417 protein-coding genes, 2 tRNA genes, 1 other RNA gene and 1 riboswitch (1 of these 421 running past the window's edge) are annotated in these 454,926 nt (G+C 65.1%); of the genes, 219 read left to right on the top strand and 201 right to left on the bottom strand.

From position 1 onward, the window contains the following. Window positions 1–45 precede the first annotated feature (45 nt). Entirely contained in the window at window positions 46–1,026 is a 981-nt protein-coding gene (locus BT115_RS08940; protein ID WP_072322093.1) for an aldo/keto reductase, read from the bottom strand. 129 nt (window positions 1,027–1,155) lie between these two features. On the opposite strand from BT115_RS08940, the gene BT115_RS08935 reads away from it, so the two are divergent. Continuing rightward, entirely contained in the window at window positions 1,156–3,543 is a 2,388-nt protein-coding gene (locus BT115_RS08935) for a membrane-bound PQQ-dependent dehydrogenase, glucose/quinate/shikimate family (protein ID WP_072322092.1), read from the top strand. Between the two features lie 19 nt (window positions 3,544–3,562). On the opposite strand, the gene BT115_RS08930 is transcribed toward BT115_RS08935, so the two are convergent. Next, on the bottom strand, window positions 3,563–3,838 hold the full coding sequence (locus BT115_RS08930) for a hypothetical protein (protein ID WP_072322091.1): 276 nt from the start codon (window positions 3,836–3,838) through the stop codon (window positions 3,563–3,565). Window positions 3,839–4,576: 738 nt separating this feature from the next. On the opposite strand from BT115_RS08930, the gene fusA reads away from it, so the two are divergent. The 4 genes from fusA to BT115_RS08905 all read left to right on the top strand — a co-directional run bounded on the left by fusA (window position 4,577) and on the right by BT115_RS08905 (window position 8,795). Beyond that, window positions 4,577–6,655, top strand: coding sequence for an elongation factor G (gene fusA, locus BT115_RS08920; RefSeq protein WP_072322089.1), 2,079 nt, complete (start codon window positions 4,577–4,579; stop codon window positions 6,653–6,655). Window positions 6,656–6,733: 78 nt separating this feature from the next. Next, complete coding sequence (locus tag BT115_RS08915; protein ID WP_072322088.1) at window positions 6,734–7,930, top strand: molybdopterin molybdotransferase MoeA; 1,197 nt, start codon at window positions 6,734–6,736, stop codon at window positions 7,928–7,930. Beyond that, entirely contained in the window at window positions 7,927–8,460 is a 534-nt protein-coding gene (locus BT115_RS08910; protein WP_072322087.1) for a molybdenum cofactor guanylyltransferase, read from the top strand. The genes BT115_RS08915 and BT115_RS08910 overlap by 4 nt, the downstream gene beginning before the upstream one ends. After that, window positions 8,457–8,795: a DUF7009 family protein gene (locus tag BT115_RS08905; protein ID WP_143144495.1), complete on the top strand. Its 339-nt coding sequence runs from the start codon at window positions 8,457–8,459 to the stop codon at window positions 8,793–8,795. Before BT115_RS08910 ends, BT115_RS08905 begins: the two co-directional genes overlap by 4 nt. 2 nt (window positions 8,796–8,797) lie before the next feature. Here the strand turns inward: BT115_RS08905 and fdhD are convergent, their stop codons facing one another. The 10 genes from fdhD to BT115_RS08855 all read right to left on the bottom strand — a co-directional run bounded on the left by fdhD (window position 8,798) and on the right by BT115_RS08855 (window position 18,832). Continuing rightward, window positions 8,798–9,622: a formate dehydrogenase accessory sulfurtransferase FdhD gene (fdhD, locus tag BT115_RS08900; RefSeq protein WP_072322085.1), complete on the bottom strand. Its 825-nt coding sequence runs from the start codon at window positions 9,620–9,622 to the stop codon at window positions 8,798–8,800. After that, window positions 9,612–11,939, bottom strand: a complete 2,328-nt coding sequence (locus BT115_RS08895; RefSeq protein ID WP_072322084.1) for an FdhF/YdeP family oxidoreductase — start codon at window positions 11,937–11,939, stop codon at window positions 9,612–9,614. Before BT115_RS08895 ends, fdhD begins: the two co-directional genes overlap by 11 nt. A 103-nt stretch (window positions 11,940–12,042) precedes the next feature. Beyond that, window positions 12,043–13,029 (bottom strand): tRNA dihydrouridine synthase DusB, encoded by a 987-nt coding sequence (gene dusB, locus BT115_RS08890; protein ID WP_072322083.1) that lies wholly within the window; start codon window positions 13,027–13,029, stop codon window positions 12,043–12,045. Window positions 13,030–13,077: 48 nt separating this feature from the next. Continuing rightward, window positions 13,078–14,382 (bottom strand): S8 family serine peptidase, encoded by a 1,305-nt coding sequence (locus BT115_RS08885; protein WP_072322082.1) that lies wholly within the window; start codon window positions 14,380–14,382, stop codon window positions 13,078–13,080. After that, the gene (locus BT115_RS08880) at window positions 14,379–15,023 is read right to left on the bottom strand and encodes an anti-sigma factor family protein (protein ID WP_072322081.1); all 645 of its coding nucleotides are present in this window, start codon (window positions 15,021–15,023) and stop codon (window positions 14,379–14,381) included. The genes BT115_RS08885 and BT115_RS08880 overlap by 4 nt, the downstream gene beginning before the upstream one ends. After that, complete coding sequence (locus BT115_RS08875) at window positions 15,020–15,604, bottom strand: RNA polymerase sigma factor (RefSeq protein WP_072322080.1); 585 nt, start codon at window positions 15,602–15,604, stop codon at window positions 15,020–15,022. Before BT115_RS08875 ends, BT115_RS08880 begins: the two co-directional genes overlap by 4 nt. Window positions 15,605–15,683: 79 nt before the next feature. After that, complete coding sequence (locus BT115_RS08870) at window positions 15,684–16,451, bottom strand: hypothetical protein (RefSeq protein ID WP_072322079.1); 768 nt, start codon at window positions 16,449–16,451, stop codon at window positions 15,684–15,686. Window positions 16,452–16,472: 21 nt separating this feature from the next. Then, window positions 16,473–16,847, bottom strand: coding sequence for a c-type cytochrome (locus BT115_RS08865; protein WP_072322330.1), 375 nt, complete (start codon window positions 16,845–16,847; stop codon window positions 16,473–16,475). A gap of 34 nt (window positions 16,848–16,881) precedes the next feature. Next, a complete protein-coding gene (locus BT115_RS08860; RefSeq protein ID WP_072322078.1) occupies window positions 16,882–18,222 on the bottom strand; it encodes a cytochrome C in 1,341 nt (446 codons plus the stop codon). Window positions 18,223–18,253: 31 nt separating this feature from the next. Continuing rightward, on the bottom strand, window positions 18,254–18,832 hold the full coding sequence (locus BT115_RS08855; RefSeq protein ID WP_072322077.1) for a cytochrome b: 579 nt from the start codon (window positions 18,830–18,832) through the stop codon (window positions 18,254–18,256). A 186-nt stretch (window positions 18,833–19,018) separates the two neighbouring features. Between BT115_RS08855 and BT115_RS08850 the strand changes: the two genes are divergently transcribed. From BT115_RS08850 to BT115_RS08795, 12 genes are all read left to right on the top strand, one after another. Further along, a complete protein-coding gene (locus tag BT115_RS08850; protein ID WP_072322076.1) occupies window positions 19,019–19,447 on the top strand; it encodes a sugar 3,4-ketoisomerase in 429 nt (142 codons plus the stop codon). Then, window positions 19,441–20,565, top strand: a complete 1,125-nt coding sequence (locus BT115_RS08845) for a DegT/DnrJ/EryC1/StrS family aminotransferase (RefSeq protein ID WP_072322075.1) — start codon at window positions 19,441–19,443, stop codon at window positions 20,563–20,565. The genes BT115_RS08850 and BT115_RS08845 overlap by 7 nt, the downstream gene beginning before the upstream one ends. Beyond that, window positions 20,562–21,818 (top strand): O-antigen translocase, encoded by a 1,257-nt coding sequence (locus tag BT115_RS08840; protein ID WP_072322074.1) that lies wholly within the window; start codon window positions 20,562–20,564, stop codon window positions 21,816–21,818. Before BT115_RS08845 ends, BT115_RS08840 begins: the two co-directional genes overlap by 4 nt. Further along, a complete protein-coding gene (locus tag BT115_RS08835; protein ID WP_072322073.1) occupies window positions 21,815–22,765 on the top strand; it encodes a glycosyltransferase family 2 protein in 951 nt (316 codons plus the stop codon). Before BT115_RS08840 ends, BT115_RS08835 begins: the two co-directional genes overlap by 4 nt. After that, complete coding sequence (locus BT115_RS08830; RefSeq protein ID WP_072322072.1) at window positions 22,762–23,940, top strand: oligosaccharide repeat unit polymerase; 1,179 nt, start codon at window positions 22,762–22,764, stop codon at window positions 23,938–23,940. The genes BT115_RS08835 and BT115_RS08830 overlap by 4 nt, the downstream gene beginning before the upstream one ends. Further along, window positions 23,913–24,752: a Wzz/FepE/Etk N-terminal domain-containing protein gene (locus tag BT115_RS08825; protein ID WP_072322071.1), complete on the top strand. Its 840-nt coding sequence runs from the start codon at window positions 23,913–23,915 to the stop codon at window positions 24,750–24,752. Before BT115_RS08830 ends, BT115_RS08825 begins: the two co-directional genes overlap by 28 nt. Before the next feature lie 78 nt (window positions 24,753–24,830). Further along, a complete protein-coding gene (locus BT115_RS08820; protein ID WP_255369373.1) occupies window positions 24,831–25,706 on the top strand; it encodes a class I SAM-dependent methyltransferase in 876 nt (291 codons plus the stop codon). 23 nt (window positions 25,707–25,729) lie between these two features. Continuing rightward, window positions 25,730–26,929: an amidohydrolase family protein gene (locus BT115_RS08815; RefSeq protein WP_255369396.1), complete on the top strand. Its 1,200-nt coding sequence runs from the start codon at window positions 25,730–25,732 to the stop codon at window positions 26,927–26,929. After that, the gene (locus BT115_RS08810) at window positions 26,926–27,639 is read left to right on the top strand and encodes a class I SAM-dependent methyltransferase (protein WP_072322069.1); all 714 of its coding nucleotides are present in this window, start codon (window positions 26,926–26,928) and stop codon (window positions 27,637–27,639) included. The genes BT115_RS08815 and BT115_RS08810 overlap by 4 nt, the downstream gene beginning before the upstream one ends. Then, window positions 27,636–29,147 (top strand): B12-binding domain-containing radical SAM protein, encoded by a 1,512-nt coding sequence (locus tag BT115_RS08805; RefSeq protein WP_072322068.1) that lies wholly within the window; start codon window positions 27,636–27,638, stop codon window positions 29,145–29,147. Before BT115_RS08810 ends, BT115_RS08805 begins: the two co-directional genes overlap by 4 nt. A 9-nt stretch (window positions 29,148–29,156) precedes the next feature. Then, on the top strand, window positions 29,157–30,269 hold the full coding sequence (locus BT115_RS08800) for a glycosyltransferase family 4 protein (protein ID WP_072322067.1): 1,113 nt from the start codon (window positions 29,157–29,159) through the stop codon (window positions 30,267–30,269). Next, complete coding sequence (locus BT115_RS08795) at window positions 30,266–31,402, top strand: glycosyltransferase family 4 protein (protein ID WP_072322066.1); 1,137 nt, start codon at window positions 30,266–30,268, stop codon at window positions 31,400–31,402. Before BT115_RS08800 ends, BT115_RS08795 begins: the two co-directional genes overlap by 4 nt. Here BT115_RS08795 and BT115_RS08790 read toward each other — a convergent pair. Together BT115_RS08790 and BT115_RS08785 are read right to left on the bottom strand one after the other, a co-directional pair. Continuing rightward, window positions 31,399–32,619: a nucleotidyltransferase family protein gene (locus tag BT115_RS08790; RefSeq protein WP_072322065.1), complete on the bottom strand. Its 1,221-nt coding sequence runs from the start codon at window positions 32,617–32,619 to the stop codon at window positions 31,399–31,401. The genes BT115_RS08795 and BT115_RS08790 overlap by 4 nt on opposite strands. Further along, a complete protein-coding gene (locus BT115_RS08785; protein WP_072322064.1) occupies window positions 32,616–34,082 on the bottom strand; it encodes a B12-binding domain-containing radical SAM protein in 1,467 nt (488 codons plus the stop codon). The genes BT115_RS08790 and BT115_RS08785 overlap by 4 nt, the downstream gene beginning before the upstream one ends. Window positions 34,083–34,472: 390 nt before the next feature. Between BT115_RS08785 and BT115_RS08780 the strand changes: the two genes are divergently transcribed. The 9 genes from BT115_RS08780 (at window position 34,473) to BT115_RS08740 (ending at window position 45,180) form a co-directional block, all read left to right on the top strand. Beyond that, window positions 34,473–35,528: a serine kinase gene (locus BT115_RS08780; RefSeq protein ID WP_072322063.1), complete on the top strand. Its 1,056-nt coding sequence runs from the start codon at window positions 34,473–34,475 to the stop codon at window positions 35,526–35,528. Next, window positions 35,521–37,236: an ATP-binding cassette domain-containing protein gene (locus BT115_RS08775; RefSeq protein ID WP_072322062.1), complete on the top strand. Its 1,716-nt coding sequence runs from the start codon at window positions 35,521–35,523 to the stop codon at window positions 37,234–37,236. Before BT115_RS08780 ends, BT115_RS08775 begins: the two co-directional genes overlap by 8 nt. A 44-nt stretch (window positions 37,237–37,280) precedes the next feature. Continuing rightward, window positions 37,281–37,484 carry a hypothetical protein gene (locus BT115_RS08770; RefSeq protein WP_072322061.1) on the top strand — a complete coding sequence of 68 codons (204 nt, stop codon included), beginning with the start codon at window positions 37,281–37,283 and terminating at the stop codon, window positions 37,482–37,484. Between the two features lie 59 nt (window positions 37,485–37,543). After that, complete coding sequence (locus tag BT115_RS08765; RefSeq protein WP_072322060.1) at window positions 37,544–38,761, top strand: GGDEF domain-containing protein; 1,218 nt, start codon at window positions 37,544–37,546, stop codon at window positions 38,759–38,761. 75 nt (window positions 38,762–38,836) lie between these two features. Then, window positions 38,837–41,437, top strand: coding sequence for a glycoside hydrolase family 31 protein (locus BT115_RS08760; RefSeq protein ID WP_072322059.1), 2,601 nt, complete (start codon window positions 38,837–38,839; stop codon window positions 41,435–41,437). A 3-nt stretch (window positions 41,438–41,440) separates the two neighbouring features. Next, window positions 41,441–42,343, top strand: a complete 903-nt coding sequence (locus tag BT115_RS08755; protein ID WP_218184722.1) for a glycine betaine ABC transporter substrate-binding protein OsmF — start codon at window positions 41,441–41,443, stop codon at window positions 42,341–42,343. Window positions 42,344–42,399: 56 nt separating this feature from the next. Further along, a complete protein-coding gene (locus BT115_RS08750; RefSeq protein WP_083527352.1) occupies window positions 42,400–43,506 on the top strand; it encodes an ABC transporter permease in 1,107 nt (368 codons plus the stop codon). Beyond that, window positions 43,503–44,432: an ABC transporter ATP-binding protein gene (locus BT115_RS08745; RefSeq protein WP_072322058.1), complete on the top strand. Its 930-nt coding sequence runs from the start codon at window positions 43,503–43,505 to the stop codon at window positions 44,430–44,432. Before BT115_RS08750 ends, BT115_RS08745 begins: the two co-directional genes overlap by 4 nt. Window position 44,433: 1 nt before the next feature. After that, window positions 44,434–45,180, top strand: a complete 747-nt coding sequence (locus tag BT115_RS08740; protein ID WP_072322057.1) for an ABC transporter permease — start codon at window positions 44,434–44,436, stop codon at window positions 45,178–45,180. A 90-nt stretch (window positions 45,181–45,270) separates the two neighbouring features. On the opposite strand, the gene BT115_RS08735 is transcribed toward BT115_RS08740, so the two are convergent. Further along, a complete protein-coding gene (locus BT115_RS08735) occupies window positions 45,271–47,325 on the bottom strand; it encodes a M13 family metallopeptidase (protein ID WP_072322056.1) in 2,055 nt (684 codons plus the stop codon). A gap of 235 nt (window positions 47,326–47,560) precedes the next feature. Here BT115_RS08735 and BT115_RS08730 point away from each other — a divergent pair, with 235 nt between their 5' ends. From BT115_RS08730 to BT115_RS08720, 3 genes are all read left to right on the top strand, one after another. Then, a complete protein-coding gene (locus BT115_RS08730; RefSeq protein WP_072322055.1) occupies window positions 47,561–48,337 on the top strand; it encodes a TenA family transcriptional regulator in 777 nt (258 codons plus the stop codon). A gap of 58 nt (window positions 48,338–48,395) precedes the next feature. Continuing rightward, window positions 48,396–51,131 (top strand): putative bifunctional diguanylate cyclase/phosphodiesterase, encoded by a 2,736-nt coding sequence (locus BT115_RS08725; protein ID WP_072322054.1) that lies wholly within the window; start codon window positions 48,396–48,398, stop codon window positions 51,129–51,131. Between the two features lie 104 nt (window positions 51,132–51,235). Beyond that, window positions 51,236–51,940, top strand: a complete 705-nt coding sequence (locus tag BT115_RS08720; protein WP_072322053.1) for an HAD family hydrolase — start codon at window positions 51,236–51,238, stop codon at window positions 51,938–51,940. Window positions 51,941–51,960: 20 nt separating this feature from the next. On the opposite strand, the gene BT115_RS08715 is transcribed toward BT115_RS08720, so the two are convergent. The 3 genes from BT115_RS08715 to rsmI all read right to left on the bottom strand — a co-directional run bounded on the left by BT115_RS08715 (window position 51,961) and on the right by rsmI (window position 55,097). Further along, window positions 51,961–52,332: a YraN family protein gene (locus BT115_RS08715; protein ID WP_072322052.1), complete on the bottom strand. Its 372-nt coding sequence runs from the start codon at window positions 52,330–52,332 to the stop codon at window positions 51,961–51,963. 33 nt (window positions 52,333–52,365) lie between these two features. Continuing rightward, window positions 52,366–54,162 (bottom strand): penicillin-binding protein activator, encoded by a 1,797-nt coding sequence (locus BT115_RS08710; RefSeq protein ID WP_072322051.1) that lies wholly within the window; start codon window positions 54,160–54,162, stop codon window positions 52,366–52,368. Window positions 54,163–54,269: 107 nt separating this feature from the next. After that, complete coding sequence (gene rsmI / locus BT115_RS08705) at window positions 54,270–55,097, bottom strand: 16S rRNA (cytidine(1402)-2'-O)-methyltransferase (protein WP_072322050.1); 828 nt, start codon at window positions 55,095–55,097, stop codon at window positions 54,270–54,272. Between the two features lie 215 nt (window positions 55,098–55,312). Between rsmI and rnpB the strand changes: the two genes are divergently transcribed. The 16 genes from rnpB (at window position 55,313) to lpxC (ending at window position 72,801) form a co-directional block, all read left to right on the top strand. After that, window positions 55,313–55,678: RNase P RNA component class A (gene rnpB / locus BT115_RS08700), an RNA gene on the top strand. Between the two features lie 451 nt (window positions 55,679–56,129). Continuing rightward, window positions 56,130–56,576, top strand: coding sequence for a division/cell wall cluster transcriptional repressor MraZ (mraZ, locus tag BT115_RS08695; protein ID WP_072322049.1), 447 nt, complete (start codon window positions 56,130–56,132; stop codon window positions 56,574–56,576). A gap of 42 nt (window positions 56,577–56,618) precedes the next feature. Further along, complete coding sequence (rsmH, locus tag BT115_RS08690) at window positions 56,619–57,548, top strand: 16S rRNA (cytosine(1402)-N(4))-methyltransferase RsmH (RefSeq protein ID WP_255369395.1); 930 nt, start codon at window positions 56,619–56,621, stop codon at window positions 57,546–57,548. Then, complete coding sequence (ftsL, locus tag BT115_RS08685; protein ID WP_072322047.1) at window positions 57,545–57,817, top strand: cell division protein FtsL; 273 nt, start codon at window positions 57,545–57,547, stop codon at window positions 57,815–57,817. Before rsmH ends, ftsL begins: the two co-directional genes overlap by 4 nt. Next, on the top strand, window positions 57,814–59,622 hold the full coding sequence (locus BT115_RS08680; protein WP_072322046.1) for a peptidoglycan D,D-transpeptidase FtsI family protein: 1,809 nt from the start codon (window positions 57,814–57,816) through the stop codon (window positions 59,620–59,622). Before ftsL ends, BT115_RS08680 begins: the two co-directional genes overlap by 4 nt. A 2-nt stretch (window positions 59,623–59,624) precedes the next feature. Next, window positions 59,625–61,112 carry a UDP-N-acetylmuramoyl-L-alanyl-D-glutamate--2,6-diaminopimelate ligase gene (locus tag BT115_RS08675; protein ID WP_072322045.1) on the top strand — a complete coding sequence of 496 codons (1,488 nt, stop codon included), beginning with the start codon at window positions 59,625–59,627 and terminating at the stop codon, window positions 61,110–61,112. Continuing rightward, window positions 61,109–62,473 (top strand): UDP-N-acetylmuramoyl-tripeptide--D-alanyl-D-alanine ligase, encoded by a 1,365-nt coding sequence (gene murF / locus BT115_RS08670; protein ID WP_072322044.1) that lies wholly within the window; start codon window positions 61,109–61,111, stop codon window positions 62,471–62,473. The genes BT115_RS08675 and murF overlap by 4 nt, the downstream gene beginning before the upstream one ends. After that, the gene (mraY, locus tag BT115_RS08665) at window positions 62,463–63,545 is read left to right on the top strand and encodes a phospho-N-acetylmuramoyl-pentapeptide-transferase (protein WP_072322043.1); all 1,083 of its coding nucleotides are present in this window, start codon (window positions 62,463–62,465) and stop codon (window positions 63,543–63,545) included. Before murF ends, mraY begins: the two co-directional genes overlap by 11 nt. 5 nt (window positions 63,546–63,550) lie before the next feature. Further along, window positions 63,551–64,774: a putative lipid II flippase FtsW gene (gene ftsW, locus BT115_RS08660; RefSeq protein ID WP_072322042.1), complete on the top strand. Its 1,224-nt coding sequence runs from the start codon at window positions 63,551–63,553 to the stop codon at window positions 64,772–64,774. After that, window positions 64,771–65,856, top strand: coding sequence for an undecaprenyldiphospho-muramoylpentapeptide beta-N-acetylglucosaminyltransferase (gene murG / locus BT115_RS08655; RefSeq protein WP_072322041.1), 1,086 nt, complete (start codon window positions 64,771–64,773; stop codon window positions 65,854–65,856). Before ftsW ends, murG begins: the two co-directional genes overlap by 4 nt. After that, window positions 65,853–67,292: a UDP-N-acetylmuramate--L-alanine ligase gene (murC, locus tag BT115_RS08650; protein WP_072322040.1), complete on the top strand. Its 1,440-nt coding sequence runs from the start codon at window positions 65,853–65,855 to the stop codon at window positions 67,290–67,292. Before murG ends, murC begins: the two co-directional genes overlap by 4 nt. Then, complete coding sequence (locus BT115_RS08645; protein WP_072322039.1) at window positions 67,292–68,266, top strand: D-alanine--D-alanine ligase; 975 nt, start codon at window positions 67,292–67,294, stop codon at window positions 68,264–68,266. The genes murC and BT115_RS08645 overlap by 1 nt, the downstream gene beginning before the upstream one ends. Continuing rightward, window positions 68,263–69,003, top strand: coding sequence for a cell division protein FtsQ/DivIB (locus BT115_RS08640; protein WP_072322038.1), 741 nt, complete (start codon window positions 68,263–68,265; stop codon window positions 69,001–69,003). The genes BT115_RS08645 and BT115_RS08640 overlap by 4 nt, the downstream gene beginning before the upstream one ends. 8 nt (window positions 69,004–69,011) lie before the next feature. Further along, a complete protein-coding gene (ftsA, locus tag BT115_RS08635) occupies window positions 69,012–70,247 on the top strand; it encodes a cell division protein FtsA (RefSeq protein WP_072322037.1) in 1,236 nt (411 codons plus the stop codon). Between the two features lie 131 nt (window positions 70,248–70,378). After that, on the top strand, window positions 70,379–71,563 hold the full coding sequence (gene ftsZ / locus BT115_RS08630) for a cell division protein FtsZ (protein WP_072322036.1): 1,185 nt from the start codon (window positions 70,379–70,381) through the stop codon (window positions 71,561–71,563). Between the two features lie 326 nt (window positions 71,564–71,889). Next, entirely contained in the window at window positions 71,890–72,801 is a 912-nt protein-coding gene (lpxC, locus tag BT115_RS08625) for a UDP-3-O-acyl-N-acetylglucosamine deacetylase (protein WP_072322035.1), read from the top strand. A 221-nt stretch (window positions 72,802–73,022) separates the two neighbouring features. On the opposite strand, the gene BT115_RS08620 is transcribed toward lpxC, so the two are convergent. Beyond that, complete coding sequence (locus BT115_RS08620) at window positions 73,023–73,481, bottom strand: DUF721 domain-containing protein (protein WP_072322034.1); 459 nt, start codon at window positions 73,479–73,481, stop codon at window positions 73,023–73,025. Window positions 73,482–73,512: 31 nt separating this feature from the next. Here BT115_RS08620 and BT115_RS08615 point away from each other — a divergent pair, with 31 nt between their 5' ends. Together BT115_RS08615 and secA are read left to right on the top strand one after the other, a co-directional pair. Then, entirely contained in the window at window positions 73,513–74,451 is a 939-nt protein-coding gene (locus tag BT115_RS08615) for a M23 family metallopeptidase (RefSeq protein ID WP_072322033.1), read from the top strand. Window positions 74,452–74,603: 152 nt separating this feature from the next. Next, entirely contained in the window at window positions 74,604–77,315 is a 2,712-nt protein-coding gene (gene secA, locus BT115_RS08610; protein ID WP_072322032.1) for a preprotein translocase subunit SecA, read from the top strand. Between the two features lie 73 nt (window positions 77,316–77,388). Here secA and BT115_RS08605 read toward each other — a convergent pair whose 3' ends face one another. The 7 genes from BT115_RS08605 to BT115_RS08575 all read right to left on the bottom strand — a co-directional run bounded on the left by BT115_RS08605 (window position 77,389) and on the right by BT115_RS08575 (window position 85,201). After that, window positions 77,389–78,240, bottom strand: a complete 852-nt coding sequence (locus BT115_RS08605) for a symmetrical bis(5'-nucleosyl)-tetraphosphatase (RefSeq protein WP_072322031.1) — start codon at window positions 78,238–78,240, stop codon at window positions 77,389–77,391. A gap of 69 nt (window positions 78,241–78,309) precedes the next feature. Next, window positions 78,310–78,693, bottom strand: a complete 384-nt coding sequence (gene apaG, locus BT115_RS08600; protein WP_072322030.1) for a Co2+/Mg2+ efflux protein ApaG — start codon at window positions 78,691–78,693, stop codon at window positions 78,310–78,312. Between the two features lie 53 nt (window positions 78,694–78,746). Next, window positions 78,747–79,526, bottom strand: a complete 780-nt coding sequence (rsmA, locus tag BT115_RS08595) for a 16S rRNA (adenine(1518)-N(6)/adenine(1519)-N(6))-dimethyltransferase RsmA (protein ID WP_072322029.1) — start codon at window positions 79,524–79,526, stop codon at window positions 78,747–78,749. Then, window positions 79,523–80,515, bottom strand: coding sequence for a 4-hydroxythreonine-4-phosphate dehydrogenase PdxA (gene pdxA / locus BT115_RS08590; RefSeq protein WP_072322028.1), 993 nt, complete (start codon window positions 80,513–80,515; stop codon window positions 79,523–79,525). Before pdxA ends, rsmA begins: the two co-directional genes overlap by 4 nt. Window positions 80,516–80,517: 2 nt before the next feature. Next, complete coding sequence (locus BT115_RS08585; RefSeq protein WP_072322027.1) at window positions 80,518–81,891, bottom strand: peptidylprolyl isomerase; 1,374 nt, start codon at window positions 81,889–81,891, stop codon at window positions 80,518–80,520. A 30-nt stretch (window positions 81,892–81,921) separates the two neighbouring features. After that, entirely contained in the window at window positions 81,922–84,465 is a 2,544-nt protein-coding gene (gene lptD / locus BT115_RS08580; protein WP_072322026.1) for an LPS-assembly protein LptD, read from the bottom strand. 175 nt (window positions 84,466–84,640) lie between these two features. Then, window positions 84,641–85,201, bottom strand: coding sequence for a cob(I)yrinic acid a,c-diamide adenosyltransferase (locus tag BT115_RS08575; protein WP_072322025.1), 561 nt, complete (start codon window positions 85,199–85,201; stop codon window positions 84,641–84,643). Window positions 85,202–85,282: 81 nt separating this feature from the next. Between BT115_RS08575 and ubiH the strand changes: the two genes are divergently transcribed. The 3 genes from ubiH (at window position 85,283) to BT115_RS08560 (ending at window position 88,589) form a co-directional block, all read left to right on the top strand. Next, window positions 85,283–86,491 carry a 2-octaprenyl-6-methoxyphenyl hydroxylase gene (gene ubiH / locus BT115_RS08570; protein WP_072322024.1) on the top strand — a complete coding sequence of 403 codons (1,209 nt, stop codon included), beginning with the start codon at window positions 85,283–85,285 and terminating at the stop codon, window positions 86,489–86,491. Continuing rightward, on the top strand, window positions 86,488–87,699 hold the full coding sequence (locus BT115_RS08565; RefSeq protein WP_072322023.1) for a UbiH/UbiF/VisC/COQ6 family ubiquinone biosynthesis hydroxylase: 1,212 nt from the start codon (window positions 86,488–86,490) through the stop codon (window positions 87,697–87,699). Before ubiH ends, BT115_RS08565 begins: the two co-directional genes overlap by 4 nt. A gap of 95 nt (window positions 87,700–87,794) precedes the next feature. Further along, window positions 87,795–88,589 carry a dienelactone hydrolase family protein gene (locus BT115_RS08560; RefSeq protein ID WP_072322022.1) on the top strand — a complete coding sequence of 265 codons (795 nt, stop codon included), beginning with the start codon at window positions 87,795–87,797 and terminating at the stop codon, window positions 88,587–88,589. Window positions 88,590–88,669: 80 nt separating this feature from the next. Here the strand turns inward: BT115_RS08560 and BT115_RS08555 are convergent, their stop codons facing one another. After that, the gene (locus BT115_RS08555) at window positions 88,670–89,668 is read right to left on the bottom strand and encodes a polyprenyl synthetase family protein (protein ID WP_072322021.1); all 999 of its coding nucleotides are present in this window, start codon (window positions 89,666–89,668) and stop codon (window positions 88,670–88,672) included. A 290-nt stretch (window positions 89,669–89,958) separates the two neighbouring features. Between BT115_RS08555 and BT115_RS18425 the strand changes: the two genes are divergently transcribed. The 6 genes from BT115_RS18425 to BT115_RS08525 all read left to right on the top strand — a co-directional run bounded on the left by BT115_RS18425 (window position 89,959) and on the right by BT115_RS08525 (window position 95,570). After that, window positions 89,959–90,519, top strand: a complete 561-nt coding sequence (locus tag BT115_RS18425; RefSeq protein WP_072322020.1) for a fimbrial protein — start codon at window positions 89,959–89,961, stop codon at window positions 90,517–90,519. Between the two features lie 73 nt (window positions 90,520–90,592). Then, the gene (locus tag BT115_RS08545; protein ID WP_072322019.1) at window positions 90,593–91,327 is read left to right on the top strand and encodes a fimbrial biogenesis chaperone; all 735 of its coding nucleotides are present in this window, start codon (window positions 90,593–90,595) and stop codon (window positions 91,325–91,327) included. 7 nt (window positions 91,328–91,334) lie between these two features. Continuing rightward, a complete protein-coding gene (locus tag BT115_RS08540) occupies window positions 91,335–93,782 on the top strand; it encodes a fimbria/pilus outer membrane usher protein (RefSeq protein ID WP_072322018.1) in 2,448 nt (815 codons plus the stop codon). Continuing rightward, entirely contained in the window at window positions 93,779–94,300 is a 522-nt protein-coding gene (locus BT115_RS08535; RefSeq protein ID WP_072322017.1) for a fimbrial protein, read from the top strand. Before BT115_RS08540 ends, BT115_RS08535 begins: the two co-directional genes overlap by 4 nt. A gap of 192 nt (window positions 94,301–94,492) precedes the next feature. Beyond that, window positions 94,493–95,077 (top strand): single-stranded DNA-binding protein, encoded by a 585-nt coding sequence (gene ssb / locus BT115_RS08530; protein WP_072322016.1) that lies wholly within the window; start codon window positions 94,493–94,495, stop codon window positions 95,075–95,077. A 76-nt stretch (window positions 95,078–95,153) separates the two neighbouring features. Next, window positions 95,154–95,570, top strand: a complete 417-nt coding sequence (locus BT115_RS08525) for an Sbal_3080 family lipoprotein (protein WP_072322015.1) — start codon at window positions 95,154–95,156, stop codon at window positions 95,568–95,570. A 935-nt stretch (window positions 95,571–96,505) separates the two neighbouring features. Here BT115_RS08525 and BT115_RS08520 read toward each other — a convergent pair. From BT115_RS08520 to BT115_RS08490, 7 genes are all read right to left on the bottom strand, one after another. Next, window positions 96,506–96,730, bottom strand: a complete 225-nt coding sequence (locus BT115_RS08520) for a hypothetical protein (protein WP_072322014.1) — start codon at window positions 96,728–96,730, stop codon at window positions 96,506–96,508. Window positions 96,731–96,812: 82 nt separating this feature from the next. After that, window positions 96,813–97,403, bottom strand: coding sequence for a hypothetical protein (locus tag BT115_RS08515; RefSeq protein WP_072322013.1), 591 nt, complete (start codon window positions 97,401–97,403; stop codon window positions 96,813–96,815). A 2-nt stretch (window positions 97,404–97,405) separates the two neighbouring features. After that, window positions 97,406–97,885, bottom strand: a complete 480-nt coding sequence (locus tag BT115_RS08510) for an RNA polymerase sigma factor (protein ID WP_072322012.1) — start codon at window positions 97,883–97,885, stop codon at window positions 97,406–97,408. 134 nt (window positions 97,886–98,019) lie between these two features. Further along, complete coding sequence (locus BT115_RS08505; protein WP_072322011.1) at window positions 98,020–98,466, bottom strand: c-type cytochrome; 447 nt, start codon at window positions 98,464–98,466, stop codon at window positions 98,020–98,022. Continuing rightward, a complete protein-coding gene (locus tag BT115_RS08500; protein WP_072322326.1) occupies window positions 98,463–100,040 on the bottom strand; it encodes a flavin monoamine oxidase family protein in 1,578 nt (525 codons plus the stop codon). Before BT115_RS08500 ends, BT115_RS08505 begins: the two co-directional genes overlap by 4 nt. Window positions 100,041–100,157: 117 nt before the next feature. Further along, entirely contained in the window at window positions 100,158–102,590 is a 2,433-nt protein-coding gene (locus tag BT115_RS08495; protein WP_072322010.1) for a TonB-dependent receptor plug domain-containing protein, read from the bottom strand. A gap of 371 nt (window positions 102,591–102,961) precedes the next feature. Further along, a complete protein-coding gene (locus BT115_RS08490; protein ID WP_072322009.1) occupies window positions 102,962–103,420 on the bottom strand; it encodes a PA2169 family four-helix-bundle protein in 459 nt (152 codons plus the stop codon). A 169-nt stretch (window positions 103,421–103,589) separates the two neighbouring features. On the opposite strand from BT115_RS08490, the gene BT115_RS08485 reads away from it, so the two are divergent. Further along, the gene (locus BT115_RS08485) at window positions 103,590–104,402 is read left to right on the top strand and encodes an SDR family NAD(P)-dependent oxidoreductase (RefSeq protein WP_072322008.1); all 813 of its coding nucleotides are present in this window, start codon (window positions 103,590–103,592) and stop codon (window positions 104,400–104,402) included. Window positions 104,403–104,506: 104 nt separating this feature from the next. Further along, on the top strand, window positions 104,507–106,846 hold the full coding sequence (locus tag BT115_RS08480; protein WP_072322007.1) for a S9 family peptidase: 2,340 nt from the start codon (window positions 104,507–104,509) through the stop codon (window positions 106,844–106,846). Between the two features lie 39 nt (window positions 106,847–106,885). Here the strand turns inward: BT115_RS08480 and msrB are convergent, their stop codons facing one another. The 13 genes from msrB to BT115_RS08415 all read right to left on the bottom strand — a co-directional run bounded on the left by msrB (window position 106,886) and on the right by BT115_RS08415 (window position 121,471). Then, window positions 106,886–107,473, bottom strand: coding sequence for a peptide-methionine (R)-S-oxide reductase MsrB (msrB, locus tag BT115_RS08475; protein WP_072322006.1), 588 nt, complete (start codon window positions 107,471–107,473; stop codon window positions 106,886–106,888). Between the two features lie 91 nt (window positions 107,474–107,564). Continuing rightward, complete coding sequence (locus BT115_RS08470) at window positions 107,565–107,912, bottom strand: glycine zipper 2TM domain-containing protein (RefSeq protein WP_072322005.1); 348 nt, start codon at window positions 107,910–107,912, stop codon at window positions 107,565–107,567. Continuing rightward, window positions 107,909–108,856, bottom strand: coding sequence for a YihY/virulence factor BrkB family protein (locus BT115_RS08465; RefSeq protein ID WP_255369372.1), 948 nt, complete (start codon window positions 108,854–108,856; stop codon window positions 107,909–107,911). The genes BT115_RS08470 and BT115_RS08465 overlap by 4 nt, the downstream gene beginning before the upstream one ends. Window positions 108,857–108,935: 79 nt before the next feature. Beyond that, window positions 108,936–109,655 (bottom strand): HAD family hydrolase, encoded by a 720-nt coding sequence (locus tag BT115_RS08460; RefSeq protein WP_072322004.1) that lies wholly within the window; start codon window positions 109,653–109,655, stop codon window positions 108,936–108,938. A 253-nt stretch (window positions 109,656–109,908) separates the two neighbouring features. Then, window positions 109,909–111,222, bottom strand: coding sequence for a carbohydrate porin (locus BT115_RS08455; RefSeq protein ID WP_072322003.1), 1,314 nt, complete (start codon window positions 111,220–111,222; stop codon window positions 109,909–109,911). 118 nt (window positions 111,223–111,340) lie between these two features. Further along, a complete protein-coding gene (locus tag BT115_RS08450) occupies window positions 111,341–112,864 on the bottom strand; it encodes a CoA-acylating methylmalonate-semialdehyde dehydrogenase (RefSeq protein WP_072322002.1) in 1,524 nt (507 codons plus the stop codon). Window positions 112,865–112,868: 4 nt separating this feature from the next. Beyond that, a complete protein-coding gene (iolB, locus tag BT115_RS08445) occupies window positions 112,869–113,684 on the bottom strand; it encodes a 5-deoxy-glucuronate isomerase (protein ID WP_072322001.1) in 816 nt (271 codons plus the stop codon). Next, window positions 113,681–114,589, bottom strand: a complete 909-nt coding sequence (iolE, locus tag BT115_RS08440) for a myo-inosose-2 dehydratase (protein WP_072322000.1) — start codon at window positions 114,587–114,589, stop codon at window positions 113,681–113,683. Before iolE ends, iolB begins: the two co-directional genes overlap by 4 nt. Then, entirely contained in the window at window positions 114,586–116,469 is a 1,884-nt protein-coding gene (gene iolD / locus BT115_RS08435) for a 3D-(3,5/4)-trihydroxycyclohexane-1,2-dione acylhydrolase (decyclizing) (protein WP_072321999.1), read from the bottom strand. The genes iolE and iolD overlap by 4 nt, the downstream gene beginning before the upstream one ends. Further along, window positions 116,466–118,436, bottom strand: coding sequence for a bifunctional 5-dehydro-2-deoxygluconokinase/5-dehydro-2-deoxyphosphogluconate aldolase (gene iolC, locus BT115_RS08430; RefSeq protein WP_072321998.1), 1,971 nt, complete (start codon window positions 118,434–118,436; stop codon window positions 116,466–116,468). Before iolC ends, iolD begins: the two co-directional genes overlap by 4 nt. A gap of 13 nt (window positions 118,437–118,449) precedes the next feature. Then, a complete protein-coding gene (locus BT115_RS08425; RefSeq protein ID WP_072321997.1) occupies window positions 118,450–119,238 on the bottom strand; it encodes an ATP-binding cassette domain-containing protein in 789 nt (262 codons plus the stop codon). An 11-nt stretch (window positions 119,239–119,249) separates the two neighbouring features. After that, complete coding sequence (locus BT115_RS08420) at window positions 119,250–120,410, bottom strand: ABC transporter permease (protein ID WP_072321996.1); 1,161 nt, start codon at window positions 120,408–120,410, stop codon at window positions 119,250–119,252. Between the two features lie 17 nt (window positions 120,411–120,427). After that, window positions 120,428–121,471 carry a sugar ABC transporter substrate-binding protein gene (locus BT115_RS08415; RefSeq protein WP_072321995.1) on the bottom strand — a complete coding sequence of 348 codons (1,044 nt, stop codon included), beginning with the start codon at window positions 121,469–121,471 and terminating at the stop codon, window positions 120,428–120,430. Window positions 121,472–121,670: 199 nt separating this feature from the next. Between BT115_RS08415 and BT115_RS08410 the strand changes: the two genes are divergently transcribed. The 5 genes from BT115_RS08410 to BT115_RS08390 all read left to right on the top strand — a co-directional run bounded on the left by BT115_RS08410 (window position 121,671) and on the right by BT115_RS08390 (window position 126,483). Then, window positions 121,671–122,537, top strand: coding sequence for a MurR/RpiR family transcriptional regulator (locus tag BT115_RS08410; protein WP_072321994.1), 867 nt, complete (start codon window positions 121,671–121,673; stop codon window positions 122,535–122,537). Then, complete coding sequence (gene iolG / locus BT115_RS08405) at window positions 122,530–123,522, top strand: inositol 2-dehydrogenase (RefSeq protein ID WP_072321993.1); 993 nt, start codon at window positions 122,530–122,532, stop codon at window positions 123,520–123,522. Before BT115_RS08410 ends, iolG begins: the two co-directional genes overlap by 8 nt. An 11-nt stretch (window positions 123,523–123,533) precedes the next feature. Then, window positions 123,534–124,550: a Gfo/Idh/MocA family oxidoreductase gene (locus tag BT115_RS08400; protein ID WP_072321992.1), complete on the top strand. Its 1,017-nt coding sequence runs from the start codon at window positions 123,534–123,536 to the stop codon at window positions 124,548–124,550. Between the two features lie 278 nt (window positions 124,551–124,828). Continuing rightward, window positions 124,829–126,061, top strand: coding sequence for an MFS transporter (locus tag BT115_RS08395; RefSeq protein WP_072321991.1), 1,233 nt, complete (start codon window positions 124,829–124,831; stop codon window positions 126,059–126,061). 29 nt (window positions 126,062–126,090) lie between these two features. Then, on the top strand, window positions 126,091–126,483 hold the full coding sequence (locus tag BT115_RS08390) for a hypothetical protein (RefSeq protein WP_072321990.1): 393 nt from the start codon (window positions 126,091–126,093) through the stop codon (window positions 126,481–126,483). A gap of 24 nt (window positions 126,484–126,507) precedes the next feature. On the opposite strand, the gene BT115_RS08385 is transcribed toward BT115_RS08390, so the two are convergent. Further along, the gene (locus tag BT115_RS08385) at window positions 126,508–127,266 is read right to left on the bottom strand and encodes a carboxylesterase family protein (protein WP_083527350.1); all 759 of its coding nucleotides are present in this window, start codon (window positions 127,264–127,266) and stop codon (window positions 126,508–126,510) included. A 115-nt stretch (window positions 127,267–127,381) separates the two neighbouring features. Then, window positions 127,382–128,803, bottom strand: coding sequence for a cardiolipin synthase (gene cls, locus BT115_RS08380; RefSeq protein ID WP_072321989.1), 1,422 nt, complete (start codon window positions 128,801–128,803; stop codon window positions 127,382–127,384). A gap of 116 nt (window positions 128,804–128,919) precedes the next feature. Between cls and BT115_RS08375 the strand changes: the two genes are divergently transcribed. Continuing rightward, the gene (locus BT115_RS08375; RefSeq protein WP_072321988.1) at window positions 128,920–130,107 is read left to right on the top strand and encodes an MFS transporter; all 1,188 of its coding nucleotides are present in this window, start codon (window positions 128,920–128,922) and stop codon (window positions 130,105–130,107) included. A gap of 48 nt (window positions 130,108–130,155) precedes the next feature. On the opposite strand, the gene BT115_RS08370 is transcribed toward BT115_RS08375, so the two are convergent. Both BT115_RS08370 and BT115_RS08365 read right to left on the bottom strand, forming a co-directional pair. Next, window positions 130,156–131,550, bottom strand: coding sequence for an FAD/NAD(P)-binding protein (locus tag BT115_RS08370; RefSeq protein WP_072321987.1), 1,395 nt, complete (start codon window positions 131,548–131,550; stop codon window positions 130,156–130,158). A 47-nt stretch (window positions 131,551–131,597) separates the two neighbouring features. Then, window positions 131,598–132,176, bottom strand: a complete 579-nt coding sequence (locus tag BT115_RS08365; RefSeq protein ID WP_072321986.1) for a cysteine dioxygenase — start codon at window positions 132,174–132,176, stop codon at window positions 131,598–131,600. Window positions 132,177–132,335: 159 nt separating this feature from the next. On the opposite strand from BT115_RS08365, the gene BT115_RS08360 reads away from it, so the two are divergent. Next, complete coding sequence (locus tag BT115_RS08360; protein WP_072321985.1) at window positions 132,336–132,620, top strand: hypothetical protein; 285 nt, start codon at window positions 132,336–132,338, stop codon at window positions 132,618–132,620. Between the two features lie 50 nt (window positions 132,621–132,670). Here BT115_RS08360 and BT115_RS08355 read toward each other — a convergent pair whose 3' ends face one another. Together BT115_RS08355 and BT115_RS08350 are read right to left on the bottom strand one after the other, a co-directional pair. Next, on the bottom strand, window positions 132,671–133,339 hold the full coding sequence (locus tag BT115_RS08355; protein ID WP_072321984.1) for an energy transducer TonB: 669 nt from the start codon (window positions 133,337–133,339) through the stop codon (window positions 132,671–132,673). A 149-nt stretch (window positions 133,340–133,488) separates the two neighbouring features. Then, window positions 133,489–134,316 carry a universal stress protein gene (locus BT115_RS08350; RefSeq protein ID WP_143144492.1) on the bottom strand — a complete coding sequence of 276 codons (828 nt, stop codon included), beginning with the start codon at window positions 134,314–134,316 and terminating at the stop codon, window positions 133,489–133,491. Between the two features lie 114 nt (window positions 134,317–134,430). Here BT115_RS08350 and BT115_RS08345 point away from each other — a divergent pair, with 114 nt between their 5' ends. Beyond that, window positions 134,431–135,096 (top strand): PAQR family membrane homeostasis protein TrhA, encoded by a 666-nt coding sequence (locus BT115_RS08345; RefSeq protein WP_072321982.1) that lies wholly within the window; start codon window positions 134,431–134,433, stop codon window positions 135,094–135,096. 58 nt (window positions 135,097–135,154) lie between these two features. Here BT115_RS08345 and BT115_RS08340 read toward each other — a convergent pair whose 3' ends face one another. The 3 genes from BT115_RS08340 to BT115_RS08330 all read right to left on the bottom strand — a co-directional run bounded on the left by BT115_RS08340 (window position 135,155) and on the right by BT115_RS08330 (window position 138,252). Continuing rightward, a complete protein-coding gene (locus BT115_RS08340; protein WP_072321981.1) occupies window positions 135,155–136,927 on the bottom strand; it encodes a DUF885 domain-containing protein in 1,773 nt (590 codons plus the stop codon). A gap of 72 nt (window positions 136,928–136,999) precedes the next feature. After that, window positions 137,000–137,482 carry a DUF456 domain-containing protein gene (locus tag BT115_RS08335; protein ID WP_072321980.1) on the bottom strand — a complete coding sequence of 161 codons (483 nt, stop codon included), beginning with the start codon at window positions 137,480–137,482 and terminating at the stop codon, window positions 137,000–137,002. Then, on the bottom strand, window positions 137,482–138,252 hold the full coding sequence (locus BT115_RS08330; protein ID WP_072321979.1) for a DUF3298 and DUF4163 domain-containing protein: 771 nt from the start codon (window positions 138,250–138,252) through the stop codon (window positions 137,482–137,484). The genes BT115_RS08335 and BT115_RS08330 overlap by 1 nt, the downstream gene beginning before the upstream one ends. A 90-nt stretch (window positions 138,253–138,342) precedes the next feature. Between BT115_RS08330 and BT115_RS08325 the strand changes: the two genes are divergently transcribed. Continuing rightward, window positions 138,343–139,005: an RIO1 family regulatory kinase/ATPase domain-containing protein gene (locus BT115_RS08325; protein ID WP_072321978.1), complete on the top strand. Its 663-nt coding sequence runs from the start codon at window positions 138,343–138,345 to the stop codon at window positions 139,003–139,005. Window positions 139,006–139,030: 25 nt separating this feature from the next. Here BT115_RS08325 and BT115_RS08320 read toward each other — a convergent pair whose 3' ends face one another. Continuing rightward, window positions 139,031–139,807, bottom strand: a complete 777-nt coding sequence (locus BT115_RS08320; RefSeq protein WP_072321977.1) for a ferredoxin--NADP reductase — start codon at window positions 139,805–139,807, stop codon at window positions 139,031–139,033. Window positions 139,808–140,057: 250 nt separating this feature from the next. Between BT115_RS08320 and BT115_RS08315 the strand changes: the two genes are divergently transcribed. The 3 genes from BT115_RS08315 (at window position 140,058) to BT115_RS08305 (ending at window position 144,272) form a co-directional block, all read left to right on the top strand. After that, complete coding sequence (locus BT115_RS08315) at window positions 140,058–140,450, top strand: hypothetical protein (RefSeq protein WP_072321976.1); 393 nt, start codon at window positions 140,058–140,060, stop codon at window positions 140,448–140,450. A 154-nt stretch (window positions 140,451–140,604) separates the two neighbouring features. Further along, complete coding sequence (locus BT115_RS08310; RefSeq protein ID WP_143144491.1) at window positions 140,605–142,971, top strand: hypothetical protein; 2,367 nt, start codon at window positions 140,605–140,607, stop codon at window positions 142,969–142,971. Then, window positions 142,968–144,272, top strand: coding sequence for a hypothetical protein (locus BT115_RS08305; protein WP_072321974.1), 1,305 nt, complete (start codon window positions 142,968–142,970; stop codon window positions 144,270–144,272). Before BT115_RS08310 ends, BT115_RS08305 begins: the two co-directional genes overlap by 4 nt. A gap of 122 nt (window positions 144,273–144,394) precedes the next feature. On the opposite strand, the gene BT115_RS08300 is transcribed toward BT115_RS08305, so the two are convergent. Then, a complete protein-coding gene (locus BT115_RS08300) occupies window positions 144,395–147,424 on the bottom strand; it encodes a TonB-dependent receptor (protein WP_072321973.1) in 3,030 nt (1,009 codons plus the stop codon). A gap of 490 nt (window positions 147,425–147,914) precedes the next feature. Here BT115_RS08300 and BT115_RS08295 point away from each other — a divergent pair, with 490 nt between their 5' ends. The 4 genes from BT115_RS08295 (at window position 147,915) to BT115_RS08280 (ending at window position 156,136) form a co-directional block, all read left to right on the top strand. Beyond that, window positions 147,915–148,850: an exodeoxyribonuclease III gene (locus BT115_RS08295; protein WP_072321972.1), complete on the top strand. Its 936-nt coding sequence runs from the start codon at window positions 147,915–147,917 to the stop codon at window positions 148,848–148,850. A gap of 70 nt (window positions 148,851–148,920) precedes the next feature. Continuing rightward, entirely contained in the window at window positions 148,921–151,083 is a 2,163-nt protein-coding gene (locus BT115_RS08290; RefSeq protein ID WP_072321971.1) for a hybrid sensor histidine kinase/response regulator, read from the top strand. A 47-nt stretch (window positions 151,084–151,130) separates the two neighbouring features. Further along, on the top strand, window positions 151,131–151,937 hold the full coding sequence (locus BT115_RS08285) for an alpha/beta hydrolase (RefSeq protein ID WP_072322324.1): 807 nt from the start codon (window positions 151,131–151,133) through the stop codon (window positions 151,935–151,937). A gap of 1,151 nt (window positions 151,938–153,088) precedes the next feature. Next, the gene (locus BT115_RS08280; RefSeq protein ID WP_072321970.1) at window positions 153,089–156,136 is read left to right on the top strand and encodes a sensor histidine kinase; all 3,048 of its coding nucleotides are present in this window, start codon (window positions 153,089–153,091) and stop codon (window positions 156,134–156,136) included. Here the strand turns inward: BT115_RS08280 and BT115_RS08275 are convergent. Next, a complete protein-coding gene (locus BT115_RS08275) occupies window positions 156,133–157,935 on the bottom strand; it encodes a glycoside hydrolase family 97 protein (protein WP_072321969.1) in 1,803 nt (600 codons plus the stop codon). The genes BT115_RS08280 and BT115_RS08275 overlap by 4 nt on opposite strands. 118 nt (window positions 157,936–158,053) lie before the next feature. Here BT115_RS08275 and BT115_RS08270 point away from each other — a divergent pair, with 118 nt between their 5' ends. Next, window positions 158,054–158,896 (top strand): hypothetical protein, encoded by an 843-nt coding sequence (locus BT115_RS08270; protein WP_072321968.1) that lies wholly within the window; start codon window positions 158,054–158,056, stop codon window positions 158,894–158,896. On the opposite strand, the gene BT115_RS08265 is transcribed toward BT115_RS08270, so the two are convergent. The 4 genes from BT115_RS08265 to BT115_RS08250 form a co-directional block, all read right to left on the bottom strand. Continuing rightward, entirely contained in the window at window positions 158,876–159,787 is a 912-nt protein-coding gene (locus BT115_RS08265; protein WP_072321967.1) for a hypothetical protein, read from the bottom strand. The two genes, BT115_RS08270 and BT115_RS08265, sit on opposite strands and share 21 nt — an antisense overlap. Before the next feature lie 100 nt (window positions 159,788–159,887). Continuing rightward, window positions 159,888–160,373, bottom strand: coding sequence for a hypothetical protein (locus tag BT115_RS08260; protein ID WP_072321966.1), 486 nt, complete (start codon window positions 160,371–160,373; stop codon window positions 159,888–159,890). A gap of 99 nt (window positions 160,374–160,472) precedes the next feature. Then, on the bottom strand, window positions 160,473–161,309 hold the full coding sequence (locus BT115_RS08255; protein WP_072322323.1) for a plasmid replication/partition related protein: 837 nt from the start codon (window positions 161,307–161,309) through the stop codon (window positions 160,473–160,475). Between the two features lie 128 nt (window positions 161,310–161,437). Then, window positions 161,438–161,890, bottom strand: coding sequence for a BP74-related protein (locus BT115_RS08250; RefSeq protein WP_072321965.1), 453 nt, complete (start codon window positions 161,888–161,890; stop codon window positions 161,438–161,440). 308 nt (window positions 161,891–162,198) lie between these two features. Here BT115_RS08250 and BT115_RS08245 point away from each other — a divergent pair, with 308 nt between their 5' ends. The 12 genes from BT115_RS08245 to BT115_RS08190 all read left to right on the top strand — a co-directional run bounded on the left by BT115_RS08245 (window position 162,199) and on the right by BT115_RS08190 (window position 172,509). Beyond that, complete coding sequence (locus tag BT115_RS08245; RefSeq protein WP_072321964.1) at window positions 162,199–162,612, top strand: DUF1801 domain-containing protein; 414 nt, start codon at window positions 162,199–162,201, stop codon at window positions 162,610–162,612. A 148-nt stretch (window positions 162,613–162,760) separates the two neighbouring features. After that, a complete protein-coding gene (locus BT115_RS08240) occupies window positions 162,761–163,786 on the top strand; it encodes a trypsin-like serine peptidase (RefSeq protein ID WP_143144488.1) in 1,026 nt (341 codons plus the stop codon). Window positions 163,787–163,905: 119 nt separating this feature from the next. Next, entirely contained in the window at window positions 163,906–164,487 is a 582-nt protein-coding gene (locus BT115_RS08235) for a fasciclin domain-containing protein (protein WP_072321962.1), read from the top strand. Between the two features lie 127 nt (window positions 164,488–164,614). Further along, complete coding sequence (locus tag BT115_RS08230) at window positions 164,615–164,908, top strand: XRE family transcriptional regulator (protein WP_143144487.1); 294 nt, start codon at window positions 164,615–164,617, stop codon at window positions 164,906–164,908. Continuing rightward, on the top strand, window positions 164,905–166,233 hold the full coding sequence (locus BT115_RS08225) for a type II toxin-antitoxin system HipA family toxin (protein ID WP_072321960.1): 1,329 nt from the start codon (window positions 164,905–164,907) through the stop codon (window positions 166,231–166,233). Before BT115_RS08230 ends, BT115_RS08225 begins: the two co-directional genes overlap by 4 nt. 79 nt (window positions 166,234–166,312) lie before the next feature. Further along, a complete protein-coding gene (locus BT115_RS08220; protein ID WP_255369371.1) occupies window positions 166,313–166,807 on the top strand; it encodes a hypothetical protein in 495 nt (164 codons plus the stop codon). A 275-nt stretch (window positions 166,808–167,082) separates the two neighbouring features. After that, window positions 167,083–168,318 carry an EAL domain-containing protein gene (locus BT115_RS08215; RefSeq protein WP_255369370.1) on the top strand — a complete coding sequence of 412 codons (1,236 nt, stop codon included), beginning with the start codon at window positions 167,083–167,085 and terminating at the stop codon, window positions 168,316–168,318. Window positions 168,319–168,405: 87 nt separating this feature from the next. Continuing rightward, window positions 168,406–169,386 (top strand): tRNA dihydrouridine(20/20a) synthase DusA, encoded by a 981-nt coding sequence (dusA, locus tag BT115_RS08210; RefSeq protein ID WP_072321958.1) that lies wholly within the window; start codon window positions 168,406–168,408, stop codon window positions 169,384–169,386. Window positions 169,387–169,416: 30 nt separating this feature from the next. Further along, the gene (locus BT115_RS08205; protein ID WP_072321957.1) at window positions 169,417–169,923 is read left to right on the top strand and encodes a GNAT family N-acetyltransferase; all 507 of its coding nucleotides are present in this window, start codon (window positions 169,417–169,419) and stop codon (window positions 169,921–169,923) included. Window positions 169,924–170,092: 169 nt separating this feature from the next. Beyond that, window positions 170,093–170,380 carry a PepSY domain-containing protein gene (locus BT115_RS08200; RefSeq protein ID WP_072321956.1) on the top strand — a complete coding sequence of 96 codons (288 nt, stop codon included), beginning with the start codon at window positions 170,093–170,095 and terminating at the stop codon, window positions 170,378–170,380. Then, window positions 170,380–171,072 (top strand): response regulator transcription factor, encoded by a 693-nt coding sequence (locus BT115_RS08195; RefSeq protein WP_072321955.1) that lies wholly within the window; start codon window positions 170,380–170,382, stop codon window positions 171,070–171,072. The genes BT115_RS08200 and BT115_RS08195 overlap by 1 nt, the downstream gene beginning before the upstream one ends. 54 nt (window positions 171,073–171,126) lie before the next feature. Next, window positions 171,127–172,509, top strand: coding sequence for an ATP-binding protein (locus BT115_RS08190; protein ID WP_072321954.1), 1,383 nt, complete (start codon window positions 171,127–171,129; stop codon window positions 172,507–172,509). Here BT115_RS08190 and BT115_RS08185 read toward each other — a convergent pair. Both BT115_RS08185 and BT115_RS18415 read right to left on the bottom strand, forming a co-directional pair. After that, window positions 172,506–173,276, bottom strand: a complete 771-nt coding sequence (locus BT115_RS08185; protein WP_072321953.1) for a M90 family metallopeptidase — start codon at window positions 173,274–173,276, stop codon at window positions 172,506–172,508. The two genes, BT115_RS08190 and BT115_RS08185, sit on opposite strands and share 4 nt — an antisense overlap. Window positions 173,277–173,295: 19 nt before the next feature. After that, window positions 173,296–173,637, bottom strand: a complete 342-nt coding sequence (locus BT115_RS18415; protein WP_072321952.1) for a hypothetical protein — start codon at window positions 173,635–173,637, stop codon at window positions 173,296–173,298. 188 nt (window positions 173,638–173,825) lie between these two features. Here BT115_RS18415 and BT115_RS08175 point away from each other — a divergent pair, with 188 nt between their 5' ends. The 5 genes from BT115_RS08175 to BT115_RS08155 all read left to right on the top strand — a co-directional run bounded on the left by BT115_RS08175 (window position 173,826) and on the right by BT115_RS08155 (window position 177,588). Continuing rightward, window positions 173,826–174,806 carry a biotin--[acetyl-CoA-carboxylase] ligase gene (locus BT115_RS08175; RefSeq protein WP_072321951.1) on the top strand — a complete coding sequence of 327 codons (981 nt, stop codon included), beginning with the start codon at window positions 173,826–173,828 and terminating at the stop codon, window positions 174,804–174,806. Then, on the top strand, window positions 174,803–175,564 hold the full coding sequence (locus BT115_RS08170; RefSeq protein ID WP_072321950.1) for a type III pantothenate kinase: 762 nt from the start codon (window positions 174,803–174,805) through the stop codon (window positions 175,562–175,564). Before BT115_RS08175 ends, BT115_RS08170 begins: the two co-directional genes overlap by 4 nt. 65 nt (window positions 175,565–175,629) lie before the next feature. After that, window positions 175,630–176,463 carry an SPOR domain-containing protein gene (locus BT115_RS08165; RefSeq protein ID WP_072321949.1) on the top strand — a complete coding sequence of 278 codons (834 nt, stop codon included), beginning with the start codon at window positions 175,630–175,632 and terminating at the stop codon, window positions 176,461–176,463. 16 nt (window positions 176,464–176,479) lie between these two features. After that, a tRNA-Thr gene (locus BT115_RS08160) sits at window positions 176,480–176,555 on the top strand. A gap of 154 nt (window positions 176,556–176,709) precedes the next feature. Next, window positions 176,710–177,588: a hypothetical protein gene (locus BT115_RS08155; protein ID WP_072321948.1), complete on the top strand. Its 879-nt coding sequence runs from the start codon at window positions 176,710–176,712 to the stop codon at window positions 177,586–177,588. Between the two features lie 239 nt (window positions 177,589–177,827). Here the strand turns inward: BT115_RS08155 and BT115_RS18410 are convergent, their stop codons facing one another. Together BT115_RS18410 and BT115_RS08150 are read right to left on the bottom strand one after the other, a co-directional pair. Continuing rightward, a complete protein-coding gene (locus BT115_RS18410) occupies window positions 177,828–178,055 on the bottom strand; it encodes a hypothetical protein (RefSeq protein ID WP_143144486.1) in 228 nt (75 codons plus the stop codon). Between the two features lie 190 nt (window positions 178,056–178,245). Continuing rightward, window positions 178,246–179,142 carry a LysR family transcriptional regulator gene (locus BT115_RS08150; protein ID WP_072321947.1) on the bottom strand — a complete coding sequence of 299 codons (897 nt, stop codon included), beginning with the start codon at window positions 179,140–179,142 and terminating at the stop codon, window positions 178,246–178,248. 129 nt (window positions 179,143–179,271) lie between these two features. On the opposite strand from BT115_RS08150, the gene BT115_RS08145 reads away from it, so the two are divergent. From BT115_RS08145 to BT115_RS08130, 4 genes are all read left to right on the top strand, one after another. Then, window positions 179,272–179,664 (top strand): rhodanese-like domain-containing protein, encoded by a 393-nt coding sequence (locus BT115_RS08145; protein WP_072321946.1) that lies wholly within the window; start codon window positions 179,272–179,274, stop codon window positions 179,662–179,664. A 9-nt stretch (window positions 179,665–179,673) separates the two neighbouring features. After that, window positions 179,674–180,594: an arginase gene (gene rocF, locus BT115_RS08140; RefSeq protein WP_072321945.1), complete on the top strand. Its 921-nt coding sequence runs from the start codon at window positions 179,674–179,676 to the stop codon at window positions 180,592–180,594. Window positions 180,595–180,693: 99 nt separating this feature from the next. Continuing rightward, the gene (locus tag BT115_RS08135) at window positions 180,694–182,109 is read left to right on the top strand and encodes a tryptophan--tRNA ligase (protein WP_072321944.1); all 1,416 of its coding nucleotides are present in this window, start codon (window positions 180,694–180,696) and stop codon (window positions 182,107–182,109) included. Window position 182,110: 1 nt separating this feature from the next. Beyond that, window positions 182,111–182,437, top strand: coding sequence for a hypothetical protein (locus BT115_RS08130; protein WP_072321943.1), 327 nt, complete (start codon window positions 182,111–182,113; stop codon window positions 182,435–182,437). Window positions 182,438–182,470: 33 nt separating this feature from the next. Here BT115_RS08130 and BT115_RS08125 read toward each other — a convergent pair whose 3' ends face one another. From BT115_RS08125 to pdhA, 4 genes are all read right to left on the bottom strand, one after another. Further along, window positions 182,471–182,935 (bottom strand): DUF1456 family protein, encoded by a 465-nt coding sequence (locus BT115_RS08125; protein WP_072322321.1) that lies wholly within the window; start codon window positions 182,933–182,935, stop codon window positions 182,471–182,473. 100 nt (window positions 182,936–183,035) lie between these two features. Then, window positions 183,036–184,418: a dihydrolipoamide acetyltransferase family protein gene (locus BT115_RS08120; protein ID WP_072321942.1), complete on the bottom strand. Its 1,383-nt coding sequence runs from the start codon at window positions 184,416–184,418 to the stop codon at window positions 183,036–183,038. Between the two features lie 13 nt (window positions 184,419–184,431). Further along, window positions 184,432–185,412, bottom strand: coding sequence for an alpha-ketoacid dehydrogenase subunit beta (locus tag BT115_RS08115; protein WP_072321941.1), 981 nt, complete (start codon window positions 185,410–185,412; stop codon window positions 184,432–184,434). Between the two features lie 12 nt (window positions 185,413–185,424). Next, window positions 185,425–186,501, bottom strand: a complete 1,077-nt coding sequence (gene pdhA, locus BT115_RS08110) for a pyruvate dehydrogenase (acetyl-transferring) E1 component subunit alpha (protein ID WP_072321940.1) — start codon at window positions 186,499–186,501, stop codon at window positions 185,425–185,427. Window positions 186,502–186,730: 229 nt separating this feature from the next. Here pdhA and BT115_RS08105 point away from each other — a divergent pair, with 229 nt between their 5' ends. Together BT115_RS08105 and BT115_RS08100 are read left to right on the top strand one after the other, a co-directional pair. After that, complete coding sequence (locus BT115_RS08105) at window positions 186,731–187,579, top strand: tryptophan 2,3-dioxygenase (protein ID WP_072321939.1); 849 nt, start codon at window positions 186,731–186,733, stop codon at window positions 187,577–187,579. A gap of 247 nt (window positions 187,580–187,826) precedes the next feature. Continuing rightward, on the top strand, window positions 187,827–189,332 hold the full coding sequence (locus BT115_RS08100; protein WP_072321938.1) for a peptide MFS transporter: 1,506 nt from the start codon (window positions 187,827–187,829) through the stop codon (window positions 189,330–189,332). A gap of 98 nt (window positions 189,333–189,430) precedes the next feature. Here BT115_RS08100 and BT115_RS08095 read toward each other — a convergent pair whose 3' ends face one another. Next, complete coding sequence (locus tag BT115_RS08095; RefSeq protein ID WP_072321937.1) at window positions 189,431–189,880, bottom strand: MarR family winged helix-turn-helix transcriptional regulator; 450 nt, start codon at window positions 189,878–189,880, stop codon at window positions 189,431–189,433. Window positions 189,881–189,993: 113 nt separating this feature from the next. On the opposite strand from BT115_RS08095, the gene hppD reads away from it, so the two are divergent. From hppD to BT115_RS08080, 3 genes are all read left to right on the top strand, one after another. Beyond that, entirely contained in the window at window positions 189,994–191,058 is a 1,065-nt protein-coding gene (hppD, locus tag BT115_RS08090; RefSeq protein ID WP_143144521.1) for a 4-hydroxyphenylpyruvate dioxygenase, read from the top strand. A gap of 82 nt (window positions 191,059–191,140) precedes the next feature. Next, on the top strand, window positions 191,141–192,451 hold the full coding sequence (gene hmgA, locus BT115_RS08085) for a homogentisate 1,2-dioxygenase (protein ID WP_072321935.1): 1,311 nt from the start codon (window positions 191,141–191,143) through the stop codon (window positions 192,449–192,451). Window positions 192,452–192,465: 14 nt separating this feature from the next. Continuing rightward, window positions 192,466–193,446 (top strand): fumarylacetoacetate hydrolase family protein, encoded by a 981-nt coding sequence (locus BT115_RS08080; RefSeq protein WP_072321934.1) that lies wholly within the window; start codon window positions 192,466–192,468, stop codon window positions 193,444–193,446. Window positions 193,447–193,462: 16 nt separating this feature from the next. On the opposite strand, the gene BT115_RS08075 is transcribed toward BT115_RS08080, so the two are convergent. The 3 genes from BT115_RS08075 to gap form a co-directional block, all read right to left on the bottom strand. Next, window positions 193,463–194,350, bottom strand: a complete 888-nt coding sequence (locus BT115_RS08075; RefSeq protein WP_072321933.1) for a hypothetical protein — start codon at window positions 194,348–194,350, stop codon at window positions 193,463–193,465. A gap of 64 nt (window positions 194,351–194,414) precedes the next feature. After that, window positions 194,415–194,966, bottom strand: coding sequence for a hypothetical protein (locus BT115_RS08070; protein WP_072321932.1), 552 nt, complete (start codon window positions 194,964–194,966; stop codon window positions 194,415–194,417). A gap of 82 nt (window positions 194,967–195,048) precedes the next feature. Next, the gene (gene gap / locus BT115_RS08065) at window positions 195,049–196,065 is read right to left on the bottom strand and encodes a type I glyceraldehyde-3-phosphate dehydrogenase (protein WP_072321931.1); all 1,017 of its coding nucleotides are present in this window, start codon (window positions 196,063–196,065) and stop codon (window positions 195,049–195,051) included. A 175-nt stretch (window positions 196,066–196,240) separates the two neighbouring features. On the opposite strand from gap, the gene BT115_RS08060 reads away from it, so the two are divergent. The 4 genes from BT115_RS08060 to BT115_RS08045 all read left to right on the top strand — a co-directional run bounded on the left by BT115_RS08060 (window position 196,241) and on the right by BT115_RS08045 (window position 200,264). After that, window positions 196,241–197,059 carry a S1/P1 nuclease gene (locus tag BT115_RS08060; RefSeq protein ID WP_072321930.1) on the top strand — a complete coding sequence of 273 codons (819 nt, stop codon included), beginning with the start codon at window positions 196,241–196,243 and terminating at the stop codon, window positions 197,057–197,059. Between the two features lie 35 nt (window positions 197,060–197,094). Further along, a complete protein-coding gene (gene pyk / locus BT115_RS08055) occupies window positions 197,095–198,564 on the top strand; it encodes a pyruvate kinase (RefSeq protein ID WP_072321929.1) in 1,470 nt (489 codons plus the stop codon). A gap of 125 nt (window positions 198,565–198,689) precedes the next feature. Beyond that, window positions 198,690–199,133 carry an energy transducer TonB gene (locus tag BT115_RS08050; RefSeq protein ID WP_072321928.1) on the top strand — a complete coding sequence of 148 codons (444 nt, stop codon included), beginning with the start codon at window positions 198,690–198,692 and terminating at the stop codon, window positions 199,131–199,133. 108 nt (window positions 199,134–199,241) lie between these two features. After that, complete coding sequence (locus BT115_RS08045) at window positions 199,242–200,264, top strand: class I fructose-bisphosphate aldolase (RefSeq protein WP_072321927.1); 1,023 nt, start codon at window positions 199,242–199,244, stop codon at window positions 200,262–200,264. 170 nt (window positions 200,265–200,434) lie between these two features. Here the strand turns inward: BT115_RS08045 and BT115_RS08040 are convergent, their stop codons facing one another. Further along, complete coding sequence (locus BT115_RS08040) at window positions 200,435–201,019, bottom strand: porin family protein (protein WP_072321926.1); 585 nt, start codon at window positions 201,017–201,019, stop codon at window positions 200,435–200,437. A 205-nt stretch (window positions 201,020–201,224) separates the two neighbouring features. Next, window positions 201,225–201,953: an outer membrane protein gene (locus tag BT115_RS08035; RefSeq protein WP_072321925.1), complete on the bottom strand. Its 729-nt coding sequence runs from the start codon at window positions 201,951–201,953 to the stop codon at window positions 201,225–201,227. Between the two features lie 223 nt (window positions 201,954–202,176). Between BT115_RS08035 and tkt the strand changes: the two genes are divergently transcribed. Beyond that, a complete protein-coding gene (tkt, locus tag BT115_RS08030) occupies window positions 202,177–204,189 on the top strand; it encodes a transketolase (RefSeq protein WP_072321924.1) in 2,013 nt (670 codons plus the stop codon). A gap of 40 nt (window positions 204,190–204,229) precedes the next feature. Here tkt and BT115_RS08025 read toward each other — a convergent pair whose 3' ends face one another. Further along, complete coding sequence (locus BT115_RS08025) at window positions 204,230–205,084, bottom strand: hypothetical protein (protein ID WP_072321923.1); 855 nt, start codon at window positions 205,082–205,084, stop codon at window positions 204,230–204,232. Between the two features lie 207 nt (window positions 205,085–205,291). On the opposite strand from BT115_RS08025, the gene BT115_RS08020 reads away from it, so the two are divergent. After that, on the top strand, window positions 205,292–207,343 hold the full coding sequence (locus BT115_RS08020) for an acyltransferase family protein (RefSeq protein WP_072321922.1): 2,052 nt from the start codon (window positions 205,292–205,294) through the stop codon (window positions 207,341–207,343). Window positions 207,344–207,345: 2 nt separating this feature from the next. On the opposite strand, the gene BT115_RS08015 is transcribed toward BT115_RS08020, so the two are convergent. The 3 genes from BT115_RS08015 to BT115_RS08005 all read right to left on the bottom strand — a co-directional run bounded on the left by BT115_RS08015 (window position 207,346) and on the right by BT115_RS08005 (window position 209,640). After that, entirely contained in the window at window positions 207,346–207,696 is a 351-nt protein-coding gene (locus tag BT115_RS08015) for a hypothetical protein (protein ID WP_072321921.1), read from the bottom strand. A gap of 112 nt (window positions 207,697–207,808) precedes the next feature. After that, complete coding sequence (locus tag BT115_RS08010; protein ID WP_072321920.1) at window positions 207,809–208,459, bottom strand: HAD hydrolase-like protein; 651 nt, start codon at window positions 208,457–208,459, stop codon at window positions 207,809–207,811. Beyond that, window positions 208,459–209,640: a phosphoglycerate kinase gene (locus BT115_RS08005; RefSeq protein ID WP_072321919.1), complete on the bottom strand. Its 1,182-nt coding sequence runs from the start codon at window positions 209,638–209,640 to the stop codon at window positions 208,459–208,461. Before BT115_RS08005 ends, BT115_RS08010 begins: the two co-directional genes overlap by 1 nt. Before the next feature lie 156 nt (window positions 209,641–209,796). On the opposite strand from BT115_RS08005, the gene maiA reads away from it, so the two are divergent. Next, complete coding sequence (gene maiA, locus BT115_RS08000; RefSeq protein ID WP_343124046.1) at window positions 209,797–210,453, top strand: maleylacetoacetate isomerase; 657 nt, start codon at window positions 209,797–209,799, stop codon at window positions 210,451–210,453. A 174-nt stretch (window positions 210,454–210,627) separates the two neighbouring features. Here the strand turns inward: maiA and BT115_RS07995 are convergent, their stop codons facing one another. Beyond that, on the bottom strand, window positions 210,628–211,737 hold the full coding sequence (locus tag BT115_RS07995; protein WP_072321917.1) for a PilT/PilU family type 4a pilus ATPase: 1,110 nt from the start codon (window positions 211,735–211,737) through the stop codon (window positions 210,628–210,630). A 94-nt stretch (window positions 211,738–211,831) separates the two neighbouring features. On the opposite strand from BT115_RS07995, the gene BT115_RS07990 reads away from it, so the two are divergent. The 6 genes from BT115_RS07990 (at window position 211,832) to BT115_RS18655 (ending at window position 217,166) form a co-directional block, all read left to right on the top strand. Beyond that, on the top strand, window positions 211,832–212,359 hold the full coding sequence (locus tag BT115_RS07990) for a DUF4398 domain-containing protein (protein WP_083527348.1): 528 nt from the start codon (window positions 211,832–211,834) through the stop codon (window positions 212,357–212,359). Beyond that, window positions 212,359–213,015 (top strand): DUF4398 domain-containing protein, encoded by a 657-nt coding sequence (locus tag BT115_RS07985; RefSeq protein ID WP_072321916.1) that lies wholly within the window; start codon window positions 212,359–212,361, stop codon window positions 213,013–213,015. The genes BT115_RS07990 and BT115_RS07985 overlap by 1 nt, the downstream gene beginning before the upstream one ends. A 263-nt stretch (window positions 213,016–213,278) precedes the next feature. Then, window positions 213,279–213,611: a YdcH family protein gene (locus BT115_RS07980; RefSeq protein WP_343124045.1), complete on the top strand. Its 333-nt coding sequence runs from the start codon at window positions 213,279–213,281 to the stop codon at window positions 213,609–213,611. Window positions 213,612–213,811: 200 nt separating this feature from the next. Then, a complete protein-coding gene (locus BT115_RS07975; protein ID WP_072321915.1) occupies window positions 213,812–215,182 on the top strand; it encodes a pyridoxal-phosphate dependent enzyme in 1,371 nt (456 codons plus the stop codon). Window positions 215,183–215,199: 17 nt separating this feature from the next. Then, complete coding sequence (glmS, locus tag BT115_RS07970) at window positions 215,200–217,029, top strand: glutamine--fructose-6-phosphate transaminase (isomerizing) (protein WP_072321914.1); 1,830 nt, start codon at window positions 215,200–215,202, stop codon at window positions 217,027–217,029. After that, window positions 217,026–217,166 carry a hypothetical protein gene (locus tag BT115_RS18655; protein ID WP_177257394.1) on the top strand — a complete coding sequence of 47 codons (141 nt, stop codon included), beginning with the start codon at window positions 217,026–217,028 and terminating at the stop codon, window positions 217,164–217,166. Before glmS ends, BT115_RS18655 begins: the two co-directional genes overlap by 4 nt. Window positions 217,167–217,191: 25 nt before the next feature. Here the strand turns inward: BT115_RS18655 and BT115_RS07965 are convergent, their stop codons facing one another. Continuing rightward, window positions 217,192–218,163 carry a glycosyltransferase family 2 protein gene (locus tag BT115_RS07965; RefSeq protein WP_072321913.1) on the bottom strand — a complete coding sequence of 324 codons (972 nt, stop codon included), beginning with the start codon at window positions 218,161–218,163 and terminating at the stop codon, window positions 217,192–217,194. A 124-nt stretch (window positions 218,164–218,287) separates the two neighbouring features. Between BT115_RS07965 and BT115_RS07960 the strand changes: the two genes are divergently transcribed. Both BT115_RS07960 and BT115_RS07955 read left to right on the top strand, forming a co-directional pair. Then, complete coding sequence (locus tag BT115_RS07960; protein WP_072321912.1) at window positions 218,288–219,949, top strand: glycosyltransferase family 39 protein; 1,662 nt, start codon at window positions 218,288–218,290, stop codon at window positions 219,947–219,949. Beyond that, on the top strand, window positions 219,946–221,289 hold the full coding sequence (locus tag BT115_RS07955) for a phosphomannomutase (RefSeq protein ID WP_072321911.1): 1,344 nt from the start codon (window positions 219,946–219,948) through the stop codon (window positions 221,287–221,289). The genes BT115_RS07960 and BT115_RS07955 overlap by 4 nt, the downstream gene beginning before the upstream one ends. A 54-nt stretch (window positions 221,290–221,343) precedes the next feature. On the opposite strand, the gene BT115_RS07950 is transcribed toward BT115_RS07955, so the two are convergent. Genes BT115_RS07950 through rfbB form a run of 5 tightly spaced genes read right to left on the bottom strand, consistent with a single transcriptional unit; the run spans window position 221,344 to window position 226,191 of the window. Then, window positions 221,344–222,768 carry a mannose-1-phosphate guanylyltransferase/mannose-6-phosphate isomerase gene (locus BT115_RS07950; RefSeq protein ID WP_072321910.1) on the bottom strand — a complete coding sequence of 475 codons (1,425 nt, stop codon included), beginning with the start codon at window positions 222,766–222,768 and terminating at the stop codon, window positions 221,344–221,346. Between the two features lie 6 nt (window positions 222,769–222,774). Next, on the bottom strand, window positions 222,775–223,710 hold the full coding sequence (gene rfbD / locus BT115_RS07945) for a dTDP-4-dehydrorhamnose reductase (RefSeq protein ID WP_072321909.1): 936 nt from the start codon (window positions 223,708–223,710) through the stop codon (window positions 222,775–222,777). Then, window positions 223,707–224,264, bottom strand: coding sequence for a dTDP-4-dehydrorhamnose 3,5-epimerase (gene rfbC / locus BT115_RS07940; protein WP_072321908.1), 558 nt, complete (start codon window positions 224,262–224,264; stop codon window positions 223,707–223,709). The genes rfbD and rfbC overlap by 4 nt, the downstream gene beginning before the upstream one ends. Next, window positions 224,261–225,145, bottom strand: coding sequence for a glucose-1-phosphate thymidylyltransferase RfbA (gene rfbA / locus BT115_RS07935; protein WP_072321907.1), 885 nt, complete (start codon window positions 225,143–225,145; stop codon window positions 224,261–224,263). The genes rfbC and rfbA overlap by 4 nt, the downstream gene beginning before the upstream one ends. Beyond that, the gene (gene rfbB / locus BT115_RS07930) at window positions 225,142–226,191 is read right to left on the bottom strand and encodes a dTDP-glucose 4,6-dehydratase (RefSeq protein ID WP_072321906.1); all 1,050 of its coding nucleotides are present in this window, start codon (window positions 226,189–226,191) and stop codon (window positions 225,142–225,144) included. The genes rfbA and rfbB overlap by 4 nt, the downstream gene beginning before the upstream one ends. A gap of 194 nt (window positions 226,192–226,385) precedes the next feature. Here rfbB and BT115_RS07925 point away from each other — a divergent pair, with 194 nt between their 5' ends. From BT115_RS07925 to BT115_RS07895, 8 genes are all read left to right on the top strand, one after another. Next, complete coding sequence (locus tag BT115_RS07925) at window positions 226,386–227,564, top strand: trans-sulfuration enzyme family protein (protein WP_072321905.1); 1,179 nt, start codon at window positions 226,386–226,388, stop codon at window positions 227,562–227,564. Next, a complete protein-coding gene (locus BT115_RS07920) occupies window positions 227,561–228,406 on the top strand; it encodes an ABC transporter permease (protein ID WP_083527347.1) in 846 nt (281 codons plus the stop codon). The genes BT115_RS07925 and BT115_RS07920 overlap by 4 nt, the downstream gene beginning before the upstream one ends. After that, window positions 228,396–229,745: an ABC transporter ATP-binding protein gene (locus BT115_RS07915; RefSeq protein ID WP_072321903.1), complete on the top strand. Its 1,350-nt coding sequence runs from the start codon at window positions 228,396–228,398 to the stop codon at window positions 229,743–229,745. Before BT115_RS07920 ends, BT115_RS07915 begins: the two co-directional genes overlap by 11 nt. Beyond that, a complete protein-coding gene (locus tag BT115_RS18260; RefSeq protein WP_083527346.1) occupies window positions 229,742–234,436 on the top strand; it encodes a glycosyltransferase in 4,695 nt (1,564 codons plus the stop codon). Before BT115_RS07915 ends, BT115_RS18260 begins: the two co-directional genes overlap by 4 nt. Window positions 234,437–234,495: 59 nt before the next feature. Then, window positions 234,496–234,837, top strand: a complete 342-nt coding sequence (locus BT115_RS18405; RefSeq protein WP_143144484.1) for a hypothetical protein — start codon at window positions 234,496–234,498, stop codon at window positions 234,835–234,837. Next, window positions 234,834–235,859, top strand: a complete 1,026-nt coding sequence (locus BT115_RS07900) for an acyltransferase family protein (protein ID WP_143144483.1) — start codon at window positions 234,834–234,836, stop codon at window positions 235,857–235,859. Before BT115_RS18405 ends, BT115_RS07900 begins: the two co-directional genes overlap by 4 nt. A 383-nt stretch (window positions 235,860–236,242) precedes the next feature. Next, window positions 236,243–238,039: a hypothetical protein gene (locus BT115_RS18400; protein WP_143144482.1), complete on the top strand. Its 1,797-nt coding sequence runs from the start codon at window positions 236,243–236,245 to the stop codon at window positions 238,037–238,039. Further along, the gene (locus tag BT115_RS07895) at window positions 238,036–239,604 is read left to right on the top strand and encodes a hypothetical protein (RefSeq protein ID WP_072321901.1); all 1,569 of its coding nucleotides are present in this window, start codon (window positions 238,036–238,038) and stop codon (window positions 239,602–239,604) included. The genes BT115_RS18400 and BT115_RS07895 overlap by 4 nt, the downstream gene beginning before the upstream one ends. Here the strand turns inward: BT115_RS07895 and BT115_RS07890 are convergent. The 10 genes from BT115_RS07890 to BT115_RS07845 all read right to left on the bottom strand — a co-directional run bounded on the left by BT115_RS07890 (window position 239,596) and on the right by BT115_RS07845 (window position 251,701). Then, a complete protein-coding gene (locus BT115_RS07890; protein WP_218184721.1) occupies window positions 239,596–240,006 on the bottom strand; it encodes a GtrA family protein in 411 nt (136 codons plus the stop codon). The two genes, BT115_RS07895 and BT115_RS07890, sit on opposite strands and share 9 nt — an antisense overlap. 9 nt (window positions 240,007–240,015) lie before the next feature. Further along, window positions 240,016–240,801: an acyltransferase gene (locus tag BT115_RS07885; RefSeq protein ID WP_072321900.1), complete on the bottom strand. Its 786-nt coding sequence runs from the start codon at window positions 240,799–240,801 to the stop codon at window positions 240,016–240,018. Then, entirely contained in the window at window positions 240,798–241,664 is an 867-nt protein-coding gene (locus BT115_RS19055; protein WP_072321899.1) for a WxcM-like domain-containing protein, read from the bottom strand. The genes BT115_RS07885 and BT115_RS19055 overlap by 4 nt, the downstream gene beginning before the upstream one ends. A 64-nt stretch (window positions 241,665–241,728) precedes the next feature. Further along, entirely contained in the window at window positions 241,729–242,679 is a 951-nt protein-coding gene (locus BT115_RS07875; protein ID WP_072321898.1) for a glycosyltransferase family 2 protein, read from the bottom strand. Further along, window positions 242,673–243,776, bottom strand: coding sequence for a DegT/DnrJ/EryC1/StrS family aminotransferase (locus tag BT115_RS07870; protein ID WP_072321897.1), 1,104 nt, complete (start codon window positions 243,774–243,776; stop codon window positions 242,673–242,675). Before BT115_RS07870 ends, BT115_RS07875 begins: the two co-directional genes overlap by 7 nt. Before the next feature lie 49 nt (window positions 243,777–243,825). Further along, window positions 243,826–244,767 (bottom strand): electron transfer flavoprotein subunit alpha/FixB family protein, encoded by a 942-nt coding sequence (locus BT115_RS07865; protein WP_072321896.1) that lies wholly within the window; start codon window positions 244,765–244,767, stop codon window positions 243,826–243,828. A gap of 22 nt (window positions 244,768–244,789) precedes the next feature. After that, entirely contained in the window at window positions 244,790–245,536 is a 747-nt protein-coding gene (locus tag BT115_RS07860; RefSeq protein WP_072321895.1) for an electron transfer flavoprotein subunit beta/FixA family protein, read from the bottom strand. Between the two features lie 292 nt (window positions 245,537–245,828). Next, a complete protein-coding gene (locus BT115_RS07855) occupies window positions 245,829–247,928 on the bottom strand; it encodes a glycosyltransferase (RefSeq protein ID WP_255369369.1) in 2,100 nt (699 codons plus the stop codon). 30 nt (window positions 247,929–247,958) lie between these two features. Beyond that, a complete protein-coding gene (locus BT115_RS07850; protein ID WP_072321894.1) occupies window positions 247,959–250,094 on the bottom strand; it encodes a hypothetical protein in 2,136 nt (711 codons plus the stop codon). A gap of 2 nt (window positions 250,095–250,096) precedes the next feature. Then, the gene (locus BT115_RS07845) at window positions 250,097–251,701 is read right to left on the bottom strand and encodes an electron transfer flavoprotein-ubiquinone oxidoreductase (protein WP_072321893.1); all 1,605 of its coding nucleotides are present in this window, start codon (window positions 251,699–251,701) and stop codon (window positions 250,097–250,099) included. A gap of 147 nt (window positions 251,702–251,848) precedes the next feature. Between BT115_RS07845 and BT115_RS07840 the strand changes: the two genes are divergently transcribed. Both BT115_RS07840 and BT115_RS07835 read left to right on the top strand, forming a co-directional pair. After that, complete coding sequence (locus BT115_RS07840; protein WP_072321892.1) at window positions 251,849–253,249, top strand: amidase; 1,401 nt, start codon at window positions 251,849–251,851, stop codon at window positions 253,247–253,249. Further along, the gene (locus BT115_RS07835) at window positions 253,246–253,836 is read left to right on the top strand and encodes an alpha-ketoglutarate-dependent dioxygenase AlkB family protein (RefSeq protein ID WP_083527390.1); all 591 of its coding nucleotides are present in this window, start codon (window positions 253,246–253,248) and stop codon (window positions 253,834–253,836) included. Before BT115_RS07840 ends, BT115_RS07835 begins: the two co-directional genes overlap by 4 nt. 13 nt (window positions 253,837–253,849) lie before the next feature. On the opposite strand, the gene BT115_RS07830 is transcribed toward BT115_RS07835, so the two are convergent. The 4 genes from BT115_RS07830 to BT115_RS07815 are packed head-to-tail and all read right to left on the bottom strand — an operon-like array spanning window position 253,850 to window position 257,327. Further along, the gene (locus tag BT115_RS07830) at window positions 253,850–254,455 is read right to left on the bottom strand and encodes an ABC-type transport auxiliary lipoprotein family protein (protein ID WP_072321891.1); all 606 of its coding nucleotides are present in this window, start codon (window positions 254,453–254,455) and stop codon (window positions 253,850–253,852) included. After that, window positions 254,452–255,390, bottom strand: coding sequence for an MlaD family protein (locus BT115_RS07825; RefSeq protein ID WP_072321890.1), 939 nt, complete (start codon window positions 255,388–255,390; stop codon window positions 254,452–254,454). Before BT115_RS07825 ends, BT115_RS07830 begins: the two co-directional genes overlap by 4 nt. 3 nt (window positions 255,391–255,393) lie before the next feature. Next, window positions 255,394–256,176 (bottom strand): ABC transporter ATP-binding protein, encoded by a 783-nt coding sequence (locus BT115_RS07820; protein ID WP_072322316.1) that lies wholly within the window; start codon window positions 256,174–256,176, stop codon window positions 255,394–255,396. A gap of 8 nt (window positions 256,177–256,184) precedes the next feature. Next, window positions 256,185–257,327: an MlaE family ABC transporter permease gene (locus BT115_RS07815; protein WP_072321889.1), complete on the bottom strand. Its 1,143-nt coding sequence runs from the start codon at window positions 257,325–257,327 to the stop codon at window positions 256,185–256,187. A gap of 126 nt (window positions 257,328–257,453) precedes the next feature. Between BT115_RS07815 and gcvT the strand changes: the two genes are divergently transcribed. After that, window positions 257,454–258,560: a glycine cleavage system aminomethyltransferase GcvT gene (gene gcvT / locus BT115_RS07810; protein WP_072321888.1), complete on the top strand. Its 1,107-nt coding sequence runs from the start codon at window positions 257,454–257,456 to the stop codon at window positions 258,558–258,560. A gap of 61 nt (window positions 258,561–258,621) precedes the next feature. Here the strand turns inward: gcvT and BT115_RS07805 are convergent, their stop codons facing one another. Continuing rightward, complete coding sequence (locus BT115_RS07805; RefSeq protein ID WP_072321887.1) at window positions 258,622–259,905, bottom strand: DUF3103 family protein; 1,284 nt, start codon at window positions 259,903–259,905, stop codon at window positions 258,622–258,624. Between the two features lie 285 nt (window positions 259,906–260,190). Here BT115_RS07805 and gcvH point away from each other — a divergent pair, with 285 nt between their 5' ends. The 3 genes from gcvH (at window position 260,191) to BT115_RS07790 (ending at window position 262,914) form a co-directional block, all read left to right on the top strand. Beyond that, window positions 260,191–260,607 (top strand): glycine cleavage system protein GcvH, encoded by a 417-nt coding sequence (gene gcvH / locus BT115_RS07800; RefSeq protein WP_072321886.1) that lies wholly within the window; start codon window positions 260,191–260,193, stop codon window positions 260,605–260,607. A gap of 429 nt (window positions 260,608–261,036) precedes the next feature. After that, window positions 261,037–261,624, top strand: a complete 588-nt coding sequence (gene metJ, locus BT115_RS19075) for a met regulon transcriptional regulator MetJ (protein ID WP_072321885.1) — start codon at window positions 261,037–261,039, stop codon at window positions 261,622–261,624. Between the two features lie 258 nt (window positions 261,625–261,882). Continuing rightward, window positions 261,883–262,914: an energy transducer TonB gene (locus tag BT115_RS07790; protein WP_072321884.1), complete on the top strand. Its 1,032-nt coding sequence runs from the start codon at window positions 261,883–261,885 to the stop codon at window positions 262,912–262,914. Between the two features lie 166 nt (window positions 262,915–263,080). Here BT115_RS07790 and BT115_RS07785 read toward each other — a convergent pair whose 3' ends face one another. Then, window positions 263,081–264,421, bottom strand: a complete 1,341-nt coding sequence (locus tag BT115_RS07785; protein WP_072321883.1) for a serine hydrolase domain-containing protein — start codon at window positions 264,419–264,421, stop codon at window positions 263,081–263,083. A gap of 186 nt (window positions 264,422–264,607) precedes the next feature. Here BT115_RS07785 and BT115_RS07780 point away from each other — a divergent pair, with 186 nt between their 5' ends. Beyond that, entirely contained in the window at window positions 264,608–265,888 is a 1,281-nt protein-coding gene (locus tag BT115_RS07780) for an NTP/NDP exchange transporter (protein ID WP_255369368.1), read from the top strand. Here the strand turns inward: BT115_RS07780 and BT115_RS07775 are convergent. The 3 genes from BT115_RS07775 to mtgA form a co-directional block, all read right to left on the bottom strand. Further along, window positions 265,885–266,313: a CBS domain-containing protein gene (locus BT115_RS07775; RefSeq protein ID WP_072321882.1), complete on the bottom strand. Its 429-nt coding sequence runs from the start codon at window positions 266,311–266,313 to the stop codon at window positions 265,885–265,887. The two genes, BT115_RS07780 and BT115_RS07775, sit on opposite strands and share 4 nt — an antisense overlap. 78 nt (window positions 266,314–266,391) lie before the next feature. Continuing rightward, window positions 266,392–267,336 (bottom strand): glycosyltransferase family 2 protein, encoded by a 945-nt coding sequence (locus BT115_RS07770; RefSeq protein ID WP_072321881.1) that lies wholly within the window; start codon window positions 267,334–267,336, stop codon window positions 266,392–266,394. An 8-nt stretch (window positions 267,337–267,344) separates the two neighbouring features. Beyond that, window positions 267,345–268,085, bottom strand: a complete 741-nt coding sequence (gene mtgA, locus BT115_RS07765; RefSeq protein ID WP_072322314.1) for a monofunctional biosynthetic peptidoglycan transglycosylase — start codon at window positions 268,083–268,085, stop codon at window positions 267,345–267,347. Between the two features lie 96 nt (window positions 268,086–268,181). Between mtgA and BT115_RS07760 the strand changes: the two genes are divergently transcribed. After that, window positions 268,182–269,099, top strand: a complete 918-nt coding sequence (locus tag BT115_RS07760; RefSeq protein ID WP_255369367.1) for an Hsp33 family molecular chaperone HslO — start codon at window positions 268,182–268,184, stop codon at window positions 269,097–269,099. 41 nt (window positions 269,100–269,140) lie between these two features. On the opposite strand, the gene BT115_RS07755 is transcribed toward BT115_RS07760, so the two are convergent. Then, window positions 269,141–272,035 (bottom strand): bifunctional diguanylate cyclase/phosphodiesterase, encoded by a 2,895-nt coding sequence (locus BT115_RS07755; protein WP_072321880.1) that lies wholly within the window; start codon window positions 272,033–272,035, stop codon window positions 269,141–269,143. A gap of 259 nt (window positions 272,036–272,294) precedes the next feature. On the opposite strand from BT115_RS07755, the gene BT115_RS07750 reads away from it, so the two are divergent. Further along, complete coding sequence (locus BT115_RS07750) at window positions 272,295–273,242, top strand: hypothetical protein (protein WP_072321879.1); 948 nt, start codon at window positions 272,295–272,297, stop codon at window positions 273,240–273,242. Window positions 273,243–273,342: 100 nt separating this feature from the next. Here BT115_RS07750 and BT115_RS07745 read toward each other — a convergent pair whose 3' ends face one another. From BT115_RS07745 to BT115_RS07725, 5 genes are all read right to left on the bottom strand, one after another. Further along, complete coding sequence (locus tag BT115_RS07745) at window positions 273,343–274,251, bottom strand: DUF4097 family beta strand repeat-containing protein (protein ID WP_072321878.1); 909 nt, start codon at window positions 274,249–274,251, stop codon at window positions 273,343–273,345. Window positions 274,252–274,275: 24 nt separating this feature from the next. Next, the gene (locus BT115_RS07740) at window positions 274,276–274,698 is read right to left on the bottom strand and encodes a hypothetical protein (protein ID WP_072321877.1); all 423 of its coding nucleotides are present in this window, start codon (window positions 274,696–274,698) and stop codon (window positions 274,276–274,278) included. Further along, the gene (locus tag BT115_RS07735) at window positions 274,695–275,249 is read right to left on the bottom strand and encodes an RNA polymerase sigma factor (RefSeq protein ID WP_072322312.1); all 555 of its coding nucleotides are present in this window, start codon (window positions 275,247–275,249) and stop codon (window positions 274,695–274,697) included. The genes BT115_RS07740 and BT115_RS07735 overlap by 4 nt, the downstream gene beginning before the upstream one ends. A 120-nt stretch (window positions 275,250–275,369) precedes the next feature. Beyond that, window positions 275,370–277,160, bottom strand: a complete 1,791-nt coding sequence (locus tag BT115_RS07730) for a phosphoenolpyruvate carboxykinase (GTP) (protein WP_072321876.1) — start codon at window positions 277,158–277,160, stop codon at window positions 275,370–275,372. 97 nt (window positions 277,161–277,257) lie between these two features. Next, a complete protein-coding gene (locus BT115_RS07725) occupies window positions 277,258–277,848 on the bottom strand; it encodes a TetR/AcrR family transcriptional regulator (protein ID WP_072322311.1) in 591 nt (196 codons plus the stop codon). A 140-nt stretch (window positions 277,849–277,988) separates the two neighbouring features. Here BT115_RS07725 and BT115_RS07720 point away from each other — a divergent pair, with 140 nt between their 5' ends. Further along, window positions 277,989–278,867, top strand: a complete 879-nt coding sequence (locus BT115_RS07720) for an alpha/beta fold hydrolase (protein WP_072322310.1) — start codon at window positions 277,989–277,991, stop codon at window positions 278,865–278,867. Window positions 278,868–278,938: 71 nt separating this feature from the next. Further along, on the top strand, window positions 278,939–281,410 hold the full coding sequence (locus BT115_RS07715) for an acyl-CoA dehydrogenase (protein WP_072321875.1): 2,472 nt from the start codon (window positions 278,939–278,941) through the stop codon (window positions 281,408–281,410). A 209-nt stretch (window positions 281,411–281,619) separates the two neighbouring features. Here BT115_RS07715 and ptsP read toward each other — a convergent pair whose 3' ends face one another. From ptsP to BT115_RS07655, 12 genes are all read right to left on the bottom strand, one after another. Continuing rightward, a complete protein-coding gene (ptsP, locus tag BT115_RS07710) occupies window positions 281,620–283,374 on the bottom strand; it encodes a phosphoenolpyruvate--protein phosphotransferase (RefSeq protein ID WP_072321874.1) in 1,755 nt (584 codons plus the stop codon). Window positions 283,375–283,405: 31 nt separating this feature from the next. Continuing rightward, window positions 283,406–283,675, bottom strand: coding sequence for an HPr family phosphocarrier protein (locus tag BT115_RS07705; protein ID WP_072321873.1), 270 nt, complete (start codon window positions 283,673–283,675; stop codon window positions 283,406–283,408). Further along, complete coding sequence (locus tag BT115_RS07700) at window positions 283,668–284,060, bottom strand: PTS sugar transporter subunit IIA (protein WP_072321872.1); 393 nt, start codon at window positions 284,058–284,060, stop codon at window positions 283,668–283,670. The genes BT115_RS07705 and BT115_RS07700 overlap by 8 nt, the downstream gene beginning before the upstream one ends. A gap of 38 nt (window positions 284,061–284,098) precedes the next feature. Continuing rightward, on the bottom strand, window positions 284,099–284,980 hold the full coding sequence (rapZ, locus tag BT115_RS07695; protein ID WP_143144518.1) for an RNase adapter RapZ: 882 nt from the start codon (window positions 284,978–284,980) through the stop codon (window positions 284,099–284,101). Between the two features lie 20 nt (window positions 284,981–285,000). Beyond that, complete coding sequence (gene hprK, locus BT115_RS07690) at window positions 285,001–285,951, bottom strand: HPr(Ser) kinase/phosphatase (protein ID WP_072321871.1); 951 nt, start codon at window positions 285,949–285,951, stop codon at window positions 285,001–285,003. Window positions 285,952–286,060: 109 nt separating this feature from the next. Then, window positions 286,061–286,408 carry a ribosome hibernation-promoting factor, HPF/YfiA family gene (raiA, locus tag BT115_RS07685; protein ID WP_072321870.1) on the bottom strand — a complete coding sequence of 116 codons (348 nt, stop codon included), beginning with the start codon at window positions 286,406–286,408 and terminating at the stop codon, window positions 286,061–286,063. 119 nt (window positions 286,409–286,527) lie between these two features. After that, complete coding sequence (locus tag BT115_RS07680) at window positions 286,528–288,015, bottom strand: RNA polymerase factor sigma-54 (protein WP_072321869.1); 1,488 nt, start codon at window positions 288,013–288,015, stop codon at window positions 286,528–286,530. 100 nt (window positions 288,016–288,115) lie between these two features. Next, window positions 288,116–288,835: an LPS export ABC transporter ATP-binding protein gene (gene lptB, locus BT115_RS07675; protein ID WP_072321868.1), complete on the bottom strand. Its 720-nt coding sequence runs from the start codon at window positions 288,833–288,835 to the stop codon at window positions 288,116–288,118. 4 nt (window positions 288,836–288,839) lie between these two features. Further along, window positions 288,840–289,415, bottom strand: a complete 576-nt coding sequence (gene lptA / locus BT115_RS07670; protein WP_072321867.1) for a lipopolysaccharide transport periplasmic protein LptA — start codon at window positions 289,413–289,415, stop codon at window positions 288,840–288,842. Then, the gene (gene lptC, locus BT115_RS07665; protein WP_343124043.1) at window positions 289,378–289,977 is read right to left on the bottom strand and encodes an LPS export ABC transporter periplasmic protein LptC; all 600 of its coding nucleotides are present in this window, start codon (window positions 289,975–289,977) and stop codon (window positions 289,378–289,380) included. The genes lptA and lptC overlap by 38 nt, the downstream gene beginning before the upstream one ends. Next, window positions 289,974–290,522, bottom strand: coding sequence for a KdsC family phosphatase (locus tag BT115_RS07660; RefSeq protein WP_072321866.1), 549 nt, complete (start codon window positions 290,520–290,522; stop codon window positions 289,974–289,976). Before BT115_RS07660 ends, lptC begins: the two co-directional genes overlap by 4 nt. Window positions 290,523–290,577: 55 nt before the next feature. Continuing rightward, complete coding sequence (locus tag BT115_RS07655; RefSeq protein ID WP_072321865.1) at window positions 290,578–291,591, bottom strand: KpsF/GutQ family sugar-phosphate isomerase; 1,014 nt, start codon at window positions 291,589–291,591, stop codon at window positions 290,578–290,580. A 173-nt stretch (window positions 291,592–291,764) separates the two neighbouring features. Here BT115_RS07655 and BT115_RS07650 point away from each other — a divergent pair, with 173 nt between their 5' ends. Next, window positions 291,765–292,004, top strand: a complete 240-nt coding sequence (locus BT115_RS07650; protein WP_072321864.1) for a BolA family protein — start codon at window positions 291,765–291,767, stop codon at window positions 292,002–292,004. A 54-nt stretch (window positions 292,005–292,058) separates the two neighbouring features. Continuing rightward, entirely contained in the window at window positions 292,059–293,318 is a 1,260-nt protein-coding gene (murA, locus tag BT115_RS07645) for a UDP-N-acetylglucosamine 1-carboxyvinyltransferase (RefSeq protein WP_072321863.1), read from the top strand. 268 nt (window positions 293,319–293,586) lie between these two features. Here the strand turns inward: murA and BT115_RS07640 are convergent, their stop codons facing one another. The 3 genes from BT115_RS07640 to purM are packed head-to-tail and all read right to left on the bottom strand — an operon-like array spanning window position 293,587 to window position 296,032. Then, window positions 293,587–294,288, bottom strand: a complete 702-nt coding sequence (locus BT115_RS07640; protein ID WP_072321862.1) for a DUF3108 domain-containing protein — start codon at window positions 294,286–294,288, stop codon at window positions 293,587–293,589. 48 nt (window positions 294,289–294,336) lie between these two features. Next, window positions 294,337–294,987, bottom strand: coding sequence for a phosphoribosylglycinamide formyltransferase (purN, locus tag BT115_RS07635; protein ID WP_072321861.1), 651 nt, complete (start codon window positions 294,985–294,987; stop codon window positions 294,337–294,339). A 7-nt stretch (window positions 294,988–294,994) separates the two neighbouring features. Continuing rightward, complete coding sequence (gene purM, locus BT115_RS07630; RefSeq protein WP_072321860.1) at window positions 294,995–296,032, bottom strand: phosphoribosylformylglycinamidine cyclo-ligase; 1,038 nt, start codon at window positions 296,030–296,032, stop codon at window positions 294,995–294,997. 138 nt (window positions 296,033–296,170) lie between these two features. On the opposite strand from purM, the gene BT115_RS07625 reads away from it, so the two are divergent. The 3 genes from BT115_RS07625 (at window position 296,171) to hda (ending at window position 299,088) form a co-directional block, all read left to right on the top strand. Further along, entirely contained in the window at window positions 296,171–297,157 is a 987-nt protein-coding gene (locus tag BT115_RS07625) for a DUF2066 domain-containing protein (protein WP_072321859.1), read from the top strand. Between the two features lie 96 nt (window positions 297,158–297,253). Beyond that, window positions 297,254–298,396, top strand: a complete 1,143-nt coding sequence (locus BT115_RS07620) for an AI-2E family transporter (protein ID WP_072321858.1) — start codon at window positions 297,254–297,256, stop codon at window positions 298,394–298,396. After that, the gene (gene hda, locus BT115_RS07615) at window positions 298,393–299,088 is read left to right on the top strand and encodes a DnaA regulatory inactivator Hda (protein ID WP_072321857.1); all 696 of its coding nucleotides are present in this window, start codon (window positions 298,393–298,395) and stop codon (window positions 299,086–299,088) included. Before BT115_RS07620 ends, hda begins: the two co-directional genes overlap by 4 nt. A 4-nt stretch (window positions 299,089–299,092) precedes the next feature. Here the strand turns inward: hda and BT115_RS07610 are convergent, their stop codons facing one another. Continuing rightward, complete coding sequence (locus tag BT115_RS07610; RefSeq protein ID WP_072321856.1) at window positions 299,093–300,133, bottom strand: metallophosphoesterase; 1,041 nt, start codon at window positions 300,131–300,133, stop codon at window positions 299,093–299,095. Window positions 300,134–300,272: 139 nt separating this feature from the next. Then, complete coding sequence (locus tag BT115_RS07605) at window positions 300,273–301,079, bottom strand: inositol monophosphatase family protein (RefSeq protein ID WP_072321855.1); 807 nt, start codon at window positions 301,077–301,079, stop codon at window positions 300,273–300,275. 135 nt (window positions 301,080–301,214) lie between these two features. On the opposite strand from BT115_RS07605, the gene BT115_RS07600 reads away from it, so the two are divergent. Continuing rightward, complete coding sequence (locus tag BT115_RS07600) at window positions 301,215–301,988, top strand: RNA methyltransferase (protein ID WP_072321854.1); 774 nt, start codon at window positions 301,215–301,217, stop codon at window positions 301,986–301,988. A gap of 6 nt (window positions 301,989–301,994) precedes the next feature. Here the strand turns inward: BT115_RS07600 and BT115_RS07595 are convergent, their stop codons facing one another. Both BT115_RS07595 and BT115_RS07590 read right to left on the bottom strand, forming a co-directional pair. Next, on the bottom strand, window positions 301,995–302,603 hold the full coding sequence (locus tag BT115_RS07595) for an exopolysaccharide biosynthesis protein (protein WP_072321853.1): 609 nt from the start codon (window positions 302,601–302,603) through the stop codon (window positions 301,995–301,997). 53 nt (window positions 302,604–302,656) lie between these two features. After that, window positions 302,657–303,976 carry a hemolysin family protein gene (locus BT115_RS07590; RefSeq protein ID WP_072321852.1) on the bottom strand — a complete coding sequence of 440 codons (1,320 nt, stop codon included), beginning with the start codon at window positions 303,974–303,976 and terminating at the stop codon, window positions 302,657–302,659. A gap of 117 nt (window positions 303,977–304,093) precedes the next feature. On the opposite strand from BT115_RS07590, the gene BT115_RS07585 reads away from it, so the two are divergent. Both BT115_RS07585 and BT115_RS07580 read left to right on the top strand, forming a co-directional pair. Next, entirely contained in the window at window positions 304,094–304,723 is a 630-nt protein-coding gene (locus tag BT115_RS07585; protein ID WP_072321851.1) for a DUF47 domain-containing protein, read from the top strand. Window positions 304,724–304,736: 13 nt separating this feature from the next. Continuing rightward, complete coding sequence (locus tag BT115_RS07580; protein WP_072321850.1) at window positions 304,737–305,861, top strand: inorganic phosphate transporter; 1,125 nt, start codon at window positions 304,737–304,739, stop codon at window positions 305,859–305,861. A 36-nt stretch (window positions 305,862–305,897) separates the two neighbouring features. Here BT115_RS07580 and BT115_RS07575 read toward each other — a convergent pair whose 3' ends face one another. Then, a complete protein-coding gene (locus BT115_RS07575) occupies window positions 305,898–306,302 on the bottom strand; it encodes a hypothetical protein (RefSeq protein WP_072321849.1) in 405 nt (134 codons plus the stop codon). Window positions 306,303–306,377: 75 nt separating this feature from the next. On the opposite strand from BT115_RS07575, the gene BT115_RS07570 reads away from it, so the two are divergent. Next, window positions 306,378–306,746, top strand: coding sequence for an MGMT family protein (locus BT115_RS07570; protein WP_072321848.1), 369 nt, complete (start codon window positions 306,378–306,380; stop codon window positions 306,744–306,746). A 39-nt stretch (window positions 306,747–306,785) separates the two neighbouring features. Here the strand turns inward: BT115_RS07570 and BT115_RS18395 are convergent, their stop codons facing one another. Continuing rightward, window positions 306,786–307,076, bottom strand: a complete 291-nt coding sequence (locus BT115_RS18395) for a hypothetical protein (RefSeq protein WP_143144481.1) — start codon at window positions 307,074–307,076, stop codon at window positions 306,786–306,788. A gap of 174 nt (window positions 307,077–307,250) precedes the next feature. Between BT115_RS18395 and recQ the strand changes: the two genes are divergently transcribed. Beyond that, a complete protein-coding gene (recQ, locus tag BT115_RS07560) occupies window positions 307,251–309,065 on the top strand; it encodes a DNA helicase RecQ (RefSeq protein WP_072322307.1) in 1,815 nt (604 codons plus the stop codon). Between the two features lie 85 nt (window positions 309,066–309,150). After that, window positions 309,151–309,378: a hypothetical protein gene (locus BT115_RS07555; RefSeq protein WP_143144480.1), complete on the top strand. Its 228-nt coding sequence runs from the start codon at window positions 309,151–309,153 to the stop codon at window positions 309,376–309,378. Window positions 309,379–309,406: 28 nt separating this feature from the next. Here the strand turns inward: BT115_RS07555 and murU are convergent, their stop codons facing one another. Both murU and BT115_RS07545 read right to left on the bottom strand, forming a co-directional pair. Continuing rightward, complete coding sequence (gene murU, locus BT115_RS07550; protein WP_072321845.1) at window positions 309,407–310,084, bottom strand: N-acetylmuramate alpha-1-phosphate uridylyltransferase MurU; 678 nt, start codon at window positions 310,082–310,084, stop codon at window positions 309,407–309,409. Beyond that, window positions 310,081–311,094 carry an aminoglycoside phosphotransferase family protein gene (locus BT115_RS07545; protein ID WP_072321844.1) on the bottom strand — a complete coding sequence of 338 codons (1,014 nt, stop codon included), beginning with the start codon at window positions 311,092–311,094 and terminating at the stop codon, window positions 310,081–310,083. Before BT115_RS07545 ends, murU begins: the two co-directional genes overlap by 4 nt. Window positions 311,095–311,238: 144 nt before the next feature. Here BT115_RS07545 and BT115_RS07540 point away from each other — a divergent pair, with 144 nt between their 5' ends. From BT115_RS07540 to BT115_RS07530, 3 genes are read left to right on the top strand one after another with little or no spacing between them, the layout of a single operon-like run. Continuing rightward, window positions 311,239–312,840, top strand: coding sequence for a flavin monoamine oxidase family protein (locus tag BT115_RS07540; protein WP_072321843.1), 1,602 nt, complete (start codon window positions 311,239–311,241; stop codon window positions 312,838–312,840). After that, a complete protein-coding gene (locus BT115_RS07535; protein ID WP_072321842.1) occupies window positions 312,837–313,247 on the top strand; it encodes a c-type cytochrome in 411 nt (136 codons plus the stop codon). The genes BT115_RS07540 and BT115_RS07535 overlap by 4 nt, the downstream gene beginning before the upstream one ends. 9 nt (window positions 313,248–313,256) lie before the next feature. Continuing rightward, window positions 313,257–313,745: a RidA family protein gene (locus BT115_RS07530; RefSeq protein WP_072322306.1), complete on the top strand. Its 489-nt coding sequence runs from the start codon at window positions 313,257–313,259 to the stop codon at window positions 313,743–313,745. Window positions 313,746–313,804: 59 nt separating this feature from the next. Here the strand turns inward: BT115_RS07530 and BT115_RS07525 are convergent, their stop codons facing one another. Together BT115_RS07525 and BT115_RS07520 are read right to left on the bottom strand one after the other, a co-directional pair. Beyond that, complete coding sequence (locus BT115_RS07525) at window positions 313,805–315,127, bottom strand: ammonium transporter (RefSeq protein WP_072321841.1); 1,323 nt, start codon at window positions 315,125–315,127, stop codon at window positions 313,805–313,807. Then, on the bottom strand, window positions 315,117–315,455 hold the full coding sequence (locus BT115_RS07520; RefSeq protein ID WP_072321840.1) for a P-II family nitrogen regulator: 339 nt from the start codon (window positions 315,453–315,455) through the stop codon (window positions 315,117–315,119). Before BT115_RS07520 ends, BT115_RS07525 begins: the two co-directional genes overlap by 11 nt. A gap of 224 nt (window positions 315,456–315,679) precedes the next feature. On the opposite strand from BT115_RS07520, the gene BT115_RS07515 reads away from it, so the two are divergent. The 8 genes from BT115_RS07515 to BT115_RS07480 all read left to right on the top strand — a co-directional run bounded on the left by BT115_RS07515 (window position 315,680) and on the right by BT115_RS07480 (window position 322,309). Then, window positions 315,680–316,132: an SUF system Fe-S cluster assembly regulator gene (locus tag BT115_RS07515; protein ID WP_072321839.1), complete on the top strand. Its 453-nt coding sequence runs from the start codon at window positions 315,680–315,682 to the stop codon at window positions 316,130–316,132. A 14-nt stretch (window positions 316,133–316,146) separates the two neighbouring features. Continuing rightward, on the top strand, window positions 316,147–317,607 hold the full coding sequence (gene sufB, locus BT115_RS07510) for a Fe-S cluster assembly protein SufB (RefSeq protein WP_072322305.1): 1,461 nt from the start codon (window positions 316,147–316,149) through the stop codon (window positions 317,605–317,607). A 2-nt stretch (window positions 317,608–317,609) separates the two neighbouring features. Continuing rightward, window positions 317,610–318,017 carry an ACT domain-containing protein gene (locus BT115_RS07505; RefSeq protein WP_072321838.1) on the top strand — a complete coding sequence of 136 codons (408 nt, stop codon included), beginning with the start codon at window positions 317,610–317,612 and terminating at the stop codon, window positions 318,015–318,017. Between the two features lie 18 nt (window positions 318,018–318,035). Then, window positions 318,036–318,821, top strand: coding sequence for a Fe-S cluster assembly ATPase SufC (gene sufC / locus BT115_RS07500; RefSeq protein WP_072322303.1), 786 nt, complete (start codon window positions 318,036–318,038; stop codon window positions 318,819–318,821). Then, window positions 318,818–320,140: a Fe-S cluster assembly protein SufD gene (gene sufD, locus BT115_RS07495; RefSeq protein ID WP_083527343.1), complete on the top strand. Its 1,323-nt coding sequence runs from the start codon at window positions 318,818–318,820 to the stop codon at window positions 320,138–320,140. Before sufC ends, sufD begins: the two co-directional genes overlap by 4 nt. 16 nt (window positions 320,141–320,156) lie before the next feature. Continuing rightward, window positions 320,157–321,404 (top strand): aminotransferase class V-fold PLP-dependent enzyme, encoded by a 1,248-nt coding sequence (locus BT115_RS07490; RefSeq protein WP_072321837.1) that lies wholly within the window; start codon window positions 320,157–320,159, stop codon window positions 321,402–321,404. Window positions 321,405–321,467: 63 nt separating this feature from the next. Next, entirely contained in the window at window positions 321,468–321,998 is a 531-nt protein-coding gene (locus BT115_RS07485; RefSeq protein WP_072321836.1) for a GNAT family N-acetyltransferase, read from the top strand. Then, the gene (locus tag BT115_RS07480) at window positions 321,995–322,309 is read left to right on the top strand and encodes a non-heme iron oxygenase ferredoxin subunit (protein WP_072321835.1); all 315 of its coding nucleotides are present in this window, start codon (window positions 321,995–321,997) and stop codon (window positions 322,307–322,309) included. The genes BT115_RS07485 and BT115_RS07480 overlap by 4 nt, the downstream gene beginning before the upstream one ends. A 22-nt stretch (window positions 322,310–322,331) precedes the next feature. Here BT115_RS07480 and BT115_RS07475 read toward each other — a convergent pair whose 3' ends face one another. After that, complete coding sequence (locus BT115_RS07475) at window positions 322,332–323,102, bottom strand: MipA/OmpV family protein (protein ID WP_072322302.1); 771 nt, start codon at window positions 323,100–323,102, stop codon at window positions 322,332–322,334. A 133-nt stretch (window positions 323,103–323,235) separates the two neighbouring features. Here BT115_RS07475 and BT115_RS07470 point away from each other — a divergent pair, with 133 nt between their 5' ends. The 4 genes from BT115_RS07470 to BT115_RS07455 are packed head-to-tail and all read left to right on the top strand — an operon-like array spanning window position 323,236 to window position 327,313. Further along, window positions 323,236–323,952 (top strand): MtnX-like HAD-IB family phosphatase, encoded by a 717-nt coding sequence (locus tag BT115_RS07470; RefSeq protein WP_255369365.1) that lies wholly within the window; start codon window positions 323,236–323,238, stop codon window positions 323,950–323,952. Next, on the top strand, window positions 323,949–325,352 hold the full coding sequence (locus BT115_RS07465; protein WP_072321833.1) for an aspartate aminotransferase family protein: 1,404 nt from the start codon (window positions 323,949–323,951) through the stop codon (window positions 325,350–325,352). The genes BT115_RS07470 and BT115_RS07465 overlap by 4 nt, the downstream gene beginning before the upstream one ends. Before the next feature lie 16 nt (window positions 325,353–325,368). After that, window positions 325,369–326,433 carry a GNAT family N-acetyltransferase gene (locus tag BT115_RS07460; protein WP_072321832.1) on the top strand — a complete coding sequence of 355 codons (1,065 nt, stop codon included), beginning with the start codon at window positions 325,369–325,371 and terminating at the stop codon, window positions 326,431–326,433. Beyond that, window positions 326,411–327,313 (top strand): arginase family protein, encoded by a 903-nt coding sequence (locus BT115_RS07455; RefSeq protein ID WP_072321831.1) that lies wholly within the window; start codon window positions 326,411–326,413, stop codon window positions 327,311–327,313. The genes BT115_RS07460 and BT115_RS07455 overlap by 23 nt, the downstream gene beginning before the upstream one ends. Here the strand turns inward: BT115_RS07455 and BT115_RS07450 are convergent. Next, a complete protein-coding gene (locus BT115_RS07450) occupies window positions 327,273–328,286 on the bottom strand; it encodes a YeiH family protein (protein WP_072321830.1) in 1,014 nt (337 codons plus the stop codon). The genes BT115_RS07455 and BT115_RS07450 overlap by 41 nt on opposite strands. A gap of 92 nt (window positions 328,287–328,378) precedes the next feature. Here BT115_RS07450 and BT115_RS07445 point away from each other — a divergent pair, with 92 nt between their 5' ends. Then, window positions 328,379–329,254, top strand: coding sequence for a LysR substrate-binding domain-containing protein (locus BT115_RS07445; RefSeq protein WP_072321829.1), 876 nt, complete (start codon window positions 328,379–328,381; stop codon window positions 329,252–329,254). 12 nt (window positions 329,255–329,266) lie between these two features. On the opposite strand, the gene BT115_RS07440 is transcribed toward BT115_RS07445, so the two are convergent. The 5 genes from BT115_RS07440 to BT115_RS07420 form a co-directional block, all read right to left on the bottom strand. After that, entirely contained in the window at window positions 329,267–330,256 is a 990-nt protein-coding gene (locus tag BT115_RS07440; RefSeq protein WP_072321828.1) for a diguanylate cyclase domain-containing protein, read from the bottom strand. Further along, window positions 330,253–330,822, bottom strand: a complete 570-nt coding sequence (locus BT115_RS07435; protein ID WP_072321827.1) for a chemotaxis protein CheB — start codon at window positions 330,820–330,822, stop codon at window positions 330,253–330,255. Before BT115_RS07435 ends, BT115_RS07440 begins: the two co-directional genes overlap by 4 nt. Further along, window positions 330,819–331,658 (bottom strand): CheR family methyltransferase, encoded by an 840-nt coding sequence (locus BT115_RS07430; protein WP_072321826.1) that lies wholly within the window; start codon window positions 331,656–331,658, stop codon window positions 330,819–330,821. The genes BT115_RS07435 and BT115_RS07430 overlap by 4 nt, the downstream gene beginning before the upstream one ends. A gap of 1 nt (window position 331,659) precedes the next feature. Next, window positions 331,660–335,313 (bottom strand): response regulator, encoded by a 3,654-nt coding sequence (locus tag BT115_RS07425; RefSeq protein ID WP_072321825.1) that lies wholly within the window; start codon window positions 335,311–335,313, stop codon window positions 331,660–331,662. 96 nt (window positions 335,314–335,409) lie between these two features. Next, a complete protein-coding gene (locus BT115_RS07420) occupies window positions 335,410–336,315 on the bottom strand; it encodes a CPBP family intramembrane glutamic endopeptidase (RefSeq protein ID WP_072321824.1) in 906 nt (301 codons plus the stop codon). A gap of 133 nt (window positions 336,316–336,448) precedes the next feature. Here BT115_RS07420 and BT115_RS07415 point away from each other — a divergent pair, with 133 nt between their 5' ends. Then, a complete protein-coding gene (locus BT115_RS07415; protein ID WP_072321823.1) occupies window positions 336,449–338,107 on the top strand; it encodes an FAD-dependent oxidoreductase in 1,659 nt (552 codons plus the stop codon). A 42-nt stretch (window positions 338,108–338,149) separates the two neighbouring features. Here the strand turns inward: BT115_RS07415 and BT115_RS07410 are convergent, their stop codons facing one another. After that, window positions 338,150–339,751 (bottom strand): peptide chain release factor 3, encoded by a 1,602-nt coding sequence (locus BT115_RS07410; RefSeq protein ID WP_072321822.1) that lies wholly within the window; start codon window positions 339,749–339,751, stop codon window positions 338,150–338,152. Window positions 339,752–339,833: 82 nt separating this feature from the next. Continuing rightward, on the bottom strand, window positions 339,834–340,850 hold the full coding sequence (locus BT115_RS07405) for a cysteine synthase A (protein WP_072321821.1): 1,017 nt from the start codon (window positions 340,848–340,850) through the stop codon (window positions 339,834–339,836). A gap of 213 nt (window positions 340,851–341,063) precedes the next feature. Further along, a riboswitch (SAM riboswitch) is annotated at window positions 341,064–341,176 on the top strand. 94 nt (window positions 341,177–341,270) lie between these two features. Here BT115_RS07405 and BT115_RS07400 point away from each other — a divergent pair. From BT115_RS07400 to BT115_RS07390, 3 genes are read left to right on the top strand one after another with little or no spacing between them, the layout of a single operon-like run. Further along, the gene (locus tag BT115_RS07400; protein ID WP_083527342.1) at window positions 341,271–342,308 is read left to right on the top strand and encodes a homoserine O-succinyltransferase MetX; all 1,038 of its coding nucleotides are present in this window, start codon (window positions 341,271–341,273) and stop codon (window positions 342,306–342,308) included. Between the two features lie 2 nt (window positions 342,309–342,310). Continuing rightward, window positions 342,311–343,504, top strand: a complete 1,194-nt coding sequence (gene metB, locus BT115_RS07395) for a cystathionine gamma-synthase (protein ID WP_072321820.1) — start codon at window positions 342,311–342,313, stop codon at window positions 343,502–343,504. Continuing rightward, entirely contained in the window at window positions 343,501–344,568 is a 1,068-nt protein-coding gene (locus BT115_RS07390) for a homoserine dehydrogenase (protein WP_072321819.1), read from the top strand. Before metB ends, BT115_RS07390 begins: the two co-directional genes overlap by 4 nt. Before the next feature lie 113 nt (window positions 344,569–344,681). On the opposite strand, the gene BT115_RS07385 is transcribed toward BT115_RS07390, so the two are convergent. Further along, a complete protein-coding gene (locus BT115_RS07385) occupies window positions 344,682–346,352 on the bottom strand; it encodes an APC family permease (protein WP_072321818.1) in 1,671 nt (556 codons plus the stop codon). Window positions 346,353–346,512: 160 nt separating this feature from the next. On the opposite strand from BT115_RS07385, the gene BT115_RS07380 reads away from it, so the two are divergent. Further along, window positions 346,513–346,893: a hypothetical protein gene (locus tag BT115_RS07380; protein ID WP_072321817.1), complete on the top strand. Its 381-nt coding sequence runs from the start codon at window positions 346,513–346,515 to the stop codon at window positions 346,891–346,893. 183 nt (window positions 346,894–347,076) lie between these two features. Here the strand turns inward: BT115_RS07380 and BT115_RS07375 are convergent, their stop codons facing one another. Further along, window positions 347,077–348,459 carry an L-serine ammonia-lyase gene (locus tag BT115_RS07375; protein ID WP_072321816.1) on the bottom strand — a complete coding sequence of 461 codons (1,383 nt, stop codon included), beginning with the start codon at window positions 348,457–348,459 and terminating at the stop codon, window positions 347,077–347,079. Window positions 348,460–348,532: 73 nt separating this feature from the next. Between BT115_RS07375 and BT115_RS07370 the strand changes: the two genes are divergently transcribed. Next, complete coding sequence (locus tag BT115_RS07370; protein ID WP_072321815.1) at window positions 348,533–348,772, top strand: glutaredoxin family protein; 240 nt, start codon at window positions 348,533–348,535, stop codon at window positions 348,770–348,772. 6 nt (window positions 348,773–348,778) lie between these two features. Here BT115_RS07370 and BT115_RS07365 read toward each other — a convergent pair whose 3' ends face one another. The 5 genes from BT115_RS07365 to BT115_RS07345 form a co-directional block, all read right to left on the bottom strand. Continuing rightward, window positions 348,779–350,128, bottom strand: a complete 1,350-nt coding sequence (locus BT115_RS07365; protein ID WP_072321814.1) for a GTP-binding protein — start codon at window positions 350,126–350,128, stop codon at window positions 348,779–348,781. Between the two features lie 7 nt (window positions 350,129–350,135). Further along, window positions 350,136–350,696 carry a YceI family protein gene (locus tag BT115_RS07360; protein ID WP_072321813.1) on the bottom strand — a complete coding sequence of 187 codons (561 nt, stop codon included), beginning with the start codon at window positions 350,694–350,696 and terminating at the stop codon, window positions 350,136–350,138. Beyond that, entirely contained in the window at window positions 350,693–351,277 is a 585-nt protein-coding gene (locus tag BT115_RS07355) for a cytochrome b (protein WP_072321812.1), read from the bottom strand. Before BT115_RS07355 ends, BT115_RS07360 begins: the two co-directional genes overlap by 4 nt. After that, window positions 351,261–351,890 (bottom strand): YceI family protein, encoded by a 630-nt coding sequence (locus BT115_RS07350; protein WP_072322300.1) that lies wholly within the window; start codon window positions 351,888–351,890, stop codon window positions 351,261–351,263. The genes BT115_RS07355 and BT115_RS07350 overlap by 17 nt, the downstream gene beginning before the upstream one ends. Before the next feature lie 105 nt (window positions 351,891–351,995). Further along, entirely contained in the window at window positions 351,996–353,462 is a 1,467-nt protein-coding gene (locus BT115_RS07345; protein WP_072321811.1) for a GTPase, read from the bottom strand. A gap of 142 nt (window positions 353,463–353,604) precedes the next feature. Between BT115_RS07345 and BT115_RS07340 the strand changes: the two genes are divergently transcribed. Then, window positions 353,605–357,069 carry a hybrid sensor histidine kinase/response regulator gene (locus tag BT115_RS07340; protein WP_177257391.1) on the top strand — a complete coding sequence of 1,155 codons (3,465 nt, stop codon included), beginning with the start codon at window positions 353,605–353,607 and terminating at the stop codon, window positions 357,067–357,069. A 48-nt stretch (window positions 357,070–357,117) separates the two neighbouring features. Here the strand turns inward: BT115_RS07340 and lptG are convergent, their stop codons facing one another. Then, entirely contained in the window at window positions 357,118–358,215 is a 1,098-nt protein-coding gene (gene lptG / locus BT115_RS07335) for an LPS export ABC transporter permease LptG (protein WP_072321809.1), read from the bottom strand. Further along, a complete protein-coding gene (gene lptF, locus BT115_RS07330; RefSeq protein ID WP_072321808.1) occupies window positions 358,215–359,318 on the bottom strand; it encodes an LPS export ABC transporter permease LptF in 1,104 nt (367 codons plus the stop codon). The genes lptG and lptF overlap by 1 nt, the downstream gene beginning before the upstream one ends. 98 nt (window positions 359,319–359,416) lie before the next feature. Here lptF and BT115_RS07325 point away from each other — a divergent pair, with 98 nt between their 5' ends. After that, on the top strand, window positions 359,417–360,907 hold the full coding sequence (locus BT115_RS07325) for a leucyl aminopeptidase (protein ID WP_072321807.1): 1,491 nt from the start codon (window positions 359,417–359,419) through the stop codon (window positions 360,905–360,907). Window positions 360,908–360,917: 10 nt separating this feature from the next. Further along, window positions 360,918–361,340, top strand: coding sequence for a DNA polymerase III subunit chi (locus tag BT115_RS07320; RefSeq protein ID WP_072321806.1), 423 nt, complete (start codon window positions 360,918–360,920; stop codon window positions 361,338–361,340). A 124-nt stretch (window positions 361,341–361,464) separates the two neighbouring features. Here the strand turns inward: BT115_RS07320 and BT115_RS07315 are convergent, their stop codons facing one another. After that, window positions 361,465–364,221 (bottom strand): valine--tRNA ligase, encoded by a 2,757-nt coding sequence (locus BT115_RS07315; protein ID WP_072321805.1) that lies wholly within the window; start codon window positions 364,219–364,221, stop codon window positions 361,465–361,467. Between the two features lie 76 nt (window positions 364,222–364,297). On the opposite strand from BT115_RS07315, the gene BT115_RS07310 reads away from it, so the two are divergent. Next, window positions 364,298–366,226, top strand: a complete 1,929-nt coding sequence (locus tag BT115_RS07310) for an ATP-dependent DNA helicase (RefSeq protein WP_072321804.1) — start codon at window positions 364,298–364,300, stop codon at window positions 366,224–366,226. 21 nt (window positions 366,227–366,247) lie between these two features. On the opposite strand, the gene BT115_RS07305 is transcribed toward BT115_RS07310, so the two are convergent. After that, on the bottom strand, window positions 366,248–366,646 hold the full coding sequence (locus BT115_RS07305) for a hypothetical protein (protein ID WP_143144478.1): 399 nt from the start codon (window positions 366,644–366,646) through the stop codon (window positions 366,248–366,250). A 235-nt stretch (window positions 366,647–366,881) separates the two neighbouring features. Here BT115_RS07305 and creD point away from each other — a divergent pair, with 235 nt between their 5' ends. Next, window positions 366,882–368,252, top strand: a complete 1,371-nt coding sequence (gene creD / locus BT115_RS07300; protein ID WP_255369364.1) for a cell envelope integrity protein CreD — start codon at window positions 366,882–366,884, stop codon at window positions 368,250–368,252. After that, on the top strand, window positions 368,249–368,938 hold the full coding sequence (gene tsaB / locus BT115_RS07295) for a tRNA (adenosine(37)-N6)-threonylcarbamoyltransferase complex dimerization subunit type 1 TsaB (RefSeq protein ID WP_072321802.1): 690 nt from the start codon (window positions 368,249–368,251) through the stop codon (window positions 368,936–368,938). The genes creD and tsaB overlap by 4 nt, the downstream gene beginning before the upstream one ends. Window positions 368,939–368,956: 18 nt before the next feature. Here tsaB and BT115_RS07290 read toward each other — a convergent pair whose 3' ends face one another. The 6 genes from BT115_RS07290 to BT115_RS07265 are packed head-to-tail and all read right to left on the bottom strand — an operon-like array spanning window position 368,957 to window position 373,887. Next, window positions 368,957–370,168, bottom strand: coding sequence for a DegT/DnrJ/EryC1/StrS family aminotransferase (locus BT115_RS07290; RefSeq protein ID WP_072321801.1), 1,212 nt, complete (start codon window positions 370,166–370,168; stop codon window positions 368,957–368,959). Beyond that, window positions 370,152–370,550, bottom strand: a complete 399-nt coding sequence (locus tag BT115_RS07285; protein WP_072321800.1) for a DMT family transporter — start codon at window positions 370,548–370,550, stop codon at window positions 370,152–370,154. The genes BT115_RS07290 and BT115_RS07285 overlap by 17 nt, the downstream gene beginning before the upstream one ends. Beyond that, window positions 370,547–370,906 (bottom strand): EamA family transporter, encoded by a 360-nt coding sequence (locus BT115_RS07280; protein ID WP_072321799.1) that lies wholly within the window; start codon window positions 370,904–370,906, stop codon window positions 370,547–370,549. Before BT115_RS07280 ends, BT115_RS07285 begins: the two co-directional genes overlap by 4 nt. A 2-nt stretch (window positions 370,907–370,908) precedes the next feature. Next, a complete protein-coding gene (locus BT115_RS07275; RefSeq protein ID WP_255369363.1) occupies window positions 370,909–371,745 on the bottom strand; it encodes an alpha/beta hydrolase in 837 nt (278 codons plus the stop codon). Window positions 371,746–371,786: 41 nt separating this feature from the next. Beyond that, entirely contained in the window at window positions 371,787–373,220 is a 1,434-nt protein-coding gene (locus BT115_RS07270) for a sensor histidine kinase (RefSeq protein ID WP_072321797.1), read from the bottom strand. Further along, window positions 373,213–373,887 carry a response regulator gene (locus BT115_RS07265; protein ID WP_072321796.1) on the bottom strand — a complete coding sequence of 225 codons (675 nt, stop codon included), beginning with the start codon at window positions 373,885–373,887 and terminating at the stop codon, window positions 373,213–373,215. Before BT115_RS07265 ends, BT115_RS07270 begins: the two co-directional genes overlap by 8 nt. 160 nt (window positions 373,888–374,047) lie before the next feature. Here BT115_RS07265 and BT115_RS07260 point away from each other — a divergent pair, with 160 nt between their 5' ends. From BT115_RS07260 to BT115_RS07240, 5 genes are read left to right on the top strand one after another with little or no spacing between them, the layout of a single operon-like run. Next, window positions 374,048–374,668 carry a PepSY-associated TM helix domain-containing protein gene (locus tag BT115_RS07260; protein ID WP_072321795.1) on the top strand — a complete coding sequence of 207 codons (621 nt, stop codon included), beginning with the start codon at window positions 374,048–374,050 and terminating at the stop codon, window positions 374,666–374,668. An 11-nt stretch (window positions 374,669–374,679) separates the two neighbouring features. Next, window positions 374,680–375,189, top strand: coding sequence for a DUF2271 domain-containing protein (locus BT115_RS07255; protein WP_072321794.1), 510 nt, complete (start codon window positions 374,680–374,682; stop codon window positions 375,187–375,189). A 14-nt stretch (window positions 375,190–375,203) separates the two neighbouring features. Next, entirely contained in the window at window positions 375,204–376,013 is an 810-nt protein-coding gene (locus BT115_RS07250; protein WP_072321793.1) for a DUF4198 domain-containing protein, read from the top strand. A gap of 38 nt (window positions 376,014–376,051) precedes the next feature. After that, entirely contained in the window at window positions 376,052–377,047 is a 996-nt protein-coding gene (locus BT115_RS07245; protein WP_218184739.1) for an FAD:protein FMN transferase, read from the top strand. A 19-nt stretch (window positions 377,048–377,066) separates the two neighbouring features. Continuing rightward, window positions 377,067–378,491: a sulfite reductase subunit alpha gene (locus tag BT115_RS07240; protein WP_083527340.1), complete on the top strand. Its 1,425-nt coding sequence runs from the start codon at window positions 377,067–377,069 to the stop codon at window positions 378,489–378,491. Between the two features lie 18 nt (window positions 378,492–378,509). On the opposite strand, the gene BT115_RS07235 is transcribed toward BT115_RS07240, so the two are convergent. From BT115_RS07235 to BT115_RS07200, 8 genes are all read right to left on the bottom strand, one after another. Continuing rightward, on the bottom strand, window positions 378,510–379,175 hold the full coding sequence (locus BT115_RS07235) for an HAD-IA family hydrolase (protein ID WP_072321792.1): 666 nt from the start codon (window positions 379,173–379,175) through the stop codon (window positions 378,510–378,512). 76 nt (window positions 379,176–379,251) lie between these two features. Further along, window positions 379,252–381,006 carry a M56 family metallopeptidase gene (locus tag BT115_RS07230; RefSeq protein WP_072321791.1) on the bottom strand — a complete coding sequence of 585 codons (1,755 nt, stop codon included), beginning with the start codon at window positions 381,004–381,006 and terminating at the stop codon, window positions 379,252–379,254. 1 nt (window position 381,007) lies between these two features. Then, on the bottom strand, window positions 381,008–381,394 hold the full coding sequence (locus BT115_RS07225; RefSeq protein ID WP_072321790.1) for a BlaI/MecI/CopY family transcriptional regulator: 387 nt from the start codon (window positions 381,392–381,394) through the stop codon (window positions 381,008–381,010). Between the two features lie 240 nt (window positions 381,395–381,634). Then, window positions 381,635–382,030: an HU family DNA-binding protein gene (locus BT115_RS07220; protein ID WP_072321789.1), complete on the bottom strand. Its 396-nt coding sequence runs from the start codon at window positions 382,028–382,030 to the stop codon at window positions 381,635–381,637. Window positions 382,031–382,200: 170 nt separating this feature from the next. Further along, window positions 382,201–382,956, bottom strand: a complete 756-nt coding sequence (locus tag BT115_RS07215; RefSeq protein ID WP_072321788.1) for a molybdopterin-binding protein — start codon at window positions 382,954–382,956, stop codon at window positions 382,201–382,203. Next, complete coding sequence (locus BT115_RS07210) at window positions 382,949–383,782, bottom strand: cytochrome b/b6 domain-containing protein (protein ID WP_072321787.1); 834 nt, start codon at window positions 383,780–383,782, stop codon at window positions 382,949–382,951. The genes BT115_RS07215 and BT115_RS07210 overlap by 8 nt, the downstream gene beginning before the upstream one ends. A gap of 64 nt (window positions 383,783–383,846) precedes the next feature. Next, window positions 383,847–384,440 (bottom strand): nucleotidyltransferase family protein, encoded by a 594-nt coding sequence (locus tag BT115_RS07205; protein WP_072321786.1) that lies wholly within the window; start codon window positions 384,438–384,440, stop codon window positions 383,847–383,849. After that, window positions 384,437–385,414, bottom strand: a complete 978-nt coding sequence (locus tag BT115_RS07200) for an XdhC family protein (protein ID WP_072321785.1) — start codon at window positions 385,412–385,414, stop codon at window positions 384,437–384,439. The genes BT115_RS07205 and BT115_RS07200 overlap by 4 nt, the downstream gene beginning before the upstream one ends. Window positions 385,415–385,564: 150 nt before the next feature. Here BT115_RS07200 and moaA point away from each other — a divergent pair, with 150 nt between their 5' ends. Genes moaA through BT115_RS07175 form a run of 5 tightly spaced genes read left to right on the top strand, consistent with a single transcriptional unit; the run spans window position 385,565 to window position 389,431 of the window. Continuing rightward, a complete protein-coding gene (moaA, locus tag BT115_RS07195; protein ID WP_072321784.1) occupies window positions 385,565–386,539 on the top strand; it encodes a GTP 3',8-cyclase MoaA in 975 nt (324 codons plus the stop codon). Between the two features lie 25 nt (window positions 386,540–386,564). Next, complete coding sequence (locus BT115_RS07190; RefSeq protein ID WP_072321783.1) at window positions 386,565–386,816, top strand: MoaD/ThiS family protein; 252 nt, start codon at window positions 386,565–386,567, stop codon at window positions 386,814–386,816. Window positions 386,817–386,818: 2 nt separating this feature from the next. Next, window positions 386,819–387,304, top strand: coding sequence for a molybdenum cofactor biosynthesis protein MoaE (locus tag BT115_RS07185; RefSeq protein WP_072321782.1), 486 nt, complete (start codon window positions 386,819–386,821; stop codon window positions 387,302–387,304). Beyond that, a complete protein-coding gene (gene moaCB, locus BT115_RS07180) occupies window positions 387,301–388,239 on the top strand; it encodes a bifunctional molybdenum cofactor biosynthesis protein MoaC/MoaB (RefSeq protein WP_072321781.1) in 939 nt (312 codons plus the stop codon). Before BT115_RS07185 ends, moaCB begins: the two co-directional genes overlap by 4 nt. Further along, window positions 388,202–389,431: a molybdopterin molybdotransferase MoeA gene (locus tag BT115_RS07175; RefSeq protein ID WP_177257390.1), complete on the top strand. Its 1,230-nt coding sequence runs from the start codon at window positions 388,202–388,204 to the stop codon at window positions 389,429–389,431. The genes moaCB and BT115_RS07175 overlap by 38 nt, the downstream gene beginning before the upstream one ends. 64 nt (window positions 389,432–389,495) lie before the next feature. On the opposite strand, the gene BT115_RS07170 is transcribed toward BT115_RS07175, so the two are convergent. The 15 genes from BT115_RS07170 to rpsB all read right to left on the bottom strand — a co-directional run bounded on the left by BT115_RS07170 (window position 389,496) and on the right by rpsB (window position 404,404). Further along, on the bottom strand, window positions 389,496–389,861 hold the full coding sequence (locus BT115_RS07170; RefSeq protein ID WP_072321780.1) for a hypothetical protein: 366 nt from the start codon (window positions 389,859–389,861) through the stop codon (window positions 389,496–389,498). A gap of 108 nt (window positions 389,862–389,969) precedes the next feature. Further along, a complete protein-coding gene (rnhB, locus tag BT115_RS07165; RefSeq protein WP_072321779.1) occupies window positions 389,970–390,623 on the bottom strand; it encodes a ribonuclease HII in 654 nt (217 codons plus the stop codon). Between the two features lie 9 nt (window positions 390,624–390,632). Then, window positions 390,633–391,859 carry a lipid-A-disaccharide synthase gene (gene lpxB, locus BT115_RS07160; protein ID WP_072321778.1) on the bottom strand — a complete coding sequence of 409 codons (1,227 nt, stop codon included), beginning with the start codon at window positions 391,857–391,859 and terminating at the stop codon, window positions 390,633–390,635. A 72-nt stretch (window positions 391,860–391,931) separates the two neighbouring features. Further along, the gene (gene lpxA, locus BT115_RS07155; protein ID WP_072321777.1) at window positions 391,932–392,705 is read right to left on the bottom strand and encodes an acyl-ACP--UDP-N-acetylglucosamine O-acyltransferase; all 774 of its coding nucleotides are present in this window, start codon (window positions 392,703–392,705) and stop codon (window positions 391,932–391,934) included. Beyond that, window positions 392,702–393,175 (bottom strand): 3-hydroxyacyl-ACP dehydratase FabZ, encoded by a 474-nt coding sequence (gene fabZ, locus BT115_RS07150; protein ID WP_072321776.1) that lies wholly within the window; start codon window positions 393,173–393,175, stop codon window positions 392,702–392,704. Before fabZ ends, lpxA begins: the two co-directional genes overlap by 4 nt. Continuing rightward, a complete protein-coding gene (gene lpxD, locus BT115_RS07145) occupies window positions 393,172–394,200 on the bottom strand; it encodes a UDP-3-O-(3-hydroxymyristoyl)glucosamine N-acyltransferase (RefSeq protein ID WP_072321775.1) in 1,029 nt (342 codons plus the stop codon). Before lpxD ends, fabZ begins: the two co-directional genes overlap by 4 nt. 71 nt (window positions 394,201–394,271) lie before the next feature. After that, window positions 394,272–396,704: an outer membrane protein assembly factor BamA gene (gene bamA, locus BT115_RS07140; RefSeq protein WP_072321774.1), complete on the bottom strand. Its 2,433-nt coding sequence runs from the start codon at window positions 396,702–396,704 to the stop codon at window positions 394,272–394,274. A 186-nt stretch (window positions 396,705–396,890) separates the two neighbouring features. Next, entirely contained in the window at window positions 396,891–398,234 is a 1,344-nt protein-coding gene (rseP, locus tag BT115_RS07135; RefSeq protein ID WP_072321773.1) for an RIP metalloprotease RseP, read from the bottom strand. A 46-nt stretch (window positions 398,235–398,280) separates the two neighbouring features. Next, window positions 398,281–399,465, bottom strand: coding sequence for a 1-deoxy-D-xylulose-5-phosphate reductoisomerase (locus BT115_RS07130; protein WP_072321772.1), 1,185 nt, complete (start codon window positions 399,463–399,465; stop codon window positions 398,281–398,283). 2 nt (window positions 399,466–399,467) lie between these two features. Further along, complete coding sequence (locus BT115_RS07125; RefSeq protein WP_072321771.1) at window positions 399,468–400,286, bottom strand: phosphatidate cytidylyltransferase; 819 nt, start codon at window positions 400,284–400,286, stop codon at window positions 399,468–399,470. Window positions 400,287–400,298: 12 nt separating this feature from the next. Further along, window positions 400,299–401,033 carry a polyprenyl diphosphate synthase gene (gene uppS / locus BT115_RS07120; RefSeq protein ID WP_072321770.1) on the bottom strand — a complete coding sequence of 245 codons (735 nt, stop codon included), beginning with the start codon at window positions 401,031–401,033 and terminating at the stop codon, window positions 400,299–400,301. Window positions 401,034–401,053: 20 nt separating this feature from the next. Further along, complete coding sequence (frr, locus tag BT115_RS07115; RefSeq protein ID WP_072321769.1) at window positions 401,054–401,611, bottom strand: ribosome recycling factor; 558 nt, start codon at window positions 401,609–401,611, stop codon at window positions 401,054–401,056. Between the two features lie 88 nt (window positions 401,612–401,699). Then, window positions 401,700–402,422 (bottom strand): UMP kinase, encoded by a 723-nt coding sequence (gene pyrH / locus BT115_RS07110; RefSeq protein WP_072321768.1) that lies wholly within the window; start codon window positions 402,420–402,422, stop codon window positions 401,700–401,702. 176 nt (window positions 402,423–402,598) lie between these two features. Further along, the gene (gene tsf / locus BT115_RS07105) at window positions 402,599–403,477 is read right to left on the bottom strand and encodes a translation elongation factor Ts (protein ID WP_072321767.1); all 879 of its coding nucleotides are present in this window, start codon (window positions 403,475–403,477) and stop codon (window positions 402,599–402,601) included. 75 nt (window positions 403,478–403,552) lie between these two features. Beyond that, the gene (rpsB, locus tag BT115_RS07100; protein WP_072321766.1) at window positions 403,553–404,404 is read right to left on the bottom strand and encodes a 30S ribosomal protein S2; all 852 of its coding nucleotides are present in this window, start codon (window positions 404,402–404,404) and stop codon (window positions 403,553–403,555) included. Window positions 404,405–404,777: 373 nt separating this feature from the next. On the opposite strand from rpsB, the gene map reads away from it, so the two are divergent. The 6 genes from map (at window position 404,778) to BT115_RS07070 (ending at window position 414,842) form a co-directional block, all read left to right on the top strand. Then, window positions 404,778–405,545 carry a type I methionyl aminopeptidase gene (gene map / locus BT115_RS07095; RefSeq protein ID WP_072321765.1) on the top strand — a complete coding sequence of 256 codons (768 nt, stop codon included), beginning with the start codon at window positions 404,778–404,780 and terminating at the stop codon, window positions 405,543–405,545. A 98-nt stretch (window positions 405,546–405,643) separates the two neighbouring features. After that, entirely contained in the window at window positions 405,644–408,301 is a 2,658-nt protein-coding gene (gene glnD, locus BT115_RS07090; RefSeq protein ID WP_255369362.1) for a [protein-PII] uridylyltransferase, read from the top strand. Continuing rightward, window positions 408,186–409,115, top strand: coding sequence for a 2,3,4,5-tetrahydropyridine-2,6-dicarboxylate N-succinyltransferase (gene dapD, locus BT115_RS07085; protein ID WP_343124051.1), 930 nt, complete (start codon window positions 408,186–408,188; stop codon window positions 409,113–409,115). The genes glnD and dapD overlap by 116 nt, the downstream gene beginning before the upstream one ends. A 4-nt stretch (window positions 409,116–409,119) precedes the next feature. Beyond that, window positions 409,120–409,473, top strand: a complete 354-nt coding sequence (locus BT115_RS07080; protein ID WP_072321763.1) for an arsenate reductase — start codon at window positions 409,120–409,122, stop codon at window positions 409,471–409,473. 1 nt (window position 409,474) lies between these two features. Further along, window positions 409,475–410,608, top strand: a complete 1,134-nt coding sequence (gene dapE, locus BT115_RS07075; RefSeq protein WP_072321762.1) for a succinyl-diaminopimelate desuccinylase — start codon at window positions 409,475–409,477, stop codon at window positions 410,606–410,608. Window positions 410,609–410,693: 85 nt separating this feature from the next. Next, a complete protein-coding gene (locus BT115_RS07070; RefSeq protein ID WP_072321761.1) occupies window positions 410,694–414,842 on the top strand; it encodes a dermonecrotic toxin domain-containing protein in 4,149 nt (1,382 codons plus the stop codon). Between the two features lie 16 nt (window positions 414,843–414,858). Here the strand turns inward: BT115_RS07070 and BT115_RS07065 are convergent, their stop codons facing one another. Next, window positions 414,859–415,671 carry a phosphodiester glycosidase family protein gene (locus BT115_RS07065; protein ID WP_072321760.1) on the bottom strand — a complete coding sequence of 271 codons (813 nt, stop codon included), beginning with the start codon at window positions 415,669–415,671 and terminating at the stop codon, window positions 414,859–414,861. A gap of 102 nt (window positions 415,672–415,773) precedes the next feature. On the opposite strand from BT115_RS07065, the gene BT115_RS07060 reads away from it, so the two are divergent. Continuing rightward, window positions 415,774–416,262, top strand: coding sequence for an NUDIX hydrolase (locus BT115_RS07060; protein ID WP_072321759.1), 489 nt, complete (start codon window positions 415,774–415,776; stop codon window positions 416,260–416,262). A 159-nt stretch (window positions 416,263–416,421) separates the two neighbouring features. Here BT115_RS07060 and parC read toward each other — a convergent pair whose 3' ends face one another. Both parC and BT115_RS07050 read right to left on the bottom strand, forming a co-directional pair. Continuing rightward, a complete protein-coding gene (gene parC, locus BT115_RS07055; RefSeq protein ID WP_072321758.1) occupies window positions 416,422–418,662 on the bottom strand; it encodes a DNA topoisomerase IV subunit A in 2,241 nt (746 codons plus the stop codon). Window positions 418,663–418,928: 266 nt separating this feature from the next. Further along, the gene (locus tag BT115_RS07050) at window positions 418,929–419,963 is read right to left on the bottom strand and encodes a proline iminopeptidase-family hydrolase (protein ID WP_072321757.1); all 1,035 of its coding nucleotides are present in this window, start codon (window positions 419,961–419,963) and stop codon (window positions 418,929–418,931) included. A gap of 137 nt (window positions 419,964–420,100) precedes the next feature. Here BT115_RS07050 and BT115_RS07045 point away from each other — a divergent pair, with 137 nt between their 5' ends. Then, the gene (locus BT115_RS07045) at window positions 420,101–421,054 is read left to right on the top strand and encodes an RHS repeat-associated core domain-containing protein (protein WP_072321756.1); all 954 of its coding nucleotides are present in this window, start codon (window positions 420,101–420,103) and stop codon (window positions 421,052–421,054) included. A gap of 607 nt (window positions 421,055–421,661) precedes the next feature. Here BT115_RS07045 and BT115_RS07040 read toward each other — a convergent pair. Beyond that, the gene (locus tag BT115_RS07040) at window positions 421,662–422,492 is read right to left on the bottom strand and encodes an endonuclease/exonuclease/phosphatase family protein (protein ID WP_072321755.1); all 831 of its coding nucleotides are present in this window, start codon (window positions 422,490–422,492) and stop codon (window positions 421,662–421,664) included. A gap of 163 nt (window positions 422,493–422,655) precedes the next feature. On the opposite strand from BT115_RS07040, the gene BT115_RS07035 reads away from it, so the two are divergent. The 4 genes from BT115_RS07035 (at window position 422,656) to BT115_RS07020 (ending at window position 424,258) form a co-directional block, all read left to right on the top strand. Beyond that, complete coding sequence (locus tag BT115_RS07035) at window positions 422,656–423,126, top strand: hypothetical protein (RefSeq protein WP_072321754.1); 471 nt, start codon at window positions 422,656–422,658, stop codon at window positions 423,124–423,126. A 71-nt stretch (window positions 423,127–423,197) separates the two neighbouring features. After that, on the top strand, window positions 423,198–423,386 hold the full coding sequence (locus tag BT115_RS07030; RefSeq protein ID WP_072321753.1) for a DUF3606 domain-containing protein: 189 nt from the start codon (window positions 423,198–423,200) through the stop codon (window positions 423,384–423,386). Continuing rightward, the gene (locus BT115_RS07025) at window positions 423,383–423,619 is read left to right on the top strand and encodes a hypothetical protein (RefSeq protein WP_072321752.1); all 237 of its coding nucleotides are present in this window, start codon (window positions 423,383–423,385) and stop codon (window positions 423,617–423,619) included. Before BT115_RS07030 ends, BT115_RS07025 begins: the two co-directional genes overlap by 4 nt. Window positions 423,620–423,766: 147 nt before the next feature. Continuing rightward, window positions 423,767–424,258, top strand: a complete 492-nt coding sequence (locus BT115_RS07020; protein WP_177257389.1) for a nuclear transport factor 2 family protein — start codon at window positions 423,767–423,769, stop codon at window positions 424,256–424,258. 145 nt (window positions 424,259–424,403) lie between these two features. On the opposite strand, the gene BT115_RS07015 is transcribed toward BT115_RS07020, so the two are convergent. The 5 genes from BT115_RS07015 to ftsY form a co-directional block, all read right to left on the bottom strand. Further along, window positions 424,404–424,479 (bottom strand) — tRNA-Phe (locus BT115_RS07015). Window positions 424,480–424,545: 66 nt separating this feature from the next. Continuing rightward, window positions 424,546–424,824 carry an oxidative damage protection protein gene (locus tag BT115_RS07010; protein ID WP_072321750.1) on the bottom strand — a complete coding sequence of 93 codons (279 nt, stop codon included), beginning with the start codon at window positions 424,822–424,824 and terminating at the stop codon, window positions 424,546–424,548. Continuing rightward, entirely contained in the window at window positions 424,821–425,867 is a 1,047-nt protein-coding gene (mutY, locus tag BT115_RS07005) for an A/G-specific adenine glycosylase (RefSeq protein WP_072321749.1), read from the bottom strand. Before mutY ends, BT115_RS07010 begins: the two co-directional genes overlap by 4 nt. Continuing rightward, the gene (locus tag BT115_RS07000) at window positions 425,864–426,919 is read right to left on the bottom strand and encodes a hypothetical protein (protein WP_072321748.1); all 1,056 of its coding nucleotides are present in this window, start codon (window positions 426,917–426,919) and stop codon (window positions 425,864–425,866) included. Before BT115_RS07000 ends, mutY begins: the two co-directional genes overlap by 4 nt. 29 nt (window positions 426,920–426,948) lie before the next feature. Continuing rightward, window positions 426,949–428,103, bottom strand: a complete 1,155-nt coding sequence (gene ftsY / locus BT115_RS06995; RefSeq protein ID WP_072321747.1) for a signal recognition particle-docking protein FtsY — start codon at window positions 428,101–428,103, stop codon at window positions 426,949–426,951. Window positions 428,104–428,167: 64 nt separating this feature from the next. Here ftsY and rsmD point away from each other — a divergent pair, with 64 nt between their 5' ends. The 7 genes from rsmD (at window position 428,168) to BT115_RS06960 (ending at window position 433,865) form a co-directional block, all read left to right on the top strand. Continuing rightward, on the top strand, window positions 428,168–428,737 hold the full coding sequence (gene rsmD / locus BT115_RS06990; RefSeq protein ID WP_072321746.1) for a 16S rRNA (guanine(966)-N(2))-methyltransferase RsmD: 570 nt from the start codon (window positions 428,168–428,170) through the stop codon (window positions 428,735–428,737). 26 nt (window positions 428,738–428,763) lie between these two features. After that, window positions 428,764–429,267, top strand: a complete 504-nt coding sequence (coaD, locus tag BT115_RS06985; RefSeq protein ID WP_072321745.1) for a pantetheine-phosphate adenylyltransferase — start codon at window positions 428,764–428,766, stop codon at window positions 429,265–429,267. Window positions 429,268–429,285: 18 nt separating this feature from the next. Next, window positions 429,286–429,789: a hypothetical protein gene (locus tag BT115_RS06980; RefSeq protein ID WP_072322294.1), complete on the top strand. Its 504-nt coding sequence runs from the start codon at window positions 429,286–429,288 to the stop codon at window positions 429,787–429,789. 120 nt (window positions 429,790–429,909) lie between these two features. Then, a complete protein-coding gene (locus BT115_RS06975) occupies window positions 429,910–430,167 on the top strand; it encodes a YfhL family 4Fe-4S dicluster ferredoxin (RefSeq protein WP_072321744.1) in 258 nt (85 codons plus the stop codon). A 63-nt stretch (window positions 430,168–430,230) separates the two neighbouring features. Then, on the top strand, window positions 430,231–431,931 hold the full coding sequence (ggt, locus tag BT115_RS06970) for a gamma-glutamyltransferase (RefSeq protein WP_072321743.1): 1,701 nt from the start codon (window positions 430,231–430,233) through the stop codon (window positions 431,929–431,931). A 10-nt stretch (window positions 431,932–431,941) separates the two neighbouring features. After that, window positions 431,942–432,805 carry an MBL fold metallo-hydrolase gene (locus BT115_RS06965; protein WP_072321742.1) on the top strand — a complete coding sequence of 288 codons (864 nt, stop codon included), beginning with the start codon at window positions 431,942–431,944 and terminating at the stop codon, window positions 432,803–432,805. A gap of 10 nt (window positions 432,806–432,815) precedes the next feature. Continuing rightward, window positions 432,816–433,865, top strand: coding sequence for a TMEM43 family protein (locus BT115_RS06960; RefSeq protein ID WP_072321741.1), 1,050 nt, complete (start codon window positions 432,816–432,818; stop codon window positions 433,863–433,865). Window positions 433,866–433,880: 15 nt separating this feature from the next. On the opposite strand, the gene BT115_RS06955 is transcribed toward BT115_RS06960, so the two are convergent. The 5 genes from BT115_RS06955 to BT115_RS06935 form a co-directional block, all read right to left on the bottom strand. Further along, the gene (locus tag BT115_RS06955) at window positions 433,881–435,155 is read right to left on the bottom strand and encodes an EAL and HDOD domain-containing protein (protein WP_072321740.1); all 1,275 of its coding nucleotides are present in this window, start codon (window positions 435,153–435,155) and stop codon (window positions 433,881–433,883) included. 53 nt (window positions 435,156–435,208) lie between these two features. Beyond that, the gene (locus BT115_RS06950) at window positions 435,209–435,652 is read right to left on the bottom strand and encodes a flagella synthesis protein FlgN (RefSeq protein ID WP_072321739.1); all 444 of its coding nucleotides are present in this window, start codon (window positions 435,650–435,652) and stop codon (window positions 435,209–435,211) included. Further along, complete coding sequence (gene flgM / locus BT115_RS06945; protein ID WP_072321738.1) at window positions 435,649–435,957, bottom strand: flagellar biosynthesis anti-sigma factor FlgM; 309 nt, start codon at window positions 435,955–435,957, stop codon at window positions 435,649–435,651. The genes BT115_RS06950 and flgM overlap by 4 nt, the downstream gene beginning before the upstream one ends. A gap of 106 nt (window positions 435,958–436,063) precedes the next feature. Next, on the bottom strand, window positions 436,064–436,762 hold the full coding sequence (gene flgA, locus BT115_RS06940) for a flagellar basal body P-ring formation chaperone FlgA (protein ID WP_072321737.1): 699 nt from the start codon (window positions 436,760–436,762) through the stop codon (window positions 436,064–436,066). Next, a complete protein-coding gene (locus BT115_RS06935) occupies window positions 436,759–438,066 on the bottom strand; it encodes a methyl-accepting chemotaxis protein (RefSeq protein ID WP_072321736.1) in 1,308 nt (435 codons plus the stop codon). Before BT115_RS06935 ends, flgA begins: the two co-directional genes overlap by 4 nt. A gap of 263 nt (window positions 438,067–438,329) precedes the next feature. Here BT115_RS06935 and BT115_RS06930 point away from each other — a divergent pair, with 263 nt between their 5' ends. The 16 genes from BT115_RS06930 to fliD all read left to right on the top strand — a co-directional run. Beyond that, on the top strand, window positions 438,330–439,247 hold the full coding sequence (locus BT115_RS06930) for a chemotaxis protein (RefSeq protein ID WP_072321735.1): 918 nt from the start codon (window positions 438,330–438,332) through the stop codon (window positions 439,245–439,247). A gap of 194 nt (window positions 439,248–439,441) precedes the next feature. Then, window positions 439,442–439,861 (top strand): flagellar basal body rod protein FlgB, encoded by a 420-nt coding sequence (flgB, locus tag BT115_RS06925; RefSeq protein ID WP_072321734.1) that lies wholly within the window; start codon window positions 439,442–439,444, stop codon window positions 439,859–439,861. Next, on the top strand, window positions 439,858–440,271 hold the full coding sequence (flgC, locus tag BT115_RS06920; protein WP_072321733.1) for a flagellar basal body rod protein FlgC: 414 nt from the start codon (window positions 439,858–439,860) through the stop codon (window positions 440,269–440,271). Before flgB ends, flgC begins: the two co-directional genes overlap by 4 nt. 9 nt (window positions 440,272–440,280) lie before the next feature. Further along, window positions 440,281–440,940 carry a flagellar hook assembly protein FlgD gene (locus BT115_RS06915; protein WP_072321732.1) on the top strand — a complete coding sequence of 220 codons (660 nt, stop codon included), beginning with the start codon at window positions 440,281–440,283 and terminating at the stop codon, window positions 440,938–440,940. 19 nt (window positions 440,941–440,959) lie between these two features. Next, window positions 440,960–442,186: a flagellar hook protein FlgE gene (gene flgE, locus BT115_RS06910; RefSeq protein ID WP_072321731.1), complete on the top strand. Its 1,227-nt coding sequence runs from the start codon at window positions 440,960–440,962 to the stop codon at window positions 442,184–442,186. 59 nt (window positions 442,187–442,245) lie between these two features. Continuing rightward, window positions 442,246–442,986 carry a flagellar basal-body rod protein FlgF gene (gene flgF / locus BT115_RS06905; protein ID WP_072321730.1) on the top strand — a complete coding sequence of 247 codons (741 nt, stop codon included), beginning with the start codon at window positions 442,246–442,248 and terminating at the stop codon, window positions 442,984–442,986. Window positions 442,987–443,049: 63 nt separating this feature from the next. Beyond that, window positions 443,050–443,835: a flagellar basal-body rod protein FlgG gene (flgG, locus tag BT115_RS06900; protein ID WP_072321729.1), complete on the top strand. Its 786-nt coding sequence runs from the start codon at window positions 443,050–443,052 to the stop codon at window positions 443,833–443,835. A gap of 8 nt (window positions 443,836–443,843) precedes the next feature. After that, a complete protein-coding gene (gene flgH, locus BT115_RS06895) occupies window positions 443,844–444,524 on the top strand; it encodes a flagellar basal body L-ring protein FlgH (protein ID WP_072321728.1) in 681 nt (226 codons plus the stop codon). Further along, complete coding sequence (locus BT115_RS06890; protein WP_250338465.1) at window positions 444,524–445,648, top strand: flagellar basal body P-ring protein FlgI; 1,125 nt, start codon at window positions 444,524–444,526, stop codon at window positions 445,646–445,648. The genes flgH and BT115_RS06890 overlap by 1 nt, the downstream gene beginning before the upstream one ends. 1 nt (window position 445,649) lies before the next feature. Next, the gene (gene flgJ / locus BT115_RS06885; RefSeq protein WP_072321727.1) at window positions 445,650–446,651 is read left to right on the top strand and encodes a flagellar assembly peptidoglycan hydrolase FlgJ; all 1,002 of its coding nucleotides are present in this window, start codon (window positions 445,650–445,652) and stop codon (window positions 446,649–446,651) included. Window positions 446,652–446,688: 37 nt separating this feature from the next. Next, a complete protein-coding gene (gene flgK / locus BT115_RS06880) occupies window positions 446,689–448,563 on the top strand; it encodes a flagellar hook-associated protein FlgK (RefSeq protein ID WP_072321726.1) in 1,875 nt (624 codons plus the stop codon). A 2-nt stretch (window positions 448,564–448,565) separates the two neighbouring features. Continuing rightward, window positions 448,566–449,765 carry a flagellar hook-associated protein FlgL gene (gene flgL / locus BT115_RS06875; protein ID WP_072321725.1) on the top strand — a complete coding sequence of 400 codons (1,200 nt, stop codon included), beginning with the start codon at window positions 448,566–448,568 and terminating at the stop codon, window positions 449,763–449,765. A gap of 820 nt (window positions 449,766–450,585) precedes the next feature. Continuing rightward, complete coding sequence (locus BT115_RS06865) at window positions 450,586–451,326, top strand: hypothetical protein (RefSeq protein ID WP_143144476.1); 741 nt, start codon at window positions 450,586–450,588, stop codon at window positions 451,324–451,326. Window positions 451,327–451,547: 221 nt separating this feature from the next. Further along, window positions 451,548–452,882 carry a flagellin N-terminal helical domain-containing protein gene (locus BT115_RS19050; protein WP_072322292.1) on the top strand — a complete coding sequence of 445 codons (1,335 nt, stop codon included), beginning with the start codon at window positions 451,548–451,550 and terminating at the stop codon, window positions 452,880–452,882. 308 nt (window positions 452,883–453,190) lie between these two features. Further along, the gene (locus tag BT115_RS06855; RefSeq protein ID WP_072321722.1) at window positions 453,191–454,618 is read left to right on the top strand and encodes a flagellin N-terminal helical domain-containing protein; all 1,428 of its coding nucleotides are present in this window, start codon (window positions 453,191–453,193) and stop codon (window positions 454,616–454,618) included. Window positions 454,619–454,755: 137 nt separating this feature from the next. Beyond that, on the top strand, window positions 454,756–454,926 hold the 5' end (the start) of the coding sequence (fliD, locus tag BT115_RS06850; RefSeq protein ID WP_072321721.1) for a flagellar filament capping protein FliD. The gene runs 1,185 nt beyond the window's last position; 171 of the gene's 1,356 nt are visible here — the first part of the coding sequence; its start codon is at window positions 454,756–454,758; its stop codon lies beyond the right edge, outside the window.

Genomic DNA, 454,926 nt, shown 5'->3' with positions numbered 1-454,926 from the left:
GTATTCAGGGCAGGCGGTGCCCCGGAGTCGCCCTGGCCCGGGCAGTCAGGAGAAACCGGCCACCGGATGCGGCCCATAGGCGGCTTCGAGTGTCGCCGTCTCCTCATCCGTAAGGACGAGGTCCAGCGCGGCGACCGCGTCGTCCAGGTGGTGGGGCTTGGACGCCCCGACGATCGGTGCGGTCACGCCCGACCGGTGCGCCACCCAGGACAGCGCCACCTGCGCCCTCGGCACGCCGCGCGCCTCCGCCACTTTCTTCACCGCGGCGACGATCGCACGGTCGGAATCCTCGGTGGCCTTGTAGAGGGTGCTGCCGAACACGTCGGTTGCCTGCCGCTCGCTGCTTTCGTCCCAGTCCCGGGTGAGGCGACCGCGAGCCAGCGGGCTCCATGGCAGCACGGCGATGCCCTGATCCATGCAGAACGGGATCATCTCGCGCTCTTCCTCGCGCTGGAGCAGGTTGTAGTGATCCTGCATGCTGACGAACTCGGTCCAGCCATGCAGTCGCGAGGTATAGACCATCTTCGCGAACTGCCACGCGTACATCGACGACGCGCCGAGATAGCGCACCTTGCCCATCTTCACCACGTCATGCAGCGCTTCCATCGTTTCCTCGACAGGCGTCGTTTGGTCGAAGCGGTGGATCTGCAGCAGGTCGATGTAATCGGTGCCCAGGCGGGAAAGGCTGTCGTCCACCGAGTGAAAGATGGCTTTGCGCGACAGGCCGCCGCCATTCGGGCCTTCGCGCCAGCGGAAGAACGTCTTCGTGGCGATGACCACTTCATCGCGCCTCGCAAAATCTTTCAGTGCACGACCCACGATTTCTTCCGACGTACCGTCGGAGTACGCGTTCGCGGTGTCGAACACGTTGATGCCGAGATCCAGCGCCTTGCGGAGGAAGGGGCGGCTCGTTTCCTCGTCGAGCGTCCAGCGGTGGTTGCCGCGATCGGGCACGCCGTAGGTCATGCAGCCCAGGACCAGCGGCGATATTTCCAGGCCGGTGCGGCCGAGTTTCACGTAGCGCATAAGAACTCCATGGATGAAAGCAAGCGTTGTCGATAAGGCGTAGACGTTACATATACCTGCCATGGTTATCTTTAGGTATTCGCGACCCGGACGCGGTGCGCCCGTCGCATCACGTCAGCGGAGCGAACCATGTCGTCCACCCTCCCATCACTTCGCGCGCCACGCATCAGTGGCGTGGTCGTCGCCGTCCTCGGCTTTGCCCTGGCGCTTGGCGGCGTGTGGCTCGCCGTCCTCGGCGGCAGCCTCTACTACTTGATCGCCGGCACGGCGGTGGGTGTCACCGGCATCTTGCTGGCACGCGGTTCCGGAACCGCGTTATGGCTGTACGCACTCGTGCTGCTCGGCACGGTGCTGTGGGCCGTGGCGGAAGTCGGCTTTATCGGTTGGCAGCTCGAACCTCGGCTGCTCGTGCCTGTGCTGCTGGGCGTATACCTGCTGATGCCATGGATCACACGTGGGCTATCGCCGCGACGCGGAGCCGCCTTGGCACTGATCTTCGCGATCGTGGTGGGCGTCGGCGTGGGCGTGGCCGGGTTCATGCAGCCGGTGGGCACGCGGGGCGAAGCAGTGGTGCGCAATGCGGCAGACGGTCACGACGCCTCCGTGCCCGATGGCGACTGGTGGTTCTACGGCCGCACGCCGCGCGGCGATCGTTTCTCGCCCTTGGACCAGATCGACACGCGCAACGTGACGAACCTCAAGGTCGCATGGACGGCACATACGGGCGACACGATGCGTCCTGGCGAAGACAAAGGCGGCACGGACGCGGGCCACGAGTTCAATTTCGAGGACACGCCGATCAAGGTGGGCGACACGCTGTACGTTTGCACGGGGCATAGCTGGGTCGTCGCTTTCGATGCCGCGACCGGCCAGAAGAAATGGACCTTCGATCCGAAGGCAAACACCGAAGCGGACGTCTATCTCGCCTGCCGTGGCGTGGCTTATTACCAGGCGCCGCCGGGCACGCAGACCGATTGTCCGCGACGGATCATTGCGCCGGTGCTCGACGCCCGGGTGATGGCGCTGAACGCGGACACGGGCAAACCGTGCGAGGACTTTGGCGAGCACGGTTTCATCTCGCTCACGCAGTACCTCGGCCACGTGCCGGCAGGCTTTCATTTCGTGACGTCGCCGCCGCTGGTGATGAAGGACCGCGTCATCCTGGGTGGCTGGGTCTACGACAACCAGGCGGAGAACGAACCCTCCGGCGCGGTGCGCGCGTTCGATCCGCTCTCGGGCAAACTCGTCTGGGCGTGGGACGTGGGCCACGATCCGCAGAACTGGAAGCCCGGTCCGAACGAGCAATTGACCCGCGGCACGCCGAACGCGTGGGGTGTCTACACCGCCGATCCGGACCTAGGCATGGTTTATCTGCCGATGGGTAACGCCACGCCGGATTACTTCGGCGGACATCGCCGTCCCTTCGACGAGAAGGTGTCAAGTGCCACCGTTGCGCTGGATATCGAGACCGGCGCACCAAAGTGGGTGTACCAGAACACGCATCACGACCTGTGGGACATGGACGTGCCGACGGGCCCGTCGCTGGTCGATCTGCCGGATGCGAACGGCGGTACGGTGCCGGCGCTGGTGCAGACGACCAAGCGCGGCGAGTTCTTCGTCCTCGATCGACGTACCGGCAAGCCTTTGACCGAGGTCACCGAGAAGCCGGTGCCGCAGAACGCCGTCCCCGGTGAGCGCACCTCGCCCACCCAGCCGTTCTCCGTCGGCATGCCGTCGCTGGCGCCGAAGGATCTGACCGAAGCGTCGATGTGGGGCGCCACGCCGTTCGACCAGTTGATGTGTCGCATCGAATTCCGCCGCGCTGCATACGAAGGACAGTTCACCCCGCCGCAGTTGAAGGACACGATTGTGTATCCCGCCTTCGACGGCGTGATCGACTGGCATGGCGCATCCATTGATCCGTACAACAAGCTGCTGATCGCCAATGCGAACTACATCCCCTTCATCATCAGCCTCGCGCCGCGCGGTCCTGCGGAGGCCAAGGGGCTGGTGAAGCCGTGGGATGGCTCGGGCAACGAACCCAAGGTGGGCGGTGGGCTGGCACCGCAGTACGGCACGCCGTACGTCGGCAAGGTGCACCCGTGGTTGAACCCGCTCGACGTCCCGTGCAATCCGCCGCCGTGGGGCACGATGGCCGCCATCGACCTAGTCACGCACAAGCTGGTGTGGGAGCGCCCGATCGGTACCACGCGTGACACGGGTCCGTTCGGCACACATGTCAACGCGCCGCTGCCGACCGGCATCTTCAACATCGGCGGCAACATGACGACCCGCGGCGGTCTCGTCTTCATCGGCGCCACCGCGGACAACTACCTGCGCGCCATCGACGAGCGCACGGGCAAGGAACTATGGAAGGCACGGCTGCCGGCCGGCGGGCAAGCCAACCCGATGTCGTACACGGTCAACGGCAAGCAATACGTCGTGATCGCCGCAGGTGGCCACAGTGGGCTGGGCACGAAATCGGGCGACTATGTGATGGCTTACGCGCTGCCTTGAATGGCAGCGCGCAAGCGCCTTAAACCCGCGAGCGCTCGCGATCCTCGCGCTCGCGGCAACGCCGGACCACGGGCCACCCCATGACGAGCCCTGCCAGCACGCCTGTGGATTCCGCGAGAAGTAAGTACTGGAGCAAGCGACGCCAGGTCAGCGCGACGCCGTCGGTCCAGGCACACAGGCAGTGCGTCGCGAACATGAGGGTGCCGAAGCAGAGGATGCCCGCCCGCCAGGTGTAGACCCACAATGACGGAGGTTCTGCGAGCCACTTGCCCAGGCGGGATAGGGCTGAGGTCACCGGGCCTCTCGTAAAGCGATGCCGCAGCTCACGGCCGCGCTCAAGGCTCCCATGCTGCCACCGAAGATCGCACCGCCGAGACCTACCAAAGGTCCGCCCGTTATCAGTCCCGTAATACCGCCTCCCAGGGCAGCCACGCCGGTGTTCGACAAGAGGGTGGCTCTCGAGCAAGCGCCAGGTACTTTGAGGCGGCCGCCGGAAACTGAGGCGATTTCGGGAGAGGTAAGTTCACGCATGATTATTCATCCTTGATGGTTGTCAGAGGGGGGGTACGTCAGGAGCGAGATGTTCCCAGGCGCCGCCCGTCGCCCGGAAGGCGCTTAGGGCTCGCTGTGGCGTAGGAGATGCCTTGAGGCGCCGCCCTTGATTTCCTTCGGACCACCTCCAACTAGCGGTGATTCGATCACCGGAGGCCGTCATGGCCCGCTGCAAGCACGCATTGATTCACGTCCCACCGATCGCCCCCTGGGCGCGTCGCGGGTGCGCGCGCGCCGTGAGTGGAGGTTCGTCGTCGTAAGGCGATGTCCGGCCTCCAAGGTTCTCCAAGCACCCGCAAGGGTGCTTTTTTTTGTCCCGCTTTTCGCCATTCGAACCGGAGCAACGTGCCATGAAGAACTGCCGCGATCCCCGATCCTGACCGTCCTGCTCAGCCAGGGGCGGCGGTTCAGGACCTGGGGAGTGCCTCGCTCGACGAATACACCGAGCCCCTGGCGTTATCCCATCAGGAAACCGTTAGCCATGAGTACCACCCGCGAAACCCGCATCCCCGTCGACCGTTGGCGCAACCTCGGCATCATCGCGCACGTCGATGCAGGCAAGACCACGCTGACCGAGCGCCTGCTCTACAAGACCGGCACGATCCATCGTACCGGTGAGGTGCATGACGGCGCGGCGACCACCGATCACATGGAACTGGAGCGCGAACGTGGCATCACGATCGGCGCCGCGGCTGTGCGCGCGAACTGGACGCCTGACGGCGGCCAGCCGCATCGCCTGACGCTCATCGACACGCCCGGACACATCGACTTCGCGATCGAGGTCGAGCGTTCGCTGCGCGTGCTCGATGGTGCGGTCACCGTGTTCTCCGGCGTGGCCGGCGTGCAGCCGCAATCGGAAACCGTCTGGCATCAGGCGCGCCGTCATGGCGTGCCGCTGATGGCGTTCGTCAACAAGATGGATCGCCCCGGTGCGGACTTCGATGCGGTCGTTGCGCAGATGCGCGACACGCTTGGCGCGAACCCGTGGGTCGTCGCACGGCCGGTCATCGAAGGCGAACACATGACGGGTCTGGTCGACCTCGTGGCCGAACGCACCTGGCGTTTCGACGATGCAGGCACGCCGAGTGTGCATGCGTGGAACGACGCGGAACGCGGCGAATACGCCGACGCGCGCGCGGAACTGATCGCCGCCGTGGCGGATAGCGACGAGCCGTTGGCGGAGCTTTGGCTCACCGAGCAGCCGATCGATGCGACCGCGCTGACCGCGGCGCTTCGGCGCGGCACGCTCGCGGGCAAGGGATCGCCTGTGCTGCCGGGCTCCGCGTTCCGCAATGTCGCCATCGAGCCGTTGCTCGACGCCTTCGTGGCGTACCTCCCTTCGCCGCTCGATCGTCCGGCCGTCATCGGCCATGCAGACGACGATGGCAGCGAAGTCACGGTGGCGCCCGATGCGGACGCGCCGTTGGCTGCGCTCGTCTTCAAGGTAGTGAACCAGGCGCATGGTCCGCTGGCATTCCTGCGCATCTACGCGGGACGACTGAGCGTGGGTGACGGCGTGTGGCGCAGCGGCACCGATCGCGTGCAGCGCATCGGTCGCCTCGCGGTCGTGCGCGCGGAGGACACCGAGGCGGTGGAGCACGCCGAGGCTGGCGATATCGTGGCGATCGCGGGATGGAAGGACGTCGCCACAGGCGAAACGCTGTCCGCTCCGCAGCACCGCGTGCGGCTGGAGACGATCCAGGCGCAGCCTGCGGTGCTGTCCTGGCGGCTGTCGCCGGAACGTTCTGCCGACCTGCTCAAGCTGGGCAATGGGCTGGCGCGTCTTGCGCAGGAGGACCCGTCCTTCCGCGTGGGCACCGACCCGGAGACGGGCGAGACGCTGGTCTGGGGCATGGGCGAGCTGCACCTCGAGGTGATGGTGGAGCGTCTGCGTCGCGAGTGGGGCGTGCAGGTACGCACCGGTTCGCCGCGCGTGGCCTACCAGGAGACGCCGGCTTCCGCGTCGGGCCCCGTGGAAGGCAAGCTTGCCAAGCAGACGGGCGGCAGCGGCCAGTTTGCGCGCGTGGTGCTGTCCGTCGCCCCGACCGGTGGCGAGTCGAACAGCTACGAGGATCGCAGCACCGGTGGCGTGATCCCGAAGCCGTTCCAGGCGGCGGTGGAGAAGGGCGTTGCGTCCGCGCTGCTGGAAGGCCCTCGCGGCTTCCCGGTGGTGGGCGCGGCGGTGACGGTGCTCGACGGTCAGGCGCATGCGGTCGATTCCAACGAGGCTGCGTTCCACCGCGCCGCGCAGATGGCGGTGAAGTCCGCGCTGGAGGCGACCGGCACCGTGCTGCTCGAACCGGTGATGCGCGTGTCGGTCAGTGCGCCGGGCTCGGCGGTCGGTGACGTGCTGGGCGATCTGCAACGCCGTGGCGGCCAGATCGTGAACCTGGTCGATCGGCAGGAGCGCACGGAGATCGAGGCCGACGTTCCGCTGGCTCAGTTGGACGGCTACAGCACGGCGCTGCGGTCGTTGAGCCAGGGCAGGGCGTCCGCCACGGTGGCGTTCCACGCCTACCGCCCGGCGACCCTGCAGGAAGCGGCTCGTCGGACCGCGTAACGCATCGGGACTGGCCCCGGTGCAAGGGAAGCGTACCGCGCGCAATACGTCGCGCGCGGTACGCGCTACGCTTCGCAGATGATTGCCTATCCCGACGCACTCGCCCTCCTGCTCGATGCCATCCGGCCTCTGGAGAGCGAATCGCTTCCGCTCGCCGACGCCGCACGGCGCTTTCTTGCCGCCGATCTGCACAGCCCGATGGCGCTGCCGTCGTTCGACAACGCGGCCATGGATGGGTATGCCGTGCGTGCCGACGGCAAAACGTTGCCGGCGGGTGCGAGCTTTGCCGTGGCTGCCATGCAGGCCGCGGGAGACGCCGCCGACGCCTATCCCCAGGCAGATGCCTGCGAGATCGCCACGGGTGCGCGCATGCCCGAGGGTTTCGATACCGTGGTTCCTGTGGAACGCAGTGAAAGGCGCGACGGTCAGGTCCGCTTTCCGGTCGAGGAACGCGCAGGTCAGAACGTGCGCCGCGCGGGCAGCGACATCGCAACGGGCGAGCTTGCGCTGGCGCGTGGCCGACGGATCGACACCGCAGCGACGATGCTGCTCGCGGCACTCGGTGTGGCCCACGTCGACGTGGTGCGCCGTCCACGCGTGGCCGTGATCGCTACGGGCAGCGAACTCAACGCGACGGGTCCGCTGCCGCCAGGCGGCATCCACGATTCCAACGGACCGTTCCTCGAAGCATGCTTCGCGCATTGGGGCGCGGATATGCTGACACGCGTACGCGTGCCGGATGTCGGCGATGACTTTGCCCACGCCGTCGGCGATGCGATCGCGGCGCGTGCCGACCTGATCGTGACGACGGGTGCGGTGTCGGCAGGTCGTTTCGACTTCGTGCCTGCAGCGCTCGCCTCGCTCGGTGCACGTGAGCTTTTCCACAAGGTCGCGATCCGCCCCGGTAAGCCGCTGCTTGCGACTCGCTTCGATGGTGGCCCGATCGTGCTCGCCTTGCCCGGCAATCCCATGGCGGTAGCTGTGGGTTATCGCTTCTTTGTGGCGCCGGTGCTGCGCGCGATGGCGGGGCTGTCTCCGGAGCGACCGACGCGGGTGCGCATGTCTGCGCCACTGATCGGCCGCGAAGGCCTGAATCACTTTGCCCTCGGCCGGCTGGAACACGATGCCGAAGGGCGCCAGACAGCGCATGCGGCGGACGCGCAGGCGTCCTTCCGCATCCTGCCGTTCGCCACATCGAACACGTGGCTGTCGGCTGCCGATGGCCATGCCCAACATGCCGATGCGTGGCCGCTCGACCCGGTGGATGCCGCATGATCCTGGGCGTCATTCTGGCCGGTGGCTTGTCGTCGCGGATGGGCGAGGACAAGGCGCTGCTTCGCATCGGCGGTCGCACGTTGCTGGAACGTACGACGGAGGTCTTGCGCGACGCAGGCGCCACACGCGTCGCGATCAGTGGGGCGCGCGACGGTGGCATTCCGGATCGCTGGCCGCAGACGGGGCCGGTCGGGGGCATCGCCAGTGCCGCGTTGGTCCTCCCCGATGGTGAATGGCTCGTCGTGCCGGTAGATATGCCGCGGCTTGGCTCTGATGTGCTGCTTCCCTTGCTGGCGGAACGCAGCGAACCGATCACGCACTGGCAGGACCACCCGTTGCCGATGCGGCTGCGGATGGATGCCGTGATGCGCGATGCGCTCGCCGATGCGATGACGCGGACGGGCAGGGCCTGTTCCGTGTTCGGCTTGCAAGCGCGCGTAGGGGCGACGACACTGCCACTCGACGGCCTCGACACGCGTGGGCTGCTCAACTGCAACACTCCAGACGAATGGCGCGAGGCGAACGCATGAGGGTGCAACTGGAAGACGACACGGTCAGGGTCCGCATCGACGAGGACGAACTGACGGAGCTGCTCCAAGACGTCGCCCTGCTGGGTTCGACGAGCTTCGGCATGGCCTTCACGATGCGCTACGCGATCGATGCCACCGATGCCGATGCATGCACGCTTTCCGGCACGGCCCACGAATGGCGTATGGAAGTACCGCGCGGCGCTCTGCGTGAGCTGCAGGCGAAGCTGCCGAGCAAGGACGGGCTGACCTTCGACATCCCCGGTCGCGATACCGTCGCCACCACCGTTCGTTTCGACGTCGACGTGAAGGACAGCCTGCGCCGTCGGCGCGCCTGACGTCAGCCGATACGTTCCGGTCGTGTGTAGACGTTGAAGCGCCCCGGGCGTGCGAAGCCCACCAGCGTGACCCCGCAATCCGCGGCGAGATGCACCGCGAGCGCCGTAGGGGCGGAGATAGCCACCACGATGGTGATGCCGGCGGTGGCGGCCTTGGTCACCATCTCGTAGCTGGCGCGGCTGGTGAGGACCGCGAAGCCGTCGCGTGGATCGGTGCCTTCGAGCAGCATCGCGCCGATGAGCTTGTCGAGCGCGTTATGCCTGCCGACGTCTTCGCGCACGGTGACGATGCTGCCGTCGGGCAGGGCCCAGGCTGCAGCGTGAACGGAGCCGGTATATGCGTTGATCGGCTGGCGCGAGCGGAGCGTTTCCAGCGCACGCTCGATCGCATCCGCGCCGATGGTCAGTCCCGCTGCAACGGGCAGCGGATGACGTACCACGTCTTCCAGTTCGCGGCTGCCGCAGATGCCGCAGCCGCTGCGGCCCGGCAATTCGCGTGGCGCCGGGGTGTTTATGCTTGAAGGCGAATGCTCAATGTGCATGCCGGTGCGTATGTCGACCACGACGCCTTCCAGCACCTCGCGAACCTCGATGTCCACGATGTCGAGCACCGTACCGATCCGACCTTCGGTCAGCGCGAAGCCGCGTGCGAAGTCTTCGAGGTCGGCAGGCGTCGTCATCATCACGGCGAAGGGCGCGCCGTCGAAGTGCATCGCTACCGGTACTTCTTCAGCGAGCCGGTCCTCGCTTTCGACGTAGCGCCCGCGCTCGAAACGCAACACCGGCCGCGTGGCGCAGCCGGCGGGCAGGGTGCGCTCAGACGGCATGGGCCGCCGTGGGCGTTTGAGTCATCGCATTGGCCGATGTGATGCGTACCGGCACCGATTTGTACGCCGGGGTGCCCGAGCGCCGGTCATGGCTTTCCAGCGCAATGAGCGCATTGCCTTCGGGGTAATACATCGCGATCGAACCCTCGGCGATCTCGAAAGCCACGGCGATGAAACCGCGTACCGCGCGTTCCTTGCCGTCGGCGACGTTGGCACCGGTGGCGAATACGTCGATGCGATCGCCGTGCTTGAGACCGCGCGCGGCGAGATCGTTCGGGTGCATGAAGATGACGTCGCGTCGTCCGCTCACGCCGCGATAGCGGTCGTTGAGCCCGTAGATCGTGGTGTTGTACTGGTCGTGCGAACGGATCGTCGTCAGCATCAACTCGTGCGCTTCGAGCGGCGCATCCTCGTCCAGCCCTTTCGCCAGGAGGAAATGGGCGCGCTTGTCCGGCGTGGCCCAGTCGCGTTCGCTGGCGGCGACGCGCAGGCGGAAGCCGCCCGGTGCGCTGACGCGCTTGTTGAAGTCGAAGAAGATGGGGAAGACCTTTTCGATGTCGTCGCGGATGAGGTTGTAGTCGCCGACGAGGCGGTCCCAATCCACGCGCGTGTTCGGCAAGGTGGCCTTCGCGATGCCGGCGACGATCCAGGGCTCCGAGCGCAGGTGTTCCGAGGCGGGCGTGAGCGTGCCCGCCGAGGCATGCACCATCGACATCGAATCCTCTACCGTTACCGCCTGCGGACCGGTCGCCTGCACGTCGAGTTCCGTACGGCCGAGGCAGGGCAGGATGAACGACGCTTTCGCCAGGATCAGGTGCGACCGGTTGAGCTTTGTAGCGATATGCACGGCGAGGTCCAGCTTGCGCATCGCCTCGAAGGTTTCATCGGTATCGGGCATGGCGACCGCGAGATTGCCGCCCAGCGCGACCAATGCCTTGGAGCGCCCTTCGCGAATCGCGATGACCGCAGCCACGGCGTCATGCCCATGGGCGACCGGCGGCTTGAAGCCGTAGGTCTTGCGGATGCCGTCGTTGAGTGCATCGTTGGGCTTCTCGGTGATGCCTACCGTGCGATCGCCCTGCACGTTGCTGTGCCCGCGCAACGGGCAGATGCCTGCACCGGGGCGCCCGATGTTGCCGCGCAGAAGCAGCAGGTTTGCGATCTGCTGGACGTTCTCGGTACCGTGCGCGTGCTGGGTGATGCCCATGCCGTAGCAGACGATGACGTTCTTCGCCTTCGCATAGATATCCGCGGCATCTTCGATCTGCGCTCGGGTCAGGCCCGAGTGCCGTTCGATCGCTTCCCACGAGGTTTGCGCGAGATCGTCGGCGAGCGCCTCGAAGCCGGTGGTCTGCGTGGCGATGAAGTCGCGGTCGATCACGCCTGGCATCCCAGCCGCGATGGCGCGCGCGTCGGCGTCCAGCAGCGACTTCATCATGCCTTTCAGCACGGCGACGTCTCCGCCGATCTTGAGCTTGTAGTAAGTGGACGCGATACGCACCGAGGTGCCGGTCAGCATTTCCACGGGGCTTTGCGGCGACGTGAAGCGTTCGAGACCGCGTTCGGGCAAGGGATTCAGTACCACGATGGGCACGCCGCGCAGCGACGCCTCGCGCAAGGTGCCCAGCATGCGCGGATGATTCGTGCCGGGGTTGTGGCCGATGCAGAAGATAGCGTCGCAGTGTTCGAAGTCGTCGAGCGTCACGGTGCCCTTGCCCACGCCCAGCGACTGCGGCAGGCCCACGCTCGTCGCTTCGTGGCACATGTTCGAGCAATCGGGAAAGTTGTTGGTGCCGTACTCGCGCACGAACAACTGATAGAGGAACGCGGCTTCGTTGGACGCGCGGCCAGAGGTATAGAACTCGGCCATGTTCGGGTCGGGCAGCGCACGGAGTGCTTCGCCGATGCGTCGGAACGCTTCGTTCCATTCGATGGGCTGATAGGTGTCCGAGGCCGGATCGTAGGCCATCGGATGGGTGATCCGGCCCAGGCCTTCCAGCGCGTAGTCGCTCAGATTCCAGAGATCCGCGACCTTGTTGCTCGCGAAGAACTCGGGACGCACGCGCTTCGCCGTGGCCTCCCATGACACCGCCTTGGCGCCGTTCTCGCAGAATTCGAACGACGAGGTTTCCTTGGGGTCCGGCCAGGCGCAGCCGGGGCAGTCGAAGCCCTTGGGCTGGTTCACCTTGTGCAGCGCGATCGATTCGCGCGCGATGGCCATCTGTCCGCTGAGCGCGCGGGCGACGGCACCCAAGGCACCCCATCCGCCTGCGGGGCCGTCGTAGGGTTCGATGCCGGGGACCTGGTCTTCGCTCATGGTCGTCGCTCGCTGGGGAGGGGGCCGTAACGCCGGATCATTCTACGCAGCGCGTCGGCAGGCAATTAAACCAAGGTACGTGTCGACAAGCCGTAGCGCCGCATCACGCGGCCAGCGAGACGCCCGCTTCCAGCGCGTCGAAGTAGTCGCGCGTCAGGCGGAGCTGGGTCGCGGCGTCTTCCGCCTTGTTCACCACGTGGCGGAACGCGGCATTCTCGGCGCGGTCCTTCGCGTACCAGCCCAGATGCTTACGCGCGATGCGCACGCCCATCGTCTCGCCGTAGAACGCGTAGAGGTGTTCGAGATGAGGCACCAGAATGTCGCGAACCTCGCGCGGCGTCGGTTCGGGCAGAAAACCGCCCGTTTCCAGATGGTGGGCGATCTCGCGGAAGATCCACGGACGGCCTTGCGCACCGCGGCCGATCATGACGGCGTCGGCACCCGTGATCCGCAGGACCTCGCGCGCCTTCACAGGGTCGACGATGTCGCCATTGGCGAGCACCGGGATCGAGACGCTGGCCTTCACGGCGGCGATGGTGGCGTACTCGGCCTCGCCTTCGTACTTGTCCGCACGCGTGCGGCCGTGCACGGCCAGTGCGGCAATACCCGCGTCCTCCGCGATGCGCGCAATGGTCAGCGCGTTGCGATGATCGCGGTCCCAGCCGGTGCGGATCTTCAGCGTAACCGGCACGTCCACGGCCTTCACCACCGCGTGAAGAATGCGTGCCACCAACGGTTCGTCCTGCAGCAGCGCCGAACCGGACCACACGTTGCAGACCTTTTTCGCCGGGCAACCCATGTTGATGTCGACGATCTGCGCGCCGTTGTCGGCGTTGTACCGGGCCGCTTCCGCCAGCATGCCGGGGTCGTAGCCGGCGATCTGCACACTGACTGGTTCCGGCTCGCCGTCGTGATCCATGCGGCGCAAGGACTTGCGGGTGTTCCAGAGGCGCGGGTCGGCGGTGGTCATCTCGGACACGGCCAACCCGGCCCCCATGCGCTTGCACAGGAGTCGGAACGGCTTGTCGGTGACGCCGGCCATGGGCGCGAGGACCACGGCGGGCGCGATGGCGTAGGGGCCGATGCGCATGCCAGGGATTTTACGCGACGAGCCGCCCGGGGGCGAACGGCGGGCAGTTCAGCGGGGCGGCGTGCCCGCTGCCGGGCGCAGCGCCGCGACGGCTGCGGCGGCGTTCACTTCGAGCACGCCGTGGTTGACGCTGCTCGTGCGCAGCAGGATGTCGTGTGCCGTGCGCGCGTCCAGCCGCGGCGAGATCGACAGCAGCAGCGCGAGAATGCCGCTGACGTGGGCCGTCGCCATCGACGAGCCCGAGCTGAAATCGTAGCCGCCACCCGGCTGGGTGGTGAGTATGTCGTTGCCCGGTGCGCTCACCACGCCGGGCGGTGCGGGCGTGGTGTCGCTGCTGCGGACCACGATGACCCCGGGGGCGCCGTCCGGAAAGCCGCCAGTGTTGCCGCCGGGCGGTAGCGCGGCGACCACGATGCGGCCCTGATCCAGCAATTGCCCCAGCAGCTTGCCGAGCAGCGGATCGGCGGGGCCGCCGAGGCTCAGGTTCACGATGCGGGCGTCGGTGTCGTTCACTGCCGAGAGCGCCTTGGCGAGGGTGAACGAGTTGCAGCGCGCGCCGGCCTTAGGATCGGGATACCAGCACGCCCGGTACGCGCTCAGGTGTGCCTTCGGCGCCATGCCCACCATGCCTTGGTGGTTGTCGCCCACGGCGGCGATGATGCCGGCGACCTCGGTGCCGTGGCGATCGCCGCGCGCGTCATCGCTGCCACCCACCGCATCGCCGCCATCGCGCACGTGTCCCGCGAGGTCGGGATGATGGGCATCGATCCCGGTATCGACGACCGCGACCTGCACGCCGTCGCCCTGGGTCACCTCGTGCGCGAGCGCCGCGTGGGTTTCGACGAAGCCACGTTGCAGGTCGGTATACGGATCGTTGTAGCGGCGGCCGTCCGGCGGGGGATCCTGTCCGTAGACTGCATATTCCTGCAGAGGCTGTGCGAGCTGCACGCGCTGGTCGGCTGCGAGCTTCGCGATCAGCGCATCGCGATCCACGCCCTCGGGCGGATGGACCACCACGCAGTAAAGACCCAGGGCCTTGATGGGCCAGCCGGCCACTTCGCGCATGTCATAGGAGTGTTCCAGCTCGGCCAGGGCCGAGAGCGCGCGCTGGCCGGCGCCGTACGATGCGGCAGGGACGTAGCCGAGCAGGTTGGAGCCCGCGTGGGTGCCTGCGGGTTCGAGCGGGTTGACCACGGCGAGCACGATGTCGCGGCGGCTGTCCATCGCGGCCACGTCGGCGCTTGCGGCTGGCGCGGCGGGGGTGCCGCCGTCCTCCACAGCGGGGCGGATCGGCGCGCAGGCGGTCAGCGCGGAAAACAGCAGCGTCGCGACCAGGAGGGCTCGCGCGTTCATGGCGCTCCGCTGACGGGTTCCGCGAAGCGGATGCCCGGCGTGGCGCGCAGGCGCTGCAAGGTCTGTGCGGTGACCGGCGCCTGGCCGTCGAGCGGTGCCAGCGTATAGGCACCGACGTCGTTCGGTCCGCCCGTCACGCGCAGGTGGAACGTGTGCAGCAAGGCGTTCCAATCGGCCACCTTCATCGTCGCCTGCGGCACCACACGAAGCGAGCCGGCCGCCACCGGGGCGGCATCCTGGCTCAGCGTTCGGTACGCCGCGGGCGGCTGGGCCTCGCCACGCAGCTTCACACCGAGTACGCCGATGCCGACGGCCTGGACGATCACAGCGGCCATCAGGCCGCGTACCAGCCAGCTCGACGACGCACGGCGTCGGGTCACCGGCGGGGCCGCCTCGGAGGCATCGATGCGCGCCAGCAGGCGCGCCAGTCCCGCTTCGGCGTCTACGTCGAGATCCGGTGGCAGGGCCAGGGCCTCGCGCAGGCGTTCCTGTTGGGCGAATTCCTCGCGACATGCGGCGCACCCGGCAAGGTGCATCTTCAACCAGTCGTCCTGTGCCACCGAGGCGTCGCCTCGCAGCACCCACGGCATGGCTTCCCAGGCGCGGGTGCAGTCCCTGCCGACATCCTTTTGGAAGGTCATGGTGCGTTCTCTCTGCGGATGGAATGCTCGCCGGCCAGGCCGGGGAGCACGTTGCGTAACTTGACGCGGGCGTGGAACAGGCGTGCCTTCACGGTGCCCACGGGACATTGCATGATCGTCGCCACGTCTTCGAGCGTGTGCCCGATGCCGTAGACCAGCTCCACCACCACACGCTGGTCGGCAGACAGCCGTTCCAGCCCTTTGCCCAGCCAGTCGCGCATGATCCGATCGTCGTCGGGATCGTGGGACGGCGTGCGATCTTCGGGCAGGGTGTCTTCATCGACCGGCTCGCTGCCGTGCTGGCGCAAGGCCTTGAGGCCGCAGCGGTAGGCAATACCCATAATCCAGGTGGAAACGCGGGAGTCTCCCTGGAACGTCGACGCCTTTTGCCAGGCGATCCAGAAGCAGTCGTTGATCGCTTCCTCGACCACGTCCGCGCGCCGGGTGAGGCGGGCGAGGAAGCGGCACAGCCGCCCGTGGTAGGCGCGATACATGACCGACAGTGCGGCGCGATCGCCCTCGGCCATGCGCCGCAGCAGTTGGCGATCGGTGGCGTCGGCCTCGTTGTCTGCGTTGCTCATGGGCGGGCGATCGTTCGGTGGGGACCGGTGGGTGCTGTGCGGCGGCGAAAAGGTTGCATCCACCGGGAGCCCCGTTAGGCTAGAACGTCCATGACACCGTCGCGATCCAGGGGGAGATATCGGGCTGGAAGTACAGGCGGTCGCGGTGGCTGACGATGTGCGCCAGCTCGACGCGCCAGGGCCCACGGTCCCAGCTCATGCCAAGGTGCCCGTAATAGTAGTGGTTCCTGCGCTCGTAGCCCTTACCGCGCGGCGGCAGCAGTTCCTGGGCCACGCCGAGGCTCGCGCTGGCCGCAAAGCCGTGGGCGAGGGGCCAGCGCAGACCGAGGTCGGCGGCCCCGCGCGGGCGCTGTCCGCCGTAGCGGTCCAGATGGGTTGCGGACACGCCGAGGGTGAGGACGTCGCGATAGATCCAACTGACGCCCAGTTCCGAGCGATCGTAGGTTCTTGCCTGTCCGTGGCCCGGGTAGCGGTAGTAGCTGAGGCTCGACTGCATCTGCCAGTTGCCCGAAAGCACCCACGAACGGGCGATCTGACCGATGACGCCGACGACTCCCCCGGGGCTGCGTGATTGCACGCTGGTCGAGAGCCCGGCCGACCAGCCGCTTGGCGTGCTGACGTGGAGCGCACCCTGCAGGATCGGCCCCGGCTCGGTGATGGCCATGCCGCGGTCCACCAACTGGGAATCCAGCGCAACCGTGCCGCCGACACTGAGCGAATCCACCGGAGCGAACGGCACCGCGGCGCATTCGCCTGCCACGCTGAGCGACGCCCCCGCGAGCACGACCAAACACACGCGCGAGGCCACGCGTGTGCTGCGCCCGGAACGCGGGGCGGCGCGCTGCATGATTCTCCGATCCGGTCGCTGTCAGTGCAGCGTTTGGAGATAGGAGATCAGATCGTCCAACTGCTTGGCGTCGGTGAGGCCGTCATATTTCATTTTTGTGCCAGGGTTCGCCGTCTTCGCGGGTTGCGAGAGATAGGTATGCAACTGTTCGGGCGTCCATGTCCACTGCCGGCTCTTCAGGGCATCGGAATAGGCGTAGTCCGTCACGCTTGCCGATGGCCGACCCACGATACCGAACAAGCTTGGGCCTTTCTTGTTGCGTCCTTCTTTCACGGCGTGGCACTCGGCACACTCGGACTTGAAGACGTCGGCACCGGCCTTGGCGTCCCCGGCATGGGCGGGGGCCCAGGCGGCGACCAGGGTGGCCATCGCCGCGAGGCGGAGGCCATGGCTCATGTTCAACTTCGACACGGAAAGCTTCCTTTTCGGGCTAGAAGGCGATGCTTGCGGAGACGGAGAACGCATTGAGGTCGCCGGCATCGGTGCGCCGTGCGCCCACCGGGGCGAAGAAGATGTCGTTCTCGCGTCCGTTGAAGCGGGTGAAGCGGAACCACGTGGCGGCAAGCTTGAGGTTCGCGATGGAGGTGTACGAGTTGTCCTTGCCGAACGGTGTCCAGTAAACGCTGATGAGGTTGGTGGTGGTGTCCGGATCGCCCGACGGCCCGTAGCGCACCGGATCGCGCGAACCCGTGCTCTTGAAGTGGGTCAGCGTGACGCCGTAGCTCTGCTTGAACGTGTAGGTCACGCTCATGGTCTGGTCGTGTACGTTGCCGCGGTCGCGCGCGGCGATGCCGCCGACGATCGGCGCGCTACCGTAGTCTCGCTTCTCCAGGATGTTGACGTAGGCAAGCTGCACAATGTGCTCGCGGTTGCCCAGGTACTGGTAGGTCAGGTCGTAGCCGAGGTCGGTCAGATCGTCCGTCGGGCCGGAGCGCGGCAGTTGCCGCCGTGTCGTCAGGGCGACCACCCCCGCCGAGAAAAACTGCCGCTTCATGTCTTTCATATAGGCAAAGCGCGCATAGCCCGTATCGCTCAGACGGCCCGGATCGCCATTGATGTTGTAACCGAGGTGGTCCTGCTGCGAAGTCGGCAGCGAACGGTAGCTGCCCAGTTCGCCGTACCAGTTCGAGTCGTAGAGCGCGTACACGCTTGCGCCGATGACGCGATTGGCGAGCGAATTGGGGCTCGACGGGTTGAGCAGCGAGCCGGTGACGCCGGCCGGGCCGAGAAAGCTCGCCGAGGGCAGGGCGCCTATGGGATCGTTGAATCCCGGGCTGTTGTTTACGCTCACGCCCAGCAGCAGCTCCTTGCCGACGAGCTTCAGCTCCTTGGCGACGAAGCGCAGATCGAGATTGCTCAGTTTCGTGTTGTAGGTGTTGTGGCCGCTGTGATCGGCTTCGATCTTCACGAAACCGCCGACCTGATCGGTCAGACGCCCTGCGAGATAGAGGTCGCCCTCGGTCAGTTGCGTGGTGCTGTCGCCGCGCGCGGGCGCGTTATGGGTCTCGGTCAGTTGCATCGACAGCGGAATCTTCGTGCCCTGGCCGTCGGTATCGGTATAGCCGCCCAACTTGAAGCGCATGCCGTACGGGGTCAGTGCAGGTCCGTATGAGCCGGCATGGCAGTCTGCGCATGCCGCGCCGGTCTGTCGCGCATAGGCGGGAATCGCCTGCGCCGCCGTGCTGGCGAGGAACAGGAGCAGGGCGAGGCTGCCAAGGAGAAACAACGTCGGTGGCCTTCGCGTCGCGCGGCGGTTCGTTAGCGGCAGCATGGGGGACTCCTTTTTCCTTTGTCGTTCGTACTCAACGGGGTGGAGCGGCGTCGTTTCGGTCGCGCCGTCGCGGCAACATCATTCGGAGCGTGTGGTCGCGCAGCACGAGGTGATGCCAGAGCGCGGCGGCCACGTGCAGGCTCACGAGCACCAGCAGCGCCCAGGCGGCGTTCACGTGCCACATCTGCAAGGTGTCGGCGAGGTCTTCGTCTTCGCCGACCAACGGCGGTAGCGTGAGGCCGAAGAAATGCACGGGTGTGCCAGCCGCGCTCGACATCGCCCATCCGAGCAGCGGCTGGGCGAGCAGCAAGGCGTAGAGCGCGACATGGGTCAGCCCCGCCATCACCCGCACAACGCGCGAATGCCGCCCGCCGGGCGCTAGCCGGCGATGGCGTACGCGCAGCGCGATGCGTGCGGCGAAGAGCAACAGCACCAGCAAGCCGACGTGCCGATGGCCTTCCAGCAGCCATTGCCGCAGCGCCCGGCCGTCGAGTTCGTCGCGCAGCAGGATGAGGGCTGCGGCGAGCACCACGCACAAGGCGGTGAGCCAATGCAGGACCACCAGCTTGCGCGGGCGGGTCGGTACCGCCTCGTCGTTCTCAACCGCCATGCGTCCGCCCTCGTCGTACCCGTGCGTGAGTCCCCGTGCCGCCTGCCTCCCTGGGAGGCAACGGCCGTGTCCGCTTGTGTGCCGCCCTTGGCGAAAAAGGTTGTGTGGCGGCGAAGCAACCTTTGTCGGCTGCTTGCGGCACTCAACCGCGAACCCGCCGTAACGGGCACAGTCGGGCGCCACACCATGCACATCGAACCGATACCTCTCCAGACGCACGGCGACAGTCGCGGCATGCTCGTGTCGCTGGAGCAGGAAAGAAACGTGCCGTTTCCGATCCGCCGCGTTTACTACCTTTTCGCGACAAGCCGTGACGTGCATCGCGGCATGCACGCACATCGCCGGCTGAACCAGCTCGCGGTCGCCGTGCGCGGTAGCGTCACGTTTCTGCTCGATGACGGTTCCGGCCCGACCGAGGTCACGTTGGACGATCCGGCGCAGGGTCTGCTGCTCGGCAGCATGGTCTGGCGTGATCTCTACGCGTTCAGCGACGACTGCGTGCTGATGGTGTTGGCGGACCAGCTCTATGACCCGGCCGACTACATCACCGACTACGACGAGTTCCTGCGCGAGGTGCGCGGCGTCCCCCGCGTCGAGGGCACGGTGGCATGGTGAGCACGCTCGTACCGGTGCCGTTTCTCGACTTGGCGGAGGCCAATGCCGCGCATGCCGACGAACTAAAGGCAGCCACGGCGCGGGTCATCGACTCCGGCCGCTACATCATGGGCGACGAACTCGAGGCGTTCGAAAGCGAATTTGCGGCGTGGTGCGGCGTTCGCCATGCGATCGGGGTGGGGAACGGGCTGGATGCGCTCACGCTGATCCTTCGCGCCTATATCGAGCTTGGTGCGCTGGACGAAGGCGACGAGGTGATCGTTCCGGCCAACACCTTCATCGCCAGCTTTCTCGCGATCAGCGCAAACCGGCTTGTGCCGGTGCCGGTGGAGCCCGACGAGGGCACATTCAATCTCGACCCGTTACGCATCGAGGCGGCGATCGGGCCGCGAACGCGCGCGATCATGGCTGTGCATCTATACGGACGCCTCGCCGACATGCCGGCAATCGCTGCGATCGCTCGCCGCCATAACCTGTTGCTGATCGAGGATGCAGCACAGGCCCACGGCGCGGCACTCGACGGCCGGAAGGCGGGATCGTTCGGCGATGCTGCGGGCTTCAGTTTCTATCCGGGCAAGAACCTCGGCGCGCTGGGCGATGCCGGTGCGGTGGTAACGGACGACGACGTGCTCGCGAGCACCGTGCTCGCCCTGCGCAACTACGGTTCGACGGAGAAGTACCGCCACGCACAGGAAGGCGTCAACTCGCGCCTCGACGAGATGCAGGCGGCCATGCTGCGCGTAAAGCTGCGCCACCTGGACGCCGCCAACGCGGCACGCCGACGGATAGCCGCCCGCTACAGCGCGGCCATCGTCCATCCGTCGATACAGCTGCCGGATGCAGGCGACGAGGGCACCCACGTGTGGCACCTGTTCGTTGTGCGCAGCGCGCAACGTGACGCGCTGCGCGAGCACCTGTCCGCCCATGGTGTGGGCACGCTGGTGCACTACCCGATCCCTCCGCATCGTCAGCAGGCGTATCGCACGTTTCGTCATCTGGCGCTGCCGATTACCGAGCGCCTCCATGCCGAGGTGCTCAGCCTGCCCATGGCACCTTATCTGGATGACGAGCGGGTGGCCCGTGTGGTGGATGCCTGCCTGCGTTTCGGTGCGCCATGAGTTTCGCGCGGAGCGGAGCGTATGCCGCGGCGGGTACCGCCGCGCGCCTGTTGGCGGCGCTCGTGGTCGTCAAGCTGGTGGCCTTCTTCGCCGGCCCTGAAGGCGTAGGGCGTCTCGGTCAGTTCACCAGCCTGATGTCCCTGCTCGCGGTATTCGCGGGCGGCGGCATCGGTTCGGCGGTGGTGAAGTATGTCGCTGAATACCGTGACGATGCACCGCGACTCGCCCGGTTGCTGGGTGCCGCACTCTGGTACGCGCTCGCGGCGTCGTGCGTCATGGGCCTGGCGACGTGGTGTTTCAGCCGACAGATCGCCGGATGGCTGCTGGGCGACGAAGCCTATGCGAGCCTGATCCGCGTACTTGCGGTGGCGCAGGTCGGGATCGCGGTCGTCAACTACGTGCTCGCGGTGATCAACGGTTTCATGGATGCGCGACGGCTGGCGATCATCCAGGTGGCGGGCTCGGCACTGGCGATGCTCGTGTCGATCGGCCTTTCTCGCTGGCTGCATCTGTACGGTGCGCTGCTCTCCCTCGTGCTGGGCCAGGCGCTCTGGTTGCTCGTCGGCATCCCGGCGTGGTGGCGGAGCCCGTACTTCCGTCGCGGCATGCTGCGCCTGCGCTTCGATCGCGAGATGACAGCGCGTCTGGCGGCATTCTCCACCATGACCTTGACCTCGGCGCTGGTGCCGCCGCTGGTAAACATCGCGGTGCGCGATCACCTTGCCGCCCGCTTCGGCTGGGAGCAGGTCGGGTATTGGCAGGCGGTGACGCGGGTGTCCGATGCGTACCTCCTGTTCCTGATCACAGCGATCAATATGCATTACCTGCCGCGGCTTGCGGCGACGCGGGGCAAGGCGCCCCTGCTTGCCGAGTTCCGCCAGGCCTACCGGTTTCTGCTGCCAGCGGCAGCCATCGCGGCGGCCCTCGTCTACCTGCTGCGTGACGTGGTCACGCGCGTGCTGTTCAGTGCCGACTTCTCCGCCGCCGATGCGCTCTACGCGCCGCAGCTCATCGGTGACGTGTTGAAGATCGCCTCGTTCGTGCTGGCCTATCTGATGCTCGCCAAGGCCATGACCCGGCTGTTCATCGTGTCGGAACTGATCTTTGCCGCGAGCTACTTCGTGCTGGTGGTGGTGTTCACCGCGCACTTCGGCGTGGTCGGCGCGATGTATGCGTTCGCCACGAACTACGCCTGCTATTTCCTGTTCAACCTCGCGGTGGCACGGCGCTACCTGGGAGCACTGCCGACATGAATGGGCCCGCTTCCACCGTCCTCCCCGCAACGATGCCGCTGGTCTCCGTGCTCGTGCCTGCCTACAACCACGAGGCCTATGTGCAGCGCTGCCTCGACAGCATCCTCGACGATCCGTATCCGGCGAAGGAGATCGTCATCATCGACGACGGCTCCACGGATCGTACGGCGCAGCGCATCGAGGAGTGGCTGACTCAGCACCGGCACGAGATCGCGGTGGAATACGTCAGCCGCGAGAACAAGGGCATCGCGGCGACACTCAACGAACTCGCCGCCCGAGCGCATGGCGAATTCCTGCGCATCGGCGCCAGCGACGATTACCTGCTTCCGGGCGGCTCGGAAGCGTTGGTCCAGTATCTGCTCGACCATCCAGCGAAAGGCGCGGCCATCGGCGATTGCATCGTCGTCGATCGCGACGGTGCGAAGCTGCTCGACAGCGGCATGTGCGACCTGCACGGTGCGGACAAACGGCTGTATCGATCGGACCAGGGCATTCGGCGCGCGGTGATCAGCCATTGGGCCGTCGGCGGTCCGGTGACGATGCTGCGGAAGGACGCCCTGGAAACCGTGGCGCGATGGACCGAAGGCTTGCGCATCGACGACTGGGACCTGTTCCTGCGCCTGGCAGCGCGCGACGCGATCGGCTTCATCGACGTCAAGGTGTGTGCGTACCGCCTGCACGGGGCGAACTTCAGCAAGACGCGCCACGCCGCTACGCGCATCGTCAACCTGACCGAGGCGCGGGAAGTGGCCTTGCGTCGCGTGTGCATGTTCGCGGAGCCGGAGCGCACGCTGCTCCGCGCCGAAGCCTGCCGCATCGGCGCGAAGATCGCCTATCTGCAGGGACGGGCCGGCCGTGTCGCCGTCCATATGGCGGCCTATCTCGCGCTGCTCGTGCTCGCGAAGATGCGGCCCATGCATGCCCGCCCGCGGGTGGGGCAGGCATGAACGGATGGCTTCGCCGGCCATCGACCTATCTGTGCCTGCCGCTCCTGCTGGCCAGTGGCGTCACGCTGCTCACGTATGACCTGCCGCCCGGTTACGGGCAGGGCATCGTGTTGCTCGTCATGGCCGCCGCCGCGATCCTGGCGGTAGATGTCGTGCTGGGGACGCGCCTTCCTGCGCCGGAACGCTTCCGCGAACGGCGCTATGCCGGTACCCGCGAGGGCTTCGTGGCGCTGGCGTTCGCTGCAGTCGTGATCGTGTTCTGCCTGCTGGACCTGGCGCTATACCCCATTCCGCTGATCGTCGACCCCTCGTCGTACGCGTCGCTTGAGCCGTGCAGGGAACATCTTCGACACATTTCGGATATGTGCTGGACGTTGCCGGTCATCGGCCTGCTGTGCGTGCGGCAACCGCTGCCGCGGCACCTGCTGATCGCGTTCGGGCTGATCTTTCCGGTGCTGGTGGTGGATCGCAACCGGATCTTCGCCGGATTGTTTTCCATCGCCTTCGTGCTTGCATTCCGTCGTGACGTCGCCAAGCCGTTGCCGTGGAAGGCCATCACGGCGCTTGGCGTGCTCGGTTGCGTGGTGTTCTCCGTACTGGGCACCTTGCGCTCGGGTTCGATCGAAAACGTGACGCTGCCGTTCGGCGATCTTTACCGCGCGGCGCCGCAAGGGGTGAAGTGGCTGCTGCTGTACGTGAGCGCGGGGCCGTACAACTTCGGCGCCATGCTCGCCAAGCACTACACGAACAGCGCCTTTCTCATGCACCAGCTGATCCCCGGCAGCGGCCCGCTGCTCACGGGGCAGACGGATATCCCGCTCGACGCGCCGAACATCAACGTCGGTACGGAATACCTGCCGTTCCTGATGGCCTGGGGTGCGGCCGGCGCGCTGACGTCCATGGCGGCGGCCTATGCCTTGCTCCTCTGGTGCGTACGGCGCCTGCATCCGCGCGTATCGCTATTCGGGCTGCTGATGTTCCTGCGCATCGCCTACGTCTCGGTGATGTCGCCCTTTGCCCCGCAGATCTTCATTGCAATGAACGTGGGCTTCCTCGGCCTGTGTCTTCTTCTGCAATTGCTGGCCGGCCTTCTACCGAACCGGCGCGACACGCCCGTCTCTTCCCCTGTACCCGACGAGTTTCCCGCATGGCCAACGACGACGAAATCTACCTGATCGACATGTGGCGCATCGTCACCCGCGAATGGCGCTGGTTTGTCGGCGTGGCGGCGCTGGTGTTGCTTGCCACGTTCGCCTGGTTGCACACCGTGCGCAGCCAGTGGGAAGCGACGGCGTGGATCCAGGTCGGCCAGGTCGGCGCGGCGCCTTCCGGGCAGGACCCGAAGATCGAGGCGTTCTCGCGCGCACTCGAGCGGCTGGATACGCGTACCTTCCGCGACGAGGTGCTGAGGCGTGTCGGCGTGCCGCTGGACGCGCCGGAAGCTGTGCTCTACCGGCGCAGCATGAAGGTGGAGCCGATGCCGTACGCCAACCTCATGAAGGTTCGGCTGCGGGCTTACAGCGCCGAGGACGCGAAGCAGCTTGCGTCGGCCACGGCAGATACCTTGCATGGGCTGCATGCACGGATCGGTGCCGTGCCGATGGCGCTTGCGCGCGAGCGGATGGTCGAGCTGGATCGCGATCTCAGCGAGGCCCAGGCCGACCGCGAGCACCTGGCGCACGAAGCCAAAGGCGGTGGTGCCGAGGCGGCGCTTGCCGGCGTGGCCCTGGCGAGCCGCAACGAGGACATCCGCGCGTTGGAACAGGTCCGCAGCGACCTGGCGAACCGGCTGCTGCCGAACTACACCTTCGAGACCTCGATGCCGTGGCCGGTCAGCGTGCCGGACGACCGCGCCTTTCCAAACGCGCCGCTGACCGCGGGCTTGGGCGGCCTGGCCGCGCTGTTCATGGCCTCGCTGGCTGCTGTGGCGCGACACGCCCTGCGCCGCCGTCCGCGACGTGCCGCGGCGATGCTTCACGCGGCGTGATTCAACCGAATGGCCGTTCGGCGACACCTACGGTGTGTGCCGGTCACGCGCCGTCGGTGCGGCGGCCATGGAGACGACATGAACGGGCAAATGCAGATTGATCCGCTGGCGCGACGCCAGCACACGATATCGCCGGATACGCCGCCGGCATTCGACGAAGCGCGTCTGCTCGACACGCAGCGCGCTTTCGATAGCGTGGCGGCCGACTACGACGGCCCTCGCGGCAACAACGAGCTGATCCAGCGCATGCGCGGCACGCTGTGGCAGGCGGTCGCGCGCGAACTGCCGGTGGGCTCGCGGCTGCTGGACCTGGGCTGCGGCACGGGGCTCGACGCGGCGGAGTTCGCCCAGCGCGGCTACCACGTGGTGGCAAGCGACTGGTCCCCGGAAATGGTCGAGCGCACCCGTGACCGCGCCGTCGCTGAGCGGCTGACGCCCCGGCTCAGTGCCGTCCACCTCGGCGTGCAGCAGTTGCACCTGCTCGGCGGTCGCTTCGACGGCATCTATTCCAATTTCGGGCCGCTCAACTGCGCGCCGGACCTGGGTGCGGTCGCGCAGGAGTGCGCGCGACTCCTGCGCCCTGGCGGCACGCTCGTGTTCTCGGTCATGGGTCGGATCTGCCCGTGGGAAGTGGCGCACTACGCGCTGCGCCGCCGCTTCGGTCGCGCGGGTGTGCGTTTCGGACGGGGCGTGCAGTCGGTGGGCATGAACGGCCACACGATCTGGACCTGGTACTACCTCCCGCGCGAGTTCTACGCCGCGTTCGAGTCGCACTTCACGCTGGACAGCTATCGCGCGTTGAGCCTGTTCCTTCCGCCGCCGTACATGGTCGACCGCTACCGTCGGCGACCAGCGCGCTACGAGCGCCTTGGCCGGCTCGACGACCGCTTCGGCGGCCTTCCCGGCCTGCGCGACATGGGTGACCACTTTCTCATCGTGATGCATCGGCGCTGAGCATGCGCGGCGACGATGCCAGCATGGCCGTGACGCTCGGCGGTGTCACCCTGGTCGACGGCGGTGGACGGCAGCGCGCGCCGCTGCATCTGCGCGGCGGAACGATCGCCGCACAGGGCACGACCCACGATTTCCGCTTGGACCTGCGCGATCACCTGGTTTTCCCTGGGCTCGTCAACGCGCACGAGCATCTTCAGGTGAACAACGTCCCGCCGCTGCCTGGCGAGCGCACGTTCCCCCATGCCTATGCCTGGATCGATGCGTTCCAGGCGCACTTCGCAGAGCCGGCAGTCGTGGAAGCGCTGGCCGTGCCGAAGGCGCAACGCATGCGGCACGGTGCCTTGAAGAATCTGCTCGCCGGCGCGACCTTCGTGGTGCACCACGATCCGTGGCATGCGGCACTCGATGCGGCGGACTTTCCGGTCACCCTGCTGCGCGGGCATGGCTGGAGCTACACATTGAACGGGCCGGATTATGGTCCGCCCGTCGAGCAATCCTTCGCCGCGACACCCCCGGATCGCCCGTGGATGATCCACCTGGCCGAAGGCACCGATGCGATCGCCGCAGCGGAACTGGGCGAACTGGACCGACGCGGCTGCCTCGCTGCCAACAGCGTACTCGTGCACGGCGTTGGCCTTCGCGAGCAGGACATCGAGCGCGTGCTTGCGGTCGGTGCTGCCGTTGTCTGGTGTCCGGGCAGCAATCGTCGGCTGCTGGGGCGCTCCCTCGATCCTCGCCGACTGCATGCCGCCGGACGGCTTGCCGTGGGAAGCGACTCGCGGCTCAGCGGCGAGCGCGACCTGTTGGAAGAGTTACGCCTGGCACGGCAACGCCGTGATCTGGATGCGGCGAGCCTGCTAGCCCTGGCGACCACGCACGCGGCACGCATTCTTCGTCTGGCCGACCGCGGCTCGCTCGCGGTCGGCAATGTCGCCGATCTCGTCATCGTGCGCGACCGCGGTGGCGATGCCGCCGGCAACCTCGTCGGCCAGTCACGTGCCGACCTGCGCGCCGTGATCCGCAACGGCGTACCACGGGTCGCGGATCCCGACTTCGCCGACTGGTTCGCCGCGGCGGGCATCGACACCGTGATGGCTACGCTCGATGGCACGACGAAGCTGCTTGCAAGCGATCTCGCCGATCCGGCGCTCCTGGCGATGGAGCCAGGGCTCATCGCGGTCGGCGACGCACATACGAAACATTCCACAGAGCGTGTCGCATGAACAGCGTACCCATCCTGGCGCCCGCCGAGGCGTATGCGCTGTGGGCGGCCGACTATCCGGCGTATGCACACAATCCGGTGATGCAGGCCGAGGAACGCGCCATGCTCGCCCTGCTGCCGACGAACCTGCAGGGTCTGTCGATCCTGGATGCCGGCTGTGGCAGCGGTCGCTACATCCATCACGCTCTCGCGCGCGACGCCGCTCGGGTACTGGGCGTGGATCTCTCGGACGCGATGCTGGCGCGCGCCACCGAAGCGCTCGGCGATGCAGCGCACGTCGGCCTGATGCAGGGCAGCCTCGACGCATTGCCGCTGACGAACGACGTAGCCGACCTGACGCTGTGCGGGCTGACGATCGGCCATCTGGAGCACCTCGAACCGGCGCTCGGCGAGCTGTGTCGCGTGACCAAGCTCGGCGGCACGATCCTGTGCAGCGATGTGCATCCCACCGGCCATGCGTTGGGCTGGCTGCGCGACTTCAAGGCGGGTGGTCGCCGTTACGCGGCGCGTCACACGCCCCATCTCTACAGCCACTGGCATGCGGCCTGCGCGCGTCTCGGTCTCGCGATCGAGCGAGTGGTCGAGCCGATGCTCGATCCCGCCGATATTCCCGACGGGGCGCGTTTCGACGCCAGCGCGTTGCATGTGCCGGTGGCGCTTGTCTTCCGTCTGCGCCGCATCGATGGCGCTTCGCCCGCGGGTCTCCCATGACGCATTCCCCGAACACCTTGCTGGTCAATCCGACCATCACCTCGCGCGCCAGCGCGCGTTTTCCGCTGTCGTTGCTGCATCTTTCGGCGGCGCTCGATCGCACGGGTACGAGCCAGATCGTGGATGGCAATGTGGATCGCGACATCGTCGACGCGACGCTGCGTGCGCTCGATCAGCGTCGCTTCGACGCGGTCGGCATCAGTGTGATGGGCGGGCCGCAGATGGCGCCGTCGATCGAGGTGTCGAACGCCATACGAGAACGCCACCCGCATCTGCCGATCGTGTGGGGCGGGTACTTTCCGACCCTTTACACGGATACCGCGCTGTCCGCGCCGTATGTCGACTACGCCATTCGCGGGCAGGGTGAGGAAAGCCTGCCGGAGTTGCTGGCTGCGCTCGGCCGCGGCGAGACGGATCTCTCGCGCATCGGCGGGCTGTCGTGGAAGCGCGACGGCGCCGTGGTCCACAATCCCAACAGGCGCTTCTCGCTGGGCGATAGCGGCATCGTGCTGCCTTACGACAAGCTGGGCGACCCGCGCCGTTATCTGGCGCCCACGTTCCTCGGACGACGCACGGCGGCCCATCAGGCGGCCATCGGCTGCCGTTTCCGCTGCACGTTCTGCGGTGTGGCGGCGATGTTCGGTGGCACGACGGCGCTGCCGACCGTGGCGAGGCTCGAACGCGACCTGGGTTATCTGAAGCACACGCTGGGCGCGGATTCCATCCAGTTCTTCGACCACAACTTCTTCGATCGCGAGGAAGACATGGTGCCGCTGCTGGAGGTGATGGCGAAGCTGGAACTGCCGTGGTGGTGCTATGCGCGTTCCGACGCGCTGCTCAAGCTATCGGAGAGTTCCTGGAAACTGGTGCGCAAGAGCCGTCTGCGCATGGCTTACATCGGTGCCGAGTCGCCGAGCGGCGCGATGCTGAAGGAAATCCGCAAGGGCACGCGCCCCGACCAGACGCTGGAGGTGGCCGAGCTTTGTCGTCGCCACGGTGTGATTCCCGAACTGTCGTTCATGGTCGCGCCGCCCGAGAACACGGAGGCGGAGACGCTGCAGACCTTCGAGTTCATCCGTGAATTGAAGAAGATCAATCCGCAGTCGGAAATCATCGTGTACATCTATACGCCGCTACCCGAGAGCAGCCGGCACGAGAAGGATCGCGGCAAGCGGCCGTCCACGCCCCTGCGCGACCTGCATGGCGATCCGGTGGTGTTTCCCACCACACCGGAAGAATGGACCGAGAAACGCTGGGTCGACTACGCCTGCCACGCCGATGCGCCCTGGTTGAGCGACGATCTGCGCCGGCACATACAGGATTTCGTGACGGTGCTGCGTTGTCGCTTTCCGACCGTGCAGGATCTGCGGTCGCCGCCGTGGGCCAAGCGCGGCCTGAGCGCCATGGCGGCATGGCGCTATCGCCGCCGTCGTTACGACAAGCCGTGGGAACTGAATCTCGCCAACCGGCTGGTGCGCCTGCGGCTGCCGCAGGTGTCCGGGCTCTAGGCGCGTCGCATGCACGTCGCCTTGATCAACTTCCCGATGGCCCCCCAGGGGCTATCGCCTGACGAGGTCCTCACCCGGTGGCCGTCGCTGCGCGATATCGCCGATATCGTGGCGAGCGCGGGTACGCGCGTCACCGTGGTGCAGATGGCCGGAACCGATGCGCACTTCGCGCGGGATGGGGTGGACTACCGTTTCCTCGACGCGCGCGGGATGCGTGGCGCACGCCGTCTGGGCCGGCACGTGGCGCACGCCCTGGCGGGCATTGGCGTCGACCTCGTCCATGTGCATGGTCTTGGCTTCGCGCGTCATGCGTGTTCGCTGCGCCGGCATCTTCCCGGGCCGCCGATCCTGATCCAGGATCACGCGGATGGCGTACCGCGCGGCTGGCGACGACTGCTTTGGCGCGGCTGGTATCGCGTGGCCTCAGGCGTGACCTTCACATCGCTGGCCCAAGCTGCGCCGTTCGCCGCTCTCCTGGACCCTCGCACGCGCATCTACGCCATCGCGGAAAGCAGCAGCCGCTTCACGCCGGGCGACCGCGAGGCGGCGCGTCGGGTCAGCGGTCTGCATGGCGACCCGTGCATCGTGTCGGTCGGTCATCTCGCCGTGGGCAAGGATCCGTTGACGATGCTGGATGGCGTCGCGCGTGCCGCCGAGCATCTGCCCAGGCTGCAACTATGGTGCGCCTTCGGTACGGCGCCCTTGATGGACGAAGTGCGCGAGCGCATCGCCAGCGACAAACGGCTCGCAGGGCGCGTACACCTGCTCGGATGCGTACCGCACGCCGAGATCGAACGACTCCTGCGTTCGGCCGACCTGTTCGTATCTGCAAGTCGTGCCGAGGGCGTGGGCTACTCGCTGCTCGAAGCGATGGCCTGCGGCGCGGTGCCGGTCGTGACGGATATCCCGGCGTTTCGCGAGGTCACGGGCGATGGTCGGGTGGGCTGGTTGTGGTCGCCCGGCGATGCCGTTGCGCTGGGCGACGCACTCGTCGCCGCGGCATCCGCTGTGGGCGACCGCCGCGCAGTGCGAGAGCACTTCGAGGCGACGCTGTCGTTCAGTGCGCTGGGTCGGCGCTGGGCGTCGGCCTATGCATCGCTGCTCGCGGAGCCAGCGGCATGAAGATCGCGATCGTGCTTCCTGGCGGGGTGGATCGGGGCGGCGAGGAACGTGTCATCCCTGTGTTTCTGGCACTCATCGAACGTCTTGCACGCGTCCACGAAGTACATGTGTTCGCGCTGCATCAGGAAACGGCGCCCGGCACGTGGCCGCTGCGTGGCGCCACGATCCACAACATCGGCGAGGGGCGCACGGTCTGGCGCGCCATCGGCGCCGTGATTGCCGAGCACCGACGGGCGCCGTTCCAACTGGTGCAGGCGATCTTCTCCGGCCATTGCAGTTTCATCGCCGTGGCAGCAGCGACCTATTTGCGCCTTCCTAGCGCGGTGCATATCGCCGGCGGCGAGCTGGTGGTGCTCCACGCCATCGACTACGGCGGTCGGCGCACGTGGCGCGGGCGGCTACGTGAGGCGGTCGTCTTGCGGCTCGCCGACGTCGTCACCGCCGCCAGCCAGCCGATACTGAATGCGCTTCGCGCCATGGGCATCGATGCTCGTCGCGTACCGTTGGGCGTCGATACGGTGGCGTGGCCGCCCAGTACACCGCGGTCGCGGGGCGAGGGTCCGGCCCATCTCGTCCATGTGGCGAGCCTCAACAGAGTGAAGGATCAGGACACGTTGCTGCGCGCGGTGGCCAAGCTCGTGCATGCCGGTGTGGACGTGGAGCTGCGGATGGTCGGCGTGGATACGCTGGCCGGCGAGATGCAGCGACTGGCGCAGCGCCTGGGCCTGGAACGGCACGTGAGCTTTCTCGGCTTCCGCACGCAGCGTGAGCTGCGTCCGCTGCTCGCCTCGGCCGATCTGCTGGTGATGTCGTCGTTGCACGAGGCGGGTCCGCTGGTCACCTTGGAAGCGGCCGTGTTGGGTGTGCCTACGGTTGGCACCGCCGTGGGCCACATCGCGGAATGGTCGCCGAACGCGGCGCGTGCCGTGCCACCGGGCGACGCAGATGCGTTGACGGAGGCGATCCACAGCGTGCTCGACGACGACGGCTTGCGCATGCGCCTGGCTGCTGAGGCGCAGCGACGGGCGCTGGCTGAGGATGCCGAACACACGGCGAGTCTCTTTCTCACGATCTATGGGGAACTCGCTGCAGGCTCGCATCGCGCCAGCCTCGTCAGCGAGCGTGATGGCTAAGCAGCGACGTGCTCGAGCGCCTTGCGCACGACATACAAGGTATCCATGCGCGGTATCGGGTGGGTCAGCCAGGTGAGCAGGCGGCGGCGATGTCGCTGGGTGACCCAGTCCTGCCCTTGCAGCCAGACCTGTGTACGCACCATGTCCGCGCGTTCCTCGATGGCTTCCTTCGTGGGCCGCAAACGCTGGGCGAGCAAGCGTACCGCTTCGCCAGGCGTACGCGACCACTCGACCCCCGGCAACGCATGCAGCCAGAGATTCGAGCACGACACGTCGGTGATACGCCGTGTACGCATGGTCGTGCGCAGCACGACGGGACAATCCGCGCGTAGCCGTGCCAGCACGGGTGCGGGAACAGCGTCGCGGTAGTAGCGGGCGACGAGGCGCAGGGGCGGATAGGCCCACCACGGCGTTGGCGCGGCCCATAGCACCGCCCAATCCTCGTGGCGCATGCGCGTCGCCAGCAGTGCGATGTCGTTGAGATGGATAAGGCGCAGGCTGCGCCCGCAGAGATTGCCCGCGGCATGCAGCAGCAGATGCGCCATCAACGCACCCATACCGGGATAGGCATTGAGCCCCGGTTGCGCGTTGCCCGGCCAGACCTGCGCGGTGATGTCGACCGTGTCGATGGGAAGCCGCTCGTGCACGCGCGTATGCAATTCGATGTTGATCGGCGTGTCGCTGTGTTCTCCCAGCGTGGTGACCGAGCGGCCGCCCTGGGGCTTGAACACGCGGTGCTTCCACTGCGCGAACGCCTCTGTGTAACCGAGCGAAACGAGCAGCGCGGCGGTCGCATCGGCGTGCCGGTCCTCCACGAGCAGATCGACGTCGGCCATCGGGCGATCGCCTGGCGCATACAGCCCAAGCGCGTGCAGCGCGGCGCCTTTCAGCGCCACCAGCGGGATGCCTATGACCTGCGCACCCTCGTGAATGCGCGCGAGCAACGACGCGATGCGTTCGTGCCGTAGCGCCACGTGCCGGCGCTGCTCGACCAGGAACTGCCGCCATGCCGGGTGCTGCCAGGTGGAGAAGCGGCAGAGCAGGGGCGAGATGCCGTGCGCGACGGCGGCCGCGGTGGCCAGTTGCCATTCCACGGCGGTCCACGCCGGCATGTCGTTACCCGGACGGGCCAGTGCGAGTTCCGTGGCGAGCGTCTCGGTCGTGCGGCGCAAGCCGTGCCTGACCTGCTTCAGTGGCGGCAGCGACGGCGCGCTCATAGCGGCAACGCCACGTTTTGCGGCGCGAGTCTGGGCAGCGTCGGTCGCTCGCTGCGATGGCTGCGCTCGCTGGCGATCAAGGCATCCCAACCGGCACGCAAGGCTGCGGCGGCGCGTTCGTCACGTTCGCCCCGTTGCAGGTTCACCTGCTCGTGCAGGAGATCGCGGAAGCGCCGGTAGAACTCGGAGTCGTACGCGCCACGAAACATCATCGCGAGGTCGGCGCTGTCGTCCCAGTGCGTCTTTGCACCTAGCTGCGCCTTCACTTCCTCGAAGAACTTCGTGCCGGGCAAGGGATAGGACACGCTGACCCCGACGTCGTCCGGTGCGGCCCGCGCAACGAGTTCGCGTGTGGCGAGCAGGTCGTCGAGTTCCTCGCCGAGATAGCCCAGTTGGATGAAGAAGCCGACGCGGATGCCGGCTGCGCCGAGGCGCTGCCGCGCGGCGATGAGATCGGGTACATGGGTGCCCTTGGTCATGCGGTCGAGGACGCGCTGGCTGCCGCTTTCCGCGCCGATCCACGCCTCGGCGCAGCCGGCTTTCACCAGGGCAGCGACCATGCGTTCACTGGCGAGATCCGCACGCGTCTGGATGGTGAACGGCACCGAGCCGTTCGCTTCGTGCAGCAACGTAGCGAGCCGGTCCACCCAGTCGACGTGAAAGCCGAAGATGTCGTCGGCCATCCAGATGTGGTCGGGTGCGAAGGCCTGCTTGAGATAAGTCATCTCCGCAGCGACCTCTTCGGCGGGGCGCTGGTTGTAGTGATTGCCCCAGATGGGTTTTGCGCACCAGTTGCAACGGAACGGGCAGCCGCGGGACGCCGCCATGTTGAGGCTGAAATAGCCATGGCGCTGCCGCCAGAACGTCCGATAGCGCTCGATGTCGAGCAGATCCCAGGCGGGCTGTCCGACCACGCGCGGATCGGGCGGCACCGGCCCCATGCGTACGGCATGGGGCTTACCGTCCACCATCGTCGCTACGCCCGGCAAGCCGTCTGCCCACGCCTGCGCACTTGCCTGAGGCTGGCGCTCGAAGCGTTCGACGAGGGAGGTCAAGGCGGCGATGCCTTCGCCGATCAACACCACGTCGGCACCGGCGGCGAGGAATGGCTCGGGGTGGTCGGAAGCGTCCGATCCGGCCACGATCACGCGCGCGCCTGCGGCCCGCGCTTCGCCGATCATGCGGCACGCCGCTTCGCGCATGCGGCCGAGGCACATCTTCGTGAGGAAGTTGAAATTGTCTTCGTAGAACACGACCAGGTCCGGTCGCGCGTCGTGCAGCGCCGCGGCGTAATCGTCTACGCCATCGGCAAGCATCGCGTCGAACAGTGAAGGCTCGTGGCCCATGCGGCGCAGCAACGCGGCGATCTGGATCGTGGCGAGCGGGGGATAGGGCTTGCCGCGTTCCCATTGTTTCCTGTCGTAGCGAAGGAAATAGGAGTGGCCTACCTGGATCTTCAGCATCGGGAGAAGCCTCAACAAACCATCGGGACGCCGCGCGGTAAGACGCTGCATGGCCGTGAGTGCCTGACGGTGAGGCAGGGGTTGCGGTGTGTATGTGGCCCTTATGTGTGGGAGCCGCTATAGCGGCGAGAAGGATTAGCTGGTGGGAGCCAGCCTGCTGGCGATGGGAATTTTCCTCGCTGCTACACCGCTTCCTTGGCTTTCGCCACCAGGGTGGCTCCCACCATTGCTTCGTCAGCCCCTCGCCGTCATGGCGGCTCCCACATGGGCTCCCACAGTTATCTATGCCTCTCGCCTCCCTGGGGGTTCCAGCCTAGAGCGACGCAACCTTTCGCGTATGCGCCGGCACCAACGAGCCCATGCGCTGGGGCGCAGGAACACCGATCGGCCATGATGATTCGCGACGACGTTTCCCCTTGCGCAGACCCCGCAGCGGATCCCTTCGGCGAGCGGCTTATGCCGGCCGTGTGCATGAGTCGGCACGCGCTGGGTGCCCGCTTCCGCTTCGAGAGCGACAGCGCGGAGTTGCTCTCGCTTGTGGAGTCGGCGTATGGCCGCCTGCCGGCGCATCGGTTTCCCCACATGTCGCCGGAGTTCCGCATCGAGCTGCGCGTCGTCAGGCGCGGCGACAAGGCGAGTGCGGCAGAGCCGCCCCCCGTCCACATGCAGAGCGGCATGGGCTTGTTCGGTGGCGTGGTGGACGCGTGGAACTACGTGCTGCTGTCGCCCGCGCAACGGCGTGGCCTGATCGTCGTCTCGGAAGACCGGCTGCAATTTCCTTATCACGTGCGCTACGAGCTGATCGAATTCGCCGTGTTTCTCCTTGCCGCGCGTGTGCAGAATCTCGTGCCATTGCATGGCGCGTGCGTCGGCAGCGACGGGCATGGCGCGCTGCTGCTGGGCGCGAGCGGCGCTGGCAAGTCCACGTTGTCGCTGCAGGCGTTGTTGGAAGGCATGGACTTCCTCGCTGAGGATGGCGTCTTCGTACACCCGGAGAGCCTTCTCGCCACCGGCGTCGCCAACTTTCTTCACGTGAAGCAGGACACGCTGCGCTTCGTCGACGACCCGGCAACGCGCCAGTGGATCGAGACCTCGCCGACCATTCGGCGCCGCAGTGGCGTGCTGAAGCACGAGGTCGATCTGCGCGACGGTCCGGGCCGCGCGGCGGCAGCCCCACTGCGTCTGGCCGCGGCAGTCATCGTCTCGTCGCAACCGGCCGACGATCCGAAGCGGTTGCTCGTGCCGTTGCCGTGGGAGCGCGTCGCCTGGACGCTTGCCGTCGACCAGCCTTATGCGGCAGGACAGCCGGGATGGGATCGTTTCGTCCAGTGCGTGGCGCGCCTCGGCGTCTACGAGCTGCGTCGGGGTGCGCATCCACGTGACGCGGTGGCCGTGCTGCGGCACCTTGTCGACAAGGCGAGCAGGGTAGCGTCGGGCCGTGCTTGATTCGGCGCCTCGCACGCCGTCGCTGCGCGTCCTTTGGGATAGCCTGCCGCATGGCGTGGGACCGGCACTCGCCTTCTACGTGGCGCTGTCGCTCGGCGGCGCTCTCGCCGGAAGCGTGGCTGCCGTGCTGCTGGTGCCGTTGGTGCAACCGTCCGACGGCGTGGCGCTGCCGCACTTTCTCGCCATGCTTCCCGGCGGCGAGGCGGCGATCGGTGCCTTCGTGGCGGCGTCCGCGCTGTTTGCGGTACTGCGCTGGCAGGCGGCGCGCCTGGGCGCGCGCCTCGTCGCGAACTACGGTTTGAGCCTGCGCCGCCGCGTGCAGGCACGCCTGGTCGATGCGCCGCTGGTGCGGCTTGCGGGCACCACGTCGGCGGAGATTGCCAACGTGCTCACTCACAACGTGGAGATCGCCGTCCAGGGGTTCACCGCGTTGCAGCAACTGCTGGTGGCAGGAACCACCGCAGCGGTGAGTCTGGCTTTCGCCTTCTGGGTATCGCCGCCACTGATGCTCGCTGCGCCCGCCATCGCCTTGGTCGGGTTCCTGGTGTCACGTACCTTCGGGCGCGAGCAGGCCGAGGTCAGCCGGCGATACGTGGCCGACATGACCCACCTTTTCTGGCAGAGCGAGGATGTGCCGCGTCGGTTGCGTCACCTGCGTTCCTATGGCCGCGAGGCGGCGGAGAAGGCGCGTTACGCCGAGGCGGCCGCGCAACTCGGCCGAGGTTACGCGCGCCAGCTCGAACTCGTGGCGTCGGGGCGCCTGCTGCTGGAATGGACGGCCACGGTGGGCATCGCCGGATTGTTCGTCCTGGCTCGGCACTGGAAGGGCGTGGATACATCCTCGCTCATGGCCGTGTGCCTTCTGCTCGGACGGCTGTTGCCGTACCTCGTGTCCACTCGGCAAAGCTTCCAGCAATTGCATTCGGCCATTCCCGCGCTGGATCTGTGGCGGTCGTACATGGCCGTGGAAGCCGATGCGCCGTCACGGTCGGACGCCGATGCGTCTGCCGACGCAGAGGCCATCCGGATCGACCGCGTGCGTGTCTGTCCGCCGGCTGGTGGCATCGAACTCGCGGACCTCGTGCTCGCGCCGGGTGAGCTGACCTTCATCGCCGGCGACTCGGGTGTCGGCAAGAGCAGTCTCGTCGACGTGCTGGCGGGCATGCTGCCGCCCGTCGTCTTCGCCGCACGGGCGGGAGGCGTGTCGCTCGACTTCGATGCGTATCGCGCGCGGGTGCACCGCGGCGCCTACGTAAGCCAGGGCGTCCGGCCCTGGCAGCGCACCGTGCGTGAATGCCTGACCTGGGCGGCACCGGAGGCGGATGAGGCCAGGCTGCGCGAGGCGCTTGCCGACGTGGGCCTGCTTCGCCGTCTGGACGACGACCCGGCGGGACTCGACCTGCCACTGATGGGTTCGGCGAATCGTCTCTCCGGGGGCGAACTGCAACGCCTGTTGCTGGCCCAGGTGCTGCTTCGCGAGCCGCGCCTGGCGGTGCTCGACGAGGCCACCAGTGCGCTCGACGCCGCGTCGGAGCTGGCTGTCCTCGGTGCGCTGAAGCGGCGTCTGCCCCACACGACGCTATTGGTCGTGTCGCATCGTCCGGGCGTAGCGGTCCTGGCCGACCGGCACGTGATACTCGGCGACGGCCGGGCCGTGGTCACGGTTCTCCCATCCGCCACCTCCGCCGATCGGTCTATTGCCCAATAGGGTGCGGAAGCCTAACGTCGGCACCGGGACCAGGGAGAAACGCGATGCGTCTTCGTCTTCGAAACGCCGCCCTCGCCGTCGGGGGCGTGCTGTGCATGGTGGCGGGTGCCGCAAGCGGCCCTGGCCGCCCGTCGTTCGATGCGCTGGCGGGCACACGCCATCGCGCGCTACCCGGGCAGAGCGATCCCTGCGGTCTGCACCGCCCCATCGCAGGCATCTGCCATCTGCTTCGCCCCGTGCGCGGCTGAAGCGTCTGTCTCGCCTCGGAACCACCCGTTCGGCGTAGGATGCCGGACAAGGCAGGGTGATGACGGCGGAGGATCGTTTGGAAGAGGATGTGTGGGAGCGCAAATACCATCTTGCGCTGGAGCGGATGGAACGCGACGAGCGCGAGTTCCGGGCCGTGGAAGAATTGCTGCGTCGCCTGGCCCTGCGTCTCGCAGCGCTCGTCCGGAATCCCGATGACGACGTGGATGCCTTGCTCGGCCGGCTCACCGCGGCCTTGCGCGACGGCCCCTCGGCGGCATCGATCGAACCCTTGCTGGACGCCTTGTCGGAAGCCGTGACCCGCGCGGACGAACGCGCAGGCATCGAGTCGCCGGCCGGGCAGGCCGATGCCGGCGACAGCGCCGAAGGCGACACTGCGACGGTCGCTGCCTTGCGCGCCGACATGGCGCGATTGCAGGAACTGCTTGCCGTGGTCAGCGCCCGGCTGGGCGACATGGCGCGCTATCTGGCCGGTGAACTGGAGGAAACCGCGGCAGGTGAGGGCGCAGACCGTGCGCTCGACGCACGCGTGCGCGAAGAAATGCGCGAGCTCGGCGAAAAGACGCTCGCGGCCGCGGACCTCGTCACCCTGCAGGCGGAGGTGACGGCACGCCTCTCGCTCATCGACCAGCATTTCCGCGAGCACCGCGAACGCGAGGACGCACGCCTCGCCGCCTATCGCGAGCGCGCCGCGCGAATGCATCACCGTGTGGAAGAACTGGAGAGCCAGGCGACCTCGCTGCAGGACTCCTTGCGTCGCGAACACGAACTGGCGTTGACGGATGGCCTGACCGGTCTGCCCAATCGCCTCGCCTACGAGCGGCGCATGGCCGACGTCGAGCGCGAGGTGCGCGCCGGTACCGGTGTCGCCTGCGTGGGCGCCTTCGACATCGATCACTTCAAGGCCATCAACGATACGTACGGTCATGCGGCAGGCGATGCGGTGCTGCGGATCGTCGGCCAGGCGCTGGCACGCGAGTTGGAAGGCCGCGCGTTTGTCGCGCGCTACGGCGGCGAGGAATTCGCCGTGGTCTTTCACGACGCGTCGCCCGCGGAGGCCGAGGCGCAAGCGCAGGACCTGTGCGCGATGGTCGCAAAGCTCGCCTTCCATGCGAGTTCCAAGCCGGTCACGGTGACGATGTCCGGTGGCATCACGCGCTTCAACGCGAGCGACAGCATGGCCGTCGCCTTCGATAGAGCGGATCGCGCGCTGTATGCCGCGAAGCGGGCGGGGCGGAATCGCTGCGTCTTGGTCTGAGGATCATTTCACCGGCTCCATGCCGCGACGCGTCATAATGGCCCACCCTCCGTTTCCGAAGAGGCCACCAGACCCATGGAAGCCACGACAGAAAGCCGCCCCGACACCAGCGCGGCGGCGCAGCCCGAGGCCACCGTCGAGCGCGGCGAGGTGCGTTTCACCATCCTCACCCCGCGCCTCGTCCGCATGGAGTGGAGCGCCGATGGCGTCTTCCGCGATGGCCGCACGCAGATAGTTGTGCATCGTGCGCTCGACGTGCCGCCCTTCGAGCTGAGCGAGGATGAGCATCTTCTGCGGATCGACACCGGCTATCTGCGGCTGCGCTATGAAAAGGGCAGCGGTCGCTTCACGGCCGAAAACCTGTCGGTGCGCGTTCGCCACGACGGCGGACACGTGACCTGGCGCCCCGGCGACACGCAGGCCCACAACCTCGGCGGCACCTATCGCACGCTCGATCGCTACGATGGCGACACCTGGCAGGATGGCAGCAAGCTGCCGCTCGAAGAGGGCTTGATCGCACGCGATGGCTGGCATCTGGTCGACGACACCGAAAGCTTCGGTCTCGACGACGAAGGCTGGGTCGTCGATCGACCGGCGGGCGAGCGACAGGATCTCTATTTCTTCGGCTACGGCCTCGACTACCGCGCCGCGCTGTCCGACTTCGCGGCGATCGCCGGCCCGCAGCCGATGCCGCCGCGCTTCGTCTTCGGCTACTGGTGGTCGCGCTACTGGAACTATGCCGACGACGAACTGCGCACGCTGGGCGCGCGTTTTGAGAAAGAGCGCATTCCGCTCGATGTGCTCGTGCTGGACATGGACTGGCACACCACGCCGGGCCTTTCGCTGCGACCGGGGTATGAGCAGAAGGACGTATTCGGCGAAGCCTCGGGCTGGACCGGCTACACCTTCAACCGCAGCCTGTTTCCCGATCCCGAAAGCTTCATGCGCTGGGCGCACGGGCAGAACCTGCGCATCACGCTCAATCTCCATCCCGCGTCGGGCGTGATGCCGCACGAAGAAAAATACGCGGCCATGGCGAAAGCGCTGTCGTGGGATACCTCGACACAGGCGCCGATTCCCTTCGAAGGCACCTCGCAGCCGTACATGCGAGCCCTGTTCGACACGATCTTGAATCCGCTCGAAGCGCAGGGCGTGGATTTCTGGTGGCTCGACTGGCAGCAGTGGCCGGAGTCGAAGGCACATCCGGGGCTGTCGAACACGTGGTGGCTCAATCATGTGTTCTTTACCGAAATGCAGCGCGACGGCGATCGCCGCGGCTTGATCTACCACCGCTGGGGCGGTCTCGGAAATCATCGCTATCCGATCGGTTTTTCCGGCGACAGTGTGATCTCCTGGACTTCGCTCGCCTACCAGCCCCATTTCACGGCGATGGCATCCAACGTGCTCTACGGGTACTGGAGCCATGACATCGGCGGGCACACGTTTCACAAACACATCCCGCGGCCCGAGCGTCACCTGGAACCCGAGCTTTATGCACGCTGGATGCAACTGGGCGTGTTCAGTCCCGTGTTGCGTACGCACTCGGCGAAGGAGCCGAGCCTGCACAAGGAACCCTGGCATTTCGGTCCGCCCTATGGCGACGCGATCTTCGCCGCGATACGCCTGCGGTATCAGCTCGCGCCGTACATCTACGCGGCCGCACGCCACGCCTACGACACGGGCGTCTCGCTCGTGCGGCCGATGTACTACCACTGGCCCGAGCACGAGGAAGCGTACGCGCATCCGGCGCAGTACATGTTCGGCAACGACATCCTCGTGGCGCCGGTCACGGTGCCGGTTGGCGACGATGGCACCGCGCCCTTCCCGGTATGGCTGCCGCCAGGCACGTGGTACAGCCATGACGGCGCGGAGTCGTACCTCGGTGGCGGCATGCTCGAACGCACGTATACGCTGGACGAAATACCCATCTTCGTGCGACCCGGCAGCGTGCTTCCGCTGTATCCGGAAGGCATGCGCGATCTTGCCAGCGTGCCCGATACGATCATCCTGCAGGTCTTCCCCGGCGCCGAGGGGCACACGGCGCTGTACGACGACGATGGCGCGACTCAGGGCTACCAGCGCGGCGAATTCGCCCGGACCTGCGTGCGCAGCCGACGTGGCGATCGCGCGCATCGTGTGCACGTGGATCGCATGGAGGGGAGCTACACCGGTTCCCCGTCGCAGCGCCGCTATGTCATCGAATTGCTCGATGCAGGCATTCCGGAAAGTGTGGAAGTGAACGGCCGGAGGCTGCGCTACAGCGCCACGCCGCAGCCGGGCACTTGGCTGTTCGATGCGGCATGGCTGTGCATCCGCGTGGATCTGGGCCTCGTGTCCGTGCACGAGCAGCACGATGTGGTGGCGCGCTTCGCGCCCGAACACGCACCGCCGAAGGGGCTGCTGCACCGCATGCGCCGCGCGGCCGATGCCGTGAGGTATCTCAAGCAGGTGTGGGGCGATATCTCCGCATTGCCTGACGAGGTGAACCTCGCCGGCCAGGCAGCACGCGTGCTTTCCTATGCGGTAGACGAGGGCGACGATCGGGGCAGGGCCGAGCGCTTCACCGAGGCGGTGCAGGCCTTCGAGGCGCGCTTTGCCGCCTTGCCGGCCAGCGTGGAAGCCACGCCGATCGACGATGCGTTCAAACGCGGATTCGCCGACATGCTCGGGCGCTGACGCTTGCGCCGCCTGCTCGGCTTTGTCCTCGCTCTCATGGCTTGCGTCGCCCATGCGCAGGTCGCGGTGCGGGTCGGCTCCAAGGCCGACAACGAAGGCGCATTGCTCGGCCAAGTGGTCGTACAAGTGTTACGTCACGCGGGCATTCCGGTGATCGATCGCACGCAACTGGGGCCGACGTCCATTGTTCGGCGTGCGCTGCTCAATGGCGACCTGGACGTCTATCCGGAGTACACCGGCAACGCCGCGTTCTTTTTTCATCGCGAGAGCGATCCCGCGTTTCGTGATACCGCGAAGGCCTACGCCTTGGCGGCATCGCTGGATCTCGCGGCAAATCGATTGGTCTGGCTCGCGCCCGCACCCGCAGACAATCACTGGGGCATCGGCATCCGTGGCGATGTCGCGAAGCGCGAAGGATTGCGCACGCTCGCGGATTTCGCGCGCTGGGTGCAGGGCGGCGGCGACGTGCTTCTGGCCGGATCGGCAGAGTTCGTCGAGAGCGACGCCGCGCTGCCTGCGTTTCAATCGGCCTATGGTTTCACCTTGCGCGGCGATCAGTTGCTGGTGCTTGCAGGCGGCGACACATCGGCCACGATCAAGGCCGCGGCCGAGGGCACGTCCGGCGTCAACGCGAGCATGGTCTATTCCACCGACGGCGCGATTGCCGTGACGGGGCTGGTCGTGCTCGACGATCCGAAGCACGTGGAAATGGTCTACCAGCCTGCGCCCGTGATTCGCGAGGATGTGCTCAAGCGCTATCCCGCCATGCGCGCCCCGCTGGAGGCGGCCTTCCGTCCGCTGACGGAGGAGGTGCTGCGTGCGCTGAACGCGCGTACGCAGATCGATGGCGAGGACGCGGCGGCCGTGGCGTCCGATTACCTGCGCTCGCAAGGGCTCATCAAGTGAGGTCGCTTACCCGCCCGTGCCTGGCTGAACCGGGACGATGGAGCGAGTCGTTGCCTGTGTGGGCGCTCTCGGTCGTCGGCATGCTCGCCGCGTTGTTTCCGGCCTTCCTGCTCATTGCGCCGAACCGCTTGCTGACGGGCGAGGCAATCCGTCCACAGGCGTGGCCGTTGGCTCTGGCATGGCTCGCCATCGCTGTATGCACCGGCTTGCCCGCGCGGGCCGCGCGCCCTGTCGTCACGACGCTGGCGTGGCTGGCCGTGTGCGGCCTGCCGCTGTTGGCTGGCTTGGACGCGCGCATCGCGTTGTCCGAAGCCAGCGCGTTCAGCGTGCGCGCGCAGCTGGGCGCCGGTTTCTGGCTGATGTGGCTGGCTGCTGCGCTGCTTCTGCTGGATCGTCTGCGTGGCTTGCGCGTGCCCACGAGAACGGCGTTGTGGGTCGCGGTGCTGGCCGTGCTCGTAGGCTGCGCCTGGGTCGGCGTGTTCGACGCGCTCGGCCTTGTGCGCGAATGGCGTGCGCAGCGCGCACCATTCGCGCTTGCAACCGTTGAGCATCTGCGTCTTGCCGCGGTCACGCTGGTGCTGGCCCTGCTGGTCGGCGCCCCTCTCGGCTGGTGGGTGTGGCGTCGGCGGCGCAGTGATGGCCTGCTGGTCGGCGTGCTGGCGTTCCTGCAGACCGTACCTTCGCTGGCCTTGTTCGCGTTGTTGATCGGGCCCTTTGCGTGGCTGGCGCACCTGTGGCCTGCGCTCGGTTCGCTGGGCTTCGGCGGTACCGGCGCGGCCCCGGCTGTCTTTGCGCTGGTGCTGTATGCGCTGTTGCCCGTGGTGCGCTACACCGTGGCAGGGCTCGATGCGGTGCCCTCCGACGCGCGCGAAGCGGCGCGGGGTCTCGGCATGAGCCGTGCCCAGTTGCTCTGGCGCGTGCAGCTTCCGTTGGGCTGGCCGGTGTTGCTTGCCGGGCTGCGCATCGTGGCCGTGCAGACGGTCGGGCTTGCGGCAGTGGCGGCACTGATCGGTGCGGGCGGTCTCGGCCGCTTCGTCTTTCTCGGGATCGGCCAGGGCGCGATCGATATGGTGTTGCTGGGTACGCTCGCGATCATTGCGCTGGCCCTGGCAATCGACTTTCTCTTCCAGGGCGTGCTGGCCCTCACGGAACGCGCCCCATGATCGAGTTCGAGCACGTCTGCAAACGGTTTGGCGATCGCATGGTGATCGACGATCTCTCGTTGCGCATCGACGATGGCGAATTGTTCGTGCTGGTGGGGCCGTCCGGGTCCGGCAAGTCCACGCTGCTGCGCATGGTGAATCGCCTGGTACCGGTGGACGCTGGCAGCGTGCGCGTTGGCGGCGAGGACGTACGCTCGCTCGACGTCGAGACCTTGCGACGCGGCATCGGTTACGCGATCCAGTCGGTCGGTCTGTTTCCCCATCGCACGGTGGCCGAGAACATCGCCACGGTGCCGCGTCTTTTGCGCTGGCCCGAGGCGCGTATCCGCGAGCGTGTGGACGAACTCATCGACTTGCTTCGCCTGGACGATCCCGGGATCGGCACGCGCTATCCGAGCACGCTCTCCGGCGGGCAACAGCAGCGCGTCGGCGTGGCACGAGCGCTGGCCGCGCGACCGCGCATCGTGCTGATGGACGAACCGTTCGGCGCGCTCGATCCGCTCACGCGCGAGTCGTTGCAGGCGAGCCTCAAGGCGATCCAGCGCGATACCGGCACTACGATTCTGTTCGTCACCCACGACTTGGACGAAGCCTTCGGGCTCGCCGATCGCGTGGGTCTCATGCTCGGCGGGCGGCTCGTGCAGGTGGGCACGCCGCTGGATCTGTTGCGCCATCCGGTGGACGAACGCGTCAGCGATTTCGTCGGCGGCACGCGCGCACGCCTGCGCGAACTCGCGGTGCGACGCGTGCGCGACAGCATGCGCGCAGGCGAACACGCGGACGGCGAGCCCCTCGATGCCGACGCCACGTTGCAGGATGCCCTGGGCGCCATGCTGGCGCAGGGTCGCGAGCGCCTACCGGTGCATGAGCAGGGGCGTGCGGTGGGCGCGATCGTGCTCGGCGATCTCGTGGCGCGGGGCGCCTGACATGCACCGCCTGCATGCCGAAGGCGCATCGCGGTGGCGCTCAGCGTTGCCGCCGTTAGTGCTCGCGCTGCTTCTGGTCGTGCTACCGCATAGCGCGACGTGGTTTCACTCGGCGTGGCCGGCGCTCTCGCATCCGCTCTATGCGCGCACGTCGTTCCTTGCACTCACGGGCGCGCACCTGTTCCTGGTCGTGCTGGCGACCACGCTCAGCGTGGCGATCGGCCTCGGTCTCGGCGTGCTTGCCACGCGTCCGGCCGGTCGTTCGCTGTTACCGACGGTGCGCGCCGTGGCGGTGATCGGACAGACCGTGCCGCCCGTCGCCGTGCTGGCGATCGCGGTACCTCTGCTGGGCTTCGGTGCCGCACCGACGCTGCTGGCGCTGGTGCTCTATGGCGTGTTGCCGGTGCTGGGGCAGACCGTGGCGGGACTCGAAAACGTTCCGCCTGCCGCGCTGCATGCGGCGGACGGCATGGGCTACGGACGCTGGCGCCGCTTGGTTGAAGTGGAGCTGCCGTTGGCAGCGGGGCCGATCATGGCCGGTGTGCGGCTCTCGGCCATCGTCGGTGTCGGTACGGCGACGATCGGTTCGGCCGTGGGCGCGACCACGCTCGGTGCGCCGATCGTCGAGGGGCTGGTAGGAAACAATCCGGCCTATGTACTGCAAGGCGCGCTGCTGGTGGGGGCGCTGGCACTGACGGTGGATGCGGTGCTGGGCGCTGTGCAGCGACGGCTGCCGACGCAACGCTGACGCTCGCGGCGCGTCGAAAGGTCCGAAGAGAAGAACGGCGCGGTAGACCCGCGCCGTTCGTCGTTCACTGGGTCGGCAAGAGCCCGACCGTTACCAGATGCGCACGCGCTGCTTCGGATCGAGATAGAGCTTCTGGCCCGGCTTGGGCTGGAAGGCGTCATACCACGGATCGAGGTTACGCACGGTCTGCGCGCGGAAGCGCCCGGGCGCGTGACCGTCACCGATCACCTGCTGGCGCAGCGCCGCATCGCGAGTCTTCTCACGCCACGACTGTGCGAAAGCCAGGAAGAAGCGCTGGTCGCCGGTGAGGCCGTCGATCACTGGCGCCGGCTTGCCGCCGAGGCTTTCCTTATAAGCGGCATACGCGATGGCGAGGCCCGAGACGTCGGCGATGTTCTCACCGAGGGTCTGCTGTCCGTTGACGTGCAGACCCGGCAGCGCCTCGTACTGGTTGAACTGTTCGACCAGACGCTGGCCGGCTTCCTTGAAGTGCTTTTCGTCGGCCGGGGTCCACCAGTTGGCGAGGCGGCCCTGCGCGTCGAATTCCGCACCGGTGTTGTCGAAGCTGTGGCTGATCTCGTGACCGATCACGGCGCCGATCGAACCATAGTTCGACGCGGCGTCCGCCTTCGGATCGAAGAACGGCGCTTCGAGAATGGCCGCGGGGAAGTTCAACGCGTTCTGCAGAGGCAGGTTCACCGCGTTGACCGTCTGCGGCGTCATCCACCATTCGTCGCGATCCACAGGCTTGCCGAGCTTGGCGACCTGATGCCGATATTCGGCAAGTTCCGCACGCTGGTGATTGCCCAGCGCGTCGTCGGGACGGATCGTCAGCGCCGAGTAGTCGCGCCAGGTATCGGGGTATCCCACGCCGACCTTGATGGTGGCGATCTTCGCCTTGGCCTTCTGCTTCGTGGCGGCCGACATCCAGTCGAGCGTGTCGACGCGCTGGTCGAAGGCTTTCAGGATGTTCTTCACCATGTCCTGCACTTCGGCGCGGGACGAGGCAGGGAAATACTTCTTGACGTAGATCTGGCCGACGGCGTCGCCGAGGTCGACGTTGACCCGGCTGATGCCGCGCTTCCAGCGGTCGCGCTGCTTCGGCGTGCCGGTGAGCACCTTGCCGTAGAAGCCGAAGGCGAGGTCGTCGTAGGCCTTGGGCAGCAAGCCCGAGGCGTTCTCGTTGATGGCGTGGAAGCGCAGCCACGCCTTCCATGTATCGAGCGGCTCGCTGGCGACGAGGGCGGCGAACTTGGTCACCGTGGCCGGCTGCCACACGATGAAGGTGGGCTGGTCGTCGAGGCCGGCGGCCTTGAAGTAAGCGTTCCAGTCGATACCGGGCGCCTTGCTCGCGAAGCTCGTGCGCGGCCAGGGATTGTTCGCCTTGTGGATATCCTCGCTTTCGACGATGGACGCCTGCGCCTGCGCCAGCTTGGTTTCCAGCGCCACGATGGCCTTGGCCTTCGCGGCCGCATCGGGCGTGCCGGCCTGAGTGAGGATCGCCTGCACGTAGGCCGCGTACTTGGCCCGCGTCTCGACCATGTCCTTGTCGTTCTTCAGGTAATAGTCGCGGTTGGGCATGCCGAGCCCGCCCTGCAGCAGATAGGGCACGTTCTTGCTCGGATCTTCGAGGCCCTGGGCGACGAACAGGCCCAGCAGGTGCTCGGTGTCGAGGTTGGTGGCGTTGATCGGGTCCACGTCCGCGCGGAGCTGAGCACCGAGCGCGGTGGAGAGGGCCTGCTTGTCGGCGATGGCGTCGATGCTCGCGAGGGCCGGCTCGAGCGGCTTCAGCCCGGCTTTCTCGATCGCGGCTTCATCCATGTACGCCTTGTAGTAGTCGGCGATCAGACGCTGGTTGCTGCCCGCCGCGGCCTGGCTGTCGCCCGCCGCCTTGATCAGCTCGGCGTTGCGCTTTTCGGCTTTCTGAAACACCTCGAGAAAGACGCCGGTGCTGGCGCGGTCCGCGGGGATTTCCGCGGTCTTTCTCCAACCGCCGTTGGCGTAGTTGTCGAAATCGTCGCCGGGCTGCACGGCGTGGTCGATGCCTTTGAGATCGACACCGACCGGACCGTCGGCGGCGAGGGCGCCCGCGGAGGCGAGACCGCAGGCGATGGAGGCGGCGAGAAGCCGGTGAATGGCGGCCATGGAGAAACCCTTGTGGTCTGGGGGTGCCCACGATAGCCCCGCTCGCGGTCGTTGTGGTGCATGACCTCCGGGCTAGACGGGCGGGCCCGCCGGGCAACTCGGTCGCCGCGGGAGCGCAGAAGGGATGTGCCCTAATGGTCGTCCGGTGCCGCAACGGCGCCGGTATCCGGGGCACGCCGCGGGTCGCCCGGGCTCGCCCCGATTCTCTTGGCAGAAGATCTTTAGGGAGATCTGTATGAACGCACGTTTCGAATTGACTGGCCCGCAGACCGAGATCACCAGCTACCCGCAATGGACGCAGGACATGGTGGCCTCATGCGACGACGCACGGAAAGGCATTGTCCGCCACGAGATGTGGGCCGCCATGTGCAGCGCCACGCTGGACCCGCAGACCACGCGCAACTTCATGGTCGGGGTGTGGCCCGTCATTGAGCGCTTCCCGGGCTACATGTCGCACAGCCTGTTGAAGACCCGTTACGGTCGCAGCCCTGGCGACGATCTCGCCCGGCGTTGGCTGGTCCGCAACATCCGGGTCGAGCAGAACCACGCGGAGTACTGGCTCAACTGGGCCGAGAGCGCCGGGGTGCGTCGGGATGAGGTACTGAGCGCGGAGCCGCCCAAGGGCACCCAGGCCCTGGCGGACTGGTGCGAAGAAGTGAGCCGCAACGACTCGTTGGCCGCGGGTATCGCGGCGACCAACTACGCCGTGGAAGGCGCGACCGGGGATTGGTCGCAGATCGTGTACGAAAGCACGACCTATGCCGAGAGCCTGCCGGTTTCCGGCCGAAAAGCCGGGCTTCGCTGGCTGCAGCTGCACGCGGCGTACGACGACACCCACCCCTGGGAGGCGCTGGAAATCGTGTGCACGCTGATGGGGCGGAATCCGCCTGCGGATCAGGTAGAACACATCAGGGAGTGCGTCCGGCGCAGCTACGTCGCCATGAGCATCACGCTGGATCGCTGCATGGATGCGATGGGAACGGTTCGCACGCGGAACGAGGTAGCTGCGTAACTCGCAAGTTGTGTGGCATGTAGCGCACTATCGCGTCCGGTTGATCAAAGGGGGTTCGATGCGCCTCGAAGCCAGTCAGCAACAGCTCCTGTCCAGGCGGCTCCGGCCCCTGGGCTACGCGTTGGTGGCGGTCGTGGGCCTGATCCTCGCCCTGACGTGGGTTGCGGTGCAGACCCAGGTGACTCTCGCCGGCTTCCTGAACGGCGAGAGTCTCTGGTCCAAGGCTCAGAAGCAGGCAGTGATCGACTTGGACGAATACGCCACGCATGGCCGTCCGTCGGATCTGGCGAGCTTTCGCCGCAACTATGCCGTGCTGGTCGCGGATCGCTCGGCGCGTGACGCGATCGCAAGCGGCACGTTCGTCCACGCCGAGGTCGAAGCCGCTTTCGCACGCGGCGGCGTGATTCCCGAGGCGATCCCCGGGATGGTCTTCATCTTTCAATACTTCACCGGCATGCCGTACGTGCGCGAGGCCGTGGCGGAGTGGCGTTCGGTGGATGCCAGCCTCCGTGAACTGGAGGTGATCGCCAATCGCCTCGAGCAGGATTACCGGCCCGACGCGTCTCATCCCCCGGAGGTCTCCGACGAGCGAGCGCGGATCGCGACACTCAATAATTACATCGAACCGCGGGCCAAAGCGTTCTCGCTGAACATCGCCAACGGCGCTTCATGGCTGGGTCGGGTGCTGTTCTTCACGGTGCTGGGCGTGGCGGCGCTGGCGTCCCTGCTCTGGCTGCGCATGGCCCAGCGCATCCTTGCCGGCATTCGCGGCACGGAAGAGCGCTACAGCCTGCTGTTCGACAGCGCGGCGGACGCCATCTTCATGGTCGACCAGGAAAGCGGTCGTATCCTCGATGCGAACGACCGCGCCGCCGTCTGGGTCGGTTGCCCCCGTTCCGATCTCATTGGACTGCAGCTTTCCAGCCTGTTCGCGGAGGGCTCGCCCGAGACAGGCGAGGGGTTGCTGCGCACCGCGGGTGGTGGCACGCGGCCGGTGGAGACGCAGAGCAGTCTGGTGGAGTGGGGTACGCGGCAGGTCTCGCAGGCGATCGTGCGCGACATTTCCGATCGGGTGGCGATGGAGCAGGAGCGGAAGATCGCCGCGGAAGCCCTGGCGAGCATTGCTGAGGGCGTGATCATCGCGGACGCGGATCGCCGCGTGACGACGGTCAACGACGCGCACACGAAACTTACCGGCTTCCCGGCGCAGGTCATGCGGCGCACGCGCTTCGACGCGACACGCACGCTACCCGATGGAAGGCCATTGCCGCAGAGTTTGTGGGACAACATCGCGGCCGGAGACAACTGGGTCGGCGAGGTGGAAAGCCGACGTGCCGACGGCACGGTGTATCCGGAACTGATGAGCATCAGCACCATCCGCGATCGCGAAGGCCGCCCCCAGCACTACGTGGCCGTGGTGTCGGACATCACCGTGCGCAAGGCCGATCGGCAGCGCCTGCAGCATCTCGCGACACATGATCCGTTGACCGGCCTCGTCACGCGTTCGGAGTTCGAGCGGCGCTGTGCCGAGGCCATTACCCGCGCCGCACACGAACGCGGCGCGGTGGCGGTGCTCTTCGTCGATCTCGATGCGTTCAAGGTCGTCAACGACAGCTACAGCCACGCAATCGGCGACGCCCTGTTGATGCGCGTGGCCGAGCGCATCCGTGCGCAGATTGCGCCGCACGATGTGGCGGGACGCATTGGCGGCGACGAATTCACCGTGCTGCTGTCGGACCTGCGTTCGCGCGAGGAGGCGTTGGTGGTCGCCGAGGCGATGCTCGCGGCCCTCGCGCGCCCGGTCGACCTGGGCGATTACGAGCTGTACGTCACCGCGAGCATCGGCATTGCGGGGTATCCGCTCGATGGCAACGATGCGGTGACACTCATCGCCAACGCCGACGCCGCGATGTACGTGGCCAAGACCGAAGAGCGCAACGCGCTGCGTTTCTATACGCCCAAGATGCACGCTGACGCGCGGCGACGTCTCAAGCTCGCCTCCGAATTGCGCCAGGCGCTGCTCCGCAATGAATTCCAGCTCGCCTACCAGCCGAGCATCGAGATGAAGAGTGGGCGCATCGTCGCGGTGGAGGCACTGATTCGTTGGCGCCATCCGGAGCGCGGCAACGTGGGCCCCGACGAGTTCATCCCGATCGCCGAGAGCCTCGGTCTTATCCGGCAGATCGACCAGTGGGTGCTGGCGACCGCGTGTCGGCAGCTTATGCAATGGGATGAGGCGCGCTTGCCTCCGTTGCGGCTTGCGGTGAACGTGTCCGCCGGCTCCTTCGGCCACCCGGATTTCCTGCAGGGCATCAGCCAGGCGCTGGAGTCGACGGGCATCCCGCCAAAGCGCCTTCTGGTCGAGCTGACCGAGAGCGCCATCCTGCGCCTGGGCGAGGATACCCAGCGCGCCATGCAGTCGCTGCACAAGCTCGGTGTGGCCGTGGCAATCGACGATTTCGGTACGGGATATTCCTCGCTCGCGTACCTGAAACTGCCGGCCGTGGAGTATCTGAAAATCGACCGCTCGTTCGTGACCGGCCTGCCGGGTAACCCCAACGATGTGGCGATCACCGAAGCCATGGTCGCGATCGCCCGCAGTCTGGGCCTGCACACGATCGCCGAAGGCATCGAGACCGAGGCGCAGCACGAGTTCCTGCTTCGCGCCGGCTGCCAGGAGGGTCAGGGGTTCCTCTACTCGCGCCCGCTGCCGCCGGATGAGGTCGCGCGCCTGCTGGCGCCGAAGACGACGGGCGGCAAGCGCCTCTCGCTGGTGCCGCCGAAGCGCGCCTGACGCCTCGCGCCGAACGGCAGGCGCACTCCTACAATACGCGGGCCCGACTTCTCTCGACGATGGTCGCCCCTATATAGGGCCCATCACCCGCGCAAGGATCCCCCGTGCCTACCCACGACGACATCGTCTTTCTCTTCGACGTCGACAACACCCTGATCGACAACGACCGCTTCAGCGCCGACCTCGCCGCACGACTGGAGCGTGACTTCGGCACCGAGGGGCGCGAACGCTATGCGGCCATCGACAAGGACATTCGCAGTCAGGTCGGTTACGCGGATTATCTCGGCGCGTTGCAGCGCATGCGCGGTAAGGAAAGCCACCCCGCGTACATGGAGCTGTCGTTCTTCCTGCTCGATTATCCGTTCGACGAACGCCGTTTCCCCGGCGTGCTCGAAGCGGTGGCGCACCTGCGCACGCTAGGGCGGCCCGTGATCATGTCCGATGGCGACACCGTGTTCCAGCCGCGCAAGATCCGTCGCGCCGGTCTATGGGACGCCTTCCGCGGGGACGTACTGATCTACGTGCACAAGGAAGACATGCTCGACGACATGCGTCGCCGTTATCCGGCGGATCACTACGTGATGGTGGACGACAAGCCGCGCATCCTCGTCGCGCTCAAGAAGCTGCTTGGCGACAAGGTCACCACGGTCTTCGTGAAGCAGGGCCATTACGCGGCGGCCGCGGGCAAGGAGCTGGACGACACGCCGCCGGACATCACGATCGACAGCGTGGCGGCCTTGGCGACGATGCGCCGCGAGGATTTCCTGTGTGGGAGCCGCTATAGCGGCGAGAAGCCGGCGGAGCGGTAAGGCGGGAGGGTGTATTTCCCTCAAGCCTCGAAGGCGCCGCGTACCCAGGTCACGTCGTCGGCGTCGAAGGCCAGCACGTCGAACCGGCAGGCGCGGCTCGCATCGCGCGGGTAAGCGGCAAGCCACAGGTGCGCGGCGCTGACGAGCTTGCGCCGCTTGGCGGCCGTCACCGAGGCGAGTGCGCCACCGAACGACGAGCCGCGGCGGTAGCGCACCTCGACGAACACGAGCGTGTCGCCGTCGCGCATCACCAGGTCGATCTCGCCATGGCGGCAGAGGAAGTTGGCGCGCACGAGGCGCATGCCGCGGGCTTCGAGAAAGACGCGCGCCGCCTCTTCGAAGCGGTTGCCGGTGGCGCGGCGCGCGGTGGTCTTTCGGGGTGGCGTGGGCAAGGCGAACCTCCGTGTTCGCGCAGACCCTGGGAATCAGCCCCCGCCGCTTTCGACGTTGGGGGTTGCAGCCGGCGCTTCGAGTTCGAGGCTACCGGCGACCGGGCGGGCCACACCGTCGGCGAAGCGCGCCCAGATGAGTACGCGGCGGACGCGGCCGAACTCGTCGGCGACCAATTGGCCGGTGGCGCCCGGGAGATAGCTGCCCGGATGCCCGCGCATCCAATCGATGTACGGCACCAGGCCCCAGGCATCCATGCCGAAGGCGAACAGGCGCGCGGTCACGCCCTTGGTCGCAGGCAATGCATCGTTGAGCGAGGCGCGCCGGGGAAGGCCCGGCTGCGCATCGAACAGCCACGGCGCGTCGCAGAACTCCACGCCTTCCAGGTCGCGATCCGCCGTCGGGTCGTCGCCGCCGGAGTAGACGTGCGAGGTGGCGAAGACCGGCAGCGCGTTTTTCGCCAGGCGCAACTGCGGCAGGAGCAGCCGCGCCTGCTGCGGCTTCATGCTGATGAACACGCCGCTGGTAGCGGGGTCCTGATCCGTGGGCTCGGACAACTGCGAGGCGAAGTCGATGCTGTTGGCATCCAGCGTCACCTGGCCTGCGAGCGTGCCGCCACGCGCCTGCCACTCGGCCTTGAAGGCGTTGCCTGCGCGGCGCGCAAAGTCGTCGGTGGAGACGATCACGGTGGCGACGTGCATGCCGCGATCGGCCATGTGGTCGGCGACCTGTGCGCCTTCGGTCTCCGGCAGCAGGCCGAACTCGTTGGCACCGGCAGGCGGCAGGTTGCGGTTGTCGTTCGGGTAGTTCAGCGTGAGCATCGGAGCGGGCAGTGCGCCCTTGGCGAAGATCGCCGACACGCCGTCGCGGTTGAGCGGGCCGACCACGAACCGCGCGCCCTCGGCCACCGCCTTGTCGTAGGCGGCAACGGCGTGCTGGGCATCGTTGCCCGAATCGTAGACGGCTACCTCGGGGCGCGGCGCATCGGTATGTGCCGCGTCGATGTAGTTGGTGAAGAAGCCGTCGCGGATCGCAGCGCCCGCACCGGCGAGCGGGCCGGACAGCGGCAACAGCAGCGCGACCTTGGTCGGCACCTTGTAGCCTTCGCGGACCTTGTCGCCGGTGATGGTGCCGACGGCTTGATCGAGCACGGCCGGCGAGCGGTTCACCGTGCCGAGCTGCGCCTGTGCTTCGGTGACCCACGGCTTGAGCGGATCGTTCGCGGCCAACGCGCCGCCGCGGTCGGCGAGTTGCTGCGCGCCGAGTCCGCTCAGCAGGGTAAGGACTTCCTTGCGGTTTTCCTCGCGATCGATGCCGCGCAACTGGCTATCCAGTTCGACGCGGGTGTATGCCGCGCTCCAGGCGTCGCCCGAGGCGGCCTGTGCGCGGGCGCGCAATTCGGCGAGACGCTGATCGATCTGCGGCGAGACGCGCGTTGCCGGCTTGCCGGTGAGCGAAAGGGCTGTCTTCGCATCGTTGTTCTTCAGCGCGATCTCGGCGCGCAAGGCGTCGAGGCGCAGGGCATCCTCGCCCTCCAGCCGCGAGCGGCGCACCTCTTCGGCGATGGGCGCAGCCCGGTCGAGGGCGCCTTCCTGCCGGTACGCCTCGGCGGCCAGCAGCTTGTAGTAGTCGCGATGGTTGGCGTCCTGCGCAGCGAGCGCCAGATACGCCTGCGCGGCCTGATCGAACTGGCCCTTGGTATAGAGCGCCTGCGCGGCCTGCGTGGCTTCGCCCGAGGGGGCTGCGCTTTGCTGGACGCCGCCCTGGGTGACGCAGCCGGCGAGGGAGGCGGCAAGCAACAGGCCGAGGGTAGTGGCACGGATCGATCGCATCGGTAGTCCTTGGCTGCACGGCGGCGCGCTGACCGCGCCAAAACGACCGGATCATAGCCCATCGCTTCGCGAGGCCGGCGTGAGCCCGGCGTCGCAGCGACCGCCTGTCAGGCGCCGTAAAGCGACTTTCGCGCTGCGCCGGTGATGGCCGCAGCGAGCTTCGCGGCCTTGGCCGGGGGCAGTTCGTCCTTGAGGATCGCGAAGACCCGAAGACCCTCGGCCAGGCGCTCGTCCTCGCTGGCTTCGCGTCCTGCGACCATGACCACGAATTCGCCGCGCTGCTGATTGGGGTCGGCCGCCACCTGGCGGACGAGATCCTCCAGCGAGCCGTCGAGTACGGTCTCGAACATCTTGGTCAGCTCGCGCGCGACGACGGCATCGCGAATGGGTCCGAAGGCGTCGCGCATGTCCTCGAGCGATTCGAGGATGCGATGGGAGGACTCATAGAAGATCAGCGTGCGTGACTCGCCCGCCAGTTCGCCAAGCCGCGAGCGGCGTGCACCGACCTTGGCCGGCAGGAAACCTTCGAAGACGAACCGGTCGCTGGGCAATCCCGCGACCGACAAGGCGGCCACCACCGCGCTCGGCCCCGGCACCGGGCTCACCCGCAGTCCGGCAGCGCGTGCCGCACGAACCAGACGAAAGCCGGGGTCGCTGATCAAGGGGGTGCCGGCATCGGAGACCAGGGCGACGTCGTCGCCCGCGCGGAGGCGCTCGACGAGACCGTCGACGGCGGTGCGCTCGTTGTGGTCGTGCAGCGCGAGCAGGGGCGTGTCGATGCCGAGGTGCTGAAGAAGCGGGCGTGTGTGCCGCGTGTCCTCGGCAGCGATGACCTTGACCCGGCGCAGCGTGTCGATGGCACGCGTGCCGATGTCATCGCGGTGGCCGATGGGCGTGGCGACGACATGGAGCGTGCCGGGGCGGGTCTGGGACATGGGCGGTCCGATAAAGCGAGCCATCCATTCTAGCCAGGTGGGGCGACTCGTGTGGGCTAGCTATACGGGGCCACTCATGTGGGAGCCGCCATGGCGGCGACGGCGATGCACCTTGCCGCTTCAACGCTTCGTAGGCTTCTCGCCGCCATGGCGGCTCCCACAGTTGCTGCAGGCCCTCGCCGCTCTAGCAGCCTCCGCGGGTTATACTCCGCAGTGGAGTCGGCCAGACAGTCGCGATACGCCTTGTGCGCATCGAGGAAAGTCCGGGCTCCATAGGGCAGGGTGCCAGGTAACGCCTGGGCAGCGTGAGCTGACGGCCAGTGCAACAGAGAGCAGACCGCCGATGGCCCCGCAAGGGGATCAGGTAAGGGTGAAAGGGTGCGGTAAGAGCGCACCGCGTGCGGGGCTAACGTCGCACGGCACGGTAAACCCCACCCGGAGCAAGACCAAATAAGGGAACCATGACGCGGCCCGCGTCGTTCCCGGGTAGGTTGCTAGAGCCTGGTGGCGACGCCAGGCCGAGAAGAATGACTGTCACGTCGCAAGACGCACAGAACCCGGCTTACCGGCCGACTCCTTTTCTTCGCAAGGTGCCGCGGCGCCCCCTTCGGGGCGCCGCGGTTTTCTGTGGGAGCCATCTGTGGGAGCCGCCATGGGCGAAAAACCACCGGGGTGAATGTGGGAGCCGCCATGGCGGCGAGAAGCCAACGGAGCCGTTTAGCTACGCGCCACATTCCCCTCGCCGCCGTGGCGGCTCCCACAGTTGTCTTACACAGTTGTCTCACACAGTGGCCTTGGATGAATGGTGGTTCATTCCCGGGCTCACAATGGCCTCTGAAAACGCGAGGTCTTGCGCAAAAAAACCCCGCGAAACAACCACCTCCCGCCAGTTCCTCAGAAATGGCTGGAAATGATGGCCAAGGCGCTCTTTCTCTTTGATTCACAAGAAAAAATTCCTTGACAGTCTCAGGGGGCGAGACTATCGTGGGCCCCAGTGTGAAATCGTGGGATTTGGTGGGGCGACCGACGAAGATGTTTCAAGGCGAGACAGCCATCACAGTCGACGACAAAGGTCGTCTGACGATTCCGACGTCGTATCGGGATCTGGTGGTGGACGCCTGCGCGAACCGTCTGGTCGTCACTTACAACCCCTTCGAGACCGGGTGCCTCTGGATCTTTCCGTACGCGGAGTGGGAACAGGTACGCGACCAGGTCAACGCGCTGCCCAGCGTCAAGGCCGTCCACCGAGCGTTGCAGATGAAGCTGGTGGGTGCCGCGGCCATCGTCGAACCCGACGGAGCCTCGCGCATCCTCCTCCCTTCGAGCCAGCGTGCAGCGGCCGGGATAGAGAAGAAAGCGATCCTGCTGGGCATGGGCAACAAGTTCGAGCTTTGGAGCGAACAGGCCCACCTCGCGAAGATCCGCCAGACGATCGGCGAGGACGAGATCAGCGACGACATGGCGGATCTGCGGTTGTGATGACGAACTAATTCGAGGTTTTTGGTGGAACGGGAGCGGGATGTGGCGACGGCGGGGCGCGATGTACACATCCCTGTGATGCTCGACGAAGTGTTGGAGGGCCTCGCCTTGCGCGAGAACGGGCGTTACCTGGATGGCACTTTCGGTCGCGGCGGTCACGCCCGGGCGATTCTTGCGCGTCTGTCCAGCGAAGGTCGTCTGTTCCTCATGGACCGCGATCCCACGGCCATCGCCGTGGCCGAAGCAGGCCTCGCTACCGATCCGCGCGTGTCCCTGCGTCACGACAACTTCGCCACCATGGGCGAGTGGTCGGCGCTCGAGGGCGGGCTCGACGGCATCCTTCTCGATCTTGGCGTGTCGTCCCCGCAGCTCGACGACGCCAGCCGCGGTTTCAGCTTCATGGCCGATGCGCCGCTCGACATGCGCATGGACACCACGCGCGGCATCAGCGCTGCCGATTTCCTCGCGGAAGCCGACGAGGCCGAGATTGCCGACGTGCTCTGGACCTTTGGCGAAGAGCGTTTCAGCCGCCGCATTGCGAAGGCGATCGTGGAGCGTCGCGCCACCGCGCCGATTACCCGCACTGGCGAGCTGGCCGAACTCGTCGCGCGCTGCGTCGGTCGCCGCGAACCCGGCAAGAACCCCGCGACGCGCACCTTCCAGGGTCTGCGCATTCGCGTGAACGCAGAGCTGGAATCGGTGGAGCGCGGCCTCGACGCCGCGCTGGATTTGCTGAAGGTCGGCGGCCGCCTGGCCGTCATCAGCTTCCACTCGCTCGAAGACCGCACGGTGAAGCAGTTCATCCGCGGCCACGAAGGGCGCGTGCAGGGCAGCCGTCGTGCGCCGCCTGCCGAAGCGAAGACCGCGCGGTTGAAGCCCATTGGCAAGGCGATCTTCCCCTCCGACGCCGAAGTGGCCGCGAACCCGCGTTCGCGCTCCGCCGTGCTGCGCATCGCGGAGAAACTCGCATGAAGGCCTTCGGCGCGTTCTGCCTCTCGATCCTGCTGCTGGCCGTTATCGCCAGCGCGATCGGTGTGGTCTGGACGCGCCACGAAAGCCGCAAGCTCTTCATGGAGCTTTCGGCCCTGCAGCGCGCCAAGGACGACCTGGGCGTGGAATACGGGCGTCTTGAGTTGGAACAGGCGACGTACGCCGAACCCAGCCGCATCGACGCCGACGCCCGCGGCAAGCTCGGCATGTTTACGCCGAAGCCGCAGGACATCCAGCTGGTGCGTCGATGAAGGCCCGCTACGGCAAGCCTGTCGTGCCCAGCCGCCGCCGCGGTCAGGGCCCCAGCCCGCGCAAGCGCATGACCGTCGTGGTGGCGCTGCTGTGCGTGGCCGCGTCGGGTCTGGTGGTGCGCGCGTTCGATCTGCAGGTGGTGCGCAAGCAGTTCTACCAGGACCAGGGCGACGCGCGCTTCCTGCGCGAGATGCCCATCGCCGTGTCGCGCGGCACGATCTTCGATCGCAACGGCGAACCGCTTGCGGTGTCCACGCCGGTGGCATCGATCTGGGCGAATCCGCCGGAAGTGCTCGAGAACGCGGACCGCATTCCGGAACTCGCGAAGGCGCTGAACGTCGATGCCGACGACCTGAAGCAGAAGATCGCGCAGCGCGCCGACAAGGAATTCATGTACATCGCGCGCCAGCTGCGTCCTGAGGACGCGCAGGCCATCGTGGACCTCAAGATTCCCGGCATTGCCTCGCAGCGCGAATACCGCCGCTACTACCCGTCGGGTGCAGTCAACAGCCACATCCTTGGCTTCACCAACATCGACGACCACGGTCAGGAAGGCCTTGAGCTGGCGTTCGACAGTTGGCTGGCCGGCAAGCCGGGTGCCAAGCGCGTGATCCGCGACCGCATGGGCCACGCCGTGGAAGACGTGGATCTCGTGCGCGAGCCGAAGCCGGGCCGCGACCTCACGCTGTCGATCGACCGCCGCATCCAGTACCTCGCGTACAGCGCGCTCAAGGACACGCTCGAAAAGAACAAGGCGGAGTCCGGGTCCATCGTGGTACTGGACGTCCATACGGGCGAAGTGCTCGGCATGGCGAACCTGCCTTCTTTCAACCCGAATGCCGTGCGTGGCAGCACGCCGTCCGAGCGCCGCAACCGCGCGGTGACCGACGTGGTCGAGCCGGGTTCGACCATGAAGGCGTTCACCATGGCCGCCGCGTTGAGCAGTGGCAAGTACACGCCCACCTCGCCGCTGATCGAGACTTCGCCGGGCACCTGGATGATGGGCGGCCACCCCGTGCGTGACACGCACAACTGGGGCACGCTTACGCCGACCGGCGTCATCACCAAGTCGTCCAACGTCGGCGCGGCGAAGATCGCGATGACGCTGGACACCGACTTCCTCTACGGCGTGTACAAGTCGTTCGGCCTGGGCAACAGCACGGGCAGCGGCTTTCCTGGCGAAGCCGCGGGTTATCTCCCGGTCGGGCGCACCTGGAAGCCGATCGAAAAGTCGCGCCTGGCCTATGGCTACAACCTCAACGTGACACCGTTGCAGTTGGCGACGGGCTACGCGGCCATCGCCAACGGCGGTGCGCTGCGCTCTCCCAGCTTCATCAAGGGCATGGACAATCCGCCCGAGCAGGTCGTGACGCCCGATGTCGCGCATGAACTGGTGCGCATGCTGGAAACCGTGGTGGCGCCCGGCGGCACGGGCTACGGCTTCGCTTCCGTGCCGAACTACAGCGTGGCCGGCAAGACCGGTACCTCGCACAAGAATTCCGTGGGCGGCTATTACTCGAACAACTACATCTCGCTGTTCGTGGGCATGATTCCCGCGAGCGCGCCGCGTCTCGTCACGGTGGTGGTCATCAACGATCCGAAGGGCGGCCGCTACTACGGCGGTTCGGTGGCCGGTCCCGCGTTCGCCCAGGTGATGGAAGGCGCGGTGCGCCTGCTCGACATCCCGCCCGACAACGTCGGTCGCTGGTATGCGGGCGGTCCCAGCCAGGGTGGCTTGATCGGTACGAGCAATGCGCCGTCGCCACAACAGGACGACAGCGCCGCCGAGGAGGTGGTCCCGTGACCATGCGCCTCGCCGACCTGCTCGACGGCTTCGCCGACGCCTCCGGTGCCGGCGAACTCGACGTTTCGGGACTTGCGATCGATTCGCGCGAGATCGAACCGGGCAACGCGTTCGTCGCGCTTCGCGGTACCAAGGACCACGGCATCGCATTCGCCGCGAAGGCGGTGGAGCGGGGCGCCGTCGTGGTGCTGGCCGAGCCGCCCTACGATGCGCCTGAACTCGGTGTGCCGGTCGTGGCGGTCGAGAAGCTGCGCGAGAAGACGGGCGCCATCGCCGCTCGCTTCTTCGGCGAGCCGTCCGCTGCCCTGAAGGTGATCGGCGTTACCGGCACGAACGGCAAGACGTCCACGGTGCAGTTGCTGGCGCAGGCGTTGGCCTTTCTCGGCCGCAAGCCGGCCACCGTGGGTACGCTCGGTGCAGGCTTGCACGGCGCCATCGCCGAAGGCGAGCGCACCACGCCGGATGCGATCCGCATCCAGGCGTTGCTTGGCAGCTTCCGCGAGGCGGGTGCCACGCACGTAGCGATGGAAGTGTCGTCGCACGCCCTGGAGCAGGGGCGCGTCAACGCCATCGCGTTCGACGTCGCCGTGTTCACCAATCTCACGCGCGATCACCTCGACTACCACGGCACGATGGAAGCGTACGGTGCGGCGAAGGCCAAGCTGTTCGCCTTCGACGGGCTGCGCGCCGCGGTGATCAACATTGACGATCCGTTCGGCGCGAAGCTGGCCAAGGGTCTGCCCGAAGGTATCGCGAAGCTGCGCACCTCGATGGCGACCGACAGCACGGATAAGGATGCCGAGATCCGCGCGGACATCATCGTCACCTCCGCCAAGGGCTTGTCGTTCAACCTGGTGACCCCGTGGGGCGCGCGTACCGTGCGCAGCGCGCTGCTGGGTCGCTTCAACGTTGCCAACCTGCTGGCGGTGGCGGCGGTACTCGGTGCGCTGGATGAGCCGTTCGAGCGCATCCACGCCGCGCTGGAAGCCTTGCAGCCGGTGAACGGTCGCATGAGCCGCCTCGGCGGTGATGGCCGCAAGCCGCTCGTGGTGGTGGATTACTCGCACACGCCGGACTCCTTGAAGCAGGCGCTGCTCGCGCTGCGCTCCCATACGAAGGGCCGGCTGTTCTGCGTCTTCGGTGCGGGTGGCGATCGCGATCAGGGCAAGCGCCCGATCATGGCCGGTATTGCCGAACGCCTTGCCGACGTCGTCATCGTCACCGACGACAATCCGCGGACGGAGGACGGCGACGCGATTGTCGCCCAGATCGTTGCGGGTTTTGCTCATCCCGAAATCGTGATCGTCGAGCGCGACCGCGCACAGGCGATCGCACTCGCGCTTGCCGATGCGAAGGCCGACGACGTCGTGCTGATTGCCGGCAAGGGCCATGAAACCTATCAGGAAGGTCCGGAGGGCAAGCGTCCCTTCGACGACCTCGCCGTCGCCCGTGAGGCGATGGAATCCAGCAAGAAAGGAGTCCGCGCATGATGCGCCTGTCCGCCGTCGCCCTCTGGACCCGTGGCCGCCTGCAAGGCGCCGATGCCGAGGTGAACGGTTTTTCCATCGATACCCGCACGTTGAAGCCGGGCGACCTCTACGTGGCGTTGCCGGGCGAGCGCGTCGATGGGCATGACTTCGTCGCCGCCGCCGCCGAACGCGGCGCCGTCGCGGCATTGGTCACGCGTCCGGTCGACGCGTCGATCCCGCAGGTGATCGTCGACGATACGCAGGCGGCGCTCGGCGACCTCGCGAGCGCTGTGCGTGCGCAGCGCAATGTGCGCGTTGTCGGTATCACCGGTTCGAACGGCAAGACCACGGTCAAGACGCTTACTGCGTCCATCCTGTCGCGGCACGGCCGCACGCACGTCAATGCCGGTAACTACAACAACGAGATCGGCATGCCGCTCACGCTGCTGGCCATGCCCGAGGACACGGAATACGCCGTACTCGAAATGGGCGCGGGCAAGCCGGGCGACATCGACTACCTCGCTGCCATCGCACGGCCCGATATCGGCCTGATCACCTCCATCGCGCCCGCGCATCTTGAGCGCATGGGCACGATCGAAGGCGTCGCCGAAACCAAGGGCGCGCTTTACCGTGCGCTGCCGGCGGACGGTGTGGCGATCATCAATGCGGACGACGAACGTTTCTCCGGCTTCTTCGCGAACCTCGCGGGCTCGCACACGATCCTGCGATACGGCCTCGAGCACCGCGCGGACATTGGCGCGGACATCGTCGAAGAGCGCATCGACGGCACGCATTTCATTCTTTCCACGCCGCATGGCGACGGCGACGTCCGCCTGCCGCTGCCGGGCCGCCACAACGTCGCAAACGCGCTTGCTGCCGCGGCCATCGCCACGGCGCTTGGCGTGCCGGTGGAACGGATCGTGGAAGGTCTCGAGCAGGCGCCGCACGTGTCCGGTCGGCTGAACCTCGAGCCGATGCGCGGTGGATGGACGCTGATCGACGACAGCTACAACGCCAACCCAGGCTCGGCCGCGGCGGCGATCGACACGCTGGCGCTGGCGCGCGGCGAGCGCTGGCTGATCCTCGGCGACATGGCAGAACTCGGCCCGGAGGCCATCAAGTTGCACGCGAGCATCGGTCGCCTGGCGCATGAGCGCGGTATCGAGCGTCTACTCGCCACGGGAACGAAGAGCGCGGCGGCGGTGGAGGCCTTCGGCCCGGGCGCGCAGCACTTCGTCACCCAGGAAGAACTCATCGAAGCCGCCTGCACGCAGATCCACGAAGGGGTGACCTGCCTGGTGAAGGGCTCGCGCTCGTCGGGCATGGAGCGCGTAGCGAACGCCATGAAGAAGTACGCAGAAGGAGCCTCCCATGCTGCTTGAACTTGCGGAATGGATGGCTCGGCACTTCACGTCGCTGCACCTGTTCCAGTACATCACCTTCCGCGCGATCATGGCGGCGCTCACGGCGTTGTCCGTCTCGCTGCTGCTCGGTCCCATGCTGATCCGCAAGTTGGCCGCGCTGAAGGCTGGGCAGGTCGTGCGCAGTGACGGTCCGCAGACGCACCTGTCCAAGGCCGGCACGCCGACCATGGGCGGATTGCTCATCCTCTTTGCCGTAGGCATCGCCACGCTGCTGTGGGCCGACCTGGGTAGCCGCTACGTGTGGGTCGTGTTGCTGGTGACCCTGCTGTTCGGCGTGATCGGGTTCTACGACGACTACCGCAAGCTGGTGCTCAAGGACAGCCGCGGTCTCGCCAGCCGCTGGAAGTATTTCTGGCAGTCGGTGTTCGGTCTCGGTGCCGCGGTGTTCCTCTACCAGACCCACCAGTTGCCGGCAGAGATCGCGCTGTACGTGCCGCTGTTCAAGCAGGTCGCCATTCCGTTGGGCGTGTTCTTCGTCGTGGTGGGGTACTTCATCATCGTGGGCTTCTCCAACGCGGTGAATCTCACCGACGGTCTGGATGGCCTCGCGATCATGCCGAGCGTGCTGGTCTCCGGCGCGCTGGGCATCTTTGCCTACCTCGCCGGCAACAAGGTGTTCTCTGAATACCTCGGCATCCCGTCGATTCCCGGCGCGGGCGAACTGGCGATCTTCTGCAGCGCTCTCGCGGGCGCAGGTCTCGGCTTCCTCTGGTTCAACACCTATCCCGCGCAGGTCTTCATGGGCGACGTCGGTGCGCTCGCGATCGGTGCGGCACTCGGTTGCGTGGCGTTGATCGTGCGCCAGGAAATCGTGCTGCTGGTGATGGGCGGCGTGTTCGTGCTGGAAACCGCGTCGGTAATGCTCCAGGTGGGCAGCTTCAAACTGCGCGGGAAACGAATCTTCCGCATGGCGCCCATCCACCATCACTTTGAATTGAAGGGTTGGCCCGAGCCGCGGGTGATCGTGCGTTTCTGGATCATCAGTGTCGTGCTGGTGCTTATCGGTCTTGCTACGTTGAAGGTGCGTTGAGGACGATGTTCGGTCTCGGCAACAAGCAGGCGAAACGCCGTCAGGGCCCGCGGGGGAGCTTCGATCTCCCGCTGCTCGTGGCTGCGCTCGCGTTGGCGGCCCTGGGTATCGTGATGGTCGCATCCAGTTCGATCGCCGTGGCCGACGGCTCGAACCAGGGCGCCTTCTACTATCTCAAGCGCCACCTCGTGTTCATCGCGATCGGCGCGTGTCTCGCGGGCGCCGCGATGCGCACCGAACTGAAGACGCTCGAGAAACACAGCTTCCTGCTGTTGCTGCTCGGCATCATCATGCTGCTGATGGTGTTCCTGCCCGTGTTCGGCATGCGTATCAATGGCGCGCGCCGTTGGGTGAACCTGCTGGTGATCGGTTTCCAGCCGGTGGAGGCCGTGAAGCTCATTCTCGTGGCGTACCTGGCGAGCTACCTCGTGCGCCATCGCGAGGGCGTGGAGTACGAACTGTTCGGCGTCGTGAAGCCCGTGGGTGTCGCGGGTTTCATCGTGCTGTTGCTGCTTGCGCAGCCCGACTTCGGTTCGGCAGCGCTGGTGGTGGCGACCACGGTCGGCATGGTCTGGCTTGCGGGCGCACGCATGCGCAACCTGCTGGTGCTCGGTACACCGCTGGTGCCTGCGCTGATCTACGCCGCGACCGCAGAGGATTACCGCATCAAGCGCCTGACCTCGTTCCTCGATCCGTGGAAGGACCCGTTCAACGACGGCTTCCAGTTGACCCAGGCGCTGATCGCCGTGGGTCGCGGCGAGTGGACGGGCGTGGGCCTGGGTTCCAGCGTGCAGAAGCTGTCCTACCTGCCCGAAGCGCACACCGACTTCATCCTCGCGGTACTCGCGGAGGAACTCGGCCTGGCCGGTATCGCGCTGGTCATCTTCCTCTATGTCGTGCTGGTCGGACGCGGCCTTTATCTGGGATTGAAGGGCGTCGAACTCGGACACCGCTTCTCCGGGTACGTGGCCTACGGCATCTCGCTGATGATCGGTTTCCAGGCCATGGTGTCGATCGGCGTCAATCTCGGCGTCCTGCCCACCAAGGGCCTCACGCTGCCGCTCATCAGCTCCGGCGGTTCGTCGGTGTTGATGACCTGCGCCATGGTCGGCGTGCTGCTGCGCGCCACTTTCGAGATCAACCGCGCGGAAGACGCGCGGCAGACAGCGGTACGCCTGCCGGCCAACGCCGTGCCGGATTCGGCCGCTCCGCTCGGAGGCATGGCATGAGCGCGCCCGTGCTGATCATGGCTGGCGGGACCGGCGGTCACATCTTTCCTGGCCTCGCCGTGGCCGACGAACTGCGCTCGCGCGGCGTGCCGGTAAGCTGGCTTGGCGCAGAGGGCGGCATGGAAACCCGCGTCGTGCCGGCCCATGGTCTCGAGTTGCATACCGTGGCCGTCGGCGGCCTGCGCGGCAAGGGCGTGAAGACCCGGTTGCTCGCGCCGCTGATGCTGGCTCGCGCACTGTTCGAATCGCTGACGCTGCTGCGTCGCCTGCGTCCCCGTTGCGTGCTCTCCATGGGCGGTTACGTGGCCGGACCAGCCGGCGTGGCCGCACGCTTGGCGGGCATCCCGCTCGTGGTGCACGAGCAGAACGCCATTGCCGGTTTCACCAATCGCAAGCTCGCCACGTTCGCCCGCAAGGTGCTCACCGGTTTTCCGAACGTGCTGCCGAAGGGCGAGTGGGTCGGCAATCCGGTACGTGCGCGCATTGCCCAGTTGCCGCCCCCGGCGCAGCGTTTCGCAGATCGCAACGGCCGGCCGCGCTTGCTCGTGCTCGGTGGCAGCCTCGGTGCGCGCACGCTCAATCTTGCGGTGCCGCGCGCGCTCGGACGTCTGGCCGCCGCAGGCGCCACGATGCCCGAGGTCGTTCACCAGACCGGCGAACGCGGTCTGCAGGATGCTCTGGACGCGTATACCGCGGCGGGTGTTGCAGCAAACGTGGTGCCTTTCATCGAAGACATGGCTGGTGCCTACGCCTGGACCGACGTCGTCGTCTGCCGTGCCGGTGCGCTGACCGTCGCCGAGCTGTGCGCGGCCGGCCTCGAAGCGCTGCTCGTGCCATTCCCGCATGCGGTGGACGATCACCAGACCGCCAACGCTCGCGCCATGGTGGATGCGGGCGGCGCCCGGCTCGTTGCCGATGCCACGTTGGCCACTCCCGATTCGCCGGATCTGCTCGCGAAGATGCTCGACGACCTGTTGGGCGACCGCGCGCGGATCCTTTCCGCCGCCAACGCGTCCCGCACGCTGGCCAAGCCCGACGCCGCAGCAACGATTGCCCGTCACTGCATGGAGGTTTCCGCATGACGCCCGGTCGTTTGCGCGCCCACGAAGATTTCATGACCTCGTTCCGCCGTGTCCATTTCATCGGCGTGGGCGGCGTCGGCATGAGCGGCATCGCCGAGGTGCTCAGCAACCTCGGCTATAGCGTGTCCGGTTCCGACCGTGCGCCGTCGCCCACGACCGAGCGCCTCGCCACACTCGGCGTGGATGTACACATCGGTCACGTCGCTGCCAACGTGGACGGTGCCGACGTCATCGTGACGTCCAGCGCCATCCGCCAGGACAACCCCGAACTAGTCGCCGCACGCGCCGCGCGCATCCCCGTGGTGCCGCGCGCGGAGATGCTCGGCGAGCTGATGCGCTTCCGTCGCGGCATCGCCATCGCCGGTACGCATGGCAAGACCACCACCACGAGCCTCGTGGCGAGTGTGCTCGCTGAGGCCGACTACGATCCGACCTTCGTCATCGGCGGTCAGTTGAACGCCGCCGGTGCGAATGCGCGCCTCGGCACGGGTCAGTACCTGGTCGCCGAAGCGGACGAATCGGACGGCTCGTTCCTCATGCTGTCCCCCGTGATCGCGGTGGTCACCAACATCGATGCCGATCACCTCGAGAATTACAACGGCGACTTCGCGCAGGTGAAGAAGGCCTTTGCCGACTTCCTTCACCGCCTGCCGTTCTACGGTCTTGCGGTGCTCTGCATCGACGACGAAGAGACGGCCAAGCTGGCCCAGGACACGTCGCGACGCATGCTCACCTACGGCATCGACAAGGCCGGCGCGGACGTTACCGCCAGCAATGTCCGCCAGGTCGGCTTCGAGATGCATTTCGACCTGCATCTGCCTGGCATGGCAGGCACGTTGCCGGTGACCCTGAACCTGCCGGGTCGTCACAACGTGCAGAACGCGCTCGCCGCCGCCGCCGTCGGCTGGCAGCTTGGCGTGGATGCCGAAGCCATTGCGCATGCGCTCGCACGCTTCGAAGGTGTAGGCCGTCGGTTCCATCGTCGCGGCGAGATCGCGCTCGATCAGGGCACCGCGTTGCTCGTGGACGACTACGGCCACCATCCTCGCGAACTGGCTGCCGTGTTCGCCGCCGCGCGCGGCGGTTGGCCGGAGCGTCGCCTGGTCGTCGCCTTCCAGCCGCACCGCTACAGCCGCACGCGCGATCTGCTCGACGATTTCGCCAACGTGCTTGCCGACGTGGACGTGCTGGTGCTCACCGAGGTCTATCCGGCGGGCGAGGCGCCGATTCCCGGTGCCGACGGCAAGGCCCTCGCGCGCGCCATTCGCGCACGCGGCAAGACCGATCCGGTGCTGGTCGAACATCCGCGCGACCTGCGCGACACGCTGTCCGCCCTGGCGCGCGACGGCGACCTGATTCTTCTGCTCGGCGCCGGCGACATCGGCGCAGCCGCCGTCGACCTGGCGAGTGCCGGGCACCTGAGGACCGTTAAGTAATGAACACCAACCGCTTCCCCCGCACCGTGACCGACGCCGCCGAATTCGGCCGCGTCGCCGTGGTGATGGGCGGGCAATCCGCCGAACGCGAGGTCTCGCTGAACTCCGGCCGCGGCGTGTTGGATGCGCTGCGCGCCAGCGGCGTCGATGCACATGCGATCGACGGCATTCCGGCGTTGCTGGACGCCGTGCGGGCGGGACACTTCGCACGTGTGTTCAACATCCTGCATGGCGCAGGCGGCGAGAACGGCGAGCTGCAAGGCGCGCTGCAGTCGCTGGGCATTCCCTATACCGGCTCCGGCGTGCTGGGCTCGGCGCTCTCGCTCGACAAGGTCCGCGCGAAGCAGGTGTGGATCGCGCTCGGCCTGCCGACGCCAAAGTTCAAGGCGCTGCCACGCGGTGCCGATGTGCACGCGGCTGCAAGCGAGATCGGCTTCCCGCTGATCGTGAAACCCGCCTGGGAAGGCTCCAGCGTCGGCGTGACGCGCGTGTTCGACGAAAAAGACCTGGACGAAGCGGTCGCGCTGGCACGGCGGTATCCGGGCGACCTGCTGATGGAAACGCTCATCGAAGGCGACGCCAACGAAGGTGGCGAATACACCGTCGGCATTCTCGGTCGCGAGGTGCTGCCCACGATCAAGATCGTGCCGAACGCGGCCTATTACGACTACAACGCCAAGTACGTGGCCGAAGACACGCAGTACCTCATTCCCGGTCTCTCGGGTACCGCGGAGGACGACATGCGCGCGTTGGCGCTGCGCGCCTTCGACGCGCTCGATTGCGCAGGCTGGGGCCGCGTGGACGTGATGCGTGACCGCCACGGCAAGAACTGGCTGCTCGAAGTGAACACAGCGCCCGGCATGACATCGCACTCGCTCGTGCCAAAGGCCGCCGCCGCCGCGGGTCTTAACTATCAGGATCTGTGCTGGCGCATCCTCGAAACCTCGATGCGGCGGGAGGGCGCGAAGGCATGAAGGGAGCCGCCGCCACGCGGATCGTTGCCTGGGGCATCGCCATTACCTTGGTGGTGTTGCCCGTGGTCGGCGTGATGCAGGGCTGGTTCGCCGCGGGCCGTTGGCCGGTGACGCAGCTCAAGGTCGAAGCGGAGTTCGCGCACGTCAGCGCCGAACAGATCCGCAGCGCCGTGCTGCCGAGCCTGGGTAAGGGTTTCTTTGCCACCGACCTGGAAGACGTGCGCCATGCGATCGGTTCGCTGCCGTGGGTGGAGTCGGTGGAAGTGCGCAAGCGCTGGCCCGACACGCTGCTGGTGCGCATCTACGAACGGCAGCCCTTTGCGCGTTGGAACGAGAATCGCCTCATCAGCCGCCAGGGCCTCGTGTTCGACGCGCCCGGTGCCGACCAGATGGGCGACCTGCCGCGGTTGAGCGGGCCCGACTCGCGACTGGCCGAGGTAGTGAGCTTCTATGCGCAGGCCCGCAAGGCCTTCGAGGGCAGGGCGCAGTTGTCGATCGTCGGCGTGTCGCTGAGCGAGCGCGGCAGTTGGAGCGTCACCACCGACAGCGGCGCGCAGATCGTCATCGGCGACCGCGATCAGGCCGATCGCCGGCTGGCCCGATTCCTCGACGTCTACCCGCAACTCGTTGCCGGTCGGCACGGCGGCTTCGCCTATGCCGATCTTCGCTACACCAACGGATTCGCCATCCGGTGGCCGGATACCGCAACCACGGCCACACCCAAGGTCGGAAGCTGAGCTAACCCATGAGAAACAAGAACGACAAACAGCTCGTCGTCGGCCTCGACATCGGAACCTCGAAAGTGGTTGCGATCGTCGGCGAGTACGAGCCCGGCGAACCGATCGAAGTCATTGGCATCGGCACCCACGTGTCGCGCGGCATGAAGCGCGGCTCGGTGGTCGACATCGAATCGACCGTGCATTCGATCCAGCGCGCCGTCGAGGAAGCCGAGCTGATGGCCGGCTGCGACATCCGCTCCGTCTACGCATCGATTTCCGGCAGCCATCTGGAGACGCGCAACTCGCACGGCACCGCGGCCATCCGCGACCGCGAGGTGATGGCGGCCGATCTGGAGCAAGTGCTCGAAGCCGCCAGCGCCGTCGCCATTCCGGCAGACCGCAAGGTGCTCTACAAGGAGTCGCAGGAATACCGCATCGACGGCCAGGACGGCATCCGCCATCCCGTGGGCATGAGCGGCGTGCGCCTGGAAGCCAGCGTGCATCTGGTGACCGGCGCTGCCAGCGCCGTGCAGAACATCTCCAAGTGCATCCAGCGCTGCGGCCTTTCCGTGGACGAACTGGTGCCCGCCGCCGTGGCAAGCGCGAAGGCGGTGCTCACCGAGGACGAACTCGAACTCGGCGTCTGCCTCGTGGACATCGGTGCCGGCACGACCGACATCGCCATCTATACGCAGGGTGCGATCCGCTACACGAAGTCGTTGCCGGTCGGCGGCGATCAGGTCACCAACGACATTGCATACGGTGTGCATACACCGACTGCACACGCGGAGGAGATCAAAATCAAATACGCGTGTGCGCTGGCGCAACTCGCGCACGCGGAAGAGACGATCCAGGTGCCGAGCGTGGGCGATCGGCCGCCGCGTCGTCTAGCTCGCCAGGCGCTCGCACAGTCGGTGCAGGCGCGCTATGAGGAAATCTTCGAGATGGTGCAGGACGAACTGCGCCGCTCCGGCTACGAAAGCCTGGTCGCGGCCGGCATCGTGCTGACCGGCGGTGCATCGCGCATGGAAGGTGCCTTGGAACTGGCCGAGGAAATCTTCCACAAGATGGTTCGTATCGGCGTGCCCCAGCACGTGTCGGGGCTGGGGGACGTGGTGTCCAGCGAACTGCATTCCACCGGCGTGGGGCTGCTGCTGCATGGCTCGCGGTCGAGTGGCAGCGCGCGCCACGTGAGCTCTGCGGTCGGCAATGTCGGCAGCGTCGTTGAAAAGGTGCGTAGCTGGTTCACCAAGAATTTTTGATCCAACCGGAGTGTCGGTGCCCGAAGGAATGGGGGCGCCGGGGCAGGAGGGAAGGCCCGCAACCCGCGTTCGACAGGAGTCGGACACGGGACATAAATCAAAAAACCAAAAAGTTCTGCGGAGGACGGGAAATGTTTGAACTCATCGAAAAATTGGCACCGAACGCGGTCATCAAGGTCATCGGCGTGGGTGGTGGTGGCGGCAACGCCGTGGCCCACATGGTCAATTCCAATATCGAAGGCGTCGAGTTCGTCGTCGCCAATACCGATGCGCAGGCGATGAAGAGCTGCGCTTCGCGTAGCACGCATCTGCAGCTCGGCGGCAACGTCACCAAGGGCCTGGGTGCGGGCGCCAATCCGGAAGTCGGCCGTCAGGCCGCGCTGGAAGATCGCGAGCGCATCGAGGAAATGCTCGACGGCGCGGACATGGTCTTCATCACCGCCGGCATGGGCGGCGGCACGGGTACCGGCGCAGCGCCGGTCGTGGCGCAGCTCGCCAAGGAGAAGGGCATCCTCACCGTGGCGGTCGTGACCAAGCCGTTCCCGTTCGAGGGGCGCCGTCGTATGCAGGTCGCGCTCAAGGGCATCGAGGACCTTTCGCAGCACGTGGATTCGCTGATCACCGTGCCGAACGAGAAGCTGTTGTCGGTGCTCGGGCGCGAAGTCACGCTGCTGAACGCATTCAAGGCCGCGAACGACGTGCTCCAGGGGGCGGTCCAGGGTATCGCCGACCTGATCACGGCCCCGGGCCTGATCAACGTCGACTTCGCCGACGTCCGCACCGTCATGAGCGAAATGGGCATGGCGATGATGGGTTCGGGCACGGCTCGCGGCGACGACCGCGCGCAGGCCGCTGCCGAAGCGGCGATCAACAACCCGCTGCTGGAAGACGTGAACCTGGCCGGTGCCTGCGGCATCCTCGTCAACGTCACGGCGGGCCCGAACCTCACTATGCGCGAGTTCGACGAGATCGGTCGCGTGATCCACGACTTCGCTTCCGAAGACGCGACTGTGGTGATCGGTACCTCGCTCGATCCGGAAATGCAGGACGACGTGCGCGTTACCGTGGTAGCCACCGGCCTCAACCGCGGCATCGCGGCGAAGCAGCCGGTTCGCCAGCCGGTGCAGCAGCAGGTCGAAATGCGTCAGCGTCCGCGTCCGGTCGTGCTGCGTACGGGCACGGGCAACGAAGTGGTCGACTACGCACAGGCTGACGTCACCCCGTCCGTCCGCTCCGAGCCGGCGCCGCAGAAGAACGCGGAACCGGCGATCGATTACCTGGACATCCCGGCGTTCCTGCGCCGCCAGGCCGATTGATCCATTCACGCAACAAGGCACGTTAAGGAAAACGTGAGAACGACCCGGCAAGACGCCGGTACGTTCGGGGTTCCGCCGCCGTCCCGTCCGGGCGGCGGAATCCTTCCGTGCCCCCTGAGGAAAAAGCTGCTTGGGATATCAGTCACTTGCAAGTGCCTGAATGGATAGGCGTTTCAGTCGCAAGCCCAATGAGAATGGCTCGCAGCCATTGCTGAAGGATTGGTGAAAGCAATGCTAGACTGTACCGTCCGGTTTGTTTATCCCGAGGTTAAGACTGTGTTAGCATGTCCGTTACTTCGGCTGCTGCCAACAAGGTTTGACCCAACATGATCAAGCAGCGCACGCTCAAGAACATCATTCGCGCCACAGGCGTCGGCCTCCATACCGGCGACAAGGTGTACATGACGCTTCGCCCAGCGGCGCCGAACACGGGTATCGTGTTCCGCCGTACCGACCTCAATCCGCCGGTGGAGCTCAAGTCTCGCCCGGAGAACGTCGGCGACACGCGTCTTTCTACTACGCTCATCAATGGCGACGTCCGCGTCTCGACGGTTGAGCATCTGCTCTCGGCGATGGCAGGCCTCGGCATCGACAACGCGTACGTCGATCTTTCCGCGCCGGAAGTGCCCATCATGGATGGCAGCGCAGGCCCCTTCGTCTTCCTGATCCAGTCCGCTGGCATCGAGGAGCAGGACGCCGCCAAGCGCTTCATCCGCATCAAGAAGCCTGTCATCGTCCAGGACGGCGACAAGTGGGCCAAGCTTGAGCCGTTCGACGGCTTCAAGGTCGGGTTCTCGGTCGAGTTCGACCACCCGCTCTTCAACAAGCGCAATTCGCAGGCCGAGATGGACTTCTCGACGACCTCCTTCGTGAAGGAAGTCAGCCGCGCGCGCACCTTCGGTTTCATGCGTGACATCGAAATGCTTCGTGAGCGTAATCTCACGCTCGGCGGTTCGATGGACAACGCCGTTGTGCTCGACGACTACCGCGTGCTGAACGAAGACGGCCTCCGTTACGACAACGAGTTCGTCAAGCACAAGATCCTCGACGCGATCGGCGACATCTACATGCTCGGCCACAGCCTGATCGGCGCGTATTCCGCGCACAAGTCGGGCCACGAGCTCAACAACAAGTTGCTGCGCAGCTTGATGGCCGACGTCACGGCGTGGGAAGAAGTCAGCTTCAAGGATCCGGCCAAGGCGCCGATTTCCTACGCGCATCCTGCCCAGGCCGTCTGAGTCCGAGGGCCAGTGACACGCTAAGGCCGCGAGAAATCGCGGCCTTTTTGTTTGCGCGGAGCCATGTCGCCGTCGCCGCGAGGGGCTCGTGAACCCGGCCTCCGAACGTGAATGCCGTGTGTAAATTCGGTGTTCACGCCTGTCATGCGTGCTATAAACGTGCACCCCGCCGTCCGCCATGGTCGCTTATGGAACGGCGAGGAATGGACGCAAACCTAGGATTAATCTGAATTTTCGGCCTTGGAGGCCAAATCAAGGAACAGATCCCGCAACGTGGGGTCGGAGAGTGACGCCGCGGCGGCCCGGAGATGTCGGGCGGCTGAGGCAGAAAGCGGTTTGTGCCGGTCGGGGATGATTTCCACGGGCGGCAGGGGGGCCACTTTCACGGCAACCGAGTGGGCTACCGCGCCGATGGCGCGAGCGGCTTCGAGGATCTGGGCCTGGTACAGGCGCACCCGCGATGCCCACGCCGACGAGGGCGCAAGGAAGACGAGCCTGCCGTCGCGCAGATCCGCAAAACGGACCTGATCACGCAGCGGCGAGGGCAGCGTCGCGCGTAGCTGGCGGTCCAGGTGGTCGAGTTCGCGAGCCTTCTGGGCCAGCGACGCGACGGGTCCGAACTCCGAGATGGACTTGAGTCCATGGGTGGAGCGTCGGGACGGGCTGGACGGCGGTGGCATGGGCCGGCTTTGACTATTCGATGTGGAACGTATGCAGATCATACTCGTGTCTCGTGGCCAGAAAGGGCCAAAAACGCTCGACCTGACATGCCGGCGCCTGCGCTGCAAGATCGGAGCGATGGTACTGGTGGGTTTTCTCGGCGTCGCGGGCGTCGGTGCGGCCACCGCTCTTATGGTTGCCGGGCCCAAGGCTCGCGCGCTCGGTGATATCGGTGCCCTTGAGCACCAGGTGGGTGATCAGGACGCGCGGGTGGCTGAGGTAAAGCGCCAGGCGCAGCGCGACCTCGACGCCTTGGCCGTGAAGCTAGGGCAGCTGCAGGCCCAGTCGGTACGTCTCAATGCCCTCGGTGAGCGCCTGACCCAAGTCGGCAAGCTCGACGATGGCGAATTCAATTTCGACGAGGAACCCGGTCAGGGCGGCCCCGAGGTCACCAGCGGGCCCGACGTTCCCGCCTATACCTTGCCCGCGTCGCTCGACGAAAGCATCGACCGACTGTCCGGTCAGTTCGATACGCAGCAGGCTCAGCTGGAAGCCTTGCGCGACATGCTGATGGACCGAAATATCGAGTCCAGCCTCCGCCCCACCGGTATGCCGGTGAACGGCTATATATCTTCTTATTTCGGTGGCCGCCCCGATCCCTTCAGCGGCCACGCGGCCCGCCATACGGGCATCGACATCGCCGCGCCGAAGGGTACGCCGGTGACGGCCGTCGCCGAGGGCATGGTCACCTTTGCCGGTCAGCGTTCCGGCTACGGCGACGTGGTCGAAATCGACCACGGCAATGGGTACATGACCCGCTACGCCCACAACAGCGCCATCCTGGCGCGTCCCGGACAGCGCGTCCGGGTCGGCGACGTCATCGCGAAGGCCGGCTCTACGGGGCGTTCCACCGGATCCCACGTGCATTTCGAGGTCTGGTACCACGATCGCGTGGTCAATCCGCTGGCCTATGTCCGCAGCCACCGCTGACCGGGCGCCCGGCGGAACCCGCGCGTCCCTTGAATCCGGGCCGGCCTGACGCCACCCCGAGGAAAGCCGGGGACGCCCGTAGTATGATCGTCCCTTCATGCCGCCCGGCCATGGCCAGGTGGCAACCCTTTCGTTTCTGATCCGGATGATCGATGTTCAATCGTGCCCTGACGAGTATTTTCGGCAGCCGTAACGAGCGTGTGCTGCGCGACCTGTCCAAGACGGTAAAGCGCATCAACGCCCTGGAACCGGAGTTCGAGAAGCTTTCCGACGACGCCCTGCGCGGCAAGACCGAAGAGTTCCGGCAGCGGCTCGCCGCGGGCGAGACGCTCGACAAACTGCTGCCCGAGGCCTTCGCAGTCACCCGCGAGGCGGCCAAGCGTGTCCTGGGCATGCGTCACTACGACGTCCAGATGATCGGCGGCATGGTGCTGCACTCCGGGCGCATCGCCGAAATGCGCACGGGCGAGGGCAAGACCCTGGTCGGTACGCTGCCGGTGTACCTGAATGCCCTGGAAGGCAAGGGCGTTCACGTCGTCACCGTGAACGATTACCTGGCCCGCCGCGACTCCGCGCAAATGGGCAAGCTATACAACTTCCTCGGCCTGAGCGTCGGCGTCGTGTACCCGGGCATGGACCACGCCGACAAGCGCAGCGCCTACCAGGCCGACATCACCTACGGTACGAACAACGAGTTCGGCTTCGACTACCTGCGCGACAACATGGCGCTCAGCAAGGAGCAGCGCAACCAGCGCGGCCTGCACTACGCGATCGTCGACGAGGTGGACTCCATCCTCATCGACGAAGCGCGTACGCCGCTCATCATTTCCGGCCCCGCCGAAGATTCCCCGCAGCTCTACATCGCGGTGAACAAGGTCGTGCCGCATCTGACCCGGCAGGAAAAGGAAGACGGCCCCGGCGATTACTTCGTCGACGAGAAGCAGAAGCAGGTGCACATGTCCGAAGAGGGCATGGAGCACGCCGAGCAGCTGCTGCGCGATGCCGGCGTTATCGAGCCCGACAGCGGGCTGTACGACTCGAAGAATCTCGCCGTCGTGCATCACATGAATGCTGCGCTTCGCGCCAACGCCATCTATCAGCGTGACGTCGACTACATCGTTCGCGACGGCGAGGTCATCATCGTCGACGAATTCACCGGCCGTACCCTCGCGGGTCGCCGCTGGTCCGATGGTCTGCACCAGGCGGTCGAGGCGAAGGAAGGCGTGCCCATCCAGCGCGAGAACCAGACGCTGGCGACGGTCACGTTCCAGAACCTGTTCCGCATGTACAAGAAGCTGGCCGGCATGACCGGTACGGCCGACACGGAAGCCTACGAGTTTCAGACCGTCTACGGCCTGGAAGTGGTGGTCATTCCCACGCACAAGCCGATGGTCCGCGTCGACAATCCCGACTCGGTCTTCCTCGCGCCCGAAGCGAAGTACAAGGCGGTCATCGCCGACATCAAGGCCTGCCACGAGCGTGGCCAGCCGGTGCTGGTGGGTACGGCGTCGATCGACGTGTCGGAGCTTGTTTCCGGCTTGTTGAAGAAGGAGCGCATCCCGCACGAGGTGCTCAACGCGAAGCAGCATGAGCGCGAAGCGCACATCGTTGCCCAGGCCGGTGCGCCGGGCGCGGTGACGATCGCCACGAACATGGCCGGCCGCGGTACCGACATCGTGCTTGGCGGCAGTCTCGAAGCCGCGCTGGCCGCCTTGCCGGAAGACGCGTCCGACGCCGATCGTCAGAAGGTGCGCGAAGACTGGAAGAAACGCCACGAGCAGGTGCTTGCCGCGGGCGGTCTGCACATCATCGGTACGGAGCGTCACGAGTCCCGTCGCATCGACAACCAGCTTCGCGGCCGTTCCGGTCGCCAGGGTGACCCGGGTTCCTCGCGCTTCTACCTGTCGCTGCAAGACAACCTTATGCGCATCTTCGGTGGCGAGCGTATCGGCCGCTGGATGCAGATGTTCGGCATGAAGGAAGACGAGGCGCTGGAAGATCGCCTCATCACGCGCCAGATCGAAAAGGTCCAGCGCAAGGTCGAACAGCACAACTTCGACATCCGAAAGAACCTCCTCGAGTTCGACGACGTCGCCAACGACCAGCGCAAGGTGATCTACGCTCAGCGCGACGAGCTGCTCGAAACCGACGACATCTCCGACATGATCCGCGACATCCGTCAGGACGTCGTCGAAGCGCTGGTGCGCAAGTTCGTGCCAGCCGACAGCATCGACGACCAGTGGGATCTCGCCGCCCTCGATCGCGAACTGGCGAGCGAGCTGAACCTCCGCATGGATCTCGTTCCCTGGGTGGAAGCGCAGAAGGACGTGGACGCCGAAGGCATCCTCGACCACGTGCGCGAAGCGGTCGATGCGCTGTTCGCTGAAAAGGAAGCCCAGATCGGCGCCGAAACCATGCGCTCGCTGGAAAAGCACGTGATGCTTTCCGTCGTGGACAACGCGTGGAAGGAGCACCTCGCCAGCATGGATTACCTGCGCCAGGGCATCTATTTGCGCGGTTACGCGCAGAAGCAGCCGAAGCAGGAATTCAAGCGCGAGTCGTTCGAATTGTTTGCCGAGATGCTCGACCGCATCAAGTCGGAAGTGGTGCAGATGCTCGCTCGCATCCGCATTCGCAGCGAAGAGGAAGTCGTTGCGATGGAAGCCGAACAGCAGCGCATGGCCGAGGCGCAGCGCCTGCAGTTCCAGCATGCCGATGCTCAGGCTGCCGGTCGGGGCGACGAACCCTTGGCCGATGCGCAGGCGTCTCCGCTCTTCAACGAAGGGCCCAAGGTCGGTCGCAACGACCCGTGCCCGTGTGGCTCCGGCAAGAAGTACAAGCACTGCCACGGCCAGTTGTCCTGATAAAAACAAACCCGCCTCGGCGGGTTTGTTTTTTGGTGCGCGTGCAACCGGTCGCTGCTGATGCGGCGAAGACCTAGTCCCCGCCGCCCTTCGGCTTCTGCCGATACGATTCCGCCTGGATGGTCACGTACTGAGGTTCCTCGACATCGAGGCGCAGTGCCGTGAGCTGTCCACCCCAGACGCAACCGGTGTCGATCGCGTAGACGCCCAGGCCGGCGAAACGCCCGAGCGCCGACCAGTGGCCGCACACGATGCGGGTTTCGCGACGGCGCATGCCGGGCACTTCAAACCACGGATACATGCCTGGCTTCTGTGTGCCGGGTGTGCCCTTGCCTTCGAAGTCGATGCGACCCTGCACATCGCAGTAACGCATGCGCGTCAGCGTATTGATGGTGGCGCGATGGCGCTCCACGCCTTGCAGCCGGTTGTTCCAACCCGGCGGGCGATTGCCGAACAGGTTCTTCAGCAGGCGTTGATGACGTGGACCCCCCAGCTCGCGTTCGATCTCCAGTGCGGCACGTTGCGCCTGGCGAAGCGTCCAGCTCGGCGAGAGTCCCGCGTGGATCATCGTCCAGCCCAGTTGCTCGTCGTGATGCAGCAGCTTCTGCATCCGCAGCCATTCCAGCAGCACGGGTGCATCCTCGGCGAACAGCACTTCGCGCAGTTCCGGGTTCACTCGTGCCTGGGCATCTTCCCGGCGCTGAGCGATCGCCAGCAATGAGAGATCGTGATTGCCGAGCGTGACGACGACTTGTTCGCGCAGCGAGTGAATCAGGCGCAGCGTGGCCAGCGACTCGCCACCGCGATTGACGAGGTCGCCGCAGAACCACAGGCGATCGACGGCGGGATCAAAACGAATCTTTTCCAGCAGACGCTGGAGTTCGGGGTAGCAACCTTGAACGTCGCCGATCGCGTAGACGGCCATCAGTCCTGTTGCTCCAGAAGAATGACCTTGTTGCCGTTCCCGGCGTGCGCGCTGTCCATGGCATCGATCCTAGTGGAGCGTACGTGGGATCGAAAGCACGAACGCGGGCACTGGCGCATCGAAATGCGTGCCGTCGTCCGCCACCATGCGATAGGTGCCGGCCATGGTGCCGACGGCGGTCTCGAGTACGGCACCCGAGGTGTACTCGAAGGACTCGCCAGGGCGCATCCACGGTTGCTCGCCGACGACGCCGTCGCCTCGCACTTCCTCGACCTTGCCGTTCGCGTCGGTGATGACCCAGTGGCGCGTAAGGAGCTGGGCGCCGGTCTTGCCCACGTTGCGCAGGGTGATCGTGTACGCGAACACGTAACGGTTGTCCGCGGGTTGCGACTGATCGGGAACGAAGCGGGAAGCGACCTCCACGTCGATCGTGTAGGGGGATTTCGAATTCATGCGGGGATTGTCAGGGACGGGGAGGGGGTGGGCAAGTGTGGCCCACAACACGGTCACATCACATTCGCGAGTTTCACGAAGTCCGCGGGCGCCAGCGTCTCCGCACGTGCGCGCGGATCGATCCCCAGCGAGCGGATGGAGGCCTCGTCGACCAGCCCTTTCAATGTGTTGGACAGCGTCTTGCGGCGCATCGCGAAGGCTGCCTTCACCACGGCGTGAATCTTCGCCGGATCGCCTTGCGGCAGTCGTTCAGGTGGCAGCGGCACCAGTCGGACCACGGCGGAATCCACCTTCGGCGGTGGACGAAACGCGCCCGGCGGCACGGTGAACAGCGGCGTGACCGTGCAAGCCAGCTGCAGCATCACGCTCAAGCGGCCATAGACCTTGCTGCCCGGCTCGGCGGCCATGCGATCGACGACCTCCTTCTGCAGCATGAAATGCATGTCCTGGATCGCCGCGGCATGCTCCACGCAATGGAACAGGATCGGGCTGGAGATGTAGTACGGCAAGTTGCCGGCAATGCGCAGGCGCTCCGCACCCAATTCACGGGCCAGGGCCGCGAAGTCCACCTTGAGCACGTCGGAATGCACGATGCGAAGGTCGCCCACCGTGGCGGCGCGCTGCTGCAACCCAGGTATGAGATCGGTGTCCAGCTCGATCGCAGTCATCTTCTTCGCCACGGCGAGCAGCGGCAAGGTGAGTGCGCCTTCGCCTGGGCCGATTTCGACAACGGTATCGGATTCCTTCGGAGCGATCGACGAGACGATGCGCTCGATGTAGCGCTTCTCGTGAAGGAAGTGCTGGCCGAAGCTTTTCTTGGGACGGGCGTTCATGACGGACGATGCCTTGCGAGGTCGAGCGCGAGGCGCGCGGCGGCAAACAGGCTGGCGGGGTCCGCCTTGCCCGTGCCGGCCAGATCGAGCGCCGTGCCGTGGTCGACGGAGGTACGGATGAAGGGGAGGCCAAGCGTCACGTTCACGGTGCGATCGAACGCTTCGCTCTTGAGGACGGGTAACGCCTGATCGTGGTACATCGCCAGCACGGCGTCATAGCGGTCGCGCATGGCGGGAACGAAGGCGGTGTCGGCCGGCAACGGGCCGAGCAGGTCCATGCCTTCCCCGCGCAGGCGCTCCAACAGCGGGATGATGGTGTCGAGTTCCTCGCGGCCCATGTGGCCGCCTTCGCCCGCGTGCGGGTTGAGGCCCAGCACGGCGATGCGCGGCCGCGGGATGGCGAACTGCGTGGACAAGACTCGCGCCACGATCCGCAAGGTGCGTTCGAGCAGGCTCGCCGTAATCGCCGCCGGTACGGCCGCGAGCGGCAGATGCGTCGTGGCGAGCGTCACGCGCAGCTCCGGGCTGGCGAGCATCATCACGACGTCCGCTCCGGCGCGTTCGGCGAAGAATTCGGTGTGACCACTGAAGGCGATGCCGCCTTCGTTGATGCTGGATTTCTGGACGGGGCCGGTGACCACGGCGTCGAAGTCGCCAGCCATGCAGCCATCGGCCGCGGCTGCCAGCACGTCGATCACGTGGCGAGCGTTCTGTGGGTCCGGTTCGCCCGCGCGTTCGGCCGTGCCGAGTGGGATGTGGCGAACGCGCACGCTGCCAGGCGCGCGAGTCGCGCTGCGCGAGCCGTCGTCGTCGATAAGGGTCAGGCGCAGGCCGCAGGCCGCGGCAGCGCGGGAAAGCAGGTCGCGATCGGTGACGGCGATCAGGTCCGCCGCAAGATCGCTGGCCGCGAGACGCGCGACCAGTTCGGGCCCCACCCCGGCAGGCTCACCGGCGGTGACGGCGAGCCGTGGCAGGGTGGTCGCGGTCATCGTTACGGAGTGGCCGAGGCCTGCTTGTCGTCAGGGTCCTTCAGTTCCGGAACGCGGATGTCGACGAACGAGGTCGAGCGCAGTTCGCGCAGGTAGTTCTCGTAGGCTTCGTCCGCCTTGCGGTTACCGATGGCCTGGCGGGCCTGGTCACGCTGCAACTGGTCGGTCAGATCGCTCTGACGCGTGCCGAGGCGCTGCAACACGATCCAGCCAGCGTCGGTCTGGATAGGATGCGAGACTTCGTTGTCCTTCAACTGGTCGATCTGGGTGGCGATGGCCTGGCCCCAGGCGTCCTTGGCGAACCAGCCCATGTCGCCGCCGTTGTTCGCGGTCGTGTTGTCCTTGGACTCGTCCTTCGCCAGCTTGGCGAAGTCTTCGTGCTTGTCCACGATCCGCGTGTAGAGATCCTCTGCCTTCTTCTCGGCCTGCTCCGGCGTGACGATCTCGGAGGGTTTGATGAGAATCTGGCGAGCGTGGTATTCGGTGACGATCTGGCGGCCCGGCTGGCGGGTCTCCACGAGCTTCAGAATGTGGAAGCCGGTGGGGCCACGCATGGCTGCGGTGGTCTCGCCCGGCTTGAGCGAACCGATGGCGTCCGCGAACGCGGGCGGCACTTCGTCGAGACGGCGCCAGCCGAGGTCGCCGCCGTCCAGTGCGTCGGGTGCATCGGAATAGCGGATGGCCGCGGCGTTGAAATCCATGCCGCCCTTGATCGCCTTGATCGCTTCCTCGGCCTTGGCCTGCGCCTGGGCGATGTCGCTGGCGCTGCCACCGGCGGGCGTGCTGATCTGGATGTGTGCGAGGTGCACCTCGCCGGCCTTGTAGGTCGGGCTGGCGAGCAGGTTGTTCACTTCGGCGTCGGTCACGGTGACTTGGTCGCGCACGACGCTCTCGTGCAGCTTCTGCGCGATGATCTGGTCCGACAACTGCTGGCGGAAGGCCGCATAGCTGTAGCCGTCCTGTTCCACCGCAGCACGCAGCTGGTCGAGGCTCATCTTGTTCTGCTGCGCCACGTTGGCGGCGGCCTGATCCACGTCCTGGTCGGATACACGGATGCCCTGGTCGTTGGCGCGCTGGACCTGCAGCTTCATCAGGATGAGGCGGTCGAGCACCTGCCGGGCCAGGACGTCCTTGGGCGGGAGCTGGCCCGGATTCGATGCGTACTGGCGAACGATGGCGTTGATCGCCTCGTCCAGTTCGCTCTGCAGGATGACGTCTTCCTCCACCACCGCCACGATGCGGTCGAGCGAGCCGTTGCCGACGCTCATGCCCTGGCCTTGTGCGGGCTGGGCCGACGGCATGAGCTGGGCATGGGCGGAAGGCACGGCCACCAGGATGGAGGCGGCCAGCAGGGAATACGCAAAGATCTGCTTCATCGAATAGGGAGCCCGGGGCACTTGCCCCATTTATTGATAGCCAAGGATAGCACGGCGCAGGTACGAGCCCGATTGGGGGCTGAGCGAGCCCAAGCCCTTGAATTCCACCTCGAACATGACGGCGTTGTCGGTCTTGCGAAGGTAGTCGTGTACGTAGTGGCGGCCGAGGACGCGGAAGGCGACGCAGCAGCTGTCGTACTCGACGCCCACCGTGGCATCCAGCGTGCGGTGCGAGAACGTGAATGTACTGAACGTTGCCGGGCCGCCCGCCGTATTGATGGTGACCGGCAGCACGTCACGACGGGCAAAGACCCAGCGTGCCAGCGCTCGCCAACGCTCGGACACCGGAAAGACCACGGACGTGTCGAATTGTTCCATCACGTTGCGGCGATAGCGATACGAGAAGTTGACGATGCCGTCGCCCTTGATGCGGCGCTGGAGCTGCACCGTGGCCAGGTCGGTGTCCCGGCCCTGCTCGAACACCTGGCCCTGGTCATTCAGGTAGGGGCTCTGCTTTTTGTTCGGGTTCCACTGGTACGAGCTGTTCAGGCGCCACTTGTCGTTGAACTGAATGCCGAGCTGAGCCACGTAGTCCGAGCGGCCGAAATCGGTGGGCGCCACGCCCGGCATTTGTACCTTCTGGTCGCTGAAGTACTTGATCTGACCGACGCTGGCCGACAGCCGCTCCACGCCCGTGTCGTCGAGCAGCCGGGTCGTCAGGGCCAGGGTCAGATTGTTTGCGTCCATCTGCCGGTCGGCGCCGGAGAACCGGTTGGTGGTGAACAACTGCCAGAAATCGAACGACATTTCATTCGTGTCGAAGGTGGGCAGGTTGTTCTGGTTCCGGTACGGCACGTACAGGTAGTACATGCGCGGTTCGAGGGTCTGCGTGTAATTGGTACCGAAGAGGCTGGTCTGGCGATCGAAGATCAAACCCGCATCCAGGCTGCTGATCGGCACCGAGCGCGATGGGCTCTGCTCGGCGTAGTTGAAGTGCTGATAGTCCGAATCCAGCCGGTAGTCCGTGTAGCGGTACTCCACACGCGGACGCACGAACCACGAGGCGCCGGAGAAGTCGGCGGCCAGGTACGGCGCCAGGTCGAGGCGATTGCCGTCTACCTGCCCAGGGGTCGTACCGAAGACCGGCGCGCGGTCCAGCTTGCGAAATGCCACGGCTTCGCTGTCCACACCGACATCGAGCCAGCTGTTGAGCGGCGCTTCCAGGTTGAACGTGGCACGCGGCCAGCGACGATAAGGCACCACGTAGTTCGGCAGGCCGGCATCGACGTTCTGATAGTCGTCCGCTCCGAGCGACGCGCTCCAGTACTTGCCACCCTTGGTGACGTAGGCGCTCGACGTGAGGATGCCGATGGAAGACTGGTACAGGTCGTTGCTGAAATCGCGGAAGTACTGGTTGTCGGACGCATGGTTGATGTTCGCGGCGAACATGAACCCGTCGCCGAGGTTGGTCGTGTTGGTGATCTGGACCAGGTAGCGCTGCTTCGAGCCGTCGCGATCGCTGGTGCCGCTCTCGTCGGTATCCGGCCCCTTGTCGTGGGCCATGTACTGGAGATCGAACGTGCCGTTCGACCGCGGCAGCAGGTAACGGAACTCCGCACCGAGCATGAAGCCGCGATCGCTGTAGTACCCCGGCGTCAGCGTGGCGTCGTAGTTCGGTGCGAGATTCAGGTAATAGGGCAGGTTGAGGAACAGGCCCGACTGGCTGTTCGACCCGAAGGTGGGGTACAGGAAACCGCTCTTGCGCCGGTCGTCCAGCGGGAACGTGAAGTAGGGCAGGTACATGAACGGCACGTTCTTGAAGCGCATGGTGGCGCTGCGTGCCTCGCCCACGCCGGTTTCCTTGTTGAGGTTCAGCGTCTTGGCGCGGAACTCCCACATGTGGCTGCCGACGTCGCAGGTGGAATACGTGGCGAGCCGGAACCGGCCGTGCTGCGGGTCCATCACCTTCGCGTGGTCGGCCACGCCGTTGCCGCGCGACTGGAGCAACTGGTAGCGAACGTTGTAAGCATCGCCCTGGTTGGGCGTGGTCGTACCGGTGATCCGGTCCGCCGACATCAGCATGCCGGCTTCTTGGTACTTCACGTTGCCGACGGCATCGTAGGCCGTGGAATCGGAGTTGTAGGTGACGTCGGCGGCACGCAGCACCTGGTCGGCGCGCTCGAGCCGGACGCCGCCGGTCATGTGGTACACGTTCGGCTCGGGACTCTCCACCTTCACGCCGCTGGTGCCGTCATCGAGGCCCGAATGGACGTCGGTGATGGCGGTGTCGCGCAGCGTGCTGTCCTTGGTGATCTGCGGCTCGTAGAAATCGAGCATCGCATTTGGCCGGCACAGCGCGTAGCTGATCGGCCGCGGCGGGCAGATGAAAGAGCCCAGCGGGCAGGTTTCGGCGGCGACGGGTGCAGGCGCAGGCGCAGGTGCGGCGACGGCGCGCGTCTCGCCCTGGGTCGGTGCACTCTGGGCCTGCGCATCGAGGGCCAGACCCGAAACGATGAGGGCGACGGCGGTCGCCAGCAGGCGGCGTTTAGGCAGGATGCTGATGCGTGGCGTCACGGGCTCGGTCTTGTTTGTTCGAAAGGCGGCCAACTTAGCAGAATCGCCAGCCCTACCGCACGATGGCTCGTCGCCCATACCTCAACCCCTTCCTAGAGGTGCGACGTGAATCGCCGCACCGGCCGGGCGAGCTTACACCGGCACCGACGGCCTCCCTAGGGTGTTCCTGGCGTGTTTATCCTCGAGGCCGACGTTGGTGCTGCCAGAGCACCTCGCCGTGGCCGCTGCGTCGAGCCAGTACACGGGCAATGACGAACAGCAGGTCGGACAGGCGGTTCAGGTAGTGCTGGGCCTCGGGTCGCACCGTTTCGACCCGCGCGAGTGCCACGACCTCGCGTTCGGCGCGGCGGCAGATCGTGCGTGCAAGGTGGCAACTGGCCGCGGCCATGCCGCCCCCGGGCAGGATGAAATCCTTCAGGGGCGGCAGGTCGGCGTTGAAGCCGTCCAGCACCGTTTCGAGACGGTCTACGTCGGCGGCCTGGATCATCGCCATGCCGGGGATGCACAGTTCGCCGCCCAGGTCGAACAGCTCGTGCTGCACCTGGAACAAGGCTTCGCGCACATCGTCGCCCACCTTTTCGGACGCGATGACCATGCCGATGGCGCTGTTCAGCTCGTCCACGGTGCCGTAGGCCGTGACCCGGAGCGAATCCTTGCCGGTTCGGCTGCCGTCGCCCAGGCCGGTGCTGCCGTCGTCGCCGGTGCGTGTGTAGATCTTCGAGAGTCGGTTACCCATCGGGCCATTCTATCGGGGCACGCGGGCGATGCGGCAGAGGGCCGCGGCGGCGCCTTCACTCGGCGAGGGTATGATCCGCGGATGAGCCAGTCCCAACCCATTCTCATCGTCGGCGGCGGCCTGGTCGGGGCCAGCCTCGCCATTGCGCTTGATGCGGCAGGCCTTCCGGCCGTGCTGGTCGAAGCCGCCATGCCCACGGTCGACGCGCAGCCGAGCTACGACGAACGCAACCTCGCCCTTGCCCGGGCCACGGTCAATGGCCTGCGCGCCATTGGCGTGTGGGATTTCGCCGAAGCCCGCGCCACCCCGATCACCCACATCCACACCAGCCGTGCTGGCGACTTCGGCAGCGTGCGGATGAACGCCGCCGACGAGGGCGTGGATGCGCTGGGCTGGACGCTGCCGGCTCGCGAACTCGGCGCGGCGCTGTTGCGTCGGTTGGACACCTGCCGCCATCTGACCCGGCTTGCACCGGCGCGGGTGGAAAGCATCGAGGCCGTCGAGAACGGTTGGGCGGTCACGGTGCTGGCCGGAAGCGAGCGCCGTCGGTTGACGACGCCGTTACTGGTGGGCGCCGATGGCACCCAGTCCGTGGTCCGTGCGCAATTGGGCATCGGTACGCGCGAACACGATTACGCGCAGGCGCTCTTCGTCAGCACCATGACGCCCGAACGCGATCCGCGGGGTCGCGCCTTCGAGCGGTTCACCGACGATGGCCCGGTTGCGGTGCTGCCGCTGGCCGAGCGGCGCGTCGGCGTGGTGCTTACGGTAGACACCGAGCACGTCGATGAGGTCGCGGCCATGGACGACGCAGCGTTTCTTGCGTTCGCGCAGCAACGTTTCGGCTGGCGCCTCGGCCGGTTCAGTCGTCCCGGCAAACGCGTGCCCTATCCAATTCGCCGGGTCGCTGCCGAAGCGCTGGTCGCGGAGCGCGCGGTGCTCGTGGGCAATGCCGCCCAGACCATCCATCCCATCGGCGCACAAGGCTTCAACCTCGGGTTGCGCGATGCGTTGACACTGGCCGAGCTGGTGGCAGCGGGCGGCGACCCCGGCGCTTCAGCCGTCCTCGCGGCCTACGCGGCGCGGCGCGCCCCCGATCGCGAAGGCACCATGGCCATGAGTCACGGCCTGGTGCGCCTCGCCTGCCTCGACCAGCCGCTGCTGCGGCCGCTGCGCTCGCTGGCCATGCTCGCGCTCGACCGTGTCCCCCCGCTACGCCACGCCATGAGCCGGCGGGGCATGGGTTTTCGCGCCAACGCGCCGTTCGCCGTAAGGGAGAAAACGCCATGAGCGACCGCGGGATGGATTCGCTGCCGCGCCGACGTGGCGCCTCGCTCGATGTCGCCGTCGTTGGCGGTGGCATGGTTGGCGCGGCGACGGCACTGACGCTAGCGCGCGCCGGCTTCGACGTGGCACTGATCGATGCTCGCGTGCCCGCGCCTTGGGCCGCCGCGGATGAGGTGGATCTGCGCGTCGTGGGCCTCGCACCATCGTCCATCGCCCTGCTCGACGATATAGGCGTCTGGACGTCCATTCGCGACGCACGCGCTTCCGCCTACGAACGCATGGAAGTCTGGGATGCCGAGAACGGCGCCACGATCCGCTTCGACGCTGCCGAAGAAGGCCGCGACGTGCTCGGCTTCATCGTGGAGAACAACCTCGTGCAGGCGTCCCTCTGGCATGCGCTGGACCAAGCCGGGGTGCGCTGCATCGTTCCGGCGGAAGTCGTGGCCTGCGCGGTGCGCGACGACCGGGTGCAACTCGAGCTGGCGGACGGGCAGGCGGTCACGGCTCGCCTTGCGGTTGCGGCGGACGGTGCAAATTCGCCGCTGCGTGCCATGGTGGGCATCGGGACGCACGGGCGCGACTACGGACAACGTGGCGTAGTGGCGCACGTGGAGACTTCGCTGCCACACCAGCGCACGGCTTGGCAACGCTTTCTGCCCTCAGGCCCCTTGGCGTTGCTGCCGCTTGCGGACGGTCGCAGTTCCATCGTCTGGTCGTTGCCCGAAGCGGAAGCCATACGGGTGCTGGCGTTGGATGACGACGCGTTTCGCAGTGAGCTCGGCATCGCCAGCGACTTCCGGCTGGGTCCGATCGGCAACGTGACGAAGCGTGCGGCGTTCCCGTTGCGCCTGAAGCTCGCCGACCGGTACGAGGCCGAACGCATGGTACTGCTCGGCGATGCCGCGCATGCCGTCCACCCGCTGGCGGGGCAGGGCGTGAACCTCGGTCTTCGCGACGTGGTTGAGTTGCGCGACACGCTGGTCGCCGCCCGGGAGGCGGGCCGCGATATCGCCGCGCCGCACGTACTGCGTCGCTATGCGCGCCGTCGCCGCAGTGCGGACGGTCTCGATGCATGGTCGTTCGATGCCTTGGCGCGCATCTATGCCTGGCAGGCTCCGCCGCTGGTCGCTGCCCGTGGCGCGGGCGTCCGCCTGATCGCGGCGCTCGGTCCGTTGAAGCGGCGCATGGCTCGTCACGCCGCGGGCGTCTGATCCACGGCGACGGGCCGGCCTCGGTCCTGCCCGTCATGCTGGCGGCGCTCTCCGGCGACGCCTATGCTTGCTCGACTTTCCGAGGAGCCATGCCCATGCGCCGTCCGTTGCTTGCCTTGTCTTTGTTGTTCCTGGGTCACGTAGGTGCCGCGTCGGCGGCCATGGTCGCCAAGCCCGTCGAATGGACGGACCAGGGCGTGACGTACAAGAGTTTCCTGGTCTACGACGACGCCGTCACCACGAAACGTCCGGGCCTGGTGATGGTGCCGAACTGGTACGGCGTGAATGATATGGCCCTCGCCAAGGCCAAGGACATCGCCGGCAAGGACTACGTCATCCTCCTCACCGACATGTACGGTGGTGGCAAGAAGATCACCAGTGAGGCGGAAGCAGGTGCCGCGGTCAAGCCGTTGTATGCCGACCGCTCGATCATGCGGACCCGTGTGTCGCGTGCCTTCGCCGAGCTCAAGGCGCAGGAGAAGAACGCGCCGATCGATCCGCGCAAACTTGCGGCGATCGGCTTCTGCTTTGGCGGCTCCGCCGTACTCGATCTCGCACGCACCGGGGCTGATATTGCCGCGGTCGTCAGCTTCCACGGGCTGCTCGCCACGGACGACCCGAAGCTCGCGAGCAAGATCAAGGCGAAGGTTCTGGCGTTGAATGGCGCCGACGATACGAACGTACCGCCCGAACAGCGCACGGCGTTCGAAGCGGAAATGCGCGACGCCAAGGTGGACTGGGCTTCCGAGGATTTTGGTGGCGCGGTGCATTGCTTCACCGAAAAGGAAGCCGTTGCCACCACCGGCAATTGCCGCTACGACGCCAAGGTCGCGCACCGTGCCTATGCGGCCATGCGTGCGTGGCTGGATGAGGCTTTTGCCGGGAAGTGACCGGTAGACGACGCCGCCTGCGACAGGTGCCGCGTGGCGTCGTTTCTTGCACCCGCCGCAGCTGGCGGGTGGTTGTGCGTTTAGAAGCGTCGTTCGACGGAGTAATCCGCCAGCGCGGCGAGGGCGTCGCGATGCGTCGACGGCGGAAGGTCGCTCAGCGCCTCGCGCGCCGCCGTAGCGTGCGTCACCGCACGTTCGTGCGTGCGCTCCAGGGCGCCTGAGTCGCGAATGGCGGCCACGATGCGATCCAGCGAATCGAGTCCGCCGTGTTCGATGGCATGGCGCAGCGACGCCAACTGGTCGGCATCCGCCGTCTGCATGGCGTAGATGAGCGGCAGTGTGGGCTTGCCTTCGGCGAGATCGTCGCCGATGTTCTTGCCCAGGGTCTCGGCGTCCGATACGTAGTCGAGCAGGTCGTCGGCGATCTGGAAGGCGTAGCCGAGTTCCATGCCGTAGCGCCGCAGTGCGGCCACCTGGGTTTCCGGCAAACCGCCGAGCACGCCGCCCAGTTCGGTCGCTGCGGCGAACAGCACGGCGGTCTTGCGCTCGATCACCGCGAGATACGCCGATTCGTCGACGTCCGCATTGCCGATGTTGAGCAACTGCAGCACTTCGCCTTCCGCGATGGTGTTCGTCGTGTCGGCGAGGATGCGCATGATGCGCATGTCGTCGAGTTCCACCATGAGCTGGAACGACCGCGAATAGAGGAAGTCGCCCACCAGCACGCTGGCGGCATTGCCCCACAGGGCATTCGCGGTCTTTCGGCCGCGGCGCATGTCCGATTCGTCGACCACGTCGTCGTGCAGCAGGGTGGACGTGTGGATGAATTCGATGATCGCCGCCAGCTTCGCGTGTTCCGTGCCCTGATAGCCCGCGGCACGCGCGGCAAGCACGTGGAGCATCGGGCGAAGCCGCTTTCCGCCGCCGGCAATGATGTGATCGGCGATGCGGTTGATGAGGACGACGTCGGACGACAGGCGGTGCCGGATGAGGGCATCGACGTCCTTCATGTCGTTCGCCGCCAGTGCGCGGACACCAGCGAAATCGAGGGAGTTGGAGCGAGCGGCGGTGGAGGACATGGACGTTGGTCGCGTGCGGCGGAGCAACCCGCATTATAGGGGGCTACCGGTCCGTTTCGGTGGCCGAGGCTTCGCAGCGCCCGGTTCGCCGCTGGCGAGGCGGGTCGCGTGCTCCGACGTCCCACGCCCTGGTCTAATCCAGATGAACGCCACAAACGCCAACGGGCTTGCCCTTGGAGCGCAGTCGATACGACCGATTTTTCAGAATTTGCGTATCGAATCCTTGCTTCCCGCATGCGGAGATCGGTAGGCGCCGCGAGCCGGCGCGCCATTTCAAAAAAGGAAGCGCCATGTACAAGACATTCTCCGCGGCCGCTCTGTTCGCGTCGTCCCTTGCCGTCGGCTCTGCCCCTGCGGTCGCGGGCAACGACGGCGTCATCGAAATCACCGGCAACATCGTCGCCACCACGTGCCTCGTCGAGGGGAAGCCGCCGGGCGGTGGCAACGCCAGCAAGGCGGTGGCACTCGGCGACATCAGCGCGGGTGTGCTCGCCAACGCGGGCGACGTCGCTGGCGACCGAGGTTTCACCATCCGCATCGGTGGCGATGCCGATACGAATTGCACGGATGGCGTGACTGCCAAGGTCCGTTTCGACCCGGCAAGCCCCCGTCTGGACCGCAGTACCGGCCGTCTCAACGTCGATCCCGGCACGAATGCCGCCAGGGGCGTGCAGATTCAGATGGTCAACGCAGATGGTTCGCCGATCAACATGTACACGCAAGATTCGCAAGGCGTCATCGTGGCGGGCCACGTCGCCGAAATCCCGCTCATCGCGCGGTATTACAGCCTCGGCAGCGTCAAGGGTGGCACCGCCAACTCCAGGGTGGGTTTCCAGGTCGTGTATCAGTAGTCGCACCGATTATCGTGCCGGCCGGAGCGAAAGACCCGGCCGGTCCAAGGAAGTCACCGACGGAGGATTCGTCATGTTTCGAGCGATATCGGCCCTGTGTGCCGTTACCCTTTTTGCACTTGCCCAGCCAGTGCTGGGTGCCGTGGTCATCGGGGGCACGCGCGTTGTGTTCCCCGCGCAAGCACGCGACGTCTCGTTGAAAATACAGAACAAGGGTAGCGACCCCGCTCTTGTTCAGGTGTGGATCGATGACGGCGATGAAGCGTCGTCGCCTTCCAATGCACGCGCCCCGTTCGCCATCACGCCCCCGATGTTCCGGGTCGATCCGGGTCAGGGTCATGCATTGCGCATCGTGCACGTGGGCGATTCGGCGCCTCGCGACCGCGAGACGCTTTATTGGTTGAACGTGCTGGAAATACCGCCGAAGGCGCCCGAGACCGAAGGCAAGAACGTACTGCAGTTCGCCTTCCGCCACCGCCTGAAGTTGTTCCATCGACCCGCGGGTCTTAAGTCGCCGCCCGAAAGCGCTGCGTCGATGTTGCGCTGGACGATGGATCGAAAAGACAAGCTCATCTCGCTTCGCGTGGACAACCCGTCGCCTTACTACGTGTCCTTCCACGCGATCGACGTCATGGGCGAAAAGGACGCGACACGCATGGCCCTGGGGGGAGGCATGGTCGCCCCCGGCGCTTCGGCGCATTTCACCCTACCGCCCGACAAGCGCGCGGTGAGGGTGGCGAAGGTCGAGTTTTCGACCATCAACGACTACGGCGCGACCCTTCCCTTGTCCGCAACGGTGGAGCCGTGACCCGCGCATGGCCGGTGACACGAAGGGCGTGGCGCCGGATCGGGGCGGGCGCCGCGTCGATTGCCAGCGCAGGGCACGTATCGCCATGGTGGGGTGCCTCATGCTGACCCTGTCCATCCACGCCCAAGAAGCTCCCGAGGCGATTTTCGATCCCACCTTTCTTCCGGGCGATGGTGCCGAGACGCTAGACCTCTCGCGTTTCGCCCACGGCAATCCCGTGCTTCCGGGCCATTACGACGTGGACATCTGGATGAACGGCGAGTGGCAGGCGCGCGAGTCGATCCGCTTCGCAGCGACAAGTGACGGTGCCAATGCCCATCCATGCATCGATCACGCCGCTCTGGTTTCCTATGGCTTGGCGCCCGGTGCCCCGATCGCCGATGACGATGATCCTTGCATGCCTCTGGAGGCACGCCTACCTTCCGCATCCAGCCGGATGGACGTGAGCGAGCAGCGTCTGGACATCGACATTCCTCAGGCCTTCGTACTGCGTCGACGTCCTCATGCCGTGTCGCCGAGTCAGTGGGAGCACGGAGTGACGGCTGGTTTGCTCGCCTGGCGAGCGAGCGCTCGCCAAGTGGCCTCACGCATGGGCCGTCGCCAGTCGGTCGTTCTGGCCGCCGACACCGGTGTAAACGTCGGCGCGTGGCGTTTGCGCCAGGCGGGCCTGTGGTCGGCGAAGGGCTACCTCAGACGCCACGCCTACGTCGAGCGGCAGGTGGACGCGTGGCGTTCGCAACTCCGGCTCGGCGATATACCGGTATCGCAAAGCTCGTTCTCGCCGTTGCGGCTGCATGGCGTGTCCATCGCCAGCGATGCACGCATGGCGCCCGACGCGCTCGGTAGCTACGCGCCACCCGTGAGGGGCTTCGCCGGTACGCATGCGACGGTAAGGATTCGGCAGCACGGTGTCGTGATCCGCGAGCTCGACGTGCCGCCGGGGCCGTTCGTGATCGATGATCTGTACACCGCGAGCAGGGCAGGCGATCTGGACGTCGAGGTGGATGAGCGCGACGGTCAACGCCAGACCTTTCGCGTTCCGTTCTTTCCGGTGCCGGACCTGCTTCGCGAAGGGCAAACGACCTACGCTGTCAGCGCGGGCCGTAGCGTGGGACTTCGCAACACACGCGCTGCGGTGGTCGATGCGGGCTGGCGACATGGGTTCGTCGGCCAGATCACATCCTATGCGGGGTTGCGCCATACACACGCGCGCACGTCGTTGTTGATGGGGGCGGCACGGGGGACTCGCGTGGGCGCCTTTTCGCTCGACGTGACGGGCGCGCTGTGGCCGTCATCCGGCACAAAGCGCTGGAATCTTCGGCACGGCAGGTCATGGCGCGACGACATCGTGGTTTCGGTGGGGCTTGCGCTCGGGCAAGAGACATCATCGGGGGGGCGGTACGATCGCACGGCGTCCACCGAGCGACGGCGTATCGACGTGCTGGTGCAGGCCGACCTCGGTGCCAGCTACGGCTACCTCAGTGTCACGGCGGCGCACGCAGCGCTTGCGCATGGCGAAGGCGACAGTGCGGAACTCGCTCTCTCCTGGGCGCGCAGTTGGCAGCGCATGAGCATGGATCTATCGGTCCGGGCCTCGCGTCGTCGTGGCTCGCGGTATGCGACAAACGACGCGGCTGCCCAACTCAATGTTTCCGTACCGTTGGGCGGGTCGCCTTCCACCGCAAGCCTGCATGCCACGCTACATGGCGGGCCGGCAGCAGCAGGCACGCGGGTCGGCGTGCATGGCACGACGGGCGCGAGGGCGGAGACGACGTACGGCGTGGCCATCGGCAGCGATCGGCAGGAAGGCGGCCGTATCGATGGCTCGTGGGGTCGCCGCTTCGGCGCGGGTGAAATCAACGTCGCGTTCGATCGCACCTCGGCAGTGAGGTCGACCTCGGTCTCGGCGGCAGGCGGTCTCGTGGTTCACGGTGGCGGCATCACGCCGACGCACCGCATCGGCGATGCCGTCGGGCTGGTCAAGGCAGCGCAGGCGCATGGCGCCCATGTCGGTGGCAGTGGCGATGTGCGCGTCGGCCGCAGCGGCTATGCCGTCGTGCCCTATCTCATGCCTTATCGCTGGAACGCTGTCGATCTCGATCCCTCGGGCACGTCGCTGGACGTGGGCTTCACTTCCACGCACCGCCAGGTAGCCCCCACTGCAGGCGCGGTAGTGCTAGTGCCCTTCGAGACCGAGGTCGCAAGAACCGTGCTCGTGACGGTTTCGCTCGCCGATGGGAAACCCGTGCCTTTCGGCGCGGAAGTGCTCGATCGGTCAGAGCGCTCGGTAGGGATCGTGGGCCAGGGCGGCCGCGTCTTCCTTCGATCGGACGATGGCGCAGGGCCGTGGACCATCCGCTGGTCCGACGGCGCCACGACGCGTTGCGCATTGCGTTGGAGCGATGCCGAACCACGAACCGCGTCGTCGACACAACACAACGGAGTATGCGAATGAGTAAGAACAAGACCCCTCGTAGCGGTGGACGCAGCTTGGCCATGGTTGCTGCCATCGTCGGCAGCACGGGGCTGACGCCCCCGATGAATAAGGTCGATTTCGAGGTGCGGGGCACCATCGCGCCGTCCTGCGGCCTCACGGCCAAATTCATCCGTATCGATCTGGGTACGGTGTCGGCCTCCGAACTGCCCGTGATCGGATCGACCAGTCCCTGGCGCCACGCTAGCCTCAAGGGAATCGACTGCATCGGGGCGACACGCGCCTACGTCACCCTGCGCGCTCCGATCTACGCCCCCGATGCGCGATACCTCGCCGTCTCGGGGCCGGCGGTGGGCGTCGCCGTCGAAACGCAATCGGGGTCGGGCCAACCCCTCCTTCCGGACGGCAGCAGGCCGGTTGTCTTCACCTGGGCAGGTGGGCAGCCGGAGCTGGCGTTTCGGGCTCGCTACGTTCGGGTGGGGAGCCTTTCGCCGGGTCAGGCCAGGGCGACCGGCCAGATCCAGATCACCTGGGAATGAAGGACCTGGCCCCCACGGCCGCGCCATGGCGTCTCGTCGATGACGAATTGCCCTCGGCGCGGCCTTCGACCAAACTACACGGTCCAGCCGATCCGCCAGCCCCGCCTCTCGCGCCGGGGCTGGCTATGATCGGCGGCAGCGGCGCCCGCTCCCGCCCGGGTGGCGCCAACGACACGCATACGAGGTAAATCCATGGCACGCGGCATCAACAAGGTCATCATCGTCGGCAACCTCGGCGCGGATCCGGAAACCCGTTACACCGGCAGCGGTACGGCCATCACCTCCCTGCGTATCGCCACGTCCGAAGCGTGGACCGACAAGCAGAGCGGCGAAAAGCAGGAGCGCACGGAGTGGCACCGCGTGAAGCTGTTCGGCAAGCTCGCCGAGATCGCGGGTGAATACCTCAAGAAGGGCCGTCAGGTTTACATCGAAGGCTCGCTGCGCACCGACAAGTACACCGACAAGGACGGCGTCGAGCGCTACTCCACGGACATCATCGCCAACGAGATGCAGATGCTCGGCGGCCAGGGCGGCGGCGAAGGCGGCGGCTTCGGCGGTGGGCAGGGCGGCGGTCGTCCGCAGCAGGCCCGCGGCGCCGGTGGTGGTCAGGGCGGCGGTGGCGGCAACAATTGGAGCAGCGGTGGCGGCCAGCAGCGCAGCGGCTACGCCGGTGGCTCGCGCGGCGGCGACGACTACGGCCAGCCCCGCGGCGGCAACGCCCCGCGTTCGGCACCGCCCGCCAACGAAGGCTTCGACGACGACGATATTCCGTTCTAAGCCGCCTTATCGTGAATCGACGTACCATCGACGGGCGCTCATAGCGCCCGTCTTCTTGTAGAACAGGGGAAAATTCATGCGATACCTTGTTGTGGCGCTCTTGCCGCTCGGCGTTGCCGGCTGCACCTCGGTGCAAGTACGGCCCTTGGATCCCGCACTCCATGTCACACGTGTGTGTATCCAGGAAAACCCCGACGTCATCGTCAAGGACTTCCTTCCCGTGCTTAGGGAGGGCTTTCAGAGGCACAACATCGCTACGGATGTTTATTCAACGATCAATCCTGAGGCTTGTCCCTACGTCTTGAGGTATACCGCGTTGCAGTCGTGGGACTTCGCTCTGTACCTGTCTCATGCCGAACTCAGGCTGGAACATGACGGCAAACAGATCGGCTATGCGGAGTATCACCTCAAGGGCAAAGGTGGCCTTTCCGTGGCGAAATGGCAAAGCGTGAAGACGAAGATGGATCCTGTGATCGATTCACTGCTCAAGTAGGCCGAATGTCACACTGAAGCGATTCAAAAAAGAATCCGAGCATCGCACTCAGTCGGACCCGCCTCAGACGCAATCCATAGACCGCAGATGGTTCCTGCTCGATGGTTGGTCTATCTGCTAGTCGCTGCTTCGCGGAAGCGCAAGAAATTGAGTTGCTTGTTTGAAGTGGTCTGCCAGAAGCCCTTGCGCTTGTAGGTCAGCGCGTCGCGATCTTCCTCGCCGTCCATCATTGGTGATGGTCATGCTGCTCTTCTTGCCGAAGGGCGGATTGGCCGGCCTCTTATGTTGAAGTTTTCCTTACGCGCCCTTAGCCTTGCGCGTAACACGGCCCCCCGCCTCTACATCGCAAGATGCACACGGGGGTTCTTTTTTGGTTCATCGCGCATTACCGGGTAAGGTTTTCTAGCTGTTGCTGTTGAAGGCTCGCTTCGTCGGTGTAGCTCGCCTTCGGCCTCGCATCGGCGCCTGTACCGCTTCGGACGGTGAGGTGGTGTGATGTCGTTGAGCTTGCGCTGTGGATTGCCTTGGTGATCATTCGCGTGGAGTCGCCGGATGCCTCTGCCTTCGGATCACGACGGTGAGATGGCGCAGCGCTGCGGCTCTCCCAACACGTGACCTCAGTCATCGTGGGAGTCTTCGGTGTCCCCCTCGATGCGAGTTTCCGCACAAGAGAGCGGCCGAAGGCCGCTAGGTACATGGGCCGCGCCAGCGGCCATCCTTTCCGAACGCGGAGGACCTGTCTGAGCAGCGAGGGGGACACCGAAGGCTCTGGCCTCGTCGCACGAGCTAGCGATAGCTCCAGCCGCTGGACACATGCAGTCACGCAGCGAAGGAATCGACGTATCCAGACAGCGCCCTGGAATTCAGCGATGAACCTCTTTTTTGGGCTGTTCTGACAGTTGAAAAAGATTCTTGCGCACGCTGCAGGATCCCCATCACCTGCTCCTGTCGTGGCGTACAGCGCAGCTCCCCTTGGTGGAGATACAGCGAATCAGTGCAGGTATGAAACGCATCAGCGCAAGCACCATCACTACGATGGCGATAGCGCCGGATATCGACAGAATCATGCGGTCACCATGTGCCTGGTACCAGGCCAGGGCGATCAGAGCACAGGCGGCGACAAGACCGAAAAGAATGGATGCGATGCGTGCGTTCGACATGGGTTCCTCCAAGTGTGGGTGCCGGATAGACCTTTGTTGATCTTGATCCGTCGGAACCAAAGTCGCGCCTACGTGGGATTTCTTACAGACTTTCTTCCAGCGACTTCAGTTTTCCGGTGAGCTCCAGCAGTTGGCGCTGTCTGGTGCGCGCCAGCACGAGTCCCGAGATGATCATGGCGACCAGCGCTATCAGGCCGACGAGCGTTTGCATCAGCGTCAGATTGGATTGGGCCATGTGCTCACTCGGCGCCGCCCCTGGTGCCAGAACCCTCGTCAGAACTGCCCCCGTCACTGCGCCCAGGGGTGTTCCCAGGTAAAGACAGCGCGCCTGGAAGAGTCCCCGCTTTGCCCGTGTGACCATGCGCTTGAGAAGGCTGACCGTATCGAGATCGAGCGGATCCACGGAGCGGCAGCGCACGCGCTGATATCCGATCGCACCGGCAACGAAGGCGATCCACAACGCGCTGATGAGCCCGTGGGTATCAGATCGTCCGGTGGCCTCCTCGAAAATAAAAAACAATGCAATGCCACAGAGAATGATAGTGAGGATTCGGCTGTGCCACCGCTGCGCTTTCTGCAGCCGCTGCAGGTCTCGCAGGAGCTGCCCGGTGTCCGGTTTGGGTGCGGATTGCCAAAGCGTGGCGAAAGGATCGGCTTGCGATGGTTCGCTCATGTCTAGGCTCCGAAGTTCAGCCGGATGAAAGTTTTGGCGCGATGCAGTCGCACCGACGTGTTGCTTTCACTGATGCCGAGGATCGTTGCGATCTCCTTGATCGGTATCTCCTCGAGATAGAGGCCGGCGACGGCCTTTAAAGGCTCTGGCAATTGACGTATCACCTCGGTCAGGCGCGCCAGTTGCCTGGCATGATCGGTGGCCTCGTCGACAGGCACGGACATATCGGCAATGCCGTCGCCAAGGCGTTCGTCCTTGCGTACGAGCGCGCGACGCACATGGGTGACACAAATGTTCTGGGTGATACGGGCGATATAGGGTTTGAGCATCGACGGATTGTCCAGGCGAGGTAGTGCCTGCCAGACCGCCAGCCAGACTTCCTGCACGAGATCATCGATCCGGTCGGGATGGCGCTCATAGACCGTCGCAATGCGACGCACCATGCCGGCGTGCTTATCGACGATCTCTTCGAGGCTCAACACGGCGTTGGTATCCCATCCCTTTGGGGCCTTAGTCGCTTGAATGGGAATCTTCTTACAAGGCAGGCCTAGTCTGGTAGGAGATAGGTATCACTACGATGTCTCGTTGCATGCCCCGGCCGTTCCGAGAAAAGGCCTCACCGATGCATCGCCGCCACGTCCTCAGCGCTGATGCGGTCGGGATACTGGTTGCCGAAGTGGGTGCGGATGTAATTGATCACGTCGGCGATCTGCGCGTCGCTTAGGCTGGCGTCGCGCAAGAAGCGGTCTTCGCCTTCTGCAGCGGGCTTGAATGAGGGCATGTCTCGCCGCCCTTGGAGGATGACGGCTGCCATGTACTGCGGCGAGACCAGGCGGGGATTGCCGGTCAGCGCGGGATAAGCGCCCGCGCCTCGCGCACCCTTGGCGTCGGGCATGTGGCAGCCCTGGCAGATGCTGCGATAAACCGCTTCGCCATCGGCAGCGGCAATTCTTCCACCGGCATGCCCGGCGTTGTCGGAGGACTGCGCCACCGCAACGCCTATGGCGAGAAGCAGCGCGATGCAGCCCAGCGCGCATGCGCCATGTTTTGCGTGTCGGCTCATTCCATGCCTTCCGTGGCGCGCCGATGGAGCCGTTCGATGGCGTCGAGCGCGGACGTCACTGCGCCTTCCTGCCAGGCCGGCAGATACGATGCGTGCTCGCCGGCCAGCACGATGCGGCCGTCCATTCGGCACAGGTTGTCGTAATGGCGCTCCCGCATCTCGTCGGACCACGCACCGAAGCAGCCCAGGGTGAACGGCGAGCGATGCCAGCCCACCGCGATGCCGTTCTCGAATTCCTGGCGATACTGCGGATGAATGCGGTTGCCGTAGTCCACCGCCTTGCGCACGCGCTCCTCCGGCGCCATCGCGGTGAACTCGTACGCGTCCTGCCCCCACATATAGGCGCCCAGCAGCACACCCTTGCCGCCGCTATGGAAACCTGTGCTGGGATAACCGATGTTGGCGATCGGTAGATCCGTATAGGTGATGCCGCCGTAGATCTGCTCGTCGTCTTCCCAGAAGCGCCGTTTGAACTGCAGTCCCACTTTGACCGAAGCGGCATAGGGCACGGCGGCGATGGCTTCGGTCATCGCGGGCGAGACGTTGAGCGGCAACTGGCCGAGGATCGACAGCGGGATGGTACAGACGCACCACTGCGCGTTCGCGGAGTGCGTGGCGCCTGGCGTGTCGGCGTCTTCATAGGCCACGGTGACACCGCGATCGTCCTGTTGGATAGCGGTGACCTTGGCGCCATAGCGGATCACGCCTTCCAGCTCACGACCGAATGCCTCGCCGATTCGTCCCATGCCACCGACCGGCTGGAACAGGGTGGTCTGGAACTCGTAGATTTCCCCCGCCACCAGGTACTGCCAAAGGCGCGAACCGAGCACGTCCTTCAATTGCAGTGGCGTGGAAGGTGACGGCCTGGCAGACAGCCCGCCACCGGCGTCGCAGTCGTAGCCACGCCGGTTGCTGCTGGTCTCGCCGCGCGCGTAAGCGAACTGCCGGTCCAGCGCGCCCCATTCGCGCAGCGATTCCAGCAGGCGTTCCTGATCCTCCTTGCTCACGCTCTGGTCCAACTTCGCCTGCTGCGTGCTCTTGGCCAGCAGTTCGGCGACGTGGCCGCGGTAGTCGGCATTGATCTCGCGATAGCGTTGCGGCTTGCCGCCGAACGCATCGGCGCTGTGCAGATACGCGTTGTGGTTGACCTGCACGAAGGGCTCCAGCGCCACGCCGAGCTTCCTGCAATACGACAGGATGCCGTGATGGTGATAAGGCAGGCGCCACGGTCCGGGGTTGAGATACAGTCCGTCATCGAATTGGCAGTGCTGGGTGAATCCGCCCAGTTCGGTGAAGCGATCGCCGCCGCGCAGCGACCAGTTGCGGCCGCCGGGACGATGGTTGTATTCGAGCACCTGCACCTTGTAGCCAGCCTGGCGCAGCTCGTAGGCGGCCACCATGCCGGCAATGCCGGCACCAAGCACCAGAACCGATGCGCCGCGCGGCGCGCCATGCAGCTGCGGCGTGCCGCGAAAGGGCGACTCGGTCGCCAGACCCAGACTGCTCATCGCCTGGTACATCGCCGCGCCACCCGCGGTGGCGCCAATCATGCGCAGCAGGTCGCGCCGCCTCATGCTGCGCGGCGCATCGCCTCCGCGCGAAGAAACCTCGTCGTGCATCGATCACCTCTGACCCTGAATCCGGAATGCTGCACATGGCCCCTCCGCGCGTGCGGCGCGGAGGGGATGCCGTCAGAAGCGGTAGGCGACCTTGCCGTACCAGTAGCGGCCGTTGAAACCGAAGGGCGACAGCGAGGAGTACTGCAAGCCATCGGCGCGGTCTTCGTACACGTTGGCCAGCGACGCCTTGGTCGGATACTGGTTGGTGACGTTGTCCACGCCCACGGTGAAGGTCCACGCCTGCCACGCATATCTGCCGGAAAGATCGAGCAGCCATCGCGCGGCGAACTTCTGGTCCTGGCTGCCGTCGTCGGCGTCACCGCGGCGGATCACCGAGCCATACCGCGTGAGGTTCGCATGCACACCAAAACCGTTCAGTTCCCAGTCGCCGCCGAACACGTACTTGGTGCGCGGGGTGGACGAGGTCAGCAAGCCTTCGCTGGCACGGCCAAATGCCGGTGTGGAAACTTCCAGTACCTTCGTCTTGTTGTAGTTGCCGCTGGCCGTGAGGTTGAGCTGGCCCCAGTCGGTCAGGTCCATGCGGTAGGCGGCGATCAGGTCGGCGCCGCGCGTGCGCGTGGTGGCGCCATTGACGAAGAACTGCGCGCCGGTGACCTGACTGTTGGGGATGTTTACCGCGATCTGATCCGAATACAGGATCGCGTGGGCCACACGGATCTGATACAGGTCGAGGGTCGCGCTGAAATCGTTCCATGGCTGCCATACCGCGCCCAGGCCATAGTTGGTCGACTTCTCCGGCTTGAGAGGCTTGGCGCCGAGTTCGATCGCCACCGGGTCCGACGTGCGATACGTGCCGATCTGCGCGAGCGTGCCGTTCTGGATCAGCGTCACGACCGATTCGTAGTTCTGCTGTGCCAGCGATGGCGCGCGGAAGCCGTTGGACGCCGTGGCGCGCAAGGCAAACGTATCGGTGAACTGATAGCGCGCCGACAGCTTGCCCGAGCGCGTGGAACCGGCGTCGCTGTAGTGCTCGTAGCGACCGGCCAGGCCCGCGGAGAGCTTGCTGGTCACGTCCGTTTCCAGATCCACGTACGCCGCCTGGCTATGCCGTCCGAAGCTGCCGGCGACCTCTGGCGTCAGGCCCGGAAACACCTGTGAGCCACCTGCATACGGCGTGGTGGTGCCGGGGATCAGCGTAGCGGGCTCGAAGAAGTAGGAGTCCGGATCGCCGGATTCGATGTCATAGGTTTCCTTCCGGTATTCCGCGCCGAACGCCACTGTCACCGGATTGGGCAGGAATCCGACGTGCACGTCCTTGCTCAGGTCCAGGTTGGCGACGCTCTGCTTGTTGCGGAACGTGCCGGCGTTGAAATACGTCGGCGAATAACCCTGCGTGTAGAACAGGTTGGTATTGACGCTGTTGGCGATGTCGAAACCGAGGTTGTTTTCGCCATGATCGGCCGAAAAGTCCCAGTGCCAGCCGCCGTCCGTGGTACCGCGCACGCCCAGTACCGCGGCGATGTCGTTGCTGTGATTGACGATCTGCGGCAAGAATCCGTTCGGGTAGATCTCCGGCACGTTGCGCGCGGAGTCGTAAGCGCGGTAGTAGCCGTTGGAGGTGACATCGCGTTTGCTGCCATTGAGGTAACCGTACAGTTCGACGCCGTGCGCGATGTCGTAGCCGAAGTTGAGCAGCAACTGGTACGTCTTCACCGCCGGGTCGCCATAGCGCTCGTACGGGATACCTGAAGGGTTCGGGGCACCGGCGAGCGTGGTGGACTTATCGCGGTTCTCCGCGCGATTGGTGTTCATGGTGTTTTGGTAATTCCACGCCACGCGCATCCAGCCGGGCGCGCTGCCTTCAGGGCCGCCGAGGGGTATCCCCATGCTGCCCTGCACGCCGTTCTGCGCGCCGTCGCCCTTGTCCATGATGCCGCCGCTGGCGGTGATGCTGTTGCCGCCTGCGGCGCCACCTCGCTTTAGGACGACGTTGATCACGCCAGCGATGGCATCGGAGCCGTACTGCGCCGCGGCGCCATCGCGCAGCACTTCGATGTGGTCGATCGCGGCGATCGGAATGGAATTGAGGTCCACCGGCGCCGAGCCGCGGCCGACCGATGAGTTGTAATTGACCAGACTGGTCGTGTGATAGCGCTTGCCGTCCACCAGCACCAGTACCTGGTCGGGCGACATACCGCGCAGGCTGGCAGGCCGGATCGCGTCGTTGCCGTCGTTGATGGCGGGGCGGGGGAAGTCCAGCGACGGGAGCAGGGTGCTCAGGGCGCTGGCGAGATCCGTACTGCCGGTGGCATTGAGGTCTGCGGGGCTCAGTACATCGATCGGTGCGAGGGATTCGGACGCGGTGCGGTCGGTGCTTCGTGTTCCCGTGACGACGACTTGCTGGAGCAGCTTGGCTTTTTCGGGCGTGACCGTGTCGGCGGTCGGCGTATCGTCGGCCCAGGCTACCGAGGCGGCAAGGGCATGCGTCAAGCAAAGGGGTAGCAGCGCGGCCGCCGGCAGGCGTCGCTTGAGTCGTCTGGTCATGGATGGTCCCCGGTCAGGCAGTCAGTAGAGAAGGCTCCTAGGCTGGATCTGCGTCGCAGCATGTTTCCCCCCAGCTGCGACACTTCGAGGCTAAGCGCGAATGTTGCAACGCGTCAATATCTAGCTATCTGGGCGTCATTACGCTGTAATCGTTGGCCCGGTCCGGTTTTGCGCTGCGGCAAAATCTCGCGCCGACGACGGGATTCCGCGTGGCGGCCCCAGTACACGTGCCTAGCGTCGGCACGCCGTTGAATTCGAGCCACCAACGCGAAAAGCCCCCGCAAGCGGGGGCTTCTCATGTCGACCCGCAGTCTGTGGATCAACTCAGTGCGCAGTCACTCTCGATAACCGAGCAACGAGGATCGCTGTCCTCAGCGATTCGCATGCAGCGCATGCTTCAGATCGCGCATCTGATCGTGGCCGGCCTTCACAGACACATATGCCTCATTGATCAACGAGCGCGTGCCGGCGGTGACGTCGTTGTCCTTCATGGCGTCTTCGTACTTCGCCTTGATGTGATCTTCGCCGCGCTCGACTTCGTCAACGATGGCGGTGTCGTCCTTCGAGCTCATCTTCGCGCGCAGTTCCACGAACATGCGGTGAGCCTTGGCGAGGATCGTGCCGTCGTCTTCCGGCGTGCCACCGAGCGAACGAACCTGCTGCTGCAGGGTCTGCACCACCTGACGGCGTTCCGCGGCGCGCTGCTGGAAGGTTGCAGCGTAGCGAGTGTTCTCGGCGTCCTTGGCGGCTTCGCCGTAACCTTCGGCGCTGTCGATGGTGGTTTCGATGAGGGAATTGAGAACCTTGAGATCGTGGTCGGTGCTGGTCATCGTCGTGAGCTCCTGTTGACTCGGGGGGATGTTTCGCGGAGACCAGCTTCGAGGTTCAGAAGGGCACGAACCGTGAAGAGGACGTGGCATCGTTCACCACACGTGGCGTTCATTCATTCATGCGACGTCGGTGCATACTTCACGATCACGCAGCCAGTACGGAGTTTCCATGCCATCGAATCGACGCGCCCTCGTTACCGGCGCTTCCGCCGGCATCGGCGAAGCTTTCGCGCGCGAACTCGCCCGTCGTGGTCACGACCTGGTGCTCACGGCACGTCGTGCCGATCGGCTTGAAGCATTGGCGCAGGAGCTGCGCGATCGCCACGCGATAGAAGCCATCGTCGCGCCGCTCGATCTCGCGAGGCCGGACGGTCCGGAAGCCCTCGTCGCGGCGCTCGAGGCCCAGGGGCTGGCGATCGACGTGCTGGTCAACAATGCGGGCTACGGCGTGCCTGGCTATTTCAACGAGCAGCCGTGGTCCACCCATGCCGCTTTCATCCAGGTGCTGATGACGGCACCCACCGAGCTGGCCTATCGACTGCTGCCGGGGATGAAAGCGCGTGGCTATGGGCGCATCGTCAACGTCGCGTCGCTTGCGGGACACGTGCCCGGGTCTGCGGGGCATACGCTCTACGCCGCGTCTAAGGCGTATCTCATCAAGTTTTCCCAGTCGCTGGCGCTGGAAGGCAAGGGCACGGGGGTGCATACCACCGCGGTCTGCCCCGGCTTCACTTACTCGGAGTTCCACGACGTGACCGGTTCACGCAACCTGGTATCGAAAATGCCGGCCTTCATGTGGATGGATGCGCTTACGGTGGCGCGCCAGGGGCTGGATGCGGTGGATGCCGGGACGGCCGTGTACGTCAACGGCGGGGTGAACCGCGCGATCAAGACGTTGTTCAAGCTGCTCCCCGATGGCCTGGCGCTGAAAATGATCGAGCGGCAGGGGCGGCGGTTCCGGACCGGGGCGCACACCGGCTAGCGCGCCACCCGTGACCTCTGGCATAGGCCTCGCCGATCGCCGGGGGCTAGCCTCGTCCGGTTTGCGGTGCTTTCCGCACCGCCCTGCCGCCACGGGGACCATCGATGTCGACCAAACGCAATGCGGTGCTTAGCGGCGCCGTCCTTCTTGGACTGATCGGGGCATCCGCCTCGGCCCAGACCGTCACCACCGACGACTACCGTCGCGCGGACTCGTTCCTGCCGAACAACACGATGCCGCTCGTAGACCACTCGGTCCAGCGTGTCACCTGGATCGATGGCAGCCACTTCTGGTATCGCGACCACGACAAGAGCGGCGATCAGTTCCTGAAGGTGGACGCCGCGACCGGCGAAGCGACCCGCGCGTTCGACCGCGACAAGGTCGCCTCCGCGCTCTCCGCCGCCACGGGCAAGAAGATCGACGCGGCCAAGCTGCCCGTCAGTGGCTTCGTCGTGCGTCCCGACGACGGCCTCGACATCACCTCGGGTGGCAAGCGTTACGTTTGCGACAAGGCCATCGGCAAGTGCGAACTCGCCGCCGTGAAGAAAGACGCCAAGGGCCAGTCGCTCGGCCAGGAGCCGGGCCTGAAGTCGCCTGACGGCAAGTCCGAGGCCTTCATTCGCGACTGGAATCTCTGGGTGCGCGATATCGCTACGGGTGCGGAAACGCAGCTCACCACCGACGGTATCAAGGACTACGGCTACGCCACCGACAATGCCGGCTGGAAACACACCGACGAGGCCATCCTCGTCTGGTCGCCGGATTCGAAGAAGATCGCCACGTTCCAGCAGGACCAGCGCAAGACCGGCGAGATGACGCTGGTCAGCGTCAACGTCGGCCATCCGAAGGTGGATACGTGGAAGTACCCGCTGCCGGGCGACAAGGACGTAACGATGATCGAGCGCGTCGTCATCGACGTGCCGACGAAGAAGGTCGTGCGCTTCAAGATGCCGCCCGACCAGCACCGTTCCACCATTTGCGACGACGTGTCGTGCAGCCCTGGCGTATGGGACGACGTGCGTTGGTCCGCCGACGGCAAGAGCATCGCCTTCGTGTCCACGGCACGCGACCACACGCATGAGTGGTTCCGCGTTGCCAACCCGGAGACGGGTGACGTGCGCACCGTGTTCGAAGAGCAGGCCAAGACCTACTTCGAAGGCGGCAACGACATGGCCAACTGGCAGTACGTGCCCGAAACCGACGAGGTGATCTGGTTCTCCGAACGGAGCAACTGGGGCCACCTCTACATGTACAGCCTGAAGACCGGCAAGCTGGAGCACGCGATCACCTCGGGTGATTGGAACGTCACCCAGGTGCTTCATATCGATCCGAAGACCAAGACGATCTGGTTCCGTGGTGTGGGTCGGGAGAAGGGCGTCGATCCGTATTACCAGCAGTTCTACAAGGTCGGTTTCGACGGCAAGGACCTGACGCTGCTGACGCCGGAAAACGCCGATCACAGCGTGTCCATGTCGAAGGACGGCACGTACTTCTTCGATTCGTATTCGACCATCGACACGCCGCCTGTCGCGGTGGTGCGTCGTGCCGACACGGGTGCCACGGTGAAGGAAATCGCCCGGGCCGATATCTCGCGGCTGAAGGCGAAGGGTTGGGTGCCGCCGACCGCGTTCACGGTGAAGGCGCGCGACGGCAAGACCGATCTCTACGGGCAGATGTTCAAGCCGACGAACTTCGATCCGGCGAAGAAGTATCCGCTCGTGGTCTACATCTATCCGGGTCCGCAGACCGGCTCGGTGCGTACGCGCAGCTTCATTCCGTCGCACGGTGACAACCAGGCGCTGGCCGAACTCGGCTTCGTCGTGGTCGCCGTGGACGGCATGGGTACGCCGTGGCGCTCGAAGGCGTTCCACGACGCCTATTTCAAGAACATCGGCGACAACACGCTTCCCGACCAGGTCGCCGCAGTGAAGCAACTGGTGAAGAAGTACAACTGGCTCGACGGCGATCGCGTCGGTATCTGGGGGCATTCGGGTGGTGGCAACGCCACGGCCACGGCGATGTTCCGCTATGCCGACGTCTTCAAGGTCGGCATCTCCGAGTCCGGCAATCACGACAACCGCAACTACGAGGACGATTGGGCCGAGAAGTGGCAGGGCCTGCTGGTCATGGACAAGGATGGCAAGTCCAACTACGACGACCAGGCGAACCAGAAGTGGGTGTCGGGCCTCAAGGGCCACCTGATGCTCGCCCACGGCACGTCGGACGACAACGTGCCGCCGTACGAAACCCTGCTCGTCGTGGACGCGCTGATCAAGGCCAACAAGGACTTCGACCTGGTCATGATCCCGAACGCGCATCACGGCTATGGCGCGGCAACGCAGTACATGACGCGTCGCCGCTGGGATTACTTCGTGCGTTACCTCAAGGGCGAAACGCCGCCGAAGGAATTCGAGCTGACGCCGCTGACGCCTCCGGGCGGTTGATGAAAAAACCCCGCTGCAAAGCGGGGTTTTTTCTTTGCGTCACGCGGCGACCGGCACGAAGTGCATGGCCGCTGCGTTCATGCAGTAGCGCAGGCCTGTGGGATCTGGGCCGTCGTCGAACACGTGGCCCAGGTGGGCATCGCATCGCGCGCAGTTCACCGCGATGCGTTCTTCGATGAGGCTGCGGTCGGTTTTCTGCACGATGTTCCGTTTCGAGATCGGCTGCCAGAAGCTCGGCCAGCCGGTGCCGGAATCGAACTTCGTGGCCGAGTCGTACAGCGCCGTGTCGCAGCCGATGCAGCGGTAGATGCCGTTGTCGTGGCGGTCCCAGCCTTCGCCCGTATACGGCGGCTCGGTGCCTTCGTGGCGGGTCACGTAATACGACTTCGTGCTCAGCTTGGCCTTCCATGCGTCGTCCGCCAGCACGACGCGGGGCTGCACGCAGGTACCCAGCGGCTTCTTGTCGTTGCCGAAGCAGTCGAGCGTCACGCTGCCGCCTTTCGGCGCTGGCGCATCGGCGGCCATGGCGGGCCGCGTGGTGCGCAGGATGAAGGGCAGGGACGCGGAGGCGGCCACCGTGGCGGCCAGCACCCCCAGGAAACGACGGCGATCGGGATCGTTGCGCATGTGGCCTCCGGAAGCAGGGAAGGCCCCGGGGATGATCCGGGGCCTTCCCATCAGACCGTTCGGGGCGCGTTTCCCTTACGCGCGGTTCGCGTCAGTCGTTGACCCAGTGGCAGCGGCGCTCGGTCGTATAGCTGGCGTTCTTGTCCTGGTGGTTCTTCTGGATCTGGTTGCCGGCGTAGCCGCCGCCCACCGCACCCGCGACCGTGGCGAGGGTCTTGCCCTTGCCGCCACCGACCTGGTTGCCGAGCAGGCCGCCCGCGACGGCGCCCACGCCGGTGCCGATCAGGCGGTTGTCGTCCTTCGAGTTGATCTGCTTCACGCGCACGTTCTCGCAGACCTGATGCTGGCTGCGGCGGGACTGGGCCTCGGCCGGCGGCGTGGAAAAGGCTGCCGCACTGGCAAGAGCGATGGCGGCGGTGGCGAGCAGTGTGCTCTTCATGGCAGGTCCTCCTTATCAGTGGCCTCAAGGGATACCGCCGACCTTGTGACGGAGGGGTCAATCCGGGGCTCTGGGGCGGGTCGCGTCGACATCGCGTATGGCCGCGGTTTAATTGGCGTGCCGCGCGCCTCCGCCACGGCCTCGGTCAGCTCGGCCCCCAGAAGCAGGATCAGCGCTGAGTAATAGACCCAGACAAGCAGTACCACTACGCCGCCAGCCGGGCCGTACGGGCCACCCACATTGCTGCGGTCGAGATAGATGGCGATAGCGAACTTGCCCACGGCGAAGAGCAGGGCGGTCAGGGTGGCGCCCACCATGGCATCGCGCCATTCGATGATCGCGTCGGGCAAGACCTTGTAGATCGCGCCGAAGACCAGCACGAACACCACCAGCGAGATCAGGATCTCCAGCAATTGCCAGCCGGTGGTGCCGCCGCGGACGAACACGGCGATCAGCGCACTGGCGGAGAACGAGATCACCAGCAGGAACGCCAGCGAGAGAAGCAGGCCCAGCGCATGCAGGCGGGCGCGGAGCCAGTCCAGCACCGCGCCCTTCGTGGACTTGGGGCGCGGTTGCAGGCTCCATACGCGGTTCAAGGCGCCCTGGAGCTGGGTGAACACGGCCGAAGCGCCCACCAGCGTGACGCCCAGGCCGATGATGCCCGCCATGCTGCCCACGCTGGGCCGCTGCTTGGCGTTCTCGATGACCAGCCGTACACCTTCCGACGCCCGCGGCCCGACCAGACCGGTCAGGCCATCCACCAGTTGCGCCTGCCATTCCGGCCGCAGCGAGGCGACTACCCAGAGCAGCAACACCAGCAGCGGCGCAAAGGACAGCGCGGAATAGAAGGCGAGCGCCGCCGCCCGGGTCATCAGCTCATCGTCGCTGAAGCCTCTGGCGGTCGTCCGGATCACCCGCCACACCTGTTTCACCGTCGCATGCACGCCATCGCCTCCGCTTCGTCTGCGGGGTCAGCTTCACGGCAGCTGCGCGAAAAAAGCGTGCAGCCGTCGGCCCTTCGGCTCAGGCGCTCTGCGGGCGCCGGTCGTGCAGGCGTGCCACGGCCTCGGGGATTTCCGCTGCGCCTGCCACCTCGATCACGCGTTCGCCCATGGCGAAGTCCGCCACCAATTCATGTGCCCAGGTGCTGTGGTAGGGCATATACACCCCCGATCCGCCCAGCGCGACGACCGGTGCGATGTCGGACTTGAGCGAATTGCCCACCATCGCGAAACGGTCTGGCGTCACGGCCAGCTCGGCGAACAGCCTCGTGTAGGCGGCCGTATCCTTCTCGGAGACGATCTCGATGCGATGGAAGATGTCGGCCAGGCCGCTGCGGGCGACCTTGTATTCCTGATGGAACAGATCGCCCTTGGTGATCAGCACCACACGATGCCGGGACGCCACGGCTGTCACGGCCTCGCGGATGCCGGGCAGCAGGTCCACGGGATGGGCCAGCACGTCCTTGCCGAGCCGCACGATGCGGTGAATGTCCTTCGCCTCGATCCGGCCGTCCGTGAGTTCGATGGCCGATTCGATCATCGACAAGGCCATGCCTTTCGCGCCGTAGCCGAACAAGGCGATGTTGTTCTTCTCCGTGGCGAGCAGGGCGTCGTGCAGACCTTGGCCTTCCAGGTCCACGTAGCGCCCCAGGATCGCCTCGAATTCGCGTTGGGCCGCGTCGTAGAACTCCTGGCTGCGCCAGAGCGTGTCGTCGCCATCGAAGCCGACAAGATCGATCATGCTGTCACTGCCCTAGGGGGAAACCGCGAAGACTGGCGCGAAAGACGCTCGCGCACAAGGCGCACGTGGGAGCGCCCTGGTGGTGAAGCTTGCTGGTGGGAGCCAGCCTGCTGGCGATGGGATACTTGCCTCGCTGCCACACCGCTTCGTTGGCTTATCGCCACCAGGGTGGCTCCCACCCCTGCATCTGACTCTCCGCAAAAAAAGGCCTGGGGGATACCCAGGCCTTCTTGGTGTCGATGTATCAACGAGCTTAGAACGCGATGCTGGTCTTCAGGCCGAGGATGAAAGCGTCGTCGTTCTGCTTGCTGCCGCCCGGATCCTTGATGTACTGCAGGTTCGGACGGATCGCGATCGAGGGGATCGGCGACCAGCTGTAGAACACTTCGGCCACCTTCTCGTAACCGTCGTTGACGATGCCTTCCTGGCCCGGATGCGTCGCGTTGAACAGACGCTGGTTGCGTGCGGCATAACCGTTGGCATGCGAACCGCCGAGCGCCGCGCCGATGAAATCGTTCGGGCGATCGAAGATGCCCTTGTATTCCATGCCGAGTGCGATCTGGTTGTTGGTAGCAGAGGTCGCGTGGTCCGCAGACGTGATGTTGAGGAACACCGTGGCGCCCTTGCCACCGGCATCGCCCGTCACCTGCTGCTGGAAGGTGATCCACGCGCCCTTGCGCGAGTCGTGCTGCAACGGCTCGCCACCGGCGACGGCCAGCGGCTGGTGATCCTGATTGAGGTACAGGTCGTCACCCTTCGAGGTGTTGTACCAGACGCCAGCGCGATACGAACCCGGAAGGCCGTTGATCGTCGGCTTCCAACCGAATTCCAGCGGAATCAGCGCGCCGGTCGTGCCACCCGGGAAGTTCGGCTTGAGGCCGTTGTGACGTGCATAGGAGTCGTCGACATACTTCGGATTGACCTGGTACGCGGCGATCTGCACGAAGGTGTCCGTCGTGGTGTTGAACTTGACCACGGTAGCCCACTGGCTGGTCGGCCAGTTGACCCAGTAGTCGCCCACGATGTTGCCGGGCTGCGCGCCGCAGAACGTGAGGTTCTGGAAGTCGCACGAGAACTGGTTGATGTCCTCACCGACCGGCAGGCGGCCGAGTTTCCAGGTGAGGCGATCGTCGAAGAATTTCTGCTCCAGCGAGAACACCGTGAGGTGCCAGGTCTGGCCGCGGCCGTAGACTTCCTGAATCAGCTGGTTGTTGCCGATGTTGGCGTCCGCGCCGATGTTGCGACCGTTGCGGTCGGTGATGATCATCTTGAACGTGGCGCCGTGCCAACCCCACAGCTTGTCCAGATCGAACGCGCTGCCGAATTTCCACTGGTCGGTGTATCGCGTGATATTGCGATCGCCACCGGAATAGTTGTGCGCCGCTTCGAAGCCGTAGCCGAAGTCGAACGTGATGCCCTTGTCTTCGAGCCGCGTACGCTCCCCGTTCCAGTCTCCGAACAGGTACTTGCTTCCGGCGGCGTCGTCGGCGTGGGCGACGGTGGTGCCGAGAGCGAGGCACGCGAGCATCGCACCGGCAAGCGGACGCTTGATGAATTGTTTGCGCATTGACCCTTCTCCCTGAATGAAAAATTATGCTTTTTCGTACTTCGATTTTGATTATCTAAGTTGCAACGCACAACACGTTTGCTGCGCACAACCGGCGCATCATAGTGTTTTTGTCTGACTAATGGGTGGGCATCGCAAATTCCGCACCCGCGCTTTCGTCGTGGTTCAGCCAACGCTGTGTAACGGCCTTCTGACGCGTGTAGAAACGCACCGATTCCGGGCCGTGGGCGTGGTGGTCTCCCATCAGGCTCTTCTTCCAGCCTCCGAAGCTGTGGAATGCCATCGGAACGGGAATGGGCACGTTGATCCCGATCATGCCTACCTGAACGCGATGCGCGAATTCGCGGGCTACCTGGCCATCGCGCGTAAAGATCGCCGTGCCGTTGCCGAATTCGTGCTCATCGACCAGCTTCAATGCACTTGCGAAATCCGGAACGCGCACGATGCACAGCACGGGACCGAAAATTTCCTCTTTGTAGATGCGCATCGCAGGGGTCACGCGATCGAACAGTGTGCCGCCGACGAAAAAGCCTTGCTCGCAACCAGCGACGCGATGGCCACGGCCATCCACGACCAGTTCGGCACCGGCGGCGACGCCGTCGTCGATGTAGCCGGTAATGCGGTCGCGATGGATGCCCGTCACCACCGGGCCCATCTCCACGTCCGCATCGAGACCATGACCGATACGCAAGGCCCTCACCCGCGGAGCGAGCTTTGCGACGAGCGCATCGGCGGTCGCGTCGCCTACCGCGACGGCGACGGAGATCGCCATGCAGCGTTCACCCGCGGCACCGTAGCCAGCGCCCATCAATGCGTCGGCGGTCTTGTCCAGATCGGCGTCCGGCATCACGATCATGTGGTTCTTCGCGCCGCCCAAGGCCTGAACGCGCTTGCCCTTGGCGCAGCCGCGCGCATAGATGTATTCCGCAATGGGCGTGGAGCCGACGAAGCTCACCGCGCGCACGCGGTCGTGATCGAGTAGTGCGTCTACCGCCGTCTTGTCGCCATGCACGACATTGAACACACCGTCCGGCAGGCCGGCTTCCTTCAGCAGCTTCGCCAGTTCCACGGCCAGGGTCGGATCGCGTTCCGATGGCTTCAGTACGAAGGTGTTGCCGCAGGCAATCGCCATGGGGAACATCCACATCGGGACCATGGCCGGGAAATTGAACGGGGTGATGCCGGCGCACACGCCGAGCGCCTGGCGCATCGTCCACGCGTCGATACCGTTCGCGATCTGCTCGGTGTATTCGCCCTTGAGTAGTTCGGGGATGCCGCACGCGTACTCGACCACTTCCAATCCGCGGACCAGTTCGCCTTTCGCGTCGGAAAGCACCTTGCCGTGCTCGGCAACGATGATGCGAGCAAGACGGTCCATGTCGCGCTCGATCAGTTCCTTGAAGCGGAACATCACACGCGCACGTTTGAGCGGTGGCGTTTGCGACCAGGCGAAGAACGCGTCGTGCGCGGCACGAACGGCGGTATCGACATCGGCGGGGGAGGCCAGGTCGACCTCGGCGGCGGGCACGCCGCGTGCCGGATCGTAGACGGGCGCCGTACCCGCAGGCGAGCCGAGGTAAGGCTTGCCGGCGATGAAGTGGCCGATGCGGGGAAGATTCTGGTTCGAGGGTTGGGCAGACATAGGGTTACTCCGATCGCGGCGCAGGAGGCGCGATCATCCATTCGTGGGCGGGGTCGTTGCGGAAGTGCCACTCGCGGCGCGGTCCGGCCATGACGTTGAGGTAGTAGCCGCGATAGCCGTGCGGCATCACCACCGGGTGGTAGCCGCGCGGCACCATCACCACATCGTGGTCGCCTACCGCCATCGATTCGTCGATGTCGCGGCTGTCGGTGTAGACGCGCTGGAACGCGAAGCCCTGCGGTGGATCGATCCGGTGGTAATACGTCTCTTCCAGCACGCTTTCTTCCGGCAGGGCATCGGTATCGTGCTTGTGCGGCGGGTAGCTCGAGGAATGTCCGGCGGGTGTGAGCACCTCGACCACCAAAAGCGATTCGGCCGGTTCCGACTCGGGGAGGATGTCGCAGACGTAGCGGGTGTTGGCGCCTGTGCCGCGCACGGAACGCTTCATGCTCGACGGCGGGATCAGTCGCACGCCGTGAAGACCCGTGGCAGGCGCGGAGGCAAGAGCGATCTCGGCATCGGTGCTGGCGCTTATCTCGAACACCGACGACGGCGGTGCATAGACCGCATGCGGCGATGCGTCGTCGAAGACGCTCGTACGACCTCCCAGCCCCTGCCAGGATTCATCGTCCACGCGAAGATCGATCGTTCCGGTGAGTACGACGAGGCAGCCTTCGCGGTCTGCGGGCAGGCGAATTTCCGTTCGCTGCCCGGCCGCCAGCCGTCGCGCCTCGAAACCCACGTGAGTCCAGCGCGCCGTTTGTGGTGTGACCTTGACGATGGCCTCGCCCGTAGGCGCGGCCTTGACCAGCAGCGTCATGCGACCTCCCTTACCGCATCGCGGTCGAGCAGGGATCGCAGGGTGTCGTAGCCCTTCTTCGCGAAGCGCTGACTGGGCGCGACGGCCGGGTCCTGTTCGGCTTCGACTACGAGCCAGCCCTGGTAACCGTGTGCCTTGAGGCGCGCGATGATGGCTGCGAAGTCGATCACACCGTCGCCCGGCACCGTAAACGCGCCGTTGAGCACCGATTCGAGAAAGGTCCATTGCCGGTTGCGTGCGAGACGGACGATGCCGGGGCGCACGTCCTTGCAATGCACGTGACAGATGCGCGCGATATGTCGATCCAGCACGGTGAGCGGATCGCCGCCACCGAAATAGGTGTGCCCGCTGTCGAACAGCAGCCCGACGTCTTCACCGGTATGCGCCATGAGATGGTCCACATCGTCCGGCGATTCCACGTACGCACCCATATGGTGGTGATAGGCGAGGCGCACGCCGCGCGACAGCGTGAAGCGCGCGAACTCGGTCACCCGTTCACCATAGCGCTTCCACTCGTCGTCCGTGCGCATGCGCGGGCGCTTGTACAGCGGAATCGGCTCGCCCTGGATCGCGTGCGCCACTTCGCCATACACCATCACCTTGCAGCCGTTCTCGGCGAGCAGGTGCAGATGCTTTTCCACGGTGACGATTTCTTCGGCTGCGCTGCGCTCGCCGAGCCGGCCGGAATACCAGCCCGACACCACGTCCAGGCCGTAACCAGCCATCAGTGAACGCAATGCGGCCGGGTCTTTCGGAAACTTGTTGCCGAGCTCGAAGCCTTCGTAGCCGATGGCCTTGCCCTCTTCGAGAGCCGTGGACAGCGGGATCTCGCCGCCGAGGGTCGGCAAGTCGTCGTTGCTCCACGAGATCGGGTTGATGCCGATGCGGATCGGGTCGTTCTTCATGCGGGGTTGCTCCGCGCCTTGCGGCTTTCGATGGCGGTTTCGTACGCGCCGCGCGCCTGGCGCACCGCGTCGCGCGTCGACACTTCCGGCACGGCCACTTCCCACCACGAGCCGCCCTCGTCGGTGGTGCGCGTGTGATCGGTGTCGATGCAGATGAGATAGGTGCGATCGGCGGCGCGCGCCCGTTGCAGCGCGGCTTCCAGTTCAGCGATGTCGGCCACGTGCTCTGCGATGGCGCCAAGGCTGCGGGCATGCGCGGCGAAGTCGATCGCGGGAGGGGCGTGCCGCCCGTGCAGGCAGTCGTCGAACATGTTGTTGAACGGCGCGCTGCCGGTGCTCTGCTGGAGGCGGTTGATACAGCCGTAGCCACGGTTGTCGAGCAGGACGATGATGAGTTTCGCGTCCAGCATCACCGACGTGGCGATCTCGGAGTTCATCATGAGGTAGCTGCCGTCGCCGACCATCACGATCACTTCCCGTTCGGGCAGGGCCATCTTCACGCCCAGGCCGCCCGCGATCTCGTAGCCCATGCAGGAGTATCCATACTCCATGTGGTAACCACCCGCGGTTTCGGTGCGCCACAATTTTTCCAGTTCGGCAGGCAGCGTGCCCGCCGCGCAAACCACCACGTCGCTCATGGCCGATTGCGGCGACGAGCGTTGCACCGCGCCGATGACCTCGCCGTCGTACGGCAGGCGACCTTCGGGCGGTGCGCGACGTTCGGTGATGCGCGATACGACATTCACCCAGCCGCGTGCCGCTTCGCGAGCACGTGCCGTCCAGGCATCCGGCGCTGCCCAGTCTTCGAGTCCAAAGCTGAGGTCGTCGATCACCTGGGCCGCGTCGCCGATGACCTCGAGCCCGTTGCCCTTCAGCGCGTCGAAGCCGTTGACGTTGATCGACAGGATCGGCACGTGGCGGAACAGCGTGTTGGACGCTGTGGTGAAATCCTGCAGGCGCGTGCCGAGGGCGATGACGAGGTCGGCTTCGCGCAGGATCGCGTTCGCCGCGCTGGAGCCGCTGACACCCGCCGGGCCGAGATGCAGAGGGTGGTTCCACGGCATGACACCTTTGCCGGCCTGAGTCTCGCATACCGGCACGCCATGCTTGTCGGCGAACGCGAGCAGGGCGGGCGTTGCCTTGGCGTACAGCGCACCACCACCGGCGACGATGACCGGCCGCTGGGACTGCTCGATGGCATCCAGCGCCTCGATCAGTTCGGCGTCGGTCGGCTGCGGTGCGCGGAAGACGATCTCGCGAGGCTCGAAGAATGCGAGCGGGAAGTCATACGCCTCGGCCTGCACGTCTTGCGGCAGCGCAAGGGTCACCGGGCCGCACAAGGCGGGATCGGTCAGTGCGCGAATCGCTCGCGGCAGCGCATTCAGCAGTTGCTCCGGGCGGACGATGCGATCGAAATAGCGCGAGACCGGGCGGAAACAATCGTTCACGGAGACCGTGCCGTCGGCGAAGTCTTCGAGCTGCTGCAGGACCGGGTCGGGCGCACGCGAGACGAAGATATCGCCGGGCAGGAGCAACACGGGAAGCCGGTTGACGTGAGCCAGCGCGGCCGCGGTCACGAGATTGGTCGCACCGGGACCGATCGACGTGGTCACGGCCATCATCCGGCGGCGCATGCTCGCCTTGGCATAGGCAATGGCCGCGTGTGCCATCGCCTGCTCGTTGTGCGCGCGGTACGTGGGCAGTTCCTCGCGAATGTCGTACAGCGCCTCGCCCAGCCCCGCGACGTTGCCGTGGCCGAAGATGGCGAACACACCCGCGAACAGGGGATAGGACGTTTCCTCGTCCGCATCGCGCGCCTGCAGTGCCGCCAGATAGCGGACGAGTGCCTGCGCGCAGGTCAGGCGGATCGTGTCGCTCATGCGGCGGCCCCTTCCTTCGCGCGGGCGCCGGGATGCTGCCGGCTGCCGCGCCAGAGGGCGATCATCGCCTCGAATGACGCGCGGGCGCGGGCGACCAGGGTGGCATCGTCGATGCGTCCCGCCAGCCATTCCCGTGCCGGTTCGGCAAAGATCGTGCGGCCGACCGCGAAGCCTCGGCAGGTCTCGCTGGACGCCGCATTGGCGAAGCCGTCACCGAGCACTTCGGCGGTGGCGTTGAGTCCGAGCAACAGCACGCCGCGGCAGTGCGGGTCGCGTTCCTGGATCAGTGCGTCGATGGCGCCCCAGGCGTCGCTCGTCGGCGGGCAGAGCTTCCACCAGTTGGGGCGAATGCCGAGGTTGTAGATACGCTTGAGTGAGCGCAGCACGCGTTCGTCGCGCTGCGCCTGGCTCGTGCACCCGGGCGGGATGACTTCCAGCAGCAGTTCGTGACCGCTGAGTTGCGCGGCGTCGTAGAGCGAGCGCAACTGGGTTTCCTGTTCCACGCGATCCAGCGGATCGGCATCCGGATCGAACGCGACCAGGCATTTGATGACGTGCTCGCGCGGCCATGCGACGAGTTGGCTACCGATCGACCGGCCGCGTTCGAATTCCAACGGATTGGAGCCGGACACTTCCACGGGACGGCCGATCCACCAGCCCCGTCCGGTGGCCGCATTCAATGCGTCCTGCCCGTAGCGGTCGTCGCAAAGCAGGCCGACATGCCCGTGCAGCTTGCCGGCCTGCTCGGTGGCAGCCACGGCGTCCACCAGCAGATTCTTGAGGCGTGGCAGGCGGGCTTCGTCTGCTCCGACCTCACGCGCCAGCTCGAAGAACGGTACGCGATGATCGAAGGCGAAGACGTAGAGTTCGTGCCACGGCTTGCGCGGCACGGCGGTGCGATGCAGATGGGCCAGCTCGGCATCCTGGTCCGGACGGGACACGCCGCCCTCGCGAGCGAGGAACGCGTCCAGTTCGGCACGCCCCGGCATCGCGGGAGCACAGCCATGCCGCGACACGACGATCGCGCCACAGGCATTGGCGAAGGCGCAGGCACGTTCGACGGACTCGCCGCGCAGCCAGCCGGCGAGGAAGCCCGAGAGGAACGCGTCACCCGCACCGAGCACGTTGAGCACCTCCACCCGGCTGCCGCGGTAGGTCGGTGCATCTTCGACGTTATCGGGCACGGCACCTTCGATCACGCTGCAACCGAGCGGGCCGCGCTTGACCACCAGGGTGGCGGCGCTGATCCCGCGAACTGCGCGCAGCGCAGCGACGAGGTCTTGGCTACCGCCCGCAATGTGGAATTCCTCTTCCGTGCCGACGATGACGTCGAAGCCGCCGAGGATGCCTTGCAGGTGCGCCGTCACGTGCTCGGCGGCGACGAAGCGACGCTCGCCCTCGCCGCGGCCGGTCAGGCCCCAGAGGACGGGGCGATAGTCGATGTCGAGCACGGTGCGGACATCGTGCTTGCGCGCCAACTGGATCGCGCGCGTGCTGGCCGCGTGGACACCGGGTTGGGAGAAGTGCGTGCCGGTGATGGCCAGCGCGCGGCACGAGGCGATGAAGTCCTCGTCGATATCCGTGTCCGCCAGCGCCATGTCGGCGCAGTTCTCGCGGTAGAACAGCAGCGGAAAGGTTTCGCGATCCTTGATGCCGAGGATCGCGAGGGCCGTCAGTCGATCCGGATCGATCTTCACCTGGCGCACGTCGCAACCCTCTGCCTGCAGGGTTTCGGTAAGGAAGCGACCCATATGGTCGTCGCCCACGCGCGAGAGCATGGCCGAACGAAGGCCGAGTCGCGCGGTGCCGAAGGCGACATTGGCCGACGAGCCGCCAAGGTACTTGGCGAAGCTCGTGGCGTCTTCCAGGCGCGCGCCGATCTGCTGGGCGTAAAGGTCCACGGCAAGCCGACCGAGGCAGGCGACATCGATCGGGCGGGCGGCGGAGCGGGGTGCGGGACTCTGCATGCGAATTCCTAGGTCAGGCCGCGCGGCCTTCCAGTTGGTCGACCAATTGTTGGATCTCGGTACCGCCCGCCATCATGTCGAGCACTTCTTCCTTGCTGATGTCGTTCTTGGCGAACGTGCCCATGGATTGCCCGCGGTTGAGCAGCGTGAAGCTGTCCGCAATGGGATAGGCGTGGTGCACGTTGTGGGTGATGAAGATCACCGAGATGCCGCGGGCGCGGGCGTTGTGGATCAGCTTGAGCACGTTGCACGACTGCTTGACGCCCAGCGCTGCGGTCGGCTCGTCCAGAATCAGTACCTTTGCGCCGAAGTGGATGGCGCGCGCGATGGCGAGACACTGGCGCTCACCGCCGGACATGGTGCCGACCGGCTGGCTCGCGTCGCGCACGTGAATACCCATCTCCGCCAGCTTCTCGCGCGCCGTTTCGTTGGCGTAGGCCATATCGATCACGGGAAGCACGCCGAGCCATTTGCGTCGTGGCTCGCGTCCTGCGAAGAAGTTACGCGCCACGCTCATCAGAGGTACCAGTGCCAGATCCTGGTAGACGGTGGCGATGCCGCGATCCAGCGCTTCGCGCGGTGAGCTGAATCGGACGTCCTCGCCTTCGACGCGATACGCGCCGGTACTCGGCGTATGCACGCCGGCAAGCGTCTTGATCAGCGTGGACTTGCCCGCGCCGTTGTCGCCGAGCAGGCAATGCACTTCGCCGCGCTTGAGGCGGAGCGTGACGCCCTGCAATGCGATGACCGTGCCGAAATACTTGCTGACGTTGTCCAGTTCGAGGATGTAATCGTCGGCCATGTTGGCGCTCCTCACTTCGTCGCCGCAGCGCGGCTGCGGATGTAATGGTTGAACAGCACCGCCAGCAGCAACATGCCACCGAGGAATACGCGGTACCAGTCCGAATCGATGTTGGTGTAGGAGATGCCGATCTGCACGACGCCAAAGATCAGCGCACCGAAGCACGCGCCGATCACCGAACCGAAGCCGCCGGTGAGCAAGGTGCCGCCGATGACGACGGCGATGATCGCCTCGAATTCCTTCTGCAGTCCGCGGTCCGCGGCAGCGGAACCCACGTCGGCGACCTGCAGCACGCCGAACAGGCACGCACAGAACGCCGTCAGCACGAACAGCGAGATCTTCACCCGGCGCACCGGCACGCCCACGTTCTTGGCGGCATTGGCATCGCCGCCCACGGTGTAGATCCAGTTGCCGAAGCGCGTGCGTGCCAGGACGAAGCCCGCCACCACGGCCATGGCCAACCACCAGATCAGCACCTTCGGCAGGCCGCCGACCACCGGATCGCCGCTGGGCAGCTTCTCGATAAGGTTCATGCCGGCCAGTGCGTTGAACAGCCAGTGCAGCGTGGTGCCCTGGAACAAGGCGGAGATCACCGGGTCCTCGCTGAACTTGTCGCCGATGCCGCTTACGATCGTGCTGTTCGCGAAGCCGGTGGACAGCACGAGGGTGAGACCACGCAGGATGAACATGAAGGCGAGGGTGACGATGAACGACGGCAGCTTCGTGCGGACGACGAGATACCCGTTCAGCGCACCCAGTGCCATGGAACCGGCGAAGGCGAACAGCACTGCGGCCCATAGCGGCCAGCCGAGATACATCGGTGGAATGGCGACCATCACGCCGGCGAAGCCGATCATCGAACCCATCGATAGATCGAATTCGCCAGCGATCATCAGGAGGCAGGCGCCCACGGCAATGATGCCGAGGTAGCCTGCCACCTGTGCCCAGTTGATGACGCCATCGAGCGCAAACATGCCCGAGCCGCCGGCAAAGATGCCGAAGAAGGCGAAGACGAGCACGGTGCCCGCGATGGAGCCCAGTTCGGGCCTGTCGAGCAGCACGCGCCACGGAGAGATCTTCCGTACGCGTTCATCCGTGGGTACCGCTTCCTCCGGCGCTTTCGCGCGTTTGGCCTGGATCATGGTGGTGACGCTCTCGTTGATGACGCTCATGGACGGTGCTCCTGCGATCAGCGGTACTGACCGGCGTACTTCTCGACCGTCGCCACGTTGTCCTTGGTGACGAATGCCGGGCCGGAGCTGACGCCGGTCGCGGTGTACACAGGCTTCAAGTCGTACTGCTTGAGGCGCGCCTGGAACTTCGGATTGGCCTTGAGCGCCGCGATGATCTTGGCCGGGTCCTTCGTGTTCTGGTCATGCGCGATCACGAGTGCCGCGATGCCCATGTAGCCCTGTAGATAAGGCTGCTGGTCGATGGCGTACTGGATCGTGCCGGACTTGATGCCGTTGATGATCGCGGGCGAGAGATCGAAGGTGCCGAAGTTGATCTTGCCAGCCAGATGCATGTCCTGGACCACCTTGATCGCCGGTTCGGCCGCGTTGGGTCCGAGCGCGAGAATGGCCTGGGTCTTCGGATTGCTGCGCAGATAGGCGCTGAGTTTGCTGGCGACGACGGTCGGGTCCATGCCCGTGTCGATCATCGAGGTCTTGCGCCAGTCCTTCACGCCGATGGCATCCGCGAAGCCCTGGCAGCGCTCGAACGACGCGTTGTTCGTCGCGTAGTGGTTCACGCAGACGAAGCTCGTGACACCGGCTGCCTTGGCGCGCTCGCCTGCCGCCTTGCCCGCGTCGTACTCACCCTGGCCCACGTGCATGATCGCGCCGAGTTTCTTGCTCTCCTCGGGCGTGCCGGAGTTGATGGTAACGATGGGAATGCCCTTGGCCGTGATCTTGGCGGCGGGCGCCTTCAGCACCGCATAGCTGGCGATGTCGAAGGACACGCCCTTGTAGTTGCGTGCGGCCGCCGACTCCAACTGGCGTGCCATTTCGCTCAGGTCGCCGTTGCCGGAGCCGCGGTAGTCGACGTCGACTCCGAAGTCCTCGCCCGCCTGCTTGATGGCGTTCTTGATGGTGTTCCACCAGGAATCGGAATCGGCGGCGTGGGTAACCAGGACGTAGCGGTCGCCGGGAGCCGCCTGCGAGGCGGGGGCGGTAAAGCCGAGACCGAGGGCCAGGGCTGCCGCCAACGAGGCGTGGAACAGTTTGGATCGCATGGTGCCTCCACAGGTGGCCGCTGCGCGGCCGTTGGATGGGTGACGAGGTGCGATGCGGCTTGGGAGCCGCGTGGTGCCGAAAGCGAGACGAGCATGGACCGGCTTTTCGCATCGTGCAATTTGCATTGCAGCAAAAAAATAAATGGAAAAAACATTCCATCCCGTGCTTGAATGCCGCCGGTCACCCTCGGAGCCTCCCATGCCCAAACGCAGCGAAGCCGATCTCCTCATGCAGCGCATTGCCGAGGAATTTGAAGCGCTGCCCCGGCAGTTGCAGGGTGTGGCCCGGTACCTCGAAGAACACCGCGGATCGATCATGCTCCAGCGCGTGGGCGAGATCGCCGAGGGGTGCGGCGTGCATGCGTCGGCGGTCGTGCGCTTTGCCCAGCGCTTCGGCTATTCCGGGTTCACCGAAATGCAGGCGGTCTTCCGCGATGCATGGACGGCGCAGACGGCACCGGCACGCAGCTACCAGCAGCGTATCCGTAGCGTGGTCAAGGGCCGTACCCGCGACATGCCGACCGTGGAGATCGCCTCGCGTTTCATCGATGCCAGCCGCGCGGGACTCGACGAGCTGGCGACGGAACTGGACGAAACCCGATTCCAGAAGGCGGTGGATCTGCTCGCCAACGCCGAAAACATCTACGTCATCGGCGTGCGGCGTTCTTTCGCGATCGCCACGTACATCGCCTATGCCATGCAACACACGCCGAAGCGCGTACACCTCGTCAGCGGACTGGGCGGCATGTTCCGCGAACAATTGCGCAGCATCGGCAAGGGCGATGCGCTGATCGCCATCAGTTTTCCGCCGTTCGGGAAGGAAACGCTCTACGCGATGCGGGTGGCGCAGCAACATCGCGCCAACGTGCTCGCCATTACCGAGAGCGACCTCGGGCCGTTGGCCCGGCATTCGGACGTGCTGCTCAAGGTGAAGGAGGGCAGTGCCTTCGCCTTCCGCGGCCTTACCAGCACCATGTGTCTTTGCCAGGCGCTGTTCGTCGCGCTGGCCTACAAGCTCGAACTCACAGTCGAAGAAACGCTTCCCCGAGGAGAATACGATGATTGAAGTAGCGGTTTTCGGTGCCGGGCGCATCGGCAAGATCCATGCGGGTAACGTGGCACGGCATCCCCACGCGCGGCTGCGCTACGTGGTCGATGTGCACGCGCCTTCGGCGCAGGAACTTGCGAGCGCGCATGGCGCCAGGGTGGCCGGGATCGACGAGGCCCTGAGCGATCCGGCCGTGGGCGCCGTGGTGATCGGATCGAGCACCGATACCCATGCCGACCTCATCCATCGCGCTGCGGCAGCGGGCAAGGCCATTTTCTGCGAGAAGCCGGTCGATCTCGACGTGGAGCGGGCACGCGCGTGCCAGGCGGCTGTGGAGAAGGCGGGTGTGGTCTGCATGATCGCGTTCCAGCGCCGTTTCGATCCGACGTTCTCGTCGCTCAAGAAGCGCCTTGACGATGGCGAGATCGGCACGCCCGAAGTGCTGGTGGTCACCAGCCGCGATCCGGGGGCGCCGCCGGTGAACTACATCAAGAGTTCGGGCGGCATCTTCAAGGACATGCTGATCCACGACTTCGACATCTTCCGCTGGATACTGGGAGACGAAGCGGTGAGCGTGCATGCCATGGGCAGCTGCCTCACCGATCCAGCGATTCAGGAGGCCGGTGACATCGATACCACGGCGGTCACCATTCGCACCAAGCAGGGCCGTCTGTGCCAGATCAACACGTCCCGACGCGCGGCTTACGGTTACGACCAGCGCTTCGAAGTGCTGGGCAGCAAGGGCATGCTGCAAGCCGGCAACGTGGCGCCTACGCAGGTCGTGTCGCATACCGCCGCGCACATCGCGCACGATCTGCCGGAGCATTTCTTCCTGCAACGTTACCGGGAAGCCTATGCCGCTGAGATAGCCCATTTCTTCGACGCGTTGTCGGACGGCACGCCCGTGCGCACCACGATCGCCGACGGCATCAAGGCGCTGGAACTGGCCGAGGCCGCCGCCCGTTCGTGGCGTGAAGGCCAGGTCGTGCAGGTTGCCATCTGAGGAGTGCGTCCATGAGCACGTTACGGATCGGTCTCGCCGGCCTCGGCCGGCTCGGGCAGCGCTACGCCGAAAATCTTGCTCGCAACGTTCCGCGGGCGGAACTGGTGGCCGTTTGCAGCCCGATGGATGACGAGCGGGCGTGGGCGCGCGACACGCTGGGTGTGCAAGCGGTTCATGAGAGCTTCGAACAACTGATTGCGGACCCCTCCCTCGATGCGGTGTTCCTCGTCACACCTACGTCGCTGCACGCCACGCAGATCGAGCAGGCGTTGGACGCTGGTAAGCACGTGTTCTGCGAGAAGCCGCTTTCGCTGTCACTCGACGACTGTCGTCGCACGGCGCGGCATGCCGAGCATGCTGCGAAGCGTGCCATGGTCGGTTTCGTGCGGCGCTTTGACGAAAGCTATCGACACGCCTTTCAGCACATCGAGGCAGGCGGCATCGGGCGTCCGTTCCTCGTCTATTCGCAGACGACGGACCTCGCCGATCCGACCGGCGCCTTCGTGAAGTTCGCTCCGACCAGCGGCGGTATCTTCCTCGATTGCAGCGTGCACGACGTGGACCTCGCGCGCTGGCTGCTCGGTCGGCCGAAGGCGATCAAGGCGTACGGCGCGGGCACCGTGGCGATGTATCCGGCACTGGAGGCCATGGGCGACGTGGACAACGGCGTGGGCATCGTCGAGTTCGAAGGCGGACGCATGGCGATGTTTTACGCGTCGCGAACGCAGGCGCATGGGCACGATACGCATACCGACGTGATCGGCACCGCCGGCCGTGTGAGCGTGGGCCGCAATCCGCGCGCGGATCGCGTGGAGATCGCGGATGCGTCCGGCGTGCGCAATACCGTGCTGCCGACGTTCTACGAGCGCTTCGCGCCGGCCTTCGTTACGCAGGCGCGTCACTTCGTCGACGCGGTGCTGGACGGTACGCCGTTCGATCTCACCATGGACGACGCGGTGGAGGCGACGCGCATCGCCGTGGCCCTGCGCGAATCGCTACACAGCGGCGAACCCGTGCACCTGCAGTAATCGGCGGAGCTTGCCGTGGTGACGGTCAGCCGGTGGAAGCCAGCCTTGGTGGGACCCCGCCACAGTGGGCCCAGCCGGGCTGGAGCTAGCCACGGAGGAGCTAGCCACGGAGGAGCTAGCCATGGTGGACCTGACCATGGTGGGAGCCAGCCTGCTGGCGATGGGTGCTCGCGGCAAGCACCCATCGCCAGCAGGCTGGCTCCCACCGAAGGCTCTTTCGCCGAGGCTCTCCCTCGAGCATGCCGCGCTGCAACAACGTGACGCTATAATCCGTCGCCATGTCCCTTCCTTCTCTCGTCCCCCATCGTGGTCGGCGACTTGCGGTGACCGCGCGAATTCTTTCGGCGGTCGTCTTCTCGTTCGTTTGTTACCTCTGCATCGGTATTCCGCTGGCGGTCCTGCCGGGGTTCGCGCATCTCGATCTCGGTTATTCGACGATCGTGGCCGGGCTGGCGGTGAGTGCGCAGTATCTTGCGACGCTGCTCAGTCGCCCTCATGCGGGACGCATGGCGGATGCGATGGGACCGAAACGCACCGTCGTGGCAGGTCTCGTGGTACTGGCACTGTCGGGGTTGTTTCTGGCGCTGGCAGCGCTGGTGCCGACCATCCCTGCGCTCGCCCTCGCGCTGATCCTGTTGAGCCGACTCGGCTTGGGATTTGCGGAAAGCTGGGTGAGCACGGGATCGATCACCTGGGGCATCGGTGGCATCGGCGGCGAGCACACCGCACGGGTGATCTCCTGGAACGGCATCGCCACCTATGGCGGTATTGCACTGGGTGCGCCGCTCGGCGTGATGCTGGCGCGCGATCACGGGTTCATCGCCCTGGGTATCCTGACCTTCGCGCTGGGTCTCGTGGCCTTACCGTTCGCGCTGTGGAAAGCGCGCGTTGCGCCGAGCCATGGCGAGCGTCTTCCGTTCAAGAGCGTGCTCACTCGCGTGATGCCCTATGGCATCGGGCTGGCCCTGGGCTCCATCGGTTTCGGTTCGCTGTCCACCTTCGTGGCCCTTTACTACGCGAGCCGCGACTGGGCGGACGCGGCGCTGTCGCTGTCCGTGTTCGGCGGCTGCTTCATCGGCATCCGCCTGGTCTTTGGCAACGCCATCGATCGGTTCGGCGGCTATCGCGTGGCGATGGCCTCGTTGATCGTGGAGTGCGTGGGACTCGTCCTGCTCTGGCAGGGCACCACGCCACACGCTGCCCTCGCGGGCGCCGCATTGACGGGCGCGGGTTTCGCGCTGGTGTTTCCTGCGCTGGGCGTGGAAGCGGTGGGGCGCGTCAGCACGCACAACCGGGGTGCCGCCCTGGGCGCGTATTCGGTTTTCCTCGATGTGGCCCTGGGCCTCACGGGACCGGTGGGAGGCTGGATCGCGGGGCGTTACGACTATCCTGCGATCTTCCTGCTGGCCGGCTTCGCCGCGCTTGCCGCCGCCTTGCTGGCCGCCTCGCTGTACTTGCGTTTCGGTCGGGATATCGAAGGGCGCGATAAGCGAGCCGATGCCCGGGCATAATGCGCCGGTCACCCCGCTAGAGGTTCCGCATGCCATACGATCGCAGTTGGATGGGCTACGGCATCGTCGGTGCCTTGGAAACGGGCGCCATCGCCTTGCTCGTGGGCATCATCGTCTATGGTGTACTGCGTGCCATCGTCAGGAACGACGGCTGGAGCCCGGGTAAGGAGCTCGCCATCGCCTACGTCTTTGCCGTGGCGCTGGCCGCGGGCCAGGACATGTGGGATCTGTTCTATTTCAACATGGCGCCGTTGCAGTCGCTGACCTTGTTGAAGGCCAAGCTTGCCGCCGTGCACGATCCGGACGCGATCGGCCTGCGCGTGTTCTTCGAGTTCGTCGGCGCGCTGGTGGGCGTGTGCCTGGGTTGGGCCATGTTCTCCGGCGGGTTGAAGCGCCTCTTCGCGAGCATGCGCCAGTCCTGACCGGCGCATGCCTGCCTGCTGCGATTACAGCGTGTGGCTGAACATCCAGTCCCACAGATCCGGCGTGGCATACGCCTTCTCCCACGAGCCATGATTCACACCGGGAAACTCGGTGTACTTCACGTCCTTGCCGAGCTTGACCAGCGCCGCGTGCATCTTGCGCGACTGCTCGGTGGGCACGACGTTGTCGTCGCCACCATGGAAGATCCAAACCGGTAGTTTGCCGATGTGTTCGGCCACCCACGCAAACGGATCGCTGCCTTTCGGTGCATGCACGTAGAGATCGCGATCTTCGGGATCGAGCACCTCGATGCCCCCGCAGATGATGGCAGCAGCCGCGAACGTGCCAGGATGATCCACGGCGAGTTGCCACGCCCCATAGCCGCCCATGGACAGGCCGGTGACGTAGAGGCGCTTACGATCGCCGTGGAATTCCTTCACGCTTTTCTCCAACGCGGCCATGGCCAGCGCGGTGTCGGCGGGATCGGTCCACTCAGTGTCGTCGGGCGCCTGCGGGATCACCACGACCGCGGGAAAATCGGTGTGCTGCTTCAACCACGGCGGCAGGCCTTGCGACATCTGCTTCTGGTTGTCGTTGCCGCGCTCGCCACTGCCGTGGAGGAACAGCACCACCGCGGGCGGCTTGTGCAGATCGGCGGGAACGAAGACCTGGTAGCGGTAGGTCTTGCCGTGCAAATCGACCGAGCGTTCGACGAAACGGGAAGGATCGGCTGCGGCGGCAGTCGCGACCATGGCAGTGAGAGCGGCGAGAATGCGAAGCATGTGGACGGGTTTCCCAGGGCCGGTGTGAGGAAGTGCGCGTTACGCGCGACGCCTTTGGCGTGTCGCAAGACTGGCGCGAACGATCGGTACGCGCAAGGTACGAACGTCACGGCCCCTAGAGGATGGGGTCGAACAATCGTGCGACGTGCAGCGCCACGCGGCGGAAATACGAGAGCCGTCGATAGTCGTTGGGATTCACTTCGTCACTTCTTGCGAAGTCCGCTTCGAGCATGGCCTCGACGTCGGCGGCAAAGGCTTGGTCGACGTTCAACGCTGCGATCTCGAAGTTGAGCCGGAAGCTGCGGTTGTCGAGATTCATGCTGCCGACGACCGCCGTGTCGTCGTCGATCAGCATCACCTTCTGATGCACGAAACCCGGCTGGTAGCGGAACATGCGGATGCCCGCCACGATGGCTTCGTGCGCGTAGAGCGTGGACGCCATGAAGACGGTGCGGTGATCGGGGCGTGACGGAATGAGGATGCGTACGTCCACACCGCGGAACACCGCCAGGCGCAGCGCGCCGAATACGGCCTGGTCCGGCACGAAGTAGGGTGTGGTGATCCACACGCGTTTCGTCGCAGCGTGGATCGCCTGGGTGAAGAACAGCGAGCAGCTTTCCTGTCGGTCGGCCGGGCCTGTCGCAACGATCATGCTGGCTGCACGGCCACAGCGTTCCGGTGGCGGCGCATGCGGCGGACGCTCGCCGGTGACCCAGTACCAGTCTTCCGCGAACGCACGTTGCAGGTCGGCCACGGCGGGGCCTTCGATCTGCATGTGGGTGTCGCGCCATGGCGACAGCGGCGGCTTCGCACCCAGGTATTCGTCGCCGGCATTGAGCCCGCCGACGAAGCCGCGTACGCCATCGATCACGAGCACCTTGCGATGATTGCGGAAGTTGAGCTGAAAGCGATTGCGCCAGCGGCGGGTGGCGAAACGGCGCACGCGCACGCCACCGTCGCGGAGCCGATCGACGTACGCGTCGGGCAAGGCGTGGCTGCCGACGCTGTCGTAAAGAAGACAGACCTCGACGCCCGCGGCGGCCCGTTCGAGCAAGGCGTCGCGCAGGCGACGGCCCAGCACGTCGTCGTGGATGATGAAGAACTGCACCAGCACATAGCGTTCCGCGCGTGCGATCGCTTCGAACATAGCCGTGAAGGCTGCTTCGCCGTCCACGTGCAGAGACAGCGCGTTGCCGCCGTGCATCGCGGTCTTCAGCATCCGCCCGATCGCGTCGTAGCGCGCGTCGCGCACGGGTTCCGAGTGGGCCAGCGTGCCCAGCCAGGTGGACTGCGCGGCCTCCTCGTGCAGCACGAAGAAGCGCGACTGGCGCTGCCGATGCAGGTCCACGTATCCGCCGAAGTGGCTGGAACCCAGGAACAGGTAAGGCACCAGGGTCACGTAGGGAAGCAGGACCAAGCCCAGCACCCAGGCGAATGCGCCCTGCGCGGTGCGCGTATGCATGACGGCATGCATGGCCGCGAACACGCCCGCCACATGCAGGGCGAGTGCGGTGATGGCGACGACAGTGGCGATCACGGCGCGGTGACCCCCACTTTCGCATCTGCGGCAACAGTCTTTGGCGCCAGGGAGCGTTTTTGCATGGTTCTCATGTCGGGACAATGGGCGGTATCGCTTTCCACCGAGCCTAACCCATGAATCTCCCTTCGTCCCGCCTGCCACTGATGGCACTCGCCGTGGCGGCTTTCGCCATCGGCACCACCGAATTCGTGATCATGGGTCTGCTGCCCGAAGTGGCGGCCGACCTGCGCGTGGACATTCCCGCCGCAGGCATGCTGGTGTCCGGCTACGCCCTGGGCGTGGCAGTGGGCGCTCCCATCCTTGCCGCGCTGACCGCGAGGCTGGAACGCAAACGCGCGCTGCTTCTGCTGATGGGCCTGTTCATCGTCGGCAACCTGCTCTGTGCCGTGGCACCGAACTACGGCGTGCTCATGGCGGCGCGTATCGTCGCCGCGTTCTGCCACGGCTCGTTCTTCGGCATCGGCGCCGTGGTAGCTGCACACCTCGTTCCGACCAGCCAGCGCTCGCGTGCCATCGCGCTCATGTTCGCGGGCCTCACGTTGGCGAACGTGCTGGGCGTGCCCTTTGGCACCTTTCTCGGCCAATGGGCGGGGTGGCGGGCAACGTTCTGGGCGGTGACCGGCCTCGGCGTGGCCGCGGCGTTCGCGGTGGCCCGTTTCGTTCCGGCCTTGCCGGGGCTGAAGGCGCCGCACATGGCGCGCGAGATGCGCGTACTGCGCGAACCGCAGGTGCTCATCGCCCTGGGTATGACGGTGCTCGGATTCGGCGGCGTGTTCACCGTGTTCACCTATATCGCGCCGATCCTGCAGCAGCAGTCCCACGTCAGCCCGCACTGGACCGGCGCGGTGCTGGTGCTGTTCGGGCTGGGTACCACGTTGGGCAACATCCTTGGCGGTCGTCTGGCGGACTGGAAGCTCATGCCGTCGCTGGCGGGCATCCTCGTGGCGTTGACGCTCCTGCTGGTTCTGTTCGCATGGACCATGCACTCGACGGTCGGCGCCATCGTCACGGTGTTCGTGTGGGGTATCGCGGCGTTCGCCACGGTCGCGCCGCTGCAGTCGCGTGTCGTGCACGTGGCGGGCGAGGCACCGAATCTGGCGTCCACGCTCAACATTGCGGCGTTCAATCTCGGCAATGCGGGTGGCGCGTGGTTGGGTGGCGCGGTGCTGGCCGCGGGTTATGCCATGCCGGCGGTGAGCCTTGCTGGCGCGGCGGTCACCGCGGCGGGACTGCTGGCGACGATCGCGAGCGTGGCCATCGAACGGCGTGCACCGCTCGTCGCGGCCTCTTGCGCTGGATGAAGTAACCCGCCGCCGGGGCAAATCCCCGGCGGCGGGCGGCGACGCGCTTCAGCGCGCCGCGACGCGTTCCGGCTTTTCGGCGAGCAGCATGTTCGCCACGCCCTGCGCCTGCTTGCGGATCTCGGGGATCGCCGTGGATTCCCACAACGCGCCACGCAGGAGACTGCCGATGGCGAAGAGGTTCGCCCGGGGCTTGCCCGCACCGTCCAGCAGATGACCGTCCGGCAGCGCCGCGAGGCCCAGCCCTTGCGGGTCCGGCGTCACGAGACCACCGAGCACCAACTGACGAATGAGGCGGTGCTCGGTGCGCTGCGTATCGGTGTTGAGACCCACGGTCTGGATCACGACGTCGTACGCGGCGATCGTTTCACTGCCACCGGGCACGGCGCTCGCCACGTCGAGCTTGCCGTGCGGCGTGAGGTGAACCGAGCGCATGCGACCGCGACCGCGGTGCAGACGACCTTCGGCTTCGAGCGCGGTGACGCGTGCCGCCACCTGCGGTGGCATGCGATGGCGTGCCCGCTCCCACGCCCAGCGGGCGTGGCGCAGGAAGCGTGCGCGTTCCTTGGCAGGCAGTTCGCGCCATAGCGACTGCGTATGCGGACGCATGCCGTCCACTACCGTGCGCCAGTCCTCGGCCTGTGCAGCGGCGTCGCGCAGACGGCGCAGCCAGACGCGCAGATTCGGATCGTCGCGCATGGATTCGATCAGTTCGCCGCCATCGTCGTTGGGTGCCGACGCGGCGGAGAGATGCGGCTCGGGCAACTTGCCATGGCGTGACAGCGCATCGAAGCGCGCGTTGGGCCAACGACTGGACAGTTCCAGCAGCACGTCGACGGCCGTGAGGCCGAGGCCGATGACGAGCACGCGCAACGGGCGGTCGTCGTCCTCCGCCGAGGCGAGGAACGGCCACGGATCGGTGACATAACGGCCGCTCGCGATGGCGGCGTCTTCCACACCGGGCAACGGGCGCGGCGGCAGCGAGCCGATGGCGAGCACCGCGGCGTCGGCCTGCGAGGTCTCGTCGCCGTAACCGATGGTGATGCCCTCCGCCGAAGGCACCAGCGAATCGGCGGGGAAGGGCAGCACGTTGACGTCGTGACCGAGGGAGGCGGCGTTCTTCACCGCCTGCGTGACACGCGACTGCAGGAAATCGCCGTACATGCGGCGCGGCAGGAAGTCCGAGCCCTTCACGGTGGGATCGAGCGCCTGGGCGTATTCGAGGAACCCACCGGGTTTGCTGACGAACATGCCCATCGACGCGGCGCGTACGTTGAGAAGATGGCGTTCCGACGGCGTGCCGTAAGCCACGCCGCGCCCGGCGCCCGGAGCGCCGCAATACCAGTCGAGATGGAGCGGGCGCGGTGTGCGTCGCTCCAACAACTCGCTCACCAGCGTCGCCGCTGCTGCGCCACCGCCAATGATGGCGACCTTGTGAAACATGCTTTGGTCCTTCGCCCGTTCTTGGGGGGTGGAGGGCCGTGAGACCGTCAGGCCGTCAGGCGTCCCGCAATGATCGATTGCCTCGGTCGTGCGATCCAGTGTCCGGAGGGACCGGGCTGCTCATACGCGAGGTACTGTGCCAGATCGCCACCGTATACGTGAAGCGTGAGGGCTGTGTCGTGCCGCGACAAATTGCGGCAGCGATGGGCATGCTGCTCGGTGGCGTCGAACCACGTGGCATCCCCAGGGCCCAGCCACGTCCGGCCGGTGCTGCGCAGCGAGGCATCGGCGTCGTCCTTATCGAAGGACTCCACTTCGAGCGCGCCCGCGATGGTGGCCTCGAGGCCCCATAGCCCACCGTGATCGTGCACCGGCGTGGCGTAGCCCGGCGGCCACGCGAGCACCAGCACACTGACGGGCGGACGCGTCCGCTCGGCCAGCATCCAGCGCTCGAAGCCGCGCCGACGCTCGCGCAGCGGCCCCAGCGTGGAGGCCAGCTCGGTGCTGCGACCATGCAACACGCGCCCGATCTCGCGCCCCATGGAGGCGAGGTCGGGGTGTGCGGCGTCCGACAGGTCGAACGCGATGTCACGCAAGGTTCGGATGATGGAAACACGCTTGCCCATGAAGGCGCGTCCAGTAGATCGACTGGCGGGGAGTGGAGCATGGGGGCTGTTAAACCGTCGTAACCTCGGGCTTTCGCAAGAGGGTTAAACCCTTTCACGACACCGTGCATCGAACCGGCGACCGCCCTCGCGCGGTCGTCCCGCCCACGGAGAACCGCCATGATCGTCCTTACCTCGCTCGTCATCCTCGCCGCAGGCTTCTGCCTGGTCTTTGCTCTGGTCGGCGCGGTGCTGAAGCTCGCTTTCGGCATCATCGGCGGTGTGTTCAGCCTGCTCGGCAGCATCCTGGGCGCCGTGATCGGCGGCGTGGTGATGCTGCTCGTGGCGCCGGTCGTGATGGTGGCACTGCTGCCCATCCTGATCCCCGTGGGGCTTCTGGCCCTGCTGGTCTGGGCCATCGCCCGGGCCAACCGCAAGCCCGACGTGGTGGTCATGCCGCGCTGATCCCTGGCGCGGAAAGGGAGGGACCGCAGCGCGGCGCCCTCCCGGTTTCGTCAGGTATGACGCAGGTCGAAGGTGACCGGCACACGCGCCCACGCCTTGACTGCATGGCCGTTCGCGGTGGCTGGCTGGAATCGCCACCGGGCCAGGACCTGATCGCGCGCCGCCTTGTCGAGCAGTTCGTGGCCGCTGGTGTTCTCCACGACCACATCGACAGGCTTGCCCGTTTCGTCGACCAGCACGCGGAGCGTCACCGTGCCCTGCATGCGGGCGCCGATCGCCGCGCGTGGATATGCCGGGGCGGGTGCCGAGACGTAGGCCAGCCGTTCCTCCGCTGGTGCTGCCTGTTCGGTGGTGGGTGACGCCGGGATCACTTCAGTCGGCGTCGTGAGCGTTACGGGCACATGCCCTTCGTCGCTCGGTGCCTGCACCTGTTGCGTCACGACTTCGACCGTCTTCGGCGTCCGGGTGGGTTGCGCCTGTACCTTCGGTGGAAGGGGCTTCAGAAGAATCGGCGGAGGTGGAACCACCGTCGGCTCTACCGGATGGTCGATTAGGCGAATGGTCGGCGATGGGAGAGGGGCAGGCGACAACGTCGCCACCATGGGCCGCATCACGGCAAGCAGGGCGGCGGCGTTGAGCGCAATGGCCGCACTCATGGCGACGATGCGGACGGTATCCGGATGGACTCCGGCCAGGGACTGCGGACGAGCGAACGACATGAGCCACCTCCTGCAACGTGGGGGGAAGGTGATGCGCGGTCGGGAACACGGCCGGTGGGGACCGGCGGGGATCGTGTTCGGGTCCGGTTGCAGATTAGGCGTGCGTCGCGAGAACTTGCAATAGGGACGTATGGACGTCCAGGCGGCCGTCAGTGCGCCACGAGCATCGGTACGTCGGACTGCATGAAGAGGTAGCGCGTGGTGCCGCCGAGCACCATTTCCGACAGTCGTGACCGACCCCATGCGCCCATGACGATGAGATCCGCGTTCTCCGCGTGCGCCAGTTCCAGCAGGGCAGGGCCCGGCGACGGCAGCGCCGCGTCGTCGAGGCGGCGCACCTCGGCTGTGACCCCATGGGTCTGCAGCCAGCCGCAGATGTCGGTATCCGGCAGAGCGCAGGTGCCGACGTCCTCGTCGCGGCTGCCGTCGATCACGGTCACCCGCGACGCCTTGCGCAGCAAGGGCAACGACGAGCGCACCGCGAGGGCGGACTCGCGGCTACCGCTCCACGCCACGAGCACGTGATCGCCCAGCGTTTCCACAGGCGCGGCCTCGGGCACCACGAGCACGCCGCGGCTCGAGGCGAAGACGGTGCGCGAAACGACGCCGAACCCGACCGGGGCATCGCCACGCATCGTCGAGGAGCGCTCCATCACCACCAGGTCGTAGCCGGCCGAGGCATGGGCCAGCAAGGTCACGGTATCGCCGTTGCCCACCCGCCAGTTGCCCTGCAGCCCGCGTGACTGGAGGAGGGTGGCCCAGTCGCCCGCTACCGCCTTGGCATCGCTGGCACGTTGTCGCACCGCGTCCAGTTGCATAGGGACTGCTTCCGGCACCGTGAACGCGGCGGCGGGAAGATCCACCACATGCATCGCGTCGAGCCGCGTGCCCAGGCGCGACGCCATGGCGAGCGCTGCGCGAAGGCCGGCGCCCTGGGGGGGCAGACGGGGGATGTGCACGAGCAATTCGAGGGTCATGGCGCCATGGAACACCGACAGGACGTCGCGGTCAATTGCCGCGCTCGTTGCGAGCGGTTCTCGATAACCCGTCGCATCGGGTACCCTCGGATACGGGTTCTCGTGGAGTCAGTGATGGTCATCGACAGCGCACAACCGCGCTATCCGTTCGGCGAAGAGATTGCCAGCAGCGTGATTCATGGCATCGGCTGGGTGCTCAGCATCGCGGGGCTGGCTGTGCTGGTGGCGTTCTCGGCCATGCAGGGCGATGCACGAGCCGTCGTCGCCAGTTCAGTGTTCGGCACGACGCTGATTCTGTTGTACACGGCGTCGACGCTTTATCACTCCGTGCCTGGCGTGGCTGCCAAGCGCGTGCTGCGCACACTCGATCACATCGCCATCTTCCTGCTCATCGCCGGCACGTACACGCCCTTCACCCTGCTGGCCTTGCCCGGCGCATGGGGCTGGGGGTTGTTTGGCACGATCTGGGCGCTCGCGCTGATCGGCAGCGCTGCCGAACTGGGTCTGCTCAAGCGCTATCGCAAGGCGGCAGTGGCGATGTACGTGGCCATGGGGTGGGTCGCGTTGGTGGCGGTGGAACCGCTGCGCGCCAACGTACCTGCCGGCGGCCTCGTGCTGCTGTTCGGTGGCGGCGTGGCCTATACGGCCGGCGTGCCGTTCTACGTCGCACGCCGGCTGCCCTATCACCACGCGATCTGGCACCTTTTCGTGCTGGTCGGCAGCGTGCTGCACTATCTGGCGGTGCTGCTGTACGTGATCCCCGGGGCGTCCGACCGCTGAGGACACCGCTGTTGTGTGGGAGCTGCCATGGCGGCTCCCACAGAGGAATTGGCGGCTCCTACGGGGACTTCTTTTCCTGCGCCGGAACGAACTGCGTGCGCACGGCTTCGGCGAGCAGATCCGGCGGCAGCAGGCCCTGTGCGATCAGGAAGTCGTTGAACGCCTTGCGGTCGAACTTCGCGCCGAGACGGGTCTGCGTTTCCGCACGTAGTTCCAGGATGCGGCTGTATCCATAGAAATACGCAGTGGCCTGACCGGGCGAGTTCAGCGTGTAGCGATCCAGTTCCTGCCGCGCCATCGGCTCGGACAGGCCTACGTCATGAACGAGGATGTCGTGGGCGCGATCCCGCGTGATCATGCCCAGGTTGAGCATCGGATCGAGGAACGCGCGCGCCGCGCGCAGCAAGCGGAATTGCAGTGCGATGAACTGTCCGGCCGGCGGCTCGTACGGCATCATCTCCGCTTCCGCATACAGCGCCCAGCCTTCCACGTTCACGCTGTTGAAGGCGAACAGACTGCGCGTGAGCGACACGCCCTGTTCCACCATCGCGGCGAATTGCAGCTCGTGCCCCGGGCGGCCCTCGTGCGCCGTGAGCGTCCAGGCTGCGGCCTCGAAGGTGAAGTCGTCGTAGGTCTGGGTCTTGTCGCCATCCGCGGGCGGATTGCCTGTGGTGAGCACGAAGGTGCCGCGCTGGCCCGTGTTTCCGACAAACGGCGGCGGGTCCATATGCGGTGCCGGCGTGCGTGCGTTCTCGGCTTCGGAGGCAAGACGCATCGCCATTTCGCGCTTCGGCAGCTCCACGATGCGCTGCGCGTGGATGGTGTCCTCGATCTTGCCGATGACGGCGTGGTACGTGGGCTCGACCTTGTCCTTCGCGAGTTGCTTCTTCTTGAGCGCCTTCAGCACATCGCGGTAGTCGCCATCGGGGAGTCCCTCGGCTTTCGCCACCACGGGCGCGAGCATCTGCAAGGCGTAGGTGGTTTCCATGAACTCGAGCTGCGCGCGGTCGATGAGTTCGCGCGGTGAAATGTCGAGACCGACCTGTTCGAGGTTATATGCGTAGAGTGGCTCGGGCAGACGGAAGTCCGTGCGTGCACGCGGGAGCACCACCTTCTTCACCCACGCGTTGTAATCCTTGAGTTGCTGGTCGAGCTTGGCCATCGCCTCATCGCTGCCAGCGATCTTCTTTTCCGCAAACAGCTTGCGGATGCCGTCGACGTAGCGCTGCGTATTGCCCAGCTTCTGCTCCACGTCGGCCTTCACGGGGCCGAGCAGCTTCGTATCGCTGAGTTTTTCCGTGGTCCGCGCACGTGCCTGGTCGACCAGTGCCGTACAGCCCGGCGCGATGCCCACGTAGCACTTCAGGCGACCCAGGGCCGCCTTGTTCTGTTCCGGGGTGCTCTCGGCGTTGAGCAGCGAGAATTCGCCGCTGAAGACGATCTGTCCCGCGTCGTACCAGGGAAGCAGGTATTTCCCGTTCAGATCGATGCCCTTGATGCTGCCGTCGATCTGCTTGAGCAGGATCTGCAAATCCTGCTTCACGTTGGGGTCCTTCTCCACGGCGAGGCGCTTGTTCACGGTGTCGCGGACTGCCAAGAGAGCCGCGCGCTGGCGCTTGTCCACGTCGGGGCCGAGGTCCACGGTCTTCTCGTCGTAACCCTTGAGGCCGATGTCGGTGGCCGATTCGGGACTGAACCGCGCGGTGACGTCGAGCAGCGGCTGTGCGTCGGCGTTGCTGCGGGCGATCCAGGCGGGTTGCGTGGCGGTCTCGGCGTGCAGGCTGCCGACCGCGAAGGTCACGGCGGCGGCGAGGGTGAGTCGTCGGAACATGCGTGTCTCCCCAGTGAAGTCCGGCGAGACTAGCGGTTGCGGCGGCCCAGCGCCAATGTGCCCAATGGCCTGTCAGCTGAAAAGCAGAGCCAGTCCTGCCATGCCGATCATCAAAAACGAGATCACCACCTTGGCGAGGATGCCCACCAGCATGCCGACCCAGGTACTCACGCCCACGTGCGCGGAACGCAGCACGCTTTGACCCGACCACAGCTCGCCCGCGACGGCACCGGCAAAGGGGCCGATAAGCAGCCCCGGTATGCCGAAAAACATGCCGATGGTGGTGCCCACGCCTGCCCCCCAAAGGGCGCGTGAACTGGCGCCGATGCGTTTCGCACCCAACGATGCCGAGATGAAGTCCAGCGCCACGCCCACGGCGCCGACGACGCCGATGGCCAGCAGCCAGGCCCAGCCCAGATGACGATACTCATCTACGGCGGCGGCGAGCCAGATGCCGCCAAAGATCATGGGAATGCCCGGCAGCGCGGGCAGAATCGCACCGGCCACGCCGCCGACGATGAGTGCGGCAGCGAGCAGGTAGAGAAACAGCTCCATCAACGGAAGGCCTCGCGATACTCGGGCTTGAGGAGCGCGGAGAACGCCTCGCTCGGCACGTCGATGGCCTGCGGACCGGCGGCGTACGACGCCACCTGGTAGGGCGGGAAGATGAAGGTGAGGCCGTGGACCTTGTCGTCGGGGCCTGTGAGCAGGCTGAAGACGCGGTAGTGGTCCGCGTCCGGCGCGGTGCCTTCGTCGATCTGTGTGGCATCGGAGGCCAACGGCTCGTCCTGGTCGTCCAGCGCGGTGAGTAACTGGCGGCGCGCCTCGGCGGCGAAGGCCCGTTCGGCCGCCTTGGGATCGGTGAAGAGTTCGTCGATGCTCACCACGCGGCGCTCGCGCACGTCGTAGGTGAAGCTGTCGACGATGGGCGCGGGGTGGGCCCCGCCGGTAAACGAGGAGCCGTCCACCTGCACATTGATGAAGCGGTCGGTACGCGAGGCGATAGCGACGTCGAGATTCAGATCCCAGGGAAGCTCGCGCGCGCTTGCCTGCGCATCGGGCGCATCGAGGGTGGCGAGGAAATCACGCTTCTGGCGCGCCACGTAGTGATCGATCGCCTGACGCAGCGGCGCCGCCTCGGGCGGCAGATCGGGCAGCTTCAGCTCCATCGTATACAGGCCTTCGCGCCCGGATTGGGTATCCTTGTTCGACCCTGCCTGCGCGGGAGGCGGCGTGTTGCCGCTCTTCGCACGATCAGTATCGTCGCGGCAGGCAGCGAGCCCGGCCACGGCGATGAAAAGCGGCAGGATGTGTCGCACCGGCATCTTGCGTGTTCTCCTTCGCGTGGCTCGCAACGGGAAATACTAGCGTAGCTTCCGCATGGCGGACGGCGCGTCAATGAATGAAGGAACCACGTGCATACGGCGACGACGGAATCGGTGACCCTGCTGAAGGCCGACGAACTGGGCCGCATTGAGCGGGTAGATCGTGACGGCGTGCGGCTGATTCGCCGCGACATCGGTGCGGCGCGCTGGTGGGCGCGCTGGTTCGCGCGTCGTGCCGCGGCGCGCGAGGCGCGCGCCCTCCGTCGTCTGGAGGGCGTGGACGGCGTGCCCCGCCTGCTGGCGTGGAATGGCACCGTGCTCGAACGCAGCTATATGGCAGGCGAGCCGATGCAGGTGGGACGCCCGCTCGATGCGGCTTACTATCGCGATGCATTGCGCCTGCTCGCCGTGCTGCACCGGCGCGGCATCGTGCACAACGACCTCGCCAAGGAGCCGAACTGGCTTGTGCGCGAGGACGGCTCGCCGGGCCTGGTGGATTTTCAGATCGCCTGGACACGCGGACGCCGCGGCGCGCTGTTCCGCCTGCTGGCGCGGGAGGATCTTCGTCACCTGCTCAAACACAAGCGTACGTATGCGCCCGAGCGTCTTTCGGCAAGGCAGCAGCGCATCCTCGCGCAGCCGGCGCCGCATTCACGGCTGTGGCGCGCGACCGGAAAGCGCCTCTACAAACTCGTGGCGCGGCGAATCTTTGGCTACTGGGACAACGAAGGGCAGGGCCGGGTACGCCGCTGAGCGGGTACCCGGCTAGCAAGGCGCGTCATTTCTCGACGAACGCGCGCTCGATCACGTAGTCGCCCGGCTCACGCGTGCGCGGCGAGGCCTGGAAACCTTCGCCATCGAGCAGCACGCAGACGTCTTCCAGCATCGACGGGCTGCCGCAAAGCATGACGCGATCCTCAGCGGGGTTGAGTTGCGGCAGGCCCGTCGCGCGGGCCAGCTCGCCGTCGGCGATGGCGTCGGTGATCCGGCCCCGGTTGCGGAACGCTTCGCGGGTCACCGTCGGGTAGTAGATGAGCTTCTGGCGGACCAGCTCGCCCAGGTACTCGTGGTTCGGCAGTTCGTTCTCGATGTACTCGGAATAGGCAAGATCGTTGACGTGGCGAACGCCATGGGCCAGCACGATGGTGTCGAAACGCTCGTAGGTCTCCGGATCGCGGATGATCGAGAGAAACGGTGCCAGACCCGTGCCGGTACCCAGCAGATAAAGGCGCTTGCCGGGCTTCAGGTCATTGAGGACCAGGGTGCCGGTGGGCTTGCGGCTCACGATGACCGGATCGCCCGGCTTAAGGTGTTGCAAGCGCGAGGTGAGCGGGCCGTCCTGGACCTTGATGCTGAAGAATTCCAGGTGTTCTTCGTAATTCGCACTGGCAATCGAATAGGCACGCATCAGCGGCCTGCCGTCGACTTCCAGCCCGATCATCACGAAATGCCCGCTTTCGAACCGGAATCCCGGGTCGCGGGTGGTGCGGAAACTGAAGAGGCTGTCGTTCCAGTGATGCACGTCGATCACGTGCTCGGTCGCCAGTGCCACCATGGTGTGCTGAACCTCAAAGACGAAAAGGGCGGGCCAACGCGCCGCGCGCGGTGGCCTGGGATCGGCTGGGGAAGCGGCCGGTGGGGCCGCGCTGCCTCGCGCGTCGCTGCGCACCGCGTAGGTGCGCGCTCATGGGGCGCAAGTTTAAGCCATATCGATCCGGGTCGCCGCACCCGACTGCACTAGGACAACGCGAATTCGGTAAACAGGTCCTATGATGCGGGGCCGTTCGCAGGAAGGAGAGACGCCGATGACCCGACCGGATTACGCCGTGGGCCAGGCCTGGACCTATCGCACCCGCCCTGGCGAGGAAGCCTCGCGTGTTGCCATCCGCCATCTCGACCGCGAACCGGAAGACGGCGACGTCTTCCACGTCTCCATCCTCGACGTGAAGCTGCGCAACCACCGGTTGCCCGGCGGTCTGCAGCCGGCCATGCAGCACGCCGCCGTGTCGCGCGCGTCGCTGGATGCGAGCCTGCTGGCTCGTGCTGGCGACGCCGATGCCGATGAATCGTGGCGGGATGGATACGCGGTCTGGCGGCAGGCCTACGACAACGGCGATGCGGGGGTCTTCGACCTGCCCCTGGCCGACGTGCTGGGATACATCGAGATGGTGGTGGCCGCCTCCGGCGAGGCGCGCTGATTCGCCGCACCTTCCCGTCTTACGAAAGCCCTCAGGGCTGTCACGCCTGGGTTGCTTTTTAGCCGGCATCTAAACCTTTGAGTTGCCAAGCCTCGCGTCGATGACGCGTGCGGCGCGTGGCAGCATCCGCGCTTTGGACAAGCACGGACACGGCATGATGCCTGGATGGTGGCGCCTTGGAGCAGGCCTTGGAGGCCTGGGCGTATGTGCGATCGCTCCTTATCTGTCGGGCGCCTGCATCGTGCTGGTGCTCGGCGTGCCGCTGGCGGACCTGCACTACGGGTTGGCGCTGGCGTATTGGCAATCGCTGGAACTGCCCGAGTACCTTCCTTACGCCGGGCGCATTCGCGTGGCTGGGCTGATCGGCCTGGCACTGGCGCCGATGCTGTGGGCGCTCGGCGTGGTCTGCCTGATGCGACGAATCCGGGCGCTGAAACCTTCGCTGTCCGTGTCGCCCGTCGATACGGCGCGCGTGCTGCGCCGGCTACCTGCATGGACCCGGCCCAAACAGCCGCCGCTCTCGCGCCATGGCCTGCGCACGCTTACCTTGCCGCCCGGCGAGTCGCTGCTGGTCGTCGCCCCGGGCTATCCGATCACGCACGAGGTGCTGCGCGGCGCGCTACGCGATCTGACCGGGCCGCTCTTGGTCATCGACCTGGACGGCACGATGCACGCTGCCACCGCCGGCTGGCGTGTCGGGCACGGCGAAGTGCATCGGCTCGCGCCGTTCGGCGGCGGCCGGCCGTGGAATCCGTTCGCCATCGCCTGGACGCCCGAGCGGCTGCGGCGACCGGAACTCGAAGCGCTGGCGGAAGCCTGGTACCCGGAGCGGCGGATCGAGGAGCGTGCGCGGGTCAGCCAGGTGCGTGGCCTGTTCCTGGGGCTGGTGGAGGCCGTGGATGCGGTACTGCGCGCGGCACATGAATCGGTGCCACCGGCGCCGGGCGACCTGTGGCGTTTGCTCGAACCGCTCGATGACGCCGAAAGCGTCCGTCGTTGGCTGCATGCGCTCGCCGCGCTGCCGGCGCTGCGGCCGGCGACCAAGTCGGCATTGCTCGTATATGCCGACATCGACGACGAAGGGCTGCTGCGCCTTGTCGCCCGCTTGCGCACGCCTTTGGCAGTGTTCGCCTCGGCAACGGTGGATGCGGCGACGCGCGGCCCGGCCTTTGTCCCCGCCGCGCCTGAACGCGCCACGCTCTATCTGGACGTGCCGTACGGTCGGCGCGACGCGGCGGTGCCGTTGATCGAGGCGTGCGTAACGCAGTGGAGGGCTGGGGCGAGCCACCACGCGCCCACGGTGGTGATCCACGGCCTCGACCTGCTGCCACGGTTGCCGTGCCTGCTCGAGCACGCCGACACGCTACGGTGTCTCGCTTCGGCACGCAGCGTCACGGCGCTGTTCCGCGAATACGGTGACGCGCTCGCCGGACGCTTCGGCGTGTTGGCCTCCCACGCGCCAGTCGATCGGTTGCGCGCCGAACGCGAAGCGCAGGGCATCAAGCATTTCCTCGACGCACATCGGCGCCAGGGGCGTCGCATGCCCTGCGATCCGTCCACGGAGGACGCGCTCGCGCTGCGCGCCGGCGAGCAATGGCTGCTCGGCGTAGCGCTACCGCGTCCCGTGCGCTGCCCGGTGATCATGCCGCGCCGCCACGCCCCTCACCCCCCTCATGACGCCCAAGGAGAGGCCATGTCCTTCCCCCGATCGCTCGCCGTGTTGCTGACCTCGTTAATGACCACAGGCGCAACGCCGGAACCGAAGCCGGTCGCCTATCCGCACAGCATCGGTGGTGTGATCGTGCCGGCCGGCATGCATGGCGCCATGCTCGGTCCGCATGCGTTCGTGTTTCCGGAGGAGGTATTCAAGGAGCACTACCGCCCAAGCAGCCGCCTTAAACAGATCAGTTTCGTGCTGCGCTGGCCGTCGCTGGAGCCGTGGCCCGAGGACGTTTACATGTATCGCGATCAGGATACATTTCTCTCCACGTTGCCGGTCTCGGTCTCGTACCTCGATCGACTGACCGACGAAAAAGTGCATCGCTACATGCGCAGCATCATCGAGCCGTTCGACCCCGACGGGGACTTCGGTCGCGATGATCCCTCTGAAAACCTGCACCTGCGGATCAAGGGCGACCCGGTCCATGGCTTGACGCCGTACTACACCGACTTTCCGGCACTGGAACGCTACTACCAGCGTCTGTTCGGACCCGATACACCGGCCGCCGAGCCGTCGGGTTACCGGAACGAGGATTGGTACATCGACATGGGCCCTGATGGGATCCCGCGCACGGTCCTGAAATGCTCACCCGCGGCGATTCCCGATGGCGTCACCGTGACACCGGACGGTCTGTCCGTCATCCGCGGTGTCTTCGAACGCGCCACGTGCGACCACCATTTCATGCTTCCGGAATATCGCGCGACCGTGGATATCATGTATCAGCGCATCGTCATGGCCGACTGGCGGCGCATCGAGGATCGCGTCCGGCAATTGTTCCGCGACGGCGAGGTTAAGCCGTGAGCGCACCCGGCCTGAGCCCGAAGGACCTCAAGGTGCTTAGCCATTACGCGGGAGCAAAAAATCGCGAGCTGTACTGGAATTACCTGGCGCAGTTGCCCGGCAACGACGGCTATGGACGCCTCGCCCTGGGTGTCGTTCGTCACGACAACATGCCGGGCAAGACGGCGAACCTCTACGCGCAGAATTACGCACGCGAACACAACGGCAAGGTCTTCACAGAACGCGAATGGGACGACTTCGGTGTGGACCTCATGAAGCGCGACCTCGCCTATCGCAAGCAATGGATGGGCAGGGGCGAATCGTCACAAGCACTCAATCTCCCTGTGAAAGAAGTGCAAGAGGCGCACGATCGCGCCTTCCGCAAGATCGAAGTCGATCCCGACGCCTGGACGCCGCGCAAATTGCTCGAAGCGGCACGTCGCGCGGGCAAGCAGGATGCGCAGCGTGAACAGACGCGCGCCGCAGAGCGCGGCGAGGTGCTGTCGGGCGCCACGTTGGACAAGATCGTAGAAGCCCCCGCCGAACGCGTCTGGACCAGCATGCTCAACGACCAGGCGCTGGGCCTGCATCGCGGCAAGGACACTTTGCTCGGCCTCGTCGCCGCGCAGGACATGCCGGTGATCGACCGTGGCGCCTATGCGCGTGATATGAGCGCGGCGTATGTCGGCGCGTTGAACGAACGCCCGCACGATTCGCCCGACGTCATCGGTCGCAACGACCACTACTACATGCGCGACCGGTACGGCGAGTGGATGGAGATCCGCCATGCGGAACCGGTCATGGGCATCCGCCACGACCAACTCGACGACGTGCCAGAAGCGCAACGCCGGATATTGGAAGACACGCGTGATCTGCGCCTGCACCGTGCCGCCGCGCGTGAGGCGTTCCATCCCGACGACGCCGGTCGCCTCGTGGAATCGGCGCACCCGCTGACGCATACCAAGCCGCGTGCCACGCTGCCGCGTCCGGACGACGATCCGCTCTACGCCGCTGTGCGCCACCGCCTGCCGATGGACATCTCCGATGCCAAGGCCGCCGAGGTGGCCCTGAAGGCCCGTCGCATCGGTATCCATCATGCGCAGGACCTGGGCGCCGTCGACGTCGCGGACGATCGCATCCTCTGCAGCGCGCGATATACCGGCAAGGTCGCGTCGATCGAATGCGACAGCACACCGCCGCCGAAGGACCAAAGCATCGCCCACGCCCGGCAACTCGATCAGGCCTTCGCCAATGACCTGCGCCAACAGGCGGAACACATGGCGATGCAGCGACAGCAGCACAGCCATGGCATGAGCCTGTAGTAACGGTGTCCGACATCCAGACAAAAAAAGAGCGCCCGATCCACGGGCACCGGTTGGGGATGAGCCGGTGTCCGTGGAGGGGCGCAAGTCTCACACAGGGATCTTGCGGGTGTTGAAGACGCTTAGAAGTCGTACGTGACGGCGAGGCGTGCGTAGCGCGGATCCTGGGTGATCAGCGGAACGCGGTAGATCGGATGCGGCGAGCCGCGGTTTTCGTACTCGGTCGGGTAGCGGAACGTGGCGCGCTGCTGGTTGAGCACGTTGAAGACGTTCGCCGAGAACGCCAGCTTCGAATCCGCCCAGCCTGGGCGATAGGTCACGCCGAGATCCAACTGGAAGGTCCACGGCAGGCGGCCCTTGTCTCCCGGGGGCGACGGCTGACCGTCACACCAGTGATACGAGCTGCCGTAGTGCGCCGGATCTTCCTGGTTCGGGCCCCAATAGCCAAGGCAGACTTCCGGCGCGCCGGAGGTCGCCTGCAGGTTGCCGGACAACTGCCACTCGGGCGCGAACTGCCAGTAACCGTAGGCCTTGAACACGTGCGTGTGATCGTTGCCGAGCGGACCATTGGCGTAATCCATCACGTAGTGGTTGTCCCAGTCCACGCTGCCTGCGGCACCGGACTGACGCGTATCGGTACGAGCCTGGCCCTCGGTGTTGCCGTACGAATGCGACCACACGTAATCGAACTTGCCGTACCAGGTGCCGTCGAACTGGTGCTCGGTGTAGAACTCGGCGCTGAGGTAGCGGCGTTTCGTCTTCGGCATGCCCATTTCTTCGCGGCTGAGCGGCACGACGAACGGATTGCCCGCGCTGTCGATCAGGGTGAACTTGTTCGAATGGCCGCCGTTGACGAGGTAGCAACTGTTCGTCGAGCCGACCGTATAACCAAGGGCGGTGGCCTTGTTGGTGACGACGTCGAGGTCGCAGAAATCGTCGATGACGGCATTGAGTTTGCGCTGCATCAACTTCACGCCATACGTCCAGTGCTCACCGAACGTCTTGTCGAAACCCAGGATGAACTCGTCCTGGTTCTCGGACTTCAGATCCTTCGCGGCAACGGTGCGTGGGTCGGGCGGAATGCCGTACGAGTTGTTGCCCGACACCACACCGCTGAACTGCGTGAGACCGGTCGGCGTGCCATCCACCGGGTTGATGCCGGAATAGGTGAAGTACTGCTGCGTGGCGGTGTAGCCGGCAGCCGCACCCGTGGCCGGATTGAGTGGCAGGCCGAGGTAGTATCGACCGGCGTTGGCGTAAACCTTGAAGCTGCCGTCGCCGTTCACGTCCCACGACGCACCGAGACGCGGTGCCCATTGCGGACGCGTCTGCTTGATGAACGGCTCACCGAACTGGTTGTAGTCGGTGAACTGGTCGTTGCGCAGGCCGAGCGAGAGCAGCCAACGGTCGTTGACCTGCCACTTGTCCTCGATGTACTGGGCTTTCTGGTCGGAGCGGACGTTGACGAGGTTATTCACCACGTTGCGGCTGACCCAGTAACCGCCCGCGCCGTTGGGGAACAGGGCAGGGGCGGGAACGAAGTTGCGTCCGGGCGTGTTGTCGATGGCCTCCGTCGGATCGTCGGAATGGCCGTAGCTCCAGACGTAGCCGGGGCCGGGGCTCTGCGTGCCGAAGTCCTCCACGCGCGAACGCACGTTATCGATACCGACGGCAATCGTGTGATCGCCCAGCACGTAGGCGACGTCGAAGCGGAAGTTGGTCGACTTGTTGCCGCGGCCCGGCGAACTGATGTCGGCCACCTGGTTGTTCTGGATCGGGTGGCCGCCGTTCAACGCCGGGTTCTGGCGTACCGGATTATCCACGCGGATGAGTTCCGGGTCGTATTCGGTCGGCTGGTCATAGTTCTTGCTCGACATCTTGCCGAACATGGCGCTCACGGTCAGGTTCTCCGTGATGTAGCCCGTGTACTTGGCTACCCACAGGTCGCCGCCCGTCTTGGTGTCGTTGACGTCACCGATCCGTGCGGTACGCGAGAGGTTGGCGTAGTCGTAGCTGTAGCGGGTGCCGGAGCCTTCGCGCTTGTCGCCTGCACTGGTCAACTCGAGGATGTTGCTGTCGTTGATGTTCCAGTCGAGCTTGCCGTACCAGCGCGGGTTGTCGTAGTTGTTCGTCGAGGCTGGCGTGCTGCTGCCCACCGAGTTCACGTTGCGGTAGCCCTGCTTCTCGAATTCGCCAGCCAGGAAGAAGAACAGCTTGTCCTTGATCAGCGGACCGCCCGCGTAGGCACTGACCGTGGTGCTCCATTTGTCGTTCTGGCTCTTCGGCTGGTACAGGTCACCGGCCGGTGCGGAGTCGGGCGTGTTCGCGTAATGCAGGTTCGGGCCCGACGCGCGGGCCCAGTTCGGCTCCCACAGGATCTGTGCGCCGAAATGCCATTGATTGGTGCCGCGCTTGCCGACCTGGCTGATCACGCCGCCATCGGAACGACCGTACTGCGCGCTGTAGCCGCCGGTATAGACCTCCTGCTGGTCCACCGCTCCGTACGGAAGCTGCAGGCCACCCAGCGCGTTCAACGGATCGGTGGTGTTGAAGCCGTTGACGTAATAGGCGTTCTCGTTGGCAGCGGCGCCGCCGAAGCTGGCAACCGAGCGGCCGGTATCGCTGGTGAAGCCGCCGCCGTTGTTGACCACGCCCGGCGCGAGGCGCGCGATGGCTTCGGCGGAACGGCCCAGCGGTAGCTTCGCAAGCTGTTCGGACGTGATGACGGTGCGCGAGTCGACCGCGGTCACGTCGATGTTCGGTAGGGCCGTCCCGGTGACCGTCACGCCTTCGAGGCTGGCTGCGTTGCTGGCGCTGGCTGCCGCGGGTGCATTGAAGGACACGTCGGTGCTGGCGCCGACACGCAGGGTCACGTCCTTGCGCGTATCGACCGGTGCGCCGTCGCGCATCAGCGTGACGGTATAGGTGCCCAGCGGCAGTTGGTTTGCGCTGTAGCGGCCGCGTTCGTCCACGGCGACCTCGCGCCGGAAACCGGCACCGCTTTCGACGACCACCGTCTGGTTGCCGCCCGCGGGAACCGAACCGTTGAGAGCGCCGGTGGTGGACTGCGCATACACACTCGAAACGCTGCCCAGGCACGTGCATACCGCCAGTGCGAGAGCGCGCCTGCGAGAGAGAAACTGCTTGTTCATGACTTCCCCGAATTGGTGCCCCAGAAAAAAGACGGCAACACGGGAAAGCGGCAACGGGCCCCCGCCCGAATGCTCTGCTCTGGAGCCAAGACGACCCCTCCCGCGCTCCATCGCCTAGCCGTCCATTTGTCTCGATCCAAATGGACTCCGCCGATGATTTACAGGAGGTATCCTGCGATGTCCAGCCCGTCACAGGCGTCATTCGACTCCCTTCCGGTCCGCTCCGCCGCTTGCCGCGGCGCAGCAGAAAACGCCGTAACTACAGGCTTTTATGGGGATTCATCCGCCCTTTTGTTGCCGAAAAAGTGCCTTAGAGCTTCCGTGAAAGCGATCGTAAAAAATCGCGCGGCGATGAGCCGTGGCGGACGTCTGGACGTCCATGTTTGGATCGAGGCAAATGTCATGCCAATCCAGGGTGGCCGGCCGGCGCAGGGTCGCCATTGAACGGCACGTCACTTCGCATCCACCCGCGCTGTCGAACAGTCGGCCGATGAAAATCGCCACCTACAACGTCAACGGCATCCGCTCGCGGCTCCCCCATCTGCTCGAATGGCTGGAGCGCGAGGCACCTGACGTGGTCTGTCTGCAGGAACTGAAGGCAACCGACGCGGGGTTCCCGATCCGCGAGATCGAAGCCGCCGGGTACGGTGCGTTGTGGATTGGCCAGTCCTCTTGGAATGGCGTGGCCATCCTTGCCAGAGGTGCCACGCCCCTGGAAAGCCGGCGCGGCCTGCCCGGCGATACGAAAGACCTTCAAAGCCGCTATCTGGAAGCAGCGGCGCATGGGGTGCTCGTCGGCTGCCTGTATCTGCCCAACGGCAATCCATGGCCGGGCCCCAAGTTCGACTACAAGCTCGCCTGGTTCGAGCGTCTGTTGCGTCATGCCCAAGGTCTGCTCGATACGGGGCACCCCGTGGTTCTCGCTGGCGACTACAACGTAGTGCCCACGGACGAGGACATCTACGATCCAAAGCACTGGCGACGCGACGCGCTGTTGCAGCCGGAGAGTCGCGATGCGTACGCACGCCTGCTGGCGCAGGGCTGGACCGACGCGCTGCGCGCCACGCATCCGGACGAACGCATCTATACGTTCTGGGACTATTTCCGCCAGCATTGGCCCCGCGACCGCGGCCTGCGTATCGATCATCTGTTGGTGTCGCCTGACCTCGCGCCGCGGCTCAAGCGAGCCGGTGTGGACCGCTGGGTACGCGATCGCCCCAAGGCCAGCGATCATGCCCCGGTGTGGATCGAGCTGAAGGCACCGGCCAGGAAAACCGCCGCGAAGAAGACGGTGGCGAAAAAGCCCACGGCGAAGAAGACAGCCGTGAAGAGGACTGCCACCCGCAAGGAGGCGGCAGGAAAACTCCCGGTTGCCAAGGGCGTCTCGCCAAGGAAGCCCGCAAAGCCGCGCGCCCCAAGGCCTTGAGCCTTGCACTTGCCACCAGCGACAGAGTTCATAGACTAGGCGACTATTGGGGACGCTGGACCAGGCGGGCATGAAGATCGATGGCGGTGTCGGCAAGCGCGCCGAACCGGTGATGCTCAGCGAGGTCGCCGAACGGCTGCGCAATCCGCGCATCGACCGTATCGTGGCGAGTTTTCGCGAACACCGCGTCTCGCTGCTGCGCACCGTGCTGCTCGGCCTCGTGGTCGTATGGACCGCCGCCTGGCTGCATGGGCCGGTGCCCATGGCGGTAGAGGCGCAACGTACGCTTCCCGTTGCAATCGGTCTCTTCGTGCTCAGTGTGTTCTGGATGCTGGGCGTACGCGCCGGCTCGCTACGCCAGAACGTGACGCTCGAGGCCGTCGGCAACGCTGCCAACTTCCTCATGGTGGCGATCCTGCTGAAGTCCGGCTTCATGCTGCTTATCAGCCTCGCCGCCGTGCTGCCTTTTCTCTCCGTGGCGCTCGGTGTGCGTTACAGCAGGAAGGCTTGCGCAGCCGGCATCCTCGCCTCGCTCACCATCCTTGCGGTGGTGGCGCCGCCCGGTTACTGGGCGGCGCGTCCCGCGTATGCGTTGTACGCGCTGGCGCTGGTGATCGTGCTACCCATGACGCTGTACCGCATGATCGACGCGCTGCGCGAGGTCTCGGCGGAAGCCATTGCTTCGCGCGAGGCGCAGCATCGCTTCATCTCCATGATGAGCCACGAGATGCGTACCCCGCTCGGCACGGTTATTCACGCTGCCTCGCTCATCGATACTGCGGCCATGGCCGACGACCAGCGCCGCCTGGTGGCCTTGTTGTCCGCCAATGCCAATGCCTTGCTACACCGGGTAAATGCAGTGCTGGACGTGGCATCGTTCGCGGGCGGCAGCTTCACGCTGCGCCACCAGGCATTCACGTTTGACGAAGTGCTGGCGACGGTCGGGGCGGTCTGCCGTCCGCAGGCGGCCGAGAAGCGCATTGCCTTCAGCTTGTCGCGCGACCCGTCTGTCGAGGGCGTTTTCGCGGGCGATCCGGGCCGCATCGAACAGGTACTGTCCAATCTCGCGTCCAATGCAGTGAAGTTCACGCCGCCGGGCGGGGTGGTCGAGGTACGTGTGACCCTGATCGAGGGCTTCAGCGGTCGCGATCCGACCATTGCGTGCACCGTCAGCGACACGGGCATCGGCATCCCCGACCACGACAAGCAGCGCATCTTCGATCCGTTCCATCAACTGAGCGTGGGCGAAAGCCGGCGGCAGGAAGGCGTGGGGCTAGGTTTGTACATCGTTCGCAACGTGTCGGAGCAGATGCGCGGCAGCCTCGACGTCGTGGACAATCCCGCAGGTGGTTCGATCTTCAGTTGGCGTTTTTCCCTGCCACGCGCCGCCGCGGGTGCGCGCAGCGCCAGCGAGACGCCCTTGGTCGACCTGCTCGACGACCACCGCGGCCGCGTGGCGTCGCAGCGCTGTCTCGTGGTGGACGACAACGCGGCCAATCGCGAGATCCTCGGACGTATCCTGGAGCGCGCCGGGCACATGCCGGTCTTCAGCGCCGACGGCGACGAAGCGCTGGCCCGGCTGGCACGCGAACCGTTCGATCTGATCTTCATGGACCTGCACATGCCCGGCAGCTCCGGGTGGGACGTGCTGGGCCGCATCGAGGTGGCGCGGCGCACACGTGCTGTACCGCCCATCGTGATGCTGAGTGCCGATTCCAGCCACGATGCCGTGCGCATCGCGTTCAAGGCAGGCGCACGGGCCTATCTCACCAAACCGATCGCGACCCAGCGTCTGCTCGACATGATCGAATCGATCGCGGATGAGCGCCGCCTGGAGCATGCCGCGCAGCACTGGCAGCCGATGATCGAGCCGGGCGCGGAGTGGGACGGCAACACGCCGCTGGACGACATGCGCGCCCTGACGAGTCACGAGGAATTCGCGGGCTTCGTGGATCTTTGCGCGCGCACCGCCGCTCATCATTTCGATGCCTTGCGCGCAGCGATCGTCGCGCGCGACGTGGCGGCAGCTTCGGAGGCCGTGCATGCACTGCGCAACGTGCTGGGAAATCTTGGCCTGCCGGGAGGCGACCGCGTCTGCGACGACGTGGCCGTGATCGTCCAGGCCGGCGGCGACATGCACGCCGCGCTGCCCGATGTGGAAGGCTTGGCGCAGTCGATGCGGCGTTTCGTCGACGCGCAGCGCGAGCGCTCCGGGGCGTCGGCCGGCGCGTGAGGGTGCTCGACGAGCTAGCAGCGCGCATCGAGCGCCAAGAAAGGGCCGTGCCCGGGCTCAAGCCCGACAATCAGGCGCGCATCGTCTTCCACGCCCACGGCGCGCACACCCGAAAGCCCGTCGCCGTGGTGTATCTCCACGGCTTCACCGCCAGCCAGGCGGAGGGCGCGCCGGCTCATCGTGCCATCGCCGATGCGTGCGAGGCCCATCTGTATCTCCATCGGCTCAGCGGACACGGCAGTGACCTTCCCGAGGCTATGGCTGGTATCACCCCCGAACATTGGCGCGCCGATGCCGACGAGGCACTGGACATCGGCCTGTGCCTGGGAGCGCGCGTGGTGCTCGTCGCTACGTCCATGGGCGCATCGCTCGCGCTCGATCTCGCGATACGCCGCCCCGACGACGTTGCTGCGGTCATCGCATGGTCGCCGGGCATACAGGCGCATGATCGCGACCAACTGATCATGGCGACGCGGCTGCAAGGTGCTGTATCGCCGCCCGGCGAGCGAACCTCGTTCCAGCGCCGCTACTGGTCGTCGATGATCCACTCGGATGGGTATCGCGCCATCGCGCGCGTGTTCGACCAATGGATGCGGCCGGAACGGTTCGCCACGATCAACTGCCCGGTGTTCTTCGGCCTGTGGGACGGCGGTGCCGACGACCGCGATACGCTGACCTCGACCGCCGCGATGCGCGACGCATTCGACGCGTTGGGTACGTCGCCATCGCAACGCCGGTTGGTGGCGTATGCGCGCGCCGCGCACGTGCTCGCTTCTCCGGAACGCTCGCCCGTCGCGGCTGCGGTGTTGGCCGATTCGCTGGCCTTCCTGCGCGAGATGGGGATCGCTCGCTGATCGATGCACTTAGCAGGTTGTTGGCGATGCGTCATGAGAATTTGGCGCAACACGCCCGGCATATGCAAAAAATGTGATGCCTTACATCGCTCGCAGGCGATGTCACATTTTTTCAGACTGGTCTTATGTCCATCGACCTACAGCGTACCTAGCCTTCGTCGTACCTCGACGAGGATGAAACGGGCGCATGAAGAAGATACTGAGCGGTTGTATTCTGGCGGCATTTTGTGCGCGCCCGTTGGAGTAGGTGCGTGAAGATATTCGCTACGATTTTCGCTTTAGCGGGATTCTTATTCGGCTGTTACAACATGTACTGGGGAATTCAATCCGGCATGTTGTTTTCTTCTTCGGATAAGATTTTGCTTGAACTGATGCATACGCGGGCAGCGCTGCTGTTTCTTGGGGGATTTGCTGTGGCGCAGTTAGGATTTTTGACGTTTCTTGTGGCTGGACGAAACTTTAGATCGTAGCTAGTCACATCCTGTGGCAATTTAAGTGTGGCTGCAGCGGGAGTGACGCATCGATGAAACCGAACGCAGCACGGATCGATGCCTGCATTGTCGAGAAGCTGTTACATGCATGACTCCGCAGAGACTTGGTTTTGGCTTGGCTGGGTCGTTGCCGGCGCATGTCTTCTCATCTCGATCTGCCTGAGAGCCTGGTTGGTACACATCCTGATGACGAGGCATCCAACCCTGTATGTTCAATTGGGCTCGCCGGCGTTCTTCGCGTCGTGGTTGCCGGGGAATCGCCCTGACCTTATTAGGTCACTTGGCGCTGTACCCCCTGGGACGCTGGCTGATTCCGAGACCTGCGTCGTCCGATGTATCCGAACGCTTTATGTCATTGGGCGCATAAGCTGCCTTTCAATGATTGCTGTTGTGGTCGCGGAGGCCCTGTTGCCGATCTAGTCGAATTTGCTTTCGGTCGGATTCTCTGAGGCGCGGGCGTGATTCGTGCGTTGGTTCATATGCGCTGCGATGCGGTGCCGCCTGGATGGTTCCTGCGGAGCCGGCTCACGTCTCCACGGCACCGTGCGTCGTTGACGTGAGCGAGCGTTAGCGAGGTTGGGCGCGGCGGTGCCTCAAGGGGACGCCTAAGCCACGCAGCTTCCGCTATCGTTGCGCCTGTCCTCACCGAGCAATCCGTCATTGCGTCTGAAACGCGCTCTCGCCGCATGCCTTCTTGTCTGGCTGGTGCTTGCCGGCTGGGTGGCGTGTGTCTTTGCGGCGGATGCGACGGACAGCCGCGATCGCGATATCGCGCAGTTCTATCACACGGCCTGGACGGTGCGCGAAGGCGCGCCCGGCCAGGTCACGGCGCTGGCGCAGACCCAGGATGGGTATCTGTGGGTCGGGACGCAGACGGGGCTCTATCGCTTTGACGGCGTGCGCTTCGAGCGCTATCGCCCACGGGAGGGCGGGGATTTTCCGGCCTCCAGCGTTGCCTCGCTTTATGCGCCTGCGTCGGGTGGCTTGTGGGTCGGGTTTCGCTACGGCGTCGCCAGCTTCGTCAAGGACGACCGCGCGACGCACTACGCCGCCGCTTCGGGTCTGCCCACGGGCACGCTCTATGCGATTGCCGGCACGGCCGACGGCCGCATCTGGGCCGCGACTTTCAACGGCCTCGTGTCGCTCGATCGCGGCACCTGGAAGCAAGTCGGTCCCGCGCTGGGCTTGCCGGGCGCGCGAGCGCGCAACCTCACGGTCGATAGTGGAGGGCGATTGTGGGTCGCGACGGAAGATGCGCTCGCCTGGTTGCCGCCTGGCGGGCATCGCTTTGTCGTCGCGACGCATGCCGTGGGTCGGGTCAACCGGATCGCGGAAGCGCCCGATGGCGCCATCTGGGTTGCCGAGGCCGATGGCGGCGTGCGGCCGGCCTGGGTGGCGAAGGGCCGGGTGGAAGACGCGGGGCCGGTCTTGCGGTTGTCGTCCGCGGGGCTGTTGTTCGACCGTGACGGCGCGCTGTGGATGCCGACCCTTGGCGATGGCATCCGTCGCGTGCCCTGGGTGCATGTGCTCGCGGGCAGGACGATCGGTGCGGAAAGCGGTGAGGCGCAGCGCTTCGTGGAGAACCAGGGCCTGAGTTCCGATTACGCGAGCAGCGTGATCCAGGATCGCGAAGGTAATGTCTGGGTGGGGGGAAGCCGCGGCCTCGATCGCTTCCGTACCAGTCGCTTGCTGCCGGCGATGCTGCCGCCGGGCGCGACGGATTTTGCCATGGTGGCGGCTGCGGACCGCGGCATATGGGTGGGCACGAAGAACCGGCCGTTGAGTTGGGTCGATGCATCCGGTGTTGCCACTGCGCACATGAATCAGGCGGTCACGGCGGCGAGTCGCGACGCCGAGAACACCTGGCTCGGCGGGCCCGGTGGCATCTGGCGGCTGCGCGACGGCAAGGCCGAACCGTATGCGCCTCTTCCCTTCCCGGACTATTCCGGGGTGCAGGCGGTGGTGGGCGACGGCAAGGGTGGGGTCTGGGTCTCCATCAACCGTCCGGGCATCTTTCATTTCACCGAAGGTGGCTGGGAACACGATCCCTTGCCGGCGTTCCCGAACGATCCGGCGCCGCTGGTGCTGATGAACGACCGCGATGGCCAGCTATGGCTGGGCTTTGCGCGCGACATGGTGTTGATCCGCAAGAACGGCCGTGACACGCGCATCGGTGCGGAGCAGGGGCTCGCCGTCGGCAACGTCACCGCGTTGCTGGAGGATCGCGGCACCGTCTGGATCGGCGGCGAAAACGGCATCGGGGCGGTCGTCGACGGCCGCGTGCACATGATCGCGACAAAGGGCGAGCCGCTGCGTGGTGTATCGGGATTCGTGCGCGACCATCGCGGCGATTACTGGGCGAACGCGGCGCAAGGCGTGGTGCGTATCAGCGGAGCCGAAATGGCCCGTGCGCTGGAAGATGCGAACTATGCCGCGCCCGTGACCGTGTTCGATTCGCTCGATGGATTGCCCGGCACCCCGGCGCAGTTCCGCCCGTTGCCGACCGCTGTCGTCGCCGACGACGGTCGGTTGTGGTTCGCCACGACCAGCGGCATCGTTTCCATCGATCCTGCCAACATACCGCGCAATCCTCTGGCGCCACCGGTGTCCATTCGCTCGATTGCCACCGATGCGGGCACGTGGCCTGCGGGCGGGAATGTCGAACTGCCTGCCGGTACGGAGCGTCTGCGCATCGCGTTCACCGCCACCAGCCTAACGATGCCGGAGCGAGTCAACTTCCGCTATCGCATGGATGGGGTCGATACGCGATGGCGTGAGGCCGGCAGCGAACGCGAGGCCATTTATACGGATCCGCCGCCTGGGCGCCACGTGTTCCGTGTCATCGCGGCGAACGAAGATGGCGTGACCAATGACGACGGCGCGTCGATCGTGATCACGGTGGAGCATGCGTTCTACCAGATGCCGTGGTTCTTCGCCGTCTGCGCGGTGATCGTGGGCCTGCTGATCTGGATCGCGTTCTTGATCCGCCTGCGCCGTATCGCTGCGCAGTTGCGCGCGCGCCTGCAGGAACGCCATGCGGAACGCGAGCGCATCGCGCGCGAGCTGCACGACACCTTGTTGCAGAGCATTCAAGGCCTGAGCATGCGCTTCCAGGCAATCGCCAATCGCGTGCCGCCGGACGAGCCGCTGCGGGTTGCCATGGAAGGCGCGCTGGATCGCGCCGACGAAGCCCTGGTGGAAGCGCGTGACAGAGTGCGCGACCTCCGCTCGCACGGTAGTGAGCCCGGGCCGTTGGACGTCGCCTTGCGCGCGCTCGCCGCGGTCTATGCCGCGGAGCACACCGTCCCTGTCGTCGTCACTGTGCATGCCGACCTTCGCGGCCTGGACGGACTGGTGTGCGACGAGTTGTATGGCGTTGCGCGCGAGGCCGTGCACAACGCGACCACCCACGCCGATGCGAGCCGCATCGATGTGGAACTGCGGCTGGAAGCGCGCGATCTGGTGTTGAGTGTGCGCGACGACGGGCGCGGCATCGACGAGGGGGTATTGCGGGATGGGCGGGATGGCCACTGGGGGCTGCGCGGCATCCGCGAACGCGCGCACGTGGTGGGCGGCGTCGCCGCCATTTCGTCGCGCCTGGATGGCGGCACTGAAGTGGCCGTGCGCGTTCCGGTGGAGCGCGCATTTCCGGGATATCACACCCCACTGCGGCGCTGGTGGCGCCGCCTGCGTAGCGCCCTTCGCTAGCGGAAGCAGCCGTTCGCGAACTGGCCCTTCGCCAGTGGGCAGAGAATGGCCGCGAAGCCGCCATTGACCGGTACATCGAACGACAACGAACTGTCGGCCGTCACGTTCTGCGCGGAGCGCACGACGTCGCCACGGCCGCTGCCATCGCGTACCACGTCGGCATGCCACGGACCCACGCCGAGGGATGCGAGCGGCACGGTCAGTCGGCGCGCGGGACCTGCGGCGATCGCGCCGATAAACCAGCGGTCCCCGCTACGCCGCGCAAACACAGCGTCCTGGCCCGGCGTGCCCGCGATGAACTTCGTTTCGTCCCACACCGTCGGTATCTGATCGAGAAAGGCCAGCGCCTGTGGACGTCGCTCATAGGCTTCGGGTTTGTCGGCCAGGTGGGTCCAACCGGATTCGAACACGATCGGCAAGGCCACCTCGTGCGCGATCGTCGCCTCCCGACGCCCGACATCGAAGGCAACCGGTGTGTAATCCATGGAGCCAACGACATTGCGCGTGTACGGCTGGATGGTGTTGCCCACAGCGGGCGGATCGTTCTCCGCGCCGCGCACGCCTTCCATGGTCATGAGATGCGGCCAGGTACGTGCGAGTCCGTGCGGGATCGTCGCCCCATGAAAATTAAGCATGAGATGCAGCTTTGCGGTGTCGGCAAGCGTGTCGTCGTACCAGCGATAGCGGGTCTGCGAGTCGGACTCCATGAAGTCCACCTTCACACCCTCCACCCCCCAGCCCTTGACCTTCTCCAGTTCGGCCATGCGCTTGGCCGGGGTATCCAGCTTGGACCAGTGAAACCAGAGCAGGATGTCGACGTGCTTTGCATTCGCATAGCGTACGAGGTCGGGCACCCAGGCATCGCTCCATCCTTCATCGACGAGCACATAGGGAATGCGGTTGCGCGCGGCGAAATCCACATAGGCGCGTTGGCGCTCGACGTTCGACGGGCTGTCGTGTTCGCTCAGCCACGACCATGCCACCTTGCCGGGCTTGATCCAGGACGTGTCGGCAAACCGTGCGGGATCGGCGAGATCGTCCACGAGGGTGGATTCAGTGACGGTGGCGAGATCGCCGGTGATGACGGTGCGCCAAGGCGTGACCCCCGTACTCTCTACGCGCGGGTCGGCCAGCGTGAGGCCGTAGGTGCCCGTGCCCCCCACATGCGCAAGACGGCTGCCGTCGTAGCGGCCATCTGCATTGGCCTCGGTGATCAGTACATAGCTGTCGCCCACGCGGAACAGCGACGGGTAGCCGTAGTCGCCGGGCGCAGCGCCCGCCGCGGTCGTCTGGATGCGTTCCTTCTCGTATTGCGGGCCGTACGGCAGCAACCATGCCGGTGCGCCGGCGGGTACCGTGAAGCTCGTCGACTCGCCCGTTACGGTGGCGCGAGTCACGCCGGGAAGTTCGTAGCGGAATGCGACGCCGTCGTTGGCGACCCGAACGACGACGTCGAGCTTCTGCCCCTTGCCGTTCTGCAACGCGTAGCGGGTCTCGCTAAGGTTCGCGCTGCGATCCAGACGCTTGCCGACGGTCATTCGGTAGCGTTCCATGATCGGCCGTTGGCTCGTGGCCATCAGCCGGAGGTCGTGGCTGAGGTCGGCATCGGCCGTACGCAGTCCCAGTGTCTCGTCCACCAACGTGAGGCCATGGGCATCGGTCACGTTGAGGACGGGCCTCCCGCCATCGCGGAAGACGAGGGTGACAAGGGGCGGCGCTGCGAAAGCGGGAAGGCAGATGAGCGCCGCAAGTGCGACGGCGAGACGGCGACGAGCGGGCGAACGGCGGGCGTGCTTCATCCAGTGATTCCTGTACAGGCGGGAGGAGCGCGGTGGCGAGCCACGAGAGTACCGCCGCCAAGGATTTCATACATCCCTAGGGACTCAAGGACAGTCGCGGCGGTTACCATGCGACGTCATGGCGTCCCTTGCATCCACCGTATCGTTGCTTGAACAGGAAGCGGGTTGGCGCGACCTGCGTGCATTCCTCTGGCGCGCCGAAGCGAGTGACACGCTCGAACTGCTGTTGCTTGGAGAAGCCGATCCCGCAGAGCGCGAACGCGCGGTGGCCCTGTTGGAGGCGATGGAAGCGGTGGATCGCGACGCGTTCGCGCTGCTGCGTTCGGCGATCCAGCGCGGAGAAGGTCGCGAGGCGCTGGCACCATGGCTCGACGTCGGCTTTCCGACCGGGCAGCACTACGATGTGCTCGATCATGTGATCGCAGGCGTGCTCGCCATCGAGGAGCCCGATACACCGCTGTCGCGGTTGCCGCCGGAGATGGTCTTCTATCAGCCAACGCCCGCGCGGCACATTATCGATGGGGTGCTTCGGGCCGCCATCGCCGCCGACGACGTGGTGCTGGACCTCGGGAGCGGTTTGGGTCACGTGCCCATCCTGGTTCACGTGCTCACCGGGGCCACCGCACGCGGCGTCGAGCGCGAACCTGCGTACGTGGCGCGTGCCTGCGACGCCGTGCGTTCGTTGCATCTGACTGGCGTGACGATGCGCGTGGGTGACGCGCGCGATGCCGAGTTCATTGACGTGACCGTGTTCTATCTGTTCACGCCCTTCATTGGCACGGTGCTGCGCGACGTGATGGCGCGCATCGAGCATGAGGCGCGTCGGCGATCGATTCGGGTCGTGACGTTGGGCCCCTGTTCGCGCACGTTCGCGCGCATGCCGTGGTTGCACAGCGACGATCCCGATCCGGAAGCGTCCGACCGGATCGTAGTGTTTCGCTCAGCGCTTGGTGGCCGGTAGTTTTTCGATCAATCGGCCGCGGAAGATGCCGGCCAATTGATGAAAGCCGGCCTCCGTGGGATGCATCTCGTCGTTCCACTGGGTGTCCTGGGTCAACTGCCCACGCAGGTCCACGTAATCGAACATGCCGCCCAGGCTCGAGTCGCGCTTGAGCGGTTCGAGTACCCGCTCGACGAAGCCGTCGATCATGCGTCGCACGAAGGCCCGCCAAGCATCGATGCCGCCGTCGATCACCCCTTCGACATTCGGGCCAATCCACGGGCCCTCGCTTTTCTTCAACAGCGCGGCCACGCCGAGGTTGCCCAGGCCCAGCTCCGCGGCACTACCGATGCGCCTCGGATAGTCGTAGCTGTGCGCCAGGATGGGCACGCCGGGGCGCGCTGTGTGGAATGCGCGCAGGAACATCTCGTAAGCAGTGCGTACCTGCTCGTAACGTCCGGTCGAGACGATGACCTCGAACGCCTCGGCCGGATCGAGGTGCGCGCTGCCAGCCAGGGCCCCGTGCAGCCAGGTGTCGACGAAGTCGTTGCCCCCGGCACTCAGCAGCACCGCGTCGAAGTCGTATCGCGTGAACCAGCCCAGCAGGTCGTCGATGTTGTCTTTCGCGAACATGGCGCGGCCCGGGGCCGCCCCTTGCGGCGCGGCGTGATCGCCGCTTCGCTCCACTCGAAAGAACAGGCCGCCCTGGCCGAACTGAGGCACCCCGCGCTCCTCGTCCCCAGGCGCGGGCGAGACGATCCAGTCGAGAAGATTCATCGACAACGGCGTGGAGAACCAGGAGTCGCCCTCGCAGAGCATCACCGGCGTACGGTCCAGCCGGTGCTGGGCCTTGAGGCCCATGTACATCGCGCGGAACTGGCCCCGCTGGGAGAGTGCGGAAGAGATCGGCATGGCGTCGTCCGAATCGGCACCCCGATGCTATCGAGGACCGCGAAACGCCGATGCGAACGGGTTGGCAGTGTCGGCCGGCAGGTGCCGGCAGTGCGTGGACTTACCAGCGACCGCGGTCGAAGTGTCCCGTGCCGCCGCCGACCGAAATGCTGACGCCGCCCGTGGGATGGTCGCAGCTTCCGAAGGCCTGGCTGAGGCTGACCGTGCCGGCCTGGTAGCTGCCGCTGCCGCCGCGGCTGGCGCTGACCACGCCGGTACTGACGCTGCCATGGACCTGGGGCTGGTTATAGGTGGCGTCGTCGCAGCGGGGTACGTCCTCGGCGACGTCGGCATGGGTCATGCGGCCGCTGGTGTCGCCGTAGTAGGTGCCGGGCGGGTCGAGTGGCCGTGAACGTGTCACGGCCACGCTCTCGCCGCTCTTGGTCACGGCGGCGTTGCCATCATCGGCCGATTGGGCCGGCGCTGCCGCCGTGCTGGCGGAGGCGGGCACGTAGTCCGGCGGCAACTTGAGATTCAAGGGTTTTTCCTGCGCCACAGCGGCGGTGGCGAGGAGGCTGGTGACGGCAAGGGCGAGGATAGCTTTCATGGGACGCTCCGGGTTTGGCCTTCGAACGCTCAAAGGCGCGTCCGGTGTACCGCGCTTGGAACGCCCGACAGGCGTTCGAGTTCCCGGCCGCTTGTCACCTTACTCCTCCGCCAGTGCCTCGTCCTGCTCTTCGTCACCGGGAACAGCCTCGCCCAGGCGGGCGCGCAGCGCATCGATTTCGCGGCGCAGGTTGCGATTTTCGGCTTCCAGCTCGGCGACCTGATCGCGCAGAGCCTTGACCTCGTCGGTAGGCTTCTCGCGAGGCTTCCGCTTGGATTCCCGCACGCGCTTGGCGGCTTCCTTGAGTTCCGCGTCGCCGGCCGAGGCCGCCGCGCGCTGTTCCTCTTCAGGGAGGCTGGCGACCGCGGCCGCGGCACTGATCGACAGGGCGCCCGCCTTGACCGCCGCCACCACCTCCGGCGCCGCTTCCTTGCGGATCTTTTCGATCATGCCGACCTGATTGCTGCTGATCCGGGCTTCGCGGGCAATCTCCTTGCGCGTTTCCGCGGGAGCGGGGCGGGCTGTCTTCGCCTGGGCGGGCTGGGCCCCCGTTGCGTCGAAGGGAAGGTCGGGGACGACTTCCTCGCCTTCGGTCGCTGCCTCGCGGGCGCGACGCGAGGCCAGGATCTCGCGTTTGCGCAGGGCCAGCACGCCGCGCTGGAAGTCGGACACGCTGCGCCGACCCAGATGCTGCTCGATCATCCAGAGGTGCACGTCGTCCAGCGACTGGAAGCGATCGTTCTGTACCGTGCGGAACGGGATGTCGTGCTTGCGGCAGATGCCGTACCGGTTATGCCCATCGACCAGTGTGTCGCCCCAGAGCACCAGGGCTTCGCGGCAGCCTTCGGTGAGCAGGCTGCGCTCCAGCGACTCGTATTCGTCGGGGGTGAGGGGGTCGATGTAGGCCTTGAGTTCTTCGTTGACGACGATGTGCATGCGCGGATCACGGTGGAGCGGGCGGGCCGGCATTCTAGGGCCTGTTCACGCCGCGGGCCACGCGAATAATGTGAACAGGCTCTGATACCAGCGGCCCCGGGATGCGGGGCCGCCTTGTCAACGGCGCCTCAGCGCATGGGCGTGTCCGGGGGCGGTGCGATGGATACCTCCCTCACGAGGCGAACCGACCAGGGGCACCAGAAGCCAGCGGGAAGAAAGTCGCCACCGACGAGATGCAGGTTCTCCTCGATGTAGAACGGCGTGGCGTCGCAGACTTCGGTGTCCACATCCCTGGACAGCCGTACGGTGGAGGGCTCGAAATGGTAAGGCCATTCCGCGTTGTACCACTCGCGGCCACGAACGATCGTTCCTGTGACACGTTCGCTGCCGCGCGTGTCGGAGGCACCGGTCACGACGCCACGCAGGCGGTCGATCGTCTCCGGGTCGGTCACGCCGAAGACGAACTCGTGCGGGTTGGTCGTGTAGCGGGTCCAGTCACGGAACTGGGTGCCGGTAGTCGATACGAACGAGAAGTAAGCCACCTCGGCCTGGGCGGCGCCTGCGAGCAGGGTAAAGGCCAAGGCAAGGCATGAAAGACGGCGTCGTTGGCGACGCGCGGTAACGGTATGAGATGGCTGTCGTCCTTGATGATGGTGCACGGTATCGCTTCCTGGGGTGGGGGAGTCCGCAACCTTGCATCGGTAAAAAACGCTGTCAAATGACGTCGCGCTGATCCGCATTCTCTCGTGGCGTCGTCACGACGACACCGTCGCGCGCGGTAAGAACGATCTCATCAAGGCGAAGGTATGGGCGTGGGTTGCGCTCGGCGTGTTGCGCAGGTCGATGGCATGGGTACTATCGTCGCGGAGCGACAGGGCGAGGATGAATCATGAGCAAAGCGAATGCCGTTGCAGGCGACTCCGCCGCGCAGCTGATCGACAAGCGCATCGCCGATCTCGACGATTGGCGCGGTGCAGCATTGGCGCGCGTGCGCGAGTTGATCCACGCCGCCGACCCGCACGTCGTCGAGGAGTGGAAGTGGCGGGGTACGCCTGTCTGGTCGCATGACGGGATCATCTGCACTGGCGAGACGTACAAGGCCAAGGTGAAGTTGACCTTTGCAAAAGGTGCGGCGTTGGCGGACCCAGACAAGCTGTTCAACGCAAGCCTGGATGGCAATGTACGTCGAGCGATAGACATCGCGGAAGGCGATGCTCTCGACGCCACCGCTTTCAAGACGCTGGTGCGCGCTGCCGTGGCGTTGAATGGCACGAAGAAAACACGTTCGAAAAAATCCACTTGAGTCTCGTGCGTGTAGCGTGGCGGCACTTCGCGTGCACGCAGGTCTCGATCCAGTGTGGCATTTGACGTAAGGTGGCGGCGCGCGGTGTCGTTTGCGCCTACCGCCGGCTCGGTATGAGTCGGAGCTACGAGTTCATGGAGGAATCGTCATGTCTTTCCGCACTTTCGGCATGTCGCAGCGAGTGGCTGCGTTCGTTCTCGTGTTTTCCGCTATAGCATCCCTTCCGGCGCAGTCACGGGAGCCCGCTCACATCCACCGGCAGGAGCCGGGTGTTGTCGCCAGTCCGGTCAACGACAAGCTCGCTACGCTCAGGTACTGGACCACGGCGCGGATGGAACGAGCCGTGGCGCAGGGTGATGGCGGCGAAGCCCCGCGGCTCGACGTCATTACGCCAGGAGGCGACGAGAGCGGTCAGGCGAGGGTCGCTACGCCGTATACGGATCACCCGATCTCTCGCGTGGCGGGCAAGCTCTTCTTCGTCGATCCGTTGCAGAACAAGGACGGTTATTGCTCGGCATCCGTTGTCACCTCGCAGAGTCGACGCCTGATCGTCACGGCAGCCCACTGTCTTGCGATCATTGAAAACGACGGCTCGGAACGCGGGCGCCTGGTGTGGGTGGAGCACCCGATGTTCGTCCCTGCATACGATGCCACGCGGCCGGCGACCGACGAACAGCGAGCGCCGTATGGCCTGTGGCCCATTCGTCGCACATTCGCGGCACAGGTCATCGAAGACGATCCCACCAACATCCTGAAAACCGACTGGGACCTCGTCGTCGCCGATACCTACGATCAGTTGGGCCAACCGATCGAGAACGTACTGGGCAATGCGTTAGTGCCACGCACATCCACGGCGGACGATCTGTTTCCCCTCGTCAATCTTGTCGCGTATCCCGGGGAAGCCTACGGCGGCGGCTCGCAGTATTGGTGCGCAAGTACCACCCAGAACAATTTCTCGGGCACAGGCCTGCAACTACCGAATTGCCGCAGCTACTTTGGAAGCAGCGGCGGATCGGTCGTTCTGAACGATCAGCCCGTTCCCGCCTTTGCCGGTCGGGAAGTGGTGGCGGTCGTGCATAACGGTGCCACCTATACGCGGCTCTGGACGTATCTGTATCCGGGGCTCGCCAGCGCAGCGGACGCCGATACGCTGCGAAAATCCGCTCGTCCATGACGTAGACATCACGTTTGCAGCGCAGGGTGATTTTCTACGCCGCACCTGCATCCATCCGTACCCGATCCTCCGTATGTGTTTCTGCTTCCAGCCGGAAGTCGATCACTACGGAGAAGGTTATGAAGATCCATCCTCTTGCGCGTTCCCTCCTGGCCGGCATGGTCTTGCTCGGTGCGGCGGCCCTCTCGCCCGTTGCGTTGGCTGGCAGCATGAGCGCGCCTGCATCGGTCATGGTGGGCGGTGCGGCGATGTATCCGACCAAGAACATCGTTCAGAACGCGGTGAACTCGAAAGACCACACCACTTTGGTTGCCGCCGTAAAGGCGGCGGGTCTCGTCGATACGCTCTCCGGGCCGGGACCGTTCACAGTCTTCGCGCCGACCAATGAAGCCTTTGCGGCCTTGCCTGCCGGCACGGTGGATACGCTGCTCAAGCCGGAAAACAAAGCAGATCTCACCAAGATCCTCACCTATCACGTCGTTTCCGGTCGCGTAACGGCGAAGGACTTGCTCGCCAAGATCGCCGCAGGCGGCGGCAGCGCGGAACTGAAGACGGTGCAGGGCGAATCGCTTACCGCACGCAAGGATGCCAACGGTGTCGCCATCACGGATGCAAAGGGCAATGTCGCGCACGTAACCATCGCCGACGTGCTGCAATCCAACGGCGTGATCCATGTGGTGGACAAGGTGCTGATGCCGTAAGAGCCGGCAGCTTTCACCTTCGACGAACGGCCGCAAGGCCGTTCGTTCCTGGCTTGGTGTCTGCGCCTCGGCGCGTTGGAGATTGGGGTGTCCATCACGCTTGCATTTTTGATCTATTTGGTAAATATTGGCCTTCGAGCTGGAAATTTTGCCAAATACATCAAAAATGCAAACTCTCACGGAACTAGGCGAAGTCGTAGCGAGCAGGCGTCGGTCGCTGGGCCTGAAGCAGGGCGATGTGGCAACGCAAGCTGGGCTCACCCAAGAGGCGCTATCCCGTTTCGAGCGAGGGAAAGCAGCAGAGTTCGGTTCGCGGAAACTCCTCGCGGTACTCGCCGTGCTGGGGATGGAGTTGCAATTCGTTGAACTGGGCGCGTCCGGATCGCTGGATGAACTGCGTCGCGAGCGGGGCGGTGCATGAACCTCTCCGTTTACCTGCTCGGACGCGAGGTCGCCAGGCTGGAATCCATCGGTGACTTCAAGAGTTCCATGGTCTATCACGACGGCGTGGCGCCGAACGACCTGGTCTCACTGACCATGCGGGTTCGCAGGGATCCCTATGTCTGGGACGACGTACTGCATCCCATCTTCCAGATGAACCTGCCTGAAGGCTATCTGCTTCAAGTGTTGCAGGAACAGTTCGGTCCACACATTGGCGCCAGTCCCATGGCGCTGCTATCGGTCATCGGTCGCAACATGATCGGGCGTATTCAGGTCGCGGCTCCGGGGGTGGATCTGAACGAGCCGCCGAAACCGGTGGATGTCGCAGCCTTGCTGCGCGGCGACAACTCCGAGGAAGCCTTCGCAGAGTTGGTGCGTCAGCACGCCACCAGCGGTGTATCCGGCGTCGTCCCGAAATTCCTCGACGCCGAGACGGAGAAGGTGGTGGCAGGTCTTCATAAGAAGACGACGCTTTTCACGCACCGACACATCATCAAGGGCGCTTCCAGGCTGCTGCCGTTCGTTACGCTCAACGAGCATTTGTGCATGCAGGTCGCAGCAAAAGTGATGCCGTCCGCCAGAACCGACATCTCGCTTGACGGTCAGGCACTGATCGTTCATCGCTTCGATGTAGACGAGAGCGGTGTCCCTCATTGGGGCATGGAGGATTTCTGCGCGTTGCTCGGACTACGTCCATCGGCCAAATATGAAACAACGTGGGAGCGCATAGCCAAAGCCGTGCGCGATCATGTGCCGGTCGGTCACCGTCATGATGTGTTCCGGCAGATGGCGACCATGCTGCTGCTGACCTATGCGCTCCGAAACGCTGACTGCCACGCGAAGAACGTCGCACTTCTCTATACCGGCCATCATGACGTCCACCTTGCCCCAGCGTACGACATGATCACGACGGCGGCGTACCCCGAATACAAGAACAATCCCCCAGGAATAGGCTTCGGCGGGAGGAAGACCTGGACGCCCGGAAAGCAGCTTCAGCAATTCATCACGGCAAATTTTGGCGTCTCCGCGATGGATCAGAAAGCCACGGTCGAACGCATTGCGGACGCGCTGGCTGACGTCGGTCCATTCGTGCGCGAAGCCATGCGGGAGCATCCGGGGTTCAACGATATCGGTAAGCGCATGCTGTCGGCGTGGCAGGAAGGCATGGGCGGCCTTCGCGACAAGCGTGTGTATGCCATGGGTGCTCGTGAGCTTGGCGAGGCGTACCGCGGGTTCTCCGATCCCGAGCCGGTTACCTCCGGTCGCGCCGTGATCGGACGATCCGAACTGCTGGGAAACAAATAAGGCCCGGCCACCATGGCCGATCATCGGTCGTATGATCGGCCAGACGCCCTCGCCAATCAGGGCCTTTAGGAAAGTGCGTATGAAGATGGGTCTCTTCGCTACGATCCTCGCCGCTATGTTGGTCGCCGGCAGTGCACAGGCGTCCTCATCGACTTCCTTGCCCTCGCCGCTGTTCGGCCGCTGGTCCGTCGATACCAGTCGCATGGATATGCCACCGGAAGCACGGCCGAAAAGCGTGATCCTCGGATTCAATGACGCAGGCAACGGCAAGGTCGGCATGGTGGTGGATATCGCTTTTGCCGATGGCAAGAAGGTCCACACCGTAGGTACCAATCCGACCGATGGTACGTCGGTCCCGGTCGTCGGCAGCCCCGAGGCGGATGCCGCGGCGATGGAACATCCGCAGCCGAATGTACTTGTCGTGGGCCTCAGCATGGGCGGCGTACCCGCGTCCACGCGCGTGTACGCCGTGGCGCCCGATGGCAAGACCATGACGGAGGTGGTGTCGTTCTACGCCAACGACGGTAAGCCGGCGATGCGCATGCATTATTTCACCCGGTTGTCATCCCCCTGACAGGGCATCACAAGGGGTGACCAATCGGCGGCACGGGAGCCGACCTTTGATCCTTACGAGAATCTTAGGCATTGTCATGTCTGTAGGCGCGCGAAAAGACGAGCACGCCTGAACTGGCAAGGGGTGCTCTACACATGACGAGAAGGGCCGATGATCGTGAGCCGACGGACTCGCACCCGGTTCGGATGAGATTGCAGCGCGAGTCGCGAAGACGGGATGTGGCGTTCGTCCTGAAGCTGACCGGCCTGGCATGCATCTCCCAAGGATTGGCGTGGATGCTTTGTTACGTCTACTTCGGGCGCTACGAGTTGTCGATGGTCTTCCTCGGACTGACGGCTGTGGGCGCGCTTGCCCTGTATCGCAGCAAGCGGAGCGACGGCGCATCGTTACTTCTCGTTGCGCACGGCATTCTTGCCGTCATCTGTGCGATCTCGTTGATCGACGCGCCTATCGCGTCGGTGCCGCGATCCGTGCATCTGTTCCTGCTGCCACTCGCCGCCGGTGCGGCGTTTACTTTCGAGCGGCGCGATCGGTATGGAACGCTGATCTTTCCGCTGATTTGCCTTGCCGCTTTTGCCGTGTTCGCGGTGGGGGCTCTGGACTCGCTCGCGCCCCACATGTCACCACCGTTGGAGGTGCGGGTCTGGGGCGCGAGGCTGAACACGGCGACGTCGATGCTGCTCGTGGCCGGGATCTTCGCCATCTACCGTATCGACAGCGGAAGGCGCCTGCGGATGGAGCGCGAACTAGGCAGGGCCGTTCGCAACGGTGAGATCGAAGTGCACTATCAACCTCAGGTGCGTGACAGCGGCATCGTCAGCGGCGCCGAGGCACTCGTGCGTTGGCGGCATCCGTCCGGCAAGTTACTGTCGCCCGATGTGTTCATCGATCTGGCGGAAGAAAGTGCCCTGATCGGCGAGATCGGATTGGAAGTGCTTCGCCAAGCCTGCGAAACCTTGAATCACTGGTCCTCCGTCCCACGGACGCGGGCGCTTCGCCTGGCCGTGAATATCAGTCCGGTGCAACTGCTGGACGGTTCGTTGGTGTCCTCGGTGTCTTCGATCATCCGTGAGGCAGGCATCGACCCGACCTTGCTCGAGTTCGAGCTTACGGAATCCGCGCTGGCCACCGATGCTGCGGCGATGATCGAGCGGATGGAAGTGCTGGAATCCACCGGCGTTTCCTGGGCGCTCGATGACTTTGGAACCGGCTATTCCTCCTTGGCAACGCTGCGTACGCTTCCCGTGCGCAAGCTGAAGATCGATCGGCGGTTCCTGGCCGAAGCGACAAGGCAAGAGAGCGCGCAGCAACTTCTCGGCAAGATCATCGAGATATCGCACGTCATGGGCATGACGGCCCTGGCCGAAGGCGTGGAGACACCCGATCAGCGTGAACTGTTGATCGGCCTCGGCTGCGATCATTTCCAGGGCTATCTGTTCGCCCCGCCGATGCCACGGCCGGAACTGCATGCGTGGTTGGATTCACAGCGGCTGCCGCTGCCAGTCGGGTGACGCCAGCAGGGGCCCGCGCCATCGTCGGGCTGCGGGCTGCGGGCTGCAACGCAAGCGCACCGCCATCCGGGTTGCTAAAATCGCCCGATGACCCTCGTAGATCCCGCCGCCTTCCGCCTCACCGTCGCCCCCATGATGGACTGGACGGACCGTCACTGCCGGTATTTCCACCGACTGCTGTCGCCCCATGCCCGGCTCTATACCGAGATGGTGACCAGCGCGGCGCTGGTGCGGGGGAATCAGTTGCGGCTTCTGGAACATAGCCACGAGGAGCATCCTGTGGCGCTCCAACTTGGCGGCAGCGATCCTGTCGAGTTGGCGAAGGCGGCGGTGCTGGGCGCGCAGGCCGGTTACGACGAGATCAACCTCAACGTGGGTTGTCCCTCGGACCGGGTGCAGTCGGGCAAGTTCGGCGCCTGCCTCATGCGCGAGCCAGATCTGGTGGGTGAATGCGTTCGTGCGATGGCCGATGCCGTCGATGTGCCGGTGACCGTGAAGTGCCGCATCGGTGTCGACGACCAGGACGAATACGCCGACCTGCAGCGCTTCACCACGACGATGCTGGAAGCCGGCGTGCGTATCCTCATCGTCCATGCGCGCAAGGCTTGGCTCGAGGGGCTGAGCCCGAAGGAAAACCGTGAGATCCCGCCGCTCGACTACGAGCGCGTCTACCGGCTGAAGCGCGAGTTTCCCGAGCTTGTCGTGGTGATCAACGGTGGCATCACCACGGTCGACGCCGTGCGTGAGCATCTGGCCCGGGTGGATGGCGTGATGCTGGGCCGCGCGGCGTATCACGATCCCTACGTGCTCGCGCGTATCGAAGCCGATCTTTACGGCACAGCGGTGCCCGAGCGAGCCGACGTGCTGGAACGGATGCGCATCTATATCGACGCGGAGCTGGCGCGAGGCACGCAGTTGAAGCACATCACCCGGCATATCCTCGGTCTCTACCAGGGCGAGCCGGGCGCTCGGGGTTTCCGCCGCCAGTTGTCGGAGGGCGCTCACCTTCCCGGCGCAGACTGGCGCCTCATCGAAAGCGCATTGTCCGCCTTTCGCCACGCCGCCTGATCCCCATCGGTTCGAAGAACGAGGTACTGCATGATCGTGACCGAACGTCTGGTCCTCACCCCGAGCGCCATCTCGGACTTCGACGACTGCAACGCCATGAGGACCGACCCTGAGGTCATGCATTTCATCGGCGGCGTCGCCTCGGCAGAGGACACCTGGATCCGGCTCCTGCGCAACGTCGGTCACTGGACGGCGTTCGGCTATGGACTCTTCACCCTTCGGGAAAAGGACGGCGGCCGCTTTGTCGGCGAGGGCGGGCTGGCCCATTTCCGTCGTGGGCTCGGCGACGACTTCGACGATTTCCCGGAGGGCGCGTGGGCCCTGGCGAGCGCGGCACACGGCAAGGGTTACGGCACCGAGGCCCTCGAGGCGGTGCATGCCTGGTTCTTCGCGCAGCGTGGAAAGGGCCGGGCCGTGTGCCTCATCGATCCGGAGAACCGGCCCTCGGTGCGCATGGGCGAGCGACTCGGCTACCGTCCGTTCCGCCAGGCAACGTATCGCGACAAGCCGATGACGCTCTTCGAGCGCGCTCCCTGATCGGGGCCTTCCTTCCTGCCGGAGCGGACGGTCGCCGGAGGGCGGGAGGGCAAAGCCGGCAGCTGGCCGGCCCCCAGGATGGTCTCCAATCCGGTTTTCGTTCAGCTTCGGGCGGGGCGGGCCTCGGCATGATCGCCCGACTAGCCATACCGGCCGCTCCGTGCCCCACATGAAAATCACGTTTCGTCCGCTATTTTTCGCCGCGCTTTGCCTCGCCTTGCCCGTCGCCGCCCTGGCGGATCAGTCGCTCACGCTCGAGCAGGCGGTCAGCAAGGTGCAGAAGGAGACCGGGGGGAAAGTGCTGTCAGCGGACACGCGGCTGGTCGAACGAGGCCGGATCACCGAATACCGGGTCAAGGTGCTCACCCTGGACGGCCACGTAAAGGTCGTGCCGGTGCGTACCGAGACCGCCAAGCCCCTGGACATGAGTGCCGGGGACAACAAGGAGAAACATTGATGCGAATCCTGCTCGTAGAGGACGAAGCCCCGCTGCGCGAGACTCTCGCGGCGCGCCTGAAGCGTGATGGCTTCGCTGTCGATGCCGCCCAGGACGGCGAAGAGGGCCTGTACCTCGGCCGCGAGGTGCCCTTCGACCTGGCGATCATCGACCTGGGTCTGCCCAAGCTGTCCGGTATGGATCTGGTAAAGGCCCTGCGTGAGCACGGCCAGCGTTACCCGATCCTCATCCTCACCGCGCGTGGTAGTTGGCAGGATAAGGTCGAAGGCCTGAAGTACGGTGCCGACGATTACCTGGTCAAGCCGTTCCACGTCGAGGAACTGCTGGCACGCATCAACGCGCTGGTCCGTCGCGCCAGCGGCTGGTCCAAGCCGGTGCTTGCGTGCGGCCCGATCAAGCTCGACACCACGGCACAGACCGTGACCGTGGAAGGCCGTCAGGTCGACCTCACCAGCTACGAATACAAGGTGCTGGAATACCTGATGCTGCACGCGGGCGAGCTGGTCTCCAAGGCCGACCTCACCGAGCACATCTATCAGCAGGATTTCGATCGCGACTCGAACGTGCTGGAGGTCTTCATCGGCCGCCTGCGCCGCAAGCTCGATCCCGAAAGCGCGCTGAAGCCGATCGAGACCGTTCGCGGTCGCGGCTATCGCTTCGCCATCCCCCGCAACGAAGCGGACGAGGACTGACCCCGGCGGGCGGCGGGCCATCGAGGCACGCCGCCCGTGAGGTAGGCTCGAAGCATGGACAACGCTTCAACGAAACGGCGCCCCCTCTCGCTGGCCGCACGTGCGGCCCTCGCTACGGGCTTCGCACTTGCCGCATTTCTTGGTCTGACCGGTCTGGCGCAGAACAAGGCCAACTACGCGTCCGAGCTGTCGGCCATGCACGACCGGCTGCACAACTACGCCATTGCGTACATCACCGGCACGGACATCACGCGCGCCGGCAAGGTCACCACGCCCGACAGTCAGCCCAATCCCGACTTTTCGCGCCCGGGCTCGGGGCTCTACGCGATCATCGTCGGAAACGATGGGTTTCGTTGGGAGTCCTCTTCTGCACTGGGTCGTGACTTCGACTTCGTGCGCATGCTCTCGCCGGGCGAGACGGCGTTCGAGCCGGTCGAAACCCGTAGTGGCAAGCTCTACGTCTTCAGCTACGGCGTGTCGCTCGACAGCACCGAAAAACGCAGCGTGCCGTTGACCTTCGCGGTCGCGCAGACCGAGGACCAGTTCGAACGCCAGGTCGCGACCTATCGGCGCACGCAGTTCCTGTGGCTGGCCATGCTCGGCATGATGCTCATGCTGCTGCAGCTGTTCCTGCTGCGCTGGAGTCTGCTGCCGCTGCGTCGCGTGTCCAGTGATCTGGCGCATATCGAGCGCGGCACGCGTGACCATCTGGATGGTCCTTATCCAGTGGAGCTGACGGTGCTCACGCGGCGCCTCAATGCCTTCATCGACAGCGAACGCGAGCAGCGCTCGCGCTATCGCGACACGCTGGCCGATCTCGCGCACAGCCTCAAGACGCCGCTGGCGGTGATTCGTTCGCAGCTCGAAACCGGTGGCGACGCGACGAACCTGCGCGGTGACATTCTCGATCAGGTGCGCCGAATGGACGAGCTCGTGGCGTACCAGCTGTCGCGTGCCGCTACATCCGGGCGTCGCACCATCGCGTCGGTGGAGCCGATTGCCGGACACGCGGAAGACCTCGTGCAAAGCCTGGAAAAGGTCTACGCGGCGAAGAACGTGCTATGCGAGTTCGAGATCGAAGAAGGCGTGACTTTTCCCGGCGAGCAGGGCGATTTGCTCGAACTCATGGGCAACCTCGTCGAGAACGCGTTCAAGTGGGCGTCGCATCGCGTGCTGCTCACGGCGCGCTCGGTGGGCAAGATGGGCGGTCGCAGCGGCCTCGAATTGATCGTGGAGGATGACGGTCCCGGCATCCCCGAGGACAAGGTCGAGAAGATTCTCCAACGCGGCGTGCGCGGCGACGAACGCGTGCAGGGCCACGGCATCGGCCTGTCGATCGTGCAGGACATCGTCAAGGCCTACCAGGGCGAACTCAATGTGGATCGTTCGGAAGAACTCGGCGGCGCACGTTTCTGCGTGAAGCTGCCTCCGCCCTAGGCACCAGGCGCGGGCGACGGACCGTAGAACGCATCCAGCAACGTCGCCACATCCGGTTCGGCTTCGCGTAAGAGCGCTGGCTTTGAAAAGTGCAGTTCGCTCGTCACCGCAAAGTATTCCTCCGGTGCTTCGGCCGCATACGGGTCGATGGCGGTGCGCCGACCGCGCTCCACCGACTTGGTAAGCCGGTCGAACGCACGCTGCATCGTCTCGATCCACTGCCGCCGATTCATGGACGCCGGCAGCGGCGGCACACCGCTCGCGGTCCCGGCCAGCATGTCGAGCTTGTGTGCCATTTCGTGGATCACGACGTTGTAGCCGTCCCACGGCGCCTCGAGGTCGAGCGCGACGTCGGCCAGCGAGAGGATCATCGGGCCGCGCTCCCACGCTTCGCCGATCAGCGTGTCGTCGCTGTCGGTTACCACGCCGCTCCGTGCGTCGTAGTGGCTGCGCCGCACGTTGAACTCGCCCGGATAGACCAGCACGTTCGTCCAGCCTTTGAAGGCTTTCGGGCCGTGCGGCAGGGCAGGGAGGCTTGCCTGGATGGCGATGGCCAGGCGCCAGAAATCGTCCAGTACGGCGTCGCCCATCGCGTGGAAGCGCTTCGTGTGCAGGAAGATGGCTGCGAGTTGGCGCAGGTAGTGCTGTCGCGGCGCATCCAGAGCGCGGGCCAGCGGCACACGCTCCACGGCCTGGCGCCAGGAGGCCTCGTCGATCGGTGGTACGGGCGCGCGAAAACGCGCGATCAACGACTGGACGAAACCCACGAAGGACAGCTGGACGAGATCAGAGCATGGAGCCGGGGAGCAGGGACTGCCAGCTCGGCGCGCTGCCGCGAAGGGGCAGGGCGTCGTCATGCATACCATCGCCAGCATCGACCGGCGACGAGACCGGCGCGGGTGGCGCAGTTCGCTGCGGGCTTGCGGCCGGGCGGATTGAGATGGAATAACCGCCACCACCGCCATCATGGTTGCCCTGCGACGATCGCGAAGCGCCTTCGAACGACGACGACGCAGAAGATCCGCCCATGGAGAGCAGACCACTTGTCGGGTCGATGTCGGAAGCGGCGGCGGTGCCGGCGGCACCGACGAGGCACAGACATCCGAGGATGTAGGGTCTGGCGTTCATCGGTCTACCCTGAGGCCCCTCGGGACGTGGAGGGGGACGACCGATCCTCGCAGAAAATTCACGACGGTGCCAGTGCTGGAGGTGTGTCGGCGCAAGCCCCGGCGCCATGCGAGGCGAAATCCCCTAGAATCGCCGGATGTTTCGGCTTTCCCCTCCCTCGACAGCGGCCGCCTGACGGCCCGGCGCCCATGCTTGCACGCGATCTTCTCGAAGCCCTCGCCGGTGGCGAAGCCGTGTCCGGCGCGGCCCTGGCCAGGAAGGCGGGCGTCACCCGCGCCGCCGTCTGGAAGCAGATCGAAGCCTTGCGCCTGAAGGGCGTGCCGATCGAGGCGAAGGTCGGCGGCGGTTACCGGCTGCCCTGGACCACCGAGCTGCTGGAGAGCATGCGCATCCGCGCTGCCCTCGATCCTGGCATAGCCGCCCACGTGGGCATGCTCGAAGTGCATTGGGACATCGATTCCACGTCGAGCGAACTGGCGCGGCGTATCCCGGTGCTCGACGACCTGTCGTTCGTGATCGCCGAGGCGCAATCCGCGGGGCGCGGCCGTCGCGGCCGCACCTGGTTGTCGCCACCGGGCATGAATCTGTACCTTTCGGCGCTGAAGCGTTTCGATGGCGGTTTCGCGGCCTTGTCCGGATTGTCCCTCGCCGTGGGCGTGATGCTGGTCCGCGCGCTGGGCGAACTGGGCATCCGCACCGCGGGCCTCAAGTGGCCGAACGATCTGTTGGCCGGCAACGCGAAACTCGGCGGCATCCTGGTGGAACTGTCCGGCGAATACTCGGGTCCGTGCGCTGCCGTGATCGGCGTCGGCCTCAACATTCGCCTGCCGGATACGTTGCACGAGCGTGCGGGACAACCGATTACCGACCTCGCCGCCTTGCTCGGCGGCGATCCGCCGGGCCGCAACCGGATCGCCGCTGCGGTGGTGACCGAGTTGACCGAAGGCCTGCGTACCTTCGAGCGCCACGGTTTCGCCGCCTTCGCCGACGAGTACGCGGCGAGCGACCTGCTTCGTGGCGAGCCGCTGCGCATTCTCGATCCGCGGGGGGAGTACGAAGCCGTGGGCGAAGGCGTCGACGATCGCGGTGCCTTATGCGTGCGTAGCCCCGATGGTGTGCGGGTCACCGTCGACAGCGCCGAGGTTTCCGTGCGCCGGAACGCCCCATGATCCTGCTGCTCGACCTGGGCAATACCCGACTCAAGTTCGCCTTGCTGCACGAGGGCGAGTTCACTCATCGCGGCGCATTCGGCTGGGATGCCGACATCGCGCACGAGCTCGCCACGCTGTGGGCCGATTGGCCCACGCCCGAACGCATCGTCGGCGCGTCGGTGGTGGATGGCGCGCGTGAGACGGCCGTCGCCGTGGCGGCCGGCAAGGCATTCGGTCACAGCCCGTTCTGGGTGCGTACGCCTGCGTCGTCCAATGGCGTCGCCAACGCCTACGCGGAGCCGCATCGCCTGGGCGTCGATCGCTTCCTGGCGATGGTCGATGCCTTCGCCGCTGGCCGTGCACCGTGCGTACTCGCCAGCGTCGGCACGGCACTCACGCTCGACGCGCTGTCGGCCGATGGCCGGCATCTGGGTGGGTGGATCGCGCCGGGGCCACTGCTGATGCAGCAATCCGTACTCGGTGCCACCGTGCAGGTGCGCCCGGATGGCGCAGGCACCGTGCGCGATCTCGCCGACAACACCGCGGATGGCCTCGCGTCGGGTTGCTGGCAGGCCTGTGCTGCGCTGGTGGAGCGTTTCGTGGATCGTGCGACCCCGCTGCTCGGCGGTCGCCCTGCGGTAACGCTCGGTGGCGGGGACGCCAATCTTCTCGCGCCCTTGCTCGATCACGAGGTGACGCTCGTGCCGGATGCCGTCTTGCGCGGTTTGGCCGTATGGGCGACCACCCATGCCCAGACCGAGAAGAATATCCCCTAGAATCCCGAAGCCGCCGGTTCTTACAGGGGAACGCGCGCAGGCCCAACCGGACTTCCAAGGCCCCCATGCTGCTGCGTTTGCTGTTCGTTCTGCTGATTGCCCTCAACATCGCGGTAGCCGCATGGCTGCTGCTGGGCGATTCCGGTACGCACGCGGTCGATCCCACCGACGGCGGCGTGCCGAAACTGAAACTGCTGACCGAACTGCCCGTGCCGCCAGGCAGCACCGCGTCGCCGGCTCCTGCCACTACGGCGGCGGTCGCCAGCGCCTCATCGGTCGGCAAGCCTTCCGCCGCTGCCAGCACGCCCGGTCAGCCGTCCGCGCCGACACCCGCTGCCACGGCCTCCGCTCCCGCAGCCAAGCCGCCAGCGAAGAACATCGCCGCACCGTCGGACCCCCTAGCCGCCGCCACGTCGGCAGCACCCACCAGCGCACGCCGCAGCTATCGCTGCCTGGCGCTGGGGCCTTTCGCCAATCAGGTCGACCTGCGTGCGGCCCGCAGCGCGCTCGCGCCGCGCACCGTGCGCAGCCGGCAGCGCCAGGAGCAGACCAGCGAATCGCGCGGCTGGCGCGTATTCCTTCCTGCGCTGGCGACGCGCGAGCAGGCGCTGGCCCAGGCACGCCGCCTCGACGCCAAGGGCATCAAGGATTACTTCGTGGTCACCGCGCAGGGCGAACTGCAGAACTCTGTCGCGCTCGGCCTCTTCCACGACCCCGCCAATGCGCGCAAACGGCGCGACGAGGTAGTCGCCGCCGGCTTTCCTGCCCGTATGAGCGAACGTACTGAAACCACCCCTGTCTGGTGGCTCGACGTGGTCGTCCCTGATGAAGCCAGCGCCGACATCCGCCGTGGCATCCGTACTCCAGGCATAACGGCGCGAACCACCGGGTGCTTCTGATAAACTCCCCGCCTTCGCCGGCATAGCTCAGTTGGTAGAGCAACCGCCTTGTAAGCGGTAGGTCCCCAGTTCGAATCCGGGTGCCGGCACCAGCAACATTATTAGTCTGCGCTTGAGCAATCAGTTGAGCTGCTTGGAGCAGTCAAGAACTAGGCAACGGATGCTTGGGCATGGGACTTCGAATTCGCTTCTTCGCCGGGGGTATCCCCCGCGGTCCGCCGGGGATTGAAAAGTGTTGCGTGGGCAATGCTTCTTTCGCTGGGCGCGGTCCTCGTTTGCTACGGGGCTGTTTGGAAACTGTACCCGGAAGCTGCGCACTTCTCGGCGGCTCGAGTCTCATCGTTCGTGGATTCGCTGCTGGCAGGCGTCGTAGGGTTTGCGCTGCTCGGTGCATTCGCCTATCTAGGTTCGTTGCGGAAGCCAGATGAAGACGCGATCGCTGACCGTATCGCTTATTTGTACTCAGCGCGCCTGGAGGACAACGAGGCGACGCGAGACTATCTCACTGAAGAGTTGATGCTTCTCGGTTCCGTGATCCGCAGCGCGGAGTCTCAGTACAGTTTCGTCGAGTTTGACACCGTCAACGGTGTGGTCAGGGTAAACGTACTTATCTCAATGACCATCGTGAACATGATGAAATGGGATGAGTATCGGCAGACGATGCCGGTACGGGTCCTGTTCGATCCGGTGCCCGGTCATTCTTCCCATGTAGGCAACTTGATCCGAGTCGAGACGGTCGCTTGTGACAGCTTCGGTCATCATGGGCCGAAGAAATCCCACCTCGCACATCCCGTGCCACTTGTCGGTGGACATAGGTATGACGGCTCCGTCCAGCTTGAAATCCCGCCGCATGGGGAACTCAGGTATGAGTACGAATACGAAGGATGGGTGAAGGCGGTCGACAACTTCTGGACAGGTACGAATCGATTCGCTGAGAAATTCAGCATTGTTGTGACCAACCTTGTGGGCCAGATCTTGAGTATCGAACCTCATCCCGACCCGAAGCGACCGAAGTTCGTCAACATCACTGGCCAGCACACCTTGACGTCCGGTGATTCGGCGGAAGTATTTGCCACAGTGAATCTGAAGCCTTCGGTACCAGTCACCTTCCGCGCCAAATTTTGAGCTATAGTCCACCCACACCAGAGGGAGTACGACCATGTTCCGCGACAACGATACGCAGGGCGGCTAGTCAGCTTCCCGCTGAGTTCTCAAAAGCCGGCGATAGCCGGCTTTTTGCTTTATGCGATAAGTATTTGATCTCGCTGAATGATTCTTCTGGCCGGTACGATACCCACCGGTTGTTGCCGTCTCATCATTGGTGAGATGGCCAGATTCGACAGCATCCTCTTAGGCTTACGCGACTAGAGCCGTTCCCTTGGAAAGCGCCGATCGAGTATCGCCGTGAGATCGCGGTGTTCGACGGGATGTTCGGCGATGCGCTCTTCCACGAGTTCGGCGGCCAAGTCGCGTTCTTCTTCCGTGCACGCGTAACGATTCGCCCGCAGATAGAACACGACGAACATCTGCACCTTCCAAGGAAGGCGCTGGAAGGCGCGGGCTGCTGGCCTCAGGTCTGCCGATGTGATCACGTGGCGATTCCCTTTCTTGGAGAGAAGGGAGCAACGCTCGTGCCAACGGTGATGACATCGCGATAGGCCCGCATCGCAGTACGCGTCGACGCGATTCGCAAGAGCTTTCGAGTGGAGATCTTGCGTCCGCGGACATCGCCTGAACGGACACGCGGACGCTGCGCGCCGTGCGAAACGATGCGGACTTTGATCAGCGAAGCAGTTCGTCCAACCGCGCGCGCAGGAAGTCCTTGAGTCTCTGCACGGCGGGCGTCAGTTGCGAGCGGTGTGCACTCACGAGGTTCAGCGGCGCACGTTCACCCATACCGGGGAGGAGGTCGACCAGGCGTCCGGCGGCGAGATCGCCGACCACGTCGACATGCGACTTGTACATGATCCCGTGGCCCGCCAGACCCCACCGACGGACGACTTCCGCATCGTCGCTGATCCGGTTGCCGGTCACCTTCACCGTGTGCGGGCCGCGCGGCAGTGCGAAGGTCCAGCGGTCGTGGATCTGGTCGCCCCAGACGAAGCAGAGGCAATTGTGCTCGCGCAGTTCGTCGGGATGCGTGGGTGCGCCGTGGCGCGCGATGTATTCGGGCGCGGCGCAGAGCACGCGAAGGTTGTCGGGCGCGAGCGGCAAGGCTACGAGGCCGGAATCGTCGAGGGTGCCGTAGCGCACGGCGGCGTCCAGCGGATGCCGATGCAGGTCGGCCGAACGATCGCTGATGCGCAATTGCAGGGAAAGGCCCGGGTGTTCGGCTTGAAACGCATCCAGCCAGGGCAGCAGGAGATGGCGCCCCAGGTCGGACGGCACGGCGAGCCGCAACGGTCCCGCGATGTCGCCACGTCCTTCGGCCAAGGCGCGCGAGCCGCTCGTGAGCGCGTCGAGCAGCGCCCTCGCATGCGGCAGATAGCGCTCGCCATCGTCGGATAGCCGCATGCTGCGCGTGGAGCGCACGAACAGCCGGGCACCGAGTTCCCGCTCCAGACGTTGCACAGCGTGGCTCACCATGGCGGGCGTGCTATCCGCAAGGCGGGCGGCCGCCGAGAAGCTTCCGGCATCGGCCGCCAGTACGAAAACCTGCACGTCGTCCAGTCGGATCATGGTTCGCGGGTCGTTGAGGTTGGCGGCTATGGTGCCTTGTTCATCTGTCAGGCGATACGCGGGGCCGCTGTTTTCCTCGCCTGTCGCGCTGCAACGTGGCTGTTTCAGGGGGCGGTGTAAACTTCGGGCATGATCCCCGTTCGCCTCTCCGTGTTGCTTGCCCTCGCGCTTTTGCCTGCCGTCAGTTGGGGCCAGGCGTTGTCGCGTGATGGCCTTGCCGCGCGCATGGCGGCGCACGACGCGCCGGCGCTGCTGGACGTGCGCACCCCCGCCGAATACCGTGATGGGCACATTGCGGGCGCACTCAACGTGCCGGTTGACGAGGTCGCAGCGCGCCACGGTGTGCTGGGCATTCCGCATGATCGCGAACTGGTCGTTTACTGCAAGTCGGGCAAGCGCGCAGCCCGCGCCCAGGACACGCTCCAATCCCTTGGTTACACCCACGTGCGGCTGCTCGAAGGCAGCGCCGATGCCTGGCGTGCCGACGGCCGCGCGCTGGTGCACGAACATCCCTCTCCCTGAGTCTTCCCCATGAGTCCAATCACCCGCTCGGTCGCCCTCATCGGCGTCCCTACCGATATCGGCGCCGGTCACCGTGGCAGTTCCATGGGACCTGAGGCGCTGCGCGTGGCCCGGCTGGGCGAACGCCTGGCGAAGCGCGGCATGCACGTGGTCGATCGCGGCAACCTCAGCGGTCCGTTGAACCCGTGGCAGCCGCCGACAGACGGTTACCGTCACCTGCCGGAGGCCGCGCAGTGGAACACCTCGCTGCATGAGGCCGTATATGCCGAACTGACCGAGGGTCGCCTCCCAATCGTGCTGGGCGGCGATCATTGCCTCGCGATCGGTTCCATCTCGGCGGTGGCGCGGCATTGCCGCGACGCCGGGAAGAAGCTCCGCGTGCTCTGGCTCGATGCTCACGCGGACTTCAACACCAGCCAGATCACACCCTCGGGCAACATCCACGGTATGCCCGTGGCCTGCCTGTGCGGCTACGGCCCCGACGTGCTTACGCATATCGGCGGCACCGTACCGGCCACCACGCCCGACGTGTTCCGCCAGATCGGCATCCGCTCGGTGGACGAGGGCGAAAAGCGCTTCGTCCATGAAGTGGGCGTCGATATCTACGACATGCGCTACATCGACGAGATCGGGATCAAGGCGGCCATGGAAGAAGCGCTGGCTGGCGTGGACGAGACCACCCACCTGCACGTGAGCTTCGACGTCGATTTCCTGGACCCGTCCATCGCCCCCGGTGTGGGCACCACGGTGCGCGGCGGCCCGAACTACCGCGAGGCGCAGCTCGTGATGGAAATGATCGCCGACACCGGCCGGGTCGGATCGCTGGACATCGTGGAGCTGAATCCCGCCTACGACAAGCGCAACCAGACGGCGAAGCTGGCCGTGGACCTCGTGGAGTCGCTGTTCGGCAAGTCGACCCTGATGCGCTGAGGCCCGGCGCGCGGCAACCTGCCGCATGGCCGGGTCGCCGACCGGCGGCCGTGCGGGCTACACTCGGACGGATTTCGTCCGCCCAGGCTTCAGGTCCCCATGCATACCCGCGTCCTCACCGGCATTACCACCACCGGCACGCCGCATCTCGGCAACTATGTCGGCGCCATCCGGCCTGCCGTTTTGGCGAGTCGCGACCCGAACGTCGACGCGTTCTATTTCATGGCCGACTACCACGCGCTGATCAAGAGCGACGACGCCGATCGCGTGGAGGCGTCCCGCCTGAAGATCGCGGCCACCTGGTTGGCCGCCGGCCTGGACCCGAACAAGGCCACGTTCTACCGGCAGTCGGATATTCCCGAGGTGCCGGAGTTGATGTGGCTGCTGACCTGCGTCACGGCCAAGGGCTTGCTCAATCGCGCCCACGCTTACAAGGCGGCCGTGGACCGCAACATGGAGAACAAGGAAGACGAGGACGCAGGCGTCACCGCGGGCCTCTACATGTATCCGGTGTTGATGGCCGCCGACATCCTCGCCTTCAACGCCAACAAGGTGCCGGTCGGCCGCGACCAGATCCAGCACATCGAGATGGCGCGCGATATCGCCCAGCGCTTCAACCACACCTACGGTCGCGAGTTCTTCGTGATGCCGGAGGCGTTGATCGAAGAGCAAGTGGCCACGTTGCCCGGGCTCGACGGTCGCAAGATGTCCAAGAGCTACGACAACACCATTCCGCTGTTCGAAGGCGGTCCGAAGGGCTTGCGCGACGCGATCATGAAGATCGTGACCGACTCGCGTGCCCCGGGCGAGCCGAAGGACACCGAGGACTCCGCGTTGTTCACGATCTTCAAGGCGTTTGCCTCGCCGGCGGAAACGGCAGCCTTTGCGGATGCGTTGCACGAGGGCATCGGCTGGGGCGAAGCGAAGCAGGTGTTGTTCGAGCGCATCGAAGCTGAAGTGGCGCCCATGCGCGAACGCTACGACGCGCTGATGGCGCGGCCCGACGACATGGAAGACGTATTGCTGGCCGGCGCGGCCAAGGCGCGCTCGATCGCCGGTCCGTTGCTGGAAACGCTGCGCGATGCCGTCGGCTTGCGCAGCGCGCGACACACACCCAAAACATTGGACGAGCCGGCCGAGGTCGCCCCGGTGCCGAAGGTCAAGCCACCGCGCTTCGCGAGCTTCCGCGACACCGACGGCAGCTTCCGTTTTCGTCTGTTCGGTGCGGACGGTGAAGAGTTGCTGCTCTCGGTTCCGTTTGCCGATCCGAAAGCCGCGGGCGCACTGCGTCAGACGTTGTCGACGCTGGGTGGCGCGCACGCCACCATCGTGTCGCAGGGCGACCACGTGGCGCTGCTGCTGGACGGCGTCGTCGCGGCGAATGGCGCGTCCTATCCCGACGAGGTAGCGCGGGCGGCCGGCGTACTGCGCCTGCGCAGCGCGCTCGATGCGCTGGCTCTCGCCACGGCGGAAGAAGCCGCCGCGAAGGCCGCCGCGCCTCGTCAGGGCGCCTGACATGCGTTACCTGGCCCTCATGCTGCTGGCGCCTTGGCTGGTCGTGCTGGGCTGGGCGTACTGGGCGTATCCCAAGTCGTTGCTGCGGAACATGACCCGGCGAGCGTTCGACGTGCTGGCGCTCGTGGCGGCCACGGTGGCTGCCATCCAGTCGGCCCTGCTGGCCTTCGACGCCGTGGAGCTACCGGCAGCCGACCAGTTCGGACCGAAGAGCGGCGCCATCTGGCAGCAGGTTGTGCCGGCGCTATACGGCTACGGTGCGTTCCTCGCGGTGCTGCTCATTGCGCTGGTGGTCCGCCAACTCGTCTGGAAGAAGCGTCCGCAGTAACGGACCGAGCCGTGTGGTGTCGCCGCTGCGGATTCAGCGACCGCGCAGGCGCTGCGTCAGACCCTTCAGGAAGTTGCGCAGGAACTGATCGCCACAGAGGCGGAAGTTGGTGTGCTTGGGCTGGCGGAAGAGGGCGTTGATCTCGCCACGCGACACGCGGAAGCCGGCCTCGGTCATGATCGCGAGGATGTCGTCTTCCTTGAGTTCGAAGGCGACGCGCAGCTTCTTCAGCACCACGTTGTTGTTGACCCGCGTTTCCACGGGACGCGGCGGCTGGCTTTCGTCGCGGCCACGGCGATGAATGATGAGGCCGTCGAGGAAATGCGCCATGGCGGCGTCCGGCATCTCGGCGAAACCGGGTTCGTCTTCCTTGCGGAGCCAAGGCTCGACCTGCTCGCGCGTGGCGGGAAAGCCGGCGAGTTTCATGATGTCGACGACGTGAACGTCGCCGAGATCGAGCATGTAGCGGATGCTGCGGAGGGTGTCGTTATTGAGCATGGTGCACAGGATACCGAGGTGGGAGCCAGCCTGCTGGCGATGGGTGCTCGCGGCAAGCACCCATCGCCAGCAGGCTGGCTCCCGCCCGACAGCGAACGACTTAGTTCGGCAGACCCAGATCGTCGATCATCGCCTTCAGGAAGCGTGCGGCTTCCCCGCCCGTGGCGGCACGGTGGTCGAAGGTGAGCGACAGCGGCATGCGGCGGTGCACCTCGATGCCACCCATGACCGCCACCACGTCGTGGCTTAGCTTGCCCGCGCCGATGATCGCGACGGTCGGCGGCACGACCACCGGGGTGGCGTAACGGCCGGCGAACATGCCGAAGTTGGACAGGCTGATCGTATAGCCAGCGAGTTCCGACGCCGGGATGCTGCGGTCTTCCACCGACGTGCGCAGGCGCTTGATCGCAGCGCGGATGCCGGCACCGTCCAGCACGTCCGCGTTACGCAGGGCCGGTACGAACAGGCCGTCCTCGGTATCCACGGCGATGCCGATGTCCACGTGCGGATGCAGCGTGCGGCTGAGGTTCTTGCCGTCGAACCAGGCGTTCAGTGCCGGCACGGTCTTGCAGGCGACCACGATCGCGCGCACGAGGCGGGCGGTGATGTCCTGCTTGCCGATCCACGCGTGGAGGTCCGCGTCGTCGACGATGGTAGTCGGGACGACATTGGCATGCGCGTCGGCCATGACGCGAGCCATGTTGCGACGTACGCCCTTCAACTGCTCGGGCTGGCCCATGGCGTCCTTACCCGGAGGCGCGGTACGCACGGCCTTGCCGGCCTGCGACACGGCCGTGCGCTGCGGCGCCGGACCCGGCTCGGGCAGGGTAGGGGCGAGGTGCTGCGCAGCGGCGGGACGCGCGGGCGTGCTGCCCAGGGCGGCACTGCCGTTGGCGGCGGCGTTCTTCACGTCGGCCATGGTGATCACGCCACCGGCGCCGGTCGGCTGCACGCGGGTGAGGTCGACCTTGAGCTTCTTGGCGGCAGCGCGCACGGCCGGCACGGCCTTCACGCCACCGGCGCTGCTGACCTGTTCGGTATGCACGGCGTTGCCGCTGACCATGGCGCCGACGACGGTGCCCTCGTCTTCGCGATCGCCGCCGTTGCCGGAGTCGATCTCGCCGCCATCGTCCGAGGCGATGACCTTGGAGGCGTCGTCCGGCGCCTGGCTACCCACGCCCTTCTTCGGGCCGTGGTGGTGACCGGTCGATTCCGCCTCCGCACGCTGGCGCGCGTTCGGGTCGATTTCGAAGTCGGCGAGGGGGGAGCCCGTCTCGATGATGTCGCCGGCCGCGCCGTGCAACTTCTTCACGGTGCCCGAGTACGGCGACGGCACGTCGACGACGGCCTTGGCGGTTTCCATCGACACCAGCGGGGCGTCGAGCTTGATGGTGTCGCCTTCCTTGACGTGCCACTCGACGACGGTCGCGTCGGGAAGGCCCTCGCCGAGGTCCGGCAGGTAAAAGGTCTTGATGTCGGCCATGTCTATCGATTCCTCAGGAGGCGGCGAGCGTGCGTTCGGCGGCTTCGACGATGCGTTCGACGCTGGGCAGATACTTCATTTCCAGGCGGAACAGCGGAATGTGCGTATCGAAGCCGGTCACGCGTTCCACCGGCGCGAGCAGGCTGTAAAGGCATTCCTCGGACAGGCGAGCAGCGATCTCCGCACCGAAGCCGGCCGTTTTCGGCGCCTCGTGCACGATGACGCAGCGACCGGTCTTGGTCACCGATTCCGCGATGGTGTCGAAGTCGAGCGGCGTGAGCGTCGCTACGTCGATCACCTCGGCGCTGATGCCCTTCGCCGCGAGTTCGTCGGCGGCTTCGAGGCATTCCTTCACCTGCGCGCCCCAGGTCACCAGGGTCACGTCGGTGCCGTCGCGCAGCACGAAGCACACGTCGAGCGGCAGCGCCTCGCCGTCGTCGGGCACTTCTTCCTTGTACTGGCGGTAGATGCGCTTCGGCTCGAAGAAGATCACCGGGTCCGGATCGCGGATGGCGGCGAGCAGCAGGCCGTAGGCACGCGCAGGCGACGACGGCATCACGACGCGCAGGCCGGGGATGTTGGTGAACAGGTGTTCGTTGGCCTCGGAGTGATGCTCCGGTGCGCGAATGCCGCCGCCCCACGGAGCGCGCCACACGGCCGGCACGGTCATGCGACCGCGCGTACGATTGCGCATGCGCGCAGCGTGGCAGGCGATGTGTTCCATCATCGCGTAGATGAAGCCTTCGAACTGCGCCTCGGCTACAGGGCGCATGCCCTGCGCGGCGAGGCCGACGGTGATGCCGGCGATGGTGGTTTCGTCCAGCGGCGTGTCGATGACGCGCTCTTCGCCGAACTGTTCCTGCAGACCCTGGGTTGCGCGGAAGACACCGCCGTTGACGCCGACGTCTTCACCCAGCACGACGACGCGATCGTCGTTGCGCATTTCGTACGCGAGCGCCTGGGTCACCGCTTCGATGAGAGTGATTTGTGCCATGGGAAGAAGTCCTTACTTGCGATCGAGGGAAGCGGCGAGTTCACGCTGCTTTTCGAGGTCGGCCGGGAGTTCGGCGTACAGGTAGTCGAACATGGCCGTTGCCGGCTGCACCTTCGATTCGAGGTACGCGTTGACCTCGTTGTCCATCCAGTCGTCGCATTCCGCCTTCCAGGCTTCTTCCTTCGCGTCGTCCCACTTGCCCTTCGCTTCGAGCCACTTGCGCAGGCGCGGCACGGGATCGCGCTGCCAGGCGTCCTTCACTTCCTGCTCGCCGCGATAACGGCGTGCATCGTCGGCGGTGGTGTGGTCGCCGAGGCGGTAGGTCACCGCTTCGATCACGCTGCCGCCGTTGCCGGAACGGGCGCGTTCGAGTGCGTCTTCCATCGCCTTGCGCACGGCGATGATGTCGTTCCCGTCCACCTGGATGCAATGCAGGCCGGCCGCGATACCCTTCTGGGCCAACGTGCCGGAACCGCTCTGGATGCGACGCGGCACCGAGATCGCCCACTGGTTGTTCACGATGACCGCGACCAGCGGCAACTGCTGCGCACCCGCGACATTGATCGCGCCGTAGAAGTCGCCCTTGGACGAACCACCGTCACCGATCGTGCAGACGGCGACGCGCGGCTCCTTGCGAATCTTGAAGGCCAGCGCGGAACCGGCGGCGTGCAGGCACTGCGTGCCGATGGGCACGCACCACGCGAAGTCATGCGCGGGCGCGTCGGCGAAATCGTTGCCGCGTTCGTCGCCACCCCAATAGGTGTAGACCTCACGCGGCTTCACGCCGCGGTAAAGCTGCGCGCCGTATTCACGGTACGACACCGCGAGCGAGTCTTCACGGCGCATCGCGCTGCCGATGCCGACGTGCGCGGCTTCGTGACCCAGGCACGACGCATAGGTGCCCAGCTTGCCGGTGCGCTGGAGCGCGATCGACTTCGCGTCGAACACGCGAGTGGACACCATGAGCTTGTAGAGCTCGACCATGTGGTCGAGGTCTTTGGCGAATTCGGGGAGTTCCTTGCCCGTTTCCTTGCCGTCCTGGTCAAGGTATTGCAGGTATTCGATTTCGAACTTGGCGGCGATGGACACGACTCGCTCCCAGGGGAAGGTTAGAAACGACACGCACGAGTGGGGAAGCGGCCAGGCCCATCCAGCGGGGCACGACACGGCTTTTGAGTTCTTGCGAGCCGGACTAGATATCAGGGGTATTATCACCCGGCAAGGTACGGCGCAGCATGACAATTCCTGTCACTGCCCCGGCAATGGCTTTGCGGCGCGGCTTCCAGGCCTTGTCAACCCCTCAATGTGAAACTGTCCCATGGCCAATCCGCAACGCGACCTCGAACCCGGCATTCAAACCGATCTCGACGGGCGCCTCACGTATGGGGCCTATCTGCAACTGGATCAGGTGCTCTCGGCCCAGCATCCGCGCAGCGAGCCGGCACACCACGACGAGATGCTGTTCATCATCCAGCACCAGACCTCGGAACTGTGGTTGAAGCTGATGATCCACGAGCTCGGCGCAGCGTTGGCCCACCTGCGCGCGGACGATGTGGACGGCACCTTGAAGATCCTTGCCCGGGTCAAGCAAGTGCAGCGACAGCTTTACGAACAGTGGGGCGTGCTGGAAACGCTCACGCCAGCCGAATACCTTCAGTTCCGCGAGGTGCTCGGCCCTTCGTCGGGCTTTCAGTCCTTGCAATACCGCATGGTGGAGTTCCTGCTGGGCAACAAGCACGCGGACATGCTCCGCGTCTTCGAGCACGACCCGGCGGCGCATGAGCGCCTGCGCCAGGTCTTCGAGGCGCCCGGGTTGTACGACGAGTTCCTGCGCTACCTCGCCCGGCGTGGGCACCCGGTACCGCCAGAGCTTCTGCAGCGTGACTTCACCCAGCCCTGGCGTAGCCAGCCCGCGCTGCTGCCCGTGTTCAAACGCATCTACGAGGACACCGCCCGGCATTGGCCGGAATATCACCTCAGCGAGCAACTGGTGGACATCGAGGAGGCATTCCAGCTCTGGCGGTTCCGCCACATGAAGACCGTGGAACGCATCATCGGCTTCCGCCCCGGCACGGGCGGCTCGTCCGGCGTAGCCTTTCTGCGCAAGGCCTTGGAGCAGAGTTTCTTCCCCGAATTGATCGAAGTGCGGACGATCCTCGGCTCTTAGGCTCTTGTGGGAGCGCCGAAACCAAAAAGCACGGGTCGGAAGCATTGGTGGGAGCCACCCTGGTGGCGATAAGCCGACGAAGCGGTGTAGCCGCGAGGCAAGCGCCCATCGCCAGCAGGCTGGCTCCCACCGGCAAGCTCCCACCTTCAGATTCACATCCGCCATCGAGGCTTCCGCGGAGCGCAAGATTTGACGCCTTCGGCCGGTCCGGCTAAACACCTTGCACGAACCGTCTTCAAGGGAAGCCATGACACCGACCGCCCCCGCCACCGCCCGGGCCGTGCCCGACTACCCGCAGACCATGGGTCACCCGCGTCCTTTATGGATGCTGTTCATGACCGAGTTCTGGGAGCGCTTCGCCTTCTACGGCATGCGCTGGGCGCTCACCCTGTACATCGTCGCCGAGTTCTTCAACGGCGATGCCTCCGGCCAGGGCTACGCCAGCCGCACCTACGGTGCATACCTGGCGCTGGTCTATGCCTCCGCGATCTTCGGTGGATGGGTGGCCGACCGCATCCTCGGCTACCAGCGATCGATCCTGTTAGGCGCTGCCGTGATGGGCGCGGGCCTGTTCATGGTGATGGTGCCGAATCAGCAGGTGTTCCTGGCTGGTCTCGCTACGGTGATCGTGGGCAACGGACTGTTCAAGCCGAACATCTCGTCGCTGGTGGGGCAGATCTATCCGGTCGGCGACGACCGACGCGATCGCGGCTTCACGATCTTCTACATGGGCATCAACCTCGGCGGCTTCCTTGCGCCGCTGTTCACCGGTTGGCTGGCCTCCGTCATCACCGACACGCCGCTGCAGCAGAACTACAAGGTGGTGTTCGCCGCCACCGGCGTCGGCATGGTGATCTGCTTCATCTGGTTCCTGCTGGGCAAGCGTCAATTGAAGGGCGTGGGCGTACCGCCGCCGGAGCGTCACGAGGGTAAGAACCTGCTTGCGGTCATCGGCGGGGTTATCGTCGCCATTCCGCTGGTCTACCTGCTCATGGCGAAGGCGGGCGCGATCTTCATCGCGTGGCTGCTCGGCGTGCTGTTCATCGGCGTGGCGGCGATGCTGGTGATCGAGGCCGTGCGCCACGATCGCATTCAGATCCACCGCGTGATTGCGATGCTTCTGCTGTTTACCTTCAACGTGCTGTTCTGGATGTTCTTCGAGCAGGCCGGCAGCTCTTTCAACTTCCTTGCGCAGAACATCGTCGATCGGCAGATGTTCGGCTGGGAATTCCCGACCGGCTGGTTCCAGTCGGTGAATTCCGCGGCGATCCTCGTATTCGCGCCGATCGTCGCGCTTGCCTGGGGCTGGTCCGCACGCTTCCGTAAGGAGCCGTCGATTCCGCGCAAGTTCGGGCTGGGCCTCATCTTCAACGCGCTGGGCTTCCTGGTGCTGATGTATGCGCTGAAGAGCCTCGTCGGCGGCAACGGCCTCATTCCGTTCTGGCCGCTGGCTGCCTGCTACGTGCTGCAGACCATCGGTGAGCTGTGCCTGTCCCCGATCGGGTTGTCGATGGTGACCAAGCTCGCGCCGGTTCGCGTCGTGGGTCTGGCGATGGGCGGCTGGTTCCTTTCCACCGCGATCGGCAACAACCTGTCCGGCCTGCTTGCGGGCCACATCAGCGGCGAGACGGGCATGACGGTCGGCTCGGCGCTGTCCGGGTTCACCTTCAGCTTCGAATTGCTGGTGGGCGCGGGCATCGTGCTGTTCCTGATCGCCCCGCTGATCAACCGGTTGATGCACGGCGTGAAGTAAGCCCGATCGCCAGCAGGCTGGCTCCCACCCGCGGGGTCAGCTTGCTGGCGACCTCATGGCTGCCCGGCAAGGCGGTGCGAGCCAGCCTGCTGGCGATCTCATGGCCCCAGCAGCTTGTCCAGGATGCGGTCGAGCTGCACGCGTTCCGCTTCGTCCAGCTTTGCCAGCAGATCGCGCTCGTGGGCTCGTGCCAGGGGCGCCACCTCGTCGTGGATAGCCCAGCCCGCCTCGGACAGTTTCAGCACGGAGCGGCGCTTGTCGCCGCCGTGCGTGCTGCGATCCACTCGTCCCGCTTCGACCAGTCGCGCCACGGCGCGGCTCACCGCCACCTTGTCCATGGCCGTGCGCTCGACCACTTCCCGCGCCGAAACCTCCGGAAAGCGGGCGAGGATCGTCATCACGCGCCATTCCGTCATGCTGAGTTCGAATCGGTCCTGATATTCCGTGGCGATCGACTGGCTGACCGTATTCGACAGGATCGACAGGCGATAGGGCAGGAAGCGCTCCAACTCCAGCGGGGCATGGGCGGGGACGGTGTCGGTGATCATGCTGCGCGAATCCTTGCAAATGGTTACAACTGAAACTATAAGGGGCGGGTAAACGGCGCAAGCCGCCCCCGACCCCAGGAGTATCGCCCATGAGCGCCCAGCCCAATATCGGTATGGAAGTCACCACCTTCGAGAATCCTCAAGGCGTCGATGGCTTCGAATTCGTCGAATTCGCTGCGCCGGATGCGGCTCTCCTGCACAATCTGTTCCCGCGCCTGGGCTTCACGGCGGTGGCGCGGCACAAAACGAAGAAGATCACCCTCTACCGCCAGGGCGACTGCAATTTCCTGGTGAACGAGGAACCCGGTTCCTTCGCCGCGGACTTCGCAGCCAAGCACGGCCCGTCGGCGTGTGGCTTCGCCATCCGTTTCAATCGCCCGGCGACGGACGTGCAGGCGACGGCGCTCTCCAATGGCGCGACGAAGATCGCGCACAAGCCCGAAACGTTGGCCCTGCAGGTGCCGACGATCGAAGGCATCGGTGGTGCGGCGCTTTATCTGATCGACACCTATGGCGCCAAGGGCGAGGCATACGAGGCCGAGTTCGAATGGCTGCCGGGCGTGGATCGTCGTCCGAAGGGTTTCGGGCTGACCTTCATCGACCACCTCACGCACAACCTCGAGTTCGGCAACATGGAGAAGTGGTCGGAGTACTACGAGCGCCTCTTCAATTTCCGCGAGATCCGCTACTTCGACATCAAGGGCGCAAAGACGGGCCTGGTCTCCAAGGCCATGACCGCACCGGACGGCCTCGTGCGCATTCCGCTGAATGAGTCGTCTGACGAGAAGTCGCAGATCAACGAGTATCTCCGCGAGTACAAGGGCGAGGGCATCCAGCACATCGCGCTGTTCACCGACAATATCTACGACTCGGTGGAAGCCATGCGCGCGCAGAACGTCGCGTTTCTCGATACGCCGGATACGTATTACGAGGTGATCGACGAGCGCGTGCCGAACCACGGCGAGGACGTGCCGCGCCTGCGCGAGAACAAGCTGCTGATCGACGCGGACGACGAAACCAAGACGAAGCTGCTGCTGCAGATCTTCACCCAGAACAACGTCGGTCCGATCTTCTTCGAGATCATCCAGCGCAAGGGCAATGAAGGCTTCGGCAACGGCAACTTCAAGGCCCTTTTCGAGTCCATCGAACGCGATCAGATGCGCCGCGGCGTGCTCTGACCATACCGGCAACGCTAGGATAAGCGCGGCGCGGACCCACGAAGGGCCGCGCCGCGATGCGTTCATCTCAAGGATCACCCCGATGAGCCACACCGACGATACCCGTGGTTACCAGAGCGGCTTCGGTAACGAGTTCGCCACCGAGGCGGTAGCAGGCGTGCTACCGACCGGCCAGAATTCGCCGCAGCGCGTCGCGAAGGGTCTTTACGCCGAGCAGCTGTCCGGCAGCGCGTTTACCGCGCCGCGCCACCGCAATCGGCGCAGTTGGCTGTACCGCATCCGACCCGCAGCACAGCATTCGCCGTTTACCGAACTGGCGCCGGGCACGTTCCACAACCGCTTCGACGAAGCGCCCGCCACACCGAACCAGTTGCGCTGGGATCCGCTCGCGATGCCGGTGCAGCCGGTCGATTTCCTCGACGGTCTGTTCACCATGGCAGGCAATGGCGGCGCGGCAGAACAGGCCGGTGTCGGTATCCATCTGTACGCTGCCAACCGCTCGATGAGCGGGCGTTATTTCTACGATGCCGACGGCGAGCTGCTGATCGTGCCGCAACAGGGACGGCTGCGGATTCGTACCGAACTCGGCGTGCTCGACGTCGAGCCGCTGGAAATCGCTGTCGTGCCGCGCGGTATCCGGTTCCTCGTGGAGCTGCCGGACGGGCACGCACGCGGTTACGTGGCAGAGAATTTCGGTGCGCCGCTGTATCTGCCCGACCTCGGTCCCATCGGCGCGAACGGGCTTGCTCACCCGCGCGACTTCCTCACGCCCGTGGCGGCGTACGAAGACCTCGATGGCGATTTCGCTCTGGTGGCGAAGTTTCAGGGCGAGCTATGGCAGGCGACGATCGATCATTCGCCGCTCGACGTCGTTGCTTGGCACGGCAACTACGCGCCGTACAAATACGATCTGCGCCGCTTCAACACGATCGGTTCGATCGCCGTGGACCATCCGGACCCGTCGATCTTCACCGTGCTGACCTCGGCGAGCGATACGCCCGGCGTGGCGAACATGGACTTCGTGATCTTCCCGCCGCGCTGGCTGGTGGCGGAGCACACGTTCCGGCCGCCGTATTTCCATCGCAACGTCGCCAGCGAATTCATGGGGCTGATCGACGGCGCGTACGATGCCAAGGCCGGTGGTTTCGTGCCGGGCGGATCGAGCCTGCACAACTGCATGAGCGGGCACGGTCCGGATGCGGCCAGCTTCGAGAAGGCGTCCGGCGCCGACACCTCGCATCCTGACCACATCGTAGGCACCATGGCCTTCATGTTCGAGACGCGCAAGGTGATCCGACCGGTGCGGCAGGCATTGGCCTCGCCGGGCCTGCAAGGCGATTACTACGAGTGCTGGCGCGATCTCGCGAAACACTTCGATCCGTCAGCCGACTGACGAAAAGGAACTGCATGAAACTCGCTTCGCTGAAGGAGGGCGGCCGCGACGGCACGCTCATCGTCGTCAACCGCGATCTCACGCGCGCCGTGAAGGCGGGCGACATCGCGCCGACGCTGCAGGCGGCCTTGGACGACTGGCGTTCGGTGGCCCCGCGGCTCAACGCCTTGTCGGAAGACCTGGCCGACGGCAGGGCAGAAGGCGCCTTCGACCTCGACGTGACCAAGCTCGCAGCGCCGCTGCCGCGTGCGTACGAATTCGTGGACGGCAGTGCGTATTTGCCGCACGTCGAACGCGTGCGCCGTGCGCGTGGCGCAGAGGTGCCGGCGTCGTTCTACACCGACCCGCTGATGTACCAGGCGACCAGCGCAGGTTTCCTCGGGCCGCGCGACCCGGTCGTGGTGTCGAGCGAAGCGTTCGGCATCGACCTGGAAGCCGAAGTGCTCGTCGTCACCGATGACGTTCCCATGGGCGTCACTCCGGCACAGGCCGCTGAGCACATCCAACTCGTGGGTCTGGTCAACGACGTCTCGCTGCGCGGTCTCATCCCCGCCGAACTGGCGAAGGGTTTCGGTTTCCTTCAGTCGAAGCCGCGCTCTGCGTTGTCGCCGGTCTTCGTCACGCCCGACGAACTCGGCGATGCGTGGCGCGACGAGAAACTGCACTTGCCGATGCGCACATGGATCAATGGCAAGTGGTTCGGCGAAGCCGAGTGCGGCGTGGACATGCAGTTCGACTTCGCGCAGCTCGTGGCCCACGTTGCCAAGACCCGCCCGCTGACGGCGGGTACGCTGGTGGGCTCCGGCACGATCGCCAACGAGGACACCTCCAAGGGCGCCTCCTGCCTCGCCGAGCAACGCACCGTGGAAACGTTGCGCGACGGCAAGGCGTCCACGCCGTTCCTTTCGTTCGGCGACACCGTGCGCATCGACGTTACGGATGCGAGCGGTGCGTCGATCTTCGGCGCGATCGAACAGGCGATCGTGCAGGGCTGACCGACGCTGACGGTCCCTATTGCAGGTGAACCGTCTTGCGCAGGCTTCCCATGCTTACCGGCACCAGGGCATAGCGCATGTCCTGGTCGCCCGCGGGAGCTTCGCTCCAGCGGATCTGGGGCACCACGCGTCCGATGCGTAGGCCGCTGCCTGGATCAGGATAGGCGTCGATCATCCAACTGCGACGCGCGCGCCCATCGGGGCCGATCTCCACGAAATACTGCGCATACGCGCCCTGATTCAGTTCGGTCGGCGAAGCGTTCCTGACATGCTGCTGTGGCGGAATCTTGGGTGTGCCCAGGCGGCTGGCGTTCTTTGTGGAAGCAGGCTGCGCGGCGATTTGCCTGTCCAATGCCGCCACGCGCGCATCGACCTCGGTTTGCAGCGCGTTCACATCGTAAGAACTCACGGCGTCCATCGCGCGCTTCAACAGCATCGTGTAATAGCCGGCACCTACCAACGAGTCGCCGTCATCGTCGCGGTTAGTCAGCCGGCGATAGAACACGCCTTCCACTTGTGTCCAGACCAGCGCTTCGTGCGCGTGGCCGTCGGCCAGTTCGAGTTCCGCGAGCTTGAGCATGGCGCTGGTGCGCCCGTGTCCGGCTGCGGCCGTAAGGAGGTCGCGTGCCCGGTCGTGATCTTCCGCAAACACGTGCGCAGGATGTCGTGGGCCCCAGCGGTAGAGCGATCCGGCGATTTCCTGGCTGACTGCGTTGCCCGCCACGGCGGAACACAGCAGCAGCTTGCCGAGCCGTTCGCGCTCGGCATCCGGTGTGGCGGCATCCAGTAGCCCGCGACCGATCAGTTCTCCCGTGCGAGGGAGAGTCGTGGGGCAATCGGCGGCGAGAACCCCGATAGGGGCGGCGAGCAGCAGGCAAACGATCGCGATCGAGCGTCTGAACATTCGAGTCATCCGGAGACGAAGAAGGCCCGCACGTGCGGGCCTTCATGATGCCAGTGTCGCTCGTCTACGACGATGGCGTGATGTCGGTCAGCATCGCCTCGCGGATGGTTTGCACCTTCAGTGCCACATCGCGATCGAGTCGCTGGTCGGGGGACACGCCTGCTTCGATCCGGCGCTGCAGCGTGTTCGTGGGTGAGTGGCCGGACCCGTGCAGTTCGTGCTCCACGCGCGTCCACAGTGCGGCCTCGTAGGCGTGGCCGTCCAGCAGTTCCAGTTCCGCCAGTACGTGCATCGCATGGCGCCGTCCACGGTTGGCTGCCGCAGTCAGCAGACGGCGGGCGCGGGAGAGATCGCGTGGCAGCACGTTGCCGTGCCTTGCGGGTCCGGCGTAGTAAAGGAGACCTGCCACTTCCTGGCTTTCCACGTTACCTGCCAGGGCGGAGCAGAGCAGCTTGTCGGTCAGCTCGCGGCGTCGTTCGATCGGAACGGAAGGCGCTCCCAGTCCCTGAGAGATGATTTCCGCGGTGGTGGGGCTGGACGACGTGCATGGTGTCGCCATGGCGGGCAGGGGCAGAAGAAGCCAGAGCCATGCGGCGGAAGAAAGGCGATGACGCATGAAGGGTTCTCCGAGCAAACAAAAAGGGGCCCGCATCGCTGCGGGCCCCCCGAGGCCGTACCTATTCGGTTGTAAGCGCGGCTTACTTGGCGCTCATGAGCGCCTTGGCCATGTCGAGCATGCGGTTCGAGAAGCCCCACTCGTTGTCGTACCACGACAGCACCTTCACCAGCGTGCCTTCCATGACGCGCGTCTGCGTGGCGTCGTAGATGGACGAGTGCGGGTTGTGGTTGAAGTCGATGGACACCAGCGGCTGCGTGTTCACCGAGAGGATGCCCTTGAGCGCGCCGTTGGCGGCTTCGTTGATGGCCGCGTCGATTTCTTCCTTCGTGGTCGCGCGTGCGGCCGTGAAGGTGAGATCGACCACCGAGACGTTGATCGTCGGCACGCGCATGGCGAAGCCGTCGAGTTTGCCGTTGAGCTCCGGCAGCACGAGACCGACCGCAGCGGCAGCGCCGGTCTTGGTCGGGATCTGGCTGTGCGTAGCGCTACGGGCGCGGCGCAGGTCCGAGTGGTAGACGTCGGTCAGCACCTGGTCGTTGGTGTACGCGTGAATCGTGGTCATCAGACCGTGCACGATCCCGATCTTCTCGTGCAGGACCTTGGCCAGCGGCGCGAGGCAGTTGGTGGTGCACGACGCGTTCGAGATCACCTGGTGCTGAGCGGTCAGCTTGTCGTGGTTGACGCCCATGACGAAGGTACCGTCCACGTCCTTGTCGCCAGGCGCCGAGATGATCACCTTCTTGGCGCCGCCGGCAATGTGCGCACTGGCCTTGGCCTTGGAAGTGAAGAAGCCGGTGGACTCCATGACAACGTCGACGTCGTGCTCGCCCCACGGCAGCTTGGACGGATCGCGCTCGGCGAAGACCTTGATGCGATCGCCGTTGACGATCAGGTCGCCGCCGTCGACCGAGACGTCACCGGGGAAACGGCCGTGCGCCGTGTCGTACTGGGTGAGGTGGGCGTTGGTCTCGGCGTTGCCGAGGTCGTTGACGGCGACGATCTGGATATCCTGGCCGTTTTTCTTCGACTCGTAGAGCGAACGCAGGATGTTGCGACCGATGCGACCGTAACCGTTGATGGCGACCTTGATGGTCATTGCTAGCCTCCGGAAGGATGGGCGGACGAGAAGGGGGAGCGGGTGGCACAGACGCCCATGGTAGCGGAACGTCGCGGGGCCGGGCTTGCTGCGCCGCCGCGAGATGTCATCCGTGTCTCAGTCAGGCTGTGGCACACTTGGCCGTTCGTCCGGCCCGGAAACGTTTACTGTCCCCATGAATCCCGTCCTGAAGCGCCGCAGCATCGCCGTCCTGCTGTTTCTCATCGCTCCTTTCGCTGCCACCGTCCATGCCTGGGGCGATCTCGGCCACCGGATCGTGGCCGAACTGGCCTGGAGGCAACTGGACCCGGCCGCGCGCGCCGAGGTAAGTCGCCTGCTCAAGGCCGACAGTGACGACTCCCTTCCCGATATCGCGAGCTGGCCGGATCGCCTGCGCGACATGCCTGGAAAGGAAGCTCTCGGCAAGGCGACCGGGCCGCTGCATTACGTCGATATCCGTGACGACAAGTGCCACTACGTGCCGCCGCGTGACTGCGCCGATGGCCGCTGCGTGGTCGGCGGCCTGGAGAAGTACGTCGCCGTGCTCGGCGACCGGCATCGCTCCGATGCCGAGCGTGCGGAGGCCCTGAAATTCGTGGTCCATTTCGTGGGCGACGTGCATCAGCCGCTGCACGCGGGCAACCGCGACGACAAGGGCGGCAACGAGTACCAGGTGCAGTTCGATGGCAAGGGCACGAACCTGCATCGTGTGTGGGATTCGCAGATGCTCTACACCCGCGATCTCAAGTGGCAAGCCTACGCGGACCGGCTCGCGGCCGAGGGCCCGGTGAAGCTGCCCCGCTCGAACGCCTCGCTGTCGCCTTATGTGCAGTGGGCGGAGGAGTCCTGCGACATCGTGGCAACGAACGGTTTCTACCCCGCCGCCCACCGCATCGACGACGCCTATGTGGCGAAGCAACTGCCGGTGGCCGAGACGCGGCTGCGCGAGGCCGCAAAGCGTCTCGCCGATCTATTGAACAAGACGCTGGACTGACCCGCGCCTTCGCATTCACGACAAGGTAATTATCGATGACCGATATCCAGGTACGCCGCACCAAGATCGTCGCCACCCTCGGCCCTGCCACCGATGCGCCGGGCATGCTCGAAAAGATTCTCGAGGAGGGCGTGGATATCGTTCGCCTCAACCTGTCGCACGGCAAGCCGGACGACCACCGAGCGCGCGCGAACGCCGTTCGCGCAGCGGCGGATGCCGTGGGTCGCGAAGTCGGTATCCTCGCCGACCTGCAGGGCCCGAAGATCCGTATCGAGAAGTTTGCCGGCGGTCCGGTCGACCTCATGACCGGTGACGACTTCGTGCTCGATTGCCGACCCGATGCCCCTCCGGGCGACCAGCATCGCGTGGGCGTCAGCTACTACGACCTGCCGAAGGACGTGAAGGCCGGCGACATCCTGCTGCTGGACGATGGCCTCGTTGCCATGGCGGTCGTCGAAGTGGTGGGCAGCGAGATTCGCTGCCGGGTCGCGATCGGTGGCCGTCTGTCGGACCGCAAGGGCCTCAACCGCCAGGGCGGTGGCCTCAGCGTGGCCGCGCTCTCCGACAAGGACCGCAGCGACATCAAGCTCGCCGCCGAAATGGGCGCGGATTTCCTTGCCGTGTCGTTCGTCCGTTCGGCCGAAGACCTGCACGAGGCGCGCCGTCTCCTGCGCGAAGCGGGCGGCGACGCCGCCATCGTCTCCAAGATCGAGCGTGCCGATGCGATTCCTGTGCTCGGCGAGATCATCGACGCATCGGATGTGGTGATGGTGGCCCGTGGCGATCTCGGCGTGGAGATCGGCGATGCCGAGCTTCCGGGCCTGCAGAAGAAGATCATTCGCGAATCGGTCATGCGCAACCGCTCGGTGATCACGGCGACGCAGATGCTGCAGTCGATGGTGTCGGCTCCCATTCCCACTCGCGCCGAAGTGCTCGACGTCGCCAATGCGGTGATCGACGGCACCGACGCCGTGATGCTTTCGCAGGAAAGTGCGGCCGGCGCGCATCCGGACAAGGCAGTGGCGGCCATGCGCCGTATCTGCCTCGGTGCCGAGCGCCAGTTCGAGCCACGCGACGACCTGCGTCCGGGCACCCATTCGCTCGATCGCTCCGACCAGGCCATTGCGCTCGCCGCGATGCTGCTGGCGGCTCAGGTCGGCGTGCGCGCCATCGTGGCCCTGACCGAATCCGGCGCCACCGCGCAGTGGCTCTCGCGCTACCGTTTCGCCGTGCCGATCTACGCCATGTCGCCGTCGGACGTGGCACGCCGCCGCATGCTGGTGCTGCGCGACGTGCAGCCGGTGGACTTTGCCCAGAACAACCTCGATCCGGCGCATACGGCCCGCGCCGCGCTCCAGCACCTGTTCGCGCTGGGCAAGCTGACCAAGGGCGATCGCGTGATCCTGACCCACGGCGACCACATCGGCCGGGGCGGCGGTACCAACACGCTGAAGCTGCTGGTGATCGGCGACGACGGTATCGCGGACAGCCTGCGCGATCTTTAAAGCGCCTTGTGTGGCGGCTCCTGCGATTCGTCAGGCGCCGCCGCACAGTAATGACAGGATTTCACACGCACCGCATCCCCGGGCGGGGGTAAACTCGGCGTCCTGGTCATTCCAAGAGGGGCGTCATGATTCGCATCAGCTTCCGTACCGGCGCTATGGCCGCCGTCCTCCTCCTCGCCGCCGGCACGGCGGCAGCGCAGACCACCCGACGCGTCGCGCCGGATCGGCTCCCGAACTACTGGACCCTGACCAACACCTCGGTCAATGCCGACGTGCCCAACACGGGCAAGAACCTCAACCAGCCCGGTTGCGTCGCGGTCACCTATCTCATCGGTTCCAACGGCTTGCCGCAGAACGTGGTGGCCGCCAAGACGGTGCCCGAGGGCGATCTCGCCCAGGTCGGCGTCAGCGCGGTGAAGGACTTCCATTACGCCCCGTCCGGCGTGAACCGCAGCGGGGAACCGGTGTTGACGTATTACGTGGTGGGCTTCAACTTGCCTGAAGACCCCGCCCGCAAGGCCGCGATCATGAAGCAGTGCGAACTGCCCGGATACACGCAGCCCAACTGATCGCGGCGCACAACGGCTTCGGCGGACGGGTCACCTATACTCCGCCGGCTTTTTGTACTTGCCCCGCACGATCCTTGGGGCCAAACCTTTTACTTTCACGGAGTTGTCATGAGCATCGAAAACCTCGAAGAGATCGCACAGGCGATGGTGGCCACGGGCAAGGGCATCATCGCGGTCGACGAGTCGACCGGCACGATCAAGAAGCGGTTCGACGCCGCCGGTGTGGAAAATACCGAGGAAAACCGCCGTGCTTATCGCGAACTGCTGCTGACCGCCCCCAACCTGGGCGAGCACATCTCTGGCGCCATCCTGTTCGACGAGACCATTCGCCAGAAGACCAAGGACGGCGTGCCGATGGTCGAGGCCATGAAGAAGGCCGGCATCATCGCTGGCATCAAGGTCGACAAGGGCCCCGTGCCGCTGGCCGGTTTTCCGGGCGACGTGGTCACCGAAGGCCTCGATGGCCTGCGTGACCGCCTCAAGGAATACGCGCAGCTCGGCGCGCAGTTCGCGAAGTGGCGTGCGGTGATCAACATCACCGACGACAACCCCAGCTCCACCGCCATCGAAGCCAACATGCATGCCCTGGCTCGTTATGCCGCGTTGTGCCAGGAAGCGGGTCTCGTGCCGATGGTCGAGCCGGAAGTCCTGATGGACGGCCCGGACAGCAAGCACGACATCGACGTCAGCTACGAAGTGCACGAGGCCGTGCTGCGCAGCCTGTTCAACGCGCTCTACGAGCAGAACGTCATGCTGGAAGGCACCATCCTCAAGGTGAGCATGGTGATGCCGGGCAAGCACGCGCCCAAGGATGCGCAGGCCACCCCGGAAGACGTCGCCGAAGCCACTGTTCGCGTGCTGAAGAGTTGCGTGCCGGCGACGCTGCCGGGCATAGTGTTCCTCTCTGGCGGTCAGAGCGACGCGCAGGCCACCGAGCACCTCAACCTCATCAACCAGATGGGCCCGCACCCGTGGCCGGTCAGCTTCTCCTACGGCCGCGCGCTCGTGGCTGAAGCGCTCAACATCTGGTCGAAGGACAAGGAAAAGAACTGGGCAGAAGCCCAGAAGGCGGTCTACACCCGCGCCCAGGAAAATGGCGCTGCCGCGCTGGGCCAGTGGAAGAAGCGCTGAGCATCGCGTTGTAGATCGCGCTGTCGTAGGAGCCGCTACAGCGGCGAGGCTAGATGGCCTCGTCGCTGGCGGTTCCATCTACACATAAAAAACGGCGAGGCCTATGCCTCGCCGCTTTACTGCTCCGTGGGCTTTTCGCCGCTATAGCGGCCCCCACATCTTCGTGTCGATCAGAAGCGATATTCCGCCGAGATCGAGGTCATGTTGGTCGACAGGTCCAGGCCGTCCTTCTTCGCATCGTAGTGGTCGTAGTTGATGCCGAGGCTCCAGTTGTTGCTGAAGTCGTAGCCCACGCCCGCACCGGCGTACCAGCTCGTCTTGTCGAGGTCGCGACGCGTGATGTCGTCGTTGCTCGTGCCGTGACCCTTCCAGCCGTAGATACCGGCTCGCGCGCTGATGTACCACTGCGGGTCGATGTTGAAGTGACCGTTCAGGCCGGCCGTCCAACCGTGCAGTTCCGACTTGCGGCGGTCGACGACGCGGTCGCCGTTGAAGAAGTTCTTCGCGTTGATGTTGCCGAGGTCGTTGTAGCCGGCCTCGACGCCGAGCGCCGCCCACGGGCTCACGGCCCAGCGGTAGCCGCCGTTCAAGGCGTAACCCGTGTCGTGGCCGTCGTAGCGGCCCTTGTCGACCGAGGTGCGGCCGACGTTGCCATTGACGAACCAACCGCCAGCACCGTTAGCGTCCTGCGCGAAAGCGGGGGCCGCAGCCATGCCAGCCGCAACGAGGGCGAGGGCAATGAGGGTCTTCTTCATGGTGAATCTCTCCTGCTTGTTCTTGTTCGGCGCGGGGCCATGGGGGACGCCGCCAGCGCTGACGCGCGGCCGGGGTGCCGAGCGTCCTCCATAGATTGGGCGCGTCCGCAGGGATTCAATACCGGTGAGTTCAGTATTAAGAAACGATTAAGCCACGGCGGGGGTGGCGCCGTGGCTCAATCGTTGAAGGTTGGAACGTGTTGAATTAGAAGCGATATTCGCCAGCGAGCGAGACGATGCCCGTGGAGCGCTTCAGGCCGCGCGACACCTCGCCGGTGGCGTTGTTGCGCACCTTGCCCGCGTCGGCATGGAAGTAGTCGTAGCTCACGCCCACGCCGAAGTGCTCGTTGACGTCCCAACCGGTACCCAGGCCGGCATACCAGCTACCGCGATCGGCACGGCCGCCGCTGGAGAAACCGAGGTCCTGACCGACGCTGTTGTTGTAGTTCTGGTTGTTGTCGTTGGCACGGAAGTAGCCGCCGTGCGCGCTGATGTACCACTGCGGCACGAGGTTGATCTTGCCGTTGACGCCGACCATCCAGCCGCGCAGCGCATTGCGCGTCGACTTCTGGTTCACGTCCTGATCCGACTCGAAGGCGTTCTTCACGCGATAGTTGCCGAGATCGGCATAGCCCGCCTCGACGCCGAGGCCGAGATCCGGACCGACCTTCCAGCGATAACCGCCGAGCAGACCGTAACCGGTGCGACGGCCCTTTTCGCCGTGGAGGAAGTTGAATCCGCTGGTGTTGCTGCCGAAACCGCCGGTGTCGCTACCGTTGGTACGACCCACGTTGGCGCCGATGAACCAGTTGCCGCTGCCGACCGACTGGCTGGGCTGGTAATTGCCGGAGACGGCGGTGTTGTCCTGTGCAAAGGCCGGAATGGCCGCAAACGAGACGCAAGAAACCGCAAGGGCAAGAGCTGCCTTTTTCATGGGGATGTTCCTCTTCTTTTCGGGGCGGCCACCGCCCGTGTGGGGAGGGGAAGGACGATGACCGTGGTCGATTAGAACCGCCCGTACCTGAAGAAATTCAAAAAACGGTGTTGAAAGATTAAGGGCTGGTTAACTTCCACGACACAGCGTGAACGTCCACGACAGCCGGGCAGCAATGCGCGACAATCGGGGTTTTTCCGAGCCTGCTAACTGGAGAATGCCGATGACGACACGCCGCGAACGCGCAAACGCGATCCGCGCCCTGGCCATGGATGGTGTGGAAGCCGCCAAGTCCGGCCACCCCGGCATGCCCATGGGCATGGCCGATATCGCCGAGGTTCTGTGGGGGGATTTCCTGCACCACAATCCGACCAACCCGCACTGGCCCAACCGCGACCGCTTCATTCTGTCGAACGGTCACGGTTCGATGCTCCAGTACGCGCTTCTGCACCTGACCGGCTACGACCTCGGCATCGAGGATCTCAAGCACTTCCGCCAGCTGGGTTATCGCACCGCCGGTCATCCGGAATATCACCACACGCCTGGCGTCGAGACGACCACCGGCCCGCTGGGCCAGGGCCTCGCCAACGCCGTCGGCTTCGCGCTGGCCGAGAAGGTCCTGGCTGCGCGCTTCAATCGCCCTGGCCACGACATCGTCGATCACCACACCTTTGTGTTCGTGGGTGACGGTTGCCTCATGGAAGGCATCTCGCACGAGGCCTGCTCGCTCGCCGGCACGTTGAAGCTCGGCAAGCTAGTCGCGATCTACGACGACAACGGCATCTCGATCGACGGTGAAGTCCACGACTGGTTTACCGACGACACGCCGGCGCGTTTCCGCGCCTACGGTTGGAACGTGGTACTGGGCGACGACGGCAAGCCGGTCGACGGTCATGACGCGGAAGCCATCAAGAAGGCGATCACGGCAGCTACCTCGCAGAGCGAGAAGCCCACGCTGGTCATCTGCAAGACGGTGATCGGTTTCGGTGCGCCGAACAAGGAAGGCAAGGAGTCGTCGCACGGTGCGCCGCTGGGTCCGGACGAGGTCAAGGCCGCGCGCGAGAAGCTTGGCTGGAAGTATGGCCCGTTCGAGATTCCCGAAGAGATCTACGCATCGTGGAGCGCGAAGGAAACGGGCGCGAAGCTCGAAGGCGCCTGGAACGAGCAGTTCGCTGCCTATGCCAAGGCGTTCCCGGAACTCGCCGACGAGTTCAAGCGCCGCACGTCCGGCGAACTGCCGGCGAACTGGAAGGAAGGCGCCGAAGCCTATGTGCGCAAGATGCAGGCCGAAGGCCCCGTCGTCGCGTCGCGTAAGGCTTCGCAGATGGCTCTTGATGCCTTCGGCCCGCTGCTGCCGGAACTCATCGGTGGTTCGGCTGACCTTGCTCCGTCCAACCTCACCATCTGGAAGGGCTCGAAGAACGTCGCCACGGCAGGCGCGGAAGGCAACTACATTCACTACGGCGTGCGCGAGTTCGGCATGAGTGCGATCTCGAACGGCCTGGCGCTGCACGGCGGCTTCATCCCGTACGACGCGACGTTCCTCACCTTCTCGGATTACGCGCGCAACGCCGTGCGCATGTCCGCGCTGATTCCGGCCCATGCGATTCACGTCTACACGCATGATTCGATTGGCCTGGGCGAAGACGGTCCGACGCATCAGCCGGTGGAGCACCTGGGTTCGTTGCGCCTCATCCCGAACAACCGCGTGTGGCGCCCCGCCGACGCCGTGGAATCGGCGGTGTCGTGGAAGAAGGCGATCGAGCGCGCGGGCAATCCGTCGTGCCTGATCTTTTCGCGCCAGAACCTCAAGCACAATCCGCGTACGGAACAGCAGGTCGCCGACATCGAGAAGGGCGGCTACGTGCTCTGGGAAGCAGCCGAAACGTTCAAGGCAATCATCATCGCAACGGGCTCGGAAGTGGGCATGGCGGTCGAAGCGGCACAGGCGCTCAATGACCAGGGCATTCCGGTCCGCGTCGTGTCGATGCCTTGCACGGAAGAATTCGACGCACAGCCGGTCGAATACCGCGAAGGTGTGCTGCCGTCCTGGTGCCGCGCCCGCGTGGCCGTGGAAGCCGCCAGCGTGGACTTCTGGTTCAAGTACATCGGCCTCGACGGCAAGGCCATCGGCATGAGCACCTATGGTGCTTCGGCCCCGATCGACAAGCTCTACGAACACTTCGGCATCACCACCACGGCGGTGGTGGACGCGGTGAAGAGCGTGATCAAGTAAGTGATGTGATGAGGCCCCCGAAAGGGGGCCTTTTTTTGCGCTACTTCCAGCCGCGCCGATTGCTGTTCGGTCCGCACTTTATCGGGTCGCCGACACAGTGGGGGACCTTCGGCCGTTCACGGAGAGGAATGTGGTCATGTGCTGCGGTCCAGACCGGCACCGCTCGGTAGGCAACAAGGTTGCCATCAGGGAAAAGGGCAACGTAGCCAAGCGTGAACTCGAGCGCCGTACCGGGTGATGGAACAGGTTTGTATCGTGCTGGTGCTTGAAAGCGCGTCATGCCACCCTCGGAAATGTATAAACCATAGGCGACGCTTGCTTGTGTGGCCCGTGGCGTATGCGAACTCCAGATAGGTTGACCAAACCGTGATACCACCAGGTTGCCGTCCGTTCGGAACGTCACCGAATGTGGTCCACCGGTGCTGTGCGTCTGGCCGGGTTGGAAAACGAACTGGTAAGGGAATATCAGAGGATTGCCCTGGGCCAGTCGCGGGTTGCCCGTTCTTGTCTGCCACCAGTCCTGCACGGTCAGCACCATCGCTTGCCCATACTCGCTGATGCTGAACATGTGCCAGGCGCCGCGCGTTCCCGTGGACCACACGGGGTGATTATTGCTGTCGTAAAGGACGAAATTGCCGTCCGCCTGCATCGTTGCCCTGACCACGCCACGGCCATGGGTATAGGTTGCCCATATGACGTGCCCGTCATCACGATAGACGATGAAATTTCCATCCGTCTGGAGCGTGGCGAAATAACGTCCGGTATCTGAGTACAGCTTCTGTCCGGGGCTCATGGACTCACCGGTGCGTAGCGTTGCTGCCTCAACGGCCCCGGTATCCAGCAGGCCGAATACCAGGAAGATGACGGCGCATGCGGCTCGCTTGTCCAGGTTCAAAGCGTTCTCCTCGTTTCAGGACTTCGGATGAAGTCATGGCAACTTACGAAGCACTCGCGGAACTACGAATAGGTCTTTGCAGCGGGCAAAATGCGCGACGGCCGCTTACGCGGGTAGGTCGTTACGACACCATGGCAATGCGATGCATCACGCTTCGTCGCTGAGCAGCTAGCTGCTACGCTTCCCTGATTCAAGGAGCTTTACGTCATGACGACGCCATCATCGCCAGTCGCGTATTTCCCACACGTCGACGTTCTTCGAGCACTGGCGGTCTTGGCAGTGCTGACATATCACCTCGATGCTCGCGCGCTGCCTGGTGGATTTGCTGGCGTAGCCGTTTTCTTCGTTATCTCCGGATTCGTGGTCTGTCATTCCGCGCTCGCCCGGGCGAGTGGCTCTTTCAAGGCGCTTGCCGTGGCTTTCGTTGCCCGGCGCCTTCGGCGTATTGCACCGCCGCTGTTCGTGTGTCTCACGGTGGTCTCCTTGGCCTCGGCGTTATGGATTCCGCCGTCCTGGTTGAGCGACGACATTCCCCGCACGGGCCGATACGCCTTCTTCGGCGTTGGCAACGTCCTGCTCGCGAAGCGCGATAACGGCTATTTCTCGCCGCTGGCGGAATTCAACCCGTTTACACACACGTGGTCCCTGGGCGTGGAAGAGCAGTTCTATCTGCTCTTTCCGCTCCTGCTGTGGCTCTGGTTTGTCGGTCGACGTGCACGCATTCTTTGCCTTGCACTTCTCCTCGCTACGTCCGCAGCATCGTTTGCCTTCGCTCTATCGATGCATGCCGAAGGTCGGTCGGAGGGTTATTACTTACTGTCCACCCGCTTCTGGGAACTTGGCGTGGGAGTCATCTTGTCATTGGCGTTGAGGCGGGGCGCCGACATCAGCACATTCGGTACGTTCTCTAGCTCTGCTGTGAGGTGGGGTGGCTCGGTCGTTGCATTCGCCCTGCTTGTATGGACGGTTACATGGCGGGGTTCGCCTGAGTCAGCGTTTCATGCCTCTGTGATCTCCGTTGTTGCCACCGTGGTACTTATTGCCGCTTTCCATCAGCGAGCTCCTTCTACGGCTGATGCGCTCCCGGTGCTCGTGCGCCCCCTGACCTACCTCGGACGAATGTCCTACTCGCTATATCTATGGCATTGGCCCGTGTTCGTCCTGTTTAGATGGACGGTCGGCTTATCTGGGATCGGAGCATGTTTTGGCGCGGTGGGATTGTCGTTCGCTCTGGCCTGGCCGTCGTTCCGGTGGGTGGAACGACCGTTCCGCGCAGCGTCGTTTGCAAACGAGCGAGGCGTGCAAGTCGTTGCCGCGACGTTTGTCGTGGCGCTCACAGGAGCGACGTTGGTTCGTGGGATGGAGCTTTATCGAGCGAGCTTTTCATTCAGCACCGTTTCCCGTCATCAGGATGACTGGTATCCGTCGAAGAAACAGCGATTGGTGGATGATCGTGGATGCGCAGTGGCGCCCGAATACTTGAGCGGCGAGGCAGGAAAGCACATCGTTTACCGCGCCGGCTGTGAGGGCGTAGCGCACGGTCCTCGTGTCTTCGCCGTCGGCGACTCGCATGCACGCGCTTACGGTCCGGCTTTTGCCGCCTATGCGCTGCATACTGGTGCGGAGGTCGCGGTATATACCCATGCAGGATGTCACGTAGTGAGCCTGCAGCCATGGCGCGAAGCCGCGGAGACCTGCCAAGCACAGACTAATGCCTCGCTATCCAGCCTCGAGGCACAGATCGGACGAGGCGATGTGGTGTTTCTCCCGTCGTTGCGCCTTCCCCGGTTCGTGGACCAATGGGCAACGCTATCCATGGCGGACGGTCAGGTCGCGCCCGGCCCACCTGCTGACGAGACCATGGATGCAGCTCGCGCAGTCATTAGGCGCATCCGAGCGACAGGCGCAAAAGTAGTCCTCCCATTGCCGACACCGATATTGAAAGCGCCGCCGTTCCGTTGCGTCGACCGGTGGACGCAGTCCAACGAGATATGCGCTGGCGGCATGGGAATCGATCGGGACGAATTTCTTGCACTGCGCGCGCCTGTCGTTCAGGCGTTGAAGGCGCTGGCAGAAGGCGACGATGGCGTCACGCTCTTCGATCCCGCCGAAGCGCTGTGTCCCCCGGCAGAGCAGTGCTCAGCTTTCTTGAACGGTCGCCCTTTGTTCTTCGACGGCGACCACCTCAGTGCCTATGGCAACGAGGTACTGCTGCCTCATTTCACGGAGGCGATGATGCGTGCGGTTGCGACTGAGTGACGCTAACGGATGTGTCCCTGGATCCAGTTCGGATTCCTTTGTGGGTCGCTTGGGAAACGCGGGGGAATCCGCCCGACGTCCGCCGTGTCGTCGCGTCCACCACCGCTGATGACGCCGGTCGCTTGCAGCGTCATCAGTGCCGCCTCTGTGATCCATCGTGCGGCGGTACCAGGGCGCCGCACGCCATCGACGCGAGGGCGGGTGCTGGGTTCGTTGTGACGCTGGGTCTCGTGCAGCTCGCGCGCCAGCGGCGCGGTCCAGGAGGAGGGCGTGTTGGCGGCCTTGGCCGACGGAGCGAGGGCCATGCCGAGGGCATAGCCGGCCAGGGCGAGGGCGACGTAGCGTAGACGCATCAGCGAGCTTCCGAGTAGTGAGCGCGACCCTGGACGGTAGTCGCGCTCATTTTCGGTAGATATCGCCGGTGACCGAATGTCTCTGTCGGTCAATGCAGGCGCGGGACGCAGATCAGCCCGCCAATACCTCTGCAGCGAGCAACGCGATTTCTTCCGGCGCCTGCACCAGCTTCCATGCACCCGAGGCTTCGAGTTCCTCGCGATCGCCGAAGCCCCAAAGCACACCGACGCCTCGCACGTCATTGGCGACGGCGCCTTCCATGTCGAAGCGGCGATCGCCGACCATGATCGTCTCTTCGGTGGGATGGCCGAAGTCGGCGAGGGCGGCGGCGATCATTTCGGCCTTCTCGCTATGGGCCGATGCCGGACCCGGCGCGTAGATCCGCTCGAAGGCCGCACCAAACGGAAGGTGGGCGAGGATCGGTTCGGCATGAGCGCGCACCTTGCTCGTCACCACCGCCAGCCGGTGTCCGGCGTCGGCGAGCGTCGCGATCAGTTCGGGCACGCCGGCATAGACGGTGTGCTCGGACCAGCCCACCTCGCGGAAGCGCTGCGAGTACGCGGCGACCGCGGCTTCCACACGCTCGCTGTCGCCGTCGAGCACCTCGCCGAAACTGACGCGCAGTGGTGGCCCGATCCACGAACGGAGCACCGCGTCGTCGGGTGCCTCCGCGCCGACGCTCGCCAGCGAGTGCCGAACGCCGGCAAGGATGCCAAGTTCCGAATCGATGAGCGTGCCATCGAGGTCGAAGAGGATGAGCATCAGACCGATTCCGCCCGCGCCTTGAGCGCTGCTACGGCCGGAAGCTCCTTGCCTTCGAGGAATTCCAGGAACGCGCCACCGCCGGTGGAGATGTAGGAGACGCCGTCTTCGATTCCGTACTTGTCGACCGCGGCGAGGGTGTCGCCGCCGCCAGCGATCGAGAATGCCTTCGACGCGGCGATGGCGCGGGCCAGTGTTTCCGTGCCCTTGCCGAAGGCATCGAATTCGAACACGCCGACCGGACCATTCCACACCACCGTGCCTGCCTTCGCGATCAGCTCGGCGTAACGCTTTGCGGTATCGGGACCGATGTCGAGGATCATTTCGTCATCGCCGACCTGGTCCACGGGCTTGACCGTGGCCTTGGCCGTGGCGGAGAACTCGGTCGCCACTACGACGTCGGTGGGCACGGGCACGTCGGCACCGCGCGAGGTCGCGTCGGCCATGATGCGCTTCGCCGTGTCCAGGAGATCGGCTTCGACGAGCGACTTGCCCACCTTGTGACCCGCCGCGAGGATGAACGTGTTGGCAATGCCGCCACCCACGATGAGCTGATCGACGCGGCCGACGAGGTTCTGCAGCAGTTCGAGCTTCGTGGAGACCTTGGAACCCGCGACGATCGCCAGCAGGGGGTGATCGGGGTTCTCGAGTGCCTTGCCGAGCGCGTCCAGTTCCTTCGCCAGCAGCGGGCCGGCGGCGGCGATTGGAGCAAAGCGGATGACGCCATGGGTGGACGCCTGCGCGCGATGAGCGGTGCCGAAAGCATCCATGACGAAGACGTCGCACAGCGCGGCGTACTGCTTGGCGAGTGCTTCGTCGTCTTTGCCCTCGCCGACGTTCATTCGGCAGTTTTCGAGCACGACGACTTCACCATCGGCGACATCGACACCACCGAGGTAATCGCGGACGAGCCGCACGTCCTTACCCAGCTTCTTGCCCAGCCATTCGGCCACCGGCTTGAGCGATGACGCCTCATCGAACTGGCCTTCCTTCGGTCGGCCGAGGTGAGACATCACCATCACCTTCGCGCCAGCGTCGCGTGCGGCAACGATGGTCGGCAGCGATGCGTCGAGGCGCTGGGTGGAGGTGATCTTTCCGTTTTCCACGGGGACGTTGAGGTCCTCGCGGATCAGCACGCGCTTGCCGCGCAGGTCGAGGTCTTGCATGCGGATGACGGACACGTTGGGCTCCAGCTCGTGGGATGGCGAATTAGCGATTGTCCTTGGGTCGGGTGGATCCGTGCAAATCGATACGCTCGTGCCGCTTGCGCGGCGGTGCGGCAAGGCTTGTAGCGTGCGTCCCGCTAGAATTCGCGGCGACTCGGAAGGAAGGTGAGCATGTCCCTCGTTGTCTATACCTACTGGCGCTCCAGCGCCGCGTACCGTGTACGCATCGTGTTGAACCTGAAGGGGCTCGACTATGAAGCCCGGCCTGTACACCTCGTCAACGAGGGTGGAGAGCACCTGAAGCCGGCCTATCGAGCGGTGTCGCCGCAGGCACAGCTTCCGACGCTGCTCGACGGGGACCGCGTGGTGCGCCAGTCGATGGCGATCATGGAGTACCTGGACGAGACCCGGCCGACGCCGGCTCTGATGCCAGCCGACCCGGCGGGCAGGGCGAAGGTCCGGGAACTGATGCAGGCCGTGGGCGCGGACATCCATCCCTTGGGCAACCTGCGCGTCTTGAAGGCAATCGAAACTGAGTTCGGGGCCGATCAGGCGGCCAAGGAAGCCTGGTCGCGGCGTTGGATCAAGAATGGCTTCGACGGGATCGAGCAAGTGATGAGCGACGGGACGTCCGGGCGCTTCAGCTACGGCGACACGCCGACGCTGGCGGATGCCTGTCTGGTACCGCAGTTCTACAACGCCGTGCGTTGGGGTGTCGATCTGGCCCCGTATCCGACGATTCGCCGGGTGGTCGAGGCGTGCCAGGCCCTGGACGCCTTTCGAAAGGCCGCGCCCGAAGCCCAGCCCGACGCTCCGAAGAGCATGTAGGCCCCGCCGCCCCCTGTGGGAGCCGCCACGGCGGCGAGGGGAACTTGCCGGTGGGAGCCAGCCTGCTGGCGATGGGAGCTTGCCTCGCGGCTACACCGCTTCATTGGCTTTTCGCCACCAGGGTGGCTCCTACCTTTGCTTCGTGGGTTTCGCACCGGGGCCCCCGCACCGGGGTCAGACCCCGATGCCGTACGGATCGCTCGACGCGAATTCGTTACCCGAGGCGCCTTCGGAAAGACGGATCTTGAGCGCCAGGCCATCGCGGGAGTCGGCCTTGTTGAGGCACTCGTCCAGCGTGATCAGGCCGTCCTTGTAGAGGCGATAGAGCGACTGGTCGAAGGTCTGCATGCCTTCCTGCAGGCTGCGGTCCATGGCGTCCTTCACCTCGTGGATCTGGCCGCGGCGGATCATGTCGCGGATCAGCGGCGTATTGAGCAGCACCTCGGTCGCCGGCATACGGCGACCGTCCTTGCCGATGACCAGGCGCTGGCTGATGACCGCGCGCAGGTTCAGGGCGAGGTTCATCAGCACGTTCTTGTGCGCCGACTCGGGGAAGAAGTTGAGGATGCGCTCCAGCGTCTGGTCGGCGTTGTTCGAGTGCAGGGTCGCCAGGCAGAGATGGCCGGTCTCCGAGAAGGAGATCGCCGCCTCCATGGTGTCCGTGTCGCGGATCTCGCCGATCATGATGACGTCCGGCGCCTCGCGCATCGCGTTCTTCAGCGCTTCGTGATAGCTGTGGGTATCCAGCCCCACCTCGCGCTGATTCACGATGGACCGCTTATGCCTGTGCAGGTATTCGATCGGGTCCTCGATGGTGAGGATGTGGCCCGAGCTGTTGCTGTTGCGGTGGTCGAGCATCGCCGCCAGGGTGGTGGACTTGCCCGAGCCGGTGGCGCCCACGACGAGAATCAGGCCGCGCGGCTCCATGATCAGGTCGCGGAAGATCGTCGGCAGCCGCAGTTCTTCCAGCGAGGGGATCTCGCTCTTGATGGCGCGGATGACCATGCCGATCTCGCCGCGCTGCTTGAACACGTTGATGCGGAAGCGGCCCGCCTCCTTCACCGCCAGGGCCATGTTCAGTTCGAGGTCGCGCTCGAATTGCGGCACCTGACCCTCATCCATCAGGGAATAGGCGATTTTCTTGACCATGCCGCTGGGCAGGCCGGTATTTCCGAGCGGGTAAAGCTTGCCCTCCACCTTGATGTTCACCGGGGCACCGGTCGTCAGGAACATGTCCGACGCCCCCTTGTCCACCATCAGCTTGAGGAAATAACCGATATCCACCTAAACCCCCGGGCGTTCGCATTACAATCGAGAAGACGGTCTCACCTGACCTGTATATCGACAATATCTCGCAAATCTGTAAGAGGAACGAGTGATGGTGCACAACTTGCCGTCGAAAGCCCTTTCCCGGGGCCGCCGGCTCATCGGCCTGGCCACACTGGCCCTGGCTATCGCCACCCTCGCTGGCTGCGCCAGCGTGCCCCCGCCCGACGGCACCATGAACCAGGCCCTCGCCCAGCTACAGGCCGCGCGAGACGCCGGAGCGGCCGATTATGCGCCGGTCGATCTCGATTACGCCCAGAGCAAGTTCCGCCAGGCCCAGGCTGCCATGGCGAGCCGCAAGTACGAAGAGGCGGCCCTGCTCGCCGACGAGTCCCGGGCCGACAGCGAACTGGCGCGGGCGAAGGCCCGCCTCGGCGCTGCCCGCGCGCAGAACTCCGCCAAGAGCAAGGAAAACTCGCGCATGCGCGTGGAAATGATCGACAACCACGCCAACGACACGGTGCCCATCCCGAACAATGTGCAGGAATCGGAGACCGTGCTGCCCGAGCCCACCGACGCCACGCCGCCGCCCGTCGGCGGTGAGACCCAGCCCTTGAACGACCACCAGGGAGGCCAGTGATGAAGCGCTACACCACCTTCCTTTCCGCGCTGGTGCTTGCCGTGGCCGCGGGTTCAGCCATGGCTGCCACCGACGATCTCGACGTCCGGCGCCTGAATTCGAGCCTCGACCAGCTCTCGTCCGACCCGACCTTGGGCGGCTACGCCCAGGCCGAGCAGGCCCGGGCCCGCGAAGCCATCAACCAGATGGCTCAGTTCAAGCCCAAGGACAAGCAGCACGCGCACTACCTGTACATCGCCGAGCGCCGGGTGGACATCGCCAAGGCCATGGCGCAGTACCAGGACGCTCAGGCCAAGAGCGCGCAGTTGGACCGCGAGCACGATGCCATCCTGCTTGAGGCCAGCCGCCTCGACGCCGAGATGGCACGCCGTCAGCTCGAACAGCAGCGCATGCAGAACCAGATGATTCAGGAAGAAGCCGCGCGTCTGCAGCAGCAGGGCCTGGAATACTCGCAGGCGCTGGATCAGGCCAAGGCCGAAGGCGAGAAGGCCCGCCAGGTTGCCGCCGCCCAGGCCAAGGTGGCCAATGCGGCGAAGAAGCAGGCCGCGCTGGCCGAGGCTGCCGCGCGGGCCATGCGCGACATGAACTCGACCGACGGCGGCGCGCCGGCATCCACCACCCCGGCGACGAAGAAGCCGAAGAAGGGCGGTAACTGAGCCTGAGCCCTGCGCGTCACGCGGCCGCAGGGGGAGGACGCCAGCAATGCCGCCGCCCCGTGGGAGCCAGCCACAGAGCCGCGCAGGGCTATCCTGCGCGGCTTTTTCGTAATCGGAAGCTGCTTCGTAAATCGTTGCGGCAGCAACTGTTTTTTCGGCATGTGGCCCTTGCACCCCCCGGTGCAGCGGAGTAGCTTCGGTCTCCCGTCACGGAAAAAACACGTGGCGGCCCTGCCGGAGCATGCGTACGTTCACCCAGGCACATGGCATCGCGTTCCATCCATCTTGTCGATGCGCGGATCGTGCCCGCATGGCTCCCCTCACGACCGGTCCGCGCCGCGGACCGATCCCACCGCGAGGAGATCGATATGTTCGAAAACCAGCAGCGTGACGACGTCGAAAAGTTCATCCATGCCGATGCCGAGATCCGTCGTCTCTACTTCCGTCACAAGGAACTCGATTCCAAGCTCGAAGACGCCGGCCGAGGATGCCTGGCGCTCGGCGACGAGGCCCTGACCCAGATGAAGCGGGAAAAGCTGCAGGCCAAGGAACAACTCCAACGAATGTGGGAGACCTGGCAGAAGTCGCGACACTGACCTGGCCGGGTCATGCATGACCGAGACGGGCGCCGCGAGGCGCCCGTTTTTTGTCCCGAGGGAACGTGGATCAGCCGATGCGGTCCATACACCGTTTTGGCTCGGCCGAGAAGCCGGCATCGATTCAGTGGCGCACCCTTTATCATGTCGTCCCACGGGCGCGGTCGAAGGGGCTGCGCCGGATCAACCATGGAGTCCCAATGAGTGTTCATGACAGCGTCCTCGAACTGATCGGCCGCACCCCGATGGTGCGTGCCCAGCGCCTGGATACGGGCTGTTGCGAACTGTTCTTGAAGCTGGAAAGCGCCAATCCGGGCGGTTCGGTCAAGGATCGCATCGGTCGTTCGATGATCGAAGGTGCCGAGCGCGCTGGCAAGATCAAGCCAGGCGACACCCTCGTGGAAGGTACCGCCGGCAATACTGGCCTGGGTCTTGCGCTTGTAGCGCAGCAGAAGGGTTATCGGTTGGTGCTCGTCGTGCCGGACAAGATGAGTCGCGAAAAGATCTTCAACCTCAAGGCAATGGGCGCCGAGGTGGTACTCACGCGGTCGGATGTCGCCAAGGGTCACCCCGAGTACTACCAGGACATGGCCGAGCGCATCGCTCGCGAGACGCCTGGAGCCTATTTCATCAACCAGTTCGGTAATCCGGACAATCCGCTGGCGCACGTGCAGACCACCGGGCCCGAGATCCTCGAACAGCTCGACGGCAAGGTCGATGCCATCGTCGTCGGCTGCGGTTCGTCCGGCACGATGAGCGGTCTTACGGCCTACCTGCGCGAGCACTCGCCGAACACGGAGATCGTCCTGGCCGATCCCGTGGGCTCGATCCTTGCCCAGTACATCAACGAGGGCACGCTCTCGGAGAAGTCGGGCAGTTGGATGGTGGAAGGCATTGGCGAGGATTTCCTCCCCTCGATCAGCGATTTTTCGATGGTAAAGAAGGCCTACGCGATCAGCGACAAGGAGAGCTTCCTTGCCGCTCGCGAACTCCTTTCGAAGGAGGGCGTACTTGGCGGGTCGTCCACGGGCACGCTGCTCGCGGCCGCTTTGAAATTCTGCCGTGAGCAGACCGAGCCCAAGCGCGTCGTGACCCTCGTCTGCGATACGGGCAACAAGTACCTGTCGAAGATGTACAACGACTATTGGATGCTCGACAACGGCTTTCTCGAGCGCGAACAGTACGGCGACCTGCGTGACCTCATCCTGCGCCCGTACGCCCAGCGTGACACGGTGGTGATCAAGCCGCAGGACATGCTTATCACCGCCTATAACCGTATGAAGCTGTACGACGTGTCGCAGCTGCCCGTCATGGAAGACGATCGTATCGTCGGCATCCTCGACGAGTCCGATGTGCTGCTGCACGTGCATGCCGATAGCGCGAAATTCCGCGATCCGGTGTCCACCGCCATGATGGCGTCGCCCGAGATGCTGCAGGTCACCGCGCCGATCGACGCCCTGCTGCCGGTCTTCGAGAAAGGTCATGTCGCCATCGTCGTCAACGGCGAGCAGTTCCTTGGATTGATTACCCGGATCGACCTGCTCAATTACCTGCGTCGCAAAGTCAATTAAGGAACAGGAAGAACGCCATGTGTGGAATCGTTGCCGCTGTTGCGCAGCGCGATATCGCGCCCATCCTCATCGCCGGCCTGAAAGCGCTGGAGTACCGCGGCTATGACTCGGCAGGCATGGCTATCGCCGATGGTGGCGAGATTCGCCGTGTGCGAGCGAAGGGCAAAGTCCGCGAGATGGAAGCGCTCTACGACGCCGATCCCGTGCCCGGCGGCACGGGCATCGCGCATACGCGTTGGGCGACCCACGGTGTGCCCAGCGAAAAGAACGCGCATCCGCATGTGCAGGGGCGCATCGCCATCGTGCACAACGGCATCATCGAAAACCACGCCACGCTGCGTGAGGCCTTGAAGGCCAAGGGACGCACCTTTCTTTCGGAGACCGATACGGAAGTGATGGGTGCGGTGATCGACGAGCATGTGCAGTCGGGCAAATCGCTGCGCCAAGCCGTCACCGCTGCGGTGCGAGAACTCGAAGGTGCTTACGCCATCGCCGTGATGAGCCTCGACGAACCGGAGCGCATCGTGGGTGCCCGGCGGGGTTGCCCCTTGCTGGTTGGCATCGGCATCGGCGAGCACTTCCTGGGCTCGGACGCCCAGGCGCTGATCAAGGTCACCAACCGGATGATGTATCTGGAGGAAGACGACGTCGTGGAGATCACGCGCGATACCGTCCAGGTCTTCGGCTTGGACGGCACGCCGGTCGACCGTACCGCGCATGAAAGCGAGATCAGTGCAGATTCGGTAGAGCGGGGCGAATATCGCCACTATATGCAGAAGGAAATCTTCGAGCAGCCGCGCGCCGTCGCCGATACGCTCGAAGGGCGCATCGGCCCGCATGGCGTGCTGCCCAACATCTTCGGCATCGACGCCGACCCGATCCTCGACAAGACGCGCGGCATTCATATCGTCGCCTGCGGTACCAGCTATCACGCGGGCATGGTGGCCAAGTACTGGATCGAGCAGCTGGCGCGCATTCCTGTGGTGGTGGAAGTTGCCAGCGAGTACCGCTATCGCGATGTGGTGGTGCCGGAAGACACCTTGTTCGTGGCGGTTTCCCAGTCTGGCGAGACCGCCGATACGCTCGCCGCCATGCGTGAATCTCGCCGCCGTGGCTACCTCGCCACCTTCGCCATCTGCAACGTGCCGGAGTCGTCGGTGGTGCGGGAGTCGGATCTCCGCCTGATGACGCGCGCGGGCCCCGAAATCGGTGTGGCCTCGACCAAGGCCTTCACGACGCAGCTCACGGCGTTCGCGCTGCTGGCGCTGGACCTCGGACGTCGTCGTGGTTTGAACGAAGCGGATTACCTCCAGCACTGCAAGGAACTGCAGTCGCTGCCGCGCTACATCGAAAACGCATTGAAGACCGAGCCTCAGATCCTCGCGATCGCCGATCACTTCATCGCGAAGCAGCACGCCTTGTTCCTAGGTCGAGGCGCGCAGTTCCCTGTGGCCCTCGAAGGCTCGTTGAAGCTCAAGGAAATCTCGTACATCCACGCCGAGGCCTACCCGGCAGGCGAGCTGAAGCATGGGCCGCTGGCGCTGGTGGACGAGAACATGCCCATCGTGGCCGTGGCACCGAACGGTCCGTTGCTCGACAAGCTGAAGTCGAACCTGCAGGAGGTGCGCGCGCGCGGTGGTGAACTCATTGTGTTCGCGGATGAGCGCGCGGAGATGGAAGACGGCACGGAGCACGTCGCCATGGTTCGCGTGGACGGAGGTGGCGACCTGATCGCCCCGGCAGTGTTCACCATCCCGATGCAACTCCTTGCCTATCACGTGGCCGTGCAGCGCGGCACGGACGTGGATCAACCGCGCAACCTGGCGAAGTCGGTTACGGTGGAATGACCGACGAAGCGCCCTATGTCCATTCTCTGGCCGATGTGCAGACACTGCGCATCGGCGCCCGCACGCGGGTATGGCAGTTCGTGGTGATTCTCCCCGGCACCGCCATTGGCGAGGATTGCAAATCATCGGTCAGGTAGAGGGTTGGAAGGCCGACGAGGCGGACTAGGTGCCTTGACATTTGCCGGCGTCGTGCCGCATCGGTCCTGCGATTCCCAGATAGAACAACCGCTTCATCTCCCGGCGCCCCCGCGTCACCGCGTCCATGATCAGGCCGCAGACGATCGATATCGTCGCCACAAGCGCCAAGCCCGTTGAAAGCAGAGCCGTAGGCAGACGCGGCACTTCGTGCGTGGCGAGATAGGTCGTGAGCAGTGGTACCGCGATGGTCACGCTAATGAGCATGGAAAGCGCGCCCACCAAACCGAAGAAGTGCAACGGGCGTTCAGCGACGAACAGCCGGAGGATCATGCGCAGGATGCGCAGGCCATCCTTGTACGTGGACAACTTGCTTTCCGAGCCTTCGGGGCGGGTCGTGTACGGCGTGTCCATCTCGCACCACGGCATACGCAGCTCGAGTGCATGTACCGTCAGTTCGGTTTCCGTCTCGAACCCAGCGGATAGAGCAGGGAAGGACTTGACGTAGCGGCGGGTGAAGACCCGGTATCCCGACAACATGTCGGTAAACGTGCCGCCGAAGATCGCGGCGACGCAGCCCGTCAGCAGGCGATTGCCAAAGCGGTGACCGCTTCTGTACGCGTGGATGCTCTCGTCCTTGCGCGCTCCAACCACCATGTCGGCGCCTTCATCGAGCAGGCGCGCAATCATGGCCGGCGCGCTGGCAGCGTGATACGTCGCGTCGCCGTCGACCAGCACGTAAATGTCGGCGTCGACATCGGCAAACATGCGACGTACGACATTGCCTTTGCCGCGTAGACCTACCGTTCGCACGAGCGCACCGGCGGTCTCGGCCACCTCGGCAGTGCGATCCGTCGATGCGTTGTCGAATACGTACACGTCCGCCTGCGGAAGAACGGCTCGGAAGTCGCGGACGACCTGGGCGATCGCCAGCGCTTCATTGAAGCAAGGAATCAACACGGCGACCCGTGGATCCAGATGTGTGGCGTCTGGCGGCATGCGCTCCCTTCCCCTGATCGTTCCTGCGTCGTCCCGTTTTCCAGCGAACGGCGCACCATACGGCAATTGTATAATCTTGCGAGCCGGCACCGCCGCCGGGGGAAGCGACGGACGAGGGCATCCGGTGATCGATTGGAAGGATATATCGAAGGAGCGGTTGGCCTGGGTGTTGCCGGTCATCGTTTTCGTTGCCCTCGTGCTGATCCATTCCGACCTGCCGGGCATTTACATGGATGCGGCGAACCCGGACTTCCTGGCCGCCCAATGGCTGCACCGCGGACACAATCCCGGGGCAGGCATCCCCTCGAAGATCTTTCCCATCCTCGGCAGCTTCTACCATGGGCTGCAGAACGCCTACCTCGGCGTTCCGTTCTTCGCCATAGCCGGCTTCAGCGTGACGTCCCTGCGTCTCGAGCAGGCGGTCTTCGGCGTCATCCTCCTGGCTGCGCTGTATCACCTGACCCGGCGTCTTACAGCGTCCATCCCCTTGGCCCTGCTCGCCAGCGTGGGACTTGCGACGGAGCTGGCGTTTACCGCGTCGTTCCGTACGCAGTTCTATATCGTGCTGGGGGGCGCGGCATGGCTGTTCGTCTCCCTGCTGCTTGCGTTGCCAGCGGCGCCTGAGTCCTGGATCGTCAAGCGACGGGCGTTCTGGTCGGGCGTGTTCTTCGGCCTTGCGAGTTACGGCTATTTCGTACTCGCGTTCTTTGCACCCGCGATGGCGGTTCTCGTGGCGATATGGGTGCCTAGGCGCCAATGGGGGCAGTGGATCGTCGGGGCGCTGGTGGGCGTCTCCCCTTTTGCACTGGGATTTCTGTCGCTTCTGGCGAAGAAGCACGGGCTGGAGCCAACGATCGAGTTCATTCGGGGGATGCTGGGACAGCTGAAACCCTTCGATACCAGCGGTGTGTCGGGCAATCATCTCCACTATGCGTGGGATCTTGTGCGGCTGGCTACGAGTGACGCGGGCAACGAAGTGATGATCTTCGCGCAGCCGCTTCCCAGCGTATGGAGCGCATCGAAGGTTTGGTGGCTGGTCGGTGGTGCAATGGGTCTTTTGTTGTTCGGCGGGATTGAGAGTCTTCGGGGACGACCGGGTCTGCGACACGCCGTGCCGGCCTTGATGCCGGTGTCCTTTTTCGCCGTGGCCTCGCTGTTTGGGCCGAGGCTTTGGTCGCATCATTTCAGCGTCCTGGTGCCGTTCGTCTACCTACTGCCGGTACTGACGCTCGCCCAGTGTCTGCGGTATGCCTTTCCGCCCCGGGAAGTACGTGTCGAGAACGCTGTGCTTGCGGTGGTGGCCGTGGTCGTACTTGGGGGCAACCTTTTCCAGCAGACCGGGTTCCAAGAATGGCTGGTCAAGACGGGCGGCCGGGGTCACAGCACAGAGGCGCTTACCCAGCTAGCGGTCGAGGCGCGATCGGTACCCGTGAACGTCGCCTACCTCTTTCCCGACTGGGGGTTCTTCACTTCGTTCTGCTTTTTGACCGAAAACCGTGTCCGGTACGGCGTAGATGCGGAAGCCCAGACCATGGAGCGCATGAAGCGGGACGGTGTCACCGAGATCCGCCTCGTTTACTGGAATGCGAGCGACGAGCAGCGCTTTCGTAGCACCCTTCAGGCCAGCGGATTGCGGGCGATTGAACACCGCACTTTCGCGGCGAGAGACGGTATTACCGTGTTCCACTGGCTTCGTGGTGTTTTCACCGTGAATGCGTCTCGTCTTGAGGATGCCAAGCCGTCCGTAGAGAATAAGCCGTTGAATCCGCCGGATGATCTTCGATGAAGTGTTTCAAAGCCTACGACATTCGTGGCCGTGTGCCAGATGAATTGAATGAGGATGTCGCGTATCGGCTCGGCAGGGCGTTCGCTCGGGCAGTAGGCGAGGGCGCCGTTGTTGTGGGGTACGACATTCGGCGCGACAGTCCGGCCTTCGCCGAGGCCGTCGCACGCGGCCTGTGTGACGAGGGTCGCGACGTTATCGACATCGGACTCTGTGGTACCGAGGAGGTCTATTTCCAGACGTTCCATAGGAAGGTGGCCGGCGGCGTCATGGTCACAGCCAGTCATAATCCCATCGATTACAACGGCATGAAGCTGGTCCGCGAGGGTGCGCGTCCGATCAGCGGCGACACCGGCCTGCGAGATATCGAGCGGATGGTCGAAGAGAACGACTTTGGCCCCGCCGTCAATCAGAGGGGCAGGGTGCTGAGCGAGCATGACAAGTCCGCTTACATCGAGCATCTCCTTGGTTATGTCGATACGGCCTCGTTTCGTCCGCTGAAGATCGTAGTAAACGCGGGTAATGGCGGCGCAGGAAAGATCGTCGACCTGCTTGATGCACACCTCCCGTTGGAGTTCGTGCGCATCAATCATGAGCCCGACGGCAGTTTCCCCAACGGTATCCCCAATCCATTGTTACCCGAAAACCGTTCGGCCACGGCTGATGCCGTCAGACGTCACGGGGCGGACTTCGGTATCGCGTGGGACGGCGATTTCGATCGATGCTTCCTCTTCGATGCGAAGGGCGAGTTCATCGAGGGCTATTACATTGTCGGTCTTCTGGCGGCGCAGCTTCTCGAAAAACATCCTGGCTCCAAGATCATCCACGACCCGCGTCTTACGTGGAACACCATCGATATGGTGAGGCATGCTGGCGGCGTTCCTATCGAGAGCAAGACCGGCCATGCCTTCATCAAGGAGCGCATGCGAGCGGAAGATGCCATTTATGGCGGCGAGATGAGCGCGCACCACTACTTCCGCGAGTTCGCATACTGCGACTCTGGCATGATTCCCTGGCTGCTCATCGCCGAACGTCTGTCAAAGACGGGCATCAGCCTTGCCGACATGCTTGCGGAACGCGTGGCAGCATATCCGTGCAGTGGTGAAATCAATTTTGTCGTCGATGACGCAAAGACTGCGGTGGCAAGAGTGCTGGCGTATTACCGCAATGATTCACCAACGCTCGATCATGTCGATGGCGTGAGCGCGGATTTTGGTACATGGCGCTTCAACCTGCGCTCGTCGAATACCGAACCGCTGCTGCGATTGAATGTGGAAGCGCGCCATGATCAGTCACTGATGCAGATGCGCACTGACGAGTTGTCACGGATCATCGCCGGCTGACGATGATCCGAAGATTTTGCTGGCAGGGATGACCGCCGCCGAGGCGGCGGTTATTCACCCGACGGTACCTGCGCGCCCGTACACGTCGTCGAAGCGGACGATGTCATCCTCGCCCAGGTAGCTGCCGGACTGCACTTCGATGAGTTCGACCGGCACCTTTCCCGGATTGCGCAGGCGGTGTTTGCTGCCAAGCGGGAGATAGGTGCTCTGGTTCTCGGCCAACAGGAACACCTTATCGTCGCACGTGACCTCGGCCACGCCTTTCACGACAATCCAGTGCTCGGCCCGATGGTGATGCATCTGCAGGCTCAGGGCGGCTCCGGGCTTGACCACGATGCGCTTCACCTGAAAGCGTTCGCCATTCTCCAGGGAGTCGTACATGCCCCAGGGACGGCGAACCACGCGGTGCAGATCATGCTCAGTCCGACCTGCTTTCTTCAGTTCCTCAACGACCAGCTTTACGTCCTGAGCCGCATCTCGCTTGGCCACAAGGGTCGCATCGGGTGTCGTGACCACGATGACGTCGTCGAGACCCACCGTCGCAACCACGTGCCTCGCATGAGCATGGATCAGCGATCCGGTCGTGTTGATGGCGATGACGTCGCCTTCGCTGTGATTGCCATGTTCGTCCTTGGCGGCAGCCATCCACAGAGCGTCCCACGAACCGATGTCGCTCCACTCGCAACTGACGGGAACGACCGCAGCGCGCGCGGTTTTTTCCATCACCGCATAATCGATGGAATCGCTGGGTGAGCTGGCGAACGAATCGCTGTCGAGGCGCACGAAGTCCAGGTCGACATTGGCCTTTGTGTAAGCCGCCTTGGCCGCCTCGAGCATCGATGGCGCATGCTGTGCGAGCTCATCCAGGTAGAGGGAAGCCTGGAATAGGAACATGCCCGAATTCCAGTCGTACTTGCCGCTGGCCAGATAGCTTTGAGCTACTTCGAGCTTGGGCTTTTCGACGAACTGGCTGACCTTGAACCCGAACGAGTCGATGCTGTCGCCGCGCTGGATATACCCGAAGCCGGTCTCCGCGCGCTCGGGGCGGATGCCGAACGTGACGAGCCAGCCCTGCTCGGCAAGGGGGCGGGCCTGAGCGACTGCTTCGGAGAATGACGCGTTGTCTCCGATCAGATGGTCCGCAGGCAAAACCAGGATGAGTGCATCCGGCGATTTCTCCAATGCTCGCAGAGCGCCGACCGCAATGGCGGGCGCGGTATTTCGCGCCGTAGGTTCGAGGAGGATGCTTGCACCCTCCACCTGGATTTCCTGCAATTGCTCGGCGGCGAGGAATCGATGGTCATCGCTTGCCACGACGATGGGCGCTCCCGTATCCGGGAGGTTGCGGGCGCGTTGAATCGTCTGCTGGAAGAGCGTCCCCTCTCCCGTCAGTGCCAGGAATTGCTTGGGCAGGTTACGACGGGAGATCGGCCAAAGTCGCGTACCGCTGCCGCCGCTCAGAATGAGGGGAATGAGCATGGGTGTTTATTCCACGTGTTCGGAAAGATGGGTGAGTACGTCATCCACGCCGGCGGTCCAGACGGGAAAAGCGAAGCCGAACGTACTCTCGAAGCGTGCCGTGTCCAGCACGGAGTACGCGGGACGTTCGGCCGGCGTGGGGAATTCGTTCGTGGTGATCGGTGTCACGGTCGGCGCTCGCTTGATCAGACCGCGCGCCGCGGCGCCCCGCAGCAAGTAGTCGGCGAAGCCATGCCAGGTCGTTTCGCCCTTGGCGGTGACGTGATAGATGCCCTGCAAACGTGCCCGGCCGGCGGGGTCCGCGGAAAGCCAAGCATCGACAGCGACAACCGATGCGGCGACGATCAAACCCGTATGCGTGGGCGTGCCGTATTGGTCCGCCACGACGCGTAATTCGTCACGTTCTACACCGAGCCTGAGCATCGTGCGAAGAAAATTATGCCCCACTGCCGAGAAGACCCAGGCTGTCCGGAAGATGTAGTGCGGCGCGCCGCTCAGGCGAAGTGCCTCCTCTCCGGCCAATTTGCTGCGACCGTAGGCGCCTACCGGGCCGGTGGCGCTGTCCTCGCTATAGGGCGTAGTGCCCCGACCGTCGAAGACGTAGTCGGTCGAATAGTGGACCACCAGTGCCTGGTTCTTCGCCGCCCACGCCCCAATGATGCCAAGCGCTTCGGCATTGACGCGGTGGGCCGTCGCTTCGTCCTGTTCGGCCTTGTCCACGGCCGTGTACGCTGCGGTGTTGATGATGATGTCCGGCTGCTCGGCGTCGAGAAGCTGAGTCAGGAACTCGGGTGCCGACAGGTCCGCCACCACGCCCGTCTGCCCATCGGTAAGCTGGCCATTGCGGGTTGCCGCCAACAGCGTGCCACGCTCAGCGAGGTTGCTGTCGGCGAGGAAGGCTTGGCCAAGCTGACCGTTGGCTCCGAGTAGCAAAATCTTCAAGCAGCGAACTCCGGTAGCCGCTCCGCCGGCACGTCAGCCAGCAGTGGGGCGTTCATGTCCTTGTTCGAAAGGTTGGGTTCGCTGACTGGCCAGTCGATGCCGAGTGCCGGATCATTCCAGCGAATGCCTGCATCGGCGCTGGGCTCGTAAAGTTCGGTGCACTGGTAAGAGAACGTCGCATAGTCGGAAACGACGCAGAAACCATGCGCAAACCCCTCCGGAATCCAGAAGTGGCGATGGTTTTCGGCGGTAAGCATGGTCGCTGTCCATTGACCAAAGGTGGGTGAGCCGTTGCGGATGTCCACCGCGACGTCATACACCTCGCCCTCGAGCACGCTGACCAATTTGCCCTGGGGACGCGGCCACTGGTAATGGAGTCCGCGCAATACGCCTCGCGACGAACGGGATACGTTCGACTGCACGAAGCGGCGCTCGATTCCCAGTTCTCGGAAGACCTTCTCGTTGTAGCTTTCGTAGAAGAATCCGCGAGAATCGCCGAAAACCTTGGGTTCGATGACGAGTACGCCGGGGAGGGACGTCGGAGTCGATTTCATTTAACCAAACCGTGCCCGATGAGGCTGTGCAGATATTCGCCATATCCCGTCTTGGCCAGCGGCTTTGCGAGTTTGAGAACCTGCTCGGCGTCGATCCACTTATGGTTGAACGCGATTTCTTCGGGGCAGCAGACCTTCAGGCCCTGGCGATTTTCGATCGTCTCGATGTAGTTGCCGGCTTCCATCAACGACGTATGGGTGCCTGTGTCCAGCCACGCGTACCCACGCCCCAATTGCTCGAGCATCAGGGAACCGTCATCGAGGTAGCAGCGATTGAGATCGGTAATTTCAAGCTCGCCGCGCGGTGAAGGTTTCAGTTCGGCAGCGAAATCGCAGGCGCGCTTGTCGTAGAAATAAAGGCCGGTGACGGCGTAGTTGGACCTTGGCTGTGCCGGCTTCTCTTCCAGGCCGACCACGCGTCCCTCGCTATCGAACTCTGCCACGCCATAGCGCTCCGGGTCCTTTACCCAGTACCCGAATACCGTGGCGCCGCGCGAGCGGGCGGCCGCACGCTTCAGCCGCTCCGTCAGGCCAACACCGTAGAAGATGTTATCGCCGAGAACCAGGCAGCTAGGCTGACCTCCAACAAAATCCCGGCCGATCAGAAATGCTTGCGCCAGTCCATCCGGCGATGGCTGTACCGCATAGGAGATGTTGATTCCCCATTGCGAGCCGTCGCCGAGCAGGCGCTGGAACAACGCTTGTTCGTGCGGGGTATTGATGATGAGCACATCGCGTATGCCCGCCAGCATCAAGGTGGCCAGCGGGTAGTAGATCATTGGCTTGTCATACACCGGCAGCAGTTGCTTGCTGACCGCCTGCGTGATCGGATACAGCCGGGTGCCGGAACCGCCGGCCAGGATGATGCCCTTGGTGGTCATGCGCCGAGTCGCTCCATGCGGTAGCTACCGTCAAGAATGGACGCAACCCAGGACTGATTATCGAGGTACCAGTTGACCGTCGCCTCAATGCCCGATTCAAATGTCTGCGTCGGCGACCAGCCCAGTTCGCTTTCGAGCTTGGTGGCATCGATGGCGTAACGGCGGTCGTGCCCCGGTCGGTCGCGCACGAACGTGATCAACGACTCGCGCGGCGCACCGGAGGCAAGAGGCTGGCGCTGGTCGAGAATGCGGCAAATGGTCTTGACGACGTGGATGTTCTCGCGCTCCGCGTTGCCCCCGACGTTGTAGGTCTCGCCGACTCGGCCGCTGTCCAACACCCGACGAATAGCCGAGCAATGATCGCCAACGTACAGCCAGTCACGGATGTTCTTGCCATCACCATAGACAGGAAGCGCCTCACCCTTGAGCGCCTTCTGGATGGTCAGAGGTATGAGCTTTTCGGGGAACTGGAACGGACCATAGTTGTTCGAGCAGTTCGTCGTGAGCACAGGCAGGCCATACGTATGGTGGAAGGCGCGGACCAGGTGGTCGGATGCCGCTTTGCTCGCGGAATAGGGGGAGTTGGGTGCGTACGGCGTCGTTTCGGTGAACTTGCCGTCCGCGCCGAGCGAGCCGTACACCTCGTCGGTCGACACGTGCAGGAAGCGGAAGCTGTCTTTGGCGGTGCCTTCGAGCGCGCGCCAGAAATCACGCGCTTCTTCGAGAAGCCCGAGGGTGCCAACGACATTCGTTTCAACGAACGCAGCGGGTCCATCGATGGATCGGTCGACATGCGACTCCGCCGCAAAATTAACGACGGCGTCCGGGCGATGTTCAGCCAGCAGGCGCTGAACCAGGGGGCGGTCGCCGATGTCGCCTTGGACGAAGACGTGTGCACTGTTGCCCTCGAGTGTTGAGAGAGTGCCCAGATTGCCTGCGTAGGTCAGCTTGTCGAGGTTCACGACCCGCAGCCCGTCGGCAACGGCCTGAAGTACGAAATTGGCGCCGATAAAGCCAGCACCGCCCGTTACCAACAGTGTTTTCATAGAGCCTCTTGTCGTCCATATTTGCGAGTCGCGGTCGCTGAAAACCGCCTCCGACCGCGTTTATTCATGCCAGAGACGCTCGAGGCGTACCGTGGCTGTAATACCCGCAGCGTTATAGGCGCCAAGTGTAATATGTACCGCCGTTTGCGAGGGGTTGCGCTTAAACGGCCCATGAATCCAAGAGATAAAGTCCTGTGAAGACAAACGGTTACGCAAAGAACGCTCGTCCCGCCCATGGACTTGGTACTCGTGCAATCCATGCGGGTCAGACGCCGGACCCCTCTACCGGCGCCATCATGACGCCCATTTACGCGACGTCGACATACGTTCAGGCAAGCCCGGGCAAGCACCAGGGCTTCGAATATTCCCGCACGCAAAATCCAACGCGTATGGCTTATGAGGCGTGTGTCGCGTCGCTGGAAGGCGGCGTGGCGGGTTTTGCGTTCGCTTCCGGCCTGGCCGCTGCATCGACCACTCTCGAACTGCTCGACGCCGGCAGCCATGTGATCGCCATGAACGATCTCTATGGAGGCACCTATAGGCTGTTCGAACGTGTGCGCCGCCGCACCGCCAACCTCGAGTTCGATTTCATCGATCTGAATGACCCTGCCGCCTTGCGTGCGGCGCTGAAGCCGAACACGCGGATGATCTGGGCGGAAACGCCGACGAATCCGATGCTGCAGCTGGTCGATCTCGCCAAGGTGTCGGCGTTCGCGAAGAAGCACGGCCTCATCCTCGTCGTGGACAATACGTTCTGCTCGCCAATGTTGCAGCGACCCATAGAGTATGGGGCTGACCTGGTGCTGCATTCCGCGACGAAGTATCTGAATGGTCATTCGGACATCGTTGGCGGTGTTGTGGTCGCGGCGAACGAGGCCTTGGCCGAGCAGATGGCGTTCCTGCAGAACTCCATCGGCGCCGTGGCGGGGCCGTTCGATGCATTTCTCGCGATGCGCGGCCTGAAAACCCTGCATCTGCGCATGCGTCAGCATTGCGAGAGCGCTCTCGCGCTGGCCTTGTGGCTGGAGAAGCACAAGGCTGTGGAACGTGTCATCTATCCTGGTCTGCGCAGTCATCCACAGCACGCGCTGGCCCGCAAGCAGATGGACGGTTTCGGCGGCATCATCTCCGTCGAGGTCAAGGGCGGAAAGACCCGGGCAAAGCGCGTGCTGGAACGGTGCGAACTCTTTGCACTCGCCGAGTCGCTTGGTGGCGTGGAGAGCCTCATCGAGCACCCGGGAATCATGACCCATGCGTCGATTCCGCCTGCAACGCGGAAGAAGCTCGGCATCTCGGACGGCCTGATCAGGCTCTCGGTCGGCGTGGAAGATCTCGCCGATCTGCGCGGCGAACTCGAGTCCGTCCTGGCATGACGGGTCTTCCAGTAAGGGCGGCTGCGCTGCGCATCCCCCTACACCCGTTCGGGCCGTATGTGTCGCTGTTCCGGAATGCCCGGCTGATCTGGGAACTGTGCAGGCGCGATGTTTCCGGTAGGTATCGCGGTTCGATGGGCGGCATGTTATGGGCCTTCTTGAACCCGTTGTTGATGCTGGCGATCTATTCGTTCGTATTCGGTTACATCTTCAAATCACGTTGGACGGCAGTCGAGTCCGGCAATGTCAATTTCGCGATCATTCTCTTTATCGGTCTCATCATCAGTAATTTCTTTTCTGAGTGCTTGAATCGCGCGCCTGTTCTCATCACTGCCAATCCGAACTACGTAAAAAAGGTCATCTTCCCACTCGAGACCCTGTCTTGGGTGACGGTTGGAACGGGGTTGTTTCATGCGCTCATCAGTACGTTGGTGCTGGTGGTGGCGCTGCTCGCTACGGGTACCGCGGTGGCTCCGACGGCCGCGCTGTTTCCAGTGCTGCTGCTGATGTTCCTGCCGATGGTGGCGGGCGTGACCTGGCTGTTTTCAGCGCTTGGTGTGTATTTTCGTGATACCCAGCAGATCATGCAGGTACTGACTACGTCTCTTGTTTTCCTCGCGCCGATTTTCTATCCGCGCAGTAGTCTTCCTGAGCAGTATCGTTGGCTGTTGTCGCTCAACCCGCTCACTTACATCGTCGAAGCTGCGCGTGATCTCGTGCTGTGGGGGCACTTGCCGGACATGGCCGCATCGCTGGCCTACTTGGCGTCCTCGTTGGTCGTGGCGTGGTTGGGTTGGTTGGTATTCAATGCGACGCGCAAGGGATTCGCCGATGTCATCTGAAGAGATCGTCATCGATGTCCAAGGCGTCAGCAAGCGCTACGAAATCTACGCGAAGCCTTCTGATCGGCTGAAGCAGATGCTGGCGTCAGGTATGCGTCGTATCTTGCCGGGCGACGAGGTGCGTTACTTCCGCGAGTTCTGGGCGTTGCATGGAGTATCCCTGCACGTGCGTCGCGGTGAGTGCGTCGCGCTCATCGGACGAAACGGTTCCGGCAAGTCCACGCTTCTGCAAATCATCGCTGGCACCGTCTCGCCTACCGAAGGCGTTGCCTCCGTCGACGGACGGGTTGCCGCGTTGCTGGAACTCGGCTCGGGGTTCAATCCCGAGTTCACAGGCATCGAGAATGTCTATCTCAACGCGTCGCTGCTTGGCCTTTCCCGCGAAGATGTGGATGCCCGGCTCGACGACATTCTCTCGTTCGCGGACATCGGGGATTTCGTCAATCAACCGGTCAAGACCTATTCCAGCGGCATGACTGTCCGACTGGCATTCGCTGTACAGGCACAAATCGATCCTGACGTACTGATCGTCGACGAGGCTCTGGCTGTCGGCGACGCGCGCTTCCAGGCGAAGTGTTTTGCACGACTGAAGACGCTTCGTGAGCGGGGAACATCGATCCTGCTCGTAACGCACTCTACCGAGCAGGTCGTGACGCACTGCGATCGCGCCGTGCTCATCGATCAGGGCCAGAAGCTCGACGATGGCGATCCGCGGCCCGTGGTGAATCGCTATCTCGATCTCCTGTACGGTCGTCAGCGCATCGCGCCGCCGATTCGCGAGGGGGAGCACGCGGGCGACGCGACCGTCAATGACCAACTCGAGCATTTCGATCCGCAGTTCGGCGAGCGTCACGAACCTATGTTCGAAAGCCGGCCTGCGTACAACCCCTACGAGCACCGGTGGGGCGACGGAGGCGCGGAGATCATGGACTTCGCCATATTTGCAGGTGACCAGGCTTTTCCTGCGGTTTTTCGCTCCGGGGAAGAGCTGGCCTTGTACGTCCGTTATCGCTTCCGGTCGGACATTCTCCGCCCTATCCTTGGCGTCACACTGAAAACCAAGGAGGGCCTGACGGTCTACGGTACGAACACCGAAATGGCTCTGATGGACCAGTCGTTCCCACCGGGCGAGGCCGGCCGCTCGGGTATTGCACTGTGTCAGTTCAGGTTGAAGTGCGCCCCGGGCGACTATTTCCTATCTGTCGGTATCGCGAGCCGCGACGGCTCCGGCGAGGCGGTCCCACATGACCGCCGCTACGACTCGATTCATTTGTGCGTGGAACCCGACACGCCGTTCGTTGGCCTCGCGGACCTGGGCGCCAGACTGGAATTCCTATGACCAACTCATCAAATCCTGCGCTTGCCGCGTATCGCTACGACGGCGAAGCTCTGTGCTGGCTCCGACGCGACGCCGTTCACGAATGGGCTTACTCCGATGGCGAGGCCGTCGAGGAAAATTTATATCGCCTGATAGCAGAGTGTTCCGACCGTTCGGTTCTTTCCGCCGAGCTTGCAGGCAAGATCACCGACTGGCCGACTCGCTACTACTTCAGCTCCCGGCGGGCCAATCTGCTTCGTCCGCTCGAAGAAATGCTGCGCGGCAGTGTGCTTGAAATTGGTGCTGGTTGCGGTGCCATCACGCGCTATCTTGGCGAGACAGCCCGTAGCGTGACAGCCATTGAGCCGTCACCTCGCCGTGCACGCGTGGCTGCCAAGCGTTGTGAGGATCTGTCCAGCGTAAGTGTCGTCGTCGACAACCTCGAAGCTTTCCAGACGTCGGAAAAATTCGACGTTGTCACGCTTATCGGCGTGCTCGAGTATGCCGAGCGCTTTGCCAAGCGGCCCGACGCGGCTGCTCATTGGTTGCAATGCGCGCGAAGCTTTTTGAAGCCTGGTGGTGTGCTGCTCGTTGCCATCGAGAACCAACTCGGACTCAAGTACTTTGCGGGTGCACCGGAAGATCATCTGGGGCGGCCGATGCTCGGGCTGGCCGACCTGTACGGTACGAGTGGCGCGCGGACCTACGGCCGCGCAGCCCTGACGGCTATGCTGCAGGACGCCGGATTTGCGGATGCGGCGTTCGCCCTGCCGTTCCCCGACTACAAGCTACCGACGTCCGTGCTTCTGGCGCGTGGCGACGACGCCATGCCCGGGTTCGACGGTGGCTCCGCCTTGGCAGCTGCAGCGGTGACGAAGGATCCGCAGATCGGTCATCCGCCCTTGTTCGCTCTGGATCGTGCCTGGCATGTTGTTGCGCAGAACAATCTGCTGACCGACGTGAGCAATTCTTTCCTGGTCGTGGCACACACGGCGCCCATGGTGGCTCCATTCGGTCACGCCAATACACACGTTTCCGCTTATCACTTTTCGACGGAGCGTGCGCCTCAGTTCGCCAAGCAGGCGGCTTTCGAATACAGCGAGCGCGGGTGCCGGGTGCGTCGTCGATTTCTCGTAGACGCTCCCAGCCGTACCAACCGCGGATTTGAATGCCGACCAGCTGACGAGGCCTATGTTCATGGCCGATCGATCAGCACCGATCTCTACGAACTGTTGCAGTACGACGGCTGGCGCATCGAAGACGTGGGCGCCTGGACGCGGCGGTGGCTCGATGCCGTCGCTTTGCACGTGGGTCTCGATCTGGAGACGCTCCAGCGTTCGTCCTATAGCGCTGAGATCATGCTCCCTGGCGAAGCCATCGATTTGGTGCCGCACAATCTCGTACAGGATGCCAACGGCGACCCCCGCTTCATCGATCTGGAGTGGCGGGCCGCTCAGCAGCTTCCACTGGGCTACATCGCGTTTCGTGGTCTCCTGGAAATCGTTGGCGGGTGCGTCTCCGTGGCCCGTCCGTACGATCCGGAGCACGGCGAGGTTGGGCAGTTCATTGCCGGTGCGATGCGCCAATGCGGTGCCGACTTGCTGCTCCTCGATACCGACATAGAGCGCTACCTCGAGATGGAACGTCGATTCCAATTCGCCGTGTCCAATCGAGAGCCGGCGTTGTCGCTCGAATCGTTCCGTGCATCGCGTCTGCCGCTTTCCACCGCGAGCCAGCACGAAGGCGCTCTATCTCCGGCACGCTTCGAGGCACGTGAGCTGGAGGGCCATCTTGCCAGTCTGCAACGTCACCACGACGACCTCCTTGTCGAGCACTCCCGGGTAGCGGACTGGGCCCATGGCCTGGACAAGGAGCTTCTGGACCTGCGCTCGCGTTACAGCCAGCTCGTGCGAGAACACGAGGAAGTGGCGGCATGGGCAAAGGGTCTTGATGAGCAGGTCCAGGGAGCCATGAGTCGCCTGGACGCTTTGGTGCAGCTCGCAGAAGACGATGGCGATCTGGAGGCGGCCATGCTCGGCGCCTATCTCCTCGAACTGACCACTCTTCGCCGAAATTACGCGTTGGCGAAGCGTCGCGCGGATCGTCTTACTGCCGATATGGCCACGCTTGAGCGTACCTTGAGCGCTCAATCCGCCACTGCCGAAGAACTGCGGGCGCAACTGAGCGCCGTTGAGGCGCGCGTGCACGAGTTGGCAGAGGCGAATGACGTCTTGCAGGCATCACTTGATGAGGCTCGCGAACGCGCTCATGGCTTCGAGCGCGAACTGGCGCGTGTTCGACGCGCGCTGGGGAGTGATGGTGCAAGCGAAAAGACCATCCCGACCGAGATGCACATCGAGCCCTACCGTGCGTTGGAAAGCGAGCTGACCCAAGCAAAGACCGAAAGTGCTGCAGCACATGCACGAGAGGCGCATGCGACCGATGAGCTGGCCGCAGCAAGGCGACGGCTCGGCGAGGTGGAGCAGCGGCTTGCGGAGGTAACGGCTCAATTCGACCTGTTGGTGCGCTCGCAGTCGTGGCGCCTTACCCGACCGCTGCGCTTCGGCATGAGGCTTCTTCGGGGTGACTGGAACGGATTGACGGCGTCACTTCGCGGAAAGTCCTGGACGCAATCGCGGATGCTGGGATTCGTCCGCGCGCCCGCAAAGCGGTTTCTCATGCGCAGGTCGGTCACCATAGCCCCGCCGCCGGACCTGATCGGTACGGCCGGAGTCGATGCACACGAACTGCTGACCGGCGTCTCGTTCGAGACGGTGGAGAATCCGGTCGTAAGCATCATCATTCCGGCCTATGGACGCCTCGACCATACTGGCGCCTGCATCAAATCCATCCATGCGCATCTGCCGTCGGCATCGATAGAGGTCATCGTGGCTGAGGATGCCTCGGGCGACCCAGATATAGGTGCACTGGCCAACGTACCCGGGCTGCGCTATTACGAGAACCCGACCAACCTTGGCTTCCTGCGCTCCTGTAACCATGCAGCAAAGCAGGCGAGGGGCAGGTACATCTATCTCCTCAACAACGATACGCAGGTGACGCAGGGTTGGCTGGATGCGCTAGTCGAGACGGCGCAACGCTGGCCGGACTGTGGCATGGTCGGGTCGAAGCTGGTCTACCCTGATGGAAGACAGCAGGAAGCCGGCGGTATCGTCTGGAAGGATGCAAGCGCGTGGAACTACGGTCGCCTCGATGATCCCTCGCGCAGTATTTACAATTACACCCGAGAGGTCGATTACATCTCGGGCGCGTCGATCCTGCTCGAACGGAGTCTGTTCGAGTCTTTTGGCGGATTCGACGAGCTTTATTTACCTGCGTACTACGAAGACACCGATCTAGCGTTCAAGGTTCGTGCTGCCGGGCTCAAAGTGGTGTTCGAGCCGAAGTCCGTCGTGGTTCACTTCGAGGGTGTCTCGCACGGTACCGACACCTCTACGGGCATCAAGGCGTACCAGGTCGAGAACCAGAAGAAGTTTCGCGAGCGTTGGAAGGACGTTCTCGAACGAGACCATCTGGCCAACGCCGATCGCCCGTTCCTCGCACGCGATCGCAGCCAGCTCAAGAAGGTCGTGCTCGTCATCGATCATTACATTCCACAGCCGGACAGGGATGCGGGATCGCGCGCGATACACCAACTACTTATGCTTCTTGTGAAGCATGGCTACGCGGTGAAGTTCTGGCCCGAAAATCTCTGGCATGACACCGCCTATGCGCGTTCGTTGCAGGATGCTGGTGTAGAAGTGCTCTATGGCGGTGAATATGTAGGCCAATTCGATCGGTGGATCACCGAGAATGGGGGATTGATCGATGCGGTCATTTTTAGTCGTCCCCACGTAAGCATCAATTTCATTGATAGCGTAACCGCGCATAGCAAGGCGCGGCGACTTTACTACGGCCACGACATTCATCATTTGCGGCTGGCGGAAGAATTAAAGGTGCGTCCCTCCAATGAGACGAGGTCAGCGATGGAGCATTTTCGAGAGCTGGAAGAGACGCTCTGGAAAAAGATGGACGCGGTCTATTATCCATCGAACCTCGAGACGGCTGCGGTTGAGCGCTGGGCAATGGAGCGAGGGATAGAGGTCAATGCGACCACGATCCCACTTTATGCGTACGAGAGCATGCCTAATGGCGTGCAGGACAATGTCTCCGAGCGAAAAGGCATTTTGTTCGTCGGGGGATTTGGGCACCCGCCAAACATAGATGGCGCAACTTGGTTTGTTCGCAGTGTCCTGCCACTCATTCGTCTATCCCGCCCCAATGTTTGCGTGACCTTGGCGGGGTCGAATCCTTCTACGGAAGTCCTGGCTCTATCGGGTAATGATGTTACGGTGACCGGGTTCGTCACCGACGAAGTGCTTGCTTCCATGTACCACTCGGCGAGGGTAGCGGTCGCCCCGTTGCGTTTTGGGGGTGGGGTAAAAGGCAAAGTGCTGGAGGCGATGCGATATGGGCTTCCCCAGGTGACCACGTCAACAGGACTCCAGGGCCTTGAGGACGCGGCAGAGTTTGTCTTTGCTGATGATTCGGCTGAAGCTTTTGCCAAGCACGTTATTCGCCTTTTGTCAGATGATGCTGAGTGGATAAGCAGATCAATCGCGGCGCAGGATTTCGTCGAGCGAAATTTCTCGGCTAAGTCGGTATTTCGCGTTATCGAGAGGGATCTTCCGAGCGCCCCGGGAAGTGGACTATGACTGTTAGGCAATCTCTATTGGCATGTTTTGCGCTGCTCGTGGCCGGATGCTCGCGGACAATGTGTGATATTCCGGACGTCTCGTCACCGGAAGTGATTGTGAAGTTCCATATCGAAGCCTATGGGCCACAGCGTACAAGGGCAGGAGAATCCTTCAATGCTCAACCAGACGGAAGTTCGGCTGCTTGGTTCCGGGTAGACAAGGATTTAAGTGGTACCGAGGTGAAGGTTCATCTGGGGTCTACGGTCGTCCCCGGCGATATCTCGGGCAACCTTGTTACTGTGAAGGTTCCATTGGCGGTTCATAGTAAGCCCGGACTGATTCCCGTTGTGTTGGAGATCGTCGACGGAGTCAACATTACCAAGAGTGACAGCGTAACCATCACAGTGGATAGCCAATGAGTAGTTCAAGCCAGGGTAAGACGCTTTTATTTGGAGTGGGCAGCTGGCGCTTGCTCTTGGCAGTGCTGGTGGCGGCATCCCATCTCTGGAGTAGCATGGTTCAAGGTTACGCCGCCTACGCGGTGTGGGCTTTCTTTGTGCTGAGCGGCTACTTGATGACCTTCGTCATTAAGCACAAATACGGCTTCAGTCGCGTCGGCTTACGCGACTTTGCATTCAATCGATTCCTGCGCATATACCCATCCTATTTCATGGCGCTGGTTGCCGGGTTGTTGGTGATATGGTGGGCTGGTTCGGTGTGCGTCGACACTACGCGCCTTAACCCTGAGATGTACATGCCACACGGTTGGGGGTGGCTCAATCCAATCAGCCTGCTGCCAATATTTCCCCACAATGGCCTGCCTGTAGCTGTCTCCAATGCCCTTTCGGTCGAAGTCGGTGCATATTTCTTGATGCCGCTCATGGCGCGCTCAAAGTCGACGGCTTGGCTAGCGGTCGTCTTATCAGTGGTAGTCACGTTTAATCTCGGGTTTGCTACCGCAACATTCGCAGAGCGTTACGTCCAGTTTCTGCCCTGCCTGATGAGCTTTGCCGCTGGTAGTTTAGTCTGCCACTATCGTGAGGTGTTGCTACGGTTCGCCATGCCACGTGTCAGCTTCCTTATCTGGATGATACATGGGGCACTGTGGCTTAAATGGGATCCATGGCCTTGGACCTATGGGATGTATACATCTCTAATCTTATCTGCGTGGGTGACACTTTCCCTTACCGCGTATAAGTCCAGCAAGATGGATGCATTGCTTGGAGACACGTCATATCCGATGTATCTGATCCATACAACGGTGGGCGCCTGCTTCCTCGTGGTGTTCGGATATGGCCGCGGATTGCGCTATTTTCTCGTCGTATTTGTCGTCGCATCGCTTCTATCTATCTTGATGGCGCTATTCGTCGAGCGTCCGCTCCACCGGTTTAAGCGTAGTGCGCGAGTGCACGATAAGGAGACGTCGCTAGCGCAGCAGTAATGAATGGAGCAGGAGCCTTCTCGACACGACAGAACATACGCATGTCTAAAAAAATAATTCTGAGACCCTCTGGCGGTGCTCGCAGTCGCTGGCGGTTGCTGGTGCCGTCGACTATTGGTGTCCTCCTACTTTGGCTTGTAAATTTCGCGACATTTAGAACGCATTATCAAGGGAAGTCGACCTTTCCATGGGATTTCCTTGGCGGATATCACGCGCAAGCGTTTGGTTGGTACGACCTCGGTAGCTTAGTATCCCCGCCGGTTTGGTTTCCTTGGACCAACCTGGGGTTTCCAGCATTTCTTGCCCTCCAAGCGGGTGGCTGGTACGCGCCTCTCGCTTTATTGCACGCACTTGGGGTCACGTATTCCGTGCATGCGGCTACCATGGTGCAGGTGCTTCATGTGCTATTCGGCTCGATCGGAGCCTACTTCCTTGCACGCCGACTTGGAGCTGGAGTACTTGTAGCTCTTATTATCGGTCTCACGTATCACTTTCAGGCAGCTTTTTTTTCCAATCAGCAACATGTCGACATAGTGCGCGCGTCGGCGTGGTTTCCCTGGCTACTTTATTCGCTGCATCCGAGAAATTACGACCGCGGTTTGATTGGACCGCCACTGGGTGCTTTGGTACTTTCGCAGCTTCTCATTTCCGGCTACCCGGGTGGAATCATAGCTTTCGCATACTCTTGCGCGGTGTGGGTGCTTATGCTGCTGCTCAATGAAGACGCGAAGTATCGAGGGCGGTACGTGCTTCTTGTTGCCGTATCGGTATCTGGGGGCATACTCATGGCGATGCCAAAATGGATGCCCCTTTTCCTCAATGGAAATGCGGACATCAATTTGGACTCGTTCCAAGTAAGTCCGGTCGATGCGTCTGAACTGTTCACATTTTTTCTGCCTCACGACGTGCCGATCCTTCCTGGCGACCCAACGATGAGGAGCCTATGGCTGCCCTTGGTCGCCCTGTGGGGAGTTGTATTTGCGCCATATCGTGATCGTGTCGCGCGTATTGGCGCAGCGTTTCTTGCGATGGGACTCACGTTATGTTTCGTTGTGCCTCATCTTCCGGTAGTCGTACAGATACTGCCTGGAGTGCGACTAAGCCGCTTCCCCCTCGCGGACTGGCGGCCCGTCATCAGTATAGGGATTGCTCTTCTATCTCTGTCGGGCTGGCAAACGCTTTTTCTTGGTAAGTACTCGCCGACAGCCCTTGGTGTGCGATTCGCTGGCGCTTTTATATTCTTGGTTGCTTTTCTGGTTTCTGCGATTCGATTCGGGTACCAAGCATCCGCCCTCGTGCAGGTGCTTGAGTTCTCCGCCGCAATCTCGTTTATCACGATTGTCGGGTGCGCACTCTGGACTAAGTACGGCGGCGGACATCAATGGCGGAATAGCATCTTCGCTCTCCTGGTTTTTGCCACTGCGCTCCAGGGTTATTGGTATCAATGGCAGCAGCCGACGACTTGGCGGCCGGTGTGGACAAAAGACACGGAAATTCAGTCTTTCGGCGGCCGCTTCAGGGAGTTCATTTCTCATCGGTCCAACGAATTCGAGACGACCAGGAGGCCGTCACGAATACTCCTCGGCAGCTCGCCGGCGGAGGCTATCCGCTTCCGTGATAATTCGAACTACAACAAATGTTGGTACATGCGTGCCTATTGTGTCTTCGGCTATGACAATCTGCGCATGTCAGCACCTCACATTAAATTGCTTGAATCAATCAATGGTCAAGGAGGGGGGGCGTTATTACGGTTTGTTGCTGCATCGCAGCGGCTACTTCTGCTTCGCCCGGGGGAAGATGAAAGGGTTCCGGATGTATCTTTCGATAACGAGTCTGCGACAGCAGGCGAGTTCGATGACGTTACAGTGAGATTCGTTCAATATGGTCCCGGATATGTTACTTACCACGTTCTAACACCTCGTCCGCTACGCGTCGTTGAAAACGAGATTGGATGGCATGGCTGGAGGCTGGCACGTTGCGATGATCGCGGTACGTGCACAGAGGATGCGGACGTGGCAAGAACTTCTCAGGCACTTCGAACGTGGGACGTTCCGCCTGGTAGCTGGACAGTGAAGCTCCATTTCGTTGGTCCATCGAACACGCCTGGGTACCTTCTTTCTATCGCTGGCGTGCTAATTGCGCTTGGGGCAGGTATTTGGGTCCGTAGGCATTCGAGATGACGCATATAGCCAAAATCCACGGAACCACGCTGCGGGTGTTTATCGGAGTGTTGCTGCTTTCGCTGCTGTGCGTGGCGGCAGGGCAACTATTTGAAATCCGTTACGGCCTCAACATCTGGGATGAGGGCTTCCTCTGGTACGGCGCCCAGCGAGTGGCGGCTGGCGAGGTCCCGATTCGGGATTTTATGGCCTACGATCCGGGCCGTTATTACTGGGTCGCTGGGATAACCAAGCTCCTGCACGTGCAGGGGATTCTTGGCATTCGCGTTGCTGTGGCGCTGTTTCAATGGGTTGGATTGGCGGTAGCGCTATGGATGGTGGCTCGAAGCACCACAAGGCGGCAACTGCTGTTTGTCGTCATCGCAGCGATCACGCTGTGGATGTGGATGTTCCCCCGCCACAAGCTGTTCGATATTTCCCTGTCCATCATGTTGGTTGGCTTGGTGGCATGGTGGTGGGAGCGTCCAGACTCAAGGAGGCATCTCGGGCTTGGCATCGCACTGGGTTTGGTCGCCTGCTTCGGGCGCAATCACGGGGCCTATGGTTTCGCCGGTTGTTTGCTCGCTTTTGCCTGGATGGCCGTGGCGACACGGCGTTTTCCCTCAACGACACATTTCGCCGCCTGGATTGCGGGGCTGTGCCTTGGCTTTGCGCCTATATGGGTCGCATGCCTGTTCGTTCGTGGCTTTGCGACCGCCTTCTGGGAAAGCATCGCTTTCCTTTTTGAGGTGAAGACGACCAATCTGCCACTGCCGATTCCCTGGCCTTGGCTGGTCAGTAGCGCATTGCCTTGGGACGCCCAGGTGCGCTACCTGCTCGTTGGCGTTTGCTTTGTCGCCTTGCTGCTCTACCCGGTGGCGGCAGCTTTTGTTCTGTGGCGCCGCCGGGCGCGCGGTGAATCGTTCGATGGCGCTTTGGTGGCGACGGTGTGCCTAGCGGTGCCTTATGCGCATTACGCATTTTCTCGCGCCGATGTGGGTCATCTTGCCCAAGCCATTTTCCCTTGCCTGATCGGATGCATCTTGTTCCTTTCGATTGCGCCACTTGCCAAGCGGGGCGTTGGCATCGTTTGCATGATGTTCGCTTCGGCTTGGATCGTCTGGCCCTCGCATCCGATCGTGCCGTGCATCGCGTCGGGGCTTTGCAAGGACGTAACCATCGGCAACGACCACCTCATGTTGGATCCCGCCACCGCCTCCGATATCGGATTGATCCACCAGTTGGTAAGTGACTACGCCCCGCACGGACGGGCATTTGTCACCACGCCGTATTGGCCTGGCGCATACGCTCTGATGAATCAGCGTTCACCGCTTTGGGAGATCTACGCCACGCCACCGAGAACCGAAGCATTTCAGCGACAGGAAATTGCAAGGCTTCAGGCGGCTGACCCAGGGTTCGTATTGATTCTCGAGTTTCCGCTCGATAACCGCGATGAACTCCGTTACAGCCGGACACATCCCGTGATGTTCAAGTACGTAGAGGAGCACTTCTTGAGTGTTCCGTCGCCAAATCCCAACTATCTGATATTCCGCGCGCCCGACACATCGGCGGTCGGATCAGGCTGACTCAGCTCGCTTGCCGAAGACAATACGTGACAGCACGTAAGTGAGCGGAATCGTGATGACGATGGCAAAAAGCGGGGCGATACTCGCAGGCATGTGGAGCCGCTCGACCCACGCCCAGACGATCGCCAGGCTCACGAGGTACTGGGCAAGGTAGACGAACGGGTACAGCACGAGTGAACGCCAACCGCGGTGAGCCTGAAACACAAACAGTCGGTTCAGTAAGAAGCCCAGTACGATGCCGAAGATATAAGCAACAGTGTACGCGGGCTTGTACCCCATGAACTGCAGCAACAGCAGGTACATCCCGTAGGTGGCGCCAGTATTGACGCCACCGGAAATGAGAAACCGAAGAAAGCTGGAGCGTGAGATCAGACCGCGCAGCCTTGTTAGCGTGATTGCCACTGCCGCTCGCTACTGGTCGGTAAGACTGGCGCGCCAGGCGGCATAGCCCATGCCCTGCCAGGGCATGCCTCGGTCGAACGATTCGCGCCAAGGGTAGACCTTGGAACCATCGGCCTTGGACTTTACGTCGTGCACCGACGCCACGGGCTTTGCGGGGTTACCCGCAACGACCGTCTCCGGCTCGACATCCTTGCGAACCATGGACGATGCACCGACGAGCGAGTCACGGCCCACGGTAACGCCAGGGAGAATGACCGACATCGTGGCAATGACCGCGAATTCTTCCACGGTGACACCCAGCAGCGTCTCCGACGGCGGATGGGGGTCGTTTGTGAGCACCACGTACGGAAAGATCCACACGTAGTCTTTTACCACGCTCTTGTGACCGATATGCACGTTGCTGTGGAACCGCACGTAGTTGCCAATCGTGCAGTGGCCCTGGATGTCCGACAGTGTGCCGATGCGGACATGGTGCCCGATATCTGCCCGTTCTCGGATCGTGACACGGTGACCACATTCGAAGTGGTCGCCGAGCTTCGAACCGGCATAGATGATCGTGCCGGAACGAATGATCGAATGGGCGCCGATCGACAGCTCAGGGTTCGTGTACTCGGCGGGGCTTCCATAGATGCCTACATTGGGCTCGCCGAGGATGCACTGGGCTCCGACGATCGTGTTGTCGCCTAGCACAACGTTGTCGTAGACGATCGTGTTAGCTCCGATCGTCACATTGGCGCCGATCGACACGTTATCGCCAATGATCGCGGTGGGATGGATTCCAAAGACGTTCTTCATGCGTTGCCCTCGTTCTTTATTCCGGCGGTCAATGTCCGGAATTCCTGGTATGACCTGATGTACTCGGCACTGTCGTAATAGTGCGAGGCGAAGACAAGAAGCACGGCGTCAGGCGAGTACTTGTACTGCACCCCCCAGGTCAGCGGAGGTAGATAGATGCCCACCGATGGATCATCGAGAAGAAATTCTTCGCGGTGGTGACCGTCGTCCGCGACGACGCTGCAGCGTCCTTGCGTGCACAGCAGAAACTGCTTGCATTCGCGATGGGCGTGCTCTCCTCGGATCTCGGCGTTGGGCACGCCAAACACCATGAAGTAACGCTTCGGCTCGAAAGGCACCGTGCGCCCGAATTCCCCTACGGTCAGGTTGCCGCGTAGATCGAGGATCTTGGGAAACCGATGCAGGGTGACGCCCCTCACGAGGGTGGGTGTTACCGAGGCATCGCGGTTCGATCCTGATGCGTCGACGCTTACCGGCGCGTCGCCGTCTGAGGAGACGGTATAACCAATGATTTGCGCGGGATTCCCGGTGACGATAGCGTGCGGCGGTACGTCGCGGACCACGACAGCGCCAGGCTGGATGCGAGCACCCGTCGCGATGACCACGGGTGCCGACACGACGGCGCCGGCCATGATCACGACGCCGGGTTCCACGCGCAGAGTGGCGCCGGCATTCCCGCAGAGCATCGCACCTGGGCCGATCTCGACGTTGTCGCCGATGACGGCATGAACGAGGATTGCGCCTTCCGCGACGTTCACGTCGTTTCCCAGCGCAACACCTGGGCCAAGGGTTGCGCCTTCGGCGACACGGCTTCCTTGGCCAATCGTGGCGTTTGAGTTGATATTCGCCTGTGGACTGATCATCCCTTGAAACCCCTTGAGTGGATTGTCGTCAGTGGTGTTGCAAACACGGCTGACGAGAGGCGTGTTAAGACGCCTTGGGTGGAAAGTCGAGCTGTAGCGACACAATGCTGAGGGGGCGCTGCTTGGTATTTTCATAAGCTCGCCAGGCATAGTTGCCCACGATGCCGATACCGAACGTATTCAACGCGCCGAAGAACAGGATCGCCAACATCGAGCCAGCGAACCCGGGAACCTCGAATGCCCCGAGCAGTCGCGCCCCTACGACCAGCGTGCCAAGAAGCAACGCTACGCCCAATCCGATGAGCCCTACGGCCATGAGCACGCGTACCGGCAGATCGGAAAAAGCGAAAACGCTGTCCATCAAGTACGTGACTTTCTTCTTCAGCGTCCAGGCGCTTTTGCCATGCTCGCGCTCCTGGCGCGTGTAACCGACGAATTCGCGTCTGCCGCCCATCCAGAACAACAGGCCCAAGAGGCTGCCGTTGGCCTCGCTCATGGCGACCAATCGGTCCCTGAATGCGGAGGTCAGCGCAAATACATCCACGCCACCCGGCGGCACGTCGGGTTGCACGAGTCGGCGATAAAGACCCCAGAAGACGTTGGCAAACAGTTTGCTCATCCCCGGATCTTCTCGCCCCAGACGCTTACCAAACACAACGTCAAGGGGTTTTTCCGTGAGTGCGGCGAAGAAATCGCGCATCAGCGAAGGCGGTTCCTGCAGATCTGCTGCCATGACGCCGATGTAGTCCCCCGACGCCTCTCCCAGTCCGCAACGGATCGCCGCGAAAGCGCCGAAATTGCGCGACAGAAGGATCAGCCGGGCCTGAAAACGCACCGTGCTGAGCCCTTCTTCCAAACGCGCAAAGCTGGCGTCCGGGCTGCCGTCCACGACGAACACCGTTTCCATGGGGGCATCGAGCGTGACCGCCAGCTCGTCCAGTGCCTGGAGTAGCGCCGGTATCGATCCCTCGTTCTTGTAGACGGGGATGACGATGGAATAGCGTGGCTTTACCACGCGTTGCAGGCCTCGATCACCTGTGTCACCTCAGCATCAGTCAGTTCGGGGAAGCAGGGGAGCGTCAACACCGAGGCGCACGAGCGATCCGTGACCGGTAGTTGTGTGCTGGCGAACGTGTCGGAGAACAGCGGCTGGCGATAGTCGGGTACGGGGTAGTGGATTTCGCTGTTTACGCCGTGGCTGGCCAGGTGGCTTTGCAGTCCAGCGCGATCTTCCGTATGGACGACGTAAAGATGTGCGACGAAATCGTCGCCGCTGGGCGGCGGCGTTGTGATGCGGGCATTGCGTATTTCGGTCGAGTAGCGATTCGCGATCGCGCGACGGCGCTCGTTCCAACCATCCAGCAGCGGCAACATGATGCGGAGGAAGGCCGCCTGGATCTCATCCAGCCGGCTGTTGCGGCCGCCGGCCAGTTCGTTGCGATACTTGGCCGTCCAGCCGTACTGGCGCAGCTTGCGCAGGGTGTCAGCGACTTGCGCATCGTTCGTCACCACCGCGCCGCCGTCACCGAGCGCTCCGAGGTTCTTCGTCGGGTAAAAGCTGAAGCTGGCGGCCGCGCCGAACGTTCCGGCCTTTCGGCCTTGCGCATCCTTCGCTCCATGCGCCTGCGCGCAATCCTCGAAGAGGGCGAAGCCGTGCTTTTCGGCGAGAAGGGTGAGCGCAGCCATGTCGGCCAGCTTGCCGTAGAGGTGCGTGACGATCACGACATCGATGCGTCGCTTCGCGAGGACGGCTTCGAGCGCCTTGGGATCCATGGTGCAAGTCACCGGATCGACGTCCACGAAGACGGGCTCAGCACCGCAAGCGAGGACCGCGGTGGTGCCGTACATGGCGGCATTGCCGACCACGGCCACGGTCTTGCCGCTCTCGACACCGAGGCTGCGAAGCCCCAGTTCGAGTGCCTCGGTGCCGTTGGCGACGCTGATGCATTCGGCAGCACCACACCAAGCGGCAAACTCCTTCTCAAACGCCTTGACGTTCGGGCCGAGCACGAAATAGCCGCTGGAGATCACCTGCGCCGCAGCTTTCTCGAGCTGGCTGGCGATCGGGGCAATGTGGCGGTCGAGGGCGTTGACGGGGACGGTGTTGGTCATGGGAGTCCGTAGCGTGACAGACGCGGAGGCCGTCCGGCCTCCGCATGGGTTAACCGAGAGAAGCTTCCAGTTCCGGAAGAATCTTGAACAGATCGCCTACGAGGCCGATATCCGCGATCTCAAAAATGGGCGCCTCACCGTCCTTGTTGATAGCGACGATCGTGCCGGCGTCCTTGATGCCGGTCAGGTGCTGGATCGCACCGGAGATGCCGATGGCGATATACAGCTCGGGCGCGATGATCTTGCCCGTCTGGCCCACCTGCATCTCGTTCGGCACGTAACCGGCATCCACCGCAGCTCGCGAGGCGCCCACCGCGGCGCCGATCTTGTCGGCGAACTTGTAGATGATGTCGAAGTTCTCCTTCGAGCCCACGCCGCGGCCGCCCGAGACGACCTTGGGCGCGCCCTGGAGGTCCGGGCGATCGCTCTTGCCCTGCTGCAGTTCGACGAAGCGGGTGTGCGAGGGCAGGGTGGCGTCGACGCTGATGGCTTCGATCGGAGCCGAGCCGTTGGACGTGGCGGCCGGCCAGGAGGCGGTACGGATCGTCGCGACCACGATGGAGGACGCATCCACTTCCACCGTCACGATGGCGTTGCCGGCGTAGATCGGGCGCTTGAAGGTATGCGGGCCTTCCACGCTCATGACGTCGCTGACCTGCGAGACACCCAGCAGAGCAGCCACGCGCGGGGCGAGGTCCTTGCCGAAGGTCGTCGACGGCGCGAAGACGTGGGTGTAACCCGCGGCGGCCTTGACGATCTGCGGTGCGTAGACGGCCGCGAGACTATGTGCGTTCTCGGTACGTGCCACGGTCAACACCTTGCTCACGCCATCGATCTTGGCAGCCTCGGCGGCTACCGCGTCGGGGGCATCGGACAGCACGATGACGTCGATGGCGTCCGGCTTCACGGCGGCGGCGGCGCTGACGGCGCGTGCGGTGGAGCCATTGAGCTTGCCGTCCAGGTGTTCGGCGATAACGAGGATCTTGGTCATGTCGATTCTCCGGTCGGCTGCTTTACAGCAGGCCCTTCTGCTTGAGGGCCGCGACGAGCTCGGCGGCGTCCTTCACCATCACGCCCTTGCTGCGCTTGGGCGGAGCGGCGTAGTGGGTGGTCTTGATGTGGTCGGCGGTCTCGACGCCCAGCGAGCCCAGCTCGATGACGTCGATCGGCTTGGACTTGGCCTTCATGATGTCCGGCAGCTTGATGAAGCGCGGCTCGTTGAGGCGGAGATCGGTCGTGATGACGGCGGGCAGATCGGCTTCGATGACTTCCAGGCCGGCGTCCACTTCGCGGGTCACCTTGGCCTTCCCATCAGCGATTTCCACCTTGCCGGCAAACGTGGCCTGGGGCCGGTCCCAGAGCGCAGCCAGCATCTGACCGGTCTGGTTGGCGTCGTCGTCGATGGCCTGCTTGCCCAGGATGACCAGGCCCGGCTGTTCCTTTTCGACCAGCTTGAGGAAGGTGCGGGCGGCCGTCAGCGGCGAAACGGCATCCGTGGTCTGGACGTGGATGGCGCGGTTGGCGCCCATGGCCAGGCCGTTGCGCAGATGCGCGGTCAAGTCTGCCGGGCCGATGCCCACGACGACCACTTCTTCAGCCACGCCCTTCTCGCGCAGGCGCAGGGCCTCTTCGAGGGCAATGTCGTCGAACGGGTTGGCGGAGAGCTTGACGCCGTCCGTGACCACGCCGGTGCCGTCGGGCTTGACCTGAATGCGGACGTTGTAGTCCACGACACGCTTGTAGCCGACCAGAATCTTCATTCGCGGTTCCTGCTTCGTTAGGGCGGGCGCTCGCGCGAACTCGCGACGCCTTGGAGTTGACTCGCCATTCTAACGAATCTTCTTGCGGGAGTTTGACGCGGCGCAGGATTCGGTGAGACTTATCCTGAGACGAGGTCAGGCTGCCCTAGCGATCGTCATCATGCCGTTATCGCGTAACTATTTACGGGAAAGCGGCCATGAGAACGTGAAGGCTCCTGGCACCGCGACTAAAAGGCGATCGACTGAGGCCGGCAAGGAACGTGGCGTGATGGTGCCTCCGCCAAGCCGCTAGTCAGCCTGAAGGTCCCTCGTCGCCGAGCGCCTCGCGGAGGGCTGAACGCGCTGCCTGGGCGGAAAAATGCCGGGCGACGTGGGCCAATGAGCTATCCGAGAGCCTTTGCCAGCCCGCGGGATCTCCTTCGAGCCGAACATACGCGTTAGCGAAGTCGGCGGCAGTGACAGCGGTCAATACATCGCGCCCATCGATCAGATGCATGCCCTCTACCGCGACCGGCGTGCCAATGACGGGCAGCCCATGGCTCATCGCCATGTTGACCTTGCCCTTGACCCCAGCACCGAAGCGCAGCGGTGCGATGGACGCGAGGACCGAGTTCATCAGCGGCGCCAGGTCGGGAACGCGACCCAGCATGTCCAGCCCAGCATCTGAGAGTGCGCGACGCTCGGCGTCAGGTACGTCTCCGGCAACCCAGATCCGTGCGTCCGGCACGAGCTGTCGGAGCGCAGGCAGGATGTCCTGCGCCATCCAATGCATCGCATCGGCGTTCGGCGGGTGGCCGTAGCCACCGATGAAGAGAAGATCGCGCCGTCCCGCGAAACCTGTCTCGCGTCCGTAGACGTCGTGGATGTTGGAGAGCAGCGCCACTCTTGCGTCCGGCATCAGCCGGGAGAGCATGTCACGCTCGTACTCGCTGACGACGAAGGTCGTGTCGGCTTTCTCGATCAGCGCCAGCTCCTGCCGACGGCTGGCTTCCGCCTGTCTCGCTAGCGCGCTGTTGCCGCTGCGTTCGGCGGCGCGTTCTTCCCTGAGGAAATGCAGGTCCACCGTATCGAAGATCAGCTTGGCGCCTGGTGCGTGTCGACGCACGAGGCTCTCGTACTGCGCCGCTACGGTGTGGCGACACAGAATGGCGGCGTGCAGATCACGGTGATTCGCGGCGAGCCATGACGGCACGCTGCTCACCCATGGCCTCACGAGCACCTCGACGCCGAGTGCGCCAAGCTCGCGAATGGCGGCATCTTCGGCGTGCCCGTCATCGGGCGCGAAGACTACGTGCCAACCGTCTGCCAACAGCAGCTTCAACATCCCAACGAGGCGCAGCGAGCCCGAATCCCGTGACGCATCGGGCATGACGGTGTCCACCACCAGCACCGTTCCGCGATGGTGTGCGCGATCGGCAGCGGTCAGCGGCGTGCCGGGCGCCGGCTGCTTTCGCAAAGCATCGCGCCATTTTTCCGCAAACTTGGTCTGGTTGATGGCCTGGTAGCGTTTCATCCCCGTGTCTGCAAGGCCAGCGGAGCTGATGCCTTCCGAGTGCACCACTATGCTGTCGGGCACGTACCAGACGGACCGGCCAGCGGCGCGAGCGGAGAAGGCGAGGTCGGTGTCTTCGTAATAGCCGGGCGCGAATCGTGTGTCGAAACCACCCAGCGACTCGAACAGGTCACGAGGGATGGCCAGCGACGCGCCGGAGACGTAGTCGACCGTTCGAGCGTACCGAAGCGCGGGATTCTTCCGCGAGGTGAACCTCCCGATGTTCCACGACGACGCATCGGCGAACACCCAGGCGCCCGCTTCCTGGAGGCGGCCATCGGGATAGACGAGCTGGCTCCCGGCAATACCAGCGTCCGGATGGCGTTCGAAGCAGCGCAACAGCGCTTCGCTCCATCCCGGCGTCACCTGTGTGTCGTTGTTGAGAAAGATGAGGTATTCGCCACGAGCCGCTGTGGCGCCCGCATTGCAACTGCCCACGAAGCCGAGGTTCTTTTCGTTGTTTATGACGCGAAGACCCGAAACCGCGGCCAGGATCGTTGCGGTGTTGTCCGGTGACGCATCGTCCACGACGATGACTTCGAACGGATCCGAGGGTTCGAACGTCGCGATGGAGCGAAGGCAGGCCAGGGTGTACTCGATTTTCCCGTAGACCGGGATGATCACGCTGATTCGAGGCACCGTGGATGTGGGCAACGACAGGGGCGAAAAAGCAGCCTCCAGCGGCAGCAGGCTAAGCGACTCGTCAACGTCGGGACGGCGGGCTAGGTCCTGGGAAATACGCTCGATCGTGCCGCGCCATCCACGCAGCGCGATACTCGCACGCACGCGCCGCGCCATGCTCAGCAGGCGCTTGTAGCGCCAGGAAAACGGGATCGACACGTACGCTACCTCCGGGTTCGGCCCCCCATGTTAGCGGCTGGAGCCCGACGAGGGCGTCCGTTCCAGCAGCCAGAGATCGGCCGGGCCGCCATCGACGTTCAGTTTGGTGGCCAACTTTTGGCGCACGAGCTCGTCGAGCACGGGGCGTACGCGGTCATCGCCCCCTGCCATCGCGTCGTGGGAGAGGGCGACCAATTGAATGCCGTGGCTTCGAAGCAGGGCGCGGATAGCAGCGTCGTCGGCCAGCACGGCCGGGCGCGACCAGCCGATGGTCGCCAGAGACTCGTACCGCACGGGAAAATAACCCCCGTCCAGCACCGGCATGTCGCCGAGCATGCGCGTTCCCTTGGGCCAACGGCTCAAGGCGTCGGCGAGCGGTCCCATTCCGCTGATCCGAAAGCGCGACGCGGCAAGCGTCTGTAGCTCCGAAAAAGGTGTTCGATCGAACCGTGCATCGAGTCGACGGTTGCCCGGCATCCAATTGGCTGTGGTCAGCACCATGAAGAGGCAGAAGGCCACGATAGCCATCGCCCCGCCTGTCACCGGCTTCGATGTGAAGGGTGTCGGTGCGGTTCCGAAGATGCCGACCCATACTGCCACGTGCAACATCACGATCGGCACGATGAAGTAATTGCCGTCCGCACCATCGTTGCCGTACCGGTACGCGTAGAGCAGCACGTACATGGAAAAGCCGACGATCAACAGGAAGACGGTGACCGGCTTGAGCATCCAACGCCAGCCGCGTATTGCTATCGCCGCCACGAGCAGCGGGAGCCAGCCATTGCCCATCCAGAACAGCGCCTGGTGGATGTAGGAGGCGGGTCCGAACAGAGAGTCGATCAGGCCACCCGGAAAAGGCGTGCGGAAGGTGGGTACGTAACGGCCAATGTCGTCGTGCAAATGCCAGCCGAGCAAGGCTTGCAGGTCCAGCAGCACGTCGGGCGACACGAATGCGACGCCCGCTTGTTCGAAGGTGCGCAGGCAGACGAGACCTGCCGTTAGCAGGGCAAGAGCCATCGGAACGATGTCGCTACGCCACGCGCGTCGAACCGGCTGTGTCAACGCCGTGGCTAGCAGAAAAAGGAAAATGGCCGCTGCATAGGGGAGCACGGTCAAGCGAGCCAGTGGCGCAAGCACCACCGCGGCAACGCCAATGCCCAACCATCCTCGGCTTGCCGCGTCGTCTTTCAACTTGAGCCCCGCCAGTACGCCGAAGACGCACAGCCAAGCGGCAAGCAGTTCGCCCTTCGGTGTCGCCGCTGAAGCCGCTACGGCCGGCACGGCGCAGCAAAGCAGTGCGCCCAGCCACGCGTGACGGGTTGCTACGCCAAGATTCCCAAGCAGTTCTCGCACCGTCAGCGCGAGCAGCAGCCAGCAGACGAGGCTGAGTCCCGTGACAAGACTGGCGCTGCCCAAGCCGAGAAAAGGTGCCTGCAGCGCCTCGGCCAGCTTCGGGTAGAAGTGCACATGGGCAATGAGCCCCTGCGCGTCGAACAGGTTGCCTTCGCCGAACAGCATGCGGTCGGCGTTCAATCCATACCAGAGCGCATCGCTGTCGGCCGAGGCGGCCGCCTTGGCGCCCAGCATCAGCGTGATCGTGACGAAAGCGGCCAACAGCATCGCTCCGCCGTGCGTACCGGGTCGTTCCGGCAGTTCCCATGTCGAATGCCATCGCCATGCCGAAAAGACGAGGGCGGTACCGAGGATGACGATGGCGAGCGTGCGCAACGACGCGAGATCACCCCAACCGGCAAACGAAGCGAGCCAGATGATGGCCGACCACGTCAGGAGGCCAAGCAACGTGTGACGCAGGTGTAGCGTAAGCGTGTTGCCGTCTTGCAGGCCGAGGACCCGATTGCAGCATCGGCCAAGTCCGTGAATGCCTGCGAGGTAGGCGCCGAGCAGAACAAGCGTGATGTCGATCCCATGTCGGCGCGCATAGACCTCAGCGCACACTGCCGCTAGCCAGGCCCCGCCACGCGGCAGGCGAAGGCTTCCATACACCGTGCCGAACAGCAACAGGCATTCCGCCATGCTCTTCCACGCCAGCGAACGCGAGAGCTGGCGGACGAACGGACCGCTACCTTCGTACAGCGCGTGCCACGGTAACCAGATACATGCCGCGACCAGAACCCACCAACAAAGCCATCCCAGGCGAACGCGCATGCTTACAGGTTCTGATAATTAGGCCCAGACCCGCCTTCCGGCGTGACCCAGGTGATGATCTGGTACGGGTCCTTGATGTCGCACGTCTTGCAGTGCACGCAGTTCGCTGCGTTGATCTGCAGGCGGCGGCCTGCGTCGTCCTGCACGATCTCGTAGACGCCGGCCGGGCAGAAGCGCTGGCAGGGGTTGCCGTATTCGGTGGTGCAGCGGTCGACGCAGATGCTCGTGTCGAGCACCTTGAGGTGGACCGGCTGGTCCTCGTCGTGCTCGGTGGCGGCGAAGTAGACGCTGGCGAGACGGTCGCGCGGGGCGAGCGTGCGCTCGACGTAGTCTTTCTTCGGCGCTTCGTACTGGCCGAGCTTGTCCAGCGCGGACCAGTCGGCGTGGTTCTTGAGCGTCCACGGCGAGCGGCCGCCCGTGACGGTTTCCCACGCGGCGTTGATGAGTCCGCGCCACAGGCCCTTGTTGAACCCGGGGCGGATGTTGCGCACCTTCTTCAGTTCCGCCATGACCGCGGAGCCGCGCAGCACGCCATCCCAACCTGTCGGGTCGAGGCCGTTGCCGGCCAGATGTTCCGCCGCGAGCATAGCGGAGGCGATGGCCTGGTGGGTGCCCTTGATCTTGGGCACGTTGACCAGGCCCGCGGAGTCGCCGATGAGGATCGCACCGGGCATGTCCACCTTCGGCAACGACTGATAACCGCCTTCGATGATCGCGCGCGCGCCGCCCGAGACGATGGTGCCGCCGTCGAGCAGGCCTTTCACGTTGGGGTGGTGCTTGAACTGCTGGAACGCCTCGAACGGCGAGAAGTTCGGATCGGGATAGTCGAGGCCCACCACGAAACCCACGGCCACGCGGTCGTTGTCGAGGTGATAGAGGAAGCTGCCGCCGTAGATGTCGCTCGGCAGCGGCCAGCCCACCGTATGCACCACCTTGCCGGGCTCGCCACGGCCCGGCGGAAGCTGCCACAGCTCCTTGAGGCCGATGCCGTAGGTCTGCGGATCGCTGTTCGCATCGAGGTCGAACTGCTTGATGAGCGCCTTGCTGATGTGGCCGCGGCAACCTTCGGCCAGCACGGTGACCTTCGCGCGGATGTCGATGCCTTCGGTGTAGCCCGGCTTGTGGCTGCCATCGCGCGCGACGCCCATGTCGCCGATGCGTACGCCAGCGACCTTGCCGTCCTCGATCAGCGCTTCCGCGGCAGCGTAGCCGGGGAAGACATCGACGCCGAGCGCCTCGGCCTGCGGTGCCAACCATGCACACAGGGCGCCGAGACTGACGATGACGTTGCCGTGGTTGTTCATCTGCGGCGGCGTGAGCGGCATCTTGGTGCCGGACGCATGGTCGCGCAGCATCCAGAACTCGTCCTTGGTCACCGGCACGCAGACCGGCGGCGGATTGTCGCGCCAGTTAGGGAGCAGGCGGTCGAGCGGACCCGTCTCGATCACGGCGCCCGACAGGATCTGCGCCCCGATCGTCGAGGCCTTCTCGATCACGCAGACCGAGATCTCGGGATTGAGTTGTTTCGTGCGGATCGCGAACGCGAGACCGGCGGGGCCGGCCCCGACGACCACGAGGTCGTATTCCATGGTTTCGCGTTCGCTCATGGCTGGCTCACTCAAAGGCTGGCTGCGGAATCGGCCCGGTATTGTCCGGGTTCGCCGGTAGCGGGGCAAATGGGACGTTTGAAACGCGCGGAGTTGCACGATCTTCACGTATCCCGTTCATAATCACGCCAAGCACAAGGAGGGTTCATGAATACGATGCCGCCGGTCGCCGATGTCGATATGCGCCGCGCCACATTGCTGCAGATCCTGCATTGGCTGGCGATTGGACGGGTCCAGCCCCAGGCCCTGTCCGACGTCTATCAGGACGCCATCGAGCGCCTGAATCCCCGGCTCAACGCGTTCGTCGATTTCAGCGTCTCCCTCATCCAGGAGCAGGCGCTGGCGGCTGACCGCCGCCGTCGTGACGGCGTCATCGGTCGGCTGGACGGTATGCCGATCGCGATCAAGGACAACTTCGACGTGGCCGGCGTGCCCACGCGCGCCGGTATGCGGCGGCGCACCGTCGTGCCGGAGGAAGACGCTCACGTGGTGGCCCGGCTGCGCGCCTCGGGTGCCGTGCTGCTGGGCAAGACGAACATGGACGAGGGCGCGCTTGGCCTCGTCACCAACAATCCGTTTCATGGCGCAACGCACAATCCGCACCGGCTCGGTTACACCGCCGGAGGATCGTCGGGTGGCGCCGCTGCTGCCGTGGCGGCGGGCTTGGCCGTCGCCGCGATCGGCTCCGATACACTGGGCTCGATTCGCGTGCCGGCCAGCTATTGCGGCGTCTACGCGATCAAGCCCACCCATGGCGAGATCTCGGCGCGCGGTCTCGTTCCTGCGGCGCGCCGCCTCGATGCCGTGGGTCTGCTGGCGCGTGGCGTCGACGACCTTACGGTGCTCTTGCAGACCTTGGCGGGCTACGACGCCGACGATGCTCGCTCGCGCCGCCGCCGCGTGGCCTTCTCGCCACCGGACTGGGAACCGGGCAACCTGCGCGCCGGCTTCCTGCCGGACCTTGCGGCGGTCGGTGTGGAGCGCGACGTCATCGACGTGTTCGAGGACGCGCTGTCCAAATTGAAGGGTGAACTGGGCGAGCGGCGTACCGTCGACTTTTCCGACTGGGATTTCGCCCGCACCCGACGCGCCGGTCTCCTGCTGATGGAGGCCGAGATGCTCAACACGTTCGCCACGGAGCTGGCCGACGAGGCGTATCCGGTGTCGTCGGGTTTCCGCGACATGGTGGATTTCGCCGCACGCAAATCCGCCGCTGATTACGTCGCGGCCGATCTCGTGCTGGATGCCGCCACGCTCAAGATGCGCCGCCTCTTCGCGCAGGTGGACGTGCTCGTACTGCCGACCACGCCGCAGGGTGCGTTCCCGCTCGATGGCCCGGTGCCATCGTCGCAAGCGGATCTGTGCAGCTTCGCCAGCCTGGCCGGTTGTCCTGCTGTGAGCATCCCCATGGGTACGTTGCCCAACGGGATGCCGATCGGTCTCCAACTGGTCGGTGCGCGTGGCTCGGATCTGCGCCTGCTCGAACTTGCCGGCGTCTGCGCTTCCTCGCTGGATGCGGAACCGGCCTACCCGGTGGAGCCCCACTGAGCGGCATCTGGTCCCGCATCGATCTTCCCGGCGCCGATGTTACTGTCGCGCCGGGATGGCTGGAGCGCGAAGAGGCGGATGAACTGCTGGCGCGACTCACCGACGAGCTTCCCTGGGAAGTCCATCGCATCCGGATGTTCGGCCGCGTCGTCGATTCTCCGCGTCTCAGTGCGTGGATCGGCGATGCGGATGCTACCTATCGTTATTCGGGCACGCGGTTCGTCCCGCATCCCTGGAGCCCATCGTTACAGGCGCTGCGCGATCGGGTCGCCGAGGCGTGTGGCGCTCGCTTCAACAGCGTGCTCGCCAATCTGTATCGCAGCGGTGGCGACCGCATGGGTTGGCACAGCGATGACGAGCCGGAACTCGGTCCCGAACCGTTGATCGCATCGCTGAGCCTGGGTGCAGAGCGGACTTTCCGCTTTCGCGCGAAAGCCGGTGGCGAGGCCGTCGCCGTGGAACTGGGTCATGGCAGCCTGCTGCGTATGGCGGGCGCCACGCAGCGGTTGTACAAGCACGAGCTTCCGGCGCGGGCGCGTATCGCCGCGCCGCGCATCAACCTGACGTTTCGCCTGATAGGCGCATGATGGCAGCGCGCCGTTAGCGCGCAGGTACGCTGTCCATCGTCCAGCGGACGACGTCGCCGGATACCTTGTCCATGGCGCGGCCGAACGCTTCCACCACTTTCGGCACCTCCTTGCCATCGACGGGCTCACGCACTTCGAAGCGTCGGCTGCCCACGATCTGGTGCTTGCGGGTTGCCGCGAGCACAGCGTCGTAACGCACGACGACTTCCGGTTTGCCGTTCGTGTATTCGGTCTGGAACGCGCTGAGGCTGCCACCGAGTTCGTAGTCGGCGGCGAGGTTGCTGTCGTCGGTGCTGATGGCGGGCACGCGCCCACCGTCGCGGAACGCATCGGCAAGGCGTTCGCGGAACAACTTCGGCGCGCTGTCGGCCCAGCGTGCGCCGGCATAGACGGTGATGGTGTTGGCCTCGGGGACCACGGCGATGCGCGAGTTGTCGAGCGCGCGTGGTGCGTTCGGGGTGGCGACACGCAGCGCCCAAGGGACCGGGCTGGCTGCTGCCGGTCGCGCGCCTGGCGCGGCAGGCAACGTGTAGATATGGGGTGACTCCGCCTTAGGCAGGATCGAGCATGCCGTCAGCAGCGCAAGAATCAGCGGGGCGGCGAGGCGGGCACGGCTCATGGGGTGAACTCCTTGGTCTTCTCTCGGCCGAACAGGTAGCCGCTGGGGTTCTCGTCGAGGCGACGGGTGATGGAGCGCAACGAACCGAGCGTGTCGCGCAATTCGTGTAGTGCCGGAGCCAGCTCGCCGAGGCTGGCGGCGCCGCCATTGATCGCATCGCTGTTGTCGTTGAGCAGCCGGTCGATCGATGCCATCGAATGTTCGAGCGAGGCCATGGCGCGCTGCGCGCTTTCCAGGGTGGCCTTGCCCTGGCCTTCGACCAGACCGTTGGCGTTGTGCACCAGTGAGCGACTTTCGGCGAGCGTATCGTTCGCCTGCTGTGTGGCTGCGGCCAGTTGCTTGATGAGCGCGCGGATGTCCTCGCGCTCGTCGGCGATCACCCCTGTGGTCTTGTCCAGGTGATCCAGCGTGCGCTCGATACGGTGCACGTTTTCCTTTGACAGGAGTTCGCTGGCGCGGGCGGCGGCCTGATTGATGTTGGTGATGAGATCCTCGCCGTTGGCAAGGATGCGCGCGAAGGGCGACGGGTCGGCGATGATCACCGGTACCTCGCCGTCGTGCCCCACCAACGTCGGGCTGCCCGGCGAACCGCCGGACAACTGGATGATCGCTACGCCGGTCACGCCGGTGAGGGCGAGCTTGGCGTGGGTGTCCTTGCGCAGCGGTGTATCGCCCTCGACGCGGATGCGTGCGAGTACGCGGCGCGGGTCGTCGGGATCGAGTCGCAGCTGCATCACGTCGCCCAGGCGGATGCCGTTGTACTGCACGGCGCCGCCGCGCGACAGGCCGGTCACGGCTTCATTGAACACGATGTCGTAGTAATTCCATTCCTGGTCCGAATGCGCCTTGGCGAGCCAGACGCCGAAGCCGAGGCCGAAGAGAACGACCAGGACAGTGAACAGTCCGATGAGGACGTGGTGGGCCCGGGTTTCCATGGTTCAGTCCTTGCCTTTGTGTGCTGCGCGGCCGCGCGGGCCGTTGAAATATGCCTGGACCCAGGCATCGTCGGTGCGTGCCACCTCGTCGATGGGTGCTGCGGCGAGCACGCGACGCTGAGAGAGTACGGCCACGCGATCGCAGGTCGTATACAAGGTGTCGAGATCGTGGGTGACGAGGAACACGGTCAGTCCGAGCGCGTTGCGCAGGGTGACGATCAAGCTGTCGAAGGCCGCGGCGCTGATCGGATCAAGGCCGGCGGTGGGTTCGTCGAGGAAGAGGATTTCCGGATCCAGCGCCAGTGCACGGGCCAGCGCAGCGCGCTTGATCATGCCGCCGGAGAGCTGCGCGGGATACTTGCGTCCTGCGTCGACGGGCAGCCCGGCCAGCGCCAGCTTTACGCCCGCCAGCCGTTGCGCATCCACGCGCGGCAGGCCGGCGTGCTCGACCAGCGGAAGCGCCACGTTCTCGGCCACAGTCAGCGAGGAGAACAGGGCGCCACTCTGGAACAGCACACCGAATCGCCGTTCCACCTGCGAGCGGCGTTCGTCGGACAGGGCCAGCAGGTTCTCCCCGAACACGCGCACTTCGCCGGCCACCGGTCGCACCAGGCCGACGATGGTCCGCAGCAGCACCGATTTACCCGTACCCGATCCGCCGACGATACCGAGGATTTCGCCGCGGTAGACGTCGAGGTCCAGGTGCTCGTGTACGGTCTGCGCACCGAAGCGGTTGAGCAGGCCGCGCACTTCGATCACGGTCTCGCGAGACGGTTTCGGAAGCATCTGTGCGTTCACCAGCCCATCTCCATATAGAAGAGGGCGGCCAGCGCATCCAGCAGGATCACCACGAAGATCGACTGCACCACGGCCGAGGTGGTGTGCTCGCCCACGGACTGCGCGCTGCCGGAGACCTTGAAGCCTTCCATGCAGCCGATCACGGCGATCATGAAGGCGAACACGGGGGCCTTGGCGATACCGACCAGGAACTGGGTCAGCGAAATGTCCGCCTGGAACATCGTCAGGAACATCGATGGCGACATCTTCAATACGGCGAGACACACGACACCGCCGCCGACCACGCCCGCCACCATGGAAATAAAAGTGAGCAGGGGCAGCGACACCAGCAAGGCAAGCACGCGCGGCAGGACCAGCAGTTCCACCGGATCGAGCCCCAACGTGCGAATCGCGTCGATTTCCTCGCGGGCCTTCATCGAACCGATTTGCGCGGTGAATGCACTCGCGGTGCGGCCCGCGAGGAGGATGGCCGTGAGCAGCACGCCGAACTCGCGGAGGAAGGCGTAGCCGATCAGGTCCACGGTGAACAGGCTGGCGCCGTAGCTCGCAAGCGCCGTCGAACCGAGGAAGGCCACCACGCAACCGACCATGAAGGACAGCAGCGCCAGGATCGGCACGGCGTCGAGGCCGGTCTGTTCGATGTGCGAGACCAGCGAGGTGACCCGCCAGCGGCGTGGCCGCCAGATCGTGGCGAGAAAGCCCTGGAGCGTGATGCCGATGAAGGCGAGCAGCTTGGCGGTCTGCTTCCAGAAGCCGGACATCGCCTTGCCGATGCGCTCCAGCATGACGACGAAGCCGGCATCGCGCGGTCGAGTGATGCCCGTGCAATAGGTGTCGATCGCGTCGCCGACCGTTTTCAGGAGGGCGCGACGTTCGGGGGGCAGCACCTCTTCCTGGGCCAGCGCCTGCGTGCGAGCGCTGCCCAGCAGTTCGGCAATGATGAAGGCGCCCGATGTGTCCATGGCCCCCAGTCCGTGGATGTCGATCGTGGCGTGGCTGTCGATCGACCCGGCCAGTTCCGTCGCGCGCCGGTGCAGGTCGCTGTAGTGGGGGAGCGTCCAGTCGCCGGAAAGGATGAGCCGGGGTCCGCCCGCCTCGCGGGTGAGCGTCACCGAGCCGGGGAAGGATGCCGTTGCCATGAGCGAAGGCTAGCAGGACTCGGTGGTGCCTTGGGGGATGCGGTGCGGTGCACGATTGGCCTTCCGGGCCCGGCGGGCCGATAATGCCGGGCTGATCCCGCCGCCATTCTCCTTCAAGGTACGACGATGACCGACAAGACCGAACTCAACGCCACCCACCGCGAACTCGGTGCCCGCATGGTCGACTTCGGCGGCTGGGACATGCCCATCGCCTACGGGTCGCAGATCGAAGAGCATCACGCCGTACGCAAGGATGCCGGCATGTTCGACGTGTCGCACATGACGGTCGTGGATATTGTCGGTGAGCGTACTCGGGAGTTCCTGCGCAAGCTGGTGGCGAACAATGTCGACAAGCTCGCCAAGTCCGGCAAGGCGCTCTACACCTGCATGCTCGACGAGAACGGTGGGGTGATCGATGACCTCATCGTTTACTTCCTGCGCGAGGACTTCTTCCGCCTCGTGGTGAATGCTGCCACTCGCGCAAAGGATCTGGCCTGGATCGAGAAGCAGGCGGCCGCCTTCGGTGTCGCCGTCCGCGAGCGCAGCGAGTTCGGCATGATCGCCGTGCAGGGCCCCAACGCCCGCGAGAAGCTGATCGGCTTGCTGCCGGAGGATGTGCGCGCGAAGGCGAGCAAGCTCGGCAAGTTCGCTGCCATCGAGATCGAAGGCCCGGAGGGCATGCCGTTGTTCCTTGCGCGGACCGGTTACACCGGCGAAGACGGTTTCGAGGTCGTGGTGCCCAACACGCGCGTCGTCGAGTTGTGGAATCGCCTCCGCGAGGCGGGCGTGGCTCCGGCGGGTCTGGGCGCGCGCGACACCCTGCGCCTCGAGGCCGGCATGAATCTGTATGGCCAGGACATGGATGAGAGCGTCACGCCCTGGGAGGCGGCGCTCGCGTGGACGGTGTCGCTGGACGAGGGCCGCGACTTCATCGGCCGTGCGGCGCTGGAGAAGCAGAAGGCTGCCGGCGTGCCGCGCGTCATGGTGGGACTGGTGATGGACGACAAGGGCGTGCTGCGCCACGGGCAGAAGGTGCTCACCGCTGCCGGTGACGGTGAGATCCTGTCCGGCGGTTTCGCCCCTACGCTCGGCAAGTCCATCGCATTTGCACGCGTGCCTGCTGGCGAGCTGGGACATGTTCGCGTCGATATCCGCGGCCGTGAAGTGCCGGTGCGCGTCGTGACGTTCCCCTTCGTGCGTGACGGCCGTCCGATGCCTGGCATCGTCGGCTGATCGACACTCTCTATATATAGCGAAAGCGAAGGGCGGCCGAGGCCGCCCTTCGTATGAGAGATCAAGGGGTCTTGTTCACCGTCTCCTTGAACACGCGGTTCTTCACCTGATAGGGCTTGAGCACCATCTTCGCCCAGCCACGTGCCCCCACCAAGGGGGCATCGTGCGTGCCGTAGTTGCCGCCACGCTCGATCACATAGAACGAATCGATGTAGTCGGCATCGTTCTGGAACCACTTGGAGTCCATCGCGTCGAGCACCTTGCTCGCGATCTTGGACACGCCGGAGATCACGAGCGCCTGGGGTGCCGTCGGCGAGACCAGCAGGGAGACGTCGCCCACCGCACTGGTGACGGCCGATGCCAGGTTCTTGAAGTTCGTGTCGCCGTCGTCCTCGAAGAGCTGCACGTTCACGTAGCTCGGGCCGAAGTCCTTCCAGTTGATCAGGTCCATGCCAGGCCTGTACCAGAACTTGTCATGGTCCAGCCATGGCATGTCCTTGGTGATGACCTGCACCTTGCCCTCGGGGCTGATGCCGGTAATCACAGCGAAGATCTCGGCGTCGAACGCGGTGTTCGGCTCGCGGTCGTCGGCCAGCCAGATCTCGGAGAGGATGGTCAGCTCTTCCGTCTCCGGCACGGCAAGGTTCTCCACGGACGGGGGAGCGAAGCGGGAGAGGGTCGTCGGAGCGAGGCGCGAGACATCCCGCGCGGAAGAACGCAAGGAAGAACGCAGCGCGGAGCGAGACATCGGTTGCGTCCGGGGCGTCTGCGCGCCCTCGCGGCGAAGCGCCTCGTTCATCACCTGCATGCCAGCCTGCGTGCTGCGAGTCGAATCCGACTCGACGAGCAGCATCGGAACGCCTGGGGCCTGATCGGCCGAAAACTGCTGTTTCTCTCCCGACGGGCCGTAGGCGACCAGTTGCTTGGTCCCGGTGGCCTGATCCTTCACCACGGTGCCGACCCAGGTGCCATGAACGTTGGCAGCCGAATCCTGCGCGCTGCCGCCGAGCACGCGGAGATCGATCACGTTGTCGATGGCGCCATCCAGACCGCGCAAGTGGATGGCCTGACGTTCGAGGTCGCGGAGTTCGTCCACGACGCCCTGGTTACGTGCGGTGGCGTCGGCGGCGTACTGGCGCACCACGTCGGCGAGCGCTGCCTTGTTCTTGCTCAGCTTGTCCTGCACGGCCGCTTCAAAGGCGGGGTCGTTCACGAGAGTGGCGATACTGCGGGCGACCTGGTCGCGAACGTCGCTCACGGATGTGGCTTCGGTGGCCATCAGCGGCGAGGAGAAGGTGAACGCCAACGCAGCGCTGAGGAGCGAGACTTTGAGAGTCCGTTTCATGGGAGGTTCCTTGTCGAGGGAGAGATTCCGGCGTGACCTCGTAGGGGGAAGGTGTCGGCCGGCGCGGCACCGAGATGCGGCCCGCGATAACAAATTAGTCGTGCGAGTCGGCGCCGCGCTGTCAGGCGCCGCGCAGGTCGGTGTCGGTGCTCGCCGGGATCGGAGTCAGGTATCGCTGAGGAGGGTCGGGCGCATCACGTCGGTTGCCGCTTCCCGGAAACCTCCATACCGGTACAATTGCCCGTCCCATCAGCGCACCTGTCCCGAGCTAACGAGGCTTATCCCATGAGTGAAATCCCAGGCGATCTGAAATTCTTGAAGTCCCACGAGTGGGTGCGCGTGTCCGACGACCACGACTCCGGCGACGGTGGTGTCATCGTTACGGTGGGCATTTCCGACCACGCGCAGAGCGCGCTGGGCGACCTGGTCTACGTCGAGCTGCCGGAAGTCGGCAGTACGGTGACCGCAGGAAATGGTGTCGCGGTGGTCGAGTCGGTCAAGGCGGCGTCCGACATCTACGCCCCGATCTCTGGCAAGGTCGTCGCGGTCAATGAGGCTCTGAGCGACAAGCCGGAAACGATCAACGAGGATGCCTTCGGCGACGGTTGGATCTTCAAGTTGAAACCCGAGGACACGAGCGAACTCGACCAGTTGCTCACGCCGGACGAGTATCAGGAACTGATCGAAAACGAAGATCGCTGAGACCAAGCGGCAGCTTCGATTGGATGCCGGTCGACTTCGACCGGCATTTTTTTGTCCCGAAGAGGGGGCGGCGGAAATTTTTTTTTGCGGCCGGTTGAACTTCGTTCATCCCCGAGATCGACCCCGTCGGACACGCTCGGAGCAACTTTGGCGCGCGGAGGCTTTGCGCGTCTTTCGCTTGAGACATTTTGCAGCACACGCAAGAAATGCCTTTATTTAAGTAGTTTGCTGAACTCTTTTTCTGACGCAGTGTGTTTTGTTTCGGCAGTCTAAATACGAAACGCATTCTTCGGGTCGCTTGCGGCGGGCTCGGATCATGCCTCTCGAGGTGCCGTCATGGCGGCGCAAGGCCTTCAATTTAGAGCCAAAATTTATTGACAGCGGAAATGTTCAGGAATAGCTTTTGCGTCAATTGACGGGGAACCGGAAATGGAAACAGGAAAATTCATCAGGCCGTATGTGGAGCATGGTTCGAAAGCGGGTTCGGTTCGCAAGATCACAGTATCGATTCCGCTGCATGTTCTCCGCCTACTTTCCGATGAACGTACTCGCCGCCAGGTGAACAATTTAAGGCACGCAACGAACAGCGATCTGCTGGTTGAAGCGTTCCTTCACGCTTTTACTGGGCAACCACTGCCAACTGATGAGGAGCTGAGACGAACCATGGCCACTGCCAAGAAAGCCACTGCCAAGAAATCCGCCGCCAAGAAGGCGACGAAGAAGTCGACCGTGAAGAAGACCGCCGCGCGCAAGTCGCCGGCAAAGAAGGCCTCGACCCGTAAGGTCGCGACCAAGAAGGCTGCGACCCGCAAGTCGCCGGCCAAGAAGGCTGCTGCAAAGAAGGTCGCCCGCAAGGCGCCTGCTCGCAAGGTCGCCGCCAAGAAGGCGGTGAAGAAGGCCGTCAAGAAGGCCACCGCCAAGAAGGCTACGCGCAAGGCTTCGCCGCGCAAGGCCGCTTCGAAGAAGGTTGCCGCCACCAAGGTGGCTCGCGCAACCAAGGCCGCCAAGGCCAAGTAAGCGTTACGACTCAATAAGAAAGTACGTTTTGCGAATTAGCTCCCCGCGGTGCCCAGCGCGGGGAGTCACTTCGAGACTTGACCCCGGCCTGGCCGGGGTCGTTCGTTTCTGGCGTCCGGAAAAGCTCCTAGGCCAGCGAACTGGATTCACGCGGCCATTACGGTTACCTTGTCGCCACATCGCGCTGCGAAAGACGGGGGGTCTTTCGCGTCAAGCCATCAGGGGGCGCGCGCTTTGCGGAGTCCGGTACCAACCGCCATGGATAACCGTTATCGCTTCCTTGCGCGCCGCCGTATGCGTGGCGCCGTCAATCCTGTGACCCTTGCCGTCGTCGTCATCGTCGTCGCGCTCGCCGTCGCAGCCTGGTTCCTCATCATCAAGCCCTACCGCGACGCCGCTGAAGCGGCGACACCCGCGTCGGCAGCCACGCAGAAGAGCGTCGCGAAGCGCGAAGCGCCTCCGGCCGACGTCGATTCGCTCAGCGTCGACCAGCTGCTCTCCGAGGCGCGAACCGCGATGAACGAGCAGCGCCTCGTGGCCCCGGCGGGCAACAACGCGTTCGAGTTCTACATGAAGGTGCTGCAGAAGCAGCCGGGTAATCCCGTCGCGGCGGACGCATTGCGCGAGACCTTCTCCTACGGCGCCGCGGCGACCGAGCAGACGATCAACCAGCGCGACTTCAACGAAGCGCAGCGCGAGATCGATCTGCTGGCAAAAGCGGACCCCGAAAACTACACGTTGACGATCCTGCGCTCGAAGCTCGATGCCCAGCGCAAGACACTCGACCGCGAACAGCAGCAGGCAGTGGACGCACAGAAGGCGCAGCAGCTCGCGCAGCAGAATGCCGCGGCAGCGGCGAAGCAACAGGCGGAACAGGCTGCCGCGGCGGAAGCGCAGCGCCAGCAGGCCGCGCGCGAACAGGCGTCGCGTGTGGCAGCCCAGCAGTCCCCGGCGGCGAATGCCGCACGCCCTGCTGCAACGCCGACGCCGAAGCCCACGGCGGCGGACGCCGAGCCCATCAGCGATGCGGTGCTCGTCCGCCAGGTCAGCCCGCGCTACCCGACCGCGGCGATGCGTGCCAACCAGGAAGGTTGGGTGGACGTCGAATTCTCGGTGAGCGCCGATGGTTCGGTGAGCAATGTCACGGTCGTCGATTCGCAGCCCAAGCACGTGTTCGACCGTTCGGCGATCGATGCGGTCAGCCGCTGGGAGTACAAACCGGCCACCCGCAATGGCGAGCCGATGACCGTGACGCTGCGGCGTCGCCTGCAGTTCAACCTCGGCCGCTAACGAAGACGGCCTCCTGCGTGTGCAGGAGGCCGTTTCTCTTTTCGTCCCTGGTGTCGTCATGGCGTCCGCAGCGGCGAGCCATCGGATTTGCTTCGCCCGTTGCCTCGGCGTGGCGTGCATGCGTCGCCGGGCTGCGACGTGAGCTGAGAAGCCAGAAGGTGGTGCGTCAGCTTCCGGCTTTCTTCTTTTTCTTTGGGGTCGTCTTGGTCTTCGTCGGGGCGGCCTTTTTCGTTGCCGCGGCCTTGGCTTTGGCCTTCGGTGCGGCGGCCGGCGCCGCATGCACCGGGCCCTCGACGCCGGCCCAATCCACGTGCGGCAGCCCCAGGAGGCTGTCGAACACCATGGGCATCAGGCCCGCGGGGACGGGACCCGCCGCGTTCCACATCGTAACGACACCCGCGTGGTACTTCGGGAAGAACCCGATCATGGTGCGGTAACCCGATACGGCGCCCGCGTGATAGATCAGGTCCTCGTTGGCGTACTTGAACACGCGCCAGCCGAGGGCGTAATGGGCGTCGGTAACGCGCGCGCGGCGCCACGGCAGCGAGCGCTCCTCGGAAGGTGTCGGCACCTCCGGGGCGTGCAGGACATCCAGCAGCGGCGTGGGCAGGACGTCGGGGCGACCGCCCATCTGCGCCATCAACCACTGCTCCATGTCGCGCAGGCTGGCGTTGACGCCCGCGGCGGGGGCCACGCGGTAATAGCTGTCGTTGGGCTCGTAGGGAATCCAGTTGTGCGGACCGCCGCGGTGAGGACGGGCCCAGCTCTTGCTCGCTTCAAGGGCGTCGCGACCGTAGCTGGCGGTGGTCATGCCGAGCGGCGTGAAGATGCGACGCTCCACCTGGCGAAAGAAATAATCGCCGGTCTGCGCGTAGATCACGTCGCCGATCATGCTGAAGGCGACGTTCTGGTAGCCGTAGCATTCGCCGACCTTGCAGGAGAGGTCCACTTCGTCCAGCTTGCGCACCAGCTCCTCGTAGGGAGCATCCGCTTCGAGCGCGGAGTCGTAAGTGTTGCGCGGAAGGCCGAGGCGCTGGCCCAGGATGTCGCGCACCGTCGCCTGCTGCGCGGCCTGCATGTCCTTGAGCTTGAAGTAGGGAATGGTATCGATGAGCTTGGTGTCCCAGCTCAGGAACCCGGCTCGCACCAGGACGGCCGTGACGCCGGTGGCGAACGCCTTCGACAACGACGCCAGACGAAACACGGTGTCGGGCGTGGCCGGCTCCTTGGTCTTCGCATTGGCGTAGCCGATGGCGCGCTCGTAGACGACCTTGTCGTCGACGATGACGGCGGTCACGATGGCGGGCGCGGCATCCCTCGCCTCCGCCTCATCGAGCCAGCGCTTGTAGTTCTCGACGGTCTCTTTCACCCGTTCCGGCGGCAGCTTTACCGCTTCCGGGTCCGCGTGAACGACGGGCGGTTTGGGCGGTGGTGCGGCGAGGGCGGAGGGAGCGGCAACGGCGCAGGCAAGCGCACAGGCGAGCAGGGATGCGGAACGGAACGACATGCTTATCTCGCGCGATCGAGGCGTGGGGGGCACGCCGCGGATTCAGGTATGCCGGGACGCCCCGGGCATGGTCCAAGGCATTGTCTTTTACTTCCTCGTCCGCGACAACGGAAGCTTCTTGACGACCCTGAACGAAAGGCGCTCATGCTAGGCTTGCCCCCGCCTCCACCGGACATGCCGGCTATCGTGAACGCTCGTCCGCACGCCGCACGGGGAACCACCCTCGCGCTCTGCGTCATCGCCTTCTTCCTGGTGCTGACGTCCTATTACGTCCTCCGGCCCGTGCGCGACCAGCTCGTCGGCGCGGCGGGCTCCGCATCGCTCGCAACCTTCTACGCCATCGTCTTCGTCGTGATGCTGGCGCTGACGCCGGTGTTCGGTTGGCTGGTGTCGCACTTCCCGCGTCGGCGGGTGTTGCTGGGCAGTTACCTTTTCTTCGTCGTGTGCCTGGTGGCTTTCGTGCCCGCCTTCGTTGCGCAGGATCGGATCGGAGCGGCGGTGCTGGGTAACGTCTTCTTCGTCTGGGTGAGCGTGTTCAACCTGTTCGTGGTGTCGCTGTTCTGGAGCGTGATGGCGGACGTGTTCTCCAACGTGGAGGCGCGCCTGGTATTTCCATTCATTGCCTTTGGCGGCATGGCCGGGGCGCTGGTGGGCCCGTTGCTCACCCGCACGCTCGTCGTGCGCCTGGGCGTCCCGTCCATGCTCGTGGTCTCGGCGGTCACCTTGTTGCTCGCGCTCGGCGCCTTGCTCGCGGCGACGCGTCATGCGCATGGCAACGATCACAGCGATGGCGCTCCGATGGGCGGTTCCATCATCGAGGGAGCCAAGGCGGCATTTGCGCAGCCCTTCCTGCGCTATATGGGCTTGCTGATGCTGTTGAGCGACGGCATCGCCACGATGGCCTACGCCCTCATGGCCGATTACACCAAGGCCCACTTCGCGGACAATGCGGCTCGCACTGCGTTCTATGCGGACCTCGACCTCTGGATCAACGGGCTCGGCGCGCTGCTGCAGCTCACGCTCACGCCGCTGATCCTGCGTAGTCTGGGCACCGCGTGGGCCCTTGTGCTGCCTTCGCTGGTGAACCTTTGCCTCTTGGGGTGGCTGGCGCTGCACGGACCCACGGACGCGATGCTGTTCGGCGTGGCCGTGCCCTTGATAGCGATCGTGCAGGTGGGTACGCGCGGCCTGACCTACGGCATGGCCAAGCCTGCCTCGGATGCGCTGTATACGCGCATGCCGCGCGAGGCGCGTTACAAGGGCAAGAATTTCATCGAGACCACCGTGTGGCGATTCGGCGACCTGCTCGTTACCAGCGGGTTGAACGGCCTGCGTGCCGCGGGCGTCGGAATCGCCGGCATCGGTCTCATCTGCGCAGGGCTGGCCGCCGTGGCCACCGAGGTGGCACGGCGCGCAGCGACCTCGCCCGATCTGGCGCCGGAGTCGAAGATTCGCGACGACGCCTAGCCGACGATATAGCTCTCGAGCTGGCTGATCGTTTCCCGCTGCTCGGAGATGGTCGCCTTGACCAGATCGCCGATGGATACCATGCCCACCACGCGCCCGTCGTCCAGAACGGGCAGGTGGCGCAGGCGACCGTCGGTGCAAAGACGCATGCAGTCGTCCACGCTGACGTCGAGACCGACGGTCACGACGCTCGGCGTCATGATGTCGCCGACCAGGGTGTCGCGGGAGGAGCGGTCCTTGAGGATGACCTTGCGCGCGTAGTCGCGCTCGGAAAGGATGCCCACGAGCTGATCCCCCTTGATGACCGCCAGTGCGCCGACGTTCTTCTCGGCCATCTGCTGGATGGCCTCGTAGACCGATGCATCGGGCGCCACGGCGTATACGGCGCTGCCCTTGCCTGCCAGAAGATGCTTGACCTGCTGCATGCTCGACTCCCGGTGATGGCGCGGCCGGTGGCCGCCTTGGCCGAGTTTACCGCCGAGGCGCGGTGTCCTGGGTAACGTTCAGGTGAAAGGCGGCCGACCGCCGTGGCGCGATTCCACGTAATAGAGCGGGCGTCGCTTCGCTTCCGAATAGGTGCGACCCACGTATTCGCCGATGACCCCGAGCGCAAGCAACTGCGCCCCGCCCAGGAACAGGATCACCACCATGAGGGTGGGGTAGCCGCGCACCGGATCGCCCCAGATCAGCGCCTTCAGCAGCACCCACAAGCCGTACAGAAAGGCGAGGCCGGCGGCGGAGACGCCGAGCCATGTCGCTACCCGCAGCGGCGCGGTCGAGAACGAGGTGATGCCTTCCACCGCAAGATTCGTCAGCCGCCAGTAATTCCATTTCGTGCGGCCCGCATGGCGGGCATCGCGGTGGTAGACGACCGATGTCTGCCGATAGCCGATCCAGGCGAACAGGCCTTTCATGAAACGCTGGCGTTCGCGGAGTTCGCGCAATGCCTCCACCGCGCGGCGCGAAAGCAGCCGGAAGTCGCCCGTGTCGCGCGGCAGCGGCGTGTCCGACAGGCGCTCCATGACACGGTAGAAGGCGGCCGAGGTGAAACGCTTGGTGCGGGTTTCGCCATCGCGCTCGCCGCGGGTGGCGTAGACGACGTCGTTGCCGTCCTGCCATCGGGCGATGAGTTCCGGAATGAGTTCGGGTGGGTCTTGCAGGTCCGCGTCGATGATGACCACCGCATCGGCGTCCACTTCGTCGAAGCCGGCCGTCATGGCCGCCTCCTTGCCGAAATTGCGCGAAAGGCGCAGCGCCTGCACGCGCGGATCGGCGTCGGCGAGGCTGCGCAGCCGTTGCCATGTGTCGTCGCTGCTGCCGTCGTCCACGTAGATGATCTGTGAGACGGCGTCGATCCCGTCGAGCACGGCGCCGAGCCGGGCATGGAAATCGACGAGCACTTCCGCTTCGTTATAGGCGGGAACGATGACGGCGAAGGAGAAGGGCATGGCGGTTCTCAGCGAGTGCGGCCGGACACGGGCGCAGGACGGGTGAGATAGGCGGGCCCGCCGAGCTGGCCGATCTGCTGCGTGATCCACGCGGTACGGCGCTGGACGTAGGCGCTGGGGGCATCGACGCGGAAACGCTGCGGGTTGGGCAGTACGGCCGCCAGGCGTGCCGCCTGGGTGACGCCGAGGCGATCGGGCGTGGTGTGGAAGAAGACGTCGCTCGCTGCGCCGACACCGTAGACGCCGTCGCCGAACTCCGCGATGTTCACGTAGACCTCGAGAATGCGCTGCTTCGGCCACAGCGCCTCGATCAGCACGGTGAAGTACGCTTCCAGGCCCTTACGCACGAAGCTGCGACCGTTCCAGAGGAACAGGTTCTTCGCCACCTGTTGGCTGATCGTGCTCGCGCCGCGCAGGCGCTTGCCTTCGTCCGCCGCATCGATGGCATCCTGGATGGCATCGACGTCGAATCCGTGATGAAACGGAAATTTTTGGTCTTCGGCCGCGACCATCGCAATGCCCACCTGCGGCGAAATCCGATCCCAAGGCACCCACCGGTGGCGAAGCGTGAAATCCTTCTCGCCGCTCGTCAGCGCTTCCAGGCGGCGCTCCATTATCGTGGCGCTGGTCCAGGGCGGTACGAAGCGCAGCACCATCACGATGGCGCACGAGAGCGCCAGCCAGGCGACGACGACAAGGCCGAGCAGGCGGGCGATCCGGCGTAGAGGTGAGCGAGGCGTCGGACTCATGGCGGCGCGATGACGAAGGATGGCGCAGTATACGGGCGTGGACTTGTCGGTGCCCCCGCGCGCCCCCATTTTTCGTCGGATTACCAGGAGGCCGCCGTGACTGATTCGATCGTCGATACCCTTGCGTCCGAGGACGTGCTCCATCGCTTCATGCTGGAGAAGGCTGGCGTGCGCGGCGTTCTCGTGCGCCTCGGTGCGAGCTGGCACGAAATTGCCTCTCGCGCCGATTACCCGTCCCGCTTGCGCGACACGCTCGGACAGGCGGTGGCCGCGAGCGCCTTGCTCACGGGCAACATCAAGTTCGAGGGCTCCTTGTCGCTGGAATTCAAGAGCCAGGGTCCGCTGCATCTGCTGTTTACCGAATGCACCGACAAGGGGCGCCTGCGTGGTCTTGCGCGCTATGACGCACAGGCGCTGCCGGCGAGTGTAGATCTGGGGCGGCTTCCGGAGGCCATGCTGGCCATCACCATCGGTCACGCCGAGCGCGGGCGCTACCAGGGTGTGGTGGAGTTGGACGAGAACACCTCGATCGGTGAAGCGCTGGAGAATTACTTCGAGCGTTCCGAGCAGCTGCCTGCGCGCATCCTGCTGGCGGCGGACGGCAAGCATGCCGTTGGCCTCATGCTGCAGCCGATACCCGGCGAGGGTGGTCACAGCGCCGCCGACGATGACGATGCGTGGGCGCGGGTCGGCCACCTCACGGCAACCCTGAGCGCCAGCGAGATGCTCGCCACCCGGCCGGAGGAGCTGCTCTACCGGCTTTATCACGAGGAGACAGTGCGTCTCTACGATCCGAAGCCCCTGGCATTCGGTTGCACCTGTTCCCAGGAGCGGGTCGAAGGAATGCTGCGCGCGCTCGGTCGCGACGAAGTGGAAGCGACGCTGGTCGATCGTGGTGGCGAGATCGAGGTGATCTGCGAATTCTGCGCCACGCGTTACCTGTTCGACCGCGTGGATGCGGAGCGGCTGCTTACCCAGGTCGAGACGCCGCCGTCCCCGTCGACGTTGCAATAGTGACGCAAGAAGATTGCCGCGTCAGGCCACTGGCGCGGCGATCAGGCGTGAAGGGATAGCGGCGAACCCAGCCATTTGCTTGCGGGCGCTGGCTGGGCGAACAGGAAACCCTGTCCGAAACGACAGCCGATACGGCGCAGCACGCGCATCTGCGCTTCGGTCTCGATGCCTTCGGCGATCACCTGCATGCGCAGCGAATCGGCCAGCGCCTGGATGGCCCGGACCACGGCGGTGCTGTGCGCCTCGCTGTCCTCCACGGGTAGCTCGACGACGAACGAACGATCGATCTTCAAGGTCTCGATCGGATACTGGTGCAGGTAACTGAGCGACGAGTAACCGGTGCCGAAGTCGTCCAGCGCGATGCCTACGCCGTGATCGCGGAGATTTTCCAGAATCCGCTTCACTTGCGCGGGATTCTCGAGCAGCGCGCGCTCGGTCACCTCGACGCGTATGGACCGTGCTGGCACGTTGTGCTGGGCCAGTAGGTCGAGCAGGCGTTGGTCGAGATCCGGCGAGCGGAAGTGGCTGCCCGAGACGTTGATGCTAATGAAGCCTTCGTCGCCCACAAGCGCGCGTGCCTGACGTGCCACCTGCTCGAAGATCTGCCAATCGATGGCTTCCGAACATCCGGTGTCTTCCGCCACGGCGAGAAAATCTCCCGGCGGCAGGATGCCGCGCTCCGGATGACGCCAGCGCAGCAGCGCCTCGTAGCCAACGACGCGGAGTTGTTCCAGGTCCACGATCGGCTGGAAGAACGGTACGAATTCGTTACGCGTGAGGGCGCGTCGCAGGTCGCCTTCCAGCTCCAGCAAGGAAAGCGCTTCACGTCGAAGGCGGTCGTCGAAGACGGCCGCGCGGTGGCGACCTTCGTCCTTGGCGCGATACATCGCCGAATCGGCGTCGCGAAGCAGCTCCTCGGGACGCGTGTATTCGGAGGTGGGCAGGGCGATGCCGATCGATGCGGAGGTGAAGATTTCCTTCGCACCCAGGCGGAATGGCGTCTGCAACTGAGCGATGATGCGTTCGGCGATATGCGTCGCGGCGTGCGGATCGACGATGCCCTCGACCAGCACGGCGAATTCGTCACCGCCAAGGCGGGCCACCACGTCACGCGTCTTCAAGCACGCGCGAATGCGTCCGCCGACCTGGAAGAGGAGGTCGTCGCCCACGAGGTGGCCGACCGAATCGTTGATGACCTTGAATCGGTCTAGATCGATGAACAGCACCGCGAAGAGCTCTGCCGGATTTTCGCGATAGTGGTTCAACGCCTGTTCCAGGCGTTGCAACAGCAACGTGCGATTGGGCAGGCCGGTGAGCGAGTCGTGCAGTGTTTCGTACTTGAGCCGGCGTTCGACGCGCTCGCGTTCGGCGATCTGCTCGCGCAGGTCGCGGTTGGCCAGCGCCAGGGCGCGTGTGCGTTCGGTGACGCGGCGTTCGAGGCTGGCGTACGCCTGTTTCAACGACTCGGTGGTGTACTTGCGCTGCAATGCGTTCGCGATGTGGTAGCTGACGAAGGTCAGCAACTCCTGGTCGCGTGCGCTGTAGGTATGTTCCGGCGTGTAGCTCTGCACGGCCAGCACGCCCATCGACTTCTCGTTCCAGATGAGCGGCACACCGAGCCAGTGCAGGGATCGCGAACCACTCGCGGTGAGCACCTGGTCACGGTTGAGTCGGTCGATCTCTTCGCGGTCGGCGAGCAAGGCCTTGCCGTTGCGCAGTACGTACTCGGTGAGGCCACGACCCAACTCGCGCGGCTCGCGCACGCCGTCGAGTTCATCGACCGAATAAGGAAAGGTCAGCTTGTTCTGGTCTTCCGAAAGCAGGGCAATGTAGAAATTGCGCGCGTATAGCAGGCCGCCGATGACCCGGTGCACGGCGGCGTAGAAATTCTCGATGCTGTCCGACGTGTTCGCCAGCTCCGCGATGCGGAACAGCGCCGCCTGAAGGCGCTCGCCACGCTGGCGCTGCAGCACTTGCTGTCGCAACACGCGGTTCGCTTCGCGCAGCGCGGCCGTGCGTGTGGTGACGCGGCGTTCCAGTTCCTCGTGTGCCTGGCGTCGTTCCAGCGCCGTCTGCACATGCTGGGCCACGTAAGTCAGCAGATCCCGGTCGTTCTCGGAAAAATGCGTATCCGCTCGATAGCTCTGCACTACCAGGGCGCCGACCACGTCCTCGCCGCGTTTCATCGGCACGCCGAGCCAGTCGTCGCTCGGCGGCCCAATGGGAACGCGCGGACCCGGCAGATTCTTTTCCAGCTCGGTGCTCGCGCCCATCATGGCGCGCCCGCTCTGCAATACGTGCCAGGTAAGTGTGTTCTCGATGGCCTCGATGGGCCGGATGCCTTCCGGATCGGGGATGTCCTTGTCTTCCGTGTCCACGAAATAGGGGAAGCGCACCGTACGATTCTGCGCATCGTAGAGAACGATGAAGAAGTTCTCGGCATACATGAGGCTGCCCACGATGGCGTGGAGTGCGCTCATCATGTCTTTCATGTTGTGCTCGGCGCCGGCCTGCTCCGCGATCGCGTAAAGCGCGCGTTGCAGGCGTTCGGCCAGGGCGAGGCGCGAGATGGCTTCGTAAAGATTGGCGGTTTCCGCCAGTTGGCGCAGTCGCACAGACGCCAGGCGTCCCAGCCAGCCGAGCATGTCGGACCATGTGACGAGGTCGGTGTCGCTGGCCACGGCGTCGAGTACCCGCTCGTTCTGCGGATCGACGGCCAACTCGAATACTCGGGCCTTGTCCACCGGGGAAATCCCATCGGTGCGCCAGACGATGCCGGCATCCGACGACAGGCATCGGACGAAGGCCTCGCACTCCGTTCTGACCGCCTCCGCATCGCCCGCGCGCAGCAGCCGCTCGACGGCCGCATGCAACGGCTCGACCTCGCCGCGACCGGGCGCCTGAAGAGTCGGGCTTTGGGATGGAGCGATAGTCATCGCCTGACGAGGTTCCGGTCGTGGTCGGTTCAGTCTATATGCGTTGTCGCGGCCGCGCGATGGGGCGCGCGCGTCGTCTCATCATCTATGCGACTCCTCTGGAGCCCGCCCCCTGTCGTCATAAACGGCAGCTATCCTGGTTCCTGAAGGGGCCCCGGAAGGGTGTTAGTAAAAAGTAAAATGGGATACACTGAGTCCGTCTCCCGTCCAGGCTGAGGCGGGGGCGCGGGGAATTTCAGCCGATGCCGACAGACTAATCATGCGCCGATCCTTACTCACCATGCTCCTGATGATGCCGCTCGCCGCGGCAGGACAGGTTGCGCCGGTCGGTTCGGATGACGCGGCATCCCGTCTGCTGAATGGTCCCTCCGAGCGCGGCCGCGCCGATCAGGCGAGCCTGCCGCTGTGGGTGGCACCGGATGGACGCAAGCTGAGCCTTGAGTCCAACGATCGCGCCGATCCTTCGCATCCGCTCGCCTTGCGTCCCGTCGAGGCCGGCCCCGCGCTGTCCAGCGGACTGCAATACGACCTTGGTCCGCGCGTCCAGGCTCATGCCAGCGTCAGCGGGCAGGGCTGGATCAATTCCGCCGAATCCTGCGGCGCGTCGGCGAAACCCGATCGTTGCAGTTCGCCCGGCGCGCCGCCGCGTATCGTAGGTAGCGAAGTAGGGGCCACCTTCCGTGGCACCGGTTACAGCGTCGGCCTCGGTGTCGGTTCGAGCCGTCCCACCGGAACCGTTGCCGGCCTGCCGCGCGTGCTGCCCGGTCTGACCACGGCGTCCGGCCTGCCGATCAGCGCCCTTTCGTCCAGCACCGAGTTGAATGCCCACGGCCGTGTCGATCTCGGCGGACGCAGCGGCATCGACCTTGGCGCCAGCATCGGGCGTATTCGCCTGCTACCGGGCAACCTCCTGGGCATCGGGTCGGTCGATCAGAAGGCACTGAGTTTCGGCGTGGATCGCGGTCCGCTGTCGGGCTCGATCACGGGGCGCACCATGCAACCCGAAGCCACGGCAGTGAACGGTCTCAATCCCGATCGCCGTTGGAGCGCCATCGATCTGGGCGTGACCTGGCGCTTGCCATGGCGCGGCGAGTTGTCCGTCGGCGCGCAGAACGTGTGGTCGTCCGGGAATGCGCCGAGTGGACCGACCGGGCCGGAACCGGATCAGTCCCGTACGCCGTACGTCCAGTATCACCAGGACCTCTAGCAGAACCTCTCGCGAGTTCTCCAACGAAGAAGCCGCCCCGAAGGGCGGCTTCTTCGTTATGGGGCGCGGTGCGTTGCGCCCCAGATGGCCGATGGTTCGTTCAGTGCCCGGCGTTGCGTACGCGTACGTCGCCACTGAACGATTCCACGTGGATGTACGCACCACCGCCGCCGATCGTGGTCTTCAATTCCTTGCCTGGGCCGTCCTCGCCTTTCGATGGCGTGCCCCAGTCGCTGCGCAGGTCGCCACTGAAAGTGGAGGCTTCCAGGCGTGCCATGGTGTCGGATGGCAACTGAAGCTGGACGTCGCCGCTCATCGAGTCGATGTCGAGCTTGCCGTCGCGTGTGGGGCCGCCGTTGACCTGGGTGTCGCCAGACACGGTGCTGAAGCTGGCTTCCTTCCACGGGCCGCCGCCGATGGTCATACGGCCCGACACGGTTTGTGCATCGATCTTGTCGACGACGTTGGGTGCGGTGATGTCGCCCGACACCGTCTGCAAGTCGGCCTTGCCGGCGCGGCCGGCGAGATCGATGGTGCCGCTGACGGTCTGCATGCTGACCTCGGGCGACTTCAGGTTCGCGCGGATGCGTCCGCTCACCGATTCCACGTCGATCTTGCCGCCGTCGAGGCCATCCATGCTGACGGGGGCGCTGACGACGTTGATATGGATCTCGACCGATCGCGGTACGCGCACGTTGAGGGTGGTGGGCTGCATGCTGGAGTCGTTGCCCCAACTGAACCAATTGCCTTTCCGCTCGCCGCTCTGGACGCGGATGTCGACGTTGCGCTCGTCTCCTTCGATCTCGAGCGGACGCGCGCCGTCGCCGAGGGTGCCGGAGACCTGGACCTGATTCTTGTCCCAGGTCGTGACCGTGACTTCGCCTCGGACGTTGTCGATATTGACCTTCGCGTTGGGCCGGATGTCCTTCGACAGGTTGATCGGAGTCGAGGCGAATGCCTGTCCGATCGACAGCGCCAGCAGCAGGGGGGAGAGGTAGAGCGTTTTCATGGGGATGTCCTGGCTGTTCGCGTGTTAACTGGCTTGCTTGTCGAGGTTGCGCAGGCGCTCGCGCTGGCGTTCGGTGCGAATCAGCAGGCGCTGCAGCGCTGCCGACTCCGGTGAGTCCTGTATCGCCTGGGTGAGTTCCATGTGCGCGGCGTCGAGTTCCACCGCCGCGCCCGCCAGACGAGGATCGCTCGGCTTCCAGGCGTGACCGGTCGTGGCGAGGCTGTTGTCGCCCGCCGGTGCCACCAGATGCAGCCCGAGCCCGCCGCCCAGCACCGCCACGCCGGCGATCGCCGCGGCCATCAACCAGGGCCGGGCGCGATCGCGTCGACGACGCGGGGCCACGGTGGCGGCATCCAGTCGTCGGTCGATATCGGCCCACAGGTCGCGCGGCGGCGACACCGGGCGGTTGAGCGAGCGCATCTGGCGCAGGTAATCGAGTTCGTTCATGGCTTATCTCCCAGCACGCGACGGAGCAGGCCGCGTGCACGGTGCAACTGTGCTTTCGAGGAACCGACCGCCATCGACAACTCGATGGCGATCTCCTCGTGTTTCCAGCCTTCCACGTCATGCAGCACGAGGACGGCGCGAGCCCGTGGCGGCAGTGCCGCGATGGCTTGTTCCAGTTCGCCGCGCTCGAAGGCGCGGACGGGATTGTCGAGGTCGGCAACGTCAGGCAGATGTTCGTCGTCGACGATGGTGACCGGGTCGGCGTTGCGGGCGCGTATGGACATCAGCGCCACGTTCACTGCCAGCCGGTAGACCCATGTGCCGAAAGCGCTTTCGAAGCGGAACCCTTCGAGTTTCTGCCAGGCACGGACGAAGGCTTCCTGCGTGAGGTCTTCGGCGCGAGCGTGGTCGAAGCCGGCCAGTCGAAGCACGGCGCCGTAGACGCGATCGGCGTGGCGCCGGTAAAGCGTTTCGAAAGCCTTGCGATCGCCAGCCACCGCGGCACGTACGACGTCGTCGTCGGACGAGGCGACGGGCAGCTCAGGCTGCATGAAGGAGGTGGCGGCGAGGCATAGGGCGTTCATCTTGCCAGCTTGGATGCCGGCAAGGGGAAAACCGTTTAAGGCGGGGATGAAACGGCGGGAGCGCGTGGCGCGCTCCCGCCATGTGCATCAGGCGACGTGGGCCGCCGGGCGGACGACGGCGGCATCGAGTGCCTTGGTTACGCGCACGCGTTCTGCCTTGAGTCGCTCCGGCATGCGTTCGCCGAAGCCGTCGAGGTAAAGGCCGATGGCGCGCAGTTCCTCCTGCCAGCCTTCGATGTCCACCCGGAGCAGTTCGTCCACCACGCCCGTGGGCAGGCTCAGGCCGTCGAGATTGAGTTCGTCGCGGCTCGGCAGGATGCCGATGGGCGTTTCCACGCCCTTGGCCAGGCCTTCCACGCGGCTGATCATCCAGTCGAGTACGCGCAGATTCTCGCCGTAACCCGGCCACATGAAACGGCCGTCGGCGTCCTTGCGGAACCAGTTCACGTGGAAGATCCGTGGCAGCTTGGCGCCCGGCTTGTCGAACGACAGCCAATGCGCGAAGTAATCGGCGAAGTTGTAGCCGCAGAAGGGTTTCATCGCCATCGAGTCACGACGAAGCACACCGACGGCACCGGTGGCAGCGGCCGTGGTTTCCGAGCCCATGGCGGCGCCCACCAGCACGCCGTGTGCCCAGTCCTTTGCTTCGAAGACCAACGGCACGAGCGACGGGCGGCGACCACCGAAGACGATGGCCGAAATCGGGACGCCGGCCGCGTGTTCCGCCTCCGGCGCCCAGCTCGGGCACTGCTTCGCACTGACGGTGAAGCGCGAGTTGGGATGGGCTGCCGGACCGTTGGCGGGATCGTGAGGACGCCCCTGCCAGTCGGCGACCGGTTCGCCGTAGCCGAGGCCTTCCCACCACGGCTGGTTGTCCGCTGTGAGTGCCACGTTGGTGAAGATGGCATCGTGGCCCAGCGTTTCGAGCGCAGTGGGATTGGTACCCGCGCTGGTGCCGGGAGCCACGCCGAAGTAGCCCGCTTCCGGATTGATCGCCCACAGGCGGCCGTCGGCACCAGGCGTCATCCAGCAGATGTCGTCGCCCACCGTCCAGACCTTCCAGCCGGCCTTGCGATAGCCCTCGCTCGGAATGAGCATGGCGAGATTGGTTTTCCCGCACGCCGACGGAAACGCCGCCGCGATGTAGTGCTTCTCGCCCTTGGGATTCTCGACGCCCACGATCAGCATGTGTTCGGCGAGCCAGCCTTCGCTGCGCGCCTGGTAGCTGGCAATGCGCAGCGCATGGCACTTCTTGCCGAGAAGTGCGTTGCCGCCGTAGCCCGAACCGATCGACTTGATCGAGAGCTCTTCGGGGAAGTGCATGATGAAACGGCGCTCGGGGTCGAGATCGCCCGTGGAATGCAGGCCTTTCACGAACCGACCCTCGCGCTCGATGCGCGCCAGCGCCGCCGAACCCATGCGCGTCATGATGCGCATGTTGGCGACGACATAGGGGCTGTCCGTGATCTCGACGCCGCAGCGCGCGAGCGGAGAATCGATAGGTCCCATGCAATAGGGAATGACGTACATCGTGCGGCCGCGCATGGCGCCGGCAAACAGCGCGTCGATCTTGGCGTGGGCGTCTGCGGGCGCCATCCAATGGTTGTTCGGGCCGGCATCGGCTTCGTCGCTCGTGCAGACGAAGGTGAGGTGCTCCACGCGAGCCACGTCGGACGGATGCGAGCGATGCAGATAGCTGCGCGGGTGGGTGGCCTCGTTGAGCGGGAGGAGGTCGCCACTGGCGAGCATGGCCTGGACGAGGTCCGCGTACTCCGCGTCGGACCCATCGCACCAGCGGATGGAGGCGGGCTCCGTCAGCTGGGCGACCTCGTCGACCCATCGATTCAATGCATCCAGTGAACTGCCGTGCGATCGCATCCTTGGTGGTCTCCAGTTAAACGCAAGCCGCGACAGTAGTTTGCGATTCCTGGTATTGGCAAGGCACGGCGCAGCAAAACAGGCTGCCCGTTCAGGATCAGTCGATGGACTTGGCCGGCGTCAGCGTGGTGATGACGTGTTCGACGTAGGCGTCGAATTCCTCGTGCGAGAGGCGAGGCAGTCCGAGGGTGAAGTTGAGCTGGAGGAAGCCCACGTAGGCCGCGTACGTCAGCCGCGCACGATGCAGGGCCACGACGGGCTCCAGGCCGGCCTCTTGATACATGCGAGTAAGGAAGTCGATCCGTCGCTGCGAAACGCGCGACATCACCGGCACGACCTGCGGATGATCCAGTGCCTTCAGCAAGGCGGCATACACGCGGTGCGGCTGCAACTCGTGGGCCACGCGGCGGAACAGCTCAGGCAGTCGCTTGCGCGGATCGGCGATGCTCTCGATCTCGGCGAGGACCTCGCGTTCCCCGTACTCTTCCCAGCGCTCCAGGGCGGCCTGGAGCAAGGCTTCGCGCGTGCGGAAATGCCAGTAGAAACTGCCCTTGGTGACGCCCAGCCGCCGCGCCAGGGCCTCGACGGCAAGCGCGCCGACGCCTTGTTCGGCGATGAGTGCCAGGGCGCCATCTTCCCAGTCCTCGGCGGAGAGGCGGACGCGTTCGTTCTTTGCACCGTCGTTCATCGACGCATGGTAGCCGAGACGCGGGCGTTTGCAATCGGGGCGCTGCGACGCATGCTGCATAAGACCTTGACTTGGAAGCGCTTACCTGACCGTACGCGGGCGTATTGACGCAGGCGCTGGCGCATCACATACTCGGCCGTATGGTTGCCGATCCCGCCCACGTGTCCTCTGCCCGCGCAAGCGTCGTCTCCCTGGACGGCCTGGCGCTTGCGACCCAGCGCTGGCGCGGCGAACGCTCGCCGTCGCTGCTCTTCGCCCACGGCTTCGGGCAGACCCGTCACGCTTGGAACGGCGCGGCGCGCGCACTCGCAGCGCAGGGTTTCGATGCCACGACGTTCGACGCGCGTGGTCACGGCGAAAGCGAGCGTGTGCCGCGCGGCGACTATCACATGGAACAGTTCGTGGCGGACCTGCTCGCCGTCGCCGACGTATCGCCGTCGGCCGATGGTCGTCCGCCCGTGCTGGTGGGTGCGTCGATGGGCGGTCTGCTCGGCCTGGTTGCGGCAGGCGAGTCGGCAGGAGCCAAGGCGCCGTTCTCGGCGTTGGTCTTGGTCGATATCACACCGCGATGGGAAACGGCAGGTGTGGAACGTATCCTCGGCTTCATGCGCGCTCACCCCCAAGGTTTCGCGAACTATGACGAGGCGGCCTCGGCCATTGAGGCGTACCTGCCGCATCGGCGCGAGCGCAAGACGGAAGCGCAGTTGAAGCCGTTGCTGCGCCAGGACACCGACGGTCGTCTGCGCTGGCACTGGGATCCGGCCCTGCTCGATGGCGTGGTCCAGGAGAGCGAGCGCTACCAGCCGCGCCTGTTCGCTGCCGCTGCGCGTGTCGATGTGCCCGTGCTGTTGCTGTCCGGTTCGCGCAGCGACGTGGTCTCCAGCCACACCGTCGACGAATTTCTCCGCCTCGTACCGCATGCGCGCCACGTGGCGCTGGCAGATGCCACGCACATGGTGGCGGGCGATGCCAACGACGCCTTCACCCGCGAGATCGCGGCCTTCATGCATACGCTTTGATTCACCCGCTTTGATTCAATGTTTTACGTAACGAACGACAGCAACGACCCGACTGTGATGAGGTAATTCCGATGTCTGCGATCCTAGTTGTGCTGGCGGCGCTCATTGCCTCCGGTGCCTGTGCCTACCACCGCACGTCCCTCCGGACGTGGGCCATTGCCACGGCGGCCACGATCCTGGTCGTGGGTGTGATCGCCCGGGCTCCGGCCACCACCGTCGTCCTGCTGATCCTGCTCGCCATCGTCGCGGTGCCGCTGATGATGGTGGACTTCCGTCGCAAGAAGATCAGCGCGCCGCTGCTTTCGATGTTCGCGAAGGTCACGCCGAAGCTTTCCGAGACCGAACAGACCGCGCTTGAGGCCGGTACCGTCGGTTTCGAAGGCCAGTTGTTCTCGGGCAAGCCGAACTGGTCGGAGCTGCTTCGCCAGCCGAAGCCCGAGCTTTCCGTCGAAGAGCAGGCGTTCCTTGACGGTCCCGTCGAAGAACTCTGCGGCATGATCGACGATTGGCAGATCACCCACGAACTGGCGGACCTGCCGCCCGAGGTCTGGGATTTCATCAAGAAGAACAAGTTCTTCGGCATGATCATCCCGAAGAGCTACGGCGGTCTCGGGTTCTCCGCGCTGGCGCATTCGGCCGTGCTGCAGAAGCTGTCCAGCATGTCGCAGACGCTGGCTTCCACCGTCGCCGTGCCGAACTCGCTCGGGCCGGGCGAACTGCTGATGCATTACGGCAGCGACGAGCAGAAAAACCACTACCTACCGCGCCTCGCCGACGGTCGCGAGATTCCGTGCTTCGCGCTCACCGGTCCCTACGCCGGTTCCGACGCCACCTCAATTCCCGACTTCGGCATCGTCACCAAGGGCATGTGGAATGGCGAGGAAACGCTCGGCATCCGCCTGACCTTCGACAAGCGCTATATCACCTTGGCGCCGGTGGCGACGATCGTCGGCCTGGCGTTCCGCATGTACGACCCGGAGAAGCTCCTGGGTGACAAGGAAGACCTGGGCATCACGCTGGCACTGCTGCCGCGCGAAACGCCGGGAATGGAAATCGGTCGCCGTCACTTCCCGCTCAACACGCCGTTCCAGAACGGCCCGGTGCACGCCAAGGACATGTTCGTGCCCTTGTCGGTGTTGATCGGCGGCCCGCACATGGCCGGCCACGGCTGGCGCATGCTGGTCGAGTGCCTGTCGGTGGGACGCGCGATCTCGCTGCCGTCGAACGCGACCGGCGCGTCGCGCATGGCCGTTGCAGCAACCGGTGCGTATGCACGCATGCGCAAGCAGTTCGGTCTCGCCATCGGTCGCTTCGAGGGCGTTGAAGAAGCGCTGGCGCGTATCGGTGGTCTCACCTACGCCACGCAGGCCTTGTCGCGCGCCACCGCTGCTGCAGTGGATCGCGGCGAGAAGCCGGCGGTGCCGTCGGCCATCGCCAAGTACCACGCTACGGAGTGGTGCCGTCAGATCGCTTCCGATGCCATGGACGTTCATGGCGGCAAGGGCGTGATCCTCGGTCCGAAGAACTACATGGGCCGCGGTTGGCAGAGTGTGCCCATCGCCATCACGGTCGAGGGCGCGAACATCATGACGCGCAGCCTGATGATCTTCGGTCAGGGCGCCATCCGCTGCCACCCTTACGTGTTGAAGGAAATGCAGGCGCTGAACATCGCGGACTACCGTGAGCGTCTCAAGACCTTCGACCAGGCGTTGTTCGGCCACATCGGCTTCGGTATCTCGAATGCCGTGCGCAGCTTCGTGCTCGGCCTGACCGCTGCGAAAATCGGCGACACCGCGGGCGATGCGTATACGCGTCGCTACTACCGCAAGCTCAATCGCTATTCGGCGGCGCTCGCGCTGTGCGCCGACGTGTCGATGGGCGTGCTGGGCGGCAAGCTGAAGTTCAAGGAAAAGCTGTCGGCTCGCCTGGGTGACACGCTGTCGTACCTCTACATCGCCAGCGCGATGCTGAAGCGCTACGAAGACACCGGTCGCCCCGAAGCGGATCGTCCGCTGCTTGCCTGGGCCTTCCACGAGTGCGTATGGAAGATGCAGATGGCGCTCGATGGCGTGATCCGCAACTTCCCCGTTCGTCCCGTCGCGTGGCTGCTGCGTGCGCTCGTGTTCCCGTTCGGTCGCCGCGAGGTTCCGCCGTCGGATCGCCTCGGTCGTCGCGTGGCGGCGCTCATCACGGCGCCGAGCGAGGCACGCGATCGCCTTACCGCGTGGACCTACCTCACGCCCACGGCGAACAACACCGTGGGTCGCATGAACCAGATCCTGCCTGACGTGATCGCGGCCGAGCCGGTCGAGCGCAAGTTCCTCAAGGCGTTCAAGGGCGGTCAGCTCCGCGCGCATACGTACAACGAGCAACTGGCCGAAGCCGAGAAGCTGGGCGCCATCACCGCTGCGGAACGCGAGCTGCTGCAGCGCGTCCGCGACGGCGTCGCCGAGTTCATTTCGGTGGACGACTTCGATAGCGAGGAACTGCGTGCGAACGTGGTACGCAACGCCGAGACCATGAAGTCGGTGCGGGCTGCGTAAGTTCCTCTTTCCAGGGATGGAAACACGAAAGGCCGCGAGCGATCGCGGCCTTTCTTTTGGTTCTTCGTGCAGTAACACCGGGAGAGGCACATGCGAGCCGCCAGGCGGCTCCCACAAGAGGGGCGCGCGGGCCACGCATCTCTCAGTGCATCCGCGAGGGCGGAAGAAGCAGGCCAGCATGCGCTAGACCGGCACAAGGCGAAACCGGATCAGATTTCGCCGCAACCTTCCTGTTTCGCCACGACTTCAAGCAGGCGCTCTTCGACTTCGTCGCGCGTGTGCGCACGGAAGAGGCGTGGCGCGGCGCGACGCAGGGCGGCGCAATCGAGCTTGGTCAATCGGTCGCGCACCTGGAGAAGCTGCCCAGGGTGCATGCTGAATTCCTCGAGGCCCATGGCGAGGAGGAGGGCGGTGAACTGCGTGTCGCCGGCGATCTCACCGCAAAGGCTCACCGGCTTCTTCGCGCGACGTGCGCTGGCAATCACATGGGCGATAAGGCGCAGGAATGCCGGCTGCAGCGGGTCGTAGATGCCGTCGAGTGCATCGTTGTTGCGATCGGCCGCGAGGACGTATTGCGCGAGATCGTTGGTGCCGATGGCGAGGAAGTCGGCCTTCGCGAGAATCGATGTGACGCTGATTGCCGCTGCCGGGACTTCGATCATGGCGCCGATGTCCAGTCGTTCTGGCAACTCCTGACCCTGCCGTGCGAGATCCTCGCGCGCCTTCTTGATCAGGTTGCGAACCGCGGTGAGTTCGCCCAGATGCGTGACCATCGGAATGAGGATCCGCACCGGGCCATAGCAGGCGGCGCGCAGGATGGCGCGCAATTGCACGCTGAAGATGTCGGCGTAACGCAAGGACAGCCGGATGCCGCGTACGCCCAGAGCCGGATTTTCCTCGCCACGTAGCGCGAGCCCCGCGGAATCGGCTTTGTCGGCACCCAGGTCGAGCGTGCGAATGGTGACGGGAAGCCCGCCCATGCCCAGCACGACGTCACGATAGGCGGCGAACTGTTCGTCTTCCGACGGCAGACCGCGCTGGCGCAGGAACAGGAATTCGGAGCGGTACAGGCCGATGCCATCCGCGCCGCGCGCGCGCGCGAGGGTAATGTCGCCGGCCAGTTCCGCGTTGGCGTAAAGCCGCACGTGCGCGCCATCGCGGGTGAGCGTGGGCGCCGTGGCGAGCGCCGCCAGGCGGCGACCTTCGGCGGCGGCCTGGCGCTGCCATTGCCGGTATCGCGCGAGATCCTGTGCCGTGGGATGCACGATGACCTCGCCGAGTTCCGCATCAATCAGGACGAGGTCGTCGTCGTTGATCGTGGCGAGCGCATCGCGGGTGCCGACGAGCATCGGCAGGTTGAAGCTGCGCGCCAGAATGGCGCTGTGCGAATAGATGCTGCCGGCGCTGGCGATGACGCCGAGCATGCCCTGACCGGCCATACCTGCCATATCGGCCGGCGCCACGGTATCGCTGACGACGATCTCGCCGACGCGCGAGGCCAGCTTGCGCTCTTCGCGGCTCGAAGGCTGGTTGAGCGCGGACATGACGCGTCCGATGACCTGGTCGATGTCTTCGCCGCGGCTCTTGAGGTACGGGTCGTTCATGGCGTCGAATACGGCGGCGAGCCGGTCGCGTTGCATCTTCAACGCGGCGCTGGCCGTGTAATGGCCGACGGACACCAGGTCATCGAGACCGCGCAGCAGTTCTTCGTCGTCGAGCAGCAGGCTGTGCGCATCGATGAAGTCGCCGACTTCGCGGGCGAGGGCGCCATGCAGCTTGCCGCGCAGTTCGCGGAGTTCCGTGCGGGCCGTATCGATGGCCTTGTGCAGGCGCTCGATCTCGGGGCCGACTTCGGCGTCTTCCAGCATACGCATGTCGACGGCGAGAATGCTCGGCTGGACGAGGCGCGCTCGGCCAAGCGTCATACCGCGTGCGGCAGGGGTGCCTTTCAGCACGATTCTCATGGAGACCTCGGCCGTGGCGAGCAGTCCATGCTCAGGCGCCTTCGTCGAACTTGCGGTCGAAGAGATCGACGACGGCCTGGACCGCCGCTTCCTCGTCCTCACCTTCGGCGCGAACGGTGAGTGCCGTACCGATGCCGGCTGCCAGCATCATCACGCCCATGATGCTCTGCGCGTTGACTTCGCGACCGCGGCTGATGAGCCAGACGGTCGATTTGAATCCCGAAACGAGCTGTACGAGCTTGGCGGACGCTCGCGCGTGAAGGCCGAGCCGGTTGGATACCACGATGTCCCGTTCAAGCATGATCGATGAATATCCCTCCGCGACCGCCGCTGGCTGCAATCTCGGCCAGCTCGGTCAACGATTTTTCCGAATAGTTGAGGACGCGCAGCAGCATGGGCAGGTTGAGCCCGGATACGCAGCGCAGATGCACGCCCAGTTCGCTGAGCGACAGGCCGATGTTGCACGGTGTGGCGCCATAGAGATCCGCTAGCACGAGCACGCCTTCGCCGTGGTCGAGTTCTCGGGCATGGTGCGCGGTAAGTGTGCGCATGACGTCCGGGTCGGCACTCGGAGGTACCTCGACGGCGTCCACTTCGAGCGGCAGCTTGGGCATCACGTGGCGGGCGGCCGAAATCAGCGCCTTGCCGACGGCTTCGTGGGTCATGAGGAGGACGCCGACGCTCATCGCCCGGTATCTCGTAATGGCTTGGGCAGGATCATGGGTCACTCGAGCTCGCGATGGAAGGTCAGTACGTTGCCGCGTTCGGAGCGAAAATGCTGTGCAAGCTTCTCGACCAGATAAACCGAGCGGTGGCGTCCGCCGGTGCAGCCGATGGAAACCGTGACGTAGCTGCGGTCCTCCCCCTCGAAGCGCGGCAGCCACGTGTCCAGCCACCGGGCTACGTCGGCATAGTACTCGCCCACGAGCGGGTTCGCGTCGAGAAACTCCCGGACGGGGAGATCCTTGCCGGAGAACGGACGAAGCCGGGGATCCCAGTGGGGATTCGGCAGGCAGCGCGCATCGAAGACGAAATCCGCGTCGGAAGGCAGCCCCCGCCGGTAGGCGAAAGATTCGAAGAGGATGGTGGTGCCGTCCGATGCCGCCGCGTAGCCGGTGGCAAAAAGCCGGCGCAACTGGTGGACGTTGAGGTCGCTGGAATCGATGACCTTCTCGGCGATCGACACCAGCGGCCGGAGCAGCTTGCGCTCCTGGGCGATCGAATCGGCCAGGGAGAGCTTTTCCGCCGCCAGCGGATGGCGACGGCGCGTTTCCGAATAGCGCTTGATCAGGACGTCGTCGCGGCTGTCGAGGAAGATCAGATGCACGTGTACGCCGGCCGTCGACAGCTCGGAGAGCACGTGCGGCATGCGCGACAGATCGACCCGGCGATTGCGAACGTCCACGCCGACGGCGATGCGCCGACGCGGCCCGTGCTCGCCCTGGCTCACGGCGGCAACCAGTTGCGGAATCAGTTCCGCGGGCAGGTTGTCGACGCAATAGAACTCGAGGTCTTCAAGTGCGCGCAGCGCCACGGTCTTGCCGCCGCCGGACATGCCGGTAAGCACCACCAGATGGATGCCGTCGGGGTCGACGATCGGATTCATGAGGTCGTCAGTCACGGAGGTCACCACGGGGAGAAGCGACGCATCTGGTGCGCCTGTCGATCGATGAAGGTCTGTGCCGGGTCGATGCCCTTGCTCTTGAGAACGTGATTGCGCACGGCGGCCTCGACCAGCACCGCGAGGTTGCGGCCGGGCGCGACGGGAATGGTGATCTTGGGCACGTCGACGTCGAGCACGTTGCGCCGGCTGACATCGCCGGTGAGTCGGGTCATGGCGTCGGTTTCCTCACCGTCGCGCAGCGGTTTCAGGTGGACCACCAGGCGCAGGTACTTGGACGGTTTCACCGCCGTGTGGCCGAACATCTCGCGGATGTTGAGCACACCGAGACCGCGCACTTCGAGCAGGTCCTGCAGCAGCTCCGGACAGGCGCCGTCGATGACGTCGGGTGCAATCAGGGTGAACTCGGTGGCATCGTCGGCGACCAGGCGATGACCGCGGCTGATCAGTTCCAGCGCAAGCTCGCTCTTGCCCGAACCCGGCTCGCCGGTGATGAGCACGCCGATGGAGAACACTTCGAGAAACACGCCATGCAGCGTCACCCGCGGCGCCAAGGTGCGCGCCAGGTGGTATTGCAGGTAGGTAAGCAGCTCGTGGCCGCGCTTGGTGCTCTGCCACAGCGGCGTATCGGTTTCTTCCGCCACTTCGCGCAGGTCCGACGGGATCGGTTGATCCTTCGTGACGATCAGCGCAGCGGGCTGGTAGGCGGCGATCTTGTGGATCGCTTCCCAGCGCTGGCGGGAGTCCATGCCATCGAGGTAGTTGAGCTCCTCGGTACCGATGATCTGCACCTTGTTGGGGTAGATCACGTTGAGGTAGCCCACCAGCGACGGGCGGCGGCTCTGCTTGGCGTTGGGTTCGAGGACGCGCGACTCGCCACGCATGCCCGCCACCCAGCGCAAGGCCATGCGCTCGTGTACCCCGTCGAAGAGTTGTCTGGCGGTAAGCCGGTCCACGCTTGGGTCCCTTGAGATGGAAAGGCCGGCACGCAAGGCGTGCCGGCCTGGGTCCTATTGTGCCATCAAGGGCGGTGGGGCGGCGGGCCGGGCGTCTGCCCGGCGGGGCTCAGCTCGCTGCGCGGGCGTCGCGCCCCTCGCTGTTGTGGTGATCCTTGAGCTTTTCCTTATGCTTGCGGAGCTGGTCCGCGAGCTTGGCGATCATGGCGTCGATCGCCGTGTACATCGTGTCGTTCTTGTTGTCGTCCTCGAGCCGGGCAATGCCGTCCGCATGCAGCCGCGTACCGGCGCAATGCAGGGTGCCACCGGCCTTGTGCTCGTTCTTGTCCACGGAAAGAACGACGTCGAGGCCCTTGATGTTGTCGAAAAGGCGTTCGAAGCGGCTGATCTGCTGTTCCACGCGCTCACGCAGAGCCGGGGTGATTTGGATGTGCTGGCCGCTGATCTGGATTTGCATTGACGCCTCCTTCTTGCTGAGGGTGCCGCCTCGCGGCGACGAGATCGAGGCGGCGGAAACACCGCCTCTCTAGCCTGAATCTGTGGGACCGTGGGTGTGCTGTGGGGTTCCCTCGGTCGTTAACTGGCGCGAATACGTTCGCTGGAACTGGGGATGCGCATCGCTTCGCGGTACTTGGCCACCGTACGGCGGGCGACCTGAATGCCGCGTCGATGCAGTTCTTCCGCCAGGGCCTGGTCGGACAGGGGGCGGCGCGCGTCTTCGGCGAGGATCAGCTTGCGCAGCATGGCCTGGATGGCCGTGGCCGATGCGCTGCCGCCGTCTTCGGTGGCGACACCGCTGGAGAAGAAGTGCTTGAGCTCGAAGGTGCCGCGTGGCGTGTGCATGTACTTGCGGGTGGTGACGCGGGAAATGGTCGATTCGTGCATGCCCACTTCCTCGGCCACCTCGCGGAGCACGAGCGGATGCATGGCTTCCGGGCCGTAGTCGAGGAACGCGCTTTGCCGCCGGACGATCACCTCCGCCACCTTCTGCAGCGTTTCCGCACGGGATTGCAGGCTCTTAAGCAGCCAACGGGCTTCCTGCAGCTGGCCCTTCATCCACGTGGCGTCGTCGCCGCGCGCGCGGGCAATGAGGTTGCAATAGTGCTGGTTGAGGCCAAGGCGCGGCTGGGCATCCGGATTCAGACTGACCTGCCAGCGTCCGTTCTCCCGGCGTGCGTAGACGTCCGGCGCCACGTATTCCACGGGCGTGGCATCCAGTGCCGCACCGGGCCGCGGGTCCAGGCTGCGGATCAGGGCGGCGGCTGCCGCAACGTCTGCCTCGGGCGCCTTCAGGCGGCGGGCGATCTTCGCCGCGTCGTTGCGCGCCAGCAGCTCCAGCTCCTCGTTGACGATGCGGATCGCGAGTTCGCGATGCGGCGTCTCGAACGAGAACTGGGACAGCTGGCAGAACAGGCAATCGCGGAGATCGAGGCTGGCGATGCCGGTCGGGTCGAACCGTTGTACGCGCTGCCGCACCGCTTCGATTTCCTCGGCGCTGGCATGCAGTTGAGCGGGCAGGGCGGCTTCGACAGCGGCCACCCCGTCACGCAGGTATCCGTCCTCGTCCAGCGCATGGATGATCGCCATGGCGATGCCGTGATCGCGCGGCGAGAACTGCGACAGATTGAGCTGCCACTCAAGGTGTTGCTGAAGGCTTTCCGGCGCCGCGTTCTGAGGCTCGAAGCCGTCTTCGTCGACGCCTCCCGTCCGCGAGGACGAGCCCGCGTAGTCGCCTGCTTCACCGTGGAAACGGTCGTCTTCCCACTCGGGTGCCAGTTCTTCCGACGGGGTGGCGGTCGATTCCTCGTCTTCTTTCGACGCCTTGGTGGGCTGCTGCTCGCGCGAGAGAAACTCAGGGCTTTCGTAACCCTCGTCTGCCTCGCCCTCCGCCTCCGGCTCGGCCTCGGCGTCTTCCGCGAATTCGAGCAGCGGGTTGCTTTCCGCGATCTGGCGGAGTTCGGCCTCGAGCTCAAGCTGTGACAACTGCAGCAGGCGGATGGCCTGTTGGAGCTGCGGGGTCAGCGTGAGCTGCTGGTGGAGGCGAAACTGAAGTCCGGGTTTCATGCCTTCGGCGCTTTGGGTTACGCAGCCATCGTAACCCCTTACGGGCCGCGCAAACCAGCACCGTTACGGCTAGGCCACCCGTCGGAATGCGACGCGTGTGTCAGATACGGAATTCACGCCCCAGGTACACCTCGCGCACCTTTTCGTCGGCGAGGATGTGCTGAGGTGTGCCCCGGGAGAGGACCTCGCCGTCGTTCAGGATGTACGCCCGGTCGCAGATGCCGAGGGTCTCGCGGACGTTGTGGTCGGTGATGAGCACCCCGATGCCGCGTTCCTTCAGATGGCGGACGATGCGCTGGATCTCGCCAACGGAGATCGGGTCCACGCCTGCGAACGGTTCGTCGAGCAGCATGTAGCGCGGGCGCGCCGCCAGGGCGCGGGCGATTTCGACGCGACGACGCTCGCCACCGGACAGGCTGATGCCTTTCTGCTCGGCGATATGGGCGATCTTGAGTTCGTCGAGAAGGCTTTCCAGCTCGTCTTCGCGCTGCTTCTGGGACATGCCGTCACGCAGTTCGAGCACGGCCAGGATGTTGTCCGATACGCTGAGCCGACGGAACACCGAGGCTTCCTGCGGCAGGTAGCCGATACCGAGCTTTGCCCGCGAGTGCATGGGCAGGCCGGTGATGTCCTGCTCGTCGAGCTTGATCGACCCGGCATCCGCCTGGATGAGGCCGACTACCATGTAGAAGCAGGTGGTCTTGCCGGCACCGTTGGGGCCGAGCAGACCCACCACTTCACCTTCGCGAATGGAGAATGCGAAATCGCGGACTACCTGGCGCGCGCGGAAGCGCTTCTGCAGGCCTTGGGCTGAGAGCATCGGGTCAGGGCTTCTTCTTGTCGGGTGCCGCCGGGGTCGCCGGGGCGGCGCCGGGCGTCTTGTTCTTCGGCTGGAAAGTCATGTGCACGGGGGCGCCGCCGTTGCTTTCGCCCGTCATCGTGCTGTCCTTCGTGTTGTAGGTGAGCTTGTCGCCTTCGGCGCTGCCCTTGACCGGCTGGTGGACTTCCGCCTTGCCCGTGAGCACGGCGAAATCCTGGTCGATCTTGTAGTCGATGTTGGCGGCCTTGCCGTCCATCGGCTGGTTATCGTCGTCCAACTGGTGGATGGTGGCGGGGGAGCCATCGACGACCACACGGATGATGGAGTTGTCGCTGTCGAGGTATCCGGTGGCTTTGCTTCCGGTGATCTTCAGTGTGCCCTGCGTGAGCACCACGTTGCCCGTCCAGATCACCTTGCCATTCGGCTGCTGCGAGCCGTCGAACGACTTGGACGTGACATCGGCCGGCTGATCGCGGTCGGACTGCTTCGCCATGACCGGCGAACTGGCAGCAAGTGCCACCCCGAGCAGCGCGAGGAGGGCGTTAGCGCTTACGCGGCTGATACGTCGTGTGGACTGCATCGAGGAGCTCCAGGTGCTTGGTGTCGAGATTGGCGCGCATGCCAACGCCGTCCATTGTAGAGGTTCCCTGGACGATGCGGGCTGCCTCGGCCGTCTCAAGGCGGTTCTCCTTCGGCCAGGCGGTGACCTCGGAGGTGTCGATGCTGGCGGCCTGGGTGGTCCCGAAGGCGGGGCGATCCATGTGGACCTTGCCCTGCAGCTTCAGGAGGCTGCCATCCTTGTTCACCCAGCCGTATTGCGAGTGACCTTTCCACGGCGGGACGTCCGTCTCGGTCGTGGAGGGCAGGACGAAATCCGGTGCATTGATGTACAGCGACTCGTCGCCCTCGCGGCGCTCGAGGTGCGGTGCGATCAGCTTGAACGCCGGCTTGCCCTGGTCGTTGTACGAGTCGAGGTCGAAGTTGGTCAGTACGTAGCCCGAGCGCGGCGGACCGACGAAGTCCTGCACCTTCTTCTCCGGTGCCGCCCAGTAATAGAGCAGGACGCTGGCGCCCAGGGCGACGGCGAGCATGCCCGCCATGCCCGTCGCGCTGCGATCCTTGAACAGGTTGAGCACGCTCACAGCCAGCGGTCCCGCTCGGCTTCAGCCCTGCCTTGCGCGGCAAGAATCATGTCGGCCACTTCACGGGCCGCCCCGTAGCCACCCGAAAGCCGAGTGCGCCAATGCGCCCGCTCGGCGACCCATGGGTGAGCGTTCGCGGTGGCGACGGCCAGACCGGCGATGCTCATGGCGGGCAGGTCGGGCAGGTCGTCACCGACAAAGGCAGACTGTTCGGGCGTCAGGCGCAGCGCTTCGAGCAGGCCGGTCAGGCAGGCGCGCTTGTCCTTCTGGCCCTGGTACACGTGAGCGATGCCCAGTTCCTCCGCCCGCAACGACACGGGGTGGCTGATCCGTGCAGTGATGATCGCGACCTTGACGCCGTTCCGCTCCAGGGCCTTCAGGCCGAGCCCATCATGGACGTGGAAGACCTTGGTCTCCCTGCCGTCCTCGCCGTACCAGAGCCGACCGTCGGTCAGCGTGCCGTCGACATCGAAGACGACGATGCGCACCTTGGCGGCGCGTTCCGCAACGGCGGCGGGAATCTCGGTGTAGTGGGTGTAGGCCATGGTTCGCTATATGGGGACGTGGCGGCGCCGATGGGAGCGCCGGCTGGCCCGGTCGTCAGACGACGCGGGCGCGGAGCAGGTCGTGGATGTTGAGTGCGCCGACCACACGGTTTTCCGCGTCCACGACGAGCAGGGCGTTGATCTGGTGTTTTTCCATGAGCTGGGCGGCTTCGACGGCGAGCTTGTCCGAGCCGATCGTCTTCGGACCGCGGGTCATGAGCTGCGCCACCGAGGCGCTGCGCAGATCCACGCCATCGTCGTCCAATGCGCGGCGCAGGTCGCCGTCGGTGAACACGCCGAGCAGGCGCTGATCGGCATCGACCACCGCGGTCATGCCCAGGCGCTTGCGCGACATTTCCACCAGGGCCTCGCTCAGCGTGGCCTCCAGCGTTACGCGCGGTACGTCGTCGCCCGAATGCATCACATCTGCGATGTGCAACAACAGGCGGCGCCCGAGGCTGCCGGCGGGATGCGAACGGGCGAAATCGTCGGAGGTGAAGCCGCGGGCCTCCAGGAGTGCCACGGCCAGGGCATCGCCCATGACCAGGGCCGCCGTCGTGCTGGCCGTCGGCGCCAGGCCGTGCGGGCATGCTTCGGACGCGACGTTCGCATCCAGGTTGAGGTCGGCCTGCGTCGCCAGCGAGGATTTCGGATTGCCCGTGATCGAGATGAGGCCGATACCCTGGCGCTTGATCGCCGGGAGAATGTAGAGAAGCTCGTCGGTCTCGCCGGAATAGGAAATGCCCAGCAGGAGGTCGTCCGGCTGGATCATGCCGAGGTCGCCGTGGCTGGCCTCGCCCGGATGCACGAAGAAAGAGGGGGTGCCGGTGGAGGCCAGCGTCGCCGCGATCTTCCGCGCGATGTGCCCCGACTTGCCCATGCCCGAGACGACCACCCGGCCCTTGCAGGCCAGGATCATCTGGCAGGCCTGCACGAAGGCCGCGTCCACCTTCGCTTCCAGCGCACGAATGGCGGCCGCCTCCGTCTTGATGACATTGCGGGCGCTGCGAATCACGGTATCGGCATTCACGAGGCGGTGGTCGGTGGGCGGGGCGGTGCGGGCGTTCATGCGACCTCTTGTTCCGGGTGGGGCACTCCCTGGTTACCCGGGATGTCCATTTCTGCGACACCGGATTTCCATTACCATTACATATTCTCATTATATCGTTGCTGCCATCGATGGGCGGTTCAGGCTCCGTTTCGGAACCTTCGCACCTGCGGCAACCCCCTACCGGAGTATCCATGGACGCTGCGCGCATCCAGGCATTGATCGAGGCCGGCTTGCCCGGCGCGCGGGTGGACGTTCGTGGCGACGACGGCGTTCATTTCGAAGCCGAGGTGATCTCGGAGCAGTTCACCGGCAAATTGCCTCTGGCCCGTCACCGCCTCGTCTACGCGACCCTGGGCGATCTCATGGGTGGCGCCATCCATGCACTCGGCCTCAAGACCCTCACTCCCGACGAAGCCGCCGGTCGCCGCTGAGCACGCGCGCCGCATCGCCCTTCGTCTCCGTCATCCCACTTCCAAGGCATTCCCATGGCCAAGATCCTGATCAGCGGCGGTCAGCCGCTTCATGGCGAGGTCGGCATTTCCGGCGCGAAGAACGCCGTACTGCCCATCCTCGCTTCCTGCCTGCTTGCGGACGAGCCGGTCAGCATCGGCAACGTGCCGCACCTGCATGACGTCACCACCTTCATTGAACTCCTCGGCCGCATGGGCGTCCGGGTCGTCCTCGACGATCGCATGAAGATGCACATCGATCCGCGTCCGGAGAATTCCTGCGTGGCGCCGTACGACCTGGTCCGGACGATGCGTGCCTCGATCCTGGTGCTGGGCCCGCTGGTGGCCCGCTACGGCAAGGCGGAAGTCTCGCTGCCCGGCGGCTGCGCCATCGGCTCGCGTCCGGTCGACCAACACATCCGTGGCCTGCAGGCGCTGGGTGCCGAGGTCAGCGTCGAGAACGGCTATATCAAGGCTCGCGCCGGTCGCCTGAAAGGCGCTCGCATCGTGATGGACATGGTCACCGTGACCGGTACCGAAAACATCCTGATGGCGGCCACCCTTGCCGAGGGCACCACGGTCATCGAGAACGCTGCGCAGGAGCCCGAGGTCGTCGACCTTGCGTATTGCCTGATGGCCATGGGCGCGAAGATCGACGGCATCGGTACGTCCACCCTGGTGGTCGAGGGTGTGGAACGCCTGCACGGTGCGCACTACGAAGTGCTGCCCGATCGCATCGAGACCGGCACCTTCCTCGTTGGCGCCGCGATGACGGGCGGCAAGGTGCGCGCACGCGGTGCGCGGGCCGACACGATGGACGCGGTGCTGCAGAAGCTCGAGGAATCCGGCGCGCACATCAGCACCGGCAAGGACTGGATCGAGCTGGACATGCAGGGTCGCCGGCCGAAGGCCGTGAACCTGGTGACCGCGCCTTACCCGGCGTTCCCCACCGACATGCAGGCGCAGTTCACGGCGCTGAATTGCGTAGCCGAAGGCGTGGGCGTCATTACCGAAACGGTATTCGAGAACCGCTTCATGCACGCGCTGGAATTGCAGCGCCTCGGGGCCGACATCCGCCTGGAAGGCAATACCGCGATCATCACCGGTGTGCCGAAGATGAGCGGCGCGCCGATCATGGCCACCGACCTGCGTGCCTCCGCCTGCCTGGTGCTCGCCGGGCTCGTGGCCGAAGGCGACACGACCGTGGACCGCGTGTACCACATCGATCGCGGCTACGAGAACATCGAGGAAAAGCTCGGCGTGCTCGGTGCGCGGATCCGGCGTCTTCCGGGCTAATTCAGCCCGGGTTGGTTGGCATCGGTGCCTATAGCGGCAAGGGAATGCTCCCTCTCCGCTTCATCGCGCCGTCGGCTTCTCGCCGCCATGGCGGCTCCTACAACGCTGGCGGCAAGCCGCAACTCGTGCCTTGTAGGAGCCGCTAAAGCGGCGAGGAAAGCTCACCTCTCCGCTTCATGGCTCCGTCGGCTTCTCGCCGCCGTGGCGGCTCCCACGGAGTTGTCGCCAGCAAGCGTTATCGCGGCGCCGACGCTTGCGAGATCACGCGTCAGCGTGCCTCGTACTTCACCAGTTCCATCGTCAGGTCGCCGCCGTCCTTCTGCGCCAGCTTCACCGGCACCGGATACCTTGACGGCACATACCACGCGTTGAAGCCGCGGTCGGCATCGGTGCGGTCGACGCGGATGGCCTCGAACGCGCCTGCCGGCACCGTGATCTTTTCCTTCGCCGACACCTTGAACTGCTGGTTCTCCACCTGCTGCTTCACGGCGACGGGGAACGCGACCTGCTGCTGTCCCGTGCGAAGCGCCAGGCCCAGCGCAAGCGGCAAGGTATTGCGCTCCACCATGCCCGGCACGGCGGTATAGGTGAAGCTCTTCTTGTTGTCCTGCACCTGGACGTTGCCGCCCTGGACGGTGAGGTCGCGCGTCTTGGACTTGACCGCTGCGTCGAGCTGGTAGTGGTAGCTGACGGCCTGCGGAACCTGGCCGGCCCAGGTGAAGCGCGAGGTCTCCGAGACGTTGGCACCGAGCATCGCCGCAAGGCCGGACGTGCCCTTGGTCTGATTCGTGTATTCGAACTGGCCGCCACCGGCGGATTTCAGCGTGACCGTGGCTTCGCCGAGCGGGCCGCCATCCTTGAGGACCTGATAGGTAGCAGTGAAAGACTGCGGGACGTCGGCGGCGAACGCGGCGGCGGGCAGGGCGAGAGCCAGCGCGAGGCCGGCGCGGAGCAGGGTCTTGGTCGTCATGCAGCCGAGTTTAGCCACCTCGCCTGAATCCCGGGCGAGCGCCGACCGTTACAGCAGTTCGCCGAGATCGAGCGGACGCGTCAGCGGCGCTTCGTCGAACACCGGCCCGTCCTGCCAACGCAGTCGACCCATCGCGATCGCGCCGACGACGGCCGGTAGCAGCTTGTGTTCCTCGACGAGCAGGCGCTCGGCGAGGTCGGCCTCGGTATCCCCGGGACGGACGGCGATACGTGCCTGCGCGACGACCGGGCCGCCGTCGAGTTCGGCGGTGACGTAATGCACGCTCGCGCCGTGCTCCGCGTCGCCCGCTTCCAGGCAGCGGCGGTGCGTGTGCAGGCCGCGATACTTCGGCAGCAGGGAAGGATGCACGTTGATGGCGCGACCTTCCCACGCCGACACCACGGCGGCATCGACGATGCGCATGAAACCGGCCAGCACCAGCAACTCGGCGCCGCTCTGCGCGATGCGGTCGAAGAGTGCCGCGTCGAACGCGGCGCGCGAGGGGTAGTCCTTTGGGTTCAGCGCGAGGGTCGGAATGCCCGCGGCCGTCGCAACGCCCAGCGCACCGGCCTGGGCGCGATCGCTGCCGACCAGCGTGAATTCGATCGGCAGCCGCCCGGCGTCGCGCGCGGCGATCAGGGCGGCAAGATTGCTGCCGCGCCCGGAGGCCAGGGCGGCGACGCGAAGCGGGCGAGCCATGTTTGGATCAGGCGATGTGGACGCGTTCGTCGCCCGTAGCGGCGACGACCGAGCCGATCACGCGGCTGTCGAGGCCATGAGCGGCGAGCACGGCCTTGGCCGCTTCGATCTGATCCTGCGCCAGCAGCACCGTGAAGCCGATGCCGCAATTGAAGGTGCGCCACATTTCCTCGTGCGTGACGTTGCCCTCGCGCTGCAGCCACTGGAAGACGGGCGGCAGTTCCCACGAGGCGGCGTCGATGCGCAGGCCGAGCCCATCGGGCACGACGCGGATGATGTTTTCCTTCAATCCGCCGCCGGTGATGTGGGCCATGCCGTGCACGTCCACCTTGCCGATCAGGTCGAGCATGGGCTTCACGTAGATCGTGGTCGGCGCCATCAAGGCATCGACCAGCGTTACGCCACCCAGATCGGTATCCAGCGGCGAGCCGGCCCGTTCGAGGATGCGGCGGATCAGCGAGTACCCGTTGGAATGCGGGCCGGACGAGGCGACGCCGAGGATGACGTCGCCCGCCACGATCGACGAGCCGTCGTTCATCGCGGATTTCTCGACCGCGCCGACGGTGAAGCCGGCGAGGTCGTATTCGCCCGGCGGGTACATGTCCGGCATTTCCGCCGTTTCGCCACCGATCAGTGCGCAGCCGGCCAGTTCGCAACCGCGCGCGATGCCGCCGACGACGGCAGCCGCCGTATCGACATCGAGCTTGCCGGTCGCAAAGTAGTCGAGGAAGAACAAGGGCTCGGCACCTTGGACCAGCACGTCGTTGACGCACATGCCGACCAGGTCGATGCCGATCGTGTCGTGCCGACCCAACTGCTGGGCGAGCTTGAGCTTGGTGCCTACACCGTCGGTGCCGGACACCAGCACCGGCTCGCGGTAGCGGCCGGAGAGGTCGAACAGGCCGCCGAAGCCGCCGAGCCCGCCCATCACCTCGGGACGGAAGGTCCGCTTGACCAGGGGCTTGATGCGCTCGACGAGCGCATTGCCGGCATCGATGTCGACGCCCGCGTCGCGGTAGGTGAGGGAGCCCTGGTCGGAGGACATAAGCGGTAACCGGCGCGTGTTGGAAACCGCGCATGATAGCAGCAAGCAGCGCCCGGCCGGCCCTGCACGCCGCTTGGATGGACGCCATGGCAAGGTTTGGGCAGACTTCCCGCCCTCACACAGCGACACCCAAAGCCCATGCGCCCAGTCCGCCTCATCGTTTCCATGATGCTCCTCCTGGCGGCCAGTCTCGGCGTCGCCGTCGCGCAGACGACCATCTATACGGTGGCCGTACCGGTGCCGGATACCAGCGCCTCGGTCCGCGACCAGGCCTTCGCCAATGGACTGACCCAGGTGCTCGCACGCGCCTCCAACGGCGCCGATCCGCGCGGCAAACCAGGTTATGCCGACGCCATGAAGCAGCCGGGCGGGCTTGTTCAGCAGTATCACTACTCCCGCACGGGCGGCGCCAACGGCGCGCCGCTGAGCCTGGAGATCGTGTTCGATCCGGGTGCGATCCGCCGCGTCCTGGCCGTCGGCGACGCCACAGCCGCAGCGCCGAAGCCGTCGGTGCTGGTGGTGGCACGCGACGCCAGCGGCAAGCTGCTTGGTCAGCAGGACATTGTCCCGCTGGCGCAGATGGCCGATACGCGCGGCTACCAGGTCGTGGTGCCGAAGGACGGCACCATCGCCGACCCGGCGGCCCTGGCGAGTGGCGACGCCGCCGCGGTCGCCGCGGCCGCGCGTCAGTACAACACCGCGGTCGTGCTCGTCGGCAAGATCGGTGACGACCAGACCGATTGGACGCTCGTTTCGGCGGGCCGCACCACGAGCTGGAAGGACAGCGGCGAAGCCCGTGCGGCGTTGCTCAGCAATGGCGCCAACGCCATGGCCGACAAGCTCGACCGTCAGCTCGCCGCCACCCAGGGCGGCAGCACCAGCGGCAAGGTCTGGGTATCGGGCCTGCACTCCGCCGCTGACTACGCCGGCCTGCTGTCCACGTTCCAGAACGATCCGTCGGTGAAATCCGTGGCGCCGATCGGTGCCACGGCGGACGGCGTAATGCTGACGGTGAACGCCACGACCCCTCTCGCCCGACTTGTCGCCGGTTACGCGGCAGGCGGGCATATCCTGGCCGCCGATGGGCACGACGGCGCCGACCTCGCCGTTCGCTGGGTACCCTGACGGCCGCATGTTCGCCGAGAGGGGGCCGATCCGCGACAATCGCCTCACCGCCGCCATGGAACGCGGCCGGTGCCCCTTTGCCGAACCAGGACTCGCATGAACCACGACACTTCGCGCCGCTGGCAACTGCTCGCGATCACCGCCGTCATCGTCTTCGTCATCTGGCTGCTGGCGCCGGTGCTCATGCCTTTCGCCCTGGCAGCGATGCTGGCCTATCTCGGCGACCCGTTGGCTGATCGACTGCAGCGCCTCGGCATGGGGCGTACGTGGGCGGTCAGCATCGTTTTCACGGTGATCTCGCTGGTCTTCATCGGTGTGGTGCTGCTGTTGATTCCGCTGATCCAGCACCAGTTCGAGAGCCTCGCCGAGAACCTGCCGCGCTACGTGGATTGGGTGCGCGGTACCGCCTTGCCGTGGATCCAGGCGCGGCTGCGACTTGATCCGGGCGTTTTCGATACGGATCGCCTGCTTGCCACCGTGCGCGAGCACATCGGTTCGGTTGGCAGCGTCGCCGCGAAGGCGGTGGCGAAGGTCACGCAGTCCGGCATGGGCATCGTCACCTGGTTGACGAACGCGGTGCTGATTCCGGTCGTGGCGTTCTATCTGCTGCGCGACTGGGACAAGATGATTGCGCAGATCCAGCGCTTGCTGCCGCGTTCGATCGAGCCGACGGTGGTGCATCTGGCGCGCGAGTCGGACCACGTGCTCGGCGCCTTCGTGCGCGGCCAGTTGCTGGTCATGCTCGCTCTCGGCGTGTTCTACGGTCTGGGTCTTACCCTCGTGGGTATCTCCATCGGCCCGCTGATCGGCATGGTCGCCGGACTGCTGAGCTTCGTGCCCTACCTCGGCTTCATGATCGGCTTCGTGGCGGCGATGATCGCCGCACTCGTGCAGTACGGTGACTGGATGCACGTCATCCTGGTGGTCGTCGTCTTCACCATCGGCCAGTTGCTCGAAGGCTACGTGCTCGTGCCGCGACTGGTGGGTGGCAAGATCGGCCTGCATCCGGTGGCGGTCATCTTCGCCGTGCTCGCGGGTGGCCATCTGTTCGGTTTCCTCGGCGTGCTGCTGGCGCTGCCTGCGGCATCGGTGGTGGTGGTGCTGCTGCGCTACATGGTCGAGCGCTACCGGGAAAGCCAGCTGTATACCGAGCCGGCCGCCAACGCGGAAGCGATCGAGGTGGATGTCGAAGTCACCATCGACGAACGGCCGCCGTCGCCGCGCGACGAGGCGCCATGACGACCCAGCTTCCTCTCGCCCTGCGCTGGCCGCGACGCCAGCGCTTCGAGCACTTTCGCGCGGGTGAGAATGCGGTGGCCGTCGAAGCGGTCCGCGCTGCCGCTACGCACGCGGACGCTCCCTGGGTGTTCGTCGCTGGACCGATCGGCAGCGGCCGCACGCATCTCCTGATCGCTGCATGCCAGGCGGCGATCGACGCGGGGCGTACTGCGCAATACCTGCCACTGGCAGGCATGCGCGGCCCGCTTGCGGCAGCGATTCGTGGCATGGCCGGCAGCGATCTGCTCGCCATCGACGACATCGATGCCATTGCGGGTGAAGGCGATGCCGAGCACGCGTTGTTCGACACGTTCAATCGTTATCGCGCCGAAGGATGCACCTTGCTTTTCTCCGCGAACGGGGCGCCGGCATCGTTGGATATCGCCTTGCCCGATCTGCGTTCGCGCCTGGGTTCGCTCACCCAGGCCGTGCTGAAGCCGCTCGACGACAGCGAACGCCGCGCGGTGCTGCGCGAGCAGGCGAGCGCGCGTGGCATCGAGTTGGACGACGTGGTGCTGGACTGGCTGTTCGCTCACCATGCCCGTGATCTCGGCACCTTGCTGGATCTGCTCGATACCCTCGATCGCGCGTCACTCGCCGCACAGCGACGAGTGACGGTGCCGTTCCTGCGGCATCTGTTGCGCAGCGACTGAAACGTCAGGACGTCGGGACGGGGACGACACTCAGCAACTGCTTGCGTTCGGGATCGTTTCGGTACACGCCGTAGACGCGGAGTACGGCCGCAACGGTATCGTGTTCGACGATGAGATACGTGCGTTGCGACGCCGAGCCGCTCAAGAAGATCGGTATGCCGTTTTCGTTGGGGTAGCGCCCCATGCGCGCGTGCAGATGCCCGCCGAAGATGGCGGCGATGTGCTCGCGATCGGGCAGTCCTTCCAGCTCCCAGGCATCCTCGATCGGATCGTGCATGTGCAGGATGGCGAAGTCGTAGGCACGATCGGCGGGCGTGCCGTAGCGCGGTACCGACAGGTGCGTGTCCAGCAGATCGTCCAGCCATGGCAGCGATGACACGATCTCGTAGTGCGCGGGCCGGAGCTTCTCGGTGGTGTCGAAGCTCACCGTGTAGGTCGGGTGGTAGTTGAGCTGCACGTTGAGTACGCGTTCGAGCCCCGGTGTTTCGACGGCGTAGCCCAGGCTTCCGTAGTAGCTCTTCTTGAAAAGGCCTTGCGACACGTCGGCGAAGTCGAACGCCACGGTGCTCCGCTTGTTGCGAACGTGGCGAACGAGATCGTTGATGCTGTCGCGGGCACAGCCATTGTTGTAGCAGCCACTGCCGTCGGCTTCGCGGATATTGTTCGCATAGTCGTGGTTACCGAGACCCAGGTGCACGTTGTCGCCCAGGATCCGGTACATGCGCTCCATGACGGCGCGTTGCCAACCGTGCCCATACGCGGTGAGGTCGCCATTGATGAAGACGGGGATCTGCTGATCCGGTCGTGCGGCACGGTAAGCGGCAATGCTGCGGTACTGTTCCTCGATGAGGCGCTCCGACTCTGCTTGTGTCTGCGCGTCGCTCTCCGGCAGCTTGGCATCCGTTTTGCTCGTCCACGGGTATTGCGGATCGGAGGTAACGATCATGGTGCGTACTTCGGCGGAGGCCGTAGGGACAAGCCAGGCCGAAGCGAAGGCAAGCGTCAGCGCGGCCGATAGACGGCCGAAGGGGGATGGGGGGTACATCACGGCGTAGTTTCCTTGATCCGTCGTAGGGGAAAGCGAACGTCCCGTTCGCGGCGACAGATTAGGGACCGTGCTCGCGCCCGTATGTAGGCGCAGGGAAGGCGGCGGTGCAGGGTTTTCCTACACCGCCGTGAGGCCTTTACACGCCGAGCAGGCGCGGCGTGGCGTTGGCACCGATGACCTCGGTCATGGCGGCGGCCACCTTGTGGTTGGCGGCGATGATATTGCCGTTCTCGGGCAGGCCTTCGCGTCCGGCGAAGTCGCCGTACACGCCGCCGGCTTCGCGCACGAGCAGGGCGCCTGCAGCGATGTCCCACACGTTGAGGCCCGGCTCGAAGTAGCCGTCGAGACGACCGGTGGCCACGTAGGCCAGGTCGAGGGCTGCGGAGCCCATGCGGCGGACATCCTCGGCTTCCTTGAGCAGGGCAGCCGTCATGGCCAATTGCGATTCGAGGTGGTTGCGCACACGGTACGGGAAGCCGGTTCCGATCAACGCGCCGGCCAGGCTCTCGCGCTTGGCAACGCGAATGCGGCGGTCGTTGAGGTAGGCGCCATCGCCCTTGCTCGCGGTGAACAGTTCATCGCGCAGGGGATCGAAAACCACGCCGTATACCGGCTCGCCCTTGTCGAGTAGCGCGATGGACACGCTGAAATGGGGGATGCCGCGCAGATAGTTGTGCGTGCCGTCCAGGGGATCGATCACCCAAGTGAGCGGGCCGCCCTTGCCGGTCTGCCCCGATTCCTCGCCCACGATGGCGTGGGTGGGGTAGGCGCGGCGGAGTTCCTTGACGATCTCGGCTTCGGCGAGCCGGTCGACCTCGGAGGCGAAGTCCATCCGCTGCTTCTCGACGACCGCAAGGCCTTCGATGCGATTCATGTAGCGCAGGATGATGTTTCCTGCGGAGCGCGCGGCGCGCGCCGCGACGTTGACGGCGGGTCTTGGCATGGGGATCGGCTTGGCAAAAGAACGAAGGAGCGGTCGAAAGCCGCGTCGGCCGAGGAGTTTACCATCCCCTCGCGCCTCGCCCAAGTCATTGCCGTTGTAGACTTTCCGGTCTTGCCGCCAGCCACCCCGCCCGCCATGGCCCTTTCCGAGCTTCACGACCGCCTCCGCTTCGTCCTCGTCCGCACCTCGCATTCGGGGAACATCGGTTCGGCGGCGCGCGCCATCCGCACCATGGGCTTCGACCGTCTGACGCTCGTGGCGCCGCACCGTTTTCCCGACCCCGAGGCGACGGCGCTCGCGGCGGGCGCGGACGATGTGCTCGCCCAGGCGGCGATTCACGACGATCTCGTGTCGGGTCTGGCCGGTGCGACGTTTTCGCTCGGCCTCTCGGCGCGCCGTCGCGGCGTGAACCTTCCGGAGTTGGACCCTCGGGAAGGGGCTGCGCAGGCCGTAGCCGCCGCGAAGCGGGGCGAGCAGGTGGCCCTCGTGTTCGGCAACGAGCGCACAGGGCTGGAGAACGACGAGCTGTCGCGCTGCCATGCCATGGTCCGTATCCCCAGCGTGGACGACTTCAGCTCGCTCAACCTGTCGCAGGCCGTGCAGGTGGTGGGCTACGAGGTGCGCCTGGCCCTGCTCGCCGACGAAGCGGCTGCCCCCGTCGTCACACCGGACCCCGACGAGGCGCCGGCCGACGCCGAGCAGCTCGAACGGTTCTTCGATCATCTCGGCCAGACGCTCGATGACATCGAGTTTCACAAGGGGCGGTCGCCCACTACCATCATGCTGAAACTGCGCAAGCTGTTCCTTCGCGCGCGGCCCGAGTTGCGCGAGCTGCGCATCCTGCACGGGATTCTGGCGGACGCCCAGCGCATGGCGAGCATCGCGCACGAAGGCGACAAGACGCCGTAGGGACCGTTAGAACAGGTCGCGAAAGAACCCGGCCAGGGCGTGGCTGAACGTAGCGGACGCAATCACGATCGCCACCGTGGTCACCCAGACCATCGTCAGCAAGACGCCATCGCGCTCCACCAGGGCGAAGGCGAAGGCAATGAGCATGCCGCCGAACACGTAGTTGGTGAAGGGGATCGGCAACGCGAGCAGGATGCCGATGAGGAGCATGATCGCGCCGGACACGAAGGTGAAGGGGCGTCGCGTGAGCCGTTGCAGTCGCGGTTTGCAGATCCGCTCCAGGCGCCCGCTGAAGGGGGCGATGCGGTCGAGGAAGCGCAGCAGGCCTTCCCGTGACATCGTCCGGCGGCGCAGGAAGCCCGGAATCCACGGATGTTCCAGGCCGATCAGCATTTCGAGCCCCAGGCCGATCACCAACACGCCCATGATGCCGCCGATGCCCAGCGGCACGGGGATGAAGTTCGGAATGGCGAGAAGCAGCAGGACGAAACCGAAGGCCCGGCGCTTCAAGGAATCGAGCAGTTCCTCCACGGAGATGCGCTCGCCCGAAGCCGCCATCAGTGCCGCCCTCAGCAGGGCGACGGTCTTTTCTTCGTGGGGTTCGGCGGGGTCCATGCGGTGACTCTCGCTGCACCGCCTTGAACCGGTATTGAATCGTACCCGGGGCGCTATTCCTCGACGGCCGGTTCGTCGACGGTAGCCTCGCTCACGAGAATCTTGTCGATGCGTGCGCCATCCATGTCCATTACTTCGAAGCGGCGGCCTTGCCATAGGAAGGATTCGCCTGCGCGGGGGATGTGGCCGAATTGCGTCGTGACCATGCCCGCGACCGTGCGGAAATCGTGCGCCTCTTCATTGGGCAGGCGTTCGATCTGCAGCAGCTCGCGCAGGTCGTCCGCCGGCAGCGAGCCATCGATCAGCCAACTGCCGTCGTCGCGCCGGATGATGGGGCCGTCCTGGGTGGCATCGTCCGGGGCGGGTGCGGTGGCACCGATGACCGCGCCGAGAAGGTCGTTCAGGGTGACCAGGCCTTCGATGTCGCCGTACTCGTCCACGGCGAGCGCCAGTTGCGTGTCGGCGTCGCGAAAGGCTTCGAGGAGGTCGAGCGCGCGAGCGGTCGCGGGCACGAACAAGGGGCGGGCCATGTGCGCGAACAAATCGGCCTCGCCACCTTCCAGCGATCCGATGAGCGATTTCACCTCGACCGTGCCGACCACCTCGCTCTCGTCGCGCCGGTACACCGGATAGCGAGAGAACTGGCTTTCCCTCAGAACGTCCAGGTTGTCTTCGCGCGACGCGGCGACGTCCAGCCAGGCGATCTTCATGCGCGGGGTCATCACGGAATCCACGCTGCGATCGCCCAGGCGCAACACGCGGTTGACCATGTTCCGCTCGTCGCTGTCGAGGATGCCCTGTTCCGCACTTTCGGCAACCAGCAGGCGGATCTCTTCTTCGGTGGCGGCATTGGCGCCGGCCCGGTGCAGGCGCAGCACGCGCAGGATGCCGGTGGACAGGTGGTTCAGCAGCCAGACCATGGGCAGTGTGATCCGCGACACGATCAGCATCGGCACGGCGATCTGGCAGGCGATCCGCTCGGGCGCCGAGAGCGCCGCGCGCTTAGGCACCAGCTCGCCGATGACGATCTGCACCAGCGACATGAGCAGGAAACCGAGCAGCCAGCCCACGATACGGGCATAGGGCTCCAGCCAGGCGGGCCCGTCGCCGTGGACGATGTCGGTGAACCGTTCGCCCAGACCGTCGCCTGCCACGGCGCCGGTGACCAGGATGATCAAGGTCATGCCGACCTGCACGGTGGACAGGAAGCGCTCCGGCGCTTCCGCCAGTTGCAGGGCCACCCGCGCGCGTCGGCTGTCCCGCGCGAGCTGCTTGAGGCGGCTCTTGCGGGAGGCGACCACGGACATTTCGGACAGGGCGAAGAACCCGTTGCCGAGGGACAAGAAGAGGACCAGCAGGAGTTCGGTGAGCATCGGCCGCTTATATAGCAGATGGGGCCGGATCGGTCCTGCAGGGGGCTCGCCCACCCCAGCGGCGGGCCAGTCCGGTAACATTGTCGTCACAAATCCCCAGGTTCCCCAGGCGACGCCATGTTTTCACTCCAGACGATCTTCGGTAAGGGCGACAAGTTCTACGGCCTGCTCGAAGCGAGCGCCGAGGCCGCTCGCGAGAGCGCCAAGGCCATGCATGAGCTGGTCATCCAGACCGATCGCACCCCCGTCATGGCCGCCTTCAGCACGGCACGCGCCCGCGAGAAGGCCCTGCACGCGCAGATCGGCGAGGAACTGGTGAACACCTTCGTCACCGCGCTGGACCGCGAGGACATCGAGGCGCTGAACTCGGCGCTGTACAAGATCCCCAAGACCATCGAGAAGTTCGCCGAGCGCTACGTGATCGTCGCCGAGCGCCTCCAGGGCATCGATTTCAGCCAGCGCGCCGCGCTGCTCGAACGGTCGGCGGACGTGGTGGTGGCGATGATCGGCCAGTTGCGCCATGGGCTGAAGATCGACCCGGTGAAGAAGCTGCGCGATCAGCTCCAAGCTCTGGAATCGGAAGCCGACCGGCTTCTTCTCGACCCCTACCGCACGTTGTACGCCGAGGCGTCGGACCCGTTGCGCGCCATTCTCGCCAAGGATCTGTTCGAGCTGATCGAGAAAGCCGTGGACAAGTGCCGGGACGTGGGCAACGTCGTCTATTCCATCGTGCTCAAGAACTCCTGACGGCGGGCGCCCCATGAGCATGGTCATCGCGGTCGTTCTGATCGCCCTCGCGTTCACCTACATCAATGGCTTCCACGACACGGCGAACTCCATTGCGACCGTGGTCGCCACCAAGGTACTCACGCCGGGGCAGGCTGTGCTGCTGGCGGCGGTCACCAATCTTGCCGGTGCGCTGTGGGGCACCGCCGTCGCCGCGACGATCGCCTCCGGCCTGATCGACACCGGCGTCGTCGAGGTCGGCTCGCAACTGCTCATCAGCGCGCTGCTGGGCGCCACGATCTGGAACCTCATCACTTGGTGGCTCGGCCTTCCGTCGAGTTCCAGTCATGCCCTCGTGGGCGGCCTGTGCGGTGCCGCCCTGGCTGCGGCGGGCGACAACTTCCATTCCATCATCTGGTGGGAGGGCGGCGCGCACTGGTGGCTCGGCAAGGGCGTGCTGCCCAAGGTGATCGTGCCGATGATCGTCTCGCCGTTCCTGGGCTTCGTGATCGGTTTCCTGATCATGGGCGGGCTGTACGCGCTGCTCGGCTTCTTCTCCAGCCGCAAGGGTCCCCTGCGTCGATTCGGCCGCACGCCGTTCGTGAACAGTTTCTTCGGCAAGGCGCAGATCTTCTCGGCCAGCGCCATGGGCATCTCCCACGGCATGAACGATGCGCAGAAGAGCATGGGCATCATCGCCCTGGCGCTTGCCGGCGCCACCGCCGCGGGCCAGTTCGATCACCTGCCGACCTTTCTGCACTTCCTCCGTATTCCGCACGACCCGGCCGCCGCGGGCGGCTTTCCGATTCCGATCTGGGTCAAGGTCGTTTGCGCGCTGACGATGGCGGGCGGCACGGCAGGTGGCGGCTGGCGCATCATCAAGACGCTCGGCCACAAGATGGTGAAGCTGCATCCCATCAACGGCTTCGCTGCGGAAGGCAGCTCGGCCGCCGTGATCCTCACGGCATCGGTGCTTGGCGTGCCGGTCTCGACCACGCACAACGTGTCGGCATCGATCATGGGCGTGGGTGCGGCGAAGCGGTTCAATGCCATCCGCTGGTCGGTGGTCGAGCGCATGGTCTGGGCGTGGATACTCACGCTGCCCATCACGGCCGGCATCGGCTACGGCCTGGTGAAGCTGGGCCACCTGCTGTTCTGAGGCCGCTGTTCTGAGGCCCTTGACGCGTGCGGACGCTCAGAGCGCGTCGGCTTCCCCGTTGACCAGTTGTTCCAGCTGATCGCCGGTCGCGCCCAGTTCTTCGATCAGGCGAGCCAGTTCGCGCTCGTCGAGATAATCGTAGGGACGGTTCTCGCACAGGTGCAGATAGGGAGAGCCGTCCAGATCGGCCTCGGCCAAGTAGCCCGTGCGTTGCTCCCAGTTGAAGCGCAGGCAGCGCCGCGCATCCACGCCGACCAGCGGACCGATCGGCGTGGACAGGCGCAGGAAGCGTTGCCCGTCCGCGTCTTCCAGTTCGGCGAGATAGATACCCTGATGCCGCCCGTCGGGTAGCTCGAGGTCGAAGCTGATGATGTAGGGCTCGTTCTGGCGGAGCCTGTGGATGCTGCCGACATGGGAGCGAATCGCTTCGAAGTGCCGCATGGGCTTGTACCGGTCCGTCGTCAGAGAAGCCTGATGGTACGCTGACATGCGAGCCCAAACATGCACGAAATCACCATGAACGATGAAGTCGACGATGACGAAGCCCGCGCGCTGCGTGCGCAACGGATCATCGACGCGGTCGCAGCCATTCCGCGCGGCCGCGTTGCCAGCTATGGCGCCATCGCGGCGCGCGCGGGTTACCCAGGTCGCGCCCGGCTGATCGGCAAGGTGCTCGGCGATGCGCCGAATCGCGCCGACTTGCCCTGGCACCGTGTGCTCCGTGCCGACGGTCGTATCGGCATTCCTGCAGGCACGCGCGGTTACCGCGAGCAGTGCCGGCGGCTCACCTCGGAAGGCGTGACGGTGAAGGAAGGACGCGTTCCGATGAGCGCCTTTGGCCTCGATCACGATCTGGATCGCGCCATCTGGGGCTCACCGGCTTGACCGGCTGACCGGCTGACCGGCTGACCGGCTGACCGGCGGTCAGCGGTAGGTGATCTCCATGATTCGCCATGAGGTCGAAGCGTCCCGTTGCCGGGCGTAGGCGAACAAGGCGGTGTGGTCCAGGCCGGCGGCGGTGCCGGTGTGGAACCAGCGAACGTTTGTTGGAACGGATCGCCCTTGAGGGCAGGCGAGTCTCGCGCCATCGGCACGACAGGTGACCTCCGTGATGGAGCCCTGGAAGCCGAGGTGGCCCTCCGCAGCATGCGTGGGAAGGGCGCCGGCAAAGACACTGACGGCGAGCAGGACGGTACGTACGAGCGCTTGCTTCATGGCATCCCCTTCTGGGACATGGAAACGCTGTTTGATAAGTGGGAACCCCGGCCTCATTACCTGCTGCCGCGGGGCAAAATAAAACGATCTTTGTCTCAAATCGGTGTAGGAAAACATCCCGTTCAGCGCGCACTGTGTGAAGGCGCAGGTCACGGGTTTGCTAGCATGGCGCACATGTCGTCCCCAGCCCTCGATCTTCTCCATTCCGTTTTCGGCTACCCCGGTTTCCGCGGTCAACAGCAAGCCATCGTCGAACACGTCGCCGAGGGCGGCGACGCCCTCGTGCTGATGCCCACGGGCGGTGGCAAGTCGCTGTGCTTCCAGATTCCTGCTCTCATACGCCAGGGCATCGGCATCGTCGTCTCGCCCTTGATCGCTCTGATGCAGGACCAGGTCGATGCGCTGAACGAAGCAGGCGTGAAGGCGCGGTATCTGAACTCCAGCCTGGACGCGATGACGCAGCGCGAGGTCGAAGACCTCATGCTGGGGGGCGAACTGGACATGCTCTACGTCGCGCCCGAACGCCTGCTCACCGGGCGTTTTCTTGGCTTGCTCGATCGCGTGCCGATTGCGCTGTTCGCCATCGACGAAGCGCACTGCGTGTCGCAGTGGGGGCACGACTTCCGTCCGGAATACCGTGAGCTGGCGATCCTGCACGAGCGCTTTCCGGAGGTGCCGCGCATCGCGCTCACCGCGACGGCCGATGAGCGCACTCGCGAGGAGATCGTCGAGCGGCTCGGGTTGCAGGCGGCACGACGCTTCGTTTCAAGCTTCGATCGTCCGAACATCCGCTATCGCGTGGCGCCACGACAGAACGCGCGCCGGCAGTTGCTGGACTTTCTCGACGGGCATCGCGGTGAGGCGGGCATCGTCTATTGCCTCAGCCGGCGCAAGGTGGATGAGACCGCCGCGTGGCTCGCCGAGGCGGGCGTGGAATCGCTGCCTTATCACGCGGGCCTCGACGCGCAAACGCGTACGCGGCACCAGCAACGGTTCCTGCGCGAAGACGGTGTCGTCATGGTCGCTACGGTGGCCTTCGGTATGGGCATCGACAAACCCGACGTACGCTTCGTCGCCCACCTCGATCTTCCGCGCAGCATGGAAGGCTATTACCAGGAGACCGGTCGTGCCGGTCGCGATGGCCTGCCGGCCGAGGCGTGGATGGTCTACGGCCTCGGCGACGTCGTTACGATGAGCCAGATGATCGCGCAGTCGGAAGCGGGCGACGATCGCAAGCGCATCGAACGCCTGAAGCTGGATTCCTTGCTGGGCTATGCGGAAGCCACGCGTTGCCGTCGTCAGCTTCTGCTCGAATCCTTCGCGGAGATTTATCCCGAGCCCTGCGGCAATTGCGACAACTGCCTGGCACCGCCGAAGACGTGGGATGCCTCGCTCGCTGCGCAGAAGGCCATGTCGTGCATCTATCGCACGGGGCAGCGTTACGGCGCAGGCCATCTCATCGACGTTCTACGAGGCGAGGGTAACGAGCGCCTGCGCAACCTCGGTCACGATCAATTGCGCGTCTTCGGCGTGGGTGCCGACATGGATGCGACGCAATGGCGCTCGGTGTTTCGCCAGTTGCTTGCGGCGGGGCTGATCGAAGCCGATCCCGACGGCTACGGCACCTTGCGTCTGTCGACCCAGAGCGGCCCGGTGTTGAAGGGTGAACGCAAGGTCTGGCTGCGCGAAGATGCGCGGCCCGCAAAGGGGCGTCGCGCGGCACGTGCCACGCCTGCGGCGACGGGTACGTCCCTTGGCATCGAGGAAATCGAGCTGCCGTTGTGGAACGAACTGCGCCGGGTGCGCGCCGAACTCGCGAAACAGCATGGTGTACCGGCCTATGTGATTTTCCATGACGCGACGTTGCTCGCAATGCTGCGTGCGCTGCCCGGTAACGAAGAAGAACTGGGCTCGATCAGTGGCGTGGGCGAGAACAAGCTGAAACGCTACGGCAGAGATTTTCTCGCCGTACTGACCGCGGCCGGTTGACGGGCTGACGCAGGACCGCCATCGAAGTCACTTGCAACGGTCACCCCGCCCCGGCAGTATCGAGGAACAGGGGAGGGGACACGCAGTGGAAAATCACAGTAAATACAGAGTGGTAGCGAAGGCGGTAAAACATAACGGCCTGGCGGGCGAGCAAGTCTACCGAGCCAGCTACCGCATCCTCGACCATATCGGCGAGGAAATCGAAGCCAGCACGGGCACCAACGATTTCGTGGATATCACCAGCGCGTTCAACGAAGCCTTCGCGCTCGGTCACGAACGGCTACGCGAATTGGGCGTCGATACCGTGCAGTAGCGACCGTCCGCATCGCGCCGTCACAACGCTACGCGTCGACGATGGCGCGCAGTTCGTCCAGTTGTGCCGGCGTGCCCACGTTGCGCCAGAAACCGTCGAAGCGTTCGCCGGTGAGGCGACCTTCGGCAATGGCTTTGCGGTACATCGGTAACAGCTTGAAGCGTCCGGGTTGCTCGTGTTGCACGATTTCCCGGCGATAGACCCCCACGTTGCCGAAGGTCAGGCGTTCGGCGCCTGCGGTACCGTCGGCGTCGTAAAGGCGACCGTCGGCGAGCGAAAAGTCCCCATGTGGATGGAACGAGGGATTGGGCACCATGACCAGGTGCGCCACACCCTGCGGTTCGCGCGGCAGCGCGGCGTAATCGACATCGCTCCAGATGTCCGCACTCACCACGATGAAGGGATCGGCACCCAGCAAGGGCAACGCCTTCAACATGCCACCCCCGGTCTCCAGCGGCGTCGGCCCTTCATACGAATAACGAATACGGACACCCCAGCGCGATCCGTCGCCCAGCGCCTCGGGAAACTGTTCGGCCAGGTGCGACGTATTGACGACGATGTAGCGCACGTCGGCGGCGGCGAGCTTCTCGATGTGGTGAACGATGAGTGGCTTGCCGGCGACGTGAAGCAGCGGTTTCGGCGTGTGATCGGTCAGTGGCCGCATGCGTTCGCCGAGGCCCGCCGCGAGAATGAGTGCGTGCCTCACGCGTGTGTCGCCTGGCGAATGTCACGGTCGCCGATCTTTGCCTCGATCAGGTCGGCCAGCGGTGCCATGTCTGCATGGCGGCGCGCGGTGTCGAGCACGTAGCGGAGCACACGCGGCAGGTCGTCGAGGTAACCGGGTTTTCCGTCGCGATAGCAGAGGCGGCAGAACAGGCCAAGAATCTTGATGTGTCGCTGCAGGCCGGTGAGGTCGAACCAGCGGCGAAAACGGTCGGTGTCCACGGTCTCGTCGAGCAATCGTGCATCGAGCAGGCGAAGGCGATATGCCTCCACCCAACCTTCCACGCGCTCGTTGTCCCATACCACGTACGCATCGCGAAGCAGCGAGGCGAGGTCGTAGGTGATCGGGCCGGACATCGCGCCCTGGAAGTCGATGATCCCAGGCGAACGTTCCGCCGTCACCAGCAGGTTGCGGCTGTGATAGTCGCGATGCATGAAGGCACGCGGCTGTTCGGCGATTGCGTGCATGATCGCGGTGAACGCGGATTCCACCACGTCCCATTCCTCGCACGCGAGGCTCATGCCCAAGTGTCGCTCGATCAGCCAGGTCGGCATGAGTTCGAGTTCCATGGTCTGCCAGGCGTGATCGAACGCAGGCAGGCCCGCGGTATCCACCTGCCGTTGCATGCGCAGGAGGGCGTCCAGCGCGTCCCCGTAGAGCGCGTCCACTGTCGTGTCGCTCAGCTCCGGCAGGTAGGTGCGCGTGCCCAGATCCTCGATCAGCAGGAAGCCCTGCGTCAGGTCGGCAACCATCACCGTCGGCACGTGCAGGCCTGCCGCGGCCAGTCGCTGACCGATCTCGACCCATGGCGCGGGGTCTTCGCGATCGGGCGGCGAATCCATCACGATCACCGGCTGCCCGTCCACATAGCCGCGCCAATAGCTGCGGAAACTCGCGTCGGCGGAAGCGGGTTCCAGAACGAGCGCGGGAGCGCCTGTTGCGTGGCGGGCCCAAGCGAGTCGTGCGGCGGAGCGGTCGGCGATCGGAGTCATGCGGGTCACTGATAAGCGAATGCCGCGGGGAGCTTAGAGCCTTTGGGCATGACTGTCATGGCACGGCTGGCCGTCTGTCTTATTGTTGTGCATCCCGAGTGTGTCTATGCTCGGTCGTCGGGGTGGCATCGGGGGAATGGGTCGATGAAACACGAGGATACGGCGCCCATCACGCGGCGCGACCTCCTGCGCATGATCGGCCTCGCCGGTGGTGGCGCCGTGATGTACCAGGCGATGGCCGGCCTCGGTTTCGCCAGCCCTTCGACGTACAAGCGTCCCGCTCCGTTGCAAGGGTCCGGTCGCGGCAGCGTGCTCGTGCTCGGGGCCGGGCTGGCGGGCCTCGTCGCGGCGTACGAGCTGCGCAAGGCGGGCTATCGCGTGCAGGTGCTCGAGTACAACAATCGCGCTGGCGGCCGTAACTGGACGCTGCGCGGCGGCGACGTCTACACCGAGCTTGGCGGCCACCGCCAGGAGTGCCGCTACGACGAAGGGCAGTATTTCAATCCCGGCCCGTGGCGCATTCCGTATCACCACCATGGCGTGCTCGATTACTGTCGCCAGTTCGGCGTCACCCTCGAACCCTTCGTGCAGGTGAACTACAACGCCTATGCGCATGGAACGAATGCGTTCGGTGGCAAGCCGCAACGCCTTCGCGAAGTGCAGGCGGATTTCCACGGTGGCATCGCCGAGCTGCTGGCGAAGGTGGCGGGGAAAGGTGGCCTGGACGATGCGGTGAGCAAGGAGGATAGCGAGATCCTGCTCGAAGCCCTGCGCGACTTCGGCGGCCTGGATCACCAGTTTCGCTACGTGGCCGGCCGCGAGAGCAATGAGCACCGCGGTTACGCAAAGCCACCGGGCGGCGGTCCTGATGGCAAGCCGACGTTCTCGCAGCCCATCGGCGTCTCCGACATGCTCAACGCGCGCCTGTGGAAGGCGCTGGGCATGAGCGAGCTTTACGAATATCAGACCACGCTATTGCAACCCGTCGGTGGCATGGATGCGATCGGCAAGGCATTCGTGCGCGAGATTGGCGGCGGCGTGATTCGTTACGGCGCGAAGGTCACAGCCATTGCGCAGGACGATCGCGGCGTGACCGTGACCTATGAAGACACGGCATCGCCCGGCACGGCGCACCAAGCCACGGCGGACTGGTGCGTCTGCACGATTCCGTTGTCGATCCTGAGTCAGCTCCCGGTCCAGGTATCCGATGCGAAGCTGGCGGCGATCTCGGCCGTGCCTTACATGGCCTCCTCGAAGATCGGCTTGCAGTTCAAACGCCGTTTCTGGGAAGAGGACGAGGCGATCTACGGTGGCATCACCACCACCGACCTGCCCATCGGTTTCATTGGCTATCCCAGCCATGGCATCGGTACGAAGAAGGGCGTGTTACTGGGTTCGTATACGTTCTTTCTCGAAGCGTACGAATTCACCGCGCTCGATCCCGCCACACGGATTCGCAAGGCCGTGGAATACGGTGCGCAGATCCATCCGCAGTACACGGAAGCCTTCGAGAACGGGATGGCCGTCGCCTGGCATCGTGCACCGTTCACGCTGGGCTGCTTCGGTTGGTGGACGGATGCCTTGCGCGAGAAGCACTACGCCAACCTGTGCTCGATGGACGGTCGCATCGTGCTGGCGGGCGAACATGCGTCCTATCTTCCCGCGTGGCAGGAGGGGGCGATTCTTTCGTCGCTTTCGGCCATCGATGCGCTGCATCGGCGCGCGACTACGGGAGCCAGCGCATGAACGCCGTACGTCTTACCCTGGCCTTGCTGTTCGTCTACGGTTCCGCATCGGCGCAGGCGACGGATGCCGACTTCATCGACCGCAAGGACGCCGCGCATGTCACTGGCGAGCAGATCTTCACGCACGTATGTCAGGGCTGCCACATGCCCGACGCGAAAGGCGCGGTCGGTGCGGGCAGATATCCCGCGTTGGCCGGCAATCCCAAACTGGCCTCCGCGGCCTATCCTGCGGCCATGGTCATCAACGGCCGTGGCGGTATGCCGCCGTTCGGTATGCTCCTCAGCGACGCGCAGGTGGCAGACGTGGTGAACTACGTCCGCACCCATTTCGGCAATACCTACCAAGACGCGCTGACGGCGGAAGACGTGAAAGCGTTCCGACCCGCCCCCCATCCCGAGGAGCATTGATCCATGCGTATGCACGCCGCCTTGTTGTCCCTCTCGTTCGCCCTCGCGGCGCCGGCTTTCGGCGGCGACGTGGTCCGGCACAAGATTCCCAACAGCACCTTCCCGATTTCGGCCGCCGTCGAAGTGCCCGCCGACAGCACGCTGGTTTTTCTGAGCGGCGTGGTGCCGCCTGTGGCGGACACCAGTGCGTCGAAGGACAGCCCGCAGGCCTACGGCGATACGAAGACGCAGACGGTCGGCGTATTGCGCTCGATCGAGAAGCAGCTCAAGGACATGGGTCTGTCGATGGGCGACGTGGTGAAGATGCAGGTGTTCCTGGTGGGCGATCCGGCGAAGGGCGGCAAGATGGACTTCGCCGGCTTCATGGCGGGATACACGCAGTTCTTCGGCACGCCGACGCAGCCGAACCTGCCGTCGCGTTCCGCGATGCAGGTGGCGGCTCTGGCATCGCCTGCGTTTCTGGTCGAGATCGAAGTGACCGCTGTACGCCCGAAGTAATCGCTGTGCGTCGCCAGGCCCGGCCGGTTGGCCGGGCCATCGTGCGAAACGTGGTGCGATCAGGAGAGGTTGTAGCCGCGCTCTTCGTGCAACGCGATGTCCAGGCCCACCTGTTCCTGTTCCTCGTCCACGCGCAGGCCCATGGTCACTGCGATGCCCTTGAAAATCGCGTAGCTGAGCACGCCGCTGTAGACCACCGTAAATGCCACGCCCTTGAGCTGGACCCATAGCGACAGGCCCAGGTCGGTCACCGTGCCGAATCCACCGAGCGCGTGCGCGGCGAACGGACCGGTGAGCAGCGCGCCGATGATGCCGGCGACGGCATGCACGCCGAACACGTCGAGCGAATCGTCATAGCCGAATCGGCGCTTGAGCCGCGTTGCGCAGAAGAAGCACACGATGCCGGCGGCGAAGCCGATCAGCAGGGCGCCACCCGGGCCGCAGGTGCCCGCGGCGGGAGTGATTGCCACGAGGCCCGCCACAGCACCGGATGCGATGCCCAGGACGCTCGGGCGACGGTGGGTCAACCACTCGACGGCCGTCCAACCGATCGCTGCGGCGGCGGTGGCGATCTGCGTCACCAGCATCGCCATGCCGGCGCTGCCGTTGGCAGCAACCGCGGAGCCCGCGTTGAAACCGAACCAGCCGAGCCAGAGCATGCTCGCACCCACGAGGGTGTAGCCGAGGTTGTGCGGCGGCATCGGCGTCGTGGGATAGCCGCGCCGTTTGCCGATGACCAGACATCCCACCAAGCCGGCGATGCCCGCGTTGATGTGCACCACCGTGCCGCCGGCAAAGTCGATCACGCCGAGGTCGCCGAGGAACGAACCCGGGCCGCCCCAGACCATGTGCGCCATCGGCAGGTAGACCACGGTGAACCACAGCGCCGTGAAGACGAGCAGGGCAGAGAACTTCATGCGCTCGGCGATGGCACCGACGATGAGGGCAGGCGTGATGATCGCGAAGGTCATCTGGAACATCACGAACACCGCTTCCGGCACCGTGTTGTAGAGGCTCCCCGGCGCGAGCCCCGCCAGCATGGCGCGGCCGAGTCCGCCGACGAACGAATGCAGTCCCGTCGTACCCGCGGCCATGCCGGTCGCGTCGAACGCCATGGAATAGCCGTAGACGACCCACAGCACCGTGACCAGCGCCGTGATCGCAAAGCACTGCATCAGCACCGACAGAAGGTTCTTCGCCCGCACCATGCCGCCGTAGAACAAGGCGAGGCCAGGGATCGTCATCAACAGCACGAGCATGCTGGACGTCAGCATCCAGGCGGTGTCTCCGCTGTCCAGTTTTGCGGGGGTGGTGGTCTGGGCGAAGGCCAGGCCGGGAAGCAGGGCAGAGGCGGCGAGGGTGACGATGGTCTTAGAGCGCATCGGCGTCCACCTCCTGCGTGCGAATGCGAATGGCCTGTTCGAGATCGATCACGAAGATCTTGCCATCGCCGATCTTGCCGGTGCGTGCGGCGGTGCCGATCGCTTCGATAGCGCGTTCGACCTGCTCGTCGGTCACGGCGATCTCGATCTTCAGCTTGGGCAGGAAATCGACCACGTATTCCGCGCCCCGATACAGCTCCGTGTGACCGTGCTGGCGGCCGAACCCCTTCACCTCGGTCACTGTCATGCCCTGCACGCCGACTTCGGCCAGGGCCTCGCGGACATCGTCCAGCGTAAACGGCTTGATAATCGCGTTGATCCACTTCATGGAGCGTGCGTCCCCTATCGTTGGCCTGCGAGGGGTAGAGCAGGATGCGTGCCAGCGCCTAGGCCCTTGTGCGATGCGGCATAACGCTTCGCCATTGGCGAATTGCCGCACCATATTGGTGCACGTTGCCCTGTACAAGGGCTATGCGCAGCACGCCCCGCCGTTGCGCCCACGCGTCAAAATCAGTACCATTTTGGTCCGGTATTGACGACTCCCCTTTCCCCATGCTCCGTGTCAGCCGACTCACCGATTACGCGACGGTGGTGATGACCTGCATCGCCGCTCACCCGAACGACGTTCTGAGCACTGCCCAGATCGCCGAGGAGGCGCGCCTCGAGTTGCCCACGGTGTCGAAGCTGCTGAAGCTGCTCGGTCATGCGGGGCTGGTGGAATCGTTTCGCGGGGTCAATGGTGGCTACCGGCTCGCGCGGCCGGCCGAGGCGATCAGCCTCGCCGAGATCGTCGAAGCGATGGAAGGGCCGATCGGCCTCACCGAATGCAGCATGGCCCAGGGCCAGTGCGAACGGCAGTCCCAGTGCGGCGTCAGCGGTAGCTGGCGATCCGTTTCCGGGGCGATCGACGGCGTGTTGCGCGCCATGACCCTGGCACAGATGCTGGCCGCGCGCCCGATGGCGCCGGCCACCGAGGCGGCCTCCGCCGCACAGGCAAACGCATGAACGAGAGCGAGAACATGACACGCGAAGTGGCAGCGCCGGTGCACGACAACGCCGAAGTCGAAGCGGCCCTCAACCGCCGCTACGAGGCGGGTTTCGTCACCGACATCGAGTCCACGACCCTGCCGCCGGGCCTCAATGAGGACACCGTGCGCCAGCTGTCCGCGATCAAGGGCGAGCCGGAATGGATGACCGAGTGGCGTCTGGCCGCGTACCGGCATTGGCTCACCATGCCGGAGCCGGACTGGGCGAAGCTCGAGATCGCGCCGATCGATTACCAAGCCGTGAGTTACTACTCGGCACCGAAGGCCGGGCCGAAGTCGCTCGACGAGGTCGATCCGAAGCTGCTGGAAACGTACGAAAAGCTCGGCGTACCGCTGCATGAGCGCGCGCGCCTCGCGGGCGTGGCTGTGGACGCGGTGTTCGATTCGGTCTCGGTCGGCACCACCTTCCGCAAGGAACTGGCGGAAGCCGGCGTGATCTTCTGCTCGATGTCGGAAGCGATCCGCGAGCATGGCGATCTGGTGCGTCAGTACCTGGGCAGCGTGGTGCCCGCGGGCGACAACTATTTCGCTGCGCTTAACTCGGCCGTGTTCTCCGATGGCAGCTTCGTGTTCATTCCCAAGGGCGTGCGCTGCCCGATGGAACTGTCCACCTATTTCCGCATCAACGCCATGAACACCGGGCAGTTCGAGCGCACGTTGATCGTCGCCGAAGACGACGCCTACGTGTCCTACCTCGAGGGCTGCACCGCGCCGATGCGCGACGAGAACCAGTTGCACGCCGCGGTGGTGGAACTGGTAGCCCTGGAGCGTGCTCAGATCAAATACTCCACGGTGCAGAACTGGTACCCGGGCGACGAGAACGGCGTCGGCGGCATCTACAACTTCGTGACCAAGCGCGGCGACTGTCGCGGCGCGGACTCGAAGATCTCGTGGACCCAGGTAGAAACCGGATCGGCCATCACCTGGAAATATCCGAGCTGCGTGTTGCGCGGCGACCGTTCGGTGGGCGAGTTCTATTCGGTGGCGCTCACGCATCATCGTCAGCAGGCCGACACCGGCACCAAGATGATCCACATCGGCAAGGGCACCAAGTCCAAGATCGTCGCCAAGGGCATCAGCGCCGGCCGCAGTTCGAACAGCTACCGCGGCCTCGTGAAGATCGAGAAGGGCGCGGATGGCGCACGCAACTACACGCAGTGCGACTCGCTGTTGATCGGCAAGAAGTGCGGTGCTCACACCTTCCCGTACATGGAAGTGAAGAATCCGGGTGCCATCGTGGAGCATGAGGCCACCACCTCCAAGATTTCGGACGACCAGTTGTTCTATTGCCTCTCGCGCGGCATCGGCGAGGAGGACGCGGTCTCGATGATCGTCGACGGCTTCTGCAAGCAGGTCTTCCGCGAACTGCCGATGGAGTTCGCAGTGGAAGCGAAGAAGCTGCTCGAGGTCTCTCTCGAAGGCGCGGTGGGCTGACGATGGGTATCGCCGGCTCTGCACCGGGCGTCACCGATCTGCGCGCGTTGCTCGCTGCGCTGGATCCCGAGGTGGACCCCATTCCGAAGCGCTTCCTGCACGTGTCGCACGAGAAGGCGCGCGAGCGGCTTCCCGAGGCCTTGATGATGTTTCGCGAAGCCGAGGGCAGCACGCTGATCGTCGACGCCGATCCCGAGGCGTCGGGCGGCGAGCGGATGCTCTGGGCGCACATCACCCTGCGCGTACAGTCCAGCCTCACCGCGGTGGGCATGATGGCCGCCGTATCCGCTGCGCTCGCGAAGCGCGGCATTCCCTGCAACCCCGTATCCGCGTTCCTGCACGATCACCTCTTCGTGCCCTGGGAACGCCGCGACGACGCCCTCGATGCGCTCTCGCACCTCACGCCCTGATTGGACCGCGCCATGCACATGCTCAAGATCGACAACCTCCACGCCCGCGTCGAAGGCAAGGAGATCCTCAAAGGCCTCTCGCTCACGGTGAACCCGGGCGAGGTGCACGCCATCATGGGCCCGAACGGGGCGGGCAAGTCCACGCTCGGTAATGTGCTGGCCGGCCGCGAGGGTTACGAGGTCACGGCCGGTACCGTGGACTTCGCGGGTCGCGACCTGCTCTCGTTGGAGCCCGAAGAGCGCGCCGCGGTCGGTGTGTTCCTCGCTTTCCAGTACCCGGTCGAAATTCCCGGGGTAAACAACACCTACTTCCTGCGTGCCGCGCTCAACGCGCAGCGGAAGTACCGTGGTGAAGACGAACTGGATTCCATGCGCTTCCTGAAGCTCGTGCGCGAGAAGCTCAAGGTGATGCAGATCTCCGACGAGTTGCTGCACCGCGCGGTGAACGAGGGTTTCTCGGGCGGCGAGAAGAAGCGCAACGAGATCTTCCAGATGGCTGTGCTCGAACCGAAGCTCGCCATCCTCGACGAAACCGATTCCGGCCTCGACATCGATGCGCTCAAGCAGGTGGCCGAAGGCGTGAATGCGCTCCGTTCGCCGGAGCGCTCGTTCGTGCTCGTCACGCATTACCAGCGCCTGCTCGACTACATCCAGCCCGACTTCGTGCACGTGCTCGCCGGCGGACGCATCGTCGAGAGTGGCGACAGGCACCTGGCGCTCAAGCTGGAAGAGCAGGGCTACGCATGGCTTGCGGACGCGCATCCCGAACTGCGCAAGGCCGACCTCACGGGGGCGCCGGCATGAACTCCGTGCCGTCCCCGTTCGTGCGGGCGGCCCTGGATGCCGCCTCCGCCACGCCGGCCAGCGGCATCGCCTGGCTGGACGCCGCGCGTCGCGAAAATCTGGAAGCCTTTGCCGCGGCGGGCTTGCCCGAGGGGCGCAACGAAGCTTGGAAATACACGCCGTTGCGCGCGCTGTCTCAGCGCGCCTTCGCGCTGGCCGATCGCACGGTGGCTGCCGGCCTCGCGGTCGATCCGTCGAGCTACGCCTTGCCGGGCGTGGAAGGCGCCCGCGTGGTCTTCGTGGATGGTGCGTTCCGCGGCGATCTGTCCTCGATCGACGAGCACGGCATCGAACTCGTTCCCCTCGCCGTTGCACTTACGGAGCAGCCCGAGCCCCTGCGCTTCGCGCTCGCTCATCGCTACCACCATGGTGCGGCCGATGCGTTCGCCCACCTCAATGCCGCCCTGGCGACGGATGGTCTGGTCGTCCGCGTGACGGACGGCGTGGTCGCGAGCCGGTCGCTGCACATCGTGCATCTTTCCAGTGGTGTCCAGCCGGATAGCGCCTGGCACGTTCGCTTGCTGATCGAGATCGGCAAGCGCGCCGCCCTCGATGTGGTGGAGCACTTCGCCACCGCTGGCGACGCCGCGCAACTCGGCACCGTGGTCACGAACGTCACCGTGCGCGAAGGTGGCAGGCTGGGTCTCATGGCGTTGCAGGATGCCTCCACCGCTACGACGCTGGTTCGCCGCTCCCAGGTGCGTCTGGAGGCCGGTGCCGAAGCGACGGTGCATGCGCTCGAACTGGGCGGTGCCTTGGTCCGGCACGAACTGCAGGCGGAACTGACAGGCGATCGTTCGCGCTTCGATTCCCGCGGTGTGTTCGCACTGTCCGGTCGCCAGCACGTGGACACCCAACTCGAGGTGCGCCACATGGCCCGCGACACGGCCTCCGATGCGCTCTGGCGCGGCGTGGCCGACGGTCGCTCGCGTGGTGTCTTCCGCGGGGCTATCGTGGTTGCCGAGGGCGCCGACGGTACCGACGCCTCGCTCAGCAACAAGAATCTGCTCCTGTCCGGTCAGGCGGAGATCGATACGAAGCCCGAACTGGAAATCTACGCGGACGAGGTGAAGGCCGCCCATGGCGCCACCATCGGTCAGCTCGACGAACGTTCGCTGTTCTATCTGCGTTCGCGCGGCATTCCGTCCGCCGAAGCGCGCAGCCTGCTGACGCTGGCGTTCTGCCGCGCCGCGCTCGAATCCTTGCCCAACGCCGTCCTGCGCGAGCATCTCGGTGAGCGGTTGGTCGCGCATCTGCCGACCGGTCCCGCTGCCGACTGACGCCTGGAGCCACGCCATGAACGCCAAGCCCGAGTCCCTCTTGCCGCCGCTGGACGTCGAGCGCATCCGCGCCGACTTCCCGTTGCTGGCGCGCACGGTGCACGACAAACCGCTGATCTATTTCGACAACGCGAACACCGGGCAGAAGCCTCGCTCGGTGATCGAGGCGGTCGACCGGCACTACCGAGAGCACAACGCCAACGTGGCGCGTGCGGTCCATCAGTTGGGCGAAGAAGCCACGGCGGCCTACGAAGGCGCACGCGACGCGATCGCTCGCTTCATTCACGCACCGTCGCGGGACGAGGTGATCCTCACCTCCGGCACCACGCAGTCGATCAATCTCGTGGCCTACAGCTACGCGTTGCCGCGCCTCAAGGCAGGGGATGCGATCCTCACCACGGTCATGGAACATCACGCGAACATCGTGCCGTGGCAGCTCGTGGCGGAGCGCACGGGCGCGACGGTGAAAGCGGCCCCCATCGATGCCAACGGGGAACTGATCGTCGAGCGTTTCGTGGAGATGCTGACCCCCGAGGTCAAGCTCGCCTGCGTCACCCACGTGTCGAACGTACTCGGCACGGTGAATCCCATTCGCGAGATCGCCAGGGAATGCCGCAAGCGTGGCATCCCGCTGCTGGTCGACGGCTCGCAGGCGGCGCCGCATCGTCCCATCGACGTGCAGGCGCTGGGCTGCGACTTCTACGCCATCACAGGGCACAAGATGCTCGCCCCGACGGGTACGGGCGCGCTGTGGGCGAAGCGCGAGCACCTGATGGCGATGCCGCCCTTTTTCGGCGGCGGCGAGATGATCCGCGAAGTACGCTTCGAAGGCACGGTGTTCGCCGATCCCCCGCATCGCTTCGAGGCGGGCACGCCGAACATCGCCGGTTTTGCCGGCGTGGCCGCCGCCATCGAGTATCTGGAAGGCGTCGGCTTCGATCGCCTGAAGGCGTACGAGCAGGATCTCCTGGCGTACGCCACGGCGGCTCTCGAAGACCTGCCAGGTATTCGGATCTTCGGGCGCGCGAAGGAAAAGGAGCCGGTCATCTCGTTCCTGCTGGAAGGCGCGCATGCCAACGACATGGCGACCCTGCTCGATCTGCAAGGCGTGGCCGTTCGCTCGGGTCACCACTGCGCTCACCCGCTGATGCACTTCTTCGGGGTGCCTGCCACGTTGCGTGCCTCGCTCGCCTTCTACAACACGAAGGCCGAAGTGGACGGGTTCGTCGATGCCATCGGGCGCGTCCGCAAGCTGCTGATGTAACTGGCGTACAGCGGCTCGCTGCGAGGTATGCACGCGCCGGCTGGCTGGCGCTAACATGGCCGCATGATCAGCACAGACATCTTTCGCTTTGCCACCCCGGCCGACGTCCCGACCATTGCCGCGCTCGTCGAATCCGCCTATCGCGGGGATGCGAGCCGGGTCGGCTGGACCACCGAGGCCGATTTTCTGCATGGCCGACGCACCGACACCACGGAAATCGAGGAGCTGATGGCGAACGCGGATGCGCGTTTCTTGCTCCTTGAACGGAACGGCAGCGTGGTCGCGTCTTGCTACATCGAGAAGCAGGGCAGTGCGTGTTATTTCGGCATGTTCTCAGTGCATCCGCCTCTGCAGGGCTCGGGCATCGGTCGCCTCGTGCTGGCCGAGGTGGAACGCGTCGCGCGGGACGAATGGCGATGCGATCGCGTGGAAATGACCGTGATCGACATTCGTGCCGAATTGATCGCCTGGTACGAACGCCGCGGTTATGGCCGCACGGGCATCACCAAGCCATTCCCTTATGGCGACGAACACTTCGGCCTGCCGCAGCGCGACGATCTCCGTTTCGAATACCTCACGAAGGCGCTGGCATGAACGGCTGGGTGCGTGTCGGTACACGTGGTGAGCTGCTTCCGGGCGAATTTCGCGTGGTCTGGGATGGCGATACGGCCATTGCGGTCTACAACATCGACGGCGACCTCTACGCCATCGAGGACGTCTGCACGCACGACGGCGGCGAACTGGCTGGCGGTCCGGTCGAGGGCTTCGAGGTGGAATGCGTGCGTCACGGCGCGCGTTTCGACCTGCGTACCGGCGCGGTGACCTGCCCTCCGGCCTACGAGCCAGTGACGACCTTTCCCGTGCGTGAAGCCGACGGCCTCATCTGGACGCGCGACGACCGCTGAGCGGCAAGCGCGAGCGTCTCGACTAGAAGTGGTAGACGAACGCCAGCGTCTCGGTGACCTGGCGCGTCGAGCCGAAGTGGCGCACGAGCGGGCTGTCCGACGCATTGCCGAACAGCTTTCCGTACGAGACGGATAGGGCGAAGCCGGTGTGTTGCGACGTGGGCACGAAGGCGTCGTATTCGATGTGGGCTGCCTGCCAGCCGGCTCCCGGACGCCACGACGAGGTGCCAAGCGCGGCGGCCTCGGTGGACGTGACGCCGAAAAAGCGGCGCATGGCTGGGCCGTTCATCCCCTCCACCTGCACTTCAAGCGAATGCTCGATGTACCAGATGTTCGGCAGCGTGTAATCGGCGTACAGCGCGGCGTATGCGCCCGCGCCGTCGGTGTCGTGGGCCAGGTGGCCGCCGACGCTGAAGCGCTTGTTGAAGGCATATTCGAGATAGCCGCCACCCTGGAAACGCGGCGACAGCGAGGCCACCTTGCCGCCCAGTGTGCCGAGATCGTTGTGTGTGCGGCCCCAGAGCCAGTTGCCATAGATTCCGCCGTGCCAGTGCTCCCCGTCGATGACATCGAGGGTCAGCCCGTCTGCGGTGGAAAGCTCCCCGACGCCGGGAAGCTCGATATCCACGTATGGGATCGCCTGGTTGCGCTGGTCTTTGGCGCCCATCCAGGACGGCATGCGCTGGACACCGGCGCCAAAGGCATAGCTTGGCGCACTGTCGTCAGCCGCCCGCGCAGCGGTGATCGTCAGGAGCAGTAGCGGGAGAACGAGGGAGACGCGAGTAAGACGCATGCGCGGAGAGCCGGTGCGGATCATCAGCCAAACGGTGGCACAAGCGCCTTACGAATGGCTTTCTGCGTGGGAAAGGGCTCGGAAAGGATACCCCTTTAGCCTCCGCATCGAAATGGCCAATGGCGCATCCCTCGTGCTCAGCTCTCCCTCCTGGAACATTCTCTGCGACTTCGACGGCACGATCGCCGTGGAGGACGTGATCGACTCCCTGCTCGATCGCTTCGGCCGTCCCGGCTGGGAAGTGCTCGAACGCGATTGGCGTGCGGGCCTCATCGGTTCTGCCGTGTGCATGGCGGGACAGGTGGCGCTGCTCGACATGAGCCACGACGAACTCCAGGAACACCTGGGCGGGCTGCGCATCGACCACGGCTTTGCTGCGTTCGTGCGCGCCACCATCGAGCATGCCATCCCGATGGAAATCGTGAGCGACGGACTCGATCACGCCATCCACGCGATCCTCGCCAATCACGGTATCGATGGCTTGCCGGCATCGGCCAATCACCTGCGCCAGTCCGCTGCCCGCCGCTGGGAACTGACATCGCCGTTCTCGGTGCCCGGTTGCCGCAGCGGTACCTGCAAGTGCGCGCGTGTCGACGCTGCACGCCAGCGCGGTGGCAAGACGCTGCTGATCGGCGACGGTGCCTCGGACTTCTGCGCCGCCGACCGCGTGGACTTCGTCTTCGCCAAGAACCGCCTTATCGAGCATTGCCGCGCCGCCGGTATTCCGTACGCGCCGATCGCCAGCTTCGACGAAGCCCTGGCCCTGCTTCCCGACCTCCTCGACGGCCGGCTCCCGCCGCGCACCGTCCTGCCTGTTCCCGCGCCGATTCACCAGGAAACCCTCGCATGAACATCCTCGCCAAGAATCCGCAGCTCGTCATCGACGACGCGACCCTGCTCGCCGACGAGGCGAAGTACTGCTCCTTCGGTGACACGGTGCATTACGTGGACCCGCCCAAGATCTTCCGTCACGCGGAAGGCAGCTACATCTACGACAGCGAAAACATCCCGTTCCTCGATCTGCAGATGTGGTACTCGGCCGTCAACTTCGGCTACGGCAATAAGCGCCTCAACGACACGCTCAAGTCGCAGATCGACCTGCTGCCGCAGGTAGCCAGCCAGTACCTGCACCAGGGCAAGATCGAACTCGCCAAGACGATCGCCGTAGACGCCAAGCAGAAGTTCGGTCTGGACGGTCGCGTGCATTTCAACGTCGGCGGCGCGCAGGCGGTCGAGGACTCCCTGAAGCTCGTGCGCAATGCGCGCGGCGGCAAAAGCCTCATGTTCGCGTTCGAAGGCGGCTACCACGGCCGTACGCTCGGCGCTTCGGCCATCACCTCCAGCTACCGGTACCGCCGCCGCTTCGGCCACTTCGGCGAGCGCGCGATGTTCATCCCGTTCCCGTATCCGTTCCGTCGCCCGAAGGGCATGACGCCCGAGGAATACTCGGACGCCTGCGTGCGTCAGTTCGAGCGACTGTTCGAAACCGAATACAACGGCGTGTGGGATCCCAAGGTCAATGAGGCGGAATACGCGGCCTTCTACGTGGAGCCCATCCAGGGCACGGGTGGCTACGTCGTACCGCCGAAGAACTTCTTCATCGACTTGAAGAAGGTGCTCGACAAGTACGGCATCCTGATGGTCGTCGATGAAATCCAGATGGGCTTCTGGCGCACGGGCAAGCTGTGGTCGATCGAGCATTTCGGCGTGCAGCCGGACGTGATCGTCTTCGGCAAGGCCCTGACCAACGGCCTCAATCCGCTGTCCGGTATCTGGGCCCGCGAGGAACTGATCAACCCGTCGATCTTCCCGCCCGGCTCCACGCATTCCACGTTCAATTCCAACCCGCTCGGTACGGCGCTGGGCCTGGAAGTGATCAAGATGGGCTACGAGCTGGACTACGCCACCAAGGTCGCGGAGAAGGGCAAGCACTTCCTCGACGGCCTGCGCGACCTGCAGAAGCGTCACAAGGAAATCGGCGATGTGGACGGCCTGGGCCTCGCCCTGCGTGCCGAAATCTGCACCGACGATGGCTTTACGCCGAACAAGGCGCTGCTCGACCGCATGGTCGACATCGGCCTGGCTGGAGGCCTGGTGCACGACGGCAAGAAGATCGGTCTCGTACTCGATGTGGGCGGCTGGTACAAGAACGTGATCACGTTTGCCCCGTCGCTCGACATCAGCCACGAGGAAATCGACCTCGCCATCGCGTTGCTCGACCAGCTCATCACGCTGGCCAAGCGCGGCTAATCTCCGGCAGCTACCGGTGGCCTTCGTCAACCAGCTCGAGCCGGACACGCTGCTCGAGCAGTTCGAGCGCCATCCGCCGCACGACTTCGTCCCCGTTCGTGCGGCGGATGGCGCGCCACTATTCGTGGCGCCGTTCGATCTGTTGACCACCGCCGACGCCGACCTGCGCAAGCGCGTCGCGTCGCTGCCGCTGCAGCGTTGGCTTCGCCGCCTGCTTACGCCGCGAATCTGCTTCGCCGGTACGACCATCTCGGAATACGCACTGTTCTCGGCATCGAGCGATCCGGCGACCGTGCCCACGGCGTGGGCGCGCATGTTCGGTCGCGAGTATCCGTTGCTGATCGTGAAGGATCTCGCTCTGGACTCGCCGCTCACCACGCCGGCCGACCGGTCGTGGACAGCGCGCTTTCTCGATGCCGCGCGTGATGCCGGCTACCTCATCGTGGAAGGCCAGGCATTGGCCTATGTGCCGATCGACTTCATTTCGATCGACGACTATCTTTCACGGCTGTCTGCGTCGCGACGGAAGAACCTCCGGCGCAAGCTGCGTTCGCGCGAACGCCTCGATATCCAGCGCCTGGAGACGGGGGCGGCTTTCGCCAGCGATGCCGTTGTCGATATGTATTACGCACTGTTCGAGAACGTTCACGCACAGGGTGAGATGCAGTTCGACAAGCCCACGCGCGAGTTCTTCGCGGCCGTGTTGCGGCAACCCGGCGGCATCGTGTTCAGCTACCGAGCGGAAGGCACACTGATCGGCTGGAATCTCTGCTACGAACATGGCGGAAACCTGCTCGACAAGTACGTCGGGTTTGCCTACCCGATGGCGCGGGAACTCGATCTCTACTTCGTGAGTTGGTTCGTCAATCTGGAATACGCCTTGGAACGTGGGCTCCAATTCTATGTCGCGGGATGGACCGATCCGGAGGTCAAGGCCTCGCTCGGTGCCAAGTTCCACCTGACGCGACACGCGGTGTTCGTACGCAACCCGCTGCTTCGCGCGGTGCTCAGGCGCTTCGCGCATCATTTTGAATCTGACAGCCAATGGGGAACGCCGGATGCGGTCGCCAGTCGTTCTTGATCTCGACGGCTCGGTCGGACGCCTGCCTGACGCCACGGTACTCGTGCTGCGCGAGTGGGAGGAGTCGATCCGCTTCGGTTGTTCGCTCGGTCGCATGCGTCGACTTCAACGGACGCTTGACGAGGCGCTGCCGCGCAAGCACGGCACGGCGTTTCTTGGCAGTGGCGATTTCCACCATCTCACCTGGCCGCTTGTCGAACGCGTGGACGTCGGCGAGCGCTTCGAGGTGGTGGTGCTCGACAATCATCCCGACAACATGCGCTTTCCCTTCGGCGTGCATTGCGGTTCGTGGGTACGCCGCGTGGCGATGCTGCCGCAGGTGGCGCAAGTGCACGTCATCGGTATCACCTCGGGCGACATCGGCCGCGGCCACGCGTGGGAGAACTACCTCGGTCCGCTGCGCGCCGGCAAGCTCACCTACTGGTCCAACGGTGTGGATGTCGGCTGGGCACAGCGCCTCGGTCTCGGCGCGGCGTTCCGTACATTTCCTTCGGCCGATGCCATGGTCGATGCCTTCGTGAGCGGGCAGGGGGGCGGATCCCGCCCGGTGTACCTGTCGATCGACAAGGACGCCTACGCGCCCGACGTGGCGATGACCAACTGGGACCAGGGCACCCTCAGCGAGGCCGGCGGTGCCGCGATCGTCACATCGCTGCGTGGTCGTATCGTTGGCAGCGACGTGACCGGTGACATTTCCCGCTACCGCTATCGCACCTGGTGGAAACGCCGATTGAGCGCGATGGATGGTCAGGTGGAACCCGATGCCGCGCTGCTTGCGACCTGGCAGGCGCAGCAGCATGCACTGAACCTGCGCCTGCTTGCGCTGATCGAGGCAAATCTCACCAGCGCCCGATCAGGTGCTGTACCAGCAGGCTGGTAAGCGCCACCGCAGCCCATACGCCCAGCCCAAGCAGGATCGGTCGCGGACCGGTGGATGCCATGCGGCGCAGGTCGGCAGACAGACCGATGGCGGTCAGCGCCACGATGATCAGGCACTCGGCAACGAAGTGGATCACGGGCAAGGCCGCGGCAGGAATCACGCCGGCCGTGCGGATGGCCGAGGCCACCAGAAACCACAGGATGAACCACGGAAAGATGCGTGCCAGGCTGAAATCCGTGGCGCCGCTGCGCTTGTGCTTCCACGCCACGACGAGCGCGATTACGAGACAGATGGGGATGATCAGCGTGGCGCGGGTGAGCTTCACGATCGTGGCGTAGTCGCCCGCGGCGTGGCTATAAGCGTAGCCGGCAGCCACCACGGACGACGTATCGTTGATGGCCGTGCCGGCCCACAAGCCGAAGCCGAGATTGGAAAGGCCCATCCAGTGCCCCAGCGCGGGAAAGGTCAGCACGGCCACGAGGTTGAACAGGAAAATCGTGGAGATGGCGAAGGCCGTGTCGTGCTCGTCGGGCTTGAGGATGGGCACGACGGCGGCGATGGCCGAGCCACCGCAAATCGCCGTGCCGATGCCAATCAGCAGTTTCAGTGCGTCATGCACGCGCAGCAGTCGGCCCAGACCCCAAGCCGCCAGGCCGGCGGCCGTCACCGTAGCGAGCGTGACCGAGAGGGACTCGAGTCCCGTGCGCGCCACTTGCGTGATGCTCAGGCCGAATCCCAGCGCGATGATCGACCACTGCAGCACCTGCTTGGAGGCGAAGCGAATGCCCGGCTGGAAGCGGGCATCGAGCGGTACGACCTGGCGCAGCACGATGCCGAGCACGATGCCGAAGACCGCGCCGCCGACCAGCGGCAGCATGCGACCGAGGCCGAAGGCCACGGCGGCGACGGCAAAGGCAAGCAGGATTCCCGGAAGGCGGGAAGGCGAGGCAGCGGGGAGGGAAGCGGCGGACACGGCGGCGATCCTTGAAGAAGTGGACGCATTGTCGGCGCTGGGTTGGCTTAAAGTATATTGAAAATACCTTATCCATCCCATAAGCATTGGTTATGCAATCGCCTAGCCCCCGACAGCTCGAGGTCTTCGTCGCCGTCGCGACCACCGGCAGCGTGCGAGCCGCGAGCGAGCGGCTGTTCCTCAGTCAACCGGCCGCCAGCATGGCGCTGGCCGAACTCGAACGGCAGATCGGTTTTCCCCTGTTCGCCCGTGAGCGCGGACGGCTCCGACTCAACGACCGCGGACGCGACCTGCTGCCTCTGGCGCGGGAACTGCTGGAACGGCAGGCGGAATTCGGCCGGCGCGCGCGCGGCACCGCGGCGGAACTGAGTGGCGAGATCGGGGTGGGCGCCAGCAATACGATCGGCAATTACCTCGTGGGCGACCTCCTGGGGCCATTCGCTTCGGCGCATCCGGCCGTCTCGCTGCGGCTGGGCGTGGCGAACACCGCACGGATCGCACAGGGTGTGCTCGATCACGACTTCGACGTCGGTTGCGTCGAGGGCCCCGTGACGCATCCTTCGCTGGAGGTGAGGCCTTGGCGGGAGGATCGGCTGGTGGTGTGCGCTCGGCCCGGCCACCCGCTGACTGCCAAGAAACGTCTGCGGCGAGAGGACTTCGCCGGTCAGCACTGGGTCTTGCGCGAGCGCGGTTCGGCAACGCGCGCCCTGAGCGAGCGCGCGCTCGCGGCGTTGCCCGAAGGACGCACGGTGCTTGAACTGGATCAATCCGAAGCGATCAAGCAGGCGGTGATCGCGGGTCTGGGCATTGCCTGCGTGCCCGAAGTTGCCGTCGGCGACGCGGTGCAGGCAGGGCGAATCGCGGTGCTGCCGACGCCGTTTCTCGACCTCAAGCGCACCCTGTCGGTACTGCTGCACCGGCAGCGCTATCGCGGTCCGGTGCTGGACGCCTTCCTGGCAAGCGTCTGATCGACGCCGCCGTCAGCCGAGCACGCAGCGGTTCTTTCCGCTGCGCTTGGCGGTGTACATCGCTTCGTCGGCTGCGGCGACGATATCGTCGTAAGCGGCACCGGCACGATAGAGCGTCACACCGATGCTTGCACCGACCTGCGCCGGCACACGGCGGTCACCCACGTCCAGCGTGTACGGCTGCGCGATGGCGTCGCAGAGCGTCTGGCAGCGGGCAAGGGCGGTCGAGGCGTCCGGGGCGTCGTGCAGCAGCACGGCGAACTCGTCGCCGCCCAGTCGGGCCACGGTATCGGACGCCCGCGTGCGGCCGCCGATACGCGCAGCGATCACCTTGAGCAGCGCGTCGCCGGCAGCATGGCCTTCGTTGTCGTTGACGCCCTTGAAGCCGTCGATGTCGATATAGGCGAGGGCGAACGGCGCATCCCGTTCCTCGGCAAGGGCGATAGCCGTTTCCAGGCGATCGCGGAACAGCACGCGGTTGGGTATGCCCGTGAGCGCATCGTGCGTGGCTTGATGGCGAACCAGCTCCTCCATGCGCGTACGTTCGGCGACCTCGGCGCTGAGTTGCTCGTTGCGCAGCGACAGCTCGTCGAGCGCCTGTTGAAGCAACGCGCGCGCCCGGTACAGTTCGAGGAAAACCCGGACCTTCGACTGCAGGATCACGTCGTTGATCGGCTTGGCGATGTAATCGACCGCGCCCGAGGTATAGCCCTTGATCCGGTTGACGTCGTCAGCGTACGCGGCCGTGACGAAGATGATGGGCGTCTCGCTCAGATGATCGCTTTCGGAAATCAGCTTCGCCACCTCGAAGCCGTCCATCTCAGGCATGTTGACGTCGAGCAGAACCAGCGCGAACTGGTGATCCAGACACAGTGCCAGCGCTTCGTTGCCGCTGGCGGCCTCGAAGACATCGGCGTCCGCACGCGCAAGCAGGCGACGCATTGCCACCAGATTCGCAGGCGTATCGTCGACGACGAGGATCTTGGGACGGTTCGAAGTCATGGCAGGCACAGTGCGTTCAATCTCGTGGCAATGTCATCGAGTGGCAAGCAAGCGTCCGCGCCCGCTGCCGCCAGTCCCGCTCGTGGCATGACATCCGATTCCGCCTCGTCCGGGTCTTGTACGATCGCGTAGCCGCCCGCTCGGCGAACCGCGAGCAACCCGTTTGCGCCGTCGGAATTCGCCCCGGTCATCAACACGGCGATCAGCGTCTCGCGCCATGCGTCCGCCGCCGCTTCGAACAAGACGTCGATCGATGGTCGCGCATAGGTGACCTTCGGATCGACGCTGAGAGAAAAGTGCAGGTCCGCTTCGACCAGCAGATGATAGCCGGTGGGTGCGACGTGAACCACGCCGGGCGCCGCCATCGAACGTTCCTGCGCTTCGACGACGGGAAGTGACGATGCATGTGCCAGCAATTCCACCAGCAAGGACACGTTCGGCGATCCGGTGTGGCAACAGATCACGACGGGAACCGGCAGGCGTGCATCGAGGCCCGGCAGTACGCGCTGCAGGGCGGTCAGGCCGCCGGCACTGCATCCCATGACGATCGCGGCATGGCGGCTCATCGCACCGATGGCCGTGTGCCCTGATTACCGACACGGTAGATGCGTGCCGCCGAGTCCACTTCCTGGAAATCGGCCGCCAGCGGCGAGAAGTCGATGTTCTCGCGTGTTCCGAGGCAGAGGAAGCCACCACGGACGAGGCTGTCGCGAAACAGCCCGAGTGTTCGGTCCTGCAAGGCATTGCCGAAGTAGATCAGCACATTGCGGCAGAGGATGAGATGCGCCTCGCAGAACACGACGTCGGTGACGAGGTTGTGGTTGAAGAAGGTGACGTTGCGCCGTAGCCGCTGGTCGAGTTTGATGAAATCGTAGCGGGCGCTGTAGTAATCGCTGAAGGAGCGTTTGCCACCGGCTTCGAGGTAGTTACGCGACCAGTCGCGTGCGTCGCGCGTGGCGTAGATGCCTTCGCCGGCCGCCGCCAGTGCGGCGTCGTTGAAGTCGGTCGCGTAGATCCGCGTGCGTTCGTAGAGCCCTTCCTCTTCGAGCAGGATCGCCAGCGAATAGACTTCCTGTCCCTGCGCGCAACCGGCCTGCCAGACGTTGATCTGCGGGTGCGAGGCGAGTACGGGGAGTATCGTCTCGCGCAAGGTCTTGAACACGAACGGGTCGCGGAACATCTCCGAGACGGGCACGGACAGCCCTTCGATCACCCTGCCGACGAAACCCTCGTCGTGCAGCACGCGTCGATTCAATTCACTGATGGTGCCGGTGGCGTGCATGCGCACGAGTTCCAGCACGCGTCGCTTCAGCGATGCGGGTGCGTAGCCGCTGAAGTCATGGCCGTGGCGCAACTGCATCGCCTGGATGAATAGCCGGATCTCGATGTCCTCGACGTCCATGTCAACTCCGCGGAGGTAGCCAGACGCGAATCATCGACAGCAGGCGGTCCACGTCGATCGGCTTGGACAGGTAATCGTTCGCGCCGGCTTCGAGACACTTCTCGCGGTCGCCACGCATGGCCTTGGCCGTGAGCGCGATGATCGGCAACCTGGCGAAGGCGTGCTGCTCGCGAATGGCGCGCATCGTGTCATAGCCGTCCATCACCGGCATCATGATGTCCATCAGGACCAACTCGACGGCCGGGTCCTTTTCGAGCGTATCGATCGCTTTGCGACCGTCCTGCGCCATCGCAACGTCCACGCCCTTCGTGCGCAGGACCTTCGACAGCGCAAAGAGGTTGCGCATGTCGTCGTCCACGATCAATACGCGACGGCCGCGCAGATCGGCTTCTTCCGCACCACCCGCCGGCCGCGCCTCATCCGCGCTCGTGGCGTTGCCGTGGCGGATCGAATGCAGGAACAGGCTCACTTCGTCGAGCAGGCGGTCGGGTGAGCGCGCGCCCTTGACCACGATGCTGTCGGTGTACTGGCGAATGCGCAGGCTCTCCTCACGCGAGAGGTCGCGGCCCGAATACACCACCACGGGCGGCGTATGCCCTCGCTGCGCCATCTGCTCCAGGAATTCGAAGCCTGACATGCCGGGCAGGCCGAGGTCGAGCACGATGCAGTCGTAGGCTTCGCTGGCCGTCTTGGCGAGCGCTTCTTCGCCGGACGAGGCTTCGTCGATCGCGACGGCGTCGTCCTTGAGCAGCGTGCGTACCGCGGCGCGAGCGCTGGCGTCGTCGTCGACCACCAGTAGATGGCGCATGCGACCCTCGGCGAAATGCATCAGGCGATCGAAGGCGGTCGTGATCGCCTCGCGGCTGACGGGTTTGGTCAGGAAGCCTACCGCGCCGAGTTCCAGGCCGCGCGTCGCGTCGTCGGTGGCGGAGATGAAGTGCACCGGTATGTGTCGCGTGGAGGGATCGTGCTTGAGCCGATCGATGACGGTCCAGCCATCCATGCCGGGTAGCATCACGTCGAGCAGGATGCCGGTGGGACGATAGCGGCGAGCCAGTGCAAGCCCCGATTCGCCGTCGGCTGCGGCGAGAACGCGATGACCCTTGCGGTGGATCATGTCGGCGAGGATGCGGGCAAAAGCGGGATCGTCCTCCACCACGAGGATGACCGTGTCGCCAGGGGCAAGCGCGTCACGATCGTCGTCGATGCGCTCCGCGAGCAGGCCGGGTGAAAGCGGCAACGTGGCTTCCGCGGCGGCCTGCTCCAGGGGCACCGAGACGGGGCCGCCTTCGCTGTGGGGAGCCTCTTCGGGGAGGTAGACGGTGAACGTGCTGCCTTCGCCCGGCGCGCTGCGCAGCGCGATGTCGCCGCCGAGCAACATGGCGATGCGTCGCGAGATGGCAAGTCCCAGGCCGGTACCGCCATATTGGCGGCTCGTGCTGGCATCCACCTGCTCGAACGCGTGGAAGACCCGTTGGAATTTCTCCGGCGGAATGCCGATGCCGGAATCCGTGACCGCGATGGCAATGCTCCGTGCCCGGTCGATCCCCGCCGGTACTTCGTCGCCCTGGGCCGGTCGGCCGATCGTCACCGTGACACCGCCGCTGGCCGTGAATTTGAACGCATTGCTCAACAGGTTGTTGACGACCTGTTCGAGTTTGCCGCCGTCGGTGCGGATCGTGCCAGGCAGGTCGGGCGACAGGTGCACTTGGAAGGCGAGCTTCTTTTCCTGGGCGACGTGGTTGAAGGTGCGCCCCAGTGTGCGGACCAGGTCGGCCAGTGGGAACGGCTCGACCGCCAGTTCCATTTTCCCGGCCTCGACTTTGGAAAGATCGAGAATGTCGTTGATCAGGCGCAGAAGGTTGGAGCCGGCGTCGTGGATGATCCGCGCCGATTCCACCTGCTCGGCATTGAGATTCTCGTCGTCGTTGTCGGCCAGGCTGCGCGACAGGATCAGCAGGCTGTTCAACGGCGTGCGCAGCTCGTGCGACATGTTCGCCAGGAACTCCGACTTGTACTGGCTCGCTCGGGCGAGTTCCTCGGCTTTCTCCTGGGTGTCCTTCTGCAGCGCTTCCAGCGCCTCCTTCTGGCGATGGAGTACGACGCCCTTTTCGCGCAGCTCCTCGTTGGAGGCGTGCAGTTCCTCGGTCTGCACGCGGAGCTCTTCTTCGGAGGCGACCAGGCGCTGCGACTGCTCCTGCAGTTCGATCGTCTTCGCCTTGAGTTCGTCGTTGGTCGTGCGCAGGTCTTCCTGCTGCGAACGCAGTGCCTCCTCGGAGGCGCGCAACTCGTCGGCCTGGCTGCGGGTCTGTTCCAGCAGGTCGCTGGTGCGCAGGGCGCGTGCGAGATTTTCCAGCGACAGCGCGACGATCGGCATGAGTTCTTCGAGCAAGCGTTCCTGCAAGTCGGTGAGGTGCGCGAAGCTCGCGATCTCGATCACGCCGAGCAGGGTATCGCGCGACAGCACGGGAACCACAACGACGCTGCGCGGCGACGCCTCGCCACTGCCGGAATGGATGCGCACGTAATCGCCGGGTACGTCCTGCAGCACGATCATGTGCCGCTCGATGGCGGCTTGGCCGACGAGCCCTTCGCCCAGGGCGTATTCGGGCGTGACGTGACGACGTTCCTTGTAGCCGTAACTGCCGAGCAGTTCGAGTCGCGCCGTGTCTTCGCGGAACACGTAGAACATGCCCAGGCCAGCCTGCACACAAGGCACCAGTTCCGACATCAGCGTGCCGGCGAACTCACGATAGGAGGTGGCTTCCTGCAGGCGATTGGAGATCCGGGTGACGGTGGACTTCAGCCAGGTCTGTCCCGCCGTCTCGATCGCCATTTCCTTGAACACTTGCAGCGCGCGGGCCATCTCACCGATCTCGTCGGCGCGATTCAGTTGACGCACCTCGATCGTGTGATCGTGATTGGCGAGCCGCGTCATCAGTCCGGTCATTCGCACGATCGGCCGGGTGATGAGGCGGAAGGTCATGCCGATGACGAAGCCGCCGAAGATCAGGCACAGCACCAGCGAGCCGATGTCGAAGTACGTGGTGATCGTCTGCTGCCGATCCACCGCGGCGCTGCGCTGCGCCAGCAAGGTGCGCTCCGTGGCCGACATCTCGGCAAGGAGTGCGCGGATCTCTTCCATGTGGACGGTGCGATGGGCGAGGTAATTCCGCTGAATGCCGACGCGGGTTTCCACCAGGCTGGGCGACTCGGCGCTGCCGACCGCGCGTATCGGTTCCAGGCCGATCTGCACGGCTTCGGTTTTCCAGCGCTCCAGCATGTCCTGGAGGCGATCGATGCGCGCCTGTTGCAGTGGGTTGTCGGCGGTCAGTGCCCTCAGATTCGCCAGTTCGCGAGACACCGCGCGGTCGGCGGTCTCGAAGTCGGCGTATTCACTCTCGGCCTGGCTCAAGAGGTAGCCTCGCACCGCGACCTGTCGGGTCAGCGCGGCGCTGTCCAGCGTCTCCAGTGAGAGCAGGACGTCGTGGGTATGCGCGGTCCACCCGCGGACTTCCTGATCGCGCGACAGCGACAGGAGATTGCCGAGATTCGTCGCCACGAAGAGGGCAAGCAAGGCGCCGATGACGAAGACGATCTTGCGCTGCAGCGGCTGGTCGGCCAGCCAGGTATGCCGATTGTCGGAAGAATTCATGCGTGGACCGTCGGTTCTCGATAAGGCGAGGGCGTGACAACTGTGACATCCGGCCGTGCCGCCTTCCATGGCAGGGACCACATAACGGGGATGCTGTCAGGCCGACGTGACGCGTTTCCGGCGCCATGCGGGTGCTACCAGCGAGCCGCGGCGGACGGCAACGGCCAGGCAGCCCGCCGTCACCATGGAACAGATGGCCAGGGCGACGACGGAAGCCTCGGCACCGAATGCGCCGCCGGTCAGCCAGTCCGGTCCCTGCATGTGCGATCTCAGCAGGCCTTGCTGTTCGAAGCCGGATACCGGAATGCCGTAGACCGGACCTTGCGTGACATTCCACGCCGCATGCGCGCCCATGCATACCCACAGCGAACGGGTGGCGTGATAGAGCAGCCCGAACAGCAGGCCCGCTTCCAGGGCGATGGCAATGGCGCTCCACGCCGTGGCGTTGGGATTCCAGATATGCAGCCCGCCGAACAGCGCCGCGGAGATGAACAGCGCCGCCCAGGTTCCGAGCCCTTCCTCGACGATGCGGAAGATGACGCCGCGGCTGATGATTTCCTCGACCACGCCCGCGCCCACACCCAGCACGAGAATCGGCCCGAGCCAGGCCACGTCGCGGTTCGTGCCGTCCACCACATAGGCGCCGAAGGCCCACAGGCTGCCGACGACGAGCGAGAACACCAGCGCGCCTGCAGCGATGCCGGCAAGCAGATGGGGCAGGGCCTTGCGGGCCGCCAGTTCGTCGACCCGTCGGTTCTCGATCGTGCGTACGAGCAGCCAGTAGGCCAGCACGGCGGGCGCGATCTTGAATGCTGCCAGCAGGGGCGTGACGTCGCGCATGGCGAGATGACCCTGCGGCAGGTCCAGGCCGCTGTAGATGCGCCCCAGTACCATGCCGATGAGGGTCAGCGTGATGAAGAAGACGAGGATGCGGCCAAGCGGCGATCGCAGCAGGCGCAGAGGCAGGGATGACGTCGTGACGGCGTTCGGTTCGGTGGGCATGGAGGGCTCGTGGAGGGGCTTGCAGCCGCAGTCTACGCAGGCATGATGGTGCTCCGATACAAGATCGTGTCGCGTCGCTTCCGTTAGGGTTGCGGTCTCGGCCGTGCCCGCCCCGACCACCTGGACCCCCCCGATGGCCATTCCGTCCCAGAACGATCCCGCCAGCCCGCAGAACCGCAAGGAACAGACCTTCCCGCGCCTCAACGAGGACATGGCGACGCGGCTGGTGAAGTACGGCGTCGAGGAGGTGGTTCCCGAAGGCACCGTGCTGTTCCGGCGCGGCGATCGGCGGATCGACTACTTCTTCGTGATCGAGGGCTGCATCGAGGTCTACGATCTCGACGAGAACGGCCAGCCCAACGTCTTCACGGTACACGGGCCCAACCAGTTCACGGGCGAGGTCGATCTGTTCAGCGAACGCCAGATCATGGTCAACGGCCGCACCGGTTCCGAGACGCGGCTGGTGCGCGTGGACCCGGTGAACTTCCGCAAGCTGGTCTCCGGCGAGCCGGATATCGGCGAGGTCATCATGCGCGCCTTCATCCTCCGGCGCGTTGGGCTCATCCAGAGCGGGCAGGGTGGCGTCACGCTTGCCGGCTCCGCGCACGCGGCGGATACCGTGCGCCTGCGCAGCTTCCTCATCCGCAATGGTTATCCGTATCGCCTGCTGGATACCGACATCGACGAAGACGCAAGGCACCTCATCGACGGGTTCGGGCTCGATCCGTCCGAGTGTCCGGTGGTGATCATGCCCGACCGCCGTGTGCTGCGTTGCCCCACCACGCGCGAGCTGGCAGACGAGCTTGGTATCTCCATTCACCTCGACAGCGATCACATTCACGATGTGGCGGTGATCGGGGCAGGGCCGGCCGGGTTGGCAGCAGCCGTCTATGCCGCGTCCGAGGGACTCGACACGCTGGTGCTCGAAGCGCTCGCGCCCGGTGGGCAGGCGGGTACGAGTTCGAAGATCGAAAACTATCTCGGTTTTCCGACCGGCATCTCGGGCGAAGCCCTGGCGGGGCGCGCCCAGGTCCAGGCCATGAAGTTCGGTGCGCACATGGCGATGGCGAGATCGGTGCAGGCGATGGATTGCAGCAGGCACCCCTACCGCCTGATGCTCGACGACGGCACATCGGTGCGCGCCCGCGCGGTGATCGTGGCGACGGGCGCACGTTATCGCAAGCTCGATCATCTCGACTACGAGCGCTTCGAAGGGCAGGGCATTCACTATGCCGCCACGGCGATGGAAGCGACCCTCTGCGCCGGCGAGGACGTCGTGGTGGTCGGCGGCGGCAACAGCGCAGGCCAGGCCGCGGTGTTCCTTGCGCGTACCGTGAAGCACGTGCACATCCTCGTGCGCGGTGATGGCCTCGCGTCCACCATGTCCGACTATCTCGTGCAGCGCATTCTTCAATCGCCGCGGATCACGCTGCACACGCGCTGCACGATCGACCATCTCGACGGCGACGCCTATCTGCGCGAGGTGGGCTGGCGTTGCGTCGACGGCACGCAGACGCGAGTCAAGGCGGGAAGCCTGTTCGTGATGATCGGTGCCGAGCCAAACACCGCCTGGCTGGAAGGTTGTCTCGATCTTGACCGCAAGGGTTTTGTGGTCACGGGTCGCGATGCTGATGGCTATGCCACACCGTCGCCCTTCGCGACCACGCTGCGCGGTGTGTTCGCCGTGGGCGACGTGCGTTCGGGTTCGATCAAGCGTGTGGCATCGAGCGTGGGCGAGGGCTCGGTGGTGGTGCAGGCGATCCATCGCTTCCTGAATCCGTCGCCCTTGTAACGCGGTTCGCGGTGGCGCCTCCCTGCGCCGCCGGCATCGCCATCAGACTTCTACCGAGGCTGCGTGCTCACGCGTGGCCGAGAAGCGAACACCCGGCCAGCGTTCCTGCGCCAGTTGCAGGTTGACGCGCGTCGGCGCGAGGTACACCAGTTCACCGGCGGCATCGATGGCGAGATTGCCCGCGTTCTTCTCACGGAACTCCTCCAGCTTCTTCGCATCGTCGCAGTGGATCCAGCGCGCCGTGGCGACGCCGACCTGCTCGAATGTCGCATCGACGTTGTATTCGTCCTTCAGACGATACGCGACCACGTCGAACTGCAGCACGCCGACCGCACCGAGGATGAGGTCGTTCGACATCAGCGGACGGAAGAACTGCGTGGCGCCTTCTTCGGAGAGCTGGGCGAGGCCTTTCTGCAGAGCCTTCATCTTCATCGGATCGCGCAGTCGTGCGCGGCGGAACAGCTCGGGCGCGAAGTTGGGGATGCCGGTGAACGACAGCGGCTCGCCCTCGGTGAACGTATCGCCGATGGTGATGGTGCCGTGGTTGTGCAGGCCGATGACGTCGCCCGGATAGGCGCGCTCGACGATTTCACGATCCGACGCCATGAAGGTGAGGGCGTTGGCGATGCGGACTTCCTTGCCCGTGCGCGTCTGCTGCATCTTCATGCCGGCGGTATAGGTGCCGGAACAGACGCGCATGAACGCCACGCGGTCACGATGTGCCGGGTCCATGTTCGCCTGGATCTTGAAGACGAAGCCGGTCAGCTTTTCTTCCTCGGGCTTCACCTCACGCGTGAGCGTGTTGCGCGGACGCGGCGACGGCGCGTGCTCCACGAAGAAGTCGAGCAGCAGCTGCACGCCGAAGTTGTTCACGGCCGAGCCGAAGAAGACGGGCGTCTGCGTGCCGGCGAGATAGGCCTCCACGTCGAATGGATTGGACGCCCCGAGCACCAGTTCCAGCTCGTCGCGCAGTTCGTCGAGCGCGGCCTGACCAATGCGGCCGGCAAGGTCCGGGTGATCCAGACCCTTGAAGATCGTGGAGTCCTGGCGCGTGAAGTTCTTGCCCGGCTCGAACACGTGCACTTCGTCAAGCAGCACGTGATACACGCCCTTCAGGCGCGAGCCCATGCCGATCGGCCAGGTGAGCGGGGCGCAGGCGATGCCTAGCACCGATTCCACTTCATCGAGCAGTTCGATCGGCGAGCGGCCCTCGCGGTCGAGCTTGTTGATGAAGGTCATGATCGGCGTGTCGCGCAGCCGGCAGACCTCCATCAGCTTGATCGTGCGTTCCTCGACGCCCTTGGCGCAGTCGATCACCATCAGAGCGGAGTCCACCGCGGTGAGCACGCGGTAGGTATCTTCCGAGAAGTCCGCGTGGCCCGGGGTGTCGAGCAGGTTCACGATGGCGTCGTTGTACGGAAACTGCATGACCGAGGAGGTCACGGAAATGCCGCGCTCCTTTTCCAGGGCCATCCAGTCCGACGTGGCGTGGCGGGCGGCCTTGCGGCTCTTCACGGAGCCGGCCATCTGGATCGCACCGCCGAACAGGAGGAGCTTTTCGGTCAGCGTGGTCTTGCCGGCGTCGGGATGGCTGACGATGGCGAAGCTGCGCCGACGGCGGGTTTCGGTGAGGTGTGAGGACATGAGGCGGGCCGGATCGAAGGGCTAACCGCGAATTGTATCAGGGGGTTAGGGCCGGCGCTCAGGCGACGCTCGTACGGGGTGGCTAGCCGGGAAACGCGGCGTCCAGCCAGTCGGGCACCGGCAGGCCCTTCCCGCGCAGGAACGCTGGATTGAACAACTTGCCTTGGTAGCGCATGCCGCCGTCGCACAGCACCGTGACGACGGTGTGGCCAGGGCCCAGTTCCCGGGCCAGGCGGATCGCCCCGGCCACGTTGACGCCACTGGAGCCCCCCACGCAATAGCCCTCCGTGTGCAGCAGATCGTGGACCAGAGGCAGCGATTCGTCGTCGGGGATGGACCAGGCCAGGTCCACGGGAGCGTCGGTGAAATTGGCCGTGATCCGACTGCTGCCGATGCCCTCGCTGATCGAGTTCCCTTCCGCACGCAGTTCGCCATGGGTGACGAAATGGGCGAGGGCCGAGCCACAAGGGTCTGCCAGGGCGATGCGAATGTCGCTACGCCGTGCCTTCAAGGCGCGGCCGACGCCGGCCAGCGTGCCGCCCGTACCTGCGGCACAGACGAAGCCATCGATGCGGCCGTCCGTCTGGGCCCAGATCTCGGCGCCGGTATGGACCTCGTGCCAGTCCCGGTTGGCGGTGTTGTCGAACTGGTTGGCGAACCAGGCGCTTCCGGGGTCGTCCGCGTTCAGCGTTTCGGCCAACGCGCGGGCGACGTGAGCGTAGTGGCCGGGGTCCTTGTATGGTGCGGCGGGCACGAGGCGCACCTCGGCACCTGTGACGCGCAAGGCGTCGATCTTCTCGCGGCTCTGCGTTTCCGGCATGACGATCACGGTGCGATACCCGCGGCTGGCGCCCAGCAGGGCCAGCCCGATGCCGGTGTTGCCCGCGGTGCCTTCGACCACGGTGCCTCCGGCGCGGAGGAGGCCGCGACGCTCGGCGTCGTCGAGCAGGCCAAGGGCGGTGCGGTCCTTCACGGAACCGCCGGGATTGAGGAATTCGGCCTTGGCGAGGATCTCGCAGCCCGTGGCTTCGGAGGCGTTGCGAAGGCGTATGAGCGGCGTATGGCCGATGGCAGCAGCGAAGTTGGCGTGGATAGTCATGCGCGGATCGTAACCCGCAGAAGTCCACAGGTGACCGAGATCGCGGCTTGCGTCTCGATGCGTCCGCTGTCGTGGCGCATGAGTCGGTGCTGGAGGCCATGCGCACCAAGGGATGGGTGGCAATCCAGGTAATGGCATTTCGATGAGACGTCTGGACATCTGGACGTCTAAACGTCTGTTGACAGCATGGTTGGGCGAGCGTATCGTCGGTTTCACTCATCGAGACCGGCTGAGGGACAGGCCCTTTGAAGCCGGGGCAACCTGCGGATTTCCGCGACGGTGCCAACTCCTGCGGGGCGTGTTTCACGCCAGCCGATAGATGGGATGTCCGTTCTGGGCGCGCTTTCGCGCACCCGTGGCGCAGACAATCCGACGCCGGTATCCGCGGGGCCTCGATCCCGAACGCAGGAACCTCCGGACATGTCAGCAGAGCCCCTTACCGTGATCTCCCTCCCTGAAGTGGCTGCCCCCGCTGCGGCGCGACGCGCCGCCGATCTCACCGAACACCGCGGTACACGCCGCGTCGTCTTCACGCCGAAGTACGGCAGCGGTCCGGTCGAAGTCGACATTCGCTATCTGTGGTGCGGCGCGCCGCATGCCCCGACGGTCATCGTCCAGGGTGGCATATCGGCCGATCGCGACGTCTGCGCTGGCCGTGAGCGCGTCGGGGGATGGTGGCAGGATCTGGTGGGGCAGGGCGCAGCCATCGATCTGCTGGCCTGCCGCGTGCTCTCGATCGACTGGATCGTGCCCGCGGAACTCGAAGGCGTGCCCTCGGTCTCGAGCGAAGACCAGGCCGCGGCGCTCGCGGTACTCGTGGACGAACTCGGTATCGGTCGCGTGCAGGCGTTCGTCGGCAGTTCCTACGGCGCCATGGTCGGGCTGGCCTTCGCGGCGAACCATGCCGACAAGGTGAAGTCACTGGTGCTGCTGGCCGGCGCGCATCGTCCGCATCCGCTCGCCACGGCGCAACGCTCGGTACAGCGCGGCATCGTGCGGCTCGGTCTTGCGACGGGATGCACCGACGAAGCCCTCGCACTGGCGCGGCAACTGGCCATGACCACCTATCGCGGCAGCGAGGAATTCTCCCGGCGCTTCGCCGCCGGCCCGGAGCTGCGCGAGGGCCGCTTCCACTTCCCTGTAGAGGATTATCTGGAGCACGCCGGCCGTCGTTTCGTCGAGCGCTTCGATGCGTCCAGATTCCTCGCACTGTCGGAATCGATCGATCTGCACGACATCGCACCCGAACGCATCCACGCAACGACCACCCTGGTCGGCTTTCCTTCCGACCGCCTCGTGCCGCTTGCCGACCTGTGCGAACTGCAGCGTCGCCTCGGTGGCACCGCGACGCTTGAAGTCGTCGATTCGCCTTACGGCCACGATGCCTTTCTGAAAGAGACCGTGCAGCTCGCTCCCGTGCTGCGTCACGCACTCAACGACTGTCACGGAGACCGCTGATCATGACCGATTCCCGTCTTTGTACCCGTGCCGTGCGCGCCGGCATCGAATCCGATACCCAGCATGGGGCCGTGGTGCCGCCCCTGCACCTGTCCACCAACTACTCGTTCGAGGGATTCGGTCGCAAGCGCGCCTACGACTACTCGCGCAGCGGCAATCCCACGCGCGACCTGCTCGCGGAAGCGCTTACCGAGCTGGAAGAGGGCGCGGGTACCGTGGTCACCGGCAGCGGCATGTCTGCCGTCGCCCTGGCTCTCGAACTCGTTCCGGCCGGCGCGTTGGTTCTGGCGGCACACGATTGCTACGGCGGTACCTGGCGTCTGCTCGACGCGTGGGCAAAGAAGGGCCGCTTCGCGGTGCGCTTCGTCGATTTCACCGACCCGACGGCGCTTGCCGATGGCCTCGCCGCCCACCCCGCGCTGGTATGGATCGAGACCCCGTCGAACCCGCTGCTGCGTATCACCGATGTCCGCCATGTGGCCCAGGCCGCGCATACCGTGGGCGCGCTCGTCGTCGTGGACAACACCTTTCTTTCGCCCGCGCTGCAGCAGCCGTTGAAGCTGGGTGCCGACGTCGTCGTACATTCGACCACGAAGTACATCAACGGACACAGCGACGTCGTCGGAGGCGCGGTGATCGCCGCCGATCCCGCCGTGGCCGACCAGTTGAAGTGGTGGGGCAACTGCAATGGCCTGACCGGTTCGCCGTTCGACAGCTTTCTTACCCTGCGCGGCGTGCGGACCCTGGCCGTGCGCCTGCGCGCGCACGAGGAAAATGCGCGGCGTATTGCGGCACGACTGGATGCGCATGAGGTGGTGGAGCGCGTCTACTATCCTGGCCTCGCGTCGCACCCGGGTCATGCGCTGGCGCAGCGCCAGCAGCTTGGCTTCGGCGCCATGTTGAGCTTTGAGATCGCCGGTGGCGTTCCCGCGATCGAGGCCTTCGTCGATGGCCTGCGCTTCTTCTCGCTCGCTGAGTCGTTGGGTGGCGTAGAGAGCCTGGTGGCGCATCCGGCTACGATGACGCATGCGGCCATGGCACCGGAGGCCCGTCGCGTTGCCGGTATCGCCGACAATCTTCTGCGTCTGTCGATCGGCATCGAAGACGGCGACGACCTGCTCGCCGATCTGGAAGCCGGTCTGGCGCGTGCTGCCGCCGCGGGCGCCGTCGCTTCCCAGCGTCTGGTTGGCGCATGAGCGCGGTGGCCTTCGCTCCGCGCGTCGATACCGCGCCGCGCAGCGCGCTTGTCCTTTTGGGTACCGGCGTCGTCGGGCGTGCCTTGCTGACGTTGCTCGGAACACCCGCGGCGGCATCCTTGCGCCTCGTCGGCGCCGCCAATTCAAAACGCCAACATGTGCTGCCCGACGGTGCGGTGCCCGGCGACGCGGTCGAATGCCTCGCCCGCAGCCGCGAAGGGCGCGACAACGGGCCCTTGCTGGCGGCGCTGGATGCAGCCGGTGCGGCCCACAAGATCGTCGTGGATGCCACGGCCTGCACGGTCGAAGCGGGGCGTCATGCGGACTGGCTCGCGGCGGGATACCACGTCGTGACAGCGAACAAGGCGCTGGCCGGGGGGCAGCTCGCCGGCTGGCGTGCCCTGCAGAAGGCGCTTGCCAACGGCGCGGTCTACGGCGACGCCGCCACGGTCGGCGCGGGCCTTCCTGTGCTGTCCACGCTTCGTCGCCTGCGCCAGTGCGGCGACAGCCTGCTGACGCTCGAAGGCGTGTTTTCCGGCTCGCTGTCGTGGTTGTTCAACCAGTACGACGGAAGCCGTCCGTTTTCAGCCTTGCTGCGCGATGCGCGCCAGCTTGGCTTCACCGAGCCCGATCCGCGTTCGGACCTTTCCGGCGAGGACGTGGCGCGCAAGCTGCTGATCATCGCCCGCCATGCCGGCTTCGCGCTCGGCAGCGACGAGGTGGAGGTCGAGAGTCTGGTGCCCGAGGCGCTTCGTGGCATCGACACGCAGACGTTTCTCGACCGCCTCGAGGAACTGGACGAACCGCTGCGCGCGCGTCATGTGCAAGCCAAGGCCAACGGCAAGCGGCTGCGCTATCTCGCACGGCTCAACCAACGCGGGCGAGCGCGCGTCGGTCTGGTGGAAGTGGACGCCGATCACCCCGCCGCGCGGCTCTCGGGCACCGACAACCAGTTCGCGCTGACCACGACGCGATACCACGCCACACCGCTGGTGATCCAAGGGCCCGGTGCAGGCCCCGAAATCACGGCGCAGGCGCTGCTGGGCGACATCCTGGCCGTCTAAGGGTTCCGGCGTCGCCGCCCTGTTGGCTTCTCGCCGCCATGGCGGCTCCCACCAAGATGCCTGGGCTTGTGGGAGCCGCCATGGCGGCGAGGGGAACTCGCCTCGATGCTTGGTCAGCGGTGGCCGGTGACTCGCTCGGCCTCGTCCACGCTCGGCGGAAGCTCCGGGTCGCCGGGCAGACCGTCGTCATGATGGAAGCGCGCCGCTTCCACCATCGGCGTGCGCCAGCCGGTGGCAATGCCCCAGAAATAGAACACCACGCCGATCACGGCTACCAGGGCCAGGTCGTAGCCGTAGGGGATGTAGTCGTGCCCACCGAAGGTCTTGCTGCCGCCCCAGGACACGGCGGCGATCACCGGCAGGTACACGATCAGCCACCACGCGCCCTTCAGGTGCCGGCGGAAGTCTTCCCAGCCGCTCTTGGCGGTGTAGTAGAAGTAGATCGGCAGCGCCACGACCATCAGCAGGATGATCTCGCCGGTCAGCGGCCACTTCGCCCAGTACAGCAGTTCGGTGGCGAAGACGAAGGCGAGTGCGGCGAGGATCGGCAGACCGGGGATACGCAGCGGGCGCTTGAGTTCCGGCGCAGTGCGACGAAGAGTCATCACGCTGACCGGGCCGGTCAGGTACGAAATGATCGTGGAGACCGAGATCACCGCGGCCAGCGTGCCCCAGCCGCGGAAGAAGAACAGGAAGATGAAGCTCACCACGAGGTTCAGCCACATTGCCGGGCGCGGAATGCCGAAGCGCGGATGAATGTGGCCGAAGATCTTCGGCAACTGCCCGTTGCGCTCCATGGCGTAGATCATGCGTGCGGTGGTCGCCGTATAGGTGGCACCCGTGCCGCTCGGGCTGACGAAGGCATCCGCGTAAAGCAGGATGGCCATCCAGTTGATCATCAGTGCGGTGGCGAGCTGGGCGAAGGGCGACGCGTATTCGAGACCGGCCCAGCCGTTGCCGAGCTGGTCGGGCGGCACCGCACCGATGAAGGCGACCTGCAGCAGTACGTACACGACCGTGGCAAGCAGGATCGAGCCGATGACCGCCAGCGGTACGCTCCGACCTGGATTGCGCGCTTCGCCGGCGAGGTTCACCGGGCTCTGGAAGCCGTTGAAGCTGAAGACGATGCCCGAGATGGCAACGGCGGTAAGGATCGACGAGATGTCGATGGCGTGGGTGCCGCCGTGCGCACCGATGTGGAAGTTGCCCGGGTTGTAGCTGGTGGCGATCAGCGCGATGCCGGTGGCTGCGGGCACCACAAGCTTGAAGACCGTGATGGCGGTATTGCTCTTGGCAAAGAGCCTCACGCTCCAGAAATTGAGGAAGAAGTACACCAGCACCAGCACGACGGCGATGGCGAGGCCGGGAGGCGTCAGCTCGCCGTGACCGTTGGTGACGACGTAGAGTTCTTTCGTCCACGCGGCCCACTCCCACGGCCAAGACGCCATGTACTGGACCGAGGCCTCGGCTTCCACCGGGATCACGGACACGATGGCGATCCAGTTTGCCCAGCCGGCGATGAAGCCCACCAGCGAACCGTGCGAATAGTGGCCGTAGCGCACCATGCCTCCCGATTCGGGGAACATCGCGCCGAGTTCGGCGTAGGTGAGGGCGATGAACAGGATGATGACGGCGCCGATGATCCAAGCGTAGATGGCGCCGGGGCCGGCGAGCTGCGCCGCGTGCCAGGCGCCGAACAACCAGCCTGAGCCGATGATCGAGCCCAGGCCAGTAAGCATGAGGGCAAAGGCGCCGACATCGCGGCGGATAGCGCTGTGAGACATGGTGACTCCGGTCGGACGGGACGGGTGGGAACCCGGCCCAGGGCGGCACAAGGGCCGGATGATGACAGCCCCGGCCGCTCGTGTCAGCCAGCGATGGCTCACCCCAACCGCCGCGTCATCGATATACACTGGCCGACGCGGTAGGGACGAAGGGGTTCGGATGCGTTCGAAGGTGGTCGCCAGCGGCATGTGGCTCATGGCCTTGACGGTATGCGGCGTTGCCGCAGCCGAAGAGCCCTGGAGCGACAAGGGCCGACTGATCGATTCGGAGTCCTACGACCGTACCGCCAAGGGTTTTTACTTCACGCTGTACCCTGGCGAAGATCCGGTGGAATCCGTGCGGCGCTGCGCCATTGCCATGCGCGAACTGGGGCACCTGGCCTCGGTGTCCTGTTTCGCCTACACCAGCAAGCAGCGGTTCGACACCCGCCGGGGCAAGCTGCGGATCTGCTACACGGCGGTCGCGAACTGGTGGGGCGAGGACGAACCGGTGCGCGTGGAGACGGTGGACCGCCTCCCGCGGCTGTGCCCGTCGCGCTGACGGTCCTGCCGATCGGAGCCTATGGGTGGGAACCTGCTGGTGGGAACGTGCCGGTGGGAGCCAGCCTGCTGGCGATGGGAACTTGCCTCGCTGCTACACCGCTTCGTTGGCTTTTCGCCACCAGGGTGGCTCCTACCCTCGCTTCGTTGGTTTCTCGCCGCTAGAGCGGCTCCCCGTGCTTATTCAGCACTCGATGACATTCACGGCCAGACCGCCGCGCGAGGTTTCCTTGTACTTGTCCTTCATGTCGCGGCCGGTGTCGCGCATGGTGGCGATGACCTTGTCGAGCGAGACGTGATGCTTGCCATCGCTCTTGAGCGCCATGCGGCTGGCGTTGATCGCCTTTACCGCGCCCATGGCGTTGCGCTCGATGCACGGGATCTGCACCAGGCCGCCGATCGGATCGCAGGTGAGTCCCAGGTTGTGCTCCATGCCGATCTCGGCGGCGTTTTCCACCTGGGTCACGCTGCCGCCGAGGGCCGCGGCAAGACCGCCTGCGGCCATGGAGCAGGCCACGCCCACCTCGCCCTGACAGCCGACCTCGGCGCCGGAGATCGAGGCGTTTTCCTTGTAGAGGATGCCGATGGCACCGGCCGTGAGCAGGAACTCGATGACGCCGTCTTCCGAGGCGCTCGGGCAGAAATGACGGTAGTAATGCAGCACGGCCGGCACGATGCCAGCGGCGCCGTTGGTCGGCGCCGTGACGACGCTGCCGCCCGCGGCGTTTTCCTCGTTGACCGCAAGCGCGTAGAGGTTCACCCAGTCGAGGATGGTCAGCGGATCACGCAGCGCCGCCTCCGGCTGCGCACGCAATTCGGCGGCCATGGCGGGCGCGCGACGGTTCACCTTGAGGCCGCCGGGCAATACGCCAGGCGAGCGCAGCCCACGCGCCACGCAGTCCTGCATGGCCTTCCAGATGCGCAACAGACCCGCACGGGTGTCGTGCTCGGGGCGCCAGATGCTTTCGTTGCGCATCATGAGCTGCGCGATCGTGAGCCCGTGCTCCTTGCACAGCGACATGAGCTGGTCGCCCGTGGAGAACGGGAACGGCTGTTCGCTGGTGTCGGCGACGATGCGGTCTTCCGCCGCTTCGTCGGGATTCACCACGAAGCCGCCACCCACCGAGTAGTAGTCGCGCGTGGCGAGTTCGTTCCCGGCGTGGTCGTACGCCGAGAAACGCATGCCGTTCGTGTGGAACGGAAGTTTCTGTCGCTTGTTGAAGACCAGGTCGGCCTTCTCGTCGAACGGAATCTCGTGCCGGCCCAGGATGCGTATGCGCTTGCTGGAGCGGATGCGCTCCAGGGTCGCGGGAATACTGTCGGGATCCACGCGGTCCGGCCATTCGCCCTCGAAACCGAGCAGCACGGCCTTGTCGGTACCATGGCCGCGCCCGGTCATTGCCAGCGAGCCGAACAGTTCGCACCGGACCCGCGCCACACGATCCAGTACGCCCTTTTCCTCCAGCCAATGCTCGGCAAATCGTGCACCCGCGCGCATCGGGCCTACCGTGTGCGACGAGGACGGGCCGATGCCGATCTTGAAAAGGTCGAAGACGCTGACTGCCATGGCGGGGAGGTGGGCTGCGGGGAATGACCGGTTATTCTACGCTGCCGTGTCCACCGACCCCATACACCCGCGCATGCACGCCTTCACTCTTTACCAGCGCGACGATTGTCACCTCTGCGATCAGGCACTGGCCGTGCTGGCGCAGGCCCGCTTTCCGGATTTCACGTCGATCTGGATCGACGAGGACGACGCGCTGGAAGCGAGTTACGGTGCGCGGGTGCCTGTACTGCGCCGGGCCGACGGTGCCGAATTGGATTGGCCGTTCGACCTCGCGGCCGTGCACGCGTTCGCTGCGGCGGCGAAGTCGCCCTAGTCGCGATCAGCGCGCCGTCTTCAGTCGCCGCAGAATTTCCTCACGCGCCTCGCGGAGGATGGAATCCCTGTCGAGTCCCGCCACGATATCGGCCACGGCGCGCTTCGCCCCGTGCTCGCCCCAGGACTTGCCGGACACCAGGTAATGCTCCGCGACGCGGCCGATGAGCACCGTGGCGTACCAGCCGAGCGCGCCCTGGGCGGCAGCGGTCACCACGACGGATAGGCCGCCGCTCAGGCCCTTGAGCGCCGACGCCGCCAGTTGCACGCCCCACACCGCACCCATGAGCGCGGCAAGCTGCGTGCTGATGACGGCGACGAGGCGGCCGGATTCGCTGCGCGTCAGCGGCAGCCCGTAGACGCGACCGAGCTGCACGACCATCGCGGCATCGAGGCCGCCGGCCAGCAGCAGGTCTGCCACGGGCACGGGATTGAGGGCCACGGCGACCGCTTTGGCGATGCAGTACTGGCGAATGACGCCATCGGCGACCTCGCGTCGGGTGCTGGCGATGCGCGCGGTGACCTGGTCGGTCAGCTTGCCGGCGAACAGGCCGGCGTTGATGGCCGACAGGGTCTTGCCCTCGCGCTCCGCGATGGCGAGCAGCCGGGCCTTGAGTGCTCCGACGTCCGCCGCGCGGGCTTCACTCAAGCGCCGCTCGTGCCCCTGCGCATCCACTTCCACCACGTCGTGTGGTGCGGGGCGTGCCATCGTCGCCAGCACGTCCTCACGTCGGACCATTCCCGCGGCATGCTCGCGCAACCTTTCCAGCAGGCCGTCGCGCTCGTCGTCGCCGTAGCGGTCGGCCTTGTTGAGTACCAGTAGCAGAGGACGGCGGGTGGCTGCCAGGGTGCGCAGCGCATCGCGTTCCTCGCGAGTGAGATCGCCGTCGGCCACGAAAACGATGAGGTCGCTGACCTCTGCGACCTCGAACGCGAGTTTCTCGCGGGCTTCGCCACCCAGTTCGTTGATGCCCGGCGTGTCGATGAGCACGAGCCCGGCCGACGCGGCCTCGTCGAGCCGCGCGGCATCCGCCTCGGTGGTCGTGCCATGCAACACGCCTACCGCGAAGGCGTCGCGGCCGAGCAAGGCATTGCACAGCGCCGACTTGCCCGCCGAGACGCGGCCGAACACCGCCACGTGAAGCTCGTCGTTCTCGAGCCGGTCGAGCATGCGCTCCACGCGTTCGAAATCCGCTGCCATGGTGGCGCGAACGTCGGTCGGGATCGACGCATCGTGGAGCAGGTCGCGAAGGCTGGCGGCCACCGCGCCGCCGCGTTCGTCATCGGCGGGCCGCGTGTGCCCGCCGCGACGAAAGCGCGACGTGATGCCGTGCAGGCGTTCGCGCCAGTCGGTCACGTGGCGCTTACTTCGGCAGCAGATTCAGCGAGCCGTTGACCAGCACCTCGTTCGCGATCGTCGAGGTGTCCTTGTACTCACCGCTGCCGACGCCGAAGTCGAGGCGGTTGAGCGTACCGGTCACCGACAGACGCGCGCCACCGGCATTCGGATTGAACACGACCTTGAGTTGCACCGGCTTGGTGACCCCGTGCAGCGTGAGATTGCCGTTGGCGATGACATTTCCCTTGGCGTCTTTGCTGAAGCCTGTGGTGACGTAATGCGCCTGACGATACTTGGCGGCGTCGAAGAAATCGCTGCCGGGCAGGGCGTTGTCGCGGTCGTTGTCGCCGGTCTTGGCCGTGGCGACGTCCACCGTCACGTCGAACTTTGCCGTGGCGAGATTGGCGGGGTCGTAGCTGATGGCGGCGTCGAACTTGCCGAAGCTGCCGTCGAACTGCTGGCCCTGGAACTTGCCGCTGAAGCCGAGGGTGCTGCCCGGACCTACCTTGTAGTCGGCCGCGGAAGCGGCGAAAGGCAAGGCGAGCGCGAGGGCAAGAGCGGACAAGCGGCGGATGGTCGGATTCATGGCGTGTCTCCAGGCAGGGTGGGGGTGGCGCGCTTGGCGCGACCGAAAGGCAGCATGCGGCGAAGCGTGTCGTCGCGGTCGATGAGGTGATGCTTCAGCGCGCCGCCGACGTGAGCGACAAGCACGAGGATCAGGAACCAGAACAGGTATTCGTGCACTTCGCCGAATACGCTGGACAAGGCGTCGTTCTTTTCCACCAGCGCCGGCAGGTTGAACTGCTTGAAGTACTGCAGCGGATAACCGTGTGCCGAGTTGAAGGCCCAGCCGGTAAGCGGCAATGCCACGATGAGCAGATAGAGGAAACCATGCACCACCTGTGCAGCGACACGCTGCCATCGGGGTGCCGCATCCTCCGGCGGCCGTCGATCGGCCAGGCGCCACACCAGACGCAGGAAGAACAGCGCCAGCACGGTCAATCCGATCGACTTGTGCAGCGCGAACATGTTGATCTTTTCCATCGACGGCTTGAGGCCGTCCATCCACAGGGCGAAGAAGCCGTTGCCGAGAATCAGCAACGCCATCGTCCAGTGGAAGGTCTTGGTGATGGTGCTCCAGCGGGTGGCGTCACTGCGCAGGGGCATGGGTAGTCTCCTTCTCGTCGGATGTGCGGCTGGCTTCGCCGCTGCGAATGCCTTCGATCTCCAGCCAGACGGATACGTTAGTGCCGATCGAATTGCGATTGGATGTCATGCCGTAGGCTGTGCGGTCGAGCGTCACCTGCGCAGAAAAGCCCGCTACCGTATGCAGGCCGTAGATGGTCTTGCCGATGCGGTTCACGCGGAACGGGATGTCCAAGGGCAACGTGGTACCGCGCAGGGTGAGCTTGCCATGGACGACGCCTTCGTCGTCGTTGCGTTTCTCTACCGATTCGCTGACGTAGCGCGCCGTCGATGCGCGATCGCTGTCGAGCAGGCTGGAGCCGCGAACGGCCTTGTCCCATGAGGCATCGCCCATGTCGACCGACGCAAGGTCGACGGTAGCCTGCACCGAGGATTTCGACCAGTCGTCGCGATCGAAAACGATCGTGCCTTCGGTGATGCGCAGACGTCCGAAGGAGCGGGAGAACCCGTTGTGATCGACGTTGAAGACAACCTGGCTGTGTACCGGGTCGATGGTGTAGGCGACGGGGGTGGCCACCGAGACGACGGGGAGCGTCGCCAGCGCGATGGGGATCAGGTAACGGGCGTGACGCATACGGGCTGGCCTGTCGCGCGAAGGGCCGTCGAGCGGCCGTGGGAGCCAAGTGTGGCCGAGCGCGGCGGCCTTGTCAGCGGGGGCCGCCGCGAACGGATTGTTCACCTAATCGGAAGGTTCGTGACGCAACCGCAGCGCCTCACCAGTGAGGTCGGCCAATCGTCGCAGCCGCGAGGCGTCCACCTCGCTCAGCAGTTCGCGCATGCGCTCGCCCGCATCGGCCTGGTCGAGCGCCTGACGCTCGGCAAGCGTGGCCGCGAGCGCGCGACCGAAACTGTCGAAGATCAAGGCGTAGGCGAAGGCGTGCAGCACGCCGCCGCCCAGCGTGCCGAGGCCTGGAAACGCCTTGAGGGCATTGCCTGCCACGGCGAGGACCACCGACGTTCCGGTGCGCAAGGTCATGCGAACCTGGCGCAAAAGGTTGTCCACTTCCACGTCGGTGACGCGCACGTCGTACAGCGATGCCAGCGCCCGCACCATGCTGGCGGCGAGTGCTCCCTGGATGACGAGGTCGCTGCCCGGCGCTACGGCTGCCATCGCCCCGACGATGGCGCGCCGCGCGTAGCGGCTGACGATACGTTCCGCCTCGTCGGCGCGATAGGCGCGCTCGCGCTCGCCGGTGCGTTCGTGAAGGCTCGCCAGCACGGCATTCTCGCGCTGCGCTTCCAGCGCCAAGGGGCCAGCGGCGAGCAGGCGGCGCAGGGCGTCGCGCAACGGCTGCCATTGCGCGGGCCGGCGCCGCGTGACGTCCTCGGTGCTGCCGTCCGCAAGCCGGCGGGTGAAGCGCTCTTCGCCGCCGGCACTGATTGCCAGCACGGCATCCGGGATACCGTCGACCTGTTCGCGAACGCGTTGCAGAATCTGGTCGCGTTCGATGTCAGTCCATTGATCGGCTTTGTTGACCGCCAGCACGAGCGGCTTGCCGAAGTCGCCGAGCCAGCGCAGTTCCTCGGCCTGCGAACGGGTGAGGTCGCCAGCGCAGACGTAGACCACCGCATGCGCGCGCAGCGCTTCCGCGCGTGCGAGGCGTTCGCGGGCTTCGCCACCTGCTTCGGCGGAGCCGGGCACATCGGCAATGGTCCACACGTCGCCCCACTCGGACGTCTCGTAATGCGTTACCTCGCGCGTGGTGCCCCCGCGCGCATCGCTTGCGGGCGCCGCGCCGGGCACCATGGCTGCGATCAGCGACGACTTGCCCGTCGAGATCTCACCAAAAACGGCGAGATACGTGCGGGCACTCGCGCGGCGGCGGTCGAGTTCCGTCAGCTCATTGCGAAGTTCCTCAACGCCAGCGTCATCGTGGCGCAGTTGAGCGATGCGCGCTTCGAGCGACGTGCGATCCGGTGCCGTCACGGGCGCACGCGGTCTGCGTGGCCGCAACCACCACACCGCTACCGCCGCGCCGAGGCCCAGGAGCAGCAGCAAGACACCGCCTACGAGCCAGCGCATACCTTGCGGAAGGCCTTCAAAGCGCTCTGCCAGCGCTATGGCGCGCTCGATCGACGCCAGCAGGAGCCAGGCGAGAGCGGCCAGGCCTACGGTTGTCACGAGCAGGCGGAGTCGACGGGACATGCCTGCATTCTAAGCGCACGGTGTGGGTATCCACCTACGTGCCATTCAGGTTTTTTCCCTTCGTGACGCATGGCATGATCGGCGTCGCACCAGGAACCCGCGAATGCACTGCACGCTCATCACGAGATGGATCCTCGTGGTCATGATCGGTTCGATCGTGACCCTTCCCATCGCCACGGCGGCCACCATGCCGCCCGTGCCCACGCCGCAATTCCGCAGCTATGGTCTGCACGAGGGACTGCCCAGCAGCAAGGTGCAGGCCGTGGCGCAGGATGGTCACGGATTCATCTGGGTGGGCACGGCCGTCGGTCTTTCGCGTTTCGACGGCGTGGAATTCACCACGCCGGCTATCGGCCCGGACCGCTCGCGTCCGCTCCCGCTGGGTGGTGTGACCGCCTTGCTGGTGGATTCGGACAATCGTCTCTGGATCGGCGGTTCCGACATGGGCCTGGGGCGCTACGACCCGGCGACCGGCGGTTTCGTGCATTGGCGCGATGGCCTCATCGACGACGATGTGCGCGCCATCGCACAGGCGCGTGACGGCACGATCTGGGTGGGTACGTCGGGTGGGCTTGCGCACATGCGCGCCGATGGCAGTGGGCTCACGCGTCTTGCTGCGGGTGAAGATGGACCTTCCTCGCCCTCGGTCCACGCGCTGCACGCGTCGGATGACGGTCGCGTATGGATCGGCTCCGACGCCGGTGTAGACGTCGTCGATGCCCTGGGTGTCGTGACGCCCGTGCCGTTCGAAGATGGCAGCCGGCCTCGCGTCCTGCGGATCGACGGACACGCCGCGGAGCTGCGTTTTTCCACGGACCGTGGCCTGTATCGGCTCGCTCATGACGGGCAACTGCGACGCGATCGCCGGCTGCCGGCATCGGCCTTCCACGCATCGCTTGCCGACAGCCACGGCACGTTATGGGTCGCGGGTCCGCATGGGCTCTCCATGCTCGATCGCTACGGGCGTCTGCATGATATCCGCGGGTCGTGGACGGCTTCGGGCGGACTGCCGGGACGCGCGGTTCGCGGCATGTTGGAGGACCGCGAACACGGACTCTGGTTTGCGCTGAGTGACGGCGGGCTCGCGTATCTCGGTCCCGCCTGGGAGGACTTCACCCGTTTCGCCCACGTAGCGACCGACGTCTTCAGCTTTCCTGGCCGTACCGTCACGGCGGTGGCTGCCCAAGGCAGCACGCAACTCTGGGTAGGAGGCCTGCGCGGATGGGTTCGCAGCTTCGACCCGGCCACTGGCAAGACGGCCGAGGGCTTCACCCTCGATTCGCTGCGCGTGCAATCGCTGCTCGAGGTGCCGCGTGGCTTGCTCGTCGGCACCGTTGAAGGGCTTTTCATCGCTCGCGCAGGCAAGTCGCGGCCGTTGCTGCGTCATGCCATCCATCACCCCGTGGTCTCGCTGGTGTCGGCACCCGACGGCACGGTCTATGCGGCCGCGCTCGGTCAGGGCCTGTTCGCGCTCGACAGCAGCCTGTCCCGCGCACGCGAGATTCCGTTCGCCGCCGCGCAGCGCGGTGTGGCCGATACACGCCAGATCGAGGTCGTCGGTGATGAACTGTGGCAGGCGAGCCTTGCCGGGCTCACGCGATTGGACAGGGCGTCGGGCCGGATGGAGTTCGTCGACGGCGTGGCGCGTGGTCGCATCAATGCGTTCGAGCCGGACGAAGACGGCTTCTGGCTGGTGCGCTCGGATGCGCTGGAACACTATCGCTGGGACGGTAGACGGGCCGAACGGGATCGATGCATCGGCGGCAACGAGGGCTTTCCGTCAGCCGACATATTGAACGTGCGCAGGGATGTGGCAGGGCGCATATGGCTGTACGGCGAAACGGGCGTGTGGCGCTTCGATCCCGGTACCGCTACGTTCCGCCCCTTTGGCCTCGCGGACGGTCTTGCGAGCGGCGAGTTCACCAATGGCACCACGGTCCAGCTCGACGACGGCACGATGTACGGTGCCACCCTCGGCGGTCTGGTGGGCTTCCGTCCCGATCGTCAGCGCGATCACACACGCAAGCCTTCCATCGTCGTGCTCGGTGCCAGCGTATCCCGCAACGGTATGCGCCAGCCCATCGCCATGGAGGGCGGCGTCCTGCGGCTCGGCTGGAACGACAGGGAACTCATCGTGCGTGCGCGTGCGCTCTCGTACGTGAATCCCGACCGCAACCATCTCGTGTTCACCCTCGCCCAGGGCGGTGAGACAACGGAATTGCACACGGACAAGTATGGACGGCGCGCGTTCGGCCCGCTCGCCGCGGGCACGTACCGCCTGGCGATCTCGGGCTCGGGACGCGATGGCGTGAACGGGTCGCTCGATCGCCCGCTGACGATCGTGGTCGATGCGCCGCCGTGGCTGCGCTGGTGGGCGTGGTTGACGTATGCCGCACTCGCCCTCGCGGCGGTCGGCACCATCGTGATCGGCGCACGGCGCCGCGTCCGTCAGGCCATGCGGCTCAAGCTCGCGGAGCAACAGCGGCGGCTCGCGGAAGAAGCCAATGCGGCCAAGACCGACTTCATGGCAACGCTGGGTCACGAGATAAGGACGCCGATGACCGGCGTGCTTGGCATGGCCGAGCTGATGGCGCAGACGGCGCTCGACGACACCCAGCGCGCCTATGTCGAAGCCGTGCGTCGATCGGGCACGACACTGCTGCGGCTCGTGAACGATGCGTTGGACATTACGCGCATCGAAGCGCGTCGCCTGGTGCTCGAATCGGAGTGCGTGCCCATTCGCATCCTGACGGAAGAGGTCGTTGCGCTGGCGGTGGGCGCGGCGAAGGACAAAGGCCTGACCCTCACCTCATCGGTCGACGCCGATGTGCCCGCGACCCTTCGTGGCGACGCCATTCGCCTTCGTCAGATCCTGCAGAACCTGGTGAACAACGGCGTGAAGTTCACGGACGGCGGAGGCGTATCCGTGCACGTGGCGCGCGACGGTACGTGGCTGGTCATGACGGTAAACGATACGGGGCCGGGCATGTGTCCGGAGCTGTGTGCTCGCGTGTTTTCTCGTTTCGAGCAGGGCGGGTCGCCGCAACGGTCGCAGGGCTGCGGTCTCGGTCTCGCGATCTGCCACGAGCTTTGCACCCTCATGGGCGGCAACATCCATGTGCGCAGCGAGCCAGGCAGTGGCAGCGCCTTCATCGTTCGATTGCCCTTGCTGCCATGCACGTGCGAGGCGTGCTCATCGGGTGCGGCGCCTGCCACTCCGACGGTGACGTCGGGTAAGCGCCTGCTGCTCGTCGAAGACGATCCGGTAGTCAGCGACGTCATCGCCGGGTTGCTACGCCAGCGTGGCCACGTCGTCAACGCGGTGGGCGACGGTCTTGCCGCCATGACCGAATTGGCCCAGGGTAACTTCGATGCGCTGCTGCTCGACCTCGATCTTCCCGTGGTGGACGGCTTTCAGGTCGCGCGTCTCGTGCGGCGCATGGATCACCTCGACGGCCTGCCGATCGTGGCGGTTACCGCGCGATCGGCTGGCGACGAGGTGACGGCCATCCGCGAAGCCGGCATGAATGCGCTGCTGCGCAAGCCGATGACGGGCGACGATCTCGACGCGACGCTGGAAAGCGTCTGCGCCGCGCGTGCGTCGTGAGACGCGCCGCGCTCTTTCGCCTTGTTCGCCGAATGGCGAAGAGACCGGCTAACCGAATCGTCTGAAGTAAGCCAGTGCGCCGACGATCAGCAGCGACGTTGGCAGAAGGTTCGCGAGCAACGGCGGCAGTCCGTACACGGTGCCGAAGTTCACCATGGCGCCTTGCAGGAAGTACCAGCCGATGGCGAGGATGATGCCGACGAAAAGGCGCTTGCCGAGGCCGCCCGAGCGAAGCGAGCCGAAGGCGAACGGCATGGCGCACAGCACGAGTACGAGCGTATTCAGGGCGAACAGCGCCCGGCCCCAGAACGCGACGGCGTAGGCACCCGGATTCTGTCCGTTGGCTTCCAGGTAGCGCATGTTGCGGCGAAGGTCCGCCATCGACAGGTATTCGGGATGGATCACCGACTGCTCGAGCACGTGTGGATTGAGCCGGGATTCCCACGTCTGCGTGTCGGCGTGGGAGGAATGCGTGCCCTGGGCGTCGAGTGCCGTGGTGCGCACGTTGGTCATGATCCAGTGGTTGCCGTCGTGGATGGCGCTGTCGCCGTGCGCGAACGTGGTCACCTGGCCGTCAGGGGTAAACGAGTACACGCGAACGTCCACCAGCTTGACCGTGGTGCGATCGCCGTCCTGCGTCGCGATGGCCGACTTCGCGTTGATGATCTTGCCGCCGTCGCGTGCCCACAGCCCGCTGCTCGTCGAGCCGAGGTTGCTCGATCGCATCCTCACCTGGATGGCCTGGGCGTGCTGGTCGCCATAGGGCGCCGCGGTCTCGCCCATGACGACGACGCCCGCGGTGAGTACGGCGATGACGCCGGCTGCCGATGCCGCAATGCGCAGCTTCGACATGCCTGCTGCGCGGAGCGCGGTCAGCTCGCCGGTGGCGGCCAGGCCGCCGAGGCCGAGCAGGCCGCCGATGAGCGCGGCATTGCTGAACATCTGATACAGGCGCCGCGGCACCGTGAGCATGATGTACGCGATGGCGTCGTACAGCGTGAAGCCGTTCTTGCCGATGTTGCCCAACTGGCGCACGAACTGCGTGAGCGCATCGAAGCCGGTGAGCACCAGCCACACCAGCAACAGCGTGCCGAGCACGCTGGCGCCGATCAGGCGATCGGCGCGCTTGATCGTCAACGTCGCCATCAGCCAGCTCCCTTCACGCGCCGGGCGGTGTTCTGTCGCCAGAAGTACCAGGCCGCCACACCGAACACGATGGCGTGCAACAGCCAGATCGGCGCGGAGGTATGCAGGTGACCCTTGATGATCTGCGCGCGCGCGATCAACTGCCAGACCACATAGAGGAAATACGCCAGCACAGCGATCAGCAGGCGCCCGTAGCGGGCGTCGCGGGGCGCCTGCCGTGACATCGGCAGCACCATCATCATCAGCACGAGCGTGCTGACCGGCGCGGCAAAGCGGGATACCAGCTCGCCCAGGCCGTCCGCCGTGTTCATCTTGAACAGGTCGGTCGTGCTTGCCTCGTGCGCCGGATCGGTGTCGTCGTCATCGTCGGTGATGTTGGACAGCGAAATGTCGTTGCGCTCGTACTTCATCCGGCGCCAGTTGTCGGTGCCCAGCGGGATTTCGTACTGCCAGCCGTCGAACAAGGCGAGGAACCGGTTCTGGCCGTCGCTTTCCTGGTACATCTGGCCGTGCTTGGCATTCACGACGCGGACCTGGGGTTTGCCGTCGCTGTCCACCCGGTCCGTGGCGAGGAAGGTCTTGCCCAGCACGGTGCCGTCGCGGCTGAGCGTGTCGACGAAGATGATGCCGCCCTTGCCGGGCAGTTCGGTGAAGCGGCCGGCATCGAGGCCGGCGGCGATGACCGACTTGTTGGCCGCGGCGATAACCTGATCGGCCGTGCGCGACGAAAGGGGGCCCAGCCAGAGCGAGACAAGGCCGACCACGATGGTCGCCACCACCGCCAGCAGGGTGACCGGGCGCAGCATGCCGCGGGGGCCCATGCCCGAGGAGGCGAGCACGTGCATCTCGCTCTCGCGATACATGCGGCCCAGCGCGATCAGGGTGCCCAGGAAGGCGGACATGGGCAGCAGGGTCGAGAGCAGATCCACCATCTGCAGACCGAGCACCTCGAACATGACGCTGGGCTGGATGCTGCCGTTGGCCACCTTCTGCAGCACGGTCGCAAAGGCGCCGCCGGCAAAGATCACCAGCAGCACGATGGCTGTCGCCAGGACCCCATAGGCGAGTTCGCGCAGGAAATAACGGTCGAGGATGCTGAGCATTTGATAGAATTGGCGGTTCGTGCCGCGTCAGTCCCGGCCGGCAAACCACAAGTCTAGCCTGTCCGGACCCCCGGCGGGCTTTCGCAAGGCAGTTAGCTATGACGGTTCAGTTCAGCCTCGGTTCCAATGCTCCCGAATCGACCGCCACCCCGGTGGCCGTGGTCGGCGTCTACGAGAACGGTGTCCTGACCAGTGCCGCGGCACGGATCGACACCGCCGCCAGCGGGGCGATCAAGCGCCTCGTCGAGGCTGGCGACATCAACGGCAAGGTGGGCCAGGTCGTTACCCTGCTGCATCCGGCCGGCGTGTCCGCCGAGCGCGTGCTGATCCTGGGCCTGGGCCCGCAGAAATCGTTCGATGCCGCGCGCTACCAGCGGGTCGCGACGGAAGCGGCTCGCGCCATTGGCCGGCTGCCCGTGTCGGAGGCCGTGAGCTGGCTGCCCGAAATCGACGTCCCGGGGCGTGACGCCGCGTGGCGCCTGCGTGTGGCGGCTCTCGCGACCGACCACGCCGCGTATCGCTACACCGCCACGGTGAAGCCGCGCGACAAGGCGCAGCCGGAACTGACCAGCCTGACCCTGGTGGGGCCTGCCGAGGGCGAAACCGGCCTGAACGAGGCGCGTGCCATCGCCGAGGGCGTGCGCTATGCCCGCGAGCTGGGCAATCTGCCGCCGAACATCTGCAATCCGGACTACATCGCCGAACAGGCCCGCGCCTTCGCGGAAGCCCATGAAGGCGTCACCTACGAGGCACTGGACCGCGCCGACATGGAGCGCGAAGGCTTCGGCTCGCTGCTTGCCGTGGCCCGCGGTTCCGCCAACGCGCCGCGCCTGGTCATCCTCCAGTGGAACGGCGGCAAGGAGGGCGAACGTCCTTATGCCTTCGTCGGCAAGGGCATCACCTTCGATACCGGTGGCATCAGCCTGAAGCCCGGCCCCGGCATGGAAGAAATGAAATTCGACATGTGCGGTGCGGCGGGCGTGCTCGGCGCCTTCGTGGCCGCCGTGAAGCTGCGCCTCCCGGTAAACCTGGTCTGCGTGGTGCCCGCGGTCGAGAACATGCCCGACGGCGCGTCCTACCGTCCGGGCGACGTGCTCACGAGCCTCGCCGGCATCACGATCGAGGTGCTGAACACCGACGCCGAAGGCCGCCTCATCCTTTGCGATGCGCTGACCTACACGGGCAAGCGCTTCGATCCGCACACCCTCATCGATGCCGCCACCCTGACCGGCGCCTGCGTCGTCGCCCTGGGCAAGCATGCCAGCGGCCTCATGACCAAGGACGAGACCCTGTCGGCCGAGTTGCTCGCCGCCGGCGAGGCCACGCTCGATCGTGCATGGCGCTTGCCGCTGTGGGACGACTACCAGAGCCAGCTCGAGTCCACCTTTGCCGACGTGGCGAATATCGGCGGCAAGTACGCCGGTGCCATCACGGCTGGCTGCTTCCTCGCCCGCTTCACCGAGGGGCGCCGCTGGGCGCATCTCGACATCGCTGGTACGGCGTGGGACGAGGGGCGCAAGGGCATGGCCACCGGCCGTCCCGTGCCGCTGCTGACGCAGTGGCTGCTCGACCGCGTCGCGGCCGGCTGATCGCTTCGGCATGCCGCGCGCGGACTTCTACCTGATCGACAAGCCGCGTTTTCGCGAGGATCCGCTGCTGCTCGTGTGCGAACTCGCCAAGCGAGCGGTCGGCGCGCAGCAGCCCACGCTGATCCTCACGCGCGACTTCGAACAGGCCGAAGCCATCGACGAGCGCCTGTGGGATCTGGGCGAGGACGTCTACGTGCCGCACCAACTGGCGGGCGACGAGGACGACGCGATCTGCGCGGTCCTCATCGTGCCGCCCGGTGTCGACACGCCGGATCGTCCGCTGGTGATCAATCTGCGCGACACCTGCGCGCCAGGGCATTTCGATCGCGTGCTCGAAGTGGTCGCAGCCGATCCGGCGGAGCGCGACGGCTCCCGCGTTCGCTGGACCCAGTACAAGAAACTGGGCTTCGAGGTCGCCAAGCACGACATGTGAGCGTGCCCAAGGAATCGCCGCTGTAGGAGCCGCTAAAGCGGCGAGGGCAGGCTGGCGGTGTTTCGCAAGATTGCCTCGCCGCTATATAGCGGCTCCCACAGGAAACGGTTTCGACTGGGGAGCTTCAGCCTCCCAGCTTGCGAGCCTGCTCGCGCATGGCATCCGCCTGACGGGTCCAGTCCGCGATGCGCTGGCGCTCCTGCTCCACCACGTCGGCCGGTGCGTTCGCCACGAAGTTGGCGTTGCCGAGCTTGGCTTCGCACTTGCGAACCTCGCCTTCCACGCGGGCGATTTCCTTGGCGAGGCGTGCTTTCTCCGCGGTGACGTCGATCAGCCCTTCGAGCGGGATCAGCACACGCATGCCGCCGACGACGGCAACCGCGGCGGCGGGTTCGTCGGCGCCCACCCAAGCGGGGGACTCGACACGACCCAGGAAGGCGATCTGCGCGGCGAACTTCTCGGCCCGTGCACGATCTGCCGCATCGCCGTCGGCGAGCAGCAGCGGAATGGTCTTGCCCGGAGCGATGTTCATCTCGGCGCGGATACGGCGCACGCCGGTCAGCACGTCCTTGACCCATTCGATCTCCGCTGTGGCCGCGGCATCTGCGGTGACGTCGGAGGCCTCGGGGTAGGGGCGCAGCATGATCGTGTCGCCGTCGATGCCGAGCAGCGGCCGCACGTGCTGCCAGATCTCTTCGGTCACGAAGGGCACGAGCGGATGCAGCGCGCGCAGCAGCGTTTCAAGCACGTGGACGAGCGTGTAACGGGTAGACGCCACGGCCTGCGCGTCGCTGCCCTGCAGCGCGGGCTTCGACAGTTCGAGGAACCAGTCGCAGAACTCGTTCCAGGTGAACTCGTACAGAGCCTGCGCCACGAGATCGAAACGGTACAGCGCGAGCTGCTCCTTCACCGTTGCCAGCGTCTCGCCGAGACGGGTGAGGATCCAGCGCTCGGCTTCCGTGGCCGGTGCCATGGGCGTCACGGCGCTGTCGCCGAGGTTCATCAGTACGAAGCGCGACGCGTTCCAGAGCTTGTTGACGAACGCCTTGTAGCCACCGCAGCGCTCCAGGTCGAACTTGATGTCGCGGCCATGGGTGGCGAGCGAGGCAAAGGTGAAGCGCAGCGCATCGGCACCGAAGGCCGGAATGCCGTCGGCGAATTCCTTGCGCGTGGCCTTTTCGATCTTCTCCGCCATCTTCGGCTGCATCAGCCCGCGGGTGCGCTTGGCGAGCAGGTCGTCGAGGTCGATGCCATCGATGAGATCGAGCGGATCGAGCACGTTGCCCTTGGACTTGGACATCTTCTGTCCGTCCTTGTCGCGGATCAGGCCCGTGACGTAGACGTCCTTGAACGGCACCTCGCCGGTGAAGTGGTCGGTCATCATGATCATCCGGGCGACCCAGAAGAAGATGATGTCGAATCCGGTGACCAGCACGTTCGTCGGCAGGTAGCGGTCGAAGCCGCGTGCGGCCTGCGCCTGCGGATCGGGCCAGCCCAGCGTGGAGTGGCTCCACAGCGCCGACGAGAACCACGTTTCCAGTACGTCGGCATCGCGACGCAGCGCACCGTCGTAGCCCTGCGAGGCGGCCTGGGCCTTTGCCTCGGCCTCGCTGCGAGCCACGACGATCTCGCCGCTGTCGGTGTACCAGGCGGGAATCTGGTGGCCCCAGGTGAGCTGGCGGCTGATGCACCAGTCCTGGATGTTGCCGAGCCAGTGACGATACGTGTTGATCCAGTTCTCAGGCACGAAGCGCACGTGGCCCTGCTCGACCAGTTCGAGGCCGCGCGCGGCGAGCGTGTCCATCTTCACGAACCACTGCCAGGTCAGGTAAGGCTCGATGACCTGGCCGGTGCGATCGCCACGCGGAACCTGCAGCTTGTGCTTCTTCGTCTCGACCAGCAGGCCCGCCTCTTCGAGATCGGCGAGCACCGCCTTGCGCGCGACGTAACGATCCATGCCGCGGTATTTCTCCGGCGCCGCGTCGTTGATCTTCGCGTCGTCCGTGAGGATGTTGATCATCGGCAGGCCATGACGCTGGCCGATGGCGTAGTCGTTGAAGTCGTGGGCAGGCGTGATCTTCACGCAGCCGGTGCCGAACTCCTTCTCGACGTAGTCGTCGGCGATGATCGGGATCTGGCGGTTGGACAGCGGCAGCGCGAGCATGCGACCGATCAGATGCGCGTAGCGTTCATCTTCCGGATGCACGGCGACGGCCACGTCGCCCAGCATGGTTTCCGGGCGCGTGGTGGCGACGACAAGCTCGCCGGTGCCGTCCGCGAGCGGGTAGCGAATGGACCAGAGCGAGCCGTCTTCCTCCTCGCTGACCACTTCGAGATCGGAAATCGCGGTCTTCAGCACCGGGTCCCAATTGACCAGCTTCTGGCCGCGATAGATGAGGCCTTCTTCGTGCAGGCGCACGAAGGTTTCCACGACGGCCTTCGAAGGGCCTTCATCCATCGTGAAGACCTCGCGGCTCCAGTCGCCGGACACGCCCATGCGGCGCATCTGGCGGCCGATCGTGCCGCCGGATTCCTTCTTCCATTCCCACACGCGTGAGATGAAGGCGTCGCGGTCGAGATCGGCGCGCTGCTTGCCCTCGGCGTTGAGCTGGCGAGTAACGACCATTTCCGTCGCGATGCCGGCGTGGTCGGTGCCGAGCTGCCACAGCGTGTCGAAGCCGCGCATGCGGTGGTAGCGGACCAGCGTGTCCATGATCGTGTGCTGAAACGCATGGCCCATGTGCAGGGTGCCCGTCACGTTCGGCGGCGGCAGCATGATCGTGTACGGCGTGCCCTTGCCGGATGGCTTGAAATAGCCATTGGCTTCCCAGTGGGCGTACCACTTCGACTCGATCTGGCTGGGCTCGAAACTCTTGTCCATGCGTAGGCTCTCGGCTCGCGCCATCGGGCGCGCTTTGGCAGGCGTAAAGACCGCCATTGTAGGCGATACTTGGCGGATGACTGAACTCGAAGTGGCCGCGATCCTCGGCGCGGAGGGCCCATTCGCCCGCGAAGTGCCCGGTTTCGCGCCTCGCGAAGCCCAGCAGCGCATGGCCTCCGCGGTGGCGGACGCCATTGCCGAGCGCGACGTGCTGATCGCGGAGGCCGGAACCGGAACCGGAAAGACCTTCGCCTATCTCGTTCCCGCTTTGATGTCGGGGCGCAAGGTCATCGTTTCCACCGGCACCAAGGCGCTGCAGGACCAGTTGTTCTTCCGCGATCTCCCGCGCGTGCACGCGGTGCTCGGCAGCCGGGCGCGTCTCAGCCTGCTCAAGGGGCGCTCCAATTACCTGTGCCTTTATCGCCTGGACCAGGCCGTGCGCGAAGGTAACGCGGACAGGCAACTGGTGTCGCAGCTCTCCGCCATCCGTGCCTGGTCGGCGCGCACGCGGCGTGGCGATCGCATGGAAATGGCGGACATTCCCGAAGATTCCCCCGTATGGCCGCGGGTGACCTCCACGCCGGAGAACTGCCTGGGCTCCGAGTGCCCGTTCTTCGAGGACTGCCACGTCGTGAAGGCGCGTCGCGAGGCCATGGAAGCGGATCTCGTGGTCGTGAATCACCACCTGCTCATGGCGGATCTCGCGCTCAAGCAGGAGGGCTTCGGGGAAATCCTGCCCGGTGCCGACGCCTTCATCCTCGACGAGGCTCATCAGATTCCCGAACTGGCCGGGCAGTTCTTCTCGCAGAGCGTCAGCTCGCGCCAACTCGTGGACCTGGGCCATGACGCGCTGGCCGAAGGGCAGGGCGTCACCGGCGCCACCAGCCAGTTGCTGGAACCTGTCGAGGTCATTCAGGATCTGGTGAAACGTTTGCGCCTGGCGATCGATTCCTTGCCGCCACGCGGCCCGTTCGGCGCGCTGGATCGCGATACGACGGCGCGCGAGCTGCTGACCGAATTGCGCGACGTCATGGCCGCCACCGCCGATCTTCTGGCCTCTCTGGGAGAGCGCTCGCGAGGGCTGGCCAACGTCTACGAACGCGCGCAGATGCTGAGCCTGCGCCTGGACCGCATTGCCGAGGAACACTCGGCGAGCGACGTTCGCTGGTACGAGACCTGGCCCAAGGGCTTCGCACTGCACGCCACGCCGCTGGATCTCGCGTCGCCACTGCGGGCGATGCGGATGTCCACCGATGCCGCGTGGATCCACACCTCCGCCACGCTCTCCATCGCGGGCGATTTCGGGCATTTCGCTCGGCAACTGGGACTGGAAGATCCGCACACGCTGCATGTGGAAAGCCCGTTCGATTACCAGCATCAGGCGCTGGCGTATCTGCCGCAGGGCCTGCCCGATCCTGCGGCTCGCGACTACACCGACAAGGTGATCGACGCCATCCGCCCGGTACTCGATGCGTCCGACGGCCGGGCCTTCCTGCTATTCACGTCGCATCGCGCGTTGCGCCGTGCCGCCGAGCAGTTGGAAGGTCGTGTGCCGTGGCCGCTGTTCGTGCAAGGCTCGGCGCCGCGTCATCGCCTGCTCGAGGCATTCCGTGCCAGTGGCCGCGGTGTGTTGTTGGGCGCGGCCAGTTTCTGGGAAGGCGTGGACGTGGCTGGCGAGGCGTTGAGCGTGGTCGTGATCGACAAGCTGCCCTTCGCCATGCCGGACGATCCCGTGTTGCAGGCGCGGCTGGAGGCCCTGGAAGAAGCCGGGATCAATCCGTTCATGGGCTGGCAGGTGCCCACGGCGGTGATTGCGCTCAAGCAGGGCGCCGGGCGCCTTATCCGCGACATGCACGATCGCGGCGTGCTGGTGCTGTGCGATCCACGCCTCAGCACCAAGGGGTATGGCCGCCTGTTCCTCGCCAGCCTGCCGCCGATGCCGCGCACGCGGGATCTGGCCGAGGTCGTCGCCTTCTTCAGGGACGCTGCCGCTCCCTCGTCCTAGCGTCGCGGCAAGGTTGGTGGATCAGCTTCGCGTGGCGTGGCGTTCCGCGTAGAACACCAGCACCGTCGCCCCCTGCGGACCGGCCACGGTGCTGCCCTCCGCGGCCATGCTCGGTAAAAGACAGTCGCCGGTACGCATGACCTTCGCCGTGCCGGACGTCCGCATGTGCAGTTCCCCCTCGAGCACGTAGCCTGTGCCCGGTATGGCGTCGCGATGCCAGGGCAACGATGCACCCGGTTGCAGCGACAGGCGCAGCATGCGCATGTCGCCGTGCCTGTCGGTAGCGCGGTCGCTGTTCGGGCCATCACCTGGGCCCGTGTCGGCTTCCCAGTCGCCGTGGCGCGAGGGAGGGGTCGTGGCGGCGATGGCGGCACCGACCATCAGGGCCAGGGGCATCGCTAGCTGGACGGGTAGCATCATGCTGTCCTCGTGAGGGTTGCGCCGAATGCTCCATGGAATGCCGCCGCACGTCATGAGAACACTCTCACTCTCGAACCCGCTCTGGGTGCCGGGTCGGGGTGTGGCACCACATGTCCTCGGTCTTGCCCGCGGGCCGGCTTCCGCCAGGGCTTGCCCGGAGCGCGCCAGAATCCGACCCGCCCTCGCACTTTTTTGCGGTTGACCATCTCGGCATCACCGTAGCGAGAGGAACGCCATGACACGCACGACGCAGGACAGCGGAAATCCCATGTTCCGCTGGACACAATCGATCACGGCGAAGGTGCTCGGCGTCGCCTTGCTGGCCTTGATCATGCTCATCCCCTTGTCGCAGGCGGATGGCCTCGTGCGCGAGCGCCAGGCCATGCGCGATGCCGCCTCGGTTCGCGTGGCGGAAGGGTGGGGTGGCCCGCAGACGATCGGCGGCTTCGTGCTCGCCGTGCCCACGCGCCAGGACATGCGCGGCAGCGACGGCAAGGTCGTCAGCGTGCGCGACGGCACGGAAATCGTGCTGGCCGACGAATCGAATACGGTGGTGGACCTGGCCGTGGAGCGTCGTCATGCCGGCATGTACGAAGTGCCGGTGTACACGGGCGACGTGACCCTGCGCGGACGCCTTCTCCCCAGCGACGTGCGCCGTTTCGCGGCGGATTCGACGGCCAGTTGGAGTCCCGGCAAGGCGGAGCTTCGCCTGCTGATCGCCGATACCCGCGGCCTGCAGGGCATCACCTCCGTGACCATCGACGGGCACGATGCGCGGCTCTCATCGTCAGCTGCACGCATGGGGCCGTACACGGTGCTCGCTACGCCCATACAGATCGATCCGGATCGCGAGACGCCCGTGGACTTCGCCATGACCCTGCGCATCGCGGGCACCGAATCGTTCTCCGTGCTGCCCATGGCACGCACCAACACCATGCGTCTCCGCGCGCCATGGCCCGATCCGAGCTTCACGGGAGCGCTGCTCCCTGGTACGCATCGCGTCGATGCGCGGGGCTTTGACGCGTCTTGGCAGGTGCTCGATCTCAATCGTCCCTATGGACAGCACTGGGATGCGAACGATGGCGAGGTGGCCTCGCGGCTGGAGCCGTCCGCGGTCGGCGTGAAGCTCTACCAGGCAGGCGGCGTCTACCAGCAGAACGATCGCGCCGGCAAATACGGCCTGCTGTTCATCGCGCTGACCTTCGTGGCGTTCTTCCTGTTCGAAGTCCTGAAGGGCCTGCGCCTGCATCCGGTCCAGTACCTGCTCGTCGGTGCCGCCATGGCGAGTTTCTACGTGCTTCTGCTCGCGCTGTCCGAACAGATCGGCTTCGGCCCCGCCTATGCGGTCGCGGCAGCGACGGTGGTGCTGATCGTGGGTGGCTACGCGATGGCAGCGCTGCGTGCGCGCCGGGCCGGACTGGTCCTCGGCGGCGTCATCGCCCTGGTTTACGCCATACTGTATGGCCTCATCGGCGCGGAGCAGTACGCGTTGCTGATCGGCTCGGCGGTCCTGGTCGGGGTGATCGCATTGCTGATGTACCTGACCCGCCGGATCGACTGGTACGCGCATACGGCGCCGCCCCTTGCCCCGTTGGACACGCCATGAATTTTCTTGCCATCGAAACCTCCACCGAAGCCTGTTCGGTCGCCCTCGTCCACGGCGACGAGGTGATCGAACGCAGCGAGGTCGCACCGCGCCGGCATGCAGAACTGGTGCTGCCGATGGCCGATGCCTTGCTCGCCGAGGCGGGGCTGAGCCGCACGGCGCTCGACGGCATTGCGGTCGGCCGCGGTCCTGGCGCCTTCACCGGCGTGCGCCTTGGGGTATCGCTCGCGCAGGGCATGGCCATGGCGCTGGACGTGCCCGTGGTCACGGTGTCGTCGTTGCAGGCGCTGGCGTTGGAAGCGCCCGAGGACGACGCGGCGGTGCTTTCGGTGATCGACGCGCGGATGGGCGAGATCTACGTCGCCGCATGGCGCCGGGAGGACGACGGCAGCGTGACACTGCTCGACCGCGAACGCGTGGATACGGCGGCTGCTCTGGTGCTGCCCGACGTGTCGTCGTGGCATGTGGTCGGCACGGGTTGGACCACGTACCAGGATGCGCTTCGCCAACGCATCGCGGCACCGATCCGTTCCGCCGAAGGCGCGCGTTACCCGCAGGCAAGACACGTGGCGGAACTGGCCGTGCGCCGGTTTCGCGACGGTGACGCAGTCGCCCCCGAACTGGCCTTGCCGGTATACCTGCGCGACAAGGTTGCGCTCACGCTGGTGGAGCAGGGCAAGGCCTAGGGCCTCTAGCGGACCACCTCAGCGCGATACCACCACCGCCTCGATCACGGCGCAGATGTGCGCAAAGGATGCGTCGTCGAGCCACGGGCTGTTGGTGATGGTGAGCGTGCGCGCCGCAAAGTCGCGCGCGTTCGGCACATCGTCGCCACCGGGCAGCTCGCCGAGGTAGTCGTAGTCGGGCAGGGCATGGAGAAACATGCGGCCGACGCCCAGCCGCGAACTCCACAGGCGCCGCAGCACGGCGTCGCGCGTCGCCTCGTCAGGCAGGCGAAGCATCAGGTAAGGCCAGGTGCCGCCATCGTCCTTGAAGACATGCACGCCGGGGATCGACGCCAGCGCCGGCACACGCGCCGCCGCCTGCGTGGTCGTCGCGGCGATGAACGACGGCAGCCGTCCAAACGCACGGGCACCGACCGCACGCCGCCAGCGACCGACCGGGTGCATGGGGAAGTCCGCGTCGAAGCGTTCGCCCATCGCACTCAGCAGGTCGCCGCGCCGCAAGGCCCGACGCATCGGCCTGCCATATGCCGTGCCGAGACCGAGCGGGCGATAGAGCGCGGCGTAACCCGCGAGTTCCAGCGTTCGCCGCAATTCCCATACGGGCTGCCAGCGCGCCATGCGTCGCGACACGCGGCGGAAGCGTTCGTACCAGGCTTCGTCGCGCGCCACCAGCAAGCCGCCTTCGAAGATGGAGAGTCCCTTGCCGGCGGCGAGGCTGAAGAAGCCGATATCGCCATGCGTGCCTGCAAACCGCCCGTCGATGCGCGCGCCCAGCGCCTGCGCGGCGTCTTCCACGGTGGACGCGCCGACGGCGTGCGCCAAGTCGTTCGCGATGGCGACGTCTGCCGTACGTCCGCCCAGATGGGTCGGCACGACGGCAAGGGTGCGTTCGCTGCACGCTTCGGCCAGTCGTTGCGGGTCCATGTCGAAATGGCCGGGCTTCACGTCCACCAGGCGCGGCACGAGGCCGGCGCGGCGAATCGCCAGGGGCACCAGTGGGCAGGTAAACGCGGGGATCACCACCTCGCGGCGCGAGCGCGCATGCTCGTGCAGCGTGGCGAGCGCGATGGTGAGCGCCGAGGTGCCGGAGCACTCCAACTGCACCTGCTCGACCCCCAGCCATGCCGCCGCCAGGGCGGTGAGTGGCGCGGGCGCGCCGCCCGTCAGGTCGGACAGGCCGAGCGGCAAGCCTGCAGTCGGCGGTGCTTCACGCTCAGGCCGGAACGGCATCGGTATGCGCATCCTCGCCGCTCTCGGCAAATGCAAGGCAGACGATGCCCGCGACGATCGCCACCGCACCCAGGATCTGAGTCGGCGTGACCGGTTCGGCAAACATCCACCACGACAGCAGCATCACGCTGACCACTTCCAGATGCGACGCCGCGAAGGCCGGGCCGATCGGCGCGTGCTTGAGCAGGCTCATCCAGGTGACGAAGGCGCCGAGGTAACCGACCACCGCGCCGTAGATCCACGGATACGAGAACACCCTGGCAAGCCACGCCACGTTCATTTCGACCGGCAGCGCATGCGTGCCCGCCAGCTTGAAGCAGATGAGGTTCAGCGTATCGAAGCCCAGCAGCAGGGCGAACCCGATGAGATAGAAGCGCTTCACGTGCCGGCTCCCACGATGGCGACGCCAGCGGCCACCAGCAGGATGCCGGTGACGCGCAAGGGACTCAGCCGTTCGCGGAACAGCACGCGCCCCGCCAGCATGATCGCGACGATGTTGATCGAGCCGAGCAGCACGCCTTCCGACAGCGGTACCAGCGAAAGAAAAGCGATCCAGACCACGAATTCCGCGACGTAGCAGGCGATGCCGGTCCACAGCCAGGGGCGGGCAAGCATGTAGCGCCAGCGCGCGAGCCCATCGCCCGCTCGCTCGTCGCCGGCGGCCGCCTTGAACGCCAACTGCCCGCCGGTATCGAGCACCACGTTCGCTATCCACAGCGCGAGCACGAGGCCGTGCATGGTTACGCCGCCATGCGCGATGGGCGCGAATCGCGTGCGATGCGGCCGAAGAAATCGGCCGTGCGTTCGATGAGCGTGCGCCTTTCGCGATCGATGGTGATCATGTGATAGCTGTCGGCAAGCAACAGCATTTCGATCGGACCGCGTACGCGCCGGGCCACGAGATCGGCATTGGCGACGCTGGCGACGTCGTCGTCGGCGGCATGCGCGACGAAGCAGGGCGCCACCACGTCCGGCAGGCGCCGACGCACGTCGCGCGACAGTTTCACCATTTCGGCCAGGGCGTGCCACGGATTGCCCGGCAGGCCGGCCGCTTCGCTGTCGCCGGAGAACATGGCGGCGCTGACCTGCGCGCGCAGACGCTCGTCGCGGATACCGTACGGCGGCTGCTCGATGAAGCTGCGACCGCGGCCGATCCCCAGGCGCTTGAAGATGGGCAGCAGGAACGAGAGCTTGCCGGTCCAGCCGATCGACCAGCCGTCGTAGCGGAAGGTGGCGCCGAAGACACCCACGCCCGCGATCCACTCGGGTCGGACCGCGGCAAGGCGCAACGCCAACAGGGCGCCCATGGACAGACCGGCGACGAAGACGCGATCGACGCGTCCGCGCAACTGGTCGGCGGCCGCCTCGACGCTGGCGTACCAGTCTTCCCAGCTGGTGGCGAGCAGGTCTTCCTCGGTACCGCAGTGGCCGGCCAACTGGACGCCCACGACGGTGAAACCGGCGCGGTTGAGGCCCTTGCCCACCATCCGCATCTCGGTCGGTGTGCCGGTAAGGCCATGGATCAGCAGGACGCCATCGCGTCCGCCTTCGAAGTGGAATTCCGCCGTTGTGGCCACAAGGACGCCTCGCGTCATTGACTCATTAGGGGGCCATCGTCTCAGTGCGCGGTTTCACCCGGCTTTCCAGTGAGCGGCGCAGGAAAATGCAGTTCCACCCTCAGCCCGGACTCGGCGCCACGCCGGAACACCACCCTCGCCGCGTGGCGCTCCGCGATGCTCTCGACGATGGCGAGGCCAAGACCGGTGCCTTCCTGGTCGCTGCCGGGCACGCGGAAGAAGCGCTCGCCCAACTGATCGAGGAAGGCCTCGTCCACCCCGGGGCCGTCGTCCTCCACGGCCAGGACGACCTCGTCATCCGTACCGGCGAGCGAGACGGTGACCGCGTGGCCACGGCCAGCGTAATGGAAGGCGTTGTCGACGAGGTTGTCGATCACCTCCTGGATCTGGAGCGCGTCGCCGCGTACCAGGCAGGGGCCTTCGCCGCCTTCGTAACCCAGATCCACGCCAAGGCCCAGGGCCTGGTGCACACGCATGCCCACCGCTTCGGGGACCAGTGCGGAGAGGTCGATCAGGTCCATGCCGTCGTGGTCGGGGAGGTCCGGCGACTGCGTGCGCGTGAGTGCGAGCAACTGTGCCGAGGTGCGTGCGGCGCGTGCAGCGAGCCGATGCACGTGCGCCAGGGCGTCCGCGCGTTCGGCGTCGTCGGTCGTGCCTTCCAGGCGCTCTACGTGCAGTTGGATGCCCGCCAGCGGCGTGCGCAACTGGTGCGCCGCGTCCGCAATGAAACGCTCCTGCAGGCCGAGCATGTTGCGCATGCGGGCGAACAGGTCGTCGATGGTCCGCGTCAACGGCAGGATTTCCACCGGCACGTCTTCCTCGCCGATCGGGCCGAGGTCGTGGCCGCGGCGACTGAGTCGTGCGGTGAGCGGTTCCAGCACACCCAGCCCATGACTCACCCCGAGCCAGACCAGGCAGAGCACCGCCACGATGAGCAGTGCCTGCATCGGCAGGGTGAGGAAGAGGATCTCGCGTGCCCGCGTGTGCCGGTCGCGCAGGTTTTCCGCCACGGTGATGGTGAGCACGTCGCCAGCATCGTGTCGGTTCGGCACGCGCATGATGGCAGCGCGCAGTGGACGACGCCCCAAGCTGGTGTCGTAAAGCTTCGGTGCGGCGTCGGTGGGAATCGCGACGCCCGGCCCGGTGAGTTCGGCATTGCCGATCATCCGACCGTGACGGTCACTGACCACGGAGTAGTAGTTGCGTCCGTCGGGATCGTATTCGAGGAGGAAGCGCGCCTGCGCCGTCAACTCACCGCTCAGGGCGTCGCTGTCGATCATCTCCGACAGCGTGAGTGCCGAGTCGGAAAGGTCCGCGTCATGCACGCGGTTGGAATAGGCGAGGGCGACGAAGTACCCGATCACCGCGTCCAGTACGAGCACGCCGAGCACCGGCACCAGCAGGAAGGTGAGCAGGCGGCGGCGCAGACTGAGCCGTGCGGCGCGACGCGCGGCAGCGGCGCGGCGTTCAGGCATCCGCGGTTTCTTCGAGCAGGTAGCCCAGTCCGCGGATCGTGCGCACACTGGTGCCCGAGCCCTGGAGCTTCTTGCGCAGACGGTGCAGGGCGATGTCGAGGCCGTTGTCGGTCAGGTCCTCGTCCCAATTGCACAGGGCTTCGACCAGTTGCGCACGGCTGGTGACCTTGTCCGCACGTGCGGCAAGCGCCTCGATCAGCCCGAATTCGCGCGCAGTCAGATCCAGCGGTGTGTCGCCGATCCACGCGCGGTGCCCGGGAATATCGAGGCGCAGCCGGCCGATGCGGAACTCCGGGGCACCATGGCTCGTGCGTCGGCGCAGCAGCGCGCGCACGCGCGCGTCGAACTCGGCCAGAGCAAAAGGCTTCACCAGATAGTCGTCCGCGCCGAGGTCCAACACGCGAACCCGTTCCTTCAAGCCTTCGCGTGCGGTGACGACGAGCACCGGCAGGTTCGCGCCGCGCTTGCGCGCGCGGGCGAGCACGTCGCTGCCATCGAGCAGCGGAAGGCCCAGGTCGAGCACCAGCAGGTCGTAATCGTGGTCGCGTAGCGCGTGGTCGGCGCTGGCACCGTCCGTCACGTGGTCCACAGCATGGCCGCCCTGCTGGAGGGAGGCACGTACGGCCGCGCCGATGGCGGCGTCGTCTTCGGCAAGGAGTATGCGCATGAGGGCCAAGGATACGCTCCAGCGGGGGCTCAGCGCATGCTGTCGCGACAGGCTTTCGGGGCGCTTTCCGAGTTCGACGCCCTCATGCAATTGCGAACGATTCGCATTGTGGTTTACTATCGACGCCCTTCCTAAGTGTTTTCCAGGGGCGTTCCAGCACATGCGCGACTCCGTCGATCGGCAACGCCGCGCGTTCTGGCTCAAACACCTGCATCGTTGGCACTGGATCAGTTCCGCCGTGTCGCTGGCCGTGCTGCTGTTGTTCGCTGTGACCGGGTTCACCCTCAACCACGCGGCGCAGATCGAAGCCACGCCGAAAGTGGAGCGGCATGTGACGACGCTGCCGGACGCGTTGCGCGCGGGCCTCGGCGCCGGCCGTGCTTCCGCGCCCGTTCCCGCCACCGTGGCCGATTACGTGGCGAGTCATACCGGCGCGCACATCGAGGGGCGCCCGGGCGAGTGGAGCGACGACGAGGTCTATCTGTCGCTGCCGCGACCCGGCGGCGATGGCTGGGTGAGCATCGATCGCGAGACAGGCGAGGTGCAGTACGAGACGACCGATCGCGGTTGGCTTGCTTACCTCAACGATCTGCACAAGGGGCGCAACACGGGACCCGTCTGGCGCTGGTTTATCGACGTGTTCGCGCTGGCCTGCCTGGTGTTCGCCGTGACCGGACTGATCCTACTCAAGATGCACGCCGCGCAGCGCGGCATGACCTGGCCGATGGTGGCACTGGGCTTCGTGCTGCCGGTGATCCTCGCTCTCATCTTCATCCACTGATGGAATCGCTCATGCGTCGAAACCTTCCGTTCGTCCTCTGCCTCGTGCCCGCGCTGGCGCATGCCGCCGACATGAACCTCACCGTGGAGATCCCGGCGTTGAAGGTCGCCGAGTATCACCGCCCGTACGTGGCCGTGTGGGTGGAGCGCGAGGATCACAGCGTGGCCGCCAACCTGGCGGTCTGGTACGACACCAAGAAAGCAGATGGCGAAGGCACCAAGTGGTTGAAGGACATGCGCCAGTGGTGGCGGCGCAGTGGTCGCGACCAGAGCATGCCCATCGATGGCGTCTCCGGCGCCACGCGTCCCGCCGGCCAGCATCAACTGCGTTTCACCGACGGCAAGCCGCCGCTCGGAACGCTGCCTCCTGGGCACTACGAGTTGGTCGTCGAGGCCGCGCGCGAAGTCGGCGGTCGCGAGGCGCAACGCATTCCCTTCGACTGGCCCGCCACGCGCCCGGTGCATCTGTCCGCCAAGGGCAGTGAAGAACTCGGCCAGATCGACCTCGACCTCAACCCTTGAACGGAACCTTGCCCATGAAGCACGTACTCGCTCGCGCCGTTCTCTGCGCCGCGCTCGTCCTGCCTGTTGCCGCACAGGCGCACAAGATGTGGATGGTGCCGTCGGCGACTGTGATTTCCGGCGACGACGCCTGGGTGACCGTCGACGCGGCGGTCTCCAACGATCTCTACTACCCGGACCACTTTCCGGCGCCACTGGATGCATTGGTCATTACCGCTCCGGACGGTTCCATCGTGAAGCCGGAAAACGCCGCCACGGGCAAGTACCGCAGCACCTTCGACCTGCCCGTGCCGCAGAAGGGCACGTACCGTCTCGCGATCGTCAATCAGGGTCTCTTCGCCAACTACGAGATCGATGGCCAGAAGAAGCGCTGGCGCGGCAAGCCCGAGGATATGAAGAGCGCCATTCCGGCCGGGGCGAAGCAAGTCCAGGTCAGCGAGATGGCCAATCGCGTGGAAACGTTCGTGACGCAGGGCTCGCCCGGTGGCAGCGCATTGAAGCCGACGAACAAAGGTCTCGAGCTGGTGCCTGTGACGTCGCCGAACGACCTCGTGGCTGGCGAGAAGGCCACCTTCCAGCTCCTGATCGACGGCAAGCCGGCAGCGAACCTCAAGGTGGTGGCGATCGAAGGCGCCACGCGCTATCGCAATGCGCAAGACGAAATGGACACCAGCACCGACAAGGATGGCAAGTTCTCCTTCACCTGGCCGAACGCGGGCATGTATTGGGTGAATGCGTCGACGGAAGACACGAAGACTTCGATGAAGGAAGCCAAGCAACGCCGGCTCGCCTATACGGCGACGCTGGAAGTACTGCCTCAGTAGCCATGCATCGCATCGGCCACCGCGCATTCGCCATGGGAATGGCATGGGTCGCGTTCGCTGCCAGTGCCAGCGAGGTTCGCCGCTTCGGCGGCGAGACCATGGGCACGACGTGGTCCGCAAACGTCGTGCTGCCTGAGGGCGCGAACGGTGCTGCGATCCAGCAAGGTATCCAGGCCGAGTTGGACACGGTCGTGGCGCAGATGAGCACCTATGACGACGCGTCGGATCTGAGTCGTTTCAATCGCGCGCCTGCGGGTACCTGGCATACCCTGCCGCCCGAGTTCTTCGCCGTGCTGCGTCACGCGTTGGCATTGGCGCGCGATACCGGTGGAGCGTATGACCCGACCGTTGGGCCGCTGGTGAATCTGTGGGGTTTCGGACCGGGCGAGCGACGACGTGAGACCCCCAGCGCTGCAGCATTGAACGCCGCGCGAGCGCGCGTGGGCTGGCAGCGCATTCGCCTCGACGAGGCAACCCAGAGCGCGTTCCAACCCGGTGGCGTGTACGTGGATCTTTCCTCGGTCGCCAAGGGATTCGGCGTGGACCAGGTTGCCGCCTTTCTCGATCGTGCCGGCGCATCCGCCTACCTCGTCGAGGTGGGCGGTGAACTGCGTGCACACGGGCGCAAACCGGATGGCTCGCCGTGGCGGGTGGGCGTCGAACGGCCGGGTGCGGCAGCTGGCGCCGTGCAGCGGCAGGACGAACTGGAACGCGTCGTCGTGCTGGACGAGAAGACCATTGCCACCTCGGGCGATTACCGTCATTTCTTCGAGGACGGCGGCCGCTTTTTCTCGCATCACATCGATCCGCGCACAGGCACTCCGGTGGCGCATCGGGTCGCGTCGGTCAGCATCGTGGCTGACGACGGCCTGCACGCCGATCCGCTGGGTACGGCCATGATGGTGCTCGGCCCCGAACAAGGTCTGGCCTATGCGAAGCGCCACGGCATCGCCGTGCTGTTCATCCTGCATGGCGACGACGGTCGCCTGGAGGAGCGCATGTCGCCGGCTTTCGCCGCGTTGGCCAAGCCGTGAATTTGCAGGGGCCGCTGGCATGAACGCGCGTATCGGACAGGCCGCCATCGGTGCGCTGCTCGTCGTGCTTGTCCTGCTTTGCTGGCACCTGCAGGACAGCGCCGCCGTCCGGGTGACCTCACCGCCGCGCATGGCGTGGGCGGGCGGCCTCGCGCTCGCATGGATGGCCTTCGTTATCGCTAGCGTACGGCGATCGACGGACGCCGCGACGCGGGAGGTCGGTGGCATCCTCGTGGTGCATGCGTCGCAGACCGGTTTTTCCACCGAGCTTGCCGAACGCACGGCCGCCGCGCTGAAGGACGGTGGCTTGCCTGTCGATCTCCGCTCGCTCGATGAACTCACTTTGTCGCACCTGACCCAGGCATCGCAGGCGCTGTTCATCGCCAGCACCACGGGAGAGGGCGACGCGCCCGATGTCGCCACACTGTTCCACGGCGAGGCCATGCGCGCACCGGCACGGCTTCGCGGACTGGCCTACGGCGTGCTGGCCTTGGGCGACCGCGACTACGACGACTTCTGCGCCTTCGGTCGCGAGTTGGACGGCTGGTTGCGCGCCAGCGGCGCATCGCCGCTCTTCGATCGGGTCGATGTGGACAACGGCGACGAGGGGAGCCTGCGCCACTGGCAGCATCACGTGGCACATCTCGCTGGCACGCCTGGCATGGCCGACTGGGTGCGCCCGGCCTATCAACCGTGGCGCCTCGTCGAACGCCGGCTCCTGAATCCGGGCAGCCTTGGCGGCCCGTGCTTTCATCTCGCGCTGATACCGGCCGATCCCGCGCACATGGTCTGGGCCGCGGGCGACATAGCTGAGGTGGGGCCGCGCGCCGAAGGCACGATCCTGCCGCATCGGGAATACTCCATCGCCTCCGTCCCCGAAGACGGCGCACTGCATCTGGTGGTTAGGCAGGTGCGCGGCAAGGACGGCGCGCTCGGCCTCGGTTCGGGGTGGCTTACCGAGCGCGCGCCATTAGGTGGCACGATCGACTTGCGTGTTCGCCGCAATCCCGGGTTTCATGCGCCGTCGGACGACCGACCGTTGCTGCTCATCGGCAACGGTACCGGCATTGCCGGCCTCCGCGCCTTGTTGAAGACGCGTATCGCCCGGGCACACCGACGCAACTGGGTGATCTTCGGTGAGCGCCAGGCGGCGATCGACCGCCTGCACGTGGATGAACTCGAAGCCTGGTCCGAAGCCGGACACATCGAGCGTCTCGACCTCGTCTGGTCGCGTGACGCCGCCGCCGTGCGTTACGTGCAGCATCGTCTGCGCTTGGCCGACGACGCGCTCAGGCAGTTCGTGCGCGACGGCGCGAGCATCCATGTCTGCGGAAGCCTCGACGGCATGGCGCCGGGGGTGGACGCGGCGTTGCGCGCGGTGCTCGGCGACGCGACGGTGAATCACCTTGCGGTGACGGGGCGCTACCGCCGCGACGTCTACTGATAGGCCCAGTGGCGCTCGTCAGCGAACGCGGAGGCGCACCTTGCCGTCGTAGATGCCTTCGAACGCCAGCGCGTTGAGATCGTTGATCCAATCCACGTCGGCAGCGATTTCTTCCGGGTGATCGCCCGCAATGGCAATGACGCGTGCGCCTGCCGCCAGTCCGGCGTCGATGCCGGCCTTGGCGTCTTCGAACACGAGACACTCCGCTGGCGGCGCGCCCATGCGCTGCGCGCCGAGAAGATAACCCTCCGGGTCGGGCTTTCCGTTGACCACGATCTCGCCGGTGACCATGCGCGGCGGCGGCACGATGCCCGCTGCACCGAGACGCGCCTTCGCCAGCACCGTATCCGCCGACGTCACGATGGTCCATGCATCGGGCGGCAGGGCCGCGAGCAGTTCGGGGGCACCAGGAATCGGGACGATGCCGTCCACGTCCTCGACTTCTTCGCGATAGAGGCGGTCGTACACCGCCTGAACGTCCATGCCTGGCTTCGCGAACATCTTCACCGAGTCGAGCATGCGCACGCCGTGCAGACGCGGAAGCACGTCGTGCCAGTCGATACCGTTCTCGTCGCACCAGCGTTTCCATATTTTCTCGACGACGACGCGCGAATCGATCAAGGTGCCGTCCATGTCGAAGAGCAGGGCACGAGCCTCGATGACCGTGCCGGATTCGAGTTGCATGACGCCTCCAGTAGCGTGAAAGGGGTGCCGCGCGAGCGCGCGAAGCCTTCCACGATACCGGAGCATGGCGCTTCCGTCAGCGCGCGGGTTCCGCGGCGTGATCGCGGATCGCCTGAGCCATGATCGCACTCACCTCCTGCGCCGCCTTACGCGATTCTTCCGCCTGGCGTCGATTACGGTCCGCCATCACCTTACCTTCTGCGGCGTTTTGACTGTCGAGTTCCGCGAGCTGCCGTCCGATTTCCGCCTGTTCCTTGCCGATCGCGGCGTGACCCGCGGCATACGCCGATGGATCGTGCGGACCGTTCGGGTCGCTCTGCTTGACGGCGAGCTCCGCCTGCCGCTCCGCGAGCTTCGCCATCTGCTCGTTCAGCATGGCCTGCCGTTGAGCGATCGACGCCTGTTTCTCCGCGCTCGCCGCCGTGACGTCGGCCGCCTTGCTGCTTCGCGCGTAGACGTCGTGGATGCGCTTCACATAGGCAGGGTCTCTCACGATCCAGGCCTGCTTACCGTCCTGATACCAGGCGAAATCGCCGGATCCTTTCTTTTGTGCGGCTGCGCGGCGCACGTCCGCGTTGCTGCCCTCCATCACTTGGATGTCGTCGCTGAAAAAGGCGAAAGCCTGGTTCCCATGACCGTTCGAGTCACCGGTGAAAAAGCTGCTGATCATCGGTGGTGCAGGTGGCGCAGGCGGCGCCGGGGGTGGAGCCGGGGGGCGCGCGGCGAGAGGTGCTGCCGGTGCAGGTGGCGCCGACGACACATCCGGGGGAGGCGCGGGTGCCGCGGGTGCCACTGGCGCGGCGGGTGAAGGCGCCGATGCGGGACTGGGGGAGGCGAACACCCCTGTGCGCTTGGTGCCCTGCTCGGCGGCGACCACGCGCCACGGTGTGACACCGACCACGGTAAGGACAGCAAAAATCGCCACGGTGAGCGCGCGGTGCGGCGCGTCGGTCGCGTTGCCTAGCATGTCGAGTCTCCTCTTCAGGGTGCGGAACGTGGGGGACGCGCCGGGAAGCGCGTGATGCGGGTGCGGCGCGACACCCAGGCGAAGCAGCAGGCGTCCATACGTTTGCGGTGCCTGGCGTCCACGCGCCACGACCAACGCATCGCAGGCGGCCTCGCGGCAAAGTGCGTATTCGCGCATGGCCAGATGCACGATCGGATGGAAGAAGAACAGCGAGCGGGCGAGCACCGGCGCCCAACCCAACAGCAGGTCGCCGCGGCGCACGTGCGCCAGCTCGTGCATGAGCGCCATGTCGAGCTCATCGTCGTTGAGGCGGTCGTCGAGCGGTAGAAGAATCGTCGGTCGCCACAGGCCGGCGACCTGCGGCGAATCGACCTCGTCGCTCACCTTCAGGCGCGGCGATCGGCGCAAACCGAGTTCACGCGCCCGGCGTGCACAGAGCGTCTCCACGCGGACGTCGTCATGCGGCAAGGCTCGTTTCACGATGCCGACGAGCCGGTAGCCACGACGCGCGGCGACTATCCACTGCGCCAGCACGGCGGCTGCCCAGGCCGCGAGCAGAATCGCGGCCCAAGAAAACGTCGAGGTGGCGACATCCGAGGCATCCGATGCTGCTGTGACGATGACCGGTGCAGTGACGACGACCGTCGTCGTTACGGCGGGCGGCAACAGCGGCAACGTCACAGGCGATGGAGCAAGCAGTCCGATCAGCAGCTGCGCCCCGAGCAACCACCACAGCGCGCTTCGGGCTGCCGCAGACAGCGAAGGAATGAAACGGCAGGCCACGCCGACCAGCGCGCCAAGGAGCACGGCCTGCAACGAGGCATACGCAAGCCGGGACAATACGGTATCGATCAGCGCGTCCATGTCAGCGTCCCTTGCGCCGGGACTGCAACGTGCCTACCAGAGCTTCCAGTTCCGCCAGCTCCGTGTCGCTGACCTGCCCCCGCTCCGACATCCACGCCACGAACGGGGACACGGAACCCTGCAAGGTCTTCTCGACAAAGCGCGCGACGGCGCCCGTCATGACCTCGCCCGTACCGTTGGTAGCGCTGTAACGGAAGCTGCCGTCGATCTTGCGCCGGGTGAGGTAGCCCTTGGCGCGCAGGCGCTCCATCATCGTAAGCACCGTAGACCGCGCGAGCCCGCGCGCTTCCCCGAAACCCGCCCAGACCTCCGCTACCGAACGCTTCGGCGTATCCGCGATGTACTGCAGAAGCGCGAGCTCCTGATCGCCGATCGTCTTCTTGGTCATGCTGCCGCTCCTGACTACATATGTAGGCAGGGTGCGCTTGACGACAGATGTAGTCAAGCATGACTTGCGGCATGGGGGGTAAGTTGTGGGAGCCGCCATGGTGGCGAGAAGCCAACAAAGCGGTGTGGCCGAAAGGTTTGTTGTGCGAGCGGGGTTTCAGACGTCCAAAAAAAACCTCCGCCATGAGGCGGAGGTTTCGGGTTACCTCGTCGATCGCGGTGGATGTGCCACCGCGAGGGATCAGGCGGCCGCGTCCTTGAGCTTCTTCAGCGGACGGACCTTGACCTTGACCGACGCCGGCTTGGCCGCGAACCAGCGCTCTTCGCCGGTGAACGGGTCCTTACCCTTGCGCTTCGGCTTGGCCGCAACGGCAACCGAGGTGATCTTGAGCAGGCCGGGCAGCGTGAACGTGCCGGCGCCCTTCTTGTGAACCGACGCGGAGATCGCGCCTTCGAGCGAAGCCAGCACGGCCTTCACGCTCTTGCTGTCGACACCGCTCTGCTCGACGATGTGCGAGACGAGCGACGACTTCGAAAGCGGATCCTTGATGGGCTTGAGGGCGGCCGGCGCCTTCGCAGCCTTGGCGGGAGCCTTGGCAGCGGCCTTCTTCGCCGCCGTTTTGGTGGTCTTGGCCATGGTTATCCTTGTCACTTTGTTCGAATGAGGCGGCCGTTCTGGCCGGTGCCCTGCGGGCGACTCACTCTAGCGTTGCTTTCGTCCGCTGAAAATAGGGTCCGACGAGTTTTTTTGCCTTTACAGCCCTTTTTTTCAGGGTCCGCGGTGACGCAGTGCGGAAAAAGCCTCGTTCAGATGCCTGCGTACCACTCGTAACCGTTGTCTTCCCAGTAACCGCCGTTGCCTTCGCCCACCTCCGCAAAGCTCGCGACCAGCTCGATGCGGCGCAGGTACTTGGCGTGTTTGTAACCGAGCTGGCGCTCGACACGGAGGCGCAGCGGCGCCCCGTTCGCCACGGGCAACGGTGCGCCGTTCAGCGCATACGCGAGCAGGGTCTGCGGGTGGCGCGCTTCGACCAGGTCGATGCTCTCGTAATAAGGCGTGTCTTCTTCGATGTTGTCGAAGCAATGGAACACGACGTAGCGGGCACCTTCCTTCGGACCGACATGATCGAGCAGGGCAGCCAGCGGCGTCCCCGTCCACTTGCCGATGGCGCTCCATCCTTCGACGCAATCGTGACGCGTGATCTGCGTGCGGGTGCCGAGCGACTTCAACTCCTCCAGCGACAAGCGGGCCGGCCGCTCCACCATGCCGTCGACTTCCAGGCGATAACCGCTGAAGCCATCGCGCAGCAAGGCCTGGTAGGCCGGTGTATCGGGCATGGTGCTGCCGTTGGGCTTGAACACGGGCGAGATGTCGGCTTCGGTGAACTCCTTCGCCAGAGCGGTCGACGGCGAGAGAAATCGTTGCACGCGGCGGGTGACGGCTTCCGCCGATGCCAGTACCTTCGTGCCGGTTTCGCTTTCGGAAATGCGATCGCAACCGGCCAGCGTGGCGCCGCCGAGGGCCAGGAGAGTGCGGCGAAGAAACGTGCGGCGATCAGTCATGCGGGGATGCCTCGGGTTCATCAGGCGCCTTGCGTACGCGGTACCAGCCGGTGAGCATGCCGCGAAGCTGGTTGATCGGGCCGCTCAGGAATACTTCGGCCACGTGGATCAGGACGAAGGCCACGAAGCCCATGGCGATGACGAAGTGGATCGTCCGTGCCGATTGCCGGCCGCCGACGAGGTCGACCAGTCCGTGCAGCACGGCATCCATGCGCGGCGACATCGCCAGGCCCATGAGTACGATTCCCCCTCCGAAGGCAAAGATGACCACGAGGTACGCCAACCGTTGGAGCACGTTGTAGCGAAGCGCCTCGTCACCTTGCGGATGGCGCAGGCGCAAATGGTCGACGATGGACCGGCCGATACCGTGCCAGTCGCGGCGGGTGGGCACGAGGTCACGCGCGAGATGCCGGGTCGCGATCGACCAGCCGACGTAGGCGATGCCATTGGCGACGAAAAGCCAGGCGAAGAAGAAATGCCAGCGTCGCCCCATGGCGAGCCAGCCGGGGCCCGGGATGGTGGCCCACGCGGGAAAACCTCGTGAGGTCCATTCCCCGTCAACCTTGCTCGCGCCAAGTACGCCGGTGGTATCGAAGGTATGGCGGCCGATTCGCGTCGTGCCCTGAGGCGAACCTTGCGCATCCACGCCACCCTCCAGCGCCAGCACGGCCTTGCCTGGATCGGACCGTTCGCCCCAGTACAGCGCCGGATGGGCGTTGAAGATCTGCAGACCGCTGCCAAGCAGCACGCACAGGCAGATCACGTTGATCCAATGCATGACGCGCACCGGCCAGCGGTGGCGATAGACGAGGCGGGTCGCAGGCATCGCGTGGCTCCCGTGGCGGGCTGTCCTGAGTATGACCCGGTAGTGCGCCTTTTTCTTGCGCAGGTTACGCCGGGCGGTCCAGATCACCCGCTTCGATGGCGCGATGCATGTCGTCGCGATCGTCGAGGTCGTCGGCCAGTTCGTCCGCCCGGATGTGTTGCGGGGGAGCGTCGCGCCAGAGGCGACGGAATCCTTCATCGCCCTGCAGTGCCGTGGCGCGTTGGAAGGTGGTGGCGGTGAGTACGGCAGGTACGCCCTGGGCGTCGCCATAGGCAGTCACCGTATCGCGAGCGCCATCGTGTGCGTCGAGCAGCGCGGTAAGGTGGCGTGACGCCAGCGCGAGTTGGTCGACCACGGTGACGAGCACGGGACGCTGCCCATCCGCCAGCATCGCCGCCGCGATGCGCAGCGAAGAGGCCATGCCGGTCTCCCAATCGGGATTGAAGACGAATTCGACGTCACAGGTATCCAGCGCCGCCATCACGGCATCGGCATGAGCGCCCACGACCACGAGCGTTCGCATGGGCGAGGTCGCCAGTACGTGGCGTGCCGTCCGGGCCACCAGGGTTTCGCCGCCACGGGTCAGCAATTGTTTCGGTCGCCCGAGGCGACGGCTGCCGCCAGCGGCGAGGATCACGGCATCGTGCGGGGCGTTCACGGCATCCGCGCGCGATCGCGCTGGGAGACCTGCGCCAGAATGGAGACGGCAATGCCGTGCGGCGTCTGCGCTCCGATCGGCAAACCGGCCGGAAGATGCAGCCGGGCGAGTTCGTCGTCGCCGATGCCGCCCTCCCTGAGCCGCTGCACACGCGTGTCGATCTTGTTGCGGCTGCCCAGCACGCCCACCGCAAACGCGGGGGAGCGCAGTGCCCGAGCGGCGACGGCATGGTCCACTTCCGCGTCGTGGCTCAACGAATAGACGGCCGTACGGTCGTCGAGGACCAGCTCCGCAAGCGCTACCGGGAGCGACCGCGCATCGTAGGACACGAGGTCGAGCCCTGGCGGTGGCGTCTGCGGGCCGTGCGGACGGAGCAGCATCACCTCCATGCCCAGGAACGGGGCAAGGCGCGCCACCGCGAGCGTGACCGGATCGCCACCCACCGCCACGATGCGCAGGGGAGGGCGCTGCACGATCGCGTACGTGTCTGCGTCGCCCTCGCAGGCACCGTCCCGGATCTGCCAGGCGCCACTGGCGGCACCGGCGAGGACGGTGACCGTGCGTCGTTCTCGCCGTGCCAGGAGCAGAGCGGCGACGTAGGCGGAAGGGTCGACCAACTCGCGAACGAAGATACCGATGCGCCCGCCGCAACTGAGCTGGATGTCCACGACATCGCTCCCCACGCCGTAGTCGAGCAACCGGGGGCGGCCTTCCGCGAGCACCATCGCCGCTTCGCTGGCGACGGCGGCTTCGACGCATCCCCCCGAGACGTAGCCGGCGACGCGGCCGTCGGCCGCGATGACCATTTCGCTACCCAACGGCCGAGGCGACGGCCCTTCCGTGGCGACCAGGGTCGCCAGTGCCACGCGCCCGTCGTGAGCGAACTGCCGTAACGACGGCAGCAGGTCTTCGACGAGAGCGTAATCAGGCCAGACTGGCCAGGCGGAAGCGGGGGAAGGGTCCGGGGCGTTCATGGGGGAAGTCTGGCATGAATGCGAGGGCGGTCGTTGAATGGTGGAAGGATGCAAGGCGTTCGTGGGCGAAGTCTGGCAGGATGGCCGGAGTAGCAGCGTGACGGAGCGGAAACTCCCGCCTCACGCTCCCCGTGCTTTGCTAAGGCGACCATGTCACCCCTCATCGACCGCCACGGACGTACCAAGCGCAAGCTGCGGATTTCGCTTACCGACCGCTGCAATTTTCGCTGCACCTATTGCATGCCGGAGCATCCGGACTGGTTGCCGCGCGCGAGCCTGCTGGAGCGGCACGAGATCGTGCGTCTTGCGGGCCTGTTCGTCGACCACGGCATCGACCAGATCCGGCTGACCGGCGGCGAACCGCTGCTGCGTCGGGATCTCACTGAATGCGTGCGAGCCATCGACGCGCTTCGCGAGCGCGGGCTGTCGCGTCTGTCGATGACCACGAATGCCTCGCGCATCGCGCCGAAGGCTCGTGAGCTCGTGCAGGCGGGCATCGACGATTTCAATGTGAGCCTGGATGCGATCGATCCGGACACGTTCCGCCGGCTCACTCGCCGGGAGATCGCCCCGGTGCTCGATGGCATCGCCGCGCTCGTCGATGCCGGCGCGGCGATCAAGCTCAATGCCGTCATTGTTCGCGGCGACAATCACGAGGACGTAGTGCCTCTGCTGGAGTGGGCGATGGCGCGCGGTCTGCCGCTGCGTTTCATCGAATACATGCCGCTGGACGCGCCGGGGCAGTGGAAACGCGATGCCGTGTTTTCCGAAGCCGAAATGCTGGCGGCCATCGCGCGCTCCCATCATGTGGACGTGCTGCCGCGGGGCAGTGATCCGGCCACGCCGTACCGGGTGGACGGCGGCTATCCTCTTGGCATCATTTCCACCGTGTCCAATCCGTTCTGCGCCACTTGCGATCGCCTGCGAATCACGGCCACCGGTGAGTTGTTCACCTGCCTGTTCTCGCCGATCGGCACGCCGCTGGGCGCCCGCCTGCGCGAAGGCATCGACGACGCCGCGCTCGCGGCGCAGGTCGCACGGGCCGTATGGCTGAAGGATGCCGGCTATGCCTCGCGTCCCGGCCCGGTGGATCGACCGCTGACCATGCACGCGATGGGTGGCTGAGCCCGCCCTCGTCGAAGGAACCACCATGACACCGATCGTTTTCGAACTCTATGCGAACCTCGAGCGCCTGGCCGGGGAAAAGGAATGCCGGATCGACGCGGGCGACGAGCCACGCACGGTCGCCGATGCGCTGGCGCTGCTGGCGCAGGCACGCCCGACATTGGCCAGTTCGCTAGAACGTTGTGCCTGCGTGTCAGGCGATACCATCATCCGCCGTGCCGATCCGTTGCCTGCCGATCGGCGCATCGCATTGCTTCCGCCGGTGGCGGGAGGCTAGGCATGGCGCACGACGTTCTCTCACACCAGCCTGTCACCATCGAGCCCCTGCTGGAGCTCAGCGACCATCCCGAATGCGGTGGCCTCGCCTTGTTTGTCGGCACCGTGCGCGACCACCACGAAGGCCGCGCCGTCCGCCATCTCACATACACGGCGCATGAGCCGCTGGCAGCCAAGGTCATCCGCGAGGTCGAACAGGCCACACGCGAGCGCTATGGCGTGCCGTACGTGCGCATCGTGCATCGGCTTGGCGATCTTTCCATTGGCGATGTCGCCATCGTGTGCGTCGTACGTGCGCCGCATCGCGCCGAGGCGTTCGATGCGTGCCGCTACGCGGTGGATGCGGTAAAGCACGGCGCGCCGATCTGGAAAGAAGAGTTCTACGCGGATGGAAGCAGCGCCTTCGTCGAAGGCTGCTGCATCCGTGACGACCTCGACGACGCGGCACCGACGCCGCACCGCCACCACTCCCATACGAGCCACGGATGAAAGACGTCAGCCAGAAACCGGACTCCCTGCGCATTGCCCGCGCCACCGCCACCTTGCATGCGCCGGCCAACTGCATCGACCTCCTGCGCACGGGCGACACAGAAAAAGGCGATCCGCTGAAGACGGCACGTGTCGCGGGCATTCTTGCCGCCAAGCGCACGGACGAGCTGATTCCGCTGTGCCATCCGTTGCCGATCCATCGCGCCGACGTGCATTACGAACTGGCCGATACGTCCGTGCGCGTGATCGCCGAGGTGCAGACGATCGGGCCGACGGGCGTGGAGATGGAGGCGTTGACCGCCGTCAGTCTGGCCGCGCTCACGCTGTACGACATGCTGAAGCCTTATGCGGAACCCGACGACTTGCACATCGAGGATTGCCGCCTGGAGCGCAAGACCGGCGGCAAGTCGCACTATCGACGTACGCTCTCGACGCCGCACAGCGCTGCGGTCGTGGTCCTGTCGGATTCGGTGGCCAGTGGCGCGAAGCGTGATACGGCGGGTACGTACGTGCGCGATGCGCTGGTCGAGGCGGGATTCGCCCCCGTCGAGTATGCGGTGATTGCCGACGATGCCGCCGTGCTGGGCGATCTGGTGGGCTCGCTGGTGGATGGCGGTATCGCGCTTGTGATCACGGTGGGCGGTACGGGCCTCGGTCCGCGGGACATCACCGTCGATACGATCCGCCCGATGCTCGACGTCGAGATCCCCGGCATCATGGAAGCGGCACGCGCCTTCGGCCAGAAGCGCATGCCGTTTGCGATGCTCTCCCGCGGCGTCGCAGGCTACGTGCGCGACACGCTCGTCGCCACGTTCCCGGGAAGCCGTGGCGGCGCCAGCGAATCGCTGGCCGCCACGCTGCCGGGCCTCGTCCATCTGCTGGAGACCGGGCGCTCGGGTGGCCGGCATCCCGGTGGCTACGGCGAGGGTCACTGAGGTGGCGCTCCTGCCGATCCACGCGGCATTCGAGCACTATCGGACCTCGGTCCATCCCCTGCCGACGCACGACATTCCGCTCGAACTGGCCTTGGGCGCCGTGCTGGCGGAATCGCCGACGGCGCGCATCGCGCTGCCTCGGTTCACCCAGAGCGCCGTCGATGGCTATGCGGTTCGCGCTGCCGACGGAATGGCAGCACGGTTGCTCGTCGGCACCTCGGCAGCCGGGCAGCCCGCTGCGGTATCCGTAGGGCCGGGCCAGGCGGTGCGAATCCTTACCGGCGGCGCGATCCCCGACGGCGCCGACGCCGTGGCGATGCAGGAAGTCGTGGATCGCAACGACGATCGCATCGTGCTGCGTGAACCTGTCCGTTTGGGGGACGCCATACGCCACGAAGGCGAGGAGCTGACGATCGGCACGGTGATCGCGGAAGCGGGTCAGCGGATCAATGCCGGCCTGGTGGCCGCGCTGGCGATGGCCGGCGTCGGTTCGGTGGAAGTTCGTCGTCGGCCGCGTATCGCGGTGATTGTGACCGGGGACGAGGTGGTGCGGGTGGGCGAGCCGCTGTTACCGGGGCAGGTATACGACGCCAACGGACCGCTGCTGCGCGCGTGGTTCGTCGAGCACGGTTACGGCGAACCCGTCGTGGCTTATGTGCGCGATGACGAAGCCGCGCTGGAAGAAGCCATGAGTGCGGCGCTGGACAGCGCGGACCTGGTGATCACCAGCGGCGGCGTATCGGTCGGCGATCGCGATTTCGTTCCACTCGTCGCCGATCGACTCGGTGTGCGCAAGGTGTTCTGGAAGGTGGCGCAGAAGCCGGGCAAGCCATTGTGGTTCGGCATGCGCGAAGGCAAGGCGTTGCTGGGTATGCCAGGCAATCCGGCCGCCGTGCTGGTGTGCCTCGCGGTGCATGCACGCGCGGTACTGGGTTTGCTGGAAGGTGAAACGGGAACGCAACCGGCTTGGCGCACGGGCGTGCTGGCGTCGGCCGTACCGGCGGATGCGCAGCGCGACCGGCTGGTGCGCATGCGTCTGGATGTCACGAACAGCACGGCGGTATTGCACCTGCTGCCGCACCAGGAATCGCACATGCTGAGCAATCTCGCCTCAGCGCATGCGTTGGCATGGCTCCGCGCGAGCGATTCGGCATTCGCCGCGGGCGACACGGTGCCCTGGATCGCGATCTGACGTATCGGCGCCAGGGGGTAGCGATGCTCGCTGCCCCCTGGCGCCGGCTTGAGCTGAACGCGTCTTACCAGGCCTTCACGTCGGAAACGACGACGGTGTAGTCCTGCATGTCCGGCGAGTAGCGGAACAGGCGGCCGAGGTCGAAGTCGACGCTCTTGCCCGGCTCGATGTTGGAGGTGCCGGCGGGCCAGCCCTGCTTGCTCGCGACGACCTTGCCGGACGCGTCCTTGGCGTCGATGCGGATCTGCGCTGCAGCCGGCTCGCCGCACTTGTTGACGAGGTTGCCCTTCATGCTGAAGCGCGGCTGGCCCGAGCCCTGCTGCAACTTCACGGCAAAGCCGTCGATGGCGAAGTCCTTGGCTGCGCAAGCGGCGTTGGCGGACAACGGGGCGGCGACGAACAGGACAGCGGCGATGGCGATCTTCTTCATGGGTGTTACCTGTCGATAGGGGAAAGGTGCACACCCTCAGGGGAGGGCGTCAGCTTTCGTATCGGCAGGGGCCGAGGGGACTTTAGGGGTTGTCCTACAGCCGCGGCGCTAGACCGCGGCGGCGAAAAGGTCCGCCATGGGTTGGTCCACTGTGTCCGGTTCGAACCAGCGCTTCACCGGCGCGAAGCTGCGTCGATGGATGTCGCAGGGCCCCAGTCGTTGCAGGGCTTCCAGGTGCTCGGGCACGGCGTAGCCCTTGTGCTTCGCGAACCCATAGCCGGGATGCACGGCCTCGATGGCCTGCATGTGTCGATCCCGGCTGACCTTCGCCAGGATCGAGGCGGCACTGATCGCCGGTTCCGTCGCATCGCCGCCGATAACGGCGCGGCCCTCGCAGGGGAGGGTCCGCGGCAGGCGGTTGCCGTCCACCAGCGCGATCTGCGGAGCCATCGACAGGCCCATGAGCGCACGGGTCATGCCAACCATCGTCGCCTGGAAGATGTTGATGCGGTCGATCTCGTCACGTTCGACGAAGACCACGCAATGGGCGAGGGCGCGCTCCAGGATGCGATCGTGCAGCTTTTCCCGAACGGCCTCGTTCAGTTGCTTGGAGTCGTCGAGGCCGCGGATCGGCCGGGCGGGGTCGAGAATGACGGCGGCCACCACGACCGGACCGGCCAGCGGGCCGCGTCCAGCCTCGTCTACCCCGGCGATGATGAGATCGCGGGCGAGTTGCGAGGTGACGTTGCGCTTGCGGGGCATCGGCAAAGCCTAGTGCGCGGGCGCGCTCGCGGGCAAGCCGGCACGGGCCAGCAACTCCGCGATCGCGTCGGCGGCGTGGTCCGCGGCCCGGCCGTCCAGGCCGCCGCGCAGTTCCTGATGCAGGTATTCGAAGGCGGCGACGATCTCGCCGCGGCGTTCGCTGTCGGCCAGGAGGTCGAGCGTGGCCTGAGCCAGATTGCCGGGGGTGCAGTCGTCCTGCATGTATTCCGGGACCAGCGGTTCGCGGCCAAGGCCGCAGGCACGGGCGAGGATGTTTGGGAGGCTGTAGACGTCGGTCTTCAGCATGCGCAGGGCCTTGGCGATGCGATAGCTGGTGGGCGATACGCGGTAGCCGACGACCATGGGTCGCTTGGCCAGCATCGCCTCCAGCGTGGCCGTACCCGAAGCGAGCAGCACCGCGTCCGACGCGAGCATGGCCTCGTGCGCGTGGCCGTCCGTGAGCAGAGGGGGCGTGCCGGGAAAACCTTGGAGCAGGGTTTCCAGGCGCGCGTGAACCTGGTCGTTGGCCGCCGGCACCACGATGCGCACGGCGGGCATGGCCGCCGCGACACGTCTGGCGGCCTCGATGAAGATGGCCCCCACGCGCTCGATTTCGCTCGGGCGGCTGCCTGGCAGGACGGCGAGGACGGGCGCGTTATGAGGAAGACCGAGGGCGTCGCGGGACGCTTCCCGATCGGACACCATCGGGAAACGGTCGGCCAGCGGGTGACCCACGAAGCGCGCATCTACGCCGTGGCGTGCATAGATGGCCGGCTCCATGGGGAACAGGCATAGCACGCGTTCGGCGGACTCGCCGATCTTTGCCGCGCGCTTCTCCCGCCACGCCCAAACCGACGGGCTGACGTAATGCGCGGTGAGGAAACCGGCCTGCTTGAGCTTGCGCTCGACGCCGAGGGTGAAATCCGGGGCGTCGATGCCGATGGTGATCGACGGCTTCGCGGCGACGAGGCGGGCGAGCAACTCCCGGCGCAGGCGGAGCAAGCGCGGAAGATGCTTCACCACTTCGGCGAAGCCCATCACCGACAACTCGCGGATGTCGTACCAGGACTCGAAGCCTCGCGCGAGCATGCGCGGGCCGCCGATGCCGACGAAGCGCGCAAGCGGGTAACGCTCGCGCAGCGCATCGATGAGATCGGCACCAAGCTGGTCGCCCGAGTCCTCGCCCGCGATGAGCGCGATGAGCGGAGCATCGGACGAGAGCATGGTCTGCTGCATGGTAAGGGTGGTCTCCCGCAGACGGCGAGGCGGCTTCGTGAAACGTCGGCGCCATGGCGGCGCCGACGGGCATTACCTGGCGAGCGAGCGCTCGCTCCGGTCGATGAATTCGAGCATCTGACGCACGTCTTCGCTCGCTTCGGCCTGGGCCATCAGTTGTTCGCGCGCTTCGGCGAGCGGCAGGCCTGCCATGTACAAGGTGCGGTAGGCACGCTTGATGGCGGCGATGCGAGTGGTGTCGAAGCCGCGTCGCTTCAGGCCTTCGCTGTTGATGCCGCGCGGACGGCCACGCGTCTCGTTGGCCATCATCACGAACGGCGGCACATCCGAACCCACGAGACAGCCCATGCCGATGAACGCATGCGCGCCCACCTTGCAGAACTGATGCACGCCGGAATAGCCGGAGAGGATGGTCCAGTCGCCGATCTCGGCATGCCCGGCCAGGGCCGAGTAGTTCGAGAAAACGACGTGGTTGCCCACTTGGCAATCATGCGCAACATGCACGTAGGCCAGCAGCCAGTTGTCGCTGCCGATACGGGTGATACCGCCGCCATCGCCCGTGCCGCGGTTGATGGTGACGAACTCGCGGATGAGGTTGCGATCGCCGATGACGACCTCGGTGCGCTCACCCTGCCACTTCTTGTCCTGCGGCGGGCCGCCGATGGAGGCAAACTGGGAAATGCGATTGTCCCGCCCGATGACGGTGGGGCCTTCGATCACCACGTGCGGACCAATGGTCGTGCCTTCGCCGATGACCACGTCCGCGCCGATGATGCTGTAGGCACCGATGCTGACGTTGTCCGCGATGCGTGCGGACGGATCGATCTGCGCGGTGGCATGGATCATTTGTCGGCCCTCGCGGCGCACATCAGTTCGCAGCAGGCGACGATCTTGCCGTCTACCTTGGCCTGAGCCTCAAACAGGCCCATACCGCGAATGAGACGTTTGAGCGAAACCTCCATGCGCAACTGGTCGCCGGGGGCAACCACGGCGGAGAAGCGCGCGTTGTCCACCTTGACCAGATAGAACAGCGGGCTACCCGACTGGCCGTCGATCTGGCTGGTGATCTGGGTGAGCAAGCCGGCCGTCTGCGCCATGGCTTCGACGATCAGAACGCCCGGCATGACCGGATGGCCGGGAAAATGACCCTGGAAGAACGGCTCGTTGATCGTGACGTTCTTGATCGCGGTGATGGTCTTGCCCGGATCGATCTCGATGACCCGGTCCACCAGCAGGAACGGGTAGCGATGCGGCAGAAGCCGCTGGATCTGCTCCACGTCCACCGGCAGCGTCACGGCAGCTTTCGTTTCGGTCATTGCCCTTTATCCTTTTCCAGCGCCGCGAGGCGACGCGCGTACTCGTCGAGATGTTTCATGCGCGCTGCATTTCGCCGCCATAGGCGGTTCTCCTGCAGCGGGGAGCCGGACGAATATTCACCGGATTCCCTGATCGATGCCGTCACGAGGCTTTTTGCCGTGATGGTAACCCGGTCGGCCAGTTCGAGGTGGCCCAGGATGCCCGCATTGCCGCCGATGAGGCAGTAACGGCCGATTTTCGCGCTACCGGCGACGGCCGAGCAGCCCGCCATGGCCGTGTGCGCGCCAATATGCACGTTGTGGGCGATCTGAATCTGGTTGTCGAGGCGTACGTCCTCTTCGAGCACCGTGTCGTCGAGCGCACCGCGGTCGATGGTCGTGTTGGCCCCGATCTCGCAGTCGTCGCCGATGCGCACGCCGCCCAGTTGGGGAAGCTTGACCCAGTGGTCGCGGTCGAACGCGATGCCGAACCCGTCGGAGCCGATGACAGCGCCCGGATGCACGAGGACACGCTTGCCGAGGGTGACTCGAATGACGAGGGTCACGCGCGCCACGAGGCGGCTGCCTGCACCGACGACGCAACCCGGTCCAATCGTGCAATGCGGGCCGAGTACGGCGTTTTCCTCGATGACGGCGCCATCTTCGACGACGCAGCAAGGACCGACGCTCGCGCTGGGATGCACGCGTGCCGACGGCGACACCACGGCACTCACGTGGATCCCATGCGGCGCATCGGCATGCTTTTCGAACAGCGCCGCGATCTTCGCGTAAGCGACGTACGGATCCTTCGCTACCAGAGCAGCGCCCTGGCGCAAGGGCAGGGACTCGGCCGCGAGTACCACGATGCCGGCCTGGGATTCGGTGAGCTGCGAGGTGTATTTCGGGTTCGACAGAAAGGTGAACTGGTTGGGCGTGGCTGTCGCCAAGGTGCCGACACCGTCCACGGTGGTGGCCGGATCGCCGTGCGCCTCCAGCCCGAACCGCTCGGCCAGTTCGCCAAGAGTGAATTGCGGATTCCCGCTCACGGAAAACTCCCAAAAGAAAGGGGTGGCGTTTGAGCCACCCCTCTGATTCTACAGGTTCTTTGCTTGGACCTTTAGAAGGTGTTGCCGAAGGTGAACTGGATGCGCTCGACGAAGCGGCTGTCGGCGTCCTTCTTACGGAACGGCACGGCGAAGTTGATGATCAGCGGACCAATCGGCGCCTGCCACTGCAGCGAGAGGCCGGTGGAGGCACGCAGCTCGCTGGCGTCGAACGCACCATAGTTCTTGTAGACGTTGCCGACGTCCACGAACCAGGACACGCGGGCCGTGTTCACGTCCTTGAGGAAGGGCAGGGGCAGGAACACCTGCGCCGTGCCCAGCACCTTGAACGCGCCACCGACCGGCTGGCCGTAGCTGTAGTAACCGCCCGTGCATTGGCCCTTCGAGTTCGGTGCCAGCGTGGTGCTGCCGCCATCGCACAAGCGCGGGCCGAGGGTGTTGTCCTGGAAGCCGCGCACGTCGCGCACGCCACCGGCGTAGTAGTTTTCCCAGAACGGGAATTCGACCTTGTCACCCTTCTGGTACAGCAGGTGCTGGACGGGCTGGCCGTCCGCGCCGACGGTGTAGTAGTAGCCGTTGTTATCGTAGGTCTGGCCGTAGGTCTTGCCGTACCCGATCTGACCGTCGAGGTAGAGCACGAAACCCTTGCCGATCGGCCAGTAGTGGTTGGCCTCGCCGAACAGCTTGTAGTACTGGACAGTGGAGCCCGGCAGCGAACCCGAGATCGATGCCGTGAGCTGACCGCCGCGGGTCGGTGCCCAGTAGCTGTTGCGCGTGTCGTGCGAGTAGCCGAGGCTCGACGTCCACGAATGGATCGTCTTGTTGCCAATGGCGTCCTGGTACGCCACGAGCTGGCTCGGCGTGTAGAACGAGGTGTTGATGAGGTTGGAGCTGACGCCCAGGCTCGTCGACACCGAGTCGAAGTCGGTGATCGGGAACGACAGCGTGGTCTCGAACGACTTCGTGCTGTACGTGTAGTTGGCGAGGTCGGTATCGCCGTAGTCGAGCTTGCTGTAACCCAGGTTGTAACCGATCTGGATACCGGAGTCGGTCAGGTAGGGGTTGGTGTAGCTCGCGTTGACGCGCTTGTAGTACGTGCTGGTTTCCGCGCCGATGGAGAAGCGGTCACCCGTACCGAGGAAGTTGTTCTGCGACACGGACGCCGACAGGATGATGCCGGAGTACTGCGAGTAACCCACGCCGAACATCAGCGAGCCGGCCGACTGTTCCTCGACCTTGGCGGTCAGGTCGACCTGGTCGACGGTGCCGGGAACCAGTGCCTTGTCGATGTCCACGGTCTTGAAATAGCCGAGGCGCTGCAGGCGGGTCTTCGAACGATCGATGGCGCCCTGCGAATACCAGGAGCCTTCGAGCTGGCGCATTTCACGGCGCAGCACCTCGTCTTCCGTACGGGTATTGCCTTGGAACACCACGCGACGAACGTACACACGCTTGCCCGGCTCGATGAAGAGCGTGAGGTCGGCAGTGCGCTTGTCCTTGTCGAGCTTCGGAATCGGCGTGACCTTGGCGAACGCGTAGCCGATGTTGGCGAGGATGCCCTTGATCGCGTCGGTGCTGGCTTCGATGGCACCGCGATTGAAGGTGTCGCCCTTGTGGATGAAGACCAGCTTGCGCAGGGTCTCTTCGGGCAGGATCAGTTCGCCGAGCAGCTTCACGTCGGAGACGGTGTAGACCTCGCCTTCCTTCACGCTCGCGTCCACGTACATGGCGCGCTTGTCCGGGCTGATCGCCACCTGGGTGGAATCGATGCCAAAGTCGGCGTAGCCGCGGTTCATGTAATAGTTGCTGAGCTTCTCCAGATCGCCGGAGAGCTTCTCGCGCGAGTACTGGTCGTCCTTCGAGTACCACGACAGCCAGTTGGTGGTGTTCGACTCGAAGCCGTCGCGAATTTCCTTGTCGCTGAAAGCCTTGTTGCCGACGACGTTGATCTCCTTGATCTTCGCCGCCTTGCCTTCGCGGATTTCGATATCGATCGCCACACGGTTGCGATCCAGGCGCGTGACGTGCGGCTCGACAGAGACGTTGTACTTGCCGCGGTTGTAGTACTGGCGGATCAATTCCTGCTGCACGCGGTCGAGCGACAGGCGGTCGAAGGTCTCGCCTTCGGCCAGGCCGATTTCCTTCAGGCCCTTGCGCAGGTCGTCTTCCTTGATGTCCTTGTTGCCGCGCAGCGTGAGCTTGGCGATGGCGGGACGCTCGATGACCTTGATCACCAGAATGTCGCCCTGGCGGTCGAGTTCGACGTCGCTGAAGAACTTGGTTTGGTACAGGGCGCGGATGGCGGCCTGGGCCTTGTCGTCGCTAAGGGTCTCGCCCTTTTCGATCGGCAGGTAGCTCAGCACCGTGCCCTGCGCGATGCGCGTCAGGCCGTCGATACGGATGTCGGAAACGACAAACGGCTCGAAAGCGGCAAGCGCATTGGCGGACAGGGAGGCAAGCAGGATCAGGGCGGCGATACGCTTCATCGTCGATTCCGTTGGGTTAATTCCAGTCGACGGCGGACGAGGCCGGCGACCGAAGAGGAGCACGCGCCGGGCTCATGCCCAGCGTCGTTCGGCGCGGAGCGCGTGTGCGCCCGTAGCCTGGGTGATACGGTGATGCCGTGCGATGGCGCGCACGTGCGTCGGACCCGCGTACTGCGCGGCACCGACTCACGACACGAGCATTCGCTGAATATCGTTGAAGAACGCGAGCCCCATCAGCGTGAACAGCAGGAGGATGCCCACATATTGGCCGGCGATCATGGTGCGTTCGCTGACCGGGCTGCCCTTGATCAACTCGATAAGGTAATACAGCAGGTGCCCACCGTCCAAGACCGGGATGGGAAGCAGATTCAGAATGGCAAGGCTGAGCGAGACCAGGGCGAGGAAGTTGAGGAACCAGCCGAGGCCGCGATTGGCCGAATCGTTGGCCACCTGCGCGATGCCGATGACACCGGAGAGGTTCTTGGTGGATGCCTCGCCGGAGAGCATCTTGCCGATCAGGTTGAAGGTGGACGTCGTGCCCGACCAGGTGGCGCGAAGCGATTCGCTGAAGGCGCGCACGGGTCCGTAGCGCAGCGTGGCTTCTTCCGGGGCCTGGCGGGCCACGCCGATCAGCCAGCGCGTGGGCTGGCCCTGTTCGGATTTCATCCGCGCCGTGACTTCGAAGGTCTTCGTCTGGCCGTCGCGCTGCACTGCTACCGCGAGCTTCGGGGAGACCGCAGCTTGCTCCGGCACGATTCGGGTGAAGTCACCGAAATCCGATACCGGCTTGCCGTTGACGCTGAGGATGCGGTCGCCTGTGCGGATGCCGGCGAGGGCAGCGGGATCGCCCGGCACGACCTGGCCGACGACCGGGGGCGCTTGCAGGCCGAGTCCCAGTTGGTCGAAACGCTTGCCGATGTCACCGCCGGCATCGAGCCGCTGCACGGGCAGCACCACGTCGCGCTGGGTGCCGTCGAGACCCTTGACGCGCACCGGCAGCGGTTCATTGCCGAGCAGCGCGTTGGCGAGGATCTCGGTGGCGTCGCTCCACGTGGCCACGGCATCGCCATTCATCGCGATCAGGCGATCGCCCGGGCGGATGCCCGCGACCGCCGCAACGCTGCCGGTACTTGCGGTGACGACCGGGGCCACATCGGGCTTGCCAATCATGTACATCGCCCAGAAGGCGACGACGGTAAAGATGAGATTGAAGACGGGGCCGGCCGCGACGATGGCGATCCGCTTCCACACCGACTTGCCGGTGAATTCTTCGTCGCGCTCGGCCGGCGAGACGTCGCCCTCGCGGGCATCCAGCATCTTGACGTAGCCGCCAAGGGGAATCGCTGCGATCTGGTACTCAGTGCCGTCCTTCGCCACACGACGCCACAGCGGGCGCCCAAAGCCCACCGAGAAGCGCAGCACCCGCACGCCACAGCGGCGAGCGACCCAGTAGTGGCCGAATTCATGGAAGGTCACCAGCACGCCGAGCGTAACCAGTAGCCAGAACACGGAACCTAGGACAGGGCTCATCGGGGAGGGAGGGTCTCGGTGGAAAAAGTGTTGGAGTGGAGCGAGTTTAGCAGTAAGCGCGATGGAGCACGCCCCGCGCCGCCCGACGAGCTTCGGCGTCACGTGCCACAAGGGTCTGGACATCGACCACGGGTTGGGCCGGCAGTTCCTCAAGTACGCGCTCTACCAGTTCCGAGATGCCCAAAAAGGGGAGGGAACCGGCGAGGAACGCCTCTACGGCTACCTCGTTGGCGGCATTGAGGATGGCGGTGGCATCGCCGCCCGCGCGCAGCGCCGCGAAGGCGAGGGCGAGGCAACGGAAGGTTTCCAGGTCGGGGGCTTCGAAGTCGAGCCGGGCGTGCGCGGCCAGATCGAGGGGCGCCACGCCCGCCTCGATCCGCTCCGGAAAGGCGAGGGCGCAGGCGATCGCGGTGCGCATATCCGGGTTGCCGAGCTGCGCGAGGACCGATCCGTCCACGTAGTCGACAAGGGAATGGACCAGGCTTTGCGGGTGGACCACCACTTCGATGGCATCGACCGGTGCGGCGAACAGGTGATGGGCTTCGATCACTTCCAACCCCTTGTTCATCAGGGTGGCGGAGTCGACCGAGATCTTCCGGCCCATGGACCACTTGGGATGTGCGCAGGCTTCGTCGGGTGTGATCGCGCCCAGCTCGGCGCGCTTCCGGCCGCGGAAGGGGCCGCCCGAGGCGGTCAGGATGAGCCGGCGCACGCCCGCGCGAGCGAGGTCGGGCCGTCCGCCAGGCAGACACTGGAAGATGGCGTTGTGTTCGGAATCGATAGGGATGAGGTCGCCACCGCCCTGGCGCAGCGCGTCCAGAAGCAGGGCGCCACCCATCACGATGGATTCCTTGTTGGCCAGGAGCAGGCGCTTGCCCGCGCGCGCCGCGGCCAGGGTGGAATCGAGGCCTGCCGCGCCGACGATGGCGGCGACGACCGTGTCGCACAGCGGTCCGGCTGCCGCCGCGGTGACGGCATCAGCGCCGGAGGCCACGTCGCAGACGACCCGGGCCGCTGCAAGTCGGCGGGCGAGGTCGGCCTCCATGGCGGGGTCGGCGATGATCGCCAGGTCGGGACGAAAGCGCTCACACAGCACGGCCAGCGCCTGGGTATCGCGATGGGCCACGAGCACGCTGGCGCGGAAACGCTCGGGATGGCGGGCGATGACGTCGAGCGTACTGCCACCGATGGAGCCGGTAGCGCCCAGCACCGCGACCTGACGCGGACTCATGCTCAGAGTCCCAGCAGCAGTTTGCCGGCCACGAACACCGGCAAGGCGGCGAAGACGCTGTCGAGACGGTCGAGCAGACCGCCATGACCAGGGAAGAGCGCGCCCGAATCCTTCACGGCCGCATGGCGCTTCATCAGGCTCTCGAACAGGTCGCCCACCACGGCAATGCCGACGGTGGCGACGCCGAGCACGACCATGCCGCACAACGGCCACGTGCCGCGCACCCCGAGCAGGTATCCGCCGAGGAAGGCCACGAGACCGCCCGCCATGACCGCGCCGTACACGCCAGCCCATGTCTTGCCAGGGCTGATGCGCGGCGCGAGTTTGCGCCGCCCGAACTGCCGTCCATTGAAATAGGCCCCCGTGTCGGCGGCCCAGACGATCACGAGCGCGAGTAGGGTCCACCAGTTGCCACGATCACTCGAGTGCAGGAGCGTGGCCGCGGCAAAGGCGGGCACGATCACCAGTGCGCCGGTCCCGAGCTTGAGCAGGCGATTCTCTGCATTGGGAGCGGCGGAAAAATTGAAGTTTCGCAGCCAGAAGCAGCAGCCGATCCACCATGCCACGCCGATGACGGTCAACAGGGTCAGCAGGCCCGGCGTGCGGATGATCAGCAGGGCGACGAAGATCGCGGCCGCCGCCATTGTGACGATGGCACGGCCTGCCTGGGTGCGGCAGCCCGCCAGCAGGCTCCATTCCCACGCCGCGCCCACGAAGACGATGGCGATCAACGTGGCGAAGAAGCCGGTCGGCGGCAGGAGGATCAGCGCCAGGACCAGCGGTATGAGGATCGCAGCGGTGATGATGCGTTGCTTGAGCATGGGATTCCGGCGTCAGCCCGCGACCTGTTCGCCGGTGCGCCCGAAGCGGCGCTCGCGGCGGGCATAGTCGTCCAAGGCCTCGGCAAGGCAGGCCTGGTCGACGTCGGGCCACAGGGTGTCGGTGAAGTAGAGCTCGGCATAGGCGATCTGCCAGAGCAGGAAGTTGCTTACCCGGCGCTCGCCGCCGGTGCGAATGAACAGGTCCAGCGGCGGCTGGTCGGCCAGGCAGGTATAACCGTGCAGACGCTGTTCGTCGATGTCGCCGATGGCGAATTCGCCGCGAGCTGCCGCTTCTGCCGCGAGGCGTGCGGCGCGCGCAATATCCCAGCGACCGCCGTAGTTCACTGCCACGTTCATGTTGAGCGCAGCGTTGTTCGCGGTTCGCGCCATGGCGGCTTCCATGCGCTCGCGCAGTTCGGGCGCGAAGGGTTCCAGATCGCCTACGAAGCGAATGCGCACGCCGTTGCCGTGAAGCTCGTCCACCTCGCGGTCGATCGCCTTCAGGAACAACTCCATCAGGGCGGATACCTCGCTGGGCGGCCGTTGCCAGTTCTCGCTGGAGAAGGCGAACAGCGTCAGCGACGCGATGCCCTGGCGCAGGCAGAATTCCACGGCCTCGCGAACGGCCTTCTGCCCCGCGTGGTGACCGAACGTGCGCGGGCGAAAGCGCTGCTTCGCCCAGCGGCCGTTGCCATCCATCACGATGGCGAGGTGGCGGGGTACCCGGGCGTCGGGCCTCGCTGCCATGGGACGGTTCCGATGGCGCGTCAGAGCGCCATCAGCTCCTTTTCCTTTTCCTTGACCACGTCGTCGACCAGCTTCACGTATTTGTCGGTGAGCTTCTGGATGTCGTCGTCGGCGCGCTTCTGGTCGTCCTCGGTGATTTCCTTGTCCTTGAGCAGCTTGGCGACGTGCTGCACGGCATCGCGGCGCACGTTGCGGATGGCGATCTTGGTCTGCTCGCCTTCCTTCGCCACGCTCTTGGCGAGTTCCTTGCGGCGCTCCTCCGTCGGCGGCGGGAAGTTCAGGCGGATGTCCATGCCCATCGTGGTCGGCGTGATGCCCAGATCGGACGCCATGATGGCCTTCTCGATCGGGCCGACCATGCTCTTGTCGAACGGCTTCACGGACAGCGAGCGCGCATCCGGCGTGGTCACGTTGGCGACCTGCGAGAGGGGGGTGTCGGTGCCGTAATAGGGCACGCGGATGTTCTCGAGAATCGACGGGTTGGCGCGGCCGGTGCGGATCGTCTTCAGGTCGTGCTTGAGCGAGTCGATGCTCTTGCCCATGCGGGTCTCAGCATCTTTCTTGATGTCGTTGATCATGGGCTTTCATCCGGTGGAACGGGTCAGCAGGCGAGTATAGCAGCGGCGTCGGCACGGCCATGCTGCGCCGTGCCACGGAAGCGCCGGTTCAGCCGGCGTCGACGAGCGTACCTACCGCCTCGCCGTGCATGATCTTCATGAGGTTGCCGGGCGCAGTCATGTCGTAGATGCGCAGGGGCAGCTTGTTCTCGCGGCACAGGGCGATGGCGGCGGTATCCATGACCTCCAGCCGACGCTCGATCACCTGGTTATAGGTGAGGTGGTCGTAGCGCTGGGCGCTCGGATCGCGTTTCGGATCGGCGGAATACACGCCATCGACCTTGGTGGCCTTGAGCAGAAGGTCCGCACCCACTTCGACCGCACGCAGCGCAGCGGCCGAATCCGTGGTGAAGAACGGGTTGCCGATGCCCGCGGCGAACAGCGTCACGCGGCCCTTTTCCAGATGCCGGATGGCACGACGACGGATGAAGTCCTCGCACACCTCGTTGATCTTGATGGCGCTCATGGTGCGTGCCTCACCGCCGAGTTTCTCGATGGCGTCCTGCATGGCCAGCGCGTTCATCACGGTGGCGAGCATACCCATGTGATCGCCGGTGACGCGGTCCATGCCCGCGGCCGCGAGGCCGGCACCGCGGAAGATGTTGCCGCCACCGATGACGACACCCACCTGCACACCCGCTTCGCGAACTTCGAGGATTTCCTTCGCGAGCCGCCCGATCACCTTCGGATCGATGCCGTAATCCTCGCTGCCCATGAGGGCTTCACCGGAGAGCTTGAGCAGGATGCGGCGGTGGTTCAGCGGATTGCTCATGGGGGTCTCCAGATTGTGTGGGGCAAAACGGCCGTAGTTTAGCGTGAAGAGTGAACCGTGAAGAGTTAACCGTGAACAGCAAAAACGGAGCAGCTTCTACTTGCGGTTCACTGTTTACGCTTCACGCAAAGAAAAGGCCGCAATCGCGGCCTTTTCTTTGCAGCTTACGGGAAGGCTTACGCCAGGCCGGCCTGCTTCATCACCTCGGCCGCGAAATCGTCAACGACCTTCTCGATACCTTCGCCAACGGCGAGGCGCTTGACGTCGACGACATCGGCGCCGGCCTTCTTCAGTGCCTCACCCACCGTGATGGCGGTGTCGAGGGCGTAAGCCTGGCCCACGAGCGTGACATCGGCGAGGATCTTGTTGACCTTGCCCGAGACGATCTTCTCAAGGATCTCGGCTGGCTTGGCCTTTTCGTTGTCGGTCATCTTGGAGAGCTCGATTTCCTTTTCCTTCGCGAGGAAGTCAGCCGGGACGTCTTCCACCTTGATGAACCTGGGGTTCATCGCGGCCACGTGCATGGCGATGCCCTTGGCGAGCTCTTCCGAGCCACCCTTGAGCGCCACCAGAACGCCGATGCGGCCGCTGTGCGAGTAGGCGCCGATGGGGCCGTCGTTCTGCACGCTGGCCATGCGGCGGACTTCGAACTTCTCGCCGATGGTAAGGGTGAGCGCCTTCGCGCCTTCCTCGACCGAGGCGTCGCCGAGCTTGGCGGCCTTCAGAGCCTCGATGTCGGCAGCTCCGGTCTCGAGAGCAACGTTGGCCACGTCCTTGGTGAACTGAATGAACTGCTCGTTGCGCGACGAGAAATCGGTTTCGCTGTTCACTTCGACCAGCACGGCGGAGCCGGCCTTGCTGGCGACGGCGATGAGGCCTTCGGCAGCAACGCGGTCGGCCTTCTTGTCAGCCTTGGCCATGCCGTTCTTGCGCAGCCATTCCATCGCCGCTTCGATGTCGCCCTTGTTTTCGACGAGTGCCTTCTTGCACTCCATCATGCCGACGCCGGAACGCTCACGCAGTTCCTTGACGAGGCTAGCGCTGATCTCAGCCATGGTAATTCCTCAATGTTTTGATGGGCGCCGCGGCGGTGTTGCCGCGGCGCCGGGTGATGCGGAAGGGGCGGGCGCTTACGCGCGGGCGCCGCGACCACCGTCACGGCCGCCTTCGCGACGCGGGGCACCCTTCTTGGCCGGCGCGCCACGACGCTCGCCGCGCGGGGCCTCGTCCTTGGCGACCGGGTTGCCTTCTTCGTCCAGCTCGACGAACTCGTTGGCGTCGCCACGGGCGGCGTTCGGAGCGGCAGCCTTGCCTTCCAGGATGGAGTCGGCAGCGGCGCGGGCGTAGAGCTGGATGGCGCGGATGGCGTCGTCGTTACCCGGGATGGCGTAGTCGACGAGGGCCGGGTCGTAGTTGGTGTCGACAACGGCGACGACCGGGATGCCGAGCTTGCGGGCTTCCTGCACGGCGATGTCTTCATGGCCGATGTCGACGATGAAGAGGGCGTCCGGCAGGCGGTTCATGTCCTTGATGCCGCCCAGCGAGTTCTGCAGCTTCTCGCGCTCGCGACGACGGGCCAGCACTTCGTGCTTGACCAGGCGCTCGAACGAACCGTCGGTCTCGGCGGCTTCGAGTTCCTTCAGGCGAGCGACGGACTGCTTCACCGTGCGGAAGTTGGTCAGCATGCCACCGAGCCAACGGGCGGTGACGAACGGCTGACCGGCGCGAGCGGCTTCCTCGGCGAGCGACTCGCGGGCCGAACGCTTGGTGCCGACGAACAGGATGGTGCCGCCCTTCTGGGCCAGGCCCGAGAGGAAGTTCATCGCGTCGTTGAAGAGCGGGAGCGTCTTCTCGAGGTTGATGATGTGGATCTTGCCGCGGGCGCCGAAGATGTACGGAGCCATCTTGGGGTTCCAGTAACGGGTCTGGTGACCGAAATGGACGCCGGCTTCCAGCATCTCGCGCATGGTGACTTGTGCCATGGAATACTCCTGGGCGAACCGCTCTGGCGGTTCTATGGGGGTTGGGACCTCCACGCATCCCCGGCTTCGACCCGACCTGGACGCGACGCCTTTCGCGACGACGACAGGTAGGGCACCCCGAAGGCGGTGCCGATGCGTGTGTGGCGTTAAAGCGATTGCCTTGCGCCGGGGCCAAGCGTGGCGCCGTGCGGTTACAATCGCGCTTCGAATCGCCGCCGTGTTCATCCTGTGGATGACTGCGCCGGTCAGCAAAACTCGCCGATTGTAGCCTTTGGAAGCCTCTCGCCGCAAGCCGAGGCTGGCAACCGGGAGGGGCGCCCCCATCTGGGAAGGCAGGCCCAATCCCCTGAGGGCAAAGAAAAAAGAGAGAACTATGGCTGTCGTACCGAAGACCCCCGATGAAATCCAGGCCATGCGCGAGGCTGGCCGTCTGGCCGCCGAGGTGCTGGCGATGCTTGTGCCGCACGTGAAGCCGGGCGTTACCACGGAGTATCTGGACCAGCTCGCCCACGATCACATCGTGAACGTGCAGAAGGCCATTCCGGCCAACGTGGGCTATCGCGGGTACCCCAAGACGACCTGCACCTCGGTCAACCACGTCATCTGCCACGGCATTCCTAGCCCGAGCAAGGTGTTGAAGGATGGCGACATCGTCAACATCGACGTGACCGTGATCAAGGACGGCTGGCACGGCGACACCAGCCGCATGTATTTCGTGGGAACGCCGAGCGTGCTGGCAAAGCGCCTGGTGGACACCACCTTCGAAGCGATGATGAAGGGCATCGAGGCCGTGAAGCCCGGCGCCACGCTCGGCGACGTCGGCGCGGCGATCCAGAAGCATGCCGAGGCGGCGGGTTTCTCCGTCGTGCGCGAGTACTGCGGCCACGGCATCGGCAAGGTCTATCACGACGAGCCACAGGTTCTGCATTACGGTCGCCCGGGCACGGGGCTTGAATTGAAGCCTGGCATGACCTTCACCATCGAGCCGATGGTCAACGCCGGCAAGCCGCAGACGAAGTCGCTGCCGGACGGTTGGACCGTGGTGACCAAGGATCATTCGCTGTCGGCGCAATGGGAACACACCATTGCCGTCACCGAAGACGGCTTCGAGATCCTTACGCCGTGGCCCGACGCCGCCTGATCGTTCTTCCGTAGTACGGTGCGCCGTATGCGCGCCCCGCGTACCGGGTCGTGCCGCAAGGCGCGCCGGAAACGAGCTTTTCCCCAGGAGGTTCGGACGTGACGCTGCCACCGCTTCCACGCCTGCCCGCCGTCGTGCCCCGTTCGGGCGTCTCGCCGGAAGCGCGCCGCTCGCTGCGCCAATTGCTTGGCGACGTGGATCGTGCGCTCACGGTAGCGTTCCGGGATGGCGAGAACGCCTCCGCTCTGGCCCGCCGTCGGGCCGAGATCGTGGAGCGCATCGTCGTTCACGTGTGGGGCGCCTGTCTGGGTGACATGGCCGCCGCCGCGCTGTTCGCGGTGGGCGGATTCGGTCGCGGCATGCTGTTTCCGCGGTCCGACGTGGATCTACTGGCCATGGTGGGCGAAAGCTCGCCGGCGCTCTCGCGTGCGCTGGAGCTGTTCTTTGCGTGCTTATGGGACGTAGGCCTGAAACCAGGCCATGCGGTGCGCACCGTGGAACAGTGTCGCGAGCTTGCCGCGCAGGACGCGAGCGTCTTCACCAGCCTGCTCGATGCGCGGCGCCTGGCGGGATGGCCGATCCTCGGCACCGCCTTGCGCGGCATCCTCGACGATCCCGACATCTGGCCGCCGCGCGCTTATCTGGCCGCCCGCCTGGCCGAGCGCGATGCCCGCCACGCGCGCTACGACGATACCGCGCAGAACCTGGAGCCCAACCTCAAGGATGGCCCCGGCGGGCTGCGCACGCTGGACGCGCTCCGTTGGTTGGGCATGCGGCTGGCGCATGCGCCCGATTTCGACGCGATGGTGGCCGAAGGTCTGCTCGAACCGGTCGAGGCAGCGCGGCTGACTCGCGCGGAAGAAACGCTCCGCCGCTATCGCTACGCGCTGCATCTCGAAGCCGGCCGCGCCGAGGAGCGTCTCCTCTTCGATTACCAGCGCGCGCTCGCGGCGCGGCTGGGATTCGAGGACGAGCACGCGAAGAACCTTGGCGTCGAGCAGTTCATGCAGGGCTATTACCGTGCGGCGACGCAGATCGAGCGTTCCGGCACGCAGCTGGTCGAACGCTTCGAGGAAATGCTGGACCCGGCGGCCGAGCCGCAGCCGGTGGGCAGCGACTATGTTCGCTATGGCTCGCGCATCGCGCTACGCAATCCGCATCTGTTCGTACGCCGGCCTTCGGCGCTCGTCGAGATATTCATTGCGCGTCTCGACGAGCCGGGAATCACGGGCTTTACCGCGGAAACCATGCGACGTATTCAGCATGCTGTTTCAGCGCTCGGCGAATCGCTGGCCGATGATCCCCAGGTGCTGGCGGCCTTCCTCACGCTGCTGCGTCGAGGGGCGCCCGCGGTGGAAGCGTTGTGGCGCATGAACCGACATGGCTTGCTTGCGGCGATCCTCCCAGCGTTCGGCAAGGTCGTGGGGCGAATGCAATACGACCTGTTTCATGTCTACACCGTCGACGAACACACCTTGCGCGTGCTGCGCAACGTGGCGCGTTTTGCCGATCCCGCCGCCCGTCGCGACTTTCCCATCGCCTGCGAGGTCTGGCCGCACCTGGAAAAGCCTGAACTTCTGTTGCTCGCCGCGCTGTTTCACGACATCGCCAAGGGGCGTGGTGGCGACCATTCCGTGCTGGGCGAAGAAGAGGCCCGCACGTTCTGCACGCGTCTCGAGTTGCCGGCAGACGACGTCGAACTGGTCGCATGGCTTGTGCGGCATCACCTCACCATGAGCACTACCGCGCAGCGCCAGGACATCACCGATCCCGACGTGGTACACCGCTTCGGTGCGATCGTGCAGGACTGGGAACACCTCGATCATCTCTACCTGCTGACCATCGCCGACATCATCGGCACCAGTCCCAAGCTCTGGAACGCGTGGAAAGACCGCCTGCTCGCGGATCTCTATACAGCCACGCGCTTCGCCTTGCGCAGCGATCTCGCGCAGCCGGGCCATGCCACCTCGCGCGTGCGCGAATGCCGCGAGCGCGCACTCGCCATGCTGGCGGCGGAACACGTGCCGGCCGACGCCATCGCGAAAGTGTGGGCAGACTTTCCCGACACGAGTTTCCTGCGCCACCGTCCCGAGCAGATCGCCTGGCAGACCGCCGCCATTCTTCGCGCGCACGGCGCCACACCGCTGGTGGAAGTCCATCCGTTCTCGGTGCGCGGCAGCACGGAGCTTTTCATCTACACGCCTGATCGCGACGGTCTGTTCGCGACGGTGACGGCCGTGCTCGATCGCCTGCGCTTCTCCGTGGTAGAGGCGCGCGTGCTCGTCTCCAGCACCGGCAAGGCGCTCGATACGTTCCTCCTGCTGGAATCGGATTCGCAGGCACCCGCGACCTTGCAACGCGCCGAGGAACTTCGCGGGCGCATGCTTCGCGCGCTCGAACAGCCGGTGGGTCACGGTCCGCCCAAACGTAGCCTCTCGCGCCATCTTCGGCACTTCCAGATGGCTCCGCGCATCGAGTTCGTGGACGCGGGCGAACGCACACAACTCGCCCTGGTCTGCACCGATCGTCCCGGCTTGCTTGCCGCCGTGGCGCAAGCGCTGGCCGAAGCTGAAGTACGCGTGCATGATGCGCGCATCGCCACGTTCGGCGAACGTGTCGAGGACTTCTTCCAACTCACCGATCGCAGCGACGCCCCGCTATCGCCCAACCATCGGGAGATCGTGCGGACGTGCCTGTTGCGGCATATCGGCTCCGAAAGCCCCAGGATTTCCCCTCATGCAAATGCAAACGCTTGAATCCATCATCGACGACGCCTTCGAGCGTCGCGCCTCCCTCACCCAGAACGAGATGGAGGGCGATCTTCGCGAGGCGGTTGAGCAGGTGCTCAATCTGCTGGAGTCCGGCGAGCGTCGCGTGGCAGAACCCAACGGTGAAGGCGGCTGGACAGTCAACGCGTGGCTGAAGAAAGCCGTGCTTCTGTACTTCCGCATGAATGGCAACCGCGTGATGGATGGCGGTCCGTCCAGCGCGTTCGACAAGGTGCCCCTGCGCTTTACCGATGGCGATGCTACCGAGTACGCGAGCCTCGGCGCGCGCGTCGTGCCGGGCGCCCTGGTGCGCCGCGGCGCGCACATCGCGAAAGATGCCGTGCTGATGCCGAGCTACACCAATATCGGCGCTTACGTTGGCGCCGGGACGATGGTGGATACCTGGGCGACCGTGGGCTCGTGCGCGCAGATCGGCGCCAACGTGCATCTCTCTGGTGGCGTCGGCATCGGTGGCGTGCTGGAGCCGCTGCAGGCCAATCCGACCATCATCGAGGATGGTTGCTTCATCGGCGCGCGTTCCGAGGTCGTGGAAGGCGTGGTGGTGGAGAAGGGCTCCGTGATCGGCATGGGCGTCTTTCTCGGCCAGTCCACGCGTATCTACAACCGTGCCACCGGCGAGATCAGCTACGGTCGCGTGCCGGCCGGCAGCGTCGTGGTGTCGGGCAGCCTTCCGGCGAAGGACGGCAGCCACAGTCTCTACGCGGCGGTCATCGTGAAGCAGGTGGACGAGAGGACGCGTTCCAAGACCGGCATCAACGAACTCCTGCGCAGCGGCGAATGACACGATGACGATCACGCTCTACGGTCTGCCCAACTGCGATACCTGCAAGAAGGCGCGCAACTGGTTGGGGCGCTTCGACGTCGCGCACGAGTTCATCGATTACCGCGCCAACCCGGTGCCTGCCGCCACGCTGAAAGCCTGGGCCGAGCAGCTTGGCGGATGGGAAAAGCTGGTGAACAAGGCGTCCACCACGTGGCGTACGCTGCTGCCGCAGCGCAAGGATCCGCGTACCGATCCGGAATGGACGTTGCTGCTGAAGGAATATCCCGCGCTGATCAAGCGCCCGGTGGTCGTCGATGGGGACACGGTGTCCGTCGGCTTTTCCGACAACGCTTTCAAGAAGCGATTCGCCAAATAGCATGTCTGCCGTCATCGATCTTACCCGGGAGCTGATCCGCCGCCGCTCGGTCACGCCCGACGATGCAGGTTGCCTGCCGTTGATTGCCGAACGGCTCGAACGCGTGGGGTTCCGCATCGAGCACCTGCGCTTCGGCGAGGTCGACAACCTGTGGGCGACCCACGGTGCGGCAGAGCCTGTGCTGGCTTTCCTTGGGCATACCGACGTGGTTCCTCCGGGGCCGGAGGAGCGCTGGCGGTTTCCGCCCTTCGAGCCCACCGAGCACGACGGCATGCTCTATGGCCGCGGTGCAGCGGATATGAAGGGCTCGGTGGCGGCAATGGTCGTGGCGCTGGAACGCTTCGTCACGTCACATCCGCAGCATTCGGGCACGGTGGGCCTGCTGCTTACCAGCGACGAGGAAGGCGTGGCGCTGCACGGCGTACGCGAGGTGGTCGAACATTTCGCGCGCAGCGGGCAGCGGATCGATGCCTGTGTGGTCGGTGAGCCCTCAGCCAAGGAGACACTCGGCGACCTCATTCGCGTCGGTCGACGTGGCTCCCTTTCCGGCACGCTGACCGTAAAAGGTGTGCAGGGCCATGTGGCCTATCCGGACAAGGCGCTGAATCCGATTCATCGTTTCGCACCTGCGCTTGCAGCCCTGGCTGCGGAGCGCTGGGACGATGGCAATGCCGATTTCCCGCCCACGTCGTTCCAGGTGTCCAATATCCACGCGGGCACCGGCGCGAACAACGTCATCCCCGGTGAGTTGGTAGCGCTGATCAATTTCCGTTTCTCCACCGCCAGTACGGCCGATGGCTTGCGCGGGCGCACGGAGGCCATCCTTCGGGCGCATGACGTGGCGTTCGATCTCGATTGGCATCTCTCGGGCCATCCCTTCCTTGCTCCCCCTGGCGGGCGCCTGCGTCGCATCACGGCCGAAGTCTGCCGCGAACTCTGCGGCATCGACCCGGAGGAAAGCACGGGCGGCGGCACCTCCGACGGCCGCTTCATCGCACCGATGGGGGCCGAGGTCATCGAGCTGGGACCGGTCAACGCAACGATCCACAAGGTGGACGAGTGCGTGTCGTTGGCCGATCTGGAACGCTTGCCCGATCTCTACGAAGCGATCTGCGATCGCATGCTGCGGCAATAGCCTACGCCGGTTGTAGCGAAGGCCTATAGGTCCTGGTGGTCTAGCCCGTAAAACTCTCGGGCACCACAGACGTGAAGGACTACCTATGGGACCGTTCGTGCGACATACGCTGACGGCGTTGATTGCCATGAGCCTAAGCCCGACCGCATCGTCGTCAGCGCAAGAGCTTGCTGACGGGCAGATAGTGTCTGCAGACGATGCCTTGGACGCGGCGCGCTTGCTGACGCGAGTCACTGGCGCCGACAACGCGAAACTCGGTGCCGCCGTGGCGATGCCCGATGCCGATGCGATCAATCAATTGCTGAGCGACATGCGCTCGGTGATAGCCGGTAGGCCCGACTTCGCGTCGGCATCCAGGAAGGCGCTTGCTGACGAATTGAACCAGAAGTTTCCGGGTATTCTGCGGAAATACGATGTTGGCGACATCTACGTAACGACGTTCACGGCGGATGGGAATGAAGCGAGCAAGACGGTGTCCTCCCGTCGCCTGCTGGACGTCTATCGGGAAGCAATCGCCGTGAAAGGTGTCTTTCCGGTTTACAACCAGTCCGAGACAGGCTTCTTCAGCGCTGCGAGCACTACGGCTGCCGCCGCGAGGATTTCTGAACTTGCCGGCGGTTCCGGGTTGACCAAGGTGGAGGCGGCCCTCGCCACATCGGCCAGCTTCAAGCACGCGTACGACAAGCAGTCCGACGCATTCTGGAACCAGCCCCTTCCGGAGCGAAGGTCCACGACCGAGAGGGTGGCTCCGACGCGAAAGCAATGGGTGGCGCGAGCGATAGGCGCACTCAGGAAGCTGGAGGTGGAGGCAGGCGTCCACGAGGGATCGCTCGACGAGGCGGCCACGTCGCTTCTCTCTGCGGTTATTTCTCCTGATCCAAGTGCGGGCGAAGGATCGCCTGGCGTGCTTGGCATTGAAGTCACCCTCGCAGGCAAAGGCGATAACAGCGTGGTCCCCTCCGACGCGCTGATGGTCTCTGAGCGCGCATGCACGGCCTTTCCCCAAGGCGATTGTGGGAAGGTGCTGCTGCTTTCTCCCAATCTTTCGACAAAGGTATTCGACAGCGCCGCGGTCATGCATGCGTGGATCGTGCAGGCGCTCGGTGAGTCAGCGAACGTACGTACGCACGCCGTCGACGATGGGCTCGTCTGGATGATCGACCGCGTGATTCAGAATGCATCCAGCGAGTTCGCCGAGGCACTCCGTCATGCCTCCCAGGCTACGATGAAGGCAGAAGAACTCGTACACACGTTGGCCTCGCATGGCGACCCGGTGGACGATCTCGATCAACGGTTTGTCATCCATGCCTACAACAGTCGCCGCGTTCTCGAGCTACTGATGCCCGATGACGTCGTCGACGGGACGATGGCCGTCAAACGAGCATGGTGGACGAAGGCGGCAACCTATCTCAAGAAGTTCAGCGCATCGTTCGATACCACGACCAAGGATCTGGCGATTCCTGGTGACTTGAAAGAATTGTCGCGAGACACCCTGAGGAAGCTGCTGGTCGCAGCCGGTTTGGAAGTGACCGATCCAGACGCGATTTCCGTGTTCGAGTGGACCTACCGCGAGCACCACAAGGGTAAGCAACGACGCTGGCAGGGTGACGATGGAAGTTGGAACAAGGTCGACGAGAAAGGCACCTGGCACACCGGCAAGAAACTGAGCCTTACAGAGATCGCGCTTGAGAACATGGTCGCGACGCAAAGACAGCTCTCGCATTACGAGGTCCTTGACGACAGAGGGCTGCCTATCGCCGGTCTGTCCGACGAAGTAGTCACGCGTATGGTCCGTGAGGCGGATGTCGCCAAGCGTTACATCGATGCAGTCGATCGTTTTCAAGCGACGATAGACCTCGACGCATTTGCACTGGCGTTGGGACACCGAATGGCGTTCGAGCTGGTAGCAAGCGGCCGTTCGCTGCCACGGTCCGAACTGACGGGAAAAACGACTGGATCGATACTTCACGCGCTTGCCCATCCGAGCGCCACGTCGCGAATTGCTGTGCGCCATCTTCACGTCGGAGAGGCCAGCGTAGGTGGTGGTGTCGTGCTTTTCGAGACAGGCCAGGAGGGAGACCAAGCGTTCGTTCTTTACACTCCTCATGCGCCGAGTGGCAGCGCGTTTCGCGCGTTCCGCAGTCTCGGCGACATATCGACTCTGTTCCGAACCGATGCCGCGTTGCGCACCTACATCGTCCAATCCATCGTCTCAGGCGAGCGAGCAGCCGCGACGCAGATTCTTCTGCGGGGCGGGCGAAGCGACGTGCAAATGGTTCCAATCGAGGGCGATTTCCTCCGGGCGAGTGCGCTCGCCTTTTTCGTCCAGCTTCGGAACGAATCACGATACATGGCCGTTTCGACGTCGCGGAAGGACCGGTTGGAGGTCGCGCATCACGTCAATGGTGCATCGGATCTTCTGAGCATGGTTCTGCCGCTTTACGGTCTCGTGGAGGGCGGTATGGGAATGACGGGAGCCGTGGAGTGCTTCGTGGATGGCGCTGAAGGCTGTTACGGGAAGCTGGGCATGGCCGGACTCTCCATCGCGCTGGAAGTCGGACCACCGCTACTTGCCCGCCCACTCGTTTACGCAGGCAAGGCCCTGGGCCGATCCATAGGCAAGCTGGCCACCTTCGGTCGCCATTCCACGGTGGGGCGAAGCTTTACGCTCCCGATGCCTGCCAACGTTGCGGCGCCGCGTTCATCTGAGGCATGGGACGACCTCGCGCGGCAGTTTGCGGTGCGCGATGTCGATACCAGCGCCATGCACTCGCCGTCTCCGAATCTGTATCGCGACAGCGTCGGGCAGGAGTACGTAAAGATGCGTGGGCAGGTGTTCAAGAGCCGAAATGTCTCCAAACCCGATGGCAGCGTCGAGAGAGTGATCTACCACCCGACGGCCGCGGGCAATAGCCGGCCAATTACGTTGACCAACGGCGAGTGGCATCCGCGTCCATATACCGGGTTGCTGGGTGGTTTTCCCGATAGACCGCCACCCATCGAATGGCGCGAGCCGCGCTGGGGGGAGGGCATCTTCCGAGGCATCGATCGGCCCAGGGACGGAAACATCATGGTGCCCCTGAATGGCTACCAGACGCCCATACGTTTCGATCTGCAAACATGCAGATGGCGCTTGGTCGACCGGAACGGAAAACTGTGGGAGGAGGTCGAGTACGACGCCGCCGCCCGTGCATGGAAGTCCGTAGTCACGGGCGGGCCGTCGGGTGCTCCGCCGGTGCCTTCTCCGCGCGCTACCGATGAGGCCAGGCGTGCGGCACTGATCGAGTTCGGAATCAGTCGCGACCCTGTGTCATGGCCGAGTGTCCGCCAGGGACCGAGGAGCGAGATTCCAAAAGTAATCAATCAAATTTGGATTGGTGACGTCAATGAGTTGATGAGGCTGGGCGGCGTGCGTGGCAAGGACGGGCTGCCCTTCAAGGAAAAGGCATTGACGGACCTTATTGGCGACAACAGCCGCATCGCAAATGCGAAAGGATATAAGCCGACGCTCTACGTGTTGCCGGATGATGCTACCTCTGGGAGCCTCAGCAGGCTACGCAGCAAATTGCCGGGTGTGGAGGTGGTGGATCTGCGAAACACGGAGCTGTTCGAAGGCTTCAAGGCATCGACGCACTACGAGGCGTTTCTTTTCTTTCAAAAGAATGAGAAGGCGACGCGGAATCTGGCCGCAGCCAGCGACATCCTCCGCAACTACATCCAGTACAAAAAGGGAGGTATGTACCTCGATACGGACGACATGCTCAAGCCCGCCTTCGGCGAAAATCCTCTGCAGGCAGCGAAAGACGAAATACTCACGGGCCCACTCGTGACCAACAGGGATCTGAATATGCTCGGTGAGTTCAACACCAACGCCTTCGGCTCCCACAGCGGTAATCCGTTTTTTCTGGACTTGCTCCAGGAGCAGACGGCGAGGTTCAAGCTCAATCAAGCAAAATTGCGCAATCGCCCGTACGGAGACAATCCGGAGGTGGGGGTCTACATGGCAATGATATCGAGAACCACAGGGCCCCATGTGTTCAATATCAAGCTTCGCGATCGATCGCCCGGGCATGCGCGATATGCCGATGCCGCACTCGACCGTCACATGATCGGTAAGGACAAGAGTGTGAGCAACGCCTATTCCGACGGGACATCCGAACTCCAACGCACTTACGAGCCGTTGTTGCGCGGGGTAGATACAGGGAGCAACCATTCATGGAGGCAAACGAGGTAACGCTGGCGCCTGACGATCAGCGCCGCTTCGGAAATACCGCGACGATGCCGGCGTAAGGCTTGGTCATGAACGCGGGTGCGCCAACGTAGCCGTCGTCCGGCGTGTATGCCTGCGAGATCGTGCCGTCGAGGAACAACGCGTCCCGGCAGCCGATCTCGTCGCGGAACAGCCGCGCAAAACTGTGAAAATTGACCGGCGCGCGGCTGACCACGAAGACGACGTCGTGCGACGTGCGAGCACAGACACCGCTGCGCCATTTCATGCTGTCCGAGCCGTTGTCGAACTGGGGATTGATCTGCCCGTCGATCACCAGCATGGGCCCGGACTGCGTTGCCCAGCGCGGCTTGCGATCTGCCGCGCGAAAGGCTTCGCTGCTACGGACCTCCGCGCTGCCGTCGTCATAGACGGCGAACACGCCATTGGGCAGCAACGAGAAGTTGCCCGAACGCGGATTGCCATGCACCAGATTCAGCGGCACGAGCGTCTTGCCGTTCTCCACGTAAAGCCCGAGGGGCTTGAACTCGCGGTCGTAGATGCCCGCGTTGGTCGCGAAGACGAGAGGGCGCCCTTTGCCCGCGGTCCAGGTCTTCAGCGCTTCGATGCCACCGAAGGGCTCGCCGGTATCGGGGTTGCGCCAGATCAGTTCGATGTCCTCGTTGCGCGTGTCTACGTTGACGACGAAATAGGACTGGCTGTCGAAGACGACGTCGCGCCCGTCCACGGCGTCCGCCGGATCGGCGCAGCCGACGGCAAGGGCCGCGAGGCAACCGATAGCGAGAAACCGCAGCGCGGATGCGCCAAGCGCGAGGGACGAAGGGAGCGGGAGCATCGGACGATGTTCGCCGGACGGGCCTTGCAGTGCAAGGGCGATGGCGCGGGCGAGCGGCGCAAGGCGTAAACTCCAGCGTTTTTCCCCAAGCCTTCCCTCGCCATGCCCTATACCCCCATCGTCGCCACGCTCGGGTACGTGTTGTCGCCGGACGGCCAGCGCGTCCTCATGATCCACCGCAACGCCCGCGAAGACGATCAGCACCTGGGCAAATACAACGGCCTCGGCGGAAAAATGGAGCCAGGCGAGGACGTCGCGTCGTGCATGCGCCGGGAGATCAGGGAAGAGGCAGGCATCGAGTGTGTGGAAATGCGCCTGCGCGGCACGCTTAACTGGCCGGGTTTCGGCAAGCGGGGCGAGGACTGGCTCGGCTTCGTCTTCGTCATCACCCGCTTCGAGGGTACGCCCCTGACATCGAATCCCGAGGGATCGCTGGAATGGGTGGCGCTCGATGCCCTCGATGCCCTGCCTATGTGGGAGGGCGATCGCCATTTCCTGCCGCTGGTGTTCGACACCGACCCGCGGCCGTTCCACGGCGTGATGCCGTACAAGGACGGGCGAATGGTGTCGTGGGATGTGACGCGGCTTTAAGCAGACCGCTCTGTTTTTGCGGGTGCTGTTTTTGTGGGAGCTGTTTTGTGGGAGCCGCCATGGCGGCGAGAAGCCAACGAAGCAGTGAAGCGTCGAGGCACGTATTCCTCGCCGCCATGGCGGCTCCCACACATGACGGCTCCCACAGGTAAGCCGCGGTCAGCCGGTGGTTTCGATGCGCTCCACGCGTCGCAGACCACGCGGCAGTACACCGCCGCGCGTGGCGCGGTTGCCGCCGTATTCGACTAGGTCCGCCCATTTCAGCGTGAGCTTACGCTGCCCCGCATAAAGCGTGACCTCGCCCTTGCCCTCGGCGACCACGGCGATGCCGACGACGCGTTCCTCGCCGGATACCAGCTTGGCCTTCGGGATCTCGATGAGCTTGTTGCCCTTGCCCTTGTCGAGTTCCGGCAGTTCCGCGACCGAGAACATCAGCAGATGGCCTTCGCCGGTGACCACGACGATGCGGTCGCGCGACGGATCGGCCGTAAGCGCAGGCGCCAGCACCCGGGCACCATCGTTCAGCGTGATGATCTGCTTGCCTGCCTTCTGCCGGCCCGTGAGTGCCTCGAAGCGGGTCACGAAGCCGTAGCCGAAGTCGGTGGCGAGGATCACGCGGGTGTCGTTGTCCGCGGCCACCACGGCATCGAAGCGGGCGCCAGCCGGCGGGCTGAAGCGGCCGGTCAAAGGTTCGCCGTTGCCGCGCGCCGACGGCAGCGTATGCGCGGCGGTGGCATAGGCACGGCCGGTGGAGTCGATGAACGCGACCTGCTGTGTGGTCCGCGCGCGGGCCACGGCCAGCAGGCTGTCGCCATCGCGGTAGGACAGCGCTTCGCCGTCGATGTCGTGCCCCTTGCCGGCGCGTACCCAGCCCTTCTGTGACAGCACGACCGTGACCGGCTCGGAAGCGACCAGCGCGCTTTCGTCGAGCGCCTGGGCGGCGCTGCGCTCGATCAGCGGCGAGCGACGCTCGTCGCCGTACTTCTCGGCATCGTTGCGCAGTTCTTCCTTGATGAGGCCCTTGAGCTTGGCTGGCGACTTGAGCAGGACATTGATCCGCGCGCGCTCTTCCTCGAGCTTGTCGCGTTCCTCGTTGATCTTCATTTCCTCGAGCCGCGCCAACTGGCGCAGCTTCGTCTCGAGGATGTAGTCGGCCTGTTCCTCATCGAGCCGGAAGCGCGCAATCAGCACGGGCTTCGGTTCTTCCTCGGTACGGACGATGCGGATCACCTCGTCGATGTTGAGGTAGGCGATGCGCAGCGCTTCGAGCATATGCAGGCGACGCTCGACACGGCCGAGACGATGGTTGAGGCGTCGCGTAACGGTATCGGTACGGAAGCGCAGCCACTCGCTGAGGACCATCTTGAGGTCCTTCACCTGCGGCCGGCCGTCGAGGCCGATCATGTTGAGGTTGACGCGGAAGCTCTTCTCCAGGTCGGTCGTGGCGAAGAGGTGCTGCATCATCTCGTCGACGTCGACGCGGTTGGAGCGCGGCACGAGCACGAGGCGGATCGGATTCTCGTGATCCGACTCGTCGCGCAGGTCTTCCAGCATCGGCAGCTTCTTCGCGCGCATCTGCGCGGCGATCTGCTCCAGGATCTTCGATGGCGAGACCTGATGGGGCAGGGCCGTGATGACGATGTTGCCGTCGTCACGTTCGTAGACCGCGCGGGCGCGGATCGACCCAATGCCGTTTTGATACATCGCCACGATTTCCTTGCGCGGCGTGATGATCTCGGCGGTGGTCGGGTAGTCCGGACCATGCACGTGCTCGCACAGGTCGATGATCGTGGCGTCGGGATCGTCGAGCAGGCGAATGCAGGCGCTGGCGACCTCGCGCAGATTGTGCGGCGGGATATCGGTGGCCATACCCACGGCAATGCCCATCGAGCCATTCAACAGGACGTGGGGTACGCGCGCGGGCAGCCAGGAGGGTTCTTCCAGCGTGCCGTCGAAGTTGGGCACCCAGTCGGTGGTGCCATGGCCCAGTTCGGAGAGCAGCACTTCCGCGATCGGCGTGAGGCGCGACTCCGTATAGCGCATGGCCGCGAAACTCTTGGGGTCGTCCGGCGAACCGAAGTTGCCGTGACCGTCCACCAGCGGGTAGCGATAGGAGAAGGGCTGGGCCATGAGGACCATGGCCTCGTAGCAGGCCGAGTCGCCGTGCGGATGGAACTTGCCGATCACGTCGCCGATGGTGCGCGCGGATTTCTTCGGCTTGGCGGTGGCGCCCAGCGCCAGTTCGCTCATGGCGTAGATGATGCGCCGCTGCACGGGCTTCAGCCCGTCGCCTACGAAGGGCAGGGCGCGGTCCAGCACCACGTACATGGAGTAGTCGAGGTAGGCCCGCTCGGCGTAGTCCTTGAGCGGGATCTGTTCGTAATTGGCTTGCAAATTCATGGGCTTGTGCATCCGGCAGGCGCGCTACTGCGCGTCGATAACCGGACGATGTTGCCAGAAAGGCGTCTCAGGAGCGAAGACTTACCCGGCCCCCCGCGGCGATAGGCCAAGGCACCGGTGGGAGCCACCCTGGTGGCGATAGGCCAACGAAGCGGTATAGCGGCGAGGCAAGCTCCCATCGCCAGCAGGCTGGCTCCCACCGGCAAGCTCTCGCCGCCATGGCGGCTCCCACAAGGGCCCGGGCCCATCCGGCACAGCCGGCCGCGTCAATTCACCGGCTTGCCCGCGTCCACGTCCTTCAGGAATTTGATCAGCCCCGTGAAGTAGGTCTTCTGATCGTCGTACATGGCCAGGTGCGAGCCCTGGGGGCAAAGCAGGAAACGCGCGTCCGGCATCTTCTTCGCCATGGCGGCCATGTATTTCGGGTCCATCGTGTCGTACTGCGCCCCGATGACCAGCGTCGGTACCTTGATCGTCTTCAAGGCTTCGCTGCGATCCCAGTGGAGGAGCTTGCCGCTGGCGCCCAACTCACTCGGGCCCTGCATCGACACATAGATCTGCTCGTTGATGTGACCGAAGGCACGTTCCACCGGCTCCGGCCACTGCGCCGCCGGCATGCGCAGGATGTGCTTTTCGTAGTGCATCGGCATGAGGATCGCCATGTACGCCGGATCGTCGGTCTTGTGCTCCGCTTCCAGTCGCTTCACCTCGGCCAGTTTCTTCGGGTCCATGGCCGGCATCAGCACCTTGGTGGCGTACTCGTTGTACGCGGGAATGCTGTCCATCATGTTCGAGATGATCAGCCCCTTGAGGTGCTGCGGGTACTTCAGCGCATATTCGATCGCAAGCACGCCGCCCCAGGAGTGCCCGAGGACGAAGAAGTTGTCCTTGTCCAGGTGCAACGCCTGGCGCACCTGCTCCACCTCGTCCACGAAGCGCGGGATGTCCCAGAGCGACGGATCGGTGGGCTTGTCGCTGAAGGCCGAGCCGAGCTGGTCGTAGTAGTAGTACTCGATCCCCGCACCGGGGAAGTAGCTGTCGAACGCCTCGAAGTATTCGTGCGTTGCCCCTGGGCCGCCATGCAGCAGAAGCACCTTGATGGTCGGATTGTTGCCGACCCGCTTGGTCCAGACCTTGAACTTGCCCTTGGGCGTGTCGATGACGATCGACTTCTGCCCGCCGGACAGCACATCGTCGCGGCCGGTGTTGTCGAAATAGGAGGCCGTCGTGGTCGGCGGCGTGGCGGCGCTTACGCAGAACGAGACGAGAGCGAGGAGTGCGGCAGTAACAAGGCGACGCATGGGCTTACTCCGGCTAGGGTGGCAGCATCATCCCTGGCTCGCCTAGACTGGGCAAGCGGTCTGCCGGCCAGGGGCGGGAAAGCGCGCTGGCCTGGAGTTTTTGTGCAGCGATAACCGTACAGCCACAGGGGAGGGGTATGCGTATCTCGCAGGGGAACTACTGGAAGTGGGCGTGCTCGGCGGCCGTGTTAATCGTGGCGGCGCCAGCATGGGGTGCAAAATCAGTCTCGTATTACTACACGGACCCGCAGGGAACGGTCCTGGCGGTGACGGACGCGAGTGGAATCGTGGTCTCATCAGTGGACTATGCGCCCTATGGCGCTTCCGCCATGGGCAATCCAGGCGATGGTCCAGGGTATACAGGGCATGTCGCCGATTCCGATACCGATCTGATCTACATGCAGGCTCGATATTACGACCCGATCGTCGGCCGCTTTGTGGGTATTGATCCGAGCCGCCCGGCTCCAGGCGATCCATTCGGGTTCAATCGATTTGCCTATGCGAACAACAGCCCGCTCGTCCATATCGATCCCGACGGCAGGAACGCGATCATTACCTATAAGCAGGACGGCAGCATCTCGATTGCGGTGCCCGTGAGATTTTCGGGGCCGGCCTCCACCAATCCTCAGGTTATATCGGACATCAAATCGAACGTCGCTGCGAAATGGTCTGGGCTATACAACGTTGCGGGAGCGGTCACACTGGTAAAGGTTGCCATCGTGGACGTGGATGCAAGTACGCCTAAGAAAGCCATAAACAATATCCAGCTTGTAAACGGCCCTACGTCTGACACAACCACTAAGGGCGCATCATTTGTTCGTGGTGGGAATGCCGGCGAATGGAACGTGACATCGCAAGGATGGTCCCAGGGCGAGGCCGAGCATGAGACAGGGCATCTCATGATGGAGAAGGATCACTATTCAGACACGCGAGACGCGAGTGGAAACCGTGTTACCACAGCGGATCCCGGCTATGAATCGAACCTGATGGGGACGCTTGGAAAGAGCGTAATTACGGATAGCCAAAATATGAAGTCTATCCTGAGTAGTAATGGCAACATCTCGGTCAAAGAGCCGCCGACATCACCATAGGAGCTGGTTGTGAAAAAAGTGGACTGCCTTATTGGTGTTGTTTTCAGTGCGGCCTTGTTCGCGGGAGTCACCAGCGTCACTTATGGGTCAACTAGCCAAGTTCAGAGCAAAGCATCCCCCACGTCACATCGAATCTATTGCAACGTATATACGGTGACAGCCTGCTTCAACGTCGGCCAGGGGGATACGCTGGCGATGTCGATTCCTGTCGATTTCGTCTTGTATGACCTCCGACTCTCGTCATCTGTCACGGCACGTATCTACCTGGGTTACAACCCGGACAAGAGCATCTTCGAGTCAGCAACATCATGTCGAACACACGGGAAAGCTTCGCGCTGTAGGTATGTCAGATCCGGAAAGGTTCTGGATATTCTGTACGACGGAGGGCGGCAGAATCAGCCATTTCTCCACGTTCACGTCGTCGAAGACGGAGTCAACTCTGCAAAGACGGTTCGCGAGTTTTTGGGCGATTTCCGGCCGTGCGCCCCGACAGACAATGGAGTGGCTTGTACCGACGAGCGGATTTTCGATCAGATCGATTAGCGGTGGCGGGTGGGTGTGGTTGGGTCCACCCACCCCAAGCGCATTGGGGCTCCAATCGATTGACTCAAAGGTCGAAGTCGGCGAACACCGGGAAATGATCCGACGGATAGCGTCCGTCCTTCGACGTCGTGACGGTCTGCACGGACGTCGGCGATACACCGCGGTAGAGAATCCAGTCGATTCGCTTGGTGGCGTTGCCTGTGAAGTTGTGGAACGTCTCGGCCGGGCCCTCGCGCTTCGGCGCGGTTTCCCACGCGTCCTTGAGCGTCGCCGTCAGGGTCGTGTGCGATTCGCTGTCCGGCCCCGTGTTGAAGTCGCCGGTGACGATGACCGGCACGTCCTTCGGCAGTTTGGCGATCCACTCGTTCATTTCATGCGCGCTGCGCGAGCGGGCATCCTCATCGCTGTCGCGGTACGGGTAATGCGTATCGAGCAGGTAGAAGCGCTTGTGATCGGAGATGCGTTCGAACAGCGCCCAGTTCACCATGCGCGGGAAGAGGTTGCCCCAGGTGATGCTGCCGACCTTGTCCGGTGTGTCGGAGAGCCAGAAATCACCCGATTCGACGAGCTTGAGCGTGTCCTTGCGGTAGAAAATGCCCATGTGCTCGTCTGTGTGCTTGCCGAAACGGTCGCGGCCAAACCATGTGTATTCCGGCAGCCTTGCCACCGTGTCGTCGCCTTGTTGCTTGTGCAGTTCCTGCGTGCCGATGACGTCGGGATGGAGTTGCCGGATGGTATCGGCGAAGAGGTCGCGTCGATGATTCCAGTCGTTCAGGCCGTCGTTGCCGGTGATCGTGCGGACGTTGAACGTCATCACCTTCAACTCACTCGCGGCGACCGAGGTCGCGGAAATAGCCAGGGCAGCGGCGATGGCCAAGTGACGGAATCGAATCATGGGGACGAGCTTCCTTCCGAACGGGAACGCCGACTATAGCCAGAGCAGCGCCCCCATGTCGTGACACGTTACCGCCCGCGACGCCGTGTCCACCCAGGAAAACCGCCTGCGTGGCGCGGGTGAGGCAGAATAGACGACTCGATCGACGGACGCCGGAGGCGACATGAGCTTGGATCACGATTCGCCCGGCAAGCCGGCCAATGGGCGCAGGGTGGTGTGGATCATCGTAGCGGTGGCGTTCATCGCTTCCGCCACGACGGCGATGCTTGCGTTCACGGCCTCGCATCGCGCCAGGGAGAGGGACGCCAAGGCACTCGCCGCCGACACCGCCGATTTGCGCGCTGAGTTGGACCTCTGGCGAACGCAGCTCGCCGATGCGGAAAAACAACCGTCGCAAGACCAGGGCCCCTATATCGATCGCCTGGTCTTGCGTACCCGCGAGCTCAGCCTGTGGAAGCCGCGTACGCCATGCGGGCAGGACGCGCGTGGGCAGTTGGTGCATGCGATGGAAGCGCGCCTCTCGCTGATGTTGCATGAGCCATCGCCGCCCACGGGCGCATTGGATGAGGCCGCCGTGCTGGATGGCGCGTTGCGCCAGTGCGAGGCGATGCGGGGCAGGGATGTGAACATTTGAGCGTCCGCGTCGAAGTTACGTGCGCGTAACAAAGCTCGTGGTACAGGTGCTTCTTCCTACGAGGCCGCGCCATGAACGAAGAGATCTTTGTCGCCGCGCCAACCGACCTGACGCGAGTGAATGTCACGTTGCGTTCGGACATCCGTTACTGGACGCGCGCTCTTGGCGTGAGTGAGAACGTCCTGCGAAGTGCCGTGAAGAACGTCGGGGAGCATTCGTGGGACGTGAGAGCCGAACTGCGACGCAGGCGCCGTCGATGAACGACGCAGGCCGTCCGTTTCGCATTTTCATCTTCTACCCAGGCATGAACGAGCGGGTCTGGCGTGTGGTGTTGCCCGGGGGCGCGAAGCATCTGTTTCCCACCGAAGGTCGTGCGGTCGAATTCGCGCTCTCGTCAGCATCGGCGGTGACGGGTCAGATGCGACGTGTCGAAGTGCTCAAGGAAACGCTTTCGGGTGGTTGGATGGTGTTGCCTCGGGTCAGCGCCACCTGATCCGTCGATCGGCTGGGTGCTCCCGGTGGTGATCGACCCCGGCACAGCAGGTGGGAACCGGTAGCGCGGGGCAGGGTGACGAACGGGCCATGCGCAAGCATCGGCGGCGCCGGATGATCCGGCTACCTTCGGTCACGAGAGATGTCCATGTCGCGCTCCAGAATGGCCTTGCTGTCCCTCGCACTCCTTTCCGCCGCTGGAACGGCCGTCGCCGCCGAGAGCACGCCCGAGGCAGCGGTCGCGCGTTACATGAAGGCGGAGCACGACTTCGACGTCCCCGCACTCCGCGTGATCCTGCTACCCCAGTTCGTCGAGGTATCGCCGCGCGGGGAAGTGGACGAGCACGATGCCGTGCTTGGCTTCTATGCGCCGGACAAGAAGAGCGAGATGCCGCCAACCTCGTTCGAGGACGTCAAGACACGCACCCACGGCAACAGCGCATTCGTCACCGGCACTATCGTCTTCACGATGAAAGGCATGCAGCGACGCCTGACCCTCGGTGCGAGCGTGGTCAAGGGCCCCGACGGTTGGCGCATGGCGTCGGCGCAATACACGCCCGTGCCGCCCAAGGCACCGCCCCCGCCGCCGGTCGCACCGCAACCACCCACGCCGCCTCCGGCGCCGACGCCTGGCGGTTAGCGCTCGCCGTTTTCGGAACAGGGCGGACGAATACAGAGCGCAGTTCCTTATGTCGTCGACTCATGGCATTCGACGACATAGAGGAGCCACGAAGCTTAGCGCTCCACCAAAAGAAAAGGCTCGCATCGCTGCGAGCCTTGAATAATGGTGGCTCGGGACGGAATCGAACCGCCGACACGGGGATTTTCAATCCCCTGCTCTACCAACTGAGCTACCGAGCCACGGGTGCCTGCAACGAGCGTTGCGGCGAGTGGAGCCGCGTATTAAATCGGGTGACGGCGTCGGCGTCAAGCGTCCTGCTCGGGTGGAACGTAGCCCGCGGGCTGGACCACCTCGCCGCCGAAGAAGTATTTCTCCATTTCGCCGCTCAGGAAGCTGCGGGTTTTCGGGTCGAGCGGGGAGAGGCGCATCTCGTTGATGAGCATGGTCTGGTGGGACAGCCATTGGGCCCACGCCTCTTTGGATACGTTCTCGTAGATGCGCTTGCCCAGGTCGCCGGGCCAGGGAGCGAAGTCGAGTCCTTCGGCCTCGCGGCCGAGCTTCATGCAGTGAACCATGCGCGTCATGGGGTGATCTCCGGAAGGTTGTCGAGCAGCGTGCGCACCGGTGCCGGCAGGCCAAGCGAAGCGATCTGCGTGAGATCGCACCAGCGCCGGCTTTCGCCGTCCGCCACAGCGGTAAGCGGGGTGGCATGGTCGAAGAGGATGGGGGAGACGTCCAGCCGGTAATGGCTGAAGACGTGGGTGAAGGCGGGAAGCGGATCGGCGTTGCGTACACGGGCCAGGCGGCACGCCACACCACCGGCGGCCTCGATGTCCGCGGCTTCAGGCAGGCTCCACAGTCCTGACCAGACGCCTTGCGGGCCACGTTTTTCCAGCAATACCCGGCCTTGCGCATCGCGCAGGAGCAGCATCGCGAGCGATCGCGTGGGAATCTTCTTGCCGGGCTTTGCCGTGGGCAGCACCGCGGTGAGGCCGTCGCGATGGGCGACGCACGTCGCCGCCTGCGGGCAGATCAGGCACGCGGGTTTGCTGCGCACGCAGACGGTGGCGCCCAGATCCATGATGGCCTGCGTGTAGTCGGCCGTGCGTTCCGCGGGTGTGTGTTCGTCGGCGTGAATCCATAGCCGCTTCTCGATCGCGCTTTCGCCCGGAAACCCGGCGATGCCGTGGTATCGCGTCAGCACGCGTTTTACGTTGCCGTCGAGGATCGGGAAGCGCAGACCGTACGCCTGCGCAAGGATCGCTCCGGCGGTGGAGCGACCGATGCCGGGCAGGGCCATGAGCGCGTCGAGGTCGCGCGGCAGTTCGCCGTCATGCCGTTCCACGCACAATTGCGCCGCGCGATGCAGGAAACGCGCGCGTCGGTAATAGCCCAGTCCCGACCACAGTGCGAGCACGGTGTCTTCGTCGGCTGCAGCGAGCGAGGCGAGCGTCGGCAGGCGTTCCACGAAACGCTGGAAATAACCGATGACGGTGATCACCTGCGTCTGCTGGAGCATGATCTCCGACAGCCACACGCGATACGCATCGCGCGGATGCTGCCACGGCAGATCCTTGCGCCCGTGGTGGTCGAACCAGCGCAGCAGCTCTTCGGCGAAACGATTCATGGCGCGCTGCGGGCCGGCGCGGGAAGGGCGCTCGTGGATGCGTTGACGGGCTCGGTCGGCGAGGCCTTGATGCGGAGCCCGGTGGCATGCACGACGCCGACGTCTACGGCCTTCGCTTCGAGCGTGCCGAGCAGCGGTGGCGGCGTGATGGGCGCACCGGTGCGAAGACCGGCCCACCAATCGGCGAGAGCGATGGGTGGAATGCGGATATCGGTATGGTCGTTGTCGCCGTCGAGTTTCAGCGCCACATACAACGGATCGCGCTGGTTGGCAGGCGTTACGGCGAGCACGATGTCGTACGGCGGCGCCGCAGTGCGCGTGATCTTTCCGGACAGGGTGCCGCCCACGTCGGCAGCGCCACGCCAGGTCGCTGTGCCGCGCATCGTCGCGTCGAACCGCGACGTGCTCGACAGACCGACCGTCAGATCGCTCAACGTCAGCACGCCTTGCGCCAGCGATGGCGTGGTAGCGAGTTCCAGCGCGTAGGGAATGCCGTCCGGTGTGGATGCGGAAAGGGCCAGCGTGAATGGACGGCCGTTCGCAAGACGTCCGGCATCGATGTCCACGTTGGCGAGCAACAGTGCATTGCCGCGGGTGAGCGTGCCTCGCGTCACGCGAAAACCCGCGTCCGCGGTAGGCAGCATGGCGCCGGCCGTCGATGGGCGCGAGGGCAGGGTGTCGAGATACGTCGATACGGCATCGACGTCGATCCGCGCGCCTTCGACCTCGAGCCGCGAAATGCGTGCTTCGCCGCCCATGAGTGTGTGCCACGGCAGCACGAGCTTGCCGCGTGCTGCAACGAGCATGGGTGTGTCCACACCGCGGCTGCGCAAGGTGATGCCTTCCAGTTCCAGCGCCGGCTTGGGCCAGACGGTGGGGCTGGCTGGGTTGGCAAGCGTGAGTTCGAGCCCGGCGTCGCGCGCTCGCGACTGCAGCAGCGCCGTGAAGCGCGCGGGCTGCAGCACCACGTACATCGCGATGAACATCGCCAGGATCAGCATCGCCACGATGCCGCCGACGATGTAAAGCCCGATTCGCAGTCGGCGGGTCATGGCCGCGGCTTTTCCGCCATGCCGTTCACTCAACCGCCGAGAGCCGCCGGGAGCAGGCCGTCCACGAAGGCCTCTGCGTCGAAGACACGCAGATCGGTGGCGGTTTCACCCAGCCCCACGTAGCGGATCGGCAGGCCGAATTCGCGGGCGAGGGCGAACATCACGCCGCCTTTTGCGGTGCCGTCGAGCTTGGTGACTACCAGGCCGGTGACGCCTGCGGTTTCGCGGAACTGACGCACCTGGCTGATGGCGTTCTGCCCGGTCGTGCCGTCGATGACCATCAGCACCTCGTGCGGTGCGCTGGGATCGAGTTTCTTCATCACGCGGCCGATCTTGCCCAACTCGTCCATCAGGCCGCCCTGCGTGTGCAGGCGGCCTGCCGTGTCCGCGATCAGCACTTGCGCGCCACGCGAGCGCGCCGCCTGCAGCGCATCGAAGATGACGCTGGCGGAATCGGCGTCCTGGCCTTGCGAGACCACGGGCACCTTGTTGCGCTCACCCCAGGTCTTCAACTGTTCCACCGCGGCGGCGCGGAACGTGTCGCCTGCGGCAAGGATGACGTTGCGGCCTTCATCGACATAACGGCGCGCCAGCTTGCCGATGGTGGTGGTCTTGCCCACGCCATTGATGCCGACGGTCAGGATCACGAAGGGGCTGGCGGTGGCGACGTCGAGCGGCGTCTCGACCGGCTTCAGCAATGCCACCAATTCGCTGCGCAGCGCCTTCAGCAATGCGGCGGCGTCGGCGAACTCACGTTTGTGCATGCGCTTGCGGAGGTCTTCCACGAGTCGCGTGCTGGCGTCCACGCCCACATCGGCCGTGATCAACGCGGTTTCCAGTTCGTCGAGGAGGTCGTCGTCGAGCCGGGGATTCTTTACGAAGAGCGCGGAAAGACTCTTGGCGAACCCGCTGCCGGAAAGACGTTCTCGCCAGCTACGTCGTGCCGGCGTTGCCGTGGCCTGTTCGGCTTCACGGGCGGCTTCGACCACGACGGAGGCCTCGACCTCGGCGTCGATGTCGGGCACCTGAGGTTCCGGCGCAGTTGCCTCGGCCAGCGCTTCGAAGGTGGCGACGCCGCTCTCGGCGGACGACGCGGGATCGGCTACCAGGTCAGCCCGCTCGTCGGTGGCCGCGGACTCGGCCGGCGCCGGCTCGGTGGTCTTCTTTTTCCAGAACTTGAGCATTGCACGGGGGATTCAAAGACAATGGGCGCATGCTACCACCCCAGCCTTCACTGGCCGCTGAGCGATGAGTACTCCCGGCCGTATCCGCATCATTGGCGGAACCCTGCGCAACTCGAAGCTTGAGGTACCGGATATGCCGGGCCTCCGGCCTACCCCGGAGCGCGTCCGCGAGACCTTGTTCAACTGGCTCCAGCCTGTCGTCGAAGGGGCTCGTTGCCTCGATCTCTACGCCGGCACCGGCGCATTGGGCATCGAGGCCCTCTCGCGCGGCGCGTCGGCGGCGACCTTCGTGGAGCGTGAGCCGCGCCTCGCCGCGGCGCTGAAGGCCAATCTCGCCCGGCTCAAGGTGGCCGGCGAGGTGGTCGGCGACGATGCGAGCCGCTGGCTGCGCGCTGCCGGCCGCCCCTTCGATCTCGTGCTGCTCGATCCGCCGTTCGCCCTGGACGCGTGGGCGGAAGCGGCCCGGGCGCTGGAGGAGGGCGGCTGGCTGGCTCCCCGCGCATGGATCTACGTGGAAGCTCCGCGCACGGCGGCCTTCCGACTTCCCGACACATGGCTGCCGCACCGCCAAGGGCATGCCGGGGACGTGGCCTACGCCCTCTATCGCCGCACCCCGGCCGATCCGTTAAGCTAACCGGCGTTTTCCCCGACCCGCCTCTCATGACTCCAGTGCCGGCCAATCCGCGACTTGCCGTCTACCCCGGCACCTTCGATCCCATCACGAACGGGCACGCCGATCTCGTGTCGCGCGCGGCGCCGCTGTTCGACCGCATCGTCGTGGCAGTGGCGGAGAGCCGCAACAAGGGGCCCGGTTTCAGTCTCGGCGAGCGCATCGCCCTGGCCAGGCTGGCGCTTGCCGACCTGCCGAACGTGGACGTGCGCGGCTTCGATTGCCTGCTTGCCGACTTCGTGACGGAGATCGGGGCCGGCGTCATCCTGCGTGGCCTGCGCGCCGTGTCGGACTTCGAGTACGAATTCCAGCTCGCCAGCATGAACCGTCACCTGATTCCTCAGGCCGAGACGCTGTTCCTGACCCCGGCGGAACAATACAGCTTCATCTCCTCCTCGCTCGTGCGTGAAATCGGTCGCCTGGGTGGCGATATTTCCGGCTTCGTGCATCCGGCGGTGCAGCAGGCCATGCGCCAGCGCTGGCGCAACTCTTGAAAATCAAAGGTGATCATCATGCGTAAGTTCGTCCTCGCCGCGTCCGTGGCCCTGACCGCCGCCCTGGCCCTTTCGGCCTGCAACAAGTCCGAAGACACCGACCAGGCTGCCACGCAGCAGGAAGCTGCCGTCGCGAAGCCGACCAACCCGAGCGATACCAAGGCGTGGAGCCAGTACTTCGGCCAGATCGTCCGGAAGAACATGCAGGGCATGACGGCGGACCGTCCGTTCCCGTATTTCGTGCCCGCCGGTGACGACCAGGCCGGTCAGGACGGTCGTGCACGCCAGCTCGAGAACGTGCAGGGCACGGTCGCCCGCGGCGTCACGCCGGGCAACATGCTCGTCTTCGGTGGCCCGGACTCGGCCAAGACCGCCGATCTGATGATCGAAGCGTTCAAGGGTGCCAACGCCGGTTCGTTCAAGAACGTGATCGTGCTGTTCATCGGCGATCAGGCCGACCAACAGCGCGTGGCTGACGCCGTGGCCCCGAGCGGCGCGACCTTCCGCTTCGTCGCGATGTAATGTGGGAGCCGCTATAGCGGCGAGAAGCCAACGGAGCGGATAAGCGGCGAGGCATGTTTCGCTCGCCGCTGTAGCGGCTCCTACCATGTTGTGGGACGCGGCGGATGCTAAAATGCCCACATGTCCCTCCTGATCCTCGACACCTGCGTCAACTGCGACGTGTGCGAGCCGGTGTGCCCGAACAAGGCCATATCGCTCGGCGAGCAGTATTACGTGATCGATCCCAACCTCTGCACCGAGTGCGTCGGGCATTTCGACAACCCGCAGTGCGTCGAGGTGTGCCCGGTGGAATGCATTCCACACGATCCGGACCACGTGGAGACCCGCGAGCAGCTCATGCTCAAGTACGAGCACCTGATGGCGCAGAACGCCAAATAAGCGTTCGCCCGGGCGTCATGCGGTAATCTCGTCCGCGTCGATATCCCCATCGGAGACAACCCTATGGTCCGTGCCCCGTCGTGGCGCATGCTCGCCGCGAGCTTTCTTCTTGTCGTCACCGCCGGGCAGGCGGCTGCGCTCGACACGCCGGCTCCTTCGCGGGGACCCGGGCACGCGGCGATTGCCAGTGCCAACTTCCTCGCCACCAACGCCGGTTTCGAAGTGCTGGGCAAGGGCGGTAACGCGTTCGACGCAGCGGTAGCCGTGGCGTCCACCCTGGCGGTGGTCGAGCAGCAGAGTTCCGGCATCGGTGGTGGCTTCATGGCCCTGCTGCATCGTGCATCGGATAACCGCGACGTATTCCTCGACGCGCGCGAGACGGCACCGCAGGCCGTGGACATGAAGACCTACGTCGGCAAGGACGGCAAGCCGAATCGTGACGTGTCGACCAACGGTCCGCTTTCGGCGGGCATTCCGGGTGAGCCGGCCGGCCTGGTCTGGATGGCCGAGCACTACGGCAAGCTGCCGCTCTCCGTGTCGCTCGCGCCGGCCATCCGCATCGCCAAGGAAGGTTTCCAGCCCGACGCGCGTTTCCTCAGCGCCATCGACGATCGCAAGGCGGTGCTCGCCCGTTATCCGGCTTCCGCGGCGGTGTATCTGCCGGGCGGCAAGGTGCCGCAGCAGGGCTGGACACTTCGCCAGCCCGATCTGGCGCGTACGCTCGAGCGTCTTGCGGCGAAGGGCGCCGATGGGTTCTACAAGGGTGAAACGGCCGCGCTGCTCGTCTCCGCATCGCGCGATGCCGGGGGCAACTGGCAAGCGTCCGATCTCGAAGCTTACAAAGTGAAGGAGCGCGAACCCCTGCGCGTGGACTACAAAGGTTATCGCATCGTCACCGCGCCTCCGCCGTCGTCGGGTGGCGTGGCGATTGCGGAGGTGCTCAACATTCTTTCCGGCTTCGACCTGACCAAGCTCGATGCCGCCCACGCCACGCATCTCACGATCGAGGCGATGCGCCGCGCGTTCCGCGATCACAACGAATACCTCGGCGATCCGGACTTCGTGAAGATGCCGCTCGACATGCTGCTGTCGCCGTATTACGCGGACGGGCTGCGCGCCACGATTTCTCCCGAGAAGGCGACGCCCTCCGACCTGCTGCCGACCGCCATGGCGCCGGAGCCGGGCATGCACACCACGCATTTTTCGATCATCGACGCGGACGGCAACATGGTGGCCTCCACGTTGACGGTGAATCTCGAATTCGGTTCGGGCTTCATCGCGAAGGGCACCGGCGTGGTGCTCAACGACGAGATGGACGACTTCGCGCTCGTGCCGGGACAGCCGAACGCGTTCGGCTTGCGCGGCACACTCGCCAACGCCCCCGCACCCGGCAAGCGCATGCTGTCGTCGATGTCGCCGAGCTTCGTGTTCGGTGCCGATCGCACCGCGGTGATCGGTTCGCCAGGTGGTTCCACCATCATCACGCAGGTGCTCGAGGGCATTCTGGCCTTCGTCGATGGCAAGAGCGCATCGCAGATCACCGCGCAAAAGCGCTATCACCATCAATACCTGCCCGACCGCGTGGACGTGGAGGCTGGCGTATTCGACGACGCCACGGCCAAGACGCTGACCGACATGGGGCACGTGCTCAAGAATCGTTCGCCCTGGGGGTTCATGAACGTGGTGACCTGGGATCATCGTACGCAGACGCTGGAGGCCGCGAGCGATCCACGGCGGCCTTCGGGACTCGGCAAGGTGCAATGAGGACGCACGCATGAAACTCTGGTCGTTGATCGGCAACTCGCAGCGGCTCGACGGCGGCGCGATGTTCGGCAATGCGCCGCGTGCCATGTGGTCGCGCTGGATCGAGCCCGATGAGCACAACCGCATCCCGCTTGCGTGCCGCTGCCTGCTGGTGACCGATCTCGACGGCCGCAAAGTCCTTTTCGAAACGGGGATCGGCGCGTTCTTCGACCCCGCCATGCGCGAACGCTATGGCGTGGTCGAGGAACGACACGTTCTCCTCGATTCGCTGGCCGAGGCGGGGTTGCGTCACGAAGACATCGACGCGGTGGTGCTTTCCCATCTGCATTTCGATCATGCCGGTGGATTGCTTGCGCCATGGGCGGAGGGCGAGCCGGCGCGGTTGTTGTTCCCGAATGCGCGGTTCCTTGTCGGTGCCGAGCATTGGGCACGCGCTCGCGATCCTCATCCGCGCGACCGCGCCTCGTTCATTCCGGAGATCGTCCAACTGCTGGAACACAGTGGTCGGCTCGAACTGGTGCGAGAGGGCGCGTCGTCGTCGCTCGGTAAGGCCGTGCGCTTCGAGTTTTCGGAAGGTCACACGCCAGGATTGATGCTGGCGGAAGTGGCGGGCGTCGTATTCTGCGCCGACCTCATACCGGGGCGGCCCTGGGTGCATCTGCCCGTGACGATGGGCTACGACCGCTGGCCGGAGAAGCTTATCGACGAAAAGAAGGCCTTTCTGGACGACAAGATCGCGCGCGATGTGAGGCTGTTTTTCACCCACGATCCCGCTTGCGCCGTCGCTTCGGTGAAAAAGGACGATAAAGGCCGCTACTTCGCGGCCGATATGCTTGAGCGACTAGCCGGAACCGAGGGCTGGGCGACTGCATGAAGGGGGCAGGATGACGTCGAGGTACAAGGTGAAGCAGGCTGGCGTGGCCCTGGGTTTCCGGGTGGCCGGCGCGATCCTGTTGCTGGCTGGACTGGGCCTGATCGCATGGAACGAGCGCCGCGTGATGGACTACGCCGCCGCGCTGGCGCGCCACGGTGCGCCGGTGCTGGACCTCGGTGCGGCCGGGCGTCCCACGGCTGGCCAGTACGGCTCGCTCACCCGCGTCAGCGGCGTGCCGCAGATCGTCGAGGCACCGCGCGACAAGGAGTTCAACGTCAGCGCGGAATCGCCGATCCTCATCCGTCACGTGGAGATGTTCCAGTGGCGTGAGATCACCGTCGGCGGCGCCACCCATTACGAACTCGATTGGGTCGATCGACCGATTGACGCGACCAGCTTCGCCAAGCCTGCCGGGCACGTGAACCCCGGTGCCTTTCCGGTGCAGGGGCGGCAGTTCGAGGCGGGTGAGGTGAAGCTCGGCAACTTCAAGCTGTCCGAGCCGATTCTTCGCGCGTTTCCGGGCAGGGTCAGCGTACCGCCGGACGAGAAGAAGTTGCCGCCCAATTTTGCCGCCACGTTTCAGCGCGTCGACGACGCCCTGGTCACCAGCAGCAAGCCGGCGCATCCGCGGCTCGGTGATCTCCGAGTGAGTTGGGAAGCCGTGCCCTTGCAGTCGATGACGGTGCTCGCCCGGATCGACGGCGACACACTCGTGCCTGCCAGCAATCGCGAGGGTGGCGACGGTTTCGACGTGCAGGTGGGGGAGCGCAGCCTGCTCGACGTGCTACCGGCCTTGCCGGAGCCGCCGGCCGCCGTGCTGATCGTTCGGCTTGCGGCGTTTCTGATGGCTGCCGTCGGCGCACTGCTGCTGGCGCAGGCCAGCCGTCTGCGTGGCGATGCGTTGTTCGCGATCGGTATCGGCGCCGTGGTGGTGACGGCGGTAGCGGGCGCCATGTGGTTGGTACACGACGCCATGACCGCCAGCGTCTGGCTTCTCTTCGCCGTACTGGGCGGAGGGCTTGCGATCTGGCGAGTGCAGCAGCGGACGCCGGCAGGATAGCCGGCGCCTTCTTCGTTAGGCCTCTGCCGTAGCGGAGCCGTCGGCGAACGCGTAGACGTGGTCGGCCCAACTCGCGGCTTCCACATAGATCGCGGCCATCGCGGATACGGCGTGTTCGGAGAGCGACGAACCGCTCTCCAGTTCGCCCTGTTCCCAATGACGGATCTGGTCGAGGATGGGTGCGAATGGCCCGGTGCCTTCGAGCAGCGCTTCGCGAATCTCGATAGCCAGGGGCAGGTGTTCGAGCACGTAGGCCATCGATACGTTCATGAGCGTATCGAGAAGCGAGAACAGGCCCGCCGTGAACGCCATCTCCTGCAAGTCCGGCTTCACCGCGCGCGCCAGTTTTTCGCACATGTGCGCGCGGATCAGCGCCAGACGAAGCAATTCCGGCGGACGCTCGTCCATGCCCGAGACGGCCATGGTGAATATCCAGTTGCGCATGCGGTTGACGCCGAAGAACACCGCCGCCTGCTCCACGGACTTGAGCTGGCGAGGCAGCGCGAAGTACGCCGAGTTCACGCAACCGAGGAGCTTGTAGCTGAGGATGGCGTCATCGCGAATGATCTTGCCAAGCTCGACGGGGCCGTTGTCCGGGTCCTGCAGCGCGCCCATGAGGCGCAGCACACCGAGCTTGCTCGGCGTGAGGCGGGGCATGTCCACTCGCTCCGGACGAAGCAGGTATTTGCCCTGGAAGCCGTCCACGTCCTGCTCGGCGTAGTCCACGAAGGTTTCGTGGTCATCGATACCGGTGACGATCACCTTGACGCCGAACGCATGGACGTAATCCATGTGCGCGCGCGCCGCCACGGGGTGGCGGTGATTCACGGCAACCTTGGCGAATTGAACGATCCGCAGTAGGGCATCGACACCCGCGCGGTGCTCCGGGTCTGCCGGCAGGTTGAAGTCTTCCAGCATGAACAGGCACCCGTGACCTTTCAGCTCGCGGAGCTTGAGCAGCAGGTCTTCGTCGGTGCCGACATCGGCGCTGATGCTGGCGCCCAATCGTGCGTTGTGACGCAGGATGTCGGCGTGCTCGAGCAGCAGCTCACGCGACATGTGCAGGAATGCGCGGTTGTCGCGAACGAGGCGCTTGAGGCTGCCGTCGGCAATCGCGCTCAACGTCGCCTGGGTATGGGCAAGCGATGCGGCATCAATGTCGCTGCCGATAGGACGCGGAAAGAGCAGTTCGTAGGCGAACAGCGATTGTTTCCGGTCGAGAATGGGCACGCGGACGATGGGGAGGATGCCGTCGTCGTTTACCGCGACAGCTTGGGGAGTTACTGCCATTGCTTCCTTCTCGCCGTCTGGGTGGTGCCTTGAGTGTCGCTGTTTCGTAGGGATCAAACCTGGGCAAGCATCGCGGAACGGAGTCTTACCTTGGCGACGCCATCGGGACCGTAGGTGCTGCCTGCCGGGCCCTCGCCAGAGATCAGTGCGAGCGCCTGGCGAACCTGGCCGATCCGTTGGCCGACGATGCGGCCATTCACTTCGTTGAGTTGCCGGCATTCGCGAAGGCGATCCAGCGTGTGCGCCCAGCGTGGGTCGTTCAGGCTGTCGATGCCGGAAGCGTCGGACAACTGGCGGCGTTCGACCTCCAGTTTTTCGATGCGGTCCAGCAGGCCGCTCTTCGTGCGGCCGGCTGCTTCGAGCGCGGCTGAGTCAGCCTGGTCGAGCGCCATGCGTTCTTCGACCAGGCTGGCGTGCAGGGCGTCGACTTCTCGAGCGAGGTCGCCCATCACGGCAACGAGCGCCGTATCGAAGTCGGGGCCGAGCGGGCCGCTCATGCTTTCGCGCCACCCATCTGGCCTTCCATCGCGAGGAGCTTGCTCGCAATGGCCTGGGCATCGGGCTTGTACGTGCCATCGGCGACGCGGGCGCGGATGTCTTCCACGCGCTTCGTGTCGATGCCGTCGCCCCGGCTGGCGGCGTCGAGCGCCTTGGCTGAGTCGGTGATCTTGACGCTGTCGTCGCTCGGGCGGCTGGCAACCGTGCCCGACGCTGCGCTGGCGGAGCCGGCAGCAGTGTTCTGAGAGCGCAGCTGCACCTGGGGCTGGGGAGCCTGAAGGCCGGGCTTGATCGTGTTGGTCATGGGTGTGTCCCTCGGAGCTGGTGTTCCGTCAGACCCTGTATCGGCGGTCCGTCGGCGAACTTTAACCGGCCAATGGCCGTGATATGTGAGCTGGTTCCGGTTTCAGTCAGGGAAGGACGGCCACGGTCCCCGGGCCGCTGACGATCGCGTCGAGGATCTTGCCCGATGAGGCGTTTCGAACTTTGAGCCGGGCGCCTGTGTCGCCCGCACCCATGGCGACGCCCTCCGCACGGATCGTCACGCCGTCGACATTGGCCTCCATGCTTACGGCGTCGCCGATGCGCACCGCCTGTCGGCCGGCGAGCATGCCGGGGGTGAGTACCGTACCCGCGTTGAGCGGGCGTGCCAGGGCGCGACCGCCGATCTGATCGAGGCCCGCCACGTAACCGTAGGCGAGACTGGCAACGTCGCGCTCCTCGGCATGGACGTCGGCGGCGCCGATGCCATCCCCGCGCGCAAGCGGCCGGCTGGTGACCAGGACACTGGTGAACATCTTCACGCTGACCGGTACCCGTACCGTCCAGCCGCCGGGTACGGGGCAGCGGACGATGACGCTGACGCGAGCCCCCAGGGGCCGGTTACCGGGCAGTGATGCGTCGAGCGGACTCGGGCAATCGGCGAGATGCAGACGGCTGTCGAGCGTGCCGGCTTCCGCCGTCATGCGTGCGCCGGGCAGCGTGCGGTGCTGTTGCAGCCAGTCCACCGCCGTAGCGCGCACGACGTCCAGCGACTGCGCGGCTACCGCGCAGAGCGGGCAGGCGAGCAGGGCGGCGGTCGTGGCGACAGCGAGGACGCGACGCATCATGCAGCGCGCTCGGCCAGCGAAGCGGACAGACCGTGCGTGATCGCGTCCAGCTCCCGGGTAAGGCCAGGCAGCATGTGGCCGGCGTCGGCGTGGCGCCCTTCGCCCAGAGTGATCGCGTACTGCGAGGCCAGCGTCGAGAAACGCTCACCGGCCGCACGCACGGCATCGGCCGAGCCATCCGGACGAAGCGCGCGGAGCTGGTCGATGCAGCGCATCAGCGGCGTGGTATCGAGCCAACGGCGGTCGAGGCCGGACGGGTCGCGCGAGGCGAGCTCGAGGGCATAGCGCAGACCCTGGCTTGCCTCGCGGATCATCTGGCTGAGGCTGGCTGCATCGAGGTTGCCCTCGGTCTCGAGCCGGGCGAGGCCCAGGCGATGCGCCAATACGGCCGCGCGCGCCGCCGAGTCGGCCTGCCTGCGCACTTCGTTCGCCACGCGGCCGACGGTGGCCTGGCTGGCCTGGATGGCCGCGACGCGACCCTGCATGGCCAGCATGCCCTCGCGAGCGGATTCGAGGCTGCCGCGCGCACCGCGCACAGCGTCGTCGATGCGCCCCAGCGAGCTTTGCATGCCGGCGATGCCGGACTGCGATTGTTCGAGGCGCCGCAGGCTGGTTTGGACGGTGTCGTCCAGGTGGCCGGAGAATTCGCCGACGGCCTGGGTGACCTGGTCGATCTCAGCGGTGGCCTGGGTGGTCTTTTCCGCCAACTGCTTCACTTCGTCCGCCACGACGGCGAAGCCGCGACCGGCTTCACCCGCACGCGCCGCCTCGATGGCGGCATTGAGGGCGACGAGGTTGGTCTGGTGGGCGATGTCCTGCACCGTCGCCGTGAGCTTGCGGATGGCCGTGAAGTATTCGGCGAACTGGGCGTGGTTACGGCTCATGCCGGACAGGGCGCTGCGCAGCAGACGCAACTGGCCGTCCAGCTCGGCGGAAGTCGCCTGCCCATTCGTGTCGGCGTCCACGATGCCGGCGACGCCGGAAAGGGCCTGGTCGATGGCCGTCGAAATCCTGGCGCTGGCGTCCGTCAAACGCCCGGCGGTATCGCGGGCGCCTTCGATCGCCGTGCCGAGTTCTTGCAGGGTCGTGCCCAGCGCCTGCGTATTGGTCAGCGTCATGCCTTGCTGTTCGATCGCCTGGATCGTGGTGGCCGCCACGGTACGGGGCTCGGCAGGCTTGAGCAGGGCGCCCATCGCGCTGGCAGCGGCCGGATATTGCGCGGCGAGCGCGCGGACTCGCGCGGCGTCGCCACTGGCAGCGGCATGGGCGATGAGGCGGACGTGCTGGCTCCAGAGGAGGGTCATGATTTCGCTTTCGCTTGGTCGGTTAGTCGCCCCTTTAGATCGGTCGGGGGCCGGTTTTCTTGAGTCAAGCAATCGCCGTGCCATTGACGTGTCGCCTTCGCTGCCATGAGGAGTGCGCCCACAGGCAAGAATGTCCTTGGGGTGCGACGGACAAGCCCGGCGCCTCTGGATGCCGCGAGATCGGCGTTGTGCCGAACGCACCTACAGAAAATGTCGAGGCCGCCGATACGGATCGCATACCTCTCTCGACGACATGCCCGCCCATGGCACGACCGCTTCTCGACACCGTGGAAACCTTCACCCGCCTGGCCGGGCACAATCGCGTGGCCATGCTGTTGTTTCGGCTGGGCGAGCGGCAGGCCTTCGGCATCAACGTGTTCAAGGTTCGCGAGGTTCTGCGTCGGCCGCGGCTGGAACACATGCCCAGCATGCATGACCTGGTCGCCGGGAGTTTCGATTACCGGGGCCATACGATCCCCGTAGTGGATCTCGCTGCGGCGATGGGCTACCCGCCGCTGGCAACCGTCGACAGTGCGCACCTCATCGTCACCGAATTCAACCGCTCGGTGCAGGGATTCCTGGTCTCCGACGTGGACCGCATCGTGCATGTCGATGGTGCCCAGATGGCGGCGCCCCCCTCCGCGCTCGGCTACGGCCCCCGGGTCAACGCCGTGACCCGTCTGGATGGTGACCTCATCGCCATCGTCGACGTCGAGCAGGTCCTGGCGAGCGTCGATCCGCACGCGGTGGAACTCTCTGAAAACGTGCAGCACGCGGCCCAGGTGCAACCTGCGCGCAACCGCCGTCTGCTGGTGGTGGACGATTCGCTCGTTGCGCGCACGCAACTCGTGGAGCTGTTCCGCAAGATGGATCTGGAGTGCGTGATCGCCAAGGACGGGTCCGAAGGACTCGAGACTCTTCATCGCATGGCCGCGGGGCCCGCCGCCGAGCGTGTCGCCCTGGTCGTTTCCGATATCGAAATGCCGTCGATGGACGGCTATGCGCTGACCCGTGCCATCCGTGAGGATGCGCGACTGCGCCACCTCAAGGTGCTGCTGCACAGCTCCCTGAGCGGCGTCTTCAATGAGGCGATGGTCGAGCGCGTGGGCGCCGACCGCTTCATCGCCAAGTTCCAGCCGGACATCCTGGCGACCGCTGTGCTGGAACTGCTGCCCGCCTGACGGCGCGATCCGTCCTGTTCCAGGGGTAGCGGCGACACGCCGTCGCCGCAAGCGCCGGAATTCCGACACTCGCCCCCTCCCAATAGCCCAGCCAACGGCCCGAACGGCGCTACAGCGCCGTTTGCAGCGGCCGGCGGCGATATGGCACGCGAATTGCTCAACCCCTCGGGCCAAGGTCACAGGGGTAAGAGCCCATGCTCGACAAATCGGATGCATTGTTCGGCGTACACGCACAGGCCCTCGGCCTGTGGCAGCGCCGTGCGGAGGTCATTTCCTCCAACCTCGCCAACGCCGATACGCCGGGCTTTCTCGCCCGTGATCTCGATTTCCGCAAGGCGATGGCCGCCGCCACCGGTGCCGCCGAGGGTACGTCCCTGCCGATGACGGCAACGGAACCCGGCCACATTGGCGGCAATCCCGCTGTGGCACTCGCCGACGCCGGCAAGCTCGCCTACCGCGCCGAGACCCAGCCCACGATGGACGGCAACACCGTCGACACCCAGGTCGAACAGGCGCAGTTCGCGGCCAACGCCATCCATTACCAAGCCTCCCTCAGCTTCATCAACGGCCAGATCCACACCATGCGTCTCGCCATCACGGGGTCCAGCTCATGAGCCTGCTCAAGATCTTCGACGTCGCCGGTTCCGGCATGGCCGCGCAGTCCGCGCGACTCAACACCACCGCCAGCAACATGGCCAATGCCGACAGCCTCGCCAGCAGCGAAGCCGGGGCCTACCGCGCGAAGCAGCCGTTGTTCTCGGCCGTGCAGCAGCAGGTCAACGGCGAGATGGAAAACGGCGGCGTGCGCACACTGGGCGTTTCCGAGAGTCAGGCGCCGATCCAGTCACGTTACGAGCCTTCCAATCCGCTGGCCGACGCCAACGGCTACGTCTATTCAAGCAACGTCAACCCGGTCGACGAACTGGTCAACATGATCTCCGCGTCGCGCTCCTACCAGAACAACGTCGAAGTCATGAACAGCGCCAAGCAGCTCATGCAGAAGACGCTGGACCTCGGCAAGTAAGGACATCTCATGGTCGATTCCATCAACGGCAACAGTTCCGCCGCCTCCTCGTCGACCGCCACGTCGTCGTCGGGCCAGCTCCAGCAGCAGACGCTCACGCAATCGGATTTCCTGAAGTTGATGGTCACCCAGATGACCAACCAGGACCCGACCAAGCCGATGGACTCCACGCAGATGGTGGCCCAGATGGCGCAGTTCTCGCAGGTGGCGGCCACGCAGGAGCTGCAGCAGTCGTTCGACTCGCTGGCCACCAACCTGACCGGCGACCAGTTCGTTCGCGCCGCGTCGCTGGTGGGTCAGGAAGTGCTCGTGCCTTCGTCGGCCGGCAAGCTCACCGATGGCGCGCTCAACGGCGCCGTGAACGTCGGCAGCTCCGGCACCTACGTGAACGTGACGGTGAAGGATCAGGCCGGCAACGTCGTGCGCACCTTGCCGCTGGGCCAGCCGGATGCCGGCCTCGTCAAGTTCTCCTGGGACGGCAAGTCCGACGACGGCACGCAGCTCGCCGACGGCGTTTACCAGATATCCGCTACTTCCGGCGGGACCGCGATCGACACGTTCGTTCGCGGCAAGGTGGAAGGCGTCGGCGCCTCGGGCACCGACGGTACCTACGTGCAGGTGGCCGGTTACGGCGGCGCCCTGCTCAGTCAGATCGCGCAAATCCTGTAAGTCCAGCGAGGAATACCCCATGCCATTCGAAATCGCCCTCAGCGGCATCAACGCGGCGTCTTCCGACCTGGAAGTCACCGCCAACAACATCGCCAACGTCAACACGGTGGGCTTCAAGGGCTCGCGCGCCGAGTTCTCCCAGGTCTACTCGGTTGCCGGTGAGAACCTTTCCGCCAACGCCGCCGGCAGCGGCGTGCGCCTGACCAACATCGCGCAGCAGTTCAGCGATGGCACGCTCAGCCAGACCGGCAACTCCTACGACTTCGGTCTGAGCGGCGCAGGCTTCTTCACGCTGCGCGACGGTGCCGGATATTCGTACACGCGCGCCGGTAACTTCCACCCGGACGACAACGGCAACATCGTCAACGCCACCGGCCAGTTCGTGCAGGTCTACCCGCCGACCGCCAGCGGTGGCTACGACATGAGTACCCTGGCCGATCTCAAGATCACCACGGGTTCCAGCCCGGCGAAGGCGAGTACCACGGTAACCCTCAGCGCGAACCTCTCGGCCAGCGCCACGGCGCCGACCGGTGGTGCCTTCGATCCCACCAACGACCAGACCTACAACTATCTGTCGACGTTCCAGGCCTACGACTCGCTCGGTGCGACGCACACGACCAACGTCTACTACGTGAAGGACGCCGCCGCGCCCAACACGTGGAACGCGTACATGACCGTCGATGGCACGCAGGTCGGTACCGCGCAGCCGATCACCTTCAGCCAGGGTGGCGCGATCACCGCGCCGGCCGGTGGCAAGCTCAACTTCGGCGCGGTGTCTCCGAACCCGGGCGCGGCGCCGCTGAACCTCACGGTCGACGTGAACAAGATCACGCAGTTCGGCGACAACTACGCCACCACCGCGAGCCCTACCGATGGCTACCCGGCCGGCAAGTTCTCGAAGATCGACGTCGCCAAGGACGGAACCGTGACGGCCAACTATTCCAACGGTGTTTCCACGCCGCTGGGACAGCTCGCTCTCGCCACGTTCGCCAACAACCAGGGGCTGCGTCAGCTCAACGACACCAACTGGGTGCCGTCGTCCGAGTCGGGTCAGCCGATTCGCGGCGTGGGCAACTCCGGTGACGTGGGCACCGTGCAGTCGGGCCAGTTGGAATCGTCCAACACCGCCGATCTCACGGCGCAGCTGGTGAACATGATCAAGGCGCAGCGCAATTACCAGGCGAACGCGCAGGTCATCTCCACCGACGACAAGCTGACCCAGACGATCATCAACATCCGCAACTGACGTAGGCGGCGGGCGCGGCATCGCCGCGTCCGCCAACGTCGGCTCACGAGGAAAACGCCATGGACCGCTCCGTATATGTCGCCATGACCGGCGCGTCGCAGATCATGCGCGCGCAGGCCGAGGTGGCGCACAACCTCGCCAACGCCAACACGGCCGGTTTCAAGGCGGAACTGTCCGCGTTCCAGAGCCTGCCCGTCAGCGGCGATGGCTTGAAGACGCGCATCAATGGCGTGGCCCAGGGTACGGGCTGGGATACCACGGCCGGACAGCAGATGCAGACCGGTAACGACCTGGACGTGTCGATCCAGGGTGATGGGTGGATCGCCGTGCAGACGCCGGACGGTACCGAGGGCTATACCCGCGCCGGCAACCTGCGCATCGACGCCGACGGTTTGTTGACGGACGTGCGCGGCAATGCGGTGCTGGGCGGCGGCGGTCCGATCACGATTCCTCAGGCGTCCAGCGTGAAGATCGGTTCCGACGGCACGATTTCCGTCGTGCCGCTGGGCGAGTCGCCCGCCACGGTCGCCACCACCGACCGGATCAAGCTGGTGAACCCGGGCAACGATCAGCTCAGCTACGCCGCCGACGGCCTGATGCACATGAAAGACGGCAGCCAGGCCCCCGCCGACGCCAACGTGAAGCTGGTCTCGGGGACGCTGGAGTCGAGCAACGTCAACCCTTCCGACGTGCTGGTGAAGATGATTTCGCTCTCTCGCGAGTTCGAGATGCAGGTCCGTTCCATCAAGAGTGCCGACGAGAACGCCCAGTCGGCATCGAAATTGCTACAGGTGGGATAACCACCGTCGCGCGACGCAATTCCGTCGCCGGCACGTAGAGCGCCAAGTGCGCAGGAGTCAACGATGTTCACGTCCCTCTGGATCGCCAAGACCGGCCTCGATGCGCAGCAGACGCGCATGGATGTCGTGTCGAATAACCTCGCCAACACCAATACGACCGCGTTCAAGCGTTCGCGCGCGGAGTTCGAGGACCTTTCCTACCAGAACCGTGGGCAGGCCGGCGCGCAGACCACCGAACAGACCCAGTCGCCCACCGGCCTCATGATCGGTACCGGCGTGCGTGTCGTCGGTACGCAGAAGATGTTCCAGCAGGGTGGCGTGCAGCAGTCGGACAACCCGCTCGACATGCGCATCGAAGGCCGCGGCTTCCTGCAGGTGACGATGCCTGACGGCACGGTGGGCTACACGCGCGACGGCGCACTGAAGCGCGATCAGGACGGCCAGATCGTGACCAACGACGGCTATCCCATCGAGCCCGCCATCACGATTCCCGCCAACGCGTCGACCATCAGTATCGGCAAGGACGGCACGGTGAGCGTCACCACGGCGGGCAACGCCGCCTCGCAGCAGATCGGCACCATCCAGCTCGCCGACTTCGTCAACCCAGCGGGCCTCGAGCCGCGCGGCGACAACATGTACCTGGAGACCGCCGCCAGTGGCGCGCCGCAAACCGGCACCGCCGGACTGAACGGCCTGGGCACGATCGAACAGAACTCCCTCGAAACGTCGAACGTCAACGTGGTCGAGGAAATGGTGAACATGATCGAGACGCAACGCGCCTACGAGATGAACTCGAAGGCGATCTCGGCGGCGGATCAGATGCTCCAGTTCATCTCCAACAAGACCTGAGACCGCTCATGAATCGTTCCTTCGCCCGAGTTCTCGTTTCCGCGCTGCCGCTGCTCGCGCTCGGCGGATGCGCGATGGTGCCGCCCGCACCCAAGCCAATGTACACCGCTACGTTGCCGGTCGAACCCGCCGCGCAACCGCAGGCTACCGGCTCGATCTACGCCGACCAGCAGTCCATGGAGCTGTTCGCGGATCCGCGTGCGCATCGCATCGGCGACATCCTCACGATCACCCTCGTGGAATCGACGCAGGCGAGCAAGAAGGCCGCGACGAGCACGAACAAGAAGAACGGCAACACCATCTCGTCGCCGACCCTGCTGGGCCAGGGCCTGAAAATTGGCGGAAAGAGCGCCGACAGCTCGTTGTCCAGCAACAATGCTTTTGCAGGTGACGGCACGTCGAGCCAGAGCAATCAGCTCACCGGCGAGATCACCGTCACCGTCGCCCAGCGACTGTCCAACGGCGCACTCGTGGTGCGTGGCGAGAAGTGGCTCACGATCAACCAGGGCGAGGAACTGGTCCGCATCTCGGGCATCGTCCGTCCGCAGGACATCGGCAACGACAACGTCGTGGCATCGAGCCGCGTTGCCGATGCGCGCATCGAATACGTCGGCAAGGGCACGCTCGCCGATGCCAACACGCGCGGCTGGCTGTCGCGCTTCTTCGACTCGAAGTGGATGCCTTTCTGATGAACGCCATGCGCCGCTTTCGCGCCATCGTTCGCACCGCTGCCGCCGTGCTGGCTCTCGGCGCCATGCTTCCTGCGCACGCCGATCGCATTCGCGACCTCGTGCAGGTCGGTGGCGTGCGCAGCAACCAGCTGATCGGCTATGGCCTGGTCGTCGGCCTCGACGGCAGCGGCGACCAGACCAGCCAGGCGCCTTTCACCACGCAAAGCCTGGAGAACATGCTCCAGCAGTTCGGCGTGAACGTGCCCGCCAACGTGCGCCCGCAGTTGAAGAACGCTGCGGCCGTGACGATCACGGCCGAACTGCCGCCCTTCGCCAAGCCGGGCCAGCGCATCGACGTCACCGTCGCTTCGATCGGCAACGCAAAGAGCATCCGCGGCGGCGAACTTCTGATGTCGCCCCTGAAGGGTGCCGACGGCCAGGTCTATGCGATCGCTCAGGGTAGCGTCGTGGTGGGTGGCGTCAGTGCGCAGGGCAAGAGCGGCTCCAGCGTGCAGGTCAACATCTCGGCCAGCGGTCGCATTCCGGGCGGTGCCAGCATCGAGCGCAGCGTTGCCACGTCGTTCGACAAGGGCGGCGACCTCATGCTCAACCTCAACACGGCCGACTTCACCACCGCTGCGCGTATCGCGCAGGCGGTGAACCAGAGCTTCGGCGCGGGTACGGCCAATGCCATCGACTCCGGCTCCGTGGCGGTGCGCGCGCCGCTGGACCCGTCGCAGCGCGTGAGCTGGCTTTCGACGATTCAGGCATTGGAAGTCACGCCGGGCGACGCGCCCGCGAGGATCATCGTGAATTCGCGGACCGGCACCGTCGTGATCGGTTCGGACGTGAAGGTCGGCGCTGCGGCGGTGGCCCATGGCTCCATCCAGGTCACCATCAGCGAGCAGCCGCAGGTCAGCCAGCCCGCGCCGTTCAGCCGCGGACAGACCGCGGTCGTTCCCAGCAGCCAGGTTGCGGTGAGCGAAGAAGGCGGCCACATGTTCAAGTTCGGGCCGGGCACCAGCCTGGACGCCATCGTACGCGCGGTGAACCAGGTAGGTGCATCGCCGAGCGATCTCATTTCCATTCTGCAGGCGCTCAAGGAATCCGGTGCCCTGCACGCCGAACTCGTGGTGATCTGACATGGTCGCACCCGTCGATACGCAGAGGCTTGGCACCTACACGGACATGTCCGCGTTCGCGGGCCTTCGTTCGGCGGCGCAGACGGACTCGAAGGCCGCCTTGCCCACGGTAGCAAAGCAGTTCGAGTCGATCTTCACGCAGATGATGCTGAAGTCCATGCGCGACGCCAGCTCGGCGTTGGGCGACGACATCATGGGTTCCCAGGCCGTCGACGCCTACCGCGACATGTTCGATCACCAGTTGTCGCTCACCTTGTCGCAGGGCAAGGGGATCGGCATCGCCGACATGCTGGTTCGCCAGCTTGGCGGTACCGCTGCCAAGGGCAGCGCGTCGAACGATCTCTTTGCAGGCGTAACGGGTGACGCATCGACAGCGGCCGCTGTGTCCTCGCCGTCGGATCAGGACAGCGGGCTCATGGACTCGCTCGAGCGCATGCTCGGTCAGGCAGGGCGTGCGGTCGGCGATGGCGCCAATGCCGTCGCGGGGGCGGTAGGCAAGCTGTCCATTTCCAGCCCGGAAGAATTCGTGCAGAAGCTGGCGCCGCACGCCATCGAGGCGGCGAAGAAGCTCGGCGTGTCCGTGCGTGCGCTGCTGGCGCAGGCCGCACTCGAGACCGGCTGGGGCAAGCACATGCCTGCCCAGGGCAGCACCACCAGCTTCAACATGTTCGGCATCAAGGCTGGCAGCAGTTGGGATGGCAAGCGCGTGAACGTGCCCACCGTCGAATACGAAGACGGCGTGGCCGTTCGGCGCAAGGACAGCTTCCGCGCGTACGACTCGCCCTCCGATTCGTTCAAGGATTACGCCGACATGGTTTCCAGTAGCCCCCGCTACGCGGCGGCTGTGGGACGGGGCGACGATGTGGCGGGCTTCGCCCACGCGCTCGTGAAGGGCGGTTACGCCACCGATCCGAGCTACGCCCGCAAGCTGACCGATATCGCCAATGGCCCCGTGATGGCGCAGGCGCTTTCCGCGCTAAAGCATATCGCGGCGGATCTGTAGCTCCGCGGGCCAATGAAACCATAGAAGGGATACGAGGATGGCCGACCTGCTTTCCACCGGTGTTTCCGGTCTGCTTGCTTCGCAAGTGGGCCTGTCGACCGTCGGACACAACATCAGTAACGTCAATACGGCCGGTTACACTCGGCAGACCACGACGTTCAACGCGCGCGCGCCGGAACTCTACGGTGGCTACTACGTCGGCCGCGGTGCCGATGCCGTCAGTGTGCAGCGCGCGTACAGCCAGTTCCTCACGCAGTCCGTGTGGTCCGCCACGTCAAGCCAGAGCCGGGCGCTGCAATACGCCGGGCTGACGTCGGCGGCGAACAACGCGGTGAGCGGCTCTGCCAACCTGCAAACGGCGCTCGACGGCTTTTTTGGTGCCGTGAGCGACGTGGCGAATGCGCCCGTCGATACCGCCAGTCGCCAAGCCCTGATCGGCAAGGCGAATACGCTGGTCTCCACGTTCCGCTCGCTGTCGTCGCAGTTCCAGCAGATCGACCAGCAGACCAACCAGCAGATCACCGCCGCCGTCGGCGACATCAACAGCCTCGCGCGCAGCATTGCCGACCTCAACGGCGAGATCCAGCGTGCGTCAGTCGGTGGCGCCTCTCCCAACGACTTGCTCGATGCGCGAGACCAGGCGATCTCCCAGCTCTCGCAGATCGTCGGCGTGAACGTCAGCCAGGGCAGCGACGGCATGGTCACCGTGTCGATCGGCAACGGCCAACCGTTGGTGAACGGCACCGACGCCTCGAAACTGTCCACGGCGCAGAATCAGTACGACTCGTCGCGCCTGGAAGTCGTCGGTCCCACCGGTTCGGTCATCAGCAATCAGTTCGGTTCCGGCTCACTCGGCGCTGCGTTCGACTTCCGTACGAACGTGCTCGATCCGGCGCGCAACCAACTGGGACGCGCTGCCATTGCGCTCACCGACGCGTTCAACAAGCAGCACGCGCAAGGTGTCGATCTCAACGGCGATGCGGGCGGGAAGTTCTTCGACATCAGCGCCCCGGCGGTCTTCAACAGCACCAGCAATAAGGGCAACGCGCAGGTAACGGCGTCCGTCACCGACGTCGGCAAGCTGGGCAGTGCCGACTACCTCATGCGCTACGACGGCACCAAGTGGAACGTCACCACGACCGCGGGCGTCGCCGTGCCGTCGACGGGTACCGGCACAGCGGCCGATCCGATCCTTATCGATGGTCTGGCGCTCACCGTGCCGTCCGGCACGCCGCAGGCAGGTGACAGCTTCCAGATCCAGCCGACCCGTAATGCTGCCTCCACCATCAGCGTGGCGGTGACCGATACCAGCAAGATCGCGGCGTCCGGGCCGTTGATGGCGAGCAAGGGCGCGATCAACACGGGCAAGGCGACGCTCGGCAACCTCACGGTGACCGACCCCACCGATCCGGCCTTCAAGACGCCGGTCAGCATCGTCTTCAGCTCGCCCACCTCGTACTCGATCAACGGCGGCCCGGCCCAGACCTACGCGGACGGCGACACGATCACCGGCAACGGGTGGACCCTCAAGCTTTCCGGCGTGCCTGCCGCTAACGACACGTTCGGTGTGAAACCCGCAGCGTCGGCCAGCGGTGACAACGGCAATGCGCTCGCCCTGGCGGCGGTCGCCAATCAGGGCGTGCTCGACAATGGTGTCACCACGGTCGGCAAGTCCTACAGCCAGTTGATCGCCCAGGTCGGCACCGCGGGTGCCCAGGCGAACACGGCGCTGGACGCGCAGCAAAGCATCCTCGACCAGGCCACGTCGGCCCAGCAGAGTCTTTCGGGAGTGAACATGGACGAAGAGGCAGCGAGTCTCCTGCGCTTTCAGCAGGCTTATGCGGCGTCGGCGCAGGTGATCAATGCTGCCAACACCATCTTCGATTCCCTTCTGAGCGCGGTACGAGGCTGATCATGCGCATTTCCACTTCTTGGGGTCAGCAGCAGGCGGTCAATACACTGCTCGATCGCCAGTACCAGATGTCGCAGACGCAGTTGGCGCTCGGCAACGGCAAGGCCATCCAGACGCCTGCCGACAACCCGGCCGCCGCAGCTCGCGCGGTGGACACCAATTCCGCCAGCGCGCAGAACGATCAGTACACGCGCAACATCCAATCGGCCACCACGCGCCTTTCGGTCGAGGAGCAGGCGCTCTCGTCGGCCGGCGACATCCTCGACCGCATCCGCTCGCTCACGCTGGAAGGCATGAATGGCACGCAGACGGATGAATCGCGCCAGTCGATCGCGACCGAGTTGCGGCAGACGCTCAAGCAGCTTGTCGCACTGGGCAACACGCGAGATGGGCAGGGCGAATACGTCTTCGCCGGCAGTCGGACGACCACCCAGCCGTTCACCGCTGACGGCCTCAACGTGAGCTACGGTGGCGATCAGAATCAGCGCATGGTCGCGGCGGCAGCCGGCTTGCAGGTCGCCACCGGTGACAGCGGCTCGGATGTGTTCATGTCCATCCGTGGCGGCAATGGCACCTTCGTCACTACGGCGGGCGCGGCCAACACGGGCTCTGCCGTGGTCGGTGCCACGTCGGTAACCGATGCGTCGTCCTGGGATGGCGGCAATTACACGATTACTTTCACCTCGCCGACGGATTACGAGATCCGCGATGCCGCTGCGCTTCCCACTGATCCGCCGCTGAGCACGGGTACGTATACCGGCGAGACCGGTACGATCAATTTCAAGGGTGCGCAGCTCAACATCACGGGCACGCCGGCGACCGGTGATACCTTCGCGGTCGGACCGTCGTCGTCGCAGGACGTCTTTTCCACCGTGGCGGGCATCATCAATGCCTTCGAAGCGCCCGGCGGCGGCGCACCGATGAACAACCAGATCAACGCGCAACTGCAGAATCTGGATCAGGCCTCGACGAGCTTCCTCAACACGCGCACGAAGATCGGCGCGCGGATGAATATCCTCGACCAGCAGAAAGCGATCGGCGACGACACGAAGCTGCAGTACGACACCACCCTGTCCAATCTGCAGGATCTCGACTACGCCAGCGCAACGAGCCAGTTCGTGCAGCAGCAGACCGCGCTGACCGCGGCACAGCAGGCGTTTGTGAAGATGCAGAATCTGACGTTGTTCAATTATCTGAAGTAGTCGGCAGTCAACGTACTCGCCGGCTATTAACGGCGGACGAAGGGCAGTCCAGCAATGGATTGCCCTTTTTTTTGCGAAACGGGTGCTGGCATCGGACGGTGAGGTGGCGTGGTGTCTTGTCTACCGCGCTGGGGTGGTGACGATGCGCGTCTCTCATTAGATGCGTGAAGCTTACAACTCCGCTGCGTTCGCGCTTTCGTAATTCACCTCATCACTGTCGTGGTTCCTGAGTCAGCACCTGACGGCAATCCTCCGTACTTCAATCGATGATCTCCTGCCACATTGGTCAACGGAGAGTCTCTTATGAGTACGCATGGATGGTGGCTGGCGGCGTTCGCTAGCGCTGCATTGGGTTTTGCTTTGCCGGTACACGCTGGCCCGCCGGTTACTGTGACTTTCCAACACCTCGGAATGCCGAATTCGCCTGACGCTACCTTGCTAGCGGTCAGTAAGAACGAATTCGATACGTACGCAAACGCCGTTACGGAGCCTGCTGAGTCAGTAAGTGCAGGGGGTGCCGATCAGTACGAAGTGGAAAGTCCGATCTCGCCGGATGTGAACTACGTCGTTGTCCGGTACCGCATGGGGCGCAAGACGTGCGTCTTCGCTTCTACCTACGTGAACGCGTCCAGCTACGGGGGATTAAGCCGGCCGAGGTGGACCAAATCGGCGAAGGCCAGCGGAGGTGCTATCTGCCAGGCCGCGATTACCTCGACAGACATGGCTACGCACGCGTGGTCTGTGAAATTCACGATGAAGTGAGCCGGATGGTTCACGACACATGTCCCCGTCTGGTCCACGCGAATCCAAGAGGCACCGAATGACTGCTATTGCATCCAATGACAACGCTCAGCCGATCGTGGGTCGGCCGATGAGTATCAAACGTTCTGGCCAAGGCGGTTCGGCCAAGGAGAATGAAGGCGGGAGGGGGACGGGTGCTTCAGGGATGACCCTATCCGCTCTCGCACGTGAATTGAGTGAGGCAGCGTCCCGAGCGGCGTCGGGACGTTGGGCGGACCGCCATTCTCTTGGTGCGCACGCCATCGCTTTGCGTCAGCAGATAACCGGGGATGGGTATTTTGCCAACAAGGCGGCCCACGACGCCGAAGTGCCTGACAGCAGCGATCCCGACCGTTTGGAACGATCCATCGTAGCGACGGCCTTCGTCAATGGACGAGGAGCCAATCCGTTCAGTGGCATGACGCGGGACCAGCTCGCGCTCATTGCCTATGACGATAGCGGCGCCTTCACGGTCAATGAGCGCAGGGCCGCTTGGTCGGAAGCCCAGGCCCAGCAACAGGTCTGGAAGCGGGCAATCAATGCGAGAGCGCTGGACGAATACAATCGCACGGGAAAAATCGTCGACGTTATCTCCGAGGTCTTGTCTCACCTGGAGAGCTTGCCCGCCATCGAGCAGGCGCAATATCCCGCCGCTTATCTGAATGGATTGCGCGCGCGCTTGGGTGGTGTAGATATTCGGGGCGGCAGCTGCGCGCCAGCATCCCTGGCTGAGTTGCTGATGCGTTGGGACGATTCGAAGACTGATGAAGTGTCGACGTAAATCGTCATAGACGTGGTTCCGCTCGGCCATCCTCACCTTCGTGCCAGCTTCTTCCATGGATGACGCCGAGCGGCTCGTAATCCGACAACAACGCCATCCTTCGCCGTCAACAATACGCCGGCACCAAGTCGATCTCCTCTAGCGGCAATCACATGGCCGCGAACACGCAACGCCGTCGCGATTCCTGTGGCGTGTTCGCATGGAAGAGGAAGGACATCGACATGGCGTTTCACATCAATACCAATATGGCGTCGTTTAACGCGCAGCGCTCGCTGCGGCTGACGCAGGCCAGGCTGGCGACGGCCTATCAGCGTCTGGGTTCCGGCATGCGCATCAACAGCGCGAAGGACGATGCGGCGGGGCTCGCCATCTCCACGCGGTTCACGACGCAGATCCATGGACTGGCTCAGGGGCGGCGCAATGCGAATGATGGCATCTCGCTGGCGCAGACCAGCGAAGGCGCGCTGGATGAAGTGACGAACAACCTGCAGCGCATCCGCCAGCTCGCACTGCAGTCGCTCAACAGTTCGAATTCCGCCGAGGATCGCAAGGCGCTGAACGCCGAGGTGGCGGTGCGTCTCAGCGAGATCACGCGCATCGCCACACAGACCAGCTTCAACGGCATGAAGGTGCTCGACGGCAGCGGCGATAGGTTGTCCTTCCAAGTCGGTGCCAATATCGGGGAAACGATCGAAATGGGTCTCGACCAGAGCATGCGAGCTGACAGCGTCGGGCACCTTGCCAGTGGTGTCGTCGATCTCAGTGCCTTGTTTTCCTCCAAGGCGGCCCAGGCCATGCCAACCGACTGGTCCGCCGCTCAAGGTGCGGCCCTGGGCACAAAGACGTACCTTGGCGTCGACGTGGATTGGGCGGGCTATACCGGAAATAGCGCGGCCGAGGCCAAGAAGTTCCTTGAGACGGCGCTGGGTGCCGACTACAAGGTGACGATCGATAGCAAGAGCAGTGACCTCAACATCGAACGTGTGCGCGGTACGCGACTCGAGCTGGCGAAGGGCGATCTGAGCTTTGCGACCGAGTCCGGCGAGCAGGTCGATATCGTGGGTTCGTTCCGTAGCGTTCAGCAGGTCGCCGATGTACTGAATGCGAACGGCCGGGCCGGCATTTCTGCTTTCGTCGCAGCGGATGGAGCACTGCACTTCAATTCGAAGTCCGCACTGACCGTTTCCGGTGCCGAAGCGACCAAGCTTGGCTTTGCGTCGAACTACGATATGGACACGTCGACCTCGTTGGCCGATGGCTCGGTGCTCACCAAGGACGCTGCATACAAGCTCATTGCGAGTGCCGACGCCACGCTGGAGACCGTGAGCGCTGTGCGCTCACAACTCGGTGCGGTGCAGAACCGTCTCGAATCGACGATTCAGAATCTCGACAACATTCGCGGGAACCTCACCGAAGCGCGAACCCGCATCAGGGAAGCGGACGTGGCAGAGGAGGGGGCCGAGAAATCCATGGCGATGATTCTTCAGCAGTCCGGCATGTCCGTGCTTGCGCAGGCCAATGCATCACAGCAACTGGTGCTCAAGCTGCTCGAATGATCGTTAGCGTTCTTATCGAGATGCATGGAGGGAGCCGCAAGGCTCCCTTTTTTTTGCGAGCCATTCAGCACAGTGAAATTATTCCTAAACCCCGAGCCGATCCGGCCGATAAGTTCCCCCGACAGAGCCAGGGGCTTCACGCCTACACGGCCCTGATCAAGAAAGTTGTTGACAGGTAGAAAAAGTCCTCAAGTTTCCCCTCGGCGCGCCGTAAACCTCTCTGAGGCGGAAGGCTTCCCCAGGGAACCCCGCCGGACTAAGCCGCACAACTTCCGGCAATTCGGTTCCGCTTACCAAGGATCAATCCCATGGCTCTGACCATCAACACCAACATCATGTCGCTGAACGCTCAGCGCAACCTGGGCGCTTCGCAGACGAAGCTCGCTTCGGCCATTGAGCGTCTGTCGTCGGGTAACCGCATCAACAGCGCGAAAGACGACGCCGCCGGCCTCGCCATTTCGACCCGCTTCACCACGCAGATCAACGGCCTGAACCAGGCGGTCCGCAACGCCAACGACGGTATCTCGCTGTCGCAGACCACCGAGTCGGCGCTGGACGAAGTCACGAACAACCTGCAGCGCATCCGTGAGCTGGCCGTGCAGTCGACCAACGCGTCGAACTCGGCGAGCGACCGCGCCGCACTGGACTCCGAAGTGCAGCAGCGTCTCTCGGAAGTGACCCGTATTGCCACGCAGACCAACTTCAACGGCATGAAGGTCCTCGACGGTTCGGCCAACCAGCTGAGCTTCCAGGTCGGTGCCAACGTCGGTGAAGTGATCACCGTTGGCCTCGACAAGGGCGTGAAGGCCAACCAGGTCGGCCAGCTCGCTACCGGCTCGATCGGTGGTTTCAAGGCTGCCGCCAACACGGCCGGCGTCACGACCGCTTCCAGCGTCATCGCTGACTACACCGCGAACTTCTCCATCACGGTTGACGGCCAGACCGCCGCCGTGACCGGCGCCACCGATCAGGCGAGCTTCCTCACCAAGCTGAACACGGCGCTGGCCGGCGGCACCTCCGGTGCGACCGCCAGCTTCGACGCCACGAACCACCTCGTCCTCACCAGCGGCACCACGGGCAAGGCTTCCACCGCTCCGGTCGTTGCCGGTACGGACGTCGCCCAGCTCGGCACGCTCAAGACCGTCGATGGTGTGGACGCCGGCTCGGCCGCTCCGGTCACGCTCGGTAACGTCACCCTGCAGGTCGGCAGCAACCCCGCTTTCAGCCTGTCCGGTACGTACAACACCGCGCAGGACCTGGCTGACGCCGTCAACGCCAAGTCGGGCGACGGTATCAATGCCTACGTGGGTTCGGACGGTGCGGTGAAGTTTGCCTCGGCCTCCACGATCACGGTGGGCGGTACCGCTGCCGACATCACGGCCTCCGGCCTGACGGCTGGCGCGATCAACGTCGCCACCACGACCACGCTGGCCGACTCCAGCATCAAGACGGTCGATGGCGCCAACGACACGATCAACCGCGTCGATGCCGCTCTCCAGTCGATCTCGGACCTCCGTTCGAACCTCGGCGCCGTGCAGAACCGCTTCGAGTCCACGATCTCCAACCTGCAGAACATCTCGCAGAACCTGACCGCGTCGAAGTCGGCCATCACTGACGCCGACTTCGCCCAGGAAACGGCGAACATGTCCTCGGCGCAGATCCTGCAGCAGGCCGGCGTCTCGGTCCTGGCCCAGGCCAACCAGAGCCAGCAGATCGTCCAGAAGCTCCTCCAGTAACAGGATGAGCGAAGAGGTCCGGGGTAACCCGGACCTTGGCAGGGTAATTGCTTAGTTGTCACGGCTGGCGTTCGCGAGAGCGCCAGCCGTCGACAAATTGGCGCCCAGGGCAGTGAGGCGTCTTCAAGGAGAGCTTCATGGCCACCAATCCAGTCAGCATCGGTTCCAGTTCCATTGACGTCGCCACGATCGTCAGCGGTCTCGTTGCGAACAAGCGTAGTGCGCAGGACAAGCAGGCCGCGGCCGATAAACAGGCCACTACCACCCAGATTTCCGCGGTGGGCAATTTCACCTCGTCGCTGACCAGC

The sequence above is a fragment of the Luteibacter sp. UNCMF366Tsu5.1 genome, assembly GCF_900119235.1.
Lineage (GTDB): Bacteria > Pseudomonadota > Gammaproteobacteria > Xanthomonadales > Rhodanobacteraceae > Luteibacter > Luteibacter flocculans.
The sequence above is the reverse complement of the archived record's forward strand: the minus strand, read 5'-3'. Positions and strand labels throughout refer to the sequence as shown.

What these genes read in the sequence shown, in the direction of transcription:
- BT115_RS08940 (WP_072322093.1), bottom strand. Translation starts at nt 1,026, where the DNA reads ATGCGCTACGTGAAACTCGGCCGCACCGGCCTGGAAATATCGCCGCTG.
- BT115_RS08935 (WP_072322092.1), top strand. Translation starts at nt 1,156, where the DNA reads ATGTCGTCCACCCTCCCATCACTTCGCGCGCCACGCATCAGTGGCGTG.
- fusA (WP_072322089.1), top strand. Translation starts at nt 4,577, where the DNA reads ATGAGTACCACCCGCGAAACCCGCATCCCCGTCGACCGTTGGCGCAAC.
- BT115_RS08915 (WP_072322088.1), top strand. Translation starts at nt 6,734, where the DNA reads ATGATTGCCTATCCCGACGCACTCGCCCTCCTGCTCGATGCCATCCGG.
- BT115_RS08910 (WP_072322087.1), top strand. Translation starts at nt 7,927, where the DNA reads ATGATCCTGGGCGTCATTCTGGCCGGTGGCTTGTCGTCGCGGATGGGC.
- BT115_RS08905 (WP_143144495.1), top strand. Translation starts at nt 8,457, where the DNA reads ATGAGGGTGCAACTGGAAGACGACACGGTCAGGGTCCGCATCGACGAG.
- fdhD (WP_072322085.1), bottom strand. Translation starts at nt 9,622, where the DNA reads ATGCCGTCTGAGCGCACCCTGCCCGCCGGCTGCGCCACGCGGCCGGTG.
- BT115_RS08895 (WP_072322084.1), bottom strand. Translation starts at nt 11,939, where the DNA reads ATGAGCGAAGACCAGGTCCCCGGCATCGAACCCTACGACGGCCCCGCA.
- dusB (WP_072322083.1), bottom strand. Translation starts at nt 13,029, where the DNA reads ATGCGCATCGGCCCCTACGCCATCGCGCCCGCCGTGGTCCTCGCGCCC.
- BT115_RS08885 (WP_072322082.1), bottom strand. Translation starts at nt 14,382, where the DNA reads ATGAACGCGCGAGCCCTCCTGGTCGCGACGCTGCTGTTTTCCGCGCTG.
- BT115_RS08880 (WP_072322081.1), bottom strand. Translation starts at nt 15,023, where the DNA reads ATGACCTTCCAAAAGGATGTCGGCAGGGACTGCACCCGCGCCTGGGAA.
- BT115_RS08875 (WP_072322080.1), bottom strand. Translation starts at nt 15,604, where the DNA reads ATGAGCAACGCAGACAACGAGGCCGACGCCACCGATCGCCAACTGCTG.
- BT115_RS08870 (WP_072322079.1), bottom strand. Translation starts at nt 16,451, where the DNA reads ATGCAGCGCGCCGCCCCGCGTTCCGGGCGCAGCACACGCGTGGCCTCG.
- BT115_RS08865 (WP_072322330.1), bottom strand. Translation starts at nt 16,847, where the DNA reads ATGAGCCATGGCCTCCGCCTCGCGGCGATGGCCACCCTGGTCGCCGCC.
- BT115_RS08860 (WP_072322078.1), bottom strand. Translation starts at nt 18,222, where the DNA reads ATGCTGCCGCTAACGAACCGCCGCGCGACGCGAAGGCCACCGACGTTG.
- BT115_RS08855 (WP_072322077.1), bottom strand. Translation starts at nt 18,832, where the DNA reads ATGGCGGTTGAGAACGACGAGGCGGTACCGACCCGCCCGCGCAAGCTG.
- BT115_RS08850 (WP_072322076.1), top strand. Translation starts at nt 19,019, where the DNA reads ATGCACATCGAACCGATACCTCTCCAGACGCACGGCGACAGTCGCGGC.
- BT115_RS08845 (WP_072322075.1), top strand. Translation starts at nt 19,441, where the DNA reads ATGGTGAGCACGCTCGTACCGGTGCCGTTTCTCGACTTGGCGGAGGCC.
- BT115_RS08840 (WP_072322074.1), top strand. Translation starts at nt 20,562, where the DNA reads ATGAGTTTCGCGCGGAGCGGAGCGTATGCCGCGGCGGGTACCGCCGCG.
- BT115_RS08835 (WP_072322073.1), top strand. Translation starts at nt 21,815, where the DNA reads ATGAATGGGCCCGCTTCCACCGTCCTCCCCGCAACGATGCCGCTGGTC.
- BT115_RS08830 (WP_072322072.1), top strand. Translation starts at nt 22,762, where the DNA reads ATGAACGGATGGCTTCGCCGGCCATCGACCTATCTGTGCCTGCCGCTC.
- BT115_RS08825 (WP_072322071.1), top strand. Translation starts at nt 23,913, where the DNA reads ATGGCCAACGACGACGAAATCTACCTGATCGACATGTGGCGCATCGTC.
- BT115_RS08820 (WP_255369373.1), top strand. Translation starts at nt 24,831, where the DNA reads ATGAACGGGCAAATGCAGATTGATCCGCTGGCGCGACGCCAGCACACG.
- BT115_RS08815 (WP_255369396.1), top strand. Translation starts at nt 25,730, where the DNA reads ATGGCCGTGACGCTCGGCGGTGTCACCCTGGTCGACGGCGGTGGACGG.
- BT115_RS08810 (WP_072322069.1), top strand. Translation starts at nt 26,926, where the DNA reads ATGAACAGCGTACCCATCCTGGCGCCCGCCGAGGCGTATGCGCTGTGG.
- BT115_RS08805 (WP_072322068.1), top strand. Translation starts at nt 27,636, where the DNA reads ATGACGCATTCCCCGAACACCTTGCTGGTCAATCCGACCATCACCTCG.
- BT115_RS08800 (WP_072322067.1), top strand. Translation starts at nt 29,157, where the DNA reads ATGCACGTCGCCTTGATCAACTTCCCGATGGCCCCCCAGGGGCTATCG.
- BT115_RS08795 (WP_072322066.1), top strand. Translation starts at nt 30,266, where the DNA reads ATGAAGATCGCGATCGTGCTTCCTGGCGGGGTGGATCGGGGCGGCGAG.
- BT115_RS08790 (WP_072322065.1), bottom strand. Translation starts at nt 32,619, where the DNA reads ATGAGCGCGCCGTCGCTGCCGCCACTGAAGCAGGTCAGGCACGGCTTG.
- BT115_RS08785 (WP_072322064.1), bottom strand. Translation starts at nt 34,082, where the DNA reads ATGCTGAAGATCCAGGTAGGCCACTCCTATTTCCTTCGCTACGACAGG.
- BT115_RS08780 (WP_072322063.1), top strand. Translation starts at nt 34,473, where the DNA reads ATGATGATTCGCGACGACGTTTCCCCTTGCGCAGACCCCGCAGCGGAT.
- BT115_RS08770 (WP_072322061.1), top strand. Translation starts at nt 37,281, where the DNA reads ATGCGTCTTCGTCTTCGAAACGCCGCCCTCGCCGTCGGGGGCGTGCTG.
- BT115_RS08765 (WP_072322060.1), top strand. Translation starts at nt 37,544, where the DNA reads ATGACGGCGGAGGATCGTTTGGAAGAGGATGTGTGGGAGCGCAAATAC.
- BT115_RS08760 (WP_072322059.1), top strand. Translation starts at nt 38,837, where the DNA reads ATGGAAGCCACGACAGAAAGCCGCCCCGACACCAGCGCGGCGGCGCAG.
- BT115_RS08745 (WP_072322058.1), top strand. Translation starts at nt 43,503, where the DNA reads ATGATCGAGTTCGAGCACGTCTGCAAACGGTTTGGCGATCGCATGGTG.
- BT115_RS08740 (WP_072322057.1), top strand. Translation starts at nt 44,434, where the DNA reads ATGCACCGCCTGCATGCCGAAGGCGCATCGCGGTGGCGCTCAGCGTTG.
- BT115_RS08735 (WP_072322056.1), bottom strand. Translation starts at nt 47,325, where the DNA reads ATGGCCGCCATTCACCGGCTTCTCGCCGCCTCCATCGCCTGCGGTCTC.
- BT115_RS08730 (WP_072322055.1), top strand. Translation starts at nt 47,561, where the DNA reads ATGAACGCACGTTTCGAATTGACTGGCCCGCAGACCGAGATCACCAGC.
- BT115_RS08725 (WP_072322054.1), top strand. Translation starts at nt 48,396, where the DNA reads ATGCGCCTCGAAGCCAGTCAGCAACAGCTCCTGTCCAGGCGGCTCCGG.
- BT115_RS08710 (WP_072322051.1), bottom strand. Translation starts at nt 54,162, where the DNA reads ATGCGATCGATCCGTGCCACTACCCTCGGCCTGTTGCTTGCCGCCTCC.
- rsmI (WP_072322050.1), bottom strand. Translation starts at nt 55,097, where the DNA reads ATGTCCCAGACCCGCCCCGGCACGCTCCATGTCGTCGCCACGCCCATC.
- mraZ (WP_072322049.1), top strand. Translation starts at nt 56,130, where the DNA reads ATGTTTCAAGGCGAGACAGCCATCACAGTCGACGACAAAGGTCGTCTG.
- ftsL (WP_072322047.1), top strand. Translation starts at nt 57,545, where the DNA reads ATGAAGGCCTTCGGCGCGTTCTGCCTCTCGATCCTGCTGCTGGCCGTT.
- BT115_RS08680 (WP_072322046.1), top strand. Translation starts at nt 57,814, where the DNA reads ATGAAGGCCCGCTACGGCAAGCCTGTCGTGCCCAGCCGCCGCCGCGGT.
- BT115_RS08675 (WP_072322045.1), top strand. Translation starts at nt 59,625, where the DNA reads ATGCGCCTCGCCGACCTGCTCGACGGCTTCGCCGACGCCTCCGGTGCC.
- murF (WP_072322044.1), top strand. Translation starts at nt 61,109, where the DNA reads ATGATGCGCCTGTCCGCCGTCGCCCTCTGGACCCGTGGCCGCCTGCAA.
- mraY (WP_072322043.1), top strand. Translation starts at nt 62,463, where the DNA reads ATGCTGCTTGAACTTGCGGAATGGATGGCTCGGCACTTCACGTCGCTG.
- ftsW (WP_072322042.1), top strand. Translation starts at nt 63,551, where the DNA reads ATGTTCGGTCTCGGCAACAAGCAGGCGAAACGCCGTCAGGGCCCGCGG.
- murG (WP_072322041.1), top strand. Translation starts at nt 64,771, where the DNA reads ATGAGCGCGCCCGTGCTGATCATGGCTGGCGGGACCGGCGGTCACATC.
- murC (WP_072322040.1), top strand. Translation starts at nt 65,853, where the DNA reads ATGACGCCCGGTCGTTTGCGCGCCCACGAAGATTTCATGACCTCGTTC.
- BT115_RS08645 (WP_072322039.1), top strand. Translation starts at nt 67,292, where the DNA reads ATGAACACCAACCGCTTCCCCCGCACCGTGACCGACGCCGCCGAATTC.
- BT115_RS08640 (WP_072322038.1), top strand. Translation starts at nt 68,263, where the DNA reads ATGAAGGGAGCCGCCGCCACGCGGATCGTTGCCTGGGGCATCGCCATT.
- ftsA (WP_072322037.1), top strand. Translation starts at nt 69,012, where the DNA reads ATGAGAAACAAGAACGACAAACAGCTCGTCGTCGGCCTCGACATCGGA.
- ftsZ (WP_072322036.1), top strand. Translation starts at nt 70,379, where the DNA reads ATGTTTGAACTCATCGAAAAATTGGCACCGAACGCGGTCATCAAGGTC.
- lpxC (WP_072322035.1), top strand. Translation starts at nt 71,890, where the DNA reads ATGATCAAGCAGCGCACGCTCAAGAACATCATTCGCGCCACAGGCGTC.
- BT115_RS08620 (WP_072322034.1), bottom strand. Translation starts at nt 73,481, where the DNA reads ATGCCACCGCCGTCCAGCCCGTCCCGACGCTCCACCCATGGACTCAAG.
- BT115_RS08615 (WP_072322033.1), top strand. Translation starts at nt 73,513, where the DNA reads ATGCAGATCATACTCGTGTCTCGTGGCCAGAAAGGGCCAAAAACGCTC.
- secA (WP_072322032.1), top strand. Translation starts at nt 74,604, where the DNA reads ATGTTCAATCGTGCCCTGACGAGTATTTTCGGCAGCCGTAACGAGCGT.
- BT115_RS08605 (WP_072322031.1), bottom strand. Translation starts at nt 78,240, where the DNA reads ATGGCCGTCTACGCGATCGGCGACGTTCAAGGTTGCTACCCCGAACTC.
- apaG (WP_072322030.1), bottom strand. Translation starts at nt 78,693, where the DNA reads ATGAATTCGAAATCCCCCTACACGATCGACGTGGAGGTCGCTTCCCGC.
- rsmA (WP_072322029.1), bottom strand. Translation starts at nt 79,526, where the DNA reads ATGAACGCCCGTCCCAAGAAAAGCTTCGGCCAGCACTTCCTTCACGAG.
- pdxA (WP_072322028.1), bottom strand. Translation starts at nt 80,515, where the DNA reads ATGACCGCGACCACCCTGCCACGGCTCGCCGTCACCGCCGGTGAGCCT.
- BT115_RS08585 (WP_072322027.1), bottom strand. Translation starts at nt 81,891, where the DNA reads ATGAAGCAGATCTTTGCGTATTCCCTGCTGGCCGCCTCCATCCTGGTG.
- BT115_RS08575 (WP_072322025.1), bottom strand. Translation starts at nt 85,201, where the DNA reads ATGGGTAACCGACTCTCGAAGATCTACACACGCACCGGCGACGACGGC.
- ubiH (WP_072322024.1), top strand. Translation starts at nt 85,283, where the DNA reads ATGAGCCAGTCCCAACCCATTCTCATCGTCGGCGGCGGCCTGGTCGGG.
- BT115_RS08565 (WP_072322023.1), top strand. Translation starts at nt 86,488, where the DNA reads ATGAGCGACCGCGGGATGGATTCGCTGCCGCGCCGACGTGGCGCCTCG.
- BT115_RS08560 (WP_072322022.1), top strand. Translation starts at nt 87,795, where the DNA reads ATGCGCCGTCCGTTGCTTGCCTTGTCTTTGTTGTTCCTGGGTCACGTA.
- BT115_RS08555 (WP_072322021.1), bottom strand. Translation starts at nt 89,668, where the DNA reads ATGTCCTCCACCGCCGCTCGCTCCAACTCCCTCGATTTCGCTGGTGTC.
- BT115_RS18425 (WP_072322020.1), top strand. Translation starts at nt 89,959, where the DNA reads ATGTACAAGACATTCTCCGCGGCCGCTCTGTTCGCGTCGTCCCTTGCC.
- BT115_RS08545 (WP_072322019.1), top strand. Translation starts at nt 90,593, where the DNA reads ATGTTTCGAGCGATATCGGCCCTGTGTGCCGTTACCCTTTTTGCACTT.
- BT115_RS08540 (WP_072322018.1), top strand. Translation starts at nt 91,335, where the DNA reads ATGGCCGGTGACACGAAGGGCGTGGCGCCGGATCGGGGCGGGCGCCGC.
- BT115_RS08535 (WP_072322017.1), top strand. Translation starts at nt 93,779, where the DNA reads ATGAGTAAGAACAAGACCCCTCGTAGCGGTGGACGCAGCTTGGCCATG.
- ssb (WP_072322016.1), top strand. Translation starts at nt 94,493, where the DNA reads ATGGCACGCGGCATCAACAAGGTCATCATCGTCGGCAACCTCGGCGCG.
- BT115_RS08525 (WP_072322015.1), top strand. Translation starts at nt 95,154, where the DNA reads ATGCGATACCTTGTTGTGGCGCTCTTGCCGCTCGGCGTTGCCGGCTGC.
- BT115_RS08520 (WP_072322014.1), bottom strand. Translation starts at nt 96,730, where the DNA reads ATGTCGAACGCACGCATCGCATCCATTCTTTTCGGTCTTGTCGCCGCC.
- BT115_RS08515 (WP_072322013.1), bottom strand. Translation starts at nt 97,403, where the DNA reads ATGAGCGAACCATCGCAAGCCGATCCTTTCGCCACGCTTTGGCAATCC.
- BT115_RS08505 (WP_072322011.1), bottom strand. Translation starts at nt 98,466, where the DNA reads ATGAGCCGACACGCAAAACATGGCGCATGCGCGCTGGGCTGCATCGCG.
- BT115_RS08500 (WP_072322326.1), bottom strand. Translation starts at nt 100,040, where the DNA reads ATGAGGCGGCGCGACCTGCTGCGCATGATTGGCGCCACCGCGGGTGGC.
- BT115_RS08495 (WP_072322010.1), bottom strand. Translation starts at nt 102,590, where the DNA reads ATGACCAGACGACTCAAGCGACGCCTGCCGGCGGCCGCGCTGCTACCC.
- BT115_RS08490 (WP_072322009.1), bottom strand. Translation starts at nt 103,420, where the DNA reads ATGACCAGCACCGACCACGATCTCAAGGTTCTCAATTCCCTCATCGAA.
- BT115_RS08485 (WP_072322008.1), top strand. Translation starts at nt 103,590, where the DNA reads ATGCCATCGAATCGACGCGCCCTCGTTACCGGCGCTTCCGCCGGCATC.
- BT115_RS08480 (WP_072322007.1), top strand. Translation starts at nt 104,507, where the DNA reads ATGTCGACCAAACGCAATGCGGTGCTTAGCGGCGCCGTCCTTCTTGGA.
- msrB (WP_072322006.1), bottom strand. Translation starts at nt 107,473, where the DNA reads ATGCGCAACGATCCCGATCGCCGTCGTTTCCTGGGGGTGCTGGCCGCC.
- BT115_RS08470 (WP_072322005.1), bottom strand. Translation starts at nt 107,912, where the DNA reads ATGAAGAGCACACTGCTCGCCACCGCCGCCATCGCTCTTGCCAGTGCG.
- BT115_RS08460 (WP_072322004.1), bottom strand. Translation starts at nt 109,655, where the DNA reads ATGATCGATCTTGTCGGCTTCGATGGCGACGACACGCTCTGGCGCAGC.
- BT115_RS08455 (WP_072322003.1), bottom strand. Translation starts at nt 111,222, where the DNA reads ATGCGCAAACAATTCATCAAGCGTCCGCTTGCCGGTGCGATGCTCGCG.
- BT115_RS08450 (WP_072322002.1), bottom strand. Translation starts at nt 112,864, where the DNA reads ATGTCTGCCCAACCCTCGAACCAGAATCTTCCCCGCATCGGCCACTTC.
- iolB (WP_072322001.1), bottom strand. Translation starts at nt 113,684, where the DNA reads ATGACGCTGCTGGTCAAGGCCGCGCCTACGGGCGAGGCCATCGTCAAG.
- iolE (WP_072322000.1), bottom strand. Translation starts at nt 114,589, where the DNA reads ATGAAGAACGACCCGATCCGCATCGGCATCAACCCGATCTCGTGGAGC.
- iolD (WP_072321999.1), bottom strand. Translation starts at nt 116,469, where the DNA reads ATGAGCGACACGATCCGCCTGACCTGCGCGCAGGCACTCGTCCGCTAT.
- iolC (WP_072321998.1), bottom strand. Translation starts at nt 118,436, where the DNA reads ATGCAGAGTCCCGCACCCCGCTCCGCCGCCCGCCCGATCGATGTCGCC.
- BT115_RS08425 (WP_072321997.1), bottom strand. Translation starts at nt 119,238, where the DNA reads ATGGCCGACGATTACATCCTCGAACTGGACAACGTCAGCAAGTATTTC.
- BT115_RS08420 (WP_072321996.1), bottom strand. Translation starts at nt 120,410, where the DNA reads ATGAGCGTCATCAACGAGAGCGTCACCACCATGATCCAGGCCAAACGC.
- BT115_RS08415 (WP_072321995.1), bottom strand. Translation starts at nt 121,471, where the DNA reads ATGCGATCCAAACTGTTCCACGCCTCGTTGGCGGCAGCCCTGGCCCTC.
- BT115_RS08410 (WP_072321994.1), top strand. Translation starts at nt 121,671, where the DNA reads ATGCCCAAACGCAGCGAAGCCGATCTCCTCATGCAGCGCATTGCCGAG.
- iolG (WP_072321993.1), top strand. Translation starts at nt 122,530, where the DNA reads ATGATTGAAGTAGCGGTTTTCGGTGCCGGGCGCATCGGCAAGATCCAT.
- BT115_RS08400 (WP_072321992.1), top strand. Translation starts at nt 123,534, where the DNA reads ATGAGCACGTTACGGATCGGTCTCGCCGGCCTCGGCCGGCTCGGGCAG.
- BT115_RS08395 (WP_072321991.1), top strand. Translation starts at nt 124,829, where the DNA reads ATGTCCCTTCCTTCTCTCGTCCCCCATCGTGGTCGGCGACTTGCGGTG.
- BT115_RS08390 (WP_072321990.1), top strand. Translation starts at nt 126,091, where the DNA reads ATGCCATACGATCGCAGTTGGATGGGCTACGGCATCGTCGGTGCCTTG.
- BT115_RS08385 (WP_083527350.1), bottom strand. Translation starts at nt 127,266, where the DNA reads ATGCTTCGCATTCTCGCCGCTCTCACTGCCATGGTCGCGACTGCCGCC.
- BT115_RS08375 (WP_072321988.1), top strand. Translation starts at nt 128,920, where the DNA reads ATGAATCTCCCTTCGTCCCGCCTGCCACTGATGGCACTCGCCGTGGCG.
- BT115_RS08370 (WP_072321987.1), bottom strand. Translation starts at nt 131,550, where the DNA reads ATGTTTCACAAGGTCGCCATCATTGGCGGTGGCGCAGCAGCGGCGACG.
- BT115_RS08365 (WP_072321986.1), bottom strand. Translation starts at nt 132,176, where the DNA reads ATGGGCAAGCGTGTTTCCATCATCCGAACCTTGCGTGACATCGCGTTC.
- BT115_RS08360 (WP_072321985.1), top strand. Translation starts at nt 132,336, where the DNA reads ATGATCGTCCTTACCTCGCTCGTCATCCTCGCCGCAGGCTTCTGCCTG.
- BT115_RS08355 (WP_072321984.1), bottom strand. Translation starts at nt 133,339, where the DNA reads ATGTCGTTCGCTCGTCCGCAGTCCCTGGCCGGAGTCCATCCGGATACC.
- BT115_RS08350 (WP_143144492.1), bottom strand. Translation starts at nt 134,316, where the DNA reads ATGACCCTCGAATTGCTCGTGCACATCCCCCGTCTGCCCCCCCAGGGC.
- BT115_RS08345 (WP_072321982.1), top strand. Translation starts at nt 134,431, where the DNA reads ATGGTCATCGACAGCGCACAACCGCGCTATCCGTTCGGCGAAGAGATT.
- BT115_RS08340 (WP_072321981.1), bottom strand. Translation starts at nt 136,927, where the DNA reads ATGTTCCGACGACTCACCCTCGCCGCCGCCGTGACCTTCGCGGTCGGC.
- BT115_RS08335 (WP_072321980.1), bottom strand. Translation starts at nt 137,482, where the DNA reads ATGGAGCTGTTTCTCTACCTGCTCGCTGCCGCACTCATCGTCGGCGGC.
- BT115_RS08330 (WP_072321979.1), bottom strand. Translation starts at nt 138,252, where the DNA reads ATGCCGGTGCGACACATCCTGCCGCTTTTCATCGCCGTGGCCGGGCTC.
- BT115_RS08320 (WP_072321977.1), bottom strand. Translation starts at nt 139,807, where the DNA reads ATGGTGGCACTGGCGACCGAGCACGTGATCGACGTGCATCACTGGAAC.
- BT115_RS08315 (WP_072321976.1), top strand. Translation starts at nt 140,058, where the DNA reads ATGACCCGACCGGATTACGCCGTGGGCCAGGCCTGGACCTATCGCACC.
- BT115_RS08310 (WP_143144491.1), top strand. Translation starts at nt 140,605, where the DNA reads ATGATGCCTGGATGGTGGCGCCTTGGAGCAGGCCTTGGAGGCCTGGGC.
- BT115_RS08300 (WP_072321973.1), bottom strand. Translation starts at nt 147,424, where the DNA reads ATGAACAAGCAGTTTCTCTCTCGCAGGCGCGCTCTCGCACTGGCGGTA.
- BT115_RS08295 (WP_072321972.1), top strand. Translation starts at nt 147,915, where the DNA reads ATGAAAATCGCCACCTACAACGTCAACGGCATCCGCTCGCGGCTCCCC.
- BT115_RS08290 (WP_072321971.1), top strand. Translation starts at nt 148,921, where the DNA reads ATGAAGATCGATGGCGGTGTCGGCAAGCGCGCCGAACCGGTGATGCTC.
- BT115_RS08275 (WP_072321969.1), bottom strand. Translation starts at nt 157,935, where the DNA reads ATGAAGCACGCCCGCCGTTCGCCCGCTCGTCGCCGTCTCGCCGTCGCA.
- BT115_RS08270 (WP_072321968.1), top strand. Translation starts at nt 158,054, where the DNA reads ATGGCGTCCCTTGCATCCACCGTATCGTTGCTTGAACAGGAAGCGGGT.
- BT115_RS08265 (WP_072321967.1), bottom strand. Translation starts at nt 159,787, where the DNA reads ATGCCGATCTCTTCCGCACTCTCCCAGCGGGGCCAGTTCCGCGCGATG.
- BT115_RS08260 (WP_072321966.1), bottom strand. Translation starts at nt 160,373, where the DNA reads ATGAAAGCTATCCTCGCCCTTGCCGTCACCAGCCTCCTCGCCACCGCC.
- BT115_RS08255 (WP_072322323.1), bottom strand. Translation starts at nt 161,309, where the DNA reads ATGCACATCGTCGTCAACGAAGAACTCAAGGCCTACATCGACCCCCTC.
- BT115_RS08245 (WP_072321964.1), top strand. Translation starts at nt 162,199, where the DNA reads ATGAGCAAAGCGAATGCCGTTGCAGGCGACTCCGCCGCGCAGCTGATC.
- BT115_RS08240 (WP_143144488.1), top strand. Translation starts at nt 162,761, where the DNA reads ATGTCTTTCCGCACTTTCGGCATGTCGCAGCGAGTGGCTGCGTTCGTT.
- BT115_RS08235 (WP_072321962.1), top strand. Translation starts at nt 163,906, where the DNA reads ATGAAGATCCATCCTCTTGCGCGTTCCCTCCTGGCCGGCATGGTCTTG.
- BT115_RS08225 (WP_072321960.1), top strand. Translation starts at nt 164,905, where the DNA reads ATGAACCTCTCCGTTTACCTGCTCGGACGCGAGGTCGCCAGGCTGGAA.
- BT115_RS08220 (WP_255369371.1), top strand. Translation starts at nt 166,313, where the DNA reads ATGAAGATGGGTCTCTTCGCTACGATCCTCGCCGCTATGTTGGTCGCC.
- BT115_RS08215 (WP_255369370.1), top strand. Translation starts at nt 167,083, where the DNA reads ATGCTTTGTTACGTCTACTTCGGGCGCTACGAGTTGTCGATGGTCTTC.
- dusA (WP_072321958.1), top strand. Translation starts at nt 168,406, where the DNA reads ATGACCCTCGTAGATCCCGCCGCCTTCCGCCTCACCGTCGCCCCCATG.
- BT115_RS08205 (WP_072321957.1), top strand. Translation starts at nt 169,417, where the DNA reads ATGATCGTGACCGAACGTCTGGTCCTCACCCCGAGCGCCATCTCGGAC.
- BT115_RS08200 (WP_072321956.1), top strand. Translation starts at nt 170,093, where the DNA reads ATGAAAATCACGTTTCGTCCGCTATTTTTCGCCGCGCTTTGCCTCGCC.
- BT115_RS08195 (WP_072321955.1), top strand. Translation starts at nt 170,380, where the DNA reads ATGCGAATCCTGCTCGTAGAGGACGAAGCCCCGCTGCGCGAGACTCTC.
- BT115_RS08190 (WP_072321954.1), top strand. Translation starts at nt 171,127, where the DNA reads ATGGACAACGCTTCAACGAAACGGCGCCCCCTCTCGCTGGCCGCACGT.
- BT115_RS18415 (WP_072321952.1), bottom strand. Translation starts at nt 173,637, where the DNA reads ATGAACGCCAGACCCTACATCCTCGGATGTCTGTGCCTCGTCGGTGCC.
- BT115_RS08175 (WP_072321951.1), top strand. Translation starts at nt 173,826, where the DNA reads ATGCTTGCACGCGATCTTCTCGAAGCCCTCGCCGGTGGCGAAGCCGTG.
- BT115_RS08170 (WP_072321950.1), top strand. Translation starts at nt 174,803, where the DNA reads ATGATCCTGCTGCTCGACCTGGGCAATACCCGACTCAAGTTCGCCTTG.
- BT115_RS08165 (WP_072321949.1), top strand. Translation starts at nt 175,630, where the DNA reads ATGCTGCTGCGTTTGCTGTTCGTTCTGCTGATTGCCCTCAACATCGCG.
- BT115_RS08155 (WP_072321948.1), top strand. Translation starts at nt 176,710, where the DNA reads ATGCTTCTTTCGCTGGGCGCGGTCCTCGTTTGCTACGGGGCTGTTTGG.
- BT115_RS08150 (WP_072321947.1), bottom strand. Translation starts at nt 179,142, where the DNA reads ATGATCCGACTGGACGACGTGCAGGTTTTCGTACTGGCGGCCGATGCC.
- BT115_RS08145 (WP_072321946.1), top strand. Translation starts at nt 179,272, where the DNA reads ATGATCCCCGTTCGCCTCTCCGTGTTGCTTGCCCTCGCGCTTTTGCCT.
- rocF (WP_072321945.1), top strand. Translation starts at nt 179,674, where the DNA reads ATGAGTCCAATCACCCGCTCGGTCGCCCTCATCGGCGTCCCTACCGAT.
- BT115_RS08135 (WP_072321944.1), top strand. Translation starts at nt 180,694, where the DNA reads ATGCATACCCGCGTCCTCACCGGCATTACCACCACCGGCACGCCGCAT.
- BT115_RS08130 (WP_072321943.1), top strand. Translation starts at nt 182,111, where the DNA reads ATGCGTTACCTGGCCCTCATGCTGCTGGCGCCTTGGCTGGTCGTGCTG.
- BT115_RS08125 (WP_072322321.1), bottom strand. Translation starts at nt 182,935, where the DNA reads ATGCTCAATAACGACACCCTCCGCAGCATCCGCTACATGCTCGATCTC.
- BT115_RS08120 (WP_072321942.1), bottom strand. Translation starts at nt 184,418, where the DNA reads ATGGCCGACATCAAGACCTTTTACCTGCCGGACCTCGGCGAGGGCCTT.
- BT115_RS08115 (WP_072321941.1), bottom strand. Translation starts at nt 185,412, where the DNA reads ATGGCACAAATCACTCTCATCGAAGCGGTGACCCAGGCGCTCGCGTAC.
- BT115_RS08105 (WP_072321939.1), top strand. Translation starts at nt 186,731, where the DNA reads ATGGCCAATCCGCAACGCGACCTCGAACCCGGCATTCAAACCGATCTC.
- BT115_RS08100 (WP_072321938.1), top strand. Translation starts at nt 187,827, where the DNA reads ATGACACCGACCGCCCCCGCCACCGCCCGGGCCGTGCCCGACTACCCG.
- BT115_RS08095 (WP_072321937.1), bottom strand. Translation starts at nt 189,880, where the DNA reads ATGATCACCGACACCGTCCCCGCCCATGCCCCGCTGGAGTTGGAGCGC.
- hppD (WP_143144521.1), top strand. Translation starts at nt 189,994, where the DNA reads ATGGAAGTCACCACCTTCGAGAATCCTCAAGGCGTCGATGGCTTCGAA.
- hmgA (WP_072321935.1), top strand. Translation starts at nt 191,141, where the DNA reads ATGAGCCACACCGACGATACCCGTGGTTACCAGAGCGGCTTCGGTAAC.
- BT115_RS08080 (WP_072321934.1), top strand. Translation starts at nt 192,466, where the DNA reads ATGAAACTCGCTTCGCTGAAGGAGGGCGGCCGCGACGGCACGCTCATC.
- BT115_RS08075 (WP_072321933.1), bottom strand. Translation starts at nt 194,350, where the DNA reads ATGTTCAGACGCTCGATCGCGATCGTTTGCCTGCTGCTCGCCGCCCCT.
- BT115_RS08070 (WP_072321932.1), bottom strand. Translation starts at nt 194,966, where the DNA reads ATGCGTCATCGCCTTTCTTCCGCCGCATGGCTCTGGCTTCTTCTGCCC.
- gap (WP_072321931.1), bottom strand. Translation starts at nt 196,065, where the DNA reads ATGACCATCAAGGTCGCCATCAACGGTTACGGTCGCATCGGTCGCAAC.
- BT115_RS08060 (WP_072321930.1), top strand. Translation starts at nt 196,241, where the DNA reads ATGAATCCCGTCCTGAAGCGCCGCAGCATCGCCGTCCTGCTGTTTCTC.
- pyk (WP_072321929.1), top strand. Translation starts at nt 197,095, where the DNA reads ATGACCGATATCCAGGTACGCCGCACCAAGATCGTCGCCACCCTCGGC.
- BT115_RS08050 (WP_072321928.1), top strand. Translation starts at nt 198,690, where the DNA reads ATGATTCGCATCAGCTTCCGTACCGGCGCTATGGCCGCCGTCCTCCTC.
- BT115_RS08045 (WP_072321927.1), top strand. Translation starts at nt 199,242, where the DNA reads ATGAGCATCGAAAACCTCGAAGAGATCGCACAGGCGATGGTGGCCACG.
- BT115_RS08040 (WP_072321926.1), bottom strand. Translation starts at nt 201,019, where the DNA reads ATGAAGAAGACCCTCATTGCCCTCGCCCTCGTTGCGGCTGGCATGGCT.
- BT115_RS08035 (WP_072321925.1), bottom strand. Translation starts at nt 201,953, where the DNA reads ATGAAAAAGGCAGCTCTTGCCCTTGCGGTTTCTTGCGTCTCGTTTGCG.
- tkt (WP_072321924.1), top strand. Translation starts at nt 202,177, where the DNA reads ATGACGACACGCCGCGAACGCGCAAACGCGATCCGCGCCCTGGCCATG.
- BT115_RS08020 (WP_072321922.1), top strand. Translation starts at nt 205,292, where the DNA reads ATGACGACGCCATCATCGCCAGTCGCGTATTTCCCACACGTCGACGTT.
- BT115_RS08015 (WP_072321921.1), bottom strand. Translation starts at nt 207,696, where the DNA reads ATGCGTCTACGCTACGTCGCCCTCGCCCTGGCCGGCTATGCCCTCGGC.
- BT115_RS08010 (WP_072321920.1), bottom strand. Translation starts at nt 208,459, where the DNA reads ATGCTCATCCTCTTCGACCTCGATGGCACGCTCATCGATTCGGAACTT.
- maiA (WP_343124046.1), top strand. Translation starts at nt 209,797, where the DNA reads ATGTCCCTCGTTGTCTATACCTACTGGCGCTCCAGCGCCGCGTACCGT.
- BT115_RS07990 (WP_083527348.1), top strand. Translation starts at nt 211,832, where the DNA reads ATGGTGCACAACTTGCCGTCGAAAGCCCTTTCCCGGGGCCGCCGGCTC.
- BT115_RS07985 (WP_072321916.1), top strand. Translation starts at nt 212,359, where the DNA reads ATGAAGCGCTACACCACCTTCCTTTCCGCGCTGGTGCTTGCCGTGGCC.
- BT115_RS07980 (WP_343124045.1), top strand. Translation starts at nt 213,279, where the DNA reads ATGGCATCGCGTTCCATCCATCTTGTCGATGCGCGGATCGTGCCCGCA.
- BT115_RS07975 (WP_072321915.1), top strand. Translation starts at nt 213,812, where the DNA reads ATGAGTGTTCATGACAGCGTCCTCGAACTGATCGGCCGCACCCCGATG.
- glmS (WP_072321914.1), top strand. Translation starts at nt 215,200, where the DNA reads ATGTGTGGAATCGTTGCCGCTGTTGCGCAGCGCGATATCGCGCCCATC.
- BT115_RS18655 (WP_177257394.1), top strand. Translation starts at nt 217,026, where the DNA reads ATGACCGACGAAGCGCCCTATGTCCATTCTCTGGCCGATGTGCAGACA.
- BT115_RS07965 (WP_072321913.1), bottom strand. Translation starts at nt 218,163, where the DNA reads ATGCCGCCAGACGCCACACATCTGGATCCACGGGTCGCCGTGTTGATT.
- BT115_RS07955 (WP_072321911.1), top strand. Translation starts at nt 219,946, where the DNA reads ATGAAGTGTTTCAAAGCCTACGACATTCGTGGCCGTGTGCCAGATGAA.
- BT115_RS07950 (WP_072321910.1), bottom strand. Translation starts at nt 222,768, where the DNA reads ATGCTCATTCCCCTCATTCTGAGCGGCGGCAGCGGTACGCGACTTTGG.
- rfbC (WP_072321908.1), bottom strand. Translation starts at nt 224,264, where the DNA reads ATGAAATCGACTCCGACGTCCCTCCCCGGCGTACTCGTCATCGAACCC.
- rfbA (WP_072321907.1), bottom strand. Translation starts at nt 225,145, where the DNA reads ATGACCACCAAGGGCATCATCCTGGCCGGCGGTTCCGGCACCCGGCTG.
- rfbB (WP_072321906.1), bottom strand. Translation starts at nt 226,191, where the DNA reads ATGAAAACACTGTTGGTAACGGGCGGTGCTGGCTTTATCGGCGCCAAT.
- BT115_RS07920 (WP_083527347.1), top strand. Translation starts at nt 227,561, where the DNA reads ATGACGGGTCTTCCAGTAAGGGCGGCTGCGCTGCGCATCCCCCTACAC.
- BT115_RS07915 (WP_072321903.1), top strand. Translation starts at nt 228,396, where the DNA reads ATGTCATCTGAAGAGATCGTCATCGATGTCCAAGGCGTCAGCAAGCGC.
- BT115_RS18260 (WP_083527346.1), top strand. Translation starts at nt 229,742, where the DNA reads ATGACCAACTCATCAAATCCTGCGCTTGCCGCGTATCGCTACGACGGC.
- BT115_RS18405 (WP_143144484.1), top strand. Translation starts at nt 234,496, where the DNA reads ATGTGTGATATTCCGGACGTCTCGTCACCGGAAGTGATTGTGAAGTTC.
- BT115_RS07900 (WP_143144483.1), top strand. Translation starts at nt 234,834, where the DNA reads ATGAGTAGTTCAAGCCAGGGTAAGACGCTTTTATTTGGAGTGGGCAGC.
- BT115_RS18400 (WP_143144482.1), top strand. Translation starts at nt 236,243, where the DNA reads ATGGTGCAGGTGCTTCATGTGCTATTCGGCTCGATCGGAGCCTACTTC.
- BT115_RS07895 (WP_072321901.1), top strand. Translation starts at nt 238,036, where the DNA reads ATGACGCATATAGCCAAAATCCACGGAACCACGCTGCGGGTGTTTATC.
- BT115_RS07885 (WP_072321900.1), bottom strand. Translation starts at nt 240,801, where the DNA reads ATGAAGAACGTCTTTGGAATCCATCCCACCGCGATCATTGGCGATAAC.
- BT115_RS19055 (WP_072321899.1), bottom strand. Translation starts at nt 241,664, where the DNA reads ATGATCAGTCCACAGGCGAATATCAACTCAAACGCCACGATTGGCCAA.
- BT115_RS07870 (WP_072321897.1), bottom strand. Translation starts at nt 243,776, where the DNA reads ATGACCAACACCGTCCCCGTCAACGCCCTCGACCGCCACATTGCCCCG.
- BT115_RS07865 (WP_072321896.1), bottom strand. Translation starts at nt 244,767, where the DNA reads ATGACCAAGATCCTCGTTATCGCCGAACACCTGGACGGCAAGCTCAAT.
- BT115_RS07860 (WP_072321895.1), bottom strand. Translation starts at nt 245,536, where the DNA reads ATGAAGATTCTGGTCGGCTACAAGCGTGTCGTGGACTACAACGTCCGC.
- BT115_RS07850 (WP_072321894.1), bottom strand. Translation starts at nt 250,094, where the DNA reads ATGCGCGTTCGCCTGGGATGGCTTTGTTGGTGGGTTCTGGTCGCGGCA.
- BT115_RS07845 (WP_072321893.1), bottom strand. Translation starts at nt 251,701, where the DNA reads ATGAGCGAACGCGAAACCATGGAATACGACCTCGTGGTCGTCGGGGCC.
- BT115_RS07840 (WP_072321892.1), top strand. Translation starts at nt 251,849, where the DNA reads ATGAATACGATGCCGCCGGTCGCCGATGTCGATATGCGCCGCGCCACA.
- BT115_RS07830 (WP_072321891.1), bottom strand. Translation starts at nt 254,455, where the DNA reads ATGAGCCGTGCCCGCCTCGCCGCCCCGCTGATTCTTGCGCTGCTGACG.
- BT115_RS07825 (WP_072321890.1), bottom strand. Translation starts at nt 255,390, where the DNA reads ATGGAAACCCGGGCCCACCACGTCCTCATCGGACTGTTCACTGTCCTG.
- BT115_RS07820 (WP_072322316.1), bottom strand. Translation starts at nt 256,176, where the DNA reads ATGCTTCCGAAACCGTCTCGCGAGACCGTGATCGAAGTGCGCGGCCTG.
- BT115_RS07815 (WP_072321889.1), bottom strand. Translation starts at nt 257,327, where the DNA reads ATGGCAACGGCATCCTTCCCCGGCTCGGTGACGCTCACCCGCGAGGCG.
- gcvT (WP_072321888.1), top strand. Translation starts at nt 257,454, where the DNA reads ATGACCGACAAGACCGAACTCAACGCCACCCACCGCGAACTCGGTGCC.
- BT115_RS07805 (WP_072321887.1), bottom strand. Translation starts at nt 259,905, where the DNA reads ATGAAACGGACTCTCAAAGTCTCGCTCCTCAGCGCTGCGTTGGCGTTC.
- gcvH (WP_072321886.1), top strand. Translation starts at nt 260,191, where the DNA reads ATGAGTGAAATCCCAGGCGATCTGAAATTCTTGAAGTCCCACGAGTGG.
- metJ (WP_072321885.1), top strand. Translation starts at nt 261,037, where the DNA reads ATGGAAACAGGAAAATTCATCAGGCCGTATGTGGAGCATGGTTCGAAA.
- BT115_RS07790 (WP_072321884.1), top strand. Translation starts at nt 261,883, where the DNA reads ATGGATAACCGTTATCGCTTCCTTGCGCGCCGCCGTATGCGTGGCGCC.
- BT115_RS07785 (WP_072321883.1), bottom strand. Translation starts at nt 264,421, where the DNA reads ATGTCGTTCCGTTCCGCATCCCTGCTCGCCTGTGCGCTTGCCTGCGCC.
- BT115_RS07775 (WP_072321882.1), bottom strand. Translation starts at nt 266,313, where the DNA reads ATGCAGCAGGTCAAGCATCTTCTGGCAGGCAAGGGCAGCGCCGTATAC.
- BT115_RS07770 (WP_072321881.1), bottom strand. Translation starts at nt 267,336, where the DNA reads ATGCCCTTCTCCTTCGCCGTCATCGTTCCCGCCTATAACGAAGCGGAA.
- mtgA (WP_072322314.1), bottom strand. Translation starts at nt 268,085, where the DNA reads ATGAGTCCGACGCCTCGCTCACCTCTACGCCGGATCGCCCGCCTGCTC.
- BT115_RS07755 (WP_072321880.1), bottom strand. Translation starts at nt 272,035, where the DNA reads ATGACTATCGCTCCATCCCAAAGCCCGACTCTTCAGGCGCCCGGTCGC.
- BT115_RS07750 (WP_072321879.1), top strand. Translation starts at nt 272,295, where the DNA reads ATGCGCCGATCCTTACTCACCATGCTCCTGATGATGCCGCTCGCCGCG.
- BT115_RS07745 (WP_072321878.1), bottom strand. Translation starts at nt 274,251, where the DNA reads ATGAAAACGCTCTACCTCTCCCCCCTGCTGCTGGCGCTGTCGATCGGA.
- BT115_RS07740 (WP_072321877.1), bottom strand. Translation starts at nt 274,698, where the DNA reads ATGAACGAACTCGATTACCTGCGCCAGATGCGCTCGCTCAACCGCCCG.
- BT115_RS07735 (WP_072322312.1), bottom strand. Translation starts at nt 275,249, where the DNA reads ATGCAGCCTGAGCTGCCCGTCGCCTCGTCCGACGACGACGTCGTACGT.
- BT115_RS07730 (WP_072321876.1), bottom strand. Translation starts at nt 277,160, where the DNA reads ATGCGATCGCACGGCAGTTCACTGGATGCATTGAATCGATGGGTCGAC.
- BT115_RS07725 (WP_072322311.1), bottom strand. Translation starts at nt 277,848, where the DNA reads ATGAACGACGGTGCAAAGAACGAACGCGTCCGCCTCTCCGCCGAGGAC.
- BT115_RS07720 (WP_072322310.1), top strand. Translation starts at nt 277,989, where the DNA reads ATGGTTGCCGATCCCGCCCACGTGTCCTCTGCCCGCGCAAGCGTCGTC.
- BT115_RS07715 (WP_072321875.1), top strand. Translation starts at nt 278,939, where the DNA reads ATGTCTGCGATCCTAGTTGTGCTGGCGGCGCTCATTGCCTCCGGTGCC.
- ptsP (WP_072321874.1), bottom strand. Translation starts at nt 283,374, where the DNA reads ATGAGAATCGTGCTGAAAGGCACCCCTGCCGCACGCGGTATGACGCTT.
- BT115_RS07705 (WP_072321873.1), bottom strand. Translation starts at nt 283,675, where the DNA reads ATGCTTGAACGGGACATCGTGGTATCCAACCGGCTCGGCCTTCACGCG.
- BT115_RS07700 (WP_072321872.1), bottom strand. Translation starts at nt 284,060, where the DNA reads ATGAGCGTCGGCGTCCTCCTCATGACCCACGAAGCCGTCGGCAAGGCG.
- rapZ (WP_143144518.1), bottom strand. Translation starts at nt 284,980, where the DNA reads ATGAATCCGATCGTCGACCCCGACGGCATCCATCTGGTGGTGCTTACC.
- raiA (WP_072321870.1), bottom strand. Translation starts at nt 286,408, where the DNA reads ATGCAAATCCAGATCAGCGGCCAGCACATCCAAATCACCCCGGCTCTG.
- BT115_RS07680 (WP_072321869.1), bottom strand. Translation starts at nt 288,015, where the DNA reads ATGAAACCCGGACTTCAGTTTCGCCTCCACCAGCAGCTCACGCTGACC.
- lptB (WP_072321868.1), bottom strand. Translation starts at nt 288,835, where the DNA reads ATGCTCTCAGCCCAAGGCCTGCAGAAGCGCTTCCGCGCGCGCCAGGTA.
- lptA (WP_072321867.1), bottom strand. Translation starts at nt 289,415, where the DNA reads ATGCAGTCCACACGACGTATCAGCCGCGTAAGCGCTAACGCCCTCCTC.
- BT115_RS07660 (WP_072321866.1), bottom strand. Translation starts at nt 290,522, where the DNA reads ATGGCCTACACCCACTACACCGAGATTCCCGCCGCCGTTGCGGAACGC.
- BT115_RS07655 (WP_072321865.1), bottom strand. Translation starts at nt 291,591, where the DNA reads ATGAACGCCCGCACCGCCCCGCCCACCGACCACCGCCTCGTGAATGCC.
- BT115_RS07650 (WP_072321864.1), top strand. Translation starts at nt 291,765, where the DNA reads ATGGACGCTGCGCGCATCCAGGCATTGATCGAGGCCGGCTTGCCCGGC.
- murA (WP_072321863.1), top strand. Translation starts at nt 292,059, where the DNA reads ATGGCCAAGATCCTGATCAGCGGCGGTCAGCCGCTTCATGGCGAGGTC.
- BT115_RS07640 (WP_072321862.1), bottom strand. Translation starts at nt 294,288, where the DNA reads ATGACGACCAAGACCCTGCTCCGCGCCGGCCTCGCGCTGGCTCTCGCC.
- purN (WP_072321861.1), bottom strand. Translation starts at nt 294,987, where the DNA reads ATGGCTCGCCCGCTTCGCGTCGCCGCCCTGGCCTCCGGGCGCGGCAGC.
- purM (WP_072321860.1), bottom strand. Translation starts at nt 296,032, where the DNA reads ATGTCCTCCGACCAGGGCTCCCTCACCTACCGCGACGCGGGCGTCGAC.
- BT115_RS07625 (WP_072321859.1), top strand. Translation starts at nt 296,171, where the DNA reads ATGCGCCCAGTCCGCCTCATCGTTTCCATGATGCTCCTCCTGGCGGCC.
- BT115_RS07620 (WP_072321858.1), top strand. Translation starts at nt 297,254, where the DNA reads ATGAACCACGACACTTCGCGCCGCTGGCAACTGCTCGCGATCACCGCC.
- hda (WP_072321857.1), top strand. Translation starts at nt 298,393, where the DNA reads ATGACGACCCAGCTTCCTCTCGCCCTGCGCTGGCCGCGACGCCAGCGC.
- BT115_RS07610 (WP_072321856.1), bottom strand. Translation starts at nt 300,133, where the DNA reads ATGTACCCCCCATCCCCCTTCGGCCGTCTATCGGCCGCGCTGACGCTT.
- BT115_RS07605 (WP_072321855.1), bottom strand. Translation starts at nt 301,079, where the DNA reads ATGCCAAGACCCGCCGTCAACGTCGCGGCGCGCGCCGCGCGCTCCGCA.
- BT115_RS07600 (WP_072321854.1), top strand. Translation starts at nt 301,215, where the DNA reads ATGGCCCTTTCCGAGCTTCACGACCGCCTCCGCTTCGTCCTCGTCCGC.
- BT115_RS07595 (WP_072321853.1), bottom strand. Translation starts at nt 302,603, where the DNA reads ATGGACCCCGCCGAACCCCACGAAGAAAAGACCGTCGCCCTGCTGAGG.
- BT115_RS07590 (WP_072321852.1), bottom strand. Translation starts at nt 303,976, where the DNA reads ATGCTCACCGAACTCCTGCTGGTCCTCTTCTTGTCCCTCGGCAACGGG.
- BT115_RS07585 (WP_072321851.1), top strand. Translation starts at nt 304,094, where the DNA reads ATGTTTTCACTCCAGACGATCTTCGGTAAGGGCGACAAGTTCTACGGC.
- BT115_RS07580 (WP_072321850.1), top strand. Translation starts at nt 304,737, where the DNA reads ATGAGCATGGTCATCGCGGTCGTTCTGATCGCCCTCGCGTTCACCTAC.
- BT115_RS07575 (WP_072321849.1), bottom strand. Translation starts at nt 306,302, where the DNA reads ATGCGGCACTTCGAAGCGATTCGCTCCCATGTCGGCAGCATCCACAGG.
- BT115_RS07570 (WP_072321848.1), top strand. Translation starts at nt 306,378, where the DNA reads ATGAACGATGAAGTCGACGATGACGAAGCCCGCGCGCTGCGTGCGCAA.
- BT115_RS18395 (WP_143144481.1), bottom strand. Translation starts at nt 307,076, where the DNA reads ATGAAGCAAGCGCTCGTACGTACCGTCCTGCTCGCCGTCAGTGTCTTT.
- recQ (WP_072322307.1), top strand. Translation starts at nt 307,251, where the DNA reads ATGTCGTCCCCAGCCCTCGATCTTCTCCATTCCGTTTTCGGCTACCCC.
- BT115_RS07545 (WP_072321844.1), bottom strand. Translation starts at nt 311,094, where the DNA reads ATGACTCCGATCGCCGACCGCTCCGCCGCACGACTCGCTTGGGCCCGC.
- BT115_RS07540 (WP_072321843.1), top strand. Translation starts at nt 311,239, where the DNA reads ATGAAACACGAGGATACGGCGCCCATCACGCGGCGCGACCTCCTGCGC.
- BT115_RS07535 (WP_072321842.1), top strand. Translation starts at nt 312,837, where the DNA reads ATGAACGCCGTACGTCTTACCCTGGCCTTGCTGTTCGTCTACGGTTCC.
- BT115_RS07530 (WP_072322306.1), top strand. Translation starts at nt 313,257, where the DNA reads ATGCACGCCGCCTTGTTGTCCCTCTCGTTCGCCCTCGCGGCGCCGGCT.
- BT115_RS07525 (WP_072321841.1), bottom strand. Translation starts at nt 315,127, where the DNA reads ATGCGCTCTAAGACCATCGTCACCCTCGCCGCCTCTGCCCTGCTTCCC.
- BT115_RS07520 (WP_072321840.1), bottom strand. Translation starts at nt 315,455, where the DNA reads ATGAAGTGGATCAACGCGATTATCAAGCCGTTTACGCTGGACGATGTC.
- BT115_RS07515 (WP_072321839.1), top strand. Translation starts at nt 315,680, where the DNA reads ATGCTCCGTGTCAGCCGACTCACCGATTACGCGACGGTGGTGATGACC.
- sufB (WP_072322305.1), top strand. Translation starts at nt 316,147, where the DNA reads ATGACACGCGAAGTGGCAGCGCCGGTGCACGACAACGCCGAAGTCGAA.
- BT115_RS07505 (WP_072321838.1), top strand. Translation starts at nt 317,610, where the DNA reads ATGGGTATCGCCGGCTCTGCACCGGGCGTCACCGATCTGCGCGCGTTG.
- sufC (WP_072322303.1), top strand. Translation starts at nt 318,036, where the DNA reads ATGCTCAAGATCGACAACCTCCACGCCCGCGTCGAAGGCAAGGAGATC.
- sufD (WP_083527343.1), top strand. Translation starts at nt 318,818, where the DNA reads ATGAACTCCGTGCCGTCCCCGTTCGTGCGGGCGGCCCTGGATGCCGCC.
- BT115_RS07490 (WP_072321837.1), top strand. Translation starts at nt 320,157, where the DNA reads ATGAACGCCAAGCCCGAGTCCCTCTTGCCGCCGCTGGACGTCGAGCGC.
- BT115_RS07485 (WP_072321836.1), top strand. Translation starts at nt 321,468, where the DNA reads ATGATCAGCACAGACATCTTTCGCTTTGCCACCCCGGCCGACGTCCCG.
- BT115_RS07480 (WP_072321835.1), top strand. Translation starts at nt 321,995, where the DNA reads ATGAACGGCTGGGTGCGTGTCGGTACACGTGGTGAGCTGCTTCCGGGC.
- BT115_RS07475 (WP_072322302.1), bottom strand. Translation starts at nt 323,102, where the DNA reads ATGCGTCTTACTCGCGTCTCCCTCGTTCTCCCGCTACTGCTCCTGACG.
- BT115_RS07465 (WP_072321833.1), top strand. Translation starts at nt 323,949, where the DNA reads ATGAACATCCTCGCCAAGAATCCGCAGCTCGTCATCGACGACGCGACC.
- BT115_RS07455 (WP_072321831.1), top strand. Translation starts at nt 326,411, where the DNA reads ATGCGGTCGCCAGTCGTTCTTGATCTCGACGGCTCGGTCGGACGCCTG.
- BT115_RS07445 (WP_072321829.1), top strand. Translation starts at nt 328,379, where the DNA reads ATGCAATCGCCTAGCCCCCGACAGCTCGAGGTCTTCGTCGCCGTCGCG.
- BT115_RS07440 (WP_072321828.1), bottom strand. Translation starts at nt 330,256, where the DNA reads ATGACTTCGAACCGTCCCAAGATCCTCGTCGTCGACGATACGCCTGCG.
- BT115_RS07435 (WP_072321827.1), bottom strand. Translation starts at nt 330,822, where the DNA reads ATGAGCCGCCATGCCGCGATCGTCATGGGATGCAGTGCCGGCGGCCTG.
- BT115_RS07430 (WP_072321826.1), bottom strand. Translation starts at nt 331,658, where the DNA reads ATGGACGTCGAGGACATCGAGATCCGGCTATTCATCCAGGCGATGCAG.
- BT115_RS07425 (WP_072321825.1), bottom strand. Translation starts at nt 335,313, where the DNA reads ATGAATTCTTCCGACAATCGGCATACCTGGCTGGCCGACCAGCCGCTG.
- BT115_RS07420 (WP_072321824.1), bottom strand. Translation starts at nt 336,315, where the DNA reads ATGCCCACCGAACCGAACGCCGTCACGACGTCATCCCTGCCTCTGCGC.
- BT115_RS07415 (WP_072321823.1), top strand. Translation starts at nt 336,449, where the DNA reads ATGGCCATTCCGTCCCAGAACGATCCCGCCAGCCCGCAGAACCGCAAG.
- BT115_RS07410 (WP_072321822.1), bottom strand. Translation starts at nt 339,751, where the DNA reads ATGTCCTCACACCTCACCGAAACCCGCCGTCGGCGCAGCTTCGCCATC.
- BT115_RS07405 (WP_072321821.1), bottom strand. Translation starts at nt 340,850, where the DNA reads ATGACTATCCACGCCAACTTCGCTGCTGCCATCGGCCATACGCCGCTC.
- BT115_RS07400 (WP_083527342.1), top strand. Translation starts at nt 341,271, where the DNA reads ATGTCAGCAGAGCCCCTTACCGTGATCTCCCTCCCTGAAGTGGCTGCC.
- metB (WP_072321820.1), top strand. Translation starts at nt 342,311, where the DNA reads ATGACCGATTCCCGTCTTTGTACCCGTGCCGTGCGCGCCGGCATCGAA.
- BT115_RS07390 (WP_072321819.1), top strand. Translation starts at nt 343,501, where the DNA reads ATGAGCGCGGTGGCCTTCGCTCCGCGCGTCGATACCGCGCCGCGCAGC.
- BT115_RS07385 (WP_072321818.1), bottom strand. Translation starts at nt 346,352, where the DNA reads ATGTCTCACAGCGCTATCCGCCGCGATGTCGGCGCCTTTGCCCTCATG.
- BT115_RS07380 (WP_072321817.1), top strand. Translation starts at nt 346,513, where the DNA reads ATGCGTTCGAAGGTGGTCGCCAGCGGCATGTGGCTCATGGCCTTGACG.
- BT115_RS07375 (WP_072321816.1), bottom strand. Translation starts at nt 348,459, where the DNA reads ATGGCAGTCAGCGTCTTCGACCTTTTCAAGATCGGCATCGGCCCGTCC.
- BT115_RS07370 (WP_072321815.1), top strand. Translation starts at nt 348,533, where the DNA reads ATGCACGCCTTCACTCTTTACCAGCGCGACGATTGTCACCTCTGCGAT.
- BT115_RS07360 (WP_072321813.1), bottom strand. Translation starts at nt 350,696, where the DNA reads ATGAATCCGACCATCCGCCGCTTGTCCGCTCTTGCCCTCGCGCTCGCC.
- BT115_RS07355 (WP_072321812.1), bottom strand. Translation starts at nt 351,277, where the DNA reads ATGCCCCTGCGCAGTGACGCCACCCGCTGGAGCACCATCACCAAGACC.
- BT115_RS07350 (WP_072322300.1), bottom strand. Translation starts at nt 351,890, where the DNA reads ATGCGTCACGCCCGTTACCTGATCCCCATCGCGCTGGCGACGCTCCCC.
- BT115_RS07345 (WP_072321811.1), bottom strand. Translation starts at nt 353,462, where the DNA reads ATGTCCCGTCGACTCCGCCTGCTCGTGACAACCGTAGGCCTGGCCGCT.
- BT115_RS07340 (WP_177257391.1), top strand. Translation starts at nt 353,605, where the DNA reads ATGATCGGTTCGATCGTGACCCTTCCCATCGCCACGGCGGCCACCATG.
- lptG (WP_072321809.1), bottom strand. Translation starts at nt 358,215, where the DNA reads ATGGCGACGTTGACGATCAAGCGCGCCGATCGCCTGATCGGCGCCAGC.
- lptF (WP_072321808.1), bottom strand. Translation starts at nt 359,318, where the DNA reads ATGCTCAGCATCCTCGACCGTTATTTCCTGCGCGAACTCGCCTATGGG.
- BT115_RS07325 (WP_072321807.1), top strand. Translation starts at nt 359,417, where the DNA reads ATGACGGTTCAGTTCAGCCTCGGTTCCAATGCTCCCGAATCGACCGCC.
- BT115_RS07320 (WP_072321806.1), top strand. Translation starts at nt 360,918, where the DNA reads ATGCCGCGCGCGGACTTCTACCTGATCGACAAGCCGCGTTTTCGCGAG.
- BT115_RS07315 (WP_072321805.1), bottom strand. Translation starts at nt 364,221, where the DNA reads ATGGACAAGAGTTTCGAGCCCAGCCAGATCGAGTCGAAGTGGTACGCC.
- BT115_RS07310 (WP_072321804.1), top strand. Translation starts at nt 364,298, where the DNA reads ATGACTGAACTCGAAGTGGCCGCGATCCTCGGCGCGGAGGGCCCATTC.
- BT115_RS07305 (WP_143144478.1), bottom strand. Translation starts at nt 366,646, where the DNA reads ATGATGCTACCCGTCCAGCTAGCGATGCCCCTGGCCCTGATGGTCGGT.
- creD (WP_255369364.1), top strand. Translation starts at nt 366,882, where the DNA reads ATGACACGCACGACGCAGGACAGCGGAAATCCCATGTTCCGCTGGACA.
- tsaB (WP_072321802.1), top strand. Translation starts at nt 368,249, where the DNA reads ATGAATTTTCTTGCCATCGAAACCTCCACCGAAGCCTGTTCGGTCGCC.
- BT115_RS07290 (WP_072321801.1), bottom strand. Translation starts at nt 370,168, where the DNA reads ATGCCGTTCCGGCCTGAGCGTGAAGCACCGCCGACTGCAGGCTTGCCG.
- BT115_RS07280 (WP_072321799.1), bottom strand. Translation starts at nt 370,906, where the DNA reads ATGCACGGCCTCGTGCTCGCGCTGTGGATAGCGAACGTGGTGCTCGAT.
- BT115_RS07270 (WP_072321797.1), bottom strand. Translation starts at nt 373,220, where the DNA reads ATGCCTGAACGCCGCGCCGCTGCCGCGCGTCGCGCCGCACGGCTCAGT.
- BT115_RS07265 (WP_072321796.1), bottom strand. Translation starts at nt 373,887, where the DNA reads ATGCGCATACTCCTTGCCGAAGACGACGCCGCCATCGGCGCGGCCGTA.
- BT115_RS07260 (WP_072321795.1), top strand. Translation starts at nt 374,048, where the DNA reads ATGCGCGACTCCGTCGATCGGCAACGCCGCGCGTTCTGGCTCAAACAC.
- BT115_RS07255 (WP_072321794.1), top strand. Translation starts at nt 374,680, where the DNA reads ATGCGTCGAAACCTTCCGTTCGTCCTCTGCCTCGTGCCCGCGCTGGCG.
- BT115_RS07250 (WP_072321793.1), top strand. Translation starts at nt 375,204, where the DNA reads ATGAAGCACGTACTCGCTCGCGCCGTTCTCTGCGCCGCGCTCGTCCTG.
- BT115_RS07245 (WP_218184739.1), top strand. Translation starts at nt 376,052, where the DNA reads ATGGCATGGGTCGCGTTCGCTGCCAGTGCCAGCGAGGTTCGCCGCTTC.
- BT115_RS07240 (WP_083527340.1), top strand. Translation starts at nt 377,067, where the DNA reads ATGAACGCGCGTATCGGACAGGCCGCCATCGGTGCGCTGCTCGTCGTG.
- BT115_RS07235 (WP_072321792.1), bottom strand. Translation starts at nt 379,175, where the DNA reads ATGCAACTCGAATCCGGCACGGTCATCGAGGCTCGTGCCCTGCTCTTC.
- BT115_RS07230 (WP_072321791.1), bottom strand. Translation starts at nt 381,006, where the DNA reads ATGGACGCGCTGATCGATACCGTATTGTCCCGGCTTGCGTATGCCTCG.
- BT115_RS07225 (WP_072321790.1), bottom strand. Translation starts at nt 381,394, where the DNA reads ATGACCAAGAAGACGATCGGCGATCAGGAGCTCGCGCTTCTGCAGTAC.
- BT115_RS07220 (WP_072321789.1), bottom strand. Translation starts at nt 382,030, where the DNA reads ATGGCCAAGACCACCAAAACGGCGGCGAAGAAGGCCGCTGCCAAGGCT.
- BT115_RS07215 (WP_072321788.1), bottom strand. Translation starts at nt 382,956, where the DNA reads ATGACTGATCGCCGCACGTTTCTTCGCCGCACTCTCCTGGCCCTCGGC.
- BT115_RS07210 (WP_072321787.1), bottom strand. Translation starts at nt 383,782, where the DNA reads ATGCCTGCGACCCGCCTCGTCTATCGCCACCGCTGGCCGGTGCGCGTC.
- BT115_RS07200 (WP_072321785.1), bottom strand. Translation starts at nt 385,414, where the DNA reads ATGAACGCCCCGGACCCTTCCCCCGCTTCCGCCTGGCCAGTCTGGCCT.
- moaA (WP_072321784.1), top strand. Translation starts at nt 385,565, where the DNA reads ATGTCACCCCTCATCGACCGCCACGGACGTACCAAGCGCAAGCTGCGG.
- BT115_RS07190 (WP_072321783.1), top strand. Translation starts at nt 386,565, where the DNA reads ATGACACCGATCGTTTTCGAACTCTATGCGAACCTCGAGCGCCTGGCC.
- BT115_RS07185 (WP_072321782.1), top strand. Translation starts at nt 386,819, where the DNA reads ATGGCGCACGACGTTCTCTCACACCAGCCTGTCACCATCGAGCCCCTG.
- moaCB (WP_072321781.1), top strand. Translation starts at nt 387,301, where the DNA reads ATGAAAGACGTCAGCCAGAAACCGGACTCCCTGCGCATTGCCCGCGCC.
- BT115_RS07170 (WP_072321780.1), bottom strand. Translation starts at nt 389,861, where the DNA reads ATGAAGAAGATCGCCATCGCCGCTGTCCTGTTCGTCGCCGCCCCGTTG.
- rnhB (WP_072321779.1), bottom strand. Translation starts at nt 390,623, where the DNA reads ATGCCCCGCAAGCGCAACGTCACCTCGCAACTCGCCCGCGATCTCATC.
- lpxB (WP_072321778.1), bottom strand. Translation starts at nt 391,859, where the DNA reads ATGCAGCAGACCATGCTCTCGTCCGATGCTCCGCTCATCGCGCTCATC.
- lpxA (WP_072321777.1), bottom strand. Translation starts at nt 392,705, where the DNA reads ATGATCCATGCCACCGCGCAGATCGATCCGTCCGCACGCATCGCGGAC.
- fabZ (WP_072321776.1), bottom strand. Translation starts at nt 393,175, where the DNA reads ATGACCGAAACGAAAGCTGCCGTGACGCTGCCGGTGGACGTGGAGCAG.
- bamA (WP_072321774.1), bottom strand. Translation starts at nt 396,704, where the DNA reads ATGAAGCGTATCGCCGCCCTGATCCTGCTTGCCTCCCTGTCCGCCAAT.
- rseP (WP_072321773.1), bottom strand. Translation starts at nt 398,234, where the DNA reads ATGAGCCCTGTCCTAGGTTCCGTGTTCTGGCTACTGGTTACGCTCGGC.
- BT115_RS07130 (WP_072321772.1), bottom strand. Translation starts at nt 399,465, where the DNA reads ATGAGTCCGCGTCAGGTCGCGGTGCTGGGCGCTACCGGCTCCATCGGT.
- BT115_RS07125 (WP_072321771.1), bottom strand. Translation starts at nt 400,286, where the DNA reads ATGCTCAAGCAACGCATCATCACCGCTGCGATCCTCATACCGCTGGTC.
- uppS (WP_072321770.1), bottom strand. Translation starts at nt 401,033, where the DNA reads ATGGCAGCGAGGCCCGACGCCCGGGTACCCCGCCACCTCGCCATCGTG.
- frr (WP_072321769.1), bottom strand. Translation starts at nt 401,611, where the DNA reads ATGATCAACGACATCAAGAAAGATGCTGAGACCCGCATGGGCAAGAGC.
- pyrH (WP_072321768.1), bottom strand. Translation starts at nt 402,422, where the DNA reads ATGAGCAATCCGCTGAACCACCGCCGCATCCTGCTCAAGCTCTCCGGT.
- tsf (WP_072321767.1), bottom strand. Translation starts at nt 403,477, where the DNA reads ATGGCTGAGATCAGCGCTAGCCTCGTCAAGGAACTGCGTGAGCGTTCC.
- rpsB (WP_072321766.1), bottom strand. Translation starts at nt 404,404, where the DNA reads ATGGCACAAGTCACCATGCGCGAGATGCTGGAAGCCGGCGTCCATTTC.
- map (WP_072321765.1), top strand. Translation starts at nt 404,778, where the DNA reads ATGGCTGTCGTACCGAAGACCCCCGATGAAATCCAGGCCATGCGCGAG.
- BT115_RS07080 (WP_072321763.1), top strand. Translation starts at nt 409,120, where the DNA reads ATGACGATCACGCTCTACGGTCTGCCCAACTGCGATACCTGCAAGAAG.
- dapE (WP_072321762.1), top strand. Translation starts at nt 409,475, where the DNA reads ATGTCTGCCGTCATCGATCTTACCCGGGAGCTGATCCGCCGCCGCTCG.
- BT115_RS07070 (WP_072321761.1), top strand. Translation starts at nt 410,694, where the DNA reads ATGGGACCGTTCGTGCGACATACGCTGACGGCGTTGATTGCCATGAGC.
- BT115_RS07065 (WP_072321760.1), bottom strand. Translation starts at nt 415,671, where the DNA reads ATGCTCCCGCTCCCTTCGTCCCTCGCGCTTGGCGCATCCGCGCTGCGG.
- BT115_RS07060 (WP_072321759.1), top strand. Translation starts at nt 415,774, where the DNA reads ATGCCCTATACCCCCATCGTCGCCACGCTCGGGTACGTGTTGTCGCCG.
- parC (WP_072321758.1), bottom strand. Translation starts at nt 418,662, where the DNA reads ATGAATTTGCAAGCCAATTACGAACAGATCCCGCTCAAGGACTACGCC.
- BT115_RS07050 (WP_072321757.1), bottom strand. Translation starts at nt 419,963, where the DNA reads ATGCGTCGCCTTGTTACTGCCGCACTCCTCGCTCTCGTCTCGTTCTGC.
- BT115_RS07045 (WP_072321756.1), top strand. Translation starts at nt 420,101, where the DNA reads ATGCGTATCTCGCAGGGGAACTACTGGAAGTGGGCGTGCTCGGCGGCC.
- BT115_RS07040 (WP_072321755.1), bottom strand. Translation starts at nt 422,492, where the DNA reads ATGATTCGATTCCGTCACTTGGCCATCGCCGCTGCCCTGGCTATTTCC.
- BT115_RS07035 (WP_072321754.1), top strand. Translation starts at nt 422,656, where the DNA reads ATGAGCTTGGATCACGATTCGCCCGGCAAGCCGGCCAATGGGCGCAGG.
- BT115_RS07030 (WP_072321753.1), top strand. Translation starts at nt 423,198, where the DNA reads ATGAACGAAGAGATCTTTGTCGCCGCGCCAACCGACCTGACGCGAGTG.
- BT115_RS07025 (WP_072321752.1), top strand. Translation starts at nt 423,383, where the DNA reads ATGAACGACGCAGGCCGTCCGTTTCGCATTTTCATCTTCTACCCAGGC.
- BT115_RS07020 (WP_177257389.1), top strand. Translation starts at nt 423,767, where the DNA reads ATGTCGCGCTCCAGAATGGCCTTGCTGTCCCTCGCACTCCTTTCCGCC.
- BT115_RS07010 (WP_072321750.1), bottom strand. Translation starts at nt 424,824, where the DNA reads ATGACGCGCATGGTTCACTGCATGAAGCTCGGCCGCGAGGCCGAAGGA.
- mutY (WP_072321749.1), bottom strand. Translation starts at nt 425,867, where the DNA reads ATGAATCGTTTCGCCGAAGAGCTGCTGCGCTGGTTCGACCACCACGGG.
- BT115_RS07000 (WP_072321748.1), bottom strand. Translation starts at nt 426,919, where the DNA reads ATGACCCGCCGACTGCGAATCGGGCTTTACATCGTCGGCGGCATCGTG.
- ftsY (WP_072321747.1), bottom strand. Translation starts at nt 428,103, where the DNA reads ATGCTCAAGTTCTGGAAAAAGAAGACCACCGAGCCGGCGCCGGCCGAG.
- rsmD (WP_072321746.1), top strand. Translation starts at nt 428,168, where the DNA reads ATGAGTACTCCCGGCCGTATCCGCATCATTGGCGGAACCCTGCGCAAC.
- coaD (WP_072321745.1), top strand. Translation starts at nt 428,764, where the DNA reads ATGACTCCAGTGCCGGCCAATCCGCGACTTGCCGTCTACCCCGGCACC.
- BT115_RS06980 (WP_072322294.1), top strand. Translation starts at nt 429,286, where the DNA reads ATGCGTAAGTTCGTCCTCGCCGCGTCCGTGGCCCTGACCGCCGCCCTG.
- BT115_RS06975 (WP_072321744.1), top strand. Translation starts at nt 429,910, where the DNA reads ATGTCCCTCCTGATCCTCGACACCTGCGTCAACTGCGACGTGTGCGAG.
- ggt (WP_072321743.1), top strand. Translation starts at nt 430,231, where the DNA reads ATGGTCCGTGCCCCGTCGTGGCGCATGCTCGCCGCGAGCTTTCTTCTT.
- BT115_RS06965 (WP_072321742.1), top strand. Translation starts at nt 431,942, where the DNA reads ATGAAACTCTGGTCGTTGATCGGCAACTCGCAGCGGCTCGACGGCGGC.
- BT115_RS06960 (WP_072321741.1), top strand. Translation starts at nt 432,816, where the DNA reads ATGACGTCGAGGTACAAGGTGAAGCAGGCTGGCGTGGCCCTGGGTTTC.
- BT115_RS06955 (WP_072321740.1), bottom strand. Translation starts at nt 435,155, where the DNA reads ATGGCAGTAACTCCCCAAGCTGTCGCGGTAAACGACGACGGCATCCTC.
- BT115_RS06950 (WP_072321739.1), bottom strand. Translation starts at nt 435,652, where the DNA reads ATGAGCGGCCCGCTCGGCCCCGACTTCGATACGGCGCTCGTTGCCGTG.
- flgM (WP_072321738.1), bottom strand. Translation starts at nt 435,957, where the DNA reads ATGACCAACACGATCAAGCCCGGCCTTCAGGCTCCCCAGCCCCAGGTG.
- flgA (WP_072321737.1), bottom strand. Translation starts at nt 436,762, where the DNA reads ATGATGCGTCGCGTCCTCGCTGTCGCCACGACCGCCGCCCTGCTCGCC.
- BT115_RS06935 (WP_072321736.1), bottom strand. Translation starts at nt 438,066, where the DNA reads ATGACCCTCCTCTGGAGCCAGCACGTCCGCCTCATCGCCCATGCCGCT.
- BT115_RS06930 (WP_072321735.1), top strand. Translation starts at nt 438,330, where the DNA reads ATGGCACGACCGCTTCTCGACACCGTGGAAACCTTCACCCGCCTGGCC.
- flgB (WP_072321734.1), top strand. Translation starts at nt 439,442, where the DNA reads ATGCTCGACAAATCGGATGCATTGTTCGGCGTACACGCACAGGCCCTC.
- flgC (WP_072321733.1), top strand. Translation starts at nt 439,858, where the DNA reads ATGAGCCTGCTCAAGATCTTCGACGTCGCCGGTTCCGGCATGGCCGCG.
- BT115_RS06915 (WP_072321732.1), top strand. Translation starts at nt 440,281, where the DNA reads ATGGTCGATTCCATCAACGGCAACAGTTCCGCCGCCTCCTCGTCGACC.
- flgE (WP_072321731.1), top strand. Translation starts at nt 440,960, where the DNA reads ATGCCATTCGAAATCGCCCTCAGCGGCATCAACGCGGCGTCTTCCGAC.
- flgF (WP_072321730.1), top strand. Translation starts at nt 442,246, where the DNA reads ATGGACCGCTCCGTATATGTCGCCATGACCGGCGCGTCGCAGATCATG.
- flgG (WP_072321729.1), top strand. Translation starts at nt 443,050, where the DNA reads ATGTTCACGTCCCTCTGGATCGCCAAGACCGGCCTCGATGCGCAGCAG.
- flgH (WP_072321728.1), top strand. Translation starts at nt 443,844, where the DNA reads ATGAATCGTTCCTTCGCCCGAGTTCTCGTTTCCGCGCTGCCGCTGCTC.
- BT115_RS06890 (WP_250338465.1), top strand. Translation starts at nt 444,524, where the DNA reads ATGAACGCCATGCGCCGCTTTCGCGCCATCGTTCGCACCGCTGCCGCC.
- flgJ (WP_072321727.1), top strand. Translation starts at nt 445,650, where the DNA reads ATGGTCGCACCCGTCGATACGCAGAGGCTTGGCACCTACACGGACATG.
- flgK (WP_072321726.1), top strand. Translation starts at nt 446,689, where the DNA reads ATGGCCGACCTGCTTTCCACCGGTGTTTCCGGTCTGCTTGCTTCGCAA.
- flgL (WP_072321725.1), top strand. Translation starts at nt 448,566, where the DNA reads ATGCGCATTTCCACTTCTTGGGGTCAGCAGCAGGCGGTCAATACACTG.
- BT115_RS06865 (WP_143144476.1), top strand. Translation starts at nt 450,586, where the DNA reads ATGACTGCTATTGCATCCAATGACAACGCTCAGCCGATCGTGGGTCGG.
- BT115_RS19050 (WP_072322292.1), top strand. Translation starts at nt 451,548, where the DNA reads ATGGCGTTTCACATCAATACCAATATGGCGTCGTTTAACGCGCAGCGC.
- BT115_RS06855 (WP_072321722.1), top strand. Translation starts at nt 453,191, where the DNA reads ATGGCTCTGACCATCAACACCAACATCATGTCGCTGAACGCTCAGCGC.